The organism is Synechococcus sp. MIT S9507 (genome assembly GCF_047304715.1).
Classification (GTDB): Bacteria; Cyanobacteriota; Cyanobacteriia; order PCC-6307; family Cyanobiaceae; genus Synechococcus_C.
Genome location: NZ_CP138970.1, coordinates 285,026 through 733,937, shown reverse-complemented (window position 1 = coordinate 733,937; position 448,912 = coordinate 285,026). Strand labels below are relative to the sequence as shown.

General features: G+C 55.6%; 479 protein-coding genes, 7 tRNA genes, 1 other RNA gene and 11 pseudogenes (2 of these 498 cut by a window edge). 246 read left to right on the top strand and 252 right to left on the bottom strand.

What is annotated here, in order from left to right; all coding sequences use genetic code 11:
• Both SIB83_RS03895 and SIB83_RS03890 read right to left on the bottom strand, forming a co-directional pair.
• Positions 1–53, bottom strand: the start of a protein-coding gene (locus SIB83_RS03895) for a hypothetical protein (protein WP_413403729.1). The gene continues 1,087 nt to the left of window position 1, outside the view; only the first 53 of its 1,140 coding nucleotides appear in the window; it begins with the start codon at positions 51–53; the stop codon falls past the left edge of the window.
• A 74-nt stretch (positions 54–127) separates the two neighbouring features.
• Positions 128–373: a NifU family protein gene (locus SIB83_RS03890; protein ID WP_413403728.1), complete on the bottom strand. Its 246-nt coding sequence runs from the start codon at positions 371–373 to the stop codon at positions 128–130.
• An 88-nt stretch (positions 374–461) separates the two neighbouring features.
• Between SIB83_RS03890 and SIB83_RS03885 the strand changes: the two genes are divergently transcribed.
• Entirely contained in the window at positions 462–1,943 is a 1,482-nt protein-coding gene (locus SIB83_RS03885; RefSeq protein ID WP_413403727.1) for a malate:quinone oxidoreductase, read from the top strand.
• On the opposite strand, the gene SIB83_RS03880 is transcribed toward SIB83_RS03885, so the two are convergent.
• The 3 genes from SIB83_RS03880 to SIB83_RS03870 form a co-directional block, all read right to left on the bottom strand.
• The gene (locus tag SIB83_RS03880) at positions 1,932–2,585 is read right to left on the bottom strand and encodes a TVP38/TMEM64 family protein (protein WP_413403726.1); all 654 of its coding nucleotides are present in this window, start codon (positions 2,583–2,585) and stop codon (positions 1,932–1,934) included. The two genes, SIB83_RS03885 and SIB83_RS03880, sit on opposite strands and share 12 nt — an antisense overlap.
• Positions 2,586–2,650: 65 nt before the next feature.
• Complete coding sequence (locus SIB83_RS03875) at positions 2,651–3,790, bottom strand: glycerol dehydrogenase (RefSeq protein ID WP_413746847.1); 1,140 nt, start codon at positions 3,788–3,790, stop codon at positions 2,651–2,653.
• Positions 3,791–3,905: 115 nt separating this feature from the next.
• On the bottom strand, positions 3,906–4,235 hold the full coding sequence (locus tag SIB83_RS03870) for a DMT family transporter (RefSeq protein WP_413746846.1): 330 nt from the start codon (positions 4,233–4,235) through the stop codon (positions 3,906–3,908).
• Between the two features lie 505 nt (positions 4,236–4,740).
• Between SIB83_RS03870 and lepA the strand changes: the two genes are divergently transcribed.
• Entirely contained in the window at positions 4,741–6,555 is a 1,815-nt protein-coding gene (gene lepA, locus SIB83_RS03865; protein ID WP_413746845.1) for a translation elongation factor 4, read from the top strand.
• 14 nt (positions 6,556–6,569) lie between these two features.
• Here lepA and SIB83_RS03860 read toward each other — a convergent pair whose 3' ends face one another.
• From SIB83_RS03860 to SIB83_RS03835, 6 genes are all read right to left on the bottom strand, one after another.
• Entirely contained in the window at positions 6,570–8,168 is a 1,599-nt protein-coding gene (locus tag SIB83_RS03860; protein ID WP_413746844.1) for a VWA domain-containing protein, read from the bottom strand.
• A 118-nt stretch (positions 8,169–8,286) separates the two neighbouring features.
• On the bottom strand, positions 8,287–8,934 hold the full coding sequence (locus SIB83_RS03855; protein ID WP_413746843.1) for a hypothetical protein: 648 nt from the start codon (positions 8,932–8,934) through the stop codon (positions 8,287–8,289).
• Between the two features lie 199 nt (positions 8,935–9,133).
• Positions 9,134–9,478, bottom strand: a complete 345-nt coding sequence (locus SIB83_RS03850) for a hypothetical protein (protein WP_413746842.1) — start codon at positions 9,476–9,478, stop codon at positions 9,134–9,136.
• Positions 9,479–9,660: 182 nt separating this feature from the next.
• Positions 9,661–11,463, bottom strand: coding sequence for a hypothetical protein (locus tag SIB83_RS03845; RefSeq protein ID WP_413746841.1), 1,803 nt, complete (start codon positions 11,461–11,463; stop codon positions 9,661–9,663).
• 3 nt (positions 11,464–11,466) lie between these two features.
• Positions 11,467–12,000 carry a type IV pilin protein gene (locus SIB83_RS03840; protein WP_413746840.1) on the bottom strand — a complete coding sequence of 178 codons (534 nt, stop codon included), beginning with the start codon at positions 11,998–12,000 and terminating at the stop codon, positions 11,467–11,469.
• 261 nt (positions 12,001–12,261) lie between these two features.
• A complete protein-coding gene (locus SIB83_RS03835) occupies positions 12,262–12,717 on the bottom strand; it encodes a Tfp pilus assembly protein FimT/FimU (RefSeq protein WP_413746839.1) in 456 nt (151 codons plus the stop codon).
• Between the two features lie 130 nt (positions 12,718–12,847).
• On the opposite strand from SIB83_RS03835, the gene SIB83_RS03830 reads away from it, so the two are divergent.
• A complete protein-coding gene (locus tag SIB83_RS03830; protein WP_413746838.1) occupies positions 12,848–14,134 on the top strand; it encodes a sensor histidine kinase in 1,287 nt (428 codons plus the stop codon).
• On the opposite strand, the gene SIB83_RS03825 is transcribed toward SIB83_RS03830, so the two are convergent.
• Entirely contained in the window at positions 14,109–14,834 is a 726-nt protein-coding gene (locus SIB83_RS03825) for a response regulator transcription factor (RefSeq protein ID WP_413746837.1), read from the bottom strand. The two genes, SIB83_RS03830 and SIB83_RS03825, sit on opposite strands and share 26 nt — an antisense overlap.
• A 119-nt stretch (positions 14,835–14,953) precedes the next feature.
• On the opposite strand from SIB83_RS03825, the gene SIB83_RS03820 reads away from it, so the two are divergent.
• From SIB83_RS03820 to SIB83_RS03800, 5 genes are read left to right on the top strand one after another with little or no spacing between them, the layout of a single operon-like run.
• A complete protein-coding gene (locus SIB83_RS03820) occupies positions 14,954–15,463 on the top strand; it encodes a hypothetical protein (protein WP_413746836.1) in 510 nt (169 codons plus the stop codon).
• Positions 15,460–15,873, top strand: coding sequence for a type II secretion system protein J (locus tag SIB83_RS03815; protein WP_413746835.1), 414 nt, complete (start codon positions 15,460–15,462; stop codon positions 15,871–15,873). Before SIB83_RS03820 ends, SIB83_RS03815 begins: the two co-directional genes overlap by 4 nt.
• Positions 15,870–16,409 carry a Tfp pilus assembly protein FimT/FimU gene (locus SIB83_RS03810; RefSeq protein WP_413746834.1) on the top strand — a complete coding sequence of 180 codons (540 nt, stop codon included), beginning with the start codon at positions 15,870–15,872 and terminating at the stop codon, positions 16,407–16,409. The genes SIB83_RS03815 and SIB83_RS03810 overlap by 4 nt, the downstream gene beginning before the upstream one ends.
• Positions 16,402–17,013 (top strand): prepilin-type cleavage/methylation domain-containing protein, encoded by a 612-nt coding sequence (locus SIB83_RS03805; protein ID WP_413746833.1) that lies wholly within the window; start codon positions 16,402–16,404, stop codon positions 17,011–17,013. The genes SIB83_RS03810 and SIB83_RS03805 overlap by 8 nt, the downstream gene beginning before the upstream one ends.
• A 48-nt stretch (positions 17,014–17,061) precedes the next feature.
• A complete protein-coding gene (locus tag SIB83_RS03800) occupies positions 17,062–18,486 on the top strand; it encodes a sensor histidine kinase (RefSeq protein WP_413746832.1) in 1,425 nt (474 codons plus the stop codon).
• On the opposite strand, the gene SIB83_RS03795 is transcribed toward SIB83_RS03800, so the two are convergent.
• A complete protein-coding gene (locus SIB83_RS03795; protein ID WP_413403708.1) occupies positions 18,437–18,805 on the bottom strand; it encodes a hypothetical protein in 369 nt (122 codons plus the stop codon). The genes SIB83_RS03800 and SIB83_RS03795 overlap by 50 nt on opposite strands.
• A complete protein-coding gene (locus SIB83_RS03790; RefSeq protein WP_413746831.1) occupies positions 18,802–20,247 on the bottom strand; it encodes a sensor histidine kinase in 1,446 nt (481 codons plus the stop codon). The genes SIB83_RS03795 and SIB83_RS03790 overlap by 4 nt, the downstream gene beginning before the upstream one ends.
• A gap of 92 nt (positions 20,248–20,339) precedes the next feature.
• Between SIB83_RS03790 and SIB83_RS03785 the strand changes: the two genes are divergently transcribed.
• Together SIB83_RS03785 and SIB83_RS03780 are read left to right on the top strand one after the other, a co-directional pair.
• The gene (locus SIB83_RS03785; protein ID WP_413406552.1) at positions 20,340–21,158 is read left to right on the top strand and encodes an ABC transporter permease; all 819 of its coding nucleotides are present in this window, start codon (positions 20,340–20,342) and stop codon (positions 21,156–21,158) included.
• A 21-nt stretch (positions 21,159–21,179) separates the two neighbouring features.
• The gene (locus tag SIB83_RS03780) at positions 21,180–21,440 is read left to right on the top strand and encodes a hypothetical protein (protein WP_413403706.1); all 261 of its coding nucleotides are present in this window, start codon (positions 21,180–21,182) and stop codon (positions 21,438–21,440) included.
• Positions 21,441–21,466: 26 nt separating this feature from the next.
• On the opposite strand, the gene trmH is transcribed toward SIB83_RS03780, so the two are convergent.
• A complete protein-coding gene (trmH, locus tag SIB83_RS03775) occupies positions 21,467–22,156 on the bottom strand; it encodes a tRNA (guanosine(18)-2'-O)-methyltransferase TrmH (RefSeq protein WP_413403705.1) in 690 nt (229 codons plus the stop codon).
• Positions 22,157–22,218: 62 nt separating this feature from the next.
• On the opposite strand from trmH, the gene SIB83_RS03770 reads away from it, so the two are divergent.
• Complete coding sequence (locus SIB83_RS03770; RefSeq protein WP_413403704.1) at positions 22,219–22,353, top strand: hypothetical protein; 135 nt, start codon at positions 22,219–22,221, stop codon at positions 22,351–22,353.
• The gene (locus SIB83_RS03765) at positions 22,338–22,661 is read left to right on the top strand and encodes an AIR synthase (RefSeq protein ID WP_413746830.1); all 324 of its coding nucleotides are present in this window, start codon (positions 22,338–22,340) and stop codon (positions 22,659–22,661) included. The genes SIB83_RS03770 and SIB83_RS03765 overlap by 16 nt, the downstream gene beginning before the upstream one ends.
• Before the next feature lie 78 nt (positions 22,662–22,739).
• Here SIB83_RS03765 and SIB83_RS03760 read toward each other — a convergent pair whose 3' ends face one another.
• Both SIB83_RS03760 and SIB83_RS03755 read right to left on the bottom strand, forming a co-directional pair.
• Positions 22,740–22,934, bottom strand: a complete 195-nt coding sequence (locus tag SIB83_RS03760; RefSeq protein WP_413403702.1) for a hypothetical protein — start codon at positions 22,932–22,934, stop codon at positions 22,740–22,742.
• Positions 22,935–22,951: 17 nt separating this feature from the next.
• Positions 22,952–23,473: a hypothetical protein gene (locus SIB83_RS03755; RefSeq protein ID WP_413746829.1), complete on the bottom strand. Its 522-nt coding sequence runs from the start codon at positions 23,471–23,473 to the stop codon at positions 22,952–22,954.
• Positions 23,474–23,610: 137 nt separating this feature from the next.
• Between SIB83_RS03755 and SIB83_RS03750 the strand changes: the two genes are divergently transcribed.
• Positions 23,611–23,979 carry a glycine zipper 2TM domain-containing protein gene (locus SIB83_RS03750; RefSeq protein WP_413403700.1) on the top strand — a complete coding sequence of 123 codons (369 nt, stop codon included), beginning with the start codon at positions 23,611–23,613 and terminating at the stop codon, positions 23,977–23,979.
• Positions 23,980–24,042: 63 nt separating this feature from the next.
• Here SIB83_RS03750 and SIB83_RS03745 read toward each other — a convergent pair whose 3' ends face one another.
• Positions 24,043–25,098, bottom strand: a complete 1,056-nt coding sequence (locus SIB83_RS03745) for a hypothetical protein (RefSeq protein WP_413746828.1) — start codon at positions 25,096–25,098, stop codon at positions 24,043–24,045.
• Positions 25,099–25,195: 97 nt separating this feature from the next.
• On the opposite strand from SIB83_RS03745, the gene SIB83_RS03740 reads away from it, so the two are divergent.
• Positions 25,196–25,555: an MGMT family protein gene (locus tag SIB83_RS03740; RefSeq protein ID WP_413746827.1), complete on the top strand. Its 360-nt coding sequence runs from the start codon at positions 25,196–25,198 to the stop codon at positions 25,553–25,555.
• Here SIB83_RS03740 and SIB83_RS03735 read toward each other — a convergent pair.
• Positions 25,534–26,253 (bottom strand): phycobilisome rod-core linker polypeptide, encoded by a 720-nt coding sequence (locus tag SIB83_RS03735; protein WP_413746826.1) that lies wholly within the window; start codon positions 26,251–26,253, stop codon positions 25,534–25,536. The genes SIB83_RS03740 and SIB83_RS03735 overlap by 22 nt on opposite strands.
• Positions 26,254–26,618: 365 nt before the next feature.
• On the opposite strand from SIB83_RS03735, the gene SIB83_RS03730 reads away from it, so the two are divergent.
• A complete protein-coding gene (locus SIB83_RS03730) occupies positions 26,619–27,962 on the top strand; it encodes a 16S rRNA (cytosine(967)-C(5))-methyltransferase (RefSeq protein WP_413746825.1) in 1,344 nt (447 codons plus the stop codon).
• Here the strand turns inward: SIB83_RS03730 and SIB83_RS03725 are convergent.
• The 3 genes from SIB83_RS03725 to SIB83_RS03715 are packed head-to-tail and all read right to left on the bottom strand — an operon-like array spanning position 27,940 to position 31,174.
• Positions 27,940–29,964: a transglycosylase domain-containing protein gene (locus SIB83_RS03725; protein ID WP_413746824.1), complete on the bottom strand. Its 2,025-nt coding sequence runs from the start codon at positions 29,962–29,964 to the stop codon at positions 27,940–27,942. The two genes, SIB83_RS03730 and SIB83_RS03725, sit on opposite strands and share 23 nt — an antisense overlap.
• Positions 29,961–30,914 carry a chlorophyll synthase ChlG gene (chlG, locus tag SIB83_RS03720; RefSeq protein WP_413746823.1) on the bottom strand — a complete coding sequence of 318 codons (954 nt, stop codon included), beginning with the start codon at positions 30,912–30,914 and terminating at the stop codon, positions 29,961–29,963. Before chlG ends, SIB83_RS03725 begins: the two co-directional genes overlap by 4 nt.
• A gap of 11 nt (positions 30,915–30,925) precedes the next feature.
• Complete coding sequence (locus SIB83_RS03715) at positions 30,926–31,174, bottom strand: DUF2862 domain-containing protein (protein ID WP_413406550.1); 249 nt, start codon at positions 31,172–31,174, stop codon at positions 30,926–30,928.
• Between the two features lie 77 nt (positions 31,175–31,251).
• On the opposite strand from SIB83_RS03715, the gene hisF reads away from it, so the two are divergent.
• The 5 genes from hisF to SIB83_RS03690 all read left to right on the top strand — a co-directional run bounded on the left by hisF (position 31,252) and on the right by SIB83_RS03690 (position 33,870).
• Complete coding sequence (gene hisF, locus SIB83_RS03710) at positions 31,252–32,031, top strand: imidazole glycerol phosphate synthase subunit HisF (RefSeq protein WP_413403693.1); 780 nt, start codon at positions 31,252–31,254, stop codon at positions 32,029–32,031.
• A gap of 48 nt (positions 32,032–32,079) precedes the next feature.
• Positions 32,080–32,337 carry a hypothetical protein gene (locus tag SIB83_RS03705; protein WP_413403692.1) on the top strand — a complete coding sequence of 86 codons (258 nt, stop codon included), beginning with the start codon at positions 32,080–32,082 and terminating at the stop codon, positions 32,335–32,337.
• Positions 32,334–33,035 carry a bifunctional demethylmenaquinone methyltransferase/2-methoxy-6-polyprenyl-1,4-benzoquinol methylase UbiE gene (gene ubiE / locus SIB83_RS03700; protein WP_413746822.1) on the top strand — a complete coding sequence of 234 codons (702 nt, stop codon included), beginning with the start codon at positions 32,334–32,336 and terminating at the stop codon, positions 33,033–33,035. Before SIB83_RS03705 ends, ubiE begins: the two co-directional genes overlap by 4 nt.
• A gap of 85 nt (positions 33,036–33,120) precedes the next feature.
• Entirely contained in the window at positions 33,121–33,468 is a 348-nt protein-coding gene (locus SIB83_RS03695; protein ID WP_413746821.1) for a hypothetical protein, read from the top strand.
• A 153-nt stretch (positions 33,469–33,621) separates the two neighbouring features.
• The gene (locus SIB83_RS03690) at positions 33,622–33,870 is read left to right on the top strand and encodes a DUF1651 domain-containing protein (RefSeq protein WP_413403689.1); all 249 of its coding nucleotides are present in this window, start codon (positions 33,622–33,624) and stop codon (positions 33,868–33,870) included.
• Positions 33,871–34,160: 290 nt separating this feature from the next.
• On the opposite strand, the gene pip is transcribed toward SIB83_RS03690, so the two are convergent.
• Positions 34,161–35,264, bottom strand: coding sequence for a prolyl aminopeptidase (pip, locus tag SIB83_RS03685; protein WP_413746820.1), 1,104 nt, complete (start codon positions 35,262–35,264; stop codon positions 34,161–34,163).
• Positions 35,265–35,780: 516 nt separating this feature from the next.
• Here pip and SIB83_RS03680 point away from each other — a divergent pair.
• A complete protein-coding gene (locus tag SIB83_RS03680; RefSeq protein WP_413746819.1) occupies positions 35,781–36,365 on the top strand; it encodes a ferritin in 585 nt (194 codons plus the stop codon).
• A gap of 223 nt (positions 36,366–36,588) precedes the next feature.
• Positions 36,589–36,900 (top strand): hypothetical protein, encoded by a 312-nt coding sequence (locus SIB83_RS03675; RefSeq protein ID WP_413746818.1) that lies wholly within the window; start codon positions 36,589–36,591, stop codon positions 36,898–36,900.
• Positions 36,901–36,958: 58 nt separating this feature from the next.
• On the opposite strand, the gene SIB83_RS03670 is transcribed toward SIB83_RS03675, so the two are convergent.
• The 3 genes from SIB83_RS03670 to SIB83_RS03660 all read right to left on the bottom strand — a co-directional run bounded on the left by SIB83_RS03670 (position 36,959) and on the right by SIB83_RS03660 (position 37,885).
• Entirely contained in the window at positions 36,959–37,240 is a 282-nt protein-coding gene (locus SIB83_RS03670; protein ID WP_413746817.1) for a hypothetical protein, read from the bottom strand.
• Positions 37,241–37,417: 177 nt separating this feature from the next.
• Positions 37,418–37,561: a hypothetical protein gene (locus SIB83_RS03665; protein ID WP_413746816.1), complete on the bottom strand. Its 144-nt coding sequence runs from the start codon at positions 37,559–37,561 to the stop codon at positions 37,418–37,420.
• 72 nt (positions 37,562–37,633) lie between these two features.
• Entirely contained in the window at positions 37,634–37,885 is a 252-nt protein-coding gene (locus tag SIB83_RS03660) for a hypothetical protein (RefSeq protein ID WP_413746815.1), read from the bottom strand.
• 642 nt (positions 37,886–38,527) lie between these two features.
• On the opposite strand from SIB83_RS03660, the gene SIB83_RS03655 reads away from it, so the two are divergent.
• The 5 genes from SIB83_RS03655 (at position 38,528) to SIB83_RS03635 (ending at position 42,513) form a co-directional block, all read left to right on the top strand.
• Entirely contained in the window at positions 38,528–38,770 is a 243-nt protein-coding gene (locus SIB83_RS03655; RefSeq protein WP_413746814.1) for a DUF3104 domain-containing protein, read from the top strand.
• Between the two features lie 148 nt (positions 38,771–38,918).
• Positions 38,919–39,398 (top strand): hypothetical protein, encoded by a 480-nt coding sequence (locus SIB83_RS03650; RefSeq protein WP_413746813.1) that lies wholly within the window; start codon positions 38,919–38,921, stop codon positions 39,396–39,398.
• 1,395 nt (positions 39,399–40,793) lie between these two features.
• Entirely contained in the window at positions 40,794–41,141 is a 348-nt protein-coding gene (locus SIB83_RS03645) for a hypothetical protein (RefSeq protein ID WP_413746812.1), read from the top strand.
• 78 nt (positions 41,142–41,219) lie between these two features.
• Positions 41,220–42,149 carry a lipase/acyltransferase domain-containing protein gene (locus SIB83_RS03640; RefSeq protein ID WP_413746811.1) on the top strand — a complete coding sequence of 310 codons (930 nt, stop codon included), beginning with the start codon at positions 41,220–41,222 and terminating at the stop codon, positions 42,147–42,149.
• Between the two features lie 85 nt (positions 42,150–42,234).
• Complete coding sequence (locus tag SIB83_RS03635; RefSeq protein ID WP_413403678.1) at positions 42,235–42,513, top strand: DUF3104 domain-containing protein; 279 nt, start codon at positions 42,235–42,237, stop codon at positions 42,511–42,513.
• A gap of 293 nt (positions 42,514–42,806) precedes the next feature.
• On the opposite strand, the gene SIB83_RS03630 is transcribed toward SIB83_RS03635, so the two are convergent.
• Positions 42,807–42,980, bottom strand: a complete 174-nt coding sequence (locus tag SIB83_RS03630) for a hypothetical protein (RefSeq protein WP_413746810.1) — start codon at positions 42,978–42,980, stop codon at positions 42,807–42,809.
• Positions 42,981–43,779: 799 nt separating this feature from the next.
• Entirely contained in the window at positions 43,780–44,217 is a 438-nt protein-coding gene (locus SIB83_RS03625) for a hypothetical protein (protein ID WP_413746809.1), read from the bottom strand.
• 255 nt (positions 44,218–44,472) lie between these two features.
• Here SIB83_RS03625 and SIB83_RS03620 point away from each other — a divergent pair, with 255 nt between their 5' ends.
• The 3 genes from SIB83_RS03620 to SIB83_RS03610 all read left to right on the top strand — a co-directional run bounded on the left by SIB83_RS03620 (position 44,473) and on the right by SIB83_RS03610 (position 46,694).
• Positions 44,473–44,760, top strand: a complete 288-nt coding sequence (locus SIB83_RS03620) for a DUF3104 domain-containing protein (RefSeq protein WP_413746808.1) — start codon at positions 44,473–44,475, stop codon at positions 44,758–44,760.
• Positions 44,761–46,004: 1,244 nt separating this feature from the next.
• Complete coding sequence (locus tag SIB83_RS03615; protein ID WP_413746807.1) at positions 46,005–46,274, top strand: hypothetical protein; 270 nt, start codon at positions 46,005–46,007, stop codon at positions 46,272–46,274.
• Positions 46,275–46,547: 273 nt separating this feature from the next.
• Positions 46,548–46,694 (top strand): hypothetical protein, encoded by a 147-nt coding sequence (locus SIB83_RS03610; RefSeq protein WP_413746806.1) that lies wholly within the window; start codon positions 46,548–46,550, stop codon positions 46,692–46,694.
• Positions 46,695–47,529: 835 nt separating this feature from the next.
• Here the strand turns inward: SIB83_RS03610 and SIB83_RS03605 are convergent.
• Entirely contained in the window at positions 47,530–47,847 is a 318-nt protein-coding gene (locus SIB83_RS03605; RefSeq protein ID WP_413746805.1) for a hypothetical protein, read from the bottom strand.
• A 173-nt stretch (positions 47,848–48,020) separates the two neighbouring features.
• Here SIB83_RS03605 and SIB83_RS03600 point away from each other — a divergent pair, with 173 nt between their 5' ends.
• Complete coding sequence (locus tag SIB83_RS03600; RefSeq protein ID WP_413746804.1) at positions 48,021–48,227, top strand: hypothetical protein; 207 nt, start codon at positions 48,021–48,023, stop codon at positions 48,225–48,227.
• A 159-nt stretch (positions 48,228–48,386) separates the two neighbouring features.
• On the opposite strand, the gene SIB83_RS03595 is transcribed toward SIB83_RS03600, so the two are convergent.
• The 3 genes from SIB83_RS03595 to SIB83_RS03585 form a co-directional block, all read right to left on the bottom strand.
• Positions 48,387–48,698, bottom strand: a complete 312-nt coding sequence (locus tag SIB83_RS03595) for a hypothetical protein (protein ID WP_413746803.1) — start codon at positions 48,696–48,698, stop codon at positions 48,387–48,389.
• Positions 48,699–48,712: 14 nt separating this feature from the next.
• Positions 48,713–49,378 carry a hypothetical protein gene (locus tag SIB83_RS03590; protein WP_413746802.1) on the bottom strand — a complete coding sequence of 222 codons (666 nt, stop codon included), beginning with the start codon at positions 49,376–49,378 and terminating at the stop codon, positions 48,713–48,715.
• Between the two features lie 839 nt (positions 49,379–50,217).
• Complete coding sequence (locus SIB83_RS03585) at positions 50,218–50,808, bottom strand: recombinase family protein (protein WP_413746801.1); 591 nt, start codon at positions 50,806–50,808, stop codon at positions 50,218–50,220.
• A 297-nt stretch (positions 50,809–51,105) separates the two neighbouring features.
• Between SIB83_RS03585 and glyQ the strand changes: the two genes are divergently transcribed.
• The 3 genes from glyQ to SIB83_RS03570 all read left to right on the top strand — a co-directional run bounded on the left by glyQ (position 51,106) and on the right by SIB83_RS03570 (position 54,113).
• Positions 51,106–52,011: a glycine--tRNA ligase subunit alpha gene (gene glyQ, locus SIB83_RS03580; protein WP_413746800.1), complete on the top strand. Its 906-nt coding sequence runs from the start codon at positions 51,106–51,108 to the stop codon at positions 52,009–52,011.
• A gap of 37 nt (positions 52,012–52,048) precedes the next feature.
• A complete protein-coding gene (locus SIB83_RS03575) occupies positions 52,049–53,971 on the top strand; it encodes a ComEC/Rec2 family competence protein (protein WP_413746799.1) in 1,923 nt (640 codons plus the stop codon).
• A gap of 55 nt (positions 53,972–54,026) precedes the next feature.
• Positions 54,027–54,113, top strand: a tRNA-Ser gene (locus tag SIB83_RS03570).
• A 291-nt stretch (positions 54,114–54,404) separates the two neighbouring features.
• On the opposite strand, the gene SIB83_RS03565 is transcribed toward SIB83_RS03570, so the two are convergent.
• A complete protein-coding gene (locus SIB83_RS03565) occupies positions 54,405–54,662 on the bottom strand; it encodes a hypothetical protein (protein ID WP_413403666.1) in 258 nt (85 codons plus the stop codon).
• A 154-nt stretch (positions 54,663–54,816) separates the two neighbouring features.
• Between SIB83_RS03565 and SIB83_RS03560 the strand changes: the two genes are divergently transcribed.
• Complete coding sequence (locus SIB83_RS03560; RefSeq protein ID WP_413406548.1) at positions 54,817–55,617, top strand: sugar transferase; 801 nt, start codon at positions 54,817–54,819, stop codon at positions 55,615–55,617.
• Here SIB83_RS03560 and cbiB read toward each other — a convergent pair.
• From cbiB to SIB83_RS03535, 5 genes are read right to left on the bottom strand one after another with little or no spacing between them, the layout of a single operon-like run.
• Positions 55,611–56,615: an adenosylcobinamide-phosphate synthase CbiB gene (gene cbiB / locus SIB83_RS03555; RefSeq protein ID WP_413746798.1), complete on the bottom strand. Its 1,005-nt coding sequence runs from the start codon at positions 56,613–56,615 to the stop codon at positions 55,611–55,613. The genes SIB83_RS03560 and cbiB overlap by 7 nt on opposite strands.
• Positions 56,616–56,643: 28 nt before the next feature.
• The gene (gene ilvC / locus SIB83_RS03550; protein ID WP_413403664.1) at positions 56,644–57,639 is read right to left on the bottom strand and encodes a ketol-acid reductoisomerase; all 996 of its coding nucleotides are present in this window, start codon (positions 57,637–57,639) and stop codon (positions 56,644–56,646) included.
• Between the two features lie 56 nt (positions 57,640–57,695).
• Positions 57,696–58,298, bottom strand: a complete 603-nt coding sequence (locus tag SIB83_RS03545; protein ID WP_066906823.1) for an ATP-dependent Clp protease proteolytic subunit — start codon at positions 58,296–58,298, stop codon at positions 57,696–57,698.
• A 52-nt stretch (positions 58,299–58,350) separates the two neighbouring features.
• Positions 58,351–59,022, bottom strand: coding sequence for an ATP-dependent Clp protease proteolytic subunit (locus tag SIB83_RS03540; RefSeq protein WP_066906825.1), 672 nt, complete (start codon positions 59,020–59,022; stop codon positions 58,351–58,353).
• Between the two features lie 29 nt (positions 59,023–59,051).
• Entirely contained in the window at positions 59,052–60,206 is a 1,155-nt protein-coding gene (locus SIB83_RS03535) for a PIN/TRAM domain-containing protein (RefSeq protein WP_413746797.1), read from the bottom strand.
• Positions 60,207–60,277: 71 nt separating this feature from the next.
• Here SIB83_RS03535 and hemW point away from each other — a divergent pair, with 71 nt between their 5' ends.
• Complete coding sequence (gene hemW / locus SIB83_RS03530; protein WP_413746796.1) at positions 60,278–61,540, top strand: radical SAM family heme chaperone HemW; 1,263 nt, start codon at positions 60,278–60,280, stop codon at positions 61,538–61,540.
• Here the strand turns inward: hemW and panB are convergent.
• A complete protein-coding gene (panB, locus tag SIB83_RS03525) occupies positions 61,452–62,270 on the bottom strand; it encodes a 3-methyl-2-oxobutanoate hydroxymethyltransferase (RefSeq protein WP_413403661.1) in 819 nt (272 codons plus the stop codon). The two genes, hemW and panB, sit on opposite strands and share 89 nt — an antisense overlap.
• Positions 62,271–62,314: 44 nt before the next feature.
• Between panB and ffs the strand changes: the two genes are divergently transcribed.
• Positions 62,315–62,411: signal recognition particle sRNA small type (ffs, locus tag SIB83_RS03520), an RNA gene on the top strand.
• Positions 62,412–62,470: 59 nt separating this feature from the next.
• On the opposite strand, the gene ftsZ is transcribed toward ffs, so the two are convergent.
• The 5 genes from ftsZ to miaB form a co-directional block, all read right to left on the bottom strand.
• Positions 62,471–63,631, bottom strand: a complete 1,161-nt coding sequence (ftsZ, locus tag SIB83_RS03515; protein ID WP_413403660.1) for a cell division protein FtsZ — start codon at positions 63,629–63,631, stop codon at positions 62,471–62,473.
• Positions 63,632–63,703: 72 nt separating this feature from the next.
• Positions 63,704–64,546, bottom strand: a complete 843-nt coding sequence (locus tag SIB83_RS03510) for a cell division protein FtsQ/DivIB (protein WP_413746795.1) — start codon at positions 64,544–64,546, stop codon at positions 63,704–63,706.
• The gene (locus SIB83_RS03505) at positions 64,546–64,956 is read right to left on the bottom strand and encodes a hypothetical protein (protein WP_413403658.1); all 411 of its coding nucleotides are present in this window, start codon (positions 64,954–64,956) and stop codon (positions 64,546–64,548) included. The genes SIB83_RS03510 and SIB83_RS03505 overlap by 1 nt, the downstream gene beginning before the upstream one ends.
• 25 nt (positions 64,957–64,981) lie before the next feature.
• A complete protein-coding gene (locus SIB83_RS03500) occupies positions 64,982–66,043 on the bottom strand; it encodes a D-alanine--D-alanine ligase family protein (RefSeq protein WP_413403657.1) in 1,062 nt (353 codons plus the stop codon).
• A gap of 38 nt (positions 66,044–66,081) precedes the next feature.
• Positions 66,082–67,392: a tRNA (N6-isopentenyl adenosine(37)-C2)-methylthiotransferase MiaB gene (miaB, locus tag SIB83_RS03495; RefSeq protein ID WP_413747278.1), complete on the bottom strand. Its 1,311-nt coding sequence runs from the start codon at positions 67,390–67,392 to the stop codon at positions 66,082–66,084.
• Between the two features lie 181 nt (positions 67,393–67,573).
• Here miaB and SIB83_RS03490 point away from each other — a divergent pair, with 181 nt between their 5' ends.
• On the top strand, positions 67,574–68,665 hold the full coding sequence (locus SIB83_RS03490) for a dipeptide epimerase (protein ID WP_413406546.1): 1,092 nt from the start codon (positions 67,574–67,576) through the stop codon (positions 68,663–68,665).
• 607 nt (positions 68,666–69,272) lie between these two features.
• Here the strand turns inward: SIB83_RS03490 and SIB83_RS03485 are convergent.
• On the bottom strand, positions 69,273–69,473 hold the full coding sequence (locus SIB83_RS03485; RefSeq protein ID WP_413403655.1) for a hypothetical protein: 201 nt from the start codon (positions 69,471–69,473) through the stop codon (positions 69,273–69,275).
• A 303-nt stretch (positions 69,474–69,776) separates the two neighbouring features.
• Here SIB83_RS03485 and SIB83_RS03480 point away from each other — a divergent pair, with 303 nt between their 5' ends.
• On the top strand, positions 69,777–70,808 hold the full coding sequence (locus tag SIB83_RS03480; RefSeq protein WP_413747277.1) for a DUF1611 domain-containing protein: 1,032 nt from the start codon (positions 69,777–69,779) through the stop codon (positions 70,806–70,808).
• 28 nt (positions 70,809–70,836) lie between these two features.
• On the opposite strand, the gene SIB83_RS03475 is transcribed toward SIB83_RS03480, so the two are convergent.
• Positions 70,837–70,909, bottom strand: a tRNA-His gene (locus SIB83_RS03475).
• Positions 70,910–70,953: 44 nt separating this feature from the next.
• On the opposite strand from SIB83_RS03475, the gene SIB83_RS03470 reads away from it, so the two are divergent.
• The 3 genes from SIB83_RS03470 to SIB83_RS03460 are packed head-to-tail and all read left to right on the top strand — an operon-like array spanning position 70,954 to position 73,975.
• Positions 70,954–71,382, top strand: a complete 429-nt coding sequence (locus SIB83_RS03470; protein WP_413403654.1) for a DUF4359 domain-containing protein — start codon at positions 70,954–70,956, stop codon at positions 71,380–71,382.
• Between the two features lie 16 nt (positions 71,383–71,398).
• Entirely contained in the window at positions 71,399–72,625 is a 1,227-nt protein-coding gene (locus SIB83_RS03465; RefSeq protein ID WP_413746794.1) for an amidohydrolase family protein, read from the top strand.
• Between the two features lie 18 nt (positions 72,626–72,643).
• A complete protein-coding gene (locus tag SIB83_RS03460; RefSeq protein WP_413746793.1) occupies positions 72,644–73,975 on the top strand; it encodes an FAD-binding oxidoreductase in 1,332 nt (443 codons plus the stop codon).
• Here the strand turns inward: SIB83_RS03460 and SIB83_RS03455 are convergent.
• The 5 genes from SIB83_RS03455 to murA form a co-directional block, all read right to left on the bottom strand.
• Positions 73,965–74,492 (bottom strand): pentapeptide repeat-containing protein, encoded by a 528-nt coding sequence (locus SIB83_RS03455; protein WP_413746792.1) that lies wholly within the window; start codon positions 74,490–74,492, stop codon positions 73,965–73,967. The two genes, SIB83_RS03460 and SIB83_RS03455, sit on opposite strands and share 11 nt — an antisense overlap.
• A 23-nt stretch (positions 74,493–74,515) precedes the next feature.
• Positions 74,516–75,685: a bifunctional folylpolyglutamate synthase/dihydrofolate synthase gene (locus tag SIB83_RS03450; protein WP_413747276.1), complete on the bottom strand. Its 1,170-nt coding sequence runs from the start codon at positions 75,683–75,685 to the stop codon at positions 74,516–74,518.
• Between the two features lie 66 nt (positions 75,686–75,751).
• A complete protein-coding gene (locus tag SIB83_RS03445; RefSeq protein ID WP_413746791.1) occupies positions 75,752–76,966 on the bottom strand; it encodes an aspartate aminotransferase family protein in 1,215 nt (404 codons plus the stop codon).
• A gap of 111 nt (positions 76,967–77,077) precedes the next feature.
• A tRNA-Leu gene (locus SIB83_RS03440) sits at positions 77,078–77,159 on the bottom strand.
• A gap of 38 nt (positions 77,160–77,197) precedes the next feature.
• Positions 77,198–78,496 (bottom strand): UDP-N-acetylglucosamine 1-carboxyvinyltransferase, encoded by a 1,299-nt coding sequence (gene murA / locus SIB83_RS03435; protein ID WP_413403649.1) that lies wholly within the window; start codon positions 78,494–78,496, stop codon positions 77,198–77,200.
• A 144-nt stretch (positions 78,497–78,640) separates the two neighbouring features.
• On the opposite strand from murA, the gene SIB83_RS03430 reads away from it, so the two are divergent.
• The 6 genes from SIB83_RS03430 to trpC all read left to right on the top strand — a co-directional run bounded on the left by SIB83_RS03430 (position 78,641) and on the right by trpC (position 84,205).
• Positions 78,641–78,724: transfer RNA gene (locus tag SIB83_RS03430), tRNA-Leu, on the top strand.
• A gap of 1,487 nt (positions 78,725–80,211) precedes the next feature.
• A complete protein-coding gene (locus tag SIB83_RS03425) occupies positions 80,212–80,502 on the top strand; it encodes a hypothetical protein (RefSeq protein ID WP_413403648.1) in 291 nt (96 codons plus the stop codon).
• A 226-nt stretch (positions 80,503–80,728) separates the two neighbouring features.
• Positions 80,729–80,977 (top strand): hypothetical protein, encoded by a 249-nt coding sequence (locus SIB83_RS03420; protein WP_413403647.1) that lies wholly within the window; start codon positions 80,729–80,731, stop codon positions 80,975–80,977.
• Between the two features lies 1 nt (position 80,978).
• Entirely contained in the window at positions 80,979–81,854 is an 876-nt protein-coding gene (locus tag SIB83_RS03415) for a TrmH family RNA methyltransferase (protein WP_413746790.1), read from the top strand.
• Positions 81,851–83,299, top strand: a complete 1,449-nt coding sequence (gene lpdA / locus SIB83_RS03410) for a dihydrolipoyl dehydrogenase (protein WP_413746789.1) — start codon at positions 81,851–81,853, stop codon at positions 83,297–83,299. Before SIB83_RS03415 ends, lpdA begins: the two co-directional genes overlap by 4 nt.
• 21 nt (positions 83,300–83,320) lie before the next feature.
• On the top strand, positions 83,321–84,205 hold the full coding sequence (gene trpC, locus SIB83_RS03405; RefSeq protein WP_413746788.1) for an indole-3-glycerol phosphate synthase TrpC: 885 nt from the start codon (positions 83,321–83,323) through the stop codon (positions 84,203–84,205).
• 1 nt (position 84,206) lies between these two features.
• Here trpC and sodX read toward each other — a convergent pair whose 3' ends face one another.
• Genes sodX through SIB83_RS03385 form a run of 4 tightly spaced genes read right to left on the bottom strand, consistent with a single transcriptional unit; the run spans position 84,207 to position 86,095 of the window.
• Positions 84,207–84,584: a nickel-type superoxide dismutase maturation protease gene (sodX, locus tag SIB83_RS03400; RefSeq protein ID WP_413403643.1), complete on the bottom strand. Its 378-nt coding sequence runs from the start codon at positions 84,582–84,584 to the stop codon at positions 84,207–84,209.
• Positions 84,585–84,610: 26 nt separating this feature from the next.
• On the bottom strand, positions 84,611–85,084 hold the full coding sequence (sodN, locus tag SIB83_RS03395; protein ID WP_413746787.1) for a superoxide dismutase, Ni: 474 nt from the start codon (positions 85,082–85,084) through the stop codon (positions 84,611–84,613).
• A 43-nt stretch (positions 85,085–85,127) separates the two neighbouring features.
• Positions 85,128–85,730, bottom strand: coding sequence for an FKBP-type peptidyl-prolyl cis-trans isomerase (locus SIB83_RS03390; protein WP_413406540.1), 603 nt, complete (start codon positions 85,728–85,730; stop codon positions 85,128–85,130).
• Between the two features lie 35 nt (positions 85,731–85,765).
• A complete protein-coding gene (locus tag SIB83_RS03385) occupies positions 85,766–86,095 on the bottom strand; it encodes a phasin family protein (protein ID WP_413403641.1) in 330 nt (109 codons plus the stop codon).
• Between the two features lie 54 nt (positions 86,096–86,149).
• Here SIB83_RS03385 and SIB83_RS03380 point away from each other — a divergent pair, with 54 nt between their 5' ends.
• Positions 86,150–87,667 (top strand): apolipoprotein N-acyltransferase, encoded by a 1,518-nt coding sequence (locus SIB83_RS03380; RefSeq protein ID WP_413406538.1) that lies wholly within the window; start codon positions 86,150–86,152, stop codon positions 87,665–87,667.
• On the opposite strand, the gene mnmA is transcribed toward SIB83_RS03380, so the two are convergent.
• Entirely contained in the window at positions 87,597–88,760 is a 1,164-nt protein-coding gene (gene mnmA, locus SIB83_RS03375) for a tRNA 2-thiouridine(34) synthase MnmA (RefSeq protein WP_413746786.1), read from the bottom strand. The two genes, SIB83_RS03380 and mnmA, sit on opposite strands and share 71 nt — an antisense overlap.
• A 40-nt stretch (positions 88,761–88,800) precedes the next feature.
• Between mnmA and SIB83_RS03370 the strand changes: the two genes are divergently transcribed.
• The 3 genes from SIB83_RS03370 (at position 88,801) to SIB83_RS03360 (ending at position 92,412) form a co-directional block, all read left to right on the top strand.
• Positions 88,801–90,372 (top strand): NAD(P)H-hydrate dehydratase, encoded by a 1,572-nt coding sequence (locus SIB83_RS03370; RefSeq protein WP_413746785.1) that lies wholly within the window; start codon positions 88,801–88,803, stop codon positions 90,370–90,372.
• A gap of 153 nt (positions 90,373–90,525) precedes the next feature.
• The gene (locus tag SIB83_RS03365) at positions 90,526–91,467 is read left to right on the top strand and encodes an RpoD/SigA family RNA polymerase sigma factor (RefSeq protein WP_413403638.1); all 942 of its coding nucleotides are present in this window, start codon (positions 90,526–90,528) and stop codon (positions 91,465–91,467) included.
• Positions 91,468–91,497: 30 nt separating this feature from the next.
• Positions 91,498–92,412 carry a histone deacetylase gene (locus SIB83_RS03360; protein WP_413403637.1) on the top strand — a complete coding sequence of 305 codons (915 nt, stop codon included), beginning with the start codon at positions 91,498–91,500 and terminating at the stop codon, positions 92,410–92,412.
• An 11-nt stretch (positions 92,413–92,423) separates the two neighbouring features.
• On the opposite strand, the gene pdhA is transcribed toward SIB83_RS03360, so the two are convergent.
• Positions 92,424–93,527 (bottom strand): pyruvate dehydrogenase (acetyl-transferring) E1 component subunit alpha, encoded by a 1,104-nt coding sequence (gene pdhA / locus SIB83_RS03355; RefSeq protein ID WP_413403636.1) that lies wholly within the window; start codon positions 93,525–93,527, stop codon positions 92,424–92,426.
• Between the two features lie 46 nt (positions 93,528–93,573).
• Between pdhA and SIB83_RS03350 the strand changes: the two genes are divergently transcribed.
• The 6 genes from SIB83_RS03350 (at position 93,574) to SIB83_RS03325 (ending at position 101,149) form a co-directional block, all read left to right on the top strand.
• Positions 93,574–95,751: an IMS domain-containing protein gene (locus SIB83_RS03350; RefSeq protein ID WP_413746784.1), complete on the top strand. Its 2,178-nt coding sequence runs from the start codon at positions 93,574–93,576 to the stop codon at positions 95,749–95,751.
• 87 nt (positions 95,752–95,838) lie between these two features.
• Positions 95,839–97,296 (top strand): signal recognition particle protein, encoded by a 1,458-nt coding sequence (gene ffh / locus SIB83_RS03345; protein ID WP_413403634.1) that lies wholly within the window; start codon positions 95,839–95,841, stop codon positions 97,294–97,296.
• 77 nt (positions 97,297–97,373) lie between these two features.
• The gene (rpsP, locus tag SIB83_RS03340; protein ID WP_413746783.1) at positions 97,374–97,757 is read left to right on the top strand and encodes a 30S ribosomal protein S16; all 384 of its coding nucleotides are present in this window, start codon (positions 97,374–97,376) and stop codon (positions 97,755–97,757) included.
• Between the two features lie 8 nt (positions 97,758–97,765).
• Positions 97,766–98,797 (top strand): PhoH family protein, encoded by a 1,032-nt coding sequence (locus SIB83_RS03335; RefSeq protein WP_413403632.1) that lies wholly within the window; start codon positions 97,766–97,768, stop codon positions 98,795–98,797.
• A gap of 52 nt (positions 98,798–98,849) precedes the next feature.
• On the top strand, positions 98,850–99,605 hold the full coding sequence (locus SIB83_RS03330) for a Bax inhibitor-1 family protein (RefSeq protein ID WP_413403631.1): 756 nt from the start codon (positions 98,850–98,852) through the stop codon (positions 99,603–99,605).
• A 140-nt stretch (positions 99,606–99,745) separates the two neighbouring features.
• Positions 99,746–101,149, top strand: coding sequence for a sugar porter family MFS transporter (locus tag SIB83_RS03325; RefSeq protein WP_413746782.1), 1,404 nt, complete (start codon positions 99,746–99,748; stop codon positions 101,147–101,149).
• A 239-nt stretch (positions 101,150–101,388) separates the two neighbouring features.
• On the opposite strand, the gene SIB83_RS03320 is transcribed toward SIB83_RS03325, so the two are convergent.
• Entirely contained in the window at positions 101,389–101,907 is a 519-nt protein-coding gene (locus SIB83_RS03320; RefSeq protein ID WP_413403628.1) for a hypothetical protein, read from the bottom strand.
• Positions 101,908–101,972: 65 nt separating this feature from the next.
• Between SIB83_RS03320 and era the strand changes: the two genes are divergently transcribed.
• The 6 genes from era to larB are packed head-to-tail and all read left to right on the top strand — an operon-like array spanning position 101,973 to position 105,768.
• Positions 101,973–102,917: a GTPase Era gene (gene era, locus SIB83_RS03315; protein WP_413747275.1), complete on the top strand. Its 945-nt coding sequence runs from the start codon at positions 101,973–101,975 to the stop codon at positions 102,915–102,917.
• A 3-nt stretch (positions 102,918–102,920) separates the two neighbouring features.
• Positions 102,921–103,433 (top strand): phycobiliprotein lyase, encoded by a 513-nt coding sequence (locus SIB83_RS03310; protein WP_413746781.1) that lies wholly within the window; start codon positions 102,921–102,923, stop codon positions 103,431–103,433.
• A 3-nt stretch (positions 103,434–103,436) separates the two neighbouring features.
• Complete coding sequence (trmD, locus tag SIB83_RS03305; protein ID WP_413403626.1) at positions 103,437–104,165, top strand: tRNA (guanosine(37)-N1)-methyltransferase TrmD; 729 nt, start codon at positions 103,437–103,439, stop codon at positions 104,163–104,165.
• A gap of 12 nt (positions 104,166–104,177) precedes the next feature.
• The gene (gene ispF, locus SIB83_RS03300) at positions 104,178–104,663 is read left to right on the top strand and encodes a 2-C-methyl-D-erythritol 2,4-cyclodiphosphate synthase (RefSeq protein WP_413403625.1); all 486 of its coding nucleotides are present in this window, start codon (positions 104,178–104,180) and stop codon (positions 104,661–104,663) included.
• Entirely contained in the window at positions 104,660–105,106 is a 447-nt protein-coding gene (locus SIB83_RS03295) for a TIGR03792 family protein (RefSeq protein WP_413403624.1), read from the top strand. The genes ispF and SIB83_RS03295 overlap by 4 nt, the downstream gene beginning before the upstream one ends.
• Entirely contained in the window at positions 105,103–105,768 is a 666-nt protein-coding gene (gene larB, locus SIB83_RS03290) for a nickel pincer cofactor biosynthesis protein LarB (protein ID WP_413746780.1), read from the top strand. The genes SIB83_RS03295 and larB overlap by 4 nt, the downstream gene beginning before the upstream one ends.
• On the opposite strand, the gene SIB83_RS03285 is transcribed toward larB, so the two are convergent.
• The 4 genes from SIB83_RS03285 to SIB83_RS03270 all read right to left on the bottom strand — a co-directional run bounded on the left by SIB83_RS03285 (position 105,759) and on the right by SIB83_RS03270 (position 108,381).
• A complete protein-coding gene (locus SIB83_RS03285; protein WP_413746779.1) occupies positions 105,759–105,938 on the bottom strand; it encodes a hypothetical protein in 180 nt (59 codons plus the stop codon). The two genes, larB and SIB83_RS03285, sit on opposite strands and share 10 nt — an antisense overlap.
• Positions 105,939–106,057: 119 nt before the next feature.
• Positions 106,058–107,020 carry a DUF1517 domain-containing protein gene (locus SIB83_RS03280; protein WP_413746778.1) on the bottom strand — a complete coding sequence of 321 codons (963 nt, stop codon included), beginning with the start codon at positions 107,018–107,020 and terminating at the stop codon, positions 106,058–106,060.
• A 25-nt stretch (positions 107,021–107,045) separates the two neighbouring features.
• Complete coding sequence (gene thiS, locus SIB83_RS03275) at positions 107,046–107,252, bottom strand: sulfur carrier protein ThiS (protein WP_413747274.1); 207 nt, start codon at positions 107,250–107,252, stop codon at positions 107,046–107,048.
• A gap of 67 nt (positions 107,253–107,319) precedes the next feature.
• Positions 107,320–108,381: a thiamine phosphate synthase gene (locus SIB83_RS03270; RefSeq protein WP_413746777.1), complete on the bottom strand. Its 1,062-nt coding sequence runs from the start codon at positions 108,379–108,381 to the stop codon at positions 107,320–107,322.
• Between SIB83_RS03270 and SIB83_RS03265 the strand changes: the two genes are divergently transcribed.
• Positions 108,380–108,535: a hypothetical protein gene (locus SIB83_RS03265; protein WP_413406581.1), complete on the top strand. Its 156-nt coding sequence runs from the start codon at positions 108,380–108,382 to the stop codon at positions 108,533–108,535. The two genes, SIB83_RS03270 and SIB83_RS03265, sit on opposite strands and share 2 nt — an antisense overlap.
• Here the strand turns inward: SIB83_RS03265 and SIB83_RS03260 are convergent.
• Positions 108,517–109,443 carry a bifunctional riboflavin kinase/FAD synthetase gene (locus tag SIB83_RS03260; protein WP_413747273.1) on the bottom strand — a complete coding sequence of 309 codons (927 nt, stop codon included), beginning with the start codon at positions 109,441–109,443 and terminating at the stop codon, positions 108,517–108,519. The genes SIB83_RS03265 and SIB83_RS03260 overlap by 19 nt on opposite strands.
• A 59-nt stretch (positions 109,444–109,502) precedes the next feature.
• Between SIB83_RS03260 and SIB83_RS03255 the strand changes: the two genes are divergently transcribed.
• Positions 109,503–110,063: a DUF3611 family protein gene (locus SIB83_RS03255; protein WP_413746776.1), complete on the top strand. Its 561-nt coding sequence runs from the start codon at positions 109,503–109,505 to the stop codon at positions 110,061–110,063.
• Here SIB83_RS03255 and surE read toward each other — a convergent pair.
• A complete protein-coding gene (gene surE, locus SIB83_RS03250; protein WP_413403618.1) occupies positions 110,048–110,857 on the bottom strand; it encodes a 5'/3'-nucleotidase SurE in 810 nt (269 codons plus the stop codon). The two genes, SIB83_RS03255 and surE, sit on opposite strands and share 16 nt — an antisense overlap.
• 71 nt (positions 110,858–110,928) lie before the next feature.
• On the opposite strand from surE, the gene pheS reads away from it, so the two are divergent.
• The 8 genes and pseudogenes from pheS (at position 110,929) to SIB83_RS03210 (ending at position 117,623) form a co-directional block, all read left to right on the top strand.
• Positions 110,929–111,936, top strand: a complete 1,008-nt coding sequence (pheS, locus tag SIB83_RS03245; protein ID WP_413403617.1) for a phenylalanine--tRNA ligase subunit alpha — start codon at positions 110,929–110,931, stop codon at positions 111,934–111,936.
• A 152-nt stretch (positions 111,937–112,088) separates the two neighbouring features.
• The gene (locus SIB83_RS03240) at positions 112,089–113,732 is read left to right on the top strand and encodes an ABC1 kinase family protein (protein ID WP_413746775.1); all 1,644 of its coding nucleotides are present in this window, start codon (positions 112,089–112,091) and stop codon (positions 113,730–113,732) included.
• Between the two features lie 100 nt (positions 113,733–113,832).
• The gene (locus SIB83_RS03235) at positions 113,833–114,741 is read left to right on the top strand and encodes an NAD(+) kinase (RefSeq protein WP_413747272.1); all 909 of its coding nucleotides are present in this window, start codon (positions 113,833–113,835) and stop codon (positions 114,739–114,741) included.
• 17 nt (positions 114,742–114,758) lie between these two features.
• Entirely contained in the window at positions 114,759–115,457 is a 699-nt protein-coding gene (locus tag SIB83_RS03230; RefSeq protein ID WP_413746774.1) for a winged helix-turn-helix transcriptional regulator, read from the top strand.
• The gene (locus SIB83_RS03225) at positions 115,457–115,897 is read left to right on the top strand and encodes a DUF192 domain-containing protein (protein WP_413746773.1); all 441 of its coding nucleotides are present in this window, start codon (positions 115,457–115,459) and stop codon (positions 115,895–115,897) included. Before SIB83_RS03230 ends, SIB83_RS03225 begins: the two co-directional genes overlap by 1 nt.
• 183 nt (positions 115,898–116,080) lie before the next feature.
• A pseudogene (locus SIB83_RS03220) lies at positions 116,081–116,799 on the top strand (rubrerythrin family protein).
• Positions 116,800–116,957: 158 nt separating this feature from the next.
• Complete coding sequence (locus SIB83_RS03215) at positions 116,958–117,290, top strand: hypothetical protein (protein ID WP_413403612.1); 333 nt, start codon at positions 116,958–116,960, stop codon at positions 117,288–117,290.
• Between the two features lie 87 nt (positions 117,291–117,377).
• Positions 117,378–117,623 (top strand): hypothetical protein, encoded by a 246-nt coding sequence (locus tag SIB83_RS03210; protein ID WP_413746772.1) that lies wholly within the window; start codon positions 117,378–117,380, stop codon positions 117,621–117,623.
• Positions 117,624–117,685: 62 nt separating this feature from the next.
• Here the strand turns inward: SIB83_RS03210 and SIB83_RS03205 are convergent, their stop codons facing one another.
• From SIB83_RS03205 to SIB83_RS03195, 3 genes are all read right to left on the bottom strand, one after another.
• The gene (locus SIB83_RS03205) at positions 117,686–117,808 is read right to left on the bottom strand and encodes a hypothetical protein (protein WP_413746771.1); all 123 of its coding nucleotides are present in this window, start codon (positions 117,806–117,808) and stop codon (positions 117,686–117,688) included.
• A gap of 33 nt (positions 117,809–117,841) precedes the next feature.
• Positions 117,842–119,095 carry a precorrin-6y C5,15-methyltransferase (decarboxylating) subunit CbiE gene (gene cbiE, locus SIB83_RS03200; RefSeq protein ID WP_413746770.1) on the bottom strand — a complete coding sequence of 418 codons (1,254 nt, stop codon included), beginning with the start codon at positions 119,093–119,095 and terminating at the stop codon, positions 117,842–117,844.
• Positions 119,096–119,380: 285 nt separating this feature from the next.
• A complete protein-coding gene (locus SIB83_RS03195; protein WP_413746769.1) occupies positions 119,381–119,599 on the bottom strand; it encodes a hypothetical protein in 219 nt (72 codons plus the stop codon).
• Positions 119,600–119,793: 194 nt separating this feature from the next.
• Between SIB83_RS03195 and SIB83_RS03190 the strand changes: the two genes are divergently transcribed.
• The 5 genes from SIB83_RS03190 to SIB83_RS03170 all read left to right on the top strand — a co-directional run bounded on the left by SIB83_RS03190 (position 119,794) and on the right by SIB83_RS03170 (position 126,161).
• Entirely contained in the window at positions 119,794–120,015 is a 222-nt protein-coding gene (locus SIB83_RS03190) for a hypothetical protein (RefSeq protein WP_413403609.1), read from the top strand.
• A gap of 267 nt (positions 120,016–120,282) precedes the next feature.
• The gene (locus SIB83_RS03185; RefSeq protein ID WP_413439780.1) at positions 120,283–121,332 is read left to right on the top strand and encodes a DUF1254 domain-containing protein; all 1,050 of its coding nucleotides are present in this window, start codon (positions 120,283–120,285) and stop codon (positions 121,330–121,332) included.
• Between the two features lie 320 nt (positions 121,333–121,652).
• Positions 121,653–123,170: a DUF1254 domain-containing protein gene (locus tag SIB83_RS03180; protein WP_413746768.1), complete on the top strand. Its 1,518-nt coding sequence runs from the start codon at positions 121,653–121,655 to the stop codon at positions 123,168–123,170.
• A gap of 37 nt (positions 123,171–123,207) precedes the next feature.
• Positions 123,208–124,761, top strand: a complete 1,554-nt coding sequence (locus SIB83_RS03175) for a DUF1254 domain-containing protein (protein ID WP_413746767.1) — start codon at positions 123,208–123,210, stop codon at positions 124,759–124,761.
• 101 nt (positions 124,762–124,862) lie between these two features.
• On the top strand, positions 124,863–126,161 hold the full coding sequence (locus SIB83_RS03170; protein ID WP_413746766.1) for a flavin monoamine oxidase family protein: 1,299 nt from the start codon (positions 124,863–124,865) through the stop codon (positions 126,159–126,161).
• Between the two features lie 78 nt (positions 126,162–126,239).
• Here the strand turns inward: SIB83_RS03170 and SIB83_RS03165 are convergent, their stop codons facing one another.
• Positions 126,240–127,373 (bottom strand): hypothetical protein, encoded by a 1,134-nt coding sequence (locus SIB83_RS03165; protein WP_413746765.1) that lies wholly within the window; start codon positions 127,371–127,373, stop codon positions 126,240–126,242.
• 198 nt (positions 127,374–127,571) lie between these two features.
• Here SIB83_RS03165 and SIB83_RS03160 point away from each other — a divergent pair, with 198 nt between their 5' ends.
• Together SIB83_RS03160 and SIB83_RS03155 are read left to right on the top strand one after the other, a co-directional pair.
• On the top strand, positions 127,572–128,576 hold the full coding sequence (locus SIB83_RS03160) for a neuromedin U (RefSeq protein WP_413746764.1): 1,005 nt from the start codon (positions 127,572–127,574) through the stop codon (positions 128,574–128,576).
• Between the two features lie 164 nt (positions 128,577–128,740).
• Positions 128,741–129,589: a formylglycine-generating enzyme family protein gene (locus SIB83_RS03155; protein ID WP_413746763.1), complete on the top strand. Its 849-nt coding sequence runs from the start codon at positions 128,741–128,743 to the stop codon at positions 129,587–129,589.
• Here SIB83_RS03155 and SIB83_RS03150 read toward each other — a convergent pair.
• Positions 129,581–129,949 carry a hypothetical protein gene (locus SIB83_RS03150; protein WP_413746762.1) on the bottom strand — a complete coding sequence of 123 codons (369 nt, stop codon included), beginning with the start codon at positions 129,947–129,949 and terminating at the stop codon, positions 129,581–129,583. The genes SIB83_RS03155 and SIB83_RS03150 overlap by 9 nt on opposite strands.
• A gap of 285 nt (positions 129,950–130,234) precedes the next feature.
• On the opposite strand from SIB83_RS03150, the gene SIB83_RS03145 reads away from it, so the two are divergent.
• Positions 130,235–132,640, top strand: coding sequence for an arylsulfatase (locus tag SIB83_RS03145; RefSeq protein ID WP_413403599.1), 2,406 nt, complete (start codon positions 130,235–130,237; stop codon positions 132,638–132,640).
• An 81-nt stretch (positions 132,641–132,721) separates the two neighbouring features.
• Here the strand turns inward: SIB83_RS03145 and SIB83_RS03140 are convergent, their stop codons facing one another.
• The 3 genes from SIB83_RS03140 to SIB83_RS03130 all read right to left on the bottom strand — a co-directional run bounded on the left by SIB83_RS03140 (position 132,722) and on the right by SIB83_RS03130 (position 134,638).
• Positions 132,722–133,270: a hypothetical protein gene (locus SIB83_RS03140; protein WP_413746761.1), complete on the bottom strand. Its 549-nt coding sequence runs from the start codon at positions 133,268–133,270 to the stop codon at positions 132,722–132,724.
• A 69-nt stretch (positions 133,271–133,339) separates the two neighbouring features.
• Positions 133,340–134,212: a bile acid:sodium symporter family protein gene (locus SIB83_RS03135; protein WP_413746760.1), complete on the bottom strand. Its 873-nt coding sequence runs from the start codon at positions 134,210–134,212 to the stop codon at positions 133,340–133,342.
• 45 nt (positions 134,213–134,257) lie between these two features.
• Positions 134,258–134,638, bottom strand: a complete 381-nt coding sequence (locus SIB83_RS03130) for a YidH family protein (protein ID WP_413746759.1) — start codon at positions 134,636–134,638, stop codon at positions 134,258–134,260.
• 164 nt (positions 134,639–134,802) lie between these two features.
• On the opposite strand from SIB83_RS03130, the gene SIB83_RS03125 reads away from it, so the two are divergent.
• Positions 134,803–135,162, top strand: coding sequence for a DUF1622 domain-containing protein (locus tag SIB83_RS03125; protein WP_413403595.1), 360 nt, complete (start codon positions 134,803–134,805; stop codon positions 135,160–135,162).
• A 53-nt stretch (positions 135,163–135,215) separates the two neighbouring features.
• Here SIB83_RS03125 and SIB83_RS03120 read toward each other — a convergent pair whose 3' ends face one another.
• Together SIB83_RS03120 and SIB83_RS03115 are read right to left on the bottom strand one after the other, a co-directional pair.
• Complete coding sequence (locus SIB83_RS03120; protein ID WP_413746758.1) at positions 135,216–137,534, bottom strand: arylsulfatase; 2,319 nt, start codon at positions 137,532–137,534, stop codon at positions 135,216–135,218.
• A gap of 112 nt (positions 137,535–137,646) precedes the next feature.
• A complete protein-coding gene (locus SIB83_RS03115; protein WP_413746757.1) occupies positions 137,647–138,663 on the bottom strand; it encodes a helix-turn-helix transcriptional regulator in 1,017 nt (338 codons plus the stop codon).
• Positions 138,664–138,740: 77 nt separating this feature from the next.
• On the opposite strand from SIB83_RS03115, the gene SIB83_RS03110 reads away from it, so the two are divergent.
• Positions 138,741–139,832 carry a sulfotransferase family protein gene (locus SIB83_RS03110; protein WP_413746756.1) on the top strand — a complete coding sequence of 364 codons (1,092 nt, stop codon included), beginning with the start codon at positions 138,741–138,743 and terminating at the stop codon, positions 139,830–139,832.
• On the opposite strand, the gene SIB83_RS03105 is transcribed toward SIB83_RS03110, so the two are convergent.
• Together SIB83_RS03105 and SIB83_RS03100 are read right to left on the bottom strand one after the other, a co-directional pair.
• Positions 139,826–140,803 carry a hypothetical protein gene (locus SIB83_RS03105; RefSeq protein ID WP_413746755.1) on the bottom strand — a complete coding sequence of 326 codons (978 nt, stop codon included), beginning with the start codon at positions 140,801–140,803 and terminating at the stop codon, positions 139,826–139,828. The two genes, SIB83_RS03110 and SIB83_RS03105, sit on opposite strands and share 7 nt — an antisense overlap.
• Positions 140,800–141,297, bottom strand: a complete 498-nt coding sequence (locus tag SIB83_RS03100) for a hypothetical protein (protein WP_413403590.1) — start codon at positions 141,295–141,297, stop codon at positions 140,800–140,802. The genes SIB83_RS03105 and SIB83_RS03100 overlap by 4 nt, the downstream gene beginning before the upstream one ends.
• Before the next feature lie 140 nt (positions 141,298–141,437).
• On the opposite strand from SIB83_RS03100, the gene SIB83_RS03095 reads away from it, so the two are divergent.
• The 7 genes from SIB83_RS03095 to SIB83_RS03065 all read left to right on the top strand — a co-directional run bounded on the left by SIB83_RS03095 (position 141,438) and on the right by SIB83_RS03065 (position 145,988).
• A complete protein-coding gene (locus tag SIB83_RS03095) occupies positions 141,438–141,710 on the top strand; it encodes a hypothetical protein (RefSeq protein WP_413747271.1) in 273 nt (90 codons plus the stop codon).
• Positions 141,697–141,969: a hypothetical protein gene (locus SIB83_RS03090; protein ID WP_413746754.1), complete on the top strand. Its 273-nt coding sequence runs from the start codon at positions 141,697–141,699 to the stop codon at positions 141,967–141,969. The genes SIB83_RS03095 and SIB83_RS03090 overlap by 14 nt, the downstream gene beginning before the upstream one ends.
• A 69-nt stretch (positions 141,970–142,038) precedes the next feature.
• Positions 142,039–144,552, top strand: coding sequence for a GH116 family glycosyl hydrolase (locus SIB83_RS03085; RefSeq protein ID WP_413746753.1), 2,514 nt, complete (start codon positions 142,039–142,041; stop codon positions 144,550–144,552).
• 63 nt (positions 144,553–144,615) lie between these two features.
• Positions 144,616–144,858 (top strand): type II toxin-antitoxin system Phd/YefM family antitoxin, encoded by a 243-nt coding sequence (locus SIB83_RS03080; protein WP_413406529.1) that lies wholly within the window; start codon positions 144,616–144,618, stop codon positions 144,856–144,858.
• On the top strand, positions 144,855–145,124 hold the full coding sequence (locus SIB83_RS03075) for a Txe/YoeB family addiction module toxin (protein ID WP_413403586.1): 270 nt from the start codon (positions 144,855–144,857) through the stop codon (positions 145,122–145,124). The genes SIB83_RS03080 and SIB83_RS03075 overlap by 4 nt, the downstream gene beginning before the upstream one ends.
• A 40-nt stretch (positions 145,125–145,164) precedes the next feature.
• Positions 145,165–145,407, top strand: coding sequence for a hypothetical protein (locus SIB83_RS03070; RefSeq protein WP_413746752.1), 243 nt, complete (start codon positions 145,165–145,167; stop codon positions 145,405–145,407).
• A complete protein-coding gene (locus SIB83_RS03065; protein ID WP_413746751.1) occupies positions 145,347–145,988 on the top strand; it encodes a sulfotransferase family protein in 642 nt (213 codons plus the stop codon). The genes SIB83_RS03070 and SIB83_RS03065 overlap by 61 nt, the downstream gene beginning before the upstream one ends.
• A gap of 160 nt (positions 145,989–146,148) precedes the next feature.
• Here the strand turns inward: SIB83_RS03065 and SIB83_RS03060 are convergent, their stop codons facing one another.
• From SIB83_RS03060 to SIB83_RS03045, 4 genes are all read right to left on the bottom strand, one after another.
• Positions 146,149–146,430 (bottom strand): hypothetical protein, encoded by a 282-nt coding sequence (locus SIB83_RS03060; protein ID WP_413746750.1) that lies wholly within the window; start codon positions 146,428–146,430, stop codon positions 146,149–146,151.
• Positions 146,431–146,667: 237 nt separating this feature from the next.
• Positions 146,668–147,063, bottom strand: a complete 396-nt coding sequence (locus SIB83_RS03055; protein WP_413746749.1) for a hypothetical protein — start codon at positions 147,061–147,063, stop codon at positions 146,668–146,670.
• A complete protein-coding gene (locus tag SIB83_RS03050) occupies positions 147,060–147,938 on the bottom strand; it encodes a hypothetical protein (RefSeq protein WP_413746748.1) in 879 nt (292 codons plus the stop codon). Before SIB83_RS03050 ends, SIB83_RS03055 begins: the two co-directional genes overlap by 4 nt.
• Positions 147,935–148,378, bottom strand: a complete 444-nt coding sequence (locus tag SIB83_RS03045; RefSeq protein WP_413746747.1) for a hypothetical protein — start codon at positions 148,376–148,378, stop codon at positions 147,935–147,937. Before SIB83_RS03045 ends, SIB83_RS03050 begins: the two co-directional genes overlap by 4 nt.
• Between SIB83_RS03045 and SIB83_RS03040 the strand changes: the two genes are divergently transcribed.
• The 5 genes from SIB83_RS03040 to ribD all read left to right on the top strand — a co-directional run bounded on the left by SIB83_RS03040 (position 148,355) and on the right by ribD (position 152,319).
• The gene (locus SIB83_RS03040) at positions 148,355–149,698 is read left to right on the top strand and encodes a YadA-like family protein (RefSeq protein WP_413746746.1); all 1,344 of its coding nucleotides are present in this window, start codon (positions 148,355–148,357) and stop codon (positions 149,696–149,698) included. The genes SIB83_RS03045 and SIB83_RS03040 overlap by 24 nt on opposite strands.
• Positions 149,699–150,094, top strand: coding sequence for a hypothetical protein (locus tag SIB83_RS03035; protein ID WP_413746745.1), 396 nt, complete (start codon positions 149,699–149,701; stop codon positions 150,092–150,094). It abuts the gene before it with no gap.
• A 78-nt stretch (positions 150,095–150,172) separates the two neighbouring features.
• Positions 150,173–150,505 (top strand): hypothetical protein, encoded by a 333-nt coding sequence (locus SIB83_RS03030; RefSeq protein ID WP_413746744.1) that lies wholly within the window; start codon positions 150,173–150,175, stop codon positions 150,503–150,505.
• Between the two features lie 180 nt (positions 150,506–150,685).
• Complete coding sequence (locus SIB83_RS03025) at positions 150,686–151,183, top strand: DUF3122 domain-containing protein (protein ID WP_413746743.1); 498 nt, start codon at positions 150,686–150,688, stop codon at positions 151,181–151,183.
• Positions 151,183–152,319 (top strand): bifunctional diaminohydroxyphosphoribosylaminopyrimidine deaminase/5-amino-6-(5-phosphoribosylamino)uracil reductase RibD, encoded by a 1,137-nt coding sequence (ribD, locus tag SIB83_RS03020; protein WP_413746742.1) that lies wholly within the window; start codon positions 151,183–151,185, stop codon positions 152,317–152,319. The genes SIB83_RS03025 and ribD overlap by 1 nt, the downstream gene beginning before the upstream one ends.
• On the opposite strand, the gene SIB83_RS03015 is transcribed toward ribD, so the two are convergent.
• Complete coding sequence (locus tag SIB83_RS03015) at positions 152,294–153,016, bottom strand: potassium channel family protein (RefSeq protein ID WP_413746741.1); 723 nt, start codon at positions 153,014–153,016, stop codon at positions 152,294–152,296. The genes ribD and SIB83_RS03015 overlap by 26 nt on opposite strands.
• Before the next feature lie 137 nt (positions 153,017–153,153).
• On the opposite strand from SIB83_RS03015, the gene ftsH reads away from it, so the two are divergent.
• From ftsH to SIB83_RS02970, 9 genes are all read left to right on the top strand, one after another.
• The gene (gene ftsH, locus SIB83_RS03010; RefSeq protein WP_413403567.1) at positions 153,154–155,031 is read left to right on the top strand and encodes an ATP-dependent zinc metalloprotease FtsH; all 1,878 of its coding nucleotides are present in this window, start codon (positions 153,154–153,156) and stop codon (positions 155,029–155,031) included.
• A 52-nt stretch (positions 155,032–155,083) separates the two neighbouring features.
• The gene (gene argF / locus SIB83_RS03005) at positions 155,084–156,040 is read left to right on the top strand and encodes an ornithine carbamoyltransferase (protein ID WP_413746740.1); all 957 of its coding nucleotides are present in this window, start codon (positions 155,084–155,086) and stop codon (positions 156,038–156,040) included.
• A 212-nt stretch (positions 156,041–156,252) separates the two neighbouring features.
• Positions 156,253–156,462, top strand: coding sequence for a hypothetical protein (locus SIB83_RS03000; protein ID WP_413746739.1), 210 nt, complete (start codon positions 156,253–156,255; stop codon positions 156,460–156,462).
• Positions 156,463–156,538: 76 nt separating this feature from the next.
• Positions 156,539–156,742 carry a hypothetical protein gene (locus SIB83_RS02995; protein WP_413403562.1) on the top strand — a complete coding sequence of 68 codons (204 nt, stop codon included), beginning with the start codon at positions 156,539–156,541 and terminating at the stop codon, positions 156,740–156,742.
• Between the two features lie 284 nt (positions 156,743–157,026).
• The gene (locus SIB83_RS02990) at positions 157,027–157,272 is read left to right on the top strand and encodes a hypothetical protein (RefSeq protein ID WP_413746738.1); all 246 of its coding nucleotides are present in this window, start codon (positions 157,027–157,029) and stop codon (positions 157,270–157,272) included.
• Positions 157,273–157,427: 155 nt separating this feature from the next.
• Positions 157,428–157,595 (top strand): high light inducible protein, encoded by a 168-nt coding sequence (locus SIB83_RS02985; protein WP_413403559.1) that lies wholly within the window; start codon positions 157,428–157,430, stop codon positions 157,593–157,595.
• 355 nt (positions 157,596–157,950) lie between these two features.
• The gene (locus SIB83_RS02980) at positions 157,951–158,151 is read left to right on the top strand and encodes a hypothetical protein (protein WP_413746737.1); all 201 of its coding nucleotides are present in this window, start codon (positions 157,951–157,953) and stop codon (positions 158,149–158,151) included.
• A 157-nt stretch (positions 158,152–158,308) separates the two neighbouring features.
• Positions 158,309–158,740: a cupin domain-containing protein gene (locus SIB83_RS02975; RefSeq protein ID WP_413746736.1), complete on the top strand. Its 432-nt coding sequence runs from the start codon at positions 158,309–158,311 to the stop codon at positions 158,738–158,740.
• 79 nt (positions 158,741–158,819) lie between these two features.
• Entirely contained in the window at positions 158,820–159,038 is a 219-nt protein-coding gene (locus SIB83_RS02970) for a hypothetical protein (RefSeq protein ID WP_413746735.1), read from the top strand.
• Positions 159,039–159,190: 152 nt separating this feature from the next.
• Here SIB83_RS02970 and SIB83_RS02965 read toward each other — a convergent pair whose 3' ends face one another.
• Positions 159,191–159,610: a YnfA family protein gene (locus SIB83_RS02965; RefSeq protein WP_413746734.1), complete on the bottom strand. Its 420-nt coding sequence runs from the start codon at positions 159,608–159,610 to the stop codon at positions 159,191–159,193.
• 775 nt (positions 159,611–160,385) lie between these two features.
• Between SIB83_RS02965 and SIB83_RS02960 the strand changes: the two genes are divergently transcribed.
• From SIB83_RS02960 to SIB83_RS02950, 3 genes are all read left to right on the top strand, one after another.
• Positions 160,386–161,192, top strand: coding sequence for an extracellular solute-binding protein (locus SIB83_RS02960; RefSeq protein WP_413746733.1), 807 nt, complete (start codon positions 160,386–160,388; stop codon positions 161,190–161,192).
• Positions 161,189–161,476, top strand: a complete 288-nt coding sequence (locus SIB83_RS02955; RefSeq protein ID WP_413746732.1) for a hypothetical protein — start codon at positions 161,189–161,191, stop codon at positions 161,474–161,476. Before SIB83_RS02960 ends, SIB83_RS02955 begins: the two co-directional genes overlap by 4 nt.
• Before the next feature lie 347 nt (positions 161,477–161,823).
• Positions 161,824–162,528, top strand: coding sequence for a mechanosensitive ion channel family protein (locus SIB83_RS02950; protein ID WP_413746731.1), 705 nt, complete (start codon positions 161,824–161,826; stop codon positions 162,526–162,528).
• Between the two features lie 55 nt (positions 162,529–162,583).
• On the opposite strand, the gene SIB83_RS02945 is transcribed toward SIB83_RS02950, so the two are convergent.
• A complete protein-coding gene (locus SIB83_RS02945) occupies positions 162,584–162,784 on the bottom strand; it encodes a hypothetical protein (RefSeq protein WP_413403544.1) in 201 nt (66 codons plus the stop codon).
• Between the two features lie 177 nt (positions 162,785–162,961).
• Between SIB83_RS02945 and SIB83_RS02940 the strand changes: the two genes are divergently transcribed.
• From SIB83_RS02940 to SIB83_RS02905, 8 genes and pseudogenes are all read left to right on the top strand, one after another.
• A complete protein-coding gene (locus SIB83_RS02940; RefSeq protein ID WP_413746730.1) occupies positions 162,962–163,234 on the top strand; it encodes a DUF1651 domain-containing protein in 273 nt (90 codons plus the stop codon).
• 869 nt (positions 163,235–164,103) lie between these two features.
• Positions 164,104–164,688: a ferritin gene (locus SIB83_RS02935; protein ID WP_413746729.1), complete on the top strand. Its 585-nt coding sequence runs from the start codon at positions 164,104–164,106 to the stop codon at positions 164,686–164,688.
• Positions 164,689–165,047: 359 nt separating this feature from the next.
• A complete protein-coding gene (locus tag SIB83_RS02930) occupies positions 165,048–166,265 on the top strand; it encodes a YbfB/YjiJ family MFS transporter (protein ID WP_413746728.1) in 1,218 nt (405 codons plus the stop codon).
• Between the two features lie 175 nt (positions 166,266–166,440).
• Positions 166,441–166,756, top strand: a pseudogene (locus SIB83_RS02925) (DUF3303 domain-containing protein).
• A 751-nt stretch (positions 166,757–167,507) separates the two neighbouring features.
• Positions 167,508–167,705 (top strand): hypothetical protein, encoded by a 198-nt coding sequence (locus SIB83_RS02920; protein ID WP_413746727.1) that lies wholly within the window; start codon positions 167,508–167,510, stop codon positions 167,703–167,705.
• A gap of 253 nt (positions 167,706–167,958) precedes the next feature.
• Positions 167,959–168,168, top strand: coding sequence for a hypothetical protein (locus SIB83_RS02915; RefSeq protein WP_413439682.1), 210 nt, complete (start codon positions 167,959–167,961; stop codon positions 168,166–168,168).
• A 349-nt stretch (positions 168,169–168,517) separates the two neighbouring features.
• Positions 168,518–168,763 carry a 2TM domain-containing protein gene (locus tag SIB83_RS02910; RefSeq protein ID WP_413746726.1) on the top strand — a complete coding sequence of 82 codons (246 nt, stop codon included), beginning with the start codon at positions 168,518–168,520 and terminating at the stop codon, positions 168,761–168,763.
• Positions 168,764–169,098: 335 nt separating this feature from the next.
• Positions 169,099–169,257 (top strand): hypothetical protein, encoded by a 159-nt coding sequence (locus tag SIB83_RS02905; protein WP_413403534.1) that lies wholly within the window; start codon positions 169,099–169,101, stop codon positions 169,255–169,257.
• A 503-nt stretch (positions 169,258–169,760) separates the two neighbouring features.
• On the opposite strand, the gene SIB83_RS02900 is transcribed toward SIB83_RS02905, so the two are convergent.
• The gene (locus SIB83_RS02900) at positions 169,761–170,762 is read right to left on the bottom strand and encodes a hypothetical protein (RefSeq protein ID WP_413746725.1); all 1,002 of its coding nucleotides are present in this window, start codon (positions 170,760–170,762) and stop codon (positions 169,761–169,763) included.
• Here SIB83_RS02900 and SIB83_RS02895 point away from each other — a divergent pair, their 5' ends adjacent.
• From SIB83_RS02895 to SIB83_RS02875, 5 genes are all read left to right on the top strand, one after another.
• Entirely contained in the window at positions 170,763–171,194 is a 432-nt protein-coding gene (locus SIB83_RS02895; protein WP_413403530.1) for a hypothetical protein, read from the top strand.
• A 322-nt stretch (positions 171,195–171,516) separates the two neighbouring features.
• Positions 171,517–171,702, top strand: coding sequence for a hypothetical protein (locus SIB83_RS02890; RefSeq protein ID WP_413403529.1), 186 nt, complete (start codon positions 171,517–171,519; stop codon positions 171,700–171,702).
• A gap of 446 nt (positions 171,703–172,148) precedes the next feature.
• On the top strand, positions 172,149–172,406 hold the full coding sequence (locus tag SIB83_RS02885; protein WP_413403527.1) for a hypothetical protein: 258 nt from the start codon (positions 172,149–172,151) through the stop codon (positions 172,404–172,406).
• 629 nt (positions 172,407–173,035) lie between these two features.
• Positions 173,036–173,248, top strand: a complete 213-nt coding sequence (locus SIB83_RS02880) for a hypothetical protein (RefSeq protein ID WP_413746724.1) — start codon at positions 173,036–173,038, stop codon at positions 173,246–173,248.
• A 699-nt stretch (positions 173,249–173,947) separates the two neighbouring features.
• Entirely contained in the window at positions 173,948–175,177 is a 1,230-nt protein-coding gene (locus tag SIB83_RS02875) for an acyltransferase family protein (RefSeq protein WP_413746723.1), read from the top strand.
• Positions 175,178–175,598: 421 nt separating this feature from the next.
• Here the strand turns inward: SIB83_RS02875 and SIB83_RS02870 are convergent, their stop codons facing one another.
• Together SIB83_RS02870 and SIB83_RS02865 are read right to left on the bottom strand one after the other, a co-directional pair.
• Positions 175,599–176,204 (bottom strand): hypothetical protein, encoded by a 606-nt coding sequence (locus SIB83_RS02870; protein WP_413746722.1) that lies wholly within the window; start codon positions 176,202–176,204, stop codon positions 175,599–175,601.
• The gene (locus tag SIB83_RS02865) at positions 176,201–176,620 is read right to left on the bottom strand and encodes a hypothetical protein (RefSeq protein ID WP_413746721.1); all 420 of its coding nucleotides are present in this window, start codon (positions 176,618–176,620) and stop codon (positions 176,201–176,203) included. The genes SIB83_RS02870 and SIB83_RS02865 overlap by 4 nt, the downstream gene beginning before the upstream one ends.
• A 475-nt stretch (positions 176,621–177,095) precedes the next feature.
• Here SIB83_RS02865 and SIB83_RS02860 point away from each other — a divergent pair, with 475 nt between their 5' ends.
• Entirely contained in the window at positions 177,096–177,299 is a 204-nt protein-coding gene (locus SIB83_RS02860) for a hypothetical protein (RefSeq protein WP_413746720.1), read from the top strand.
• A 320-nt stretch (positions 177,300–177,619) separates the two neighbouring features.
• Here the strand turns inward: SIB83_RS02860 and SIB83_RS02855 are convergent, their stop codons facing one another.
• Positions 177,620–177,883, bottom strand: coding sequence for a DUF1651 domain-containing protein (locus SIB83_RS02855; protein WP_413746719.1), 264 nt, complete (start codon positions 177,881–177,883; stop codon positions 177,620–177,622).
• A 499-nt stretch (positions 177,884–178,382) separates the two neighbouring features.
• On the opposite strand from SIB83_RS02855, the gene SIB83_RS02850 reads away from it, so the two are divergent.
• The 3 genes from SIB83_RS02850 (at position 178,383) to SIB83_RS02840 (ending at position 181,396) form a co-directional block, all read left to right on the top strand.
• A complete protein-coding gene (locus tag SIB83_RS02850) occupies positions 178,383–179,132 on the top strand; it encodes a calcium-binding protein (protein WP_413746718.1) in 750 nt (249 codons plus the stop codon).
• A 57-nt stretch (positions 179,133–179,189) separates the two neighbouring features.
• On the top strand, positions 179,190–180,269 hold the full coding sequence (locus SIB83_RS02845) for a hypothetical protein (RefSeq protein ID WP_413746717.1): 1,080 nt from the start codon (positions 179,190–179,192) through the stop codon (positions 180,267–180,269).
• A gap of 251 nt (positions 180,270–180,520) precedes the next feature.
• Positions 180,521–181,396 (top strand): LuxR C-terminal-related transcriptional regulator, encoded by an 876-nt coding sequence (locus SIB83_RS02840; RefSeq protein ID WP_413746716.1) that lies wholly within the window; start codon positions 180,521–180,523, stop codon positions 181,394–181,396.
• Here the strand turns inward: SIB83_RS02840 and SIB83_RS02835 are convergent.
• Together SIB83_RS02835 and SIB83_RS02830 are read right to left on the bottom strand one after the other, a co-directional pair.
• Positions 181,323–181,925 (bottom strand): hypothetical protein, encoded by a 603-nt coding sequence (locus SIB83_RS02835; protein WP_413746715.1) that lies wholly within the window; start codon positions 181,923–181,925, stop codon positions 181,323–181,325. The genes SIB83_RS02840 and SIB83_RS02835 overlap by 74 nt on opposite strands.
• 270 nt (positions 181,926–182,195) lie before the next feature.
• The gene (locus SIB83_RS02830; RefSeq protein WP_413746714.1) at positions 182,196–182,756 is read right to left on the bottom strand and encodes a hypothetical protein; all 561 of its coding nucleotides are present in this window, start codon (positions 182,754–182,756) and stop codon (positions 182,196–182,198) included.
• 782 nt (positions 182,757–183,538) lie between these two features.
• On the opposite strand from SIB83_RS02830, the gene SIB83_RS02825 reads away from it, so the two are divergent.
• Complete coding sequence (locus tag SIB83_RS02825; protein ID WP_413746713.1) at positions 183,539–183,712, top strand: hypothetical protein; 174 nt, start codon at positions 183,539–183,541, stop codon at positions 183,710–183,712.
• A 342-nt stretch (positions 183,713–184,054) separates the two neighbouring features.
• Here SIB83_RS02825 and SIB83_RS02820 read toward each other — a convergent pair whose 3' ends face one another.
• Positions 184,055–184,963 (bottom strand): SMP-30/gluconolactonase/LRE family protein, encoded by a 909-nt coding sequence (locus tag SIB83_RS02820; RefSeq protein ID WP_413746712.1) that lies wholly within the window; start codon positions 184,961–184,963, stop codon positions 184,055–184,057.
• 541 nt (positions 184,964–185,504) lie between these two features.
• Entirely contained in the window at positions 185,505–185,594 is a 90-nt protein-coding gene (locus SIB83_RS02815) for a DUF3104 domain-containing protein (RefSeq protein ID WP_413746711.1), read from the bottom strand.
• A 203-nt stretch (positions 185,595–185,797) separates the two neighbouring features.
• Here SIB83_RS02815 and SIB83_RS02810 point away from each other — a divergent pair, with 203 nt between their 5' ends.
• The 3 genes from SIB83_RS02810 to SIB83_RS02800 all read left to right on the top strand — a co-directional run bounded on the left by SIB83_RS02810 (position 185,798) and on the right by SIB83_RS02800 (position 190,965).
• Positions 185,798–187,264: a flavin monoamine oxidase family protein gene (locus SIB83_RS02810; RefSeq protein WP_413746710.1), complete on the top strand. Its 1,467-nt coding sequence runs from the start codon at positions 185,798–185,800 to the stop codon at positions 187,262–187,264.
• A 1,363-nt stretch (positions 187,265–188,627) separates the two neighbouring features.
• Positions 188,628–190,298, top strand: a complete 1,671-nt coding sequence (locus tag SIB83_RS02805; RefSeq protein WP_413746709.1) for a histidine decarboxylase — start codon at positions 188,628–188,630, stop codon at positions 190,296–190,298.
• A 40-nt stretch (positions 190,299–190,338) separates the two neighbouring features.
• Positions 190,339–190,965 (top strand): DJ-1/PfpI family protein, encoded by a 627-nt coding sequence (locus SIB83_RS02800; protein ID WP_413746708.1) that lies wholly within the window; start codon positions 190,339–190,341, stop codon positions 190,963–190,965.
• Between the two features lie 185 nt (positions 190,966–191,150).
• On the opposite strand, the gene SIB83_RS02795 is transcribed toward SIB83_RS02800, so the two are convergent.
• From SIB83_RS02795 to SIB83_RS02780, 4 genes and pseudogenes are all read right to left on the bottom strand, one after another.
• Positions 191,151–191,354, bottom strand: coding sequence for a hypothetical protein (locus SIB83_RS02795; protein ID WP_413403751.1), 204 nt, complete (start codon positions 191,352–191,354; stop codon positions 191,151–191,153).
• Between the two features lie 382 nt (positions 191,355–191,736).
• Positions 191,737–191,970 carry a DUF1651 domain-containing protein gene (locus tag SIB83_RS02790; protein ID WP_413746707.1) on the bottom strand — a complete coding sequence of 78 codons (234 nt, stop codon included), beginning with the start codon at positions 191,968–191,970 and terminating at the stop codon, positions 191,737–191,739.
• A 460-nt stretch (positions 191,971–192,430) separates the two neighbouring features.
• A complete protein-coding gene (locus SIB83_RS02785; protein ID WP_413747270.1) occupies positions 192,431–193,006 on the bottom strand; it encodes a sulfotransferase family 2 domain-containing protein in 576 nt (191 codons plus the stop codon).
• 225 nt (positions 193,007–193,231) lie between these two features.
• A pseudogene (locus tag SIB83_RS02780) lies at positions 193,232–193,483 on the bottom strand (carbamoyl-phosphate synthase); the annotation flags it as partial.
• A gap of 158 nt (positions 193,484–193,641) precedes the next feature.
• On the opposite strand from SIB83_RS02780, the gene SIB83_RS02775 reads away from it, so the two are divergent.
• Positions 193,642–194,418 (top strand): hypothetical protein, encoded by a 777-nt coding sequence (locus SIB83_RS02775; RefSeq protein ID WP_413746706.1) that lies wholly within the window; start codon positions 193,642–193,644, stop codon positions 194,416–194,418.
• A 271-nt stretch (positions 194,419–194,689) separates the two neighbouring features.
• Here SIB83_RS02775 and SIB83_RS02770 read toward each other — a convergent pair whose 3' ends face one another.
• A complete protein-coding gene (locus tag SIB83_RS02770) occupies positions 194,690–194,821 on the bottom strand; it encodes a hypothetical protein (RefSeq protein ID WP_413439785.1) in 132 nt (43 codons plus the stop codon).
• Here SIB83_RS02770 and SIB83_RS02765 point away from each other — a divergent pair.
• Positions 194,784–195,086, top strand: a complete 303-nt coding sequence (locus tag SIB83_RS02765) for a hypothetical protein (RefSeq protein ID WP_413747409.1) — start codon at positions 194,784–194,786, stop codon at positions 195,084–195,086. The two genes, SIB83_RS02770 and SIB83_RS02765, sit on opposite strands and share 38 nt — an antisense overlap.
• A gap of 72 nt (positions 195,087–195,158) precedes the next feature.
• Positions 195,159–195,740, top strand: a complete 582-nt coding sequence (locus SIB83_RS02760) for a ferritin (protein WP_413746705.1) — start codon at positions 195,159–195,161, stop codon at positions 195,738–195,740.
• 924 nt (positions 195,741–196,664) lie between these two features.
• Here the strand turns inward: SIB83_RS02760 and SIB83_RS02755 are convergent.
• The 7 genes from SIB83_RS02755 to SIB83_RS02725 form a co-directional block, all read right to left on the bottom strand.
• Positions 196,665–196,901, bottom strand: coding sequence for a hypothetical protein (locus SIB83_RS02755; protein WP_413746704.1), 237 nt, complete (start codon positions 196,899–196,901; stop codon positions 196,665–196,667).
• A gap of 114 nt (positions 196,902–197,015) precedes the next feature.
• A tRNA-Ala gene (locus SIB83_RS02750) sits at positions 197,016–197,088 on the bottom strand.
• A gap of 77 nt (positions 197,089–197,165) precedes the next feature.
• Entirely contained in the window at positions 197,166–197,789 is a 624-nt protein-coding gene (gene lexA, locus SIB83_RS02745) for a transcriptional repressor LexA (RefSeq protein ID WP_413746703.1), read from the bottom strand.
• 53 nt (positions 197,790–197,842) lie between these two features.
• Entirely contained in the window at positions 197,843–198,277 is a 435-nt protein-coding gene (locus SIB83_RS02740) for a hypothetical protein (protein WP_413403474.1), read from the bottom strand.
• Complete coding sequence (locus SIB83_RS02735) at positions 198,274–198,528, bottom strand: hypothetical protein (RefSeq protein WP_413403472.1); 255 nt, start codon at positions 198,526–198,528, stop codon at positions 198,274–198,276. Before SIB83_RS02735 ends, SIB83_RS02740 begins: the two co-directional genes overlap by 4 nt.
• Positions 198,525–198,671, bottom strand: coding sequence for a hypothetical protein (locus SIB83_RS02730; RefSeq protein WP_413403470.1), 147 nt, complete (start codon positions 198,669–198,671; stop codon positions 198,525–198,527). The genes SIB83_RS02735 and SIB83_RS02730 overlap by 4 nt, the downstream gene beginning before the upstream one ends.
• A 25-nt stretch (positions 198,672–198,696) precedes the next feature.
• Positions 198,697–199,452 carry an alpha/beta hydrolase gene (locus tag SIB83_RS02725; RefSeq protein ID WP_413403467.1) on the bottom strand — a complete coding sequence of 252 codons (756 nt, stop codon included), beginning with the start codon at positions 199,450–199,452 and terminating at the stop codon, positions 198,697–198,699.
• Positions 199,453–199,579: 127 nt separating this feature from the next.
• Between SIB83_RS02725 and SIB83_RS02720 the strand changes: the two genes are divergently transcribed.
• Positions 199,580–200,161: a septal ring lytic transglycosylase RlpA family protein gene (locus SIB83_RS02720; RefSeq protein WP_413746702.1), complete on the top strand. Its 582-nt coding sequence runs from the start codon at positions 199,580–199,582 to the stop codon at positions 200,159–200,161.
• A 131-nt stretch (positions 200,162–200,292) separates the two neighbouring features.
• On the top strand, positions 200,293–200,577 hold the full coding sequence (locus SIB83_RS02715; RefSeq protein WP_413746701.1) for a hypothetical protein: 285 nt from the start codon (positions 200,293–200,295) through the stop codon (positions 200,575–200,577).
• 43 nt (positions 200,578–200,620) lie between these two features.
• Here SIB83_RS02715 and SIB83_RS02710 read toward each other — a convergent pair whose 3' ends face one another.
• The 12 genes from SIB83_RS02710 to SIB83_RS02655 form a co-directional block, all read right to left on the bottom strand.
• Positions 200,621–200,851 (bottom strand): DUF1651 domain-containing protein, encoded by a 231-nt coding sequence (locus tag SIB83_RS02710; RefSeq protein WP_413746700.1) that lies wholly within the window; start codon positions 200,849–200,851, stop codon positions 200,621–200,623.
• A 1,494-nt stretch (positions 200,852–202,345) separates the two neighbouring features.
• Positions 202,346–202,555 (bottom strand): hypothetical protein, encoded by a 210-nt coding sequence (locus SIB83_RS02705; protein ID WP_413403458.1) that lies wholly within the window; start codon positions 202,553–202,555, stop codon positions 202,346–202,348.
• 73 nt (positions 202,556–202,628) lie between these two features.
• Positions 202,629–202,805 (bottom strand): hypothetical protein, encoded by a 177-nt coding sequence (locus tag SIB83_RS02700; RefSeq protein ID WP_413403456.1) that lies wholly within the window; start codon positions 202,803–202,805, stop codon positions 202,629–202,631.
• Positions 202,806–202,953: 148 nt separating this feature from the next.
• Positions 202,954–203,241, bottom strand: coding sequence for a hypothetical protein (locus SIB83_RS02695; protein ID WP_413746699.1), 288 nt, complete (start codon positions 203,239–203,241; stop codon positions 202,954–202,956).
• A gap of 68 nt (positions 203,242–203,309) precedes the next feature.
• Entirely contained in the window at positions 203,310–204,584 is a 1,275-nt protein-coding gene (locus SIB83_RS02690; RefSeq protein ID WP_413747269.1) for an MFS transporter, read from the bottom strand.
• A gap of 10 nt (positions 204,585–204,594) precedes the next feature.
• Positions 204,595–205,257: a secondary thiamine-phosphate synthase enzyme YjbQ gene (locus tag SIB83_RS02685; protein WP_413403451.1), complete on the bottom strand. Its 663-nt coding sequence runs from the start codon at positions 205,255–205,257 to the stop codon at positions 204,595–204,597.
• A gap of 24 nt (positions 205,258–205,281) precedes the next feature.
• Positions 205,282–206,025, bottom strand: a complete 744-nt coding sequence (locus SIB83_RS02680; protein ID WP_413746698.1) for an MBL fold metallo-hydrolase — start codon at positions 206,023–206,025, stop codon at positions 205,282–205,284.
• A gap of 57 nt (positions 206,026–206,082) precedes the next feature.
• The gene (locus SIB83_RS02675) at positions 206,083–206,955 is read right to left on the bottom strand and encodes an EamA family transporter (RefSeq protein WP_413746697.1); all 873 of its coding nucleotides are present in this window, start codon (positions 206,953–206,955) and stop codon (positions 206,083–206,085) included.
• Positions 206,955–208,157 carry a chloride channel protein gene (locus SIB83_RS02670; protein ID WP_413746696.1) on the bottom strand — a complete coding sequence of 401 codons (1,203 nt, stop codon included), beginning with the start codon at positions 208,155–208,157 and terminating at the stop codon, positions 206,955–206,957. Before SIB83_RS02670 ends, SIB83_RS02675 begins: the two co-directional genes overlap by 1 nt.
• Positions 208,154–208,405, bottom strand: coding sequence for a 2Fe-2S iron-sulfur cluster-binding protein (locus SIB83_RS02665; RefSeq protein WP_413403445.1), 252 nt, complete (start codon positions 208,403–208,405; stop codon positions 208,154–208,156). Before SIB83_RS02665 ends, SIB83_RS02670 begins: the two co-directional genes overlap by 4 nt.
• Positions 208,402–209,883 (bottom strand): cobyric acid synthase, encoded by a 1,482-nt coding sequence (locus SIB83_RS02660; RefSeq protein ID WP_413746695.1) that lies wholly within the window; start codon positions 209,881–209,883, stop codon positions 208,402–208,404. Before SIB83_RS02660 ends, SIB83_RS02665 begins: the two co-directional genes overlap by 4 nt.
• 68 nt (positions 209,884–209,951) lie before the next feature.
• Entirely contained in the window at positions 209,952–210,332 is a 381-nt protein-coding gene (locus SIB83_RS02655; protein ID WP_413746691.1) for an Npun_F0494 family protein, read from the bottom strand.
• A gap of 55 nt (positions 210,333–210,387) precedes the next feature.
• Between SIB83_RS02655 and SIB83_RS02650 the strand changes: the two are divergent.
• The 4 genes and pseudogenes from SIB83_RS02650 to SIB83_RS02635 form a co-directional block, all read left to right on the top strand.
• Positions 210,388–210,504 (top strand): annotated as a pseudogene (locus SIB83_RS02650) (Maf family protein); the annotation flags it as partial.
• 653 nt (positions 210,505–211,157) lie between these two features.
• Entirely contained in the window at positions 211,158–211,925 is a 768-nt protein-coding gene (locus tag SIB83_RS02645) for a hypothetical protein (protein WP_413746694.1), read from the top strand.
• Positions 211,922–212,776 (top strand): archaeosortase/exosortase family protein, encoded by an 855-nt coding sequence (locus SIB83_RS02640; RefSeq protein ID WP_413746693.1) that lies wholly within the window; start codon positions 211,922–211,924, stop codon positions 212,774–212,776. Before SIB83_RS02645 ends, SIB83_RS02640 begins: the two co-directional genes overlap by 4 nt.
• A gap of 410 nt (positions 212,777–213,186) precedes the next feature.
• Positions 213,187–214,014 (top strand): hypothetical protein, encoded by an 828-nt coding sequence (locus tag SIB83_RS02635; protein ID WP_413746692.1) that lies wholly within the window; start codon positions 213,187–213,189, stop codon positions 214,012–214,014.
• Between the two features lie 104 nt (positions 214,015–214,118).
• On the opposite strand, the gene SIB83_RS02630 is transcribed toward SIB83_RS02635, so the two are convergent.
• Complete coding sequence (locus tag SIB83_RS02630; RefSeq protein WP_413746691.1) at positions 214,119–214,499, bottom strand: Npun_F0494 family protein; 381 nt, start codon at positions 214,497–214,499, stop codon at positions 214,119–214,121.
• Positions 214,500–214,554: 55 nt separating this feature from the next.
• On the opposite strand from SIB83_RS02630, the gene SIB83_RS02625 reads away from it, so the two are divergent.
• Both SIB83_RS02625 and SIB83_RS02620 read left to right on the top strand, forming a co-directional pair.
• The gene (locus SIB83_RS02625) at positions 214,555–215,127 is read left to right on the top strand and encodes a nucleoside triphosphate pyrophosphatase (RefSeq protein ID WP_413746690.1); all 573 of its coding nucleotides are present in this window, start codon (positions 214,555–214,557) and stop codon (positions 215,125–215,127) included.
• A 78-nt stretch (positions 215,128–215,205) separates the two neighbouring features.
• Complete coding sequence (locus tag SIB83_RS02620) at positions 215,206–215,466, top strand: hypothetical protein (RefSeq protein ID WP_413403442.1); 261 nt, start codon at positions 215,206–215,208, stop codon at positions 215,464–215,466.
• 90 nt (positions 215,467–215,556) lie between these two features.
• On the opposite strand, the gene psbC is transcribed toward SIB83_RS02620, so the two are convergent.
• Positions 215,557–216,945, bottom strand: coding sequence for a photosystem II reaction center protein CP43 (gene psbC / locus SIB83_RS02615; protein WP_413403440.1), 1,389 nt, complete (start codon positions 216,943–216,945; stop codon positions 215,557–215,559).
• On the bottom strand, positions 216,929–217,984 hold the full coding sequence (psbD, locus tag SIB83_RS02610) for a photosystem II D2 protein (photosystem q(a) protein) (RefSeq protein WP_006041823.1): 1,056 nt from the start codon (positions 217,982–217,984) through the stop codon (positions 216,929–216,931). Before psbD ends, psbC begins: the two co-directional genes overlap by 17 nt.
• 12 nt (positions 217,985–217,996) lie before the next feature.
• Between psbD and SIB83_RS02605 the strand changes: the two genes are divergently transcribed.
• From SIB83_RS02605 to SIB83_RS02595, 3 genes are read left to right on the top strand one after another with little or no spacing between them, the layout of a single operon-like run.
• Positions 217,997–218,206, top strand: coding sequence for a hypothetical protein (locus SIB83_RS02605; RefSeq protein WP_413746689.1), 210 nt, complete (start codon positions 217,997–217,999; stop codon positions 218,204–218,206).
• A complete protein-coding gene (locus tag SIB83_RS02600; protein ID WP_413403437.1) occupies positions 218,206–218,742 on the top strand; it encodes a photosystem I assembly protein Ycf4 in 537 nt (178 codons plus the stop codon). The genes SIB83_RS02605 and SIB83_RS02600 overlap by 1 nt, the downstream gene beginning before the upstream one ends.
• 9 nt (positions 218,743–218,751) lie before the next feature.
• Positions 218,752–219,438: a peptidylprolyl isomerase gene (locus SIB83_RS02595; protein ID WP_413747268.1), complete on the top strand. Its 687-nt coding sequence runs from the start codon at positions 218,752–218,754 to the stop codon at positions 219,436–219,438.
• Between the two features lie 9 nt (positions 219,439–219,447).
• Here SIB83_RS02595 and ilvN read toward each other — a convergent pair whose 3' ends face one another.
• Positions 219,448–219,978: an acetolactate synthase small subunit gene (gene ilvN, locus SIB83_RS02590; protein WP_413403435.1), complete on the bottom strand. Its 531-nt coding sequence runs from the start codon at positions 219,976–219,978 to the stop codon at positions 219,448–219,450.
• Positions 219,975–220,955, bottom strand: coding sequence for an alpha/beta fold hydrolase (locus SIB83_RS02585; protein WP_413403433.1), 981 nt, complete (start codon positions 220,953–220,955; stop codon positions 219,975–219,977). The genes ilvN and SIB83_RS02585 overlap by 4 nt, the downstream gene beginning before the upstream one ends.
• On the opposite strand from SIB83_RS02585, the gene SIB83_RS02580 reads away from it, so the two are divergent.
• The 5 genes from SIB83_RS02580 to SIB83_RS02560 all read left to right on the top strand — a co-directional run bounded on the left by SIB83_RS02580 (position 220,924) and on the right by SIB83_RS02560 (position 224,347).
• Entirely contained in the window at positions 220,924–222,132 is a 1,209-nt protein-coding gene (locus SIB83_RS02580; RefSeq protein WP_413746688.1) for a N2,N2-dimethylguanosine tRNA methyltransferase, read from the top strand. The genes SIB83_RS02585 and SIB83_RS02580 overlap by 32 nt on opposite strands.
• 25 nt (positions 222,133–222,157) lie before the next feature.
• On the top strand, positions 222,158–222,256 hold the full coding sequence (petM, locus tag SIB83_RS02575) for a cytochrome b6-f complex subunit PetM (RefSeq protein ID WP_011933540.1): 99 nt from the start codon (positions 222,158–222,160) through the stop codon (positions 222,254–222,256).
• Positions 222,257–222,311: 55 nt separating this feature from the next.
• Positions 222,312–223,274 carry an NAD(P)H-binding protein gene (locus SIB83_RS02570; RefSeq protein ID WP_413745375.1) on the top strand — a complete coding sequence of 321 codons (963 nt, stop codon included), beginning with the start codon at positions 222,312–222,314 and terminating at the stop codon, positions 223,272–223,274.
• A gap of 78 nt (positions 223,275–223,352) precedes the next feature.
• Positions 223,353–223,568: a hypothetical protein gene (locus SIB83_RS02565; protein WP_413403427.1), complete on the top strand. Its 216-nt coding sequence runs from the start codon at positions 223,353–223,355 to the stop codon at positions 223,566–223,568.
• Entirely contained in the window at positions 223,568–224,347 is a 780-nt protein-coding gene (locus SIB83_RS02560; RefSeq protein WP_413746687.1) for a methyltransferase domain-containing protein, read from the top strand. Before SIB83_RS02565 ends, SIB83_RS02560 begins: the two co-directional genes overlap by 1 nt.
• Here SIB83_RS02560 and SIB83_RS02555 read toward each other — a convergent pair.
• Complete coding sequence (locus SIB83_RS02555) at positions 224,322–224,957, bottom strand: pseudouridine synthase (protein WP_413747267.1); 636 nt, start codon at positions 224,955–224,957, stop codon at positions 224,322–224,324. The genes SIB83_RS02560 and SIB83_RS02555 overlap by 26 nt on opposite strands.
• Positions 224,936–225,184, bottom strand: a complete 249-nt coding sequence (locus SIB83_RS02550) for a Nif11-like leader peptide family natural product precursor (protein WP_413403420.1) — start codon at positions 225,182–225,184, stop codon at positions 224,936–224,938. The genes SIB83_RS02555 and SIB83_RS02550 overlap by 22 nt, the downstream gene beginning before the upstream one ends.
• Positions 225,185–225,411: 227 nt before the next feature.
• On the opposite strand from SIB83_RS02550, the gene infA reads away from it, so the two are divergent.
• Complete coding sequence (gene infA, locus SIB83_RS02545) at positions 225,412–225,681, top strand: translation initiation factor IF-1 (RefSeq protein ID WP_006041809.1); 270 nt, start codon at positions 225,412–225,414, stop codon at positions 225,679–225,681.
• 3 nt (positions 225,682–225,684) lie between these two features.
• Here the strand turns inward: infA and trxB are convergent, their stop codons facing one another.
• The 3 genes from trxB to SIB83_RS02530 all read right to left on the bottom strand — a co-directional run bounded on the left by trxB (position 225,685) and on the right by SIB83_RS02530 (position 228,909).
• Complete coding sequence (gene trxB / locus SIB83_RS02540) at positions 225,685–227,046, bottom strand: thioredoxin-disulfide reductase (protein ID WP_413746686.1); 1,362 nt, start codon at positions 227,044–227,046, stop codon at positions 225,685–225,687.
• Between the two features lie 162 nt (positions 227,047–227,208).
• Positions 227,209–227,457 carry a hypothetical protein gene (locus tag SIB83_RS02535; RefSeq protein ID WP_413406523.1) on the bottom strand — a complete coding sequence of 83 codons (249 nt, stop codon included), beginning with the start codon at positions 227,455–227,457 and terminating at the stop codon, positions 227,209–227,211.
• Positions 227,458–227,553: 96 nt separating this feature from the next.
• A complete protein-coding gene (locus SIB83_RS02530) occupies positions 227,554–228,909 on the bottom strand; it encodes a DEAD/DEAH box helicase (protein ID WP_413747266.1) in 1,356 nt (451 codons plus the stop codon).
• Positions 228,910–229,089: 180 nt separating this feature from the next.
• Here SIB83_RS02530 and SIB83_RS02525 point away from each other — a divergent pair, with 180 nt between their 5' ends.
• Positions 229,090–229,266 carry a hypothetical protein gene (locus SIB83_RS02525; protein WP_413403418.1) on the top strand — a complete coding sequence of 59 codons (177 nt, stop codon included), beginning with the start codon at positions 229,090–229,092 and terminating at the stop codon, positions 229,264–229,266.
• 37 nt (positions 229,267–229,303) lie between these two features.
• Here SIB83_RS02525 and SIB83_RS02520 read toward each other — a convergent pair whose 3' ends face one another.
• Positions 229,304–229,882: an EF-1 guanine nucleotide exchange domain-containing protein gene (locus tag SIB83_RS02520; RefSeq protein ID WP_413403416.1), complete on the bottom strand. Its 579-nt coding sequence runs from the start codon at positions 229,880–229,882 to the stop codon at positions 229,304–229,306.
• A gap of 144 nt (positions 229,883–230,026) precedes the next feature.
• Here SIB83_RS02520 and SIB83_RS02515 point away from each other — a divergent pair, with 144 nt between their 5' ends.
• From SIB83_RS02515 to SIB83_RS02500, 4 genes are read left to right on the top strand one after another with little or no spacing between them, the layout of a single operon-like run.
• The gene (locus SIB83_RS02515; protein ID WP_413746685.1) at positions 230,027–231,145 is read left to right on the top strand and encodes a Re/Si-specific NAD(P)(+) transhydrogenase subunit alpha; all 1,119 of its coding nucleotides are present in this window, start codon (positions 230,027–230,029) and stop codon (positions 231,143–231,145) included.
• Complete coding sequence (locus tag SIB83_RS02510; RefSeq protein ID WP_413406519.1) at positions 231,145–231,489, top strand: NAD(P) transhydrogenase subunit alpha; 345 nt, start codon at positions 231,145–231,147, stop codon at positions 231,487–231,489. Before SIB83_RS02515 ends, SIB83_RS02510 begins: the two co-directional genes overlap by 1 nt.
• On the top strand, positions 231,489–232,907 hold the full coding sequence (locus SIB83_RS02505; RefSeq protein ID WP_413746684.1) for an NAD(P)(+) transhydrogenase (Re/Si-specific) subunit beta: 1,419 nt from the start codon (positions 231,489–231,491) through the stop codon (positions 232,905–232,907). Before SIB83_RS02510 ends, SIB83_RS02505 begins: the two co-directional genes overlap by 1 nt.
• A 24-nt stretch (positions 232,908–232,931) precedes the next feature.
• Positions 232,932–234,089: a YheT family hydrolase gene (locus tag SIB83_RS02500; RefSeq protein WP_413746683.1), complete on the top strand. Its 1,158-nt coding sequence runs from the start codon at positions 232,932–232,934 to the stop codon at positions 234,087–234,089.
• Here the strand turns inward: SIB83_RS02500 and SIB83_RS02495 are convergent.
• Both SIB83_RS02495 and SIB83_RS02490 read right to left on the bottom strand, forming a co-directional pair.
• A complete protein-coding gene (locus tag SIB83_RS02495) occupies positions 234,067–234,411 on the bottom strand; it encodes a (2Fe-2S) ferredoxin domain-containing protein (protein ID WP_413403409.1) in 345 nt (114 codons plus the stop codon). The genes SIB83_RS02500 and SIB83_RS02495 overlap by 23 nt on opposite strands.
• Positions 234,408–235,661, bottom strand: coding sequence for a 1-deoxy-D-xylulose-5-phosphate reductoisomerase (locus tag SIB83_RS02490; protein WP_413403408.1), 1,254 nt, complete (start codon positions 235,659–235,661; stop codon positions 234,408–234,410). The genes SIB83_RS02495 and SIB83_RS02490 overlap by 4 nt, the downstream gene beginning before the upstream one ends.
• A gap of 82 nt (positions 235,662–235,743) precedes the next feature.
• On the opposite strand from SIB83_RS02490, the gene SIB83_RS02485 reads away from it, so the two are divergent.
• A complete protein-coding gene (locus SIB83_RS02485; protein ID WP_413406517.1) occupies positions 235,744–237,090 on the top strand; it encodes a sodium-dependent transporter in 1,347 nt (448 codons plus the stop codon).
• A gap of 27 nt (positions 237,091–237,117) precedes the next feature.
• Here SIB83_RS02485 and SIB83_RS02480 read toward each other — a convergent pair whose 3' ends face one another.
• Positions 237,118–237,531: a DUF2721 domain-containing protein gene (locus SIB83_RS02480; protein ID WP_413406515.1), complete on the bottom strand. Its 414-nt coding sequence runs from the start codon at positions 237,529–237,531 to the stop codon at positions 237,118–237,120.
• 83 nt (positions 237,532–237,614) lie between these two features.
• On the opposite strand from SIB83_RS02480, the gene SIB83_RS02475 reads away from it, so the two are divergent.
• Positions 237,615–237,854 (top strand): hypothetical protein, encoded by a 240-nt coding sequence (locus SIB83_RS02475; RefSeq protein WP_413406513.1) that lies wholly within the window; start codon positions 237,615–237,617, stop codon positions 237,852–237,854.
• Here the strand turns inward: SIB83_RS02475 and cysS are convergent, their stop codons facing one another.
• From cysS to SIB83_RS02450, 5 genes are all read right to left on the bottom strand, one after another.
• A complete protein-coding gene (gene cysS, locus SIB83_RS02470) occupies positions 237,855–239,351 on the bottom strand; it encodes a cysteine--tRNA ligase (protein ID WP_413406511.1) in 1,497 nt (498 codons plus the stop codon).
• 214 nt (positions 239,352–239,565) lie between these two features.
• Positions 239,566–239,952: a hypothetical protein gene (locus tag SIB83_RS02465; RefSeq protein ID WP_413746682.1), complete on the bottom strand. Its 387-nt coding sequence runs from the start codon at positions 239,950–239,952 to the stop codon at positions 239,566–239,568.
• 10 nt (positions 239,953–239,962) lie between these two features.
• Complete coding sequence (locus SIB83_RS02460) at positions 239,963–240,106, bottom strand: hypothetical protein (protein ID WP_413403404.1); 144 nt, start codon at positions 240,104–240,106, stop codon at positions 239,963–239,965.
• A 302-nt stretch (positions 240,107–240,408) separates the two neighbouring features.
• Positions 240,409–243,420 (bottom strand): DNA polymerase I, encoded by a 3,012-nt coding sequence (gene polA / locus SIB83_RS02455; RefSeq protein WP_413746681.1) that lies wholly within the window; start codon positions 243,418–243,420, stop codon positions 240,409–240,411.
• Positions 243,421–243,444: 24 nt separating this feature from the next.
• Complete coding sequence (locus SIB83_RS02450) at positions 243,445–244,620, bottom strand: efflux RND transporter periplasmic adaptor subunit (protein ID WP_413746680.1); 1,176 nt, start codon at positions 244,618–244,620, stop codon at positions 243,445–243,447.
• 101 nt (positions 244,621–244,721) lie between these two features.
• Here SIB83_RS02450 and ychF point away from each other — a divergent pair, with 101 nt between their 5' ends.
• Positions 244,722–245,813 (top strand): redox-regulated ATPase YchF, encoded by a 1,092-nt coding sequence (gene ychF, locus SIB83_RS02445; RefSeq protein ID WP_413746679.1) that lies wholly within the window; start codon positions 244,722–244,724, stop codon positions 245,811–245,813.
• A 421-nt stretch (positions 245,814–246,234) separates the two neighbouring features.
• Here the strand turns inward: ychF and SIB83_RS02440 are convergent, their stop codons facing one another.
• The 10 genes and pseudogenes from SIB83_RS02440 to SIB83_RS02395 form a co-directional block, all read right to left on the bottom strand.
• Entirely contained in the window at positions 246,235–246,396 is a 162-nt protein-coding gene (locus SIB83_RS02440; protein WP_413746678.1) for a Nif11 family protein, read from the bottom strand.
• A gap of 206 nt (positions 246,397–246,602) precedes the next feature.
• Entirely contained in the window at positions 246,603–247,103 is a 501-nt protein-coding gene (locus SIB83_RS02435) for a hypothetical protein (protein ID WP_413746677.1), read from the bottom strand.
• Positions 247,104–247,223: 120 nt separating this feature from the next.
• Complete coding sequence (locus tag SIB83_RS02430; protein WP_413746676.1) at positions 247,224–247,793, bottom strand: peroxiredoxin; 570 nt, start codon at positions 247,791–247,793, stop codon at positions 247,224–247,226.
• Between the two features lie 245 nt (positions 247,794–248,038).
• Entirely contained in the window at positions 248,039–248,398 is a 360-nt protein-coding gene (locus tag SIB83_RS02425; protein WP_413747265.1) for a response regulator, read from the bottom strand.
• 135 nt (positions 248,399–248,533) lie between these two features.
• A pseudogene (locus SIB83_RS02420) lies at positions 248,534–249,510 on the bottom strand (two-component system sensor histidine kinase NtrB); the annotation flags it as partial.
• A 90-nt stretch (positions 249,511–249,600) separates the two neighbouring features.
• Positions 249,601–250,221 (bottom strand): cysteine hydrolase, encoded by a 621-nt coding sequence (locus tag SIB83_RS02415; RefSeq protein ID WP_413403390.1) that lies wholly within the window; start codon positions 250,219–250,221, stop codon positions 249,601–249,603.
• A 121-nt stretch (positions 250,222–250,342) separates the two neighbouring features.
• Positions 250,343–250,741: a hypothetical protein gene (locus SIB83_RS02410; protein WP_413746675.1), complete on the bottom strand. Its 399-nt coding sequence runs from the start codon at positions 250,739–250,741 to the stop codon at positions 250,343–250,345.
• A 1,158-nt stretch (positions 250,742–251,899) separates the two neighbouring features.
• Entirely contained in the window at positions 251,900–253,801 is a 1,902-nt protein-coding gene (locus tag SIB83_RS02405) for a hypothetical protein (protein ID WP_413746674.1), read from the bottom strand.
• A gap of 475 nt (positions 253,802–254,276) precedes the next feature.
• Positions 254,277–254,420, bottom strand: a pseudogene (locus SIB83_RS02400) (DUF933 domain-containing protein); the annotation flags it as partial.
• Positions 254,421–255,237: 817 nt separating this feature from the next.
• Positions 255,238–256,491: an MFS transporter gene (locus SIB83_RS02395; protein ID WP_413746673.1), complete on the bottom strand. Its 1,254-nt coding sequence runs from the start codon at positions 256,489–256,491 to the stop codon at positions 255,238–255,240.
• Positions 256,492–256,595: 104 nt separating this feature from the next.
• Here SIB83_RS02395 and SIB83_RS02390 point away from each other — a divergent pair, with 104 nt between their 5' ends.
• A complete protein-coding gene (locus SIB83_RS02390) occupies positions 256,596–258,146 on the top strand; it encodes an alpha/beta hydrolase (RefSeq protein ID WP_413746672.1) in 1,551 nt (516 codons plus the stop codon).
• A 27-nt stretch (positions 258,147–258,173) separates the two neighbouring features.
• Here the strand turns inward: SIB83_RS02390 and SIB83_RS02385 are convergent, their stop codons facing one another.
• The 9 genes from SIB83_RS02385 to SIB83_RS02345 all read right to left on the bottom strand — a co-directional run bounded on the left by SIB83_RS02385 (position 258,174) and on the right by SIB83_RS02345 (position 265,320).
• On the bottom strand, positions 258,174–259,193 hold the full coding sequence (locus SIB83_RS02385; protein ID WP_413403382.1) for an ABC transporter permease: 1,020 nt from the start codon (positions 259,191–259,193) through the stop codon (positions 258,174–258,176).
• Positions 259,193–260,788, bottom strand: a complete 1,596-nt coding sequence (locus SIB83_RS02380) for an ABC transporter substrate-binding protein (protein ID WP_413406509.1) — start codon at positions 260,786–260,788, stop codon at positions 259,193–259,195. The genes SIB83_RS02385 and SIB83_RS02380 overlap by 1 nt, the downstream gene beginning before the upstream one ends.
• Positions 260,789–260,845: 57 nt before the next feature.
• Complete coding sequence (locus SIB83_RS02375; RefSeq protein WP_413746671.1) at positions 260,846–261,025, bottom strand: hypothetical protein; 180 nt, start codon at positions 261,023–261,025, stop codon at positions 260,846–260,848.
• Positions 261,026–261,219: 194 nt separating this feature from the next.
• Complete coding sequence (locus tag SIB83_RS02370; RefSeq protein ID WP_413403378.1) at positions 261,220–262,536, bottom strand: homoserine dehydrogenase; 1,317 nt, start codon at positions 262,534–262,536, stop codon at positions 261,220–261,222.
• A gap of 64 nt (positions 262,537–262,600) precedes the next feature.
• A complete protein-coding gene (locus SIB83_RS02365) occupies positions 262,601–263,047 on the bottom strand; it encodes a SufE family protein (protein WP_413403376.1) in 447 nt (148 codons plus the stop codon).
• A gap of 7 nt (positions 263,048–263,054) precedes the next feature.
• A complete protein-coding gene (locus SIB83_RS02360; RefSeq protein ID WP_413439690.1) occupies positions 263,055–263,639 on the bottom strand; it encodes a hypothetical protein in 585 nt (194 codons plus the stop codon).
• Complete coding sequence (locus SIB83_RS02355; protein ID WP_413746670.1) at positions 263,629–264,228, bottom strand: 5-formyltetrahydrofolate cyclo-ligase; 600 nt, start codon at positions 264,226–264,228, stop codon at positions 263,629–263,631. Before SIB83_RS02355 ends, SIB83_RS02360 begins: the two co-directional genes overlap by 11 nt.
• Positions 264,228–265,001, bottom strand: coding sequence for a class I SAM-dependent methyltransferase (locus SIB83_RS02350; protein ID WP_413746669.1), 774 nt, complete (start codon positions 264,999–265,001; stop codon positions 264,228–264,230). The genes SIB83_RS02355 and SIB83_RS02350 overlap by 1 nt, the downstream gene beginning before the upstream one ends.
• Positions 265,002–265,134: 133 nt before the next feature.
• On the bottom strand, positions 265,135–265,320 hold the full coding sequence (locus tag SIB83_RS02345; protein WP_413746668.1) for a hypothetical protein: 186 nt from the start codon (positions 265,318–265,320) through the stop codon (positions 265,135–265,137).
• Between the two features lie 825 nt (positions 265,321–266,145).
• On the opposite strand from SIB83_RS02345, the gene SIB83_RS02340 reads away from it, so the two are divergent.
• From SIB83_RS02340 to SIB83_RS02330, 3 genes are all read left to right on the top strand, one after another.
• Positions 266,146–266,286: a DUF2973 domain-containing protein gene (locus SIB83_RS02340; protein ID WP_413747264.1), complete on the top strand. Its 141-nt coding sequence runs from the start codon at positions 266,146–266,148 to the stop codon at positions 266,284–266,286.
• Between the two features lie 1,218 nt (positions 266,287–267,504).
• Entirely contained in the window at positions 267,505–267,888 is a 384-nt protein-coding gene (locus tag SIB83_RS02335; RefSeq protein ID WP_413403362.1) for a lipopolysaccharide assembly protein LapA domain-containing protein, read from the top strand.
• Between the two features lie 311 nt (positions 267,889–268,199).
• The gene (locus SIB83_RS02330; protein WP_413746667.1) at positions 268,200–268,478 is read left to right on the top strand and encodes a hypothetical protein; all 279 of its coding nucleotides are present in this window, start codon (positions 268,200–268,202) and stop codon (positions 268,476–268,478) included.
• A 134-nt stretch (positions 268,479–268,612) separates the two neighbouring features.
• Here SIB83_RS02330 and SIB83_RS02325 read toward each other — a convergent pair whose 3' ends face one another.
• The 5 genes and pseudogenes from SIB83_RS02325 to SIB83_RS02305 all read right to left on the bottom strand — a co-directional run bounded on the left by SIB83_RS02325 (position 268,613) and on the right by SIB83_RS02305 (position 271,901).
• Positions 268,613–268,834, bottom strand: coding sequence for a hypothetical protein (locus tag SIB83_RS02325; protein ID WP_413746666.1), 222 nt, complete (start codon positions 268,832–268,834; stop codon positions 268,613–268,615).
• A 51-nt stretch (positions 268,835–268,885) separates the two neighbouring features.
• Positions 268,886–269,070 (bottom strand): annotated as a pseudogene (locus tag SIB83_RS02320) (DUF3104 domain-containing protein).
• A gap of 1,155 nt (positions 269,071–270,225) precedes the next feature.
• A pseudogene (locus SIB83_RS02315) lies at positions 270,226–270,645 on the bottom strand (carbamoyl-phosphate synthase); the annotation flags it as partial.
• Between the two features lie 75 nt (positions 270,646–270,720).
• Complete coding sequence (locus SIB83_RS02310; RefSeq protein ID WP_413746665.1) at positions 270,721–270,984, bottom strand: DUF1651 domain-containing protein; 264 nt, start codon at positions 270,982–270,984, stop codon at positions 270,721–270,723.
• Positions 270,985–271,454: 470 nt separating this feature from the next.
• Positions 271,455–271,901, bottom strand: a complete 447-nt coding sequence (locus tag SIB83_RS02305) for a cupin domain-containing protein (RefSeq protein ID WP_413746664.1) — start codon at positions 271,899–271,901, stop codon at positions 271,455–271,457.
• Positions 271,902–272,060: 159 nt separating this feature from the next.
• Between SIB83_RS02305 and SIB83_RS02300 the strand changes: the two genes are divergently transcribed.
• On the top strand, positions 272,061–272,348 hold the full coding sequence (locus tag SIB83_RS02300) for a DUF3104 domain-containing protein (RefSeq protein WP_413746663.1): 288 nt from the start codon (positions 272,061–272,063) through the stop codon (positions 272,346–272,348).
• A gap of 122 nt (positions 272,349–272,470) precedes the next feature.
• Here SIB83_RS02300 and SIB83_RS02295 read toward each other — a convergent pair whose 3' ends face one another.
• Complete coding sequence (locus SIB83_RS02295) at positions 272,471–272,629, bottom strand: hypothetical protein (RefSeq protein WP_413746662.1); 159 nt, start codon at positions 272,627–272,629, stop codon at positions 272,471–272,473.
• A 295-nt stretch (positions 272,630–272,924) separates the two neighbouring features.
• On the opposite strand from SIB83_RS02295, the gene SIB83_RS02290 reads away from it, so the two are divergent.
• Positions 272,925–273,368: a DUF1330 domain-containing protein gene (locus tag SIB83_RS02290; protein ID WP_413403347.1), complete on the top strand. Its 444-nt coding sequence runs from the start codon at positions 272,925–272,927 to the stop codon at positions 273,366–273,368.
• Between the two features lie 39 nt (positions 273,369–273,407).
• Here the strand turns inward: SIB83_RS02290 and SIB83_RS02285 are convergent, their stop codons facing one another.
• The gene (locus SIB83_RS02285) at positions 273,408–273,578 is read right to left on the bottom strand and encodes a hypothetical protein (RefSeq protein ID WP_413403345.1); all 171 of its coding nucleotides are present in this window, start codon (positions 273,576–273,578) and stop codon (positions 273,408–273,410) included.
• Between the two features lie 1,617 nt (positions 273,579–275,195).
• Here SIB83_RS02285 and SIB83_RS02280 point away from each other — a divergent pair.
• From SIB83_RS02280 to SIB83_RS02270, 3 genes are all read left to right on the top strand, one after another.
• The gene (locus SIB83_RS02280; RefSeq protein ID WP_413403344.1) at positions 275,196–275,540 is read left to right on the top strand and encodes a hypothetical protein; all 345 of its coding nucleotides are present in this window, start codon (positions 275,196–275,198) and stop codon (positions 275,538–275,540) included.
• Positions 275,541–275,871: 331 nt separating this feature from the next.
• Positions 275,872–276,084 (top strand): hypothetical protein, encoded by a 213-nt coding sequence (locus SIB83_RS02275; RefSeq protein ID WP_413403341.1) that lies wholly within the window; start codon positions 275,872–275,874, stop codon positions 276,082–276,084.
• A 397-nt stretch (positions 276,085–276,481) separates the two neighbouring features.
• Positions 276,482–278,020, top strand: coding sequence for a class I adenylate-forming enzyme family protein (locus SIB83_RS02270; RefSeq protein WP_413746661.1), 1,539 nt, complete (start codon positions 276,482–276,484; stop codon positions 278,018–278,020).
• Positions 278,021–278,253: 233 nt separating this feature from the next.
• On the opposite strand, the gene ruvC is transcribed toward SIB83_RS02270, so the two are convergent.
• From ruvC to SIB83_RS02240, 6 genes are read right to left on the bottom strand one after another with little or no spacing between them, the layout of a single operon-like run.
• Positions 278,254–278,718: a crossover junction endodeoxyribonuclease RuvC gene (gene ruvC / locus SIB83_RS02265; protein WP_413403338.1), complete on the bottom strand. Its 465-nt coding sequence runs from the start codon at positions 278,716–278,718 to the stop codon at positions 278,254–278,256.
• Positions 278,719–278,737: 19 nt separating this feature from the next.
• Positions 278,738–279,826, bottom strand: a complete 1,089-nt coding sequence (bchI, locus tag SIB83_RS02260; RefSeq protein WP_413403336.1) for a magnesium chelatase ATPase subunit I — start codon at positions 279,824–279,826, stop codon at positions 278,738–278,740.
• Positions 279,823–281,238 (bottom strand): DUF3370 domain-containing protein, encoded by a 1,416-nt coding sequence (locus SIB83_RS02255; protein WP_413746660.1) that lies wholly within the window; start codon positions 281,236–281,238, stop codon positions 279,823–279,825. Before SIB83_RS02255 ends, bchI begins: the two co-directional genes overlap by 4 nt.
• Complete coding sequence (locus tag SIB83_RS02250) at positions 281,235–282,389, bottom strand: serine hydrolase (RefSeq protein WP_413403333.1); 1,155 nt, start codon at positions 282,387–282,389, stop codon at positions 281,235–281,237. Before SIB83_RS02250 ends, SIB83_RS02255 begins: the two co-directional genes overlap by 4 nt.
• Before the next feature lie 24 nt (positions 282,390–282,413).
• Entirely contained in the window at positions 282,414–283,148 is a 735-nt protein-coding gene (locus tag SIB83_RS02245; RefSeq protein WP_413746659.1) for an RNA methyltransferase, read from the bottom strand.
• Positions 283,149–283,155: 7 nt separating this feature from the next.
• Positions 283,156–283,539: a c-type cytochrome gene (locus SIB83_RS02240; RefSeq protein WP_413403330.1), complete on the bottom strand. Its 384-nt coding sequence runs from the start codon at positions 283,537–283,539 to the stop codon at positions 283,156–283,158.
• Between the two features lie 56 nt (positions 283,540–283,595).
• Here SIB83_RS02240 and petG point away from each other — a divergent pair, with 56 nt between their 5' ends.
• Positions 283,596–283,709: a cytochrome b6-f complex subunit V gene (gene petG / locus SIB83_RS02235; protein ID WP_006041770.1), complete on the top strand. Its 114-nt coding sequence runs from the start codon at positions 283,596–283,598 to the stop codon at positions 283,707–283,709.
• Between the two features lie 61 nt (positions 283,710–283,770).
• On the opposite strand, the pseudogene rsmD reads toward petG, so the two are convergent.
• From rsmD to SIB83_RS02210, 5 genes and pseudogenes are all read right to left on the bottom strand, one after another.
• A pseudogene (gene rsmD / locus SIB83_RS02230) lies at positions 283,771–284,292 on the bottom strand (16S rRNA (guanine(966)-N(2))-methyltransferase RsmD); the annotation flags it as partial.
• Positions 284,259–284,867: an imidazole glycerol phosphate synthase subunit HisH gene (hisH, locus tag SIB83_RS02225; RefSeq protein ID WP_413747263.1), complete on the bottom strand. Its 609-nt coding sequence runs from the start codon at positions 284,865–284,867 to the stop codon at positions 284,259–284,261. The pseudogene rsmD and the gene hisH, both read right to left, overlap by 34 nt.
• Before the next feature lie 83 nt (positions 284,868–284,950).
• Positions 284,951–285,274 (bottom strand): thioredoxin, encoded by a 324-nt coding sequence (gene trxA, locus SIB83_RS02220; RefSeq protein WP_066909933.1) that lies wholly within the window; start codon positions 285,272–285,274, stop codon positions 284,951–284,953.
• A 215-nt stretch (positions 285,275–285,489) separates the two neighbouring features.
• Positions 285,490–286,653: a GuaB3 family IMP dehydrogenase-related protein gene (locus tag SIB83_RS02215; protein WP_413403328.1), complete on the bottom strand. Its 1,164-nt coding sequence runs from the start codon at positions 286,651–286,653 to the stop codon at positions 285,490–285,492.
• Between the two features lie 63 nt (positions 286,654–286,716).
• Positions 286,717–287,304, bottom strand: a complete 588-nt coding sequence (locus tag SIB83_RS02210; RefSeq protein ID WP_413746658.1) for a CAAD domain-containing protein — start codon at positions 287,302–287,304, stop codon at positions 286,717–286,719.
• Positions 287,305–287,443: 139 nt separating this feature from the next.
• Between SIB83_RS02210 and gyrA the strand changes: the two genes are divergently transcribed.
• A complete protein-coding gene (gyrA, locus tag SIB83_RS02205; RefSeq protein WP_413746657.1) occupies positions 287,444–290,074 on the top strand; it encodes a DNA gyrase subunit A in 2,631 nt (876 codons plus the stop codon).
• Between the two features lie 2 nt (positions 290,075–290,076).
• Positions 290,077–291,321, top strand: coding sequence for a lycopene beta cyclase (gene crtL, locus SIB83_RS02200; RefSeq protein ID WP_413403322.1), 1,245 nt, complete (start codon positions 290,077–290,079; stop codon positions 291,319–291,321).
• On the opposite strand, the gene SIB83_RS02195 is transcribed toward crtL, so the two are convergent.
• On the bottom strand, positions 291,311–292,879 hold the full coding sequence (locus SIB83_RS02195; RefSeq protein WP_413746656.1) for a glycoside hydrolase family 57 protein: 1,569 nt from the start codon (positions 292,877–292,879) through the stop codon (positions 291,311–291,313). The two genes, crtL and SIB83_RS02195, sit on opposite strands and share 11 nt — an antisense overlap.
• A 129-nt stretch (positions 292,880–293,008) precedes the next feature.
• Here SIB83_RS02195 and SIB83_RS02190 point away from each other — a divergent pair, with 129 nt between their 5' ends.
• Positions 293,009–294,631 carry a 2-isopropylmalate synthase gene (locus tag SIB83_RS02190; protein WP_413746655.1) on the top strand — a complete coding sequence of 541 codons (1,623 nt, stop codon included), beginning with the start codon at positions 293,009–293,011 and terminating at the stop codon, positions 294,629–294,631.
• Between the two features lie 4 nt (positions 294,632–294,635).
• The gene (locus tag SIB83_RS02185; protein WP_413746654.1) at positions 294,636–295,496 is read left to right on the top strand and encodes a carbohydrate ABC transporter permease; all 861 of its coding nucleotides are present in this window, start codon (positions 294,636–294,638) and stop codon (positions 295,494–295,496) included.
• Positions 295,497–295,511: 15 nt separating this feature from the next.
• Here SIB83_RS02185 and SIB83_RS02180 read toward each other — a convergent pair whose 3' ends face one another.
• Positions 295,512–295,937, bottom strand: coding sequence for a signal protein (locus SIB83_RS02180; protein WP_413746653.1), 426 nt, complete (start codon positions 295,935–295,937; stop codon positions 295,512–295,514).
• A gap of 16 nt (positions 295,938–295,953) precedes the next feature.
• Positions 295,954–296,430, bottom strand: coding sequence for a hypothetical protein (locus tag SIB83_RS02175; RefSeq protein ID WP_413746652.1), 477 nt, complete (start codon positions 296,428–296,430; stop codon positions 295,954–295,956).
• Between the two features lie 21 nt (positions 296,431–296,451).
• Between SIB83_RS02175 and SIB83_RS02170 the strand changes: the two genes are divergently transcribed.
• The gene (locus SIB83_RS02170) at positions 296,452–296,751 is read left to right on the top strand and encodes a Nif11-like leader peptide family natural product precursor (RefSeq protein ID WP_413746651.1); all 300 of its coding nucleotides are present in this window, start codon (positions 296,452–296,454) and stop codon (positions 296,749–296,751) included.
• A gap of 105 nt (positions 296,752–296,856) precedes the next feature.
• Here the strand turns inward: SIB83_RS02170 and SIB83_RS02165 are convergent, their stop codons facing one another.
• Positions 296,857–297,063 carry a hypothetical protein gene (locus SIB83_RS02165; protein WP_413406503.1) on the bottom strand — a complete coding sequence of 69 codons (207 nt, stop codon included), beginning with the start codon at positions 297,061–297,063 and terminating at the stop codon, positions 296,857–296,859.
• 62 nt (positions 297,064–297,125) lie between these two features.
• A complete protein-coding gene (locus tag SIB83_RS02160) occupies positions 297,126–297,596 on the bottom strand; it encodes a hypothetical protein (protein WP_413746650.1) in 471 nt (156 codons plus the stop codon).
• Between the two features lie 85 nt (positions 297,597–297,681).
• Here SIB83_RS02160 and SIB83_RS02155 point away from each other — a divergent pair, with 85 nt between their 5' ends.
• From SIB83_RS02155 to SIB83_RS02135, 5 genes are read left to right on the top strand one after another with little or no spacing between them, the layout of a single operon-like run.
• Positions 297,682–297,960, top strand: coding sequence for a hypothetical protein (locus SIB83_RS02155; RefSeq protein WP_413403307.1), 279 nt, complete (start codon positions 297,682–297,684; stop codon positions 297,958–297,960).
• A 21-nt stretch (positions 297,961–297,981) separates the two neighbouring features.
• Positions 297,982–298,281, top strand: coding sequence for an MTH1187 family thiamine-binding protein (locus SIB83_RS02150; RefSeq protein WP_413746649.1), 300 nt, complete (start codon positions 297,982–297,984; stop codon positions 298,279–298,281).
• A 42-nt stretch (positions 298,282–298,323) separates the two neighbouring features.
• Positions 298,324–298,902, top strand: coding sequence for a hypothetical protein (locus SIB83_RS02145; RefSeq protein WP_413746648.1), 579 nt, complete (start codon positions 298,324–298,326; stop codon positions 298,900–298,902).
• Positions 298,903–298,959: 57 nt separating this feature from the next.
• Positions 298,960–299,361 (top strand): hypothetical protein, encoded by a 402-nt coding sequence (locus SIB83_RS02140; protein ID WP_413746647.1) that lies wholly within the window; start codon positions 298,960–298,962, stop codon positions 299,359–299,361.
• Entirely contained in the window at positions 299,345–300,016 is a 672-nt protein-coding gene (locus tag SIB83_RS02135; RefSeq protein ID WP_413746646.1) for an RluA family pseudouridine synthase, read from the top strand. Before SIB83_RS02140 ends, SIB83_RS02135 begins: the two co-directional genes overlap by 17 nt.
• 17 nt (positions 300,017–300,033) lie before the next feature.
• On the opposite strand, the gene SIB83_RS02130 is transcribed toward SIB83_RS02135, so the two are convergent.
• Positions 300,034–302,133 carry an HDIG domain-containing metalloprotein gene (locus SIB83_RS02130; protein ID WP_413746645.1) on the bottom strand — a complete coding sequence of 700 codons (2,100 nt, stop codon included), beginning with the start codon at positions 302,131–302,133 and terminating at the stop codon, positions 300,034–300,036.
• 74 nt (positions 302,134–302,207) lie between these two features.
• On the opposite strand from SIB83_RS02130, the gene folD reads away from it, so the two are divergent.
• From folD to SIB83_RS02110, 4 genes are read left to right on the top strand one after another with little or no spacing between them, the layout of a single operon-like run.
• A complete protein-coding gene (gene folD / locus SIB83_RS02125; RefSeq protein ID WP_413746644.1) occupies positions 302,208–303,089 on the top strand; it encodes a bifunctional methylenetetrahydrofolate dehydrogenase/methenyltetrahydrofolate cyclohydrolase FolD in 882 nt (293 codons plus the stop codon).
• Positions 303,090–303,142: 53 nt separating this feature from the next.
• Positions 303,143–304,081 (top strand): polyprenyl synthetase family protein, encoded by a 939-nt coding sequence (gene crtE, locus SIB83_RS02120; RefSeq protein WP_413403297.1) that lies wholly within the window; start codon positions 303,143–303,145, stop codon positions 304,079–304,081.
• Between the two features lie 2 nt (positions 304,082–304,083).
• Entirely contained in the window at positions 304,084–304,590 is a 507-nt protein-coding gene (locus SIB83_RS02115; protein WP_413746643.1) for a divergent PAP2 family protein, read from the top strand.
• Complete coding sequence (locus SIB83_RS02110) at positions 304,587–306,086, top strand: ATP-dependent DNA helicase (RefSeq protein WP_413746642.1); 1,500 nt, start codon at positions 304,587–304,589, stop codon at positions 306,084–306,086. The genes SIB83_RS02115 and SIB83_RS02110 overlap by 4 nt, the downstream gene beginning before the upstream one ends.
• A gap of 30 nt (positions 306,087–306,116) precedes the next feature.
• Here SIB83_RS02110 and SIB83_RS02105 read toward each other — a convergent pair whose 3' ends face one another.
• The 7 genes from SIB83_RS02105 to SIB83_RS02075 form a co-directional block, all read right to left on the bottom strand.
• On the bottom strand, positions 306,117–306,803 hold the full coding sequence (locus tag SIB83_RS02105) for a GAP family protein (RefSeq protein ID WP_413746641.1): 687 nt from the start codon (positions 306,801–306,803) through the stop codon (positions 306,117–306,119).
• Positions 306,803–307,396, bottom strand: a complete 594-nt coding sequence (locus tag SIB83_RS02100; protein ID WP_413746640.1) for a histidine phosphatase family protein — start codon at positions 307,394–307,396, stop codon at positions 306,803–306,805. The genes SIB83_RS02105 and SIB83_RS02100 overlap by 1 nt, the downstream gene beginning before the upstream one ends.
• 86 nt (positions 307,397–307,482) lie before the next feature.
• Positions 307,483–307,836, bottom strand: coding sequence for an acylphosphatase (locus SIB83_RS02095; RefSeq protein WP_413746639.1), 354 nt, complete (start codon positions 307,834–307,836; stop codon positions 307,483–307,485).
• Positions 307,785–309,179, bottom strand: a complete 1,395-nt coding sequence (locus tag SIB83_RS02090) for a cobyrinate a,c-diamide synthase (protein WP_413746638.1) — start codon at positions 309,177–309,179, stop codon at positions 307,785–307,787. Before SIB83_RS02090 ends, SIB83_RS02095 begins: the two co-directional genes overlap by 52 nt.
• 42 nt (positions 309,180–309,221) lie before the next feature.
• Positions 309,222–310,505, bottom strand: coding sequence for a glucose-6-phosphate dehydrogenase assembly protein OpcA (locus SIB83_RS02085; protein ID WP_413746637.1), 1,284 nt, complete (start codon positions 310,503–310,505; stop codon positions 309,222–309,224).
• Positions 310,506–310,549: 44 nt separating this feature from the next.
• Positions 310,550–312,073, bottom strand: a complete 1,524-nt coding sequence (gene zwf, locus SIB83_RS02080) for a glucose-6-phosphate dehydrogenase (protein ID WP_413746636.1) — start codon at positions 312,071–312,073, stop codon at positions 310,550–310,552.
• A gap of 153 nt (positions 312,074–312,226) precedes the next feature.
• On the bottom strand, positions 312,227–313,525 hold the full coding sequence (locus SIB83_RS02075; RefSeq protein WP_413746635.1) for an FAD-binding oxidoreductase: 1,299 nt from the start codon (positions 313,523–313,525) through the stop codon (positions 312,227–312,229).
• 159 nt (positions 313,526–313,684) lie between these two features.
• On the opposite strand from SIB83_RS02075, the gene SIB83_RS02070 reads away from it, so the two are divergent.
• Positions 313,685–314,212, top strand: a complete 528-nt coding sequence (locus SIB83_RS02070; protein WP_413746634.1) for an SRPBCC family protein — start codon at positions 313,685–313,687, stop codon at positions 314,210–314,212.
• 114 nt (positions 314,213–314,326) lie between these two features.
• On the opposite strand, the gene SIB83_RS02065 is transcribed toward SIB83_RS02070, so the two are convergent.
• Both SIB83_RS02065 and SIB83_RS02060 read right to left on the bottom strand, forming a co-directional pair.
• Positions 314,327–314,399 (bottom strand) — tRNA-Glu (locus SIB83_RS02065).
• A 41-nt stretch (positions 314,400–314,440) separates the two neighbouring features.
• Positions 314,441–315,592 (bottom strand): histidine kinase, encoded by a 1,152-nt coding sequence (locus SIB83_RS02060; RefSeq protein WP_413747262.1) that lies wholly within the window; start codon positions 315,590–315,592, stop codon positions 314,441–314,443.
• 103 nt (positions 315,593–315,695) lie between these two features.
• On the opposite strand from SIB83_RS02060, the gene SIB83_RS02055 reads away from it, so the two are divergent.
• The 4 genes from SIB83_RS02055 to SIB83_RS02040 all read left to right on the top strand — a co-directional run bounded on the left by SIB83_RS02055 (position 315,696) and on the right by SIB83_RS02040 (position 320,423).
• Positions 315,696–316,268 (top strand): hypothetical protein, encoded by a 573-nt coding sequence (locus tag SIB83_RS02055; protein ID WP_413746633.1) that lies wholly within the window; start codon positions 315,696–315,698, stop codon positions 316,266–316,268.
• Between the two features lie 458 nt (positions 316,269–316,726).
• Positions 316,727–317,011, top strand: a complete 285-nt coding sequence (locus SIB83_RS02050; RefSeq protein WP_413746632.1) for a hypothetical protein — start codon at positions 316,727–316,729, stop codon at positions 317,009–317,011.
• A gap of 350 nt (positions 317,012–317,361) precedes the next feature.
• Positions 317,362–320,022, top strand: a complete 2,661-nt coding sequence (gene pepN, locus SIB83_RS02045) for an aminopeptidase N (protein ID WP_413746631.1) — start codon at positions 317,362–317,364, stop codon at positions 320,020–320,022.
• A 242-nt stretch (positions 320,023–320,264) separates the two neighbouring features.
• The gene (locus SIB83_RS02040; RefSeq protein WP_413746630.1) at positions 320,265–320,423 is read left to right on the top strand and encodes a hypothetical protein; all 159 of its coding nucleotides are present in this window, start codon (positions 320,265–320,267) and stop codon (positions 320,421–320,423) included.
• 74 nt (positions 320,424–320,497) lie between these two features.
• On the opposite strand, the gene SIB83_RS02035 is transcribed toward SIB83_RS02040, so the two are convergent.
• Both SIB83_RS02035 and SIB83_RS02030 read right to left on the bottom strand, forming a co-directional pair.
• On the bottom strand, positions 320,498–321,010 hold the full coding sequence (locus SIB83_RS02035; protein ID WP_413746629.1) for a hypothetical protein: 513 nt from the start codon (positions 321,008–321,010) through the stop codon (positions 320,498–320,500).
• Positions 321,011–321,090: 80 nt separating this feature from the next.
• A complete protein-coding gene (locus tag SIB83_RS02030; RefSeq protein ID WP_413403271.1) occupies positions 321,091–321,576 on the bottom strand; it encodes a hypothetical protein in 486 nt (161 codons plus the stop codon).
• Positions 321,577–321,828: 252 nt separating this feature from the next.
• Between SIB83_RS02030 and SIB83_RS02025 the strand changes: the two genes are divergently transcribed.
• A complete protein-coding gene (locus tag SIB83_RS02025) occupies positions 321,829–322,080 on the top strand; it encodes a hypothetical protein (RefSeq protein ID WP_413746628.1) in 252 nt (83 codons plus the stop codon).
• A gap of 127 nt (positions 322,081–322,207) precedes the next feature.
• Here the strand turns inward: SIB83_RS02025 and SIB83_RS02020 are convergent, their stop codons facing one another.
• The 5 genes from SIB83_RS02020 to SIB83_RS02000 form a co-directional block, all read right to left on the bottom strand.
• Positions 322,208–323,302 carry a glycoside hydrolase family 10 protein gene (locus SIB83_RS02020; protein ID WP_413747261.1) on the bottom strand — a complete coding sequence of 365 codons (1,095 nt, stop codon included), beginning with the start codon at positions 323,300–323,302 and terminating at the stop codon, positions 322,208–322,210.
• A gap of 709 nt (positions 323,303–324,011) precedes the next feature.
• Entirely contained in the window at positions 324,012–325,433 is a 1,422-nt protein-coding gene (locus SIB83_RS02015; protein ID WP_413746627.1) for an amino acid permease, read from the bottom strand.
• Positions 325,434–325,502: 69 nt separating this feature from the next.
• Entirely contained in the window at positions 325,503–325,751 is a 249-nt protein-coding gene (locus SIB83_RS02010) for a hypothetical protein (RefSeq protein ID WP_413746626.1), read from the bottom strand.
• Positions 325,752–325,789: 38 nt separating this feature from the next.
• Positions 325,790–325,966: a hypothetical protein gene (locus SIB83_RS02005; RefSeq protein WP_413746625.1), complete on the bottom strand. Its 177-nt coding sequence runs from the start codon at positions 325,964–325,966 to the stop codon at positions 325,790–325,792.
• A 151-nt stretch (positions 325,967–326,117) separates the two neighbouring features.
• The gene (locus SIB83_RS02000) at positions 326,118–327,113 is read right to left on the bottom strand and encodes a ribose-phosphate pyrophosphokinase (protein ID WP_413747260.1); all 996 of its coding nucleotides are present in this window, start codon (positions 327,111–327,113) and stop codon (positions 326,118–326,120) included.
• A 96-nt stretch (positions 327,114–327,209) separates the two neighbouring features.
• Here SIB83_RS02000 and SIB83_RS01995 point away from each other — a divergent pair, with 96 nt between their 5' ends.
• Positions 327,210–327,740 carry a hypothetical protein gene (locus SIB83_RS01995; protein ID WP_413403263.1) on the top strand — a complete coding sequence of 177 codons (531 nt, stop codon included), beginning with the start codon at positions 327,210–327,212 and terminating at the stop codon, positions 327,738–327,740.
• Here SIB83_RS01995 and SIB83_RS01990 read toward each other — a convergent pair.
• Entirely contained in the window at positions 327,679–328,674 is a 996-nt protein-coding gene (locus SIB83_RS01990; protein WP_413746624.1) for an LCP family protein, read from the bottom strand. The two genes, SIB83_RS01995 and SIB83_RS01990, sit on opposite strands and share 62 nt — an antisense overlap.
• A gap of 71 nt (positions 328,675–328,745) precedes the next feature.
• Here SIB83_RS01990 and SIB83_RS01985 point away from each other — a divergent pair, with 71 nt between their 5' ends.
• Complete coding sequence (locus SIB83_RS01985) at positions 328,746–329,783, top strand: NAD(P)-dependent oxidoreductase (protein WP_413403260.1); 1,038 nt, start codon at positions 328,746–328,748, stop codon at positions 329,781–329,783.
• Positions 329,784–329,816: 33 nt separating this feature from the next.
• Positions 329,817–331,331, top strand: coding sequence for a 4-alpha-glucanotransferase (gene malQ / locus SIB83_RS01980; protein WP_413746623.1), 1,515 nt, complete (start codon positions 329,817–329,819; stop codon positions 331,329–331,331).
• Here the strand turns inward: malQ and SIB83_RS01975 are convergent.
• From SIB83_RS01975 to SIB83_RS01960, 4 genes are read right to left on the bottom strand one after another with little or no spacing between them, the layout of a single operon-like run.
• Positions 331,295–332,158 (bottom strand): helix-turn-helix domain-containing protein, encoded by an 864-nt coding sequence (locus SIB83_RS01975; RefSeq protein ID WP_413746622.1) that lies wholly within the window; start codon positions 332,156–332,158, stop codon positions 331,295–331,297. The genes malQ and SIB83_RS01975 overlap by 37 nt on opposite strands.
• 6 nt (positions 332,159–332,164) lie before the next feature.
• Positions 332,165–332,869: a pseudouridine synthase gene (locus tag SIB83_RS01970; RefSeq protein WP_413745367.1), complete on the bottom strand. Its 705-nt coding sequence runs from the start codon at positions 332,867–332,869 to the stop codon at positions 332,165–332,167.
• Positions 332,870–332,909: 40 nt separating this feature from the next.
• Positions 332,910–334,016: a sensor histidine kinase gene (locus tag SIB83_RS01965; protein ID WP_413747259.1), complete on the bottom strand. Its 1,107-nt coding sequence runs from the start codon at positions 334,014–334,016 to the stop codon at positions 332,910–332,912.
• 50 nt (positions 334,017–334,066) lie between these two features.
• Positions 334,067–334,822, bottom strand: a complete 756-nt coding sequence (locus tag SIB83_RS01960) for a response regulator transcription factor (protein ID WP_413746621.1) — start codon at positions 334,820–334,822, stop codon at positions 334,067–334,069.
• A 116-nt stretch (positions 334,823–334,938) separates the two neighbouring features.
• Between SIB83_RS01960 and SIB83_RS01955 the strand changes: the two genes are divergently transcribed.
• Complete coding sequence (locus tag SIB83_RS01955) at positions 334,939–335,904, top strand: RpoD/SigA family RNA polymerase sigma factor (RefSeq protein ID WP_413403253.1); 966 nt, start codon at positions 334,939–334,941, stop codon at positions 335,902–335,904.
• A 24-nt stretch (positions 335,905–335,928) separates the two neighbouring features.
• On the opposite strand, the gene SIB83_RS01950 is transcribed toward SIB83_RS01955, so the two are convergent.
• Positions 335,929–336,408 carry a hypothetical protein gene (locus SIB83_RS01950; RefSeq protein WP_413403251.1) on the bottom strand — a complete coding sequence of 160 codons (480 nt, stop codon included), beginning with the start codon at positions 336,406–336,408 and terminating at the stop codon, positions 335,929–335,931.
• A gap of 74 nt (positions 336,409–336,482) precedes the next feature.
• The gene (locus SIB83_RS01945; RefSeq protein WP_413403249.1) at positions 336,483–338,141 is read right to left on the bottom strand and encodes an ABC1 kinase family protein; all 1,659 of its coding nucleotides are present in this window, start codon (positions 338,139–338,141) and stop codon (positions 336,483–336,485) included.
• Between the two features lie 184 nt (positions 338,142–338,325).
• Here SIB83_RS01945 and SIB83_RS01940 point away from each other — a divergent pair, with 184 nt between their 5' ends.
• Positions 338,326–339,723: an aminotransferase class I/II-fold pyridoxal phosphate-dependent enzyme gene (locus tag SIB83_RS01940; RefSeq protein ID WP_413746620.1), complete on the top strand. Its 1,398-nt coding sequence runs from the start codon at positions 338,326–338,328 to the stop codon at positions 339,721–339,723.
• A 20-nt stretch (positions 339,724–339,743) separates the two neighbouring features.
• Entirely contained in the window at positions 339,744–340,661 is a 918-nt protein-coding gene (locus SIB83_RS01935) for a phosphatidate cytidylyltransferase (protein WP_413403246.1), read from the top strand.
• Between the two features lie 38 nt (positions 340,662–340,699).
• On the opposite strand, the gene SIB83_RS01930 is transcribed toward SIB83_RS01935, so the two are convergent.
• The 5 genes from SIB83_RS01930 to SIB83_RS01910 form a co-directional block, all read right to left on the bottom strand.
• Positions 340,700–341,329: a DUF2993 domain-containing protein gene (locus tag SIB83_RS01930; protein ID WP_413746619.1), complete on the bottom strand. Its 630-nt coding sequence runs from the start codon at positions 341,327–341,329 to the stop codon at positions 340,700–340,702.
• A 36-nt stretch (positions 341,330–341,365) separates the two neighbouring features.
• Positions 341,366–342,265 carry an alpha/beta fold hydrolase gene (locus SIB83_RS01925; protein ID WP_413403242.1) on the bottom strand — a complete coding sequence of 300 codons (900 nt, stop codon included), beginning with the start codon at positions 342,263–342,265 and terminating at the stop codon, positions 341,366–341,368.
• Positions 342,262–343,386, bottom strand: coding sequence for an iron-containing alcohol dehydrogenase family protein (locus SIB83_RS01920; RefSeq protein ID WP_413746618.1), 1,125 nt, complete (start codon positions 343,384–343,386; stop codon positions 342,262–342,264). Before SIB83_RS01920 ends, SIB83_RS01925 begins: the two co-directional genes overlap by 4 nt.
• A gap of 5 nt (positions 343,387–343,391) precedes the next feature.
• Positions 343,392–345,980, bottom strand: coding sequence for an ATP-dependent Clp protease ATP-binding subunit (locus SIB83_RS01915; protein ID WP_413746617.1), 2,589 nt, complete (start codon positions 345,978–345,980; stop codon positions 343,392–343,394).
• 138 nt (positions 345,981–346,118) lie between these two features.
• Positions 346,119–346,547, bottom strand: a complete 429-nt coding sequence (locus tag SIB83_RS01910) for a GNAT family N-acetyltransferase (RefSeq protein ID WP_413746616.1) — start codon at positions 346,545–346,547, stop codon at positions 346,119–346,121.
• Between the two features lie 120 nt (positions 346,548–346,667).
• On the opposite strand from SIB83_RS01910, the gene lysA reads away from it, so the two are divergent.
• The 7 genes from lysA to SIB83_RS01875 are packed head-to-tail and all read left to right on the top strand — an operon-like array spanning position 346,668 to position 353,187.
• A complete protein-coding gene (gene lysA, locus SIB83_RS01905) occupies positions 346,668–348,029 on the top strand; it encodes a diaminopimelate decarboxylase (RefSeq protein WP_413746615.1) in 1,362 nt (453 codons plus the stop codon).
• 27 nt (positions 348,030–348,056) lie between these two features.
• Positions 348,057–348,890, top strand: a complete 834-nt coding sequence (gene cdaA / locus SIB83_RS01900; protein ID WP_413403234.1) for a diadenylate cyclase CdaA — start codon at positions 348,057–348,059, stop codon at positions 348,888–348,890.
• Positions 348,887–349,684 (top strand): isoprenyl transferase, encoded by a 798-nt coding sequence (locus tag SIB83_RS01895; protein WP_413746614.1) that lies wholly within the window; start codon positions 348,887–348,889, stop codon positions 349,682–349,684. The genes cdaA and SIB83_RS01895 overlap by 4 nt, the downstream gene beginning before the upstream one ends.
• Positions 349,685–349,710: 26 nt before the next feature.
• Positions 349,711–350,718: a biotin synthase BioB gene (bioB, locus tag SIB83_RS01890; protein ID WP_413747258.1), complete on the top strand. Its 1,008-nt coding sequence runs from the start codon at positions 349,711–349,713 to the stop codon at positions 350,716–350,718.
• Positions 350,715–351,695, top strand: a complete 981-nt coding sequence (locus SIB83_RS01885) for a rhodanese-related sulfurtransferase (protein ID WP_413403231.1) — start codon at positions 350,715–350,717, stop codon at positions 351,693–351,695. The genes bioB and SIB83_RS01885 overlap by 4 nt, the downstream gene beginning before the upstream one ends.
• Positions 351,692–352,693, top strand: coding sequence for a DUF952 domain-containing protein (locus SIB83_RS01880; protein WP_413746613.1), 1,002 nt, complete (start codon positions 351,692–351,694; stop codon positions 352,691–352,693). The genes SIB83_RS01885 and SIB83_RS01880 overlap by 4 nt, the downstream gene beginning before the upstream one ends.
• A complete protein-coding gene (locus SIB83_RS01875) occupies positions 352,693–353,187 on the top strand; it encodes a hypothetical protein (RefSeq protein ID WP_413746612.1) in 495 nt (164 codons plus the stop codon). The genes SIB83_RS01880 and SIB83_RS01875 overlap by 1 nt, the downstream gene beginning before the upstream one ends.
• Here SIB83_RS01875 and lipA read toward each other — a convergent pair.
• Together lipA and recR are read right to left on the bottom strand one after the other, a co-directional pair.
• The gene (gene lipA, locus SIB83_RS01870; protein ID WP_413403226.1) at positions 353,172–354,077 is read right to left on the bottom strand and encodes a lipoyl synthase; all 906 of its coding nucleotides are present in this window, start codon (positions 354,075–354,077) and stop codon (positions 353,172–353,174) included. The two genes, SIB83_RS01875 and lipA, sit on opposite strands and share 16 nt — an antisense overlap.
• 108 nt (positions 354,078–354,185) lie before the next feature.
• Positions 354,186–354,755: a recombination mediator RecR gene (gene recR / locus SIB83_RS01865; RefSeq protein WP_413406486.1), complete on the bottom strand. Its 570-nt coding sequence runs from the start codon at positions 354,753–354,755 to the stop codon at positions 354,186–354,188.
• Positions 354,756–354,872: 117 nt separating this feature from the next.
• Here recR and psbP point away from each other — a divergent pair, with 117 nt between their 5' ends.
• From psbP to SIB83_RS01850, 3 genes are all read left to right on the top strand, one after another.
• Positions 354,873–355,427 (top strand): photosystem II reaction center PsbP, encoded by a 555-nt coding sequence (gene psbP / locus SIB83_RS01860; RefSeq protein WP_067098923.1) that lies wholly within the window; start codon positions 354,873–354,875, stop codon positions 355,425–355,427.
• 72 nt (positions 355,428–355,499) lie between these two features.
• Positions 355,500–356,822 carry an NHLP bacteriocin system secretion protein gene (locus SIB83_RS01855; RefSeq protein ID WP_413746611.1) on the top strand — a complete coding sequence of 441 codons (1,323 nt, stop codon included), beginning with the start codon at positions 355,500–355,502 and terminating at the stop codon, positions 356,820–356,822.
• A 13-nt stretch (positions 356,823–356,835) separates the two neighbouring features.
• Positions 356,836–357,012, top strand: a complete 177-nt coding sequence (locus SIB83_RS01850; RefSeq protein ID WP_413746610.1) for a hypothetical protein — start codon at positions 356,836–356,838, stop codon at positions 357,010–357,012.
• 57 nt (positions 357,013–357,069) lie between these two features.
• Here the strand turns inward: SIB83_RS01850 and SIB83_RS01845 are convergent, their stop codons facing one another.
• From SIB83_RS01845 to SIB83_RS01780, 14 genes are all read right to left on the bottom strand, one after another.
• Complete coding sequence (locus tag SIB83_RS01845) at positions 357,070–358,899, bottom strand: TolC family protein (RefSeq protein WP_413746609.1); 1,830 nt, start codon at positions 358,897–358,899, stop codon at positions 357,070–357,072.
• A gap of 52 nt (positions 358,900–358,951) precedes the next feature.
• Positions 358,952–360,079, bottom strand: coding sequence for an FUSC family protein (locus SIB83_RS01840; RefSeq protein WP_413746608.1), 1,128 nt, complete (start codon positions 360,077–360,079; stop codon positions 358,952–358,954).
• Positions 360,076–361,014: an FUSC family protein gene (locus SIB83_RS01835; protein ID WP_413746607.1), complete on the bottom strand. Its 939-nt coding sequence runs from the start codon at positions 361,012–361,014 to the stop codon at positions 360,076–360,078. The genes SIB83_RS01840 and SIB83_RS01835 overlap by 4 nt, the downstream gene beginning before the upstream one ends.
• Before the next feature lie 60 nt (positions 361,015–361,074).
• Entirely contained in the window at positions 361,075–361,977 is a 903-nt protein-coding gene (locus SIB83_RS01830; RefSeq protein WP_413746606.1) for an LCP family protein, read from the bottom strand.
• A gap of 58 nt (positions 361,978–362,035) precedes the next feature.
• Positions 362,036–364,162 (bottom strand): cation:proton antiporter, encoded by a 2,127-nt coding sequence (locus tag SIB83_RS01825; RefSeq protein ID WP_413746605.1) that lies wholly within the window; start codon positions 364,160–364,162, stop codon positions 362,036–362,038.
• Positions 364,162–365,970, bottom strand: coding sequence for an ABC transporter ATP-binding protein (locus tag SIB83_RS01820; protein WP_413746604.1), 1,809 nt, complete (start codon positions 365,968–365,970; stop codon positions 364,162–364,164). The genes SIB83_RS01825 and SIB83_RS01820 overlap by 1 nt, the downstream gene beginning before the upstream one ends.
• Before the next feature lie 314 nt (positions 365,971–366,284).
• Positions 366,285–366,629 carry an RNA recognition motif domain-containing protein gene (locus SIB83_RS01815; RefSeq protein WP_413403207.1) on the bottom strand — a complete coding sequence of 115 codons (345 nt, stop codon included), beginning with the start codon at positions 366,627–366,629 and terminating at the stop codon, positions 366,285–366,287.
• Between the two features lie 289 nt (positions 366,630–366,918).
• On the bottom strand, positions 366,919–367,215 hold the full coding sequence (locus tag SIB83_RS01810) for a hypothetical protein (RefSeq protein WP_413403206.1): 297 nt from the start codon (positions 367,213–367,215) through the stop codon (positions 366,919–366,921).
• A 5-nt stretch (positions 367,216–367,220) separates the two neighbouring features.
• Positions 367,221–369,041: a DEAD/DEAH box helicase gene (locus tag SIB83_RS01805; protein WP_413746603.1), complete on the bottom strand. Its 1,821-nt coding sequence runs from the start codon at positions 369,039–369,041 to the stop codon at positions 367,221–367,223.
• Between the two features lie 107 nt (positions 369,042–369,148).
• Entirely contained in the window at positions 369,149–369,496 is a 348-nt protein-coding gene (locus SIB83_RS01800; protein WP_413403202.1) for a phosphomannose isomerase type II C-terminal cupin domain, read from the bottom strand.
• Positions 369,493–371,181, bottom strand: coding sequence for an AAA family ATPase (locus SIB83_RS01795; RefSeq protein WP_413746602.1), 1,689 nt, complete (start codon positions 371,179–371,181; stop codon positions 369,493–369,495). The genes SIB83_RS01800 and SIB83_RS01795 overlap by 4 nt, the downstream gene beginning before the upstream one ends.
• Positions 371,181–374,831 carry a UvrD-helicase domain-containing protein gene (locus SIB83_RS01790; RefSeq protein ID WP_413747257.1) on the bottom strand — a complete coding sequence of 1,217 codons (3,651 nt, stop codon included), beginning with the start codon at positions 374,829–374,831 and terminating at the stop codon, positions 371,181–371,183. Before SIB83_RS01790 ends, SIB83_RS01795 begins: the two co-directional genes overlap by 1 nt.
• Before the next feature lie 5 nt (positions 374,832–374,836).
• Positions 374,837–378,151 carry an exodeoxyribonuclease V subunit gamma gene (locus SIB83_RS01785; RefSeq protein WP_413746601.1) on the bottom strand — a complete coding sequence of 1,105 codons (3,315 nt, stop codon included), beginning with the start codon at positions 378,149–378,151 and terminating at the stop codon, positions 374,837–374,839.
• Entirely contained in the window at positions 378,145–378,819 is a 675-nt protein-coding gene (locus SIB83_RS01780; protein ID WP_413746600.1) for a metallophosphoesterase, read from the bottom strand. Before SIB83_RS01780 ends, SIB83_RS01785 begins: the two co-directional genes overlap by 7 nt.
• Before the next feature lie 88 nt (positions 378,820–378,907).
• Between SIB83_RS01780 and SIB83_RS01775 the strand changes: the two genes are divergently transcribed.
• From SIB83_RS01775 to SIB83_RS01755, 5 genes are all read left to right on the top strand, one after another.
• Positions 378,908–379,153, top strand: coding sequence for a hypothetical protein (locus SIB83_RS01775; protein WP_413403194.1), 246 nt, complete (start codon positions 378,908–378,910; stop codon positions 379,151–379,153).
• A 1,345-nt stretch (positions 379,154–380,498) separates the two neighbouring features.
• Positions 380,499–380,969, top strand: coding sequence for a hypothetical protein (locus tag SIB83_RS01770; protein WP_413746599.1), 471 nt, complete (start codon positions 380,499–380,501; stop codon positions 380,967–380,969).
• A gap of 340 nt (positions 380,970–381,309) precedes the next feature.
• Complete coding sequence (locus SIB83_RS01765) at positions 381,310–381,519, top strand: hypothetical protein (RefSeq protein WP_413403190.1); 210 nt, start codon at positions 381,310–381,312, stop codon at positions 381,517–381,519.
• A gap of 661 nt (positions 381,520–382,180) precedes the next feature.
• On the top strand, positions 382,181–382,390 hold the full coding sequence (locus SIB83_RS01760; RefSeq protein WP_413403188.1) for a hypothetical protein: 210 nt from the start codon (positions 382,181–382,183) through the stop codon (positions 382,388–382,390).
• A gap of 135 nt (positions 382,391–382,525) precedes the next feature.
• Positions 382,526–382,807, top strand: coding sequence for a hypothetical protein (locus SIB83_RS01755; RefSeq protein WP_413403184.1), 282 nt, complete (start codon positions 382,526–382,528; stop codon positions 382,805–382,807).
• A 495-nt stretch (positions 382,808–383,302) separates the two neighbouring features.
• Here the strand turns inward: SIB83_RS01755 and SIB83_RS01750 are convergent, their stop codons facing one another.
• Complete coding sequence (locus tag SIB83_RS01750; RefSeq protein ID WP_413403182.1) at positions 383,303–383,497, bottom strand: hypothetical protein; 195 nt, start codon at positions 383,495–383,497, stop codon at positions 383,303–383,305.
• Between the two features lie 650 nt (positions 383,498–384,147).
• On the opposite strand from SIB83_RS01750, the gene SIB83_RS01745 reads away from it, so the two are divergent.
• From SIB83_RS01745 to SIB83_RS01735, 3 genes are all read left to right on the top strand, one after another.
• Positions 384,148–385,200 carry a fatty acid desaturase gene (locus SIB83_RS01745; RefSeq protein WP_413746598.1) on the top strand — a complete coding sequence of 351 codons (1,053 nt, stop codon included), beginning with the start codon at positions 384,148–384,150 and terminating at the stop codon, positions 385,198–385,200.
• Positions 385,201–385,381: 181 nt separating this feature from the next.
• Positions 385,382–385,576 (top strand): hypothetical protein, encoded by a 195-nt coding sequence (locus SIB83_RS01740; RefSeq protein ID WP_413746597.1) that lies wholly within the window; start codon positions 385,382–385,384, stop codon positions 385,574–385,576.
• A gap of 694 nt (positions 385,577–386,270) precedes the next feature.
• A complete protein-coding gene (locus SIB83_RS01735) occupies positions 386,271–386,447 on the top strand; it encodes a hypothetical protein (protein ID WP_413746596.1) in 177 nt (58 codons plus the stop codon).
• A gap of 60 nt (positions 386,448–386,507) precedes the next feature.
• Here the strand turns inward: SIB83_RS01735 and SIB83_RS01730 are convergent, their stop codons facing one another.
• Positions 386,508–387,344 carry an alpha/beta fold hydrolase gene (locus SIB83_RS01730; RefSeq protein ID WP_413746595.1) on the bottom strand — a complete coding sequence of 279 codons (837 nt, stop codon included), beginning with the start codon at positions 387,342–387,344 and terminating at the stop codon, positions 386,508–386,510.
• 173 nt (positions 387,345–387,517) lie between these two features.
• Positions 387,518–387,889, bottom strand: coding sequence for a hypothetical protein (locus SIB83_RS01725; RefSeq protein WP_413746594.1), 372 nt, complete (start codon positions 387,887–387,889; stop codon positions 387,518–387,520).
• 243 nt (positions 387,890–388,132) lie between these two features.
• Between SIB83_RS01725 and SIB83_RS01720 the strand changes: the two genes are divergently transcribed.
• The 4 genes from SIB83_RS01720 (at position 388,133) to SIB83_RS01705 (ending at position 389,792) form a co-directional block, all read left to right on the top strand.
• A complete protein-coding gene (locus tag SIB83_RS01720; protein WP_413746593.1) occupies positions 388,133–388,591 on the top strand; it encodes a hypothetical protein in 459 nt (152 codons plus the stop codon).
• Positions 388,592–388,942: 351 nt separating this feature from the next.
• Positions 388,943–389,122 (top strand): hypothetical protein, encoded by a 180-nt coding sequence (locus SIB83_RS01715; protein ID WP_413403170.1) that lies wholly within the window; start codon positions 388,943–388,945, stop codon positions 389,120–389,122.
• A gap of 141 nt (positions 389,123–389,263) precedes the next feature.
• Positions 389,264–389,494, top strand: coding sequence for a DUF1651 domain-containing protein (locus SIB83_RS01710; RefSeq protein ID WP_413403168.1), 231 nt, complete (start codon positions 389,264–389,266; stop codon positions 389,492–389,494).
• 28 nt (positions 389,495–389,522) lie between these two features.
• Positions 389,523–389,792 (top strand): hypothetical protein, encoded by a 270-nt coding sequence (locus SIB83_RS01705; protein ID WP_413746592.1) that lies wholly within the window; start codon positions 389,523–389,525, stop codon positions 389,790–389,792.
• 837 nt (positions 389,793–390,629) lie between these two features.
• Here the strand turns inward: SIB83_RS01705 and SIB83_RS01700 are convergent.
• Positions 390,630–391,397, bottom strand: a pseudogene (locus SIB83_RS01700) (sulfite exporter TauE/SafE family protein).
• Positions 391,398–392,109: 712 nt separating this feature from the next.
• Positions 392,110–392,628 carry a hypothetical protein gene (locus tag SIB83_RS01695; protein WP_413746591.1) on the bottom strand — a complete coding sequence of 173 codons (519 nt, stop codon included), beginning with the start codon at positions 392,626–392,628 and terminating at the stop codon, positions 392,110–392,112.
• A 127-nt stretch (positions 392,629–392,755) separates the two neighbouring features.
• On the opposite strand from SIB83_RS01695, the gene SIB83_RS01690 reads away from it, so the two are divergent.
• A complete protein-coding gene (locus SIB83_RS01690; RefSeq protein ID WP_413403154.1) occupies positions 392,756–392,878 on the top strand; it encodes a hypothetical protein in 123 nt (40 codons plus the stop codon).
• 215 nt (positions 392,879–393,093) lie between these two features.
• On the opposite strand, the gene SIB83_RS01685 is transcribed toward SIB83_RS01690, so the two are convergent.
• Together SIB83_RS01685 and SIB83_RS01680 are read right to left on the bottom strand one after the other, a co-directional pair.
• The gene (locus SIB83_RS01685; RefSeq protein WP_413746590.1) at positions 393,094–394,599 is read right to left on the bottom strand and encodes a hypothetical protein; all 1,506 of its coding nucleotides are present in this window, start codon (positions 394,597–394,599) and stop codon (positions 393,094–393,096) included.
• A gap of 692 nt (positions 394,600–395,291) precedes the next feature.
• Positions 395,292–395,939, bottom strand: a complete 648-nt coding sequence (locus SIB83_RS01680) for a dienelactone hydrolase family protein (protein WP_413747256.1) — start codon at positions 395,937–395,939, stop codon at positions 395,292–395,294.
• 198 nt (positions 395,940–396,137) lie between these two features.
• Here SIB83_RS01680 and SIB83_RS01675 point away from each other — a divergent pair, with 198 nt between their 5' ends.
• Entirely contained in the window at positions 396,138–396,284 is a 147-nt protein-coding gene (locus SIB83_RS01675) for a DUF1651 domain-containing protein (protein ID WP_413746589.1), read from the top strand.
• A gap of 552 nt (positions 396,285–396,836) precedes the next feature.
• Here SIB83_RS01675 and SIB83_RS01670 read toward each other — a convergent pair.
• Entirely contained in the window at positions 396,837–397,031 is a 195-nt protein-coding gene (locus SIB83_RS01670) for a hypothetical protein (RefSeq protein WP_413747411.1), read from the bottom strand.
• On the opposite strand from SIB83_RS01670, the gene SIB83_RS01665 reads away from it, so the two are divergent.
• The 3 genes from SIB83_RS01665 to SIB83_RS01655 all read left to right on the top strand — a co-directional run bounded on the left by SIB83_RS01665 (position 396,975) and on the right by SIB83_RS01655 (position 399,045).
• Positions 396,975–397,202 carry a thermonuclease family protein gene (locus tag SIB83_RS01665; protein ID WP_413746588.1) on the top strand — a complete coding sequence of 76 codons (228 nt, stop codon included), beginning with the start codon at positions 396,975–396,977 and terminating at the stop codon, positions 397,200–397,202. The two genes, SIB83_RS01670 and SIB83_RS01665, sit on opposite strands and share 57 nt — an antisense overlap.
• A 423-nt stretch (positions 397,203–397,625) precedes the next feature.
• Positions 397,626–397,937, top strand: coding sequence for a hypothetical protein (locus SIB83_RS01660; protein ID WP_413746587.1), 312 nt, complete (start codon positions 397,626–397,628; stop codon positions 397,935–397,937).
• Between the two features lie 436 nt (positions 397,938–398,373).
• Positions 398,374–399,045 (top strand): hypothetical protein, encoded by a 672-nt coding sequence (locus SIB83_RS01655; protein ID WP_413746586.1) that lies wholly within the window; start codon positions 398,374–398,376, stop codon positions 399,043–399,045.
• Positions 399,046–399,762: 717 nt separating this feature from the next.
• Here the strand turns inward: SIB83_RS01655 and SIB83_RS01650 are convergent.
• Both SIB83_RS01650 and SIB83_RS01645 read right to left on the bottom strand, forming a co-directional pair.
• Positions 399,763–399,903 carry a DUF3104 domain-containing protein gene (locus SIB83_RS01650; RefSeq protein WP_413746585.1) on the bottom strand — a complete coding sequence of 47 codons (141 nt, stop codon included), beginning with the start codon at positions 399,901–399,903 and terminating at the stop codon, positions 399,763–399,765.
• 3 nt (positions 399,904–399,906) lie between these two features.
• Positions 399,907–400,035, bottom strand: a complete 129-nt coding sequence (locus tag SIB83_RS01645; RefSeq protein WP_413746584.1) for a hypothetical protein — start codon at positions 400,033–400,035, stop codon at positions 399,907–399,909.
• A 98-nt stretch (positions 400,036–400,133) separates the two neighbouring features.
• On the opposite strand from SIB83_RS01645, the pseudogene SIB83_RS01640 reads away from it, so the two are divergent.
• Positions 400,134–401,093: pseudogene (locus SIB83_RS01640) on the top strand (carbamoyl-phosphate synthase).
• A gap of 1,943 nt (positions 401,094–403,036) precedes the next feature.
• Here the strand turns inward: SIB83_RS01640 and SIB83_RS01635 are convergent.
• Positions 403,037–403,123, bottom strand: a tRNA-Ser gene (locus SIB83_RS01635).
• 75 nt (positions 403,124–403,198) lie between these two features.
• On the bottom strand, positions 403,199–405,535 hold the full coding sequence (gene nrdJ / locus SIB83_RS01630) for a ribonucleoside-triphosphate reductase, adenosylcobalamin-dependent (protein WP_413746583.1): 2,337 nt from the start codon (positions 405,533–405,535) through the stop codon (positions 403,199–403,201).
• Between the two features lie 74 nt (positions 405,536–405,609).
• On the opposite strand from nrdJ, the gene SIB83_RS01625 reads away from it, so the two are divergent.
• The 5 genes from SIB83_RS01625 (at position 405,610) to SIB83_RS01605 (ending at position 409,877) form a co-directional block, all read left to right on the top strand.
• Positions 405,610–406,086 (top strand): hypothetical protein, encoded by a 477-nt coding sequence (locus SIB83_RS01625; RefSeq protein ID WP_413746582.1) that lies wholly within the window; start codon positions 405,610–405,612, stop codon positions 406,084–406,086.
• A gap of 10 nt (positions 406,087–406,096) precedes the next feature.
• The gene (locus tag SIB83_RS01620; protein WP_413746581.1) at positions 406,097–406,780 is read left to right on the top strand and encodes a class I SAM-dependent methyltransferase; all 684 of its coding nucleotides are present in this window, start codon (positions 406,097–406,099) and stop codon (positions 406,778–406,780) included.
• Entirely contained in the window at positions 406,777–408,414 is a 1,638-nt protein-coding gene (locus SIB83_RS01615) for a peptide chain release factor 3 (RefSeq protein WP_413403139.1), read from the top strand. Before SIB83_RS01620 ends, SIB83_RS01615 begins: the two co-directional genes overlap by 4 nt.
• Positions 408,415–408,866: 452 nt before the next feature.
• Positions 408,867–409,112 (top strand): hypothetical protein, encoded by a 246-nt coding sequence (locus SIB83_RS01610; protein WP_413403138.1) that lies wholly within the window; start codon positions 408,867–408,869, stop codon positions 409,110–409,112.
• Positions 409,113–409,187: 75 nt separating this feature from the next.
• The gene (locus SIB83_RS01605) at positions 409,188–409,877 is read left to right on the top strand and encodes a CPP1-like family protein (RefSeq protein ID WP_413746580.1); all 690 of its coding nucleotides are present in this window, start codon (positions 409,188–409,190) and stop codon (positions 409,875–409,877) included.
• Here the strand turns inward: SIB83_RS01605 and hslO are convergent.
• Entirely contained in the window at positions 409,866–410,786 is a 921-nt protein-coding gene (gene hslO, locus SIB83_RS01600) for an Hsp33 family molecular chaperone HslO (protein ID WP_413403134.1), read from the bottom strand. The genes SIB83_RS01605 and hslO overlap by 12 nt on opposite strands.
• Positions 410,787–410,807: 21 nt before the next feature.
• Entirely contained in the window at positions 410,808–411,440 is a 633-nt protein-coding gene (locus tag SIB83_RS01595; RefSeq protein ID WP_413403132.1) for an ABC transporter ATP-binding protein, read from the bottom strand.
• A 92-nt stretch (positions 411,441–411,532) separates the two neighbouring features.
• On the opposite strand from SIB83_RS01595, the gene SIB83_RS01590 reads away from it, so the two are divergent.
• Positions 411,533–411,982 (top strand): DUF3531 family protein, encoded by a 450-nt coding sequence (locus tag SIB83_RS01590; protein ID WP_413403130.1) that lies wholly within the window; start codon positions 411,533–411,535, stop codon positions 411,980–411,982.
• Between the two features lie 8 nt (positions 411,983–411,990).
• Entirely contained in the window at positions 411,991–412,740 is a 750-nt protein-coding gene (locus SIB83_RS01585) for a 16S rRNA (uracil(1498)-N(3))-methyltransferase (protein WP_413746579.1), read from the top strand.
• A 59-nt stretch (positions 412,741–412,799) separates the two neighbouring features.
• Here the strand turns inward: SIB83_RS01585 and SIB83_RS01580 are convergent, their stop codons facing one another.
• Positions 412,800–413,234, bottom strand: coding sequence for a hypothetical protein (locus SIB83_RS01580; RefSeq protein WP_413746578.1), 435 nt, complete (start codon positions 413,232–413,234; stop codon positions 412,800–412,802).
• 84 nt (positions 413,235–413,318) lie between these two features.
• On the opposite strand from SIB83_RS01580, the gene SIB83_RS01575 reads away from it, so the two are divergent.
• Positions 413,319–414,086: a TIGR00297 family protein gene (locus SIB83_RS01575; protein ID WP_413747255.1), complete on the top strand. Its 768-nt coding sequence runs from the start codon at positions 413,319–413,321 to the stop codon at positions 414,084–414,086.
• Here the strand turns inward: SIB83_RS01575 and SIB83_RS01570 are convergent.
• The gene (locus SIB83_RS01570) at positions 414,049–414,864 is read right to left on the bottom strand and encodes a sigma-70 family RNA polymerase sigma factor (protein ID WP_413746577.1); all 816 of its coding nucleotides are present in this window, start codon (positions 414,862–414,864) and stop codon (positions 414,049–414,051) included. The two genes, SIB83_RS01575 and SIB83_RS01570, sit on opposite strands and share 38 nt — an antisense overlap.
• Positions 414,865–414,972: 108 nt before the next feature.
• Positions 414,973–415,509 (bottom strand): YqhA family protein, encoded by a 537-nt coding sequence (locus tag SIB83_RS01565; RefSeq protein WP_413403124.1) that lies wholly within the window; start codon positions 415,507–415,509, stop codon positions 414,973–414,975.
• 361 nt (positions 415,510–415,870) lie between these two features.
• Between SIB83_RS01565 and mfd the strand changes: the two genes are divergently transcribed.
• The 4 genes from mfd to SIB83_RS01545 all read left to right on the top strand — a co-directional run bounded on the left by mfd (position 415,871) and on the right by SIB83_RS01545 (position 420,886).
• Positions 415,871–419,413 carry a transcription-repair coupling factor gene (gene mfd, locus SIB83_RS01560; RefSeq protein ID WP_413747254.1) on the top strand — a complete coding sequence of 1,181 codons (3,543 nt, stop codon included), beginning with the start codon at positions 415,871–415,873 and terminating at the stop codon, positions 419,411–419,413.
• Positions 419,414–419,517: 104 nt separating this feature from the next.
• Positions 419,518–419,685, top strand: a complete 168-nt coding sequence (locus SIB83_RS01555) for a hypothetical protein (RefSeq protein ID WP_413746576.1) — start codon at positions 419,518–419,520, stop codon at positions 419,683–419,685.
• A 204-nt stretch (positions 419,686–419,889) separates the two neighbouring features.
• Positions 419,890–420,300, top strand: a complete 411-nt coding sequence (locus tag SIB83_RS01550; RefSeq protein ID WP_413403120.1) for a hypothetical protein — start codon at positions 419,890–419,892, stop codon at positions 420,298–420,300.
• A 46-nt stretch (positions 420,301–420,346) separates the two neighbouring features.
• Positions 420,347–420,886 carry a hypothetical protein gene (locus tag SIB83_RS01545; protein ID WP_413403119.1) on the top strand — a complete coding sequence of 180 codons (540 nt, stop codon included), beginning with the start codon at positions 420,347–420,349 and terminating at the stop codon, positions 420,884–420,886.
• Here the strand turns inward: SIB83_RS01545 and SIB83_RS01540 are convergent.
• The 4 genes from SIB83_RS01540 to SIB83_RS01525 all read right to left on the bottom strand — a co-directional run bounded on the left by SIB83_RS01540 (position 420,877) and on the right by SIB83_RS01525 (position 424,539).
• Positions 420,877–422,229 carry a S41 family peptidase gene (locus SIB83_RS01540; RefSeq protein WP_413403118.1) on the bottom strand — a complete coding sequence of 451 codons (1,353 nt, stop codon included), beginning with the start codon at positions 422,227–422,229 and terminating at the stop codon, positions 420,877–420,879. The genes SIB83_RS01545 and SIB83_RS01540 overlap by 10 nt on opposite strands.
• Positions 422,230–422,266: 37 nt before the next feature.
• Positions 422,267–423,502: a flavodoxin/ferredoxin-dependent (E)-4-hydroxy-3-methylbut-2-enyl-diphosphate synthase gene (gene ispG / locus SIB83_RS01535; RefSeq protein ID WP_413403116.1), complete on the bottom strand. Its 1,236-nt coding sequence runs from the start codon at positions 423,500–423,502 to the stop codon at positions 422,267–422,269.
• Between the two features lie 72 nt (positions 423,503–423,574).
• Positions 423,575–424,129, bottom strand: coding sequence for a uracil-DNA glycosylase (locus SIB83_RS01530; RefSeq protein ID WP_413746575.1), 555 nt, complete (start codon positions 424,127–424,129; stop codon positions 423,575–423,577).
• On the bottom strand, positions 424,126–424,539 hold the full coding sequence (locus tag SIB83_RS01525; protein ID WP_413746574.1) for a VOC family protein: 414 nt from the start codon (positions 424,537–424,539) through the stop codon (positions 424,126–424,128). The genes SIB83_RS01530 and SIB83_RS01525 overlap by 4 nt, the downstream gene beginning before the upstream one ends.
• Before the next feature lie 147 nt (positions 424,540–424,686).
• Between SIB83_RS01525 and SIB83_RS01520 the strand changes: the two genes are divergently transcribed.
• Genes SIB83_RS01520 through SIB83_RS01495 form a run of 6 tightly spaced genes read left to right on the top strand, consistent with a single transcriptional unit; the run spans position 424,687 to position 430,059 of the window.
• Entirely contained in the window at positions 424,687–425,865 is a 1,179-nt protein-coding gene (locus tag SIB83_RS01520) for a pyridoxal phosphate-dependent aminotransferase (protein WP_413403110.1), read from the top strand.
• 39 nt (positions 425,866–425,904) lie between these two features.
• Complete coding sequence (locus SIB83_RS01515) at positions 425,905–426,804, top strand: putative selenate ABC transporter substrate-binding protein (protein WP_413403108.1); 900 nt, start codon at positions 425,905–425,907, stop codon at positions 426,802–426,804.
• Positions 426,801–427,559, top strand: coding sequence for an ATP-binding cassette domain-containing protein (locus tag SIB83_RS01510; protein ID WP_413746573.1), 759 nt, complete (start codon positions 426,801–426,803; stop codon positions 427,557–427,559). Before SIB83_RS01515 ends, SIB83_RS01510 begins: the two co-directional genes overlap by 4 nt.
• Entirely contained in the window at positions 427,559–429,085 is a 1,527-nt protein-coding gene (locus SIB83_RS01505; RefSeq protein WP_413747253.1) for a phosphonate ABC transporter, read from the top strand. The genes SIB83_RS01510 and SIB83_RS01505 overlap by 1 nt, the downstream gene beginning before the upstream one ends.
• 28 nt (positions 429,086–429,113) lie before the next feature.
• A complete protein-coding gene (locus SIB83_RS01500; RefSeq protein ID WP_413747252.1) occupies positions 429,114–429,782 on the top strand; it encodes a GDSL-type esterase/lipase family protein in 669 nt (222 codons plus the stop codon).
• Between the two features lie 34 nt (positions 429,783–429,816).
• Positions 429,817–430,059 carry a hypothetical protein gene (locus SIB83_RS01495; protein ID WP_413746572.1) on the top strand — a complete coding sequence of 81 codons (243 nt, stop codon included), beginning with the start codon at positions 429,817–429,819 and terminating at the stop codon, positions 430,057–430,059.
• Positions 430,060–430,061: 2 nt separating this feature from the next.
• On the opposite strand, the gene SIB83_RS01490 is transcribed toward SIB83_RS01495, so the two are convergent.
• The 3 genes from SIB83_RS01490 to SIB83_RS01480 form a co-directional block, all read right to left on the bottom strand.
• A complete protein-coding gene (locus tag SIB83_RS01490) occupies positions 430,062–430,478 on the bottom strand; it encodes a hypothetical protein (RefSeq protein ID WP_413403104.1) in 417 nt (138 codons plus the stop codon).
• Entirely contained in the window at positions 430,475–430,711 is a 237-nt protein-coding gene (locus SIB83_RS01485) for a hypothetical protein (RefSeq protein ID WP_413403102.1), read from the bottom strand. The genes SIB83_RS01490 and SIB83_RS01485 overlap by 4 nt, the downstream gene beginning before the upstream one ends.
• Before the next feature lie 176 nt (positions 430,712–430,887).
• Entirely contained in the window at positions 430,888–431,511 is a 624-nt protein-coding gene (locus SIB83_RS01480; protein ID WP_413746571.1) for a DUF938 domain-containing protein, read from the bottom strand.
• Between the two features lie 194 nt (positions 431,512–431,705).
• Between SIB83_RS01480 and SIB83_RS01475 the strand changes: the two genes are divergently transcribed.
• Entirely contained in the window at positions 431,706–432,371 is a 666-nt protein-coding gene (locus tag SIB83_RS01475; RefSeq protein WP_413403098.1) for a hypothetical protein, read from the top strand.
• Positions 432,372–432,835: 464 nt separating this feature from the next.
• Here the strand turns inward: SIB83_RS01475 and SIB83_RS01470 are convergent, their stop codons facing one another.
• The gene (locus SIB83_RS01470) at positions 432,836–433,138 is read right to left on the bottom strand and encodes a hypothetical protein (RefSeq protein ID WP_413747251.1); all 303 of its coding nucleotides are present in this window, start codon (positions 433,136–433,138) and stop codon (positions 432,836–432,838) included.
• Positions 433,139–433,250: 112 nt separating this feature from the next.
• On the opposite strand from SIB83_RS01470, the gene SIB83_RS01465 reads away from it, so the two are divergent.
• Entirely contained in the window at positions 433,251–433,838 is a 588-nt protein-coding gene (locus SIB83_RS01465) for an alpha-ketoglutarate-dependent dioxygenase AlkB family protein (protein WP_413747250.1), read from the top strand.
• Here SIB83_RS01465 and SIB83_RS01460 read toward each other — a convergent pair.
• Positions 433,807–434,646 carry an AEC family transporter gene (locus SIB83_RS01460; RefSeq protein ID WP_413746570.1) on the bottom strand — a complete coding sequence of 280 codons (840 nt, stop codon included), beginning with the start codon at positions 434,644–434,646 and terminating at the stop codon, positions 433,807–433,809. The genes SIB83_RS01465 and SIB83_RS01460 overlap by 32 nt on opposite strands.
• A gap of 188 nt (positions 434,647–434,834) precedes the next feature.
• Between SIB83_RS01460 and SIB83_RS01455 the strand changes: the two genes are divergently transcribed.
• A complete protein-coding gene (locus tag SIB83_RS01455; RefSeq protein ID WP_413403095.1) occupies positions 434,835–435,026 on the top strand; it encodes a hypothetical protein in 192 nt (63 codons plus the stop codon).
• 28 nt (positions 435,027–435,054) lie between these two features.
• On the opposite strand, the gene SIB83_RS01450 is transcribed toward SIB83_RS01455, so the two are convergent.
• Both SIB83_RS01450 and SIB83_RS01445 read right to left on the bottom strand, forming a co-directional pair.
• Positions 435,055–435,561 carry a hypothetical protein gene (locus SIB83_RS01450; RefSeq protein ID WP_413746569.1) on the bottom strand — a complete coding sequence of 169 codons (507 nt, stop codon included), beginning with the start codon at positions 435,559–435,561 and terminating at the stop codon, positions 435,055–435,057.
• A 6-nt stretch (positions 435,562–435,567) separates the two neighbouring features.
• Positions 435,568–435,750 carry a hypothetical protein gene (locus SIB83_RS01445; protein WP_413403091.1) on the bottom strand — a complete coding sequence of 61 codons (183 nt, stop codon included), beginning with the start codon at positions 435,748–435,750 and terminating at the stop codon, positions 435,568–435,570.
• Between the two features lie 17 nt (positions 435,751–435,767).
• On the opposite strand from SIB83_RS01445, the gene SIB83_RS01440 reads away from it, so the two are divergent.
• The gene (locus SIB83_RS01440) at positions 435,768–436,034 is read left to right on the top strand and encodes a hypothetical protein (protein WP_413746568.1); all 267 of its coding nucleotides are present in this window, start codon (positions 435,768–435,770) and stop codon (positions 436,032–436,034) included.
• Between the two features lie 247 nt (positions 436,035–436,281).
• On the top strand, positions 436,282–436,932 hold the full coding sequence (locus SIB83_RS01435; protein WP_413746567.1) for a hypothetical protein: 651 nt from the start codon (positions 436,282–436,284) through the stop codon (positions 436,930–436,932).
• Positions 436,933–436,961: 29 nt separating this feature from the next.
• Here the strand turns inward: SIB83_RS01435 and SIB83_RS01430 are convergent, their stop codons facing one another.
• Entirely contained in the window at positions 436,962–438,578 is a 1,617-nt protein-coding gene (locus SIB83_RS01430) for a hypothetical protein (RefSeq protein ID WP_413746566.1), read from the bottom strand.
• Positions 438,579–438,758: 180 nt separating this feature from the next.
• Between SIB83_RS01430 and SIB83_RS01425 the strand changes: the two genes are divergently transcribed.
• A complete protein-coding gene (locus SIB83_RS01425) occupies positions 438,759–439,643 on the top strand; it encodes an isocitrate lyase/PEP mutase family protein (protein ID WP_413746565.1) in 885 nt (294 codons plus the stop codon).
• 440 nt (positions 439,644–440,083) lie between these two features.
• On the top strand, positions 440,084–440,635 hold the full coding sequence (locus SIB83_RS01420; protein ID WP_413746564.1) for a hypothetical protein: 552 nt from the start codon (positions 440,084–440,086) through the stop codon (positions 440,633–440,635).
• Positions 440,636–441,041: 406 nt separating this feature from the next.
• On the opposite strand, the gene SIB83_RS01415 is transcribed toward SIB83_RS01420, so the two are convergent.
• Together SIB83_RS01415 and SIB83_RS01410 are read right to left on the bottom strand one after the other, a co-directional pair.
• Positions 441,042–441,650: a hypothetical protein gene (locus SIB83_RS01415; RefSeq protein WP_413746563.1), complete on the bottom strand. Its 609-nt coding sequence runs from the start codon at positions 441,648–441,650 to the stop codon at positions 441,042–441,044.
• Between the two features lie 130 nt (positions 441,651–441,780).
• Positions 441,781–448,912: the 3' portion of a hypothetical protein gene (locus tag SIB83_RS01410; protein WP_413746562.1), read on the bottom strand. It continues 1,016 nt past the right edge of the window; only the last 7,132 of its 8,148 coding nucleotides appear in the window; the start codon falls outside the window, past its right edge; it ends in the stop codon at positions 441,781–441,783.

The following is a 448,912-nucleotide window of genomic DNA, read 5'->3' as shown; positions in this document are numbered from 1 at the left end:
AGCGCTGCGAGAAGCACCCATACGAACAGGCTTGGACGGGGCAACCTCCGCATCAACCGCTGCTCATGCCCTCACTGATGACTTCAGGATGGCTTTTTGAATTGGGCCTGTCAGTGCAGTGGTCTGCTCAGAGAACCTGAACCACTTCACTCACTTCGGGAATGCATTCGCGCATTTTGCGCTCGATTCCCATCTTCAAGGTCATGGTGCTGCTGGGGCAGCTGCCGCAGGCACCCTGCAATCTCACTTTGACCACAGGTCCATCGATCTCCACCACTTCCACATTGCCGCCATCGGCCATCAGGAACGGGCGCAGTTCATCGAGCACCTTTTCCACATTTTCAGTGCTCAGCGGCATCGTTTCGGTGCTCATGGCCGGATCTGTTGCGTGCTTTCCCACAGGGTAGGCAGGCAAGTGTCCGGATGGATTCATACCCTGAGAAGCAGGATCACCCGACGCGATGGATCGTTACGACGCCGTGCTGGTGGGAGCCGGAATGATGAGCTCCACCCTGGCTTCGTTGCTGCATGCCCTCGACCCGGGCATGCGCCTGCTGCTGGTTGAGCGTCTCGAGGCGCCGGCGCTGGAGAGCAGTGCCGCGGTCAACAATGCCGGCACCGGCCATGCCGCCAACTGTGAACTCAATTACACCCCTCAGCAGAGCGACGGAACCGTATCCGTTGATAAGGCCCTGGGGATCAATGCAGCGTTCGAACGCAGTCTGGAGTTCTGGGCCTCTCTCTGTGAACAGGGTGTTCTGAACCCCGGCAGTTTTCTTCACCAGGTGCCCCATCTCAGTTTTGTCTGGGGTGAAGAGGATGTGGCGTTTCTTCAGCAGCGGCATCGGCAGCTGCATGTGCTGCCGGCATTCGCGGCGATGCAGTGGAGCTCGGACCCCGGGCAGATCAGCGACTGGATGCCTCTGGTGATGGATGGGCGACGCCGCGGTCAAACGCTTGCAGCCACCCGCATCGAGCGGGGACTGGATCTTGACTTCGGGGCTCTGACCAGGGCACTGCTGCTGCCCCTGCAGACCGCTGGAGCACTTCAGGTGATGTACGGCTCCTCGGTGCAGGGACTGCGGCGTCCGTTGACGGAGTCAATGACCAGCTGCGACTGGCAGCTTGATCTGCGCGGTCCGTCGGGCCGACGCAGGGTGCAGGCTCCGTTTGTGTTCCTCGGCGCCGGAGGCGGTGCTCTGCCACTGCTGCAGAGCAGTGGCATTCCCGAGGCGGCCGACTACGCCGGCTTCCCCGTGAGCGGCCAGTGGCTGGTGTGCGGTGAGCCGGGGCTTGTGGAGCGCCATCACGCCAAGGTGTACGGCAAGGCGAAGGTGGGCGCACCGCCGATGTCGGTGCCGCATCTCGACACCCGCTGGATTGAAGGCAAGCGCTCCTTGCTGTTTGGTCCGTTTGCAGGGTTCAGCAGCAAATTCCTCAAATCAGGCTCCCTGCTGGATCTGCCGCTGTCGGTGCGCCCCTCCAACCTGCTGCCCATGCTGCAGGTGGGGGTTGAGAACCTGCCTCTGGTGAAATACCTGATCAATCAGCTGCGCCAGAGCGAAGCCGACCGGATGGAGGCCTTGCGCGCCTTCCTCCCACAGGCCAACGCGCAGGACTGGAGCCTTTCGGTTGCCGGTCAGCGGGTCCAGATCATCAAACGCACGCCCGATGGTGGACGCCTGCAGATGGGCACTGAAGTCGTGAGTGCCGCGGATGGATCACTGGCGGCGCTGCTGGGTGCTTCCCCCGGGGCCAGCACCTCCGTTCAGATCATGGTGGAGGTGCTGGAGCGTTGCTTTGCTTCAAAGCTGGCCACTCAGGCCTGGCAGGAGCGTCTTCGACAGCTGATTCCCACTTACGGGGAGGATCTCAATGCCGATGAGGAGCTGTTGCGTCGCACCCGCGAGCGCAGCAACGCCCTGCTGGGTCTAAGCGTCTGAGCCTTCCTGTTTGCGCATGCGCTGCTGAATCACGCCCGCCACAATCGCCAGGCCGAACATGCCGAACACGGCTCCGACCAGCAGCAGTTTGCCGCCGCTGAAAATGCCAGCGCCCAGGGCCACGATCGGCCCACTGCTCAGCAACACACTCACCAGCAACGGCAGCGCGAAGGCGCGCCAGGGGATACCGCCGAGGCCTGCGGCGTAGCTCACGAAATCGAACAGGCCTGTCATCAGCAGACCGGTGAGCAGAAATGGATTGCCTTCCAGTTGGTTGCGGCTGAAGCGCTCGATGGTGGTCATCGCCCCCTCTCCCACCAGCTTCTGGATCGGGCCGCGTCCATAGTTGCTGGCCAGCAGGAAGGCCGCTTGGCAGAAGATCAGATCGCAGATCACGATTGTGATGAAGCCCGTCTGGAAACCCAGAAGTGCGCCGGCCAGCAGTGAGTAAGCCGTGCTGGGCAGTGCCGGCAGAATGATGCTCACGCCCCGCAGGAACAGGATTCCCAGAGGGGCCCAGAAACCAAGGCGCTCCACCTGAGCCCGGATCGGTTCGAGCCCGTGCACATTGATCAGGTGAAACAGCACGGCAAGCCCTGCAATCACAGCTGCAATCAGCAGGAATCGGCGAAAGCGGGGCACAGGCAGGCAGGTTCAGCGTGCTGAAGACCTTCCCATATCGATGTCATCTCCTGCGACCATCGGTATCAGTTGATATAGGCACGCCCCTGTTGATCAGCGGCCCGGATGGCATCCGCCACCGCTGCGGCGGTGACTTCGAAGGGCTCGTTGTGGCTGCTTTCACCAGGGATTACGGTGCGTTCCGCAATTCGCTGGATGGCCTCGTCGTCGTCGGGGTTGATCCCGATCTGCTGCAGGGTGGTGGGGAGTCCCACGGATCGGCAGTAGCTGTAGATCTCCTGGATCTCAGACTGGGGCTGGCCTTCCATCACCAGCTGGGTGTGCAGTCCGAAGGCGACTTTCTCGCCATGGAGCATGGCGTGGCTTGCCGGGATCTCGCTGATGCCGTTGTGAACGGCGTGGGCAAGAGCCAGGCCGCCACTTTCAAAACCAAGCCCCGACAGCAGATTGTTCGCTTCCACAATCCGTTCGAGAGCGGGGGTGGTGGCGTGGGCATCCACGGCGGAGCAGGCAGCCGGACCATCCGCCAGAAGGATGTCGCAACACAGCTTGGCCAGGGCTGTGGCTGTGGTGGTGGGATAGCCCCCCACCACATTGCAGCCATGGCTTTGCCGGCAGCTGCGGGCTTCAAACCATGTGGCCAGTGCATCTCCGAAACCAGCGACCAGCTGCCGCTTGGGCGCTCTGGCCACCACCTCCGTGTCAACAAGCAGCAGCAGCGGATGGCGGTTGTAGAAGCGAAAGCCCTCCACCGCTCCGCCATTGGTGTAAATCACAGAGAGAGCACTGCAAGGGGAATCGGTGCTCGCCAGGGTGGGTGTGATCACCACCGGCAGATCCAGTTCATCGGCAACAGCTCTAGCCGTGTCAGAGGCTTTGCCTCCACCAGCACCCACCACGGCTGAGAAGGGCTGAGTCGCCGCTCGGGCGACCAGACGATTGATCTCCTGCTCGCTGCATTCACCAGCGAATGCCTCCACCACGGGGGTCACACCCACAGGCGGGAGGGTGTCCTGCCAGATCGGCGCCAGTGTTCTGCGGGCCGTGCCACCGGCGATGAACAACACCGGACCGCTGAGGCCGAGGCGCTTCAGTTCCGTGCCCAGTTCCCAGGTGGCGCCGGGACCCTGAACATAACGTCCAGGCGAGGCGAACACCGCCAGTGGACGATGGTGATCACGACCGAAATCTGTGCGATATCCCATGACCCAGCAAGGCAGTGATCATTCCCTAGCCAGGTCTCAGATGTACGTCAGTAGATGTATGTCAGTGCCGCCGGTGCTGAGCTGTGCTGCCGAAGTTGCGACCTCGCGGTGAGCATCAACCTGGATGACCCCCGAGGTTCACCGTGATCACACCGGCTGTGATCAGGGCCATGCCGATCAACTGACCCTGGCTCGGCACCTGGTTGTAAACCAACAGGCCGATCATCACGATCGCCACGATGCCGATGCCACTCCAGAGTGCGTAGGTGAGGCCCATGGGGAGCACCTGGACCACCCGTGACATCAACGTCATCGAGATGGCGTAAGCCGCCAGCACCACCACGGTGGGAACTGGCCTGCTGAATCCCTGCGAGAGCTTGAGGCAGGAGGTGCCGATCACCTCCGCGCCGATCGCCAGCAACAGCAACACCCAGGGCGAATTCATCGATGTGTAAACCAGGGGCATGAACTATTCAACAGTCCACTCCATCAATCCTTGATTGGTTCAGTCTCGAAAGGAGAAAGATCAGCCCATGTCTACGGTTCGGTAGACGATTGGTGGTCATGGATTCTGTTGTGCTGTGGTTTTCTCTCGGCAATGACGAACATCGAATCACCCGCTTGATCGGCTTTGAAGCGGAGTCGTGAGCTGGTTATCCAGCCGCTCGACACGATGTCTGAACGGAAAGAGATCCGAGAGTGTCTGAGTGAACCGACCGAGGAGATCGGTTTCACTTCGATTGCGCTGATTCTGAACGTGCTGACGTGATGGTCCGCCGCTCTCTGGACAGCATCCAGTTGCAGGTTGACCGGTGCGGCAATCCAGAGCAGCCGCGAAGCCACTACCGGCGCTGCGTGTTCATCCTGATCAGGCTGCCTTGCTGCTGATCGTTGCTCCCTAGGATTGAGTCAACGCCTTGATCAGCCCTCGACGGGATTCCGCCAACCGCATGACCGACGCACCCGTCTCACGGATCCGTAATTTCTGCATCATTGCCCACATCGACCATGGCAAGTCGACGCTGGCCGACCGTTTGCTGCAGGACACGGGCACCGTGGCCAACCGGGACATGCAGGAGCAGTTCCTGGACAACATGGATCTGGAGCGGGAACGCGGCATCACGATCAAGCTCCAGGCGGCGCGGATGAAGTACACCGCCGCTGATGGAGAGAGCTACACCCTCAACCTGATCGATACACCAGGCCATGTGGACTTCTCCTACGAGGTGAGCCGCAGCCTGCAGGCCTGTGAGGGGGCTCTGCTGGTGGTGGATGCCAGCCAGGGTGTGGAGGCCCAGACGCTGGCCAATGTGTATCTGGCCCTGGAGAACGATCTGGAGATCATTCCGGTGCTGAACAAGATCGATCTGCCCGGCGCGGATCCGGATCGCATCAAGGAAGAGATCGAAGCGATCATCGGGCTCGATTGCAGCAATGCGATCCCCTGTTCAGCCAAGACAGGACTCGGGGTGCCTGAGATTCTTCAGGAGGTGGTGGACAGGGTGCCGCCGCCGGCGGATGCGGTGGATGAACCCACCAAGGCGCTGATTTTTGACTCCTACTACGACCCCTACCGGGGGGTGATTGTGTACTTCCGGGTGATGAGCGGCCGGATCAACTGCAAGGACAAGGTCCTGCTGATGGAGAGCAAGAAGATCTACGAGCTCGATGAAGTGGGCGTGATGGCGCCCGACCAGCGCAAGGTGGATGAGCTGCATGCCGGCGAGGTGGGCTATCTGGCCGCATCGATCAAGGCCGTGGCTGATGCCCGTGTGGGTGACACGATCACTCTGCTGAACGCACCGGCCGATGAACCTCTGCCCGGTTACACCGAGGCCAAGCCGATGGTGTTCTGCGGGCTGTTTCCAACGGAAGCGGATCAGTACCCCGACCTGCGTGAAGCGCTCGACAAGTTGCAGCTCTCAGATGCTGCCTTGAAGTTCGAGCCTGAAACCAGCAGCGCCATGGGCTTCGGGTTCCGTTGCGGCTTCCTCGGTTTGCTGCACATGGAGATCGTGCAGGAGCGGCTGGAGCGCGAATACGGCCTGGATCTGATCGTCACCGCACCGTCTGTGATCTATCAGGTGAACATGATCGATGGCTCAGAGGAGATGGTGGACAACCCCGCCACGCTCCCCGATCCGCAGCAGCGCGAATCGATTGAAGAGCCCTACGTGCGCATGGAGATCTATGCGCCCAACGACTACAACGGCGCGCTGATGGGGCTCTGTCAGGAGCGCCGTGGTGAGTATGTCGACATGAAATACATCACCACCGACCGGGTGACGCTGATTTATGAGCTGCCGCTGGCCGAAGTGGTGACCGACTTCTTCGATCAGATGAAGACGCGAACCCAGGGCTATGCCTCAATGGAATATCACCTGATCGGTTACCGCAAAAATGAACTGGTGCGCCTGGATGTGTTGATCAACGGTGAACGGGCAGATCCCCTCACCACGATCGTGCATCGCGACAAGGCCTACAACGTGGGCAAGGGCCTGGTGGAAAAGCTCAAGGAGCTGATCCCTCGGCAGCAGTTCAAAATTCCCCTGCAGGCCTCGATCGGTAGCCGCATCATTGCCTCCACCAGCATCAGTGCCATGCGCAAGGACGTGCTGGCCAAGTGCTACGGCGGTGACATTTCGCGCAAGAAGAAACTGTTGAAGAAACAGGCCAAAGGCAAGAAGCGCATGAAGGCCATGGGCAAGGTGGATGTGCCTCAGGAAGCCTTCATGGCGGTGTTGAAGTTGAATCAGAGTCCGTGATCGGAGGTCTGGATTCAGAGATCATCCACCTTGATGTATTCGCCCGAGGTTCTGCTCGAGAGAAGTTGCATCCACTCTGAATCAAGCCCAACACTGGTTGCGTTGATTTTGATGGCTTTATTGCCATCGATGACCCGTGAAGCATTTAACGATGCATAGTAATCCGCTACTTCGTCGTAGTCGGAACTGTTCCACGACCCATTGCTTCGATCTTTATTGGGTTTGCCGTCCGAGAGAAAATAAACTGTGTCCGTCAGTTCGTCATTGAATGCATCGTCGAGTGGATACCATGGCATGGTTCCACCCCAATAGACCGGATCGCTTGAACTGAGGCTGTTAATAAAGGTGATGGCAGATTGTCGGGCCTCAGAATTGGCAGGGCCCAGCTCAACAAGATTGTTTCTGCTTTGAGACCAGGTTTTGTTGTTGCGTTTACCATTGGTGCTGAATGCAGAGAGCCCAATTTTTGTGTAATCAGGCAAATTATTAACGATATTGATCATTTCGTTTTGCAGGGCTTCCATGCGCGTAAAACTGCAGATTCGATATGTGCGGTAATAGCCTTTCTGCGGATCGTAGAAGCGACGCCGTGTGTTTCCATATTCTCCGCTCCAGGCAACACATGCACTCATGGATCCAGATCCATCTAGGATAAATCGAACATTATTGCTGGTGATGTTCTGGAAAAATGCCCCACCACTGTATCCATTTCCTTGATTACCATCAGTTGCATTAAAGCCAAATCTCACACGTTTATCGGCGCGCGCAAATGCGGCAAAATATAAATCCTGTTTGGTCTGAGACTTCGCTGCGTTGGTGTCTTCAAGGAAGCTGGCTGAGATCTGATAAGGATCGTCATTTTTGGAGTCATCGAGCTCGTAGGGGTCGATGAATTTCACCAGTTTGGTGTTGACATCAGTTTGGACTCTCAGAGCCGGTTCCTGAAATGTTCGTGCTGGTGTTTTATCACCAGAGAACTCAAAGCTGACTCCACTTAAGATGTTATCCAAATTATTACTGTCAGGGCATTGTTCGTCCTCCGCAAGATCATTGACTTTGCAAGGAATCGTTCCGATGTCATCTAAAACAGAGGTGATGAAGAGCCCTGCTTCATATTGTTCATTGTCATCGGACTGCACCTGATCTTCTTCCGTAACGTACTTTCCATCCATCTTTAGAGGAGCTCCACAGCGGAGCAATGCATATCCACGTTCATCAGCGCTCAGACCTATGCCGTAAAGGACAGGTTCATCCAGTTCCACCATGTTGACTCCAAACACTGGCTGGAACCCTTTTGCTTTGGGTAATCCCTGGCAGAAACTCACAACATCCTGATGGGGGGTCAGGTCAGTATGTTCCTCACCTTCTTGTACACCATCTGTTCGCACCACGAGCAGATTCATGCTGCGTTCAATCTCAGAGCGCATGAGGCGTACACCTGTGGTGGTGTTTTGTCTGAGTGTGGCCTTGCCATGGGATTCACTGATTAAGGTTTGGGTGCTGCGCAGGCCCATGGATGCTGCGCCAACGATCAGTGTTCCCGTTGTAACTCCAACGAGAAGTTCGGGAATCGTGAAACCTTTTGACCGTTGATTTTGCGTTTTCTTTTGCATCCTTCCAGGCATCAAGTGCGTGATGGGTGTACCTATATGCGTTTAATCTGCCATGGTGTCTGCCTTGCTTGGAGAGATAGAGGCTGAATACTTTCTAAGCAAAATCTTAGAATCATCATCATGTTTTTCTGCATGACCCGCTGCTCACCGAAGATTCTGGATTGGCCAGTGCCCAAGTACCTTTTGTGATTTCTCCTGCTCCGTTGATTTCGACACAGCCAATACTCAGTTTGTTTTGACTTGGGATGCAGGATGTTGGATTCTCTGTTGATGCTGCTTGCTCATGGCAAATCAGAAAGGTAATGGTGTCTAAATTTGCCGTGGTGCCTGGGGGCGTTAAGCCAAAATCCGTTTTGCTGACAGCTACGCGAACTTGCTTGGATGCCGGTGTTGATTCCTGTTGAACGAGGCGAAGATTATCCTGCGCTTGCCCCGTTAGTTCGCCCAGACGGTTGCCGGGGTAACCAGTCAAGCAGTCAGGGTCATTAGTCTTTTGGCTGATTTCAGAATTACAGCATTGCATGCTCGTCTGCTCATTTTTTCCTTGGCTGAACTCAACAAGAGTTTCTGGTTTTTGAAAAGTAAATGTTGCGGGGAAACTGATTTCACAATTTGTTTTGGTTTGACCCAATTTTGCTTTTAAACTCAACAGCCCAGACTCCAAGGAGTGGACATAGCGATTCACATCCCCCTGTCCGCGATTCCTTGTGATCATTGGAACCGTGATGGCGGTTGATGTTGCAAGCAGCGCCATGGTGACGACCATCTCAATTAAAGTGAACCCTTTGTTTATCTTTTTCATTGCAGGCTATAGCACTGAGAGGAAAAGTTGGGATTGATATCAACGATCCTTTGTTCTGCGCCGATTGATGCTTCAGGCGCCTCAAAGTTATATGTAAGCACCAGAAGGTTCGGATCTTCGCTATTCCAGTCCATGGCAACCTGAGGATCAGGGGAGTTGCCAGTTATATCAACATTCTGAAGATGGTTTTTAAAAACGCACTTGGATTTTGGCAGGCTAGGTTTAAATCAGTGTTCAGGCCTGATTCAGCTTGGATCGACTCTGCTGTGAGGTACGAATCATGCATTTGAACCAGTTGAATATGGTTGTTGATTGCTGCTTCGATCGAGTTACGTGAAGACTGATTACTGCTTGTTGCCATCGATGAAACGCCCATGCGACCCACTCCTGTCATCACGGCAGCAACAACAACTCCTGAGATGAGACTTTCGGCCAGCGTGAAGCCCTCCGCCTGCTTTGTTCTTCTGACCTTGTTTCGAAGTGGTGATGCTCGATCGTTCATGTTCATCAGGGCTGTGTTAAATGATGAATGGCTTTACAAAGGGCTATGTTTTTGAGGTATGGATCTGATTAAGTACATCATGCGATCTTTTGATCTGGCTTAGATGATTGAAGACTCAAGGGTTGATTTGAAATCAGAGTGATTAATCTGAGTGCATTCTGAGATTTTTTACCAGATTTAAGAATGTTCTACCATCGCTCGAAAGTGTCGAGGCTTGTTCCGCGAATCGCTCGCGTGACCATGCGTCCATACCCTGGATAATTGAAACGATCTTGCCATCCCCAGAGGTTGTTGGCTTTTTCAACGACTGTTGTATTTCCAGATTCTGTTGTCAATTGGAAGGACGATGGATTATTGAGTGGGTCCACCACGCAAATGCTTGCTGCCCAGGCCAGACCATTTAATGATGCATTATCAGCTCGAATCGTTCCCGTTGGCATATAAAGAAGTGCGTAGGGAAGATTGTCGTTGGAGAAGCTTAAAGATCGCACTTTACTGTCGCAGGCTTGCGTAGGTGCTGCACCCCTGCTGGCCATGATCACGAGTTGCTCAGGTTTTTCATTGTATTTTGAACTGTTTGCACTCACTGCGCATAGCTCGGCGCTGTTGCTCAATTCAATGGCTCTGGTGATTCTTGCATCATCAGGATAAGCAACAGGCTGATCAAGGTGTAAAACAACAGCTCTTGATTCGTCCGTTTCGATGTGGAGAGACTTTGAAGATAACTTGATGTGATCTATATAAACATGACAATCAAACTGGTTAGATTGTTTGCAGATGTCTTGCTTGGATAGGATGATTACTGATTCTTCCGGATCAATCTCGAGCCCTTCTTCTGCCAGTGTTCGAAAATCTCCGGAATCTTCAATTTTTCCTGATGCGTTGAACTTATAATCGCCAAGATCGGTTTTGTCAGCATCGCGCACACACACGGCTTGACCGCACGGCAGGGCGGGGTAGAGGATTAAATTCCCAGCGGAATCAACATCGGGAGCGCCGTCTTGATCGCGATCAGCTGAAGCAGGCGGACTGTCATCAAAGCTCCACATTCGAATAGTGTTCTCACTGTTTTCGGATGTGGTGTCATTGATGGGGTCTTTCTCAAAGAGGATTGGTGGCGGCATCCCACTGACACCTCGATTCATTTCATTGATATTGATTGGCCAGATTTGATTGTTTCTAGTTTTTCCTGCAAGGTTGAAATTACTAGACCCCACATCATTGAGCAGGGCAGAATCGCTGCAGCTGTTAGCGTATTGCAGCGCGGAATAGTTATTGGTTCTGCTGGTTAGATAAAAAATATGTCCCGGTCCAACAATCTCTGTATCATTCAACCGAAGGTTGCGACCACTCATCACACTCCAGTCGCCAACACCGGGAACTTTGGAATTCACATACAAGGATCGGCGTAATAATGCCTGTGCCAGTGTGGTGTCGCCACGCTTTACAACACCTTCAACGTAAAAAGTGCCTTCTCCATTTCCAGCCGTGGCTGTTGTGTCGTAACTGCGGAGTCTGTAGCTGATTTGAATATCGTCTGATCCCCCATCGGATCGGATGCTTCCATCATTGATGACTACTTCTGGCGCCTGATCTTCGGTTCCAGCAGGATAGGCTGCAGTGTGTTTTGTGACTGGTGTGCAGAGCTCCACCAACTCAAACTCTTCAGTGTTTGGAAAGGCCCAGCCATTTTTTCCTTCGCTGTTGTTGAGGGATAACAGAAATCCGGTGTAGTTATTCCGGTCGTTGCGATTCAGGTCGCTGATGATGCGATTCAGGCCACTTAAAGCCGCCGATTCAGCCATCTGTTGATAACTTTCCGCTGAACCCAATTTGCGTGCCATGATCTGGCGAATCATGAGCCCTGAGCTCCCGGCGAGCAGAACAGTACCCATCAGCATGGCCACCAAGAGGGCCATTCCCTCCTCTTCTCGGTGGCTTGATGGCCAATTTATTTTTTGTGGATTGTTGATCAATGACAGTTTCTGCATGATTTAGCCACAGTTAAGAACGTCTTCATTTTCGATGCCTATTCCGCTTTTCAAGTCACTTGCACCATTGCTTACGTTGAAGCAAGATTGGATTGCAAATCTGTCTTCGTCTGTCTCTTCAGGCTCTCCAGTTTCGTTGTTAATGACTCTGGGTGTTGCTGTTAATGTATAAATAGACTCCGTTGGTCCAGCAACAGAGAGTTCAAAGTTTCCATTCGGAAGAATGATTGGTGAGGTAAGTTCGCCAGTTGCAGGCCCATCATTGGTCATCACCGCAGCGATACTTGAAAGTTCGTCCCATTTCGTGGGTAGCTCGCCAGTCGCATCGATGTAAGCGCCTATAGTCGTAGGAATAGTAGATACAATTGATTGCACTTTTTTGTTATTGCTTTGTTGGATCTGGTCGAAGTATTGAGGTATCGCTATTGAGCTGAGAATGCCAGTTATTGCAGTGACCGTTAGAACTTCAGTAAGACTAAAGCCTGACATTTTTCTTATTTGAGTTTTGTTGGTCAATGGAGTTGTTGATTGATTCATTCTTCCTGCCTCTTTTGTGAATTGAATGGTTTAGAAATATACATATGTGAGAGTTTTTTGAAGGCGTGATTCAGGGGGTAAAATATGTTTTTTGACGTAATATTTTTGGCTTCTCTTTGATTTCAAGTGTCAGGAAGCTGAGCGGAGAGTTTGGAGTTTTGCTAGACAAGTTTTGTCTTCGCTTGCGTGAGACAGAGCGGAGTTATCAACCGCTCTGTACTTCAGTCCTGATTGATATTAGTTTTTGCTCATACCTTAGAGTTAGACAGGTGCGGATGATATGCCACCAGTGGTGAAGTCAACAGTCGTTTCACATGCTTCACCATCTCCTAGTTGAATGGCATCACCGGTGGTCTCATCGACTCCACAATTAATTGTGCCTGCATTGGCGGCTGTCGCTGTAGCATCTGTTCTGTAAACAACATCTTCATCTGGAGCCGTAGCTGCATTTCCGCCGTTGCAATTATCTGGGTATGGTCCACCAATTAGAATTGCAGCAGAACATTCTTTCGCCAATCCAATATTTTCGCCAATTTCCGCATTAACTGTTGCTTTGTCTTTTACACCAAGGAAGTTAGGTAGGGCAACGGCTGATAAAACACCGACAACGACAACAACGATCATCAGCTCCACCAACGTGAAGCCCTTTTCAAGTGCGTTGCGACCTTTCTTGCGGTTGAGCATGGCCAGCTGAAGGCGGCTGTTGAAAGTGGTCATGGCTAAGGGTTGTTTGTGAATGGTTGAGCACGTCTTGTGCTGACAGATTCAGCATCCCTTTTTTGATTGGGCTAAACGGGTAAGGATGGCTAGAGCTCTCTAAGAAGGCTCTTAGGTTTCCACTCATTCTTTGAAACGCCAGTCGCTGCCTTCGCTGCGGGTGTGGCTTCAGTCCACCGCCCTGCTCACGGTTGTTGCCGGATACGCAATGCTGTTTGTTCTCAGCACTGCGTTCGCTGATCTGCAGCGACGTGAGCGTCATCAACGCCTGGTGCAGTCATTGGCTCCGCAAGTTCTGGCAGGCCGGTTGGATTCAGTGCCTCTGAGCAGTTTTGGCCTGAAGGTGACGCTGTTGCCGGTTGGGCCAGCGGAGACTCCACGCTTGCAAACCGATGCCTCCGGCGAGCGCTGGTTGGTGAGCATCAGCAGGCTGCGGTCGTCAGATGGTGAACAGCGCTGGTTTCGGCTCCGCCAGAACGTTACGCAATCACTCGAGCGACAGCGGATGACACACCTGTTGCTGATCGCAGCGGCCGGCGTGTCGATCCTGTTCACGTCGTTACTGCTGCGGCCAGTGCTGCGGCGCGGGCTGGTGGTTCCTCTCAATGATTTCGACAGGCAGCTGCAGAAGCTCGAGGCCGACAACCTTGGCGAGAACCTGTTGGATCCTGCAACGCAACCCCAGGAACTGCGTTCCATTGCGCTGGCGTTCAACAATCTCCAGCAACGTCTCGCTGCTGCCTGGAGGCGTGAGCGAGCCTTCGTGGATGGAGTTACCCATGAACTGCGCACTCCGATCACGGTGATCTCCGGCTATTCCCAGCGGCTGCAGCGGCAGGCGTTGCCGGTATCTGCAGAGCGTTCGGCGCAGATGATCAGTTCAGAAGCCCGGCGGATGGCTGATCTGCTCAATGTGATGCGCGATCTGGCGCGAATTGACGCTGGAAAACTTGTCGTACACAGTGAGCTACTAGATCCTGGCGAACAGCTGCTCAATGCCTACGAATCGTCGTTAAGCCTCGCGCAAGGTCGTGTGCAACTGTCTCTGCCAGGTGCTGAGCCATGGCCCGCCTTGATGGCTGATCCTCAGAAACTCCAGCAGTGTCTGCAGGAGCTAATTCGCAACGCTCTGCTTTACAGCTCCGGCGTTGTGCGTCTCCAGGTCGAGCCAGCCGGTGACTGGTTGGTGCTGCATGTGCTGGATCAGGGTGCTGGCATTGCTGCATCAGAACGCTCGCTGGTTTTGCAACGTTTCAAGCGGGGTAGTAGTTCCAGCAGCACCCGCGGTATGGGGATCGGATTGTCTCTGGTGAGCGAGCTGATGCAGTTGATGGGAGGTGAGCTTGTGATTGCTGACGCCTCAGGTGGAGGAGCTGATATGCAGCTGCGGTTCAGGCTTGCGGTAGCCGAGCCATGAAGCCCACGCCGCGCACGGTTTGCAGCAGCTGCGGTTCACCTTTGACCTCAACTTTTTTGCGCAGGTAACCCATGTACACATCCAGGGAGTTGGGATCGCCCACAAATGGTTTGCCCCACACCCCCTCCAGGATCTGTTGCCGGGTCTGCACTTCGTTGTTGTGCTTCACCAGGTAGGTGAGCAGGTTGAACTCACGTTGGGAGAGAGACAATGTTTTGTCTTCTCTCTGCACTCGACGTTCGATCAGGTCGATCTGCAGATCGCCAAGGCTGAGGCTGTCTCTGGCGCGTTCAGAACTTGCAAACTGGCCCCGGCGCAGGCGGGCGCGGACGCGGGCGTGTAATTCCTTCAGCTCGAAGGGTTTGGTGAGGTAATCGTCAACGCCCAGGTCCAGTGCCTGCACCCGGTCATCAATATCGTCGTGTGCGGTCAGCATCAGCACAGGCGTGGTGTCGCCACTGCTGCGCAGACGCTGGCAGATCTCGGTGCCATCGAAATCCGGCAGGGTCCAGTCGAGCACAACCAGATCAAAACTTTCCTGTCTCAGCTTCAGCAGCGCATCGCCGCCGCAAGTGGCGCTGCCGCAGGCCATCCCCTGCTGGCTGAACTCGTCCTGCAGAAACTGCAGCAGTTCCGGATCGTCATCAACCACCAGCACTCTGCTGCGGCTGCTGCTGGCATCCACCGCTGAGCCACCCATGCTTGTTCGGATTTGACGGTCATTTGTATCTTTTCACACCTATTGCTCTATTGCTTCCCCCGATCGGGGGATCTGTGTTTTCGGGGGAATGCTCGGCACAGTCGTGAAGCACTGCTGTGTTGTTGCTGGAATCCCGCCAGTCGTTGTTTGCCAGGCCGAAGCCGCAAGCGTCAGGATTTGTCCTTCCCCTGGCACTGACCGCTTCCGCCGTGTTGCTGCTGGGCAGCGCCTCGATTCACACCCTCAGCCTCAAGGGTCGCTTGCGTTTGCAGGCTGCGATGGAGCGGGATCAGTCGGCCGATCTGCTGCGTTCAGCCGCCCAGGCCTTCACGACCATGGCCATTGGTCGGCAGGCCTGCCTGCTGCAATGGCCCTCTGCTGACTGGCCCGAACGCCAGCACAGCTGTTCCGGCGCTGAGCCCGCATCATTGATGGAGGGCCGCGTGGCTGATCAGCCTTGGCAACTGCTGTCATGGCAACCAGCTCCCGGATCGGGGGATCTGCGCCTGGCGCTCGCCGATGGTCGTCGCGCCAGCTTCAGGCTCAAGCTGGATGCTGATCAGGCCCAGATCCTGGGCATCAGTGCCGTGCAGCTGATCGGGCGCGATAGCTCGGAGCCCCTGTCATGAGCCTGCCGGAGGTGATGGTTGCATCGCTGTTGTTGGCAGTCAGTAGCAGTGCGGCCCTTGGCGTGTGGAGCCAGGCGACGGCGACCTGGCAGCAGAGCAGCAGGCTGCAGCAGCAGGCTGATGAGCTTGAGCTCTTGCAGCTGGCCAGTCATCGCTGGCTCGCGCTTCATGGCTCTCCGCTCAACCTGTTGAGGTCTGGTTCAGATCCATGCCTGTTCGACGCTGGCGCCCTCGCTGCTGCGTTGGATCAGGCTGTGCCGTTGCCCGAGGGCATCACTCGGCAGTGGGTTGCGGACCCTGAGCAGATCGGCATCTGGCAGCAACTGTCTGTGCTGGACGCCGATGCTGAGGTGCTGTTGCAGCGCCGCCAGCTGCTCAGCCCCGCGGCCTACGGGCTCTGCAGGTCATGAAGCATTCGGGCGCTGGATTCAGCCTTGTGGAGTTGATGGTCACGGTTGCTATTGTGGGGATGATCGCCTCACTGGTTGTGCCGAACAGCAGCCCTGATCGTGATCGGCTGCAGCTTGATGCGGCGGCCCGGCGTTTGCAGCTGGGTCTGGAACGGGCACGCCTGGCGGCACGACGTGCGCAGCAGGCCTGCGGGATCAGCCTTGGCAGCGAGGCCTGGCTGGAGTCCGAGCAACAGAATCTGCCGGGCTCGTTGGCTCCCTGCTCAGGGATCGGCATCTCCTTGCAGGAGGCCTTCGAGCAGGGGCCGATTCAGGTGCACACCAACCTGCCGGAAGTGATTCGTGTGTCGGCCAACGGCTTGCTGCTTGATGGTGGTACCACCGTGCTCAGCCATGCGCGTGTGGCCCGCAGCCTCTGCCTGGTGGTGAGTTTGCCGTTGGGTGTGAGCCGGATTGGCACCTATCAGGGAGATCCTCCCGTGATGGGAGCGTCTCCCCGCAGCACGGGTTGCCGCCCCAGGGCTCAGGATGGCTGAGATGCAGAGAGGGTCATGCCATCCAGATGGCTCTGCTGGCTTCACGCTGCTGGAACTGCTGTTGGCTCTGAGCCTGGGCACGTTGTTGTTTGTACTGATGCTGCGCTTGATCGGTGCCGATCTGCAGCTGGGCAGGGCGATGGCGATGCGCCTGAGTGAAAGCTCACGCCAGCGCCGCAGTCTGGAGCTGATCCGTGCGGAACTGGGATCGGCCCATAGCTGGATGGTCGACCCACCCGTCTCCAATCGTTGGCCCTGCCGCATGGCGGGTCGTCGTCCGGTGCTGGCCATTGCAACCCACGCTGATGATGTTCAGGCGCGCGGTGAGGACGCAATCGTCTACTCAGTGGGCTCAGCTCCTGCTGCGATCTGGCGTGGTCAGGTGTTGATGCGCTGTGGCCCGGCTTACAGCCTCGATGGCGTGCCTAATCTCCGGGGTGCTTTTCAGAATCGGGTGCTGCTGGATGCGCTTCCCCTGGAGATCGGATCAGGGTTCACGGCACGCCCGCACCCGCAATGGCCTGTGCTGGAGCTGGAGATCGAACAGCAGTTGCCGACCGGTTCTGGAAAGCGGCGATCACTGCGCAGTCGTCTGGCGGCTTGAAAACCTGAGCAGGTTGCCGATCTCTTCTGCGGCTGGAAGAGGGTCGCTATGAACGCTGGTGTTGAGCAAATCTCGACCCGGCGGCGTTTGGAGCGGTCCGCTCTGCTGTCAGTGGTGCTGGGGTATGGCCTCTTGCTGCTGGTGAATGTTCAGCTGTTCAGGCAGCAGCGCCACCAGCGACAGCTGATCACAATGCAGCGGGCTGAACGTGTGCTGCGCAGCAACGTCGCCCTGGCGGGCCAACCTCAACAGCTACAACGCCGGTTCGGTCCGTTTTCCAGCTCCAATCTGGCGTTGTGGGGGCACTTGGAAGGCCAGAAGTCTGTTGATGCTGGGTTGGCTGATCCCCCTGCGGATCTGCGCCAACGGGCTGAGCAACTTGCTCACAACCAGACCAGACCTCTGCTGTTCCGCAATCGCAGCAGCAGTTACATGATCACCAGCAGGATCTTGAACCTGAACGGCAACCCCTTTCGGTTGTATCTGCTCAATGATGTCTCTGCCGAGGTGTCGTTTCAGCGTCAACTGAATATGTGGTTGTTGCTTGCCGCCGTTCTGGCCGCACTGTTATCAGTTCTGCTTCATCGCCGCGGCATTGAACGTGCTTTGCAGCCTCTGACGCATCTCGGAGGCACGTTGGAGGCATTACGCTCCAAGCCACTGCAGCATCAACCCATTGAGCCCGACCAGCTGCCACTGGAGCTGAAGCCTCTGGCTGTTGCGGTCAATGATCTGGAGGGCCGCCTGGCGAATTCCCTTGAGCGTCAGCGACAGTTCGCCAGCAGTGTGAGCCATGAGCTGCGCAACCCCCTCATGATCATTGGCGGCTACAACCGCAGGCTGATGCGCCGCGGCGACAACCTCACGGTTGATCAGCAACGGCAACTGCTGATCGTGGCGGATGAACTTCGCCATCTGGGGCAACTGGTGAGCGACCTGGTGGCGATCACTCGCGCCGAGATCAGCAGTCAGACCCTCACTTTCCAGCCTCTATGCGTTGTTGATCTGGTTCAGCAGGCCATCGCACTGGTCGAGCCAGCGGAACAGCCGCGGATTGTGGTGATCTCCCAGGATGCACTTGATTCCCGGTTGATCGAGGTCTTCGCTGATCGTGATGCTGTTGTGCAGTGTCTGGTCAATCTGCTTGACAACGCCTGCCGATATAGCCCGTCTGCTTCTCCGGTGGAGATTGACTGTTTCTGCCAGACAGAGAGGCTGATCCTGCAGGTTCGCGACCGTGGCCCGGGAGTCCCCAGGGAGGAGCGGGAGTTGGTGTTTGAGCGTTTCCGCCGTGGCCGCAACAGCGCCGAGATCCCTGGTAGTGGCATCGGGCTGGCGGTGGTGCAGACGCTGGTCGAGCAGATGGGAGGCAGCGTGTCGATTGGAGATGCAGAAGGTGGTGGTGCCGTTTTCGGGCTGAGCCTCAGGAGGTGCGCGTCTGCTGCTCCTGAAGCTCATCCTCTTCATCACTGAGCAGGTAGAAGCTCAGCACCGCCAGGCAGGCGATTGCCAGGAACAGGTGGTCAACCCAGCCGTACTCCACACCCATTCCCATGGCGGTGATCTTGCTGTTGACCACCACCAGCACCACGGCAAAGCTCGCCAGCAGCAGGGCTGGCAGCCGTTGAATCTGCCGGCGTTGACGCCACATGCTGACCAGTGGAGGTAGTAACACCACCGTCGACACGCCATGCAGCAGGCGCATGCTCAGATCGGTGTGCAGATGGGGTGTGATTGATGCCCAGAGATTGGCCGGCACCAGCAGCGAAATCAGAATCAGGTAGGCAATCATGGGGTTCGCCTCAGTTGAATGCGAAAGCAGCTGCCCATACCGGGTTCGCTTCTGACATCGATGCTGCCACCCATTGCCTCCAGCAGCAGTTTTACAACTGAGAGTCCCACGCCGCTGCCGCTCTGCCCCGTGGTGTTGGCGCCCCGATGGAAGCGATCGAACACATAGGCCTGGTCCGGCAAGGGAATGCCGATGCCACGGTCCTCCACTTCCAGCACCAGCCCATTGCTGCCGGATCGCAGACGCAGCTGGATGGGTTGTTCAGGGGGTGAGTACTTGTGAGCGTTCTCGATCAGGTTGAGCAACACCTGGCGCAGCCTGGCGGCATCACCGAGCGCTGTGGTGGAGTGTCCTTCCGATGGCAGCTCCAGGGGCAGTTCACGATCCAGGGCCGCTCCCTGGGCGCGAACCACTTCCTTCAGCAAAGGCCGCAGATCCACAGGCTCCTGTTTCACCTGCAACCGCCCGGAGTCACTGCGTGAAAGGTCGAGCAGGTCATTGAGCAGCTGTTGCATGCCGACCGTTTCGTCTTCAGCGTCCTGCAGGCGCTGAACCAGTTGTGCTTCCAGCTCCGGGGCCTTGCGGATCACGCGTTTCAGAGAGCCCGATACAAGGGTCAGTGGTGCTTGCAATTCATGACTCACGGCGCTCACGAACTGACGCTGCTGGCTCCAGGACTGGGCAAGTCGCTCGGTGAGTGCGTTGTAGGTGCGGGTGAGCTGGCTGAGTTCCTCCGGTCCCCTGGGCACCGGCAAGGCGGCTGTCTGCAGGCCTTCAGCGGTGAGTTCGGCGCTGCGCTTGCTGAGTTCTTGCAACGGTCTGGTGATCTTTTTTACCAAGAGGCTGACCAGCAGCAGGGAAGCACCGAGAGATCCTCCCCAGATCAGAATCATCCAGGCGAGAAATTCGTTCTGCGCAGCGCCCAGGCGAGAGATCTCAGTGCTGCTCCAGAGCTCATCACCCGACTCGAGACGCCGGTTCAGCATGGTGAGGTAGTCACGTTCTTGAAGAGAGATCAGATGCGATTGGCCAGGATTCCTTTGAGGGTTTGCCGCCATCGCTGCTTTCAGCAGACCATCTGGCATTGGAAGGTGATCCCGCCTGGGAGTCAGCAGCTTCCCGTCAGGTTTCTCCAGCCAGAGCTTTGTGCGTCCACTTGAGTGTTCCTGAAGTTCCTGCAGGATCACCTGTTCGTTTTTGTTTGGGTGTCCCTCTTCCTTTAGGCGTACGGCGAGTGATTCCGATGCACTCACCAGGCGATCTTGACCCACACTCAACCGGCTGCGCTCGCTTAGCCACAGCCCCGTGCTGGTGGCGCCGGTGAAGCCGAGCATCACTGCGGTATAAGTCGCCAGTTGCAGCTGGCCAAGCATCGTGGCCATCAGGCGAGATCGCCAGGTGCCGGAACGATTCATGAGCTCATCCTGCTTGTTCACGGGCATGCCAGCAAGAATGAGTTGGATCAATACATTGCTCCTCTGTGAGTTTTGCCGCCTCGCCTCTGGGCATTGCCCGTCCCAGCCTTTCGGCTCGCATGGCCCGCTGGGGCCTGGTGATCGTGGCGATTTATGGCTTAGTGGCCCTGCTCACACCTGTGCTGCTAGCCGCTGGCCTGCTGCCGGATCCCAATGCTGGTTTGGACAATCCCATTTACGCGTCTCCCTCGATGGCGCATTGGTGCGGCACTGATCGTCTTGGACGCGATGTCTGCGTGCGCACATTGCAGGGAAGCGGCGTGGCTCTCCAGGTGGTGCTGCTTGCCGTGACCCTGGCGCTTCTGATCGGTGTTCCGCTGGGGATGGTGAGCGGCTATCTGGGGGGAGGGGTCGATCGTGTTCTTGTACTGCTGATGGACACCCTCTACACCCTGCCGGTGCTGTTGCTCTCGGTGGTGCTGGCTTTTCTGCTGGGGCGAGGTGTTCCCAACGCGGCCGCGGCGTTGTGTGTGGTTTACATCCCCCAGTACTTCAGGGTGGTCCGCAATCAGACAGCCCAGGTGAAAGCCGAGCTGTTCGTGGAGGCAGCGCGGACGCTCGGTGCCGGACCGGTCTGGATCCTGCGCCGCTATCTGCTGCGCAACGTGATCACCTCAGTGCCTGTGCTGCTCACGCTCAATGCCGCCGATGCTGTGCTGGTGCTGGGCGGCCTCGGATTCCTCGGCCTGGGGCTTCCTGAAACGGTTCCGGAATGGGGAAGCGATCTCAATCTTGCTCTTGCAGCTGTGCCCACCGGTGTGTGGTGGACGGCCCTGTATCCAGGTCTGGCGATGTTCGTGCTGGTGCTGGGTTTGTCGTTTCTGGGTGAGGGTCTCGAAGCCTGGGTGAGCAGCACGGGACGGGACGCGGCAAAGTGAGATTGCAGGATTGATCAGATCATGCCGTTCTGGGCCACGCTTTCTCTGCTGACGCTGATGGTGACTCTGTGGGTGTCCGGCCGCAGCAACCCTGACGATGTGATCGGTCTGCTGGAGCAGATGCTGGCGATCGCCCTCGGGCTCGTGGTCCTGTTCATCGGCCGCAGTTTGCCCCTGGAAATTCTTGCTCTGCTGTTCGCTCTGCGGTTACCGGCCGCGCGGCGTAATCATCCTGTGATGGAGCGCACGCAAGGCAGCAAGGACGTGCTGATGCCGTTTTAAACAGGTTCAGACCGCAGGCTTTTTGCTCAACATCGCAGCTTTGCGGTGCGGGGCAGTTGTTCGAGAATTTCGCCTGATTCCGTGAGGGCTGGATAGCTGCGGCCTTGCTCACGGCACCAGTTCGCCACCTCCGGATAGCACCATTCAAACAACAGGTCGCTGTAGCGCTCCGCCGGAATTCCTTCCCCTCCAGACGGTGCGACCCCAGCCGTCTGGCGCTGCCTCAGTGCCTCAAACAGCAGGGTGGCCGTCGCCACGGACACATTCAGCGACTGCACCATGCCGCGCATGGGTATGAACACGGCCTGATCCATCAATGCGGTGGCTTCTTCGGTCAGTCCCCACTTCTCCGCACCGAGAACAAAGGCGCTGGGGCCGGTGAAGTCGCAGTCGCGGTAGTCGCGCGCGTTCACCCCCAGGTTCGTTCCGTACAGCCTGAATCCCTGAGTCTTGAGGTGGTGTACTGCGCTGCTGATGTCGACATGATCATGCAGAGGCACCCAGCGCTGGCTTCCCTGTGCGGTGCTGTTGAAGGTTCGGGGCCTGCCACTGAAGCTGACCGCATGGGCTTCCAGAACTCCCACGGCATCACAGCTACGCAGGATGGCTGAGAGGTTGTGGGGTTTTTCAACGTGCTCCACCAGAACGGTGAGATCCGACATCCGGCAGTCCAGAACCTGCTTCAGACGCTGAAATCTGCGGGGAAGGATCGGCATCGCTGAGAGTGCTGCAGGCGCGAAGGCATGCCGGCAGCCATGGGGGCATTGCTCAGGTTTGCATGCAAGCTGCAACCGGCATCCAGTTGATCTTCAATGCATTTGTTACCCACGCCAATGTCATGACCACCGGCGGTCGCCAACTTCAGCTGATAGGTGTGATCGCAATCAGAGATCTGGGATGGGCACGATTTTGACCTCCAATGCGGCTTTGGAGCTCATGCGTCAATCCGCTGTTGCCGGCATACCCGGTGAAATGCATGCCGAAGTCGTGTCCGGAGGCTGCTCGGACCACGCGATTGTGTTCAAGGCAGGCCGTAATTCGGGTGAGCCGATTTCCAGGGAGTCAGGAGTGACTCTCTACTCCAAGGCTGAGCAAGTGAGTTTGTTTTCTGGAATGGTGATTGACTACCAGGAGTCACTCTCCGGCGGAGGATTTTTTCTTTCCGGTAAAACGATTGATGTGTCGTCGTGTGGAAACTGTTTCTCTTTCAGAGCTGAATAGTATCGTTACCAGTGGTGGAGCTGTTGTTGTTCATATTTAATCTTGAACCGCCGAAGATGATCGGATTGCAACGCTGGTTTATCCGCAGCATCCGCTCTGTTGGAGCGGAGTGACGGTGACGCCGCTCACAACTTGTGGATCCATCAAGACACGCACTTTGATGCCACCGTTCGGATCATCAGACAGTTCGATGCCAAGGCCCAGAAGTTCCTTCCCTGCATCGTTTTTGTAGTTAATCAGCTCGACTCTCTGGATATTGTCTGGCTCGGGCATTGTTGAGATCTGGATCCTTATCCACCATTATGCCGATGTGATTGGCAGCCTCTGTTTTGAGTGGTGCAGGCATAGCGTTGATAGAAGCTGTCGACCATGGCTTTCTGTGCGGCAAGCAAGGCGTTGTTCTGAATCTTTCGCCATGCAGGTTGATCGTTCAGGAAAGTCTCCAGATGCTGGTCTGCTTCTGAGTCGCTGCCCAAGGGAGGCAATCGCTCTCCATGAGCGACCCGAGTCACCAGGTTCCAGTCCTGCGGAGTGCCGTCGACATTCACAACAGTCAGGGCTTCAAGTCTGCAGGGCTCGTTGGGGCGTCCACTGAGTTCAGCGCGATGTCGGCCTGAACGCAGCCAGAGTTCCGTGTCCTGATTGCGAACCTGCAGGTAGCGCAGGTCCGCCGCTTTGAGGCCATAGGTGGCCATCAGTTGAAAAGCGAAGCCGTAGCGGCGCCCCATCGTTGAGTTCGGCAGGGCTGCAAGCAGGTGCAGGATGTCCGAATCCTGCAGCGCGTAGATGCTTGGGATGTGTTGGTGGGTCAATGGCGTTACCCCTCTTGCGCTCCACAGGCTGGTTCTGCTCGCGTGAAGTCTGTGCGGAGCTATCGACTCAGCCCAGTCATATCTGGATGCAGTGTCGACGTTGTTCGGTCACCTCTTCAGGGATGTGTCCCAACAGGATGGCTCTGTCCATCAATGAAGTCATCATGAACAGGCCCGCTCCTCTGAGTCTGTCCGCGCTGCTGACGCTTGCCGCCCTGTTGCCACTCACGGCAACTCCATCGCTGGCGCACGACGACCGCAGATATGACGATGGGGGTTACTACAACGGTCGTGAATATCTCTATCGACCCCGCAGATCGGCTCAGCGGGCGGCCTGGAACCGCATAGGTGCAGATGTCAACAGTTGTGTTGAGGGCAGTGTGATCGGAGGCCTTCTGGGTGCCGGCCTCGGTGCCGTTCTGTCTCGTGGCCAGGGCCGTTGGATCGGTGTACCGGTCGGTGGTGCTGCTGGTGCTCTGATCGGCTGCCAGGTCGACGGCGGCTGATGGCCGCAGTGCCGAGGGGGCTGCGCAAGTGCTGTTACTGCCTGAATGGTGAGGCCATCAAACTCACCATTCACAATTGTCTCCGCTGTTGCATGGGTAGATGGCGTAGCCCTTGCCGATCAGTTCTGGTGTATCGCTGTTGTTGATCATCCACTTGTCCAGTTTTAAGACATATTTCCCAGGGCTTTCTTCAAAAAGACCTGCGAAATAAATCTCGATAAATGGAGGCCAGCCCTTCCCTTGATTGTTTTCGGGCTCATTGTCGGCATAGCATTTCCACCCACTCGTTACCCCGTAGGTATCCATGCTTGGGGATGTGAAATTGGCGTTAGGCATTAAGGAGTCCGCCTCGCAGACCCAGGGATAGAGTGCGAAGCTGAATGTGTGTTTCACACCTGAAACATTCTTGTAGGGATTGCTGCCGTTGTTGATGTTCTGGATTTTGTTGCAGACGTCGACTTTCCAGCGACGGTCAAGATCCTTGCCAGCTCCACAGATTTTTCCTGATTCCACATCGTTGCCGAACCCATACCAGCCAGACCAGTACTTCATCTGACCAAATGTTGTCTTTGAGTTGGGATGTGTGAATGTGCAATGGTTTCGCCCGTGGGGCCCTTTCTTGCAGCCAGGTTGTGTGTTACTGCCATCAAATCGTTCAATGTATTTGATGTCTCCAAGGCAGTCTGGTTGAATTCCGGCGCCGTCGCAATTATGAAAGACCCAGTAATCCTTCCTCCCACTCTTTGGGAAGCTTGCCCAGCTTCTTGCTCCCATATTCCATTGTGCACCTGCCACGATGTTTTCATAGGGTGAACCACTACAAACTGATTTAAGCGGAGGGTTTTGATCGAGATTGAATTGATATGGGCGATAAGAGAATGGGCTGCAGCTGATGTCTTTGGCTCCTTCGCCACCTCCACCGCAAAAGTTTTCCAGTTTGGTGATCTTCCCATTGGGAGAGGGAATGTGGGCCCAGCAATATCCTTTACCCAGTCCGCTGATCATGGCGGGTTGCGTCTGTTGTGAAAAATCTGTAATCGGGCTTGCCCTCAGTTCTTTTGCTGCAGGGGTCAGGATTGTGAGCCCTGATGTGAACGCGGCGAGTAAGGTTGCCTGCATGGTGCTCTGCTGGATGATTTCCAGTCTGATGCGTATGGGTTAAATCATCATTTTGAATTTGGTATGAGACACAATTAACAACTTTAAAATGTGATGCATGGCGGCCGTATTTGATCAGCGTGTCCACTCAATCGTGGCCCTTATTCCCCATGGCAAGCTCGCAACTTATGGCCAGGTTGCGGACTGGATTGGTGCCTATGGCTGTGCTCGCCAGGTGGGTTGGGCTCTGCGTCGCTTAGGCCTGCCATCCCATATTCCCTGGCAACGTGTTGTCAATGCTCAAGGCCGCATATCCATGAGCCTCAGTCGTGAGGGGTCCGACTGGATCCAGCGGGAGCTGCTGATCTCCGAGGGGATCCCTGTGGACCCTGAAGGCCGATTGCCCCTCAAAAGCTTCCTGTGGATGCCTGATGAAGGGCAGATCAGCGAGATGGGTCAGTTACTCAGGGCGCTGTAGGCCACCGTCACCAGCAGACGAGTGACCTCGATGACACCAGCGATTACGAACACCGTTGCGAACCGTGTGGCCCAGCGTGGTGGCTGATTCCCCCTCCAGCTGCTGGAGACACGCATCCACTGGACCTCGGCGGAGGCGGGAAACGTGATGGTGCTGGCGCGCCCTGAAGCCAGTTGATTGCTGAGTCTGGAGCCTGTCCCGATCGCCTTGTCGCTGAAGGCATAGCCCAGAGACACCGCGGCGGTGCGATTGAAGGCCGACTGGGCTGATCCAGGTTGCGATTGCCAGGAGCGCACGAATGGCACGCCGTGCTCTCCGAAGGCCTGGCTGTACTCCTCTGAATCAACCAGGGAATCCACGAGTGCGTCATGTCCTTGTGACGCCTGAATCTGAATGGCTGCGGATACCTCACTTTGATCGTGAGGAGGTCTGCCCAGCAGATGCTTGTAATCCAGCTCGATGGTTCTCTGTGGAGAGCAGGAATCGTAAAAGTTCTTCCTGTAGAAGTCCGATTTGGCGAGCCCGCGGATGAACTCCTGCACAGTGATCCGACCGTCGCGCAATTCAGCCTCCAGGGAGGATGATCTCTCGCAATCCATGACATGTGCATTGCCATAGACATGTTTGTAGGCCTCTTCAATTGCGGTATCGACCTCCGCTGATTCAGCAGAGCCTGCGAACCCACTCCGCAGTTTCACGGGCTGCCTTGTTGCACGTTCGCCGCCGAATTGTGTCGCAGTTGAAGTGGACGAAAGCATGGCAATTTTGGACTTGTCCTTGGTATCAAAGAGAGTCTCGAGCCGAACTAATCTTTGGAGGAAATAATCTTACGCTTTCGCAAATAAAAAAGATATTTTGTCAAAATTCTCGCTCATTTTTATGAAATTGGGTTTCATTTTTGGGTGATTATGAATATTTCTGGTATTGGCTGATTTTTATTTCTGGACCCTCGTGGCTGTCTCTTTGGCAGCCTGCTTCAGCCTGAGCTCCGTCCTGCTGGATGCGTTCAATCAAAAGCAGGGGGGTGCTGCTGGCTGATGATTGACGCCAGCGAAGCCCCTCCATGGCTCAATCTGCTGAAGCTTCATCAAGAGATGCTCTGCTCTCTCGCCGTGTTGCCTGGGAGGTTCTGGAGGCGGTTGCTGCCGGTGCTTATGCGGATGTTGCTTTGGAGCGGGCTCTGCGTCGAACCTCGCTTGCACCTGTTGATCGGGGATTTGTCACGGAGCTCTCGTATGGGGCCATTCGCTGGCGCCAGTGGCTCGATGGCTGGCTGGATCGACTGGGCAAGGTTCCAGCGCGTAAGCAGCCACCGCGATTGCGTTGGCTTCTGCACATAGGCCTCTACCAGGTGCTGCGCATGGAGCGCATTCCTGCCTCCGCTGCAGTGAACACCACGGTTGAACTGGCCAAGCAAGGCAAGCTCGCAAGGTTGGCGCCGGTGGTGAACGGGCTGTTGCGTTCAGCGTTGCGATCCCGTGATGCAGGCGAATGCCTGGCTCTGCCCGATGATCCAGCAGCTGCCCTGGCCCAGGAGCATTCGTTGCCCCTGTGGCTCAGCCGTAAGCTTTTGCAGTGGTGCGGCCTGGGGCATGCGGAGCGCGTCGCCAGGGCTTTCAATCAGGTTCCGCCACTCGATCTGCGTGTGAATCGCCTGCGCTCAACACCCGATCGAGTGGCAGACCTCTTCGCTGAATGTGGCATTCGAACAGCCCCGATCGCAGGTTGCCCGGATGGGCTCCATGTGCTGCAGCCCTCCGGTGATCTGCGCCAATGGCCCGGTTTCAACGAGGGCGACTGGTGCGTCCAGGACCGTTCGGCTCAGTGGGTGGCCCCGCTGTTGGATCCTCAGCCTGGCCAGCGCATTCTCGACGCCTGTGCTGCTCCAGGTGGCAAAGCCACGCATCTTGCGGAGCTCATGGGTGATGCGGGAGAAATCTGGGCTGTGGATCGTTCACCAGGCCGCTTGCAGCGGGTTGCCGCCAATGCCGCGCGGCTTGGCCTCAGCAACATCCATGCCCTGGCCGCTGATGCGGCTCAGCTTGTGCAGGAGCGGCCTCAGTGGCGGGGTGGATTTGATCGGATTCTTGTGGATGCACCCTGTTCGGGCCTGGGAACGCTGGCGCGTCATCCCGATGCCCGCTGGAGGGTCACCGAGGAGTCGGTGGCTGAAGTGGTGAAGCTGCAGAAGGTTTTGCTGGATGGTCTGCTGTCTCTGCTGGCCCCAGCAGGCCGTCTGGTTTATGCAACCTGCACCATCCATCCGGCTGAAAACAGCGAACAGATTCACAGCTGGCTCGAGAGCCATCCCGGTCTCGTGCTCGATTCAGAGGAACAGCGATGGCCTGACCCCAGCGGGGGGGATGGTTTCTATGCCGCAGCGATCACTGCACCGGCAGCGGCCTGAAATTCTCGTCAACTGGAGGGCCATCATCCGGAGCGATGTAGCGCCTCGGAGCTGGGGCCGGTGTGACGGGTCGCGGTGCCTCTCCTTCACCGTATGGCTGGTACTGGTAACCCCCGCCGCCTGGAGTGGATGGAGCGGAGCCCCTTGTTGCGGCGCGGTCTTTCTTTGTCGGGCCTTTGAGAGGACGGTTTAGGGCTGGCTTTGCAGGGAAGTTCTCGACGTTATAGTTGTCCTTGACCTGGGTCATGAATCTGCTCCAGGCCCAGGCGGCCTCACTGCTACTGCTATGGGTTTCAGCGTTGTTGTCATAGCCGAACCACACCGCAGTGGTGAGCTGTGGGATTGAGCCGATGAACCACAGGTCCCTGGCTCCTTCCGAGGTGCCGGTTTTGCCCGCGACCGGTCGATCGTCGAGTCGGGCTGCACCACCCGTTCCTCCAGTGACAACCCGCTGCAGCATCCAGTTCATGGCATCGGCCACTTCGCTGTCGATGGCCCGTCGCCCCTTGTCACCATCAATGCGCCGGCTCCAGATCACATTGCCCTGAGGGCCACGGATTTCTTCGATGGCCATTGGTTTCACGTACACCCCGCGGTTGGCCACTGCCGCATAGGCCGCAGTCATGTCGAGCACGGTCTGCTCGTAGGCACCGATCGCCATCGGGTAGTACTTGCCGAGCGGGCGCTCGTTGCCGATGCCGAGCTTGTTCGCGGTGCTGATGATGGCGTCGAAACCGACCTTGTCCTGCAGTTGCACCGCCACCGTGTTGAGCGAATTCTTGAGGGCGTCTGCCAGTGAGATATTGCCGAAGTACTTGTTGCCGAAATTCTTGGGGCAGTACCCGGCCCAGCAACGCGGAGAGTCCACAAAGACGTCTTCCGGCTTCACTCCCGAACTGATGGCTGCGGCATAGGGGAACAGCTTGAAAGTGGATCCTGGTGAGCGCAGTCCCTGCGTTGCTCTGTTGAACTGACTGCTGCTGAAATTCTTGCCGCCCACCATCACCCGCACCAGGCCGGTGCCTGGTTCCATCGACACGATCACCCCTTCAGTGTTGTACGGCGCAAACTTCCGGACCACCTGCTGGGCTTTCCGCTGCCAGTCGAGGTTGAGGCTGGTGCGGATCTTCAGGCCTCCAACCTCCAGCTGCTCAGGGGTGAGCAGCTGCGGCAACTGCTGCGCGACCCAACTGGTGAAGTAGGGAGCTGAGCTGTTGAAATATTTGGGAATGGCGGGTTTGAGATCGAGCGGGCTTGAACGTGCCTGCTCCGCTTCGCTTGCGGTGATGAAACCTGCCTGCTCCATTCGATTCAGCACGATTCCACGCCGCTCCAGTGCCAGTTCTGGATTCACAAGCGGTGAGTACACCGAGGGTGCCGGAGGCAGACCGGCGATCAGTGCGGCCTCCTGAAGATTGAGTTGATCCGGAGTCTTGGAGAAATACACCCATGCCGCATCGGCCAGCCCATAGGCACTGGCACCGAGATACACGTAGTTGAGATATTGCTCGAGAATCTGCTCCTTGCTGAGCTGTCGCTCGAGCTTGTAGGCCAGTGCTGCTTCTTTGAGCTTGCGGGTGATCGTGCGGTCCTGGCTGAGAAACACCGTTCGCGCCAGTTGCTGGGTGATCGTGCTGGCACCTTCCCGGACGGCACCCTGGCGGACGTTGCGCACCACTGCCCTGCCGATACCCCAGAAATCAACGCCGTTGTGGTCGTAGAAGCGCCTGTCTTCGGCTGCGATGAACGCCTGCTTGACCAGCAGAGGCATCTGCCCAGGTTGGATCTTTTCTCGGGTTGCGGGCCCCAGCTTCTGGATCACTTCTCCATTGCTGGCCAGCAGCGTGGTCGTGCCCGGTCTGTTGAAACGGCTGATACCGCGCGCATCCGGAAGGGTGGCATCAAAGGCACTGAGGACAGCGGATTGAGCCAGAGCGACTCCACTGCCGATCAGGACGGCTGAACTGCCGATCAGGATCCAATGACGACGGGTTCGAATCACATGCCTTGCGTCAGAGGGCTGTGACCAATCGCCAGAGCGGTGACCAACATTCCCAGCACGAGGAAGGGTTGAGCACTCGCCTGATACTTCACGTCGAAGGCCACGGGATCGCGCAGCAGCCAGATGTCCTGAAAGGTGATCTGGGGCACGATCAACAGCACGAGAAGAACAGCAGCGAAATGCTGCCCGATTGCGATCAGCACCGCAACCATCATCAGCTGAAAAAGATCGATCATCCCAGCGCTGATCCAGCTTGCAGGCCCGATTCCGAATGCGACTGGAAGTGACTGCAGCCCCAGGGCGCGGTCACCCTCAACACTCTTGAAGTCATTGACCACGGCAATTCCGAGTCCTGCGAGGCTGTAGGCCAGGGTCAGCAGTGCGGTCGCCCAGGTGAGCTGACCGAAGAGTGCCTGACCTGCCCACCAGGGAAGTGCGATGTAACTCGCGCCAAGTGCATAATTCCCCAGCCAGCCGTTCTGTTTGAGCTTCAGAGGAGGTGCTGAATAGATGTAGCTGACGAGCGATCCACCAGCCGCCAGCAGGAAGAGCACTGGGATGTCATGGTCGGCCCACTGATCGAGCCCCCAGGCCACGGCCAGTCCGCTGAGCAACAACACCCAGATCTGCAATCTGACCTGCCCGAGTGAGATTGCGCCCGAGGGAATCGGTCTGTAAGGCTCGTTGATCGCGTCGATGTCGCGGTCGTAATAGTCGTTGATGGTCTGGGTGTATCCCGCCAGCAGGGGACCGCTCATCACCATGCAGACCAAAGCTGCAAGCACATGATCAGGTTTCCATTCGTAATTGCCGCTAGCTGCAGCACCGCAGACAACACCCCAGATCAACGGAATCCAGGTCACCGGTTTCATCAGCTGCAGACGCAGCTTCCAGATACTGGTGGTGCCGCTGGCACCCTTCATGCCGAGCAGCTGTCGGGTGTCACTCATGGAATAAGGCCTCAGGCCGCGACAATCTCGTCTTCAAAGAACCAGGAGCTGGAACCATCACTCAGCTCAACCACCACTCCGATGCCTTTGCCGTCAACAGTGCGGAACTCTGTGACAGTGCCGAAGGCATCGCTTTTAAGCAGGTTCACCATGTCCTGAGGAATGCGATCACGAACCCTGGTCACCCGCACCTTGCTACCGACCTCAATTGATTCGAGTTTCGGCGTTGGTAGAGGTTCTGAGCCGGTTAATCGTTTGATCAGATTGAGAACTTTTCCCAGCATGACCTGCAAGGCTTGGAAAGACGTTGCACCTTAACAGCCGTGTATCGAATGCCATGGTCGCCCTGCGTCTGATCCCCTGTCTTGATGTCGCCAAAGGGCGCGTTGTGAAGGGCGTGAATTTCGTTGGACTTCGCGATGCCGGGGATCCCGTCGAGCTGGCCTGCCGTTACAGCCAGGCAGGAGCTGATGAGCTTGTGTTTCTGGATATCGCGGCCACCCATGAGGGCCGCGGCACCCTGGTGGAGATGGTCCGGAGAACGTCGGAGCAGGTCACCATTCCCTTCACGGTTGGAGGGGGTATCGCCTCTGTCGAGGGCATCACCGAGCTGTTGCGGGCCGGCGCTGACAAGGTCAGCCTCAACTCCTCAGCAGTGCGGAGACCGGAGCTCGTGAAGGAGGGTGCGAATCGCTTCGGTTGCCAGTGCATTGTTGTGGCCATTGATGCCCGCCGCCGTGAGACAGGCGGCTGGGATGTCTTTGTGAGAGGCGGTCGTGACAACACCGGTCTGGATGTGATCGCCTGGGCACGTCGGGTTGCTGAACTCGGAGCTGGCGAAATCCTGCTCACATCCATGGATGGCGATGGCACCCAGGCGGGGTATGACCTGGAGCTCACGCGAGCGGTTGCTCAGGCTGTACCCGTGCCTGTGATTGCTTCCGGAGGCGCCGGTTGTCTTGATCACATCGCTGCGGCTCTCGACGCTGGCCCCCAGGGCGGGCAGGCATCCGCGGCGCTGCTGGCATCCCTCCTTCATGACGGAATCCTCACCGTTGAGGGAATCAAGGCGGATTTGCTCAGTCGCGGACTGATGATCCGGCCTCTAGAGACTTGACTTCTCCCTAATGTGTAAAGAACTGTTCTGCGCCGCCGCAATCCTTTAGTGCAGCTCCTGTTCTCCGCGATTGAGCCACTGACGGTTTCTTCCGGTCAGCCGTTGATTCCCACGACCTGGGTGTTGCCCCTCGGTATTTCGCTGGTGTTTGTGGTGGTTGCCCTGGTGGGCTGGGCCCTGCAGTTGATGCAGGCCGCCATGGACCAGGGAGAGTTCTCGCTCATGCTGGCTGGCTGCATGGTCTGTTCAGCTGCCGTTGGGCTCGCCACTGTGATGGTGATGACTCTTAGTGGCCTGCCGCTTTGAAGCCTGGCGATGCAGAAGCCGTTGAACAGCTGTTCAATGATGCAGCGCCCAGTTACGACAGGCTGAATGACTGGCTGAGTTTCGGGCTTCATCGCCAGTGGAAGCGGGAATTGGTGCTCCAGCTCTCACCGCGGCCTGGAGAGCAATGGCTTGATCTCTGTTGCGGAACAGGTGATCTCGCCCTTTCTCTGGCCCGGCGACTGCGCCCGGGTGGCGCGGTGCTCGGTGTGGATGTGGCCGCTGCGCCACTGGAGATCGCAGCCCGGCGATCGGCCCGTGAACCTTGGCTGCCGGTGCGCTGGCAGCAGGGCGATGCTTTGAACCTGGAGATGCCGGATGCCTGTGTCGACGGGGCTTTGATGGCCTACGGTCTGCGAAATCTGGCTGATCCAGCTGCTGGCCTCAGGGAGCTTCGGCGTGTGCTGCGTGATGGAGGCCGCGCCGGATTGCTTGATTTCAACCGACTGCCTTCGGGAACTGCTGCGGCATTGTTCCAGCGGACCTACCTGCGCCGGGTTGTGGTTCCTGTTGCGTCCCGGATCGGTCTTGCTGATCACTACGCCTATCTCGAGCAGAGCCTTGAACGTTTTCCCGATGGACCTGCACAACAGCAGCTGGCTCTTGATGCCGGTTTCCGCGAGGCCTTTCATCGCCCTGTTGCGGGGGGGCTGATGGGCCTTCTCATGATTCGAGCGTGAGAGTTTAATCCCCCGATGCGCCCTGCTTGCGACAGGTGAGACCGATGAACTATGAAGGAATGATTAAGAAGCGGGGGAGAAACGCATGGCCTTTCCGTTGCCGTCTTTGCTGTCCTCCATTGAGGATCTGCTGGATGAGGTTCAGTGGTTGGACGGGATGATCCTGGTCACCGACTCGCAGAAGGCCAGCTTCGTGTCGTTCTCCCAGGTCGATCCTGTTCTGCGTCGTCTGCGTTCTCGTCCCAGGGGGGCGGAGGTCGCTGAAAAGCTGTGTATGTCGCTCCTGGAGACCCATGGCAAAGGAGCCAGTAAGCCCGTTCTCGTCTTCCAGGGAGATGGCAGTTTCTGGCTGGGCACCATGGGCCCGAGCCGCAGCCATCCCCATCGGCACCACGCAATCGCCCATCTGCGCCGCTGTTTCTCTTTGAGTTGATCGGCTGAATCTGAAGGCCTGGTTGTTTGCCTGATCGGCACAACTTCGGAGCTATGCAGTGACAAGCCTGTTGATCCCGTCTCCCGATTCGGAGTGACTGTTGACGGGCAGCCACTTTGCAGGCTAGTACTGAAGTACTAGTCATGATTGAAGGTGCCTGAAGGTTGGCTCACTGACCATGAGCGCTACTGGTCGATGCATTTTCACCGGGACTGCAGAAGCTGGGTGCGTGATCCTCTGGTCTTCGTTGATCTGGGTCGGGCCATGGCTGACGGCTCGCCCGCATTGCTGAAACGAAGGCAACACTTGCCTTTGTCAGAGGCCCAAGCCTTGTGGAGGAGTCTTGAGAGCAGCGGTTGGCGGCAGACGGCGCCGGTATGGGGGGAAGACGCTGTGCCCTAGGCAAGCCTGGTTCAGTCGCGGTCGCAGGTGATCAGCAATGCGCTGGAGACGGCGAGCAGAAATCCGAGTGTCATCACAAGAGCAGCCATGCCGAACAGAGTGTCTGTGTTCAACGTGGCGTCCCCCCGAGTGTGACGCAGGATCAAAGAGCTACTGAATGCGACTCGCTCTTCTCCGAGATGTATTTGTTGGCTGTCAGGGATGACGTTTTCAAGCGATGCCCGAATGTGTTGTTTCCTACCCGTGGAGCTCATCTTCTAAGCCATGAATGTTCCAAGGCTTGAAGAGCATCAAGCATCGTTGATTAACTGATCAGTTGCTTGTCGGAGGGATCGGGCAATGTTCTCGTCGCTGTCGGAGTGGCCTGCTGCTTGTACAAAATTGAGTGTCACATTGTCTCCTGCGCCTTGCGTTTTCAGAGCGTTCAGGAGTCTCCAGGCTGCTCGTGGCAGGCAGACGGAATCATTTCTGCCGTGCACGATATGTATGCGATGGTCTTTTATTGCATCGACGTTCTCAATCAATTGCCCTCGTTTTAAAAAACACCCCTGGAGCATGTAGTGGACCTCAAGTGATGCAAATGGGACTAGTTTTTCCGGGTTGGACATGATGCTTCGCACTCGGTCATTGATTCCATGCAGGCACGAAATAGACAGCTCATATCCGGCAAAGGCTTTGGCGGCCTCCAGTCTTTCTGAGGGATCGAACAATCTCCGCTGGTAGGCAGCAAGAAGATTCTGTTTCTCCAGATTCCAGTTTTGACTGGTTTTCTGGATGTATGAAGTGTATTGATCCCATTCTTCGGGGTAGTGATTGGCTGTCGTTCCGTTCTGAAAGAGGGCATCAATCTCGTCAGGCAGTGCGGTGAAGACGCCTCTGAGCAGCAGTTGCTTGCATTGATTGGGGTGTTGTTCGGCATAGGCAATCGCAAGTGTTGAACCCCAGCTGCCACCAAGAATCAATTGCCATTGATCCACCGAAATCTCCTTTCTCAGGAGTTCTATGTCATCGATCAGATATTGCGTTGAATTATTGAAAAGAGCGCCGCCGTAGTCTTTGCTCGCGTTGGGGATGCTTTGCCCAGACCCGCGTTGGTCCATCAAGACAACTCTGTAATGCTCGGGATTGAAAAAACAGCGATCACGAGCAGAGGTCCCTCCTCCTGGGCCGCCATGAAGGAACAGGGCAGCTGGGCCTTCGGGATTGCCGCTTATTTCATAATAAATCTGATGACCATTCGTCTTTAAATAACCGGTCTGGTAGGGAGTGGTGAGCGGGTAAAGATCATCGCCGATAAGTTGAGTGCTCATTTTTAAACAGCAGGTATATAAATGTTGAATCATTGTATTCCTGATTCTGTTCTTCGGTGTTGCCTGTAAGCCGTTGGCTGTCATGCCATGAATCATCTGATCTTTCGTCCGTCTGCATCAATCTGTTGTTGCAGGCCGTGCCTGGAACGTTGCTGAATGCGAGGCTTCCAGGTCGCAAATTCCTGCTGGTCAAGGGCATTCGTCCAGCAGTGGCCGTGCAGGCCCCGTAAGGGGTGCGCCGTGTTGAGCTGAGTGGATTGGCTCGACCAGGGCGTGTCGAGTCTTCCTGGTTCTGATCGTCGCTGGGCAGCGTGGGGTCAAGCGGATGAGTCGCAGAGGTCCCTTCCTGTTGACAAGGCGGGCGTTGCTGACGCTTTGAGGGGTTGTGGTTTGCGATGCGAGGCAGCGCCCAAGAGCAGCGCAAACGAAACTGATTCTCAGCAGCAGATTTAGGTTGCTGAGTGTGATTCTCAAGAGCATATTTACGGTTTTTGAATGTGATTCTCAAAAGCATATTTTGATTGCTTCATGTTCGGTTTTTACGCCTAACTTTTGCTCTTTTGTGATGTAGAACTGGTTCATCCCTCCCCGAGTTTCGACATGACAAATTCAGCGACTGCTCAAGCCACCATCACCATTCCTGTTGGTCCTGCCGGGCGGGCGATGGCCGAGCCGATGTCGGGCGAAATGCTTGATCTGATGCAGGCCCACCTCAACCTTGAGCGTCAGTCAGCTGCCGCCTATTTCGCTGCTGCGATCTGGTTTGCAGAACGTGAACTGACCGGCTTTGCCGAGCACCTGCGTGATGAAGCCAAACAGGAGGAGCAGCATGCTGCCAAGTTTGCTGACTATCTGATCAGCAGGGGTCAGCGGCCTGTGCTCGACACCGTTGAACCACCACGTCAGCAATGGCCTGATGTGGAGCAGGTGATCGCCAATGTCTTCCGGATGGAGGCTGATGTGACCGCCTCGGTGCTGCAGCTCTACGGAACGGCTGATCAGGACCTCGACCGCCGCACGAGTGTGTTCCTGGATCCGATTGTTGATGATCAGCGCCTGTCTGAACATGAAGCGGCCTATCTGCTGGGCCGGGTCAGGTTCGCTGCCGGCAACCCAGCTGCTGTGATGATGATCGATGCCGAGCTGAGGGAAGGCGAGGCCGAGCCGGCCAAGCTTGAAGGCTGAGCAACGATCGGTTGATTCAGCCAGGAGCCCCACCTGGCGATTGATTGACTATCCCGGTCCCCACGGCCCCGCCCAGCGCGGGGTTTTTGCCATTCACCGGAGGCTCACCGGAACTTCGTGGGTTCTGCATCGGAGTTGTGTAGTTGGTTTCACCAGAAGGGCTGTGATCTTGAAGGAGTCAGAGGGGGCAGCAACCCCAAAAAAAACTTCACTCCATAAGGCCATGACGACGTTCAACAGGGTCAACACAGTGACTCAAAAAGTCAGCACAGCAGTGCTTTGCGCTGGATTGATCGGAGCCACAACATGCGCAATGGCTCCTGCCGCTGAAGCGCGGAATTACGAGCAGCAAAGGCGGCATGAGCTGAGGCAGCTGCGCCGTGAGATTCGCCGCGACACGCGTGACTACCGTCGTGCCCGACGTGCGTATCACCGAGAGATCAATCGCTATCCACGCGTGATTCCTGCCTATGGAGTGAGGTATGGGAACGTCTATGGAGCGCCTGCAGGATTTGGAGTGCAGCTGCGCTTCTGAAGGGTGATCAACAATCAAGCAAAGCCCCGTTTCTCCAGGAGCGGGGGTTTTTGTTTGGCTAAAGCACGTTCAATCTTTCGCTGACGACTGACTCCAGCACTTTCAGAGCTTCCAGAGTTTCGAGGCGTTTCTGTGCTTGCGTCAGCATCGCTCTGCCATGGGGCACACAAGCATCAACAAGAGCAGCACCTTCTGATGCTTCTGTTTTGGTGCGTTCAATGCAGTGTGCGATCTGTGCTGAAACTGGCTGGGTTTCATCAGCGTTGGCATTTGCTGGGCCAGCCAATGTCGACAGCAGTTTCAACAACGCCTGCCTGGCATCCTCAGCAGTGGGCAGCATTCATTTTCACGCCTGAAGGCATCAGTCTGCCTCGATCCCGAAGCGATGATCCCTACTTGAGAGATGCATTCATGGGGCAGCATTAGATCGAGAGATTTCGGCAGGATCAGAATCCTTCTTCTCCTGGCCTGATGTCAGAGCAGCAGAGTGATGTGCAAGCTGCTCCTGGGTCTGAGCCTACCTCTGTGCAATGGCTTCCACTGGAGGAGTTGTTTTCAGTCCAGGCAATTGCTGCTGAAGCAGCCTCGCTCTTGCAGGCAGGTTGTTGACAGTGATGCTCCCTCGATTGATCACAAGGTTGATGTCGACTTGCACCTGCACCTGTTTGCTGAATTGTTTTGGTCCGATTCAGGCCGAGCAGAATTCATACATTGCCTTCACTGATCATCCTGCTTAGTACTCCCTGCGTCTTTTGGTGTTTGCACAATCACTGGGTGGCAATTGTCCTGCTGTGCAGGCTTGTTGCACCGCCTCCAGTCGCTCGTATCGGGTGTTGGCGTTACGACTCTTCAGAAGCTCATAAACAGCAGGACTAATCAGGCGTTCCTCCAGGAGACGCTCATTGGTTTGGGCTGAGGTCTGAAGCCCATGCAGTGATGAGACTGCGAGAAAGCAGCTCAGTGCAGTGAATGAGAAGCGAATCATGCCTGCAATCTAGATCTGAACACCACCTTGGCTGATCTCTCCGCGATTCAGATTTCTGCGATTTGTTCCATGTGTCGACGTCCTGGAGATGCAGTGTTCATCTGCTGATCAGTGCCAGATCCTTGTCATGAATCTGATTTCAGTTCAAGCAACTGAGCATGAGTCGGGCTGTGTCTTTCCTGTCAAAGCACATTGCCTTCTCTTTCACTCGGATGGGGGATGACCAGATCAGACATCGATCTGATGCTGATGGCCGTCAAATAGGAAAACCCATGTGTTGCGACAACCCACATGCTGATCATCACAAGAATGACTTGCCAGCAAAGGACAAGTCCTAAAGGGTTACCCCTCAGATCTGAGTGAATCCATGTCAGGCAAAGGTCAGAATAATCGTGGCGATTGTATGTTGTCGGTCATGGTAGGTGCTCTGTGTGGCACCTCAAGAGGATTCCATCCCGACGACTTCTAGACAAGAATTCAACTGGAACAGTTGCTGCCAATAAGTTGTTTTGCGCATGGCCTTGCCCATGAGGAAGCCTTAGAAAGCCTGAGTCGCCTTTGGCGCAGAACCAAGTGTGAGGCTCTTGTCAGTTTTTCTGGAGAGCTATGTCTTTGACGGGAAATCGTCCACCGTTCTTCGGCTTGAAAACCGGAGATCTTGTGTTGGTGCAACCATCAGCTGATTCAATCCAAACCAGCACTGACTGGTGGATGGGCTGGATTGTTCGCCGTACGGTTGGAGCTGATGTCAACAGTGGGCAGACCTTGTACGAGGTTGCCGATGTTGATTCTGGTGAAGTTCGATCAGTTAATTCAGAGCTAGTAACAAGACTTGTCCTGACTGGTATGGAAGCCAATAAGGTCGTTCCACTGGTACGTCTCTAACAGTTTGGTTGACTGTATTTTTTCTGAACTGTCAACAGTGCTTTATATCTGCACTCCAGTGATTTCAAATTTCTGGTGAATGATTAATCTGCGGGATTGTTGCCTCTATGGATTCGACTTCTTAGATTAGAGGTATTGCAGAACAACCTTGAAATTCTTAGGGATCCAGGCACTGAAAACCCAGTTGTCTGAGAGTTCGCTTAAACAGTCAGAAGTATTTGGCTATTGGCTTGCGTCATCACTCTTGCTGCACTTTTTGATTTTCCCAATGGCTCATGAGCCTACTGATTGGGATTTCGTTTTCTGGGCTGCCTCTCTTGTCGTCATTGTCGTGATGTTGCGTAAGTGTTATTTGGATAATGGAGGTGAGTCTGGCGTTAAATTCTCAGATAAATTCATCTCGATCACTTGGGTGATGACGTTGAGAGGTTTTCTTTTCGTCTTTGTCCCCTTGGTTATTGTTGGCTCATTGGTTATTGGATTCCTTGGTTTAAGTGATGAAGCCACAAATCAATTGATTGATAACAGCGCTCTTATTGATGCATTTGTTTTCGAGCTTTGGGTATGGTTTAGGACGGCTGCTCATATCAAAGATATATGTGTTGCGAGTCGTCTTTCAGATCACTGATGTTGAGTCTGGGTTTATCAGGTGGATCAACGCTGATCTGGTGATGCACATCCAGTCAAAGACTGGAGCAATAAAAAACCCCGCACTTGGCGGGGCATTGATAAGCAAGAATTGTTAATGGAAGATCAAAAGGGACTACTCAAGTCTCCAGCATTCATTTCAAGAGTTAGAGGTATCCGCTCCGCTGAATCCCTGAAGGGTCCTCCAAGCCTTTATACAGACCACTTTGTAGGAAATTCAGGGTGTCATCCTCGGAGTGGGAGACAAAGCCCAGATGTATGAGATATGAGCTGAATAGGACTTTGATCATCAATTCAGTCCAAGGTGATGGTGAAACCATGCGCTCATCGCATCAAGACATGCCACGTTCTGTTCTCCAGGCACTGGGCCCCCTGGTTTCACCTCCCAAGACAACAATTGGTCAGCTGTTACTTCGCTGAGAGTGGCACCAGGAAGTCCCGCGTTCACTCGTCACAATGTCCAGGCCCAGTTCTGCAGGCCCAGCTTCAGCAGATGCTTTAAGCCGTCAGCGTTGTGTGCTTTGAGCGCTAGCAGCTGTTCTGTAAGCAGCGTCATTGTGGACAACGTATTGATGGGCATCAATTGAGTACAACTGTTTAAGCATTCCCCGCTGCAATAAAAAACCCCGCACTTGGCGGGGCAGGTGCAGCCAGCCGTATTCCGCGACGAGAGAGTGTTTACTTTCCTCAGCCAAAAAAACACCAAGCAGTGAATTGATGTCGATAAGTCTGTGATCGCATAAATCCCATTATGAATTTCTGTAGCTCTATTGCGTACCTACAAGAGCGCCAAAAACCCCCATACCTGCGCTCTCGCTCTCAAAGGAGTCGTTGATTAAGTTCTGAGTTCTTGACTTGATCTGAACTCTTTTCTTTCATTAGGTCTTTGGCCGTTCTTAACGGACGTGTGATTTATATCGATCTTCAAGAGGAAGGCCGCCCTTCCCGGTGGAAAGACGGCCTAGCTCGCTCGTTTGTGCATTATTCAACCCATCACTTGTAGGGAAAGGAAGGGGTCGAAGCTTCTGGCTAGAGGCGCCCTGGGGCCATTGGCTCTAGGTGTCGGGTTGTTGTCTCCTGGGGCACCTAGGGCGGTGCAAACGGAGCGGCGATTGGCGTGACGTATCTGATGTGTACCTAACCAAAGGACCAACCCAGGTCATTGTTGAGACTGTTGGAGCAGGGGCCAGAAGTCAGTCTGCTTCTTTGATCTGCGCTGGTGGAGTGTCGGCCGTCATGGGCTCCTCCGATTTCGTGGTCTTACTCTCCACCCGTTGTGGCTGTTTTGCCATCCGTCAAATCGCGCATTGCCTTCACTGGCAAAACCTCCAATAGTGAAAGCGGCGTGCCCAGGCTCAGACGAAGGGCAGGAGTGATGACACTTCAATCCGCTGTGATTGGCTCAGTTGCCCTGCTGTTGTTCGGCTTGTCTGCTCGCGGCTTGAGAACTTCCGACAAGAGTGAACAGCCACCGATTCTTTTTGTGCCTGGCTATGGGATGAGTGCCCTTCGGGTTGAGGCCAAACGTGAGCAGCGCTCACCCGCGAAAATCAATTTTCTGCTTCCGGCGATGAATCCACCAGAAGTTTTCACTGAGTTCAATCCTCCTGTTGCCAATGCCCTGGATTACGCCCGTCGAAGCGGTCTGGATGATTCCGATGTGGTTGTTGTGAGGAAGTGGCTCAAACTCGATATCAGAGCTGATGGGTCAGCACAAAACTAACGCGGGATTCGTGTCAGGCCGGTATCAATCGGGAAGGACTTCTTGCATGAATGTCCTCGTTACGCGGAAATGATGCAGATGCTCATCGCCAAGGGCTGGGTTGCGAATCACAATCTTGCCTGCATTCCGTTCGACTATCGATATCCACCCGGGGAAACAGACTTTGCAGAAGATCTGAAGAAGCTGATCATCAGCCAGTTCGCACTCAGCCAGGGCAGGAAGGTCACTATTGCTTGCCACAGCCAGGGATGTCTCCTGGCCTATCAATTTCTGCGCACTCAGGATCCGGTCTGGGTCGCACGACATATTGGCCTCTTTTACTCATTGGCTGGTCAATTTTCCGGTTGCAGTGATTGTTTGCGCTGGGCCTTTCAGCAGGAATGGAGCTGGGACAGCCATGACAAGGTCGCGTCTCCTTCGGATATGACATGGGTGGGAGAACTCGCTCTCGGGCTGCAAAGCAGCATTTTTGGAGAAGCAATTTTGTATCGCTGGGGACAGACCTCTTATCGAGCACGAGATGCGCAGACTTTGTTACGCGAAGCAGGTGCTTTGGCGATCGCGGAAGCGACCAATCGCTATGCACTCGAAAAGCAGACTTGGTTCCAGAAGGGTGCACGTGATCATCAACCACTGCCTGTGCCAACCCGTGTTGTTTTCGGCACTGGTCTGCTCACAACAGCTGGCTTTGATTTTGCAAGAGAGAAGGTTCCGGTCTCAAGCTGTAAAGATCCTCAATGTCAGGGACTTTACTCACAAAAAAATCCTGAATTGATCCAGACAACAGGAGATCAAGGCGACAGTGCCTGGATGAATCGAGCACCCCGTATGTGGTTGAAGCACCCAGACTGTGAAATGAAGGAATTCGCTGGTATCAGTCATATGGAAATTTTCAAAAACGCCACAGTTCTCAACCATCTGTCAAAAACAATTCAGGAGACAGCGTCAGGCATTGATGTCTGTTTGCAGAATTCAGCTCCAGCTTCCAGAGGGAGCTCAATGCAATGAATTAAGTCGACTCCCGTGTGGTTCACGGCAGAGCAGAGCGATCCTCCCGATTTTGAGCTAGTACAGGTGTCCTGGTTTCGCGGGTATGTCAGCTGATCGCGGGGTTCCCAGCTCGCCCCACTCGGAAAGGCCGATCTTCCTGGATGTTGCTCCCGGGATGACGGTGGTCGTGCGCCATGACTCTCTGACCGGGGAGATGCCAGGCAAGGATTGGTGGATGGGCCAGGTCATCCACTGCGGCGGAGCTGCCCGTAATCCGTCAATGCACAACCTTTTCCAGATCGCTGATGTTGATTCCGGTGTGATCCGGTGGGTGAATGCCGATCTGGTGACCCACATCCTGCCGAGGGCTCCAGAGCAATAACAATGCTGCCCTTGACGGAACGCAATTGGTGGGTGTTTTTCCGTGGGATGCTTGATGAGTGCGTTCAACGATGGTTGCTGTTCTCTCGTCGGGATTCGATAGCCCTTCACCAACTCGTGATCGAATCGTCGTTGGTCAGAGAGCATTGCTGAATCACTCAAGTTGCTTCAGGTTTGGTCATTCCGGCTTTCGGAGCTTTGATGATTTCAGCAGGTATGGTTCTTGAATCCTGATTCTCAGGTGTGGCTGCACTCGCTGAATCATGTGTTCAATATTGAGTAAGAAATCCAACGCTATTCTCCTGCCCAAAGCCCTTCATAAGAGCCGTGGAGAGGGTGATTTGGGTGTTGACGGCCTTCTGCGTAATACAGCTTTTCAGCCATGATATTTCCGACCATCGGCTGCAACTTCGATTCAACAGGAAAAGCCATCATGACAATGGCAGTAAGAGAAGCGAAAATGTTCATTGTCAATCACTTGTGAAGGAGTTTGTTTTTTGCGGGGTGCTGCTCACCTCGACTCCTTCAATGTCACACCTGTATTGGTGAACTCCACTGCGCAGCTATGGTGCACACCCTGCGAAATTCTGGTGAGCTGCTGGTGAATCGTTCAGAGCCTATTGGTCGATTGTGTTGATCCCGTGCAGAAGCCTGTGAAGTTTTGGCCGCAGCTCAACAATTCCGCCCAATTGTGGGAGATGCTATCGATGTGCAGAGAAGCGTTCAGTTTTTTATTCATTTGCAGTCACCAATCTGTATCGAGGAATTGAGCGACTATCATTAAGGTAGAGCAACATCCAATTCACGGGTGAGCTGAGGTTTGGCTGTATGTTGATGTTCCGCAATAACAGGCAGTTTATTGTTTGCTGGAACGGTAATTGTCGCTACGACAAGATTTGAATTGCCAATGCCATGACAAAGGCGTAATCGCATCGGCTCAATGAATTCTCAGACTCTTCTTGCAAGAACGGCTAGAGGCACTGTTTTGCATAAATATGCTGAGGGCTATCTGGTTTGCGACCCCGATGGTCAGTGCAATTTTTGTCATGATTTATACAATGCTGAAGAAATGGTGAGAGAGTTAGAGCAAAAGTATGATTATCCGTATTCCACCAGCTTCCGTGCAATCATGCATTAACCATTCAATAAATGGTCGCTTACACTCAATCAAAAGATGGCTGTTCAACGGATCTCCTGGGCTATGCGGATAGCCATCCGATATGCCTGATCCTTCGAACTTTTGCCCGGAGCAAGCAGACAGTTGCCTTTAGTGGGCTTTGATAAAAATTGAACCACCACCTTGACATGATGCATAAACCTCTCGGGTCATGTTGATAGATATCATGTCCTGAAATGGCAGGCATGAACCAGTGGCTAAGGGCTTTTCTTGCGATGTCGATCCATCATCCTTTGGTTTTGATTCTTGATTTGGTTCAGGGTTTGATGATTCATTGGTTGCCGTTTGATCAATGATTAAAGGCGTTAGCCCACAACCGGTTGATGGCAGCATTGAATTCCACTGCCTGGCGAGAGATGCATCGGCACCCTCGCGCATGACAAGGTCGGCGTAAGTCCTGGCGTTGTCAAATGCTGAACACTTGTAGGCCGGTTCGCTAGATCTGTACTGATCAAGACTTGAATTGAAATTATTCCTTAATCCAATCACGCGAGAATTGGCACTGATGCTCGCTGGGAAAACAGTCATTTAAGCCAGGCATATTGCGATTCTGGTAAACATTGTTTTGTCTTGTGATGGACGTCTTGCTTCTGATGTAGTCACTATCGCTGATGCGATTTGGAATCACCTCACCCAAAAGGGTGAATCATCGGGTCAGTGACTCTCTGTCCGCTTGTTTGACTGTCAGTCAAGCTGGCGAGCAATTCAATCTGTTGTCCGCTGGAAGGTCCACTTGTCACTCCCCTCAAGCAAGGGTAGAACACTTGTATTGGCAGCGAGTTTATGACGGTAGGCCGCTTCAACAGCGTTTCAGGTCAAGTTCAGAACAGGCCTCGGCTCCTCGACGTCAGGGCAGGACATTTCGTGATTGTTCAAGCACCGCAGAGTGCTGGCTTTGGGAAGGCGGATGATTGGTGGATGGGGCTGGTCGTCTGGCACGACGCCGGTGCCAAGGACCAGAAGGCCAATGCGCTCTTTCAGGTTGCAGATGTGGATGGTGGCTCGATCAGGTGGGTCCATAACGACGAGTTGATTCATGTCCTTCACTCGCTGGACGGGCTCTTTGGCTGATTGCTCCCCGAAGGATTGGCAAGCCTGCGTATCAACACTTCTGGCTTTTGCTGGACCGGTTGAGACGTCATGAGTGAGCGCAACTCCGTGACAAGAGCAGGGTTTATCCGTTTGTCATCGCAAGAGATAGGCATACTGCTTCCTTGTCCTGTCAAGCAGCTGCTCGCGCGCTGCGGATATTTTTGCGACTGCTTGTAACTATGCCTGTTGGTAGTACATGCGTTTGCTAAAATTGTTACAGTTGGTTCTCCTCACAGGACTCCAACTTGCTACGAGGCGAGAACATGGCCCAGTGCAGGCCAAGCACTGGGTCTTTTATTGGCCATGGCTCAAGTCGTTGATGATTCAGGCAATACAGCGCTCTCATTCTTTGATGCAGCATCAGCCACTTCTATTGACACAGCTTGATTGCACGACGAATCAGTCTGAATCTCAAGAATTCGAATGGTGAAACTGGATATTGCTCCCATTCATTTTCATTAAAAAGAGGGGCTCGTTGGTCCCTCTTTAGGTCGTTGAGGCCTCTCCCGGAGAGCCTTCGACCATGTTGCATTTCTAACTAACCGGAATATCGCTTGCAATGGTAGAAATACTTATGGCTTGTCTCGGTAAGTCTCGGATCTCGCCAGCTTAAAGTTCAGAATTTTTGATCAAAAGTGTGGTGTCTCTATTTTCATGTCATCAATCTTGCCAAATTCACACTGATGCTTCATTTCGCAGGATCACCTGCCTCATTCAGAATTCCTTTTCCCGAGTGGCAACAGGCATGGTTATGACTGAGTCTGAATCTGTCCTTGAGATAACTCTTGAATGCTTGCCGACCGTTGACTAGCTTTGAGGCCAATGACCCATATAGGGCAATGCAAATAATGCAGCTGATACCGCAAACAGTGAAAAGCCAGCCAAAAGGCTGTAAGTGAATGTTGACATTTTATTCAAAATCACATACTGATTTTGTTTTAAACAAGCACAGCAATTCTGGCTGTAGATAATCACTTATGCGTAGGTGCCTCTTGTTCCTCTGGGCACAAGCAGATTTGCCAAAACAAAGTCTCATTGTGCTCAGTCACTGTTCTGACAGACGCTTTCCATCCATTGGTCGAGCTTGCTGCTGAGTTCAGCGTTGACACTGCTGACGCCTCGTTCTGGATGGCAAGTCCTCTCGGGCGGTCATCTACACCCTGACCGAACTATCCCTGCGGGACGGAGCGAACTACTTTTCTGATGTCTTGGAGAGAAGAGTCATGCAAGAGGTTCCCAGTGCCGTCAGTTTCAAGGAACTGTCCATCCATCTGAATGCAGCATCTCTTGGCTCATCGTCTTCCGAAGACGGAGCAGATGACGAAGCAATGAGCTTTGACTGGGCTGAGCGCGTGAGCTCACTCCTTGAAGAGGTTGAGAAGTCTGCCTCCATCGCCGCAGAGGCGAAGACTGTTGATCAGGTCATGGCTCTGGGAGCGTTCAGAACCCATCTGATGCTCAGTCTGCAAGCCATTAAGGCCGCTGACCTTTAAGGGACTGGGTTGTCTTCAGTAGCCCTGCAATTCATGTTATTTCGCTGCCTGCTTTGGGATCAGGGCGGGTTGGCCTCGATTTGTCACATTGTTGTGAATGGCATCAGTGTTGGTTGATCACAGAAGAGGAGTGAGTACTCGGCCATTCACCGAAAGTTCACCAGATCGTCTTGGGATTTGTACCCAAGCTGTGCAGTGAGGTTCACCAGCAGTGTTGTGATCTTGAAGGAGTCGAAGGGGGGTATCACCCCCATGCAACCACTCCCTGAAGCCATGTTGGTTAAGTCCCTCTTCGTTTACACCCTCACCTTGGCGGTGGGGCTTGGTGCTGTGACCCACGCAAAAACACAGTTGATCGAGCAGTCAATTCAGGAAAGGACAGAAAATCTCTTATCGGCTCATCATAAAAATGGAGATTGATTTCACAGGAAGAAGCAATTCTGACTCGCGCCCCTTCCGTTGTTGATAATCCCCCGAATGGGTGATGTTTCCTTGAACCAGTCGTGATCTACTGAATTCAAGTGAATCACTGGTGATATTCAATGAACCAGTCCATTGAGATCTCAAACATTGATCATGAGGCACATCGGCTTCGCAAACGCCTCAAGTTTTTGATGGCGCAGATGAGAGAGCAAGGGCCTGTTCCCCGGTTGCTCAATGACTACTCCCATTGTCACAAGCGCTTGGTACATCTTCAAGAGCACTATGGCGTGTGATTGATGCATGGTCCTGCGTAGGGGTGGATTGATATCGTTTTGTTCATTGGTGAATGCGCTTGAATTAGCTTGCCTGTAACTCTTCAGAATTGCTGAGCCGGATGGTTCTTTTATCTCAATGATTATTCAAATGCAATTGCTTGGAAATGTCTGATTGTTAGGCCAGTGCGAATGGCGCTATTTGCTTATTAGTCAATGGTTGAGCTTTTGAGGCTTTTGCTCGCCACTGTTGATGCGTTTTGAGCTTGGGTGGCTCTTGAGACTGATTTTTTATTTTTTGGCGTAAATATGGCTTCAAATTTTAATTGTAATTCTCAAGGGTGGGAGTTAGGGTTGATGCATAGGGAGTTGGTGTGATGACGAAAAGTAATCCCAGTTCACCAACACAGGAATCCAGATTCTTGAGAAGGAAGCAGGAATTGATCAGGCAAGTTCTGCTTCATGAGTGGGCAAAACTAAGTGCTGAGGATTTGGGGGAGAAGCTCGGATGTGATCTTGTTGGCAAGGCGCCTCATGTCAGGCACGCAATGATTATGCTTCTAAGCGAAGATATTGCCCTGGCCATGAGTGATCAGGAGGCTAATCAATTCCTGTTGAATCTCCAGTAGGCGCAGTGCGTCATGAGTGCTGAGTTTTTTAACTAGCCAGTTAATATTGCGAAGCGATGACTCTGAATAGCCTTCGCTGTTGAATCGCAGGACTTGCTGTGGTGATGCTTTTTGTGAGTGCGATGCCCCTGCTCTGAAGCTGCCTGTACCTGTAGTTCCAAGCGATGGTTGCAACGACGTTTTCCAATGCGGTCTGAACTGTTGGATTGCTTTTGCCTGGCTTGCCTGGGTCTTGTATGAACGCAACATCCCTCATGCGTCGATCACTTTGGCTGCCAAGTGGCGTTCAGCACCGGGGGATTTTTGTGTTCCTTCTTTCCTTGTCGTGGCCGGTAATCCCTAACGAATCCCTGCCACGTCTAATGCCCAGAATTTTCATAATGTCCAGTGAAGGAAATAGGTGTATGGACTTGCTTCAACGAATGAGAGTGATCGGCAGTGGATTAGTCATTGCCGCATATTTCATTACCCTCCATCTTGATGTTGTGACTGGAGTGATCGTTCATTTGGCGGCAATGACTATCTCTGTGCCTTACTTCATCAAGTCAAAAGCGTGGGACGTGGTGATCATGATGACCTTTCTGATGACGATTGGGTCAGGGCGTCTGGTCACAGCGGCAATGCCTTGATGGCTTATAGGTAACAACAGCAATTGCAGAGCATTGCATCCCCTGCAAAGACGCAAGTGGCAAGTTTTTGCGCTGCAGCACAATGGTTGTTGCATGTATTGGTTTTGTTTCAATGAGCTTTATTTTGTGGTCCGGGTGATTGGCAAGTTCATTCCTGAATCATGCAGCTGATTCAGTGAAAGGAATGATGCCTGCGCTGCGCGATTTGCTCATGAAAGCTCTTATCGGCCTGTTCACCAGCTTGCCTGTACGGATGCGCTCTGCTGTTGATATTCGTTTTTGATTTGCAAGTATTTTTGTGCAATTAGTTAATGGTTTGCCCCCTATGAGTCTTCGTTCGCACCTGTTTTTGCCCTTGAAAGCAAGCAGGTTTTCGTTGTCAATTGCTTGTTGCAGCTTTGCCTTGAAGCTGGTTTTGAAATGATCTGCAACTCCTGGGCTTCTCAATTGAATTGGGTTGGTGTTCTTCACAACCCAGTGCTGCACTAGGATTTAAAGCCCGGTTTTTGGGTTGGTTGAACGCTGTTCAACAGCTTTTCCAAAATCGGCTCCCCTGCACAAACCCGTTTTTGTGGTGTGTTGTACATCTTGTATTTATCATCAACGATCAGTGTGTCTATCGTGTCCATATGAGGAGTGCGTACCTTCGACACCGATTTGACTTTATTACTCAACTGAGCAAGCACAAGGTCCAATTCTTCTGGAGAATCCCCTTGTAGGCGTTTTGGCAGCAGCATATGGGCATGTAGGTGCCTTTCAGAACGTTGTTTGCCGAGTTCATGAAATGCCAACCTGTTGATGGAGTCCCCGTATTTGTCCAATCTCTTGATGCCATAGTATTTGTAGAGGATGAAGTTGATTGCTTTTTGAAGATCTTTACTAACGAGACCGTCGTTGCCACGTCTGAAACTCCAATATTTCAATGACATTCTTTCAATGAAGTTCATAGCACTAAGATGTATGCCATCTACTTTGGTGTTCAGTCCATACCTGTCCTTGTAACCCAGTGGGTTGTTGAAAGTTTCTCTTTTAGTTTGTATCCAGTCATTAGGGTTTTCAAGATTGATCGTTACTAGATAAAAGGGATCAAACCCATCATTGATTTGCTTAAAACACCATTTAATTAATTTGTTCTGTAATCTGTTCGTCATTGTTTGATTGATTAGTGATTATTTCTGGATACTCCTCGTCCTAACTAGTATTTCACCTAGTTTTTCAGAGGTGTATTCAATTGTGTAAGTGCTCTATGTTCTAACCCAAGAAATGTTGCTATATCGTTTAATTCGCTGACTATGCAGTTTCAACCGATACGGAAGGTACGATCTTCTAGATACTGTTTTTTAGTAGTCCATTCCTTTTTTAACTATCCAAGTGGTGCCAGCACTTAGAGCAAGTATTGTCTCGTTCTGAATATGAAATCGACTTCAAATTCATCCTATTTATGATACCAGAAGTTGTACCATTTGTTAATAAGTGATTGCGGTCTTGAGTGTGTGCAATCTAAGGTAACTTATGGCGAGCATTGTTCTCTAAAGGTGATTTAATGCACCATTTAAATGTGTCGAATTTCAGATGTCCTTGCCTGAATCTAGTTTCTCTCTCAGTTCTTTGATCTTGAGGTATTTGATCATTGCCTTGATGTGGTCTGCTTCGTATTCGTCGGCACACTGCTTCTTGGCAGATTTAAACTCGTTATGGGTATAAGTGTCTTTGTTCTCTATATGAGAGTACCAGCATAGGCATAATGATCTGTGAAAAACTTTGTCTGCACCAGATCCCCATTGTTTCCCAAATCGTGGATCCTCTGGTTGAAGTGAAAGTCCATATGCCATGCAATTTGTCATGTATACGTCCTTGGGATGTCACTTTACAACTGGAGAATTGTCCATTGCTGGTGATGCAGTAGTCGTTGCTGCTAGTAGCAGTGGAAGTGCAAAATGGAGCATGATTAAGGTTTGGTTGTGCATGAACAATGCATGAACAGAGGCGTTCAGGCAACGAGTAATTGATTTTGCTTGTGTTCTCGGAGAATCCTTTGAACCATTGATCTGCTCATTCCCACTGATTTAGCGATGGTGCCCATTCCATTTCCATCGTTGTGCTTTCTCACAACTTCGTCTGCTTGAAATGAGGTATACGTTCTCTTTCTCCCAAATTTGACTCCTCTTGCTTTTGCAACTGCTCTTCCCTCTAAGGTTCTGGTTTTGATTTGATCGAGTTCTTGAGATGCTGCGTATCCCAGGATTGAGACGATCAGCATCGTTATCTCTGCTGGCATTGCAGTCGTATCCAATCTCCCGTCAAGAGTTTTGATGTGGATCCCTCTCTCCAGGAGATCTGACACCTGGTTGACCATCCCCATAAAGGAGCGGGATAACCGTGACAGTTCAGAGATAACCAAGGTGTCCCCTGACTCTATGAGGTTGAGGCACTGCTGGAGTTGAGGTCTGCTGCTCCAGTCGCTCGTGCCAGTGATCTTGTCTCCGAGGATCTCGTCGCAACCTGCTTGCTTCAGGGCAAGCACCTGTCGCTGCTGGTCCTGTTCGGTTGTGCTGCAGCGCCAGTACCCGTACACCGTCATTGGGACACCTCCATAGAGGTGCTGCTTTTTGATGCACAGTTTTAATGCAGGCAGATGCCTGTGGTGCCGTTGGCGGTGGTGCTGGATCTGAAGTCAAAAGATCTGATGCACCCAGGTACTCCCTTTTCAGGGTGTTCCCCGTGGTGGAACCTCCCTCCAATTGGGACAATGGTTCTGACAAGGTTCCAAACCTTCGGATCTTGGAATTGGTGCTGCAGGTCGTGACTGACTTTGTATGCATTGTTCCAACACCGTTCCAACAGTGCTAAGCGCCAAAACCCAGTCGTAGTCAGAGTCATGTTTTTCCAGGACATCATCAGCACTCTCAATCGTTTCTGGGCCGATCAGGGCTGCCTCCTGCTCCAGCCCTACGACACTGAAAAGGGTGCTGGAACCATGAGCCCGCACACGGTGCTGCGGGCGATCGGGCCGGAGCCCTGGGCGGTTGCCTATCCCGAACCCTGTCGTCGTCCCACCGATGGCCGTTATGGAGACAATCCCAATCGGGCTCAGCATTATTTTCAATACCAGGTGCTGATTAAGCCTTCACCCGATGGCATTCAGGAGACTTATCTCTCCTCATTGGAAGCACTGGGTATTCGTGCTGCCGATCACGACATCCGATTCGTGGAAGACAACTGGGAGTCTCCGACTCTCGGGGCCTGGGGAGTGGGTTGGGAGGTCTGGCTCGACGGCATGGAAGTGACCCAGTTCACTTATTTCCAGCAATGTGGCGGGATTGACTGCAAGCCTGTTTCGATCGAAATCACCTATGGACTCGAGCGTCTGGCGATGTATCTCCAGAACGTCGAAAGCATCTGGGAGCTGAGCTGGAACCAAGAACGGAGTTATGGCGATATCTGGCTTCCCTTTGAAAAGGGACAGTGTCATTTCAATTTCGAGTCTTCCAATCCAGAGAGGCTCAAGCAGTTGTTTGCCATTTACGAGGCGGAAGCAGCGGATCTCATTGAGAAAAAGTTGCCTGCACCCGCTCTCGATTTTGTGCTCAAGTGCAGCCATACCTTCAATCTGTTGGAAGCCCGGGGGGTGATCTCGGTGACCGAGCGCACGGCCACCATCGGTCGAATTCGCAACCTGGCCCGCAAAGTTGCAGAAGCCTGGCTCGCCGAGCGTGAAGCGCTGGGATTCCCTTTGCTCAAGCAACCCGCCGTCGCCTCGTCTTCAGCAGCCGTCGCTTTCTGATCACGGGGGAACCCTCCAAACAGCTCGATCGTGCTGAATGCAACCGGTCATCAGTGCGGGATTGTTGCTGCTGCTGGCCAGTATCGGGGCGGTCTTTGTCCAGTCTTTGCTGCACTGGGTGACTCTGGCAGCCTGTCTGTTCTGTGCACTGGCTGTCTGGGGACGAGTCAGTGGCAGACCCACAAAGGCCATTGTGGGTCTCGCTTTGATGCTCTGTCTTGTCAGTGCTCGTTGCGGAGCCGGTGCCATGCCCAGGCCTCAGCCAGGGGATCCAAGCCTGTTCATTCCAGGAGATGCCAACTCTCTTGCCGTGCGCGTGGTGGGCAGGATCCATGCGGACGGTGCCGTGCGGAACGATCGTTGCCGAACGTTTCTGCAGATCAGCAGTCTCAACGGCCGGATCAGTCGAGGACGAACGGAGCTGACGCTCGAGCCCTGCGGGTCGCCTTTGCTCACAGGAGCCTGGATCGAAGCAGAGGGAACCTTGCGTCGGCCCCAGCCTTCACCCCATCCACTGCTTCCTGCTGTTGATCAACGACTGGCTCTGAAGGGGAGTTGGAGTCGCCTGCGCACGGATTCCATCCATGTATTGCGGCAGGACTGGGCTCCCCTAGCTGCTGCGCGTCGAACCATTGCTGCGCGTTTCATCGACACGGCAGGCCCGCAGGAAGGTGGTTTGCTGGCGGCCCTGGTGCTGGGTGGCGCTCAAGTGACACTGCCGCAAACCCTGTCCGAGGAATTCCGGGTGGCAGGTCTCTCACATGCCCTTGCAGCTTCAGGCTTTCACCTGTCAGTGCTCTTGGGTTGTGCACTGGCCTGCACCCGAGCATTGCCTGCGCCTGTGAGAGTCGCGGCAGGGTGCATCGCCATGGCGCTGTTTCTTGCTCTGGCCGGAGCACAGGCTTCGGTGGTGCGTGCGGTGCTGATGGGTGCAGCAGCACTGTTGATTCGTGAAAGTGGATCCTGCAGTCGCAGGCTGGGAGTGCTGCTTGTCACTCTGGTGCTGATGCTGCTGGTGCATCCAACCTGGGGGCGTTCCATTGGCTTTCAGTTCAGCGCTGCAGCAACGGCTGGCCTGGTGATTTCGGTGGGCCCCCTTGAACAGTGGTTCCTGCAGCACTGGCCCCAGTCACTGCACCGACTGGCTCCAGTGCTCTCGATTCCCCTTGTGGCCCTGTTCTGGACACTGCCGCTGCAGTTGCTTCATTTCGGAGCAGCACCGCTGTACTCCGTGCTCAGCAACGTGCTGGCAGCGCCATTGCTTGCGCCCCTCACGCTGGCCTCCATGGCTCTGGCTGTGATGGTTCTGATCCTGCCTTCAGCGCTGACATCGGTTCTGCTGCCCTGGCTGATCTGGCCTGTTCAACAGCTGAGTTCATGGATGATCGCTTTGGTGCACTGGATCAGCCAGTGGCCATGGGCTCAGCTGCTCACGGGCCCGGTTCATCCTCTGCTTGCCCTGTTGTTTTCCCTGAGTCTGCTCCCCTGGCTGTTGCCGATTCCCCTGCGCTGGCGTGGCTGGTCGGTGTTGATGCTGTCGTTGGTGGTGTGCCTGCAGGTTCGCGGTCAGCTTCGGGATGACTTGATTCGTGTGGAGCAGTGGGGTCGCCAGTGGTTGTTGCTGCGCCACAAGGGACGGGCGGCCTTGGTGAGTAGTCATGGCGATGATTTGAGTTGTGGAATCGGGACACGACTGAGCCGCGGGCTCGGCCATCAGCGGCTGGATTGGATTGTGGTCCTGGATCCGGTGGGTACGGATCATCAAGCCTGTTGGAACGCACTCACGCCTACGCTTCAGGCCGAACAGACAGGACGCTTGCCCTTGTCACCTGGTCAGCGTCTGCAGAGTGATGGACTGAGCATTGGCGTTTCTCATCACCACGGTCGCCTGTTGCACATCCGTTATGGCGGCCAAGCTCAGCGACTGCGTCGCAGAGATTTACGCCCCCAATCCGGTTGAGTGCTCGAGTGCCTTGATGGCCGCCTACTAAGCTGTCATTGCGCCATGAGCGCTGGGAGAGGTGGCAGAGTCCGGTTGAATGCGCACGACTCGAAATCGTGTAGGGGTAACACCCTCGTGGGTTCGAATCCCACCCTCTCCGTTTCATCAGCTTCCCTGATGGGGGATGGTTCTCTTTGTGTGAACAATGCTTGTCTTATTTCGCACTCTTTCACCTGACAAATCTCTGCTGATTGTTCAGGCCAGAAATGTTGATGCTATTTCGAAAAACTTCTTTTATCTAGTTGGATTGGGTTGATTTTTCTGTTTAGTAAAGAGTTGGTTTGCCTGCGCCTAATGGTGAATCTCAATCTCATTGACATTCCTCAGTTGAGCGGCTGGCGAACAGTCAGCCCCTGAAGACTGCCTGAAGACATTCCGCATCAGATTGCATTTACGAGTGAAACAGCAGCACGAGCCCTTCACTGACCTGATGAAATTCCCGCTCCTCTCTGCTCAGATCCAGTCCGACCTCCAGTCCTTCGGTGACGGCCAGGTCAAAGGGTGGGGTGCTGGGTGCTGCATCCCCCTGCCAAAGGGCGGCGATTCCCACGGCTGTGGCATGCCAGTGGAAGTGTGAGGTTTCTCCGATGGAAGCCTCCCGGAGGGCCTCTTCGAGGAGACCGTTGAGAGCAGTGCTGGTGGATGCCATGCCCCAAGCTTCGGGACAGGCGCCGGGGACGGCAATCGCCTGAGAGACTTCTTGATCAATCTGTCGCGTGCTGAGACACGCTTGGACGTTTCGCAAGCAGGGTGATCTCGTTCTGTGCCGTTGCGGCTACTGGCCCTTGGCTGCTGACGAATGCATGCCCCTGAGGTTGATTGGGTTGAGACGAGAGGGACAACGCTTGGTCAGTACTCCCCGCCGTCCTGTTCTTTCAGCGTCGCCCTCCAAGCTCCGTCGTCGCGCATCACGCCGTCACCTCGAGCTGATTGCGGCTCCGCCTTCGAGCCTGTCCGCGCTCACGCTTGTTCGGCATCAAAGTCGTCTGGGGCGTTCGCTTAAGCGCAGTGGTGATGTCGTGTTCTCAGCCGCAGTGCTTGGGCTTGGCTCGCCGCTGTTTCTGCTTCTGGCTGTCCTGGTCAAGCTCAGTTCGCCAGGTCCTGTCTTCTACGTCCAGAAAAGGGTTGGTCGTGGCTACCGACCTTTCGGATGCATCAAGTTCCGCACGATGAGGCCTGATGCCGATGTCGTTCTGGCCCAGGTGCTGGAGCGCTCTCCTGAGATGCGCGCTGAGTTTGAACGCGATTTCAAGTTACGCAACGACCCTCGAATAACGCCCATCGGCAGATTCCTGCGTCGTTCGAGCCTTGATGAGCTGCCGCAGTTCCTCAATGTTCTACGAGGCGAGATGAGTGTTGTCGGTCCAAGGCCGATCGTTAACAAGGAGATTGCTCGTTACTCCGACTACATGGATGAAGTCCTTGCCGTGAGGCCCGGTCTCACAGGCCTCTGGCAGGTGAGTGGCAGGAACAATCTCAGCTACCCCAAGCGGGTCAGACTTGATCTGGCCTATGCACGAGGTCGGTCCTTCCTGCTCGATCTGGCCATCATCCTCCGCACCTTCGGCGTGTTGCTGTTGCCGATGGATCGAGGTGCTTACTGAACCTGTCCCTGCAGGCCCCAGCCCAGCAAGGCTGCAATCAGGATCCAGAGCAGCTCCAGGCGTTTGCTCAGTTCAAGGATTTTGTTGACAGCCTTCGGGTCCACATTGGGCTGGCCGGTTCCCAGCAATGGCTTATCCACCCAGCGATCGCCATAGCGGTTGCGGCCACCGAGTTGTACGCCTGCACAGTGCGCATAAATCGCTTCTGATCGTCCTGCGTTAGGGGATGCATCGTGCTGGCCCTCGGATTCAGCCGACCTGACCAGCTCTGGCAACTGGCGCCAGGGTCTGCTCACCAGCGGCAGGCTCAGCATCACCAGACGGCAGGGCAGCCAGGTCAGCAGGTCATCCAGTCGAGCTCCTGCGGTGCCAAGCCAACGCAGCTTGCCTCTGCGGTAACCGAGCATGGAATCCAGAGTGCTGGCGGCCTTGAATCCCCAGGCCAGGGCCAGTGGGCCTGGAGCGGCGGTCCATCCAAGGCTCCAGAGAGTTGACCCCACCAACATCCAGAACAGTGGTGCGAACAGCCCGTCCACCGCATTCTCACTGGCGGTTTCAGCGCTGGCGCGCAGGATCTCGTCACCGGTGAGTGAGGTCGTGTCACGGCCCACGATCCAGCTGAGCTTTTCTCGTGCTGCCGAGAGATCGTCGCCGCCTTTGCAGGGAAGGGCTGCAATCACGTTCAGCACACTTTGTTCAAGACTTCTGGCTGCCAGTGCACTGGCAAGGCCTGCGACCAGAGCAAGCACCGCGATGCTCTGGAGTGCGCCCTGCGTGTGCAGGGCGATCCGTTCGATCAGCCATCCGCAGCCAGCGCTGCCAAGGGTGAGAATCAGCGTGATGGTCAGTCCACCCAGACGCAACCTGGCGGGATCATCCCCGCACCAGCTTTCAGTGCTGCGCTGCAGTGTGCTGATGCTACGGCCCATCCACACCACTGGGTGGGGTGACCAGAGTGGATCGCCGATCAGCCGGTCGAGACCGGCTGCGGCGATCACCAGGAGAAAGGGCTGAATGAGGCCCTGTTCAGGAGGCCTTCAGCCAGCTGAACATCGAGCGCAGGCCCTTGCCCACTTCTTCGATCTTGTGATCACCGTCGCGCTTGCGGATTTTGTTCATCTCAGGCTTGCCGGCTTCGCACTCAGCCACGAAGTTCTTGGCGAAGGTGCCGTCCTGGATGTCCGCGAGGATTCGCTTCATCTCCGCTTTGGTGTCGTCGGTGATCAGGCGGGGACCACTCACATAATCGCCGTACTCCGCTGTGTTGGAGATCGAATCGCGCATGGCTGAAAGACCGCCTTTCACCATCAGATCCACGATCAGCTTCACTTCGTGCAGGCACTCGAAATAGGCCAGTTCGGGCTGATAGCCTGCTTCGACGAGGGTCTCGAAGCCTGCTTTGACCAGCTCGGAGAGGCCGCCACAGAGCACGGCCTGTTCGCCGAAGAGGTCGGTTTCGGTCTCTTCCTTGAAGTTGGTTTCAAGAATGCCGGCGCGGGTGCCGCCGATTCCCTTGGCATAGGCCATGGCCAGGCCGCGGGCATTGCCGGAGGCATCTTTCTCAATGGCGAAGAGCGCTGGCACACCCTGGCCGTTCTGATATTCCCAGCGCACGGTGTGACCAGGGCCCTTGGGGGCGATCATCACCACATCCACATCGGCCGGCGGTTGGATCAGGCCGAAACGGATGTTGAAACCATGGGCAAAGCTGAGAACCTTGCCAGCGCTCAGATGTTGAGCGATTTCCTTGTCGTAGACCTCTTTCTGGAACTCATCGGGAAGCAGCACCATGATCCAGTCCGCTTTGGCCGCAGCGTCGGAAACGCTCAGCACTTCAAGGCCGTCGGCTCTGGCCTTGTCAGCGGAACGGCTTCCCTCATAAAGGCCAACCACCACGTTCACGCCGCTGTCCTTGAGGTTCAGCGCGTGGGCATGGCCCTGGGAGCCATAGCCGATGATGGCGACCGTTTTGCCGCTGAGCAGCGAAAGATCTGCATCGGAGTCGTAAAAAAGCTGAGCCATCCGGACGACGAACGTGGAGCTTGGTAACGACCGAGCTTACGCAAGTGTGGGGACGATCATGCCTCGTTGGGGTGTGCGATCACCCGGTCAATCAGCCCGTAGTCCTTGGCTTCTTCGCTGCTGAGGAAGTAATCACGATCGGTGTCTTTCTCAATTTTCTCGAAGCTCTGCCCGCTCATCTCAGCCATGGAGCGGTTCAGCATCTCCTTCATGCGCAGAATCTCGCGCGCTTCGATTTCGATGTCGCTGGCTTGTCGTTGAGCGGTTCCGCCCAGGGGCTGGTGAATCATGATCCGGCTGTGGGGCAGGGCCAGGCGCTTGCCCTTGGTACCCGCTGCCAGCAGGAAGGCTCCCATCGATGCGGCAAGGCCCACGCAGATGGTGACCACGTCACTCTTGACGTATTGCATGGTGTCGTAAATCGCCAGTCCAGCCGTGACCGATCCACCAGGAGAATTGATGTACAGATAGATCGGTTTGCTGCTGTCTTCCGAGTCGAGGTAAAGCATCTGAGCGACCAGACTGTTGGCCACCGCATCGTTCACCTCGGAGCCAAGGAAGAGGATTCGCTCAACTCCAAGTCGTGTGTAGATGTCCACCCAGCGCTCCATCTGGCTGCCGGGCAGGCGGTAGGGGACGCTGGGGGTACCGATCGGCATAGGTCCTGGTGGGTTGAAGAAAAAAAGTTGAAACGAGGGGGCTTGGGCTGGATTAACCAGCCGGAACTGGAGCGGGCAGTTCCTTGCGACTGGCGAGTACTCGGTCGATCAGTCCGTAATCCTTGGCCTGATCTGGAGTCAGATAACTCATGCGATCGGAATCCCTGGAGAGTTCCTCCACGCTGCGCCCGGTGTTGGTCGAAAGAATTTCGAGCATGGCTCGCTTGTTGTGCAGCACCTCCTTGGCACGGATCTGGATGTCTGTCGCCTGGCCCTGTGCGCCGCTGCGGGGCTGATGCAACACGATCGAGGCGTGGGGCAGGGCAGCTCGATGTCCTTTGGTGCCAGCGGACAGGATCACGGCAGCTGTTCCCATCGCCTGACCGATGCAGATGGTGTGCACCGGCGGCTTGACGTAGCGGAGGGTGTCGCAGATGGCGAAAGCTTCCGTCTCGAATCCAATGGCGTCGCCTGTATACCAGCTGGTTCCAGTGGAGTTGATATAGAAGTAAATCGGCTTGTCGGGATTATCGAACTCGAGGAAAAGAAGCTGGGCAATGATCAGTTCTGTGACGTCAAGTCCAACCTGACGCTTGGTGTCGTCGTCAGAAAAAAGGGGCAGTCCCAGATAAACAATTCGCTCCTTGAGAAGCAGTGAAGGCAGATCCGGGGGCGGAGTCCGCATCACCGACGAGTCGCCGTAATAAGGGGCTGATGTGGTCATCCGCGTCGGGCCGCCATGGTCGGTGGAGCCTAGCGGGACCCCGGGGTGGGACGCTCATTGCGCCGGTTCTTGCGTGGCGGTTTTGCTCCAGGACTGCTCTTGCCGGCGGCGGTTGATTCACCATCCTTGTCGAGCCGACCGAACACCATCCGTCCGCTTGGGTTTTGCAGGGCTCCGGTGATCACCACACCCCGCCGTTCACCGATGGCGGCCCGGGCGTTTTCAATCACCACCATCGTGCCGTCCTCCAGATAGGCCACACCCTGATGCTCCTCCTTTCCTTCGCGGACGATCTTTAGGTTGAGTTCATCGCCAGGCTGCACTTCTGGACGCAGTGCGATCACCAGCTCGCTGAGGTTCATCACCTTGAGCTCCTTCACTCTGGCCACCTGGGCAAGGTTGAAGTCCGCTGTCACCAGGGTCCCGCCGGTGTCTTCCGTGAGCTGCAGCAGTCGATCGTCCGTGCCTGCCCCGTCGTAGCGGGTCGTGTTGATCACCAGACGTTTGTCGTAGGTCTCTCGCAGGGCATTCAGCAGCTTCAGGCCTCGTCGGCCCTTGCCGCGTTTCTCCAGGTTGTTGGAATCGGCGAGTTGCTGCATTTCATTGATCACCGTCTGGGCCACGATCACCTTCCCCTCCAGCAGACCGCAGCCGATCATTCCCTGAATGCGCCCATCGATGATCACGCTGGTATCGAGGATCTTGGCTGTAGCGGGTGTGAGCACACCATCGGCCACCAGCAGAGCCTCCGTGGAGGTTGGATTGAACAGCCTCAGCAGCGTGCGTCCATGCACCTCGGCCAGGTTGTAACCCAGCACGCCGAAGAACACATTGCTCAGAATCGCCGCCAGCGGCTTCACAAGAGAGCTTGCACCGGCCAGAGGCAGCAACAGAATCGGAGCCAGCAGCAGATTGGCCACCAGCAGCCCGAGGATCAGGCCTACCGCCCGGCTGACCAGAAGATCGGTGGGCATGGTGCGCACCTGATTCATCAGCCGCTGGCGCAGACGGCGAAAGACCAGCCCTGCCACGAGACCGATGACGGCACCCCCGGCGCTCAGGCCCAGTCGCACCTGCTGGGCGTTGGTGTCATCCAGAAGTTCCTGCGGAAGCAGATGCACGCCCATCCAGCCGGTCGCCGTCCCGGAGATCAGGAACAGGATGATGATGAGCGCTTCGACCATGAGGTTGGGTTCTCACTGCCCAGTCCAGTTGCAGGCAGCATGCACCATTCTCTCTCTCCTGGCTCGGGCTGATGACCGCACCCGCGCCCCGCAGCGCCTACGTCCACATTCCTTTCTGCCATCGGCGCTGCTTTTACTGCGATTTCGCAGTGGTGCCCCTGGGGGATAAGGCTGATGCCCAGGGCGGTCCCGGGAGTCGCTCGATTGAGACGTATCTCGAGCAGCTGCTCAGGGAAATTGCACTTTCACCGTCGGGACCGCCGCTGGCCACCGTCTATGTCGGTGGAGGAACCCCTTCGCTGCTGACCCCTGAACAGATCGGGCGTGTGCTCAACACCCTGCGAGCGCGTTTCGGATTGCAGAGCGGGTCTGAAATCACGCTGGAAATGGACCCCGCCAGCTTTGGGCGGATGGATCTCGAGGCCTTGCTGTGCTGCGGTGTGAATCGGGTCAGCCTCGGTGGTCAGAGTTTCGACAACCAGGTCCTGGAGTCCCTCGGTCGCCGTCATCGCCGATCGGATCTGCTGGAAGCCTGTGAGTGGCTCCATGGCGCCGTGGAGCATGGCGCCCTGCGCAGCTGGAGCCTTGATCTGATTCGCAACCTGCCTGATCAGAGCGACGAGGCCTGGGGCGTTCAGCTCGAGCGTGCCGTGGCGATCGGCGCTCCCCATCTCTCCATCTATGACCTCAGCGTGGAACCGGGCACGGTGTTCTCGAAGCTTGAGCAACGCGGTGAGCTGGAGTTGCCTGATGAGGACGGGGCTGCCGATCGGATCGCCGCCACTAGTGAGCGCCTCGCCAGGGCTGGCTATTGCCGCTACGAAATCTCCAATTTCTCCAGGCCAGGACATGCCTCCAGGCATAACCGTGTGTATTGGAGCGGCGCCGGCTGGTGGGCGTTTGGTCTGGGTGCCACCAGTGCTCCCTGGGGTGAGCGTTTCGCCAGGCCCCGAACCCGTGAGGCCTATGGCGATTGGCTGGAGCAGCAGCAAAGGGATGGTCCGCATGCCTCGCTGCTGAGGGAGCTGGCTACGCCGATGAGCCTCGAGGATCGGCTGCTTGTTGGGCTCAGGCGTCGGGAAGGAGTCGAGCTCATGGAGCAGGCCCACGGTTGCGGCTGGTCTCGGGATCGTTGCAGCCGCTGGCTGCCTCAGCTGGAGGCCCGCTGGGCAGGATTTCTTCAAACTGATCTGATGCGGCGCTGCGGCTCCCGCTGGCAGCTGACCGATCCTGGTGGGATGGCCGTCAGCAATGCGGTTCTGGTGGAGCTGGTGGAGTGGTGGGAGGAGGTGACGGCTGACGCTGATCGTCCAGCCAGCTGCGCAAGGCCTTGATCGCAAGACTGCGACCATCCATCCGGGCCCTGCTGAAGGGCGGTTGTGAGTGGGTCAGCCCGAGCAGATCGGCGGTCACGCTCACCTGCCCATCGCAGTCGTCTCCTGCTCCTATGCCGATCACCGGGATCGTCACATGCCGCCTCACCTGCCCTGCAAGTTCGGCAGGTACGTGCTCGAGAACCATGGCGAAGCATCCCGCCGACTCCAGTTCGGCAGCCTGCATCAGCAGGCGTTCCTGGCTGCGTGGATCTTTGGCCTGACGGCGGTAGCCAAGGCTGTGAACCGCCTGAGGCAAGAGTCCCAGGTGTCCCATCACGGGGATCCCCGTGCGGACCAGTCGTTCAATCACGGCCAAAACCTCCGGTTCAGCACCCTCGAGCTTCACGCCAGCAGCATCGGTCTGTTTGAGCAGAGTTCCTGCCGCAGCCACCGCTCGATCCAATCCGCACTGGTAACTGAGAAAGGGAAGATCGGTGATCACCAGCGGTTGCTCGGCAAGTGGTTTGCTCAAACCCCTGCAGACCGCCTGGGTGTGCAACACCATCTGCTCAAGCGTGACGGGAAGCGTTGTGCTGTGGCCGAGGCTGACCATGGCGAGTGAATCTCCCACCAGCACCACATCCGCACCCGCGTCCTCCACAAGGGAGGCGCTGATGGCATCCCAGGCGGTGAGCATGGTGATCGGTTGGCCGGTCTGCTTGAACCGGATCAGGTCGGAGGCGCGCAACCGCTCTCTCAAATCAGCGGACTTCCATTGCTAACATTGGAAGCGACTCGGACCTATGCGGTTCAAACGCCCAAACTTGGTCAGAACCGGAAGGCAGCAGCCACACGGGATGCTCTGAACAGGCGTGGACTCCGGGTCACCACAATGGTTGGTTCGCTCCGGCTGCTCAAGAGCAGGTTTGAACTCGGAGCTGACCGGGATCAGCTGTTTGGCTCAACGTCAGGCCGCTGCTGCCGCTGTCTCAGAAATTCAGGAATGCGAGCGCCGGAATCCTGCGATTCAGCAGGAGTGAAAGCTGATGTCGCTGCGCGCGGAACGCTCCTTTCGGTGCGATAAGGCTGACCATTCTCAAACCCTGTGGCGATCACGGTCACGTGAATCTCACCTTCGAGGCGTTCATCCACCACAGCTCCAACAATGATGTTGGCTTCGGGATCGACCACGTCATAAATCACTTCGGATGCGCTGGTCATGTCCTCAAGGGTCATGTCACGGCCACCGCTGATGTTGATCACACAACCTTTGGCACCATCAATGCGCGCAGCCTCCAGCAGAGGGCTGTTGATCGCGGTCTGAGCGGCTTCGATGGCACGGGAACGACCGGATCCGACACCGATGCCGAGCAGGGCAGTGCCGGCTTCGGTCATCACCGATCGAACGTCAGCGAAGTCGACATTCACCAGCCCAGGACAGGTGATGATGTCAGTGATGCCCTTCACGCCCATGCGCAGAACATCATCAGCACTGCGGAAGGCCTCCTGAAGGGGAGCACTGCCGATGGCGTCACGCAGACGGTCGTTGGGGATCACGATCAGCGTGTCAACGTGCTCAGCCAGCCGGGCGATGCCCTCATCGGCCTGGCGCATGCGGCGTCGCCCTTCAAATCCGAAGGGTTTGGTGACGATCCCAACGGTGAGAGCGCCGCTTTCCTTGGCGACTTCAGCAACAACGGGCGCCGCACCGGTACCGGTGCCTCCACCCATGCCGGCAGCGATGAACACAAGATCGGCACCCTGAAGAGCCTGCTGCAGATCGGCACGGGATTCTTCAGCCGCTTTCTGACCGATGCTGGGGTTACCACCGGCGCCAAGGCCCCGAGTCAGGGTCTGTCCGAGCTGGACACGGTGTTCCGACGATGATTGCAGTAGTGCCTGAGCATCAGTGTTCAGAACTCTGTAAGCGACCCCTTCAAGGTCGCTTTGAATCATGCGGTTCACGGCGTTGCTGCCACCACCTCCGACGCCGATCACTTCAATTCGGGCGGATTGGGAAGGAAGAATTCCTTCCGAGTCAGGAGAAGGGGACATCTGACCGTTCACCATCTCCATCGTCGGCGTCGAACCACTCAAGTGCGTGTGCATTATGTCCCTGAGAGCGATAATCGCCGAATTCAAATCACACTCGTTGTGGTTTCAGCACTGTGCAACGACCGGTCAGGGTTTGCTGGTTTTCTGTTTCGGGCTTGGTTTCAGCTGTAATTCGGGTTTGGAGGGATCTGAAAGATCGATGCCGCTGCTGGTTTTCCCCCGCAGATTTTCGGGAAGACTGCTGGACAGCAGTGCGATCGTGCGGAGCTGCTGATCCAGCAGCCGCTCATTCGAACCCAGTTGCACGAGGCCAAGCGTTTGCGTGCGCAGGCTGAGGTCTCCATCCGGAGCGATGTGGATCTCACTTAAAGGACTGCCCAGCTGATCGCGTTGCGCCAGCACCGCAGCAATCATTGAGCGCCGGCTAGGAATCCACCCATCTACACGCACTGCACTGGCGGGGGCTTCACCCTGGCGCGCGACGGTGAGCGGCATCCAATGACCTTCAAAGTCGACCATCCCCTGTTCCTTGCCGCGGGCTCCCATTCGGCTCGCAGCCGCCACGGGACGTCGATCCTGCAGCTCGATGTCCAGTCCCGGCGGGACAAGCCGTCGCTTGACTGACACGGACTGCACCGGCAGCTCGGCCTGCAGCCGGCGCTCCAGAAGGCCTGGCTCCAGCGTGATCAATGGGCGTGGGAAGCGCAGGCCTGCGGCTTTGACCACCGCTTCGCTGCCCAGTCGTTCACTGCCCCGCACCGTGAGCTGCTGCTGCGAGCGCAGGCTCCAGCCTGCGCTGAGCAGAACCCAGACCAAGCCGCCTGAGACTCCGCCGAGCAGGAGGATGCGCCAGATCTGAATCAGCCGCTCCCGACGTCGCTCCTGGCGCAGCCTGCGCCGGCGTTCGACTCCCGGAGGCAGGGGAGTGCTGGTGTTGCTCTCCTGTTTGTTGACTTTCGAGCGGGTCATCACAGGTCGCAACGTGCCTTCGCCATCAACTGATCCATCCAGCGGCGGGCCCGTTCCGCATCCGAGAACGGCACATCCATCTGCCGCCCTTCACCGATGAGCCTCAGGCGGCAGCGACCCTGTGATTCGTGGGCCAGTGGTGCATCGCCCGATGAGAGCGACATCAACTCCACCAGCTCGAGCGTCTTGATCACAAATCGGCCCTCATCCTTGAAGCTGCCCGCATGGAAACTGCTCCAGCTCAGCTCACCGTTCTTCAGCCGTGCTGCACCGCAGCCGTCGAGTTTGGCCAGTTCGGATGATTCGCTCCAGACCCGAAACAGATTCTGGCGCCGCCGCTCCAGCCATCCCAGGGACGCCAGCAGCACGAACACCAACAGCAGCGGAAACCAGAGCAAACCGTGCATCATCGCGGCAGCAGCAGAGGCAGACGGCTCATTCTTGCGCTGTGTTCACCAGCTCCGCCACCAGCTGTGGCAAAGGAACACCGGAGGCCTCCCACAGCGTTGGATACATGCTCTGGGATGTGAAGCCCGGCAGGGTGTTGATCTCATTCAGCCAGATCTGGTCATTGGCCTCGTCATAAAAGACATCCACACGTGCCTGGCCATAGGCGTGAACGGCGCGGCAGGCATCGAGGGCCATGGCCTGAATGCGTTGGCTGACTGAATCGGACAATGGCGCCGGGATCAGGGTTTGACTGCGTCCTTCGGTGTATTTGGTCTCGTAGTCGTACCAGTCGGCATCAAACCGCACTTCACCCACCACGGAAGCTCTCAGATCCTTTCGCCCCAGCACGGCACATTCAAGTTCCCGGGCCTTGACGCCCTGTTCCACCACCAGACGCGGATCGAGTTTCGCCGCCAGCTGCAGGCCAGCCAGCAGTTCCTCGCGATGACGAACTTTGCTGATCCCCACGGATGACCCGAGGTTGGCGGGTTTCACGAAGCAGGGATAGCTGAGCTCCTCTTCCAACCTGTTCAGCAGGCGTTCGAGCTGCTGCGGGTTGTTGAGATCAGCCGCGTTGATTCCCAGATAGGGAACCTGGGGAATCCCGGCAACGCTGAAGGCTGCCTTCATAGCCAGCTTGTCCATGCCGACTGCGGATCCGAGCACGCCGGAGCCCACGAACGGTTGCTGCATCAATGTGAACAGACCCTGAACAGTGCCGTCCTCCCCATTTGGTCCGTGCAGAACCGGATACCAGACATCGATACATTCGGGGTCCAGGGGCAACTGGCGCAGCCCTCTGGCAGGAAGCGGCTGAGGCAGCTGTTCATTGGTGAGTGCCGAGCCTCGCTCCAGCACGTTTCTGGCGATGGTTTCCGGCCACCAGCGCCCTTCGAGGTCGATGTAGACAGGAGTGACCAGGAACCTTTCGCCTTGGCTGGCATCGACCAGAGCCTTGATCACTGTTGAGGCGGACCGGATTGACACGTCGTGTTCACCGGATGCCCCTCCGAACACCACGCCAACGCGGATCTGGGAAGTCGGCATGGGGGAGCAAGCTTTACAACGGTCTGCGCCGAAAGGTATCAGCCGTGCACAGGAGTGCCACTGAGAGAGAAGGAACGAACCGCATCGATGCGAACCTGAACCAGATCGCCAGGTTCCCAGCGACGCCCATCAGAAGCTTCCGCACTGAAGAACGTCAGGCGATTCGTGCGGGTGCGTCCCATCAGCTGCGTCGGGTCCTTGGGGTTGATGCCCTCCGCCAGCACCTCTTCGACCCGGCCGGAGTAGCGACTGTTGCGTTCTTTGGCGCAGCGCTCCACCAGGGCATTGATCTCCTGCAGACGAGCCACTTTCACCTCCTCGGGAAGCTGGTTGTCCCAGTCCGCCGCTGGGGTATTGGGCCTAGGTGAGTAGGCGGCCGTATTCACCAGATCAAAGCAGATCTCCTCAATCAGCTTCAGGGTTCGTCTGAACTGGGCATCGGTTTCGCCGGGGAACGCAACGATCACATCGGCGCTCAGTGAGGCCTCAGGCATGCGTTCACGGATGTGGTCGATGATCCTGCGATAGCGCTCAATGGTGTAACCGCGGGCCATCGCCTGCAGCACGTCGTTGTCTCCGCTCTGGAAGGGGATGTGGAAGTGCTCGCAGAGCTTGGGGAGATCGGCACAGGCATCAATCAGACGCCTGGTGAAGTAGCGGGGATGGCTGGTGGCGAATCGGATCCGTTCAATTCCTTCAACGTCATGGACGTAATGGAGCAGGTCCGTGAGTGTGTTTTTGCGCCGTCCTTCTGCAGTGATGCCAGGCAGATCACGGCCATAGGCGTCGATGTTCTGCCCCAGCAGAGTGATTTCCCGGTAACCCTGCTCCGCCAGTCCCTCCATCTCCAACTTGATGGCGTCAGGCAGCCGCGATTGCTCCTTGCCGCGCACGGAAGGCACGACGCAGTAAGTGCAGCGTTCGTTGCAGCCATAGATCACATTCACCCATCCGCAGATGCTGCTGTCGCGGCGAGCGGTGGTGATGTCTTCAAGGATGTGGTGCTCTTCAGTCGCCACCACCTGCTGACCGGCGTCAACCTGCTGCAACAGTGTTTCCAGTCGATTGGCGTGTTGCGGCCCCATCACCAGATCCAGTTCGGGCACGCGCCGCAGCAGTGATGCACCCTCCTGCTGGGCAACGCAGCCCGCGACCACAAGTTTGAGATGGGGATTGATGCGTTTCCGGCGCGCCTGGCGCCCGAGGTAGCTGTAGACCTTCTGTTCAGCGTTGTCGCGGATCGTGCAGGTGTTGTAGAGAACCAGGTCGGCATCCAGCTCAGCGGTGGCTTCCCGATAGCCCATCGACTCAAGAATTCCTGCCATCCTTTCGGAATCAGCTTTGTTCATCTGGCAACCGAAGGTGGTGATCCAGTAGCTGCCCCGCTCCAGGCCTGGCAGTTGATTGGTTGAGGCAGAGGCGGTGACGGTCAAGGCGGAGGGCCGTCCGATGGACCGCCGGCGATGGAACCTTCCTTCAGTGTGGTTCACAGAGGTCCTGTGTCACCTTGAAGTTCGGTGCGCACGTTGGATGGGCTGGACTCTGCGTCGGTTTCCGCTCACCAAGGCGGTTCCGCTGGCCATCAGCCGTGGCACCACCTCTGCGGTGGAACGGCTTGAACTGTGCCTTGATCATGACGGGATCATCTCCCGGGGGGAAACCGGTGGTCTGGATACAGGTCACCGCTCCTATGGGTTGGAGACCATCGAGGCTGAACTCCAGAGCTTGCTGCCCGACCTCAACAGGATTGATCCTGCCAACAGAAGCGTTTGTGATGAACTGCTGAGCAGCCTGTCTCCACCAGCAAGATGTGCTGTCGATCTGGCGCTCTGGGATTGGTGGGGTCAGTTGTTGCAGCAACCGGTCTGGCGGTTGTTCAGCCTGGATGGCAACTGCGCTGTTGCAACGAGCGTCACCCTCGGTCTGGCTTCGGTGGAGGGAGTTCAACAGCGGCTGGAGCGCTGGTGGAAGCAACTGCCGGCCACCCGCATCAAGCTCAAGCTGGGCAGCCCAGACGGGCTTGATCACGACAGGGCACTGCTGGAGAGGGTGGCGTCGATGCTGCAGGCCCGCACGCAGGCCACGGGGGTGGTCCACGAGCTTCAGGTCGATGCCAATGGCGGCTGGACCGTGCAGCAGGCCACAGAGATGCAGTCATCGCTCATGGCTGCTGAGGTTGTTCTGCTGGAGCAACCGATTGCTGCAAGCCTTGATCCAGAGGAGGATCTTCAGGGTTTTGCGGCTTTGCGAGAACACTGCACCCTGCCGCTTGTGGCCGACGAAAGCTGCTGGGATCTCCAAGACCTGCTGCGCCTGGCTCCCCATGTCGATGGGGTCAACCTGAAGCTGCTCAAAACCGGAGGACTGACGGAAGCCTTGCTGATGGCAAGGGTGGCGAGGCGACTGGATCTTGATCTGATGGTCGGCTGTTATTCAGACAGCGCATTGCTGAACGGGGCGGCATGTCAGCTGTTGTCGCTCATCCGGTGGCCCGACCTCGACAGTCATCTCAATCTTGTTGACGACCCTTTTCAGGGGCTATCACTCGATCAAGACAAGTTGTCGCCGCCATCAGCTGCCGGTCTGGGGATCAGCCGCGATGCACAAGTTCAGGCTGATTGACTGACTTCCTGCTCTGCAAGTTCCCGCAAATACCTTCTTCTTTGTGGTGATTCGTAGCCAGTGATCTGAAAGGTCTTGACAGCCTTGCCAGGCTTTCTCCACTCCCTGTGGGGAGCTGTTTCTCTTCGATTCATTTGAATTCGGCTTATCGGTTCTCGCGCAGTGGACCCTTATGGGCTCTTCGGCGTTAAGTCATTATTGCATGGTTTTCAGGAATTCGCATTCGGGACTGTTCTGTTGCTGCGACGAACAGTCAATTCAGTTTGAAATTGTCTTGCAATTCATTGATCAAAACAACTGGCTCCGACGGCTCGATCGTCGTGGGTGTTGTTCATTCGCTGCATGAAGTCTGTTGTTCATGAGTCCTGCTGTTCATGAACAATTTTGTTTGCAGGCAATGTCTGCAGGGGGTTGGAGCAGATTACTGGAGCAGCGCCTCTCGGAAATGCGTTGCTCAAGAAAGCTGCTCATCGGTGCAATTCTTGGTTTCTTTAAGAGGTCTGATTGGACTGCGCCAGGCTCAGTCGATCATGGCTCTCCAAAAGTCTGTTGTGTAAGCAGCTTCACTCACTGCCGATGCAGCGGACTTCTGGTTCCAGAACGTTGTTCAGAAGCCGGCAAAATGAAGTAGTGCCTCCAGGGTGGCAAGGCCTAAAAGGAATGTCGCACCCAGAAAACTTGCCTCTTTCAGTCCTTTGGACATGAGCAGTGCCTCCAGAGAAACGCAGCCTTTTGAATAGAACATTAATCTGCCCAGCTGCTCGATATTCCTGAAAACACAAAAGTATTTTTTGGCGGTGAATGACAATCAAGTTTCTACAGTGTTCTGTGTCATTAATCCCGAAAACCTGCTTTTGGGCCGTCTGTTGACACAAAAGATCGTGACTTTTTATTGAGTTATTGTTTTTTGTTGCGTGGCGGTGGAGTTTCTCAGAGCAGAAATCCGAGCGTCTTGTCGTTGATCAAGTTTCAGCGTCTGTCTTTGCATCCTTGCTGCACCTAGAGCTCGACCGGCGTTGCTAGATCCAGGTTCAGCTCCGGGCCCGTTCGTTTGAGTCTTGAATCCGTCACTCAGTGCCCTGCAGGCTTCGCTACTTTGCCGCTGGTGCTGATGCAGCACGGGGGTCTGTCGTCTCTCACGGGCAAAACCGGACTGGCGATGTTGCGCCATCGAGCTGGCCCGATTGTGGCCGTCATCGATCCTGATCATGCAGGCCAGCGGCTTGACCTCGTGACGGGGATTGCAAGGTCAGTGCCTGTGGTGCGCAACCTGGCCGAAGCACTTCCCCATGGACCAGCGGCTGCTGTGATCGGTCTGGCTCCTTCAGGGGGTGGATTACCCGATGTCGTGAGAGCCGATGTGTTGGCGGCACTCCAAGCCGGTCTGTCTCTCGCCAGTGGTCTGCACAGTTATCTGAACGATGACCTAGAGCTGCAGGCAGCGCTGCACCCCGGTCGCTGGATCTGGGACCTGCGTCGTGAGCCGATCGGACTCGGCGTGGGTAAAGCCCGCGCTGCGGGACTCCCCTGTCAGCGCATCCTGGCTGTGGGAACGGACATGGCTGTCGGCAAAATGAGTGCCTGTCTGGCTGTGCATGAAGCTGCCGTTCGCGCAGGTGTGTCCTCCGCTTTTGTGGGGACCGGTCAGGCGGGAATCCTGATTAGTGGTCAGGGGGTCCCGCTTGATGCTGTGCGGGTTGATTTTGCCGCCGGTGCCGTGGAAACAGCAGTGCTTTCGGCTGCGCAGGCACTGCCGCCGGAGGGTCTGGTGCTTGTGGAAGGTCAGGGTTCGCTCTGCCACCCCGGTTCCACGGCCACCCTGCCGTTGTTGCGGGGAAGTCAGCCAACGGCGCTGATGATGGTGCATCGCGCTCGGCAGTCGACCATTGAACGGCTGCCGGATATCCCCTTACCGCCTCTGGAGCAGCTTGTTGCGATCTGCGAATCGCTGGCAGCCATCGCCCGGCCTGCCGGCAGCCCCGCAGGCCCCAAGGTGCGTGCACTGGCACTGAACACCGCACGACTGGACGATCAGGAGGCTTCGGAAGTCGTCGAGCAGTACGGCGAACGTCTGGGAATTCCCTGCAAAGATCCCATCCGCCATGGAGCGGAAGAGCTGCTTCAGGCGTTGATGACCTCTTGAGCAGGAAGGCTGCTGAATGGGGTGAAAGGGCGAGCGAGGGGATTCGAACCCCCGAATAGCGGCGCCACAAGCCGCTGCCTTAACCACTTGGCGACGCCCGCCGCGTCAGTAAGAATCTATCAATTCGCCCTGCAGTCACACCCGCATGTCTTCGCCTCGATGGCGCTGGCCTTCAGCAACAGTGGCAGCAGCTGTGCTGGTCGTGGCAGGAAGTGGTGCTGCATTGTTCCTAACCAATCCCACAAGGGCGGATTACAGGGTTTTTGCCGGGGAAACACTGGTGAAGCTGGCCACCAAGGAGATCTGCGAGCGTCAGACCCTGCCGATGGTGCTTCAGCTCTGGATCAGTGACTGTCCTCGCTTGATCGCTGACCAGGAGCAGACGCTGGCCTTGCTGGCCGACCAGTTCACCCGTCGCTGGAATCTTGGGCTGGCCAGTGTTTATGTCACGACTGTCGGTGGTCAGAACCTCTTGCCTGCCCTGAGGCTGCCGCGCTACTCAGTGACCTGCCTTGGGCTTGCAGGGCAGTTCGTTGTGCTCAAAACCGGCTCGGAGGCCGGCAAACTCGAATGAGCCCAGCACGGTTGCGTTGTCATCAGGTGAACTGAGAGCCCGCTGTCCCCGCTCACTGCTCGATCTGGGTTCCGAGCCGTCTGCCACAGCTGGTGAGGATGGGCTGATTCCCGTTGAGCTCACCTGGTCCGGCAGCAGGATCCAGTCTGTGAAGGTGATGTCTGAGGCCACGGGTCTGGTGCTGCCCAGACTGGTGGAACCCCATGCCCATCTGGACAAGGCCTTCTCCTGGAATGACTACCCCAATCCGGCGGGAACGTATTCAGGAGCACTGGCGGCCAACTTCAGGGAGCACGAGACCCGAACGGCGGCAAAGGTTGAGCAGCGTGGAGAGCGCTGTTTGCAACTGGCCTGGCAACACGGTTTACGAGCCGTGCGCAGTCACATCGACAGCCTCGGACCCGGCGCGCACTACAGCTGGGAGGTGCTCTCCGATCTGCGCACTCACTGGCGTGAACGCATTGAGCTGCAGCTGGTCGCTCTGGTGCCGATTGAGCACTGGTCAACGGCCGAGGGGGAGCACCTGGCTGCTGCTGTGGCCAAGGTGGACGGACTGATCGGCGGTGTTCTGGTACCCCCCTGCAGAGGACGGGCCACGCGCCGTGCTCTGCGTCGTCTGCTGGAGCTTGCGGATCGACACGGATGCCCGGTGGATCTGCACATTGATGAAGCAGCCTCCCAACCTGCGGAGGGCGTCCGCCAGTTGTTGCGAGTGCTTGAAAGCATGACTGTTTCGGTGCCTGTCACCTGCAGCCATGCCAGCAGCCTGTCGCTGCTGTCAGCGGGTGCACTACGGCGGCTGGGAACGCGCATGGCGCGCCAGAACCTGCAGGTGGTGGCACTGCCGCTCACCAATGGCTGGTTACTCGGTCATCGCGACAATGAAACTCCGCTGTGCAGGCCGCTGGCGCCGATCCGTCAGCTGCAACGCGCCGGAATTCCTGTGGCTGTTGGAGGTGACAACGTTCAGGATCCCTGGTATCCAGGCGGGCAGCTTGATCCCCTGGCACTGATGGCCATGAGCCTGCCGCTGGCTCAGCTCGCACCCTGGGATGACCATGGCCTGAAGCCCTTCGGAACCGATGCGACGGGTCTGATGGGTCTGGATTGGGACGGACGATTGCGCGCCGGAGCACCGGCGGACCTGATTCATCTGCCAGAGGCTGGCTGGCCGGAGTTGCTTGCGATGGCTTGCCGACGCCGGGTTCTTGCCGGTGGAGATTGGGTGCAGGATGAGGCGTAGCGCCTTCAAGACCAACTGATGCTTCCCGATGCCCTGCGAACTGAGCTGTCGGCACTCCCCGGCCTCAGGTTGTTGACGCAGCCGGAGGAACTGGAACGGTTTTCCCGCGATGCCTATGACTACTCGCCTGTGCTTCAGCAGCGTTTGGCCCATTGCCGGGCGGAGCTGGTCGTCCGGCCGGACACCGTTGAGGCGGTGGTTGGTGTGGCATCGGCCTGCCGGAGGCATCGCGTTCCTCTGACCCTGCGTGGATCGGGCACGGGCAATTACGGCCAATCCGTGCCTCTCGAGTCCGGTGTGGTGATGGTGATGACCCAGCTTCGGGCGGTACGTTCCATTGATCCGCTCAGCGGTGTCGCCGTGGCTGAGTGTGGATGTCTGCTGAAGGACCTCAACCGGGAGCTGGCTGGTTTTGACCGTCAGTTGCGTCTGATGCCGAGCACCTGGCGCAGCGCCACAATCGGTGGGTTCATTGCCGGCGGTTCGGGAGGCATCGGCTCCGTGCGCTGGGGGTTTCTTCGCGATCCCGGGCACCTGCTTGGGCTGGAGGTGGTGACTATGGAGCCAGAGCCGCGCGTTCTGCAGCTTGAGGCAAGTGATGCCGAGGCGTTGAATCATGCCTACGGCACCAACGGCATCATCACGGCACTGCGGCTGGCCACGGCACCCCGTGTTGACTGGCAGGAAGTGGTCGTGGACTGTCCGGATTGGACGACGGCCGTTGAACTGGCAAAACGCTGCAGTACAGCGGCCATCGATCTGCATCTCTGCTGCGTTCTTGAAGCAGCCGTGGTGGAGTTGCTGCCCACGTGGGATCTGCCCCCGCGCCCTTCTGATCGCCTGTTGCTGTTGGTTGCTCCCGATGCCGTCAGTACGGTTCAACGGCTGGCGACGGGGGTGGGGGCTGTTCTGACCCATCTCGGGGCCGAGGCCGATCGCCAAGGCAATGGTCTGCGGGAGCTGAGCTGGAACCACACGACGCTGCACCTGCGTCAGCGCGAGCCCGACTGGACCTATCTGCAGATGCTCCTTCCCCAACCGGAGATCGATTGTCTGGACACGCTTAAGCAGAACTGGGGAGAGGATCTGCTCTGGCACCTTGAAGCTGTCAGGCAGCAGGGAGTTCAGCGGCTCGCATCACTGCCTCTGGTGCGCTGGCGTGGCCCTGAAGCACTGGAGCAATTGATGCAGCAGTGCCGAGATCTCGGCGCGCTGATCTTCAATCCGCATGTGCTCACCGTGGAAGGTGGCGGTCTCGGCGTGGTGGATGGGGATCAGGTGGCCACCAAGCACCGTTACGACCCCGCGGGACTGCTCAATCCGGGAAAACTTGGGGGGTTCAGCAGTTGAGGCTGTCGCGGGTGGAGACACCCGTGCTGGGATTCACGCCTTCCGCGACCTGGCAGAGCCGGCGCTGATCGTCCCGGTCCAGCAGAGCGTCGCTGAAGTCAGCGCCTTCCACATCGGCTCCTGCAAAGCTGCTGCCCGCGGCGATCACTCCGATCAGGAGAGCATCGCGCAGATCAGTGCGCGTGAAGTCGGCCCGGTCCATCAGCGAATCGCTGAGGTCAGCTCCATGAAAATCAGCCTCGGCGAAAGCTCCCTGCGTGAAGATCGCTCCATGCAGGTTGGCGCCGCTGAAATCAGCACCGCGCCCAACCGCTCCGGCAAAGGAGGTGTTGGTCAACTGCTGGTCATGAAAGTCAGCGTCGCTTTGATTGGTAAGGGTGTAATCCACCCGGTCCTGAAACAGTGCCCTGTCCTGGAGGCCCACTCCCGCAGAGGTATCAAGGGCTGACACAGCAAGCGGTGTCAGCCAGGACACCACCAAGGCGAGTGCAGCAATCAGCTTGAGCAGCGATCTCATGATTCCAGCGAGGAGCTTGACGATCACTCTGCCTCCACTATGCCGTTTTCCATCAGATGGCCGATCAGATACAACGATCCTGCGATCACCGGGGCGGATTCGGGCCAGCCCTGGTCAAGCAGGTCATCGAGCGCCTGGAGAGCACTGTTCGCTGATTTCAGTTGATGAGCCTTCACTGGCAGTGCTTGCCGCAGTTGCTCCAGGCTCCAGCTGCGATGGCCTGGCACCGGCACAATCCAGGCTTCATCTTCAGATCCGAGCAGCTGTTGCAGCATCTCAGGAGCCTGTTTCTGTGCCTGGATCGCCAGGATCCAGATCTGCCGCCTGCCTCCGGCTGACCAGAGGCAGCGTTCCCTCGCCAGCACGATGGCGGCAGCTGGATTGTGTGCTCCGTCCACGCGCAGCCTGCGGCCCCGCCAGCGCATCCATTGCAGGCGACCGGGCCAGCGTGCAGCGGCGAAGCCTGAACGGATGGCTTGGTTTGAGATCGGCTCACTGCGTGTGCTCATCCACTGCAGTGCGGCTTCAGCCACAGCGCCGTTGCGTTTCTGAAAAGCCCCTGACAGGCCCAGGGTCCAGCTTTCATCCAGGGCATCGACCCACTGCAGGGTGCCGTTCATCTTCTGCACCTGTTGTTCGAGCACCATAGACACCTCCGGTTTCTGGGTTGCACTGATCACGTGAGCACCCTCACCGATGGCCGCGGCTTTCTCTGCAGCAATGGCCTGGAGGTTGGGGCCCAGATGCTCGCGGTGGTCCATGCCGATCGATGCCACCGCAATCAGGGGTCGCAAGCTGTGGGCAGTGGTGGCATCCAGCCGGCCTCCCAGCCCTGCTTCGAGAACCAGCCAGTCGGGTTTCCGGGATTCAAAGTGAAGCAGTGCAGTGCAGATCAGCTGCTCAAACGGTGTTAGGCGGCATTGGTCCGTCACCGGTCGCAGCTGCTCGAGCCTCTGTCGCAGGTCTGTAATTGCGATCAACTGGTCGTTGATGCGGATGCGTTCACACCAGCTCACCAGGTGGGGTGATGTGGTCAGGCCTGAGCGCAGTCCGGCCTCCATCAACCCATGGTGGATCAGGCAGGCGATGGATCCCTTGCCGTTGGTGCCCACGACCTGAACGGCAGGAATTGATTGCGCAGGTCGCTGCAGCTGTTCCAGAGCATTCATCATCCTGTCCAGCGACAGATCCATGCCACGCACGTCAAAGCGAGGCAGCAGATCACTCAGTTCGTGAGCTGGATGGCCAGGCCGAGCCACTCAGCTGATGCGGCTCAGGGCTCGTTCAAGCCGCGTCAGCAGCGCCTGGATCTCTCGGGCGTTGATCACCAGAGCGGGCACCATGCGCACCACCTGAGCGCCTGCGGGCACCACAAGCAGCTGTTCCTCCAGAGCTGCCTTGACAACGTCCAGAGCGGTGATTCCACAGTCCTGTCTCAGGACCAGGCCCTGAATCAGCCCCCAGCCACGCGAGCCCTCCAAAGCATCAGGGAAATGTGCCACGAGCCTGTCGAGGCCTGCATGAAGCTGGGCGCCCCGTTCGCGCACATTGCGCAGCAGATTGCGCTTTTCAATTTCGCTCGCCACCGTCAGACCGGCCTGACAGGCGAAAGGATTGCCGCCGAAGGTGCTTGCGTGGTCGCCGGGTTCGAAGACATCGGCGTGTTGTTGCACCAACAGTGCTCCCACGGCATGCCCTCCGCCCAGTCCTTTGGCCAGGGTGAGTGCATCAGGGCGAACGCCAAGCTGTTCATAACCCCAGAGCGAGCCGGTTCGGCCCATTCCCACCTGCACTTCATCGAAGATCAGCAGGATGTTGCGTTGATCGCAGTGCTTGCGAATGGCCTTCATGACCTCGGGATCACCAGGATTCACGCCTCCTTCCCCCTGAAGGGGTTCGATCAGCACTGCTGCCACGCGAGGACCATGCTGTTCGAGGCGCTCGAGCAGCTGCTCGAAATCAGCGAGATCGTTGTACCGGAAGAATTCGAAACCCTCCACCATCGGTTCAAATCCTTGGTGGTACCTGGGTTGTCCAGTGGCGCTAACGGCTGCGAGGGTGCGTCCATGAAAGCTTGCAGCAGCCGTGATGATCACGGGGCGTTCAATGCCTCGATCCAGATGGCCGTGTTTCCGAGCCAGCTTGATCGCTGCTTCATTGGCTTCAGCGCCTGAATTGCAGAAGAAGACGCTGTCTGCGCAGCTGTTGCTGACCAACCACTTCGCCAGTGCTTCCTGTTCAGGAATTTGGTAGAGATTGGAGACGTGCTGCAGCTTACGCAGCTGTCCGCTGAGAGCCTTGCGCATGGCTCTGTTGCTGTGCCCCAGCGTGCAGGTGGCGATGCCAGCCACGGCATCGAGATGGCGACGGCTTTTTTCATCCCAGACCCAACAGCCTTTTCCGCGCTGGATGGAGAGTGCGAAGCGGTTGTAGGTCCCCATCACCGCCTCGGACGGGCGCGCTGGCTCCACCATGGGTTGTTCAGGGCTGTTCCCTGGAGGCGTCAAGGACATTGTCATTGTCTCTCAAGGCACTGCCCACTTGGTCATTGTGAGCTCAATCCTGTTAGGGACCTTGAAGATCAATAGGAGCGGTCGGACTTGAACCGACAAACCCGAAGGCGGCGCATTTTGAGTGCGCTGCGTCTACCAATTCCGCCACGCTCCCGCATTTTGAGTTTAGTGGATGCAGTTCCGGGAAGCGTTTCAGGAAGAGTGCCGTTCCAGTGACGCTCCGCTGGCCGTGAGTTTCGCCTCAATGCCGGCGTAGCCGCGGTCGAGATGGTTCAGCCCACTCACCTGCGTTCTGCCCTTGGCCACCAGGCCTGCAAGCACCATGGCGGCAGAAGCGCGCAGATCGGTGCCGTTCACAGGCGCTCCACTGAGGCAGGGCACACCCTCAACCACAGCTGCGTTGCCCTGGACACGGATGGCTGCACCCATGCGCTGCAGCTCTGCAACATGCTGCATGCGGTTCTCATAAATCTTTTCGGTGATCACGCTTGTGCCCTCGGCTGTAGCCAGCAGGGACATGAACGGTGCCTGAAGATCGGTCGGGAATCCTGGGAAAGGTTGTGTGGTGATGTCAGTCCCTTTGATGAGGCCGGGTGTGATGACGATGCCATCACCATCGATCTCGAGATCGCAGCCGCAGTCGCGCAGTTTCTGAAGAACGGAGCTGAGGTGATCAGGAATCAGGGGGGCGACGCGTAATGTCGAGCGAGTGATTGCTGCAGCCAGCAAAAAGGTACCGGCTTCAATCCTGTCCGGAATCACCGTCCAGTCGCAACCGTGCAGCCGCTCTACACCTTCAACGGTGATGGATGGACCACCTGCACCACTGATGCGGGCCCCCATGGCATTCAGCAGGTTGGCCAGGTCCTGAACTTCAGGCTCCTGAGCAGCGTTTTCAATCACACTGGTCCCTTCCGCCAGGCTTGCGGCCATCAGAATTGTTTCAGTGGCGCCGACGCTGGGGCAGTCGAGAACGATCGAGGCACTGGTGAGGCGATTGCGTCCTCCTGCGACTGAGGCTGACACCACGCCATGGTCAACGCTGACCACAGCGCCGAGAGCTTTTAAGCCGCGGATGTGTTCCACAACAGGACGCGCGCCGATCCGACATCCTCCGGGCAGGGGGACCCTGGCATGACCCATGCGAGCGAGGATCGAGCCGATCGCGAAAAAGCTTGCTCTGAGACCGTTGACCAGTTCGTAGGGAGGTTCAGCGCTGGTGAGCTTGGAGGCCTGAAGCTGGACTGTCTCACCACTGCGCCGAACTTTCACGCCCATCGAGACCAGGATGCTCTCCATGCCATCGATGTCGGTCAGAGGAGGGACATTGTTGAGAGTGAGTGTGTCCTCCGTCAGCAGAGACGCGGTCATCAGAACAAGGGCGGAATTCTTGGCGCCGCTGACGCGCAATTCTCCATGCAGCTTGTTTCCGCCCTGGATCTCAAGATGAGGTTTGAGAACGTCTTGAGACGCGGGCGCCGCGGCTGCCATCCCTGTTATTTCTTGCCGAATGCTTATCTTGACGAGTATGCCTGAGACCGTCTAGACGGCCGGCCCCCAAACTGTCTTGGCGAATCTCACGTTGTCCGAGTGCCGATGTCGTATGTTTCACGGGTCGCTTTGCGACGCACGCCAGCGGATGTGGCGGAATTGGTAGACGCGCTAGTTTCAGGTACTAGTGGCAGCAATGTCGTGGGAGTTCAAGTCTCCCCATCCGCATCAAATCAGTTGATAAAACTGGGGTCTTCAATAAGGCGAGCTTGTCGGCACACAGTATGTAGCTTTTGACAATTGCTAGATAAAGTGCACCGCTATTTATTACTCTTAATCAGACTTCCTATCCTTAATAATATTGATGGCTAGTCGTATCAGCTAGGCACGCTAACGAACAGTCTTGTGACAGTGGAGAAGAGTTGAAAGTTCATCAGTCGTTGCCTTGGCTGGTGTCTCGCCGAGTCTTGTCTAATCTTGTATCAGATGTATTGGTTGCAACCCTTTGCACTATCGGGATCAGGTTGTGTTGTTCCTCAAAGCCAACAGATCGCGTGTGAGATTGAGAGGCCGCTCTCAATAAGGACCTGTTGTTGAGAATAAGTCAGGACTGCTGTTGGTTAGTATTTATTATTGCTGCCCAGCTCTCAGCCCGGTCGGATCAGCTAATTGCCTTGACTGGTAAGCAGTAATCATCCTTCTCTAGAAGCGCTTTCTGCATTTCTGGGGCTGTGCAGAAGGCGCGGGGGTTCGAGCTGGGCCAAGGCCAATGGAAAGGCCCTCAGATAGTTTTGTTGAACATTGATGGCAATTGACCAGGGCTAAGAGTGATCATCAACAGGCTGGGTGAATGAACAAAGAACAGTATCTTAGATATGTCATCATCCTGGCGATTGCTGCTGCAGTAGTCATTTTTAATCAGCAAAAGAACAAAGAATCTCCTAATGGAATGCAATCTTCGAAAGATATAAGAAGCGAATTGAAATCGTAGGGCATCGTCTTAATATTTTGCCAAATACGATCTTTTCTGATCCGTTTCAAGGATTGCCTTGATGAAACCTTTGCGTTATGGGTTCACCCAGCCTCTGCAGGAGATCAGGCTGTGCTCTTTGTTGATTAGTAATTGGTTGAAATTGCAATTATCTTGCAGAGACTTTATTATCAGATTCAGTCTGTGAAAAAGGGAGTTGGGGCCAATCGTTATCTGTCCCAATCAGTCTTTTTCCATGTCTTTTTGGTTGTGAATACCAGTAAGCTGGTAGCGGCGGACACGATTGCTATTGAAAGCAGGATTTGCAGGAATGAATTGGTAATGGCCAGTCTTGTGAAGATATAGCTGATTAAAAAGTAACTGCCGATGAAAAGGACTGTTCCAATAAGTATGTAGTACCCCATTCTTGCTTCCACTCTAAACATCGTCATGGCTAGGACTTGATGATTTAATCAAAGATAGTCAGAAAATATGTTGTGAGCCACGTCTGGCCTGCATTCCACTGATGGGCCGCTTGCGTGTACATCCAACACTGCCGCCCGGTTCGTCCTGAAAGTGCAGGCTTGCCCGTCAGGCTCTCTGCTGCGTTGATTGCTGTTGCACACAGATTGAGCGGTTTTTGTCAAAATCCATGCGACAGCTACATTGAAAAAAACACGTTCAATCAATGCGGAAATTATCAGTATTCCTTCTAGTGCTGGGGCTAATCAGTTGCAGTAACCCATTGCAGACTTACGGAACAAAGCAGGAAGCGGAAAGCGCCTGCAGTCAATGGGAAAGTGAAGAGAAGAAGCTGTTTGAGGTTAAATACATTGAGTGGGGAGAAGAAGAGGATTGGGTCAATAAGCCAGCGGTTAATGTAGACAGCGTCATCACGTCTCGCTATTGCTTGGAGGAAGATAATACGAGCCAGATTATTGGTTTTGAGAATGGAGAGATTCAGAATGAAACTTTTGAAGACGCAGACGGAAAGCGTGGTGAGTGGAAAATTGTAGAGCATTTTCATTACAAATAAAGCTTTTCATCTGCTTGGGTTAATCTTTTGCCAGCAGATATTTCCTGCTTTTCTTGCGAAGCAGAGAAAAATTGGCAGAAGCTAAGTGAAGCTTTAGTTTTTATAGTGCTATCAAGATGTTGGTAAAATGTTTATTTGCCTCGAAAATATGCTGTAGCCCTGAAAGAGTATAGACAGTAATAGTGAGCAGGACTATCTTGAGCAGAGAAGGCTTTAACCGTTGCCCATGATTGTTCTGAAGATCTCCAACTCATCAGAGGTTGTGGCATCAAAAGTGGGAAAGTTTCTGGAAGCTCTCACTCCAGACAAGGTTGATCAGGCCGCAGTCGAAGATCAGGTCATCAAGAAACTGGTTGAGAACCTCTCAGCCGAAGGAATCAAGGGAGAAATTGCCTCAGTCAACGGTGTTGATATTGAGGGCAGCGAACTCAGCCTTCACGATGGATTGAAAGTGCGCAAGCACACCAGCTTCTGAGGTGAACGAGGTTCAAGGATCGGGCGTTGATCTGATCACCAGTCGTCGAAATCCCCTTGTTCGGCGTCTTCGCTCTCTGGCGACGTCCTCGGGACGTCAGCAGGACGGTCATCTCCTGCTTGAAGGAACCCATCAGGTCCAGGAACTGCTGTCGCAGCCAAGACGGAACGCCGATCCTGTCAAGGTGATCGCCACACCCGCCTGGCTGAATTCGCATCAGCATCTGATTGATCGGCTGGCGGGTCAGATCGCTCTTCAGCCGATGGCTGATGAAGCCCTCAGAGCAGCCCTGTCAACGGTTAACCCCGACGGTGTTGCCTGTTTGTGGCCGATCGCCCGGCTGCCGGTGTCCGCTGAAGCCCCTTCGTTTGTGCTGGCGCTCGATCGCGTGCAGGACCCCGGCAATGTGGGCACATTGCTGCGCACCGCATTGGCAGCCGATGTCGAAGAGGTCTGGCTTGCGGCCGGCGCTGATCCTCTTGCTCCAAAAGTGGTGCGATCCGCTGCCGGAGCAGTGCTGCGCCTGCCGCTCAAGCGGCTGGGTCCCACCGATGCAGTCGGCGTTGAGCAGTTGACCGACATGCTCAACGCAGCCCGTGATCGTGGCCTTCAGGTGGTGGCGGCGCTGGTGCCTGATTCAGGGGCTGGAATGCCCGTGATTCCCTATTGGCAGCTGGATTGGTGCCGACCCACCGTGTTGCTGCTCGGCAATGAGGCGGCGGGGCTGCATCCATCGCTGCAGGCCTGCTGCAGCCACGGGGTCACACTTCCGCACAGCAGCCAGGTTGAGTCCCTCAACGTGGCCTCTGCAGCAGTTCCTCTCCTTTTGGAACGCCGGCGGGCGACAATGACTGTCTCCATGCAGCTTTCCGGGTGAGCGACGCCAGTTTCGACTTCGATGTGATCGTGATCGGTGCCGGTTATGGCGGTTTCGACGCGGCCAAGCATGCCGCTGATCACGGCCTGAAGGTGGCGATCGTTGAGTCACGCGACATGGGCGGAACCTGCGTCAATCGCGGTTGTGTGCCCTCCAAAGCTCTGCTGGCCGCCTCAGGCCGGGTGCGGGAACTTGCCGATGCCAAGCACCTGTCCAGTTTCGGTATTCATGCCGCACCCGTGCGTTTCGAACGTCAGAAAATCGCCGATCATGCCAATGATCTGGTGGCAGCGATCCGCAGCAACCTCACCAAGACCCTTGAGAGGGCTGGTGTCACCATCATCCGCGGTCAGGGACGTCTGGATGCTTCACAGAGGGTCGGAGTCCGTGAGATCAGTGGTGTCGACAGGACTCTCTCGGCTCGTGATGTGATTATCGCCACCGGGTCCGATCCTTTCGTTCCGCCCGGTATCGAAACGGATGGACGCAGTGTGTTCACCAGCGATGAGGCCGTGAACCTGGAATGGCTTCCACGCTGGATCGCCATTATCGGCAGCGGGTACATCGGTCTGGAGTTCGCCGACGTGTACACCGCGCTCGGATGCGAGGTGACCATGATCGAGGCCCTGGACCGGGTGATGCCCACTTTCGATCCAGACATCGCCAAGCTTGCCGCTCGCAAGCTGATTGACAGCCGCGACATCGATGCCCGCTCCGGCGTGCTGGCCAAGTCAATCAAGCCAGGCTCACCCACTGTGATCGAGTTGGTGGATATGCAGACCCGTGAACCCGTTGAGACCCTGGAGGTCGATGCAGTGTTGGTGGCCACGGGTCGTGTTCCCAGCAGCAAGGGGCTCAATCTCGAGGCCTTGGGTGTTGAAACCAACAGGGGATTCGTCCCCATCGACGACGGCATGCGCGTTCTTGCCGGTGGCCAGCCGGTGTCTCACCTGTGGGCTGTCGGTGATGTGACCGGCAAGCTGATGCTGGCCCACACCGCCGCTGCTCAGGGCACGGTGGCGGTGGACAACATCCTTGGCCACACCCGTGAGATCGACTACCGCAGTATTCCTGCAGCCACGTTCACACACCCGGAAATCAGTTCCGTCGGTCTCAGTGAAGCTGATGCCAAGCAGCAATCAGCCGATCAGGGTTTTGAGCTCGGAGTGGTTCGCAGCTACTTCAAGGCCAACTCCAAAGCTCTGGCCGAACTGGAGAGTGATGGTCTGATGAAGCTGCTCTTCAACAAGCTCACCGGTGAGGTTCTCGGAGCTCATATTTACGGTCTTCATGCCGCCGATCTGATTCAGGAGGTCTCCAACGCGGTGGCCCGTCGTCAGAGTGTGCGCCAGCTGGCCACCGAAGTGCATACCCACCCGACCCTCAGCGAAGTCGTTGAAGTGGCTTACAAGCAAGCCGCCGCCTCCCTCACTGCCGCTGCCTGATCCCACCCCGCTATTCCTTACATGGAGATCCGTCGTCGTCCGCCCAACCCCAAGGTTCAGGTTGCTCATCTCGAATATGCAATTCCTCATCAGGAGAGTGAGCCTCGCAACATCCTGGAGAAAATCGTCTGGGAGAAGGATCGGGAAATCGAGGTCGCGCGTCAGCGCATGCCGCTTGCTCAGCTGAAAGCACGTGTTGCTGAACTGCCTGGCTCAAGAGATTTTTTGGGAGCTCTGCGTTCGGCTCCGGTTCTTCCAGCCGTGATCGCTGAGGTCAAAAAGGCAAGCCCCAGCAAAGGGGTGATTCGTGAGGATTTCGATCCTGAGGCGATCGCACGCTCCTATGTGGCCGGTGGTGCCAGCTGCCTGTCTGTGTTGACCGACAAGACCTTCTTCCAAGGTGGTTTTGATGTGCTGGTCGCCGTGCGGGAAGCCGTGGATGTGCCGTTGCTCTGCAAAGACTTCATCCTCAGCCCCCACCAGCTGTATCAGGCACGTGCCGCCGGCGCTGATGCAGCACTGTTGATCGCCGGCATTCTCACGGATCAGGATCTCACCTATCTGCAGAAAGTGGCCGCGGCGATCAGACTCACGGTTCTGGTGGAAGTGCACGACGAGCAAGAACTGCAGCGGGTTCTCGCTCTTGGTGGTTTCCCATTGATTGGAGTCAACAACAGGGATCTCACCAGTTTTGAGACCGACCTCTCCACTACAGAGCAACTAGCCAAACAGTTTGAAAACGACTTGAAGGCCCAGGGCGCGTTGCTCGTGAGTGAGTCGGGTCTGTTCCTGCGAGCGGATCTCGATCGTGTGCAAACTGCCGGTGCTGCCGCAGTGTTGGTGGGAGAAGCACTGATGCGTCAGGAGAATGTTGAGCAAGGTCTGCGCACACTGATCTCCGGCTGAGTCACTGCCGCTCTGATCTTCCCCCAGGCGAAGCAATCACAGCGGTCGCCACTCCGATCACACTGTTCAGCGGTACCTTTCCGAACTGTCGGCTGTCAGTGCTGGCTGCAGGGTTATCGCCCCTGAGCTCAAGCCAGTCACCGTTCGATTGCCAGACACGTTTTGTGAGCACCAGATTGGTGTCATTGGGGTGACGGCAGATCACCACACTTCCGGGTGATGGAGATTTGCCGCTTTTCGGCAACATCTTCACAAGCAGGCGTTGTCCGGGGGGAAAACTCGGCAGCATTGAGTTCCCCTCCACCTGGAACAGTCTTCGCCTCCCCAAAAAAAACAGCAGCAGGTCCTTGAGACCCGCCGCTGGCAGTGGGGTGTTCACAGAGGTTCACCCAAATGATGAGGCACTCAGGATGCGGTGACCCAGGCGTCGTTACGCCCTTTCGACTTCCAGAACATGCCATGGATTTTTTCAACGGCAGCCATCAGCTCCTCCGCTTTGCCCTGATCGATGTTGACCTTGCAGGCACTGCAGAGCTTGGCTGCTTTCCAGAATGTGTCATGCAGATCGGGGAAGGTGGCCAGATGATCGGGCTTGAAATAATCCGTCCAGAGGATCATCAGCTCTTTCTTGGCCTTGGTGGCCTCCTCTTCCTTGATCGCCACGTAGCGGGAAAACGTGTTGTTGTAGGTGGCAAGGGCAGCCGCGTCGCCTGCCGCTGTAGCCTCGATGGCCTTGAGCTTCTTGGTCATCGAAAGAACAGCTTCCGCTGCAACACGCGCTGAAGCCGGGTCATAGACCCCACAAGGACCGTCGCAGTGGGCTTGTGCTGCTTCAGCTGGTAGTGCGCGAAAGATGGCTGAGAGTGCCGTGCGGAACATGTGGGTGGATGGTCAACTGCCGTTCTCTCAGCCTAACTGGCACTCAAGACTTGATGTCGAGCAACTCGACCTCAAAGATCAAAGTGGCGTTCGGCGGAATCACGCCGCCGGCTCCGCGCGTGCCGTAACCGAGTTCAGGCGGGATGACCAGTTTGCGCTTGCCGCCCACTTTCATGCCCTGGACACCTTCATCCCAACCCTTGATCACCTGGCCGCGTCCCAGGGGGAAGGAGAAGGGTTTGCCGCGGTCATAGCTGGCATCGAACTGTTTTCCGTTCTCCAGTGTTCCTCGGTAATGCACCACAACGGTCTGACCGGCGGTGGCCTCAGGCCCGGAGCCGACTTCAAGGTCAGTGATACGAAGTCCGCTGGCCAGAATCTGAGTTTTGTCGGCGCTCATGGGGCCTCCGAGAGCCGAGGCATCGGCTTGGTTGGAATCTGGGGCCATGGCGAAAAGGGTGGGATTGGTCTCATCGGGATCCAGTTCCATCGGACTGGATGCGGTGGTCAGACCGGCGGTCTTGACGATGGCCGGCTGCGCTGCCGGCGCTGCAGCGATCACGGTGGAGGGAGCCACGATCTGACTCACAAGAGCCACGATCAGGCAGGCCACGCAGACCGCGGAACTGATCAGAATGTCTCGCACTGGAGGTCCGTTCATTCCTGTCGATTCTGGCAGGCTCAGTCCTGTCGCTCACGCTGGCGAACCTGTTGCTCGAGTCGGTCGATACGACCGCGCAGTTCATCAAGTTCCTTCTGACTGGCCAGACCCAGATCCTGAAGCAGGTTGTCGCGGTTGCGCTCGAGATTGCGTCCCATTTGCTGCTCAAGCTCTGGAGTCTCGCCGCGCAGAGCCTTCAGGACGTCATCCACGAGTGCGGAGGCATGACTCGCGTCCAGGCGCCCACTGCTGACCCATTCCTGGGTCACATAACGCAGCCGGTCGGTCACCAGTGTTGTGGTTCCCAGGCCACGCAGCAGCAATTGCTGGAGGGGATTAGCGGTCTCCATTGAGAATCGCAGTTCAGTCTGATTTCAGGATGACGGCATCCAATGGTGCTGACCATGGGCAATGACCGATCCCTGCTGTTGCTCAGGGGCCTGAGCGGTGGTGTTCTGGCGGGACTCGGCCTCTGCTTTTCAGGCCTCTGGTGGATGGTTCCCGCCCTTGCCCTGCTGTGGTCGGTCGTGCGATCACCACTGGCAGCAGCGCTCTGGGCCTCGATGGCTGTCGGCATCAGCCATCGCTGGCTGATCGCCCTTCATCCGCTGACCTGGCTAGGGGTTCCAGCGCCCTTGAGTCTTCCGCTTGCGCTCATGGTCTGGTTGGCCTGTGTTCTTGCCGCAGCGCTGCTCGTGGGGGGATGGAGCCTGTTGGCGCGCTGGTTGCCTGGCCGCTGCGGCCTGCGGCAGGCACTGGCTCTGTCTCTGATCTGGGGCCTGAGCGAGACACTTCTCGCCAGAGGGCCTCTCTTCTGGATCGGTGTTGGCGGAAGCGTTCTGCCGGCTGATCGCTGGCTTGCAGGTCTGGCCGCCTGGTTCGGTGCCGGAGGCCTGGCAACCGTTCAGTTGTTGCTGGGCTGGTGGCTCTGGCAGATCTGGGTCGTGGTGCGTGTTGATGGAGTGCAGCGCTGGAGCCTGCTGCGCCGGGGTGTTCTGGCCCTGCTGGTGGCCCATGGCCTGGGTGCTTTGGCCTTGATGGGAGTGGCTCAAGGCCCGGGGGAGCCTGAAGCGGCATTGCCGATGGCTCTCTGGCAACCGGCGATTCCGACTCGAGAGAAATTCAGCGATCGTCGGCAGACAGAGCTGCCCCTTCGCCTGCAAAGGGCCTTGGAGAGCGCCCAACAAGCCGGGGCTCAGCTGTTGATCGCCCCTGAGGGGACGCTCCCGCTGAAGTTTGAGCGTGAACGCGAAGGGGACATTCCTCTGATCAGTGGTGGTTTCCGCTTTGTGGCGGGTCAGCAGCGCAGTTCGCTGATGCTGCTGAGCTCGGAGAAGCAGGCGCCGTCCAACAGCATCGACAAGCACCGCCTGGTGCCTGTTGGCGAATGGATGCCCACCTGGCCTGGTCTTGCCGGACTGTCGGCGGTCGGAGGCCTGCAGTCGGGTGAGCCCTCCAGGCTCTGGCAATGGGGCGGCCCACCCGCTGCAGTAGCCATCTGTTACGAGATCAGTAATGGAACGGCTCTGGCCAGAGCGGTGGCCGATGGCGCGGAATGGATTCTGGCTGCAGCCAATCTCGATCCTTATCCGCTGCTGTTGCAACAACAGTTTCTGGCACTGGCTCAACTGCGCAGCCTTGAGAACGCAAGGTCGCTCGTCTCGGTTGCGAACACAGGCCCAACCGCTCTCCTTGACGACAGAGGGGTGGTTGAGGCGGAGCTTCCCTCCATGCTGCCCGGGCTTCTGCAGGTGAGGCCGGAGCCTGCACATGGTTTGACGCTGTATGCGCTCTGGCGTGAGTGGCCGCTCTGGCTGATGCTGATGGTCGCGGTTGGTCTACTGCTCAGGGCTAGGTCTGGATCAGGCCTCCCCCCAGCACGGACTCGCCTTCGTAAAACACCGCCGCCTGGCCAGGAGTGATCGAGAACTGGGGCTCGTCGAATCTGAGTTGGCATCGATGGGGGCGTTGCCCGGCCTGATCGACATCAGTGGCTTCGATGCAGGTGAGATCGGCCATCACCGGCGCGCTGCGGTAGCGAACCTGCACTTCCACCCTGCTGCTGAATCCTGGGGGCGGTGGTGCGATCGACACCCAGTTGATCGCACCCACCTCACAGGAAGCGCGGCCTGCCTCGGCCCGGGGTGCAACCACCACACGATTCATCGCCGCGTCAAGGCGCACGACGTGCAAAGGCTCGCTCCACGCCACACCCAGTCCCTTTCTCTGGCCGATGGTGAAATGTTCGATTCCATCGTGATTGCCCACAACCTTGCCGTTGCGAAGCACGATTTCCCCTTGTCGCGGCGGCAGATAGGCGTCGAGGAATGCACGCATCGAGCCGTGATGATCGGCAAGGCAGAGGTCCTGGCTTTCGGGTTTCTCCGCGGTGCGCAGCCCATGGCGACCCGCTTCCAGCCGGGTATCGGGTTTGGTGAGTTCGCCCAGAGGAAACACCACTCGGGAAAGCACCTCCTGATTGAGGTCGTAAAGGAAATAGCTCTGGTCCTTGCGGGTGTCCAGACCCCGCAAAAGCTTCCAGCGACCTGTGCGTTCATCCAGGCGTATGCGGGCGTAATGCCCTGTGGCAACACGCTCAAGTCCACGCTCCTGCCGTGCCCAGGCGAGCATCGGACCGAATTTCACCGATCGGTTGCAGCGTGAACAGGGCAAGGGCGTGATTCCAGCTTGATACCCCTCGATCAAGCCCTCCACGATTTCGCGCGCAAAGTTGTCGCGTGAATCGACGACGTGATGGGGCACGCCCAGTTGTTCGCAGATTCCTGCCGCATCCACCAGACCTTCAGAGCAACAGGCGCCTTTGCCGCTCATCAGCCAGAGCGTCAGCCCTTCCACTTCCCAGCCCGCCTCCACCAGCAGGGCAGCGGTGAGAGAACTGTCGACTCCCCCCGAGAGGCCCACCGCGGTTCGGTGCTCACCAGGCCAGGCCTGCAGGCGAGCCAGGGCCTGGGCACCGGCCGAGGTGGCGGCAATGCTGGGCGTCGCTGCCGACATGGATGGGCGGGCATGAACGGGAATCTCTTTCCATAGTGAGGTGCCATGGTCCCCGGCAGTGATCTGGCCACCCGCTGATGCCGACCATCTTCTGGTCTCCGCCGATCAAATGCTCGCTCTTGAAAGGGAGTGGCTGGCCACTGGACTGCCGGTTGCGGCCCTGATGGAAACGGTGGGTCAGCGCATGGCTGACTGGTTTCTGGCGCGTTCTGAGTTACTGGCTTCCGGCGTCTTGGTGCTGGTGGGGCCAGGCCACAACGGCGGGGACGGACTGGTGGTTGGAAGAAAGCTGCTGGAAGCCGGCGTGGATGTGCGGGTCTGGGCGCCCATGCCACCGCGTCAGCCCCTCACCCAGCAGCACTGGCGCCATCTGCTCTGGCTCGGTGCTGATGCAGTGCAGTCCCCCCCTGATCCAGCTGAACGAGGCCTGTGGATCGAGGCGCTGTTTGGTCTGGGTCAGAAGCGTCCATTGCCTGCGGATCTGGCCGATCTGCTTCAGACCAGACAGCGTGATTGCCCCGGCCGCCTGGTGAGCCTGGATCTTCCTGCTGGCCTGGATTCCGATACGGGCTGTCCGATCGAGGGACGCGCCGCGATGGCTTCGGACACGCTCTGCGTGGGATTGATCAAGCGCGGACTGGTGCAGGACGCTGCTCTGCAGCATGTGGGCCGCCTGCACCGCATCGATCCTGCGGTGCCCGTTCCGCTCACTCAGTCGCTCTCCTCACCAGCGAAGCTGCGCCTTCAGACCATTGATCTTGCTGATCTGCCGCGGCCGCCGGAGTTGCCCGCGGCGATGAAATATCAGCGTGGGCGTCTGTTGTTGATCGCTGGCAGTGAGCGCTACCGGGGTGCAGCCCACCTCGCGGTGCGTGGAGCCCTGGCGAGCGGTGCCGGCAGTGTCGAGGCCTGTCTGCCTGAAAGCGTTGCGGAGCATCTCTGGCAGCAGGCTCCGGAGGTGGTTCTGAGATCGGCTCTCCCGTCGGATCGCGAAGGATCACTGGTTTGGGGAGAAGCCTTTGAGCGGTGTGCTCTGACCCGTCTCGATGCCGTCTTGCTCGGACCTGGTCTGGGCATGGTGCAAGGGCATTGGCTGGAGTGGGCGGAATCCCTGCTGAGATTCGCCGGTCTGCTGGTGCTCGATGCCGATGGCCTCAATCAACTGGCTGCCGCTGATGACGGCTGGCGCTGGTTGCTGGAACGATCCGGCCCGACCTGGATTACGCCCCATGCCACTGAATTTGAGCGTCTGTTTCCCAATTGCTGGCATGACTCTCCACTGGACCAGGCCGCGGCCGCGGCGGATTGTTCAGGGGCTGTGGTGTTGCTGAAGGGGGCTCACAGTGTGATTGCCTCGCCTGGCGGAGACGTGAGGCAACTCACGGAAACCGACCCCGCCGTGGCACGCACGGGTCTTGGCGATCTTCTCGCCGGCCACGCTGCCGGCTGGGGATCGCGCTGCCTGGCGGCCAAGGGTGATGTCAGCTCCGAGGACCTCGCCGCATCCGTCTTGCTGCACGCCATCGCTGCTCGACAATCCTCACGAAGCAGTGATGCAAGTGCAATTTCGGATGAATTAGCGAGTCTCACGCGTTTCGTGTTGCGAACTTGATTCGAGGCTCGATTGGCGTCGTTTTTTCTACATTTTTTACACGATTCGCGGGGTTTGTGTCGTTTTCCACGCATGAATCTGAAGGGTTGCTGAAAACACATCGTTTATCGAGAAATTCATAGGACAGTCGCTGTACTACACAGATCCATCCCCATGGTCTCAGCGGCGGCAGGGGTTTCAGAAACCCAGAAACGACGAAGTAGTGATCCGATCAGCTGGTACCTCGCCACAATCGGCAGGATTCCACTTCTCACTCCCGCTGAGGAGATTGAGCTCGGTAATCAGGTTCAGCAGCTGATGCAACTCACCGAGGATGGAACGATTCCTTCCGACAGTGAAACGTTCACGGGCAAGCAAAAGAGAATTATTCGCGTTGGTCTGCGGGCAAAACAGCGCATGATGAAAGCGAATCTGCGCCTGGTTGTCAGTGTTGCCAAGAAATATCAGGGAAAAGGTCTTGAACTTCTCGATCTGATTCAGGAGGGTTCGCTCGGGCTTGAGCGAGCTGTCGAGAAATTTGACCCCACCCGTGGTTACAAGTTCTCGACGTACGCCTTCTGGTGGATCCGTCAGAGCATGACGCGTGCCATTGCCTGTCAGTCACGCACGATTCGCTTGCCGGTGCATCTGAGTGAACGTCTCACCACCATTCGCAAGGTGAGCCTGGATCTGGCCCACAAGCTTGGTGCCATGCCAAGCCGGCTGGAGATTGCTGAAGCGATGGATATGCCCGTTGCAGAGCTTGACTCTCTGCTGAGACAGGCTCTCACCACCAGCAGCCTCGATGCGCCGGTGAATGGGGAAGAGGGTCGCAGCTTCCTTGGTGACCTGATTGCTGACTCTTCACTGGGAGAGCCTCTCGACAAGATTGAGCAGCGAATCCATCACGAACAGCTCGGGCGCTGGATGAGCCATCTCAGTGAACAGGAACAGCACGTTCTCACGCTCCGTTTCGGTCTCAACGGCAATGAGCGCCACACATTGGCTGAAATCGGTCGTCTGCTCGATGTCTCCCGTGAACGTGTCCGTCAGGTGGAACTGAAGGCCTTGCGCAAACTGCGTAATCTCACCCGCCGAGTGGCACCCAGCTTCTGATTGCTCAGAGTTCAGTAGACCTTTGACTCGTTGAAACCACCGCTCGTCTACCACGAGCTTTACAGCGCTCCATTGCCAAGCAGTCATCGATTTCCGATGGCAAAGTTCCGTTTGCTCAACAGTTGTCTCAGAGAGACAGGACTGGCTTGTGACGAACAGTTGCATCGACCGCTTCCAGTGCCTCGTCGATGGCTGGAACTGGTTCATGACCGCGCTTATCACGAGGCGTTTGCGAGGGACCAGCTGGATCGCCAGGCCCAGAGACGTATCGGGCTTCCTGCCACTCCACCTCTCGTACAGCGCACATTTCTTGCCGTCGGTGGTTCGCTGCTCACAGCTCGATTAGCTCTGCAGCATGGCCTGGCCTGCCACCTCGCCGGTGGAACCCACCATGCCTTCCCTGGTTATGGCAGTGGATTCTGCATTTTCAACGATCTAGCGATCTGTGCCCGTGTGCTTCTTGAGCAGGAAGGTCTTACGCGAATCATGGTGGTGGATCTCGACGTGCATCAGGGCGATGCCACCGCGCTGATCTTTCAGCACGAGCCTCGGGTGTTCACGTTTTCAGCGCATGCCGCGTCCAATTTTCCTGCTCGCAAGCAGAACAGTGATCTGGACCTGCCGATCGCTGATGGGGTGGAGGATCAGGATTACCTCGCCTTGATCGGCGACCATCTGCCCGACCTGCTGGACAGGCTGAATCCACAGCTCGTTCTCTACAACGCCGGTGTTGACCCTCACCGGGATGACCGGCTGGGACGACTGGCATTAACGGATGTCGGGCTTCTGCAGAGGGATCACCTGGTGCTGGAGTCCTGTCTGCGTCGAAACATCCCTATTGCCACGGTGATTGGCGGTGGGTACGACGCGATGACGCCTCTTGTGAAACGACATGCGCTGGTGTTCAGGGCAGCAGCTGACCAGGCCCGGTTGCATGGGCTCTGATCAGCCTGTCATCAGTCTTCCGCCCAGATGTAACGGGTCAGTTCAGAGCCATCCGGCTCAGGTGCACTGAGGGCGAAGTCGACGCAGTCCTGCACGATGCCATCGATCTCCTTCTCAATTGCTCGCAGGTCTTCACTGCTGGTCAGCCCGGAACCGACGAGATCGCGTTCAAGGGCTTTCAGAGGATCGCGTTTGGCCCAGAACTGTTTTTCCTCTTCCGCACGCAGCTCATCCGGGTCGGCCAGTGAATGGCCCCGGAAGCGATACGTGAGGCATTCGAGCACCGTGGGGCCTTCTCCCGCCCGTGCACGTTCGACGGCCCGCTGGGCTGCGGCCCGAACAGCCAGGACGTCCATGCCGTCGACCTCTTCTCCGGCCATTCCGAAAGAACCGGCCTTGCGCCAGATCTCCGGATCGCTGGTGGCACGGTCGTGGGCCATGCCGATGGCCCATTTGTTGTTCTCCACCACGAAAATGATCGGCAGCTTCCAGAGCTGGGCCATGTTCAGGCACTCGAAGAACTGCCCGTTGTTGCAGGTTCCGTCGCCGAAGAATGCCGCGGTGACGGAATTGCTGCTGGAGTCGCCCAGGGCATCCCGCTTGTAGCGGCTGGTGAAGGCTGCACCCAGGGCAACCGGAATGCCTTCCCCGATGAAGGCGAAACCGCCCAGCAGGTGGTGCTCTCTTGAAAACAGGTGCATCGAGCCTCCGCGCCCTTTGCTGCAACCGGTTTCCTTGCCGAAGAGTTCGCTCATCACCTCACGGGCAGGAACTCCGGCACTGAGGGCGTGGACGTGATCGCGGTAGGTGCTGCAGAACCAGTCGTGTTGACGCTTCATGGCGCCGATCACTCCCGTGCTCACGGCCTCCTGACCGTTGTAGAGGTGCACGAAGCCAAACATCTTGCCGCGGTAGTACATCTCCGCGCACTTGTCCTCGAAGCGTCGTCCGAGGGTCATGTCGCGGTAAAGCGCCAGTCCGGTGTCCCGGTCGACGCTGGCTCTCTGAGCTGTCACCAGGGTCGAGAGCCGTTCCGCATGTGCACCAAGCAGAGACTGTCCGTCGGTGGTGGAGGCGCTGCGCGACTCCGTGCCGATTGCGATGTCCTGACCCATGGCACCACCTGTTTGACCACCGACTTTAAGGGTCCATGGCGGATGGATGGGCAAAATCCCTGACACTGCCTACAGTCTGCTGCCAATAGCTGCAACGCTGGTGGACCTTCCCATCGACCATTTCCGTCTGCTGGGGGTTAGTCCATCGGCTGAACCTGATGCCGTGTTGCGCGCACTTCAGCTGCGTATTGATCGTTGTCCTGCTCAGGGATTCACCCACGAGTCACTCAATCAGAGGGCTGAGCTGCTCCGGTTGTCCGCTGACCTGCTCACCGATCCGGAGCGCCGGGGGCCTTACGAAGCGATGCTGCTGGAGCTCAGCCAGGATCATCCGGGGGAGATGGCCGGTCTGGAACTCTCTTCCAATTTGGAAGTTGCTGGCCTGATGCTTCTCTGGGAGGCGCATGCGCCTCACGAGGCCTTCCAGCTGGCCCGTCAGGCCCTGCAGCCGCCTCAGGCTCCTGCTCTGGGCAGTGGCAGGGAGTCGGACCTGGCATTGCTGGCGGCTCTTGCCGCTCGAGATGCTGCAGACCAGGATCAGGAGCAGCGCCGCTACGAGTCAGCAGCCAACCTGCTTCAGGAGGGCATGCAGCTGCTGCAGCGGATGGGCAAGCTTCCGGAGAAGAGACAGGTCCTGGAAACCGATCTCTCCAGGCTCAGACCGTTCCGAATCCTCGATCTGCTCAGTCGTGATCTGGCGGAACAATCGGCACGTCAGGAGGGCTTGATGATGCTGGAGAGCTTCATCAGTGACCGGGGCGGACTCGAGGGGAGCGCGCTTGAAGGGCTGCAGACCGCTGACCTGCCCGCGGGGATGGACCAGGGTGCCTTTGAACTGTTCTTTCAGCAGATTCGTCGCTTCCTGACCGTGCAGGAACAGGTGGATCTCTACCGACGCCTGCAGGAGGCCGGCTCGGCTGATGCCTCCTTCCTGGTTGTGATGGCCCTTGCGGCTGCCGGTTTTTCCCAGCGCAAGCCCGAACGGGTTCACGACGCCCGCGCCCGACTCCAGGACCTGAATCTGGAGGGTCTCGACACCCTGCCTCTGCAGGGATGTCTTGATCTGCTTCTCGGTGATGTGGATCGGGCCGAGCGACACTTTGCAAGCAGCCCTGATCCGGCCCTGAAGACCTGGTTGTCAGCCCATCCCGGAGATGCTCTGGCAGCGCTCTGTGATTATTGCCGCACCTGGCTGGGAAGGGACGTTCTACCTGGGTATCGGGATGTCGATGCTCAAGCCATCGATCTTGAGGCCTGGTTCGCCGATCGCGATGTTCAGGCCTATGTCGAGAGGTTGGAGCGTCAGGAGCAGCCCGGGGACTGGTCCCTGGATGACTTGCCGTCTCTGACCGTGGATCCCGACGGAACACTGCCGTTGCCGCTGCCCACGGTGGAGTCCGGGTCCAGGCGCGATGAACCGGAGCACGACGACGATGTTGAGGCGGCCTCCGGTTTTGCATGGCCGGCGCTGCCTCGTCCCTCGCTTCCGTCCATGCCGCAGCTGCGATGGCCTGAGATGCAATGGCCTGATCTGCCCCAACCCAGCCGTTCCACTTGGATCGGGTCCGGGGTGTTTCTCGCTGTGGTGGTGGTGATCGGCGTCTTCAGTGTCGTCGGTCTTCGTCGTGAAGCCGAACAGCCCCAGCTGGCTGGTGAGCCATCGATCGATGCTCCGGCGAAACAGCCTGCTGCAGAAACGCTGCAGCAGGGATCAGAGCAGGATTCCACAGAGGACTCAACGGAAACTGCGGCTGTAGATGCAGTGCCTGAACCCGTACAGGAGCCTGATCCGGAGCCCGTTGCCGCCACTGCGTCGGAAGCAGATCCGGTGCTTCGTTCTGAAAGTCCCTCCGAAGCTCAGCTGGAAGCTCTGCTTCAGGCCTGGCTGGATCGCAAAGCCTCTGTTCTGGGCGGAAAGGGCACCGCAGATGAACAACTTCAGCCCATCGCCCGGGCCGGTCTGATCCAGCAGGTGGGTCTGCAGAGAGCTGACGATCAGTCAGCGGGGCTGACCCAAAAGGTTGAAGCCTCAGTGGATTTCATGAGGGTGATCAGCCGTACGCCGAATCGCATCGAGCTGCGTGCCGATGTGGATTACAGCGACGAGACGGTCAATGCTGCTGGAACGGTGGTGAACAGCACCGCGCCACAGTCGATCAAGGTGAAGTACATCCTCGGCAGGGATGAGGACGGCTGGCGTCTGCAGGCCTATGCACCGGTCTGATCGACCGATCAGCGTTGCGGAGATCCGGATTGCACCTCCAGTCCCTGCCACTTTTACGATCAGTGGATTGAAACTGATGCCCGGCCGATGTTCGATGAGCTGTCAGCCCGCTTTGAAGACGCGGTCAAGGGGCTGAGAGGCCAGGATCAGATCAGCGACACCAATGTGGACGGCGCGCTCAAGGATGTGCGCCGGGCTCTGCTGGAAGCGGACGTAAGTCTGCCGGTTGTCAAGGATTTTGTCGCCGAGGTGCGCGAAAAGGCCGTAGGCGCGGAGGTGGTGCGCGGGGTCAGTCCAGACCAGAAGTTCATTCAGGTGGTGCATGACCAGCTGGTGGAGGTGATGGGTGGTGACAACGCTCCTCTTGCGCAGGCGGAGCAGGCTCCCACGGTGGTGCTGATGGCGGGTCTGCAGGGCGCAGGCAAGACCACTGCGACGGCCAAGCTCGGACTCCACCTCAAGGACCAGGGCAGGCGTGCGCTGATGGTCGGTGCTGATGTGTACCGTCCCGCCGCCATCGATCAGCTGAAAACGCTCGGCGCACAGATCGGAGTTGAGGTGTTCAGTCTTGGTGCTGATGCCAAACCCGAAGACATCGCGGCGGCAGGTCTTGCCAAGGCCAGGCAGGAAGGCTTCGACACGCTGCTGGTCGACACCGCCGGTCGCCTTCAGATCGACACCGACATGATGGAGGAGATGGTGCGGATCCGCACCGCCGTGCAGCCGGATGAAGTGCTGCTCGTCGTCGATTCGATGATCGGTCAGGAAGCGGCTGATCTCACCCGGGCCTTCCACGACCAGGTGGGGATCACCGGAGCGGTGCTGACCAAGCTCGACGGTGATTCCCGCGGCGGTGCCGCTCTTTCGATCCGCAAGGTGAGCGGGCAACCGATCAAGTTCATCGGTACGGGAGAAAAGGTGGAGGCCCTGCAGCCTTTCCATCCCGAACGGATGGCCAGTCGCATCCTCGGTATGGGGGATGTGCTCACACTTGTGGAGAAAGCTCAGAAGGAGGTGGAGCTCGCTGACGTCGAGCAGATGCAGAAAAAGCTGCAGGAGGCCACGTTTGATTTCTCGGATTTCGTGAAGCAGATGCGCCTGATCAAGCGCATGGGATCGCTTGGCGGATTGATGAAGATGATCCCGGGCATGAACAAGATCGATGACGGCATGCTCAAGCAGGGGGAGCAGCAGCTCAAGAAGATCGAAGCGATGATCGGTTCGATGACGCAGCAGGAGAGGGAGAATCCCGACCTGCTTGCCGGCGAGCCTTCCCGTCGACGCCGCATCGCCCGTGGCAGCGGCCATCAGCCCGCCGACGTCGACAAAGTGCTGGCCGACTTTCAGAAGATGCGCGGTTTCATGCAGCAGATGTCTCAGGGCCAGATGCCAGGTATGGGCGGCATGCCGGGGATGGGCGGATTCCCTGGAATGGGTGGAGGCGGAATGCCGGGGATGCCAGGTGGCATGCCGGCCGGTCGTGGCGGTGGACCGCCTCGCCGACAGCGCCCGGTCAAGAAGAAGAAGGGCTTCGGCGATCTCTGACCGGCGGCAGGTTAAGTTGGTTCTTTGGCGCGACTTTCAGCTGCGCCGAACAGTTCAAACCCACAGCCAGCGCCACGATGATCAAGCTCCGCCTGAAGCGGTTCGGTAAGAAGCGGGAAGCCAGCTTCCGCCTCGTGGCCTGCAACAGCACCTCGCGACGTGACGGCCGTCCTCTTCAGGAGCTGGGGTACTACAACCCTCGCACCAAGGAGACCCGCCTTGATGCCGAAGCTCTGCGTGAACGTCTGAGCCAGGGAGCTCAGCCCACCGACGTCGTTCGCACCTTGCTTGAAAAGGGCGGCCTGATTGAGAAGAAGGTCCGACCTGCAGAAGTGGTCGGCAAGGCCAAACAGGCTCTCAAGCGCGAAGCCGACGCCAAACAGGCAGCCAAGGATGCTGCAGAGGCCAAAGCTGCCGCTGCGCAGACAGCGGGTGATGAAGCCGCCGGTGCGGAAGGCTGATTGACAGCATGTCCGAAGCAACCTCACCTGGTCGCTTCGTCTTCGATCTGCCGCATGCCGAGGCCGCCCTTGCTCTAGCGGGTGGCCCCTCTTCAGCAACCCTGCGACAACTGGAGGCTTTGACAGGCACCAAACTTGTTCTGCGTGGATTGCAGCTCGAGATCAGCGGCCGGCCAAATCAGCTAGAGCGCACCGCCGCTGTCGTTGAGCTGCTTCGCAAGTTCTGGCAGGAGGGTGAATCGATTTCACCGGTGGACCTGCAGTCGGCGCTCCAGGCACTGGACACCGGTCGCAATCAAGAACATGAGGCCATGGGCCAGCAGGTGCTGGCGCGCAATCAGCGCGGCAGTCTGCTTCGTCCACGCACCTTGCGCCAGAAGGCGTATGTGGAGTCGATGGAGCGGCATGACCTCACCTTCGCGCTGGGTCCAGCCGGCACCGGTAAAACCTTTCTGGCAACAGTTCTCGCCGTCCGCATGCTCACCGAGCGCAGGGTGGAGCGGCTGGTGTTGACCAGGCCGGCAGTGGAAGCTGGCGAACGTCTGGGGTTTCTGCCCGGTGATCTTCAGCAGAAAGTGGATCCCTATTTGCGTCCGCTCTACGACGCTCTGCACATGCTGCTCGGACAGGAGAAAACAGCAGCATTGCTGGAAAAAGGGGTGATTGAGGTGGCCCCCCTGGCCTACATGCGCGGCAGAACCCTGGCGGAATCCTTTGTGATCCTCGATGAGGCACAGAACACCACGCCTGCCCAGATGCGCATGGTGCTGACCCGTCTCGGGGAGCGTTCCCGCATGGTGGTGACTGGAGACATCACCCAGGTGGATCTACCACCAGGTCAGCTCAGCGGTCTGGTGGAAGCTTCAGAGGTGCTGGATGGGGTTGAGGGTGTGGCCGTCTGCCGTCTCACATCGGCTGATGTGGTCCGTCATCCGCTGGTGCAGCGAGTGGTGGATGCCTACGCACGGCGAGACAAGAGCCATCCCCGTCGGGAGGCAAGACCGATGCGGCGTTCGATGGGGAGATCCGCACCGGGCTGAAAACCACAACCTGGTTGGAACTGGCAAGATATGGCGAGTGATCTGGGGTGATATGCCAGCCAGCAGCAATTTCCAAAACGCCATCCGCGAGGCCCAGTCCAGTGCGCTGATTGGCCCCAATGTGGTCAATAAAGCACTTCCTTATGTGGGTGGTGGCATGGTGTTGACCGCTCTGGGGGTCCTCGGTGGTCTCTCAATGCAGCCCATGCCCGCCATCGGTCAGGCGGGCAGCCCTCTGTTCTTCCCTCTGTTTATTGCTGCCTTCATTGGGGAGATTGTTCTTTTCTTCCTGGCAAGTAGCGCCGCCAATAACGCCAACAACGCCAAGGCTCTGCCGCTGCTTTCGGCCTTCAGTCTGCTTACCGGCTTCACACTCAGCGGAATTGTTGGGCTCGCTTATCAGGTTGCGGGCATGGGTTCGATTGCGACGGCTGTCATCGCGACAGGGTTGACCTTTGTGATCGCCTCGGTTGTCGGCAAAAACATGAGTGACAGCGTGGGTCAGGCCCTGTCCGGAGTTGTTGGTCTTGGCCTCATCGGCTTGATCATTGCCATGGTGGTGCAATTCATCGGTGGATTCTTCGCACCGGCGATGTTCCAGCAGGGCACTTTTGAATTGATGATTGCCGGCTTTGGAACGGTCCTTTTCGTGGGAATGGCCTTCGTTGACTTCTACACGATGCCTCGCACCTACCGGGATGATCAGTATCTGGCAGGCGCTCTGGGGATGTATCTCACCTACATCAATCTCTTCGTGTTCATTCTGCGTTTGATCATTGCCATTCAGGGTGGTGATCGACGCGACTGATTCAGAGCCTTTGAATTAATTACAGAGAAACCCCGGCAACAACCGGGGTTTTTTGATGTCCGATATCTCAGGGTGTGACATTCACCGGACAACAACAGAATCTTTCGCTGAATTGAGATCACTGATGTTCTCCTACGGGCATGCAACATCGCACTGAAGCCGATCAACAGCGGGTTTTCACGATCCTGAGCATTGCGATCAGCGCGGCCCTGGGTGGCTTCCTGTTCGGCTACGACACGGCCGTGATCAACGGTGCGGTCTCATCCATTGAGGCAACGTTTCAGATCTCGGCGTCAGTGCTGGGATTCACCGTGTCATCGGCCCTGCTGGGGTCTGCGGCCGGAGCGATCGGGGCAGGATGGCTGGCGGACCGCATCGGGCGTCGACCCAGCATGCTGCTGGCAGCCGTGCTGTTTCTTCTCAGTTCAGTCGGTTCGGCTCTGGCACCGAACTTGATGGACCTTGTGGTCTGGCGTGTGCTCGGTGGAGTGGCCGTGGGCTTCGCCAGTGTGCTCGCTCCGGCCTACATCGCTGAAATCTCTCCAGCGTCGATGCGAGGGCGCACCGGATCTCTCCAGCAGCTGGCGATTGTGCTGGGGATTTTTCTCTCACTGCTGTTCAACTATCTGATTGTCCTGGCCACTCCCGATCAGGACCCCATGTCTCAGCTGGGTCCGATGGCGGCCTGGCGCTGGATGTTGATGGCTGAGGTGGTTCCTGCTCTGTTGTATGGATTTCTCGTGTTGCGGATTCCCGAAAGTCCTCGCTATCTGGTGCGGATCGGTGATCTGGATCAGGCGAGAACGGTGATCTCTCGCACGATCGGTGAATCACCCGAGACCGTGATCGACCGCATTCAGACCAGCCAGGGAGAGGGCGGCGGTGGCTCGATCAGGGAACTGTTCAGCCGCCGATCCGGTATGTTACCGATCGTGTGGACTGGTGTCCTGCTGGCGATCTTCCAGCAGCTGGTTGGCATCAATGTGATCTTCTACTACTCCAGTGATCTGTGGCAGTCGGTTGGTTTCAGCACCACCGACAGCCTCAGCGTCAGCGTGATCACGGCAGTGACCAATGTGGTGACCACGTTTCTGGCCATCGCCACCATCGACCGCCTCGGGCGAAGGCCACTGCTGCTGCTTGGTTCGGTGGTGATGACGATCAGCCTGGGGCTGATGAGCTCGACGTTCTCCGGAGCCCCGGTGGTGGCTGGCATGCCTCAGTTAACCGGAGTCTCCTCCTGGCTCGCGCTCATTGCAGCGAATGTGTTCGTGTTTGCCTTTGGGTTCTCCTGGGGACCTGTGATGTGGGTCCTGCTCGGTGAGATGTTCAACAACCGCATCAGGGCGATCGCGCTGGGATTGTCGGCCACGGTGAACTGGCTCGCGAACTTCCTGATCTCCACCACCTTCCCGATGTTGCTGAAGTCTTCAGGACCAGCTCTCGCCTACGGCCTCTATGCCACAGCGGCTGCCATCTCCTTCTTCTTCGTGCTGTTCCTGGTCAGGGAGACGCGAGGCAAGGAGCTGGAGGAGATGGCTTGAAGCGTTGGTCAACCTGCTTCGGCCAATAAAAAACCCCGGATTATCTCCGGGGCATCGACATCGGTTGATCCCCATCACCCGGCCGATGGCGTTAACAGTAATCAGGGTGCGACGGAAGTTGTCTCAACTTCAGAATGCTCTAATAGTGTCGCAAGCGGATTCTTCATGGATCGTCACACTAGATCTGGTGGGCACCCGCCATCCCCCCTTGCATTGTTCGGGTTTTGTGCTGCAGGGAGTCACTCTGCAACGGCCTGGACGGCATCGCCGATGGCTCGTTTCTGGTGATCGTCGTAACCCCAGCGCTCCAGAAAGGCCAGATCCTCGCCGCGACTGTGGTGCGCTGCTTCCAGCAGTACCTCCAGTCGGTCCTTGACGCGATGGGAATCAAGCTGACGCAGAAGTTCCGAGCAGCGTTGATTCACCCGCTCTGAACCGGCTGCCTGCTCGTCGTCGTTGTTGTTGCGGTGGTGCACAGCCATGGCTGCGCTCATGGCGAGATTGCGTGCAGTGAGATCCACAACACTGTCTCCAGCCTCGCGCAATTTGATCACCAACGCATCCGGAAGCCTGTCCATCAGGGCGCTGTCACCGGCAAGACTCACCACGAAGAAGCCTCTGGCTCCATCACGGCTGGCCACGAGTGCTCCGACCCGGTCAGCCATTACTTCATCGCTGATTTCGTCCAGGTCCCATTGCTTCATCCAGCCGGCGGCGATCTCCATGGCTTCCTGGAAGCTCGGTTCTCGCTGGGTCATGAGCAGCAACTGACTGGGACCACAAGCCTATGGGCAGGTTGCCGACTGCAGGCGATGCTGAAGAGATGGATGCAGCCTCAACATCGCTGTCGGACAGCTACCGCTCGGGTTTTGTCGCCCTGATCGGACGCCCCAATGTGGGTAAGTCGACGCTGGTGAATCAACTGGTGGGCAACAAGGTGGCGATCACGTCACCAGTGGCACAGACCACCCGCAACAGGCTGAGAGCGATTCTCACCACGCCCGAGTCTCAGCTGATCCTTGTCGATACTCCAGGGATCCACAAGCCGCATCATCTGCTTGGAGAGCGCCTGGTTCAGAGCGCGCGAGCTGCCATCGGGGAAGTGGATCAGGTGTTGCTCCTGCTGGAGGGCTGCGAACCCCCAGGCCGTGGTGATGCTTTCATCGTCAATCTTCTGCGTCAGCAGCGACTGCCTGTGCAGGTGGTGCTGAACAAGTGGGACCGAGTTCCCCTGGATCGCAAGCCTGAGGCTGATGCTGCCTATCGCGATCTGCTTGAGGAGACAAACTGGCCAGTCCACCATTGTTCAGCTCTGAACGGTGGTGGCTGCCCGGAACTCGTGGCCGCCGTGAGTGCTCTGATGCCGGAGGGCCCGCAGCTCTATCCCCCTGAGATGGTGAGTGATCAGCCCGAAAAGCTGCTCATGGCTGAGTTGATCCGTGAGCAGGTGCTGATGCACACCCGTGAAGAGATTCCCCACAGCGTGGCGGTGAGTATCGACCGGGTTGAAGACATGCCGGCGCGCGGGAAAAGCAAGGCGCGGACCGCCGTTCTGGCCACCGTGCTGGTGGAGCGCAAGAGCCAGAAGGGCATTCTGATCGGAAAGGGCGGCGCCATGCTCCGGACCATCGGCCAGGGCGCACGCCTGCAGATGCAGAACCTGATCGACGGGCCTGTGTATCTGGAGCTGTTCGTGAAGGTGGTGGCGGACTGGCGCAGCAAGCCCCAGCGGCTGGCGGAGCTTGGCTACGCCGAGGAGCGCCTCTGATGCGTGGCCATCCTGTGGAGCAGAGCCCTGCCCTGCGAAGATGGGCTGATGGATGAGACCGCTTTCCCACCAGCTGATCTGCATGCATTCCTCACGCTGTGTGTGGGGTCGTGGATGAGCCTGCGCAGCCGTTTTGACCTCAATGGCCCCGAGGATGACTGGCATTCAAGCGATCGTGGTGAGGTGACCGTGAGCCTCGATGGTCAGGCTGATGACACCGTCCTGTCGGTTCAGCCTGCTGATGGAGCAGCAAGCAAGCTGTGTTTCCGCGGCGATGGGGATCTTGTTGTTGCCGTCGACGAAAAAGAGCGCAGCGGCCGCTGGCAACTGCGTGCAGATTCCAGCCTCGAGCTCGAACTCAACGACGTTGACTCGGCGGCCACGGTGCTGGAGCGGATCTGGTTCATCAAGCCCAATCTGCGTCTGCGCAGCACCACAGCCATCGCGATGGACGGGACCCCACTTCAGGCGCGCTTCTGCTCAGAGATCCGGCGCGTGTCATCCCCTCAGAGCTGAATCGTGGCGGCCTATCGCCTGGATGTGATCAGCCTGGCGCCTCAGGCGTTTACGCTGCTCGGTGAGCTTGGGGTGATCGGCAGAGCCTTTGCTGCCGGGCGGGCAGAGCTGCATCTGCATAATCCTCGAGATCACGCCACGGACCGCTACCGCAAGGTTGACGATGAACCCTATGGCGGCGGTGCTGGCATGGTGCTCAAGCCGGAGCCCGTTTTCGCTGCCTTCGAGTCAATTCCTGTCTGCTCTCAGCGCAGGGTGCTGCTGATGACGCCGCAGGGTCGGCCTTTGATCCAGGCTGATCTGCAGCGCTGGGCGGAGAGCCACGACCAGCTGGTGCTGCTCTGCGGTCACTACGAGGGTTTTGATGAACGCATTCGTTCCCTGGCGGATGAGGAGGTGTCGCTTGGCGATTTCGTCCTTACGGGCGGGGAGCTGCCGGCCATGACGATCATCAACGGCGTTGTGCGTCTGTTGCCTGGAACCGTGGGAACAGCGGCGTCACTGGTGGATGAAAGCCACAGCGACCTGCTGCTGGAACACCCGCATTACACGCGCCCGGCCGACTTCAGGGGGATGAGCGTGCCTGATGTGCTGCGCAGTGGAGACCACGCCGCCATTGCCCGTTGGCGTCAGCAGCAACGTGAACAGCGCACAGCGAATCGTCGCCCGGATCTGCTGGATCGCTGGAACCGGCGCTCCAACGTTGAGAATGACGATGACGGCATGAACTGACCGCCAGCACGCATGAACCTCCGCATCGGCAACGGATACGACACCCACCGTTTGGTCGAGGGGCGCCCGTTGATCCTGGGTGGTCAGCTTCTGGAGCATCCGGATGGTCTGGGGCTCGATGGTCACAGCGATGCCGACGTCCTCGTCCATGCAGTGATGGATGCATTGCTCGGTGCGTTGTCGCTCGGCGATATCGGCAAGTATTTCCCTCCCACCGATCCACGTTGGAAGGGTGCAGACAGCCTGGAGCTGCTGGAGCAGGTTGTGGCGCTGGTGAAGGAACGCGGCTGGCAGATTGTGAATGTGGATTCCGTTGTGATCGCTGAACGCCCCAAGCTCAAGCCGCATATTGAGGCCATGCGTGGGGCGATCGCCCTGCGCATGGGTCTTGATCCTGATCAGGTGGGGGTGAAGGCGACCACCAACGAGCGGCTTGGACCCGAGGGTCGGGAAGAGGGCATGTCTTGCCATGCCGTTGCATTGCTGACCAGACCATGAGCCAGCAGCATCGATGCGGAAATCTCCTTAATGTGGTCGCCACTTGTCTGGCGGTGCTGATTCTGCTTTCCGGCCATCCCGATATCAGCCTGGCGGCCTTCCCGGATCCTGATGGTGGCTACGACGTCGCCATCATCGAGCACCTGCGCATTCAGGTTCCCAGTGAAGGACGCAAGGCCTGGTTGGAAGCCGAAAGCGGCAGCTGGGAACCTTGGCTGGCCCGGCAGGAAGGATTCATCGGTCGTGATCTGCTCTGGGATCCAGAGACTGAGGAAGGCACCCTGTTGATCCGCTGGAGCAGCCGCGATGCCTGGAAAGCCATTCCAGAACATGAGGTAGAGGCGGTTCAGGAGCGTTTCGAGCAACTGGCCCGTGAATCCACTGGGCAGACGAAAGGCAATCCCTTCCCGTTGGTGTTTGAAGGAGAGTTGCTGCCGCCGTGACGCTCCGGGAGGCACGCCTGGATTTAACGCGCCGCCATCGGCTTGGCATGGTTGAAGCGATTTGGGGTGAGCACAAGAGTGCTGATCAAATTGTGGCCATCCTGCGCAGCATGCAGACGGCCGGCGAACTTGCTCTGGTGACCAGAGTGGATGCAATCAAGACAGCGGCTGTGCGGGATCTCTGCCCTGCTGTTCAGGTGCATGAGCATGCGGCCTGTCTCACCCTGGGCGAGATTCCAGCCGCTGCAGAAGCTGCAGCGGTGGCGGTTTTGAGTGGTGGCACCAGTGATCGCCGTGTCGCTGAAGAGGCCTCTCTGGCACTGAGGGTGCATGGAGTTGCCACCGCCTCGTTCCTCGATGTGGGGGTTGCCGGTTTGCATCGCCTGCTGGATGTTCTGCCAGAGCTCCGATCGATGCGGGTTCTGATTGCCTGTGCAGGCATGGAGGGAGCGCTGCCGACGGTGCTCACCGGTCTGGTGCCTCAGCCGGTGATCGGCGTCCCGGTGTCGGTGGGCTATGGGGTCAGTGCCGGTGGTCGGGCGGCTCTCGATGGCATGCTCGCCAGCTGTGCTCCAGGCCTGAGTGTCGTGAATATCGACAACGGCTACGGCGCTGCCATGGCGGCCTTGCGCATCCTCAGAGGAGCTTCGCCTCAGACCTGAGAGGAGTGGGGCTGCCCGGTCAACAGTGGTTGCATCGGGGCATCGGGATCAATGTCCAGCATGGCCTCAACCCACAGCCGCATCGATCGCGGCAACAGGTTTTGTTCGTAGCGTTGCAGCGCCTCAACCAGAACGGTGGAGTTAACCCATTGAGGTGAACGCGCGCGCATCGTGAAGGAGCGACATGTGCACCTTGCGCGAAGGTTGTGCCCAGGACAAGTGGGGACGATTCAGCTTCCGGATCGTGATCATCTGCGTCGCCGAGCTATCCCTTTGCCGACTGCTCTGATCAGAGATGGCGAAGATTCGGGTAAGCGGTCACCAGTTCATCGGCGCTGAGCACATCGCCGACACCATCCGGCTGCCAGATCACCTCGAGTGCCATCAGATCGCTGGAGGCTGTCGAACCCAGGATGCGCAATGACTCGCGCAGCTGTTCGCCGTTTTCCGCCTGCTTGAGATTGACTGTTCTGCTGCTGGCAACCAGCACCGTGACAACGATGAATTCGCTGGTCGCATCGGCATCTCCACGGGAACTGAGTTCACCACCGCTGGAGCGCACACCCCCCACATTCGTGGTGAGTTCCTCGCGCAGCTTGCTGCGCTCCGTCATCGAGAGTCTGTTGAAGGTTGATTCAGCTGCGTTGAACGGCACGCTTCCTGACTCAACGTTGGCGTAGACCCAGAGATCCGGTTGACGCAGAAGGGCGAGGGTTGTGTCCTGCAGAACACGCTGGAGACCGGTGGAATTGCTGGTGTCGGCGCTGCTGGCAAGTTGACGTAGGTCGCTCTGCAGATCCTTGGCGCTGGCGAGCAGACCGATCTGCAGCTGCAGAAGAGACACCGGTCCCATCGCCATTTCACGAGGACGCTCATAGCCGCCCATGGCCGGCCGACCAGCCCCTGCCCCAGCGCCCCGGAAGGCGTTCACCAGCACTCCGACAAATGCCATCAAAACCATGAAGCCCAGCAGGCCGCCGCCGCCGAATCCGAAGAACGGAAGGATGAACGGAAATCCGATGCCGCCGCCGTAGCCCCGGTTGTATCCCCCGCCCATGCCGCCGCCGCGATAACCACCGCTGCGAGGCATGGTGGGTGCCCGGAAACTGCCGCCGCCGATGCGACCTCCACGTGCCGCATCACTCGGCAGGGGATGAAACACCAGCAGTCCGATCATCAGCACCGGCACCATCAGGCCGGAAAGCCAGCGACGCAGCTGAACGAAAGCGGAACGATTCGGCAATTGGGCCAAAACGGCGATGGAAACTCAAATGATCCTAGGAACCTCCGCCAACGATGGTGACGATCTCGAGGCTGTCACCGTCGTTGACCTGCTGCTCCGCCCAAAGGTCGGGGGTGAGGATCAGGCCGTTGAACTCCACCACAACCAGCTTGGGGTGATGGCCGAGTGCTTCAACCACCTGATCCAGTTGCGTGAGACCTGCCTCCAGGCTGCGCTGTTCGCCGTTCACCGTGAGCTGCATGGGCTGATCCATATGAATGAATGAAACCAGATCGCGACTCTGGATGAACCCTGCCCGATGTTGATGCTCAGCAGAGCTGGCTCAGCAGCTGGCGAGCAGCGGCAGCCGGATCGTTGGCTCCCATGATTGCGCTCACCACAGCAACACGGGTTGCGCCGGCTTCCAGCACCTCCACGATGTTGTGGCTCTTGATGCCGCCGATGGCAAACCAGGGAATCGTGGCTGAACCGCTGGCTTGCTTCACCCAGTCAAGGCCTGCCGCCGTGCGATCCGCCTTGGTGGCGGTGGCATACACCGCTCCCACACCCAGATAATCGGCACCGTCCCGCTGCGCCTGGTCAAGTTGATCGAGCCGGTGAGTGCTCCGACCGATCAGTTTGTCCGGGCCCATCAACCGACGTGCTTCCGTGTGCGGAAGGTCGTCCTGGCCGAGATGCACTCCGTCGGCATCCACGAGTAAGGCCAGATCGATCCGGTCATTGATGACCAGCAAGGCCTGATGGGCCTGACACAGCTCGGCAAGCTGACGTGCTTCCTGCAGTCGCAGCGAATCGGCTCCATTCTTGCGCCGGTACTGCACCAGTGAGACTCCGGCGATCAGAGCCAGTTCGACCCGTTTCACCATCGCACTGCTGCTGTCGCTGCCGCCGGGATCGGTGATCAGGCAAAGCCTGGAACTGTTGAGACGTTGACGTCTCCGGTTCTGCCCGCAGGCCTCCAGGATGCGCACCTCGTGGTCATAGAGGGCATAGCGGACGCTGGCAGCTGTCTCGGCCAGTTCGGCGTCACCAATTCGCGCGAATTCTTCGATCACCCGCAAGGCCTCCTGCACCCTGCTGGCATTGGCTTTCAGCACCAGCGTGGAGTCAGTTCGGATCTGCTGGGCGGGATGGCTGAGTCCGGCAGCGGTATCGGTGGCGGTGGACCGTGCCTGTCGGTAACGGTCGTCATGCCGCTTCCCGAGTTGCTGTCGCCAGTCCTTCAGCGGAATCACCAGGTCCTGCCGGTCCAGGCCGAAGCGACACCAGTCCTCGATCACCCGCAACCCTTCCCGGGCCCGGTCGAGATTGGCATCGATCAGCCTGGCGACACGCTCGTCAGTGCAAGGGTCAATGGGCATCCATTCCATGGCACTGTGGGCAGGATCTCATGTTGGTGCTGCGATGGAGAACGGTGGGTCAGAAAGCACGATGCACGTTCTGGTGTGGGGCGTCGTGCTTCTCGGTGGAATCGGCTTTTTCATCGTCTGGGGGCTCACCAACGCCTATCCGGCGTTGTCCTGAAGCCGCTCCCTCGCCTGCTGGGCATCGCAACTGATCTGGGCACTGAGTTCTTCCAGACCTGAAAAACGCTGTTGACCGCGCAGGCGTTCCACCGGTTCGACCTGCAGGATCCGCCCCACCAGCTCGCGGCGGGTATCAAGCAGATGCACCTCCACAGCAGAAGGTGACCCCGGATCCACGGTCGGTTGAGGGCCGAGGTTCATCACGGCAGGCAGCGCCTGAGACTCGTTGTCGACCCAGGCCCGGGCCGCATACACCCCCAGGCCGGGCAGGAACTTTCTGCCGTCCACCTGCAGGTTGGCGGTCGGCCACCCCAGTTGTCGTCCGAGGCCGCGGCCCTGCACGACCTCACCCTGGAAGCGATAGGGCCTTTGCAGAAGTTCGCTGGCGGTGGTGAGGTCACCGGCTGTGAGGGCTTCACGGATGCGGCTGCTGCTCATGCGGCCAACGGGGTCTTCCAGGATCGGCAGAACGCTGACGGCCACGCCGGCCGCCTCAGCAAGGCTGCGCAGCGTGCCGGCGCCACCCTCGCGACCACGCCCGAAGCGGAAATTGGCGCCGATGGCGATGTGACGGGCCTGTAAGGTGCCGAGCAGGATCTGATCGACGAATTCCGCGGCGCTGAGCCGGGCCAGTTGGCGATCGAAGGGCACCAGCACCAGTTGATGGATGCCCAGCGGTTCGAGCAGATGCAGCTTTTCCTCAGGTAAATCCAGGCGCAGCCTTGGTTCGCCGTGCAGAACTTCGCGTGGATGCGGCCAGAAACTCACCACCGTGGGGATTCCGCCTGCCGGATTGCGGCAGATGGCCTCGATGACCCGCCGATGGCCGGCATGCAGCCCATCGAAGCTGCCCAGCGCCAGGGCGGTGGGCATGCGGGCCTCTTCGGGGGAGCAAAGAGGAATCAACGGGCCGTGCACGGTGCAGTGGTTGATGGCAAGTTTGGACGACAGACCTCCACGCCCGCATGGCTGACCGGCTCGACTTCCAGTTGCTGGCCCTTGGCCTGCGGCGCACCGCCTGGATTCGCTTCTGGATTCAGACCGCCCTCGGCGTGGTGGTGGTGGGTGTGCTGATGTTCAACAACATCGGAGGCAGCCTGTCCCGCAACGCCGATCGGGCCGTCGGTCTGAGTCCCGGTCTTTCGCTGACCACACTCTCGTTTTTCGTGCTGTTGTTCAGTCTCTGGCAGGGCTGGCTGATCGTGCGTCTCGGCCGTGCACTCGACAGTGGAGCCCGCCCCAGTCGTGGTGAGGCCAGCCGTCTGCTGAAACGCGGAATTTTTTCTGACCTGCTGGGTTTGGTCTTCGCTTCGGTTGGGTATCAGTCACTGGCTGGTGCCCTGTTTGTACAGGCGTCTTCGCAGACTCCCGGAATTGCGATCGGTGGTTCCGGAGCAGCGGAAAATCTGGCGATCACCTCGCTTGAAATGCTTTCGGTGCTGAGCAACACACAAGTGCTGTTCGCACACCTGATCGGTCTGCTGTTTTCGCTCTGGATGCTGCAGCGGATCTACCGCACCCGCTGACCGGCAAGTTCAACCTTTGGCAGGCCACCCAGTGATCCACGCCAGAACAGTTCAGGTTCAATCGGTGTGAGAGAGGGAGAATTGGTTCCGATCTGAGCCACGTCCGTGGGCCAGTCGCGCGGACCATCCCCACCGGACTCCAGATCTTCGACCACCTTTCCAGCAAGCCAGTAGTACGACCGGCCCTGCGGATCGATTCGCGGACTGAACTGTTCCCTGTAGCGACGAATCGACAGCCGGGTCCAGCGCATCGGTCCCATGGCTTCAGGCTTGCAGGGGGGCAAGTTCAGGTTCAGCAAAAGGTTGTCGGGCCATCCCTCCCTCAGCGCTGATTCAGCCGTGTCCATGGCGATGACAGCGGCACCTTCGAACTCCCGCCATTTGAAGCAGGCACTGCTCACGGCCATGGCCGGACGGCATTCCAGGGTTCCCTCCATCGCAGCGGCCACCGTGCCCGAGCAGAACACGTCGGTGCCGAGATTCGGTCCATGGTTGATGCCGGACAGCACCAGGTCCGGCGGGGTCTCCAGCAGTTCACAGATGGCCAGCTTCACGCAATCGGCTGGGGTCCCACTGCAAGCCCAGGCCGTGATGCCCTCGCCGAACAACTGGTCAGCCCGCTCCGCTCTGATCGGATGCTGAAGGGTGAGGCCATGGCCGGTTGCCGAACGTTCCTTGTCGGGGCAGACCACAGCCACCTGATGGCCTCTGGCGGCGGCGGCCAGGGCCAGGGCCTTGATGCCATCGGCAAAAATGCCGTCGTCATTGCTGATCAGAATCCGCAGCGGGGCCATGGGGTTGCGTACCGGTGGGGCGAACCTAGTCGTGTTCACTGCTTACAGTCAGCTGCCGTCATGTCAAAGCCGTGAGCGCCACCGTGTCACTGCAGCAGCTCACCGACCAGCTGGATGCGCTGGAAGCCGAGGCTGCTGAGGCGATCTCCTCCGCTGCCGATGCTGAGGCACTGGAGCAGCTGAGGATCGGATTGCTCGGCAAGAAAGGCCGGCTTTCAGGCGTTCTCGGAGCCATGGGCAAGTTGCCCGGCGACGAACGGCCCCTCGTGGGTCAGCGCGCCAATGTGCTCAAATCCCAGGTTCAGACTCTCCTGAGCGACCGCCTGCAGGCCGTGAAGCAGGTGGCGATGGAAGCCCGGATCGCCGCTGAGACCCTTGATGTGACAGCCCCAGCACAGGGGGTGCCCATGGGTCATCGCCACCCTCTGATCACCACCACAGAGGAGATTGTGGATCTCTTTTGCGGTCTTGGTTATCGGGTGGTGGAGGGGCCCGAGGTGGAAACCGACCACCACAACTTCACCGCCCTGAACATTCCTCCGGACCATCCCGCACGGGACATGCAGGACACGTTTTATTTAAAGGACAACCTGCTGCTGCGCACCCACACATCACCGGTGCAGATCCGCCATCTCGAGTCTCATGCGCCACCGGTGAGGATCGTGGCGCCAGGCCGCGTCTATCGCCGTGATGCTGTGGATGCCACCCATTCACCGGTGTTCCATCAGGTGGAGGTGCTGGCCATCGATGAAGGCCTCGACTTCAGCCATCTGCGCGGCACGGTGATGGCCTTCCTCAAGGCGTTTTTTGGGGATCTTCCCGTCCGCTTCCGCGCCAGTTATTTCCCGTTCACTGAGCCGTCCGCCGAAGTCGATGTGCAGTGGCGTGGCCGCTGGCTCGAGGTGATGGGCTGCGGCATGGTCGATCCCGCCGTGTTGGAGGGGCTTGGCCTTGATCCTGAGCGCTACAGCGGTTTCGCCGCGGGCGTGGGTGTGGAGCGGTTCTGCATGGTTCGCCACGGCATCGACGACATTCGTCGTCTTTACACCAGCGATCTGCGCTTCCTGGAGCAGTTCTGAAACGCAGGCAGGTTCAAGGCCAAGCCTCCGACGCGCGTCGAGGCAATCAATCTGTGGTCGCTGACCCCGATAATTCCGGATTGATGGCTGAGCGCTGACTTGCGCCCGCACACGGCTCAAGATGCATGAAACGTTCTGGGTCGGCTTGAGGCATGTCCGTGCTTTCTGTGTTCGATGGTTCCACGCGGGCGCTGGAGATCGTGCGGATCGTCAGCCGCCATGAGTGGTCGTTCCTGTCGCAGTTGCTGCGTCGTGGTCACGCTGCCGAGACGCGTCTGCCCTTGCCCTCGGTGCTGTGCAATCTGCTCACTGAGCTCGGACCTGTTTATGTGAAGTTGGGACAGTTGCTGAGCACTCGTCCCGACCTGCTCTCGGATGACTACATCGAGGCGCTCAGTCAGCTTCAGGCCAACGTTCCTCCCGCCGCCTGGCCCGAGGTGAGTGATCAGATGGGGCAGGAGCTCGGTTGCGATGTGGCCACCGCCTTCGGCAGCTTTGAGGAAGCTCCCATTGCGGCTGGCAGTGTCGGCCAGGTGTATCGCGCCCATCTCAAGAACGGGCAGAAGGTGGCGGTGAAAGTGTTGCGGCCTGGCATCGAGGCACAGGTGAAGGAGGATGGTCGCCTTCTGCGCAAGATCGCCGCACTGGCCTCGGCGAGTTCGCTTGGGAGCCAGTACGACTTTGTGGGGCTCGCTGACCAGGTGCTGGAAGCTCTCGGCCGCGAGCTGGATTTCCGGATTGAAGCTGAGAACACAATGCGGCTTCAGCGGTGTCTGGCGGCCTCCAGCTTTGTGCCCAACGGAAAGCTGAGGCTTCCGCAGGTGGAGGAAAATCTGTCGGGCCAGCGCGTGCTGGTTCTCGAGTGGATTGACGGCGAGCCGATTCTCACGGGAGCCGCACGGCAATTTCTGGAGGCTGGACCCGGTATCGCCACCACCACCAGCGCCTTGCTGGGTGCCTTTGTCGAGCAGTACTTCGTTGAGGGGTTTTTTCATGCCGATCCCCACCCCGGTAATCTCAATGTTCAGGCCGATGGCACCGTGATCCTGCTGGATGCCGGCATGGTCGGCCAGTTCGACCCACGCACCCGCAGCAACTTGCTGGATCTGGTGCTGGCGTTGATCAATCAGGATGCCGCCCGTGCCACTGATCTTCTCGAGCAGATCGCACCACCGGCACGCGGTGTTCGCGTGGATCGTCAGCAGCTGCAGCGCCAGCTGGACCAACTGATTTCCCGCAGTTTTTCCAAGCCGCTGCAGGAGTTGAATTTCGCACTCTTCCTGGCGGAGCTGCTGCAGCTGGCCAACCGCACGGGCCTCTGTGTGCCGGGCACCCTTGGCCTGTTCGTGAAGTCGGTCACGAATCTGGAGGGTGTGGGCTGTTCGATCAATCCCGCCTTCAGCTTCACCGGTGAGATGCAGCCTCTGGTGGCCAAGCTGCTGGCGCGATCGGTGATGTTGCCGCAGCAGCGTCTGATGCAGTTCGGTCTGGATCTGCGCAACCTCTCGATCGATTCGCCGAGACAGCTCAGTCAGTTGCTGCGTCGTTTCAGCAGTGATGATCTGACGTTCGCTCTGCAGGTCGAGGGCCTTGAATCCCTGCGCAGAACCCTGGACCGCCTGTCGCGGCGCGTGTCTCTGGCCATTCTTGTGGCTGCACTGCTGCTCAGCGCCACACTGATGGCCACCCTTGCTCAACAGCAGCTGCTGCGCAATGTGAGTGAGGCGCTGTTCATCGTGGCGACCGTGTTCGGCATCTGGTTGATCGTGTCGCTGCTGAGATCCAGCAAACGTTGATCAGCAGGCCGTTCATCAACACTTGATCAAAAAGTCTCAGCCTGCATGTCAAAGCGGGATCCTTCTCATAAAATGACCTGGCTGTTGCATGCTGCGATCGGTGCCCCGGGTTGGACTGATCGTTAATGACGGCAAGCCTCTGGCGGTTGAGACCGCGTGCGTGATCCATTCGCGTCTCGAGCGGTTCGGCCACGATGTGATCCGCGCCAGCAGCTCGGGAGGCATGGTGGGTTTCGCCAATCCCGATCAGCATCTGCGCATGCTCGGCTACAACGCCAGCGTCCCGGAGGGTTTTGATCAGTCCATGGTGCTGGCGATCGTGCTCGGTGGGGATGGCACGGTGCTCTCCGCAGCGCGTCAGACCGCTCCGGTGGGAGTTCCTCTTCTCACCATCAACACAGGGCATCTGGGCTTTCTTGCCGAGGCTTACCTCGATGATCTCGATCGGGCTCTGGAGCAGGTGCTCACCGAGCAGTGGACCATTGAGGAGCGGGCCAATCTGGTGGTGAGTGTGATGCGCGGTGATCAGCGCCGCTGGGAGGCCTTGTCACTGAATGAGATGGCGTTGCACCGGGAACCGCTCACCAGCATGTGCCATTTCGAGATCGCCATCGGGCGGCATGCTCCGGTGGACATCTCCGCAGATGGGGTGATTCTGTCTACTCCAACGGGCTCCACCGCCTATGCGCTCAGTGCCGGTGGCCCGGTGATCACGCCCGACTGTCCGGTGCTGCAGCTCACCCCGATCGCCCCCCATTCCCTGGCTTCCAGGGCGCTGGTGTTCAGTGATGCTGAGCCGGTCACCGTCTTCCCAGCCACGCCTGAGCGGCTGATGATGGTGGTGGATGGTTGTGCAGGTTCTTACGTGTGGCCTGAAGATCGCGTGCTGATTCGCCGCAGCGACCATCCCGTTCGCTTCGTGCGTCTCAGTGACCATGAGTTTTTCCAGGTTCTGCGCAACAAGCTCGGCTGGGGACTTCCCCACGTGGCCAAACCCGATCGATCATGACCGTCGGGCCTGACTCCATGGCAGGCAGCCCGCAGGATGCTGTTGTGCTCCTGGTGGGCCAGGAGGCCGCGGCACTCGGGGATCGTCTGAGGGCTTCCGGATACGTACCGCTTGAGTGGCGCAGCGGCGCCGACAGCAGCATGGCGAGAGGCTCTGAACCGACTCCTGTCGCAGTGATCCTGGCCAGTGATCAGGGAGCACGGGTCCTTGAACTGCGTTCCCGTTTCGGTGCACTGCCCATGCTGATCGGAGTCAACGACGACAGCGTTGCCGCCCGGGAGTCGGTGTTGGCCTGTGGCGCTGATGATTTCTGGTTCCCCTTCAGTGCCCCGAGCGATCTGCTGCAGCGTCTGCGTTTGCATCTGTCGATTCAATCGCGCAGTGACCTCAGACCTCCGCTACTCCAGCTCGCCGATCTCAGCGTCGACATCGGCTGCCGGCAGGTTCGTCGCGGGAATCGCTCGCTGGCTCTCACCGCACGGGAGTATGCCCTGTTGGTGCTGCTGCTGGAAGAGCGGGGCAGGGTCGTCAGCCGTGAGCGAATCCTGCGGGATGTCTGGAACGATGACCAGGGTTCCTCCAGCAATGTGATCGAGGTGTATGTGCGTTATCTCCGTCAGAAGCTCGAGGAGAATGGGGAACCGCGTTTGATCCACACGATCCGCGGACGTGGCTATTGCCTCAATGACGGCATCCCCGGGCCTGGGATTCACTGATGGACCAGCCGCCGCTGCCTCCCCAGATCCTGCCGATCGAGGCGCGTTGGTGCCTGACGCAGCGTGACTCGCTCTGCATTGAGCTGGAGGTGGCTGATCAGCCTGATGAGCAGCGACTCGGACTGATGCAACGCCCTGCTCTGCCGCCGCTCCGTGGCATGTGGTTTCCATCACGCCCCTCCCGGCCGTTGCGTTTCTGGATGCACAACACGCTGGCTCCACTGGACATGGTGTTCATCCGCGACGGCAAGGTGCTCGATATCGCCTCGGATGTGCCCGTTTGTCCAGCATTTCCCTGTCCGTCCTACTGGGCTGATGCCGATGGCAACGGCCGCGCTGATTTTGCCGATGGTGTGATCGAGATCGGTGCGGGTGAAGCGTTGCGCCTGGGTGTTCGAGTGGGTGATGCCGTGACGATTGAATCCCTGAAGGGCAAATAACTGTTTTTCAAGGACTTGCGTGGATCAAACCAGCTGACCACAAAGCTTGGAAGCATTGATTGATTGCTGCTGATGAGATCTTGAAAGACCTGTTCCTTTAGCCGAACCTTCGATGACGGTTTCCCTCCCTTTAGCGACGGATATCAGCGCAATAGACCAAAAAGGTCCCCCATCGAGGTGGTGATGAACGGACTGAACATTCAATCGTCGACTCAGACCAATCTGGAGGCGGCTTTTGCTGGTGAGAGCATGGCGAGCCGTAAATATCTGTTTTTTGCAGACGTTGCGAAACAGCTTGGCAATCCAGACCTTGCCCGTTTATTTCGAGAGACTGCAGCGCAGGAAACAGAGCATGCATTTGCACATTTCCGGCTTTTGCATCCAGAGCTGGTGTTTGATCATCCGGAGTCTCTCAGTGAAGACTTCAAAAAGATGTTGCTTGCTCGATGTCTGGAGCTGGCGATCGAAGGAGAGGTGTATGAATTCACAACGATGTATCCGGAATTTGCTGCTGCTGCGTTGAACGAGGAAGATCACTCTGCAGCTGACGAATTCAACGAGCAGGCTGGCGAATCCAAAGACCATGCAACCAGGTTTCATGCAGCTGCAAGAATTTTGGACTTCTGACTGCGATCGAAAAACATCATGCTGAGTGCTACGGAGTGGCTCTTTCCGCACTGAACGGCGATGGAGAATGGGGTAGATCGGATCAACCAGCTTCTGATCAATGGATCTGTCGAAAATGTTCGATGATTTATGATCCTGCCACCGGTGATCCTGATTCAGGCATTGCTCCCGGCACTCCTTTTGAAGCCATTCCTGATGATTGGTGCTGTCCAATCTGTGGAGTCACAAAAGCAAGCTTTGTACCTTATTGCCCCGCTCAATTGAAAGCTGTCTGAGCAATTCAGGTTGAGAGAGGTTTGTTGAGCCATTGCCGATCTTTCGGCTCCCATCGAATTGCATCAATCACTTCGCTTCTTGCATCAGATGGTGCGGATTTTGGATGGCAGGGCTATGTTGAAATCAATCGGAGACGTAAAAAATGATTTCCTGTTATTTGCAGAAGCTCGTTGGACAAATCAAAACCAAACCTAATGAAGAGTGGTTCCGCCTCAAGGACGTCATTGAGTTTGGCGGAGATGCGGCCTTAGAAGCCTGGCTTCAAGAAGTGGCCTCTCTCGCTTCTGACCTTGAAATCAATTTTGAAGCGGCCTCAAGAGGTCGGAAAACCAAATATTGTCTCAAAAAAGTTCAGGCTCTTGAGGATCGCTATAGAAGGCAAGCCGCTGCTTATAAGAAAGCGATTGATAAAGGTCTTATTCACGACAATAAACTTCCAAGGCTTTACAGCTCGAATATGACCTTGTTGATTAATCGATACGCGCGCTAAAGCGTATTGATCGAGCCGATCGACACTTCGATGAACAACAATTAAAAATAGAATTGCGTCATGTGATATTTGCTGTTGTTACAAATCATGCCTGATTGGCATGCCGGCCGGGCTTGTATCTGCCAAAGCGTCACTGCTATGGCATCTCCTATGTCATCCTATTTTTACGAAGCGGATGATCATTATTGCTGTGAAGTAGAACAGTGGTGGCAGGAAAGGATCCGTTATCTGATCGGTAATGGACAGGCCTATGACGCTGCAGCGCTTTTTGAGGATTTTGAACTCGAACGTAAGCTGACTATTGTCAAACCTGAAAGTGATGAAATCAGGTGAATAGCATCAATTGCTATTAGTCAATCCTGATTGACAGTGAAGGGTGGTGTTTCGGCCTCTGATTAACCAAAAAATCCCTTGGACTGCAGAAACAGTCCAACGGCCAGCAGCGGACCGAATCCAGCGATCAGCAGTGTGACTTTCATCCGCAGGGGCGATACCTGCTTCTCCTTCTGGACCGGCATTGTTCGGGATTGGAACGGCCTTGATTCTGCAGGTCAGCCTTTCGCTTTGCTGCCGCTGAGAATCATCACAGGGTTCATCGGTGCCAGTCGTGTGCCGTCGGCCAGAGGTTGACCCCGACAAGCCTGCTGCTGACTGATCTGGATCGACCATCCGGCGTTGGTAAGCAGTGGCCGCAACTCCGCCAGTGCTTCAACGTTGGCCATGGCGATCACCACCACCCCACCAGGGTTCATGCAATCGATCACAGCCTGCAGCAACTGAGCTCTCTGTCGACCACCTCCACCCAGAAACACGCGATCGGGTCTCGGCATCTGCCCAAGAGCAGTCAGTGCATCGGCTTCGATCACGGCGGCTGGCTGCACACCAAGCCGTTTGGCATTGGCCTCGATCAGCGTGCCGCCGCCACTGCGCTGTTCCACGGCAAACAGCTGCAACTGCGGTCGCAGTCTTAAGGCTTCCAGCCCCACACTGCCGGTTCCGGCGCCAAGGTCCCAGAGCACTCCCTGTCGCGGCAGCTGCAGATCAGCCAGCAGCTGGATTCTCACTTCCCGCTTGGTCATCAGGCCTGGACGGTCCCGGTGTTGCAGATAGAGGCCATCGTCCAGTCCAAACAGAGGCAAGCTGTCAGGGCTGGGGTCGGCCGGAGGCTCCGCCAGCAACACGACAAGGTGCAAAGGGTTGAGATCCGGAGGAGTGGGATCTGCCTGGCTGAGGCACTGGACGCGCTCATCGCTGTGGCCCAGAGCCTCGAACAGCCAGAGTGCATAGGTGGCCTCAAGTCCGCTGCTGCTGAGGATCCGTCGCACATCATCAACGCCGCCGCGACTGGGGTCTGTGAGCACGGCCAGGGCTGAGGGGCGTTGTTGCAGTCGTTGCGTCAGTGGTGCGCAGTCCCGTCCGTGAAGGCTGATCCATTCAGCGTTTTGCCAGGGTCTCCCCAGTCGTGCAAAAGCAAGTTGCAGTGATGAAGGGCCTGGATGAAAGCGCAGGCGTTGTGTTCCCAGGCGTTCAACCAGAATCCGGCCGATGCCGAACCAGAGAGGATCGCCGCTGGCCAGAACCACAGTGTTCTGCTCAGGGCTCAGAACTGTCAGGCTCTGGCAGAGAGCGATTGGATCGTCACTGTTGATGCAGTTGGCCGAGCTGTGGTGATCTTGCAGCCATTGCCTGAGTGCCGGCCGCATGCGTTGCGGTGCAGCGATCAGTTCGGCTTGTCGCAGCACAGTCTGGAGAGCTTCGGAAAGCGAGTCAGGGGCTCCGGCATCGGTGCCGATCACGTCAATCATTGTCTCGTTCTCCCTCTGGCACCGAAGGCTGCGGGCCTGCTCAGCTCAGTTCAGCACACCTGATGGTCTGATCCTGCTGTTGTCACGGTGATGCCCAGAACCGGAGATGAGATCGATTGAACGGGGCAGATTGATCGGGGCATTGCCGCGGTTTTTATGGTTTTTGGAAACTAATACTCAATCACTTCATTTAGATACATTTTGGGCTTCTGCGCAGCAACAATTGATCAGGGTTTGCTGAGAGTTGCCTGCATTATTTCCGGAGATTTATTACGGCAATGGATCTCAGATTAATTCAATTTCTATCTGAATGTCGCGATGAAGAATATGAAGCGAGTGATCGTTGGATTCGAGCTTTTCAGCCAATTTCGATGACGATGGCTGGTGCAATGAATTTTGCAAGGGGCTCAACACGCCTGGCTGAGCTGCTGGGAACAACGGAATCTGCTGCCAACAGTGCTTGATTGTTGATGAGTTGATTGCTGTCAACTGATCGCTTGTCACCAGACTCCTGCTTTATGAATGGACTTCACGGCATTTTTGAAGAAGTGTTGTGTGGTCAACCGATGATCACTAGACGTGGAGTGCTTCGTTAACAGTGTCATCACTATTGGCATCAATCACTACTCGCTTTTGACGCATTCATGAATGTACGCATGCTAAAACTGCATAGGATAAATTTACACGAATGATCATGAATGACCTCGGGACGGGTCGATCGAATCTCCAGCGTCCACTGGTGGTTGCCGCATAAGGATATCGGCGCGATGTTGAAACAAGCGCATTCCACCTTCAGTGATGATTTCCAGGGACAGGAAATTCAAGACATGATGGAACAGTGGGTTGAAAATGTCTGCCGATTATCGGAAAGAGATATGCGAGATCTGCTCAGTCTCGTGAAAGAGTTTTCGTTGGATTGATCCAGCCGTTTCAAGTGTCCCTGAGGGCATTTCTGCCACAGTTTTGGTAGATGTGCGTGGTTGGCTGATGTTGCTGGTTTCCGGTTTCTGCTGAATCGTGTATCGGAAAGTTCATCGCTTCATTCTTTGAGTTTTCAGGTCGCGGCCTGTATTGCAGTGTCTGAGCCGCATTGCTAGGAGCTGCTTAGTACCTGAACGTTGGCTGTGAGCAAACCATTTCGTCTGGGAGTGTCCTGTCTGTTCGTTTCAGCAATCGGGTGCGCTGCCTTGTCGGGTCTCAGCGGACGAGCAGACAGCCTCAGGTTGGCTTCCAATGCTCAGGACTGCCCTGCAGCGGGGATTGAACAGACCGCCACGGCGGTGACCCCAGTGTCGAAGGCCAATTATGCCTTTGCAGAAACGGAGGTGATCCTCGCTGACTACGTTCGCAAGATCGCCAAAGGAACCTGTAGTGATGGCATGGGTGTCTTCCTCCACCAGAGGACCGCCATGGACCCCAAAGAGCGATCCATTCTGCGCCCGAATTTCGACACGCTGTATTCCTTCGCAGTGCTGGATCTCAACAATCCGGCCACTGTGGTGTTGCCCAACACCAATCGTTATCAGATTCTCCAGGTGGTCGATGATGAACACTGGATCCCTCTGGTCACCGACAAGCCTGGGCGATACACCCTCACCAAAGACTCCATGGGTAGTCGCTATGTGTTTGCCTTCGTGCGAACACAGGTGAACATGCAGGATCCTGAGGATCTCAAGCAGGCGGCAGCCGTGCAGGACCAGATCAAGCTCCAGCAGAACGCCAAAGGAACCTTTGTGGTCGGCAACAAGTACGACATGAAGCAAATCCTGGCCTTGCGCGCTGACTACAACGCGCGACGTCAACCGGAGGGGATTACGTCGGAAATGGCTTTTGGCAAAAAAGGGCAAATCAGTTCCGAGATGCGCAACTTCGGGGTGGCCATTGGCTGGGGCGGTCTTCCCAAGGAAGGCGCTGTTTATCCATTTCCCAGGGTTGTCGATTCAACAGAGCCGCAGACATTGACGCTCACGGATGTTCCGATTGACCCCCGAGCATTCTGGTCGGTCACTGTTTACGATCGGGATGGATTTGCCGTTGGTGAAAGTTATAATATCAACAGCGCTTTTGCCAAAAAAAATGAGCAGGGTGACTATGTGATTCATCTAGGTGGCGATAAAAATCAGGATAATTATCTTGATATTTATCCCGGCTGGAATGCGGCGATTCGTATTTATTCGCCAACGAAGGCATATTTTGATGGTTCATGGACTCCCCCTCAATTCAAGCCGGCCCAATGAACGTTCTCTCGTGCCCTTGCGGCCAAGTTCTTCGCCGAGTCAGACGGAATTCTGGATGAGGTAAGTCTTTCTTGTGCTGAAAACAATCATTGGACTGAAGCGCGTGCTGGCAAGATCAGCACGTTTTTTATGGTTTTTAACAGGTCAATCGCAATGCAGTGGCGATGCGGCTGGTCCCGTTTGGGCGAAATTCTTTTTTCCGCGCAGTCGCTCGACCCTATTTTCTTTAAACAAAAAAAGAACGCTTGATACCGCAGTCAATGAAAGGGTTTACGAGCACTTTGCGCAAAAAGTCCTCCGCTGTTTTATTCGCTTCAGCGATGGCGACCAGCCTCTGTGCTCCGGTATTGGCGCAGAACACCATGAGCTCCTCAGGATCTGTGCCCAAGGGCTACATCACCCCGATTCCTGCGGAGTTGTTGACTCCTGACCGGGTTGATACGAGCGCTGGCACATTCCGCTTTTTCGACGGCATGCCGGATGCCGACACGGTTGATGCCAGTTTTGATTACCTCAAATTCATTCGCGCCTATGAAACGTTTCTCACGCTGATGCCGGCCGCCAGCATCGAGATGATGCGCGTTGGGCATGCTCAGCAAGGGGTCGACGACTACACAAAGGTCATGTTGATGGCCCCTTTGAATTCCAACCCTCTGTTCCTGACCGGAAACACCGACACGGTGTATGGCTCTGCCTTCTTCAATCTGAAGGACACGGGTCCGATGGTGATCGAAATCCCTGCAGGGCTGGGCCCGGGCACGATCAATGATGCCTACTTCCGGTTTGTGGCTGATACCGGTGCTCCCGGTCCGGATCGGGGCAAAGGCGGCAAGTATCTGATCCTCGGCCCTGACGACGCAGAGCCCTCAAACACCGAAGGATATTTCGTGTTTCGCTCACCCAGTTACTCCAACTGGTTGATCATGCGAGCGTTTCTGGATGATCAAGGCAAGCCTGACCAGGCCATTGCCAACTATGAGAACGGGGTGCGTCTCTATCCCCTCTCAATGAAAGACAATCCTCCGGCAATGACCTTTGTGCAGGGAGGTGATCGCGTTTTCAACACGGTGCATGCCAATAATTATCACTTTTTTGAAGAGTTGAACACCGTGATTCAGCGGGAGCCACTCGATCTGTTTGACCCTGAACTGCTCGGTCTCGCTTCGGCGATCGGTCTGGAGAAAGGCAAACCCTTCAATCCCAGTGCTCGGGACAGGGAGATCCTGGAAGAAGCTGTTCAGGTGGGAGTCGCCTACGTGCGCTCCGATATGGGTAAGCCTCGTAATCGCGACGTCTACTTCTACGACGACAAGCAGTGGTTCAGTCCATTTGCCGGTGGAAGCCATGAATGGCTCGTGGATGGCGGCAGAGGTGGCCGCAATCTTGATGCCAGAAGCAACTTTTTCTGGGGTTACACCGTCAACACGCCGGCCATGGTGTTGAAGATGGTCGGAGCAGGGTCTCAGTACGGCGTTGTGGCCACCGATGCCAACGGTGTCTACCTCGATGGCAGCAAGAACTACAAGTTCACAGTGGATGCCAACGTGCCCGCCAAGGATTTCTGGTCGATGGTGGTCTACGACCCTCAAACGCGCTCCGAGTTGCAGACCGGTCAATTGCTGCCCAGCAAAAACAGCAAGCGCAATCAAGACATGGTGGTGAACGCCAATGGCAGCATCGATCTCTATTTCGGGCCGACTGCACCGCAGGGCAAGGAAGCCAACTGGATCCAGACCGTTCCCGGTAAGGGATGGTTTGGAATTTTCCGCTTCTACGGGCCGCTGGAGCCATGGTTCGACAAGACCTGGCAGCTCAACGACATTCAGCCTCTCGGTTGAGACCTGAACCCATCAACACCACGATTCATTCTCAGCCATGACTGTTTTCACCCGCTTTCCTTCTGTACTTCTTTCCACGTTGTTCCTTGCCTGCAGTGCTTCAGCCTTGCAGGCCGCTGATGTGCGCCCCAAGGGTTACAACACCACCATTCCTGAAGATGTGCTGACACCCGACAGGGTGAAGACCCGGATCGGCACATTCAAGTATTTCGATGGTTTCCCCGATGACGACACCATGGTCAAAGCCCGCCGCCAGGTGGATCTTGGCCGCGGTGTTCAGACCTTCCTGAACTTCATGCCGGCGGCATCACTCGAGATGCTCTACGTGGGGCACCGTGATGGCTACGGCATGCGGGAGAACCTGGATATCGGCTTGTTTGAAGAGCTGATGAATTCCAAATCACTCTGGCTGACCGGCAATACCGACACCGTCTACGCTACTTCCTTCCTGGATCTCTCCAATGGTCCGGTTGTGGTTGAGGTTCCTGCTGGCACGGGCCCCGGTACGGTCAACGATGCCTTTTTCCGCTTTGTGGTGGATATGGGTGGCCCCGGGCCCGACAAAGGTCAGGGAGGTAAATATCTGATCATCGGACCTGGGCAGACTGCTCCCTCCAACACCGATGGCTATTTCGTTGCCAATACACCGAGCAAGATCAACTGGTTGATCCTGCGTGGTTTCCTCGACGATCAGGGCAAAACTGACACGGCTAGAAATGCCTTCAAGGGTGGTTTGAAGGTCTATCCCTACTCACAGCGCGCCAATCCACCAGCCAACAACTTCAAGAACCTCACAGACTGGGAGACCAACACGATTCATGCCAACAACTTCAAGTTCTTCGAGGAACTTGATGAGGTGATTCAACGCGAGCCTTCTGATCTGTTCTCGCCTGAGCTGCTGGGAATGGCATCGTCGATCGGGATTGAGAAAGGCAAGCCCTTCAATCCTTCACCGGAGCAGAAGGCACTGCTGACTGAAGCTGTTGCCATCGGCAACGCCACGGCCCGTTCGATTCTGTTCGGGCCTCAGGATCCCAAGAACTTCATCTACCCCGGCAAGGCGGGTTACTGGCAAACCGGCTTCCCCGGGGGCAGTCATGAGTACCTGGTGAATCAGGGCAATGGTGGTCGTGACATGGATGGCCGCACGTTGTTCTTCTACCTGGCGACGGTGAATACACCGGCCATGGCTCTGGAAATTCCGGGTGTGGGGTCCCAGTACGCCTTCAGTTCAAGGGACGGCAGTGGCGCCTATCTCAATGGTTCCAACACCTACAAACTGAATATTCCGGCAAATCCGCCAGCACAGAAATTCTGGTCATTTGTGGTCTATGACCCGCAGACCCGTTCGATGCTGCAGAGCGGCGACATGCCCTATCCCAGCAAGAACAACAAGCGCAACCCCGATATGGTCAAGAACGCCGATGGCAGCATTGACCTCTATTTCGGCCCGGAAGCACCGGCTGGGATGGAGGCCAACTGGGTGAAGACCGTTCCTGGCAAGGGATGGTTCGGCATTTTCCGTCTCTACGGCCCTGGGCAGGAGTGGTTTGATCGCACCTGGAAACTCGGCGACATCGAAAAGGTCTGAGCTGCTTTCCTGTTCACACTCTGGACTGAATGCTTTCGGGTGAATGCCTATCGCCCGAGGGGATTCAGTCAGAACCCTGTTCTGATTGTTGGATGAAAACGATGAAAACCGTTGATGTTGTGGTGATCGGTGGCGGCTTTGCCGGCGTCACCGCTGCCCGGGATCTGCAGAAGCGTGGATTCAAGGTGCTGGTGCTTGAGGCGCGCGATCGTTTGGGTGGTCGCACCTGGAGCACCGATCGCAATGGATTCCATGTGGAGCTTGGTGGCACTTGGATTCACTGGACTCAGCCCTTTGTGTGGGCCGAAAAGGAACGCTACGGCCTCGAGATTCAGGAAACCCCCGGCTGTGTCGCTGAGCGGGTGGCGATCAAAGTGGATGGGCAGGTTCAGGAGTTGCGTGAGGATCAACTCGTTGAGTTTGTGTCTGGTTTTGAGCAGTTCTTCGCTGAAGCTCAACAGGTGTGGGAGCGCCCCTACGACTCCCATTACAACTGGCCCGCGATTGAGCAACGCGATTCCCTGAGTGTGGCCGATCGTCTCGCTTCCCTGGATCTCACCCCATTGCAGCGCACCAGTATTGGCGGCTTTCTGGAGATTCTGTCGATGAATCAGCCCGAGAACGCCTCCTATCTGGAGATGATGCGTTGCTGGTCGCTCACAGGCTGGAACTATTCACTGTTCAACGACTCTGCAGCCCGCTACAAGCTCAAGCGTGGCACCGGCGCTCTGCTGCAGGCGATGGTCAGTGATGGTGGTTTTGATGTGATGCTCGACACCACTGTGGCGTCTGTTCAGCAGACGGCCGATGGTGTTTCCGTTACGACAGACACTGGTGAGCAGCTGACCGCCAAGCGCGCCGTGGTCACCGTGCCGCTCAATGTGCTTCACAGTGTGGAGTTCGATCCACCGCTGAAGCCAGTGAAAGTGGAGGCCTCCAAGCTCAAGCATGTGGGCGGTGGAGCCAAGGTCTTTTTCGAAGTGGAGGGTGATCCAGGTGCGGTGATGACCCTGTCAAGATCAACCGACTCTGCGCTGATCGGCAGCTTCACCTATCAACGCGGTGAGCAGCGTTCGGTGTTGGCCGGTTTCAGTCTGGAACCAGGCGCACTTGAGAAACCCGTTGAATACTGGCAACCGGTTCTTGAGGAGTTTGTGCCCGGGATTCGGCTGCTTTCCACATTCGGGCACGACTGGGGCGATGACGCTCTCTCCCAGGGGAGTTGGTGCACCTATCGACCAGGCACTTTTGTTCGGTTCGCGGATGAACTACCGAAGCACGACAGCAATCTGTACTTCGCCTCCGGTGACCACGGTGAAGGCTGGCGCGGCTTCATCGAAGGAGCGATTTCCAGCGGGTCCAAGACCGCAGTGGCTGTGGCAGCGAGCCTCAACCACTGAAATCACCAACCATTGCAGGGTTGTTAATGAGTTAACAGCCTTGACCGATCAAAAGCCCTGAACGATCAACAGCCTTGATCAATCGAACAGCCAGCGCAGGCCGAAATTGATGCCGCTCTGCCTGGAGGTGTACCCATTCCCTGATCCACCGGCATAGTCGAGTCCGAAATATTTGTAGGACAGTGATGCTTGGGCAGAGTTGCCCAGGGCATAAGCGATTCCTGCCTGTGCTGTGCCTGTCAGATCACGTTCGCCGGCCAGCCCGAAACCACCGGCATCGAGATAGGCAAAGGCCTGCCAGTCTTCGCTGAGTGCGTAGGTGGCAAGCATGCCGATCAGAGGCTGCACCCAGGTGTTTGCCCATGTTCCACTGGCTGATTTTTCAAATTTCCTGGTCTCTTCCCTGTTGAGGAAGCGTCCGTCTGCGGAAAGTTTGGTTTTTCTTTCCACATCGATCGTTGTGGTCATCCAGCCATCAATGAATCGGGCGCCTACGAAACCCACGAAACTGGCACTGCCTTTTTCCATTTTTGGTTTCTGGATGTCGCCTGCCCGGTAGCGAACAGCCAGGTCGTAGATGAACTGACTGGTCTCGACGGTGGCATCAATTTTGTTCTTTGTATCAACCCTGATCCGATCAGACGAGAAACCAAGTGCGTTACGGACGCGATTGGTTGATTTCCATTTGGCGACGGTTTCTGATTGATAGGCGGCGCCATAGTTGACTCCTGAATAAATACCGAATCGCCCATATTCAGCAGAAGCTTTAAAGGTCAGTCCTGCTCTAGTCGTAGCAAAGACATCCGCCAGGGATGAATTCGCATTAATAGGATCTCCGCCATTGAGTTGAGTAGTTGTGTCGGTTGACAGTGGTGCAAATGCATAGAGGTCAAGATAAAAGCGCCATTCATCTTCCTCATCCTCTTCATCGTCAGCGCTTTCGGAAGCGCTGTCATTTGACTGACCCAGAACCAGGGGTTCCATAGCCATCGAACCCTCAGAATTGCTTTCATCGCTGATGCTCACAGCCGGAAGCTCATCTTCAACTTGATTGGCCGAAGCATCGTCAGCGCTGACTTCGGCTCTGTTGCCGTGTTCAATCAGCTCAGACACACCGGAGTCGTTGATGTGAACTTCTGCAGCTTCATCCTGAGGATGTGCGACGGCCTCGACGCAAAGGACGCTCAGCGGTGTGAGGAATGCGAGAGGCAAATACCGAACCACAGGAAAAATGGAGATTGGGCGAACCGTAGTGGCATGGCCGAAGTCGTGCAGCTCGATCTGATCCCGATCGTGCGGACTTTTTCGGCGCAGCCTTGGCCTTGTTGATGAAAGGGATTAAAGATCGCCTGTTTTTGTTTCAGATTGATGGGATCAATTTTCCGTGCAAGCCTCCGCTTTGTCGAGCTGATGAGCTTCGCGGCCCTTCTGATCCCCTCGACTGCTGAGGCGCGAGATCAATCAGGTTTTCTGGTCGATGAAGCGGTCGACTTTGATTTCACACCACTGGTCTTGAGCGAACTTGAAGTCGCTCAGGCTCAATCAGGTTCTCAGGAGCCCGGCACGGACAACCAACCGGTCACAGTCACTCCCGGTGAATCCCCCGCCCAGGAAGATGCTGACCTGGCCAAGGCGGCACAGAACCCGATCGCCAGTTTGATCAGTCTGCCCATTCAGTGGAACAGCACTCCTAATTCTCAATGGGCACCCAACGTTGCCATTCCCTCAGCGGATCCTGATCAGCCAACGCGTTACACCAATTTCAAGCGCAATCAGACGCAGAACGTTGTCAACATTCAGCCCGTCGTTCCCTTCAAGGTGAGCGAAGGCCTGACCCTGGTGACGCGAACGATTGTTCCTCTCATCTCCCAGCCTTGGGCTCGTGGAACCAACATTCAGGCGCTTGGGGACATCAACCCCTCTGTCTTCTTCGTGCCCACCATGAAGGGGAACTGGACCATAGGCCTTGGTCCGACACTGGTGATCCCTTCTGCGACCGATAACCGGCTTGCTTCCGGTCGCTGGAGTGCAGGGCCTACGGGAGTGATCGTCTACAGCAAAGGCAAGGTTGTGACAGGTGGTCTGATCAATAACGTCTGGTCGTTCGCCGGAGGAGGAAAAAAAGACGTCAACAAGATGTTGATTCAACCATTCCTGAACTACAACTTGCCGAAGGGTTGGTATCTCACCAGTGCGCCGATCATCACCGCAAACTGGATGAATGAAGACAACAAGGGATGGACAGTACCCATCGGTGCGGGCGTAGGACGTGTCTTCACGCTGGGGACACAGCCGATCAACACCTCTCTCAGCGCTTATTACAACGTTGTCAAGCCTGAAATTTCTGGCCAGACCCTGACCGGTGACTGGACATTCAGGCTTCAGGCGCAGTTCCTGTTCCCCACCGGTGGTTGAATCACTGCCGAAGTGAAATTCAGTTGAATCAAGCAACCCATCGAAGCCTTAATGGCTTCAATGGGTTTACTTTTATGTTCAATGTTTTCAAACTGATCACAGTTCGTGATCCTCAACGTCGAAGGCTCTTCTTTTGAATATCCTCTGTTTATTAATCAATTGATATGACTGACCAACGCGATCGGATGATCACGATTCCCGCAGGTGAATACTCGCTCGGATCTGATTCCTTCTATCCGGAGGAAGCGCCTGTGCGCTCTGTTGAAATCAAATCATTTGCGATCGATCAAGCGCCGATCACAAACGCTGAATTCGCTCGTTTTGTCTCTGAGACCGGATATCTCACGGTGTCGGAGAAGCCACCCGATCCTGTTCTGTATCCGAATCTTCCACCCGATCAGCAGAAGCCTGAATCCGCAGTTTTCATTCCGCCTCCGGCATCCGTTGATCGCAATCAACCCATGTCGTGGTGGGCCTTGATTGAAGGCGCTGACTGGAGACATCCTCAGGGGCCGGAGTCCGGCATTGACGATTTGATGGATCACCCTGTGGTTCATCTGGCCTACGAGGATGCGCTTGCCTATGCCCAGTGGATTGGTAAACGCCTGCCGACCGCCGAAGAATGGGAGGTGGCGGCCAGAGGTGGCCTGGTGCAGCAGGACTACTCCTGGGGTGAGGATATGACGCCTGATGGTCAGTGGCTGGCCAATGTCTGGCAAGGCATGTTCCCCTGGTCGAATGAACAGGTCGATGGCTGGTTCTGGACATCTCCGGTGGGAAGCTTCCCCCCGAACGGCTACGGATTGGTTGATATGTGCGGGAATGTGTGGGAGTGGACCTCCACTGTGTTCCCTGTTGCCAAAGGTGAACAGGAACGCCGCATCATCAAGGGTGGATCCTTTCTCTGCGCTGAGAATTACTGCCACCGCTTCAGGCCGGCGGCTTTGATGGGGCAGACCACCGATACGGCAACCTGTCACATGGGGTTCCGTTGTGCAGCCGATTCAGCCTGAGGCATGGCTGGTCTGATCGCGAATCATCAGTGCGCCGAGCACCAGGTGAATGAGGGCACCGGCCCAGACGGCCGCCCCGCCCGATAGCTCCTGGGAGCCAAGAATGATCAGAAACACTGCGGCGCTGCTGTTGTAAACCAGCAGTCCACGTTTTGCTGGTGATGCACAGGGAGATTCCCAGCAGGCCACGCCAAGTCCGATTAGCGCCAGGCCGTAGAGCTGCATGAGTGCTTCAGCGGCTGCAGAGGATGCTGCGTTGAACAGCAAAGGCACCACCACAGACGGAAGCAACAGCAGCGTGATGCCAGTGATCAGTTCAATGGCACTGGAGAGGCGGTAGAGCGTGGAGCGAGTGGTCAAGGCATCAGCCTCAATCAACAATCATTCGGAAAGTTAGACCTGCGCCGACTCATGGACCGGTGAGCTGGTACCGATTGTGCAGTTCTGCGTTGTCAGTGGTTCACCATTCGCTAGATGCAGCTAGCAGAGGGTGTTGTCTCTATCGCTATGTGACTTTTGTGATTCGCGCCTCCTTAGAGGTTCCTCCAACCGGCTGTGTCCGTTGAGTTGAAGGCGAGTCATTCATTGACTTGTTCGCCTGTTCACTTCTTCATTCGCGTTATCAGCATGCTTGATCAAGTCAACGTGTCCAAACTGATCCGCCATCTCGCTGTGGGTAGTGGATTGCTGTTGCTCTCTGGCCTTTCCACCTCCTGTACGGATCAAAAGCAGGCCTTAAGCGGAAGCCTGGATCGCACCAATTTGCCGATTGCCGAGCCAAAGCCTGAAAAGGTCACCAAGGCTCTCCCTTCAGAGGTTCCATTGCCTCCGCAGTGGGAGGTGACGGCACCTGCCGATGCCCCCAATGTGGTGATCATCCTTCTCGATGATGTGGGCTTTGCATCACCCTCCGCCTTTGGTGGTGCGGTGAACATGCCGACGGCGGAAAAGCTGGCTGATAATGGACTGCGCTACAACAAATTCCACACCACAGCCCTCTGTGCGCCGACCAGGGCGGCTTTGAAATCCGGCCGCAATCACCACAAGGTGAATATGGGCTCGATCCCAGAGATCGCAACCGGTTACGCGGGAAATTCCACCGTGGTGCCGGACTATGCCCAGCCGGTTGCAGAGATTCTGAGGCTCAATGGCTACAACACGGCGGCCTTCGGCAAGTGGCATGAAACGCCGGGTCGGGAGACCACGGCAGCCGGCCCTCAGACCCGTTGGCCAACACGGCAGGGATTCGAGAAGTTCTACGGCTTTGTTGGCGCGGAAGACAACATGTGGGATCCAACGATCCACGATGGTGTCACCGTTGTGGATGCACCGAAGAAAGAGGGGTATCACTTCACTGCAGACATGACCGATCAGGCGATCGGTTGGATGCGGCAGCAGAAAGCGATCAAACCTGACAAACCGTTCTTTATCTATTACTCATCTGCCGGTTCCCACTCCCCTCACCATGTGAGCAAGGAATGGATTGCTAAATACAAAGGCAAGTTCGACGAAGGCTGGGATGTTCTGCGAGAGCGGAATCTTCAGAATCAGATCAAGGCCGGCGTGGTTCCTGAAGGCACTCAGATGGCTGAGGCGCCAGACAGTATTCCGAAATGGGACAGCCTTACGCCACAACAGCGAAAGATCTATGCACGTCAGGCCGAGGTTTTTGCTGCCTTCACCGAGTATTCAGATTATGAGGCTGGCCGTTTGGTTCAGGCGATCGACGATCTTGGCGAGCTTGATAACACGCTGGTGATCTATATCACTGGTGATAATGGTGCAAGTCCCGAAGGGGATCGAACTGGTCAGTGGAATTGGAATCACTACCTCAATGGCGTTCAAGAAACGCCTGACGAACAGGAGGCCAAGCTTGAGGAGTGGGGAGGGCCTACCACTTATCCCATGTATCACATGGGCTGGGCGATCGCCTTCAATTCACCCTTTGCTCTCTCCAAGCAAGTGGCCGGTGATTTCGGCGGAACACGTAACGGCACGGTGATTCATTGGCCGAAACGCATCAAGCAAGGTGGCGGTCTACGCACACAGTTCTCGCATGTGAATGATGTGGCTCCAACCATTCTTGAGGCGGCCAATCTGCCGATGCCCAAGACAATCAATGGCGTTCCCCAGATTCCCATGCAGGGGACCAGTCTGATCTATACCTTTGACAATCCAGATGCCAAAGAAAAGCACAATACCCAGTATTTTGAGATTATCGGCAACCGTGGCATCTACCACAACGGCTGGATGGCGCGGACAACAGTGATGTATCCCTGGATGGCGCCGGAAAGAATGAATCCGGTTGCAGACGACTCTGGTTGGGAGCTGTATGACACCACCAAGGATTTCAGCCTCTCGAATGATCTTGCCGATCAGGAGCCGGAACGTCTTGTGGCCATGAAGAAGAAGTTCATGGAGGAGGCCGTTGAAAATCAGGTGTTACCGCTGGATGATCGTCTTCTCGAGCGTCTTGTCCCTTCTGTTGCCGGTCGCCCCACATTGTTAGGTGATCGGACATCGATGGATTTGTATCCCTATTCCTGGAATATGGTCGAGGATTCGATCCTCAACGTGAAGAACACGTCCAGCAGCATCACGGCTCAGTTGGATGTGAAACCTGGTGAGAAAGAGAACGGAGTGATCTTCTCCCAGGGCGGTCGTTTTGGTGGCTGGTCTCTCTACGTGGAGAACAATGTGCCTGCTTACACCTACAATTATATGGGTAAGTTGTACACCTTCACCAGTAACCAGCCATTGCCAGTCGGCCAATCACAACTTCGTTTTGAGATTGATTACGACGGTGGCGGTCCAGGCAAAGGTGCCGATGTGCGGATGAAGATCAACGATCAGGTGGTTGCCGTTGGTCGCATTGATCAGACCGTTGCTTCACGATTCTCGATTGATGAAGGTGCTGATGTTGGTCTTGACCGTGGCTCGGCGGTTACGGTCAAGACCATTGGCCCGCGTCGTTACAGCGCCTATGGCGGACAGATTGACAAGGTCACCCTTGAGATCTACCCCAAGGAGACTGATGCCAAGCAGGGCTGATTGATCTGAGTTGCTCACTGTTGGATGGTGATGTTGCTCTTCAAAGCGGCATCACCATTTTTTTGTGGGCTTCTGAACGGATTAATGCGGTTGATTGCGTTGGTAGGTTTTCAATCGATGGCTGATCCAGCCAGGACCCACCAGACCGAGAATGATGATCGTGAGTGTTGTGGTGAGACGACTGGAGAGTGCTCTTGCTTCCTCCAGTCCGTTGAACACAAAAGCGATGGAGACCAAAACTCCGAAGACACCGGTGAATGTTCCGCTGAGTGACTTGAGCAGGTCGCCGATCGAGCGGCCTTCCACAGCATCGGGATCGATGCCGATGTGGCGCCCCGCCAGAACACCTGTGATTCCCAGAATCACCACCAGAGCCAGTCGTTCCCAGGGTGAATAGGCGGCTGCAGTTTGGCCGGCCAGTTGCATCTGCTTCACCATCGCGGATGCTGTTCCCAGGTAACTTCCAGAGCAGAGCCCGATGCTTCCCCACCACTGCGCTGGTGTTTTGAGACGATTGCGCAATCGGCTCAGCAGAATCAGGAAGATGCAGCTGATCGTGACGTCCGCGAGCAGCGGTAAGTGCATATTGATGGCGTAACCAAGCCCAGCTCCCAGCAGCAAGGAAGCCATATCGGACCCCTTGCGAGGGTTCTGTTTCAGCAGCTGCCTCGGATCTGATGGGTTCTCCATTGACTCGGTTTAGCTCTCTCCTGTGATTGCATTCAGGGATGGATTGGCCTGGCGCCATTTCATAAACGGAGCAGACCCGATCGCCGTCACGACCACATAGCCAACCACGGCGGCTTTGAGGTCGATCGCATCAGGAGCCATGCCTTCAATGATGAGCAGTGCAAGGCCTGGATTGCGCATGGACAGCACCAGCGGCAGAGTGCTGCGTTCCTCGCTGTCATCGCCGGCGACGACGAATCCAAGCCCCAGGCCGATCCAGGTGAGGATGAACATCACCAGCGCACCCCTGAGATTGGCCATCAGCATCGGCGTCACCTTCGGCAGGGCCACGATCAGGATCAGGGCCAGCAGCACAAGAAGCAGGATGCTCGCGCCTTTCTGAATGACCGGATTCCAGCGTTCAGCCCACTCCGTACACCAACGCCGCAACGACACGCCGACCAGCAGCGGAATCAGCTGCACGGTGAAGACCTGATAGGCAACGTCTTTGGCGGCAACGCTCCAGATGGTTTCCCCGGCTTCCACCGGTAGCTGACTGACCCACAGCGGCACGCTGATGATGGCGGCAGTGGCTGACCAGAACTGCAGTCTGGTTGCCAGTTCAGGGTTTTGCGCCAGTTTTCTGCTCTTCAGAGCAATCATTGGAGCGCTGGGACAGATTGCCATCAGCATCACTGCAGTGGCAATGGAGGCAGGAAGGCTCTGGCCGATCGGAGTTCGCAGCAACAGCAGTGCGGCAAGCGGCATGGCGACGCAGGTCGCCAGCAAAACGCGAACAACAAGTGCCGGTCTGTGTCGTAGCACCCCAAACTCGAGGTCGGGCAGATTGAGGCCCAGCGACACCATGATGAAAAACAGGGCCAGTGAAATCAGGAGTGACATCGGAACATGAAAAAATTCGGTGGTGAGCTGACAATGGAGTGGGGCTCAGATGAATCCGGCCAGCAACAGCACAAAGGCCATCACTCCGATCAGCAGCACAGCTGATGCGGCCGCAATCGAAAGCGATGGCTCTTCGCGGTAGAGATAGGGGTCGTTACGGAGCCTGATCAGTTCGCGTTTGTGCTGACGCATGGCGATCAGCAGCGTGAAGATCCCGATGCCGATGAATCCCATCGACATCAGTTGCAGACCCATGTCGTTACTGGAGTCGGCGTCGCCGCCAGCGACCCGGATGGCGCTGATGATTTTGTCGAGACCGAATCCGAAACTGATCAAGGCAAGGGCCGTTCGGATCCAGGCCAGGGTTGTGCGTTCCGCTGCAGCTCGATTACGCGTTTTGGCCAGTTCCGTATTGGGATTGCTCATCCGAAGTGGAAGGCCTGATCACTGCTAACAGGGTAGAAATCGCTGCTGATTTAGTCACCCCTGAAAGCTCCCGATCGTGCTCAATTGCAGTGTCTGGAAGTTCGAAGCCTGGCCATTCTCTAAGCCTCCATTCACAATCATCGGATCTCTGCATTCGAGGATTGATGGAATGGGCTGAACATCTGCTGACACATTCAGCAAACGGATTGCGCTTGATTCTTGAGTGCCTTTCGGTGCTCTCTGTTGCGGTTGGCCTGGTTGCGGTATTCAGTCGCGGTGGGCCGCTGCGCCTGCGGGCGATTCCACCGCATCTCATGCAGCGGGGACCACTGACCGCAGCACGCCTGACCTTCGGTGGATGGGTGGCTCTGGCTCTGGAGTTTCAGCTTGGCGCCGATGTGGTACAGACCACCATCAGCCGTGAAGCATCGGCATTGATTCAGCTGGGTGCAGTGGCACTGGTGCGTACATTTCTGAATTACTTTTTGAGCCTGGAGCTCAAAGAAAAAGAGCAGACTCCGTGATGAAGTCTGCTCCCTGCCGTTGTTGATCGTTTGAGCGATCGTGGCTGGCTGTCTCAGTCGGTGTAGTCCACGTTCATCTGGTGGATTGTGCCATTGAACTTGAACGGAGCACGCTCCCGATAGTCCATGGACACTGCCGATCCAAGTGACTGACCGACATCAAGACAATCGTTGGCTGTGAACAGCAACGCAGCCACTCTGGGAACAATGCCCTCGATCACCTGTGTGCCATCGAGGGATATTTTGATCGAAATGGCACCCCTTGGATTGTCGTCGGTGTGCTGGGTGATCACCTCCAGCTTGTGACGTCCGGTTGGCAGCGGCTGGCTGGAGCGCAGCTTGGTGCGTTCAATGATGAACAGGTTGTACTCATAGACGAGTACACCATTGTCCATATACAGGGTGAGTCCACCTGAATTCGCACCGAATTCGTAGAGCACACCACTGGCATTGTCTGGAATGTCAAGGTCGAGGACAACCTTGTTGTTCAGGCAGCCAAGTCGTGGAGCGCAGGGCTCTGGAATTCTGGTGATCGTGCCGGGAAGCTCCCAGGATTTGGCATCGGGAGCCACCTTCAGTTCCGGGTGGAAGATGATGGTCCAGAGACCACCGCCGATCGGCAGGTTCTTGTATTTGGCCGATTCCACCAGGAACAGATTCTTGAGAGCCTGCAGCTTCTCGGGATGCTGATCCGCGATGTTGTTGGCCTGGCTCCAGTCCTCCTCGAGGTTGTACAGCTCCCACTCATCAGTGTTGGGCGACCAGGTGAGGATGTCGGGGTCGACGCCTTTCACCCAGGGAAGGCGAGGTCCAACGGCGCCTGCCATCCAACCTTCGTGGTAGATGGATCGCGATCCAAAGATGTCGAAGAACTGGGTCTTCAGTTCACCCGGTGCATCTGGTGCATTGAAGGCGTAGGCAAAGCTGGTGCCGTGAATCGGATCCTGCTCCACACCATTGACGACTTTGGGTGGAGTGATTCCAACCAGTTCGTAGATCGTTGGCACCAGATCACAGACATGGTGGAACTGGGCACGGGGCTTGGGATCCGGCTTGATGCCCTTGGGCCACTTGACCATCATGGGATTGCGGGTGCCACCGAAGTAAGACCCCATCAATTTCATGCCTTGATAAGGGGTGCTTCCGGCCCAGGCCCAGCCTGCGTGGTACATGTTGTCGACCAGCTCGGAGCCAAGGGCATCGAGTCCACCCAGGTCGTCGAGCACTTTGATGTGCTCATCGATCTCCGTGGCGATGGAGTTCTGAGCAAGCAGCTCGGAGATGGTGCCATCCTGGCCTTCGCCTGAGGAGCCATTGTCTCCCCAGATGTAGACAACCAGGGTGTTTTCCTCATATCCGAGTCGTTCAATCTCGGCGAGGATGCGACCAACCTGATGATCGGTGTGCTCGGCAAAGCCAGCCAGCACTTCCATCAAACGCGACTGGAAGGGCTTCTGGTGATCGGGGATGGAGTCCCAACTTGCCAGGCGGGGATGACGTGGCGTGAGCTGGGCATTTTCGGGAATCCAGCCCTTGGCCTTGGCATTTTTAAAGGCCTTTTCGCGGTAGGCGTCCCAGCCAGCATCGAACTTGCCCTTGTACTTATCAGCCCACTCCTTGTTCACATGGTGAGGACCATGCAGGGCGCCGGATGCCCAGTACATGTAGAAGGGCGTGTCGGGGCGGAGTGCCTTGTGGGTCTGCAGCCAGTTGATGGCGTCATCCGCCAGATCTTCGCTGACGTGGTACTCCTTGCCTTCCTGTTTCGGAGGCAGCACGACTGTGGTGTTGCGCACCAGATGCGGCTCGTACTGGGAGCACTCGCCGGCGAGGAAGCCGTAGAAGTATTCAAAGCCGAGTCCGGTCGGCCAGTTCTCGAAAGGACCTGCAGCCGTGGTTTCGGTTGAAGGGGTGTTGTGCCATTTGCCCCATGCACCGGTGGCGTAGCCGTAGTTGCGCAACACGTCGGCCTGCAGGGCGCAGCTTTCAGGAATCCGACCTGAGTATCCGTCCCAGTCGTTGGCCAATTCACAGATCTGGCCATTGCCCACAAAGGTGTGGTTGCGACCGCAGAGCAGCGAAGAACGTGTCGGAGAACACATCGCTGTGGTGTGGAAGCGATTGAAGCCGACGCCGCCGTCTTTGACCGCCTGAAGTGTGGGCGTATGGATTTCACCGCCGAGGCACTCCGGCATCGCCGGACCGGCGTCATCAAGGAGCACCACCAGAATGTTGGGTGCGTCCTCCGGCAGGTATTTGGGATCAGGTAGCGGACTGTACGTCGAATCCTGCATCGTCGTACCAGCCTTGCTTCCCGAGGGCTTGGCGGGGAAGGGCAGAATCGAACCGTCGACTCTTTGACTCGTTGTCATAAACGTGAGGGGTTTGGTGGTAGGACCAACCCTTCGTTAATAGCCAGTCTCTCTGTCAGCGCACTTGATCTGGATTGAAGATGCGCACAAAAGGGATCTGGAACAATTGCTACTAGCTGGCTGACTTCAACCAGGTCTCACTAGGACTCTCCTCGAAGACCTGCTGATAAGCCTTGGCAAAATGACCTCGACTTTGGAAGCCGTAGTACTGAGCAATTTCGGAAATTGTTCTGAAATTTTTTTCCAATCTTGCTTCCGGTGTTCTGAGAATCCAATTCACCTGCTCAAGCCGCACCCTCTTCATCATCTCCATGGGTCCCATGTTGAATGATTCTTTGGCTCCCTGGATCAATGTGCGCCTTGAGGCAAACAGAGATTCACTGATTTGATCGAGACTGAAGTCCTGATCAGCATTTTTGAATCCCCAATCCACAAATTCTCTGATCAATTTTTGCCTGGGAGAGGGTGAAAATGTTAAATATTTGGATTCTGATTTATCGGTAATAGCGGTCAAAAATGTAGTGTATAAATGATTAATTGTTTGCCTGCGTTGTTGAGGTGTATGGGGTTGGTATTCCAGCAAGTATTGAAATTTTTGGCGGATGTCTGCGTGCAGTGAGGGATTGATTTGCAGGGCATTATTGTTTTCGAGCTTTTCTATAATATATTCTGAATCGCAATGGCTTAAAAATGCATTGAAGCGTCTTGTTGACAAGATCGCCAGAAATGTTGTGGTGTTCGCTGAGAGTTGAAAATGAGATTCAATTTGCCCCTGACGAAAGCCGTTGAGGGAGAATGGTGCGATTGGGATATTAAACAATCGACATTCATCAGCTCTGCCTGATGCTTCGAGGCAGAAACTCATGCAGTCGGGCCCCCTCTCTCCATTCAGCAGCAAGTGCTGGTTGGTCTGCAGCTCAAGCAGCACAATGTTGCCGAGATTGGCGACTTTGAAGTTCCCTCGCAAGCGCCCGTGGCTGAGCTGAACCGCATCGAAGGACTTGCCGATCAGACTGAAGAGATGTTTGAGTTCAGTGGCGGACTCAAAAACCGCGTTGATACATTGCTGCGACTCACCAGCCACTGACAGCTGGGGGCTTATTCCAGATCTGGCAATGGAAGTGGTCACAGGTCGTCAAGATCGACGACCACCATATGTGTTTTTCTTTCGGCTAGCCTAAATAATTAATCGCGTGCAGGAGACCAATGCAGCGCTGCGTCGATCGGCAAATTGCCGGTGGATGTATTACTCCTTTCACTCTGGTTTCGGCTTTGGCGATAACCAGGCCCAGGCCAGACAGGCTGTTGTGCGGACTGCAGCTCGGTCTGGGTGGTTTGGCGCTGCAGCCGTTCGCCTGGGTTCAGTCCCTGTTGTGGGGCCGGGCTCTGAGCCGACTGGAGTTGCCCGATGACCCGGTCATTGTGATCGGTCACTGGAGAAGCGGCACGACCTATCTGCACCAGTTGATGAGCGCGGATCCTGGCGCAGCCACGGCCAGAAACGTTCTCACAGTGGCTCCCCAGGCGGCTCTTGTGCTGAAGCCGCTGATCGGGCGCGTTCTTGGCCCTGTGATGACCGCAACACGTCCAATTGATGCGGTGCCGTGGAGTGCCTGCGACCCACAGGAAGACGAAATCGGTCTGGCTCGCCTCACGGTTGATTCCCACATGGCAGGAGTGGCTTTTCCGCAGGACTATCTCAGACATTTTCATCGCTGCACGCTGTCAACCACGCGCCATTTTCAACAACAGCTGCTCCACTTCACCCGGATCACCTGGGCCCACGACGGAGAAGGGAAGCGCCACCTGTTGATCAAGAATCCGGCCCATTCAGCACGGGTTCCCTTACTGCTGGATCTGTTCCCTCGGGCGCGTTTTGTCTTGATGAAACGCGAGCCTGCCGATGCAGTGCGCTCGCTGACACTGGTGAAGCAGAAACTGGCGGATCTGGTTGGGTTGCAGCCGGCTCCTGATCAGTACCGGCAGGTGGAGGAAACGGCGATGGCGCACCGCTTGCTGCTGGAAGCCTTCGAATCAGCGCGCCCAATGATTCCTGCAGGTCAGCTTGTGGAGGTGGAGTTTGATGATTTGATCAGCTCACCCTTGGCCGCGGTTGAAAGGATCTATCGGGAACTTTCCATTGATGGTTGGAACCAGGCGCGTGACGCCATCAAAGCCAGGGCTGAACGGGCGCGAACCTACAGCCCTGACAAGGTGATGCTGGAGACTCAGGCCGAAAGGCGTCTGCAGGAGCTTTTGCCCCCTGCAGACGCCTCTACTGCTGATCAGAACTACTGACCAAACGCCACCTGACAGGCAGCATTGAGCAGCTGGGCTTCGTTGCTGCTGCCTGGTGTGCCTCCATTGAGGGTTCCCTGCCGGCAATCGGCATAGAACCTCGCGGTGGAACCGCCGTCGTCGGCTTCGAAGGTTACCGTGTCACCGGTGGCGGTGACGCTGGGGTAGTAGAGCGAGTACTCCGAATCGGGCACTACGATGTAACTGACCTCGTTGCTCTGGGCAGTGTTGACCAGGCTGTTGATCACACCGAAGGTTGCCAGGCTTGCAACGCCCCAGGCTGCTGCCCTACCGGGATACCAACCCCAGTTGTTCCAGTAGGAGCCACCGTACCAACCGCTGTTCCAGGGGCGGTTGTTGTACCAGTTGTTGCCGCTGTACCAGCCGCGGCCGTAACGATCCCAGTTGTTGATCGCCTTACGCCGATTGTCTGCGCGGGTGTTGAAGCGATCGTTGCGATTGTTCTGGCGGTTGGAGCTGTTGTTGCGCACCTGGTTCTGACGGTTGCTCCTGTTGCCCTGGCGGTTGCTCTGGCGGTTGGCCGTATTGGTGCGTGCCTGCCCCTGACGCGAGGAGCGGGTGCTTTGCCTGCTGCCCTGGCGATTGCTGCGCGTGCTCGAACGATTACTGCGTGTGCTCGCGCGATTGCTCGAACGGCTACCCGAGCGACTGCCGCTGTAGTTGCTGAAGCCGGTGCGCCCTCCGCTTCTCGAGCTGCTGCGAGAGCCGCGTGAACTGCTTCTGGAGCTGCTGCGAGAGCCACGGGAACTGCTTCTGCTTCTGGAGCTGCCGCGTGATCCGCCACCGCCACCGCCGCGGCGTTGGGCCAGCTGAATCTCCTCGCTGGAGCCGGTGGTGGCTGCTGATTCGGTGCCGATGGCTGCAAGGCCTGCCGCCGGCTGCAGCGTCAGAACCAGGCCCAGTAATCCGGCGAGACGACGGCTGGGTGCTTGGCGAGTATGGATTGTCATTTTCTGATGGCCTCCTTGAGTCGAGTACAGCCGTTGTCGAAACACGCCACATCCACACGGCCATTGGCAGCGAAAACCATTCCAGCCTTGGTGCGACCCTGCATGGCATCACCGCTGCCAACCAGAACGTCGGCGAGGTAAGTGGGGTTTTTCACGCAGAAGGCTTCGCTGTTGAAACAGAGCTCCTCTTTCTGGAAATCGATGGTGGCGTTCTTCACCGAGACCCACGGTTTCGTCTCGCTGGCACGACCTTCAATGCGTACATAGGGATCGTCGATCACGCGATAGCTGACGATATTTGAGCCAAATGTGTGGACGTATTCAGTGGTGTCGTCGACATTGGATGCCACGACTTTGCAGGAGTGGGTTTTCCCTCCGCTGCGACAGGTGGTATCCAGGGTGTAGAGCTCCTGGGCCACCGCTGCGGATGCGCTGAGGCTGCCGAGCAAGACCGTGAGGCCCGTCAGCACCCTGCAGCGAAACAAGCTGTGCATGGGTGTAGGGGGTCGCGGAGGATTGCACTCCTCCATTGCGTCACCATGACCATGAATCGATCAACAGACCGTGGTTCTGCCTGATCGGGATCAGTTCGGCTTGCAGGAGTTACCTTGACGCTGTTAACCGTCCTTTGATTGTGCTCCGCTCCGTTGTTGTTGCGTTGCTGTTGTCGCTGGCTGCAACCTCTCCCGCCCGGGGTCTTGAGGATTGCAGCCTGATTCAACGACTGATGAACACACTCGGTGCCTCCATGGCTCGCAATCGGATGTTGATCGCGGCTTCGCAACAGACCGGAGACAACAAGGCTCATGCTGAGCAAGCCAGTGAACTGCTCGCGCGGCAGACCCGTAACTACCGCGACCTGAGGGAAGACTTTGAACGCAACCGGTGTGGACGTGGCTGGGAATGATGCACAGGCTGAGCGCCGGCAAAGACTGCATGAGCTGTTGCTTGCGCTGATCGCGCGCCAGGAGGATCTGGCGCTGATGGATGCCGATGCTCCCTCCGGATTCACCAGCTCCGGTGCTGTTGAGGGCGCATCGGAAGCGGCGCGCTGGTTGGAACGCAACCGACGGGTGCTGCAGCACTATCAATCACTGGTGCGCACCGCTGTGGCACTGGATGCCCTGCTGGACGCAGAACAGGTTCTGCCCTCCAGGGAGTTCTGAGCCGATTTAGTCGGGTGACGGGCACAGACGGTTGAGGTCTGGCAGGCTGGGTCGAATTTCCGCCTCTCCATGGCCCCGCTTGGACTGACTGCTTTGCGTTCGCTGTTGCGTCGCAGTCCCCGTCCTGAAGCCTGGAGTGTGCCGCAAGCCAGCTGGAGCAGGCCGTTCGGACTGGATTGGGATAACCCCTATACGGTTCGTTATGCCAGCAATCTTGATGACGGCCCCAACCACGGCATGCCGTTGGGTGGCTTCGGGTCTGGATGTATCGGCCGTGCTCCCGATGGCGCGTTCAATCTCTGGCACCTCGATGGTGGTGAGCACTGGTTCGGTGTGCTGCCTGACTGTCAGTTCGCCCTGTTCGAGAGCAATGGCAGCAACAAGCGTGCCCATGCCCTGGCGGTGAAGCCGGATGCCGATGCCTCCAGGCCAGAGGCATCCGAGCCAGGGGCAACCGAGCCACTGCAGGCCTGGGACTGGTATCCCGCCAGCACGCGGGAGCGCAGAACGGGAACCTACGCCGCTCGTTATCCGCTCAGCTGGACCCACTATGAGGGTGTCTATGACGCCGATGTGCGTTGTGAGGCTTTCAGCCCGATTCTTCCCGGCGACTACCAGCGCACGAGCTACCCGGTGGCGGTGTTCGTGTGGACCTTGCGCAATCCCACCAAAAAGCCGCTCGATCTCTCGCTGCTGTTGAGCTGGCGCAACAGCTGCGGCTGGTTCACCAACACCGATGCCTCCGCAGAGGTGCATTTTCGCGATGACGGCAGCCCGGAGCACAACTACGCCCCGGCGATCGGCCGCACCGAGGGTCAGTGCAACCGTTATGTGGATGACGGCGAGCTTCGGGGCGTGCTGCTTGAGGGCAACGTCTCCGCTCCGATTGCCGAGGGTGAGGGGCAGTGGTGCATTGCCACCCGCGAACAGCCTGGCGTGAGCATTCAGCGTTGCAGCCGCTGGAATCCTGCGGGCGACGGCAGTGAGCTGTGGAACAGCTTCAGCGCTGACGGCTCGATTGCCAACAGCAACAATGACCGTCACAGCAGCGCTGATGACCCGCTCAGTGCTGCACTGGCGGTGCGCTGTCAGTTGGCTCCTGGGGAGTGCATCGAGATCCCTGTGGTGATCAGCTGGGATTTGCCGATGACGGCCTTTGCCACCGGCACGCAAGCTCTGCGTCGTTACACCGATTTCTTTGGCGCTGCTGGCAACCAGGCCGCGGCGATTGCGGCCGAAGCACTGCGCGACTGGAAACAGTGGAGAGAGCAGATCGACGCCTGGCAGCAGCCGGTGTTGCAGCGCAGTGAACTGCCGGAGCCGTTGCGCATGGCACTGTTCAATGAGCTCTACGACCTCTGCAGCGGCGGTAGTCTCTGGAGTGCGGCATCAGCGGAGGATCCCCACGGTCGCTTCGGCGTGCTCGAGTGCCTCGACTACGCCTGGTACGAAAGCCTCGATGTGCGCCTGTATGGCTCCTTTGCCCTGCTGCAGCTGTGGCCTGAGCTGGATAAATCGGTTCTGCGCAGTTTTGCCCGTGCGATCCCTGCGGCGGATGCCACCCAAAGGCCGATCGGCTGGTATTTCACCCAGGGCAAGGGCCGTGTGGAAGCCGATCGCAAGGTGAAGGGCGCAACGCCGCATGATCTGGGTGCGCCCAATGAGCAGCCCTGGGATGCCACTAACTACACCGCTTATCAGGACTGCAACCTCTGGAAAGATCTCGGCAGTGATTTCGTGCTTCAGGTGTGGCGCACCTACCAGCTGGCCCCCAGCGGCGAAGACCTGGGTTTTCTGGCTGAGTGCTGGCCCGCGGCTGTTGAGGCGCTGCGCTACCTGAAAACCTTTGATGTGAATAACGATGGTTTGCCCGACAACGGCGGAGCGCCGGATCAGACCTTCGATGACTGGCCCTTGAAGGGTGTGAGCGCCTACTGCGGTGCGCTCTGGATCGCAGCGCTGGAGGCCGCGCTGGCCATTGCTCAGACGCTGCAGCTCAAAACCGGATTGGACACGGCCGCTGAGCAGCATCAGTTCGGCGCCTGGCTGGAGCAATCGCGCGGCAATTTCGACAAGCTGCTCTGGAACGGCGAGTTTTATGACATCGATGCCGAGAGCGGCACGCCGGTGGTGATGGCCGATCAGCTCTGTGGTGATTTCTATGCCCGCCTGCTCGGTCTGGAGCCTGTGGTGAGTGAGGCCAACAGCCGCAGCACGCTCAAGGCGGTGAAGGAAGCCTGTTTTGACAGGTTTGAGGAGGGCACGCTGGGTGTGGCTAATGGCTTGCGCCGCGATGGCACTCCACTGGATCCCAACGGCACCCATCCGCTGGAGGTGTGGACCGGCATCAATTTCGGCATCGCCAGCTATTTCCAGCTGATGGGCGAATCGCAAACAGCGCAGGCGATTTGTTCAGCGGTTGTGAATCAGGTGTATTCAGGCGGGCTGCAGTTCCGCACGCCGGAAGCGATCACGGCAGTGAACACCTTCCGTGCCTGCCACTACCTGCGCGCCATGGCGATCTGGGGGCTGTGGGCAACGCATACCAACTGGCAGGTGATTCCTGGAGCCCAGCGGGGGTGAAGCCATGCTCCGGCCACTTTGGTCGTGTACGCTTTTGCGTACATATTGATCATTGGGTCTGAAGTGGCTTCGATTTCCGTGACTGAAGCGCGTAGGCGTTTGTTTGCATTGGTGGATGAAGTAGGTGAATCCCACTCTCCAGTGGAGATTCACGGCAAGCGTGGTAACGCCGTGTTGGTGGCGGAAGAAGATTGGAAGGCGATTCAAGAAACGCTTTATCTCACATCAATTCCTGGTATGCGGGAGTCAATCCTTGAAGGGATGGCAGCACCAGAATCTGCGCTTAGTGAGACCCCTGGCTGGTGAGCTGGCGCGTGTTGTTTACCCGCCAGGCTCAGCGGGATGCCCGCAGGCTCGCTAGCGCCTCTCCTGCGTTGAAGGCCAAAGCTGAGCGTTTGCTTGCCTTGCTCCACAGCGATCCTTTTCAGAAGCCTCCTCCCTACGAAGCCTTGGTTGGAGATCTCAAGGGTGCCTATTCCCGCCGAATCAATATTCAGCACCGGCTTGTATATCAGGTGCTGGAAGATGAGCAACTTGTGAAGGTGTTGAGGCTTTGGAGTCACTACGCGTGATTGAAATCAATGGAATGAATCAGTGCAGAGGAGGCAAGCAATGACAACGCAGATCGCCTTCCAATCGTCGCTGCCGCGGGCGGGTTCGACCCTGTTCAGCAACATCGTGGGCCAAAACCCGGCCTTTCATGTGACGCCGACATCGGGTTTGCTGGATCTTCTCTATGTGGCTCGCGGTCAGTTCAGCCGCGGTGAGGAGTTCAGGCTCAGGGGCGAGAGGAAATGGAGCGGGCCTTCATCGGTTTCTGCCGTGGTGGTCTCGAGGGCTATGCCACTGCTCTGACAGACAAGCCCTGGCTTCTGGATAAGAGCCGCGGCTGGGGCGTGCATTACGGCTTTCTGAATGCTTTTTATACCAACCCCAAAATCATCTGCATGCTGCGTGATCCCGTTGACATTCTCTGTTCGATGGAACGTAACTTTCGCAAGGCCGGCTTGCGCGATCCGGGCATGGTGAATCACAGCGAAATGTTGAACACCAGCCTGGAGAAACGCCTTGATCACTGGGTGGTGTCGCCGCCGGTGGGTCTGGCGATGGAACGCTTGCAGGAGATCCTGCGCCAGGGCATTGATCAGCAGATGTTGTTCATTCACTATGAGGATCTCTGCGCCAATCCTCGTTTGCAGCTGGAGCGTTTTTACTCCTATATCGGTCTCCCCTATTTTGTTGGCCACGATTTCAACCATGTGGAGCAGATCACTGTTGAAGATGATGAGGTGTATGGGGTGTTTGGTGACCATCAGATCCGCGGCAAAGTGGAGCCTCAGACCAGCCAGGCCATCGAGATCTTTGGGCCGGGGTTGTGTGATTGGATTCGGCAGCGCTATGGCTGGTTTTATGAAAAGTTTGGTTTGGGGAGATGAAGGTGAGTTGACGTTGAAAACGAGAAGACGACCATAGGCTTGAATATGTCTACGAAACAATCAAACTACTGGTAAATTGCTTTGATTCAATACCAGGTTGGATAGATAGTCTTAGATATTAAGTGAGTATTGAAATCTGAGGTGCAATGGATTTTTCTGCTCACAAGGATCGCTTGGAGCTCATGGACTCGAGTTGTTGATAAACGTCCAGGTCAATGTCGAATCCCATGGCAAGCATGACCCGCAGACGCACAAGATACCTTTCTTCTTTGCTCAGTAAGCCGTTGCGATAGCGCTTCTGAATTGTGCGGCCGCGCCGGATGTGGGTCATCGGTACGCAATCTGCAGCAGCGAACCTCCAAGCGTTTAGATGTTCCCCACAGGTCGTCAGCACAAAACGATCGATGCCATAACCACTGCCCTTGCCGCGATTGAATGGCATGACCAGATCCCATAAGTCTCGTCGCATGAACGGGGCCATCATTTCAACGAACGGCACTCGATGCATCGAAAGGCATGGCCTTTGGCGCAAGAATCCATACTCACCACTGAGCTCATGATTCAGTGCAACAGAGGGTTGAATTGCCAAGAGATTGTGGAGTCTTGCCAAGGCCAGCAGTTTGAAGACATCTCCTGAAGACAGCATTACATCATCACAAATGACACTGATGTAGTGATCCTAGGGCGGCATTTCTAGTTCACTCCAGACTGCATTCATCGCTTCGCCCATGCCTTCGCAAGGGATGCTGAGCTCTTCAAATCCATGTGGATTGCTCCCAGGCGGGAACCCTTTTCCTGTGAAATCCAGCATCACAACTCTGCAAGGCAAAGGCTGATCCATCACGAAGCAATGCTGACCTGCTGCCGAGGTGATCACCAACAGATCATCCGCCTTGGGTCCAGGATTGATCACAGGTTTGCCGTAAGCAATCGGATCCTGTTGATCAAGCTTTTGAACTGCCTCAAGCATTTCCGGCAGGAATTGGTCACTGTGGCTGCCCAGCACCCATCTCGCCCATTGCTGACGTTCAGCCTCTGAGCGGTCGCCCAGTAGCTCTGGAAACGTTTCGCTCATGCTGCTTGCAGGTCAGATTCAGCTGAGCTCATACCTGCTTGAGCGAGTGCAAGAAACGCCCAATCCGCCGCATAAAACCTGTTCAGTGCTTCAAGTGCTTCAGGGGTGAGATGTTCAGCTTTCAAGCCTCGCCAGGGATTGTCATGCTGAAGGTCTTGGGAAACATTTTGAGCATTGCCATTGATCTCGACTCCGCTGGCTGTTTGCCACTGCTGGATCAGTTCGTTGATGCTCTCCATTCCATGCAATGAGTGGTAACAGCCAGGGTCACTGCCCAGATAAGCCTCCTGGGGAATCGTGTGATGGCTCCAATCGATATGACAGGCAATCCACTGGGGAAGTTGCAGTGCAACAGCATTCATGACATAGACGGGGTCGGAGTCATCCGCGAAGCTGGCAACCCCGTGTTTGAGAAGAAGGTCACGGTGATAGTCAACAGCTTTGCGATAAGTGGCCTCATCGTCAGTGGTGGTTTCTAATTTTTGATCGCTTGCTAAGCGTGTAAGTTCCCGCAGATGGCTTCTGCAGGCCGAAACGAATCGCTCAACCGGGTCACGCCAGATCGCCATTACGGCGCGATGTTGGCCAACAAATTTGAATTCCTGCGGAGTCAGCCAGTAGGTGTGGGGAAGGGCTGGCATGTGTGGATCACAGAGCAACGGCTCGTCACGGCATCCCTGCAATTGCAGCCATACGCTCTTGATCGTGCTGCAGCCGTTTTTGGGCACCCAGACGATGGCTGCATCATCTCCGAGGGGCAGCAGCGGTGTGAGTGTTCCTCCAGCCTGCAGATGCATTTGAACGGAGGACCATTCGCTGCTGTTCCTGATCCGCAGACCAGGCATTGGGCCCTTGGCTTGCACTGTGGTGTTCATGCCGCCATGGCTTGATCAGTACCGGCAATGCCGATCCTGGGGTTGATCGTGCTCAAGGGCAGCGGACGAATACCGGACGGCTTCTGCCCCACCTCCTGCTTTTTGCGGCAAATGCTTTCCACGGCGACCTGGAAGGCCTGGGCCACGCTTTTGTCTTGGAACAGCCGAGCCTTGCGTTCACTGATCAACGACCGCATCTGTTGATAGAAGCTCTGGTCGCTCAGCAAGCGGCAGGAGATGGCCACGTAATCATCCACATCCTTGGCGATCAGTTCGGGCAGCTCAAGAACGTCGAGCATCGACACGGTGTGACGGCCGCGCATGAAAGCGGTTGGCAGTGTCACCACAGGGCAGTCGAGCGAGAAGGATTGCATGGAGCTGTTGCCACCGTTCCAGTCGATGGTGTCGATGGTGTGATGGCTGATCGCGAAAAGACCCATGAAGTCGACGTAATCAAGCCGCGGCAGGATGCGCAGGTGGTTGTCGATGTTGAGGCCGCGTTGTTCAAAGTGAGGGCGCAGAAGCTCATGCAGGCGATTGGCGATGCTGCCATTGCCTCTGGTTTCGCAGCACGAGCGTCTTGGCCTAATGCCATTGCAATGGGTACGGAGGCCACCGCTTCTGATGAAGCTCAGGCCATTGGCAGTTCAGCGAGTGCCATTGGTGAAGGAGCTCTTGCTACGGGTCGGCTTTCTTCTGCTTCTGGAAGAGGTGCCATTGCCTCTGGTTTTGCAGCACGCGGGTCTGGGCCCAATGCCCTTGCGGTGGGCGTAGAGGCAACCGCTTCTGATGAAGCTATGGCCGTTGGCAGTTCAGCGAGTGCCACTGGTGAAGGAGCAATTTCAACGGGTAAGAACTCGTCGGTAACTGGTCAAGGTTCCTTGGCGTATGGTTTCAAAGCCAGAGCAACGAATGACAACACGATCGCGGTCGGTAGTTCAGCTTTCGCCAATGGCACCAACTCTTATGCCATTGGTGCAGATGCGATAGCCAATGGACGGCAGGCACTAGCCATCGGTGCAGGTGCGCGCGCTGAAGGCTTTAACACCGATCTTGTCGCTGTCGGCACCAAAGCAACAGCACTGGGGACTAACAGCACGGCTCAGGGTGCGTATGCCTATGCCGATGGGACTAATGCGGTTGCGATTGGTACCTCTCGTGCCATTGGAACCGAGGTTGTGGCAATCGGTGCTCAAGCCACGGCCACCTATGACCGTTCCTCTGCCGTTGGAGCTGGAGCAGCTACCACCCGTAAAGACCAGATTGTTCTGGGAACGTTCAAAACAGAAGTGACCGCACCGAATCTGGCTGGTGATGGCACCGAAATCATCGCTGCTAATGAAGATGGAACCCTTCAGCGCACTTCAATGTCCTTTAAGCAGCTCGACAAAGCTGTGCGCAAGAAGCTTCCCAAGCTGGAGTCTGCTGCCAGAGGTCTTGGTCAGGCCGTGCAGGCCAGTGGTGCCATCGCCTCCGCGATGTCGGCGATTCCGGAAGTGACCCTTCAGGAAGATGAACCGGCTCGCTGCGGAGTGGGCACGGGTGCTTATGGCTCTCAGTACGCCATCTCCGCAGGTTGTGCCGTGAGAGTGGGCGATCGTTTGCACCTCAACGGTGCACTGTCGTACACCCCATCGGTGGATTACGAATATGGCTCCACCGCCTCCATCGCCGGCCTGTTGGGTTTCTCCTTCCCCCTTGGCAAGAGAAAAGAGTCAACCAAGGTGAGCTCTTCAGAGATCTCGGAATATCGCACCTAGATGAATGCCAGTTTCGTGGAGCTCAAGGATGATCTTCGCTCTCGCGATCAGCAGATTGATGAGCTGAAAGCCAAGCTTGAGGCTCTGCTCGAGCAGCAAAACGACAACACCAGCATGACTGGGCCAGGGTCTGAATCCACCGATGAGCTTGTGGCGCTGCTCAGAGAACAGATCAAACAACTTGAAGAGGAGAAGCGTTTGTCTCTTGAGGAGGATAAGCGCCAGAATCTGGTCATTGAGAAGCTCACCGAGCGTGACACTCAGAATCAGGAGCAGATTCAGGCTCTGGAAGAGAAGCTCGATGAGAGTGATAAGCGCTTCGGCAAACTCAAGCGTCAATTTGATGCGATCATGAAAAAGTTGGGTATGAATAGCGGCGGCAATGCAGGTTTGTAAATCATTCTCTCAAGCAGATCCTGAAGATCTGAACAATCCTGATTTCTTCTCATGCTGATTTCACGTCTATCAAGTTCCATGCGCGTTGAATCCCTGGCACTTTGTCTTTTGTCTGCAGCATTGATTCCTGATGCTGTTATTGCCCAGACGGCTCAGTCTCAGCCCTCCAGTGCTCAATTGACCCGTCGAATCAATGATGGATTTGTCAAGGGATGCCTTGCCGGTAAGACTCCCAATATTTCTAATCAGCGCGGTTATTGCAACTGCATGGTGAGCAGTTACAACAGTCGCTACGACGGCAAAACCTTGTCGGCCATCACTCAGTTAGCTAATCAGGCCGGCCAGCCCGGGGCAGCTCTGGTTGGGGTGATGATGGAGCCAGAAAAACAAAAGTGTGTGGCCCGCTTCTGATTGAGCGGTTCACTTTTTAATTGTGTGAATGTGAGCGATCACAACCGGCTCGTCTTTCGACAACGTGCTGGCGGTTCTTTGATGAGCTGATCTGCTGAGGGCGCACCCATGCACGGATGCATCGGCAACCCCGCTTCACGGGTTCATGACTGATCATGGGCACACTCCCGTGACTGGTTCATGCTTGCGTTGCGCCGTCTGTTCTGCACATTGCTGGTGGCTGTGATGCTGCTGCTGCTCACGCCGGCAGCGGCCAGCGCTCAGGTGCATGAGCATCAGGATGAAAACGGTGCTCCGATGCTGCGCAGCCTGGAGAGCCTGCGTGATCTTGACTATCAGAGCTGGCAGGCGGTGGCTTATCGCGTCGGCAAGCCTGGCAATCCAGTGGTGCTGCGCATCGTTGGTTACCCGGGCAAGATGCGCCTTGAGCACCCCACTTCGCTGCTGGTGCAAGCCGGAGTCAAGGAGTGGCAGCTCGATGACATCACGCTCGATAATCCTGTACTAGCCACCGACGGCCGTGAGGCGGCTGTGGAATTTGCCCTTGATCCATTGCTGAACGATCTCAGCAACAAGCGTCCATTGCGGCTGTTCCTGCCTGGTGTGTTCAACGAAATGCCAGTGCCTCCCTACGTGGTGGCTGAATGGCGTGATGTGCAGACCAAACCGCTCGGCTGATGGCTGCTCCGGCTTCTTCAGAGCAGCGCTGGATTCCCTGGATGCGCCGCGCCCTGCAGCTGGCAGCACTGGCTGAAGGGCGCACCAGCCCGAACCCACTGGTCGGTGCAGTTGTGCTGGATGCACAGGGGCGTCTGGTGGGAGAGGGTTTCCATGCACGGGCAGGTCTTCCCCACGCCGAACCGGGGGCTCTGGCTCAGGCAGGCTCCTCCGCCCGGGGCGGCACGATTGTGGTCACCCTGGAACCCTGCTGCCATCAGGGCAGAACGCCTCCCTGCACCGAAGCGATTCTTGCTGCAGGAATCCAGCGGGTTGTGGTGGCGTTAACGGATCCTGATCCGCGCGTTGCCGGCGGCGGCCTGCAGCGTCTGCGCGATGCCGGTCTGGAGGTGATCAGCGGCATCCTGGCTGCACAGGCCGCTGATCAGAACCGGACCTTTGTGCATCGTGTGCGCACCGGCCGTCCCTGGGGGATTCTCAAATGGGCCATGAGCCTGGATGGACGCACCGCCCTGCCCAATGGCGCCAGTCAGTGGATCAGTGGCCCGCGGGCGCGCGCCTGGGTGCATGAACTCAGGGCTCGATGCGATGCGGTGATCGTGGGTGGGGGCACCGTGCGGGCCGACGATCCCATGCTCACCAGCCGTGGCCGTCGCTCACCTGAACCGCTGCGAGTTGTGCTCAGCCGCAGTCTTGAGCTGCCCGAGTCGGCGCAGCTCTGGCAGCCATCCACAGCACCCACCCTGGTGGCCCATGCAACCGCCGAAGCGGTGGCGCTCGAATCGCAGCTCAATCGGATGGCCGCCTTGAAGGCCAAGGGTGTGGAGCTCCAGACGCTCGAGCGCTCTGAGCCTGAACAGCTGCTGCCTGAACTTGCACGCCGTGGCTGCAACCGGGTGCTGTGGGAATGCGGCCCCGCTTTGGCAGCTGCGGCCCTGCAGCAGGGGTGCGTACAGGAGATTGCGGCGGTGATTGCCCCCAAACTGCTGGGCGGAGAGCTGGCTCGAACCCCCCTGGGTGAGCTGGGCTTCAAGGCGATGGATCAGGTGCTGAGGTTGAACTGCGAGCCAGGCCGGAGCCTTGGTCAGGATCTGCTGCTGCAGGCGCAACTCAGTGCTTCTGCAGCTCCGAACTGATTCGCCCGATCAGAATTCCCATCACCACCGCCAGATACAACTGTCCGACCACACCTGTGGACACAGCCAACATCCGCGCCAGTGGATAACCGGGGGTGACGTCGCCGAAGCCAAGGGTTGTCAGACAGACGAAGGCGAAATAGTTGATCTGCGCGAACACTGGAGTGAGGAGCAACACGATGGAGTTGCCCACCATCTCGACCCCTGGCATGTCGATTGGCGCGAAGCTGCCGGGCTGGATTGTTTCGACGCCCGTCATCACCAGTCCAGAGGTCAGGCCCAGCAGCAGGTAACCAGCGGCTGCCCCCATCAGCACCCTGGAATTCACGCTTTGTTCGCTGGCCAGTCGCTTCACGAGGCGCACCACGCTCCAGCCCACCAGCAGACTCCAACTCACAACAAGAGGAATGGCGCTGAGGTACCACTGGAGCGGAGTGAACAGCCACACAAGCTGAGTCAGCAGCGCCACGATTCCCAGCGTTTGATACAGCCGGTCGGGCACGCTCAGCACCGGCTTGTGCAGCATCACCAGTTGGGTGAGCAGCAGGGCGATCAAGGCATAGCCGAGGTTGCCCAACCAGCTGATTCGGGGGAAGGCGAAACTCGCCATCACCAGCAGGCAAAGCAGCAGAAGCAGCTGATAGATCGTTTCCTTGCGTTGCCTGTGTCCGCGTTCCAGCTGCATCGTGTTTGCCACGCTCACTTCGAGAATGGCCAGGTTTGTCGGTGCTGGCGAGTTTCATCGCCATGATGTGGCGTTCGGTTCTCCGCCATCCCGCGGCGACCCGGCTTGGAATACCGGCTTTAGCCTTGGGCCAGCACAGGACGTGATTCATGCCGATCCGCGAGGACGACAACCGCCCCAATCGCCGCTTTGGAATCCTCAACCTGGTGCTGATCGGTTTCGGTGTACTGCTGTTGATCAGCAGCTTCGTTCCCAACCAGGGCATGCAGCAGGTTCCGCGAGTGCCCTACTCGCTGTTCATTGATCAGGTGAACGACGGTGCTGTCAAGCGCGCCTACATCACCCAGGATCAGATCCGTTACGAGCTGTCTGAAGCCGAGGAAGGAGCTCCCTCGGTGCTGGCGACGACGCCAATCTTCGACATGGATCTGCCGCAGCGCTTGGAGACCAAGGGCGTTGAGTTCGCTGCTGCCCCTCCGAAGAAGCCCAATATCTTCACCACGATTCTCAGCTGGGTGGTTCCCCCGCTGATCTTCATCCTTGTGCTGCAGTTTTTCGCACGTCGCTCCATGGGAGCCGGCGGAGCGCAGGGAGCACTGAACTTCACCAAAAGCAAGGCGAAGGTTTACGTCCCCGATGAACAATCGCGCGTCACCTTTGCTGATGTGGCCGGCGTTGATGAAGCCAAGGACGAGCTGGCTGAGATCGTTGATTTCCTCAAGTCGTCTGATCGCTATGCCGAAATCGGTGCGCGGATTCCCAAAGGCGTATTGCTCGTCGGTCCTCCGGGAACCGGCAAAACGCTGCTCTCCAAAGCGGTGGCTGGAGAAGCGGGTGTGCCCTTCTTCATCATCAGCGGCTCGGAATTCGTTGAGCTGTTTGTCGGTGCCGGCGCGGCGCGCGTTCGTGATCTGTTCGAGCAGGCCAAGAAAAATGCGCCCTGCATCATTTTCATCGACGAGCTGGATGCCATCGGCAAGAGCCGCTCAGGTTCCATGGGTGTTGTCGGTGGTAACGATGAACGCGAGCAGACCCTTAATCAGCTGCTCACCGAAATGGACGGTTTCGCCTCCAAGGACAAACCGGTGATCGTGCTGGCAGCCACCAACCAGCCGGAGGTTCTCGATGCCGCCTTGCTGCGTCCCGGTCGCTTCGATCGCCAGGTGTTGGTGGACCGCCCCGATCTCTCCGGACGCAAGACGATCCTGGAGATCTACGCCAAGAAAGTGAAGCTGGCCGAAGGTGTGGATCTCGATCGCATCGCTCAGGCCACCAGCGGTTTCGCCGGCGCTGACCTTGCCAATCTTGTGAACGAGGCTGCCTTGCTGGCGGCCCGTGCCATGCGCACCAAGGTGGAACAGCAGGATCTCGGCGAAGCGATTGAGCGAGTGGTGGCCGGTCTGGAGAAGAAGAGCCGTGTTCTCCAGGACGATGAAAAGAAGGTTGTGGCTTACCACGAGGTGGGCCACGCGATCGTCGGGCACCTGATGCCCGGCGGCAGCAAGGTGGCCAAGATTTCGATCGTGCCCCGCGGCATGAGTGCACTTGGTTACACCCTGCAGCTCCCCACTGAAGAACGTTTCCTCAATTCCAGAGAGGAGCTGCAGGGCCAGATCGCCACATTGCTGGGTGGTAGATCTGCGGAGGAAGTCGTATTCGGCAAGGTCACCACAGGTGCCTCCAACGATCTGCAGCGAGCCACGGATATCGCCGAGCAGATGGTCGGCACTTACGGAATGAGCGAAACGCTTGGACCACTGGCTTACGACAAGCAGGGTGGAGGTCGCTTCCTTGGCGGCGGCAATAATCCTCGCCGCACCGTGAGTGATGCCACGGCTCAGGCCATCGATAAAGAGGTCAGGGCACTGGTCGACACCGCCCATGACCAGGCGCTGACGATCCTGCGGCAGAACATGGCACTGCTCGAAACCATTTCCCAGAAGATTCTGGAAAAGGAAGTGATTGAAGGCGATGAGCTCAAGGAGATGCTTGATGCCAGCGTCATGCCTGAGGCCATTGCCGCCTGAGGCTTGACGGATTCGTGCTTTGTCCCCGATAACAATCCTTTGAAGTCAGTCCATGACGTCCGCCACCACCAGCGTTGCTGCCGTCCTTTCGGCACTGAGCGGCAACGACTATCTGTCGTCGGCGGATGCCACGGCTGAACAGACATCAGCCCTGCTTGAACTGGCCAGGCAGCTCAAGAGTGGTGATCGCAGGATCGATCTTGGTAATCGTGTTCTCGGCCTGATCTTCACCAAAGCCTCCACACGCACACGCGTCAGTTTCCAGGTGGCGATGGCCAGGCTTGGCGGCCAGACCGTTGATCTCAATCCGCAGGTCACCCAGCTGGGGCGAGGTGAACCACTCGAAGACACCGCCAGGGTGTTGAGTCGTTTCTGTGATGTGCTCGCTGTACGTACATACGCTCAGCAGGAGCTGGCTGATTACGCCTACTGGGCCTCGATTCCCGTGATCAATGCTCTCACCGATCTGGAGCATCCCTGTCAGGCTCTGGCCGACTTCCTCACCATGCAGGAAACATTCGGTGAGCTTCAGGGTCAGACCCTGACCTATGTGGGCGATGGCAACAACGTGGCCCACTCCCTGATGCTGTGTGGTGCTCTGCTGGGCGTGAATGTGCGCATCGCCTGCCCCGATGGCTTCGAGCCCCTGCCAGGAGTGCTCGATCAGGCCCGTTCTCTGGCTGTTGGTGGTGCAGAGATCAGCGTCAGCAGTGATCCTGCAGCTGCGGTGAGCGGAGCTCAGGTGATTTACACCGATGTCTGGGCCTCCATGGGCCAGGAGCAGGAACAGCTCGAACGGCAACAGGCCTTCCAGGGATTCTGTGTGAATGAAGCGCTGCTGGCTCAGGCCGATTCCCGCGCTATCGTGTTGCACTGCCTGCCTGCCCATCGCGGTGAAGAGATCAGTGCGGAGGTGATGGAGGGCTCCGCCAGCAGGATCTTCGATCAGGCGGAAAATCGCCTGCATGCCCAACAGGCGTTGCTGGCTGCTCTGCTGGGTGGTCTCTGATCAGTGAGGCCAGGCCTGGTGGGAGAGAGCAGGGGGTTTGATCCAACCGTGATTCTCTGCTGTTCACCGGAGCTTCACCAGAACCCCTGCTGATCTGTACCAGAGCCTTGCAGTGGGGTTCACCAGAGGAGCTGTGATCTTGAAGGAGTCGAAGGGGCTTTGCACCCAACCATTCCCTTCAACGAGCACTTCAACAAGCACTCCAACCAGCCATGTCCGTCAAATCCGTCGTCGTTTATGCCCTTTCCCTCACGGTGGGCATTGGCGCTGTCACGCATGCCAAGACTCAGCTGATTGAGCAGGCATTTCTGGAGACCAGAGACACCATCGAGCTCGCTGACGCCTCTCGCGCTGATCTTGAAGACCTGAACCGGTTGCGCAGCCGCCGCGGTGGGAGGCTCGTCGCTCAGGCAAGTCTTTAGCGTCGGCCAGATCCCATCAATTCAACCTTCGTCAACGCCTCGTTACGTTTGTTAACGTTTTGGCACTATCGGAACGATGATGTCTTCCTCCACTCCCAACACCCCCGACCCTCAGAAGGTCTTCAGTGAAAAGCTCAATGGCCGTGCAGCAATGCTTGGCCTTGTGATTGGTCTGGCCGTTGAGGCTGTCACCGGCAAGGGAATTGTTCAACAGGTCTGGGGCTTCAATGAGTCGACCAAGGGAATTGATTTCTCAGGTCTTCTCAGCTTCTTCAGCTGATTGATCAGCGGCTGCAGAATCGTGACGATCGGATCGCGTTGTGCCTGGTCATGACGCGATTCAAACGACCCTCTTGATCTTGAGCTCATGTCTGCGGATGTTTTTGGCCGTTTGGTTCAAGCCAGCAGTCCATCGCTTTCAGCAGGGTTCAGCTCTCTGAATCAATCGAGCTGACCAGAATGCCCGATGTCCCGGGAGTGTATTTTTTGTCAGCTGATGGTGCTGAAATCAAAGTTTGGTGAGCGCTGACGCACAAGCAGTGACAACAGCGCCTCGGTGATGCCATGACAAGGGCAGATGAGGATTACGGCTTGAACTCGACCCAGGTGCTGATCCAACAACCGCAGGAAGACACACTGATCGATGCCTTGAGAGGCTGCAGAAGTGCCACCGAGCTCAAAGCGCTTGAGCAACGGCTTGCAAGCACTGATTCGATTCCATTGTTCGACTGGATTTGCGACCTGCTCGTGCAGAGGCGGATTTCCAGAGGACTGGCGGCAAGACTTCTTGTTCAGCTGCACAACAACTGAGTACTGAAGAGTCGTTAACCGTCACCGCAGTAACGAATCTGAACCCCATCAGCGTTGAGCCATGGGCTCATCTCCATGCTTACCTCTTGTGTGTGCCATTTGCCGCCCTTCTAAGCCGATAACGTTGCAAAAATAGATGAAGTTACGTAAACACGATGGCTGAACAGCAATCCGAATCCAAGAGCGCCATGGAGGAGACCTTCGGGATGCAGACCTGGGTGGATGGCGAAACCTGGAACGGCCGGCTGGCGATGCTCGGTTTTGTTGTGGCCATCGCGCTTGAAGTGGCGGCTGGACAGTCACTGCTGCCAAAAATCTGGTGATTGTCACCGCACTCCAGTCAGCTGGAGTTGCTGTGACATACGCATTGGTCTAAACCAGTGTTCAATCCTGGTTTCGCCAGAGCCAACCTTGATGTGTCGAGGTTGGCTCTTTATATTTTGGTGTTTTCACGCAACGTTGCTCAGATCAGCTAACCAGTTGAATCACAGCTGAGTCGGTACATGGAGTCATGTCTGGAGATCAATGTTCTGAAAGTCGGTCATCAGGAACCACTGCCATTAGTTCATGATCGAGAAGCGAGATGCTTTCATTACCGTGGCGTGGTGATCGGGAAACTGGTTGTTGAAAAGAGTGTTTGCCTTAAGCTGATTCGATAGGGTTCAGTTAATCACGCTAATGGAAGATGATTTAAGTCGACACCTTGCCAAGTTGCTTCACTCGACTGAGGCTTATTCGAGCGAAGAATGTAACGGAGGAGCGGTCATCGAGCTGCTTTTTGATCTTCAGATCATGAAAATCGAAACTCTTGAGGATTTTCAGAAAAGACAATCAGAAGATGCCGTGAAAGAATTGATTCAGGAGTATCTCGATCGTTGAATATTCTTCCAGTTATAATTTATTATCAGCTGCAATTATCGTCAGGTACTAATTCAGCCAGTATTAATTTCTGTTCAGTATTCAGGCGGTTAAGTTCTATGGCTTTGTGAAGGATTATCCACCAGCTTTTCCATAATGAATTGTTGAATCAGGTTTCATGCAGACGGTTGATCTCCGCTTCTGGCGAGTCTGGGTGGATGAGCAGGGTGTAAGCCACCAGACAAGGCATGCATTCAACGACCATAAGCAATCTGTTTTTGCTGAAGGAGCGACTCCCCTTTGGAACGCCATCCACTACACCGGCCCAGCCACCATCATTACGCTCATTTTGATGCCAGGAGATCTAAAGGATTGGCACGAAAATCCCAGGCCTCAATGGATTATTCCTTTGAATGGAACATGGTGTGTTGAAACAATGGATGGGTGCATTGTTGAAATGGGACCCGGAGAGATCAGTTTCGGTGGTGATCAGGGAACACTGAACAACAAAGGCCACCGTTCATGGGCTGTTGGAGATACTCCTGTTGAACTGATGTTGATACAGGTTTCAGAACCACCGCCTTGGAATCCCTGTAACCCAATGTCTTGATCCTGTGCTGCAAGCAGTTTGATCGACGAAGGAGTTGGAGAGTGATCGCAAGGTGTGTGCATGACGCGTCAGAATTGGGATGGCTAACTCACGAAGTGCTGTTCAAACGCTGAATCTGATGAATAAGTACCCCACAGAATGGCATCTCGATGAAGCTGCCCTCGATTGGTTGGATCAGCTCCTTGACCAGAAGTATCGTCAAGGGGTTAATTCCAGCGATCTCTCAGCGCACGCCCGCGCACGAGAGATGATTGATTTGTGGCGTGCGCAGATGGGATCACGCCGCCATCATCAATGATCTGAACTTGTGCAATCGGTGTACCAACAAGTTTGAAAATATAGACTCAATAGCTTTGAACTTTGTGCTTCCAGCACAGTTAATGGTTGAAATTAATAGTGCGTCAAGTTTTGATTGAATTCGCTTGCACGCGCCAATCTTGTCGAGGCTGATTATCGTGGCCAGAGCATAATCACTAAAACTCCTGAAAGTGCAATACCTGCACCGATTAAGTCGCCGATATCCGGTAAGTATCCGTCAAACTGCCTTGCCCAGGCAAAAGCGAGTACGATAAAAAATCCACCATAAATGGCATAAACGCGCCCAAAATCTGAAGTGGGTTGCAAACAGGGTACAAATCCATAACCAATCAATGCAATCACTCCTGCTGCTGCATAAGTCCAGTTTTTATCTTCTCTGACAGTCTGCCAAACCAGCCAACCTCCGCCGACTTCAAGAAGTCCAGCAGCAATAAACAGGAGTATGGATAATGCAATTGTTTGAGGCGTCCAGATCAATGAACTTTCTGTAGTCTCTGCACTTAATGTTTCGGTGATCGGTTGACTTGCATCGCCATCAAGTTCTTCATTCATTGCCGATTGTTATCAGTTCTGAACTCTATCTAGCTATTGAGATCAGAATTGTCAGCGCCAAATGACACGCCCGATGGAAACGATGAAGGCTTCTTGAATGATTCTCCTCAAAAGTGGCTGCAGCGAATCACGGGAACGATCCTTGTAATCAGTATTGCTGAGTGAGATTTGTGGAGAATTTCCCTTTTGATCTGTCTGGCACAACCGAAAATAATTAAGTGATTCACTGCTGAAGCTGAATTGACAGGCAAAATTTAAGTGGAGATTTGAAAAGCCATGCTCTGACACTCAGCCTTGGCGGCGGCCACGTTGCTGGCATCAGGGATGTGTCTAGAGGGCTGCAACCGCGAGGCATCGACAACGATCCCCAATCTTTCCTCTTATGGAAGTCAGGTTCAGGGAGTTTCATGGTTTGACAAAGACTCCAAGGGAAAAAATAATCAGGAAGTGCCTCCAGGTTCGCTTTCTATCTAGACTCCAGCCTATGAAGGGATGAACCCGTTGGTTCAAAACAAAATTGATCAAATTTTAAAAGATCTGATTCAGCGTTTTGAAGGCTGATACAGCTCAGTGAATGTTATTTGGAGCAAATACTCAGATTCGAAGATTTATAAAAAATATTCTGCAAAAGTAAAAGATGGATTAGGGCCAGACTTACTGCTGGTTCATAATTTCATGATTCCAGCTCTTAGTAAAAGAAATGAAATAAAAGCAATACATCCGAAGAGTGTGAGGCTTAAGGAGCTGCGCCCAAGAATTTTTGCAGCCATCTAAAGTGAATGGAAAAATGTATGGAATTCCGTTCATTGTTAATGTTCAGTTGCTTTGCTTCAATAAACAAGTTGTTAAAAGTGCCCCTAGAACTTTTGATGACTTGATTGAAGCATCCAGGTCTGGTATTTCAACTGCGATAGGAGGAAACTTTCTTCAAACAATGTGTGGTTTGCCAGGATTCAATGCGAGATTATTTGGAGCAAAACCAAGCTCTCGTCAGGCACTCAAAAAGGGTCTGAGCGGCTGGATCACAATGCTCAGAACAAGTGATGAAGAACCCAATATGGCACTGTTTAAAAACCCATCACTGATGAAGCAATATTTTTCAGAGGGCAAAATCAGCATCATCAATTGTCAATCCATTGACTTGCCATACCTCAGAAAATCACTCGGTAAGGAGAATCTTGGAATTGTCGAGATGCCAACAGTGAACGGCAAAGAGCCTCAATCCAGGTTGACTGGGGCATCTTTTACCATTAATCCGTACACGAGCTCCAATCAGAATAAGCTTGCACTGCGTTTTAGCAACTATGCGATCAGCATTGACCAGCAGCAGCAGATTGCTATTAATTGGAACTCTCTTTTGCCCGTTAATCAAAATAGTGATTTCAATAAAGATCTTCTGCCAGTACTCAGTACTTCAGAAAAGTCTTTCATTAATTCATCTGAATTGACCGATGAAAAGCTTGAAATCATCAGCCTCAATTTTAATTCGATCCAAGATGTTTATCAAGATGCCACAGCAGGGCTGATCGACCCAGTGCAGGCCAGTAATGAAATTGTTGATCTTCTGGAGATTCAACAATGACACCCGCCAGTCAAATTGATCTGCAACCGATCATACGTTTTGCCAATGAGCTCTGGCTTGCCGTCAGCAGGCCAGCTGTCAGTACGCAGATTCTGATCATCTTTGCTGCGTTATTGTTCTGTGTGTTGCTTGAGTTCAAAGCCAAGATTGATTTTAAATCATTGAAAATACCTATCAAAAGAAGGGCTGTAGCCACTCTGATGGCTTTGGTTTTATTGTTGATGGTCTATGGCTTGATGGAGATCCTGAACAGACCCAATGGTTTGATTCAACAGATATGTTAAATGTTGCTGACTTATATCGCTTTAAGTGTTTCTTTTCAATTATTGATCCATATAGCAGGCAAAGGCAAAGCTGGTCAAATCATAAAATATAAGCGAAGGCTTTTTATGCCTGCTTTTATTGGATATGTTTTTTCAAGCTGATTCAAATATTTGGCGACCCAAAATCGTTGTTTGGTGCACCCATTATTCAGCTCTTTGGCACTCCTTTTAACCTTGGTGATGCACTCCTGCTAACAGTGGGGCTTTATTTATGGATTAATTTTTCATCGCTAGCTACGCAGATATTGCAATGGCTTTTTGGATCTGAAAAAATTGAAAGCCGTTAAATATCCAAAGCTATTTTCACTTTGCTTCGATACGGTCTTATTGGTTTTGGAATGTTTTTCATTGTCGGCACTATTGGCATCAATCCAACGGTGTTTGGTCTGTTCACCGGTGGTCTTTCTGTGGGGATTGGTCTGGGCTTGAAAGAAATTATCAGCAATTTTGTTAGCGGTATCTGGTTGCTGATGGAGGGCTCCACCAAGCCAGGATATGTGATCAATCTCAATCTGCTCGACAGCTCCAGTGAAGCTTTTCAAATTGCAAAAATAACTGAATGTGGGCTGAGAGCTGTAACCGTGACCAATGCTGGTGACCATTCCGAAAGAATCATTCCGAACAATTTGTTTTTTGCAAACCAAATCACAACTTATACCAAAAATCATAATATCATTGCGCAAAAATCATATTTTGGCGTCAGCTATGGAAGTGATCCATATCTGGTCATCAAGTTAATCACAGATGTTGTGACATCTTACCCAGAGGTTTTGTCTGATCCTGCTCCATCAACCATGTTCATTGCCTATGGTGATTCAAGTCTTGATTTTTATGTAAAATTTTTCATTCAGGATGTGATGGGAGGAATTCGTGTAACTAGCGAAGTGAATCTAATGATTTGGCAAGTATTGAAAGATAATTCGATTGAAATACCATTTCCACAGCGCACACTTCATATCCCAGGTTCGGTAGACATTCACACTCAAACTGTTCAGCAAAATCCATCCACGTAAGTTCTCAAATCTCGAGCATCAGGTTTCGATGAATCAGGTGAAATCCTTGTCTCTGTCATTTTTCCAAGGCTGGTTGCTGAGTTGATGCATCGTTCGTCTGCTGACGACCACCAGTCCACATGTTGGTGTCTGGCCCACCAGTCCAGGCTGATGGACTCTCTTTCGAATGCTCAGCCACAGTTTCGTTTTGGTTGTCCAGGCCCAGTTCAGAGGGAGTGACCGGTCCATCGGTTGCAATCATCAGCAGGCTGATCATCAGAAGCGCTCCCATCGTGTGCCTGCTGTTCCCCCTTTGATAGCCAGACAGACGCTGATTCGATCACAGAACCAGATGTGAAAGCCAATCGTTGCTGTTTGCACAATTGATCCCAAACGTGCTGAGTTGGCCACTTTCAGTGGCGACTGAGTTGCACGTGAAGGCAGAATCCAGTTCATGTCCATTCGACCCTCCTCTTTAACCGTCTCTGAAGAGAGGCCTCAGGGAGAAAGCTGGCTTGTCAACGGTCAACAGCAATTGGTGCTGCACTTCAAGCCTGATGTGTCGATGACCCATGGGCAGTGGGTTGAACTGAGAACGTACAGCTGGGTTCGCCCGCAGCCGCCGGTTCCACATTCCAGGCGAAAGCTCTCACACCAAAGTGCCAGTGAGACCTGGAAGCATCTGGTCAAGGTCGGTTGGCGTCGTTGTGCACCGCCAGTCCGTTAGTCGAAGCGTTGATCGTTGAGCAGCTGCCATCCAGAACTCGATGCTTTCACGACGGCAGGCTTGATCGGTGTCTGCAAGGCAGTGAGATCAAAGATCTCTTTGCCGCATCAGAGCCTGAAGAGCTTTTGCAAACTAAAGGGTGTTTCAAAAGCTGAACTGTTCAATTATCTCTGTTGATCCCAGCGCTCTGTTTTTGATCAGCTCATCTTTCAGACTGGCCTGGCTGCATAACGGAAACCTAGTTCAGGCCAGGAGAATCAAGGAAAAGGCCGTTTTAAGCGTTAATGATCATCTGCACAACTCCGAAAACGAACAGAACCAGAACGATCGAGGCCAGGAATGACTTGCCTCGTTTTTGAATCATTTCAATCATGTGTTCTCCATCACTTAAAACAGCCTCAGTAAATATCAGCAAACTTTTTGTGTTAGTGCCATGCATTCGAGTGATTTGGCGTGCACAAAAGCTACTTAGGTTTTGACCGTTGATATTCAGTAAGTGTCGCCTGAGTCGCTTCCAGACGGAAATGATTCGCTGCGTGGTGAGCCATGCCCCTGTTTGTCCGTTGTCGATAAGACAAGCCACCTGCAGCCACAGGCTTTCGCCCGTGTCCCTTCATGTTGGCAAGACGGGCGTTGGTGACGCCTTGAGGGGTTGTGGATTGCGATGCGAGGCAGCGCACAAGAGCAGTGCAAACGAAACTGATTCTCAGCAGCAGATTTAGGTTGCTGAGTGTGATTCTCAAGAGCATATTTACGGCTTTTGAGTGTGATTCTCAAAAGCATATTTTGATTGCTTCGTGTTCGGTTTTTACGCCTAACTTTTGCTCTTTTGTGATGTAGAACTGGTTCATCCCTCCCCGAGTTTCGACATGACAAATTCAGCGACTGCTCAAGCCACCATCACCATTCCTGTTGGTCCTGCCGGGCGGGCGATGGCCGAGCCGATGTCGGGCGAAATGCTCGATCTGATGCAGGCCCACCTCAACCTTGAGCGTCAGTCAGCTGCTGACTATTTCGCTGCTGCGATCTGGTTTGCAGAACGTGAACTGACCGGCTTTGCCGAGCACCTGCGTGATGAAGCCAAGCAGGAGGAGCAGCATGCTGCCAAGTTCGCTGACTATCTGATCAGCAGGGGTCAGCGGCCTGTGCTCGACACCGTTGAACCACCCCGTCAGCAATGGCCTGATGTGGAGCAGGTGATCGCCAATGTCTTCCGGATGGAGGCTGATGTGACCGCCTCGGTGCTGCAGCTCTACGGAACGGCTGATCAGGACCTCGACCGCCGCACGAGTGTGTTCCTGGATCCGATTGTTGATGATCAGCGCCTGTCTGAACATGAAGCGGCCTATCTGCTGGGCCGGGTCAGGTTCGCTGCCGGCAACCCAGCTGCTGTGATGATGATCGATGCCGAGCTGAGGGAAGGCGAGGCCGAGCCGGCCAAGCTTGAAGGCTGAGCAACGATCGGTTGATTCAGCCAGGAGCCCCACCTGGCGATTGATTGACCATCCCGGTCCCCACGGCCCCGCCCAGTGCGGGGTTTTTGTTTGCTTGAGCGCCCGTGGGCAGGCAGTGCACTCACCTGCAATGAGCAACAACTCGCTGTTGCCGATTCTGATCATGATCAGATGTCATTCAGTCAATGGCGATCATCTGGGTCTTTCTCACTGGCCTGGTTCCGGCCGGTGTATTGCACACACTCTCGATCGTTGCTGCTACCTGTTGATGCATACAGGGATCAACGAGCTCTAACGCTGTCTATGACATCAATCCAACTGCTCTTCATCACTGGGTCGGATGCTGGGAGTCTCAGAGAGTGAAAATCAGTGTTGAAAAGTGGCTCTTTGATCTTCTGGGTGGATCCTGCGGGATCGCAATCGCCCTTGGGTTGGTCCGGTTTGACTTTGGAATCATCGGCAGCCTGATGGCGGATGCAAACTGGATTGCTGTTGAAGATATCGGCAAGCTTGCAGCAATCAATATGTTTGGCTACCTGGCTGGCTGCATACAACAGGCTTATGTCAAAAACAGGCAAGCATCAATACGATATGTGCGGATCTCATTGATCACAATTATCGCTTCAACCCTTCTCGAAGGTAGGTTGATCGATTTCACAAGCCAGTCAATCCTCAGACTGCTGTGTGGATGGGGAGCCGCCCATGTTGTCTCTGGTCTGCCAACCCTCGCTCTCGAACGTGTCCCGCCCCATTGGAGACGACAAGCCACTGGTTTGATCATGTGTGGTGGGGGGATCGGCTCCTTGCTTGGAGCTGTTGCCATTGGTTTGTTTTCTCCAACGTCCGCACCGTCAGCCTGGACTCTTCTTTTCATTTTGACGATCGTTCTGAGCCTGCCAACAACCAGTCTGTTGATAAGACCAAGACCTCAGAAAATAGACGTATCTGATGTGGTTGTGACTCAGTCTTCTGTTGAACAGAGGCCAGGTGTTGGCAACCAATCACATGTGTTGATAGCCATCATTGTGTTTGGCTTCGCTTTGATGCAGGTTGGACAGGTTCCAGCAATCCTCTATGAGCCGTTGATTGCCACCAGGACAATTGGGCTGGACCCAAAGATTTCAAGCAGTATCGACAGTTTGTTTGGAGTGGGGTTGATCATTGGCGGTCTGATTCCGTCAGTTGCACCTTCAAGGCTGACAACCAAATTATTTCTGCCTTTGATCTCCATGGTTGGTCTTTTTGGAGTGGTACTTTTCGGTCTCTCAGAGAACATCTCGACGTTGTCTGTCTCTATTTTTCTGATTGGTGTATGGGATATGATGACTGGTACGCTCACGCTCGACCGTCTTGGGCAACTGTGTAACGAGGACTCGCAGCGTCGAGCCTGGTCTGTAGCCACTTCAGTAGGGGCGCTTGGTTTTATAACCTTTTCATCAGTTACATCTCAGCTTTCAGATCATCATCTGAACCTGATTTTGTTGTTGGGAGTTGCAGCTGTAGTGATTCAGTTTGCGCTTGAATGCACTCAATATTTAATGTCTTCCAGTCACCAATCACAGTTGATGTCCGATTGAACGTCCGAGATTTGCTTCGATGCGCCTTCAGGTTGATCACAGCACTGATTACCCCCCCCTGGGTTGACGCAGAGTTCTGTGGCCAGAGCCTGCTCGTGTTGACCATGGCGTGAATCAACCGCAACTCCTGGATTGTCCTGTTTCTGCTACGGGTGACTGGCCTTGTATCAACCTTGTGCAGCACTATCTGATCGTCTGGAACTTCCCAACAGTGCGGGGTCCTGGGAAGCTTGTTCCCCTTTTGCGGAGTACATCAATGCAGGGGACCGGGAGAGAGGTTTGATGGCTTTGAACTGAAATACCGGGTATGCGATCCCATCGCAGGCAGAGGGATGGCAATTGCAGTGGCCAGTGACATTGGCAAAGTGTGGACTCATCTCGCCCCCTGGATCAAAGGGTTCGGCATCAAATTCGAAGTCACACCGGTTGTTTCAGACTCCGAGTTCGCATCGATGTGGCCCTCAGTTCAAGCATCTGGTAACGCTGACTGAATCAAGGCTTCTGGATCCAACATAGTCTTAGCGAGGCTGAACAGAGTTTTGAACGATGACGTCGAAGGCAGTGAAGTGAAAAGGAGGGATAGAGGCTGGAGCAATCCGGCTTTTTTTATTGGTGTTCCATCGCTTTTTATGCAAAGCGTCTCATAGGCGACGGATTTGATTGGGATCTGCAGAGATCATCGTCGAAGACAGACGCGTCTCCATGGAGCTGATTGTTGTACTTGCTGTGCTTGTGGTGACGTTCTATCTGTCAACAAAGAATTATTGATGACCTTCCACCGCGAATGGTGCGGGTTGGTTTGCTTGTAAAAGGTTTGATTGTTCAATATCTCGTTGATTTTGAATAGTCCATGGTTATCCAGAGAGTTGATGGATTGGACATTATGTGAATTTGATTTCGTGCTTGGCTTCGGCCGCGGAGGATTGTGTTTCATGGATCAGCAGATCTTTCGCAAGCATCGTGAGTGCAATTCCCATCAGGGCAAGTCCGATTCCGCGATCTTTGTCTGCTGCATTCGATACAACCCTGGACAGTTCAAGGTGTTTTTTCCAGGAGAGATGCATGGAATTCAGTATTGATAATCCTTTTTAAGCCTGCTAGCAGATCCTATGACTGTCATGAGCTGATTCAGGCAACGCTTTGTAATCAAAACAATGTATTGACTTGAGCATGATTCCCTGAAATCTGTTGCAAAAACTACGTTTTTGGTTTGCTGTTCAGAAGTTTCTGGGGTAATTTCAGATGGCTACGCCAGAAGATCTGATGGAACCACTTGCTTTGACTCTGGGCCAAAAGTTTGAAATTGAGAAGTTCTCACGCGAGATTGATAGTTCTAGCGATGTGCAGCAGCTTCGCTCGATTGCCAAAGATCTGTTGCTCGCCTGGCAGCAGCAGCAAGCCGCAAGTGCATGGGCCATTCGGCAATCAAAGGGACTCTAAGAAGTGTCGATCAATGCTCTGATTGAGTGCAATACCTTTGCTGCAGTGTCAATTGCAGCTGTTTGATCGTGTCATGCTGCGGTTTCACCGGCTTGCGTAGATGTTTACGCGTTCAGGCTTTGCTGTCAGTTGCTTGTCATCCGATAGGCCTGAACCGATGCTTCGCTAACTGGATCGATGATCCCAACAAGAACCTGTTGATTTCGTCTGTTTGTCTTGGCGTTGATCAGCATGAATCATCCAGGGGTTATCCATGTACACGATTGAGCGATTGAAAGACGCATCATCTGAATATGAAGTATGGGTGCCAGAAATTCAGTATAAAACTGAGTTCAAGGCCTTTGTCAGTGCTCGCACGAAGTGCATGGCTACAGGTGAAACATATAGAGTTTTCAATACACAATCTAAAGATGTTCAATGTGTCATCACGTTGTCTGATTGCAAAACAATGTTCGATTTATGAAATGAACTTCTGTAGGCATTTTTAATGGACCTGTCTTTGCGACGAACGAGTCAAGCCACGGCTGATCAAGGATCTCTCTGAGATTTAGCTCATGCAATCACTGTTGTCTTTGCATTGTTGATGTGGTGGATCCTTGGATGTGTGGCGTTCATAGAGTTCCGCTTTAAGCGTTGTCTCTGTCCCAGCGGCTTTGCCCGCAGAAGAGATTGCAGTGCTTGGCGACTGATGATTCGAATTGGATCGCCTGGAAAATCCATCTCCAACGAGATCCAAGTGTCAGTGCACTGGTGAGGACATTCTTGCCAAAGGATCTTGCTATACGTCTGGAAGATCAAGGGCGGTTCAATCAATGAATGACAAAGAGCTGAGAGCTACTGCCCTGGCAAGCCTCAAACAGCGGAGGGGGCTGGAAAGACAACTCAGGCTTTATGCGATCACCAACGTCACGCTTGTTGTGATCTGGGCGCTGTCAGGGCGTGGAGATTTCTGGCCAATCTGGCCGATTGCTTTCTGGGGGCTGGCCTTGGTCTGGCAAGCAATCGCTTCAACCATCGACCTAAGCCGATCAGTGAGGATGAGATCGAGCGTGAAATGAAGCGACTGGACTCCTGAGCTTGTGGGTCGTTCCCCACTCCACTGATCTGATGCAGTTGAAACCTGTGCATCAATGACTGGCTGAATGTGCTCTGGAGTGAGCGCACCTTCACTGATCTGCTGGGTTGAACGGTCGTCAGAACGCTGATCAGCTTGCTGACGGGGTGAGTTTTTGAGGGGCGTTGGCTGAGTCATCCCTTCAGCTGGCTCGACGATGAGCAGAGCGGCCGACCAGAGAAGAGAGTCCTGCTTTCTGCCCAAGGCCGGTCATCACGACCTGGAGAGGTCGCAGATTGATTGGCTGATCTACAGGATTGACAAAGATGCAGTGCTTTTGTGGATCAAACGGAACTCAACAACTGGAAAGCCATCGCCGAGAGGCTGGAAGCTCAGGGTGATACCAGCAGCTGGTTTTATCTGCGTGCCAGAGCTATTGCAGATGGAAAGCCCGACCCGATGCCCAGTGTCTCTGAGTTGATGCCTGATTCGGTTTGATTCAGATGCTGTTGCCGCCTTCACCCTGGTGATGCATCGCCTTGGGTTGGTTCGTCTTGGTGTTGTAGATCACCTGCGTCTCTTTATGTTTTTTCATTTTGCGGGAAAAAACTTCGTGTTGAATCTTTTAGCGATCTATGGCAGTAGTTATGAGACTCATCAAGACTCTATAAGGCACAGCGTGAATAAGTAATGATCTCAACCCTTGAATTCTCACTGTGTTTTCAAGTAACACTTGGTGAGTTGTTGCGCCCAGATGACGAAGAGAGAGGCAAACACGCTGTTCATCAAAGAAGTGATTTCTCTTGCTGGTAGAAATCACTGGACAGATCCTTTCAGAGTCAGACTGGCTTCAAGGATTCTTTTGGGTCGTGTCTACAGCCCTGAAGAGCATTCATGCGAACCGCTTTCGCCTTAGGTCGTGCCAAGAGGTCAAGTCGCTGTTCGCCAATTCTCTTCTGTTTGCCGGCCATAATCACTTTTTCATTGTTGTGACATTGAGGTCACTGACGTCTTTTCAGGCTCATAAATGTAGACATTCCGTTTGAGGTTAGAGCAGTTTTATCTTCCGATGCTAGTTCGATAACATGTTGCCAAAACTGGGTTAACTGAGACGTATTGAGTGATAATTTCAGTGTTGAGTCCATGAATCCTTTTAAAAATTTAATCTGTTTCTGTATATTGGTTTGTTCGAGTTGTTCGTCGCAGAGAAGTTGTTGATAGTGCGCTTCTTCCAGTTGCCATAAAGAATTGATTTTAGGTGTGCACACGATGTTGAAAATTTCTGCTGGAGACTTGCAATATTGTGGAACCAACAGATCAAGAGCTTGATCTTTGCTCAGCTCATTATTTGCGATCATTTTCGCCTTGGCCTTTTGCAATGTTGTGGCAAATCTTTCGCTGAGTGCTCCGTCATTCAACGAGCTATGTATGTGGAGTATCAATCTGCCTCCGGGGATTATCTCGGTCGCGCGTAGCTCGAGTTTCTTTTGCCAATTGTCCCTGGATGCTTCTTGCCAGGATTCGTGTTCAGGGCACCGCGGCGATAGCTGGTTGGCCCACAGCGCGTCACCGGGAAGTCCAGTTGGAGCGCCACCATTCAGCCAGTGCTGGGCGAAGCATGAAAAGCCAAGATGGATGGAAGCTGCTTCAGCAACAGGGGAATACATTGTTTTTGCAGAATATAAAAATTTGATATCCGGAAATTTTTTCTCAATCAGGGCTTTAAGTGTGGACCAGTCGTTTTTGGGCAAGTCATTCATGATTATTTCAAGTTTGCGTTTGGTCGCCACTCCTTCAATCGCTTTGATTGGTTCAATGGATGATCCACCTGTGGCGCAGCCATATTCACAAATGTGTACAGCCTCGTTTTCGGGTAAATCTTCGATTGTCTTTGCCGCATACTTTGTGATGAGCCCAGAAAGAATGCTGGCCGCCATAGCCTGAACTTCTGAATTGTCATTGTATTCAATCATCCTCAGAGTATCGATGTTGGTTGTTCTCACTTGCGCGCTCTGATTGATAAATTCCAAGAGTTTTCACGCATTTTCAGCGTGCGGCTTCGATGTTCAATCGTAACGATCAATGCCTTCTCTGTCTCTGGTCTCAATGGTCAGTGCTCGGTTGTCCTGGCGTGCGCCGGTTGCACTGTGTCCTTGATTCAAGCTTTCGTCGAGATACTGTTGACAGGCATCAGCGAGTTTCTAAGCGGTTTCCATGATTTCGCTCCTTCGGGGGAGGTGAACCGGATCAGGGTGGGCGAAGTTGGGGGCTTGAACTTTTGCATGCTGGATCTGCCTCATGGATCAATGCACCAGCGTTTTGTGATTTTCACTTGCTCTGTGGTGATTGCAGCGGGCGCAAGTGAGGTCACCAGCCCCATTCTTGGAGGTCTCGCTTATGAGGCGAAGATGGAGCGTTGTGCTCAAGCGCTCTAAGCCAATGGGATCACAGACGATGCCAACCCTCTGAGCAGTTGCAAAAATGGTTTTATATCGGCAAATTTGACTATTGATGCGTCAATGCTGATTGTGTCTCCTCTTTCTTCCGCAGTGGGCATCGTCCGCCAAGATGTTCTCCCGGTGGTTCCGCTCAACCAGTCCTTAGGGGTGTAGAGCGTGACTTGCGAGGTCATCGCTGGATGCAATCTTGATCGGTCGGGTCTGGCAATGGTTTTGTGAGTTGCAGTGATGACCAGTGATGGATTGCAGTATTGCTCAATGTTTGCTATCCACGAGTTAGATCATTCAAGTCAAAGCGATGGCGAAGAACTGTCGAAGCAATAAAAAAATCAACTGGAAAAAACTCATTTCCACAACAGCTGGCAAGGTTGTTATTCTTTTTGCACTTGTATTCTTCGTGTTTTATGTGGGAAAATTAATCGGTATTATTCCTACCTTGCTGATCCTCGTGATCTTTGCGTGGCTGATCAACAGGAGTAAGTGAATCAGCCTGCTTAAGCGTGGGTTATTTATAGAATCTTTTTAATTTTGTGAACAGCAGTTTTGTAATGCTGTTGGCTGAGAATTCATTGATAGAAGGCCAAGAGTTTGGTGTTTTTTCCACAATGGCTGTTGATTACTTGTGCGAATTGTGGAATGGTTTTCAACGTTTCAATGCCCAGTCAACTTTCTATTGACGGGCAAGGCTCGGCATTGGGTTTGATCCTGGTTAGTAGCTTTTTCTAAGCGGATCACAGCACTGTGCGCGATGCGACTTGACCGCTCTGAAGAGGTTTCTGCCAAGGTGGTTGTGGATGTCGTTTTATTGGAGGAATTCAAGGATCTGTATGTTGGTCTTGAGAATCAGGATTGTGCCCAATGGCAGCTGATGGTCGCTGTTCTCAATGGAAATGGGTGTTGAAGTTTTCAAGTGCATGTTCGGCACTGCTTTTGGCTTCAGGTGCTCTGTTCAATCCAGTCTCCGCTTATCCAACCGACGAGTGGTTTGACGTGTTGATCGATCGAATGTGTGAGTTGACCGCAGAGAAAGGCAGAGTTGCTGCAGTGGGAACAGAGGCTGTGGACTATGTGCTGAACCAGGGGTTTGCAACGGAGCTCACCACCTATGCCATGTCCGTTGGCGACCAAGGCTTTGCTGAGGCAATCGCCAAGGGGCTTCTTGCATCCTGCCCCGATCTCTATCCATGAAAAAGATCACCCTGGTGGATGTCGTGGAACGAGTGGAGTCGGTCAGTTCGGCCTTGAAACGCCATGACCTGAAGTACTTTCATCGCTTGTGCCTCCCTGCGGGCAGGCCACCAAGCAGCTGGCACAGTGCCAGTTGCTTGGCTAATATCAAACAGTGAGGAGAAAAGCTCACGGGGTGGAAACAAGGCAACACTCTCGCTGAGTTTTTGAAGACCCTGCCTTTGGCGGGGTTTTTTTTGTCCTATGGGATTTGCTCTGTTCATTGATTTTCAGGTATTGCTCCGGATCAAGGTATCGGGTTCGAGTCGAGACAATTCAAAGCCTTTTGATCCGCATCTTTTCCTTGCTGTATTGAATCTTTCCGTCGACTATGGATAGAAGCCTGCAAGATCGCAAATCCTTTAATCTCAGATTTGATTTTTCTCAGGTCAATGTCCTTTTGGCATGCCGAAAGGACCAATTGATCTTGCCCACACCTTGATGCCATCAGTCTTTTCAATGTGTTTTGATCGTTTTTGTTCTTGCTCTTCTTCTCAGGCTGCCTCTGAGTCTCTTGATGTAACCATCCGCGCGCTGCTTGAGTACCAGAAGTGATTCACTGTGATGAGGCTGGATAAGGTTTCTGATTCATGCAAAAAGTTTTGAAAGGCATTGCCGTTGTCTCTGCGATCGCTCTTGCCTTCGTCACCGGCACCCTCTACATCAAGAGCATTCGTGATGATGCGCGTCAGCAGGGCGATTTCAACGAGCGAATGATGCAACTGTGCGCCGACGCCCGGAATGCTGGCTGGAGTAAGGAGGACAAAGCTGAATTTCTCAAACGCAACTGCCGGGGGCGATGACTCCTCTCAAGGTGCCTTCTCCTGAAGTCTGCACATCGTCATCACTCCGGTTCAATCCGGCCTGCAGACTTTTCACCTTGCCCACTTGCAGTTTGCCAATAAGCAGGGAGGTCACGCATGATCACCATTCCAGGTTTTGGTGGAGATGATTGACTGACGAATGGTGATGAACCGTTGCTGGTTCGAATAAGCAATACTCGCTTGATGCGGTTTCACCCGTTTGCCCAGCCCAGAGATTTCATGCTGTGCCGAATGACCTGCTTGTCTGGCTTTTCAGCTTTCAGCGGAGCGGCTGTAGAGCTTCGAACTGATCGACATCAGCAGCAGAACTACGAAACTGACGGTCAGAATGACAAGGCTGTCGATGGTCTTTGACTGTGACTAGGCAAAATCATTTTTGCAGAGATTTTGTTTTCGCAGTACCGGTCGAGATCAGCGATGGCCAGTTGTAACACCCTTGGGCCCCGGTTGTTGAGCCGTTATTTTGAGAGGCTTGAGAAGGTCCATCAGCTTGTCGATTGCCGCGTGCTGATGAGTGCTATCGGCTGGTTGATGCACGTCTAGGTGAAAAAAGGTCTCAACCGGTTTGAATGTAGCGCTGTATTAGTCACCCGAACGGGTGATGTGTGTTCTGGTTCGCTCAGTGATGCTGAATAGATAGAGGGTATGACCTTCACTATTCACATCAGATTCTCAGCCATGTCTCACTCTCCAGAGGCTATTCCATCAATTTCCAACCGCAAGACTTTGGGTATTCCTGGTAAGAGTGGATCTATGGATCATTCTCAAACAAGCACCAAGAAGCGGGTGCTGTTCTTTGACCAGATCAAGGCACTGATGATCGCTCTTGTGATTGCCGTACATGTACCCATGGCATTTGGTGGTATCAGTTGGATGGGCGTACGTATTTCTATAGAAGGTGTTTCTGATCCTTTATTTGGAACTGCATACAGATTCTTTGTATATATCTGTCAAACCTTCTTTATGTACATGTTATTTCTGATTTCGGGATACTTTGTTCCTCCTTCAGTTCATAAAAAGGGGGTTGTGCGTTATCTCCAAGATCGCCTTCTGCGAATTGGTGTCCCCTTTCTTGTTGGCCTACTGCTCATTAACAATGCTTCGATACTCTTGTCGAGGTTCTCCCCAGGCAGCCCCTATGCGGAATTGCCTTGGAATGAGATGCCTTTCAATAGATTATTTGTACTGGGCTTTTTGGTCCTTTTGTTTGTATTTGATTTGCTCTATTGCTTCTGGTTTGCGATGCGAGGAGATCACTTTTCAGTGGATACCTCCGTTCCCACACCGCAGCTGCGCTCTTGGTTCATCAGTGCTTTTATCCTCGCGATTCTTGAGGTAGCGATGTCGACGCGAACTGAACTCTGGACTGCCTTATGGAATTCACCATTTAATTGGTTTGGTGCTCAAGGCATGCACATTTTCACTTATGCCTTCATGTTTTTTCTCGGTTGCAAGGCATCGTGCCATCGCTGGCTGGAGAAGCTCAACACCCATCTGGTTGTGAGGTGGTTCCGATTTTCTATTGCGTCATCTTTATGTCTTCTGACAATCGCGCTAGTGGTGACCTTTAACGGCAACATTTCAGATGAAGCTGAAAAGCTCACTCTTGTTTATGCCATCTTTTCCTTCTTTTATACATTCATCGGTTGGGGAGTGATGGGTTATCTCCTGTTGTGGTTTCAGCGTAATCAAAATCGCTTTGGTCAGTGGTTAGCAACAGCTGGAGTGGATAGTTATGGTGCTTATATTATTCATCCACTAGTGCTCGTGGTGGTGCTGGAAGCTATTGGTTTCATCGGCCTCAATCATTGGCTGATTGCTTTGGCTGCAACAGTTCTGGGGATCGTTATTTCCTTCGGAATTGTTCATCAGCTCAGACGGATTCCATCTGTCGCCAGGATTGTCTAGTTCTTTTATCATTGACTCTCAGCAGATGATCTGCGGTGTCTGATTGAAGAGGGACCATTGAGTGGACGCTGTCGATCTCCTGGCAAGAGTATGACCAATCCCACCCCGTCTTCATGGCGGGAGGGTTGCCGCTCTGGAGCTGCGGCGTCATTTGCTTCCGCATAAGCTGAGCCGAGTCAGGTTCGCTGTGCACAGCCATTCACCAGATGCTCATCAGGAGTTTGCTCTTTCTACTCCAGATCTGTGTAGTGGGGTTCACTAGAAGGGCTGTGATCTTGAAGAACTTCTTTCGAGCTTGGCGTCATGGACCAGACTTCCAGCGCTGGTGCTGCTTGCCACACAGTGCGCCGAATTGATGTTGGCGATGGATTGACAAGTAAAGGGCTTCAACATGAATCGGCTGCTCTGTGCAACAGGCGATCTATGGAACAGCCCCTTCAGGACAGCATTCACAGTCAGCACAATCACTGCGAATAATCTCTTCTCCGTAGCAGACACTTGCATTCAGAAGCGGGCTACTGAAGCCGAGGCATTGGCTTGTTTCCGAACAGGCTTTCCAGGTAGCCGCCGCATCCATGGTCAGCACAACATTGGCAAGATTGTTTGGGATCGCTGCGGTGCGATCAACCGGAACGATCCTGTAGCGAATGTGACCTGGAGTGACTTCAATTCCGTTGATTTCAATAATCTGTGTTCTCAGGCCTGAAGACGAAAGAGTTGCTTTTGCACTTTTTTGGAAACTAACATCGCGTAACTTCCAAAGATCTTTGACTCGAGGCTGACGAAACTTAGATCTGACATTTCGGAACCGATTGGAGAACATTTCAACAGCCGATATATGCTTTTTGGGAAATTGCAATATCTCGAGATCACCACTCTCCGTCACATAGCTTCCTTGATCAGAATGCAGAACAAACAGGAACTGAGGTGCCTGATCATCAGCCCCTTTCAGCTCAGACGAAGAAACTTCAGGAGCCAAAATTAAGACCAGAAAGATTGTCCAGAGGCTGTGTGGAACGATTTTCAATTCCCATACTCCTCGTATTCTGCCCCATATTTTCTTTCGAGTGTTTTCCCGTCCATGACGACTGTTGTCTGGTCATATAACTCACAAACGTTTTTTTTGAATTCAGACAGCTCATCAGGACCAAAGACAACAGCCTTCGCATAACCTTTTTCCTTCATTCCTTTTTTTACACACTCCTTGTCCCAAAGCTGCGCTTTCTTTCTCCATTGCCCCTCAGGCCCAAGCCTTGTCAATACCTCAGTACCCTCAATTTCACAGCCATCCTTGATATTCTCCCACTCAACAAACGTCATGATTTTTCCACCCTCAGCCGTGACCTTGTCCTGGTCAGGACTCTTTGCGCAGGATGCGAGCATCAGCACTAAGCCTGTGATCAATACCCCAAAACCTCGCGTCGACATGATGGAGGACTGCATGAAATGAAAAGCACAGGTTTGTTGTTGTCAAGATAGACATTCCAGCTGCTTATGCACAATTATCAACGTCATTTATTCAGAGTGCAGAGTTTTGCGCACCTGGACGACATTTTCCCAATCGAATTGAGATGATCGTGACGAAGCTATTGGAATCTGACTTTAAGAATCAAGGACAGCAGCTGATAAGCAGCGCCAGTAATTGATTGAAGACCTTCTGGCCCTGCCCTGACTAACAAGATGCTGTAAGAACTTCTTTTAGGGGTGCTTAGTCGCCGGCCTCTTTGATGCCCTGTGCCTCGATGAGCAACGGAGCATCAACATGTTCTGAAACCGGCACCTCGTCATGGAGAGTACGTGGTTTTGGCTTGTCTCTGTAGTAGTGGTCTCGTCAGCTTCATCGTCTAACGAATTCCTCTACACCAATTCAGATCACAATGCTGCAAATTAATCCAGCAGTCAACTGATGAACTGATTGATGGCGGTGGCTCTGATGTGGATTGGATCGGGTTATTCCAGCAGCAGTGGTTTGGCCCGGTTGGGGGATGGCGATTCAGTGTGTCCGTTCGATCGTGAATTCAAACATGAGAATGCAATGGATCCCTTCATCGCTGCATTGGTGATTGTTGCCATCTGGACACCGATTCCTATCTGCCTTTCGAAGTGGGTGCAGGACCTTTGAAGATTGAGAGCCTTGGCCGTGTTGTGATTGGCCTTCCGGTTGCGGCGCCGTTTTTGCCGTTGAAGGGTTGAGTCCCATGGCTGGTGATGTTGCAGTGGTTTCGCTCAATGCAGCGAATGACAAGCTTCGCGAGCCTGTAAACATCTGCTCGAAGTCAGGACTCAGGCGGGCACTCTCATCAAATCCACCAAAAACTCACCTGTGTTCTGAGTGGTGAATTGAGGGTCTTCCATCGATGCTGGATGGAGACAGGTTTCGTCATGGATCCAATCAGCACTGCAGTCGTCATCGTCGCTCTTGTCGCACTGGCCTGCTGAAGGTCACCACTTGGGCTGACACCGTTCCCACCCGCCTGTTGCCTGCATCGTTTGCCAAGCTTCGATGGCGTTGTGTCTGAGCATTCTGCGGATGACTGGCTGACCGCTGCCGGTCAGTGACCGCGTCTCGACTTCCACCCACTGCGCATGCTGCGTTGGCATGTCGTTCTTGAAGCGACAGACCTTTTGCTCTTGGGCGCTCAGCAACCAACCCTCACCCTTTTTCGGAGGGTGCCTGTCGACAAGTGGTCTGTTCTTGTTGGGCATGACGTCAAGTTGGCGAAATAAGCCTGCGTGCTGCCACAAGACTTAAACCCTGAAACGACATCACTGAATGTGGGTAGACCATCTGGCCATTGCTCGTACGTGCTGAGCCATTGCTGAGCATCATTTTGTTTGTGGGGTGGCCGTGATCGGATATCGGTTGCATGTGCTGCAGCACGGTTTTGCAAAAGGCGCTTCTGCACTATCGCCACACAACACGTAGTGCAAAACTCAGTAATGCTGTCAACCTTGCGCCAGGTCCTACACGGATCGGAACGGACTACTTGGTGAAATTCAGTGGGGCCAAGGAGACTCGAACTCCTGACCCCCTGCATGCCATGCAGGTTTGACAAGGATTGAGAAGTCAGGCCAACACTAGGTAGAAGTCAGTTGGGTCAACCTGATCATCGGCGGCAATGGTGCTGGTGATGACAGCTATGACGGCGGCTCTGGAACAGATTCTCTCTATTACACCTCTGCTGCAGCAGGAATCACAGTTGATTTGCTCAAGGGAACGGCTACCTCAACATCAGGAGGTGATAAAGCCAAGATCGGTACTGACAAAATTACCAGCGTTGAAAATCTGATCGCTGGTAACTATTCAGATCAACTAACCGGCACCAATGGCAGCAATACCATTCAGGCTCTCTCAGGCAATGACTGGATTTATGCAGCGGCTGGTAATGACGTCATCAACGGTGGTTCAGGAAGTGACACTGCTGTTTTCTCAGGCAATAACAACAAGATCAACCTCAACACCACTAATTTGCAGAACACCGGTGATGGCAAAGATCAGCTGATCTCGATTGAAAATGTCAATGCTGGATCCGGTAATGACACCGTTACCGGCAACAAAGCCAAAAACACACTCAATGGCCAAAGCGGCAACGACAAGCTCTATGGAGCGGCTGGTAATGACAAATTAATCGGAGGTGCTGTAAATGATGTTCTTTTCGGTGGTTCTGGAGACGACATCATTGATGGAGGTATAGGATCAGATAAAATGAATGGAGGAAGTGGAAATGATGTTTTTGTTCTAAACAGCGGAGCAGGGTACGCAAAAATAATGGACTTCGATGTAGAAGAAGACTGGATATTGATTGATTCTGATTTTAATACTATGGGTGCTGTGGATTCCGGAAAAGATCTAAACATCTTTGAAGTCAATGATCTCGTCGCAAAAGTGATAGGCTTAGCTGGCACGAATCTCGTCAATAATGGAGAAGGCTATGTATCTCTGGATAGAGCCTGAAGCTATTGCAAGGCGGCTGAAAGCAATAAAAATAACTTGAAGGGAAAAGCAGCGGCGTTGAGTAGTCGCTATAGACCTCCCGACAAAACAACTGGACAAATTATTTATGACAAGAATTGGGGAGATGAAAACGGTCAAATTTCATGGAATATTGCTGTTAAAGATGGACGTTTATTTGGAAGCGGACAAGACAGCACTGCATGGAACAGTAGCAGCCTGAATGGAAGATTTTCAAATTTCTATGAAATAGATCAAAATGCAAACATCATTAGCACAAAAAAAATTGATGTCACAAACCAAATCGATTTAGCTCCCGATATAATTCTCACAGATGGTGGTTATGTCATCACTGGAGTTTCGCTCGGGGCAGATGGCTCCAACTCGAAACTCTATACTGATTTAAAAGCACTAAAACCAAGTGCTAATGAATCATTTGCCGAATACGGCTCAGTCTCCGTCAACCATACTTGGCAAGACGTTGCACTCTCTCTTGACTACATCAGCCCGGTCGTTATTACCTCTGATCCAACGTACAAAGGCGGTGATCCGGTTGTAGTACGCCTGAAAAATATTGATTCTGATTCATTCCAGATCAAACTCCAGGAGCCCAAATACAAAGACGGTCGCCACGTCAACGAAACCATCTCCTATGTCGTGATGGAAGAAGGCACCTGGGAGCTATCCGATGGCACCACCATCGAAGCAGGAGTGCTCAACACCAACAAACTCTCCACCCAAGGAGGCGAGACCGTTGCACTTGATGATGCCTTTGGATCGGATGCCTCTGTTGCTGTCTTAACGCAGACCCAGACTTACAACGGAGGTGACTGGGTCACCAGCAGGACAGACAGCATCATTGAAGGCGGAGTTACTGCAGATCAATTCACCCACCAAGCCAAGCGGCATTCTTTTGAAACTGAATTTGATTCAGCTCCAACACTGCTGACCAAGCTTGATTCCTTTGATGGTGGCGACAATGCCAACTCAAGGATCCAATCAGTGGATGCCGCTGGTTTTACAGCCATGGTCATCGAGGAACAATCTCGTGACTTTGAGATGGGCCAAACCACTGAGTCTTTGTCCTACCTCGCCTTGGAAGGTGATTCCGGAACCCTCAGCGGTATCGCTGTCATCTGATTCACCAGTAACTAAAAACAGCTCTTACTCAGCCCCGTCTAGCGCTGGGTTTTTGCTGTCCTGGAGCCTTGGCGTGACCAGCTTCCGAGTGAGCTAAAGCCAGTCAGGCACTGAGTTCTGAGCCATTAACCACAGTCTCACCAGAACTTCGCGCCCTCTACACCAGAGCTGTGCAGTGGGGTTCACCAGAAGGGCTGTGATCTTGAAGGAGTCAAGGGGGCAGCACCCCCAAACATCCACTCCTTAAAGTCATGACTACTTCTGCAACCCCCGCCAATCGCTTCCAACATTGGGATGAAACAGAGGGCTTTGACGTAAATACAAGACAACAGCTTGGAACACCAATATTTGACGAGGAAGAAGAAACGATTGGGGGCGATTGGGGTAAAAAACATGGAATATATACTATGGTTGAAAAACAGTCAGCGACCTTGCCCCAAGAGCAGGAAGAAAAAACTACCAAGAAAGACTTAAGGAATATTACAAATAAATTCGCAGCTAAATTATCTGGAAAAGCTCCAGTTATTGGATTGGCTTTCGGTTTGCCTTCCTTCATTGTGATCCTTACCGATGAGTTGGAGCAGGGCTATGGCCCCTCCCTCATCGAAGAGCTGAAAACCACTGCTCCCAACACTCACACCCTGATCTTCCTGAACAAGGAAACTGCTGCTGTCGTTGAAGAGTGCCTTGAATCTGGGGCAGAGGGAATCTGTTTCAGTTCCAATGTCGCTGACGGGGATGGAGACTTCGTCAAAGCCCTCAGAGCCATTGCCAAACGAGGCGTCTACTACCCAGAGGAGGTGAAGAAGAAAGCTGGTTATGTGGGCTCTAACCCCTTTGCGATGGTTCTCCCTAACGACATCACAGAAAGGGAGAAGGAAGTGCTTGTGGGGCTTACAGAAGGGTTATCAAACAAGGAGCTAGCTGAGTCGCTGTTCCTCTCTGTGGAGACAATCAAAAGCCACCTCAAGAGCCTGACCCAAAAGCTTGGAGTGCGGGACAGGACTGGGGCGGCGATCTACGGGGTGAAGTGTGGAGTAAGCCGTAGTGAGCTCAATGCCGAACGGTATAGAGGTAGGAGGTCTTTCCAAAGTGTTCATGGGCGGTGGCATAGACCACACCATTAATCAGGTGCATCGCAGTAGTAGCCACTTTTGTGTAACTGGCATTGGGAAACTTGGCCTTGAACTCCTCTCGGTTCATTGCCCAGTGCTGCAATTCTTCTGGTGAGAGTACGGTGGCAACGGGATACTTCACCCCATCCAGTGTGTGGTCTTGAAGCTCTGGATCCGCAGGTGGTTCGAAGGGAGGGACCTCCCAAGTAGGCATCACAGTCCCATCCTGTGGGTTGTAGAGGACGGTGTTATCGCTAACCAACGCACGGATGACTTCACCAAAAAGCATGTCGCCGAGGGGCTTGCCTTGATTCTCCATATTGATCAATTCAAAGATCTCTGAATCTTCGAGTTCAATCAATCCAAAAGTGGCAGCTTCTAGAAGTCCCTGTTGACAGCCCTTACCAGGAGGGATCTCGCCCTGCCGCAGTCCCTGGACATGAGCCTCAAGACCCCAACGGATTGCTTGGTTCATGAAGTCCATAACCAATTGAAGACGAGCGATACCAAAGTTTTCAGTGCCGGGCTCAATTCCTCTCAAGTAGTCATAGTTGAAGCTAGGACTTGGCTGAGGAGCAGTGGGGAATGTAGTAGTCATGGTTATTTAAAAATGAAGTCAGAGCTGTTTTATCTGGGTTCAGAGGCTTTGTTAAATCCCTGATGAATTCATCATCTCTCGCATTCGCCTTATCCACCTCCCTCTTTGAGGTGAAAGCATCTACCAATTATGGGTGGATGGAAAGCACGAAAAGATCCCAGTAAAGAACTGGGATCTCAACGAACTAAGGAGTGGGTATAAGTTGCTGGCTAATCAGGCGAAGCTTTTCATTGCACGAATAGCAGTACAAGCAGTGCCACACAACGCGGCGAAGCGAGTAGACATTGTGGAAATTTTGATATCCGGGTTCTCTGCAAACGCCTCATCAGCAGCGGCCTGGAGGAAAAGGTCTTCAAGCGTGTCTGCCACTGAAGCTAGGAAGTCAACTCCACTAAAGCCATCAGGCTTATTGACACGATAGGCATTCTTATATGTCTCAAACAGACCCTTGTCAACGACATCAAACTCGAAGCACTGGTTAATCAGAAAGCGAGCCATTTGAACCTGAGCAGACATCCACGTAACCTTCGCAGCTTGCGTATTGCTCAACTCTGAAATCTTTTCCTCAGCCAGAAGTTGAGCAGTGCAATCTAAGTTGTAGAAGAGAAATGCCGCACCCTCAAAGACTGTCTGATTCTCCTTCAAGTGTGGAATGATGTCCATGACACCATTCTCACAACACATATTCATTTCAGTGATTCCATTTTCAGGATTCTCTGTATCAATGTGAAGGTAAGGAGCAGGCATCACTTGGTTGTTGGTTGTGGTGGTCATGATTGGTTCCTGTATGTGGTTTAGAGGTCATCCCTCTCTTGAATTCATCATCTCTCTGAGTTCTCTTATCCACCTCCCTCTTTGGGGTGGAAGCATCTAGCACTTATGGGTTTACGGGGCTAATACCTTTTCGAGGGAGGATTATTCACCCTCCAGAGGGTTGGAGTATTAGGACAAAACTGAGATGGTAGAGAGGTCCAGGAGGGATGACCTCCAATCAATAAAATTCGTTCTAATGACTACTTCAAACGTGACCGCATCAGCAGAAAGCTATAAAGGACTGTAGAAAGCATTCGGTGCAACTGCTCTCTCGATTCTTCTGCCTTTGGGACTTGTGATGGGCGCACTAGCAGTAAGTTCACCTGACGCTGAAGCTCGTACAACGTGTACAACTCGTTGCTACAACTACGGCTGCCAAACGACTTGCTACTGATTTATTGGTTCATGCCGGGAATCCTGATGTCGAAAGACTGAAAGCAATACAAAACCCTTGAAGGGAAAAGTAGGGGGCGTTGAGTGGACGCTATCGATATCCCAACAAAAACAACCTCACACCAATCACACCCCGCATGAGCGGGGTTTTTTATTGCCCTAAAGCCTTGGCGTGACTGGCTTCCGAGTGAGCTAAGCCCAGTCAGGCACGCACTTCTAAGCCATTCACCACAGTCTCACCAGAACTGCATGGGTTCTGCACCAGAGCTGTGCAGTGGGGTTCACCAGAAGGGCTGTGACCTTGAAGGAGTCGAGGGGGCAGCACTCCCAAACAGCCACTCCTCAAAGCCATGACGGTCAAGTCCCTCTTCCTCTACACCCTTGCCCTCGCGCTGGGTATTGGCGCAGTCACGCATGCCAAAACTCTGTTGATCGAGCAGGGACCTCAGGAGGTCGCTCAAATTGAGGGATTGGACTACGTCATTAGCAATGAGATCGAGCAATGGCACCGTTGGAATCCGTGATGGGATTCACCACTCGGATTGAAGCGGGTTAATTCAGGTTTGTTTGCGTGAGCTTCCACACTGCGTTTACTGGGATCTCAGGACCAACCTGCAGATCCTCTGGCTCTTTGAACACCACACGCCAATCAGCCACGCGACAAGGCACGTAGTCAGAACGCTCGATGCGAACACCGCCCATGACTGACGGCGCTCCATAGAACCCGCTCACCCAGAGCCCCGCCCAATGCGGGGGTTTTTTATTGCTGATCAGTGGATGGGTTCTGGAAGCTTTTCCGAAGTTGCTTGATCGCCTTCAAGCTAAACACAAGCATATGTCTCGTCAAATTTCATGAATCGCAGTCTTCAAGTTCTCATGAAGCTTTCAATATGGGGACCCACTTTTGTTGTTAATGAATATACTGAAGTGCTTGCTGTCACAAATAATGTATGCCAATCAGATCCGCCCCAATGAAGGTTGGCGGTATGCTCGGGGATTTCAATTATTCCAAGCTGCTCACCTTTTGGATTAAAAATCCAGAGCCCTCCTGGTCCTGTGACCCAAATATTTCCGTTTTCATCACACTTCATTCCGTCCGGTACTCCTCCTTCGAAAGTGCCATCACCAATGTTCCTTGCAAAAGCTTTCTTATCGTATAGGCTTCCATCAGGAGCTACTTTGTAGACATCTATTAAAGCTCTAGGTGAGTCATTAATATAGAACAACGATTCGTCTGGGGAGAAGCACAATCCATTTGGCTGCTGATAGCAATTTTTATCAACCAGAAGTTCAAGTTCTCGATTTGCGCTCACACGAAAAACACCTTGGAAGTCCAGATCCTGAGGTCGTTCCTCACCTGACCAAGGCAATCGTCCATATGTAGGATCAGAAAAATAGATTGAATCATCTGACCGACAACAAATATCATTAGGGCTGTTGAGCTGCTTTCCTTCAAAATGTGTCGCTAAAACTTCTCGACGCCCATCTTCACCTTCCAAGACCACTGACGCACTAAGATGCTCGCAAACTAAAAGATTTAAATCTGAATTGTAAGTCATTCCGTTGCATTTGCTGGAAGGTTTTCGAATTACTCTTATCGCTTCACTCGATGAGTATTGAAGACGTGAATTTCCAGGGATATCAGAAAAAAGTAGGTGGTGATCGCGAGGATGCCAGATTGGCCCTTCGGTGAACTCGAATCCGGATGCAACACGCTGAATTTGAACCTCTGTGTCAACAAGGTCTCTCATTTGGTTAGAAAAAACCTTGATCATGCAATTGACTCCTATCTGATTCACATAGTGACGTTGTTCTATTGATAGCAAATTAGAGTACATTTGGCTTTGCGATCCTTAAAACACATGTAATCGAAAAGGTTCCTAAAGATCAGAAGACTGACGATAGAATCACTAGGCAGGAGCTTTTTAACCTCGAATGGAAAAACTCTAGGTGCTTTCTCTATTAGAAATCACCCGCAAAGGGGGATGTGGAGCGAGCCCAAATGGCCTATTGATGGAGTGTGACGACGAGAGTTCACAGCTGACGGTTTACCTAACCTTTTTTAGAGAATTATCTAAGTCCGGGAATCACATGGGTGACGTGCTCCTCATAAAGAAAGCGGCATTTCTGCCCCCTCCTACTCATGAGATCTTTCTCCTCTCCAAAGGCAGACGTTTCTCGAATTTTTTTTAATTCTAATTAAACCCAACCAACAAGGATGTTTTGGGGAATACAACTCAAAGAATCGACACAGAATTACTTGTTATTGATTATCAGGCCGCGTGGGGCATTTTGAAGATGTTCAACTGGCCTGGATTACATGGTAGCGAGGTTGGTGTTGACCGACCTGATCACTGTTGTATCCACATCAGCGATCTGAAAGAGGTTGCGCACAAAAGGTACCATTGCTGCTCTCCCCATTTCTCAATTCTGATCTGGTCTCGGATCAAGTCCGGTAATCGTGTGGTGCTAATTGACTGCATGTTTTTCAGGCAGTGTGATTCCTTTAGATTTTTGCCTTTCTATTGCTTATCTTTGCCAATACTCATAGGTTTCTCAGAAAAATAAGAGGTTTAATCAATAACTTCCAGTTATCTATCTGATTTGCGATGTCACTCTCCCGACGCGAGTTGATTGCAAGTGCTGGACTTACCGGAATTGCGGCGATTGGATTAAATCACAGCAGCTTTGCTAGTGAACTTCCTGATCAGGTCGATGTCGTTGTGGTGGGCGCTGGTCTTTCAGGATTAATGGCGGCTCGGCAACTAAAACAAAACGGAAAGAATATTCATATCCTTGAGGCTAGAAATCGTACAGGAGGGCGGATGGTTCGAAAACTTACCGACTCCGGCCACTTTGTCGATTTAGGTGGACAGTGGGGTGGTCAATCTCATCATCGCTTTCGCGAGCTTGTGAGTGAACTTGGTCTTGAAACATTTCCAGTTTACAAAGAGGGCAAGGCATCTCTTGTTTGGAATAATAAAAATACTTTAGCCGATGTAGCTGCTGATTATGATGAAGGATTACTGTTTCTAGATTCTGACCAAATTGGTCAAACCCAAGAAGAAGTTGACAAAGCAAAATCAACTTTAAAATTGTATCAAGAACTTGTTAAGACCGTTGACCACGGTGCTCCGTGGAAGACTCCAAATGCTGTTGAGCTTGATCGTATTACAATTGAATCTTGGCTAAAGCGACATAGCGACTCGCCATTAAGTACTTTTATGTTGGAGATATTATCTAATGTCGGGGGATCTGGTGGTTTTGATGCTTGGGATGCATCGATGCTTCATTCAATCTGGACTCAGGCAATTTCACCTCAGCGGGATTATCCAGAATCTTGGCTCATTAAAGGTGCTGCTGGACAGGTCGCAGAGCTTTTGACTGAAGAATTGACTGACCATATTACTCTAAATTCACCTGTAATCTGTATCGAGCAGGATGATAACAGTGTTCAGGTCACTGATGGATATGGTCGCAAAATATTCGCTAAGGCGGCTATTGTTGCAATTCCTCCACCGTTGAGGCAGCGTATATCCTTTCGACCTGCTTTGCGTGCTGAGACCAGATCATTTCTGCAACGTAATCCAATGGGTTCGATGATTAAAGTATTAGCTATATATGATAAAGCTTTTTGGCGTCAAAAAGGGATGAGTGGTCTTGGCATCGGAAATCAAAATACTCTCCAGTTCATGGCAGATAGTTCACCTCCGGACGGAAATCCTGGTGTTATCGCAAGCTTTATTACTGCTGGTCGAGCTGTTGAATTTCAGCAACTTACTGATAATCAGCAGAAGTCATCTGTTCTATCTGATTTAGCAGCGTATTTCGGTCCTGATGCTGCACAACCTAAGGAGCTTATTTTGCAAAACTGGAATCAAGAGGATTGGTCTAGTGGTGCATTCACCAGCTATGTAACTCCAGGAGCTTGGACGACCTACGGAGAGTATTGGCAGGAGCCTCATGGCAGAGTTCATTGGGCTGGTACAGAAGCGTCAACGAGATGGAGAGGCTATCTAGAGGGTGCTCTTGAAGCCGCTGTTCATGCCGCAGATTCCATCCGCCGACATATTTAGTATTTAATTATTAATTCATAAGGGCTGTGTTGGTCATAAGCCATCTTTTAGGCTTTCATTCATGACATAAAAGTGATCACCCAAGCTTTATTCATTTATCTTCTTCCCAAAAAGATCATTAAGACAAGATCCTTCCAAGTAGAAAGCTCTTTTGACATAGAATTACTCATACAACTCTCCTTTAATTTGCTACGCAGTATCAGCCTGCCTTAGAGCATCTGTTGCTGAATCGACATCACCATTCCTTTCTTTTAATTGCTGCGCTGCTCTCAGCTTCCAACCCTCCAGCTTCCTTTGTCTCAGCTCCAATCTGTTGCTATTATTTTTCAAGTTCTACTTCCAATTGCAGAAGGAAAAAATTGTCTTTAAAAGGCTGTGTCATTTATTTGTTGGAAGCTGTTTTTGAACTTATGGCTCATGAAGTTGAAACTATCAATGGTCGTGAGTAGCTTTTGGAATATTCATCGACGACAGTCGTTATCGCGAAACGCTGAACTTCTGGAGTGTTTTTTCTTTCAAAAACAACACCATTAAATTCGTGACATCAGTCAGTCTGATGGGTCTCTCTTTCTGCTTTAGACGCAGTAAACACCTACTCCATTTACCAATCCTTGTAGGGACTTTGACCGGTCTGGAACGTGGTGCAAGTTGCCATGATCAGGAAACTCGTATGCTCTTAGGGGGCTTGTTGGTTATAAAGCCCGTTATCGACAATCACCCTCTAAGACAACGCCTGTACTAGAAAATGGGAAGGTCCACTCAAGCTTGCTTCGCGAGACTAGGCTAGATCAGATGGTGCATTGAACACGGGTGGTTACTCTGTTGGTCATGGCTAAGTCTTCTTTGCTTGCCAATCACCAATGTTTTTAGGAAGACTCATATCCTTTCTTAAAAAAGCCAAAGGAGATGCTAATATTTTGGAAAAAATGAAAGCAGATAATTCTTCTAAAGACGTGGCGGATATAGCTAAATAATGCGGCATTAATTTATTTCTGATGAGATTGATCTGTTCAACAATAACGATTTCGAATACGTGTCTCGCTGAGGTCGTGCAGGTATCGGATGTGAATTGATTCATGCAAATAAGAATAATCGATACAGTCAAAATAGGTTAAAAGTTTTGGTCAAGATCAAAGACGGACGCAAGCTCAATACCATCGGAATACTTCAAGCGATTAAGTAATCGCGCAGATTCGAAAGAAAGAATGCAAAGCTTGCAGACATGTATTTCTGTAAGCAATAAGTGTCAAATGCTTACAACCTGTCACTTTGTAGACAAAGCATACTCTCATCAGAAATTCAGCCAGCTCAAATATGTTGATGCAATCTCTGCAGGCATCTTGTGGAAACACGTTGCATTGCCATGCCTTTTGATCAAGGGCTTGATTCGATTCACTCAACACTGAACGAATTAGAGGAGCATCTGGCTGACGAGAAAGACAAGTTTATTGGCTACCCCTGTAATGCGGACTTCAATTACGAAGCCCTCTACCGGTTTCTGGCTTATCCCATTAATAACATTGGCGACCCATATGTCCCTAGCAACTATCACCTCAATACCCATCACTTTGAGCTTGAGGTTCTCAAATTCTTTAAAGAAATGACTAATGCTCCTGTTGGGGAAACCTGGGGTTATGTCACCAACGGCGGCACAGAGGGAAACCACTATGGGCTGTTTTTGGCTAGGGAGATCCTGCCTGATGGCATCGTCTATTACTCACAAGAAACCCATTATTCCGTTGGAAAAATCCTGCGTTGCTTGAACCTGCCAAGCATCATGATCCGTTCCAATCAAGACGGAACAATGGAGCTTAATGATCTGCGCGAGAGTCTGCGGCTTAATCGCAAAAGCCCGCCGATTATTTGTGCCAATATTGGCACAACGATGAAAGGAGCTGTTGATGATATCGATGGTATCAACGCCATTTTTCAAGACCTGGCGATTCCCCGGAAATACCTACATGCCGATTGTGCGCTTAGCGGAATGATTCTGCCGTTTATTAAAGACGCACCGGCCTGGAACTTTGCCCACGGCATTGACAGCCTTTCGATCAGTGGCCACAAGATGATCGGTTCACCGATCCCGTGCGGTGTTGTTTTGGCTAAGAAAGACAATATGACGCGAATTGCACAGAGTGTGGAATACATCGGTTCGATGGATACAACCTTGACCGGATCTCGGAACGGGATTGCCCCCCTGTTCCTCTGGTATGCCATCAAGACGTATGGTCAATCAGGCTTTCGCCAACTGATTCAGCAGTGCCTTGAGCGCGCCGAGTATGCCGTTATTGAACTCAACAAAGCTGGGCAACATGCCTGGAGGCACTCGTACTCCAACACAGTTGTATTTGACAGACCGTTGCAGTCCATCGTCGAGACCTGGCAATTGGCAACTCATGGGCCTGTATCCCATCTGATCACCATGCCCAATGTCACCACTGATCAGGTGGATCGCTTGGTGGCCGACATCAAGGCTCAGCACGCAGCAGCAAGCGTGCCATCACCAAGCCGACCAGTTCCGACTGGCTTCACAAGCGTGCGAGCTCAGCCATCGCAAGAGATCATTTTGATTGGTAGCTCCAGTGTTGATCTTCTAGATGCTGTGGCGACGGCTATGGGCAATGCTGGAATTTCAATCGTTGACATGAAGTCCTCCTCCATCGACGAAGGCTGCCTGCTGATCTTGTCTGTAGAGGAGCGGGTGAAGGCGATTGAGATCATCAATCGACTGATCAATGAGAACAAGTACGGCTCAGCGCGTGTAGCCATTTGCGATCAAGACTCCTCTGTGATCAGCCAGATGAATTTCAGCCAGGCCGGGAATGACTCAGTTCTGGTGAAAATTGCCGACCATCCTGGTGCGCTTGGATCACTCACCCATCGCTGCCAGGAAGCCGGAATCAAGCTGAATACAGCGCGCATAGTTTGGCGAGGAGACAAGTCGACAGTGCTGGAGCTCACCACGCCCAACTCAATCGAGCTGAGCAAGGTTCTCGATGCCTCTCAAATCCTGATGCTTCCAGCGCAGGGCTGAGACAGTGCTGCCAACAAAAGCCACCAAGGAGGACTCGTTCATGACGTACAAACGAACCATTGGCGTTGTCCTGTTTGAAGGCTTTGAACTGCTCGATGTGTTTGGACCTTTGGAGATGTTCGGCCTGGCGACCGATCATTTCGAGATCCGTTTGATCTCCGAAAACGGAGGCGTTGTGGCCAGTCGCCAGGGCCCCAAAAGCGTCAGCGACGATTCGTTTCAGTCAGCGCCAGCCATTGATGTGCTGCTAGTACCCGGCGGCACAGGCACCAGAAGAGAAGTCGACAACCCAGTGCTGCTCGAGTGGTTGAAGGCCCGTGCGCAGCAAGCCGAACTGGTTGCCTCGGTCTGCACCGGTAGCGCCCTGATGGCCAAAGCCGGGGTGTTCGATGGGGTCTGCGCCACGAGCAACAAGTTGGCTTTTGCTTGGGCTTGCTCTCAAAGCGAAAAGGTGCACTGGCAACCGCAAGCCCGCTGGGTAGAAGACGGCAAGTTCTTCACTTCATCGGGTGTATCGGCTGGCATTGATATGTCTCTCGCGGTGATTGCCAAGCTGGTCAGCAGTCAGGTCGCTGAGCAGGCTGCCAACTTTGCTGAATACGACTGGCACCGCGATCCTGATTGGGACCCCTTTGCCTCAGTCGTAAGTCCGTTTGAATCTGCCTGAGCCATTGTCTACCTCACACCAACTACACATCGCCACTTCGGCGGGCACCGCTTCCACCCACCCGATTTCTGCTTGGTTTCCCATGCCTCAATGGCGTTATGTCTGTAGTGGCCTGGGCTATATCTACATTACTAGTGATGAAAACCACTAATAACTGGTCACTTTTCTCTCAATGGAGAAATATCTCACTCTGAAGCATCAAGACGCTTCACTTCCTCTACAAACTTTTCTCCACTGTGAGAATGCTCCCGATGTTTTTCGTTGGGATGGCTGTGTCGTTCCTCTGCACTGCCTTGCTTCAGCGGCTCTTTCTCTCGATGTACAGGATCAAGACGTTCAAGATCAGCTTTGTTTGGGCGTCTGCCGGTTTGATGATGTTCGTTACTCATATCAGTTGCTCTCCCCGCGAAATGAGGCTGGCCCCTGGTCCTTCATAAGTTCACTTGTTTCGTTATCAATTTTCTTGAGCGCTTCATCGTTAATAGTATTTGTTGACAAGTGATTCACGCTGCGATTTCGCTCTACTTCGACGTTAGGCGAACCAGCTTTAGTGAGATGTTGTTGATCACTCTCGTGACGCTTCGCATCTTGGCTCTGATTCATAGGGGTGAATTCAGCTCTCCATTACATAGCCAAACCTGAATCCACTGCCACTTTCTTCTCAGAGACCTCTAAGACATGCCAATAATTTGCTCGTCCATACCCAAATCTTGTGGTTCACAATACTTTCAGCCGCCTGACTTGAGCATGGTCTCCAGGCTCGGCGTTTGATCACCAAGCAGCTTCAGTAACTGTCCATCCACAACGCTGAAGCTCTTTCCAAAGAGCGACGGCATCCTCGTAGCGCATGTTCCGGCGTGTCTCGAGAAGCGGCGGATGAGCTTCTGGCATGTCTTTGATGTGGTCAACGATCACAAAGACGTCATCTGCTGATCCACTGGAGTTCAGATCGGGAAGGAAGCTGACCTTCTGGCACTTGCTCGCGTTAGTCAGCCAACCTTCCATTTGATGTGGTTTCAACAAACAAAAGCTACGAGCACCTGCTTGTATTGGTGAACATTTGATACGGTCTCGACAAGTAAAAGCTACGAGCATCTGCTTGTGGGGTGAACACACGATCACCTTTGGTCCTTTGGGGGGATGCGGCTTCACCACCCTTTCAGCGACGGTGTGTGAGTTCGCAATCAATCAATGAAAGGTCTCGGTCGTGTTGTTATCGGTTCTGCTGTTGGCGGTCTTGTGGGTGCGGCGGCGTTCTTCGCAGTCGACGGTCTGATGCCATCAGCTGTTGATGCAGTTCCCACACACCTGACGTGCGAGGACACCACTTCAACGTGGAATGGTTCCCGCATGAATTACATACACGTCAGATATTTTTTAATATTTACACAAACAAGGCAATTTAATGACTCTTGATTTCGTCTCAAGGCGGTCTTCTTGCAAAGAAGACAATATCGCTGCAAGATCAAGGCTCATTATGGGTCAGGGATTTAATTATCCCGTAATCTTCTTTGTAGATAATTTTAAGTCTATTGATTGATTCGCTTGTTAAATCTGCTTTTAGGTCGATGCTTGACTGTTTGTCACTCTGCATAACCTGTGGGATTTGCGTGAAATTTTCTGGTATTTCCAAAAGTTCATCTAAATAAGCTTTGACTTTCTTCATTCCTTCGGAATTGAGGTAAAATAACTTGTAATTCCCTTCGGGGTGGAGGAAGCGCTTTTGTGGCAAGAAATGATTATCACACCAGCCATTTCTTTTGAAGCTTGCCTCAAGATATGTTGCAATAAACTCATTTACGCTTATTTGTCTCAGTTTTGATCCTGGCTCGTCCATTTGAAATAAATATGCGCTAATAAATCTGTTTATTGGGTCCCTGAGTATTGCAAAGAAATCGGTAAAGAAATTTGATGGAAAGAGGCGCCTGAGAGAAGCCCCGTCTATGTGCTGTGGAGAAGAATTGTTCCATGGTGACTGGGCTCGATGGGTAGCAAAGCTGCAATCAAGAAAAGCATGCCTTGTAATTCTCGTAGATAAAATATATTTTTCGACGGATGTGCCCCCTGTTTTGGGAATGTGGGCGAAGTGAATAATTTTTTTTTGAGGTTACAAAGATAGGCATTGTGTAAGTGGGGCTGGTGCCATTTTTGCTGTTGGAGTTTGGTTTGTATAAAGCTTCAACAGAGCATATCCATCTGTGCTCTTGGGTTTGACTCTGGAAAGCGTATTTCTGCGTTGTTGATTTTAATCCATCCGGGCAAAAAGATTAGCGAAATTGGCGTTAATCAAGGCATCAACGAAAGGGACGCTGTTGTCGCCAACAGAGAGAGGCAGGAACCCACCAATGCCAGCTTTATTCGGTGTTCCTGCACCTTGCAATGCTCCCTGGAACCCAAAGGTTGGCTTCACCACATCCTTGAGGCTGATGCTCATCACATCACCGAGATCCTCAGCATTGCCGTCCTGCGCCTTCAAAGGCAGCGGGGCGATAGCAACAGCAGAAGCCAGCAGTCCAATCGAGAGGCGGCGAAGCCTGGATCAGGCATTAGTCAGCGCATGATGCCGGTCTTTGCTTGGTTGCGCTTGCAGTCGTCACCACTCAGGCGGGCATCGCTTCTACCCGCCTGACTTCTGCATGCGGGAACATTTAGCTTTCAGCTCAGCAGCTGTAGAGCTTGGAACTGGGTCGGAAGGCAGCCGCTGCAAATCCCTGCTACATCAACACAACCAGTCGCACTTCTATGGCCCTGTCTTGGTTGAAACCCTCTGCTGCTCTGTTGCTGGGGGCAGCCCTGATGGGTGCGGGCTTCCCTGAGCCAGATGCCAAAAGGATGGTGGGCACCTGGGTGCTCACCGATAACGAGAACGTGCCATTCAATTTGATCCTGCGGCCTGATGGCAGTTCTCTGACGGTGACCGGCAAACGCCACCCCGATGTCGGTACTTCGCAGCGGATGACACGCAATCAACTTCTCGAGAACGGCAACTGGCAAACCTGGGGTAATGGCATACGCTCTACCTATTCAGATGGCTGGACTGACACGATCCAGATCGGCCCTGCTGGAGCGGTGCAGTGGTCTTGGAAGCCAGGATCTTCACTGAATGACGGCCCCAGCAATCACGGCAAAGCTGTGCAGCTGAAAAGCCCGGTAATGAACTGGGTGGGCGCGTACAAGCTAGAGCCCATGCAGCAAGAAAAGCCGCCCTATCTGGCAGTTCTCACCTCTTCAGGGATGGCCTTCAACAACATCGATCAGGTGGCTGATGGTTCCTGGTCGCTGACAGGCAACGGCAGCGTGCTGATCAAGTGGACCAGCGGCTGGCGCAGCCTGATCGAGCCAACCGCTAATGGCATCCCTGGCCCTGAGGAGAGCTTTGCTGTGCAGCATTGGCGCCCCGGGGTGCCAACCAGCAAGCCAGCCAACGCCAACCGCAGCGGTGTTCGGCTCTAATCGCCAGTGATGCAAACGCGGCAGGCGCTACCAAGCATCTCTGCCTTCCTGGTCGTTCATCAACCAGCTGACACCGTTCTTCGGTGCGTGGCGGTCAACAAGTGGGCGGTCCTTGTTCGGCATGACGCCACGATGGCGAAACCTCAACACCAGCTGCTGCTAGCGGGGCTTCAGAGGCTCAGCACCACTTCCCGCATGAGAACGAGATCGCTTGTTTTCATTGCTGCGATCTGATTGACAGTGGTTCCGATCCCATCAAGCGGTTACTGAACTAATCGGTAGCCGCTAGAAGCAGCTCCAACTCTGCAATTCCGCAGTTACAGCCATCCCGCTCGCCATCACATGGCTCCATGTTGGGATGCCCCTTGGCACAGGACTCAGAGCAGAAATGCTGCCCGCCAATCCTAATTGACCTCGATTCTTCAACGCTGCGCTTGCAAAGCGAGCAGTCGCATAAAAGAAAAACTTCAATCATCACACAACTCTCGGTAACAACTCGTCCGGTCTATTGCATTCAGGGCATCATTTCTTTGGCGGCTAACCGAACACTCAATATCGACTTATCGAGTCTGATTCTCAGCAGCAGATTCACGCTGCTGAATGTGATTCTCAACAACATATTTGGCATTCTTGAATGTGATTCTCAAAAGCATATTTTGATCCGCTAATGTTCGGTTTTTACGCATATCTTTCGCTGTTTTGTGATCTAGAACTGATTCATCCCTCCCAGAGGAAGAGCAATGACAGCTTCACAAATTCAAGCCCCCATCACTGTCCCCACCGGTCCCGCAGGCCGCGCCATGGCCGAGCCCATGTCCGCTGAACTGCTCGATCTGATGGAAGCCCATCTCAACCTTGAGCGTCAGTCAGCTGCTGACTATTTCGCTGCTGCCATCTGGTTCGCTGAACGCGAGCTGACCGGCTTTGCCGAGCATCTCCGTGATGAAGCCAAGCAAGAGGAGCAGCATGCCGCCAAATTCGCCGACTATCTGATCAGCAGAGGTCAACGCCCTGTGCTCGACACCATCGAGCCACCGCGTCAGCAGTGGACTGGCGTGGAGCAGGTGATCGCCAACGTCTTCCGCATGGAAGCTGATGTCACCGCCTCCGTGCTGCAGCTCTACAACACTGCGGAAAAAGACATTGATCGCCGCACCACCGTCTTCCTGGACCCCATCGTTGACGGCCAGCGTCTCTCTGAGCACGAGGCCGCTTATCTGCTGGGCCGCGTCAAGTTAGCTGCAGGCAACCCTGCTGCCGTGATGATCATCGACGCTGAACTGAGAGAAGGCGAGGCCGAACCCGCCAAACTCGAAGGCTGATCAATCAGCTCAAAGTCCCACCTGCTAATCCAGTTCACCATCCCTGCAGCCCCGCCCAGTGCGGGGCTTTTGATTGCTGAGTCGGACCATGGCCAGCTGCTGTTGCTACTGACCTCAACGGTGATTCACCTTCCAGATGACCGTTATCAGACTCTGAGAGTTGAATCACACGCAGCCTGATGCAGTCGGTCTCAGCAGAGCAATTCGAACTGGCGTTGTCTCTGGGATTGTCGGCACTGGATTGGGTTCATGAGTCGAACGACGAAAAATCAATGAGGTCTCTGGCGAACTTCGCGACTGGTCTTGACGTCTGGACTCAGATGTTGGAACTGCAGTGGACTCAGCCATAAAAAAGACCCCACTGCTAGCGCAGTCGGGCCAGGGTGATGGGGAGTCATATTTTGGTATTACGAACACGCCTCGTCAACGCCACATATGGTGCACCTCATCTGAAATTGATGACAGGATGTTCTCAAATACCCATCTCAGTCAATAAATCCCTACTCTTGCCACATCAAGGCCGGGTGATGGGGATTGTCCGAGTCAAGTTTTAAGCCACTGCTAAGGCGGTGGCTTTTTTAATTGCTTGAGACTCATGCTCCTTATGCGTACCCCCTAGCTTCGACGTTTTCAAATGCAGCGGTGACAATGCATTGCAGCAGCCAGCCAGGAAGACGCGCTCGGGGAGGTATTGCACGGGACACCCGGTCAGCCGGTGGCGAGCTAGCTGATTGTGAGATACACCCCTTCGATCAGCTCATGAGCGAGAACATCCAGGGACTACTCCTCAGCATTAACGAGCTGGCCACAAGTGCCGCAGCAGAGGGTAATGAGATCCGACTAGTCGCGGCCTGCGAGGTGCTCCGAAATAGCGGCGCGGAATCATTTTTGCTGGATTGCTTCGTTTGCTGAGCCGGAGGAGGGCTATCCAGAAGCGCTTTTCTCGGGCTGACCGCTGCTGCGTAATGGTCTGGTCTCGACAACAACCCACTGCGCGTGTGCGGTTGGATTGGCATTGGTGAAGCTGCAGACCTTCAGCTCCTGAGGGTTCACCAGCCAGCCGACACCGGCTTTCGGTGCATGGCGATCAACTAGCGGGCGGTCCTTGTTCGGCTTGACGCCACGATGGCGAAACAGCTGCTGCTGCGGCAGGCAGCTCATCAATGGTGGCTATGGCGCCGTTGATTGGTGATTTGGTGCAAAAACAATGACTGCTGTCACCGTTTTGCGCCAAGTTTTGCACCAATGAGGTTTGTCCACTTAGTGAGATTCCAGTGGAGCCAAGGAGACTCGAACTCCTGACCCCCTGCATGCCATGCAGGTGCTCTACCAGCTGAGCTATGGCCCCAGAAACGATGGAAAGGAATGATCCTGACCGCCGTCGCGTCGAAGCTTACACCGGCAATGCCCCCTGCAGGCAGACGCTTAAATCTGCCGCCATACGGCAGCGAGTTTTCCCTGAACCTGCACCTGGTCGGCAGGCAATTCGATCGGGTCGTAGGCAGGATTCGCCGCTTCCAAGCGCACCGTGAGTCCATCGCAGTGGAAATGCTTCAGCGTGGTGCCGCTGCCAGGCACCAGGGCGCTGACGATCGTGCCCTGTCTCAAACGAGCAGCATCACTGACTGGTTCCATCAACACGACATCACCGTCGGCGATGTGTGCATCAACCATCGAATCGCCGTTCACGGTGAGAGCGAACAAGCCACGAGTTTCGAGGACGGGCGCAAGATCCAAACGATCCTGAACATCGTCAAACGTTTCCACCAAACCACCAGCTGCAACAGCACCAAGCACCGGAATTCCAGAGGCAATACCACCCAGCAGCTGCAGTGTGCGGGCCTGCCCCTCCTGCCAGGTGATCCAGCCTTTCTGTTGTAAGTGCCGTAAACGGCTCTGCACCGGTGCTGGTGATCGCAGGCCCATGGCCTGCATCATCTGGCGTATAGATGGACTGTGATGGTGGCAGCCGATGTAATCGGAGAGCCAGTCATAGAGCTCCTGTTGAGCAGTGGTCAACGGCTCGGGGGATCCAGCAGACACCGGCAATTCATCTGTTCGTCAATACATTTGTACCGGTCGAAGCCTGGGATGGCAAGGGTTCAGCCGGGTGTTGGTAAAGCGCAGATCCAGGCAACTTTGTCTGAAGTGTCTTCGCGGCCTACGTAATCAAGCCACTGCCCTGGAGAGTTGCTGCGTTGCAGCCTTTTCTGGTTGCAGAGCGCTCGCATTCTCAACTCCCGCACTTCCCAGGTCTGCTTTCCCTGACGCTGCATCAGAAGTGCAGCATCAAACTCAACACCGGCTGCCGTCCGTGCTGGGTCACTCAGATATTCACCAGCTTTCAGATTTGGTGAGTCCAAGGCTTCCATGAACATCCATGGGCCTTCAGACAACTTCCCCGATGTCTGGAGCGTCTGGCGGGTCTGACTCCAGAACGGCGGCTCCGGTGAAGGCGTCCAGGTTTCGGCAAGTCCTGGAGCACTACCCAGGGTGATGCCGAGTGCTACGGCTCCGCCTCGAATCAGATTGTTCATTGCTTGTCCTCCGGAGGGCGTTCCGACCTTTCCTGGATCAGTTTCGCCAGGATTTCCAATTTGGCGTTTTCAGACTCTGATGCTCTTGATGCCATCCAGGAACTGGCGACTTTCATCTGTGTGACCTGTTGCAGCAATGACAGCGCCGTTTGTCTGAGGGTTTCGAGGTCATCGCAGTCACGGATCAGCCGGCTCCACCGTTCTGTTTCAAACGACTGCTCAAGGCCTTGCTGAATTGGATCGATGCTCAAGATTCAGCCTCCCAGGTGAGCATCGGGTCAGGTTCCCCACTGCAGATGGCTTGCGCACGGAGATAAAAAGCACTTTCCCTGTCGCCGGCAGCTTCGAGGGAGTCGAGAACCTTCTGCCAGTTGTCTCGTTCCTGCTGGTCCATTGCTCAGTTCTTGGGAAAATCGACCCTAGAGGCTTTTCAAGAACATCAGGGTCCGATCAGCCACTGTTTTCCACTCAGCGTCAGCAGTGATCACGTGACCACTGCCTCTGAGCCAGTGCACTTCCACATGCTCGGATCCGCTCCGATGTTTCAGCAATTGCACCCCGCGTCGCGTGATCACTTTGTCGAGAGTGCTGGCCATCACCAGCAGAGGTTGATGGAGGTGGTCGAGATGTTTCCTTGTGGAAGCGATTAGATCCAGTACGCGCACGCTGCAACGACTGGGCCAGCGGGAATAGTTCCAGAGGCGCTCAGCTGTTGTTGGATCAACGAAATCATCTGCAGGACGCCGCACCGAAGGCAGAAGCAGAGCCAAAACCGGAGCGATCCAGGCGCGAAGATCTCCACTCATGATCGGCGGTGAGTAAGTGATCACCGCCTCAACTTCTGGCCGCTTCATTCCCACTTGAATCGCGAGAATCGACCCGAGGGACAAGCCCGCCACCACGACGCGCTGCCCCTGATCGAGCAGCCGGCCAACCACGGCATCAATCTGTGCCACCCACTGGCTCGGTTGCACTGGCATCAGGTCTTCAAGGCAGGTTCCATGGCCAGCGAGCAGGGGTGCCTCCACGCCAAAACCCTCGGCATGTAATGCCTCAGCCAGCAGCGAAAACTCCGCAGGAGACCCGGTGTAGCCGTGGATCAGCACAACGGTGATCGGCCCCCCAGGCAGCGAGAAAGGCTCAGGAGAAGCCGCCATGCTCTCAGCAAGATCCATGCGTTGAATTCTGGCGAATCCATGAGCCTTGATTGATCGAAAAAGACAGCCGCGCAGCTTCTGAGCTGCGCAGCAATCACAGAAGCCTTCTCTGTTGCTAAGTCCAGAGAAGATTGATCAACCGCAGATGCGTTCCATGCAACGAATCAGCAAGCTCGTCTCAATCCTGCTGATCTTCAGTGCCCTTGGATGTGGAAAAGACGCTGTCACAGACAAGGCAGTCACTGAAAAGGCAGCCCCTGAAAACACTGTCAACCCTGAACAAGCCTCTGATTCGGTAACAGCCTCTGCTCCTGAACCAACAGCCAACTCTGAACAAGTCAGCCCCTCTGAAAAAATCGCCGCTTCCATAACAGCCGCCGATTCTGTCAAGGCGGCTAGCTCCAACAGTGCGCCTCAAGACGACAAGCAGGAAGCTGAGAGAGTGCAGGGTCAGGCCTCCTGGTATGGACCAGGTTTTTACGGAAAGAAAACCACCAGCGGAGAAATCCTCAAGCAAGGAACTCTGACTGCAGCCCATAGCAGCCTGCCGATGGGTACAAAAGTGAAAGTCACACGCCTCGATAACAACAAAAGCGTGATGGTTGTCATCAATGACCGCAAACCGTTCAAGCAAGGCACGGTGATTGATCTTGCCCACGGTTCGGCTACGGCTCTCGACGTTGACGATGACGGCAAGACATCAGTGGAAATCGAAGTGATTGACTGAATTTGGGCTGCAACCTGAGCTGGAAACCTCATCGACCGTTTTCTGTGACGCTGCTGAAGGGAAACTCTTTCATTGACACGTTTATGGATTGATTCAGTTAAAGTAAATTCGATATATCATGGTTTTATGTTATGAAACGATCTGGTATTGACTATTTGCTGCAATTCAGCAAAATTCAGCAAGATCAGTGTATCGGAGATGTCGAAGCTGTGGGTTTTAAGGTTCTAGGGGATGGAACTCAGATGGGCCATCTGATCATCTCATGTGAGTGTAAAAAATATTTAAAGAGATTTGATGTTCAGGCAAGTGTGCTGAATTGGAAAATATCAAAATTTCTCAAGGGGTTGATTGAATGCCTTGATTATGCAAGCATTAAAAGCTATCGGTTCGGTTCAAGTTATGATCAAAACTTCTGAAGACGGATAGAGGTTTTGACCTGAAATCAATTGATAAGAATGATTACCAAACGGCCTCGCAATGAGTCCAGCCAATATTTTGAAGCTCCTTGTACAAGTAGATAGCGTCTTCATAGCGCATATTTCTTCTTGACTTCAGGAGAGCAGGTTGATCCTGAGCTACTTTTCTGCCGTGATCAACAAGAACGCGAACATCTTTATGTCCACTTTGAGGCTCTCTGTGAAACCTCACTGCCCAAAATTTCTGCGGGTCCTTAAGCCAACCGTCCGTCATTAGTAGCTTGTTAGAGGATCTGTTTTCTAGCTAGATCCATGACCTTCCGCTTGGGTTTGTTGCTACGGGAAAGCTTCTTAATTATCCCCTAAAGATTCTCTGAAGCCACCATATCTGGAGAATATGAGCGCACACGCCTTAAAATCACCAGCAATGGTGTCTCAACCGGGCAGCATCCACTGAAATCTTCTTCAGGTGATGCTGGAAACCTGCCCGATCAAGACCATTCCACGACGGATTGAAAGTCAGACGTTTTCTCTGAGTCGGCTGAGGTGCCCGCTGAACCCGTAGAAGTCCTCCCCCGTCACACTGTCGCTATTGGTAGGGCATGGCTCAGCAGGATTCCAGCTCAGACAGCTGGCCAGTTTTCGCTCCGCCCTGCTGTGGTAGTGAACAGTACATGCTGCAATTCCATCAGCGTCACCCAACTGCTGGTCAGTCATGGCGGATATACCGCCCATCTCCAGCAGAGTTTGATCAAAGGATTGTTCTGATTTGCGGCTTTCTTGTTTCATCTCAGCTGCAGCCCCCATTGCGGGCCATGCAGTCAAAAGATCAACCTTGGATTCACTGCCCTTTTTGCAGTGATGGGAACCGATCACAGCACAGTGCGCTCCAGTGCTGTGAAATGTTCAAGAGGGTCCGCCATTCGTTCGGCCGGATTCAGAGACAGCTGAGCATCTCGTCGATCCAGCGTCAGCAGGCTGAATCCGAACTAACAGTCGTAGATCAACTCCGACTGCTGCTCTCGTTTGCTGACGTTGCTTTCTTTCATTTGGGACTCGTCGTAGTCAATTGCTCGCAAGGAACAGGCCGGCGCTCGATAGGGCTTGCGTTGGCCATCTTTGATTTCTGTGCCGATTGACTGGGCCGAGGCGGTGCAGATAACAGTCAAAGGTATTTCGCAACACCCTGTTGTTAACCACGGTCTTTTGGTATGTCAGCCCTTGTTTGTGCTTTCCATCACGTCAGGCGATCAACAAGCCCTGTGAGCTGCATTCCAATGAGCGAAGGTTCATTCAGCTCTGGTTGTTACTTGTCAACACATCAGGTTCTTGGTGGAATATTCAAGGCAGGCCCAGTTCTATATCGTTGCCATGAATCCTGAATGGGAGAGCGATGGAAGAAACCTTTGCAGCTACATCAATGTAAACATTAGTGGTTGATCGACTTGAGTCCTGTTTTCAATCTCATTTGTAGAAGGCCTTGGCTTTTTGTTTGTAGGGGGCCTGGAGTAGTATTGAGTCTGAATAATTTGATGAGTCAATGGTGTTTGCTTTGAATGACTGCGGGGTTGACCAAAATGTTGACGGGTTGACCTGAGTTCCGGTCTTCAGGTCTTCAAGTCAGGAGTTCTGGTTCCTGTGTGATCAATTGATCAGCCAATACGCGATCAACCGCACCAAGACCCAAAGAAGAAAAGAGTGAGCGTTGATTCGTTGTTGTTTCTTTGTCCGACACTCGGGTTGGTTGAACGTGCCCCATGTCGTCGGGTTAGATCAATCCCAGAGCCTGCATGACCTGCAGCCGAATTCCTCCAAGTCGACTCCAGGCCCGCACCGCTTCTTCTTTGGATTGGTAGGGACGCCAGTCATCCTCTTCGATTCGTCTTTGCAGATGGCTTGCCACTCGTTCAGCCACTCTCATGTCGCTGGCGGCCTTCAGATTGAGGTTGTGAGCATTGAAAAAGTGTTCAGACGTCATCGTTCATTGCCTTTATGAGAATTGTGCTGCAAGGCATTGGAATCTGATTCAGGCATGTCTCCACGTTCCTCAGTTACTCTTTCGCCACGCGTTCCGTCGTTCTGCCATGGAAACGTTGGATCCCGTTTTGCTGAGCATCTTCGCGTTTGGCGTTGTCTCGACGACGACCGTCCTGGTGGTGTCGTTTCGTCGGGTCGACTCCAGCGAGAAGCAACGTGCGCAGTTCAATCGGATGCGCGGACGGCTCCATAGGCTCCTTCAGAATCGTTCCTGATCTGATCCCGTGCTGCTCATCCTTGTTGCAGGTGGTTTTTTAGCCGTACTGGCGCTCACGCAATGGTTGGTGAGGCGTTCGATGGACGATGGCGAGCATCATTGATGCCGAGCACTGGTGGTGGTCAGCGTCTGGCGATGCCTCTGCCATTGCCGATCAGACCTGCATCAATGACCAGGCCAATCACAACAACCAATAATCCACTGAACGATTGAACGCCTCCGAAGGATGCTGTGGCCCAGCACAGGCCAAGTGTTGTTGTCGGCAGGAACACAAGGCCGAGCAGAGGCACGACCGGACTGGGTATCGGCATGCCGGTGAAAGGTCCAAGCACCACTGCAGGGCTGAACAGCCAGAGCAGGATCAGAATCAGGCGTGGTGTGATCAGCCCGAGCGCTGCAAGCAGACACATCAGCTTTCACCCAGGGCTTCAGAGTCCATTCCGGCAATACGGCTCCTACTTCTTGTAGCAAGCTGCTTTCAGCCTGTCTCAGTGGAGAGTGGCCTGAACGCGGTTTCGCGTGTGAAGGCACAAACCGTGATCAGGGTGCATACTCCTCCGAAGGCGACCCATCCAGCTGGCAGGAGGGGGTTGCCGCTCTTTGCAATCAGCCAGGTTGCAATCAGTGGGGTTGTTCCTCCGAAATACCCCTCTGCCACATTGAACGCAACGGCCAGTCCGGTGCAGCGAACTGCGGGAGGCATCAGTTCCACATTGGCGGGATTTTTCCCCCCTGCCAGCAGAGCCACAGCCAGTGTCAGCCCCAGCTCCCCCCACAACACCCGTTGAGGATCTCCGCTGTGCATCAGGTTGAAAAAAGGCAGTGCGCCGAAGCAGAGCAGTGAGGATCCGCAGATCAGCATCGGTTTACGACCGATGCGGTCGGAGAGCCAGGCTGAAATCGGGTAGAGCAAAAGAAGCACCGCCAACACGCCGGTGTTCAGGCTCAGGGATGTTGCGGGATCGAGGTGATCGACCTCTTCCACGTAGCTCACCGCATAGACAAACACGGCGTAGTAGCCGATGCTGCTCGCGATGTTCAGGGCCATGACACGCAGCACCTGCAGGCGATAGCGGCCGAACGTTTCCCGTATCGGCGATTTTGCCAATGGTTCGATCATCTCGGCTCCAATCCCTTGTCGGATCACAACACCCGTTGTGGCGACCAGTGCACCAAGCAGAAATGGCAGTCGCCATCCCCAGCTTCCCAGTTGAGCGGAGGTGAGCGCATGGGCCAGCAGATCACCGAAGCCCGAGCCGATCAACATCCCCAGCACCGACCCCCACAGCCCCCAGATCGCGTAGAAGCCACGTTGACGGTCGGGGGCGTTCTCACTGAGAAAAATGATCGAGCTGGTGTATTCGCCGCCGACAGACAAGCCTTGAATGATGCGTAGCAGCACCACTGCAATCGGTGCGGCGATGCCGATCTGCTGGTGGGTTGGAAGCAGGCCCATCAGAACGGTGGGCACCGCCATCACCATCACCGAGAGTTGCAGGGCTCGCTTTCTTCCCGCCAGATCGCCGATTCGACCGAAGACGATTCCTCCGAGAGGCCGCACCAGAAATCCGGCGGCAAAGGCTCCGAAAGCACCGATCAGTGAGGCGGCTGGATCGCTGGAGGGGAAGAACTCCCTGCCGATCACTGTTGCGAAGTAGCCGTAGACCGCAAAGTCGTACCACTCCATCACGTTGCCGATCAGGCCAGCCAGCAGAACTTTGCTGGTGGTCCTTTGGGTGGGTTGAGAGGTCATCGGCTGGTTATCACTGCGATGGATCAGAGATCTCATGCAGCCGATCGACCAGAAGATCGATATCCGTTCCCACACCTCCGTCTTCAGCCCATGCCTCAGGGATGTGGCGCGCTTTCACCACGTCGTTCAATCTGGCGCCGTTGCGGCGTTTCAGGAGTGCTGCTGTCGTGCTTCTGCCTGATGCCGCGAGCCGGCTCTGCCCGGTGGATGCATCTGACAGATCGCCGATCAGATGACAGGCCAGTCGTCTGTGGTGCGGTGACGACCGATGCTCCCAGAGATAAACCGCCTGCCATGTGCCCAGCAGCAGCCGACCCTTGTCAACACTCAGGCTCATGGTCTGGGTGGTGAGTGCCGTGCGGATGTGAGCAGGCATGTCGTCATCACCTTCGTCGTCATGCAGATAACGGCGACGTCTGCCGTCAGGTCCGCTGGGTCCAGCGCCGTCCTGCGGCACCATGGCATTCATCCAGGCTGATAGATCCTCAAGAACCCTGGGGTCGGCGTTTTCATTGATCGTGAGGCTGCAACTGGTGTGCAGGCAGGTCAGATGCACCACTCCCGTGCAAAGCCCGGAGTCGTGAACACATTGATTCAGCTGCTCGTTGAGGCGAATGAACCCAGGTCCACGCGTGTTGATGCTCAGTTGCGTCAGCCTCTGATCCAGTGCCATGCCATGGGCTTCGCTGTTGTTTCTTTAGCGCGACCCTGACGGCAATGGGATCGCTTGTCCGACCGTTGGTGTGATCAGTGTGCAGTCGTCGGGCAGATCGCCGGTGTCTGTTGACGCATCAGCGGCATTCAGCAGGCTGCTGATCATGCCGCTGAACTTCACGTCACCGCCTGTTGTGCTGGCCAGCACGGTCTTGGGATGGAACCGGCTGATCAGATCCGGCATCACGCGTGCGCCGGTGATGAACGCTCCCAGCATCGGCAATCCAAGGTCCACCACCGGTGTGATCAAGGTGTCCACACTGCGCTGGCCGATCGCAGGATCCAGGATGCCGTGCGGTTCCAGATAGAGGGAGCCCTCGGGCCAGTCCAGCAGGTAGCCGTTCTCCACCGCCGGCACCGCCGCTCCAGCGGTGGCCTGGATCTTCAGGGAGTTGACCGTGGTTTTGTCACCGGGCTGCAGTGCTGTGATCGTTTCAAACCCGAGACGCTGCACGACCCGAGCTGCCGCTGCCGATGCCACCACGGGTATGGCCTTCGGAAGTGCCTGGAGCGTTTCCGGATGGGCATGGTCCGGGAGCCCCTGAGTGAGCAGCAGCAGATCCAGTTGATCGGGGATGGGCATCAGTTTCGGCATTTCTCCCTTGAGCAACCAGGCACCCGGCGGAAACACCAACGGACCGGTTAGCCATGGATCCAGCAGTACCCTCAGTCCGGCCATCTCAAGCAGCCAACCGTTCGCGCCGAGATAGGTGGCTGTGTCTTTCATCCCTGGGGGTTGTTGGGACCTGAAGCTAATCAATGTGCTGGCCGTGCCGAGCGTTGTTCAGCTGAGCATGGCGAGCCCCACACCGGTCACCGCCAGCACCGAGGCCAGCAGTACGGACGGTTTCAGATGATCACCTTCGGAAGGGGCCACAAGCAGAGCCATCACGGGTGCAGTGCTCAGCACCGTGATGCCGATGCCTAAAGGCAACCGCTGCAGCACGACCTGTTGCAGCAGGATCCCCAGAACCGTGCCCAGCAGGGTTGCCGCCAGCACTCGAGGCCAGCGAATAGTGCTGGGCCGCGGTTGTGGAAACCTGACTCCGAATCGCAACCAGGGGAGCAGAAGCAGCAGTCCGCCGAGCAGGCGACAGGCGGCGCTCTGCACAGGTGTCAGTTCACTGCTGATCAATACGGTGCGGGAGACCGCAGCTCCCGCCACACCACACACCACGGCCAAGCCTGCCAGCAGCAGTCCCTGCAACTGAACGGTGTGACTTCGGTCGTGCATCCGGGTGGCATCAGGAGGTTGCTGCCGTGCAACCAGCACCACCGAGACCGTCACCAGCAGTGCACCTGCCCAGCCCTGAAGTGAAAGCTGCTCTCCCATGGCGAACCAGCCACCTGCAGCAGCAGCAACCGGTGAGAGCGACTCCAGCGTCAGTGTTCTGCGTGTACCCAGGCGTCTCAGTGCGGCCAGGTAGAAGCTGTCTCCCAGCGAGATTCCCAGCCCACCGCTGATCAGCAGCAGCACCAGCGCCCGTAACTGCCCGTCCCAGGGGAGCGTGACCAGCACCGGCAGTAACACGGAGCAGGCGATCGAATTCTTGAGCCCGTTGAGCTGAATGGCGGACAGGGAGGTGGAGAGTCCCCTCCAGAGACTGCTGGCCAGAGTCCAGGCCAGGGCCGCGATCAATCCGGCCAGGATTCCCATCAGTGTCTCCTTTGCAGGATCAGACCCACCAGCAGACCGATCACCAGGGCACCGGCTCCGTGGCCCTGCAGCAGGGTGAGGCCGAGGATCAGGCCGAGCAGCGGCGAGTTGAGCAGCACAGCAAGGCATCCCCCCACAACGCCGGCACTCCAGCTGTCGATCGTGCCGATCCAGGGCAGCCATTGATGAAGTCCTATCCCAAGCGCACTGCTGGCCAGGACCACGGGAAAGAACTGTCCTCCCCTCCAGCCGGTCTCAAGGCAGAGTCCGACCATCAGCAATTTGGCCACAGCCGACAGCATGAGGATGGCTGTATCCAGCCTCCATTCGTTCAGCACCAGAGGTTTCAACTGGCTTTCCCCCGAGAAGCCTGCCAGTGGCAAACCCCAGAGGCAGAGACCAATCAGCAGACCCGTGCCGATTGGAATCCACCAGAAGCTTTCCAGAAGCTGCAATGTCTGGAGCCACTGCCGCCAGCGTCTGATCAACTGTCCAGCCAGCCAGCCCGCGATCCCGGCGATCAAGGCCGCCAGCAGGTCACCCAACCGTTGTGTCGGATCAGCGGGCCAGGCGTAGGACACGCCCCGCAGGCCTCCACCAAGGTCACTGAGTCCGTGGAAGGCCACAAACCCCGCGATCCCGCCGATGGTTCCCGGCAGCCATCGCCAGATCAGCTGCCACTGACGTCCTGCCAGCGCAGCTCCCCCAAGCAGTGGTGAGCGGAAAAGCCCCAGAGATCCGGCCATTGCAGCAGCCAGCAGGTCGCGGTCGGCCCCTTTCCAGATCGCATGGCTCACCACGGCGACGAGCCGCGTCATCAAGGCTTCGGGGCCAAGCGTGCCTCCGCCGGCGAGGGCCAGCATGCCGCCGATCACTTGCCTGAGACCGTGCTGCGTGTTCAGTCCCTCCGCTGTTCGCAGTTCAGCGAGTGTGTCCTGCAGTTCGGGCAGAGAGCTGCCGGCATGCCGCCGTTGCAGCAGGCTGAGGGCCACGCCGATCGCTCCGCACCAGAGCAGGCACCAGAACAAGCTCCGGTCGCTGGGCAGACCACGCTGGACCGTTGCACCCCAGATCCACCCCTGGATCTGAAGCGTGCAGCCCACAACGAGGGCTGCGAGTGATCCACCTGCAGCCCCGGCCAGAACCGAGCGGGCCATGCCGGCGAGAAGTCCTCGCTGTTGGCTTGGCAGTGGATTGTTCACCAGTACGGGTCGGTGGCCAACTCCACCTTGAGTGGTCCGGAGGCCGGCGCCGGCACGGTGCTGATACAGGCCCTCACGGTGGTGCCGTCAACGTCGATCTCGCAGGCGCCGCAACTTCCACCCATGCAGCCGGTGGGCACATGAACACCGGCCTGGCGGGCCGCCACCAGCCAGTCCTCACCTTTGTGGCTGACGCTGCGCTGGCCATCCGGCCAGAGAATTTCCACTCTTTTGTGCTCAGAGCTCACGGAGATGTCTGAAGCAGTGGTTCCAGATTCACATGCTTTTCAAAGGCATCTGCAAGGCGGTCAAGCAGGGCGTCTCTCTGGCGACTGTGGTGCGGTTGCTGCTCACTGAGATCCGTGAGTCCGCGTCTGCGGCGAAGACGATTCAGCCAGCGTCGGCGCCAGGGTCCGTTGTCGAAAATTCCATGCAGATAGGTGCCTGAAGTGGACTGGTGGACCCATCCCAGACCTTCATCCGCGCTGAACGCATCGCAGAGACCGGTGGCTTTGCTGTATCCACGGTGCAGTTCGAATCCTTCCACCTCCAGCCTCGGCTGCTGATCCGGCCAGAGCACCAGGGCCTTCCGCTGATGCAGGGCTTTTTCACCCCTGAACACTGTGCGCAGGGGCAGAAGGCCAAGTCCGGCAACGCTGTCACGTGTTCGCCCTGGATTGCTGTCGCCTTCCAGGCCATCGGGATCGCAGAGTTCCTCGCCTAGCATTTGCATGCCTCCGCAGATGCCGAACACCTCACCGCCGCTCCTGGCATGGCGGATCAGATCAGAATCCATTCCGCTGCTGCGCATGGCTGCAAGATCCCGTAATGTCTGTTTGCTGCCTGGGATCACCACAGCATCGGGAGATCCCATGGTTTCCCCTGGTGAGACCCAGCGAAGTGCCACTGTTGGTTCAGCCTCCAGGGGGTCGAGGTCGGAGAAGTTGCTTAGTGATGGCAGCTTCAGCACTGCAATCTGCAGCTCAGCGCCGCGTTTGTGACCGCGCCTTTCCAGCAGATCCAGAGAGTCCTCGGGGGGGAAGAGCTCATCCAACCAGGGCATCACACCCAGCACGGGAACTCCGGTGTTGCTGTCAAGCCAGCGCCTACCTTCGTCAAAAAGTTCTCTTCTGCCTCTGAATCGATTGATCAGCAGGCCACGAATGAGATGTCGCTGATGTGGTTTCATCAACTGCAGCGTGCCGACGATCTGGGCGAACACGCCTCCGCGCTCAATGTCGGCAACCAGCAGGCAATTTGCCTGCAAGTACTCAGCTAGACGCAGATTGGTGAGATCGCGCGCCTGCAGGTTCACTTCCACAGGACTCCCGGCTCCCTCCAGCACCAGCCTCCCTTTGGGATGGCTGGTCTGCAGATTGTTCAGCCCCCTGCGGATGGCTGCCCAGCCGGAATCGAACCAGTCCCGGTAGTAATGCTCTGCTCTGCAGATACCCGCTGAATTTCCGAGGTGAATCACTTCGCTTGTCGAATCACCCTGAGGTTTGAGCAGCACGGGATTCATGGCATGCCTCGGCTCGAGGCCTGCAGCCCAGGCTTGCAATGCCTGGGAGTAGGCCATTTCACCCCCCTCATGATCAACCCAGGCGTTGTTGCTCATGTTCTGCCCCTTAAAGGGCAGCGGCGTTTCCCCACGCCGTTTCAGCACTCTGCATAGCGCTGCCGTCATCAGCGATTTTCCGGCCCCACTGCTTGTGCCAAGCACCATCAGTGGTCTTTGACATTCAGATACCACCGCCTCGTTGCTGCGTGATGAACGTTCTGCAGCATCGCAATTCACCATCGGGGCCGTCTGCGACGACACCAGTGAACAAGGCGGCTTCCAAGGCCTGCTGCAGGGATCGTTTCGGGCCAGGGAACCAGCACCTCTCTGCCCAGAGGGGTTAGACGCACCCGTTCAGTCAGCCCCTGGCCGTCAACCTCCCGACGTAGAACACCCAGCTGAATCAGCCAGATAAGTAGATCTTCTGTTTCGCTGGAATTCAGTCTTCGTCTGGTCTGTGCAGGCCAATCCGACCTTGCGACCAGTTCGCTGCTGCTCAGGGCCGACTGTTCCACGTTGCGGTAGAAATTGCGTTGGAACGGCAGGCAGCGCACGGCCTGGCGTGCTCGCCGCATGGCATGCCGGGTGAGTTCACTGGGGTCCTGAAAAGTCACGCATGACGTGGCGTTGATGTCATTCTCGTTCTAAGAGCTTCCGACTGAGACACCAATGTTGCTGCTGGCTTCTGCTTCTCCGGCAAGACGTCGCCTGCTCGAGCAGGCTGCGATTCACCATCGAGTCCAGATCAGCGGTGTCGATGAAGAGGTCATTCAGTCTCTTGATCCAATTTTATTTCAGTTATTTGCTTCTATCTAGGTCTTTTTAGAGGCTTGAATTTCGCTGTTGCAAACGTAAGACACATATTAATTATTTTAGCTTATGCTTGATATTTTCTTAGGAAAAAAAATTTGTTTCAGCTGAATTGCTCATCTTGAAAATTGCTTAATAGTTTAAATCAATACTTTTTGACTGCACGAACGGGAAATTTTATGTATTTATTTAACTTGCTTGTTTAGTTGCTTGGATGAGCTAACTCAACTGTTTTTGAATATTCATTCAATTACAGGTCTGTAATTGTCTATTCAATAATCCATTAATTTCTAAAGCAAATAATTACTCTAGTAAGTCATTTGTTTTTAAGTAAATGTACTGGTCCCTGGGCATTAGAAGTCTTGTTATTGTATTTTGTTCAAGGATTTTATGATAAGAAATATTTTGTGGATTTGCAACCTCTAATGATTTTTAATGCTTTAAATAATATTCATTTAAAAAGATTGGGCGTACAATCAACTGCAAAAGTAGCATATGTCTTTATCAATATAGCTTTTTATGCTTGATCAAAGAAGTATTTGATGCTTAAAGTTCAATAAATTTTAATTTTTAATCAGTATTTATCTTGAATACATGATCAATATTAATTCTTTGACAGACCAAAATTAATGTCTTATCAACTTTCTTCTTTTTCAAAATTTGGAAATTACTTATCATTAATCTCCAAATTCTTATTAATATATTATTTAATCACTTTTGTTTTTGACAATATTCCTATAAACGTTACTTCAATTTCATGGCAGATTGGTGTTTCTAGAGGCCTTATTATTTATAGCCCACTCTTAATTCTGGGTTTGATATTGGCCCCTCTAGCTTGTTATTGTAACCCACGATCACAAAAACTATTTAAATATTATTCATTAACCAGAAAATTGGCTTTGTCTTTTACGGCAATTTTTATAGTTATTTTATTTATACAGCCGGCATGTTATTGGATGTTGTTTGACAATGAAAACAAAAAGGCTGCTGCCAATTTGAAAAGGTTTGAATCACAGGTAACTGATAGTATAAAAGCATTAAATACGGTAAATTCTAAAACTTTGTTGTTGCAAATAATTGAGCAATCTGACATAACATTACCGAAAACTAATAATTATAATGTTTCGCAACTGAAAGCTAAAATCGAAGAATCATTGCAAAAAGAAACTGATTTGCGGATTACTCGCACCAACAACTTACGAAAAAAGCAAGTATTCGACGCAATTATTTCTTCAATTAGATATTTAATTATTACGATTTTAGTTATATTTTCATGCGGCACCTTAGCGCTGAAAAATAAAGAATTATTGGATCTAAATGAAATTTCTGCTATAAACAAGCCTTCTATCAGCAATAAGTCTTCCTTTAAGAGGAATAAATCATCATCTCATTTATGATATATTATCCCGCTAAAATTAAGATCTTTAGTTTTATCGTAATTGTTTCAAGCGTGCTAATATCAACATTATCAGGATATTCTGATCATTCAGGATATAAAAAATTTTTACTCATTGATTCATTCTTAATTTGGTTTGGTGTTTATTTATGCATTTTAGACAATAAATCATTTTATTATTTGCGTCCCTCTAAAATTCAATTTTTGATCGGGCTGGTACTTTTAATACTTGGGTTTACACATGCTTGGTTTCAATTTTCGCCTGATCTGCATGGAAGCGCCGTCCCCTTAATTGTGAGCCTGGGACTTTTTATGCTCATTGCACCTCTACGACTGTTTCATCGATATATAAAATTATTCTTTATATTGTCCCTTGCATCAATAGAAATAATTGTTGATTATGTTTTAAACCTTACCAATAAACTGTCTCATATTTCTGCTAATTTATTAGATATTATATTTATGTTTTTTGGTATTGATTCTTCTGTTATTGGAAACAGTATCATATGGTCAGATTACAAAATGATAATAAATGGTGCTTGCTCAGGAAAAGAAATTCTTTTCCAAACTATTACTATCTCGATAATATTTTTGTTAGCATTCCCATTAAAAAATAAATATCAAATAATATTACTCTCTATAATTGCACCAATTATTGCATTGTTGTCAAATCTAGCTCGCATATCACTTTTAAGTTTATTTATTTCTTTAAATAATCTATGGCTTTTTGATCGATTTCATGGAATGTGGGGATCACTAATCTTTGGTTCTTTGGCATCAATTATATTTGCTAAAATTTATATAAAAATTGTTGAAAGAAACCTGTCTAATCTTGATTTGAACGAATCTTAAATTTTGATAAAACTGTTTGGCTGAATTATGACGCAATATTTGTTCGTTCTTTATAGATATTCACAGATAGTTCAAGTTGTAAAATAAATTTCAACTCAGAATGCTTTAAAGTTCATAAATAATTGATTTTACTAGTAATAAGCCTTGTGCCAATTAATATAAATAGCTTTTATTGAACTTTTCAGTATGATGATATTTCGCTCACTATTATTTTGATTTTATATACGGTGTAAGTATATAGTGTTTAGTTTATGTAGGGAATTCAGTGTGTTTTGAAAATCAATAAATAATAATGATTATAGCGCAATAAAGGTTACCACGTGTAGCAATTGATGAAGCTTAAGTATCGATTGCTGCGACAAGTGTAATTGCTTTACCCTACCGTCAATAAGTATTAGTTTTTTGGAGCAATGCTTTCTAAAAATTCATTGATATTCCCGGTATTATTTGTTTTGACCGCTACATATGCAGGTAACAGTGTCGAAGCGGTTGAGCCGGGTTCGACTACTCAATATGAACATCAATACACAGATTTTGATTGGGTTTTGGGAGGCGACATTAGTGGTGATATTACTATTGGTCCGAAAAGTGCAGATCAATCAACTGGAACCGTTACTAACTCTACAAGTCTAAATAATTTAAAATTAACTTTGGGTGCTACCCATTCTGCTCCAGCTGGAAATGGATGGGACAGGGTTAGTCCTTTTCCAGGTTCTGTAGATTTTTCTACATTTTTGGCAATCAGCAATGCTGCAGGTCTCATCACTGGTTCGACTCTTACTAACAGTGGCAGCATAATCGGTAATGGTAATGTCGGAGCTACTGCTACTAATTCTCTATTAGCTAATGGCTTTGCTTTCCCTTTTCCCCCCTCTGGCGTCGATGATGACACCTTGAATAGTTCAGTTAACACTACTACAGCGCAGATGGTAAGGAGAGATGCTTTGTGGTCATACGAATTCACTGAAAACGAACTAGAAACTCTAGCAACTAAAGAAATTGATTATTCCGCCTCATTGACCCAAGTATTGAATCCTGGAACTGGTAGTATTAATGATTGGACATCTGAATTTACATGGTCCACTAGTGTGCAGGTTCCCACTACTCGAATAGAGTACAGAAGAGAAAGACAAGTTCCAGATCCATTCGCTGTTCCAGGACCATGGCCTGTTTTTGGTCTTGTTTCATTTGTTGCGTATGCACGAAAGTTGAAATCTCGCTTGCGTAGTTGCGATTGATGTCTTAACGGCTCCACTGCTTGTGCCAAGCACCATCAGTGGTCTTTGACATTCAGATACCACTGCCTCGTTGCTGCGTGATGAACGTTCTGCAGCATCGCAATTCACCATCGGGGCCGTCTGCGACGACACCAGTGAACAAGGCGGCTTCCAAGGCCTGCTGCAGGGATCGTTTCGGGCCAGGGAACCAGCACCTCTCTGCCCAGAGGGGTTAGACGCACCCGTTCAGTCAGCCCCTGGCCGTCAACCTCCCGACGTAGAACACCCAGCTGAATCAGCCAGATAAGTAGATCTTCTGTTTCGCTGGAATTCAGTCTTCGTCTGGTCTGTGCAGGCCAATCCGACCTTGCGACCAGTTCGCTGCTGCTCAGGGCCGACTGTTCCACGTTGCGGTAGAAATTGCGTTGGAACGGCAGGCAGCGCACGGCCTGGCGTGCTCGCCGCATGGCATGCCGGGTGAGTTCACTGGGGTCCTGAAAAGTCACGCATGACGTGGCGTTGATGTCATTCTCGTTCTAAGAGCTTCCGACTGAGACACCAATGTTGCTGCTGGCTTCTGCTTCTCCGGCAAGACGTCGTCTGCTTGAGCAGGCTGGGATACCCCATCGAGTCCAGATCAGCGGTGTCGATGAAGAGTCCATTCAGGATCCCGATCCGATCGAGTTGGTGATGCGCCTGGCCCAGGCCAAGGCCTCTGCGGTTCGCAGTCAGCTCAAAGACGACGACATCGCAGCGGTGCTCGGTTGTGATTCGCTTTTCGTCTTCGCCGGTCGGGTCTATGGCAAGCCAGCTGATTCGGCTCAGGCTGTGGAACGCTGGCGAGGCATGCGCGGTTCCTGGGGCGAGTTGCACACTGGCCACTGCCTGATGTCAGCTCGTTGCACGGATCCGCAGCAACCCCGAATGGACTGTGTGACCACCAGGGTGTTGTTTTCTGATGTCACCGATCAGGAAATTGCAGCCTATGTGGCAAGTGGGGAGCCGCTTCGCTGTGCCGGAGGCTTTGCTCTAGAAGGGCTTGGCGGTTCCTTTGTGGAGCGTCTTGATGGCTGTTATTCGAATGTGATCGGCCTCAGTCTGCCGCTTCTGCGCAGCTGGATAGCGCAGATTTAACACCTGGCAAGCATGGACATTGCCATTTTTTGTTTGCCGTAGCTAAAGCGAAGTCAGGCCCTCTTCACACCTCTGGCCATGCTTCGTTCTCTGCTCCCTGCAATCGGCACAGCTCTGTTTTCAGCGATGTTCGCTCTCAGCGCGTCGGCCATGGAACCTTTGTCTGTGAGCTCCACCGATCAAGACAATGATTCATTCAGTCTTCATGCAGAGCAGGCTTATTTCACTCAATCCCAGGATGAATGGAGCCGTTCGCTCACGGAATTCAAGCTGCCGGAGGCTGGTCAGGAACGGCATGAGCCCCCCAAGGGTCACACCGTGATCGATCTCAACTTCTGACTCAGTCGGTCGCCATTAAAAAAGCCCCACTGTGAAGTGGGGCTGAGTGACGATCGTTGAGTTTGATCTTGAAAGTCTGATTGCCGTGAATCAGTCGAGATCGGGCATGGCCAGTGAAGGCTCTGCCTGACGGTCGATACCTTTCTCGAAACCGGCAGCTGCGGCGCGGGCGCGTCCGGCATGCCAGAGGTGACCCACCAGGAAGAAGAAGGCGAGCACGAACTGGGTCGCTGCAAGCCACTGGCGGATGTTCACGAAGTTCACCGAGTTGGGCTCAGTGATGATGCCGCCCACAGAGTTGAGGGATGCGTTGGGTGCGTGAGTCATGTACTCAGCTGCACGACGAACCTGCCAGGGCTGGATGTCGTTCTGAAGCTTGTCGAGACTCAGACCGTTGGGTCCACGCAGGGGCTCAAGCCAGGGACCACGGAAATCCCAGAAACGCATCGTTTCGCCACCGAAGATGATTTCACCTGTGGGTGAGCGCATCAGATACTTACCAAGACCGGTTGGACCCATGGCGGAGCCGATGTTGGCGCCGAGTCGCTGGTCTCTCACCAGGAAGGTGAAGCTCTGAGCCTGGGAGGATTCGGCGTTGGTGGGGCCGTAGAACTCGGAGGGGTAAGCGGTGTTGTTGAACCAGATGTAGGCCGAAGCAATGAAGCTCATGAAGCTCAGCGCACCGAGGCTGTAGCTCAGATAGGCCTCTCCGTTCCAGATGAAAGCGCGACGCACCCAGCCGAAAGGCTTGGTGGTGACATGCCAGATACCACCGGAAATCAGGGTGAGACCAAGCCAGATGTGGCCACCGATGATGTCCTCCATTGAGTTCACACCAATGATCCAGCCTTCGCCTCCGAAGGGAGCGCGGAACAGGTAGCCGAAGATCACACCTGGATCAAGAGTCGGATTGGTGATCAGACGTACATCACCTCCGCCCGGTGCCCAGGTGTCATAAACGCCTCCGAAGAACATGGCCTTGAAGACCAGCAGCAGGCAACCGACACCGAGAAGAATCAGGTGATAACCAATAATGTTGGTCATCTGATTCTTGTCGCGCCAGTCCTGTGAGAAGAACGTGGAGTAGTTCTCGAGGATTTCAGGGCCGCGAAGGGCGTGGTACAGACCGCCTAGACCGAGCACAGCGGAACTGATCAGGTGCAGAACACCAACTACGAAGAAGGGATAAAGGTCGGTGACTTCGCCACCGGGACCCACGCCGTAGCCGAGGGTGGCCACGTGGGGGAACAGGATCAGACCCTGTTCGTACATGGGTTTGTCGAAGGTGAAGTGACTCACCTCGAACAGCATCATGGCGCCGGCCCAGAAGACCATCAGGCCTGCGTGAGCCACGTGGGCACCGAGCAGACGGCCTGAAAGGTTGATCAGACGGGCATTGCCAGCCCACCAGGCATAGCCGGTGGAGTCAAGGTCTTTACCGCCAGTGGCGATAAGACCGGAATTAAAGGGCGTTTCCACGGGGCAGAACCTCTTCAGGGAAGACGAAGTTTTCGTGCGGCTGGTCAGCCGGTGCCATCCAGGCACGCAGACCTTCATTCAGAAGGATGTTCTTGGTGTAGAAGGTCTCGAATTCGGGATCTTCTGCTGCGCGGATCTCCTGTGACACGAAGTCATAGGCACGCAGGTTGAGGGCCAGACCGATGATGCCGATGGAACTGGTCCACAGGCCCATCACAGGCACGAACAACATGAAGAAGTGCAGCCAGCGCTTGTTGGAGAAAGCGATACCGAAGATCTGGCTCCAGAAGCGGTTGGCGGTGACCATGGAATAAGTCTCTTCTTCCTGAGTGGGCTCGAACGCCTTGAAGGTGTTGGCCTGCTCACCATCCTCAAATAGAGTGTTCTCCACGGTGGCGCCGTGAATGGCGCAGAGCAGTGCACCGCCGAGGATGCCGGCGACGCCCATCATGTGGAAGGGATTCAGGGTCCAGTTGTGGAAACCCTGGAGGAAGAGGAGGAAGCGGAAGATCGCTGCCACTCCGAAGGAGGGCGCGAAGAACCAGCTGCTCTGGCCGAGGGGGTACATCAGGAAAACACTGACGAACACCGCGATCGGACCTGAGAAGGCGATGGCGTTGTAAGGGCGGATGCCGACCAGACGGGCGATCTCGAACTGACGCAGCATGAAGCCGATCAGGGCGAAAGCACCGTGCAGGGCAACGAAGGCCCAGAGGCCACCGAGCTGACACCAGCGAACGAAGTCACCCTGGGCTTCAGGGCCCCAGAGCAAAAGGAGGCTGTGACCCATCGCATCAGCGGGGGTGGACACAGCAGCAGTCAGGAAGTTGCAACCTTCCAGGTACGAGGAGGCAATGCCGTGGGTGTACCAGGAGGTGACAAAGGTGGTGCCTGTAAGCCAGCCACCGATGGCCAGATAGGCCGTTGGGAAGAGAAGAATGCCGGACCAGCCGACAAAAACGAAGCGGTCGCGCTTGAGCCAGTCATCGAGGACGTCAAACCATCCCCGCTGTGGCGCGCGTCCTACAGCGATCGTCATGAGTGAGAACGGGTGCGGATAGCCGCAGGCTGTGGGATACCCGGCGACCATAACAATTTCGGCGAAGGTTGCGAGGCTGAATCGCTTCACCTGAAACCCCTTGTATCGGAACATTTCTTCGGGGTTTCTTCCGCTTTGTTCAAGGCCTTTGTGGCAGTGATGCAGAACATCGCCATTCATGCCGCCTCTGCGGTCACAATGGGCGCTGCTTCCGGGCTGTGATGGCCGCTGATCTGCTTGAACAACCTGTCGTCGGTTCCCGGCGGCTGTCCAATGTGCTGGTCGCCGGCATGGTCACCATCGGTGGTGTTGGTTTTCTGTTCGCTTCACTGTCCAGTTATCTGGGTCGTGATCTGCTCCCTCTCGGACACCCCGCCGGACTTGTGTTCATCCCCCAGGGTCTGGTCATGGGGCTGTACAGCATTGCTGCAGCACTTCTGGCCACATATTTATGGACAGTGATTGCCATTGATGTAGGTGCAGGCTCCAACCGTTTCGATAAATCCTCCGGGCTTGTCACCATCTCCAGGCGAGGCTTCCGCAAGCCGATCAGCGTCGAAATTCCAATCAAGGACATCAAAGCCGTGAAGGTTGAGGTGCGAGATGGCTTCAACACCCGCCGCCGAGTGTCTTTGCGCGTTCAGGGTCGTCGTGACATGCCCCTCACCAGGGTTGGTGAGCCGCTTCCACTCGCACAGCTCGAGCAGGATGGTGCCGAGCTTGCCCGTTTCCTGAATGTGAATCTCGAAGGCCTCTGAACAACCATGATGCGTCGACCACTCAAAACACTCCTGACACTTGCCCTGTGTCTGCCCTTGCTGGTGAGCTGCGCGTCAAGCACCACCGCATCGATCCCTGTGGGTTGTGAGCAGGCCAGCAGCCCCTGTCTGCAGGGCCAAGCCACCGTTGAGCTCATCACCAGCAAGGGCTCCATCACCCTGGAGCTCGACGGTGATGCAGCTCCTGTGACGGCCGGGAATTTTCTGGATCTGGTCAAAAGAGGTGCTTACAACGGCACCGTCTTCCATCGTGTGGTGCGCGATCCCGTTCCCTTTGTGGTTCAGGGCGGTGATCCTTCCTCCAGTGATCCTTCAACGCCGAAATCGCAATATGGCACAGGCAGTTTTGTGGATCCGACCACTGGCCAGGCACGTTTTGTTCCTCTGGAGCTGGGATTCAAGGGAGAAGATCAGCCCCGTTACGGGCGTGTGGTCAGCAATCCCTCAGAGCTTCTGCAGCTCAAGCTCAGCCATGAACGTGGCGCTCTGGCAATGGCTCGCTCACAGGCGCCGGATTCCGCGAGTGCCCAGTTCTATATCGCGCTGAAGCCCCTTCCCGAGTTGGACGGTCGCTATGCCGTCTTCGGGCGGGTCAGCGAAGGCCTTGAGGTGGTGGATGCCATCCGTCAGGACGACACCATCAAAAAAGCCACGGTGCTGACACCAGGTCTTTGAGCGGCCAGGTCAGGCGGGCACGCGTCCGCCGCTGCTGGATGCCTTGAGCATTTCGGTGTTCACCCCGGAGGCTCTTTCAAGAGCCACTTTCCCGGTGCGTGCGATTTCTTCGATGCCATAGGGAGCCATCAGTCGCTCAAGAGCAACCAGTTTTCCCGGATCGCCCACCACCTCGAGCGTCAGAGCATCGTCGGCCACATCAACCACTTTGGCTCTGAACACCTGAACCAGCTCAAGAATCGCGCCTCGCTGTGATGCGGGGGCTGAGACCTTCATCAACATCAGCTCCCGTTCAACAGCAGGGCGCTGGGACAGGTCGAGCACCTGCAGAACATTGACGAGCTTGTCGAGCTGTTTCGTCATCTGCTGCAGCGTGTTCTCATCGCCCTCGACCACCATGGTCAGTCTCGAGCGACCAGCGGCTTCAGCAGGACCAACCGCAAGGCTGTCGATGTTGAAGCCGCGTCGAGCGAAAAGGCCGGCAATGCGGCTCAGGGCGCCGGATTCATCCTCCACCAGAACCGACAGTGTGTGCTTCATGCCTGGTGCCCGATCCCTGATGCGCTTGCGCCTCCCAAATTACGGTCCAGCCAGTGCAGCAGCTCCCGGTGAAAGAGCTCGGGGCATTCGTCGTGGGGGCAATGCCCGACGTTGTCAATGACCTGCAGATCAACCCAGGGGTGCTGGCGTCTGACGGATTCGCCGATCATCAAGGGAACGAAACGATCCTGCCTTCCCCAGATCAACAGCAATGGAGGTCTTTCGCTCATGTTCTGCAGGCGTTGAAGCAGCACCGGAGCGGTGGCGCTCCTGGGGCGCAGAGCCATGCCCACACTCATCGCCCGCAGGCTTCGCGCAGCGCTGACGCGCAGGGCAGGCTCTGCAATCAGGTCCTGCAGCTCGAGGTCGGATCGGATCGATCGCTGATAGGCCCCCTGCAGCCCTGCGCGCAACAGTCGCGTTCGTGCGATCAGGGGCACGATCAGTTCCAGAGGCAGCAGACGGCAGACCACAGTCACGCTCAACCTGCGCAATCGCCTCAGCCAGCGGGGCAGTTGTTTCGGCAGCGGACGCAGCAGGGTTGGATCCGGCAGTGGAGCCGCTATGGCTGCTTTCACCAGTTCAGGTCGCAGTGCAGCGGTGGTCAGAGCAGTGAGGCCACCGAGAGAGTTGCCCACAAGCACGGCCGGTTGCTGCACCACCTCTTCGAGAAATGCCCCCAGTTGCCTGGACCAGAGTCGATTGTCGAGTGAGAAGCGGCGGTTCAGCCCCGGCTGGTCGGAGCGGCCGAAGCCGATCAGGTCAAGACTGAACACCCGGAAGCCGGCTGCGGCCAGGGCCCCGGCGTTATGTCTCCAGTGGCTGCTGCTGGCTCCGAATCCGTGAATCAGCACGATGGCCGGCGCCGCGGGTTTCCCCAGAACGCGCCAGTGACAGCTCAGACCCATCCAGTTCCATGTACTAGCTTTTCCCCAGTTGGCACCGGTGGAGGCAGGCTGGAGAGCGGTTGCGTGCACGCACCTGGAAGCGCCGATTCCTCACTATCGCGAAGGAGCTGTCCGCCTGCAGACCGGAACCGGCTTTTTTCGACAGGATTCAAGACCCGCGCGTGATCTGTCGGTTCTGCTGGCGACGCATCAGGTGTCAGAGGCCAACAGGCCCCTGCGCTGGCTGGATCTGATGGCCGGTTGTGGCATCCGTGGGCTGCGCTGGGGGCTTGAGGCCCTTCCTGAAACAAGACCCGAACTGGAGTTGTGGTCGAACGATGCGGATCCGGACCGCAGTGCTCTGCTGGCGTTGAACCTTGAGCCGCTTCACGAGCTGCGTGATCTCTCTTTGACCACGACCTCTTGGGCGGCGGAGCGTCTGCTGCGACAGGCCTATCTCGATCAGACCTTCTTCGACTTGATCGATCTCGATGCTTTCGGTTGCCCGAATGCCCTGCTTCAATCCGCTCTTGCGGTGCTGCGTTTCGGCGGCCTGCTTATCCTAGCCAGCACTGACGGGCGTTCGCCAACCGGCCATGACCGCCCTGCGGCCGTACGTCGTTTCGGTGCTGCGGCGCGAGCACATCCCGCTAGCTGGGAGCTGGCTCTGCGACTTCAGCTCGCTGCACTGGCGAGGGAAGCCTGGCAATTAGGCCGCGGGCTTGAACCTGTGGCCTGTTTCAGTGAAGGACGCACCTTCCGGCTGGCGGTGCGGTTGCGTCAGCGCGTCGCCGCTGATGAGGAATCGCAGCTGGGCCTGCTGGCACGTTGCCAGCGCTGTGGTGATCAAGCTGTGCAATCCCTGTTGAAGCTCTCGGGCTGGGGGGGATGTCTTTGCACCGATGGCCTGGGACGATGGGCGGTGACAGGGCCGCTCTGGATCGGCCCTCTGCAGAAGCCTGATTTGCTGGCTGATCTGCTTCAGATTGCGGATGCACGTCCCGTGAGCCTCTCGTCTGCTGGGCGGCGCCTGCTGGAACGTCTGCAGACCGATTGCGGATTGCCGGTCTGCTGCTGGTCCACCGCCGAGCTGGCCAGTCGGCTCTCGCTTGATGGGCCGCCTCGACTTGAAGCCCTTGTTCAGTCGCTTGTGAAAGCAGGGCACCGCGCTTGCTCGAGCGCCGTGATGACGGGTCAGCTGCGCACCGATGCGCCATTGACGGTTTTATTACAACAATGCGTTGAACCATCGCCCGGAGATCTTTAAATAGGGGCTGTGAGAGCACTGTCCAATGGCTTCGGAGATTTTCGGGATTGCAGCGGTGTTCTGGGTGCTGATTCCCGTGGGCCTGGCTGGTGGAGCTCTGCTGCTGAAGCTTCAGAAAGACTGATCCCCGCAATGCGAGGGACCGCCAACTAAGCTCCTCGCTGGACTTTGAAAGCCCCATGCAGGTTCTTGTCATTGGTGGAACAGGAACCTTGGGGAGGCAAATCGCCCGCAGGGCCCTTGATCAGGGTCATGATGTCCGTTGCATGGTGCGAACTCCACGGAAAGCACCCTTTTTGCAGGAATGGGGTTGCGAGCTCACTCGAGGTGATCTCCTCAATCCAGCAAGTCTTGATTACGCCCTCGACGGGGTTGACGCCGTGATCGATGCGGCAACCAGTCGTCCTGATGATCCCAGAAGTGTTTATGAGACCGACTGGGACGGCAAACTCAACCTTTTGAGGGCCTGTGAACGAGCCGGGGTCAAACGTTTTGTTTTTCTTTCGCTTCTGAATGCTGAGCAGCATCGAGATGTGCCGTTGATGGACATCAAGTACTGCACTGAAAAACTTCTTAAGGAATCAGAGCTTGATTACACCATCCTTCAGGGTGTTGGGTTCATGCAGGGTGTGATCAGTCAATTCGCCATCCCTGTTCTCGAGAGTCAGACCGTCTGGGTGAGTGGCAGCCCCACATCCATCGCCTACATGAACACGCAGGACATGGCGCGTTTCGCCGTGGCCGCGCTCGACCATTCAGAGACTGTGCGCAAGACATTCCCTGTTGTCGGGCCCAAGGCCTGGAACAGTGGTGAGATTGTTCAGCTCTGCGAGAAAGCTGCCGAGAAGTCGGCGAGGGTGTTTCGTGTGCCGTCCTTCATCATGCGATTCACGGAAGGAATGTGCTCGTTCTTTGAACCTGCGGTGAATGTGGCCGAGCGTCTTGCTTTTGCTGAGGTGGTTGGCAGCGGTGATTCCATGGATGCCCCGATGGAGGCGACCTGCGAGAGCTTCGGAATCGATCCCGGTGAGATCACTCACCTGGAGGACTACATCCAGGAGTACTACGACACCATTCTCAAACGTCTGCGGGCCATGGAGGCTGATCTTGACAAAGATGCCAAGAAGAAACTGCCGTTCTGACCGCAGACCTGTTTCGCGCCTTGTAGTTGATCCGTACTAGTTGCTTGTTATGCTGATTTTTTCTCTTTTCTCCTGAAGATGTCTGTCGCTCAAGTCAAGAATCTGCAGCGACGTCTCGATAACCTTGCTCGCGAAGCTGAGACGGAGCTTGACCGGGCCTGCGGTCACGATCTCTGGCGAAGTGTTGGTTTTGATGCCTTCGACAGTCTTGAGGATGGCGACCGCCGAGCGAGCGCCAATTACTACTACGGTCAGTGGTCGACCGTGCGCGAATTGCAGGAGGCCCTCGGCTGATGAGCGAAGGATGTTGTGGACCGGCTCTGGATCAGACCCAGGCTGTTGAAGAGCGTTATGGCGCAGCGGCAAAGGAGCAGGAAGCCTGTCTCTGCACACCTGTTGCTTTTGATGCCTCCCTGTTGAAAGTCATCCCCGATGAGGTTGTGGCGCGCGACTACGGCTGCGGCGATCCGACTCGCTGGGTTCGCTTCGGTGACATTGTTCTGGATCTGGGCAGCGGCAGCGGCAAAAACGCCTTCATCTGTGCGCAGGTTGTCGGTGCTGGCGGCGCCGTGATCGGTGTTGACCGCAATTCCGACATGTTGGAGCTTGCCCGCGCCGCCGCGCCTGTGGTGGCCGAGAGAGTGGGTTTCAGCAATGTTCGCTTTGTGGAGGGGGCGATCGAAGCTCTGGATGCACTCACCGTGGCGGGTGAGCTGCTGATTCCATCAGCCAGTGTTGATGTGGTGCTGAGTAACTGCGTGCTCAACCTGGTGAATCCCTCCGCTCGAGCGGCTCTGCTCGCCAATATCCGCCGCGTGCTGAGGCCCTCAGGCCGCGTCGCCATCAGCGACATCGTTTGTGATCGGCCTGTTCCAGAGCATCTTCAACAGGATCCAGAGCTGTGGAGCGGTTGTATCAGCGGTGCATGGGAAGAGGATGCCTTCCTGTCTGATTTCCGTGCACTCGGTTTCAAGGACGTGAGCTACGCCGATCGCTCCGAACAACCCTGGCGTGTTGTTGAGGGCATCGAATTCCGTGCTGTCACGCTCACCGGCGTTTTGGCTGACGGTTGAGTAACCCAATCAAGCGTTGATTCTCGCTTGACCTGAGCTCACGCCACTGGCCTGAAACAAGGCCTTCGATGCTGAGAGCAGGGCCTCCATCCATCAGATCAATGCTCTGGCGGATCAGTCGAAGAGTGGGAAGCCCCACGGCCGCAGTCATGCGACGAACCTGGCGATTGCGCCCCTCCCTGAGGCTGAGTTGCAACCATGTGGTGGGAATGCTCAGCCTGGTGCGGATCGGCGGATTGCGTTCCACCAAGGTCTGCTGCTGTTCGGCTGGAAGACACTCGGCCTTAGCTGGTCTTGTGCGCCGCTGCTTGACCAGCACTCCGCTCCTGAGAGCATCCAGCTGGCAGGTTTCGGGGATGCCTTCGACCTGAACCCAGTACGTGCGCCAGTGACCGAAACGGGGATCGGTCAGGCGTTGTTGCAGCCGACCGTTGGCGGTCAGCACAAGCAGCCCTTCGCTGTCCGCGTCCAGTCGTCCTGCTGCATATACATCAGGGACGTTCACCCAGTCGGCCAGGCATCCCCACTTGCTGCCCGGTTCCGGTGTGAACTGGCTCAGAACTCCGTAGGGCTTGTGAAGCAGAAGGGTCAGGAGTGGTTCCCGAAACAGATCAACAGTGCTTCACCCCAGCTCGAGGCCTTGTTGAGGTGGTCATCATGCAGGTGCTTCATTTTCTCGGCCTGCATTTTCATCATGGTGGCCTGAGTGAACACGTGACCCTTTTCCCTGGCGAGGTTCACCACATGCATGGGAGTCGCGGCCTGTTGCACCTGTTCGCGGACCTGGGAATCAGACTTGGCGAGGTCTACGAAAGCGGCGAGAGCGGACTCGGACACGGCGATCTGGCGTTTTCAGAAGGTTAGGTGGATTTCTGGCGGGCACGCCACAGATTCACAGCACCGATGGAAATCATCAGCAGCCCCAGATCCATGGAGAGGGGAGGGAGGATCATCGGTTCGTCTCGAATTCAGCAGACCTTAGGGAGAGCTCCTCGCCCTTGGGGGTGCTCAGGCAGCAGACGGCCTTCTAAATTGGGGCAAGTTCTGCAGGTCAACGCCAGCGCATGATTGAAACCTCGGGTGTGATCGAGAAGGAACAGGGCAACGGGTTTTATCTCGTGACTCTGGAGCAGCCCGCAGGTCATCAGTGCCTCTGCCGCGCGGCAGGCAAGCTCACCAAATTCAGAATCAAGCTGCTTGCCGGAGACAAGGTGCTGGTGGAAATCAGTCCTTATGACCTGACTCGTGGCCGGATCACTTACAGGGAGCGCAACGCCGGTGCTCCCGGTGGTCGTCCCGGTGGCAACCGTCCGGGCGGCCCGCGTCGTCGTTGAGGATCAGACCTCGGCGAGCAACGAACGGATCGAATCCATGAATTCGCTCCGTTGTTTCACGCCACGCCACTGCTGCTTCAGTTGTTTGTCGAAAAACAGCTGAACGGTGGGTGTGCCGTTGACTCCTGCCTGCTGGGCGATCTCCTGGTCGGCTTCGATATCGATCTCAATTCCCTGGGCCTCCCCCTGGAGTTCATCAAGAACTCTCTTGATCTGGGGCTTGAGCACGTGGCAGGGGCCACAGCTTGGCGAGGTGTAGACCACCAGTAAAGGGCGGTTGCTGTCGTGATAAAGCTTCCTCAGGGCATAGCTTCCCTTTTGCCAGCTGGCGTTGGAGTCGTAGGTCGCTTCAGTGGTTTCAGCTGTGGTCTGCGGAGTGTCGGCCTTGGCTGGTTCTGCCTCATCCCGGGTGATCAGTGTGGCCAGATTGTGATGACTGAGCCAGCGTTCGGCGGCGAGGGCGGCCTGGCAGCCGCTGCCTGCAGCGGTGACTCCCTGGCGCCATTCCCCATCGGCGACGTCGCCCGCTGCAAAAACACCGTCCATGGAGGTCTCGGGCCGGCCGGGCTTGGTGATCAGGTAACCGGTCTGATCACAGTCGAGCTGGTTGCGCACCAGTTCGGTGTTGGGCGTGTGTCCGATCGCATAGAACATGCCCCGCACAGCCAGCTGTTCATCAACTCCGCTGTCACGCCTCCGCAGCTGCAGGCTGTTCAGCCAGTCATCACCCTGAACATCACTGACCTCGGTGTTCCAGTGAACGCTGATCTGTGGGTTGGCCTGCACGCGATCGCTCATTGCCGCACTGGCGCGCAGACGGTCCGAGCGCACAAGCAGGTGCACCCGGCTTCCGTATTTGGTGAGATAGACCGCTTCTTCGCAGGCTGAATCCCCGCCGCCGACCACAGCCAGTTCTTCGTTGCGGAACTGAGGCGTGGCGCCATCGCAGATGGCGCAGGCGCTGATGCCCTTGCTCCAGAAGAGGTCCTCATTGGGCAGGCCGAGCCGGTTGGCACTGGCCCCTGTGGCGATGATCACGGATTGCGTTTCAACAATCCGACCCTCAACCTCAATTCGGTATGGGCGCTGGCTGAGGTCAATGCGGTCAGCGTCCGCTTCAAGCAGTCTTGTTCCCCAGCGCGTCGCCTGGGCTTTCATCAGATCCATCAGGTCCGGCCCCAGAACACCATCTGGGAATCCGGGAAAGTTTTCAACATGGGTGGTGGTCATCAGCTGGCCACCGGGGATTCCACCCCGCTGGAATCCTGTGACCAACAGAGGGTTGAGGTTGGCACGGGCGGCATAGATGGCAGCGGTGTATCCGGCTGGGCCGGACCCCACGATCACCAGATTTTCAACCGCCATGCTTATCCGGAGTGATTATGAGTTGACTTTAATGTCCGCGGCAAAACGACAGAGGAAGGGAGAAAACGAATCAGATCAACAATATGAGTCAAATTTGATCACCTCAGATGTACAAATTGGGCCGCAAAGCCTCAAGGTTTCGATACAAATTTCAGTCTTTCTTTAGATTTCAACGGCTCCGTCGGTGGCACCGTCACGTTCCAGGTGATGGTGTTTGCCTTGTGTTCTCTGAAGACTCAACACAGAGTCCTCAAGAAGTTCAGGATGCTCTCCCAGGCAGGTAATCCATTCTCTGAATTCCTGCGTTAAGGCATAGCTGTCTTCGTAGCGCTCAGCACTGTCCAGAACTGCGATCCTGGTTGTTGCCCAGCAGGTGGCAACGTTGACTCGACGTTCAATTGCTGCATCCATGTCTGTCTCCCAGATGGCGATCAGGCTGATGGTTGATGGGTCCAAATCAGGCCGGATTTCGCAGAATGTCGCATTTTTTCTTGAGAAAGAATGTTTTCAACGCTGCAAAAATCCTGGTAACTGCGGTGTGCGCATCCGAATCACAGCACCTGCACCGTCCTCAATCGCTTCCATGGGCAGCGACGGACCTCGCCAGTCACTTTCCGGATTGCCGTCGCTGTCTACGGCGCTTTGCGGGGCTGCAATGCGGTAAGGCTCGGAAAGAGACCAGCTGCGGGCGTACTGCATCAGCAATGGATCCGCTGGAGCGAACACGTAGGAGGGTTCGCGCGGCACCGCTTCCAACGAGGCTCTTTCGCTGCACATGCGCACGGCTCTGGTAATTCCCTGAACGAATCGACTGCGTGTCACCACGGTCGTCAGGTAGGCGACCACCCTCAGCCTTGAAGCGTCGAATCCCTCCGCGCACATGTCAATGCTCACCAGCCAGTCGGCATTACCGCTCTGAAAACGATTGAGACGCTCAGGGGCTCCCGGGTCCTGGGAATGAACGAGGTCCACCCGGTCGCCCTCCTCCTCCAGCAGAAAGGTGATGCTGCGGGCGTGCTCAATGTCACGGGCGATCACCAGTCCACCGGCACGTGGGTGCCGTCTGCGAACGCTTTCGAGCTTGGTGCGGGCTCTCAGCAGCAACAGCTGGGCAATGCTGCTGCTGTCGGAAAGACGAATGGCGCGGCGTAGATTTCTCGCTCGCCAGCTCTCTCTCTGTTCAGCTGACAGTGGCGAAACCTCCCGCTCCGGGATCCCTTGCTTGGCGTGTTCCACCCAGCCGTCCTGGAAACGGAATTCCAGAGGACGAACATCACCGGCTTTGATCAGTTCTCGGGGTTCCACCGACAGATCGGGATGGATCTGTTCCACCAGCTGGCCGGCTTCCTCAACCCGCACCCGTCGGGCGGCGCAGAACGCGAGGTTGTCCGCGCGGAACGGTGTTCCCGTCAAACCGAGACGTAACCGGGCATGGCTGCTGAGCTCCAGAAAGGTTCGCCCCCAGACAGGGCCGTCGGGTTCGTCAGGGTCAACTCCCAGGTGATGCGCTTCGTCGGCGATGGCCAGCAGCAGCTCCGGGTTCCAGCAGCTGAGTTCGGATTTCAGGTCATCCTGCTGGCGTCCTGCGCCCTGGTAGCTGAGCAGCCACCCATCCGCCTCGTCTGAGGCGCTGTCAGGCCCGTTCCAGAGATCAAGCTGCAGATCCAGCTGGGTTGCAGCATTCCTCCACTGGTTGAGGATCGAGGTGCGATGGCAGAAGATCAGAGCGCGTTGAAGCCTGCCCTCCGACTGCATCGCCTGAAAGGCAAGCAAAGCCCCAAGAGTTTTGCCCGCTCCTGGACCGGCATGAATCAGAACATCACGGCCAGCAGTCGTCTCTGGGTCAAGCCGTCTGCGCAGCAGCTGAATCAGCTGCTGCTGCCATTGTCTGGGACGAATCCTCCTGGATGGAAGCTCGGCACCAAGCGCGAAGGACGGAGTGTTGATGGCGGCGGTGAAAGATAGGTCTTTCTAACCATTCCAATCGCTTGCGCCACCCTTAACTTCCGACCATCAGCCCCTGGGGTTCGGCCCCCTGCCGCCATGGCCAGAAGCCTTCTCCGTTACTCGTTCAGCCCTGAATCCCGCCGCTGTCTTGAGCGTTGCTGGTCTTTGGAATGCGATCTTGACCCGCTGATCCTTCGCGCGCGGCTCCTCCACGGTCAGGGCCTCCGCCCGCAGGCGTTGTCTGTGGAGGAGGAGCTTCAGCCGATCTTCTGAAGCTCCTCACCCTCTGGCTGATCGGTGCGTTCAGATTTCAGAGCGATTCGGTGTGATTACGGAGCAGCCGCTCCACCTCCATCACACCCTCTGAAGCCGCCTTCTGGGCGCGATCAGCCTGACCGCCTGCCGGCTCGAGGATTTTCGATGTCAGGCGATCCATCAGCTCCGCTCTGTTGTCTTTCAGAAGCGTCAGGATCTCCTTGTTGATCAAATGTCTGACGGCTTCACTGCGCAGGTGATCATCAGATGCTTCATCGAAAGTGCCTTGAACGAGCTCCTGGATGAACAGACGATGAACCTCACTGCTGCGCAGAAAACTTTCGGTGGCGTTGATGATTCCATCCACCAGGGTGCGATCAGGTTCGGAATCCAGTTCCCTGAGTTTGAACTCCCAGTCGAGATGACGTCGCTGCCAGCCCGCTGCATGCAGGCTCGGCATCACGGTCTGGGAGAACGTGTCCACCGACATCTCATAAATGCGTTCGGCCAGGCGTTCGCACCATTCACGACCGTGTTCAGCCAGAAGGTGTTCCATCGTGCTGCGGTCCACGGCATGACCGCCGTGGTGGCTGTGGCAGACGCCATCAGGGCATTCGATTGCGGTGAGTCCCATGCTGTTGCAGACAGGACCTTCTCCCTAGCTACAGGCTTCAGGCTTAAACCCCCTTCTTCAGAAAAGATGCAGGGCCCTCACCCGTGACCTCCTAATCTCAGCTGGGTCGGCGGCATCACGAACTTGCCCATACTGTTGATCCCGGTGGAGACCGCAGCGGGCGAAACCCGCGTTGCAGCTTCTCCGGAAACCGTCAGGAAATTCACTGCACTCGGCTGCAGAGTTGTCCTCGAAAAAGGGGCTGGACAGGCGTCCGGCTATCTGGATGAGGCCTATGTCGAGGCCGGAGCGGAACTCGTGTCCCGAGGGGACAGTTCGGCCTGGTCCCAGGCTGATGTGTTGCTCTGCGTTCAATCCCCCTCAGGGACTGCTCTGAGTCAGCTCCGTCGCGGCTCTCTGGTGGTGGGTCTGCTCGCTCCCTACGCCAACGCTGAGCTGGCTGAGGTACTGCATCAAGCCGGTCTTTCGGCCATGGCCCTTGAACTGCTGCCTCGCATCAGCCGTGCTCAGTCTGCTGACGCGCTCTCGTCCCAGGCCAATATCGCCGGCTACAAGGCCGTTCTCCTGGCCTCAGCTGCGCTGGACCGTTATTTCCCAATGCTGATGACGGCGGCAGGAACCGTTCAGCCTGCCCGTGTTGTGATTCTTGGTGCCGGAGTGGCAGGTCTGCAGGCGGTTGCCACGGCACGCCGGCTGGGCGCCGTTGTGTACGTCAGTGACATCCGCCCGGCTGTGAAGGAGCAGGTGGAATCGCTTGGAGCCCGCTTCATTGACCCACCTGAGATGGAGGACAAGCCTGCGGAATCCGGTGGCTACGCCAAGCAGGCCTCTGATGCTTTTCTTGCCGCACAACGTCAGCAGCTTTCAGACCAGCTTGCTGAGGCGGATGTGGCCATCTGCACCGCTCAGGTCCCAGGTCGTCGTGCTCCACGGTTGATCAGTGAAGACATGCTCGATCGCATGCGCCCCGGAGCCGTGGTTGTGGATCTGGCGGTTGCCCAGGGCGGCAACTGTGCAGAAACCGTTTCTTCGCAGACTGTGGATCGCAACGGCGTGAAGTTGATTGGCGCCAACGATCTGCCCTGCACGGTTCCTAACCACGCCAGTGCGATGTATGCCCGCAACCTGCTGGCTTTGCTTCAACCGACCCTGAAGGATGGTCAGCTCAGTCTTGACAGCGAGGACGAGCTGATCGCTGGATGTCTGATCAGTCATGACGGCACCATCCGCCGCGGAGATGTTCTCACCCCAGAAGCCAAATGATGGATTCACTTTTTCTAATGGGAGCGGCAACGGCCTCCCAGACCCCACCACTGGTGAATGCCCTCTGGGTTTTGCTGCTCGGAAGCCTGCTTGGTTTTGAGCTCATCGGCAAAGTTCCTCCGACGTTGCACACGCCTTTGATGAGTGGGGCCAACGCCATCTCCGGCATCACGATGCTGGCCGCACTCACCGCGATCATCAAAGCCGATGGAAGCACTCCTCTGCTGGTTCTGGGCTCCATCTCCCTGGGTTTCGCTCTGTTCAACGTGATCGGCGGCTTCCTGGTCACTGACCGCATGCTCGCCATGTTCAGCCGCAAGCCCGCCCGCAAGGAGAACAGCTGATGGAGATCCTCAACTACGTCATCGACCTCGTTGCCGTTCTGCTGCTGGCGCTCGGCATCAAAGGTCTTTCCAAGGTGCGTTCTGCGCGCAGTGCCAATCAGCTTGCCGCTGTGGCCATGGCACTTGCTGTGATTGGGCTGCTGATCAGTTATCTGGGCACCCCCAGCTTTGATGGTCAGGCCTGGATCTGGATCATCATCGGCACGACAGTCGGTGGCGTGCTGGGTGCGATCACGGCCCAGCGGGTGCCGATGACATCCATGCCTGAAACCGTGGCCTTGTTCAACGGCTGTGGCGGCATGTCATCGCTTTTGGTGGCCCTGGCTGCGGCACTCTTCCCCGGCACGCTCGACGACGGCACGCTCGTTGCGGTGGTGTCGATTGTGATCTCCGTCTTCGTTGGCTCCATCACCTTCACAGGTTCGATCGTGGCGATGGCAAAGCTTCAGGGCTGGCTTTCAACGCCTCCCTGGATGCAGAGCAAGATCCGCCACCTGGTCAACATCGCTCTGGCCGTTGTCTGTCTTGTGGCTGCGATCAAGTTGATCACCTCCGACGGCAGCAGTCAGGCCGCCCTGTGGTTGCTTGTGATCGCTTCAGGCCTGCTGGGAATCGGCGTCACCCTGCCGATCGGCGGCGCTGACATGCCCGTGGTGATCTCCCTGCTGAACAGCTATTCAGGTGTGGCCGCGGCTGCCGCTGGTTTTGTGGTGGGCAGTCAGCTTCTGATCGTGGCCGGTGCCATGGTCGGCGCCGCTGGTCTGATCCTCACCCAGGTGATGTGCAACGGCATGAACCGATCACTGGTTTCGGTTCTGTTCGGTGGAGCTCTGGGGGCCGGCTCCTCCGGCGGCGGCGGCGGTGAATACACCAACATCACCAGCTGCAGCGTTGAGGAGTGTGCTCTCACTCTCGAAGCGGCAGAGCGGGTGGTGATCGTGCCCGGTTACGGCCTTGCTGTCGCCCAAGCCCAGCACACGCTCAGGGAGGTCACCCGATCCCTGGAGGCCGCCGGAATTCAGGTTGATTACGCCATTCATCCAGTGGCTGGGCGCATGCCGGGTCATATGAATGTGCTGCTTGCTGAAGCCGATGTGCCCTACGAGCAGCTCAAGGAAATGGACATCATCAACCCTGATTTTCCCGCCACCGATGTGGTCCTGGTGCTTGGGGCCAACGATGTCGTCAATCCCCAGGCCAAGAACGACCCAGATTCACCCCTCTACGGCATGCCGGTGCTTGATGTTCAGCAGGCCCGAACGGTTTTTGTTGTGAAACGCGGCATGAGTGCTGGTTACTCCGGGATCAAGAACGATCTCTTCGAGCTGGCCAACACATCGATGGTGTTTGGCGATGCCAAGAAAGTGCTGGGTGATCTGCTCGGTGAGCTCAAGGAGCTTGGAGTTGGTAAGAAGTGATCAGATCGGTCTGAACGACCTTTGATGGGTTCCCACTCCCACGATCAGCACAACCCCCGGTTGCTCAGGCAGCTGGGGGTTGTGCCTTATCAACAGCGCTGGCCCTGGCTGGGCGGTGATCTCCAGACCCTGCGTGACACGATTCGGCCCTTGCCTCTCCCTGATGATCAGGGTGAGCCGATTCGTATTGCTGTTCCCGCGCTGGCCAGTGGCGCTGCAGCAGCGGGGGAATTGCTGGCCTTTCTGGATCCTCCTTTGCCTACGCCTGCGGGTGATCCGGTTTCCCCAAGTGCCCTCGTTCTGGCCCTTCATGGCTTGGGTGGTTCCAGTCGGCGGGAGGGCCTGCGTCGTCTTGTTCTCACTCTGCAGAGGCAGGGTTTTGCTGTGCTGAGGCTCAATCTGCGGGGAGCCGATCCCGGCAGAGATCTGGCAGGTGGCACCTATGCCGCCTCCTGCAACAGCGATCTGCTGCCAGTGATGGTGCGTGCCCGTGAGCTGTGCCGGCAGCTGGCACCCTCCGGCTCGGTCCTTCCCCTTTTCGGGGCTGGCGTATCTCTCGGCGGCACGATGCTTCTGAACGCTTGCCTGTCCAGTGCCGGGGACAGGACCGCAGCTGGACTTCCCTCCGACCAGCAGGTGCTCGATGGCTTGTTCTGCGCCAGCAGCCCCCTGGATCTGGCCGCCTGCAGCGCCTCGATCGAACGACCGCGCAACCGTGTGTATCAGCGTTGGTTGCTGCAACGCCTGGTGAAACAGACGCTTGCAGATCCCTTCGGTGTCAGCCCGCGGGAAAATGAGTCACTGATCAACGATCCTCCGCGTTCCATCCGCGCCTTTGACGCAGTGGTCACCGCCCCTCGCTGGGGATTCGACTCCGTGGACGCCTACTACTCCGGGGCCTCTCCACTGCGGTTGCTGCTCGATGACCGGCGTGCATTGCCACCCACCCTGCTGCTTCAGGCTCTTGATGATCCCTGGGTGCCAGCGGCTGGAGCCACGCGTTTGCTTTCAGCCCTCACCTCGCAGCCGGCTGATCAGCATGAACCCGTGTCGGTTCTTCTCACTGAGAGAGGCGGCCACAACGGCTTTCACGCTCCCGGTGACAGCCTGGAGAGCGGATGCTGGTCTGACCGTGTGGCTTCGGCCTGGCTGAGCCAACTCAGCTCTGTTGAGGCACGCTGAAGGGGCTGCGGCGGATCACCCAGTCTTCACACGGACATCCACCGATCACATGCTCTTCGAGGATGCGTCTGATCCGCTCCGGTGTGACAGCTCCATACCAGATTCCATCGGGCCAGATCAGCAGCACGGGCCCCTGCTGGTCGCAGGCCCTCAGGCAGTCAGCCTTGCTGCGCAGCACAACGCCCTCCGGTCGGTCCGGACGCTCCAGTGCCAGCTCCCGAACTCCCAGCTTCAGGGCTTCCCAGCTTGCCGCGCCCAGGGCTGGATCACAGCATTTGGCCTTGGTTGCCGTGGCACAGAGAAGCAGGTGGTGACTGATCACGCCGCCATTGCAGTCAGCGGCAGTCGCCGTGTGCCCCGCTCAACCTGTTCGCGCACGGCAAGACGGGCCCACTGATCCACCGCCAGCACATCATCCAGTTGTGGTCGGTCAACACGGTCGGATTTATGGCGCTCGCAGGCTGTCTCAATCAGATCGGGGATGTCGAGAAAATGGACCCGTTCCTCAAGGAACTGGGCCACCGCTTCCTCATTCGCTGCATTGAGCACAGCCGGCATGGTTCCACCGGCTCTGCCGGCGGCGTAGGCCAGTTCCATGCAGGGATATTTGGCGGGATCCGGTTGATTGAAGGTGAGTTGCCCGACTTCGGTGAGATTCAGTCTTCTCCAGGGTGTCTCCAGTCGAGATGGCCAGCTCATGCAGTAGAGGATCGGCAGCTTCATGTCGGGCCATCCCAGCTGAGCCAGCACCGAGGAGTCAGCCAGCTCGATCATCGAATGAATGATGCTCTGAGGGTGGATGACAATTTCAATGTGGTCGTAGTCGAGGCCGAACAGATAGTGCGCTTCGATCACCTCAAGCCCCTTGTTCATCAGCGAGGCTGAATCAACGGTGATCTTTCTGCCCATGCTCCAGTTGGGGTGGGAGGTTGCATCCGCCACCGAGGCTTTCTCCAGATCGGCCGTGGCCCAATCACGGAAGGCACCACCTGATGCCGTGAGCTGAATCCGTCGCAGCCCCGGAGTGGGCACACCTGTTGAAAGGCGCGCATTGTCAGCCCAGGGGGTGCCCTGCAGGCACTGGAAGATGGCGGAGTGTTCGGAATCGGCCGGCAGCAGCCTGCTGCCGCTTTTCTTGAGCTCCGGCAACACCACCGGACCAGCTGCGATCAGGGTTTCCTTGTTGGCCAGCGCCAGATCCTTTCCGGCCCGGATAGCCGCCAGCGTCGGCAGCAGGCCCGCACAGCCAACGATGCCCGTCACCACCAGGTCCGCCGTGTCCCATGAGGCCGCCACGTTCAGTCCACCGGGACCGCCCACCAGTTCCGGTTGCCGTTGCGGCCGCAGATCAGCCGGGAGTGAGGCCAGCCGCTCCTCCAGTTCCCCTAGGAGAGATTCGTCAGCCAGCGCCACCACCTCCGGGCTGTGTCGCTGGATCTGTTCCACCAACAGCGGCAGGTTGCGACCTGCAGTCAGAGCAACCACCCGGAACTGGTCCGGGAATTCCTGAACGATTTCGAGAGTCTGAGTGCCAATTGAGCCGGTGGAGCCCAGCACGCTGATGGCTTTCACGCGGATCATGGCGATTGCGGCCATCCTCCCACTTCAATTCCAGGCCCTGGCAAACTTCGGCCAGCGCACTGTGTTCACGTTCATGGCGGCAGCGCAGAAGGAGCACTGGGGATCAGGGCTGGGTTTTGTCCTGGCGGCAGCAGGCAGTGCAGTGGGTCTGGGCAACCTCTGGGGATTCGCATACCGAGCCTCCCAGGGAGGCGGAGGCAGTTTCGTACTCCTTTATGTGCTCATTGTTGCAGTGATCTGTCTGCCGGTACTGGTGGCTGAGATGGTGCTGGGTCGCAACAGCGGTCGCAGCCCTCTGCTGGCACCCGCCCAGGTGGCCGGCCGTGACTGGAAACCGATGGGTTGGCTGTTTGTGATTGCCCCCTGCGGAATCCTGGCTTTCTACGCCGTACTGATGGGCTGGACCGCTCAGACCCTGATTCATGCTCTCAACGTGGGGCTGCCCCAGACCATGGAGGACGCCCAGCTGTTCTTCAACACCATCAGCGGCGGCAACTCTGCATTGGCTGGGCAGGCCATCAGCCTTCTGCTGACCGCTGCTGTTGTCTCAGCGGGCGTGCAGGCCGGCATCGAGCGACTGTCGCGCTGGGCGTTGCCACTTCTCTTTGTGTTGCTGGTAGCCCTTGCGATCTGGGCCAGCACGCTCCCGGGAGCGATTGATGGTTACAGGACCTTCCTGCTGCGCTGGGACGGCCGGGAACTGATGAACATCACCACAATCCGCAATGCCTTCAGCCAGGCCTTCTTTTCGATCGGCACCGGAATCGGATCGATCATGGCGTATTCGGCCTATCTGAACCGCAAGGCTCCTGTCCCTCAGCAAGCGGTTTCGGTGGTGGGGCTCGACACCGCAGTGGGTCTGCTGGCGGGCATGCTCACGTTCCCCTTGGTGATCAGCTTCGGGCTGGGAGATGCGGTCAGTGAGTCCACGATCGGCACGATCTTTCTCGCTCTGCCCACAGGTCTGGCCTCCATCGGTGCGACAGGACGAATCGTGGCTGTTGCCTTTTTCTCCCTGGCCTATCTCGCTGCGATCACCTCGTCGGTGTCGCTGCTGGAAGTCCCGGTGGCGTCATTGATGGATCGGTTGAACTGGAGCCGCACCAAGGCGACCTGGCTCAGCGCGGCTGTGATTTTTGTTGTCGGACTCCCCGCTGCCACGAATCTGCAGGTGCTTGGAGCGATGGATGCCCTGTTCGGAGGAGTGCTGCTGATTGCCGGCGGATTGCTGATTGCCGTGCTGATGGGATGGGTTGTGCCCCAGACCTTCCTCGCTGACCTCAAGGACAGCACCGTCACCAGAGCAGCAACCTCCGGTCTAATCCTGTTCTTTCTTCGCTGGGTCTCACCGGTCGTGATTTCTGTCGGTCTCTTGATCAGCGTGGTGGATCTGATCCGCAACTGGACCGGGCAGAGCTGACCATTGTTTGTGGTTTGAACAGCGTGTTCAGAACAGTCGGTTGATGTGAGCGGAAGCCATCCGCACCTCTCTCAGAAAACAGATTGACGCTGTCATCACCAGCAGCATTGCCGTGATGAACAGGGGAACCACCACCAGCGTGAGGTTGACGCGGCTGATCACGCTGAAAAACATCACGGCGACCACGGCCGAGATCAGCAGAGTTGCGGCTGTGAGCATCTCGATGGCACGGATCGTGAGCTGCATGCGCCTGCGGTACCCCCATTGCTCGCGTTGATCGACTGTTTCGCCCGCATCAAGGGCCGCCTTGGTCTTGCGGGCGTTATCGACAATCCGCGCCAGACGGCCCGAGATCACATTCATCAAGGCACCGATGCCGGCCAGAAGAAACACCGGGGCAACCGACAGCTGGATTGCTTTGGAGAGGCTCTCGGGTTCCATGGGCATCTCGCCGATCCAGGGCGAACCTTAGAGCTCACGCAATGGAAATCCGGTAGACAGGGTCTGTGATGCACGCCAACAGGATGCTCTGGCTCAAACGCTGGAATTTCATCGAGAGAGCCAGGCTTGAGCGGGAGCTGTGGGATGCCTTCGAAGCCAAGCAGGATCCTGAGGCCAAGTTGGAGCAACTGCGGAGCTGGATCGACGCTGCCGATCCCGATGATCCCGCTCTGGCCGAGCAGCGTTTCAGGCTTGAGGTCTGGACCACCACACTGGCGCGCATCCGCAAGATCGAGGCGATGATGGCTTCGAAAGAGCGGTGATCAACGGCGACGCCATTCGGTCGTGCCGCCGGGTTTGTCGATCAGTTCAATCCCCTGAGCGGCAAGTTCCTCCCGGATCCGGTCGGCTTCAGCAAAATCCTTGGCCTGCTTGGCGGCCTTGCGTGCAGAGATCGCTGCTTCGATCTCGCTGCTCTCCTCACATGCTGTGTTGGAGTCCTCCATGGTTTGCTGAGGCTCATACCTGAGTCCGAGCACGGCGGCGAGCTCACGCAGCAACAGCCAGCGTTGATGCAGGGCATTCAGGTCATCCGGCTTTTTCACTTGCTCTCCACGCTCCAGTCGGTTGGCTGTCGACTTCAGTGGTTTGGCCAGTTCAAACAGCACTGCGAGGCCTCCAGAGCTGTTCAGGTCCTGATCCATGGCCTGGGTGAAGCGGTCGCGTGCAGCCATGAGAACCTCATCAACGTCGAGGTTCTGAGCATGCATGGCACCGGATGGCAGATCTTCTGCTCCGGGCCAGCCCATCTGGTCGGACCACCGGCGACCAAGGCCAAGAGCTGCATTGAGCCCTTTCCAACCGGTGCTTGCCGCGTCCAGCGCATCAGCTGTGAAATCGAGTGGTTTGCGGTAATGCGCCTGGAGCACAAAAAGTCTCAGCGTCATTGCTGAGACTCCGCTGTCGAGCAGCGAGCGGATTGTTGTGAAATTGCCCAGCGACTTCGACATTTTGGTGCCGCCCACATTCACCATGCCGTTGTGCATCCAGATCCGGGCTAACTGCGCTTCATTCGCAGTTTCTGACTGAGCAATTTCATTTTCATGGTGAGGAAAAACAAGATCTCCGCCGCCGAGATGAATATCAATTGTTGTGCCGAATTCTTCGCGAACCATGGCTGAGCATTCGATATGCCACCCGGGCCGTCCCCGACCCCAGGGTGACTCCCATCCTGGTTCTCCGTCTTTGGTTTTTTTCCAGAGCGCGAAGTCAAAGGGATGTCGCTTGCGTGCATCCTCCTCCTCATTGATGCGGCCACTGGCCCCTTGTTTCTGCTCGTTGGGGTCTCGCCCACTCAGCTGTCCATAATTCTTCGCTTTGGAAATATCGAAATACACATCGCCGTCGGAGCTGTAGGCAGCTCCTTTGGTTTCAAGTTCTCCGATCAGAGTTTGAATGCCTGGGATACAGCAGGTCGCCCTGGGCATTTTGTCTGCAGGCAGAATGTGCAGGCGTGCCATATCGATTTCAAAAGCTTTGATATTTTTTTCACTGACTTCCTCCATGGTTGAGCCCTCGGAAGTAGCCCTGTTCAGTATTTTGTCGTCGATATCCGTGTAGTTCTGAACAAACGTGACGTCGTAATCGCACCAGATCAGATAACGCCGCAGAACATCCCAGTTGATGTAACTGCGTGCATGGCCCAGATGACAAAGGTCGTAAACCGTCACCCCACAGCAGTAGATCGTTGCCTTGCCTGCCTCCAGCGGTTCGAAGTCTTCGGTGCGATTGCTCAGGCTGTTCGTGAGGCGCAGTGGCAAAGGTCTGATCAGGCTCTCCAAGGAGGTTACGGCCCGCCCACTCCTGCATCGCCCAGGAATCGGCTGGTTGCTGCAGTGTTGTTACCGATCTGTTGTCTTTACTGCCCCCCTGCAGTTCCCAGGGATGTCGATGGCCTGTGGGTTGCACTTGCCCTTGGTTGATGATTGTTGTGATTCAGAGCTTCTTGTTGAGGTTTGTTGTTGCCCCCTCTCCCTAGGTTGGGCTAAAGCCGTTCCATGATTTTCGGCCGACTATTTTCAGTAATTGTCCAAGGACTGAGCGTCTTGACTCATTCTCTCCCTGGTCACTGATTTGAATCAGGTATTCGTGCTGGCTGCCGTTGCCTCGCTGCCTGGAACAAATCACCCTCACATCATCGTACCCAATGGGGAAATCATGATTGAGTGGAATATCAAGGATCCATTCGGCCACAAACAGGAGGAAATCGAAGATTACTGGATTGATGTATTCCTCATCTTCCTGTAAGTCACCGCATGCAACCATTTGTTCCTTGCTTTGTGGCGTGTAGGTGACGAATGAGAAGAAACGAGGTGCACCGGTCGGCTGAAGGTATAGTCCATGAAAAGCTCTTCGGGGCATGGCGTTTTGCTCAGTCGTGAATGGATTGCATCACTAAGGTGTTGAAGAGTTCTGGGCCAAACTGCGCTTTGACCGTCAGTTCAAGCATCCTCCAGATTTGCTTGCAACTTGGAATGGGCTCGTGAAAGCCCCCAATCGCCTGCCAGTTGTTCATAGCTCATTGCAGAGAATTCTTGAAAAGAGGTAATTGCCTGGAACCCATGTTGATTTCCGAAGTTTGAGTTCCGAAGACTTGTATCAATCTCACGATGGTTTTAAAGGTGTTTGATTGAAGTCTGAGTTTCAGCGGATGATGCATCCAGAGCTAGGCGTAGTGGCGGGATGATTGCTCTGTCAATCGTCATGGTTTTTGTCACTTTGATCGGGGAGCGCGAGGGTTGTTTGAGAATGAACAGCCGCACTTCAGTGTGGATGGCCTCTTCCAGATCGATTGAATGATCGTCATTTAGGTTCGCTTCATTTGGCGTCCATCCAGTTCGCGCCCAGCCCGGTTTCAGCCACCAGGGGCACACTCAGGTCCACAGCCTTCTCCATGGTGTTAACAACCAGCTTCCGGATTGATTCCAGAGCGTCTGGATCCACCTCGAGCACCAATTCATCGTGCACCTGAAGAAGCAGTCGTGCCGGCAGCCCCTGCTGCTCTATCGCAGCCTGAAGCTGGATCATGGCCAGTTTGATGATGTCGGCGCTGGATCCCTGAATCGGTGCATTGGCTGCAGCGCGCAATTGCTGGGCCTCCATTCCGCCCCGACGAGCCACATCCAGGTCGATCTCCATGGGTTCCTTGCCCAGTAGACGTCCCAGTCCGTTGCGATCGAAGTGGAAAGGGCGTCGTCTACCCATGATCGTCTCCACGTAGCCGCGACTGAGAGCGAGCCTTTCCTGGAGCTCGAGATAAGCGAAGACTCTGGGATAACGTTCCCTGTAGCGCAGCAGGAACTCCTTGGCTTCCCCCTGGCTGACGCCGGTCTCCCGGGCGAAGCGCTGGGCGCCCATGCCGTAGATCACACCGAAGTTGATCGTCTTGCCCAGGCGTCGCTCGTCGCTGTTCACCTCGTCTTTGTCGAGCAGCAGCCGTGCTGTCAGCGCATGTACATCGTCTCCTGTTCTGTAGGCCTGTTGCAGCACTTCCTCTCCTGAGAGGTGGGTGAGGATGCGCAGCTCGATCTGTGAATAATCAGCGCTGAGCAGGGTCCAGTTCTCCTGGGGCAGGAAAGCCTTGCGGATGCGGCGGCTGTAGTCCGTGCGGACAGGGATGTTCTGGAGGTTGGGATTACTGCTGCTCAGCCGGCCGGTGGCTGTCACCGCCTGATTGAAATCGGTGTGCACCCTCCCGGTTTCCTTTTCCACCAGCTGCGGCAGGGCATCCACGTAGGTGCTTTTCAGTTTGCTCAGCACCCTGTGTTCGAGAACCAGCGGCACCACGGGGTGATCAGCCTCGAGTTTCTCCAGCACCGTGGCATCTGTGCTGAAGCCGGTTTTGGTACGCCGGGATTTCTTGCGGTCGAGGCCGAGAGTGTTGAACAGCAGCTCACCGAGTTGTTTGGGAGAGGCGAGATTGAAATCTGTTCCCGCCGCCTCTTTGGCCTCCTTCTCCAGGCGCTGCAGGGTGTCACCCATTTCTGCTGACAACGCACTGAGGTAAGGCACGTCGATGCGGATGCCGGTGGCTTCCATCAGAGCCAGAACCGGTTCCAGTGGCAGTTCCACATTGTCCAGCAGGCTGGGAAGACTGTCTCCTGTTGCCTGCAGCTGTTGGCGCAGATCAATGGCCAGTCGACGTGTGAGGTGAACGTCCATGCCGCAGTACAACGCGGCATGGTCGAGGTCCACTTCCGCGAAGCAGCTGGCTTTGCCGTCCTTGGGCTTGCCCACCAGATCTGTGAACAGAGTGGGGGTGATGCCGTACATCCGTGATGCCATGGCATCCAGGCCGTGCTTGGCCGCGGCATCCCTCAGGTAATCGGCCAACAGGGTGTCCATCGTCACTCCAGCCAGCGCCAGGCCATGGCGCAGCAGAATCAATCGGTCGTATTTCGCGTTCTGCAGTGCCTTGGGGTGCTCAGGGCTTGCCAGCCAGGGAGCCATCTGCTCCAAAACCGTTTCGAGTGGAAGCTGCACCAGTTGGCGTTCGGGTTCCAGCGTTGCTTCCGTCGCTGCACGATGGCCGACAGGGATGTAGGCGAGATCGGCATCACCTGGCCCCCAGCACACGCCGATGCCTACCAGCTGCGCTTTGAAGGGGTTGAGATCGGTTGTTTCCGTATCCAGTGCAACCGGAGCAGAAGGATCGGTGCAGGACTGGAGTCTCTGCATGAGGTCCTTGAGTGCTGCTGAGCTGTTGATCAGCTGTGGCTTGAGCTCAGGCTTGGATCCGGCCGCGTCAGCGCCAGCAGATTCAGATGACTTGAGCTCTGTTGTCGTGGATCCTTGCGCTTGCTCTGCCTGACCTGTCTCGTTGGAACTTTTCTTCTCAAGCAGATTGGCGTTCGCCGTCAGTCCGCCTGGAGAGAAGGTGGCGATGAAACCAGGCACCTGCCGCACCAGGCTGTTGAGCTCCAGATCCTTCAGCTGCGCTTCGAGGCCATCGCCGTCCACAGGGCCAAGTTCAAGAACTGGATCCTCAGGAAGCGGTATGTCAACAAGGATTTCGGCCAGTTGCCTTGAGAGATAGGCGTTGTCCCGGTCGGATCTCAGCTTGCCCTTCAGGGCTCCTTTCACAGCGCCTCTGCTGGCCTTGGGGCCCTCCGCCTCGACTTCGGAAAGAACTCTGTAGACGCCATCAAGATCTTGATTCTCTTTGAGCAGATTGATGGCTGTCTTCGGTCCAACGCCCCTGACTCCAGGGATGTTGTCCGAGCTGTCGCCGGTGAGTGCCTTCAGATCCACCACCTTGTCGGGCATCACCCCGAGCTTCAGCTGGACCCCGGCTTCGTCAATCAAGGTGGGGCCGCTGCTCTTGGCATACGGTCCGCCGCCCATGTACATCACGGCAATGTCCCGCTGGTCATCCACCAGCTGGAACAGATCGCGGTCACCGCTCAGGATTCTCACCCTCCATCCGCTTGAGGCGGCCCGGTTGGCCAGGGTGCCGAGCACATCATCCGCTTCGAAACCAGGAGCCAGACACAGTGGCAGCTGAAGCTGGTTGCGCAGGATCAGCTGCAGCTGATCCAGGTCCTGGAAAAACACGTCAGGGGCCACATCGCGGTGGGCCTTGTAATTGGGATCGGCCTTGTGGCGGAAGGTGGGTTCTGCGGTGTCAAAGGCGATCGCCACACCCTCGGGTTTCAGTCCCTTGCAGTTGTCGAGCAGGGCCTTGAGGAATCCATAGGTCACGCTGGTGGGACGGCCATCCTTCGTGGAGAGTCCCCCTTCACCTCCCTTGCTGAAGGCGTAGAAACTGCGGAAGGCCAGAGAATGGCCATCCACCAGCAGCAGCAGGGGTTTCTCCTGTGTTTCGGGCATGGATGAAGGGAGGTCCTGGCTCGGTCAGTCGCGCGGTTTTGCCCAGGGCGGCATGTCAATGAACACGCGTGTGCCGGGCTCCACACCGGAGAGAATGGCACTCCTGTCGCCGCTGCTGGCACCAAGTTGCACCGGCTGGAAGGTGGGCTCATCGTTTTTGCCAACCAACAAAACGCCTGACTGACCCTTTTCAGTCACGATTGCCACCGTTGGCACGAGTGTGTTTGCGCTAGTTCGTCCGGTCTGGAAATTCACATCCGCGGTCATGCCGATGCGGAGCGTCGGTGGCGGATCAATCAGCGTGAGCTCCACTTCAAATGAGATCACGTTGTCGGTTTTGAGCGCGCGCGGTGCGATATCGCGCACCCTTGCAGGAAAGAGCTGATCAGGGAAGGCATCCACGCGAACAGTGGCACCCTGACCAATACGAATGCGGCCGATGTCGCTCTCAGGAACCTTTGCCGCCGCTTCCAGGCCTTCCGACAGCTCAACAAGCGATGAGCTGGTAGCGCCGGCATTGGTTGAAGCCGCTGTGGTGGGGGTGACAAAGGATCCAGGCTCGGCGAAGCGTTCCGTAATCACCCCGCTGAAAGGAGCCCGGATCAGCAGGTCACTGCCTTCAACATTGCGTTGTTCAATGCGTTCGCGAGCGGCGGTCAGCGCTTCCCTGCTGCTGATGAAGGCGGCTCGGAAGCCATCCAGGTCGGATGCACTGATGGCTCCAACATCCACCAGCTGCCGGTTGCGAAGGTATTCGGCCCGCTTGGCTTCGTAGTCCGCCCTGGCCTGCCGCTCGAGTGCGGCAAGTTCATCCACGCGATCCTGAAGATCACCGACGTCCATACGAGCCAGGAGCTGCCCTTTGGCGACAACATCGCCTTCATTGACGTACAACTCCTCCACCACTCCAGCCTTCTTGGGGCTCACGTTCACCCGTCGGATGGCTTCCAGTTCTCCACTGGCCGTGATCACGCCAGGCAGAGATCCTCGCTCCGCCGCCACGGTGAACTCACTCAGCTGACGCGATCGATCAGAACCTGGCCCCTTGCTCCAGATCACACCACCTGACGTCAACAGAATAGCTGCAGCACCAGCTGCGATTAAGCGACGTCGTCTGCGTTTCACACCACTCAAGCGAGTCAACTGGCGCAGGGCTTCGGGTGTGGCCCCTTTAGGGGACTGGCTTTTCTGGCTGCCCATGGCCCCCTTCAACAATCTTCGTAATCATTCTCGCCCGTGAGTGGTCCAACCGTGTTCTGAGGGATGGTTCTCAGGACGCCTCTGCCGATAGATTTCCCGCCATGCTCAAAGCCGGAATCGTCGGTTTGCCCAATGTGGGCAAGTCCACTCTCTTCAATGCCCTGGTGGCCAATGCCCAGGCCCAGGCAGCCAATTTCCCCTTCTGCACCATCGAACCGAATGTCGGGACCGTGGCTGTTCCGGATGCGCGGCTGCAGCAGCTGACTGATCTGAGCAGCAGCGCCGAAACCATCCCCACAAGGATGGAGTTCGTCGATATCGCTGGTCTGGTGAAGGGGGCCAGTCAGGGCGAGGGGTTGGGCAACAAGTTTCTGGCCAACATCCGTGAAGTGGACGCCATCGTTCATGTGGTTCGTTGCTTCGAGGATGACGACGTCATTCACGTCTCCGGCTCCGTTGGCCCCGTTCGCGATGCCGAGGTGATCAACCTTGAACTCGGTCTTTCTGATCTGACGCAGATTGAAAAGCGTCGCGAGCGCCTGAAAAAGCAGATGCGCACAAGCAAGGAAGCCCAGACAGAGGATGCGGCGCTTGAACGGATTCAGGCTGTGCTCGAAGAGGGTGGTGCAGCGCGCAGTGTTGAACTGAGCGACGTGGAATCACTCATGATCAAACCACTTGGATTGTTGACGGCCAAGCCGATTATCTACGCCACCAATGTGAGTGAGGATGATCTCGCTGCTGGTAATCGCTTCTGCGAGGAGGTGGTGGCTCTCTCGTCAAAGGAAGGTGCAGAAACCGTGCGTATCTCTGCCCAGGTCGAAGCGGAACTGGTGGAGCTCGGCGAAGAAGAACGAAAGGACTATCTCGATGGACTTGGGGTGCAGGAAGGTGGGTTGAAAAGCCTGATTCGTGCCACTTATCGCTTGTTGGGACTGCGCACTTATTTCACGACGGGTGAAAAGGAAACTCGTGCCTGGACCTTCAGGGCTGGGATGACCGCTCCTCAGGCGGCAGGAGTGATTCATACCGATTTCGAACGAGGATTCATTCGTGCCCAGACCATCGGTTGCGAGAAATTGCTGGAGGCAGGATCGCTGGTAGAAGCTCGCAACAAAGGTTGGCTACGCAGTGAAGGCAAAGAATATGAAGTTGAGGAAGGTGATGTGATGGAATTTTTGTTTAATGTCTAGAAGTCCTGTCAGGACGACTGAAGTGATGATCTACTGACTGAATCTGTCTCGCTGTTTGTCTACCATTGCAGGCATTCAGAAAACCCCATCAGGTTTCTCTTCCGAATCACGACAGGCTTGAAACAAGCATGTTAAAAATCAAAGCGTTATGGAAGCCCCGGAAATCTCTCCAATCGTGCTACGGGTAGGAATCAACAACATGAGATTAATGGCGCTTTGCAAGTTCTTCCGGCAGTCTTGAATGGCTCAAAATCCTGTTCATCACTCCATGGGGGGGGAGCCCGGCACTTGAATAGCCGGGTCCTCCAGGGTCGGTTGTTTTTGGTGGAACAAAAGCATCATGAACACCTTCTGAAATAATTGTTGCAGTTTTTCCTTTTCCTCCAGAAAGACCTGCCAGTTCTTCTTCTGATAATTCAGACTATTTTGTCTTGAAAACTCTGAGCAATTCGCTCTCAGTGACGATGAATCCTGCTTTAGCAGCAATTTCTACAGCCTGGGCGGCTGTTGTGGCCGCCTGGATTGATTGTCTTAGCTCAGTGTTGTCTGTCAAAGCATTGATGAAATCATCAATAACTGCCAAGCGTCTATCTGCTATAATTTACGAATATAAAGAGAGCAGGCTGCTGAACGTCCAGTCATCTATCTTTCTTAAGATTGATAGGGATTGTTGAATCCATAAGAGTTTTTATTAATCGTATAAGAAGGCTGTCAGGTGATAAGTTAATTTGTCACTCAGCTCATTCAATGATTCATTAAAGGAGTGCAGAATGATGATTTGCATGAGTATCATCCATCAACAATTCTTCCGCCAACGCACTGGCTGGAAATTGACCAGAGGCCCCCAGCGGCCTTCAGTAAATCAATATTCCCGCGGAAAACACTTCGTTGTTCAGTTGAATCCCAGTTCCAAAGCGCAGCTGCCAGCCCCGCAAAAAGCACTCGGTTGCTGTCTTGTGGTTTCGGCAACCGTCGATGAGGGTTCCAGAGTTCCGTGCCTTTGAAGAAAACTGAAATGCCCTTGGAGCTTTTTTTGTCTTGCTGAAAAGACCACCAGGGATCCTTGCCTCGCTTGGGTTTTCCCGATTGAAAAACACCAAGTGCACTGCCGTTCTGAATCAATTCACCGTTGAGCGATCCTGTTGTTCGTTCAGTGAGTCGAATCTTGATTGAAGGAGACTCTTCGCTGGTTAACTCACAGACCAGAGGTAATGGGACGGCTGCTGCCGGTGCAACAGCCCAGACAAGGAAGGGGATCAGTAGCTTTCTGCCGATGTCTCCTCTCTTCATGGCCTGTCTTGACGCCCTTTGGCGTGCTGGATCAATCAGCCTGTCGTGACCAAGGCCTGTCTTCGGTTAACAGACCTTGGTTTTGAACGCAGCTCAGGATGAGGGTGATTTGCGTTTCAATCAGCCGATGAACGCATGTGGTTTGGCGACCCCTGCTGATGTGCTCCCTTTCAGAAATGCCATCATCGTGTCAGCGTCAGAGGATTCGAAAGGATCTGTTGGACAGTTGTCTGCAAAATCAGGCTCAACAAACATTTTTTCAATGACCATGTCATTGACAAGCATCGAATAACGCCAGGAACGCATTCCAAAACCTAGGTTTTCTTTCTCAACAAGCATTCCCATCTTTCTGGTGAATTCACCATTGCCATCAGGCAGCATGAAAATGTTCTTGGTTCCCAGGTGCTTGCTCCACTGGAACATGACAAATGCGTCGTTCACTGACAGACAGATGATCTGATCAACGCCTTGACTTTTAAATTCTTCGAAGAGTTCGTCGTACCGGGGCAGATGATTGGATGAGCAGGTTGGAGTGAAAGCTCCAGGAAGTGCAAAAAGTACAGTTTTTTTGCCACTAAAAATGTCCTTGCTGCTTAGCTCTTGCCACCGGAATGGATTGTCGCCAGGCACACTTTCATCACGGACACGAGTCTGAAACGTAACCAACGGAACTTGATTGTTGAGAGGCATGATCAGGATGAATGCAGGATTGTGGCTATGTTGACATTGTCTTTTTAACCATTCCTTTAGACCAACGGATGAGTGTTTTTACTTATATGGTTGTTTTTGATGGCGTGCGTGTGTCGAGTTGATTGGCCTGTCGACCGAGATGGATCTGAAATTCAGGGGTTCAGTGTTGATTTTGGCCCCTGAACAATGATGTTTTTGTTGTTTGTTATTCAGCATGGTCATTGTATTCGCAAGTCTGAGGCAAATCACATATCGATAACATCTTTCAGGCATTGATTGAGAGTGTCTATTCCAAATGGTTTTTGCAGAACGGCATAAAACCCTATATTTTTGTAATTGGACAAAGTATTGTCGTCACTATAGCCACTTGCGGCAATGGCTCTTGCCGACGGATTCAAATTGAGAATTTGTTCAATCGTCCATATGCCTCCTTTTCCTCCTGATATTGTCAGATCAAGAATAATGATGTCAAAGTATTTTTTTTCTTTTAATCCTTTGGCGTATTCCTCCAGGCATTCCTCGCCGTGTTTTACGGAAGTCACCTGATGACCACCATCTTCCAGCATGAGCTGCATTGAATTTCGAACAATTTCTTCGTCGTCCATGATTAAAATGTTCATGGATGTTATTGGTTTGTGTTGAGTGCTCTTTGATTGATCTGAGGCCTTTGATCGAGGCAAGGCGGGTAAGGAAATCTGGACTGTCGTCCCTTTCCCGTAATCACTTTTGATTTGCAAGTTGCCATTGTGTTTCTTGATGATCCAATACGCACTTGTCAAGCCAAGGCCATTTCCTGTTTTTTTGTTGTAAAATATGGATCATATATTTTCCCAAGGTTCGCTGCTTTAATTCCAATTCCTGTGTCTTTAATTTCAATGATAACCATTTCTTGCAGGTAGGAATTGCTGTCTGTTGGCAATTCTCTTCGTATGGCAATAGCAAGCTCTCCGCCTTCTGATGTTGCTTGTTCCGCGTTGAGGATAACGTTATGGAGGACCTGATGAATTTGTCCATAATCCATGTTCACCTGTGGTAAGCGGGGTTCAATTTTGATCGCTGCTTTCAGTTTTGATCCGTGCAGGCTCATGACGACAGCCTCTTTGACAACCTTTTCCAGGGACCCGGCCTTCTGAACCGGCTCCCCTCCCTTGCTGAAGGTCAGCATCTGTTTTGAAAGGCCAGCTGCACGTAAACAGGCCTGTTTGGCGATCTCCAGGTAATCAGAGTCAATTCCCTTTTTGTTGATGAGTCTTTGGGTTAAATTTATATACCCCATAATGACTTGCAGAAGATTATTGAAATCATGGGCCAAGCCACCCGCAAGATGGCCAATGCTTTCCAGCCGTTGGGCTTGAATTAACTCAGCATCAAGCCGACGCCTTTCTGTGAAATCCTCCATCAATGCAATGACTTCGCCATTGTTGCGCTGATCGAGTTTGATTCGCAGCCAACGAATTTGCTCGTTGGAATCCTTGAATCGGATTTGACTGTCTAGATCGGATGACTTTTCCTCCTCGTTTTTGCTCTGGTCGAGTAACTCGATCCACCTTTTTAGGTCCTCTCCCAGCACAAAGGAATTGATTTCCATCCCTATACAGGCATCAATATTGAATCCCAATATTCTGCTCCACGCCATATTGAGGAATTGAATTTTTCCTTTATCATTCTGATCAAAGCGTGCGACGATAACAGGAAGATTGACCAAAATATCTCGCATTGTGCGTTCCGATTCCGCCAATCGTTCGATCAGTCTTGATTGCGCAATCGCTGCAGCGTCAGGTACTTGATAACGATCCATGGCTTGCGATCAACAGGAACTGCTTTTTATTGCATTGATAAATTCCTTGTGAGTTATTACGTCCGCGAATAGTGGGAAGATTTCACCGCAAAACATCTCCTGTTCAATGGGTGTTCGGCTTGAGGTGCAGTCCGAGAGAATTGTGACTTCATAACCTTGATCTCTCGCGTAAAGCGCTGTGGCATTGATGCAGAGCGACGAAACGCATCCAGCAATCACGATCTGTTCGATGTGATGCTCAGTAAGCAGTTTCTCGAGATCAGTGTTGGAGAAAGCATTAAATCCCTTTTTGCCAGGAACTGTTTTAATGCGATCTCCGTACTTTGTGATTTCAGTTATCACCTCTGCTCCTGTGGTGCCTGCTTTAAAGGCCTCAATTTCTTTGATTGCCTTGAGAATTCCAGTTGGGTTCTCGATCTCTTTGTAGGTCTCGCTGAATACGATAGGCGTGTTCACGATGGTGATTGGAGACTCAGCGATGTTGTCGATTGTCTCGATGGTGTGTTCGAGGGTGCCTGAAACACGATGCGATTCTTCTACTACGGAATAGAGGGCTCCTTGCGGGTCGAAGTAGTCTTTCTGAAAACCAATCAGTACAAGTGCCGTTTGGTTGGGTCTGAAGCGAATCACACTGATGGCCCAATAAAATCCCCATCCAGTTTATTCCTGAATCGGAGTTTGTATGGTTATTTAACGGTATCTGTTCAATTTGCAAATGAGTTTCACTGGTTTTTGGCGCTAATCCTGAATTTCATAAACGGTCAATCGCTTCCATTGCAGGTATGAATTGAGAACTGTTCTGATCAAAGCCATTGCAGCTTTTGTTCATCGCTTCACTGGTCAGAGCTACCACGCGAATGGCCTGGGGTGATCGCAACCACTCAGCTTGTTTCTGCAAGCCTTTGTTTTCAATCCAGGTGTTCAGGATGTTCCGGGCTCTGTCACGGCTGTATCCGGCGTTCAGGACCTTGCATTCGGCAAAAGCAGCCATGGCTGCCATGGCATGGCGCGTTTCTGTTTCGCTCGCCTGAAGCGGTGGTTGCAGCGCTCCAAGAAGTGCGCAGAGCGTCCAAGTTGAGTGCAAGCAGCGTTGCCAACTGTGTAGATGTCCCTGCATGACCTCAAGACTGACGTTCAGGCTAGGTGCCATGGCTGCAGCAAAACTGGTGCCATTTTATGGCGTGCTTCCGCTCCAGTGACTTTCGCAATGGATGTGGATTCAATCAGCTACGTGGCAGCAGCTTTGACGACATTGCACTTCTTTGCGCAGGCTATCAATAAATACATTTCGCACGAAATAAAAGCGCTTCATCTCACTATCTATGTACAGCCTCTTCATCAGCGGCGTTGCCATCTGGGCTGTGTTTAGTCTTCTCAGTGGCAATGGGCCGTTGATTTTTGCCAATGGATTCACCTTGATCCCAGCCTCGTTCGTGCTGCAGAAGAAGATTCGCCATCATCTGCTTAGAGGCGAGCGGTAATCCTCACCATTTTGACAGGATCAGCGCATTAACTCCTCATAAAGATGGTATCGATTCAGGTAGCTTGTTTATGAAGGCTTTAACACTTTTGATTGGTTAGAGATGTATAGCATGAAGTGTCTTTCGCCTCGACCAAGATCACTTCAACCTTAAATTCATCAGGGATTTACATGTTTTCTGTCTATTTGACCAATGATGAATCGAGGCATGACAACGCCATGGAATCTTCCAGCACCACCGTTATCTTTTTTGCTCTTGTTGCATTGGATATATGTCCATCACCCATTCGGAAATATTTGCTTGATCCAGTGAACTGAGCCGACAGTCGCTTACTGAACGTAGATGTTTTTCCCTTATCAAGCAATGGTGTAAACAGATTAAAACATCATTATGGGAGCTAAAGTCTAATTGTAGTCCATTTGAAATTGTTACAATTATTGTTAACAGTGACAAAACAGAAGATGTTTATGAGCCTGAAAAGTCAGACACATAGATTGTTTCTGCAGGAAAATTTCACTTGCCTGTAAAAATATGATTCACGATTTCATCTGATACCTGCTAAGTGATTAAGATTTTGAAAGAGACTTTGAATTTGAGCAGTTTTGTTATTAAGTAAGATTGCCAGTGATTGCTAACAACGATGAATGGTGATGATTTATATTTAAAATTGATGAGTTAGCGATTTTGGAGGAATTTTCCCTTTTCCCGGCTATTCATGATTTAAGTCAAAAATTACTGAGCAGAGACCTGCAGGACGCAAGTTCTCTGCTCATGATGAAACTTTATTGTTTAAGATTCTTGGCTTTGATAATACCTCTTTGTTTTTCTCATAGCGAAATAATTTGACCGTTGTCTATTATCTCCTTCCAGGTAACCGTACTTCTTATCATCCCAAATTCGTCTTCTTCCAAAGTGCTACTGCCTGACAGCACAATTATCTTTTCATGATCGTCGAACGTGAGCTTCAAGCGAAAATCATCTATCACATCGAAACTAATACCCTCCTCAAGAGCAATTGAATCCTCTGAAGATAAATCTGGCAAAGTTAAATAACTCAGAAAACCAAGTTCACCTTTCATGCTTTCTTGACGAACAAGGATGGTATCTGATCCATCACCTGTAATAGCAATATCGTATCCAGCACCTGTATCAATCAAATCATCACCGCCCATCCCGGTCACCTTGTCGTTACCATCTTTTGTGATGATGAAATCATTGAGATTACCACCCATTACAACATCATCGCCAATGGATGATGCAGCAAAATTAGAGAATCCCTCTCCAAGACCGAAGCTCAGATCGGCAATTGCTGGCCCCCCCTCAACCGCAGAAAATTCCTCATCAATATCTCCCGACACATCCTCCGAAGACAGGATGAGATGGGTAGAGACTGGAGTTTCTGGCATATCCAGATACAAGCCAGCTGTTGTGAATTCAACCTTGAAGAATTGAATCGCTTCAAGGCTCTCATTCTCCATGGTTGGAAAAAGATCTTGCGATACAAATTGATCCGTTGGCGTATCAATTACATTATTCCACGTAAAATTATCGTAGCTTAAAGCAGGGCTTTCTTCAGGAAAAAATCCGCTACCATTTACATAGTCTTGATTAAAGTCTCCAGCTGCAGCAGCAGTGGACGGAGATAATGATTTATTTGAGGAGTACTGTGTCTGATATGTATTAAAAGCCATGAGTTCATATCCTGGGATTCGCTCCAAAATAGATTGGCTTTCAAGTCCCAACGGAGCAGTAGGTGAACCATTTCCGGCGTAACCATAGCCCTGGCCTGTGTTTAAGGGATTCGCATCAAGACCAACATCAAGCAGTGAACGAATACCTGATTCGATCTTCAATCCACCATCTGCAAACTCTCCTGAGTAAGCACCTGAATCCAGAAGAGCCTTAAAGTCTCCTAGAAGCGATTGAAAAACTGTAGGCACAAAGGGGTCACCAACAATACTTTTGCCATCTGGCTGAGGTGCAGGTGAAGCATAGGGACTAATGCCTTTAATCCCAGGTCCATCAGGGGTATAATATTTCAAATATGTAGAGCCTTCCTTGGCTGCCGCTGCAAATATTTCACTATAAGCAAGAAATCGGTCAGAAGATGTTATATTCGCCTCAAGATTATCCCATAAAGCCTGGAAGCCACTTCCAACATTATAAAAATCACTACTTTCTACGCCTACAATGTCAGTCCATGCATCAACATAATCTATTCCCTCTCCTGGACCATTCAAATCAGATCCGGTTTTCATCAGATTATCATCTTCCAGGATTGATGCATAGCGTTTAATCAAAGCATCAAAACCTTGATCGATTAATTGCCGATTTTCTTCTGAGAAAACAACGCCATATACTTCCGCCTGGTTATAGAAGTATTCTCTTAAAGCCTGGAAGGAAAAGTTGGCTTCCAAGGCCCCAGGAAAAGTTCCAATCTGACTTTCAAAAGAAAAGAGATAGGAACTGGGGGAAGAGATCGTCTTTCCTGCTGCAGGAAAACCAACAGAAACTCCTGTAGCCGCAAGCAGTGGATCTACCGCTTTATCAAGGCCAGGAACATCGTTATATATGATTAACGCCTGGTCTGGATTGTCACTGTAATACGGAGTCAGATCGTTATCTAAAAAGTCCCTTCCATCAGGACCAGCAGCCCACACAAAATTCCAGTTGGGTGTGTCATAAGGACGTGGTGCCCCTAGAGCGTAGGCAGAATAAGGCGTGTACATGGTTTAAATTGTGATGAAAAACCATTGTCAACGTAGACATACAATTAAATGCTATTGATCTCCTTAAGGTTATTTTTACCTACGAGAAAAAGCCCGATAGAACAGCTCTGGGCTTGTATCTTTCCGCAGCCTCAATCGGATAATCAGCTTACTTCGTACCCATCAACACCCCTAGCCGCACACGCCGCAATCGCCTTAAATCTTGCCAATTCAATTCACCGTAATCAACCAATAATCAACAGGGAAAGCAGATTCAATGCATGCATCAAACAACACATTGAATCGTATCCAAATTCTCAACAGTTGGAATCATTAGATCAACTGAGGCAGAGGGTCATCAGGTCGGTTAGTGGCCCATACTTCACAGCCAACACCGCATCAAACATGAACTCAAGATTCAAGCAATCCTGCGATCAGAGGGCCACAACCTTTGGATCACACCCTTTTGAGACCAGAAAAAAGCAAAGACAACCTCTTAAACATTAAATAAAAATTCCATCACGTCCCCCTCTTCCACAAGGTAATCCTTAGTTTCGCTGCGCAACCACCCCTTCTTCCGCGCCTCTGAAAGAGAACCGGCTTCCAGCAACTTCTCCCAACCGATGGTTTGCGCACGGATCGCACAGGCTCTATTTCCCTGTCGATGTAAACTCTTTTTAACAACAGGGTTCGGTATCTGGAGGAATGTTTGGTCTTTTCAGTGGCAATGAGCCGGTGATCCTTGCCAATGGATCCACCTTGATCTCAGCATCGTTCATGCTGCAGAAAAAGATTCGCCATCGCCTGAACGCAGGTGAGCGTTAGTAACCAGCCCCAAACTGTTCACCTAAGCGGCTCTGACTCCCAGCTCTTCGCGCCACTGATCCAGTGGCTTTTCCCAACCTTCCTCCCAGCGCTTGGCGCAAGAGGACTAGAACCAGTCCGATGGGACTGCCCATGGCGATCGCTCGATTGAATTTCTCAAACTCAATCGGCTGGAAGCGAATGGCGCGGAAGCCCGCCGGTGAACTCTATATAATTTAGGTAGGAAATCGATCTAGGTTGCTGTGATAGACAGCACATCTGATACTCCTGCGGTCTCGGTGTTGAATCCGTCGATCACGAGACGCAGATTATGGGTAAATACGATTCTCTGCATTAGCCAGAGCGCTTGAGTGCCGATGTCTTTTTGTCGGAAAAATCAGCGTTGTAGTTCAGTCGACGGATCATGCCCGCATAAGCCCGACCTAAGTGTTCCTTCAGTCAGTTTCTCCATGGCTGGAATATCGGGCTGGGAGGATGTGCAACGCTGTTCCACTATCTCAGTGCCACTGGGCAAATTTTTGAAGCATTAATTGAACACCACAATGGGCTCACAGCCAATCAAATTATTAACCAAATCCTGACTGTTGAGGTCTGGATTTGTTTTGGTCAGTTGCCGCAGGATTGAAAAATTTTTAACGGAGCGAAGCAATTCTCGGCCTCGGGAAATTCTCGTCGCTCTCCAGGGGGGTTGCTTGCAGACTTGCTGTGTAGCGAGGTCGAACTACTCTGAGCAGTGGCATCACTGCCAGGCAGATCACCGCCATGAGCAGCCATAGCTGCACACCATGACCCTGCTGGTCAAGCAAGGCTCCGGCCAGAAGAGGAGCTCCGGTGGCGCTGATGGCAAAGCACTGGGAGAACAGCGCCATGGACAGGCCCCGGTGCTTTAAAGGGGTCTCTTCGACCATGGCTTCGGCGGCACTGGGAAGGAAAGCGGCTTCCCCAAAGGCCAGTGGCACCATCGCCAGGGAGATCAGCACCATCCCGCGGCTCCAGAAAGCTGAGCTTGCCAGAAGAACTGAGCCCAGCACGAAGCCAGCCAGTCCCATGCCCAGGCCGAAGCGGAGGCTGCGCTTGGCCACCCAGTTGCCCACAGGCCACTGAAGAGCCACAAGCAGAGCCAGCTGCAGCGCGATCAGTGCACCGCTTCCGGTTTCGCTCACTGCCGGCCTCAAAAGACCTCCACGCACCAGATCGAGAGGCAGGGCACTCTGTCTTAGGGCGATCATGCCTGTAGCAACGATGCTGATGGCCAGAACAGGCAGTAGAGGTGGTAGCCAGCGCCATCCATCCCTGATCGTGGTAGAGGCACTGGAAGGCTCATCACTGGCTTTGTCGAGATGCAGCAGGGCGGCACGCCCGTCGGGAAGGGGCCGCCAGCTCAGAACGAGCAACATCATCACAACCGCCACCGCCTCGACCACATAGACCGCGCGGATCAATCCCAGGGCTGTGACGATCGCACCGATCAGTGCTCCTGAGGCCACACCTAGTGAGTCAGCGCTGCGGGCCAGTGCATAACCGCGACTGGATTTGAAACCGGCGCAGCTGAGCGGAACGGCCAGCTCGATGGCTGGGAAGTAAAGGCCTGCCGCCAGACCGATCAGCAGCTGTCCAGTGAGGTAGCCGCCGAACCCCTGCGCTTGAAGCAGGATGACATCAGCGATGAAGGCCAGCACTGCAGCGGCGCGCACCGGCCAGGAGCAGCTCAGACCCCGATCCAGCAACAGGCCACTCAACAGACGAGCAGCTGTGCCAATCAGGGCCGCCGCAGCCAGACCCTGTCCCACCTGGGTTGCGGTGAAGCTGGCTTGATGAAACACGATCGGTGTCAGGTAGATGACACCACCGGCTCCCAGCGAGGCCAGCAGCCTGATTGAAGCCACTTCCTGCAAAGGTGCGGGAAACTGGTTCCACCAATGAACTGGCTTAGGCCTTGCGAAGACGCTCAACAGGACAACGGTTTGCCGTAGGACTGATTTGCAGTCTGATGCTCTGTGCCCTTTCACCGCGACCAGCGCGTACAGCCGCCGAGTTGGTTGTCCGTCTGGATGGGATGGATCTGCCTTTGTCGATCTCCGATCTGGGTGGCTGGATCCGCGGACAAGGATCCGATTCATCGGAACTGAGCGTCTGGCTGAATCTGCTTGAGGAGGAAAGCCGTCAGGGAGTGATTGATCTGCTCAAGGCCTCGCTGATCAACGACCGCAGCATGGCCAGGCAGATTCTCAACAGCTGGGCAGGCCGTCGTTTGCTGGATCAGGTCAGTGACCTGGTGTTGGTTGATGACGACACAACGGGGCAGACCGTGCAGATGACGCTTGAGTCGCTGCTCGCAAAGCGCCCTGAGGTGTCCACCCTTGACCTTCTGGAGGCGCTGCCTGCGCAGCGCGTCAGACTGGATCTCGATGCCCTGCTTCCGGTTGCCAGCAGCTGGAGGCTTCAGTTGCAACGGCAGCAGGCTCTGGTCAAAACCCTCAATCAACTCCCAGTTTCATCGCTCACTCAGAGCATCAATCCTGAGGATGGGGCCAAGGTCGCCTCTGATAGCGCGCTGCAGCAACTCACCCTGCCGGTTGAGCATCGCGATCAGCCGCTGCAGCTCCAGCTTTGGCGCCCGAGTCCTTCCGATGGTCGTCAGCGCAGTCACTGGCTGGTGCTCATGCCGGGTCTTGGTGGCAGTCCGGATCATTTCCGCTGGCTGGGTCGGGCACTCAGTCATCAGGGCTGGCCGGTTCTTGTCCTTGAGCATCCAGGCAGTGATGCGCTCGCCGTACAGGCACTACTGGAAGGACGACAACCGCCACCGGGTGCTGAGGTTCTGCCTGATCGGCTGAGAGATCTGTCAGCGGTCCTGGCCGCTCGCCGGAGGGAAGTGTTCGAGCTCCCCGGGACCCGTCTGGTGCTGGGTGGGCATTCTCTCGGAGCACTCACAGCACTGCTCGCGTCCGGTGCCAGGCCGGAAAAGGGCCTCGCGCGACGTTGCGGCCAGGATCTTGATGATCTTCCGATCAGCAATCTGTCCAGACTTCTTCAGTGTCAGATCGAGGACGTGATCCTTCCAGAGGTGAGTCCCCCCCAGGAGCTGGCCGGTGTGGTGGGACTCAACAGCTTCGGCAGCTTGCTCTGGCCCCGACAGATACCCCTGTCGGCAGATGTCGCAGTCTTTTTGAGCGGAGGGACTCTCGATCTGATCACGCCTCCACTCAGTGAGCAGCTGGGACTGCTCAGGTCATTGCCAGCCAATCCTGCAACCCGTGCCGTGCTTGTGGAAGGCGCCAGCCATTTCTCGCCCGTGCGCGTAGAGGGGCAGAGTGGCGGCGGGCAGGGTGAAGATGTTTTCCAGCTCGGCGAGGAACTGGTTGGAGTTCAGCCTCTGAGGGTTCAGGCTCAACTGGAACGCGAAATCGTGCGCTTCCTCATCGATCTGGAGGCTGGTCGTGTGTCGAGTTCCCAGAAGGGCGGGGTTGAACATCTGCAGGTGGGGGATCTCCATCTGCATCGTCTGGATCAAACCGGTGCAGCCCGCTTCGTGGATTGAAGCCCAGGGTCGTCTTGATGGCGCCGCTCAGTATCGAACCCTTGGATCGAGAAGGGCGACGAGAAGATCCACGGCCACACTGACGAGCACCACCAGAGCGGCGATCACCACCACAATTCCCTGAACCACCGGGTAGTCGCGCTGATTGATGCTTTCCTGCAGGCGAAGTGCGATGCCTGGCCAGGAGAACGTCACCTCAATCAGCAGTGCGCCCCCAATCAGTGAGGCGACGGTGATTCCGGCGATCGTGAGCACAGGCAACAGCGCATTGGGCAGTGCATGCCGAAGAATCACCTGGGTTTCACTCAACCCTCTGCTTCGGGCGGCCTCCACGTAGTCGGAGCGAAGACTGCGATTGAGGTTCAGGCGCAGTGCGTTGGTGAAGACACCACTCAGGAGCAGTCCGAGAGTGCATGCCGGCAGCACCAGGTGACGCAGGGCACCCTGAAGTGCCTCCCAGTTCCCGCTGATGACACTGTCGGCAATCAGAAAGCCGCTGCCATCAGGAGTGATCATTCCAGGTGGGAAACGACCTCCAACCGGCAGCCAGCCCAGGGTCACGGCAAACAGCAGCTGGGCCAGCATGGCCACCCAGAAGGGGGGTAGTGCGTAGGTCCCGATGCCATAGAAGCGACCAGCCAAATCGATTTTTCCTTCGGATCGGGCAATGGCCGTGAAACCCACCGCCAGACCTGTCACCGCTGCAACAATCAGGGCGGTGACACTTAATTCCAGGCTTGCCGGAAGTGCTTCGCGGATGATCCGACTCACGGGCTCCTGATTGATCAGTGCCTCGCCGAGGTCGCCGTGCACCAGTGCCCAGAGAAAGTCCAGATATTGCTGGACCAGGGATTGATCCAACCCAAGACGTGCTCTCAGTGCTGCCTTGGCCGCTTCCGGCGCCCGGCTGCCCAGCACAGCGTCCACCGGGTCACCGGGAGCCACCCTCAGCAGCAGAAACACCAGGGTCGCGATCAGCCAGAGCATCACCGGTGCGAGGGCCAACCGTGTTCCCGTGTAGCGAAGCAGCTCGCGACTTCGTCCCATCAGCGCACCCCCTGTAACCGGGCCAGAAGCAGCTGACCGTTGCCATCGAATTCCGGGGTGGCCAGTGCTGTGCTGCTCCAGGCTCTGGGCGTCACCAGCCAGACAGGGATATATGCAGCACCTGCGGCAGCCATTCGCTCAACGCTTTCCAGATCGCGCAGTCGATCATCTCCCCTGCTGCGGTCCGATTGCAGCAGGGTTTGTTCCAAGCCTGGTGCTGTCCAGAAGCTGCCGCTGATGGCGGCTTCTCCACGTTTGCAGACGGATCCTTCCGATTCCCTGCAGCTGAGCAGAGGTGCCAGGTAAGCCTCGGGGTCTGGATAGGCGCCGCGCCAGTCGAGCATCACGGCCTGGAAAGCACCTTCTCCAAGCTGCCGGTACACAGTCGTGGATTCCACGCCGTCAAGTTTGAGGGACAGGCAATCGGCCAGGTCGCGTTTGATCTGGGCTTGCCAGGTGAGTGCCATCAGACGGTCTGCGGGCACATTCGATCGGTAGGTGAACGGAAGATGCAACACCCTCCCATTGCAGTAGCCAGCCTGGATGAACAGGTTTCTGGCTCGGGCAGCGTCATGCCTTGGCCAGGGTTCGATATTTCCCCCCGGCAGGCCGGGAGGAACCAGTGAAAGCAGCGGTGGCCGCAATCCGCGGCTCACCCTCTCGTTAATCAGGTCTCGGTCCAGGCTCAGAGCCAGAGCCTGTCGCAGGACTGGATTCTGAAGTGGTGGTGTGTTGCTCAGCAGCGTGATGTACCCGATCACCAGAGCCGGGCCTTGCCCTTCCCTCAGCCGTCCCTCGCTGGCCATGCGATTCAGCGCCAGGCGCTGGTCTTCGTCGATCGAGTCAGAGAGCAGCACATCCACTTCGCCACTGCGCATCGCTCCGAACAGGGCGGTGGAGTTGCTGAGATAGATCAGATCCAGACCGGCGTTGCTGGGTAAGGGCCCCCAGTACCGTTTGAAAGGTTCCAGACGCTGCTGTACAGCGCGGAAACTGGTCAGCCTGTAGGGCCCCGTGCCGATGAAACGGTCGTTGAGAAACCTGTCCTGATGATCCTCATAGGCCTTTGGCGAGACAGGCGTCAGGTTGGTTGCTGTGAGCAGATTCTCAAGGGAGCTCGAGGGTCGGCTCAAGCGCAGTCGTAACTGGTAGGTGTCGGGAGTTTCAACTGCGGTAATGCGATCCCCGACCACATAGTTGAGGGTGCCGATCTCCAGAAAACGTCGCAGGCTGAAGGCCATTGCCTCCGCATCGAAGCGAGTGCCGTCATGGAAGAGCACGTCCTTCCGCAGGGGGATCGTGACGGTGCGGCCGTCATCACTGATCTCCGGCAGTGCTGCCGCCAGGGCCGGCTTCAATTCACCCTGCGCAGTTCTTTTGTAGAGCGTGTCTCCGAGAGCGCTCAGTAGCTGCAGAGCGCCGAAGGTGCTTGCCTGTGCAGGATCCAGGGAGGTGATGCGCCCTGCACTGGCCACCGTGATCCGATCACTGCGCCTGCCTGGTTGACAGGCCCCTTGGCTGACGCAGAGTGCCAGGGCTGCAGTGAGTGGCAGCAGGTGTTTCAAGTGCCGTCTCAGGTAGGCCAGGCCTGACATTCTGGATGAATTGATCACGCCACTGGAGTCAGACGAAGCCATTAAAGGCCCCGCGTCCTAGTCGGAAACAGAGGGTGACTTGATCTGGTTGAGAGGGACTTCGAAAACCGGTGAGCCCTGGGGCTTCAGGGGCCACTGGCGCACCCAGCAGCGGTCGTGGTCACCATCAATGCCGATGACCTGGAAAAGGCCGGCATCGCTGCGCAACGTGATGCAGTCTCCTTGGTGGAGCCTCATGACGGATCGGGATTCCGACTGATTGCAGCGTTGCCCCTGAAGAACTGTGAGATCGTTCGGCATGAACGTTTTGCAGCATGAATCCGCGAATGCGAACCGAAGCTGTGATGGTTCTTACAACTGTGCCTCATCCGGGGGGCTCTCTGCCAGGTGCTGCGACGACACGCTGAACCGCACACGTCCTCCCGATGTACTCAGAAGCAGCTGAAATGGGCAGCCAGAGAGCGGACTCCCGGCAGAGAGGCAATGGCTTGCAGGGCGTTCTGCATCGCTCCGTTGCCGACTTCATGGGTGATCACAACAATTTCAGCTCCCTCGTCGCAGGCATCGAACTGGACGATGGACTGGATGGAGACGCCCTGTTCTCCGAAGCAGCTGCCAATCCTGCCGATGACTCCGGGAGTGTCTTCCGTGTTGAAGCGCACGTAATTGCGCTGTCGGATCCGGCTGGAATCCACCAGGTGGCAGGAACGCCAGCTGCTGGCTGCCAGCAGTGGGTCAAGGCCGCCATCGCTGCTGCTGAGCTGGCGTATTCCGGCGATATTGAGAATGTCAGCCACCACTGCAGAGGCGGTTGGGCCTGATCCGGCGCCGGGGCCGTAAAACATCACCCGGCCGATTGGATCGCCTTCCACAAGGATGGCGTTGTTGACACCGTTGACCCCGGCGAGGGGGTGATCCTTCGGCACCAGTGTGGGTTGGACGCGAACACCAAGGGGCAGGGATCCAATGGGGTCGCCATCGCTTTCCAGGCGTTCTGCAACGGCAAGAAGTTTCACCCCGTATCCGAGTTGTGTCGCATAGTCCACATCCCGACCCTGCAGATTGGATATGCCAGTTGTTGGAACGGCACTGCGCTCGATGGGGCCGCCAAAGGCCAGTCCGGCAAGGATGGCGATCTTGTCCGCTGCGTCATGGCCGTCAACATCGGCCGCTGGATCCGCTTCCGCATAACCCAGCTCTTGGGCTTCCTTCAGCACGGCGTGGTAGTCGGCTCCTTCGTCGGCCATCCGACTGAGGATGTAGTTGGTGGTGCCGTTGATGATGCCGCTCACGCGCTCAATGCGATTGCTCCCAAGCGACTGTTTGAGCGGTTCGATGATTGGAATGCCCCCACCGACGGCCGCTTCGATCAGCACGTAGACACCAGCAGCTGCTGCTGCTGCTGCGATTTCCTCACCGTGTCTGGCGATCACGGCCTTGTTGGCGGTCACGACTGATTTCCCGGCCGAGATGGCTCTCATGATCAGGGTGCGCGCCGGTTCGATGCCGCCGATCACCTCAACAACCAAATGCACGTCTGGGTCATCCACCACCTCATTGGGATCAGTGGTCAAACGTTCGGTGGGGATGTCAACAGGCCGACTGCGCTGAAGATCGCGAACAGCCACGCGAACCAGCTCAAGATCGGCGATCAGAGGATGGCGGCCTTCCGGACTGCTCAGAATTCCTGCCACTCCCGCGCCGACGGTGCCGAGGCCAAGCAGGCCGATGCCGATCCTTGTCGCCATGGAGCGGGTCCGTTAACTGCGATGAGGGCATGACTTTAGGCAGCGATCGGTCCGCAGCTTGCGATCAACCCGTTTCGCTAAGAGCACTGGCCTGCTGCTGCATCATCCGCAGGATGTTGAGGAATCCATTCGCCCGAGATGGTGTGAGGCTGGCTTGGAGGCCAGTTGCGGCGATGAAACCTGGGTCAACGGCCATCACCTGTGCCGGGGTGAGGTCGCGAAGTCCCTTGATCAGCAGAGCCAACAGTCCCTTGGTGATCAGGGCATCCGAATCCCCCTGCCATTGGAGGCGGCCATCCACCAGCTCTGATGCGATGAAGACCTGGGACACACACCCCTTGACCTTGCGCTCCTCCGTCTGCAGCTCAGCAGGCATTGAAGGCAGCTTTTTGGAGAGCCAGAGCACATACTCATAGCGCTTGCGCGGATCTGAAGTGCTGTTAAGCCGCTCGGCGAGTTGATCAAGTGCCTCGCTGCCGTAGCGAGTCGTGGAGCTGCCTGGGTCAGCCATGGCCGGGTCAGCGTGAGCGAATCCCGCGCACCCTAACCATCAGCCCCACGATGCCGACCAACGCTGGTGCCATGGCCCAGTTCAGGTTGTCTCTGCCGCCTGGTCCCATCACCACTTCGTCCAGATTGACCTGTCCCTGTTGAAGCGGAAGGGTGAGGTAGTCGCGATGACCAGGTCCACCATCCACCTGCAGGTCCACCAGGCCATCTGCAAGTTCTGGGAGGGTCACCTCGAGCTTGCCGTCTGCATCAATACGTCCGAGTTCCTTTCCGGGTGTGCCGTCAGCCTGCAGCAGCCTCACCACGGCTCCTTCCACTGGTTCTCCGGTGGAGAAGCTGCTCGTGAGTTCGAGTTGTCCCTCGAGATAGCGAAGGCTGCTTTCCACACCATGGGCCTCGGTCTTCAAGGGCTGCGTGAGTGCGAGCCCCAGTAACGCAGTGGCCATCAGTGCGATACGGGATGAGATGGCCATGGCATTCCTGTCGTCGGGACTTCCATCCTGCGGGAAATTGACCGGTTGATCCAGTGCCGTTTCACGCGAATCTTCATCTGTGCCGGCGATGTCTGCAAACAGCCTTGATTCAGCAACCACTGCAATGGAAACCGTTTTCGCAGACCCAACCCTCAAAAGGTCTGTCCCATGGGTCATTGGGCAGTGGCTTCTGGCTCACGCATGCCTCCGGCAGCACAAGAAGAGCGGGGACATCACACCAGCCGGACCTGCTGCGAAGGCGGTCGTAGTACCCCCCGCCGTAGCCCAGTCGCAAACCCATACGGTCCACTGCAAGGGCAGGGACCAGCAGCAGAGACAGCTCATCAGCCTTGAGAACGGATTGCCGCGCTGGAGCTGGGATGCCACAGGCGTCCTTGACCAGGGGGGCTTCTGTCCAGCATCCGTAGGTCATCTGGCCTTTGCCATCGGCGATAGGCAGGGCGGTTCGCAGTCCGAATTCGACAAGAAGATCCCCGCGCAGTGGCCTCAGGTCCACTTCTCCGGGGAGTGGCCAGTAGAGGCCGATGAGCGCGCTGAGTTCACCCCGTTGATGACGTCGCCTGAGTTCGAGCTTGAGCTGATCACGGATCCGTTGCTGCAGGGCCGGTTCTGTGGTCAGAACCTGGAGTCTTCTGGTTCTGAACAACCTGCGCAGTTCCGGTTTCGATACACCCTCGAACGTCGGCATCAGGGCAGGAGTCCCCAGCGACCCATCAGCGGAAATCGCAGTGTCAGCTTTTCGGAATCCGCTGGCCAGATCTGATTCAGCTCTTCCGAGAGGGTGTTGATCAGTGAGCAGACCTTGTCATCGCCATCATTTTGCTGGCTGGCCCGTCTGAGCGCTGACCAGGTGCTGATGAATCCCAGCAGGTCGGTTCGCGTCCAGTGCTCGGTGATGTGTAACCCCTGGGGCAGTGGTTGATCGCAGGCCGGAAATTCGAGATCGGCGTAGCAGTTGTCCACATGGCTGCGTTGCGGTGGCCAGAACTGATTCAGCCGCTCGTGGTAGAGCGTGTTGAGCCAGATTTGCAAGTCCTCAGGTGCTCCCTGGATTGGTTCATAGCCCAGCCAGACCAACAGTCCCCCAGGTCGCATCACACGATGCACCTCTCGGTTGAAGCGCTCCAGATCCAGCCAGTGAATGGCAGCGGCGACAAGCACAGCATCCATGCTGCCGCTGTTCAGATCGGATTGTTCCGCTGCTCCCTGCCGGTAGTGAATGCGAGAACTGGGTTTCGCTGCAGCAATCTGCCCAGGGCTGAGATCTGTGGCTTCAACGTGATTGAACCAGCGGGACAACCCGATGGAGGCCTGACCACTGCCGCAGGCTGCATCCCAACACTGATTCAAAGCCGGAGCCTGGTCTGCCATCCAGGCGAAGAATGCGTCCGGGTAGTGGGGTCTGCAACGCGCGTAGTCAACCGCTACGGAATCAAACCAACCTTTATCCGCTGGTGTCATCAGCCGCTGAACGGCAGCGATGCCGCCGGCAGTTGGAACAAAGGAGGACTGTTCATTTCAGATATGACTCAATGCCTGGAGTTGGTCGATGCTTTTCCAGAGGAGCCTGGTGGCGCTTCTGGGACATCCGGTTTCAGTTGTCTGCAAAGGTGCACTCGAGCAGTGCAGCTGTCAGCAACGTCTTCATGTCCTGAAGATTGCTCTGCTCGACAGGATCTCCGCCAGACCATCGGTCGAGCTGATGACTGACTGCACCAAGCAGCAGTCGCAGTCCTGCTGCATTGAGCGTGAGATCGATCGTGCTCTCGGTCCGGTCCATCACAGCCCCATCAGGCGTTGCAACCTTTGTGATTCTGCACCCTCCACATCGATCAAGAAAAGAGATCTCTGACACATTCCCTCCGGTTGGGCAGGATTTCCCACTGACCCAACCAGCAGGTCAGCTGTTGAATATGAGCATTGGCTGCGGCCAAAGCAGAATATTCAGGGCTGCAAATTGTTATTAGAAAGAGGTCAATGATGCACTGTTCTATGAATTTTTCATTTGAATCCAAATTGGATTGAAAAGTCAGGCCTGACGAGGCTCAGCGTTGAAAAGCTGAACGACTGATTGGTATTCAGGGGGCTGGAATGTTTCTTTGATCAGCTTGCATGCCGTTTCATTGTGGTAAGCCCCGCCAGCAGCTTTGTCGGGACGGTTTGTTGTGAACAGACTGATTGTCATCCTTTTTACAGCCTTAATTGATCACCCAAGAGCCTGCGGCTCCAATGTCCCCTCTTTTTCGATGTCTGTTGTGTGGTCAGTCAATTGAGCGTTCCAAGCGCTCTTACTGGAAACGCAGAGGTCACCTGCTCTGCTCCGCTTGCCGAGACCGGATTGATTGCGGCGAAAATGGTCAGGTAGGTGATCCAGCCTTCCATCAGGCTCCTCAATCATGATGAAGGCTTTTGAGGTCGCTGGAGCCTGGTCTGAAGCGAAATGTCAGTGTCATTTGTATGGCAGCGTTGAAAACATTGCTGCTGAGCTTGGAGACCCGGTTTTAGTAACGTCGCAAGACATTTAATAGAAACAGTGTTTTTAACGATTAACGCGTTTTTATACACAGCGTTCCTGGCATTTGTTGTTGTTCAGGCAGTTCGTTTGATGCGTCTATCTCTGAAAGCTCAGGACAGAACTGGTCTTAAAACCACTCATCCGGAACTGTTCGACCAAAACGGCAGTGTGACCAAAGAAAAATTGTTGGTCGTCAGATTTGACAGACCGAAACCGGTGCTTCCCTCGTAAGTGTTCAGATCATAATCCCGACCGGAGATCTCTCTTTCTGACGTTTGCTGAACCGGTTCCCTCGAAGAGGGCATAATGTCGTCATGATCAAGATTATCTGGCTGCTGGCTACGGTCTATTTCATGAGTCGACTTGTGAAACGACTCATGTCCTCCATGCAAGATATCAGGAACGAGGAACCTGATGCGAGTGATGCGGTGATTGACGTCGAAGCCGAGTGAGGCTGAGTTCCTCGGCATTTTTTGTGGATCCTTTCGCTGCCGCCATTGAATGGTGTGGTGACAACCGGATATCGAAACCAGGCATTCCAATTTCTTTGCAGGAGTTGTCCGTTGCCGTTGCATCCTGGGGAACTTTCGCTTCCTGGCGATTCATCGCGACATCTTGAATCAATGCCAGCGGCAGTAGCTGTCTGGCTTCTGACGAAGCCATGAACTCCCATAACCATTGAAAGGACATCAACAGGAAGCTCTCCCTCATCTGTTTCATGATCCATTGATTACTACTTGCAAGCTCAGCATCTCCATGAGGAACTCAATGATTTCCAGGAATTAAAGGGGATTGCTTGATGTTTCACGCTTTCATGTTTTTTGACCCCAGGCCCCCCAGCTCTTGAATCAGGCCTCTTCAGTAATCAATCTCTTGAATCTGATACTGGATGCCTTGTCTGCAGCCAATTCGAGAATTCTTAGGATTTTTTGTTTTTCTTAGGGTGCAGTCTCCACGGTCGAGGGGGTGCACACGCCAAATTGATATGTAATAAAGTTTGATCGCAGTGTCACCCTCTGAGATCCCCCTGACCATTGAACAGCAGTTTCGAGTTGAACGTGCCTGCCGAAAGATCGACGAGTGCAACGATGTTGATGCTCTCAAGCAACTCTCGAAAGCGCTTATTGTCACTGCAGCCAGGGAGCGAGCTTTTTCACGGGTCGTGATGGAACGTCTCAATGGATAGAGCATTCGTTGCCCATGATTCCAGCAGATGCACTGATTTGTTTAGTGCTCTTTTCACTCGCTCTGCAGTAGCTGTTGTTGTTCACATTGATGAAACAAATCTGTTCCACTTCAACCAGGCCAAGTTCGGCCGATTGAATGCCTAAAGCATCCAGCTTTCGTTAACGATCTTTTCGCTGGTTAACGATCTTCATCCTTTCGGCTGTCTTCAGCTGTCTGCAAGCATCCATATGCGTAGTTTTTGGTCCACCCATACCTCGGACCATGCGTCAGATCAATTTCACCCTGATCTTTGTCTTTGGTCTGGGAATGGTGTATTTCACGTTGGAAAACACGGCTGCAACGACCGTTCATGTGCTGCCGGGCCTTGAGTACACCACTCCTCTAGCCGCCTTGCTGCTGTTGTCTGCTGGACTTGGTGCCACTTCGGCCTGGCTGTTCGCTGCATGGAGCGGGATGCTCAACAGTGTGGATCGTCTCCATCAATCCGGCGATTTTGAAGCCCAGCAAGTGCGCATCCAGGAATTGGAAACTGATCTCAACCGTTATCGAACAACTGTTGAAACGCAGCTGGGTCTTCTTCCTGCATCGATCCCTGAACATGAATCGGAAACAGGTTCAGCGGTGCCGTCGTCCAGCTCAGATTGAACTCTCATGCCATTGCCTTTGTCCTCCCGGCAATCCTCTGGGAATTGTCGGACAGTTTGCTGTGTCCAGTGATTGCCGCCTTCTGATGTCGGATGGCTCCGCTGACGCAGAGTAGAAACACAGGCCGCCTGCGCACTGCTCTGAGGAATGACCGTTCCAGTGCAACATCAGTTTCGGTCAAAAGACAGTTCCAATCAAAAGACGGTGTCACGTTCGATCGTCAAATCTCTGGCTTCCAAGTGGAGCAGGTTCACTTGTCACCTGACAATGCAACAGCAGCAGCGCACAATTCATAGGTGTATGCAATCTGAATGAGCCCCACTTACCTGATCACCACGCCCGTTGAGGAGGATGTGCTTTGGAAAGTCAAAGCCGATAATAAAGAGGCTGCGATCAAAAACCTCTCGGAGCACTGCGCAGACCTCAAGAAGACCCCGGACGCAGTCACAATCTGCTCTTTTCAAAAAGGCATCGCCTATCGAGGGTTGCCAGACGAAACGCAGGATATCCAGCAGATGTCGATCCGGTTTGCTTCTGACAATCCTCATCGTTGCGTTGTTTTTGATGAAATTGAAGAGAACGAAGATTGAGAAGATCTGATTCAATTCATTCCAGGTTCTGAAAAGCAGGGCAGTTTGGTAGTACTGATCAATCTCCCGACAAAACATCTCACACCAATCACACCCCGCCAAGTGCGGGGTTTTTTATTGCTGCAGTAACGCCATCAGCTGAAGATCTCAGTCGTTTGCGGGAGGCTGCTGACTTGCTCATTCAAAACAGCTTCGACGATGCCGTGTAAATAAGCAGCTCGACGAAGTTTTCTCATCGTTAAAGATTTAGGATTGAGTGTGCTCATGGAATTAAGAATCATTTGAAGTGCGATCAAATTTTCTGTGCGATTCATAGCAATGGTGTCGGTTGAACTCACCATCTCTGGAATCAGCACCTGGCTTGATGGTTTGTCTCAAGTAAGGCTGTGATGTTGCTCACAGTCCAATCACATCGATGCAGGGATGTGCGTCACGAGATCAGCTTTGACCCAGCGGATCACCCCAGAGTCCACGTCGGCAACCTGGAACAGGTTGTGATGCTTGGGTCTCTTGCCGCTCTGCAGCAGTGGATCACCTGGCCCAACTCCCAATCCTTTGCGTGTGGCTCTCCAGTTTGGTAATCGTGTCTCACGATCACCGTTCCGTCATACCTGGAGCAATGTCCAGGAAGGTCAGACGCCCTGACTCGGGTGAGCTGTAAACCCTGTGGTCAATCGACATGTACGGGCAACCAGGACACCAGTGCCAGCAGCGGACGTAAACGGCAAAAGTCAAAAAACGCCAGCGCGTGAGGGCTGCACCAAAACCCAAACCAATCCAGCTGCACCGCAGACGGCTTGAATGCTTATTTGATGCAACTCCGATGAATTCCTGCACACGCAGGCTGAAAACGACGCTGCACGACAAGCACCGTTGCAGACAGTTGATTGATGGCGGTATCGCTGCCGTGTACTGGGTGGACTTATACGGGCAGAAGATGTAGCTATCCGCACCACAACGTACCCCAGCAAATTTCTAGAACATAGTTATCGATTGTTCTTTCTGTGGAAATCCATACCGCTCACGCTGAACCGATTGGCGAATTCATCCTCGAGGGTACTCATAAGCCATTCCGGGCCTTAGCTTGCCCAATTGGTCCCAGCTGCCGACTCATGCATTCAAAAGAATCGAGTAAAGAAAATGATCAAAGGCAATAACCACTTCAGCCAGAGATAAAGACCTTCGCAAGTTCATGTATGACCCTTTCGGGCAGGCAACTTTCTTGTCGCCATATATACACTTCGCAAACGGTATTCAATAGCTCGGAAATAATTGTAAACCAGAGTCATCTTTATTGAAGGCGCTATCGTCACGCATGGAATTCTTTATTGGAATCGCACTATTGCTGCCCATATCAGCATTGGCGATTCAGGCTTATGAGACGGATTTTGATGATGATCGTTGTGACTTTCTTTGAAAATCTCTGTTGATGATTGATGTCTCGCTTCCGAAAACAAGCATTTCCGGAACTGAGGAGTCCACTGACCGCTGAATTGAACAGATTCCCTGCTTTAGGGAATGCGCCTTCGCCACCCTTTCAGCGGCGTTGCTTTGCCTTTAACTAATAATTGATGTGCTCAATCGTGCCAGGTATTGAAGGCTGATTTGTGAGCCTTTGAGGATGGCTGAAGAAATAAAATCCCCTGCAATTGCAAGAGCTTTGGGTTAGGGCCTGCAATATGAATGCCTTAAATAGCACCACCATACAAATGATTTGGACAAAATTCAGTCATTGCATTGCTTCATAGACGCCGGTATCGGCAACACCTGATTTCAACGACCGGTTGTCATAACCACCATTCAGCCCGTACATCCAACTGCGATCGCCATTGAGCCAGCGATAGCCAATACGCGTTGAGGTGCTGACGGTGGTGCCAGCAACTTCTGTGTTGATGATGCTGCTATCTCCTCCACGGTCAGCGAAGTTGGCGTTGATCAGGGCATCTACGAACCAGACGCTGTGGTCGCCAACAGAGAGAGGCAGGAAACCGCCGATTCCTGCCTGGTTCGGCGTGCCAGCACCTTGCAATGCGCCTTGAAAATCAAAACTGGGCCTGACCACATCCTTGAGGCTGATGCTCATCACATCACCGAGATCTTCAGCATTGCCGTCCTGTGCCTTCAAAGGCAGCGGGGTGATGGCAACAGCAGAAGCCAGCAAACCAATCGAGAGATGTCAGAGCATTGGGGTGGCGTCAGTCCGCGCATGATGCCGGGCTTTGCTTTGTTGCGCTTGCAGTAGTTACCACCTGGGCTGACAGCGTTTCCACCCGCCTGACTTCTGCATCGTTTCCCAAGCTTCGATTGCGTTGTGGCGAAGCATTCGTCTGATGACTGGCTGACCGTTGCCTGTCGGTGTCCGCGTTTCGACTTCCACCCATTGCGCCTGCTGCGTTGGAATGTCGTTCTTAAACCGACTGACCTTCTGTTCCTGGGTATTCACCAGCCAGCCGACTCCGTTCTTCGCTGCATGGCGGCCAACTAGCGGGCGGTCCTTATTCGGCATGGCGCCACCTTGGCGAATTCACTCGTATGGGGGATGACCATGCAAAGCACTAATCCGAGGCTGATGGCATCCAAAAGGAGAAACCCATGTGCTGCGACAACCCAAATGCTGACCATCACAAAAATGACAAGCCAGCGAAAGAAAAGACCTAGAACGATCAACTCCAATCGATCGGTTCATCACTGATCAACTGCCGGGCACGGGCTTCCATTGCCTGATGCTCGGCTTTTGTTTGGCATAACACCACGTTGGCGAAAACGGAATGCGAGATAGCACCGCAGCAATTCATATGTCTTTGATCTGCTGCTTCGGCAACGCATGAAACCATGCGGCGTCTGGAATCTCAGGGCCAACTTGCAGATCCTTCGGCTCTTTGAACGTTACCCGTCAATCAGGTGTCCGGTAGGGCACATAATCACCCCCTTCGATGCGGACACCGCCCAGGATTAACTGTGCTCCTTAGAACCCGCTCATTTCTGGGTGTAATAGGAGGTTGGAAGGCCAACTGCACCCGCATAAAAGACCAATGCCTTAGTGACTTCTGTCCCTGTGTTTTCACAGGTATGCAGATCATTTTTGAATGTTGTTGGGAGAACATCTCCTGCCACAAAGCGCTTCGAAACTCTCGTGGCAGGAACCTCGCAAAGAAGTTCTCCTTCTTGAATCAGAGCTGCTCCTGGCATGTCATGGGAGTGTGGTTTTGATTTGGCTCCTGGCTGGAAGATGACTTCTTTAACGGTGATTTGTGGTGTGCCTTGGGGATATTTGTATTGATCTCCCTTCCATGAAGCTGATGCTTGAAGCAGCACTTCAGAAGCGATGGGCTCAGGCTTTTTCTCTGCCTGTTCAGCAAGAACTATCTGAGTAGTGCAACCAACCACGAGCAGGGCTGAAGCGGTGAGTGTGGTGCGGATCATGTGGCCCCTGGTGTGTGTGGTGGATTGCCTGCCTGCCATGTGGTCTCCCGATTGCCTGAAAGGTAGAGGGCTATCAGCAATCAAATCTGTTGCTCACCGAAAGCTTCGCTTGCCAACTGCCCGACGCGCGGATAGTGCAGCTGTACTGTCAGAGAGGCGATGTCAGTTGATCACAGCACCAGTGCTGCAAGCCCTGTTCAGAACAGGCCCCAGTTCCTTGATGTCAGGTCAGGGAACTTCGTCATCGTGCGTGCACCACAGGAAGTAACCCGTGCTGAAAAGGACTTTTGGTGGATGGGCCAGGTGCTCTGCTGTGAAGGCGGAGCCAGAGACTCAAACATCAACTCGCTGTTTCAAGTTGCAGATCTCGATGACGGTGCAGTCAGGTGGGTCAATGCCGATGAGGTGATTCACATTCTCCACTCAATTGACGGGCTCTTTGACTGACTGAACTACAGCAGGGATGCCCTTCGTGCTTGAGCTCAATCTGTTGGAGCTTCTCGTGGACTGCAATCTCTACAAGGTGAGACTGCAGCCCAGTCTTGGCTAAGTATTGGGCTGTTTATTTGTTATTCACTTGGCTTGCTATCAGGATCTCCTTTGCGGCATACCCATTCAGTCAAAGGTTTGCCGTCTTTGTCTTTGCAGTCCTCAAAGCTGCTGGCATCAATATTGCAGCCAGCAATGATGAATGACAAAGCAAAAACGCCAAAGACTTTTTGATACATGATCAATTGTGTCCTTTATTCAAGTAAGTGACTCAATATCAGACCATATTCAATGTCACAAACATTTAAGCTACGGCCAGGGTAAGGCAGCAAGCTTCTTGTGGTTTCATCAAGCACTTTTGAAATCCAAGCTTGCAATCATCGCTTAGTAAGAACATCTATGTGCTTGCCGCAAAAACTTACTGGCATAGAATCAAATCCCGATATGTCAATCAAACTCCGGGCTCCTCTGCAAGCTGGTTGTCGTTTCTCGTTTTTCTGAGCTATTGATGGATGTAAGTAGTGGTCAGTACCGATGGTGGCTCCAAGAATTCAAGCACTTGCCGGGAAAACTTCTTTAACAGCTATGAACTATAAAATAATTGCTGCATTCCTGGTCATAACTTCTATACCGACCCCAGTTCATGCGGCTGAAAATACTGACGTGTGCAGCCAAAAGCCGGTAGTCATGGTGGTCGATGGAGTAACCGATGATCGTAAACAGATGGCTGTATACGGGCAGGCACTTAAAGCATCAGGACTTCACCAAAATGCGGGTTCTTATTACTTAAACGATCCTCGACCGCTGCGTATCCTCGAAGGGAATCGAAACCAGAATCATGTGACATTGCTGATTAATTTCCCTTCAGAATGTGCAGCTCTTGAATTCTGGAAATCTCCCATTTACAACCAGAAAATTAGGCCTCTCAGGAAGGGTGCAGGTGATTACACCGTCGAACTTTATCGACTCCTTGAATGAGCTATTCAGCGTACCTACTCCATAACAAAGACTGTCCACTCATCTCTTCAGTGGAACTGCCTTGTCTAGACGCTCATCCCTGAGTCGTTCCAGTTGTCCCTTGCTTTCAGCTGGTCGATCAATGCTTCGCTGTCTGCCTTGATCGACTCCCACCACCACCACACTCACCAGGGCAAGCACTGCAATCGTTCCTATCTGAAGAGTCCTCACTGTCTCTGCCTATTGGCTGGCTTTGTCCCATTAAAGAGGGGGCTTGGGAGCCCCCCTCCTTTATGGGCACAGACGCAGAACTAAGAGGTTTCCTTTTGCTTCGATTCTTTGAGTTGTGTTCCCAAGAACATTCGTATTGGTGAGGTCTGCTTACAAATCAAGAAGACCCGAGGAACACCTGCTTCTGGTGATGACAAAGTTCTCATGGGTAGGGGGGAAGAAATGCCCCCTCCTTTATGGGAGCTCATCACCCCTATGATTCCCGAACTTGGATGAGTCGCTAATGAAGGTTGGGTCAACCGTCAGTTATTAACTCTTGCCGCCCAACCCTTAGTTTCTACGGTCTCTGAGTCGTATTGATGAAGGATGTGAAAGCCAGGGGCAGGATGTGATAGTCCCTGCCTTTTTTCTAATTACATCACTGCAACCATGCTCTATCTGTTGAGTGCATCCCGTTGCCAGCGTAGTTTATTGGCATAGCAAAGAGCGAGGAAAAAGCAAGGCAGTTGCGCATTCTCAAAAACTTAAGTTATGTAAGGATTTTTATGTCCATATTGAATAACACGATTCAATTATTCATCGTCAAAGTACGACTATGGATTTACCTCAACTCACTTTGAGCAAGCGTGACGCCAGGTCACTTGAGGATTGGTGGAAAATAAGAGTCAGGGACTTGCTTTTGAACAAGCGATTCCAGGATGCTGACGCGCTTTATCGAGAGTTTGATGTTCTCGAAACCAGTACCTAGTGAGAAATACTCAACGCCGATACCTATTCCCACTAGAAACCGCGTAAGAACAGAAGATAGCGAAAGCGAAGGCAAGAGCCAGTACTAAGACAGCCATGACCAGAGATGGATCGAGGGCTCATTAAGGCGAAGCCACGAACTAACTGCCAGCAGCAAGTCACTACTGAATGCAACCCACAACCTGATCGGCTTTCTGCTCGCCAGACGGGAGTCATTGCTTAATAAGACCTACTTCACATAGGAGGAGGCATAAGACCCCAGACAGGATGGGACAGGGGAGGGGGTGCGAGGACACCACACACCAAGGCCTCTAGGGGGGCCTCCCTGTGGCCTTATGAGCATTGATGATCAACGCAATGATGTGATGAGCGATGAGTGAGGGGGTGGGTGAGCACTCATACGGGTAGTTGTTTGTGGTGATCGGGCATAAGGGAATAAGCCTTAGACCTAATGAGGGATGACCAACTCACCACACCACTGACGACAGTGCTTGAAAGCTTCTCCAAGGACCGAGACCAGATAAAAAGAAACCCCCGCCGAAGGCAGGGGTTCTAAAACTCTTTTGGGAGTGTTGCCATGTTTCCACCCCGCGAGTGTTTTCTCCTCACATTCCAACCTTATGCAGTGGGATCTTGTTTGCAACCAGTTGTGACCAGCGGGATGAATGGCACAAGCTTTGGCTATACCTGAGGCAGTTGGTTCTCCTCACAGAGATTCCAACTCCTCACACCCACCAAAGGCCCGATAGACGTCCGGGTCTTTTTTATTGGTTGGACTTACTCAAAAGCTGAGCCGCTGGCCATAAGAAGGACTTCCGTTCTACTTATGGCGATAAACACCAGAACTGATTGACGAGATCTTTCGAATGGGTGGCTTTTGATCAGAATCTAGATATTTTAAATTTGTTGTTCATTAGAAGTTCTTCAAGAATGAAAACATTCAAACTTCTCCCAGTATTGCCTTTGACCTTGATCACTGTTTCATGCGAAATGGGGGCAAAGACTCCAGACGGTTCGGATGTAAGGATTAAAGAGATTTGCGCTCAATATAGATCCGAAGAACTCACTAAAGATGAGGCTCTGGATCGGCTGGGGCTCAATGATGAAGTAGAAGCAAATACTGTTGATGGATCAATAGATACTGATGAGCTGATTTACGGTGTCTGCGATCCCTCAGCAGCGAAGGATCGAGGTGATGTTGAAGATGATATCTAATTATCGATTCAACGACTTCAGTCCTGTTGCCACCAAGGCTTCTCATCAATGGAAGGCCCTAGCTAATTTGCTTGATAGCCTTGCTTATTGAACATGCACAACGTGAACCTAAATTTTTAGTCCTTCGGTTAGTATTTTTTAACCGACATTCTTGTCATGGCGTCTTGCAAAATCTGTAAATCCAGGTGGATTGAGGCGGACAGAATTGTCCTGTTCGAGACTGCAAGTCTTGTTATGCGGCTTTTCCTTGAAAGGAGGTGAGGAAACTGTGTTGCGTAATACAGCAACCAGTCGTTACATTTATTAATATTGAATTAATTGGTTTAGTCCCATGCCTGCGGCATCCAGCAAATTCACTCCAGATCCCTACAAGCTTTTCAGTGAGAAGCTGAATGGACGTGCTGCAATGTTAGGTCTTGGTATCGGCTTGGCTGTTGAGGCTCTGACCGGTAAGGGCATCGTTGAGCAAGTTGCTATGTTCAACCAAGCGTCCGTTCTAGATCTTTCCTGGATTAAGGGATTGCTGGGTTTGATGTTCAGCTGACTGCAATGGTTGGAACTGCTGGCGCGTAGCCTCTGTACTTTTCTCTCGTAGGTTTTTGCTGAGCTCGAATGCACAATACTTTCAAGCTTCACGGCTTGATTCTGCAAAATTGGTAATTTTCAGTTTGCATCTAAAAAGCCTTGGTTTTTATGTTGAATCATTATTTTTTTGCGGAACATCGCTGCCTTTTTAGTCACATTTCTTTTTGGTACTTATATTCTCACGATTCTTAGGCAGCGGGATTACTCAACAGCAGGAGCGAGCAATTTAACCAAGAGGTGGTTGAGGAAGTCTCAACAGGAAATTTCTAGTATTTCGCTTTGATTCCTTGCACTGAGGCTCACTGACTTGGCAGCAGGCAAAATCAACGTTTATAAATGGTCACCAGCTGAGAACCATGCCTTTTGCAGGACGTGACTTATCTGCGCCCTTTGATCTGAGCAGGTGGCCTCTGTTCAATGCATGTCTTGATCTTGAAGGACCTGCATTGAATGATCTTTATGGAAGTCTCAGCTGGTCTGAGCTAGAGAAAGCCTGTTTGATTACAGCAAGCAGATATCTGAGGCTTGGAGTTCAACCAGGCGATCGAATTGCTTCGCTCATGCCAAATGGTTTGCAGTTGGTTGTTCATTATCTGGCGGGTTTACGTTGTGGAGTAATCCTGACTCCTCTTAACTATCGATACACCGTTCGTGAGATTGATCATGCTTTAAAGCTGACTCAGCCTTCGCTCATCCTCCTCCATCCTGAACGTCAAGAGGATATTGATTGCAGCCTGGCTCCCGGTCTTTGTCGGTTGGGTTGCATCACACCGGATGAAATCAGAGTTGAAGACTATTTCGATGATGGCTCATATGATCACCATCTTTTATTGAAACATAGAGATAGCGATGAACCTTGCTTTCTTTTTCTGACTTCTGGCAGCACTGGTCGACCCAAGGCTGCAACCCACACCCTCAGAAGCATGGGTTGGATGATCGCATCGATTCAAAAGGCAGCCGATATCACGGAAAAACAGCGCATTCTTGCTGGAACATCTTTATCTCATATTGCTTCTACGTTATTGGTGATAGCGGCCTTAAGTCGTGGAGCTCAGGTTGCAATTCCAAATGATCTCAGCAGCTCCAGTATTGAAATCTTGCTGCGAAGACACCGTCCTACTTTGGTGATGGCCCTTCCCGTAACGCTTTTCAATCTTGTGCGTGATGAGAATTTAAATTGTGATGACTTCAACTCTGTACAGCTTCGTATCAGTGGTGGGGATAAGGTAAATCATCAGTTGCAAGACGAGTTTAATAATGTCACTGGTTTGAAAATTGATGAGGCCTATGGCATGAGTGAGATCGGATTTGCGACTCTTTCTCCGGTAGACGGAGAGAATCGTCTTGGTTCAATCGGTCGTTTATGTCCAGGTTTTGAAGGCTCAATCCGTGATGATAAAGGGTTGGAAATCAGTGAGGGTGAGGAGGGCTTGCTTTGGATTCGATCACCGTCCAATACCATTGGTTATTGGGATAATGATATTGCTACGGCGGAAACGGTTCAGGGTGAGTGGCTGAATACGGGAGATATTATGAGGGTTGATTCGGATGGTTATTTATGGTTCTGCGGACGTCGAAAGCAAATAATCATCCATGATGGTTCCAATATCTGTCCTCAGGACGTAGAAGACACTCTGATGGAACATCCTTCGGTGAACTGCGCTGGTGTAATTGGTGTAGAGGATGCTATTCATGGTCAGAATGTCCATGCTTATGTGTCACTGAAACCGGCCGCCACCGCACCTTCAGAAAATGATCTGATTGCATTTGCACGCGAGCGTGTTGGTTATAAAGCCCCTGAAGTGATTCATTATCTCACGTCCATTCCTCTTAACTCGGTCGGAAAAATTGATCGTGTTGCTCTGTCCCGAATGGCGCATTCGAATATCGATTGATAGACGCATCATTGCATCAATAACTAGCGCTGGAGGCGGGTATATCAAAACTCAGGAGAGTATTTCTTTGTTATCACTCCATGAGCTTTTCTCATTACGCCTGAACCCTGTTGATCCAGCTTCAGGTACTTCAGCAGGGGGGCTTTGGCCATTGCCGGGATTAGGCAGCGGTTGAGGCAATTTTATGGGCAACGTCCAGTGATGCCAAGAGATCCTGCTCTGTATCTACGTTTCTATCTCTGAAACCAGCCCGTCAACGCAACGGCCAGTGCATCTGCGGCGTCGTCGGGTCTGGGCGGAGACTCAAGGTTGAGCTCGCGCATCACCGCTTCGAGAACTTCATCTTTGTCAGCATGGCCATGGCCGGTGAGAGCCTGCTTGATCTGCATCGGCGGGAATTCAACCACCGGCAGTCCGAATCTGCTGAGGGTCATGATCACTACGCCGCGTGCCTGAACGACGGCGATGGTGTTGCTGGAGCGATAGAAGAAAAACTTTTCAACAGACGCCATTTCCGGACGCCACGCTCTGATCAGCTGGCGAAGATCCCTGGCGATCTCCACCATTCGCTCGCCTTCTGATCTCCCCGGGTCGGTGCGGATGATGCCGCAGTCGAGCATGGTCTGTTCACCATCAGCGGTGTCGATCACTCCGTAACCAACCCGGGCAAGCCCTGGGTCGATGCCGAGAATGCGCACGGCTAAGCCCGCGATCTCATCAGGCGACCAGAGCCAGTTCGAATTCGGCCCTGTCGCCGCTTTCGCTGCGTTCGAACACCTTGCAGAACACTTTCACAACTCGATCACCGGAATCGATCTGTTCCAGTGGATCCTTGCGTAAGCGATGCCTCAGGCAGCATGACGCCACCCGAGCCACATCCTCTTCCGTGACTTCGGTGCGGCCTTCAAAGGCTGCCAGTGCGCGTGCGGCCCTGTTGGTCACGATGTCACCGCGCAAACCGTCGACATCCAGTTCGCCGCACACTGCGGAAATCCTCAGTCTCAGGTCATCATCGATTTCGACCTGATCAAGACGCTGTTGAGCTTCCACCACCCTTTCCTGAAGCGCTTTCTGGCCCGTCTCAACCGAGGCGGCGAAGCTGTCGGGGTCTGTGTCAAAAGCTGTGCGCTGGTCCACCACCTGTACACGAAGTTCGGGATCTCTGACGGTCCTCACCTCAACACTCATGCCGAAACGGTCGAGCAGCTGAGGGCGCAGTTCCCCTTCCTCAGGATTACCGGAACCGATCAGCACGAATCGGGCTGGATGTCGTACAGAGACACCTTCCCGTTCAACCGTGTTCCAGCCTGAGGCGGCGGAATCAAGCAGGACGTCAACCAGATGATCGTCCAGGAGATTCACCTCATCCACATAAAGCAGGCCTCGGTTCGCTTTGGCCAATAGACCTGGTTCGAAAGCTCTGACTCCTTCGCTGAGGGCTTTCTCAATGTCGATGGTCCCGCACAGGCGGTCTTCCGTCGCGCCAAGCGGGAGATCAACCATGGGGACCTGGCGGTCTTCGGTCGCCAGGGTCTCCCCATGCTCGAGCCGCTGACGTACGTCGCTGCTCTGCAGATCTGGGTCGGTGGGTGAGCTGTTGTAAGGGTCTCCTGCAACCACCTCAATACCAGGAAGCAAATCGGCGAGTGCCCTGATCGTGGTTGATTTGCCTGTGCCCCTGTCGCCCATGATCATCACCCCGCCGATGCGGGGATCGATCACGTTGAGCAGCAGAGCCAGCTTCATTTCCTCCTGACCGATCACGGCCGTGAAGGGAAAAACTCTGCGCTTGCGCGGTGAACTCACGGACGATCGGCTGATGCTCCTGTGGATTGTTTCACAGGTCGGAGGGACAGCACCTGGGGAGGTGTGGCATCGGCTGGGTACACCAGGCGCACCCTCACCGAGCGGCTTTGCCCAGGCTTGAGGGTGATCTGCCCAAGTTCAGGGCCCTCTTGCCCCCGGCGTAAGACGAGGTGAAACCGCCGCCGACCGCTGGGTCGCCCTTCTTGGCCGTCGAGCCCAGTCACCTCGATCGGACCACGGAACATCACCGGACCGCTGTTGCTGCTGCTGAAGACCAGCTGGCCGTTGCCGCTTCCGGTCTTGTTTGGAGATTCCAGAGCGATGGCCACCGTTCGTTGCTCTGATCCCTGATTGCGCAGGGGGAGCGTCAGGTCGTACTCAACGCCGTAGTTCCCGTGTGCGGCCCAGGCGGTGCCTTCATCGAAGGCCTTCAGCTCAGCGGTCTGGATCTGGCCCGTCTGTAGCTCTCCGCGTTCCAGGCTGCTGATTGGCCAGGAGATTGGGGCGTCTGCCACATTCAGGGAATCGCTTCCTGGATCGACCAGGGTTGCCTTCCAAGTACTGCCGATCTGCACCCCGCTGACCCGTGAATAGACCATGCGTCCTCGGGCGCCACGAGGGGTCGGTTGATGTTCCTTCGGACTGTGTTTGCCTGTTTTGAGAAGCTTGCTCCACGTCTGAGGTCCTGGAGTTTTTTCACCGTTTCCGTAGGCGGCCAGCGTGGCGATATGCACAGGACCTGAGCTCTGAAGTCGCAGCTGCAGGTTGCGGCCGTTGAGAAGCGGGTCCAATCCGGCGACCGGAATCGGAAGCACCAACAATGGCGTGACCGATCCAGGCTCGATGTGCCATTCCCGAGGCAGCTCCCTGGCGATCTCACCGCGAAGCAGGTCGCCAGCAACCTTGCTGCCGGGACCTGATGAGAGTGCTGTGCCTGACTCAGCCATCAGGGCAGGCAAGGGAAGGAATGGCGAGGCGGTCTGGCCCTTCCGGGTCGCCTGCGAAAGAGAGGTACTGCCATCAAGAAGTCGTAGCTTCACAGGGGTGTCACCAGATGGCTTTGCCACAACCGCAAGCCAAAGCGTGGAGTCGAGTTGCTCGGGCTGACCGGCGTAAACGTGATGGCTGAACAGATCAAAGCGCCCGTTCAGCGCAACATTCAGGCCTGGCGCCTGAGGGAAGGTTGAAACGAGAATGCCTTCCCCGGTGATCAGTTCCGGATTGTTGTCATTCACCATCAGCAGGTCATCCAGCTGACCTGGAAGTGCACGCACCTGGCTGGGACGAATCAGGGTTTGCTCAGCTGGTTTCTGCTGATCAGCGGCAAGAGGTGGAGGCGCGAGCAGCGTTGGCAGTGAAGCCGTCGCCACGGTCAGAGCGACCATGGCCTGCAGGCGGTGGAGACGAGTCATGGGTCGATGCTGGCGGCACTTTGCGTGGAACGTGCAACGGCGGGTTTGGGTTTGAGAACCGGCGCCATTGCGGCTGCCAGCTTGCGGATCAGCTCCGTCGAGCGGGGATCGTTGAACGGTCCCTTCACCAGGAAAGCGGCCACGGCCCTGCTGCCATCAGGTAACTCAATCAAGCCGGCGTCGGCGTAGGCGATACCGATGTCGCCGGTTTTATTCAGCACCCTGTAACCCTTCACCATCAGGCTGTCGTCCGGCTCCCCCTGGCGCCCGCCGAGACCACGCAGCAGTCCCCGCGGCAGCAGGGTGTTGGTGATGGATGTGCCCATCACCTCCCGAAACAGATCCCGGCTGCGGATCGAGAGCGCCTCGCCGGTGTCGACCAGCGCGATCGATCGAGCCAGGTCTCTGGCGCTGGTGCTGTTGGTGCCCTTGAGATCGGGCAGCCAATCATTCACCTTGGTGGCGCTCAACCCCAGAGCATTGAAACGGGCATTCAGTGACTCCTGACCACCCAGGCGTTCGATCAACAGATTGGTGGCGGTGTTGTCGCTCACCCGGATCATTTCAGTGGCGACTTCGTGGGTTGGGAAACGGGTGCCGAGGGGCTTGGATGCCATCCATCCGGCACCGCCACCGACCACGGTTTCGTTGAGTTGCAGGGGTTCGTTCCAGCTCAGTCGACCCGCATCAATCTCTTCAAGAGCAACAAGCAAAATCGGGGTTTTGATGGAGCTTGCCGCTGGCAGAGCAGTGTCTGGTTCCAACTGGGCATAGCGGCCGTCGTCCAGCACGAGCATGAAGGCGCTGACGTCCAGGTCGGGTTGCTCCGCTGCCAGTGTCCGCCAGCGTTCACTCAAAGGCTGGAGTTCATTGCGGGTCTCGAAACGGCCCAGAGAGTCGGTGCGACTGGGAGACTTTGCCTCGCTGGTGGCGGCAGTTGCACCAGTTCTGGTATTGCTCTTTGGGTTCTGTCCGGACAACGGCCGCCAATCAGGCAGTGCCAGCTCTCCCTTCTCGACCGCCGGGCCAGCCAATTTCAGCACGGAGCCCGTGATGACGCCGAGACCGATGCCCATCAGAACAAGTCGAAGCATCAGTCGCAGAGGACCGCCCCATCCGGGTTTTTGGCGTCTGGATCGACTGGAGACCAAGGGACTGCGCGGGAAAGCCAGAGATTACGGGCGGTGGCAACGAATCGCCCAACGAAGTTGTCTGACCATGCCGCGCAGCATGGCCAATTCCTCAGGACGCACCAGAGATCGTTGCAGCAGGCCTTTGATCTTGGCCATCCTCGCCCTGGCGGTGTGCTTCAGCAGGAAACCAGCCTCCAAAAGCAGATCTTCCGCGTCATCAAGGCAGTCGATAAGCTGGGTTGGCTCGGCTGTTTCCGCACACTCAAGAATTTGCGGCGTCGTGCCGGAGGGTTGCCGTCGAACCCTTTCCAGTTCATGCAACATCACTGCCACCGCATGGGAGAGATTCAGCGATGGATAGGCTTCTGTGGAATGAAGCCGGACAACGCGCTGACTGAGCAGCAGCTCTTCATTACTCAGTCCCCGGTCTTCTCTGCCGAAGACCAATGCGACCTGTGCAGCTGATTCAAGCCCCTGTTGCACCCAGGGCATGACCTGTTCTGGGGCCTGAAGGGGAATCTCTCCATGTTCGATGCGCCCGCAGCTGGCCACCACGCGCTGGCAATCGGACAGTGCTTCGAAGAGTGTCGGGAACTGACGTGCGTGCTCCAGCACCTGTCCACCGTGGACGGCCATTCGTTGGGCGTCGGGATCACCCGGATTGCAACGTGGAGCGACCAGTCTCAGATCTTCAACAGCGAAATTCGCGCAGACCCGAGCCACACTTCCAAGGTTGAGCGGACCGGCTGGTTCAACCAACACCACGGTGAGGCTCACGTCGGTATCAGTTCAGGGTGTGCAGATAACTCAGCAGGTCGGCCATACCCTCGGGCTCAATCTCAAATCGTGGCATCGGAGGTGTTTCGCCGCTCACGATCTGGTGAATGATTGAGCGGTCCGGTCGTCGTTCGCTCACGGCCTGGAGGCTTGGCCCAACAAGGCCCTGCCCTGCGATGCCGTGGCATCCAGCGCAGTTGATGCGGAAGAGTTGAGCCCCATGCTGGACATCGCCATTCACAGACAGTGCAGCCCTGCTGTAGGGGTCAAGACGCGTACTGAGATAAAACCATGCCCCGAGGACGATCGCTGTGATGACAGCCATGACGATCAACGCCGTCACCAAACCACGGCGTTCCGAGGTTGCAGCAGTTGATGACGGTGTCGTCACAGTTGCGTCACGTGCATGGAACAATTGTGGTCAATCCTTCCACTCGGCGCGACGCCATGATCGAACCACTGCTCTGCGGCATCGTTCTTGGTCTGATTCCTGTCACACTTCTCGGCCTATTTGTCGCGGCGTGGAATCAGTATCGCCGTGGCAGTGCTCTGGGGGGTTGAGAATCAGCAGGCTGCTGCTTCCGTACTGACGCTGATCGGCTGCGCTCCAGCCAGAGGGCAACGGGATTGTTTCCTTGCTCAAATGTTCGCAGATCACCAGCCCTTTTGATCGCACCCATCGGCCGCGATCAAGCATGTCCAAGGCAGGGCAGTAAAGCCCCGAGGCGTATGGAGGGTCGAGATAGACGATTGAAAATTTCTCTTCACTGCGGAGACGCCCCTCCTTCAGCCAGCTGAGCAGATCTTTCCTGATCACCCTCACCGTTGCATCGCAGGCATCTTTGGCAGCCACAAGCTCCAGGTTGTCCCGACAGATCGCAGCAGTTCGCGGATCCTTCTCCACGGCCACCACGTGGGACGCACCTCGCGTCAAAGCCTCGCAACCCATGACACCGCTTCCGCTGCAAAGGTCCAGCCAGTGGCATCCTTTGATCCTGGAACTCAGGATGTTCATCAGCGCTTCACGGACGCGTGAGGTGGTGGGTCGTGTGCCCTGACCCTGAGGGCTGCGGAGCCGCCGCCCTCCAATCAAGCGCAGTTGTGCAGCTTTCACTGGAATAGGGGAGCACCGGACTGGAGCCATCGAATCCAGTATTTCAGCAACTGGGCACCCGCTTTCGCTGATTTTTCGGGGTGAAACTGACAGGCTCCGGTGCGGTGCTTCCACACCATGGCCGTGGCATTGGTTTGGCCGAAGCTCACGGTTGCCGCAAGATCAGAGCCCCTTTTGGGGACCGCGGCATAGGAGTGCACGAAATACATCCACGGTTGCGCCGCTTCCGCTGGCAGAAGTGGGCAGGGCTGTTGTGATCTCAGTTGGCCCCAGCCCATGTGGGGTATCGGTTCACCCTGTTGATCAGGCAGACGCTGAACGTTTCCCTCAAAAAGTCTCAATCCCTCCCTGCTTCCCTCATCACTGCGTTCAAAGAACAACTGAAGGCCAAGGCAAATCCCCAGCAAGGGGCGTTTGTTGTTGTGCCAGCTGCGCAGATGTTCAACCAGTCCGGAGGAATCAAGCTTTTCCATTGCGGGATCAAAAGCTCCGACTCCAGGCAGGATCAGCGCCTGACATGAGTCAAGATCCCTGGGACTCCTCACTCTGACAAGAGCCTGGCCCAATCGACTGAAGCTCGTCTCAACGGAATGAAGATTGCCCATTCCATAATCGATCAAGCCGATCGTTCGAATCGGCTTGATTGAGGTCTCGGGGAAGTGGTCGTCTGACGGAGTCAGTGGCGGACTCAGAGGTACTTGGCGATCGTGCCAGAGAGGGTTGCCTTGGGAACGGCACCGACCACGGTGTCAACCTTCTGCCCACCTTTGAACACCATCAGAGTCGGAATGCTGCGAATGCCGAACTGGCTTGCCACGTTGGGGTTTTCGTCGGTGTTGAGCTTGAACACCTTGATTTTTCCTTCGAACTCCTTGGCAATCTCATCGACGATGGGAGCCACCATGCGACAGGGACCACACCAAGGAGCCCAGAAATCGACCAGCACGGGGACGTCGCTCTGAAGGACGTCCTGTTCGAAGGAGGCGTCGGTGACAGCGGCAGCGCTGGACATTCAGGATCGGTCGAATTGGGCGAAATTTAGCAACCGTTTCTGAGGTTGCTGCTCAATTGCCCAGCTCTTCACCTGAACTGTGATGGATCACCTGATTACAGAAAGCCCGAACGCGTCGGGCCGAGGGGTGTGAGGAGTGTGTGAGCCGAAACTCGCACGTTTCAATTTTACCCTTGTCTCGGCAGGATCACTCCTGTCTTGACGCGAGAATGCTCCTATTTGCCCATGCCGAGGTGCTGGGCTTTCTGGTACACCTTGCCTTCGGTGAGCAGCGACGGCGCAACCACCACTTCCACCTGCTGCATCTCTTTAATGGTGCGGGCCCCGAGGGTTCCCATGGAGGTTTTCAGGCACCCCAGCAGATTATGGGTTCCGTCATCGAGCCTGGCCGGTCCACGAAGAATCCGTTCGAGGCTTCCTGTGCTGCCGACATTGATTCTGGTGCCGCGAGGCAGAACAGGGCTTGGGGTCGCCATGCCCCAGTGGTAGCCACGGCCTGGTGCTTCTTCTGCTCTGGCAATCGGTGATCCGATCATCACGGCATCAGCTCCACAGGCGATGCACTTGCAGATGTCTCCACCGGTCACGATGCCGCCGTCAGCAACGATGGGAACGTACCGATTGCTTTCCTTTCGGTAGTCCTCTCGAGCCGCGGCGCAGTCCGCAACCGCCGTTGCCTGCGGAATGCCAACTCCCAGAACACCCCTGGAGGTGCAGGCAGCTCCGGGGCCGATCCCCACCATCACGGCAGCCGCCCCGGCGCGCATCAGCTGAAGAGCCACGTCATAGGTGACGCAGTTGCCGATCACAACCGGAACTCCCATGTCCCTGCAAAGTGCCTGCAGATCAAGAGTGTCCTGCCCCTCAGGTCCGACGTGGTTCGTCGACACCACGGTGGCCTGAACGAAGAACAGATCGGCCCCTGCATCGGCGATTGTCTTGCCGAAGCGCAGGGCCGCAACGGGGGTTCCGCTGACAGCTGCAATGCCACCCTGGGATTTGATGTCCTGGATGCGTTTGCGGATGAGCGACTCCTGAACCGGCTGGCTGTAGATCTCCTGCATCAGAGGAACGAACTCATCCTTGCCAACGGATGCGATGCGATCCAGAACGCTGTTCGGGTTGTCGTAGCGGGTCTGCACACCCTCCAGATTGATCACACCGAGAGCACCCAGCCTGGACAGGTTGACGGCCATGTCCACGTCCACAACGCCATCCATGGCGCTGGCGATGATCGGAATTTCGCGTTCGATACCTCCAATCGACCATCTGGTGTCGGTCACCTCCGGATCCACGGTTCGGCCGCCAGGCACCAGTGCGATTTCATCGATGCCATAGGCCCGGCGTACAACCTTGGAGCGTCCGAGCTGAATGTCCACCGCAGGAGCTAACAGAGTTGGATCAAGCTACCAATCGGTGATTCGTGCTCCATGACGATTGCCTCAGGATTTTGAGCTGCCGCGCAGGCTGGTCCAGAGATCGTTCACATTGGCTGAAATCTTTTTCCGCTCTTCGGCGCGAATCAGGTGCGTTGCTGCAAACCAGACGGCATAAAACGTACCGACCAGCTGAAACAGCCGGGGCGCAAGAGGAACCGTGGCGATCGCGTCGAGAATTCCTCCATAGATCCGCATCGTCAGGATCACAACAATGAGTCCTCCCAGCAGAAGCAGAGGCTGCCGGAGGCTCTGCCATTGCTCCTGAAGGTTGTTCGCTTTGAAGAACTGACCGATGCGGTCGGACAGCATCTCCCATTCGCCTCCATCAACTCCGCCGTCGTCAGCAGGTGCCTGAGCCGGAACGCTCACGCGCTCTGCAATGGAGGGTGAGGTCGGCGCTGCGACGGGTTGCGCCGCTGACTGGGGTGAAGCTGATGTGTCGGATGGATCAGAGGCGGCGGGAACCGATTCTGTGGTTGCTGCGCTGAGGTCTGTCTTGGCTCCTCGATCATCGATGTTTTCCTGGGCCGGTCGATCCGGCTTGATCGGTTCGGCAGGAGGTTGAGTTTCGGGGGGCTGGTCGGACGACATCAACTTCAGTCCAAATGGCGCCGCCAAAGCGTAAGGGCCTGATCCGTGATTGATTCCACACAGACAGCAAAAGGTGACGCAGCTGGTGTCATCCGATCACGCTTCCGCGATAAACTGACAGGCGATCTACAGGTCTTGTATGGCGGATTCAGTGGGGCCCGGCAGCGGCGGTCCCGGCGATTCCGACGATCGGATCATCCAGACGGACCTGCGAAACGAAATGTCGCGCTCGTATCTCGAGTACGCGATGAGCGTCATCGTCGGCAGAGCCCTGCCCGATGCCCGTGATGGGCTCAAACCGGTCCATCGAAGAATTCTCTACGCGATGTACGAGCTGGGTCTCACCAGCGATCGTCCCTACCGCAAGTGCGCGCGTGTTGTGGGTGAAGTTCTCGGTAAATACCACCCCCACGGAGATACCGCCGTCTACGACGCACTGGTGCGCATGGCCCAGAGCTTCTCCATGTCGATGCCCCTGATCGACGGGCATGGCAACTTCGGCTCTGTGGACAATGATCCTCCAGCCGCAATGCGGTACACCGAATCGCGGTTGCAGGCGCTGACCACCGACTCTCTGCTCGAGGACATCGAGGCGGAGACCGTCGATTTCATCGACAACTTCGACGGTTCGCAGCAGGAACCCACGGTTCTGCCATCGCGGATCCCTCAGCTTTTGCTGAACGGCTCTGCAGGCATCGCCGTTGGCATGGCGACCAACATTCCTCCACACAACCTCGGAGAGCTGATCGCTGGTCTTCTCGCCCTCATCGATAATACCGATATCGGTGATCAGGAGCTGATGGCCCTGATCCCAGGTCCCGATTTTCCGACCGGTGGTCAGATCCTGGGTCGCACCGGAATCAAAGAGACCTACCTCAGTGGTCGCGGTTCGGTGACGATGCGCGGCGTGGCCGGCATCGAAACCCTTGAGGTTCCAGGCCGTCCTGATCGCGACGCCGTGATCATCACCGAACTCCCTTATCAGACCAATAAAGCGGCGCTGATTGAGCGCATTGCCGAGATGGTCAACGACAAGAAACTGGAAGGGATCTCAGACATCCGTGATGAGAGCGATCGCGACGGCATGCGCATTGTCGTTGAACTGCGTCGTGATGCCTATCCGCAGGTGGTGCTGAACAACCTCTACAAACTCACCCCTCTTCAGAGCAATTTCAGCGCCTACATGCTGGCGCTTGTGAATGGTGAGCCGATCCTGCTCACTCTGCGCAAGATGCTCGATGTGTTTCTCGACTTCAGGGTTGAGACGATCGAGCGCCGCACGCGCTACCTCCTGCGCAAGGCTGAAGAACGCGATCACATTCTGCTTGGCCTGCTGCTGGCCCTCGATCAGCTCGATCCGATCATTGCTCTGATCCGAGCCGCTCCCGACACCGCTACAGCTCGTCAACAGCTGCAGGACCGTCATGGTTTGAGCGAGGTTCAGGCCGACGCGATCCTGCAGATGCAGCTGCGTCGACTCACTGCCCTTGAAGCCGACAAGATTCGCTTGGAGCATGAGGATCTGGTTGCCAAGATCGCTGATTACAAAGACATCCTCGGACGCAGGGAGCGCGTCTTCGGTCTGATCAAGGACGAACTCCACCAGCTGAGAGATCGTCATGCAATTCCCCGTCGAACTGAAATTCTTGATCTTGGTGGCGGTCTCGAAGATATCGATCTGATCGCCAACGAGCGGTCAGTCGTGCTGGTGACCGAAACGGGCTATCTCAAGCGGATGCCGGTGAGTGAGTTTGAGGCCACGAGCCGGGGCACGCGCGGCAAGGCCGGCACGAAAAGCCAGGGTGAAGATGCGGTGAAGCTGTTCATCGGCTGCAACGATCACGACACCCTGCTGCTGTTCAGTGACAGAGGTGTGTCCTACGCCTTGCCGGCATACCGTGTCCCTCAATGCAGCCGAACAGCCAAGGGAACGCCCGTGGTGCAGTTGCTGCCGATTCCCAGAGAGGAGGCGATCACATCGCTACTGGCGGTCTCTGAGTTCAATGACGACACCGACCTGTTGATGCTGACCCAGGGAGGATTCATCAAACGAACTCGCCTGTCGGCGTTCAGCAATATTCGCTCCAATGGGCTGATCGCCATCGGCCTTGAAGATGGTGACGCGCTCACCTGGGTGCGTTTGTCCGTTCCCGGTGACAGTGTGCTGATCGGCTCGAAAGCCGGAATGACCATACACTTCCGTCTCAGCGACGATGAACTGCGTCCTCTTGGTCGCACGGCCCGAGGTGTTCGCTCGATGAATCTGCGCGCAGGAGACGAACTGGTCAGCATGGATGTGCTGCCGGTCGAGCTTGCCGATCAGATCGCTGCAAGTTCCGACGATGGTGAAGATGAAGGGACGGCCAGTGAGGGCCCCTGGGTGCTAGTTGCTTCGGCGGCAGGCCTCGGCAAGAGGGTTCCGGTGACTCAGTTCCGTCTGCAGAAACGGGCTGGAATGGGGCTGAGGGCGATGAAATTCCGCACGGATGCCGATCAGCTTGTGGGTCTCAGCGTTCTTGGAGCCGGGGAGGAGTTGCTGCTGGTGAGTGAAAAAGGCGTGATCGTTCGGACCAGTGCTGATGCCATTCCGCAGCAATCGCGCGCAGCCACTGGTGTACGTCTTCAGAAGCTCGACAAGGGTGACCACCTCCTCAAGGTGGTGCTTGTTCCACCGGAAGCCGACACGCATGCGCTTGATGACGCCTCAGCCGACTCTGATTCCTCCGAGGCTGCCGACGTCAACGCGGAGAGCGAGCAGGCGGACATCTGACCTTGGCCAGTTGCGCTGATGTGCTGGTGCTTGGCGGCGGTCCAGCAGCTCTCTGTATTGCTTCTGAGCTTCACCAGCGCGGAGTGGTCGTTGAGGGCATCGCTCCGGATCCTGTGGATGTGCCCTGGCCAAACACCTACGGCATCTGGGTCGACGAGCTGAGGGATCTGAACCTTCAACATCTGACAGAGCATCGCTGGACCGACACAGTCAGTTATTTCGCCGCCGGCGACGCAACGGATGACGACCAGCCGATCGTTCATGGCATCGACTACGGGTTGTTCGATCGTGCCGCTCTTCAGAGCCACTGGCTGCAACGCGCACCGGGAGTGATCTGGCATCGGGACTCTGCGGAACAGGTCGACGCTGGAACAGGCCATACGCTGGTGACCTGCGCGTCCGGCCAGGTCCGTGAAGCCAGGCTTGTGATTGATGCGTCCGGCGCCTCCAGCCCGCACATCCGCAGGCCTGATCGAGGACCTGTTGCGGGGCAGGCGGCCTATGGCGTCGTGGGGCGTTTTTCAGAGGCCCCCATCAGCAGTGGCCGTTTTGTGTTGATGGACTACCGCAGTCATCATCTCAGTGAGATGCAGCGTCAGGAGCCTCCCACGTTCCTGTATGCAATGGATCTGGGTGATGGCGTTTATTTCGTTGAAGAGACATCTCTGGCTCTTGCTCCAGGTGTTCCCTACGACGTTCTGCAGCAGCGTCTGAAGCAACGCCTCGAGCATCGCGGAGTTCAGATCACCGAAGTCCTCCATGAGGAGTTCTGTCTGTTCCCGATGAATCTGCCTCTTCCCGATCGCAATCAACCCCTGCTCGCGTTCGGTGGTGCGGCAAGCATGGTTCATCCGGCATCGGGCTACATGGCGGGGTCTCTGTTGCGTCGGGGCCCTGGACTGGCTGAAGCTCTGGCGGCCGCTCTGGCTGACCCGTCGCTGGGATCAGTCGATCTCGCGCGGCGTGGCTGGAAGGCGCTCTGGCCAATGGAGCTGGTGCTGCGCCATCAGCTTTATCAGTTTGGTCTGGGGCGATTGATGGGATTCAACGAACAGCTGCTGCGTCGCCATTTCGCAACCTTTTTCTCGCTACCGCGGGAGGATTGGTTCGGCTTCCTGACCAACACCCTGCCGCTCCCCCGCCTGATGGGCGTGATGTTGCGACTGTTTGCCCAGTCCCCATGGGAACTCAGGCGAGGTCTTGTGCTGGGTGCCGCGCAGCGGCAGGCTCCAGGCTTCAGGCATTGAGGCTGCTCCAGTCAGCCGGTTGAATCAAGGGGAAGAGAGCATCCTCGCGCTCCAGTTCTTCCAGCCATCCCTGCGGCAGTTGCTCCCGCCGCTCGATGGCGGCGATCAAGCGCCAGAAGCGTTCGAGGTGACGCTCAATGCGCTCTCGGGCCAGTTCCGTTGTGGTACCTGCCCTGAGAATGAAACTCCAGTCCGAGGACTGAGCCAGCAGCAGTTCCCTCCCGGCCTGATGCAACAGGCGAAGATCCAGTTCACTGCCCACACCGCGGCTGCAGCGATCCACCATGACCCGACCTGCTCGGCTCCATTCAGGAATGATCCAGGCGTTGGTTTCGTTGAGCCAGTAATCGTGAAAGCCACCCCTGCCCCAGCTGGAAGGGCAGGGATCACAGATCTGAAGACTCGGTTGGGCGTTCAGCACCTCACGCAGGCTGGTGAATCGGACGTTCTGTTCGGGTGCCTGGCGGAAGAGTTCGGCCAGAAAGCCTGGCCCTTCGAACCACCAGTGGCCGAAAAGCTCGGCATCAAAGGGGGCAACGAGCAGAGGTTCGATGGCCATGCCTTCGCTGAGCCGATCCAGTTGCCGCCGACGCCCTTCCAGGAAATGCCGGGCATGGTCACGGGTGCGTGCGATGGCCTGTTCTGGCTGATAGGGCTGTTTGCCATCCAGGCCACCGGCAGGATCACTGACACGGTGCAGTTTCAGTCCCAGCGGCCGTTGTGCCGGCAGCCCCATGGCTTCGATCTGCTCAGCTGGCAAATCCCAACCCAGATCCCTGTGAAATTCCCGGTACCAGGGATCGCCTGGATAGCCATCCTTTGCTGACCAGACTGGAAGAGTGGCATCACTGTCGCGACCGAAGAAGGCCACTCCCTGACGGCTCACTATCGGTGCATAAACTCCGTACCTCGGGCGGGGTTCTGCATGCAGAAGACCGTGACCATCCAGCACGGCGTAGCGCAGTCCGGCATCGCGCATCCAGCGATCCAGTCCTTCGTAGTAAGCGCATTCGGGCAGCCAGATGCCCAGAGGTCTCTCTCCCAGCAATCTGTGGTGCTCTCTGACGGCAGTTCGCAACTGAGCGCGCACAACCTCCGGGTGCTCTCTCAGCAGCGGCAGATACCCATGGGTCGCCCCGCAGGTGAGCAGATCGAGAACGCCCTGACGCTGGAGTTCTGAGAAGCGTGGAATCAGGTCGCCGTCACAGCGTTGCCAGGCTGCGAGGTGGCGCCGGAAGCTGCTGCTCAGATGCTCAGCTGCCGCTCGTCGGTCAGCCGGCGCCTGCTGCAACAGGGTGAGGCGTGCCTGGATCCAGTTAGGGAACCGCTGTCTGAGTGTCGGATCTGTCAGAAGTGACAGCAGGGTCGGCGACAACCCCATGGTCAGCTGTGGGCTTTGTCGCGGATCTGCAGCCGCCTGTTCGAGAGTCTCAAGCAGGGGTAGATAGCACTCGATCAGGGCCTGGAAGAACCAGTCCTCTTCGAGCGAGTGAGCGTCCGCGCCGCGGACGTACGGCAGATGGGCGTGCAGAACAAGAGCCAGTGCCCCTTTGGCCACTTTTCCGTCCCATCAACGGTGTGAATGTACCGGGATTCCTGGCGTGATCTACAGGATTGGCCATGGCTGACTCGCTTAGAATGTGCTTACCCATAGTCATTCCGACTAAATCGCGTCGAGGCTTCCGCCATGGCCCACGACCCAGGCCGCGTTCTGATCTTCGACACCACCCTCAGGGATGGTGAACAATCTCCGGGAGCCAGTCTCAACCTTGAGGAAAAACTGGCGATCGCGCAGCAGCTGGCAAGACTGGGTGTTGATGTCATCGAAGCGGGCTTCCCCTTCGCCAGCCAGGGTGATTTCGCGGCTGTCCACCGCATCGCCCAGCAGGTCGGAGGTGAACACGGGCCGGTGATCTGCGGGCTGTCCCGGGCGTCGAGAGGCGACATCAAAGCCTGCGCGGAAGCTTTGGCTCCTGCCCCACGAAGGCGCATCCACACCTTTATTGCCACCAGTGACATTCACCTAGAGCACAAACTGCGCAAAAGCCGCAAGGAGGTGCTTGCCATCGTCCCCGACATGGTGGCCTATGCCCATTCTCTGGTCGATGACGTTGAGTTCTCCTGCGAAGACGCAGGTCGCAGTGATCCGGAATTTCTTTACGAGGTCATCGAGGCAGCGATTGCTGCCGGCGCCACCACCATCAACATTCCTGACACGGTCGGCTACACCACACCGACTGAATTCGGTGAGCTGATCGCGGGCATTGACCGCCATGTCCCCAACATCGGTGATGCGGTGTTGTCAGTTCATGGTCACAACGATCTCGGTCTTGCCGTTGCCAATTTCCTGGAATCCGTCAAGAACGGTGCCCGACAGCTCGAATGCACGATCAACGGCATTGGTGAGCGAGCCGGTAATGCTGCTCTTGAAGAATTGGTGATGGCGTTGCATGTGCGCCGCCGCTACTTCAACCCCTTCTTCGGGCGGGATGCGGATTCGCCGACTCCGCTCACCGCGGTGCGAACAGAGGAGATCACCAAAACCTCACGTCTCGTTTCCAATCTCACCGGCATGGTGGTGCAGCCCAACAAGGCGATCGTGGGCGCCAACGCATTTGCCCATGAATCAGGGATCCATCAGGATGGCGTGCTCAAGAACCGGCTGACCTACGAAATCGTGGATGCCCGCACGGTGGGACTCACTGACAACCGCATTTCCCTGGGCAAGCTCAGTGGTCGCAGTGCCGTGCGCGCGCGCCTTGAAGAGCTGGGTTATGACCTCAGCCGAGAAGATCTTGATGATGCTTTCGCTCGTTTCAAGGATCTTGCTGATCGCAAACGTGAAATCACCGACCGTGACCTCGAAGCCATTGTCAGCGAGCAGGTGCAGCAGCCGGAGGCCCGCTATCAGCTCAAACTGGTTCAGGTGAGCTGCGGCAGCAGCCTCAGCCCAACCGCCACCGTCACCCTGGCGGATGAAGATGGCAAAGAGCAGACCATGGCATCCATCGGCACCGGTCCTGTGGATGCTGTGTGCCAGGCGCTTAACGCCCTGGCTGGGGAGCCCAATGAGCTGGTGGAGTTCTCCGTGAAATCTGTGACCGAGGGCATTGATGCCATCGGAGAGGTGACCATCAGGCTCAGACGCGACGGCGAGTTGTATTCAGGCCATTCCGCAGACACGGATGTGGTCGTGGCCGCGGCCCAGGCTTTCGTCAATGCTCTCAATCGTCTGGTGGCTGGGTCTGCACAACCGGCCTTGCATCCTCAGAGGGATGCCGCACCTCTTGATGCCCGACCCACACTCTGAGCTGATGCCCTCCTCAGTTACCCGAGCCTCGGCTGACAAGTCTGGGCTTCGTGCCGGGGCGTTACTGCAGCTGCTGCTGCTGATTGTGCTTGCCCTAGTGGTGCTCGTTCCCCTTCTTTGGCTGGTCAGTACATCTCTCAAGGGTCCCGCCGAGGACATCTTCACCAGTCCTCCGGCCCTGTTGCCCTCGCAACCCAGCTTTGATGCGTACGGACGGTTGTTTCGAGACAATCCGCTGGGGATTTATCTATTCAATAGCACAGTGGTCAGCCTGCTGGCTGTGGTGGCCAATCTCCTGTTCTGTTCTCTCGCCGCCTACCCACTGGCGCGCATGCGCTTTGCAGGGCGTGGCTTGGTTCTGGGCCTCGTTGTCGCCACCATCCTCATCCCGTTTCAGGTGGTGATGATCCCCTTGTATCTGCTGATGGTGCAGCTGGGTCTTCGCAACACCCTGATGGCTCTAGTGATTCCACAGGCCGCCACTGCTTTTGGCCTTTATCTCCTTCGCCAGAGCTTTCTCGGTGTTCCTGCCGAGCTGGAAGAAGCCTCACGCATGGATGGCTGCAGCAAGCTCGGTGAGTGGTGGAACGTGATGATTCCAGCCGCGCGAGCTGATCTGATCACGCTGGCGATGTTCGTGTTCATCGGCACCTGGAGCGATTTTCTCTGGCCACTGGTGATCCTCGATGAACCCCAGCTGTTCACGCTGCCTCTGGGGCTTCAGCAGCTGGCCAGCAGTTTTTCCCTCGATTGGAGAATCGTGGCCGCAGGATCTGTGGTTTCGATTCTTCCTGTGCTGCTGCTGTTCATTCTTCTGCAGCGCTTCATTCTTCCAAGTGCCAGCGGAGATGCCGTCAAGGGCTGATTAGGGCTGAGCAGTTCAAGGCTGATCCGAGGAAGGTCGTCCCAACGAAGGCCTTCCCAAGGAAGGGACGTTGGGTGGTGCTGTGGGCTCGATGTCACGCTCCTGCTGATGGCCTCCCTCGTGCTCGGAGGGGAATGGAGTCTCGAGCCTGTTCCAGAGAGACCGTTCGCGATCGCTGGATGCACGCTGCCAACTTTCCAGGTTGGTGATTTTCCTCTGCAACGCCTGTTGTCGTGTTTGCAGAGCTCCGAGTTGCTGTTCAATCAGTTCTCGGTTGTCTTCCCTGTCTCGCAGCTCCAGCCCCTCAAGTTTGTCGAGCTGTTTTACCAGTTCCTGGATGGTGCTGCTCTGTTGCTGCAGAGATTGCCAGAGAACAATGAACAGCACCAGCAGGAATGGAAATCCAGCTGCGGGGATGATGATCCAGAGGCGCTCCCGCATTGCTCTCTGCCCTGCTTCAGTTGCAGCCCTGAACGGAAATGCGATAGCTGAAACCTGTTGAGCTGGGATCGCTGCCGGCACCGATCTTGAAGTTCACCTGGCTCACCTGTTTGCCCTGGGGAACAGAGAACGGTCCGAACTCCTTGCCGGTGCCGATCGGTGGTCGCATGGATTCCTTCACGATCCGCAGATTGCTGCCATCGGTGAACTTCAGGAATGCTTCAACGGGATAGGTGCCGCTGGCTGTGGAGTCAGCGGTGAAGAAAAGCTTGAAACTGCTGTATGGAGCATCGACAGCGAAGTCCGTGTTCCAGTTGGTGCGCCCGATCAGCTTCTCTCTGCTGACCCGTTTTTTGACGATGTTGCTACTGCCGTCGCCGCCGACCGGGGGCAGAAAGTTACAGCCAGCCTGTGACGCTGACACTCCGGCTTCAAGGCTGATCAGGCCAGCACTGAGCCCGAGCAGAGCAGTCATGAAACTGGTGGTCCTCATGGTCTTGAAAAGTCCTTCGCGATGTCTAGCAATGGTCTGGTGGAATGGAATTGTGATCGCTGTGCGCTGCTGTTCATGTCCCTTCAGGATCTCGATACCCTTCTCAAGCAACGCCATCAGGAACGGGAGCTGGCAGAGCGCCTCTCGGCGCCGGTGTCAGTGGAAACCCTGATCGAGCTTGGCCGTGAGCGCGGACTTTCCATCACAGAAAACGACGTGATCAGTGCTCAGTTGAGGGAAGATTCCGAAGCTCCATCAGAAGAGTTGCAAAGGCGGATGGCTGATGAGTCCAGGCGCCTCAGGCATTTCATCCAGGGTTGATTGGTCATCAACTGATTGGTTGTCAATTGATGGAGAGTTTGTGCGGATAAACCGATTAGGTACTGACCTGAACGGTGGCTTTGAGCGGAATGAATCTCAACTCCTTCAAACCATCTTCACGACATCGGGAGTTTGTCCAAACACTTCACCGATCCAGAGTGCATGAGTCACAGCTCCTTCGTGAGAGTGAAATTCCCATGCTGATTCCGCGCTGGAGCTGCGTTCAATCTCCTGGCTTTCGTCGTTGATTCGCAGGTAATGACCGGTGTTTGCGAAACGCAGAACATACCGCTCAAGGAGTGATGATCTCATCATGATTCTCTGCGAGTCCTGAACTCTGCCTAGCCAGCCTTGTGCAGTTGGTGACGATGACTTCAGCTTTTCGTGGGTTTTCCTTTTCCTGATTGATTATCCGCGTCCTGATATCGGCTGCTTCGAACCCAGATCAGGGGTTGCTGCAAGGTGATAGTGAATTGAAAGCCCCCGTTGCGGAACCAGCTCTCTTCGGCCGGCGCGATCAGACAGGGTTGGAGTTGCCAGCTTTGCCGGAGGTAGGTCTCAATCAGCGCCTGTTCGGGGGGGGCATCCTGCTGCCAGTGCACAAGCGCCAGCTCCAGCGTGCTTGATTGAAGTGTGGCGATCCTGCCGAGAGGACCGGCATCCTGATCAACCTCCACCCTCTCCTCGATGGTCTCCTTTGCAACGAACAGGCGCAGAACGCTTTTGGTGCCGCGTCCATCGAGGCAGTATTTGTTGAGATAAAGCCGTCTTGCTCGTGCGAAAAGAGGTGCGGGAGCGTTGCTCAGCAGCGCTGAGTAGGCGTCCGTGAGAGTTTGACTTGGCATCGCGCGAGGATGGCTGGGCAAACGGTCCGGGTTGGCGCGCCACTCTGCGCCGTGGAACACTGTAGACAGATACAAAAGTGGTCCCATGCCTGAGCCCGGCTGCCCCCTGTACAGGCTCGTGGCATTGGACGGTCAGCCGCATCCGGTGCTGGACGCACCCTATGAATCCATTGCTGCTGCGGAAGCTGCGGCCAGTCGCTGGTGTGCTGGGCAAGGGCGTTCGATGTCGGTCGTCCAGCGTGGGATTGCCCTTGAAGTGCAAACCCGCTGCGGGGAATGGCGCACCCTCGGATATCCGAGCGCCTGCCTTCTGGGGTCGGATCCGTCAGCGCTTGCATCCCAGCCTGATCCCGTTCGACCATGAGCGGAACTGGATGAGCGACTGGTGCGGGTAAGTGTTGATCTTTGTCTGGTCCCGCTGGGTCTGGGTGTGTCGCTGGGGCCTTCCATCGCCTTGTGTCAGGAGGTGATCAAGTCCTCGGGGCTGGACCATCAGCTCGGGCCTGATGGCACTGCCATCGAGGGAGAGTGGGATCAGGTCTTCGCCTGTGTTAGGGCATGCCATGAGCGTCTTCATCAGGAGGGAGTGCAGCGGATTCACGCCACGCTTCGTGTCAACACGCGCATTGATCGCAACCAGTCCTTTCGCGACAAGGTGGACAGCGTGAAACGCCTCATGCCGTGAATTCCGGCGACAGGGATGCCAATTCGGTCCAGCGTGTCTTGAATGAGACCAGGGACTGGAGGTGTTGGTTTGCTGGGTCTGGCTCCGTTGGGTCGTGCGCGTTCTTTCGCTGTTCTTGCGCTGACCCTGGTTGCTCCATTCCTCTCCGGGTCATCGAAAGCTGAGACCTGGGATCGGATTGGAACCTATGCCGCTCTGATCCGCCAGGCGGGGACCCACACCCTTGTGGCCAAGGATTGTCCGTCCGCACTTCTGGGTGCCTTTCATGCACCTCGCAATGCTCTGCTGATCTGTGCCAACAACATCGCGGATGACCCAAGGCAGGTCTGGGTTGTTCTGGCCCACGAGTCAGCACATGTCATGCAGCATTGTCATGGTGGACGTCTGCTCGCGGATCACCAGGTCGGCAACGCTCTTGCGCGCATCGAGGCTCAATCCAAAACGACGTTTCAGGAACTGCGTCTCTATCACCAGTCACAGCGTCGGGATGAAATCGAGGCACGTCTTGTGCAAGGGATGCCCCCCGACGAAGTTGAAGCACTCTTTCGCAGTTTCTGTGCTGAACGCCTGAGTCCCCGCAGGGTGGTGCAGCCTCCTGATGCTCCTGTGTCTCCACGCTGAGCCGGTTCAACAGGTGGTCCATGGACCGTACGGTGTGATGGTGTCTGGCATTTCTCAATGGGTCCTCGGCTCAACGGCTACTGGTTGATGACCTGGCTAGGCCTGGTGGCCAACCTGATAGCTCTCCCTGTGATTGGCCTTCTGGCCTTTCGTGAGGGAGCCTCCTCCGGCATCGCCATCACCAACATCACCCTCGCTTTCTCCCTGGCGTGGCCCGCTGCGATCGTGGGCATCGTGGCTTCGGCAGGCCTGCTGGCGCAACGGCGCTGGGGGGTGATTCTGGCCATCGTTGCCCTGTCGATGAGCCTTGCAGGGGCCATCCCCTACGGACTTGTTCGCCTGGTTCTCGGGCTTGAACCGCAGACCATGGGGCTGGGACCTGTCCTGCTCGGGTTGATCAACGTGCTGGCGCTGATCTATTGGTGTCGTCCAGCCCATCGGCGTGGCGTCAGGCTTTGAAGGATTGGCAGCAGCCATCCCTCAGCTTGCAGGTTGTTCGCTCATGCTCGAGCATCCGCAGTATCTGGTGGTCGAGAAGCCATCAGGTCTCTTGAGTCAGCCGGGGCTTGGATCCCACCAAAACGATTCCCTGATCACCCGACTCCAGCGTTGTTGCCCAGAGCTTCGCTTGGTGCATCGCCTCGATCGGGACACGTCAGGACTCATTCTTGTGGCCAGAAATCAAGGCAGTCTTCGTTGTCTCAGTGCTTTGTTTGAAGCCCGCCAAGTGCAAAAGCTTTATCTCGCTGATGTGATCAGGCCTTTGTCAGGGAGGAGAGGGCGCATTCAACTCCCTCTGGCCAGGCTGCAGCGCCTTCCACCAGTGTATGGACCGCATCCGGGGGGCAAGCCTTCTTTCACGTTATGGCGTAAGTGGTCACCGGACGGCGACTGCAGGCGTCTGTGGTTGCGACCTCTGACTGGTCGTTCCCATCAGTTGCGGGCTCATCTTGCTGCTGTTGGAGCCCCCATCTGCGCAGACCCCATCTACTCAGCATGCAACGATCCCGGTCCGATGCATCTTCACGCTCATGCGCTGAGTTTCCGGGACCCCTTCGATCACCGACGCGTTCGTGTGCGTTCTGAACTGCCAATCTGGGCTCAGCCGGACTGAGTTTAGGCGGACTGAGTTCAGGCGGAAAAGCTGCGCTTGGCGGGGATGGGGTAGGGAATCCGGCGATGACGCATCCTTCGCCAGACGCGCACGAACGAGTGCATGACCAGCTCCAGTTCAGCCCGACTGAGGCTGCTTTGTCTGAGTTGGCCGTCGCTGATCCGAGCCTCAACGATCCGTTTGACCGTTTCTCGGGCTTCCTGATCGCTTGTGTCCGGCGGTAAAGAGCGCAGCGCGGCCTCACATCCGTCAGCCAGCATCATGATTCCAGTCTCCTTGGACCGGGGAGTGGGACCGTGATAACGGAAGCGCTTTTCGGAGATCTGGGGATTCTGTTCGCGAGCCTGGTGAAGGAAATACCCCATCCGCAATGTTCCCTGATGTTCGGGGATGAAGTCGGCAATCGGTCTTGGAAGCCGATGTCGCCTTGCCAGTTTCAGGCCTTCGTCCACATGTGCCTGCAGCACTCCTGCACTGGCCAGGGGATCGTTCAGACGAGTGTGTGGGTTTTCCCCGCTGATCTGATTCTCGATGAACCAGTTGGGGGCATGGAGCTTGCCAACGTCATGGTATAGAGAGCCTGTTCTGATCAGGTCAACATCGGCGCCGATCGCGCGCGCGCCCTCCTCGGCCAGACCGCAGATCATCAGTGTGTGCTCAAACGTGCCTGGTGCCTCTGAAGAGAGCCGCCGAAGCAAAGGACGTTCCTGATCGGCTAGTTCCATCAACCGTGCTCTTGTCAGCAACCCGAAGGAGCTTTCCAGCAAGGGAATCACCAGGATTGCCAGCATCATTGTCAGCCCCAGCAGCAGAGCTTCCGAGGCGAGTCCACCGGCATCGGACGGCAGACGAATCCATGAGACGGCAAGCGGTTTGCCGTCTCGGCTCATCAGCAAAAGCTCTGCCAGCAACGCACCCAGTGGCAGCAGGACCGCCAGTTGCAGGAGCTGGGCTCTGCTGCGCAACCGACCTGCCTGCAATGCAGCAACGGTGGCCGTTGCTGCAGCAATCAGCAGGCGCCCCTCCCCCAGTCCTGTGACCGGGGTGGGCCAGAGCAGACTGGCCACAGCCATCCAGGCCAGTGCACTGGTTGTGCCCAGTCCCTGAGCCAGCAGAAGGGTGGGCGGCACGATCACCGCCAATGGGCTCACCAAGGCGCCGAACCAGAGTTTGCAGGCCTGGCTCAGCAGCAGCAGCCCCAGAGCCAGCAGGCCGTGGGGTGCTTCCAGGCAGGGACGTTCACGCCGCATCACCAGCAGCAGTACTCCGCAGCTGGCCAGGGCTTCCGTGAATCGGATGATCCAGATTCCCAGCTTCGGTCGGCGATTCACCATCCCGAAGAAATCGAGGACGTCATAGGCCTGTGAGCTGATCGACTCCCCCTTGCGGGTGATGAGATCCCCTCGGTTCACTTCGATTGTGGGAATTCCCTGTTGGGTGATCAGCTCTTCAATCAGTCGCTGGCTCCGCAGTGGATCGGTTTGAAGGTTGCTGGCGCCCTGAAGCGTGGTGGTCAATACCTTGCTTCCCAGGCTGCGACCTGGGTTTGCGCCTTCGTTCAACTCGTTGAGCTGCAGATCGCTGGCCTTCTGAAGTTGTTCCAGTGCCAGGGTGTTGACAAGTCCCTGGCTGAGCATCCTGTTGAGGGCCCTGCGCAGGGCCATATCCCAGTTGCGACGGTCTTCCTGGGTTCGTTGTTCCAGCCACAGCTGCTCGTCCAGGGATAGGTTGACCGGACCGATGCGCTCGGCGTCGTCGCTGTTTGCGACCCGTTCAAGTTCGCTGAGATGTCGCTCCAGCCGCAGGCGGATCCGCTGGTTTTCCTGAGCATCCAGCACCTGTACGAAGGTGCTGGATCCCAGGCTTGAACGCCTCTGCTCCAGTGCTTCACTGTCAACGACTCTGGCGTCTTTGGGTGCCACTGCGTCAAAAGGAGCCGCCAGTCCTGGTCGAAGGTCAGGTTCCACCAGCCAGGGCCAGCTGGACACCAGCGCCACCAGAACACAGAGGATCAGCAGTGCGCCTTTCTGCAGCCTGTTCCAGCGCAGCACAGGGCGGCGAGGTGATTCGCTCCTAAGCCAGGACCTCCAGAGACGTGCAAGGCGATGCGAACGCAAGTCGGCCGGGAAAATCCTTCACGAACGCTAGCTCTGTTGGAGCGTCATGCTGGATTCACATGCATCGGATGGCCATGGCCCTCAGGTTGGATGGCAAGGCTCTGGCAAGAACGCTTGAGCTGCGGCTGCAGTCTCAGGTCCAAGCAGCGATTCAGTCCGCCCGTCGCCCGCCCGGCCTGGCCGTGCTGCGTGTGGGGGATGATCCGGCCAGTGCGGTTTACGTGGCCAACAAGGAAAAGGCCTGTGCCCGGATCGGTGTAGAGAGCTACGGATCTCACCTACCCGCAGATGCATCGTCTGAACAGGTTTTGCAGGCGATCCGTGCGTTGAATGCTGATCAAAGGGTGGATGGGATCCTGTTGCAGCTTCCGCTCCCGCAGGGATTGGATGAAGCACCTCTGCTGGCGGCGATTGATCCTGAAAAGGACGCCGACGGTCTACACACGCTGAATCTGGGTCGGTTGCTGAAAGGTGAGCAGGGTCCCCGCAGCTGCACGCCGGCCGGCGTGATGGCGATGCTGCGCAGCGCTGAGATCGATCCCGCTGGTCGTCGGGCCGTGGTGATCGGACGCAGCATTCTGGTGGGGCAGCCGATGGCCCTGATGCTGCAGGCTGCAAACGCTACGGTGACGATTGCGCATTCACGCACAAGGAATCTCAGCGCCCTGACGCGTCAGGCCGAGATTCTCGTGGTGGCGGCGGGTCGTCCTGAAATGCTTGGAGAGGATCATGTGAGTCCTGGCACGGTTGTGGTCGATGTCGGGATCCACCGACGTCCTGAGGGGGGACTCTGTGGTGATGTGAAGGCAGCCGAGCTCGAGCCCATTGCCGCCGCGCTTTCGCCTGTGCCTGGAGGGGTTGGCCCCATGACGGTCACAATGCTGCTCGTGAACACCGTTGTGGCCTGGTGCCGTCGCCACGGGATCGATCACGATCTGGCCGACTTGATCATCTGATGGTGCTTGAAGGCCCATCGGCCTGACAGAATTCTGCCAGCGTTGCGCTCCCCATGACCGCCACGGCGACCAGCCCTGAAGGCGTTCCTTCGCCGGGTGAGCCCCTTCGGGATTTTGATTTCAAGGCCTATCTGAATCAGGCCCGCCAACGGGTTGAAGCGGCGCTGGATGCCTCGATGGGTCCGGAGCGGCCTGAATCTCTCAGGGAAGCGATGCGTTATTCCCTGCTTGCGGGAGGAAAGCGGCTACGTCCCATTCTCTGTCTCGCAGCCTGCGAGCTGGTGGGTGGTGATGCTTCACAGGCGATGCCCACGGCGGTCGCGCTGGAGATGATCCACACCATGTCGCTGATCCATGACGATCTGCCGGCGATGGATAACGACGACCTGAGGCGTGGACGGCCGACTAATCACAAGGTGTACGGAGACGCCATGGCGATCCTCGCCGGTGACGCCCTGCTCAGTCGTGCCTTCGAGATGGTGGCTGTCCGCAGTGCGGGTGTGCCTGCTGAGAGATTGGTGAAGGTGGTGGGTGAGCTGGCATTGGTCTCCGGTGCTCCCGGACTGGTTGGTGGGCAGGTGGTGGATCTGGAATGCGAGGGGAAGCAGGTCGATCTCGAGACGCTCGAATACATCCATCTGCACAAAACCGCTGCTCTGCTCAAAGCCTGTGTGGTGTCCGGCGCCTTGATCGGCGGTGCAAGTGATGCTCAGGTCCAGGCCATGCGCACCTATGCCAATGGAATCGGGCTTGCATTTCAGATCGTCGATGACATTCTCGATGTCACGGCGAGCAGTGAGGTTCTGGGCAAGACGGCGGGCAAGGATCTTCTCGCCGACAAGACCACCTACCCGAAACTGCTTGGTTTGGAACCTTCAAGAACCCGCGCCCTGGAATTGGTTCGTGAAGCCAAAGCTGCGCTTCACCCCTGGAAAGACAAGGCCCAACCTCTGCTCGCACTGGCGGATTATGTGGCCAGCAGGGATCGCTGAGCATGGATGACGTCTCCCTGAGCATCCCTCTCCAGATTCTCGATAATGCAGTGCTTGCCTGGGGGCTTGCCGCCTGCGGTCTCGCTCAGCTGTCCAAGCTGCTGATTGAACTTGCTGTCCATCGCCGCTTCAGGCCTGCGGTGCTGATCGAAACAGGAGGAATGCCATCCAGTCATTCCGCATTGGTGACCGGCACGGCCGCGGCCGCAGGTTGGCAGGAGGGATTCGCATCGCCTGTGTTCGCTCTCGCCTCCACCGTCGCTTTTGTGGTGATGTACGACGCCAGTGGCGTGCGCAGAGCCGCCGGCTTCACCGCCGAACGGGTCAATGCTCTGCCTGACACGCTCTGGGTGACTCCTTTGGAGAAACCACTCAAGGAACGTCTGGGACATTCCCGCCTGGAGGTGCTGGTGGGAAGCCTTCTGGGTCCTGCGATCGCATTGCTCGGGCTCAACTATCTGGGATCTCCGCTGCAGCTGGCCCAGCTGCTCGGCAAAGCGCTGGGGTGACGTCATTCCCTCATGCCGATCTGAGCCTCACCGAGGATCAGAAAGAGGCTGCGGAAGCTTTCTCAGGTTGGCTGCAGCAGAAAGATGCCGGTCTTCCCTTTGTGCTCAGCGGTTTTGCCGGCAGTGGCAAGACCTTCCTGTCGATGCGCCTACTGAAGGAAGTCGAAAACAGTGGTCTCTGCTGGACCGTTGTCGCTCCCACCCACAAAGCTGTGGGTGTTCTGAGGCAGGCTCTCAACCTCGAAGGCCTGCAGCCCACCTGGTACCCCTCGACAATTCATCGATTGCTTCGACTCAAGCTTAAGCGTCAGGGTGACCGTGAGCTCTGCGAATCCACTGAGCAAACGGCTGCTGCGCTGGAGCATCTCGGTCTGGTGCTGATCGATGAGGCCTCGATGGTCGACAGTTCGCTGTTGTCGATCGCCTTGCAGTGTGCTCACCCGTTCAAAACACGACTCGTGTTCGTAGGTGATCCTGCCCAGTTGCCACCCGTGGGCGAAGGCGAAAGTCCTGTCTTCGCCATGAACCGTGCCGTTTCCGCCTGTCTTCGAGAGGTTGTCCGTCACCAGGGACCTGTCCTGCAGCTTGCCAGTTGCCTGCGTGATGCCCGCCTGCCCTGTGAGGCCCCTCCCCTGCTGCCTCCCGTGCGCTCTGATCTCGGTCAGGTGGGCGTGCTGAACCGAAGCGACTGGTTGTCGCGTGCCCAGGAGGCTCTGCGTCGGGCCGCGGCCTCTGACAACCCCGATGCAGCGAGGATTCTCTGTTACACCAACCGCAGACTGGAAGCCCTGGTGCCCCATGCCCGCAGGGCCATTCACGGTGAAATGGCGGATCAGATGGCCGTGCTGCCTGGTGAGGTGTTGATCACGCGCACAGCGGTGATGGCGCCTGCCTCCAGTGATCGGGGCGAGACCGGTGAGGAGCCCGATCTGGTGCTTGGCTCCAACCGGGAACTTGTGGTCGAAGACGTGACCCCCGAACGCTGCGACCTGGCAGAGTTCGGAGTCGCAGGCGAAGCCCAGCTGTCACTGGCTGGACTTGGGGTGCCGGTGATTGAGACTCTCAACGCGAAGGTCCGCAGTGGTGAGCTCGAGCTCAACCTGAGGCTTCAGCCTCCCTCTGGCAGCCAGGCCCGGGAGCAGCTGGATGCATTGCTGAAGCGTCTGGCTCAGGACGCCAGAACCGCCGGCAAACGCGGCGGGAGACCTCTCTGGCGCCGTTATTTCCTGGTGAGAGACGCGTTCGCGTCACTTGGACCTGCTGCTGTGCTCACCGTTCATCGCAGTCAAGGCAGCAGCTTTGGCGAAGTGTTCGTTGCTGATGACGTGTTCCCACGCACGCTCGAACGCCTGGCTCCCGACAGACAGCTGTTCCATCAACAGCTGGCCTACGTGGCTGTCAGTCGTGCCAGGTATGGGGTGTATCTGGTCGGGGATGGCCAACGCAATGCCGCAACCTGGAGCAAAGCGTTGCGCGGGTCAACTGCGGCGAACTGAATTCACCTGTTCTTGTGATCGCATTCCGCTTCAGATCACTGTCATGCCGCTGATGCCCTGCCATCCCAGGTAAACCCCCAGTCCCAGGCTCACCCCTCCCACCAACAGGCTGCCCCTGGCGAACAGCACCTCCTTCCCTTTCTCGAGTAGGGGGATGACCTTGTCTCGTCCGATGATCACCGCCAGGAACGGGGTGAATAAAAACAGGCTGGCTCCGAAGGTGAAAGCGATCAGGCCCACTGCTTCCTGCCAGGTGGGCAACTCTGCAGACAACACCACACCCGCTGATTTGGCGAACAACACAATGTCATCTGGGCTGATGACTTCGCCCACGGCTCCCAGCAGCAACAGCAGCGGCAAGGGCATGGCCATGAAACGGTCGATTCCTTTTGTCCAGGCCGGTGGCTCTGAACCCTCAGTGAACGATTTGATCAGTTCACGCCCACCGATGGCGACCAGAGCGCCCCCTGCCAGAAGATCCAGACCTGTGCGGTGATGGGAGCCATGGCTCATGTCCAGAACCAGCGAGTGCCCAACCGTCACCAGCAGCGTGGCGGCGAGAAGTGTTGTGATCACCCAGCTTGCGAGGAACCATCCGCCTCTTTTGATCGGATTCGGGCCAAGCAGGAGCAGCAGGAGAACGGCGATATGGATCGGGGATAGGCCGATTCCGGTGCCATAGGCAAGCAGTTCGGCCCAGAGGGTGGTGTCACTCATCAGAAACGGCCGTTGGCAGGCGCATTCCAGCGCACGATGGCACGGTTTCCATGTTCGAAACCGAGCACGCACAGACTTCCTGTGTTCAAGATCAGCAGGCGCCCGCCCGCGGCTCCGAGCCCAAGCCAGGTGCCGGCCAGAGCCCTTAGGAGATGTCCGTGTGCAAACAGCGCCACGTCTCCATCTCCAGGAGCGTCCAGAGCAATCCGAATGGCGGTCTCACAGCGTTTCTGCACCGCTTTGGCGTCTTCGCCATTGGGGCATCCGTGGGTGAAGACACTCCAGTCAGGCACCGTCCGGCGTATTTCCGGAGTCGTGATTCCCTCGTAATCGCCGTAATTCCACTCCTGCAGCTCCTTCATCACAGTCATGGATTCGCCCAGACCTCCAAGCTCGCAGGTTCGTCGAGCCCGTTGCAGAGGTGAACTGAAGACTGCTGAGAAATGCTTTTGAGTCAGCACAGGAGCAAGTTGGCGTGCTTCTGCTTCACCTTCAGCAAGCAGAGGAATGTCGGTGCTGCCTGTATGACGTCCATTGCGGGCCCACTCGGTGGCTCCGTGACGCAGGAGCCAGAGTTGGCGTTCATCGGCCATTGGCGGAAGATTCTGTCTCTGCTCAGATTGTGCCCCTCAAGGCGTGATCTGACTTCCTGCACAAACAGCAGATCGCGACAACGCTGTCAGTGTCGGATCTCGAACCAGTCGGCCCCGGTGATGGGGATCTTGCAAGGTCTCACGAGACGAACCCTCGCCTCGCTGGGACCTTGTTCACACCAGAGCCTCAGCTCATTGAGAGGCAGCTGTTCACCTTCGGCCTCCACTTCCACCCGGCCGTCATCCAAGTTGCGCACCCAGCCGCTCAGCCCCAGTTCCATCGCCCGTCTTCGACAGGCTTGGCGGAAACCCACTCCCTGCACTGTGCCGTCCACCAGAAAACGCCAGCGTTCCTGAAAAGATGCGGGGCGCTGCCGAGTGCTGCGGGTCACGAAGCGACGGCGTTCCGCCTCGCTGCGGAGCCGAGCGCGTCGCGCCATCGGCAGGGGATCATCGAGGATCCGGCCCAGTGGAGGTGGACCCAGCTTGCGTGAAGATTGGGCAGGTTCCATCCTTCGGCTCTCCGCTCAACTTTCCACCCTTCAACCTGCCACAGCGGCCCTCTGCCGCCAACGCTTTGATCCGATTCGATGTTGAGTTGCCAGCGGTGGAATTCATGACCTCTGAGTGTCTCCCCCTGATGCAACAGCAGGCTTTCTCCGTGGGCCTCCAGTGATCGGTAGCCGACCTGTAACCGTCCGCGTCTGGCCTCGAAAGGGAGCAGACCGGCCATGGCATGCAGTTGTCCCTCCAGATCGGCCAGTTTTCGGCCCAGGAGCAACATTCCTCCGCATTCGGCATAGAGGGGCTTGTGGTGGATCCATTGCTGCAGCGCTGAGAAAGTGGCCTTGCACTGACTCAGGCGCATTGCATGCAGCTCGGGAAATCCTCCGGGGAGAATCAGGCCGCATGCCTGCTGTGGTGGAGCGGAATCGCTCAGAGGACTCCAGGGCAAGACAGGCATCTCCAGCACCTCGAGACACTCCTGCATCTCGGGGTAGCGGAAGTGAAAGGCCTCGTCCTGCGCAACGGCCACCGGCAACGATTCCCGTTGTGAAGTCTCCAGCTCCGCAGACAGCACATGTCGAACCGGATCAGGGCCAGGTTTTGGTGCCTGCAGGAGAGCACGGAACACCCCCATGTCGAGGTGCTGCTCTGCCAGAGCTGCCCAGCGCCCCAGTCGCTTTTGCACAGAGCTCAGTTCATGGGCGGGGGCAAGACCCAGATGCCGGCTCGGTAGCTTCAGGCTGGGATCGCCAGGCAAGCATCCCAGGCAGTGCACTCCGATGTCCGTGAGCACCTCCTCAAGCAGCTCGCGATGCCTGGGACTGCTCACTCGATTCAGCACGACGCCAGCAAGGTTGAGGCGTGGATCGAGATCTCTGAAGCCTTGAACCAGTGCACCGAGAGAACGGGACTGACCTCCGGCATCCACCACCAGCACAACTGGAAGGCACAGGCTTATGGCCACATCGGCAGTACTCCCCTCGGAGCTGGATCCAATGCCATCGAACAGCCCCATCACGCCTTCCACCAGAGCCATCTCGCAACGCCCGCCGTAACCGTTGAAGCTGAGCTGAACCCAGTCTCTTCCGCACAGAGGCAGGTCTAGATTTCTGCACGACTGATTTGCCGCAAGCGAGAGCAGCTGTGGATCGAGATAATCGGGCCCGACCTTGAAGGGTTGAATGCTGTGCCCAAATTGTCGGGCCCAGGCAACCAGGCAGAGGCTGAGCAGGGTTTTTCCGCTGCCGCTGGCCGGAGCAGCGATCACGCAGGCCATGGTTGGAGCGGAGCCACAGGAGAGACCCCGCTCGGCGGGGAACTAGCTGATCAGCTTGGCAGCCAGCGGGGCAGCAGCGGCCAGAAGTGGATTGGTGGAGTCGTGGCCGCCTTCCAGCTGGCGAGACACATCCGCTTCCACAGGCAAATGCTGCACGGGCACCACCTCTTCAATGAGCTCCATGCTGGCCATGCCGCCGGCCTCCAGTCGCATGCAACCACCCGACTCTGCGCAGAGGATCACGCAGATCGCAGCTTGGTTGTCCGGCTTGCAGATGAGCCGCAGCCCCACGATTTGTCCGGGATGGATGCTTGGTTGCCCCATCGGTACCGGCGACACACGCATCTGAACCTCGGTTCCGTCATGACGCTGGAAGGTGGTGCTGATGCTCTGGTCCGGGTTGTGTTGAGAGTGCCTCAGTTCCCAGCCCAGGCGGTCAGCAATCCAGGATCCAAGCAGGAGGCCCTGCACTGGATGATTCCCTTCGACATCGATGTCCAGCTTTACCACGTGGCCAAGCGCATCGCGTCGATGCGGCGGATCGAAGACCATGGCAAGGGTCTGATGCCAGCTGCCGAGGCGCAGCCAGTTCAGATCGTTGACCGCCTGCCCCGCTTCAATCCTTGAGGCCAGAAGGTTGAGGCAGAAACCAGGATCACCCAGGGCGGAATCGAGAATCAGTCGTCTGGGTGAACTGGCCAGTTGCTGCAGAAGCTCAGGAGCTTCGTCCAGTGCTCCGTTCCACCACACCCAGGAGGGGAGTTCCTCAGGCAATAGCGGATCAAGGATCGCGAGGCCCTGCTGGAGCTCTGGCTTGCCACCACGCAACACCACTACATCTCCGCAGGCCACCGTTCCACCGCCTTCTTCCGGAAGTGGGCAGTAGGCAGCTACCAGGGTTTCAAGGCTCTGTTCCGGATCGAGACTGGGTGCCAGCGTGATCAGGCGGCGTGGGCGCAGGTTGCTGAGAGCTGCATCCACATGCTGGCCACGCAGGTCCTCGCTGGTATGCCCCCCATCCATGTGACTGAGACATGTCGCCACAGCTTCTGTGAGTGGTGGCGTGCTGATGGGCAGATCGCCATCCACTACAGCCTGGCGTCCTGCGGCAATCAGCTGTGTTCTCTGAACGCCCGTGATCGGTCCATCCAGGCGCCCTGTACGCACCAGCTGCTGTTCAACCCAGGCCGGTTGCCAGACCAGCAGGCAGAACGTGTGGGCACCGACGTTGTTGGGCTGATCTCGAGACCAGAGCTGTTCGAGGTAGCCGGGTACCTCGGAGGGCGGCAGTTCGAGGGGGGTCTGAAGCGTGAGCTGGGGTGACATGGAGCAGCCGGTTGAGTGGAAGAGGATGAATCGGTCGGGTCTGGTCAGGGGCGTCGCCAGAGCAGGCCATCACGGGCAAGCAGCGCATCTGATGCGGCCGGTCCCCAGGTTCTTGACTCGTAGGGGTGAATCGGCAGCTGCCAGGGGCTGTCTTCAATCAGCTCAAGAAGAGGGGTGTAGAGACGCCAGGCGGCTTCCACCTCATCACTTCGGGTGAACAGGGTGGGATCACCGAGCATGGCGTCAGCCAGCAGGCGCACATAGCCCTCATCGGAGGGTTCGCCGAACGACTCGTCGTAGGAGAACTCCATCTCCACAGGCCTGCTGCGCATCCCGGACCCTGGTGACTTCACCTCAAAACGGAATTCAGCGCCTTCATCCGGCTGAATTCTCAAGATCAGCTGATTGGCGGTTGGCCCTCCTCCCGCGGCATCAAAAAGATGGACAGGGGCTTCCCTGAAGGTGAGTACTACTTCGCTGAGGCGTTTCGGCAACCGCTTACCCGTCCGCACATAAAAAGGAACGCCCTGCCAACGCCAGTTGTCGATGAAGAGTTTCATCGCCACATAGGTTTCTGTCGTGCTGTTGGGATCCACGCCATTTTCCTGGCGATAGCCGGGCAGTGGAGCGTCCTGAGTTCCCCCGGGTCCGTATTGACCGCGGATGCAGCAGTTCCATGGTTCATTCTCATCAGCCAGTCGTGCTGCCTGCAGAACCTTGGCTTTTTCACTGCGGATCGCCTCAGGATCAAAGCGCCCAGGTGTCTCCATTGCTGTGATCGCCAGCATCTGGGTCAGGTGGTTCTGCACCATGTCTCTGAGGGCTCCGGATGTCTCGTAGTAACCAGCCCGTTCCTCAACACCGACCGTTTCCGCGGCTGTGATCTGAACACTGGAGATGTAGTTCCTGTTCCAGATCGGCTCGAAAATGGTGTTGGCAAACCTCAGAACCATGATGTTCTGGACGGTTTCCTTTCCCAGATAGTGGTCAATACGGAAGATCTGATTTTCCTGCCCGCAGTTCTGAACCACCCGATTCAGGTTCTGTGCGCTTCCGTAATCTCTGCCAAAGGGTTTCTCGATCACCACTCGGCTGCGTTGCGGATCCTTCAGCAATCCAGCGTCGGCGAGTGCACGGCAACCGCTGCCGTAGAACTTCGGAGACACCGATAGATAGAACGTGCGGTTGCTGCGGGTGGCTCGCAATCTGTCAATTTCGTCGAGTCGGTGGCCAAGCTTCACCAGATCCTCAGGTTTCTGAAGATCAACCGGTTCATAGAACATGCCTGCCGAGAACTGCTCCCAGGCGGCACGGTTCTCATTCACTGTTGTTTCCATGGCTTCCGCCATTTTCCGGCGGAATTCCTCATCACTCCATGGCCTTCGAGCACATCCCAGCAGTGCGAATTCACTGGGCAGCCGGCGCTGTTTAAACAGCTCGAACAGTGCTGGCACCAGCTTGCGATGTGTGAGGTCACCGCTTGCACCGAAGATCACCAGGCTTTGGGGAGCAATCACTCGCTCCTGACGCAGGCCGACCCTCAGCGGGTTTGTCATCGTTGCGCTCATGACACCGGAAGCTCTGACGAAGGTTTAACCAGGAATCCCCGTGATGACAGTGCTCAGGAACATCCCGCCATGTTTTGTGGTCGTCTCGGGACAAGCCAAACAAAAAAACCCACCATGCGGTGGGTTGTTCGTTCCGGATCCAGCTGAGGGAGGTCAGTAGGTCTCGACGTGCCAGCGGTCGGCTTTTTTCAGCTGAGGACGCAGCTCTGCCCAGTCAAGGCCCTTTGAGCTTGCAGCAGCTGTCATGGCCTCATCGATGCCGGGTTCCATTCCGCGAAGTCCGCACATGTAGACATGCGTCTTTGGATCTTCGATCATTGAGAAGATTTCATCAGCGTGCTCCAGGACTCGGTCCTGGATGTACATGCGACCACCTTTGGAGTTTTTCTGCTCGCGACTGATGGCTTTCGTGTAGCGGAAGTTGTCTGGAAATTCTTCCTGATATTTCTCGAAATCGTCGTCATAGAGAAGGTTTGGAGTCTTTGGAGCACCCATGAAAAGCCACGCCTTGCCTCTGAACTTCCAACCGTTTATGTCACGCTCGCTGGCTTCAAACATCCGGCGAAGGTAAGTGCGCATCGGGGCGATGCCGGTGCCGGTGGCAAACATGATCACATTGGCTTCCTCATCTTCAGGAAGAAGCATTTCCTTGCCTACCGGGCCTGTGATCTTGACTTTGTCTCCGGGGTTGATGTCGCAGAGATAAGTGGAGCAGACACCCTTGATCTCTTCTCCGGCCTCATTCTGATATTCGAGCTGTCGGACGCAGAGTGAAACGGTCTTGCCCGCCATGTCATCCCCATGGCGGGTGCTGGCGATTGAGTAGAGGCGGAGCTTGTGGGGTTTGCCTTTGGCATCTGTTCCCTCGGGAATGATGCCGATCGACTGGCCTTCGACGTACTCCAGATGAGGGTCACCACCACTCAGGTCGAAAGTGATGTGCTGGACACGACCAATGGCGCCTTCCTGCAGAAGGCTGTAATTGTCGAGAACAGTGCCGACAAACGGCGTTTTGGGCTTGTAGAGATTGACAGGAACCGACTGGTGAGCAGGCTTTGCAGGAGCCTTGGAAGCATCCACTTTGGTTACAGGCTTGGTGGGGGCTTTGGCTGCGGCTGTTTTGGAAGCAGGCTTTGCGGCGTTCGGCTTTTCAGCCTTTTTGGCAGACCCTTTCGAGGCGGATGCCTTTGCAGGGGAAGCCTTGCCAGCAGCAGCTTTAGCGGATGTAGCTTTTGTAGCCTGCGCACCAGCCTGGATCGGCTCAATGTTTGGAATCACAGACTGAATCCGGCCGCCCCTGCCATTGATGGTCTGGACTGTGGTTTGCAGGCGGTCGTAGGCAACGGTGATTCGCTCTTCGGATCGAACATGTTTGCCGGCCTGCGGCCAGACAACGACCAGCGTGAACATCCGTTCGTCGTAGCTGCTGGTTCCCGCCGAGCTGACACGCATGGAATGTCGGTTCCCTTGAAAGACGGCGCGATCATAGTCGTGTCATCAACTTCAAGCCCAGAGCGTTTTCAACCTCACAGCAGATTGCTGTCTGGCCTTGAGTCTGACTTTCATTAGGATTCTCTTGTTACGTTCTTCAGGTTGAACTTCGCCGACTCCTTGACGATTCTTCAGCGAGGAACCAGAGGTCGTCAGCAGACGATTGAACAAACTGTTGAGCGTCTGCCCCAAGGTGTGCGTCGGCTTGCGGTTCAGTTACGCACCGATCAGTCTCTTGACCACCTTTGGCAGGTCATCACTGACTACGAGAAGCTCAGCACATTCATTCCCAATCTCAGCAGCAGCAAACTGATTGAGCGATCGGGGAATCGAGTCACACTCGCTCAAGTCGGTAGTCAGCAACTGGTGTTGGGCCTCAAATTTTCAGCAGAAGTGCAGCTGGAACTCACAGAGCACCGTCCCGAGGGATTGCTTCAGTTCAGAATGTTGAAAGGTGACTTTCGTCGTTTCGAAGGTGCCTGGCGTCTGCAGTCCGTTCCTGATCAAACCCTTCTGCTTTACGAACTCACAGTTCAGGGGTGTGTTGGCATGCCCGTTGCATTGATCGAGCAACGTTTGCGTCAGGATCTCAATGACAATCTTCTTGCAGTTGAACAAGAAACCATTCGACGATTCGCTGAACCCTGAAAGGTTCTATTCATGAACTTTCCAGTTCCTTAATCAGCTTTTCAGGTGGTGATCAATTGTCATAAAAAAACATCCCTTCGAAGGATGTATTTCTGATCGAAGTTAACCGATTAATACCCCCAAGGGGATTCGAACCCCTGTCGCCTCCGTGAAAGGGAGGTGTCCTAGGCCTCTAGACGATGGGGGCGAGGCCGTGCTCAATGGTGTTCTCCTGAGCACCAAATGAAATTACGGTTCCGACTGACCCTCCGTCAAGGTTGCGGTCAACTTCTCCTGTTCCTGTCCCTGCCAGACCGGCACATTGAAGGTAAAGCAGGCTCCTTTGCCTGGCTCTGATACAACCCAGATGCGTCCACCATGAACTTCCACGATTCGTCTGCAGACGGAGAGTCCAACTCCGAACCCTGATGTTCCTCCTGACGTTTGAGGTAGTCGCACACGATCCAGGAAAATGCGTTGCTGTTCAGCCTCAGGAATTCCTGGACCACTGTCACTGACGCTCACCTGCACCCACTGGCTGGTGCGATGCATCATGGCGAGTGAAATCGTGCCGCCATCCTGTGTGTACTTGAGCGCGTTTTCCAAAAGATTGAGCAGAACCTGTCGCATGCGCCGCTGGTCGGCGAAGACGAGCGGCAGATCGGCTGGGATATCTGTGTGGATGGTCACATCCCTGCCGAGCCAAAGCTTCTCGAGTTCAAGGATTGCTTCTGCGGCAATGCTGGCCAGGTCAAGTCGCTGGGGGTTGAAGAGAGCCTCCCAGCGTGTGCTTCCCACTTCAAGCAGATCCTTGGAGAGAAGTGCGATCTCGTCGAGACGTCGTTTCAGCACATCGCGGAAACGGTTGAGATCAATCTGGCCAAGTTGCTGACTCTGCAGTGCCAGTGTCGCTGCCGTAAGAGGTGTGCGGAGTTCGTGGGCCACCATCCTCAACAGCCGTTCCTGAGATTGCAGCCGATCGATCAGTGTTTCATTTTCCTGCTTCAGAACCAGCAGCTGGTCCTCGAGTTGAAGCTCGCGCTGCGTTCGGCTTCCGTCCAGTTCCGTGGGCTTCAGGCTCAAGCCCAGTCCACTGACGACTTCGTCCTGTTGCCAGCGGGGTATCCAGCCACGCAGCTGCTGAAAAATGCTGCTGCCTGCAAACACCTGCTTCGGCATGGGCTGCAGCTTGACCAGTGCAGGCGTGACAACCAAGCGATGGAGTTCCAGCAGTTCCGGGTGCTCGACAGGATCAGCCACCTGGAGTGTCACGTCAAAGCCGCAGTCTTCCTGTTCCAGAAACTGGATCAGCGAACGCAGGTCACCACTGGAGAGATGGTGACGACCTGCGACCAAGAGCAGAGTCAGCTGTTGACGTGGTGTGGGATCAATCCCGCCCACCAGGTGTTGCTCCAAAAGATGAGCCTTACCTTATGGGTTTTTGCAAAGCTCAGCAGAACCGCTAAGAAGATTTTGAACAGACTGTTGTCAGTCAGGACTTTGCATGGCCCTTCTACCTGTTGAACGCCGTGGCGCACCTCCTCCTGATGGAGAGTCCCCGGCCTCACAGCGGGTCTATCTCGACAGTAATCTCAGACGTTGGTTTGCTCGAAACCTCGGCCTTTGGCGTTCCCGTCGTCAATACGTTTTTAAAAACGAGGAGGTGCTGTTTCTGGACATGATGATTCGGGTCGAGATTTTCGCTGAATCACGGGTGGGCAAGCCGCATTACCGCATGAGCTGGTGGCCTGAACATGAAACAGATTTTTTTGATCGCAAACCGCGCTATCAGCGCGAAGGTGTGATGGAAGCAACTCTGATGGGCCACCAGTTGCTGCGCAGTCGTGCCTATCTCGAGGAAGTGGAATCGCGAACCCGGATTCGTCAGGTGGATGAGCATGAGGTGGTGTTCGAATCGCACTATCTCGACTGGGATGTTCAGGAATACACTCGACTGATCGACCAGGATCGCTTTCGCTCGCGCGCGATCTACAGCTGGCAGAAAGGTGAGCTGGAAATCGTGGAACATCACCATGAAACCCGTCTTGAGGATGCTTCAGCTCCGATTGATCCCTGATCTCAATGGTCACCGGACACTGTGGATGCCTTGATGAAGAGTCGCTGTTCACTTGCAGCGTCCTGTCATCCGATGCACTCCAGACGCCTTTTGAGCATCAGCCATGGGATCAGTGCCAGATCGCATTCTGGAAACTTGAATCGATGACATTTTGCGATTCTCACAATCTCATTTGTTCTGTGCCAGGTGTCTGTAGACCGCAGGGCTGAGAATTTAAAAGGTTCAGCTGTTGGTCAGGAATGGATCCTGTCGCAACAAATTCCTAGCCATTTTTCGCTGGTATGAGGCAGCATGGTGCCGCTCCCTTAAGTCAGTCAGTGCCTACTTCCCGTCTCAGTCTTCAGAAGGCGATCAGAACTGGTCTGCTCCTCGCAGCGCTGCCTCTCAATATTTCCACTGCATTCGCTCAAGGGGCAGGTGGAGCGACAAGCCCCGCCACAGCGGTTGAAATCGAGCGGATGGTGTCGATCGCCTCGATCAACATGTGCATTTTGTCTAAAAGCAAGGTTCCATTCATGACTGCAATGCAGGCAAACATGGTTCCAATGGTGAGTTACATCAAGGAAGTCAATGGTTCAAAGATTTCTGGAGTCAAAGACGGGCAGGCTTTGACATCTGAGGAGGTTGCCAATGGTCTGGCGATGCAATTATTGCCAGTTGTGGGTGTTCGCTGCGGCAAGGACTTGCCCCAGGATTATAAAAAAGAAGTGACCAAAGCGGAAAAGTTGCTGAAAGGCCAGTAAAAATTTAGCTAGTAATTCACCTGATTCGCTTCAAGAATTTGTTGCGTACCAGGTGAATTTTCTTCTGTATGCAAAGTCTGTCGATTAATTTGCAATTTAAATGCAATCAAGTCTGCGTAGTTAAATTGTTTGTCGTCAGCCTTTAGTCTTTTGCAGGTCCGCCAGGAATCACGCAAAAAGCAATCGTTTTGTCGACTGCAATAACATCTTTAAATCAATGATCCGGTGGTTTGAAGACGTTCCAATGCTCGCTTTGATGCGACACGAGACTCGTGATTCCAGATGTTTGTGCTTGTTTTTCCCTCACAAGCTGGTTTAGCAAGCCAGGATGAGTGGAGCGACAGCAGCCCATGGTTTCCACCGCATCTCCTGAGTCAAGCGTCGCCTGGGCAGGGGTCGCACCTCCCAAGCGCTTGTGTGACTACCAGCCGTTTCCTTTTCTTATTCCTAGGGTTCAGCTGAATGTGGTGGTGGATCAGCCTGATTCAGTTCAGGTGACGGCTGATCTGCAACTGGAACCTGTTGATCGAGAAGCCTCCATTCCACTGGTCTTGCGCGGAGTCGATCTTGAGTTGATCTCAATCACTCTTGATGGGCAGGCACTGGAGACCGGCTCTTATCGATTGGATGAGGATCTGCTGGAAATCTTTGAACCGCCGACCCAGCCCTTCACGCTGAGAACTGTCAGTCGTCTTGATCCTCAGGCCAACACTTCACTTGAAGGTTTGTATGAAAGCGGCGGAATGCTCACCACTCAATGCGAGGCGGAGGGTTTTCGACGCATCACCTTTCATCCTGACCGTCCTGATGTTCTGAGTCGTTATCGGGTACGCATTGAGGCTGATCGACAACGTTTCCCCGTGCTGCTCTCGAATGGTAATGAGGTCAGTGCATCAGTTCTGGCTGACGATGCCTCTCGTCATGAGGTTGTCTGGGAAGACCCCTTCCCCAAGCCCTCTTATCTGTTTGCGCTTGTGGCTGGCGATCTGCGTGAGATCAGGGACCGTTACGTGACCGCCACCGGACGGGAGGTGACTCTCCGTTTACACGTGGAAGCTGGTGATGAGCCCTTCACCGCCCATGCCATGGAGTCTTTGAAGCGTTCCATGGAATGGGATGAATCCGTATATGGACTTGAGTACGACCTTGATGAGTTCAATACCGTCGCCGTACGTCATTTCAACATGGGTGCAATGGAGAATAAAAGTCTTAATATTTTTAATTCAAAACTGGTTTTAGCCGATGCTGAATCCGCAACGGATGGAGAATTAGAACGGATTGAAAGTGTTGTTGGACACGAGTATTTTCATAACTGGTCCGGCAACCGAATCACCTGTCGTGATTGGTTTCAGTTGTCGCTGAAAGAAGGGCTCACGGTGTTTCGCGATCAGTGCTTCACAGCCGATCTTCATTCCGAGCCTCTGAAGCGTATCGAAGATGCAGCGATGCTTCGTAATACGCAGTTCCGTGAAGATGCTGGCCCAACAGCTCATCCGGTGAAGCCTGATTCCTATCAGGCCATTGATAACTTTTACACAACAACGATTTATGAAAAGGGCGCGGAACTGATACGCATGTTGAGGACGCTGCTGGGGTCTGAACGTTTCATGCGGGGCATGAGCGTTTTTTTCAAGCGGCATGACGGAGAAGCTGCAACAACGGAGGATTTCGTTGCGGCGGTTGTGGATGGTGCAGGAGCGGATGGTCTGCCCCTCGGATTTGATGTCGAGCAATTCCGACGTTGGTATCACCAGGCGGGAACACCTCATGTGTCGGTGAAGACTCACTGGGATGCAAGTGACGGTCGTCTGAGCCTGACGCTGCAGCAGTCCACGGCTCCCACCCCCGGGCAGGAGAGCAAACAAGCGCTTGTGATTCCAGTGCTCTGGTCGGTCCTGCAACCCGATGGAGGTGCCGGGGAAGAGCGTCTGATGGTGCTTGATCAGGACGAAGCAACTGTTGTGTTGGAAGGGTTGCCCCCTGCTGCGCAGCCACCGGTTGTTTCAGTCTTCCGTCGTTTTTCAGCTCCGGTGACCTGGGATGCAGGCCAAACCACGGACGATCTGTTCGTGCTGTTTGCCAGAGACGATGATGCTTTTGCGCGCTGGGATGCCGGTCAGCAACTCTGGAAGCAACTGATCCTTCACCGCGCTGAGGGAACTCCTGAATCAGGGCTGGAGTCAAGGATGCTTGATTCACTTCGCCAGCTGCTTTCTGACAACGGCGAACAGGATCCATCGGTGCTGGCAACGCTTCTGGCTTTTCCTGGCCTCGCCGAGCTTGAGTCACTGCAGAGAGAAGCCGACCCTCCTGCGCTTGAGCGGGCACTCTGTGAACTGAGAGAGAGCTTCGGACATCAGCTGGCTACGATGTTGATGTCGAGACTTTCTGGAGTCGCGAAGGGTCTTGACCACTCCTGGCCTGAAGGCCAGGGCGAGCGACAGCTCACCGGTCTGGTCTGGAGTTGGCTTGCTGCTGCCGGAGACCCCAAGGCCCTCTCCGACGCCGCTCAGGCAGTTCATGGCCCTTCAATGACTTTGGCTCGTGCCGGACTGCGGGCATTGCAGCCCATCGACTGTGTCGAGCGCGACCAGGCTTTGAACTCGTTTCACGATCGATGGCAGGAGCGTCCAGTGATTTTCGATACCTGGTTTTCGCTGGAAGCATCAACACCGCGGTCTGATTCTCTTGAGAGGATTGCCTCTCTCTTGAGACATCCTCGCTATGACCCGATGGCACCCAATTCCGTTCGTGCCGTGCTTGGCGGATTAGCGAGCAATCCCCGTGTATTTCATGCTCTCGATGGAAGCGGATATCAATTCATGGCCGAACAGATCATTGCTGTGGATCAGCGCAACGCCATCACAGCGTCTCGTCTGGCCAAGGTGTTCAGTCGTTGGCGCACCTATGGCAGTGAACGTCAGGCTGCTGTGAAGCTGGCATTGTCAAGATTGGCCGCTGCCGATCTGTCAACGAACACCCGTGAGGTGGTGACGTTGATGGACGCATGAGCTGCTGTTTCAAAGTTGGATGAGATCAATGTTTCGTTCTCGCAGCGCGACTCCTAAAACCCTTGAATTGCTCACACGAAATCTTTTTTGATCCTTCAGGAACTACAGCACGCTGAATGCTCAGTAGCAATCATCACCCGGCGGAGTCTTTCTGGTTTTCTCCTGTTAACGCGTTACGCCCTGTGAAACTCAATTGACTGTGGAGTGAGGCTCTTTAGTTTGCAATCAATCGTGATAGGGGTATGGGTAGCGAAACTCTTGAGCATCTCTTCAAGAAAGACATTCACGAAGACACCTGGGACTGGTGGAATGCTCAGCTCTTCTTTTTGAGGCAGGATCAAGATTTTCATGAAGCTGAAGCTGTTTTTAAAGAGTTCAGTCCATATAGAAGTGAGTTTTAGAGCTGTGATTTTTGCTGTTTTTATTGTGGAAATTTACTGCTGATGGTGCAGCTGCTTTGGTTAATTCGTGATCATTAAGACAGCAAGGATGTGATGTCACTTTCAAATGTGAGAATGCTGTGGCTTTGACCTTTTTTCCCCGGTAATAATGCAATTGCGCTCACGGCCTTTGGGAAGGCAGCCTGACTTCTGGAGACAAATGAACAGAGATCATCGGCAGACCAGAGGCCTTTGATTCCGTTTCGACGTTCCTCGATCAACCGTTCGTAAGCCTCGTTGAATCGTGTAGCGCGTTCCTCGTCGCCATTGAGCATCATTGCGAAGGCCACTTCGGGGCTTTTTTCTGTGGCGATCCGAAGCCACTCCTTGACTTCGGGGCTGTCGATGGCTGCCGAGGTCGGCACCAGGTTGCCGATGCTGCCAACACCGATCACCTCCGCTTTGATTTGATCCGTACGACCGTCGATAACGACGCAAGGACAGGAGAAGCTCCAGGTGCTGACAGCATTCAGTTGCATAGCCGCTTCCACGAATGTGTGTCGGCACTCAGAAACCAATACGTCCAGACGAGCTCGATTGGATGTCATGCGTGTTCTTGGCCAGGTCCCAGTCGGACTAACTCGTTCATTCTGTCGGAAGACAATTCAATGTTGTGGATACACCTGTTTCAGGAGAGCCAGTCGGAGTCAATGGAAAAAGTGAGAACTCCGTGATCTTCTGTCTCGTTTCCCTCGGTGATAGCCACGCAGGCAATCTCTCCTTTTTCAAAACATTGCCTGGATTTAACTGCGAATTTCGCTGCATCGGTATACGACCAAACAGCGTTTCCATGATGACGATATTCGTCGGTATAACGATCCCAAAGGATGGAGAACCGTGTTGCAACTGGCCCGCTCATGAATTCAGCGAGGGCTTTTTCGCCTCCGATCTCCCGATGACGTCTGAGAAACGTGCGAATCAGTGGATCGTCGATCACATTGCTTGTTGTGATCGTTCCAGTGAGGCCTCGCACTGAAGTTTTCAGGACTCGCATGGGGCGCTCTCTGGCATCAACGACAATCAAAGGGCACTGCAGATCCCAGGCAGCTCGGTTGCGCAGTTCTCTTGCAGCATCGGACATCTCTTCGCGAAGTTCTCTGATGAGTTGTCTCACGATGAGGTTTGGATCCTTCATGTATTGAGAGTAAAACTTTTCTGGATCTGAAGGTGCGATTCAATCCACTCAGTCTGGAATGCTTCGAAGCAATCGGATCTGAGGTATGGATCTGCACCTGTGAAGAGAAGTCAAGCCATGCTCAATACAGTGATTCAGTCAAGCTGAACCCTTCATTGCTGTGTACGGCGTGAATAGGCAATGGAGTTGCCCAGGGCACACTCCATTGCCTGAAGAGCTCAGGTTCTGCTGATGACTCACGCCCCACGACCGTTCTATGATGACTTGATTAATCATGTGCAAGTGGCAAAACTCGGTCGTATTCAGTTAAAACAGATTCAGCAACTCAATGCTTCCGAAGGTTATTTCCTGATTCGCAAGCATAAAGAGCTCCTTAATCTGATGATGAGAATGTTCCAACTCGACACTTACAGCTTGACCTGGATTCAGTTCTTCAAAGGGGTTGGAATCGGTGCTGTCGCTGTGTGGTTTTTGATGCGTTGAGCACTCAGTGTACATTTTGTGCTTCTGAGATATAGATTTTTCCTGTCAAATTTGATGCTTGAGTTGGCTTGATTGACCTTTAATGAGTTGGTTTTATTATGAATTTTGGATTATTTCTGCGTCTCTATCAATTATTATTTGTACCCAGTTTTTGCAGGGCTTTTTTTCTGAAGGCAGCACCTTCCTTGCCGGAATGTTCTCCCCACAATCCTTCCCAGTAGAAGTAAATCACTCCATAGCCCTGCTCATTGCTGAGTCTTGTCTTGTCTGCAAGAACAGGAATGGGTGTGGTTCTCTTCCCGAAACCAGCAAGAACTCCGATCTGTACTGGCAATCCCCATTGACGCGCTTTGCGTAATGCGGGCTGATTGAGATCCTTGGCAAACCCCTTGAGTGAATAGGCATAGTTCTGCACGACAAGATCATCGATCAGCTCTCCCACCGCCCACAGTTCCCAGTCCTGCAGCCAGTGGTTGTACGCAAACCGAAACGGCCCCGGTGAAAGACTGATTCGTTTCGGCAGTGATTCTTTCTCGAGGCGTTCCCGCAATTCCCTTAATAAACCAGTCAGTTGTCGCCGTCTCCAGGTCATCCAGTAACGATTGGTGTGATCCTTGGGAGGTGGTGCGCCTGTTTCATTTTCGTATAAAGCACTGGTGTAACGGTCGTATCCGAGTTTCACCGGCCATGCGAAGTGGTCATCAAGTTGAAGACCATCCATCCTGCAGCGTTTCATCACCTCCACCACCAAACCGACGAAACGTTCACGCACTTCTGGATGAGCCGGGTTGAGCCAGACCATTTTTTTGCCATGCATCGTCATGACGGTGTTTCCGTCTGCATGAGCCAACACCCATTCAGGGTTCTGACTCACGATGGTCGAATCAGAAGGCTCCATCAGGCCGTACTCAAACCATGGAATGACTTTCATCCCTCGCTTGCGGGCTTGCTGACTCAGGGTGCAGATGGGATCAAGTTGGGTCCCTGCTTTTTTCAATGCCGGTTCAACCGGCGCGAAGCGACTGCGATGAAAGGTGGTGCCGCGGCTCCATACATTGGGATAGATGGCGTTGAATCCTGCGGCTTTGAGTTCATCCATGGCTCGGATGAGGACCTGACGGTCGTAGTAAAGACCGCTCGGACTGTTGGTCAACCAGACCCCCAGCGTTCGTCTTGGCTGCGCGCTGGGAAGCTGTGCTGATGCCGGCACTGCTGCACACAGGCACAGCAACCAAGCCGCCACCCCTGCAGCATTTCGGCGACGTTGCTGCTGAACTCGGGTCAATGAGTCAACGGAACGATGATTGTCAACCCTTTTCATCTCAGGACGTTTTCGATCGGACGAGGGGGTTCATGGTCAGTGTTCTAGCTCGCTGAGGAGCCTCCGAAAACGTTGCAAACCCTCGCACTGGATGGATGCTTCCGCTACGAATTTGTTTGGGACTGTCTTCTTCTTCACTTGCGGGTTGGCTGACAGGGATGACAGTTCTCTTCGCCAGAGCATCGTTGCGCATGTGTTGAGTGTGCGGCGATTGATAACGCCAAGCACTTTTTTGCGCGACTGTTTGAGAAGCAAAGAGAACAGGGATTCAGCATATGGATCCAGGCCTCGGATAAGGTGTGATGGAAGTCTGAGGTTGCTTGTGGAGATCAGATGCCGCATTCGTTCAATGCCACAGATATGATCTGACAGGCGAGATCCCAGTCACCATTTTTATCGTTGCTTTGACTTCATTGAAAGTTATCGATGAATTTCAATTCGATAAATGCTTGCTTGCTGTTTGCAGAGATTGATGGGATTAACCTCTTTCAAGTACATGAATGGTGATTGAATGTCAAGATGAATTTTGAAGGGGTCAATACTTCGATATTGGCTGGCTTGAAGCGTAAAAATCGGGGAGTAGCTGAGTCGGTATTGGTGTTGCTTACTCTTAATGTGCATGTCGACCCTGCCTCCTGAAGCCTATCAGGTGCGGAGATGCTATTGCCACTGATAATCCTGTGGCTAAAAACAAAATGAAGGATTGAGAATTCATTCCGGAACTCTCAAGTTGGTCAGGGGGAAAGAAGCCAAGGATGATTGCAAAAAGTGAACCAAGGCCTCCTATGATGCAAGTGCTCCACAGGCCAAATTTACCTCCGGGGATGCGAAATCTGCCTGAATGATTTGGATGTTTTTGCCTTAGTCTCAAGGCGGCAAGGAACATCATCACGTACACGCAAAGATACATCTGAATGGTCAGAACGCTAATCATGAAATAGGCTGAAGCGACTGTTGGTTGTAATAGAAATGCCAAGCAGATGATTGAGACAACTGCACTTTGAATCAGCAGGATATGAGTTGGCACGTTGTTCTGGTTCACTTTCAGCAGAGTTGGCGGCAAAGCGCCGTCTTCAGTTGAAGCCAGCATGCCTTTGCTGGGTCCAACGATCCAGGCATTGACGCTTCCGAAAACACCCAATGCCATCCCAAGTGCAAACAGCCGAGCCCACCCGTCAAGTTTGTAGCGACTCAGCATATGCTTGAGCGCTTTGATCACTCCACTTTGCAGTTCGTATTCGCCTGGAGCCAGAGCTGTTGCAATTGAAAGAGCACCAAGAATAAAAATAGTCAATATGATCATCGCCGCAAGCATGATTCCTAGCGGAAAGTTTCTGCCTGGTGATTTGACTTCGCGCGCGTGGGCGGCGGTCATTTCCATCCCGGCAAAAGCAAGCCAGACACTGACTGCAAAAGTGATATTGGAAAACTGGCTGATATCTGGAATGACCTGGTTGCCATTCTCTAGCAATCGTGATGGATAGCCTGTCGCCAGCCCAACTCCTGCCAAGATGATCAGTGTTATGCCAGGAATAAATACACCAGAGAAAGCACCGAGGGCGCTTAATTTTGCTGAACCTGAGAGGCCTCGGAAGTTAAAAAGAACTGCAGCCCAATAAGTAGTGAGAACGATGCTGACAATAAAGGTTTTGTTATTGGCCAGTGCTTCGGAATCTCCAGGCGCGATGGCATAGGCCAGTGATGCGGCTCCAAAGGTGAGTACAACTGGAAACCAGCAAAGGTTCTGAAACCATTGCAGAAAAACGGCAACAAAGCCCCAGCGTTTTCCAAAAGCTTCTCTTACCCAGATATAGACGCCTCCCCGTTCGGGCCACGCTGTTGCCAACTCCGCTGCTACCAAAGAGACCGGCACGAAAAAGACGAGCGCGGCTAACACATAGAAAAAAATGGCCCCAACGCCATAGCTTGCCATCTGTGGAAGATCGCGAAGACTGGCGATGGCAACGATGTTGATCATTGCAAGGCCAAACAGGCCAAGCACTCTTGGTGCTGCAACTTGATCACTGATCATGACCTGAATGATTAATCAGAGTTGGCTGTTTTGTTGTTTGCTTGAGAACTCATGAGAATTCATGAGTTCTCAAAAGTTAGCCATGTAGATCAGGCTGAACTCTTCAGCGATGGGAAATTCCGAACTGGTGTTGAAGTCGCTGACTGGTTGTGTTGTCACTGCATTGTTGTGCCCCTTGATGCCCGTGCAGGTCTGGCCCTGCCTTGAAGCTTCAGAGCTTTCTCTCATTTTTCTCGGTAGTTCAGTGCATGAACCAGTTGTCAGGGACGATGTGTTTGTGTTCCAGCGGTTGATTTCATAGTTGGATTGTTCATGCAATGACGGCAGCTATGACGTCAGTGGAGGCGTACCTCCTTTCAGCGATAGAGATAAAAAGAAAACATTGTGAATGAGATCCTTATCGCTGCTTCCTGAATTTCTTGTTCGCTGTTGTCAAAGTCTGATGCTTCTTCAAAGGCACCGGCTTTCGGTCTCTCTGAACGGATCGCTCGGTGGCCATTCGCTCGTTTCTGGTCTCCATGCTCCTGATGCATGGAGGGTCAATGGCCAGGGTCAGGCTCTGACAGCTCCTGCTTGGTCTGAGCTGGATCGGATGTTTGGGTCGACCCAGATCGGTGATTTTCAATCAGCGTTGTCGACCGTCGAACCTCCGTGACTGAATGTCTCAGGTCTGCTGAAGTTGCCCTAGCGGAACATCGAACTGACGGAGCTCTCTTCATGAATGCGCCAGATCGCTTCTCCCAGCATGTTCGCGACCGACAGCACCTGCAGCTGCGGGAACATGCGGTCTGAAGGAATTGGAATGGAGTTGGTCACGACCACCTGCTCAAACAGACCATCCACCGAGAGACGCTCCGCCGCCGGGGGAGAGAACACGGCATGCGTGGCGCAGGCGATCACCCGTTTCGCACCCTTTTCACGCAAGAGACGAGCACCGGCACAGATTGTGCCGCCGGTGTCGATCATGTCGTCGATCAATATGGCGGTCCGATCGTGCACATCACCAATCACAGTGAGGCTTTCAGCCATGTTGTGACCTGTACGCCGCTTGTCGATGATGGCCAGAGGCGCATCATTCATCTGTTTGGCAAAGGCTCTGGCCCTGGCGACGCCTCCCACATCGGGTGACACCACGACCACTTCTCCAAGATCCTGGTCGGACAGGTAATCAACAAGCACTGGTGAGCCGTAGATGTGATCACAGGGAATGTCGAAGTAACCCTGGATCTGAGCGGAGTGGAGATCCATCGCCAGAACCCGATCAACGCCGGAGGTCACCAGCAGATTGGCGGTCAGTTTCGCGGTGATCGATTCACGCCCTGCTGTTTTTCGGTCCGCGCGGGCATAGCCGTAGTACGGAACAACAGCAGTGACCTGACGGGCGGAGGCGCGTCGACAGGCATCCACCATGATCAGCAGCTCCATCAGGTGATCATTCACCGGGGCGCAGGTGGGCTGGATCAGAAAAACGTCGCAGCCACGGATGGACTCCTGAATCTGAACATAAAGCTCTCCGTCAGCGAAGCGTTTGCAGACTCTTGGGCCATCGGGCACGCCCAGGTAGGCGGCGATTTCGCGGGAGAGCGCAGGATTTGACGTTCCTGTGAAAAGTCGTAGACGCCGGGTATCGTGCTGAATTTTTTCCTGTTCGGCGCGGGCTGCAGTCAGGAATCCGGTCACGATGCCCGCGAACGAGAAACTGGTTGTCTGATCGTAGAGGTGCGTGGTCCCGTGATTCATGGCCGACTCCTGAAGCGGGCCTCTTAGGGTTCCCGAATGTCTCAGAACCTTCTGGTTGTCATCGGCGCCGGCGCTTTGCCTGAGCTGCAGATGTCCGCAGCCTGTCGCTCTCTTGCTGCCGAGATCGGCGCTGTTCTCCTTGAAGAGAGCTGCAGTCGTTCTCCCCACCCGATGCTCGGTCACCTCACATCAGAGATCAGCGATTCCAGCGGCTTGACTCTGCTGAGTCTCAATGGTGATGTTGGTGTTGATGAAAGCTGTGAGGGCAGCTGGATCGATGCTCTCGCGTCCTGGAGAATTCCAGTTCTGATGCTGGCGGAGCCACGATCTGATGGCCGCTTCCCTGGCCTTGTCCCAGCGTTCGTGGCCTTCGCCAGAGAATTGAACCTCTCCCTGTTGGGACTGGTTCAACTCGGTGGCGACTGGGATGCGCCTGCACGACGGACCGATGGTCTTCCTTGGTGTGGATGTCTGCAGGGTCCTGATGATGACCCGAGAGGTGTGATCAGTTGTCTGAAGCAACGTCAGCTGTTGATGGCCAGAGAGGGAGCTGCTGGTTCGGTTTGAGTTCCCGCAGCAGTTGTTGCCCTGTTCTGGGTGCCAGTTTCAGCTGGCTGATCACAGGGGGCTGATCACTGCTCAGTGCTGCAGCTGTCAGGCTCATGATTTCCGTGACCGTAAGGTCCGTTTCCATCTTTGTGCTGACTTCTCCAATCACACTGGGCAGTAGGGCGATCGCATTCGGTTGAAGCAGCTGCTCGTGGATTCCCTGCACGAGCCTCTGCTGCCGGCTGCGCCGGTCAGCATCCTGCTTCGGTTCAGGTCTGTAGCGGGCAAGTTGTTCGGCCTGGCGGCCGTTCAGTGTCTGGCGCCCTGCCTGGAGGTTCACGCTGTAGTTCTGTGCTTTGTCCTTGTGCTCGTAGGACTGATTGAGAGTGACTTCCACTTCACCCAAGCCATCAACAAGACTGCGGAGGGCCTGACGTGTCATGACCACGAACCGTTCGGGCTCCCCCTCTTCCAATCCCACCACTTCGGCGATCACATCGGCTGTCAGGGCCACGCCGCCTTGCTGATAGGCATCAGCGAGCGACTGAAGTGTCTCGCTTCCAGGCAGATTCACCGCCAGCTCTGTCGGCAGCTGCAGCACCTGCAATGGTTCCCCGGCGCTGATCTGAACCAGCATCAGACTGTCGGCATTCGGTGGTCCCTTCGGAGCGGCCTTGTTATCTGGATCATTGATGCCATCGGCATCGATTCCCACCATCAACACCATGACTGGACGTTCTGGAAGCGGCCCCAGGCTGGAAGGGTCATCCGCTGCAGGTGGTTCCGCCGCCATCGGGTCTGGTTCCGGCCAGATGGTCGCCAGTCCTGTTGCGATGAGGCCGGCTCCCGCCACAGCAGCAGCAACTCTCAGGATCATTCTGAATGGATTGCTCCCGAGCCATCGCTTCGATCGGCTCGGTGAAGGATCACCGGTCGGTCCCTCGTCCGTCATTGCGCCGAATCCTCCAGAACTGAGTCAGAGTCTCGCCTGGTTCTAAGCGAATAATGGATGGTGTCGACCCCATGCCCATGCTTCTGAACGATGACTTTCGTGACCGTTCTCCTGACCAGGTGCGCGTTGTGGTCTTTGGAGCCACTGGATACATCGGCCGTTTCGTGGTCAAGGAGCTGATCGCACGGGGATATGACGTTGTCGCCTTCGCGCGCGAGCGGAGTGGTGTCGGCGGCCGTCAGGACCAGGACAGCGTGAGGGCTGATTTCGCCGGGGCGGAGGTTCGTTTCGGTGACGTGACCAAGGTTGATTCCCTTGCTCGCAATGCCTTCGATCACCCTGTGGATGTGGTGGTCAGTTGCCTTGCATCACGTACCGGTGGACGGAAGGACTCCTGGGCAATCGATTATGAGGCCACGTTCAACACTTACCAGCAGGGAAGGAAGGCTGGGCTTTCGCACTTTGTTCTTCTTTCAGCAATCTGTGTGCAAAAACCACTGCTGGAATTTCAGAAGGCGAAACTTGCTCTTGAGGCTGAGCTCCGCAAAGGCGCCTCTGAAGTGAGCTACTCGATCGTTCGCCCGACGGCTTTTTTCAAGAGTCTGGGAGCACAGGTTGAAAGTTGCCGCAAAGGTGCCCCATACGTGATGTTCGGAGATGGCGAACTGGCGAGCTGCAAGCCAATCAGTGAGTCTGATCTGGCTTCCTATATCTGTGATTGTGTGATTGATCAAAACAAGATCAATCAGATCCTTCCCATAGGGGGTCCTGGTGAGGCCTTAAGTGCTCGACAGCAGGGAGAACTGTTATTCAGGGCATTAGGAAAAAAACCCTGGATGATTTCGCTTCCGATTGCATTGATGGATGTTCCTGTTGGATGTCTTGAGTTTCTCTCGGGAAAGTTTCCTTCACTTGAAGACACGGCTGAATTTGGAAAGATCGGCCGCTACTACGCTGGGGAGTCAATGCTTGTGTGGGACGAACAGCGTCAGCAATACGACAGTGCGGCGACGCCTTCCTACGGCAAGGACACCCTGGAGCAGTTTTTTGAACGCGTTGTGCGTGATGGCATGGACGGCCAGGACCTCGGGGATGCCGCCCTCTTCTGAAGTGATGTCGTTGCCAGTGAAAGCGAGTCACGCGTGACACGAACTTCTCTGTTGCGACGTCGTGTCGGCGTTCTGCTGCATCCGACAGCACTGCCAGGTTCGGTTGTCTGCGGGGCTTTGGGGGCTTCCGCTCGTTCCTGGATCCAGGCTTTGGCAGAAAACGGCATCGGACTGTGGCAGATCTTGCCCCTGTCACCTCCGGACGGGACGGGTTCCCCCTACAGCTCTCCCTCCAGTTTCGCCATCAATCCCTGGCTGCTGGATGCGAAGGATCTCAGTGACCAGGGATTTCTGCAATCCCGGGATCTGCAGGCGCTGCCCGGTGCTGAAGCTGGCTGTGCTGAAGTTGATTTTTCCCTCGCAGACAGGCGTGCCTCATGTCTCGCCAGGCAATTGTGCCGAAGCTGGGACCAGGTGTCGCACTCACATCACGCGGCCTTTGAGCGATGGCGACGGGATCAGTCCCGCTGGCTTCAGGACCATGCAGCATTCATGGTGCTGCGGGAGCAGCATGAGGGGCTTCCCTGGTGGCAATGGCCTCGGGAGCTGGCAGTTCATGATCAGAACGCTTTAGGAGAGTGGCGTGAAGCGCATCAGAATCGTCTTCTTGAGCAGGAGCTGCTGCAGTGGCATCTGAGCCGTCAATGGATGCGGCTGCGCAAGCTTGCCAATGAGCTTTCGGTGGAGATCCTCGGAGATCTTCCCTTCTATGTGGCCCGCGACAGTGCTGATGTCTGGAGCCATCGCAGTTTGTTTTCCATTGCGGCGGACGGACGACTTCGAGAACAAAGTGGTGTACCTCCTGATTATTTCTCTGAGACAGGACAGCTGTGGGGAACACCGGTTTATCGCTGGTCCCGACATCGCAGCACCGGCTTTCGCTGGTGGAGAGATCGACTGCGGCGTCAGTGGCAGCTTGCAGACCGACTGAGGCTGGATCACTTTCGGGCGCTGGCGTCCTACTGGTCTGTTCCAGGGGGTGACACCACGGCCATGAACGGGGCCTGGCGACGTTCCCCCGGGCGAGAGCTGCTCAGTTGCCTTCGCAGGGATGCAGGCGGATTGTTACCTCTGGTGGCTGAAGACCTTGGAGTGATCACTCCGGATGTCGAGCGTTTGCGTGATCGCTTTCGTCTGCCCGGGATGAAGGTGCTTCAGTTCGCTTTCGATGGCAATCCGCACAACCCGTACCTTCCGTCCAACATCCATGGCACCGGATGGGTGGTTTATCCAGGAACACACGACAACCCAACCAGTCTGGGTTGGTGGCAACGGCTTGATGACGACTCCCGTGCTCGGTTTGCCAGGTGTCTGAATTGCCCGGTTGAAGCCCCTGGCTGGCAGTTGCTCGAGCTGGGCCTGTCTTCAAGCGCCCAGCTGGTGGTGGCACCACTGCAGGATCTGCTGCACCTCGATGATGCGGCCCGTTTCAATACGCCAGGGACGGTTGGAGGCAACTGGAACTGGCGTCTCCCGGTTTTTGACGACTCGGTTGCGGGAGCACTTCAGGGCTATGGATTGCGCGCTGAAGTCTGGTCAAGGCGGTAGATGCCTGGTTGATTATTCAGCGCTTTCTGCGGAAGCCCGTCCCATCGAACATCCCCTGCAGCGGGTGCCGGTTGAATGTTGAGCTGTAGTGGTGGCAGCAGCTGAAGGGTGAGCGTTCCGGTTGCCCCTTTGAGAGAACTGCGATCGCCTCCTTCACTGCTGAGCGTCAGGGTGCTCGGTTGCTGAAGGGTCACTTCAAGCACCCCAGGCAGTGGTTGGTCGCTGAGGAGCTTCGCCGCCGATTCGCTCGTCTGCCGCGATCGGAGCTCAGCCAGTGGTCGCAGGCCTTGCAGCAGTGGATCGGAATCCTGCTGAAGACTCAGAGGAATGGGCGTGAAGGACTTGGTGTTGTCGATCGCCAGTTGCCGTTGCTGTTGATTCAACGCGAGCAGGGACACGGTAATGACAACGATGTAAACGAGACTCCCCTGCCAGGTTGTGAAGATGTCGATACTTCCGAGCGTGAAGCGTGATCGCCGCCCTGTCTGCCGGAGTCGCTGCTGAAAACAGTCTTCAGGCAGTGCTCCGCTCAGGCTCCTGGGCTCAAGCTGGAGGTACTGCTCAAGCCGCTGCAGCATGGCCACGAGGTAAGCAGGCTCCGGCAGGCGATCTGACCAGCCCCTTTCCAGTGCCTCCAGTACGGGTGTGGTGATTCGGACCTCCCTGGAGAGATCTCGCAGACTCAGCCCACATTGTTCACGGTGCTGTTTCAGACGTTGTCCAGCTTCGATCAGAGGGGCAGCGTTGGACGGAGGATCCGTTGCATTGGCCTCACTTTGACGCCTTCGCCGCCAGCGCCATGGGAAGGAACGTTTGAACAGTGCCATGGCCGTTTACGCCTCGCCTGCCTGAGAACTGATCAGGCTTCGCCATTCTTGCCTGGACAGTTCGCGCCAGCACCCCTCTGCAATGGATCCAAGTGCAAGTCCACCGATCGCTACCCGCTGTAGGTCGATCACGGAGTGACCGAGAAGCGAGGCAATTCGGCGGATCTGACGGTTGCGTCCTTCGCGTAGGATCACTTCCAGCGTGCTTTGTTCAGGTTCACTCCTGAGCAGTCTCACGCAGGCAGGAAGGGTGCGAGAGCCATCCAGTTCCACCCCTTGACTCCATCGTTCCAGAGTCGTTGGATCAGGTGTTCCAGTCACTGTCACCCTGTAGGTCTTGCTGTGGGCATAGCGGGGGTGGGTGAGCTTCAAAGTGAGTTCTCCCTGATTGCTCAGTAGAAGAGCCCCCCGGCTGTCGGCATCCAGACGCCCAACCGGATGCAGTCCCCGCCTGAGCTCAGAGGGGATGAGATCCAGCACGGTGTCTCGCCCCTGAGGGTCGTGACAGCTGCTGATCACGCCTGGAGGCTTGTTGAGCAACAGGACCCGATCCGCAGCGCCCTTGGCCAAGGGCGTGCCATCCACGCAGATCAGATCCGTCTCCGGATCTGCCTGATCCCCAAGTCCTGCGATCGTTCCGTTGACTTCAACGCGACCCTGGCGCAGCAGTTGTTCGGCCTGACGCCTTGAGCAGTGTCCCGCGGCTGACATCAGTTTCTGAAGTCTCTGGCGCATTGAGCTTGGTTTTCTCTCAGTGGTCACCGCGGGGCAGCAGCAGTTCAATCGATGTGCCACCTTCAGGATGATTGCTGGCCTGGACCCGGCCTCCATGGTTCACGGCGATCTGTTGGACGATGGCCAGTCCGAGTCCGCTGCCGCCTCGGTTGGAACGGGCGCGGGATGCGTCGCCTCGGTAGAAGCGCTGGAACATGCTGCTGAGATCGCTTTCGCTCAGACCAGGTCCATGGTCCCTGACGCAGACCAGCCACCACCCCCCACTGGGGAGGATCTTCACGTCAACGCTGCTTCCTCGAGGGGAAAAGCGCAAGGCGTTGTCGAGCAAGTTGAGGACGGCTCGATGCAATCGGCGTTGGTCTCCCAGAAGTGGTCCTGGATCTTGCGTGTTGATGGAGAGCCTCACTTCGCGCTGATCTGCAAGCGGGCGAATGCTGTTCCAGGCGGCCTCAACCAGTTCTTCAAGATTGACCGGTGAGTAGTCTCCCTGCTCATGGGGAAGGATGTTCTCCAGCCTGGAGAGCTCCAGCAAATCCTCCACCAACAATTGCAGACGTCTGAGTTCCCTCTGCAGGCGCTCAACAAGAATACCGTCACCGTCTGAGACTGTCGTTTCCAGTCGATCGCTCACGAGCATCAGGGCCGTGAGTGGGGTTTTCAGCTCATGGGCGACATCGCTCACCCAGCGCTCCTGTTGCTCCTGCTGTGCTTCCAGCGATTGTCTGTTCTGGAGGAGGACCAGCAACCACTCGTCTGAACCAGGCAGAACGATGGCTTCGAGAGGCATACCCTGCTGCTCCCATTCACAGCGTTGCGGCCGTTGTTGATAACGCACACTGACAATCGCCTCTTCAAGCTGAGGCACGCTGAGAACGTCGTCGAGCGCCTGTCCGCGCACGAGCCGATTGCTGGAGAACTGCAGCAATCGTTCTGCTCTTGAGTTGATGAAACCGATGGTGAGATCTGGTGTGAGAACCATCCATCCCTGAGTGGCGGCATCGATCCAGGCCAGCAGTTGCGCTGTACTCAGCGAGTGACCGGACAACACCAGCGAGATCTGTGCTGTGTGCCTTCGGGAAGCGGCGTTCAGATTGAAGCGGCTGCGCAACGCCCAACCGGTCATCACACCGAACGTGATGCCAAGGATGAACGAAGCACCTGAGTTCACATCAATCAGCCGAATCGATAACCGAATCCACGCACGGTTCGGATGTGGTCAGGAGAGGAGGGAGTGGTCTCGATTTTTTCTCTCAACCATCGGATATGCACGTCGACGGTTTTGGTGTCTCCGATGAAGTCGATGCCCCAGATTTGTTCCAGCAGTTGATCACGGCTCCAGACACGCTTTGGGTTGCGCATCAGCAGTTCCAGAATCTTGTATTCCTTGGGGGCAAGGTTGAGATCCTCTCCGTCCCTCGTCACCCTGCATTCCTGGCAGTAAAGACAGAGGTTGGCGTGTTCTATGACGTCATCCCTGTCCGTGGATTCGGGGCTCATTCCCTGGGAGCGGCGCAGCAGGGCGCGGCATCGGGCCACCAGCTCCCTTAGCCCGAATGGTTTGACCAGATAGTCATCGGCACCCACCTCGAGGCCGAGGACTCGATCGGTTTCGCTGTCCCTGGCGCTGATGACAAGGATCGGGGTGGTGTTATTGAGTTGCCTGAGCTCGCGGCAGAGGTCGAGCCCACCCATCCCCGGAAGCATCAGATCAAGGACCAGTGCATCAATGCTGTCGGCTTGCGCTCCGGTGAGCATGGCCAGGGCTTCGTTCCCATCCCCGCAGGCGCTCACCTCAAAACCCTCGGCACTGAGCGCTTCCTGCACTGTTTCTCTGATGGAGGTGTCGTCTTCAACCACCAGAAGGTGAGCAGTGCTGATGCTGTTGCTGCTGTTGTTGTTGGTTTTGCTGCTGGCGGTTGCTGAGGTCACAGAGGACTCCAGGAGTGTCCGCATTCTGATCCGGGAACTCGGCTTGGGCCTCGCTTAGCGAGAAACTCCTGTGAACGATGGTAAATTAAGAAACGGATAGGTTTCGTAATTGGACGATGTCGCCCTTGGCCCTGCTACCGGATGCGGACCTGGTGCGTTCCTATCTGCGTGACATCGGTCGTGTACCGCTGCTGAGCCACCAGCAGGAGATCACGTTGGGGCGTCAGGTGCAGGAACTGATGGATCTGGAGGCGCAGGAAGCGGAGCTGAGTGATCAGCGTGGTGGCGAGATGGTGCCTGCGGCGGAACTGGCCAAGGCTGCAGGACTGAGTGCAGCGCAACTGAAGCGCAAGCTGCAGGCGGGTCGCCGCGCCAAGGAGCGGATGGTGGCGGCGAATCTGCGTCTGGTGGTGAGTGTTGCCAAGAAATACACCAAGCGGAATATGGAACTGCTGGATCTGATCCAGGAGGGAACGATCGGTCTGGTGCGTGGTGTGGAGAAGTTCGATCCGACGCGTGGTTACAAGTTCAGCACCTATGCGTACTGGTGGATCCGTCAGGGGATCACGCGTGCGATTGCGGAGAAGAGCCGGACGATTCGTTTGCCGATCCACATCACGGAGATGCTGAACAAACTGAAGAAAGGTCAGCGTGAACTGAGTCAGGAACTTGGCCGCACGCCATCGGTGACGGAACTGGCGGGATTTGTGGAGCTGCCTGAGGAGGAGGTGAAGGACCTGATGTGCCGTGCGCGTCAGCCAGTGAGCCTGGAGATGAAGGTGGGTGATGGTGATGACACGGAACTGCTGGATCTGCTGGCGGGAGATGGAGAACTGCCGAGTGAGCAGGTGGAGGGTGAGTGCCTGAAGGGAGATCTGCGTGATCTGCTGGGCCAGCTGCCGGAGCTGCAGGAGCGAGTGCTGCGGATGCGTTACGGGATGGATGGTGAAGACCCCATGAGCCTGACTGCGATTGCCAAATCTCTGAAAATGAGCCGGGATCGGACTCGCAAGCTCGAACGTGAAGGTCTGGAGATGCTGCGTCGTGGTGATGTTCAACTTGAGGCCTATGTGTTGGCCTGACAACAGCTCCGCACGTGCACGGACTTAAAAGAATTCGTCGAAGTTGTCGAAATCCACCGCCTTGAAGTTTCCAGCCTCCACCTGGGTCATCAGGCGCTCAAGCTGAGCCCAGAGAGCACCACCTGTGAGGATCGAGAGCACCAGTGCACTGAGATAGGCCGCGCCGGAGGCAAAACCGAAAATCTGAAGTGATCCACCGATGAACAAGGTGACACCAATAAGAATCCCCGTGAAACTCATCACGGTTTCGGTATTCCCAAGGGGAAGTAACGGCAACCTGTCCTTCTTCCAACCGTCCAGACGGTTCTGTACGAGTCTGGAGAACGTGAGTCCGCAAACCACGCTGATGGCAAACCCCAGCCCTGCCATCGCGTAGGGCGGTTGCTGCAGGTTGGCGTAGTCGAGCAGGATGTCATCCATGCTGAGACCGCCGAAGGCTTCGGTCAGAAGGTCGATCTGAGCCTGATCGAGCTCAATGGGAGCAGTGTCGGGCGCGATCGACATATTTCAGAGAAAGAGAGTTAAAGAAGTCATTATCGCGGTGCAACTGCAGGGTGCGACGGTGGGACTGGACTGAATCATGCCGCCAGTGGATTCAGGCGTTGCATCACACCCTCCGCAATCTGACGAGGCCCAAAGGTCTTCCGCATCAGTGCAGTGAGCTCTCTCAGATCTGAGATGTTCAAGCGGTCGTTCTTGATCATGGTCAGCAGGAGGCGCTGACGCAGATCTCCACCATCTCGACTCAGCAACAAACGCAGACCCGCCCCGGCCACCGGCAGCAGTTCTCCGCTGCTCTGACCGCCCGAGTAGTTGCCCACCACATCGAGAAGACTTTCAAGCCTCTCAACGCGAAGATTTCCCTGCTCGTCGAAGATGACTTCCATCAGCTTCTCTCGCATCTCCCTGGTGTCGCCGGCGAGCAGCCGCTTGGCCACATAGGGGTAGGCCACCGCAATGATGCGGAAATCGGGATCCAATCTCAGAGCCAGACCTTCCTGGCTGACCACAGCTCGGATGATCAGCGCGAAGCGTGCGGGAACTCGGAATGGATAGTCATACATCAATTCCGAGAAACGATCCGTGATCGCCTTGAAGTTGAATGAACCGACCGAATCCCCGAGGCTTCCCCCAAGGGCATCCTCCAGTGCGGGAATGATCGGTGTCAGATCAGCATCGGGGGAAAGAAAGCCGAGCTCCTGAAAATCTCTGGCAACCGCTTCGAAATCACGGTTGATCAAATGCACCACAGCTCCTGTCAGCGTGAGTCGGTCCTGGTCACTGATGGAATCCATCATCCCGAAATCCACGTAGGCCACGTGTCCGAGGTCGCCGCTCCGGCCTGGAAGAGCGAAGAGGTTGCCCGGGTGAGGATCGGCATGAAAGTAACCAAACTCCAGAAGTTGCTGGAGTCCGCTGATCACGCCGGTTCGAATCAGGGCCGACGGGTCGAGGCGTTGGGACTTGAGCTCCTGCGGGTCACGCAGTTTGGTGCCCTGGATCCAGCTTGTGGTCAGAACCCGACGGCTTGAAAGAGCTTCGTCAACCTCGGGAATGGTGACCGCGTCATTGTCCGAGAACAACCTTGAGAAGTGCCTGGCGTTGTCTGCTTCGCAGCAGTAATCGATTTCTTCAAACAGGCTTCGTCCGAACTCGTCAATGATTTCTCCGAGTCCAAAGCCCAGATTCAGTGGAAGAAAGGGAGCGGCCAGAATGCCAAGACTGCGAATCAGAACCATGTCCCGCCGCAGTATGAAAGTCAGATTCGGCCTCTGAACTTTGACTGCGACCCATCGCTGTAGACCCACACGAGCCTTGTAGACCTGTCCAAGACTTGCTGCAGCAACTGGTGTGTCGGGAAATTCTTCGAAAAGCTGATCAACAGGGGCGCCCAGTTCCGTTTCGATCGTTTTCAGGGCGATCGCGTGGTCGAAGGATGGCAGATCGTCCTGAAGACGTGTCAGCTCATCCAGCCAGTCACGACGGATCAGGTCCGGACGGGTGGAAAGGGCCTGTCCAACCTTGATGAAGCAGGGGCCGAGGTTCGTCAGCGTGCGCAGCAGGGTGCGGGCCAGATTGCGCTGAATGCGGGGGTCATTGCTGCCGCCGCGCAGCAGCAAACTCAGAATCAGACCCAGCAGGGCCCAGAAAATCTGAATCAGGCGTGGCACACCGATCCAGGGGCGCAACAGGAGCCATCGGACATCGCGGTCCGGGTTGTAGCGAAGCGAATCCACGCCCAGCAGTGCTAGGGAGAATCGATCCTAAAGACTCCTCAAGGCTCGACGATGTCTCTGTGTTGCGGAGAGCTGACCGATCAGCACCGCCGACAGCATCAGGGATTGCCATGCTGCAACCAGAAGGTCCATCTGAGATCAGCGGACCGTCTACGCCGCACTCTGTCGCCTGTTGCCTGCGCTCATGCCGTCGCTTCTCGAGCTTTTGCGACCGGATCGACGCCTGGCCATGCATCTGCCGGTGCATGGTCGAGGTGCAGCGCTGCCGCCGCGACTGCGGCGTTTGCTGCGTCAATCTCCGGGCAGCTGGGATCTGCCCGAGTTGCCGGAGATCGGTGGACCGCTCGAGCGTCAGGGGGCTGTGGCCTCAAGCCAGGCGCAGCTGGCTGAAGCGATGGGGGTTGATCACTGTTGGTTCGGCGTCAACGGTGCCACAGGTCTTCTTCAGGCAGGTCTGCTGGCGATGGCGCAGCCGGGAGATGCTGTGCTTCTGCCTCGCAATGCCCATCGTTGCCTGATCGCTGCCTGCGAGCTGGGGGGTGTGATGCCGGTCTTTCTGCCGGTGCCGTTTCTTGCTGATCGCGGCCATGCCGGGTCGATGAACGCTGAGGGCCTGCGGCAGAGCCTCGACCCATGGCCTGATCCAGGTCGCCCCATTTCCGGTGCGGTGCTTGTTCACCCCACCTATCACGGATATTCCGCTGAGATCCGCGAACTGATTGAGCTCCTGCATGCCAAGGGGCTGCCGGTGATGGTGGATGAAGCCCATGGAACGCATCTGGCTTTTGCTGCCAAGCGGTCCAGGCCTTTGTCGGCGCTTGCCGCCGGAGCTGATCTGGTTGTGCATTCCCTGCATAAATCCGCGCCAGGTCTTGCGCAGACTGCAGTGCTGTGGCACCGCGCTCAAAGGGTCGACCACGCAAGGCTGCATCGCTCGCTGGCAAGACTTCAGACCACAAGTCCCAGCGCCCTGTTGCTGGCTTCATGCGAAACAACCCTGAACTGGTTGTTCTCGCATCATTGGTCATCTCTCTATGAGGACCGTCGATCGGAAGCCATCAACCTCGTGGATGATCTGCGCCGACGTGGGGTCCATATCCACGCCAGTGATGATCCCCTGCGACTGATCCTTGCAACGGGTGAGCTTGGTGTGAGCGGCCTGGATGCGGATGATCTCTGCATGCGTCAGGGCGTGATCGCCGAGTTACCTGAGCCTCTTTGCCTCACGTTCTGCCTGGGGTTCGCTCGCCATCGGGGTCTTGCGAAACGACTGCTGAGAATCTGGCGAGCGTTGGCTCTTGAGGGTGGTGGTGTACCGCTGACTCAGATTCCGGATCCGCCGCTGCAGAGCACCTCGATTCCTGAGCTCACCCCTGATGAGGCACAGCGCCGTGCCCATTGCATTCGCCCCCTGGCTCAGTGCGTCGATCACATCGCCGCTGAGCTGATCTGCCCCTACCCACCTGGTGTTCCCCTGCTTGTGCCGGGGGAGAGAATCTCGGCAGATCGATGCCGATGGCTCCAGTCTCAGCATCAGCGTTGGCCCGATCAGGTGCCCGGTATGGTGAAGGTTCTGGCCTGACGGGCCCTGGGATCTGACAGGTGATTTCAGACGCCACTACCGCAAAGGCTTTGAGGACGCGGCGCGCCGCTGATCACAAACGCCTGGTCAGCGGGTTGCTGGTGGGTCTTTTTGGTCTGGTGGTTGTGGGTCTGGGTGGTTGGTGGTTCACGATCGCGCTGGGGGTGATCGTGCATCTGGGTTTGCTGGAGTTCTTCCGCATGGCCCAGTTCAAAGGCATGCGGCCAGCCACAAAAACCACACTCGTGGCTTGTCAGTTACTGCTGATCAGCACCCAGTGGTCTGTGGATGGAGGTATTGCCTCCTCCCTCGCCAGTGCGGTCCTGCCTCTCTCAGGGGCTGCCATCTGCGGTTGGTTGCTGCTGCAGCCTGTCACCGGTTCGATTGCGGACATCGCCGCCTCGATCTTCGGTCTGTTTTATCTGGGGTTCCTTCCCAGTCACTGGCTTCGCCTCCGCAACCTTCAGTCAGTGGACATCGCTCCACTGGTGAATCACATTCCTTGGACCTGGGTCAGCTCGGGTCTGCTGGTCACGCTGATGGCCTGCCTGATGGTGGTAGCCAGTGATATCGGCTCGTATGCCATCGGTCGCCGCTTCGGTCACCATCCACTCTCTCCGATCTCCCCAGGCAAAACCATTGAAGGGGCCTATGGAGGCCTGGCTTCTGCGGTTCTGCTCGGTGTTTTGGGAGGTGCACTGCTGGAGTGGCCCTATGGACCTCTCACAGGAGGTTCTCTCGGAGCGCTCGTGGCCCTCTTCGCCCTGGTGGGTGATCTCACCGAATCGATGATGAAGCGGGATGCAGGCGTGAAGGATTCCGGAGATGCGCTGCCTGGCCATGGGGGCATCCTGGACCGCATCGACAGCTACCTGTTCACGCCAGCTGTCGTGTTTTACGTCGTGACCCTCGTGATGCCTGTGATCGAGCAGGGGTGATACCGCCCAGGTGCTGATGGAGTCTGGGTTCGACTGTGTCAGGGTTGGACCGTGGCGTCGCCCTTGATCACCAGCTGACCTCCCTGAAGCCGAGCGTCGTTGATCCTGATGGAAGGATCCATCGGCAGCAAAAATTTTCCTTCCGCCTTCCAGTTGTTCAGACGAATGGTCCCCTGATCAGCGCAGAGATGAAAGCTGCCTTGCACAGGCTTGGTACCAGTGATCACTTCCGCTGTCAGCACCAGGCGATCGTTGTCGATCTCAAGGGACCGCAGTGGTGAAAGCCCCATCAACTTTTCAGCCAGAAGATCAGCCAGCCATCGCCAGCGATCGGTGGCAAGTGCTTTGTTCAGATCAGTTCCACTCAGCACCACCTCTCCTCTGATTGTGAAAGGCTCCTTGAGCTGCACAGGCTGGCTGGGTTGACCGGGTCGGAACAGTGTTTTCAGCTCGCCGGACTGCAGTTCGGCGCGCATCAACGGCAACTGGTCGAAACTCAGGCGTCGAGCTTCAAGCGAGACCCCTTTCAGGCGACCTCTCAGCAACTCAACAGCAGAACCCTGAAGGGCCAGATTCAACTCATCGACGGAGTCACACCGGCTGCGGACCCAGCGTTGAAGACCGCTGGCCAGGAGTTGCAGAACGGGGCCGGAGCTGGTCTGAGGCATGAAAACTGAGCACCACGGTGGCGGGTCAGGACCCCATCATCTGACGGGATCCGACGAATGACTGCTGGAAAGCCTGGATTGGAACCAGTTGAGACAGCGCTCAGCGACCCGATCGGGCTGATCGATATGCGGGAGATGGCCGCAAGCTTCGAACTCTTCAACTTTGTCTTGAAGGATGAGACCCGCTGCTGTTTTCTGAGGAGCTCTGAGGATCCTGTCATTGGCTCCCCAGATCACATGCAGGGGCTGATCGGGGAGAGGCGTGCCACATCCGGAGAATCCTCCGCTTCGTGCAAAAGTCGCCAGTGCCCTGGCCCAGCCGGGGCACTGGAGGTGCAGAGAAGCAATCTGCTCCTCCGCTGCCCCCACATTGGAGTCGGGATCAGCAAAGGCCTGCCTGCAAAGACCTCGACGTACTCCAGGGCGACTGAGAAACCAGGCACCGAAGCGATCCAGCAAGGGGGGCACAGGCATCGGTCTGCCGGTCAATCCTGCCGGAGCAAGCAGCATCAAAGCTTCGATCCGTTGAGGGTGACGGCGGCTCACTTCCACGGCGACTGCTCCCCCCATGGAGGCACCGATCAAGCCGCATGGGGAGTCGTTCGGCAGGCGTTTCAGCAAGGCATTCAGGTGGTTCAGCACACTTTCAGGACCGTAGACCGCATCGAATGGACGAGGTGAGAAACCGAAGCCGAACAAATCGGGAATGAAGAGTTGAAAGTGCCGGCTCAGAAGCGGCGCAAGTCGCCGATATTCCAGAAAGCTGCTGTCGAAGCCATGCAACAGCACCAGAGGAGGACCTTGCCCAACAACGGCGACGGGAAAGGGCTCTTCAATTCCAAGTTCAGGCAGTTCCCACCACTGGAGCTGCTCAATCAGAGTTCTGGCCTTCGGATCCAGCAGCTCGTCTTTGATGGAATTCAGCAGTTCTCTCAAGGCAGTGCCTGACTTGTTTCGGCCGCGCCCACAAGGGCTTCCATCAACCCACCTGGCGTGACCTCAAAGGGAAGGTGATGGAGGTCTGACCCGTCTCTGCAGGCGAACTGGCAGACCTGCTGAAGCTGATTGATGGTGGCGTGGCCAAGCCCGAGGTCATCAAGGCTGACCGGAAGTCCCAGCTTCCGAAGCAGGGGCAGCAGCTGGCGATGGGCCTGACCGGCCAATTGATTGCCACCCAGACGCTCCTCCAGCCGTAACTGAACAAGGATGCCGAAGCCTACTTTTTCTCCGTGGAGCACGGTGTGGCAATCCTCAAGCTGGGTGAGACCGTTATGAACCGCATGGGCGGCGACCGTGCGACAGCGTGCCCCACCGAGACCTCCGATCACTCCAGCTGTCAGCCCGCAGGCATCAACCACGCGCTTCCAGGCCTCGCCCCCCGGGTCCTGAATGGCATCAAGGCTGTCGATCAGCAACTGATCACGAAGAACTCTGGCCATTTGAACAGCCTGTTGAATCACACCGTCATGACTCGATCCGCTGCTCACGGAAGCTTCGTACCACTTGGCCAAAGCATCAGCGATGCCGCTGGCCAGGGTTCGTTCAGGCGCTTTCAGCAGCAGGTCGTGGTCGAAAACCAAGAGGTCCGGGCAGCGCTTGAGGGTCTGGTCACACTCGAAGGCTCCACCTGGGGTGTAGAGATTCGAGAGTGCTGTCCAACCGGCGCAGGTTGCAGCGCTGAGTGGAACTGTGGCGCAAGGAACATCAAGTCTGTCGGCAAGAAGTTTCCCGCTGTCGAGAACCTTGCCACCCCCAGCGGCGATCACGCCATCACACGACTGCCTGACAAACTCTTTTTGCAACCTTTGCAGATCCAATTCGCAGCAATCGTGTTCAAGATTCTGCTCAAATACACGCAGACCGCTCTGATTAAGCTCACGAGACAGCCTGGATCGAGTTGACTGTGTTGACTCGCTTCTGCCAAGGAGAAGCGGATTTCGAAACAGATTGGAGAGGGATTTCTGAGCCTCAATCCATGCTCCTGAACCACGAATGACCTGGGCAGGAGCGATGGAGTGGATTGAAATTGAACTGCAACCGGAGTCTGTTTGGGTCATCCAGGTCAGAGACCAGCACCAGCAAGCGCAGGCGTCTCGCTGGGTACAGGGGTGAGATGTTTCACCACCACCTTGCCATCCTGCACGTCCACTTCCGCCGAGTCGCCGTCTTTGATCCGACCGGACAGCACCTCTTCGGCCAGGCTGTCTTCAAGCAAACGCATCACCGCTCGGCGCAATGGACGTGCGCCGTAGGCGGGGTTGTAACCCTCTTCAACGAGACGTTCCTTGAAAGCATTGGATACAGACAGGTTGATGCCTTTTTCTCCGATGCGATTGAACACTTCCCGCAACATGATTTCTGCAATCTCCTTCACTTCATCGCGATTCAATTGTCTGAACACGATGATTTCATCAAGTCGATTGAGGAACTCAGGTCGGAAATACTGCTTGAGCTCCTCGTTGACCAGTGATTTGATGCGGTTGTACTGATTTTCCTCTGCATTTTCATCACCAGAGAATTCGAAACCAAGGCCACCGCCTCCCTTCTCAATAACTTTCGAACCGATGTTCGAAGTCATGATGATCAAAGTGTTCTTGAAGTCAACAGTGCGGCCCTTGGAATCGGTGAGACGTCCGTCTTCCAGTAACTGCAGCAGAAGATTGAACACATCAGGATGAGCTTTTTCAATCTCGTCAAACAGAACAACGGTGTAAGGGCGGCGTCGGACCGCTTCAGTGAGCTGGCCACCCTCGTTAAAGCCCACATAACCGGGAGGTGAACCGATCAGTTTGCTGACCGTGTGTCTCTCCATGAATTCCGACATGTCAAGGCGGATCATGGCGTCTTCACTGCCAAAGAAGTAGGCAGCCAAAGCTTTGGTGAGCTCTGTCTTGCCCACACCGGTCGGTCCGGAGAAGATAAAGCTGGCAATCGGCCGATTCGGGTTCTTCAAGCCAACACGTGCCCGTCGAATCGCTTTCGAAACTGCTTTCACAGCTTCGTCCTGGCCAATCAGGCGTTTGTGAAGTGTCTCCTCCATATTGAGCAGCTTCACGGATTCGCTCTCGGTGAGTTTCTGAACCGGTACACCCGTCCATGAGGCCACAATCTGGGCGATGTCCTCTTCACTCACCACCGGAGTGGTTGTTTCGGCAGGTGCGCTCTGTATGGACGATTGTTCGGAATTAACAGCAGTCGACTCGGAGGATGATTCAACGGATTCGCTTAGCTCAGGAGAATCGCCGGAAGCGTCTTGGCGGCTGTTCTGCAGAAGGGTGCGTATTTTCTCGCGCAGTTCAACCTCCTTGTCTCGCAGCTCACCTGCACGAGCGAAATCTTGCTCGCGAACGGCATCTTCCTTGTCTTTCTGAACCGTGCGCAACTCTTTGTCGACTTCCTTGGCTTCAGGAGGAAGTTTGGAATTCAGCAGACGAACACGACTGCCGGCTTCATCGATCAGATCGATGGCCTTGTCAGGCAGAAAACGATCAGAGATGTAGCGATCGCCGAGAGTGGCCGCGGCTTCAAGGGCTTCATCGGTGATGCGCAGGCGGTGATGTTGCTCGTAGCGCTCACGCAGTCCACGCAGAATTTCGATGGTGTCTTCGATCGACGGTTCGCCGACATTGACCGGCTGAAAGCGACGTTCAAGAGCGGCGTCCCGTTCGATGTGCTTGCGGTATTCGTCAAGCGTGGTGGCTCCGATACATTGCAGCTCACCTCGTGCAAGCGCAGGTTTGAGAATGTTGGCGGCATCGATGGCGCCTTCCGCTGCACCAGCACCGATCAGTGTGTGCACCTCGTCAATCACGAGGATCACGTTGCCGGCGCCTTTGATCTCCTCCATGATTTTCTTGAGGCGCTCTTCGAATTCACCTCGATATTTGGTGCCGGCTACCAGAAGACCGATGTCGAGGGTGAGAACACGCTTGTCTTCAAGGATGTCGGGGATATCACCTTGCTGGATGCGTTGAGCCAAACCTTCGGCGATTGCGGTTTTGCCGACTCCTGGTTCACCGATCAACACGGGGTTGTTTTTGGTGCGGCGACCGAGGATCTGGATGACGCGATCGATTTCGTTGTGGCGTCCCACCACCGGATCGAGCTTAGCTTCGCTGGCCAGCTGGGTGAGATTGCTACCGAATTCATCAAGCGTGGGGGTTTTGGTGGAACCTTTAGCTCCAGAACCACCACCGCCTCCGGCTCCCACTTCAGCGGTCTCTCCAAGCATGCGGATGACCTGAGTGCGGACCTTCGCGAGATCGACACCGAGGTTTTCAAGAACTCTCGCCGCAACACCCTCCCCTTCACGGATCAGGCCAAGAAGAAGATGCTCCGTACCGATGTAGTTGTGGCCTAGCTGGCGGGCTTCCTCAAGGGAAAGCTCGAGAACTCTTTTGGCTCGCGGCGTGAAGGGAATTTCCACCGCAACGAAACCGGACCCCCGGCCAATGATTTTTTCGACTTCGACGCGTGCGTCCTTGAGATTGACTCCCATGGACTTCAGAACCTTTGCTGCGACGCCGGTACCCTCACCGATCAATCCAAGCAGAATCTGCTCGGTCCCAACGAAGTTGTGACCAAGCCGCCTTGCCTCTTCCTGGGCAAGCATGATCACCTTGATGGCCTTCTCGGTAAACCTCTCGAACATTGATCAGGCCGACAGCTGTTCAACCCAACCTATCAGGGTTGAACGGGTTGCTGTGGATCGTTGAACCAAAGGCACATCCCAGTGTTGTTGCGGGTTGGTCGGTTGAGAAAGTATTAATCAATGCCGAAATATGTTCCTTTATTCAGTTCGATCAGTGCGGAAATCCCTACCCCTTCCGATTGATCGTGACTGCAGCAGGGCATCATCACCGTTGGCGTAGTAACCCCTTCTGCGACCGGTGATCAAAAACCCACTCCGGGAGTAAAAGGCTTGAGCGACAGCGTTCGATGAGGCCACTTCAAGGGTTGCGGTCACCGCACCAAGGCCTGCAGCGCGATCCATCACGGCCTGCATCACCTTTGTGCCCAACCCGCAGCGTTGGTGCATCGGATCCACAGCCACCGCCGTGATCTGCAGTTCATCAACCACCAGCCAAGCGGAGGCAAGTGCGATCAGGCGTCGATCCTCGGCGTCGATCCCCATCACCAGCCTGTTGTCGTCCGCAAGCTCGCGTTCCCATTGTTGTCTTGTCCAGAGCCCCTTCAGGGCAACCTGATCAAGCCGCATGCAAGCGCTGAGGTCGTCAGCTCCCAATTGCCGTGGGTTGATTGGCAGTTCAACACCCAAAACACAACTGCCTAGGCAACGTGCCTTCTTACATTGCCCCTTCGACCGACCTGACGCTCCATGCCACAGCCCTACGAATCAGGTTGTGACCTGAACAGCCCGAATCGCAATCTTGCGCCGATCACGGCAGAGCTGGACGATCAGGGCCGCCTTGCCGTCGGGGGCTGTGCCCTGAGCGATCTGGCCGAGCGATATGGAACTCCGCTGTACGTGCTGGATGAAGCAGGTATCCGCAAGTCCTGCCAGGCCTACCGCGAGGCGCTCGCTCGTCATTACCCCGGGCCATCGCTGGCCATCTATGCCTCGAAGGCCAACAGTTCAATGGCTCTGAGCGCCATCGTGGCGTCTGAAGGCTTAGGGCTTGATGCCGTTTCCGCCGGTGAACTGTTGACGGCGCTCGACGGCGGCATGCCTGCCGACCGCATGGTGCTTCACGGCAACAACAAGTCTGTTGAGGAGCTGGAGTTGGCCTATCGCCATGACGTGATGGTGGTGGCGGACAACCAGCACGATCTGGACTGCCTTGAAACGATCGTGCCTGCCGGTGGTCGGCCTGTTCGCCTGATGCTCCGCTTCACGCCCGGCATTGAGTGCCACACGCACGAATACATAAGAACCGGACATCTCGACAGCAAGTTCGGTTTTGATCCTGATCAACTTGATCCCGTTCTCCACAGTCTTCAGGACTGTCAGTGGGCAAGAGTTGAAGGTCTTCACGCCCATATCGGTTCCCAGATCTTCGAACTGGAGCCTCACCGCGACCTGGCCGCTGTGATGGCTGATGCTCTGCGCCTGGCCCTTGAACTCGGCCATCCTGTTCGCGATCTGAATGTTGGAGGAGGCCTGGGCATTCGCTACGTGGACAGTGACGATCCCCCGTCCATCGATGCCTGGGTGCAAGTGGTGGCTGAAGCCGTCGTGTCGGCCTGCAGAGAGCGAGATCTCCAACTGCCGCGTTTGCTCTGCGAGCCGGGACGATCGCTTGTTGCCTCGTCAGGAGTGACTGTTTACACCGTCGGTTCCCGAAAGGTCGTTCCTGGAATCCGAACGTATCTTTCCGTTGATGGGGGAATGAGTGACAACCCCAGGCCGATCACTTACCAGTCTCTTTACACCACCTGCCTGGCGGACCGTCCACTCGCAGAAGCTGAAGAGACCGTGACTCTGGCCGGCAAACACTGTGAATCGGGAGATGTGCTGCTGAAGGATCTCGCCTTCCCCGCCTGCAGCAGCGGTGAAATCCTGACGGTCTTCTCAACCGGGGCTTACAACGCTTCAATGAGTTCCAATTACAACCGTATTCCCAGACCAGCTGCGGTGCTTGTGCATGCAGGGGATGCTGAGCTGGTGCAGCGTCGCGAGCAGCCTGAAGATCTGCTGCGTTACGACCTGATGCCTGAACGGTTGCGCTCTGTAAAGTGAGGCCATTAAAGGGCGAAGGCGAAAGTGTTGGAGGTGTTGCAACTGCGCCTTCTTCTCGACGTTCTCTGTGCCTCACTCCTTGGCTTTCTGCTCTTCACCAGAGTCAATGAGCAACGCACGCTCTGGCTGTTGCGTGGCTACCTCCTGCTCGTGGCGCTGGCCTGGTTTGTCAAGCGCTTTTTCAATCTCCCGCTCACTTCAACGCTCATTGATGCGTTGGTTCTCGCCTGTTCACTGTCGCTGGCCATCCTCTGGCAGGGGGAATTGCGTCGCTTGATGGAACTTCTCGGCACCGGTCGCCTCGCTGTGCTGCTTGGGAACCCCCAGAGCAAAATGCGGGCCACCGCTAGCACCGTCGCACAGCTCACCGACGCGGCAGGACGCCTCTCCAAAAGTCGGAGAGGAGCTTTGATCGTTGTTGACCTTGGCAGTGATCTGAGGCCGGAAGATTTTCTCAATCCGGGAATCACCGTTGATGCCCAGTTGAGCAGTGAACTGTTGTTGAACCTGTTCGCTTCCGACACGCCTCTTCACGACGGTGCCGTTGTGATCAAAGGCAGTCGCATTATTTCCGCAGGAGTGATCCTGCCGTTGTCGCGCCAGGGCATCAGTCGGTACGGCACCCGCCATCTGGCGGCTCTGGGGATCACTGAACGCTTTGATCGTTGCATCTGCGTGGTGATTTCCGAAGAGACCGGAACACTGTCTCTGGCCAATCAGGGGAGACTTGAACGCCCGATCACCAGCTCACGTCTGCAGGATCTGCTCACCGAGTTGATTGCCGCGTCTGTGTCGACCGTGCCGGCGAAATCACCACCCCCACGTAGCGTGAGCCCAGGCATTCAGGATTCATTGCCTTGAGCCGACCACTGGCCATCAGTACTGATCAAGCCGCAGCACGCTGCTGTCCCGAAGGCCTGGATCCACTCAGGATGCCTGCTCATGTCGCCGTGATCATGGACGGCAACGGACGCTGGGCCAAAGCTCGCGGCTTGCCGCGGGTGATGGGACACAGAGCTGGTGTAGAGGCGCTCAAAATGACCCTCCGGCATTGCAGCGACTGGGGTGTCGGAGCACTCACCGCCTATGCCTTCTCCACGGAGAACTGGTCCCGGCCAGGGGATGAGGTGAATTTTCTGATGACACTGTTTGAAAGTGTTCTTCAGCGGGAGCTGCAGGCGCTTGAGGAAGAACAGGTTCGGATTCGCTTCCTGGGAGATCTGGATGCATTGCCCATCAAGCTGCAGTCGCTGATCGCTGAGGCCACGCAGCGAACTTCCTTAAACACCGGCATTCACTTCAATGTCTGTACCAATTACGGAGGTCGTCGTGAATTGGTTCGTGCCAGCCAGCGGCTGGCGGAACGCGTTGCCCGTGGGGAATTGCAGCCATCGGAGATCGATGAAAAAGAACTGGCGGCCGAGTTGTTTACGGCTGGTGAGCGTGATCCGGATCTGCTGATCCGAACCAGCGGCGAAAGGCGGATCAGCAATTTCCTCCTTTGGCAACTGGCTTACGCCGAGATCCATGTCACCGATCTGTTCTGGCCGGATTTCGACGCTGGGGCTCTTCAGCTGGCACTGCAGGATTATCAGGGCCGTCAGCGACGTTTTGGTGGACTCCATGCCATGGAGTCCCGCGCTCTGGGATCCTGAGAGCAGCAGCAATGGTGGCTGGTTCAATGACGGACACGGTGGACCTTCGCCATGACTGGAGTCTTGAGGAGATACAAACCCTTCTTGACCTTCCACTGATGGATCTGCTCTGGCGCGCTCAGAGTGTTCATCGAGCCGCCAACCCCGGATATCGGGTCCAGTTGGCTTCACTGCTGAGCGTCAAGACCGGTGGCTGCGAGGAGGACTGCGCCTACTGCTCCCAGTCGATGTACCACAGCAGTGATGTGGGTGGTCAGGCCGATCTGGAGGTGAAGGCTGTACTTGACAGGGCTCGTGCAGCCGCCGATGCCGGCGCTGATCGCTTCTGCATGGGCTGGGCCTGGAGGGAGATCCGTGAAGGCCCAGCCTTTGAGTCGATGCTGAGGATGGTTCGAGGCGTGCGCGAGCTGGGTCTTGAAGCCTGTGTCACCGCTGGAATGCTCACCGATACCCAGGCGGAGCGATTGGCCGAGGCGGGCCTCACGGCTTACAACCACAACCTCGACACCAGCCCTGAGCACTACGACCGGATCATCACCACCCGCACCTATGAAGAGAGGCTGGAAACCCTGCAACGCGTGCGTCGTGCAGGAGTCACGCTCTGTTGCGGTGGAATCATCGGCATGGGTGAAACGCTTCGCGACCGTGCTTCGATGCTGCGAGTTCTTGCCTGCATTGATCCACACCCTGAAAGTGTGCCGATCAATGGTCTGGTGGCTGTCGAAGGAACGCCTCTTGAAGGCCTGCCCACTGTTGATCCGCTTGAATTGGTGCGAATGGTGGCCGTTGCCAGAATCCTGATGCCGTTCAGTCGTGTGCGGCTGAGCGCCGGTCGGGAAGAACTCAACAGGGAAGCTCAGATCCTCTGCCTTCAGGCAGGGGCAGATTCCATCTTCTACGGCGACACATTGCTCACAACGGGCAACCCTGCTGTTGATGCCGACAGGGCCCTGCTGGAAGCTGCCGGAGTTCAGGCCAGTTTGCAGGCACAGTTACTCGAGACGCAGCCTGAGCAGGAGAAAGCCGCGGCATGACGGCTGCCCAAGCCGAAAGTCCATCTTTTCTCGTGGCAGCGTTTTACGCCTTCACGTCGCTTGCCCCACCAGAGCTGGATTCGTTGCTGACGGATCTGCCTGTACTGGCGTCTCGCGAACAGATTGTCGGTTCAGTGTTGCTGGCTCCGGAAGGTGTGAATGGCACCATCAGTGGTTCTGATCGGGGCGTGAACGGGATCCTGGAGTGCCTCCGCACCAGAATCACCCTTGGTGACGCGCATTTCGAGCGCCTGCAGGTGAAGCGAAGCCGCTGCAGCAGGCCGGCGTTCCGTCGTTTCAAAGCCCGGCGCAAGCGCGAGATCGTGAGCCTGGGGCAGCCTTGTGCCGACCCCCGCCGCAATGTGGGTATCTACGTGGACCCCTGTCACTGGAATGAGCTGGTGGATGACCCCGACACGCTGGTCATCGACACCCGCAATGCCTATGAGGTTGCTGTCGGCAGCTTTGTGGGGTCTCTCGATCCAGCAACTGACAGTTTCCGGGATTTCCCTGACTGGGTTGAACAGCATCTACGCCCTCTGGTTGAGCGCACGTCGCCGGCGCGCATCGCCATGTTCTGTACCGGTGGGATCCGTTGTGAGAAGGCCAGCAGCTTTCTGCAACAGCGGGGATTCCCTGAGGTTCATCATCTTCAGGGCGGAATTCTCAACTATCTGGAGCAGGTGCCTGAAGAGCAAAGCCGCTGGGAAGGAGAGTGTTTCGTGTTTGATCAGCGGGTCGCCCTCAACCATCAGCTCGAGCCTGGCCGGCACAGCCTGTGCCATGCCTGTGGTCTGCCGCTAACGCCGGAGCAGAGGCAACTGGAGAGCTACATCCCAGGGGTGCAGTGTCTGCAGTGCAGGGATCGTTTCACGGATGCCGACAGGGCACGCTTCGCCATGCGGCAGAGCCAGCTCAATCAAGGCGTCCTTTCGCAATCCACCGGCTGGCGATCAAAGCCCGACACCCACGGATGAGCGCACGGCCTGTTCTCTACAGCTTTCGTCGCTGCCCCTATGCGATGCGCGCCCGCTGGGCTTTGTTGATGGCAGGCCAGCTTGTCCAATGGAGGGAAATTGAACTCAAGGACAAACCAGCGCCGATGCTCGAGGCTTCTCCGAAAGGGACGGTGCCTGTCCTGGTTCTCGCTGACGGCACTGTCATCGATGAAAGCCTTGCGATCATGCACTGGGCACTCACCCAGGCCGATCCTTGCGATCTTCGCCGGCAAGGTACTGGCAAAGCGCAGGATCGCATCCTGCAGCTGATCGAGCTCAACGACACAACCTTCAAACACCATCTCGACCGTTTCAAATACACCGATCGCTATCCGGGGCAGTCCAGACAGGAGCATCAGCAGCAGGGCTTGGAGGTGCTGCGGAGCTGGTCTGATCAGATCGATGCCTGTGGTGGCTGGCTTGTGGATGCCAGCTGTTCCCTCGCGGATGTCGCGCTGTGGCCGTTTGTTCGTCAGTGGCGCATTGCTGATCCTGAGGGATTTGATGTCGATCCATCCCTGCAGCCGCTGCGTGGTTGGTTGATGCGTTTTCTGCAGGATCCTGATTTTGAGCGCCTCATGCAAAGGGCTGATCCCTGGCACCCCGGGGGACTTCAGCCCCTGTTCCCCGCTGATGCCGTCGATGTTCCAGCTGACCAACCCTTGTTTCATCTGGCGATGGCTGAAGACTGGAAAACCGCAACCCAGTCGGGTCACTACGAGATGTCCACCAGAGGACTGCGACTTGACCAGGTGGGATTCATTCATCTGTCCTGGCGGGAACAGGTGGCAGCCACCCATGAGCGCTTCTATGCGGATGCGGAGTCTGTGGTCTTGCTCACAATTGATGCGGCGCGGCTGACCGCCCCTCTGCGTGCCGATGCGATCCCAAGCGGAGAGTTGTTTCCGCATCTTTATGGACCACTGCCCATGGAGGCTGTTGTCAATTCATCTCCTTACTTCGATTCCGAGCTGTGATGCTGGATCAACTGGAAATGGAGGCTCGTCAACGGGGTCTGTTGCTGAGACTGCAAGTTGGCCGACCTCTGGGGCTGTGGGGTCTGAGGCTTGTGGTGGCTCGTTCGCAGTCGGAACGACTGCAGCTTCTCGGCGAGATGAAAGCCTGGGCATACAGCGGCCCCCGTGGATTGCAACTGGACACGATGCGCGTGCTGCCGGCGGCTCCTGCAGGTTGCGGTGATCTCATCTGGGCGGCATCCATGGCCTGGGCGGTTGAGGCCACCCCTTGCCGACAGGCAAGACTGCTGGCCATTCGTGATGACGAACGCCAGCATCAACGTCTTGTGCGTTATTTCAGGTGTCGAGGGTTTGAATCCGTGCGTGAGGTGCAAGCCGCTCTCTGGGATTTGCCGCTGCGCATGATCTGGGGAGGAGCAGGAGCACTGATGGTTGGAAACTGTGAGCAGGTGCGGGAGAGGGCTCTGAAACGTTGGCGTCAGTCCGCTGCGTGATAGCTGCTGCGTACCAGAGGCCCACTTCTCACCACAGCGAAGCCAAGGTCGCGGGCAATGGATCCGAGATCTTCAAATTCATCGGGATGCCAGTAGCGGGCGACAGGAATGTGCGCCAGAGATGGGCGCAGGTATTGCCCGATGGTGAGCCTCTGGCAATCGACGGCTCGCAGATCGCGCATTGTTTCGATCACTTCATCCCGGCTTTCTCCCAGCCCCAGCATCAAACCGCTTTTGGTTGGAATCTGAGGTGCCAGCGTTCGTGCGGCGGCAAGCAGTCCCAGTGATCGCTCATAGGTGGCTCCCCTGCGAACCTCCCGCTGCAGGCGCTTCACGGTTTCAAGGTTGTGGTTGAAACACACCGGCGCCGCGTTGAGGACCGTCGCCAATCGCTCACGTTGAGCACTGATTGAGCTCTGGAAGTCGGCGCGTCCTCCCCAGAAATCAGGGGTCAGCACCTCGATGGCGATCATGGGATTTCTTGCCCTGATCGCGTCCATGGCAGAGGTGAACAGGCATGCCCCATGGTCGTCGAGGTCATCCCGCGCAACGGCTGTGAGCACGACGTATCGCAGCCCCATGGCTTCAACCGCATCGGCAACTCTCTCGGCTTCGAGCGGATTGACGGCCTGCGCGCGACCTTTCTCCACCTGGCAGAACGCGCAGCTGCGTGTGCAGACCGAGCCCCCGAGCAGGAAAGTGGCGGTGCCGGCGGCATAACACTCGCCCCTGTTAGGGCAGCGCCCTTCCTCGCAGATGGTGTGAAGGGCGTTGGACTTCACCAGCCCCTGCACTCTTTCGATGGCAGAGGCTTCTCCCAGGGGGCGACGCAGCCACTCGGGCAACCGCTCCTGCGGCTGGATGGCTGAAAAGCGGCTGGTCTTGCGCACGCCGGTGAAAGGGTCTGCTTTCAGGGTGGCTCCATTTCCTCAAAGGGAAAACCAGATGGCCCACTCAACACCTTTGATACATCGCATCATTTGAGTCTTCAGCGCGGATCAATCCACATCGCGCCGGCCCTCCAGTGCACGACTGAGGGTGACATCGTCGGCGTACTCAAGTTCACTGCCAACGGGGAGCCCGTAGGCAATGCGGCTGACCCGTGTGAACGGTTTGAGCAACCTCGCCACATAAAGGCTTGTGGTGTCGCCTTCGACGCTGGGGGTGAGAGCCAGTATCACTTCCTCGACGTTATCGGCGGCCACCCGCTTCACCAGGCTGCTGATCTGTAGCAGATCGGGTCCAATTCCATCCATGGGGGAAATCAGACCTCCCAGTACGTGATAACGGCCGCTGAATTCTCTGGTTCGTTCCAGTGCAAGAAGATCCCGTGAATCAGCGACCACGCAGATCTGGCCGTTGGAACGTTCTTCGTTGCGACAGATTTCACAGACCTGATCAGCACTGAGGTGAAAACAGGTCTGGCATTGCCCAACCTGGGTCCGTGCGGCCAGCAGGGCATCCGCGAAACTGCGGATCTGTTCCTCCGGCTGCCTGAGCAGATGCAGGGCCAGTCGCTGCGCGGTGCGGGGTCCAATCCCCGGAAGTCGCTCGAACTGGTCGATCAGACGAGCCAGGGGTCGGGTGAATCCGCTCAGAACACTGAGGCAAGTGGCGGAAATCTAAGCAGGGGATGATGCGGGCAGAATGGCGCGCATTCGGTCAACTTCAATCCAAGTTCCTCAATGGGCTCATTGCTGCGTCAACCGCTCCGGTCACTGCTCGTTCTGCTCTGTGTGCTGATGCTCAGCGCCTGCGGCGGTGCCAGCGCCGGTCTCAACTCCTTCAAGAGTCCAGACGGTCGCTACGCCTTCCTTTACCCGACCGGCTGGACGCGGGTCGCCGTCACCGGCGGGCCCGCTGTGGTGTTTCACGACCTGATCCACAGTGATGAAACGGTGAGTCTGGTTGTCTCAGAGGTTGACGCCGATGATGACCTGGAGACTCTCGGCAGTGCAGTTGCGGTCGGCGAGCGGCTACGGCGTGAGGTGATCGCTCCCGACGGCAGTGGCCGCAATGCTGAACTGATTGAAGCTCGTGAGCGGGATTCCGATGGGCATGTCTTCTATGACCTGGAATATGCAGTGCATCTGGAGGACCGCGATCGGCACGAGCTGGCCACAGTGGTGGTCGACCGTGGTCGGCTCTACACCCTGGCAACCAGCACCAATGAAGATCGCTGGTCGAAGGTGCAGGGACTGTTCGAATCGGTGATCAGTTCGTTCACCCTGTTGATCTGAGGCTTCGGACGTGGATCGGAACTGTCCTCTCAGAAGCGACAGCGTCTCTTCATCGCCAGCAAGATGGCGATCATGACCACGTCTTCCCGAGTTGAGCGTCTTCGTGGCCGATGGAATGGCCTCTCAGACCATCAGCAGGTCGGCGTCTCACTGGCAGGCGTTGGGGCCATCTTTGGTGTATGGCTTCTGTTCTGGCCCGTGCCGACCGAGGTGGAGGGACGCGGTGTTCTGATCTATCCCGGCAACGCCGGAATCCTCAATGCCAGGGCGGCGGGTCAGGTCTTGAGCATCAACACTGAAGTCGGACAACGCGTTCGCAAGGGTCAGGTGCTGATGACCCTGTATCTGCCTGTTCTCGAGCGGAAGCTCGATCAGCAGAAGGGGAATCTGCGTCAGCTGGTGCGTCAGAACGAGGAACTCGATGCACGCGATGCGCTGCGTATCCGCACAGCCAAACTCGCCCTCGATACTGCGCTCGCCAAGCTCGACGACGACGAAAAGCGTCTGGCCAGACTTCAGGCGACTTACAACAGCAAGGTTGACAACCTCAACTGGTTGGCGAGGCGAGAGGTCGTGGCCCCTCTGGCACAGGAGGTCGTGGCTGCGGAGCAGGGCCTCACCACCACCAGTGTTCAGCTGGATGACATCAAGATCCAGCGCAGGGACAAGACCACCGATTTCCAGCAGATCAAGCTCAACATCGAGTCTGAGCAGCTCGACCGACGTTTTCAAATCGATGACCTCAAGCGGGCGATCAAGGTGATGGAGGCCAGGATCTCCTTCGACGGCAATGTCACCGCGGTACGCAGTGGCACGGTGCTTGATCTTCAGGTGATTCAGGGCCAAACAGTCAAGCTTGGCGATCGTCTCGGCACCATCGGCCGCAATACCCGACCTCCCAAAGGCGACAACAAAACCGGCGGTGATCTGATCGCCGTGTCTTATTTCTCGCCAGCGGATGCCCGTCGACTTCCCATAGGTCTTCCCGTGGAGGTTGTGCCTCTCTGGAATCAACGTGGTCGTTTCGGTGGAATCGTCGGCAAGGTGCGCAGTGTGCTCACTCTCCCCGCCACTCAGGAAGACATCTCCACCACGATCGGCAACAGTCAGCTCGCTGAGGCTCTTGTCAAACATGGCCCGGTGATGCGCGCTGAAATCGAACTGGATCGTCACTCCCGCACCGACGACGGCTATCGATGGACGCTGTCGCAGGGCAGTGGTGTCTTTCCGATCCGTGAGGGTCTCACTGTTGACACGTTTGCCTACGTGGAGTGGCGCTCACCTGTGACTTATGTCGTTCCAGGGTTGCGTTCGCTCACCGGTGGCTTCCGCACGTTCCGCATCGATCGCATCTGGGATCTGCCGTTCCTGCGGCAACCCGGAACCCCTCCGTGATGCTCTGACTTCTATGGCACTCCGCCCTCTTCTGCGTCAGGAGCTCCCCTGGCTGGTTTCGGAACTTGTTCTGCTGATTGTTCTGCTCAACGCCAATCCGCCTGAACTGTGGTTCTGGCTTGTGGTGTTTCTGGTGATTTTCGGTTATCGCATCGAGCGCTGGTGGTCATCCAGACCAGCTGACAAATAAGGCGGGACTTTTTTCTCTGTTCAGAACCCCTTTCGACTACCAATCGTCGTGATCTGGTCAGGGTTGATCCAGTTCACGTGGCGAGAAGCCTTGCAGAGTCAGTTTCGTCGGCACGGTCGAGTCGGGATCCCGTGGCATGGGCAGCAGCTCGCGCAGCAACTGGGCGTAGGTCACATTCACGTCAACCGTTGCGATCAGGCGATTCACCAGTGAGTTCACAAGCTGCGTCTGTGTCACCGAAAGATCCACTTCGTTGGTGAGTCCAGTCCTGTAACGAAGTGTGCTGTCGCGGAAAGCTTCCTTGCTGGCTCCGACCGCACGCCGCGCGGAAACAAGCTTGGCGAGACTCGCTTCATGGTGCAGAAATGCCCGTTCGAGGCGGAGTCGAATGCTGTTGCGAGTGGCGGCATAGGACTGACTGGCGGCCTTCTCCTGCAGTGAAAGAGCTTTGACAGCATTGGTCGTTGCACCAGCATTGAAGATCATCCAATTGAAGGCGAGTCCCACCGACCAGTCGTATCCTGCGACCTGCTCAAGGGGCAGAAAGGTGCTGCCGCAGCATCCGTCGCCTATCAGGGAGACGTTGAAGGTGCGCTCCACTGAAGCCATGCCTCCCACGGACGCGAACAGGCTCAGCTTGGGCAGGAGTTGAGCTGCCGCTTCATCCTGCTGCAGAGCCAAGGCCCTGCGTGTCGCGAGGATCGCATCGAGCTCTGGATTGCTGTTGTAGGCGGCCAGCAAGGACTGTTCAAGACTCAGCGGCCAGGCCGGTGCCAGCGTGATCGAGTCGCCTGCACTTGGCACCACATCAGCAGGAAGATTCAACAGAGTCCATAACGCTCTTCTTGCGACAGCGCGATCGGCCAGGGCTTGGATTAGTGCTTCCTGATCCGTGGCGAGGGTCGCACTGCGGCGCAGCAGATCGACTCGCGGCACTAGCCCGGCCTGTTTGAGATTGAGTGTGTCTTGCAACACAATCAGGTCGGTGCGGACAACCGCATCGCGGATGCGCACCAACTGCTCACTGAGCTGAAGCTGGTAGTAAGCCTCACTGACCTCGAGTTGCAGTGCTCTGAGTTGGTTGGCGTACTGCTGTTCGAACTGCTGCAGCTTGGCACTGGCTGTGCGAACACGAGGTGTGCGGGCGAAGTCAACTAGGGCGTAGTTGAGTTGCAAACCCGCCATGGAGTCGAATCCGTTTGAGTCGGCATACAACCCTCCACCGGCGGGCACATAGAAGGGGCCGTCTTCACTGCCGCTGACCTTCTTTCCGTTGTTCGTCAGCGCGAAGTTGGGTGTCTCCCCTTGTTTCGCGAACAGAGCACCAAAGCCGAAGTTGTTGTTGCCGTAGGGCGAGAACGTCGTGCTGCCGCTCTGAAAGCCCTCCACATCAGCAAACACGCTGATCGTGGGCCAGTAAGCACCTGAAAGCGAAGCGACAGTGGCGCCTTGTGCGGCAATCTGCTCCCGCTGTATCTGAAGCTCGGGATTGTTGCGAAAAGCGATCGCTATGGCCTGTCGCAGGCTCACGGATTTCACATCGGTGTTCCGGTCAGTCAGTTCGGGCAGGCTGAGCGGCGGCTCAAGCGTGCTGTCTTCCTGGCTGAGTGTTTCATCAGCCGGGCGGTTGGCGTCCAAGAGGTTGGACGGGAGTTCCGGAGCCTCCAGCACATCCGAGGCACCAAGATCTGGAGCCGGTCCAAGCAGTGTGTCCAGGCTGTCGAGTTGTTGGTTCAGTTCGCTCCAGCTGCGCTCCAGCTGATGTGTGTTGCCGCCGTAATTCAGGCTTGATGGGAAGACATCAACCTGATTGGCTCTGGAGGCTGTGGGCAGCAGCAGGCCGATGATCGAAATCAGAGGAGAACACTTGATGAGCGACCTGATCAAGGGATGAGCTTGCTGTCCTTGAGGAACCTGATCCTGAAACTGCTTCATTGTCTCAGCGAATTGCAGTGACAGGCTTCGATCTGGCCACACCTGGAAAACAATCGTGCAGCACTGAAGCTCCATGCTCGATCAGCGAAGTCCTCAGCACGATCTGCCGCATTCGTTCTGGGGAGATGTCTGCATCGTGTCCGGCACGATCTGCGTGCTCCTCAAGAGTTGCTGTGAGCTGTTGGGCTGCTGTCTGCAGATCTCTGCTCAGTTCGCTCAGGCTCTCCAGATCGAGACACTGTTTCTCCACGAGATCAGGCTTGCGCAGGTCCGAAGCAAGGCCTGCCAGGAGTTTGATGTGATGCTTGAGCACGTTCGCCTCTTGCAGATGAAGCTCTTTGATAAGAGGTGGTGACTGAACCGGAGAGGGTAGTCCTCGCAAGCCATCCAGGACTGAAAGCAGCTGTGAGATCAGTAGATCAAGTTCTGTCCAGAGCTGATGCAGTGGATGGTTCTCGGGATTCAGCCCCAGTTCCAACTGGGCCACGTCCCGTTGCTGTCTGAGGGCGTTGATCTGCTGGAGGATCTCTGTCCGCCTGACTCTGCGTTGTGTTGTCGACATTCGGGTGGGGGCTTCGGCTTCCAGCTGTATTGATTCCAGCCGAAAGTCGTTGATCAGTTCGTCGATAAAGCTTGCGAATCTCCGGTGGAGCGACGGAATCGTGCCACTGGGCCACACGTAGCGGGTTGCCCATAACGACAGCGCAATTCCGAAGGCTGTCCAGAACAGGCGTGACATTCCCCAGATGCTCTCCTCTGCGCTGTGGACCAGCCAGCCCATGATCACGATGTTTCCCGCGACCTTGTAACCCACCTGCAATCCAAGAGCGCCTCCGAACAGACGAACGCTGGCGAGGGCGAGACCGAGTCCGAGAGGAAGAGGGAGCTGAAGACCGCGAGAGAAGAGCAACACGATCAAGACACCCATCACCGAACCGAGAATGCGTTGAATGCTCAGCTTCATCGAGTTGCCGTAGCTTCCCGACAGCACTGCGGCGGTGCATAGAGGCACGTAGTAGCCGAAAGGAATCGAGTTCAGTAATCCGAACCCCGCCCCAAGGCCCGTCACCACAGCGAGTCGAATGTCGGATCTCAGGATCCAGGGATTGTTGTTTTGCCTGGGACCAGTCATCTGGAATGCTCGGCATTGAGCAGTTGCTGGCAGGTCAGCACGCGACGGAAGCGCGTCACCTGTTCTTCAAGAGCGATCCGTTGAGATAATGACAACCTCGTACCGCAGTTGTTCAGGTTCAGTCGACTTCGCGGGGCTGGCTGCTGAGCCAGGTATTTTCCCAGCGCAGGGAGATATTCGGCGCCTTCGTCACGATGAAGTCGCTCGATCAGCCGTTCCACGAGCAGCCAACGCACCTGTTGACAGCGCCAAAGACTGAGGCGCTGGCGCCAATGATCACGATCCAGTCGCTGCACATGTCGAGGCCCGAGGCTCAGCTCCACGTTGATCAGCCGCTGCAGCTCAAGAAGCTGTTTCGTGATCACAGCTGGTTGGATCTCAGGAGGCGGTGATCCCCTGCCCTGCAAGGCAAGACTGTGGGCCTGGATCCTTGTCTCAAGCAGGTCAGTGAGCTGTTCGTGCAGGCTCTGCATCCTGGCCAGTCGATTCTTCGGCCAGAGCAATCGACCCATCACCAGCGCCACAATGATCCCGACCAGCGTGTCGATGCTGCGGTTGAACACGTAGTCCCAGCTGAGTGTGGCGTATTCGTGAATGCCCAGAAACATCACCGTGACGGTCACGGCTGTCGACAGGCCACTTGTCCAGCCAAGCCGCCGCAGCAGCGGAATCGAGATCAAAAGGCTTACCAGGATGCCGATCCAGCCGGCCATGATCGAATGCACAAGAAATGTGATCAGCCCGCCGGTCACGGTTCCTAGAAGGCGTCCCCGGGCAGCTCGAAGACTGTTTTCATCCTGATCGTCAACAACAAGATTGACGGCCAGAAGCGGGTACCAGAGATAGGTGATGCGTTGGAAGTGCTGCGCAATGGCGCATGTGATCAGGATGCTCAACCCGAGCCTGAGGCTCTGTCGCAGCAGATTCCTGTCCACGGATGCAAATGAAGGCATCGCCATTGTGGGTGCCCTTGGCGATGAAGGCTCTTCCCTGGCTCAGTAAAGGAAGCGGTAACGCGAACTGCCGGACTCCATCGAATCATCATCGCTTTCCTGAGCCGGCCATGCAGTATCGAGATAACTGATGCCGTTACGGTCGAAGGGGCGTGCGTCAAGGCGCTCGGTCTCCAGTTCCGTCAGCCCCATCGCCGTGATCAGTCCGCCCAGCTCCATAGCACCGAGATCGGTCTCAAGGTTGTTGCCGGCCTCTTTGATCAGTGCAGGCAGTTTGACAAGGTGGTCTGGCCGGGTGAGTCGGCTGAACAGACTTTTCAGCACGAGCTGCTGTCGAGCCAAACGACCGAGGTCACCTTCTTCATCCTGTCTCCAACGAAGGAAACCCTCCAGTTCGCGACCTTTGAGCAGCTGAGGTCCCGGTTGCAGATCAATCAGCAGACCACCGCTGTCATCACGGTAGTAAAGGCGTTTCGGGACATCGACTTCAACACCGCCCACCAGATCGCTCAGTGTTCGGATTCCATTGAGGTTCACAAGGATGTGATGGTCAATCGGACGACCCATCAGCCTTGTCAACTCAGCCTTCACGGCTTCATGGCCTCCATAGGCATACAGAGCATTGGCCTTTACAGGCCCAAAGCTGTGGGAATCGATGTAGCTGTCTCTCGGAATCTGGGTGATGGAGGTCCGACCACCTTCCACCTTCAATGTGAAGATCGCGTCGGTGTTTCCGCCCCCGTCATCAAGCCCGAGCACGAGGATTTCCCGATTTCCAAAGCCTGACCAGGCTGAAAAGGGATTGCTGACAGGCAGCAGAAGCGGGGCTTCGGAGGTTGGCGAGAGCGAGCGGCTGAGGGGAATCGCCAATAAAAAACCTCCCGTCAGCCCAGCAACAGCTGAAAGGAGCAAGGTTTTGGGTCGAACTCTTCGCACAACATCCATTTCGGAATTTTAAGCCTGAAATCTCCTTTTCTTAATCATTTCTTGTTTTTTGAGGGGTTTAGGTCAGGGGCTCGCTGATCACCATCGAAGCGCACTTCAGCAGAGACACCAGATTGCTGGTTCGATCACTCGCCGGGATGGGTAGTCCCGCAACCTGACGTCGCTGAGAACGCAGGATCACCAGATCGTGATCGCGGCTGCTGTGTTCGATCTTGGTCTCAACCCCTGGTCCGGCTGCGAGTTGAATCCGAATGACGCTGCCCATGCTGCTGCGGGGTTGCCAGCGACGCAGCTCCTGTTCGATCCGGCTGCGTTCAGATCGATTGAGCCGAGGATCAACGATGTGCAAAAGCGTGACCAGGCCCTGGTCGCTGGATTGGCTCGCGAGCAGCCGTTGAGCAAGCTCAAACTGTTCGCGGGCGCTCGCGGAGAGGTCTTTGATGGGTACAAGAATTCGTTGAAGCGTTTCGACCCGGCGTTCGGCCAGGTTGACCACCACAACGGGGCAGTGTGCGCTGCGGCAGACACCGTCAACGAGGTCACCGAAGAACCAGCGCCTCAGCTTGTCCGGCCGTCCCGCTCCGATCATCAACAGATCAGCACCCTGTTCCAGGGCGCTGCGACTCATTCCGCCGGCAATGTCTTCATCCAGTCGCAGCAGGCAGCGGGTTCTGACCTTGAGCTGTTTGCCAATGGTCGCAGCCTGGGACAGCCGCTCCCTGGCGGATGCCACGGCGCGAGTCAATCCCCCCCGCGCTTCTTCGAGACTGGGGCAGACCAGCGCCAGGGGCAGTAACTGCCCCTGCACTTCGGCACTGCCACTCAGCAGCCGTGACGCAATGCTCAGAAGCCCCTGTTCCGTGGAAGGATTGGCGATGGGAACGACAATGGTCAGAGGCCGACTGACCACATCAAGGGGGGTGTCATCTGCTGTGAGGGCCTCCTCTCCAGGCGCTGCGCCACTGTGACGTGTTCGTTTCGGTTCCACCAGCTGCCTGACGGAACGTGCTGTGAGGATCGGTCCAAGGGTTGCGGTCACCACCATCATCGCCAGAACGGCATTCAGCACCGTCTGGTCGAGCAATCCGGCTTCGTAGCCAATGAATGCCGTGGCCAGTGTGGCGGCGACCTGCGGCATGGCCAGCGACCACATCATCACCATCTGGTTGCCGTTGTACCGGAAGGCCCAACCGGCAATCAGGCTCACCACGCCTTTGCAGCTGATCACTCCGATCACCATCAGAACAGGCAGATGGAAATCGCTGATGGAGTTTTTGAGGCTGTTCAGATCAAGAAGGAGGCCGAGGTGAATGAAAAAGATGGGGATGAACAGAGCTGCACCAACCAGAATCACTTGCTGTTTTGACTTGCCCTCCGGCAGCACGGAATTCACCGCCAGTCCAGCCAGAAAGGCTCCAACGATTTTTTCCACACCGGCAAGCTCAGCTCCAATCGAAGCGATGAACAGGATGAGCAGGATGGTGAGAAAGATCCTGCTTTCATCGTTGACGCTTCCGCGGAAGATCCTGCGTCCGACCCTGCGAATGATCGTGACGACGGCCACCGCAAAGATGGCGATGCTGACGATCAGGCCGGCCAGATTGGTTAGTGAAAAAGACTGCCTGCCAAGACCAATGGCGATCGCGAGAACAACCAGAGAGGCGATATCGGTGAGAATGGTGCTGCCAACGCTGACCACCACAGCTTCATCTCGCTGGGCTCCATAACTGCGCACGATCGGATAGCCCAAAGGGGTATGGGTTGCAATCAGGCTCCCGATCAGCAGACAGGGCACCAGTGGATAGCCGAGCAGGAGTCCAATGGCTCCCCCGGTTGCCATGCCACCGGCAAAATGGAGAATTCCGATGGTCAGAGATCGACTGCGAACACGGTTGAATTCATCGAGATCAATCTCGAGTCCGACGATGAACAGGAGGTAGATCGCACCGATGTCAGAAACGAGTTGAAGGGTTTCACCGTCTGGCTGCAGAAGATTGAGAGCGCTGGGGCCCATCAGAACGCCAGCGAGAAGCAGGCCGACGAGATCGGGAAGACCTGTTCGCCTGAACAGGGGCGGAACCAGCATTGCCAGTGCGACGAGCAAGGCGAGGCTGCCCAATGGCTGTTGGGCCAGATGGGACAGCGATGTAAACCCCGGTGACGCCGCAGAGAGCAGATGGATCATCAAAGGATCAGTGCTTCATCGCGGCGAAGTCCGGCTTGAACGCGCCAGAGATCGGCATAGACACCAGCTTGATGCAGCAGTTGTTCATGGGTGCCTTCTTCCACGATGCTTCCGTGATCCATGACGACGATGCGATCAGCATGTCGCACCGTGCTGAGTCGATGTGCAATCACCAATGTGGTGCGGTTCGCGGTGATGCGCATCAGCGAACGCTGGATCGCGGCTTCAGTGTCGTTATCCACTGCAGCGGTTGCTTCATCGAGGATCAACACAGGAGCGTTCTTCAGAATCGCTCTCGCCAGAGCGATGCGTTGGCGCTGGCCTCCGGAGAGGCGTTGACCTCTCTCGCCGACAATTGTGTCGAACTGCTCAGGCAGTGCTCGAATGAACTCGAGCGCTTCGGCCTCTCGCGCCGCGGCATACACGTCCTCAGGTGAGGCATGGTCGGCGCCGTAGGCGATGTTTTCACCCACACTCCCGTGAAAAAGGTAGACGTCCTGACTGACAAGGGCGATTGATCGCCGCAGATCATCAAGCCGAAGCTGCTCAATCGGGATGTCATCGAGGAAAATTCTTCCTGCATTCAGGGGATAAAGCCTCAGCAACAGTTTCACCAGAGAGCTTTTACCTGAGCCGGTTGCTCCGACAATTCCCAGGGTTTTGCCTGCGGGAATGGCCAGGTTGAATCTGTTCAGCAGAGCTGGTCGATTTCGATAGGCGAAATCGACCAGCTCGTAGCGGATGTCTCCATGCACTTGCTCGGGGGCTAGGCGGCGGCTTCCACCAGCAATCTCGATCGGTGTGTCGATCAGATCCAGAACTCGATTCGTTGAGGCCATGGAGCGTTGGTAGTCGTCCAGTGTGCGGCCGAGAGTGGTGAGCGGCCAGAGCAACCTCTGGGTGATGAACACAAGAAAGCTGTAGGTGCCAACTGCGATCACACCATTCCTGGCCTGAATCCCTCCCACGATCAGAATTGACAGGAATGCAAACAGAATGGCGAATCGGATCAGTGGAATGAATGCGGCGGAGATCCTGATCGCATGGCGATTGCACTCCCTGTAGGCATCACTTTCAAGGCGCAGCTGCTCAAGTTCCCATCCCTCCTTTGCAAAGCTTTTGATGGTGAGCATGCCTCCGATGTTGTTGGTGAGCCTTGAGGCCAGCTCTCCTGCTCGCTTTCGCACTTCGCCGTAGCGTGGAGCAAGTCTGCGCTGGAAATTCAGTGAGCCGAAGAGAATGACCGGGATCGGCAGGAAGGCGAAGAGAGCCACACCTGGGGCTAACACCGACATCACCCCTCCCACCAGCAGCACCGTGGTGATGAGGTGCAGAATTTCATTGGCTCCGTGGTTCAGAAATCGCTCAAGTTGATTGATGTCATCGTTGAGCACCGTGAGCAGCCTTCCGCTGCTGTCGTGTTCAAAGAAGTCCATCTCCAGTTTCTGAAGATGGGCATAGGCCTCCAGACGCATGCTGTGTTGAGCGCTCTGAGCGAGATTGCGCCAGAGCAGGCCATAGAGATATTCGAAAAACGATTCAGTCGTCCAGACCAGGAAAGACAGCACTGCCAGCACGATCAGCTGGCTTATCACCTTGGTGGCTCCGAGCCGAGCAAGCCAGGACGTGTCCTGCTGAACAACGACATCGACAGCAAGTGCGATCAGCACTGGCGGTGCCAGATCGAAGATTTTGTTGATGACCGAGCAGGTGGCCGCAGACCAAACCCTGCGGCGGTAGGGGCGCAGATGCTGGAACAAACGAATCAGAGGCGCCTGCTCACTGGCGTGGGTCTTGGAATGGGGCATCCGCTCGGTGCGCGCACACTTTCATTCAAGCGTTGAGTTGGGCAGGCTCTTGGAACTATTCACAGCCGAGCTGGAACGTGAAAGCAGAACGAGGAGGTTGCATGACCCGTTCACGCGCCCTGAACCGATTGCGTCGGTATGAGGCTCATCGTCACGGCAGACTCTGGTCTGCAGGATTCCGGACGCTCAGATGAGGGGGCGAAGTTGAACAACCGGATGCGGGAAATCGCCTAAAACGGCATGCTCTTGAGCGTGATCTGTGGCTGGAAGTCCGGGAGCAGGAGCCAGCTCTCTGAACTGACTCCCACCGGTGATCACCAGCGGTTTCCGCCACCACCGCCGTAGCCACCGCCACCGCCATCGCGGCCGCCACCGCCGCCATATCCACCACGTCCACCGCCGCCGCCACCGCTGCGCTCACGGGGTGTGGCTTTGTTCACACGGATCATCCGACCCATCCATTCGACGTTTTGGAGATCGTCAATTGCTTTCTGCTCGTCTTCGTCAGTGTTCATTTCAACGAAGCCGAAGCCGCGCTTGCGCCCTGTTTCTCTGTCGAGAGGCAGGCTGGCGCTCTTCACTTCGCCGTACTGGCTGAACAGGTCGAGCAGGTCTTCCTGCTCTGCCTGGAAGGAGAGATTGCCGATGTAAATGGTCATTTCCTGTTGGGACCGATGGACATTTGATCAGTGAAGCCGTGGTCCGAATTGGAAAGTCCTTGATGCTGTAGCCGAGAAGCTGAAGCCGGGGGGAGCGAGCCGATCAGAGCCGAACGATGAAGCTGATGCTGCAACACGCTACAGCCTGGACAGAAAAGAGATGCGAAATACAGTGTTCGATTCGCAGCTGGGCCTTCTGAAGAGGTGATGAGCGGGTTTAGGGTCACCGTTTCACCTTCAGAGAAAGACACCCTTGTTCCGTCTGCAGCTGACGAATAGTGGATGAAATTCAGATTTTGAAGCGTTCAGCTGCTTTCTGTTTGCAGGTTTTCTGTGCCGATTCAATGGTGCCCAGCAGAGATTGCCACTGAATTGAATTGCCTTTGTTCATTTCTCTGAGAAAACAGTCACAGGTGAAATCACCCATCCCCGCTGGAGGGATTTTTCCTGCCTGGCTCATGGCTGATTTGAAGCCTGCAAGGCAAAGCTGGGTGATTTTGTTTTCAGCTTCCGTGGAGCTTGCGGGATCAGAGAGAGTTATCAGCGTGGCGAGAGCCACGCTGATGTTCCAAAAGCGATTGGCCATCCGATTCAGGATGCTTGGGTGATCTGGAGCTCCCGGTTCATGACCTTCAGTTTGCGAAGAGCGTTGTAGACATCCTCCGGCATGCCCTTGGGGAGATCGACAAGGCTGTGGGAATCAAAAATCTGAATCCTCCCGATCATTCGACCCTGCAGACCTGACTCATTGGCGATGGCACCGACAAGGTTTCCGGGTTTGACACGGTCGCGATAACCCACTTCAACCCGGTAACGCATCATGTTGTCTTCAGGTGGGCGTGACTCTCGATCCACGCGACGACGACCGCGCGGATCACGACGATCATCACGACGATCAGCGCGGGCAGGTGTCTTGAGCCAGCCTTCATCACCCTGCACCAGCAAGGGCTGATCACCCACTGCAAGCTTCAGAGCTGCCACAGCCAGCTGCTCCATGCTCAGCTCGTTCTCCTGGCCAACTCTCTCAATCAGTTCCTGCAGCAGCGAGGTTTCTTCGTTGCTTTCTGCTGAAGCAGCCTGACTGAGGCGGCTGCGCAGCCGGTTCAACCTGCTTTCGTTGATCTGGGCGTTGCTGGGGATATCCATGGGTTCAATGGCCTGCCCCACGGCCCGTTCGAGGTTGCCGACAAAGCGACGCTCCCTTGGAGTGATGAAAAGAATGGCTTCTCCTGTGCGACCTGCACGACCTGTTCGCCCGATTCTGTGCACGTAGGCTTCGCTGTCAAACGGCATGTCGTAGTTGATCACCAGCCCGATCCGGTCCACATCGAGACCACGGGCCGCCACGTCTGTCGCCACCAGAATGTTCACCGTGCCTTTGCGCAGGCGGTCAACAGTTCGTTCGCGCTGGTTCTGAGGAACGTCACCATTGAGAACCGCCACATCGTGACCTGACGCCTCCAGTGACTCAGCCACGGTGAGGGTGATCGCTTTGGTGCGGGCGAAAATGATCACCCCCTCGCCAGTGACAGCCTCCAGGACCCGGTTCAGGGCCTCGAGTTTGTGGGCGTTCTGAAGGGTGATGGATCTGTGACGGATCCGTTTGGCTTCCCGGTCTTTGGTCTTGATCGTGATCTCAGCCGGTTCGCTCAGATAGCGCTTCGAAAGGCGGCGGATTTCATTCGGCATCGTTGCCGAAAACAGCACCACCTGACGCTCCTCAGGGAGTTGCTCGAGGATCCACTCCACATCATCGATGAAGCCCATCCGCAGCATTTCGTCGGCTTCATCCAGCACCAGACTGCGCAGCCCTGAGGTGTTCAGCGTTCCCTGGCGCATGTGGTCCATCACCCTTCCAGGTGTCCCAACCACCACATCCACCCCTCGCTTGAGGGCATGGATCTGCGATCTGAAATCGGATCCGCCGTAGATCGCCAGCACATTCAGATGCGGATGTCCGGCGGCGTAGGCCTTGAAAGAGTCGGCCACCTGCATGGCTAGTTCACGAGTGGGTGCGAGCACCAGCACCCTCGGCAGATTGCTGCGACCTTCCAGGCGTTCAAGCAGGGGAAGCGCGAAGGCAGCGGTCTTGCCTGTGCCGGTCTGAGCCTGGCCGACCAGATCACGGCCCAGCATCAGTTCTGGAATCGCCGCTTTCTGAATCGGCGATGGCTCCTTGTAGCCCTTTTCCTCCAGGGTCTTCAGCAGCGCCCCGCTGAATCCAAAGCCTGAGAAGCCGGAGGAATGGGACTTCTCAGTGCTTTGTTCAGCAGCTGATTTGTCGTCTCCGATCGGTTCAATCACAGTGGTGAAGAGCGTGTCATCACTGGTTGAGGTTGTCGGTTCATGGAGCTCTGAAACACTGAGATCCACTGCGCAGGGCTCAACGGCCTGCGGTTGCGTCTGGGTCATGTCGATGATGGCGCTCTGCCTGATTGATCCTTCAAATCAGGCCTGCAACGTCCCATCGGCAAGTTGTGCCGCGCTGTATTGCTTGCCTTCTTTTCAAAGGTGGAGACTTAAGGTATCACCCTCCCGAAGTCGTCCTCCAGACGTTCGATGTCGGATTCCAGCAGGATTGCACCTTGTTGGACTTCGATGATCAGAAGATCTCCGGGGCCCCCGAAGGCCCGGTGAACAGCTTGAACGGGGATGTCAAACGTATTTCCGACTGCGGCATCCATCCAGATGCCATCGCAGTAAACGGATCCTCTGCCAGCGGCAATCACCCAATGTTCGCTGCGATGCTGGTGGCGTTGCAGGCTGAGACGCGCGTTCTCCTTCACGAGCAGTCGTTTCACTTTGTAGCCGGCTCCCTCGGCCAGCTCTTCGTACCAGCCCCAGGGACGCTCCACTCTTGTCGTCACACCGACCCCTGACGATCGATCGTCCCCAGCATGCCGCTGCTTATTGAGGATGCCAGTCGCACCACGGTCAGTTGATGACGAGCCCTGGTGACAGCGGTGTAGAGAAGAGCAGTTTTGCCAGCTTCTTCGCAGGGTGGCCAAAGCAGCAGAACCTGATCAGCTTCGCTGCCCTGAGCTTTGTGAATCGTGAGAGCCAGAGCAGGCTCAATTCGGCGGACCCTGGCTGGATGCAGCAGTCGATAAACACTGCGGCCTGAGTCATCACTGCATCGGAACAGCAACCTGCGTGTTTCGCCACTGCCGATGCAGAGTCCGAGGTCTCCGTTGGCAAGACCCAGTTCGATTTGATTGTCGCTGCAGAGAACAGGCAACCCCTCGGGCCAATCACGGGCATCACTGCCCGACACCAGCTGTCGATGCAGACTGTCCACGCCCCATAACCCCCGACGACGCGGGCAGAGCACGATCAAGGCATCGAGTCGCTCGAGAAGGGCACCGGCCTGGCCGGGATCGGGAGATCCATCAGGCCTGATCTCCAGGGTGTTGGCCGCCAACCTCAGGTTCTTCAGCTGCTGGTTCACGGCATCGGTCACCGACGCCGGCAACCGAGAAGACTCAGAGACCAGTTGATGCACGTTGGTCTTGTCATCGAGATCAGCGAGTTCGTTCCAGAAGGTTTCCGTTCCCTGACGGCACAACACCGAGCTCAGTCGAGCCAGGTCCCCTCGATTTCTGTACACCTGGTGGAGACGTACAGCAGCAGTTCCGAATCGCCGCTGCAGTTCCTCTTTCTGCAGATGCTGCCAGACAGCACCCACTCCGATCGGCGATAACTGGTTGGCATCACCAACAAGCAGCAGTTGCGCAGTGGCTGGAAGAGCATCAATCAGGGCCTGCGCCAGTGTCAGGTCGACCATTGACGCTTCGTCGATCACCAGCAGATCCAGCGCCAGTTGATTGCGGCGATGACGGCTGAAGCCGCCTGGTCTGGCCTGGAGCAACCGATGCAATGTGGTGCAGGGCAATTCAGCTGTGCGTTGATCGCCTCGTATGGAATCCTGCAGTCGTCGTGCTGCTTTTCCTGTTGGAGCGGCCAGATGAATGCGCAGGTCTCCGCGATCCTCCATCGCTCGGATCAGCATGGCGCGCACGGTGCTGGTTTTACCGGTACCGGGTCCTCCGCTGAGCAGCACCACCCTGTGATCGCTGACCGCATTGACCGCTGCTCGCTGCTCCGGATTGAACGTCTGCTCCGACGTTAATTTTTTGGTGCCATCTTCGCTGCAACGTCTGCTTGGCTTGCCAACAGGGGACAGTGCACTGCGTTGGATCAGAGTCTTCTTCAGCATCTCCATGCCCTGATGCCAACGTCGCCAGATCAGGTGATTCCCTTCCATCACCATCAGCAGAGGCTCTTTCTGCAACCAGCCGCTGGCTTCAATCACCCGTCGGTGCGTCTCGGGCCAGCCATCAGCCTCCAGCTCAACGGGTTTCAGCTTGCTGGTGCCCAGATCGATGCTCATCTCACCCCGGCTGAGAGCCTGGAACATCGCCTGCACAAGATCTTTCAGAGCCCTGAGCTCGTTGTTTCCGAACTCCGCCGGAGGTGGATAACGACGCAGCAACATCGACATCATTCCTCTGCTCAGAGCCGATGAGACCGCCGTGCGATCACTGGGATCCATTAATCACCACCTCGCAGGACACAGTCGAGAGCATGGAGGCGTTGCAGAGGTGCTGTTTCAAGAATCACGCCGCTTCCGCCAGACCTGGAAACACCACGAAGGAAAACGTAGGCGTATCCGCCGAGATGTCGCTCGGGCTGGTAGCCGTCGAGTCGCCACTGCAGGAACCGATGCAGGGCGACAAGGTAGAGATGAGCTTGCAGAGGATAGTGATGCTGATACATCTGCTCCTCCATGGCGCGTTGTGAATAGTGTCGGGGTCCGCAGTGCAATGGACGCCCATCCACGTCTCTTTCGCCGATCCAGTTGCTTTTCCAGTCCGCAATCCACCAGCGAGCCGTGGCGGGATCGTCGCCATCAGTGAAAACCAGATCAATGGAGCCAGTGAGAAAGCCTCTGCTGAAAAACTCCAGATCTTCGAGGGAATCGGCGTAGCTTTCACCGAATCGATGATGTGGTTCAACGCGAAAGGCCCGCGCCAGTTGCTTGGGCTGAACCGCTCTGCCCTGATGAGCGACAGGCAGATCAAAGCTGAGTTCATGCAAACGCCGTCCACTGTGCAACGACCTCAGTTGCAGATCACCGAGTGGCCCTCCGAAGGGGGCCTGCATCAGTGTCTCCAGACCCTCGAGAACTGCGTCCACCCTGTCGCTCTCCAGGCCTGAACGCGTGAGTTCTCGCTCCACCAGAGCGCGGTTGTCGTCCTGTTCGATGTCTTGATCAAATGGGATCTGCTCCAGGATGCGGTGCAGGCAATCACCGGCTGCTGCGCCCCTGGGAAATGCTCCCAACGGACTGTCTTCGGGATCCAACGGATCGCTTTGATCGCTGAAGGAGAGGCTTTCTTCATCTGCGCCGGTCTGCGCATCCACATCTCGTCCTTCCTCAAGGTTGCGCGGGTCTGGGCTGGCGGTTGTCGTCTTGCCGTGGCCTGAGATCCAGGCCGAGTAGCTGCTGCGTCCCCAACTGCGGTCAAAAGCATGACCTGGCACGGCGCCACATTGCAGGTTCCGTTCAACCATCAGGGGGTGCCAGCGCTCTGATAGGCGGTTGAATTCGGCTCGGTGCAGGCTGATCAAGGGACCCGGTGGGTCAGCGAGTTGCTCCAGCCATGCGGTGAGTGGATTGCCCTCCTGCCGAGCTGCCCTGGCCTGAAACAGAACGAGATGGCGTTCGGCCCGCGTGATCGCGACGTAGGCGAGACGTTCCGCTTCAGCGCGACGTTCCAGTTCATCGCGTTGGCTTGCCGTATGCCCCAGTCCCCAATGTGGATTCAGCGCTACGCGCCAGCTGCCGGACTCGTCAGCAGTGGGCACTCGCCACAGCGGACCTTTTGAAGGGGAGGGCGCTTCCCATAAGTAGGGGCAGATCACCACCGGATACTGCAACCCTTTGCTTCGATGAACAGTCACAACAGCAACCGCACTCTCGGCCAGATCACTGAAGGGCTGACGCTGTTCCGGGATCGTGTCGGGAGGGTACAGGCGTTGGCGTCGCAACCAATCGGCGCCACTTGAAGCATCCAAGCCCTGGCGGTGCATCGTGTCCTGCACAAGCCGTGCACATTGCTGAAGGTCACCGAGCAAGCGGCCGCGGCTCGATAGATCGGCCACGGTCTGCCCATCCATCAGGCGTGCCAGGCACCCCATCAGCCCAAACTTCGGTAGATCGATGGCGAGCTGCTGGAGCAGAGAGGCCAGCTGATCCAGCTGACCGTTGCCATCGGCGTCTGCCAGTTGATCGCTTCTCCACTGCAGCAGTGAGGACACGGCCAGCTGCCGTAATCCACCGGCGTGGGCAGGGCGTGAAAGTGCGTCGAGGAATGTCTGCAGATCCGATGCTCCCTGGCTGCTGAAGACATCTCCCTGACTGACAAGGCGGCTCGGCAGCCCGGCAGCCGCCAGCTCTGCGCGGATGTCTTCGGCCTGGCGATGCCTGCTGACCAGGATGCAGAGTTCGGAGGGATCCAGGCCTGGATCGTGTCTCAGGGTCTGCAGGATCAGGTCGGTCGCAATGCGGGGAATCCGCTCCTCAATAGATGTACGGCTGCTGTTTCCGTCGTCGTCATCCGGATTGATGTCGTGGATCTGGAGTGATGCACCTCCCTTCAGCAAGGGCAGGGGTTGTGCGGAAGATCTTGGCGTCACCTCAGGCACCGAGAGTTCGGATTGCAGCAGTCCAGGCGCCATCAGCTGATTCATGGCCTGCATCAGCAGTGGTGTTGTGCGGCGGTTGTCGAGCAGGTCATCAATGCAGTCCGCATCACGCCGTGCAGCTTTGTAGGTATTCAGATCTCCGCCGCGGAAGCGGTAGATCGCCTGTTTGGGGTCCCCGACCATCAGCAGCAGATGGTCTGGTGTTGAGAAAGCGTTTTTCAGCAGTCTCCACTGAAGCGGGTCGGTGTCCTGGAACTCATCGATCAGGACTACCCCATAGCGTGCCCGCAGAGGAGTGAGCCAAGCTTCTGCTGCATCCGACTGAGCGGGGTCGAGTGCATCCAGCAGCCCTGAAAATCCAACCACCCCGCGTTGTCTGCGCCGGTCGTTGAGTTGATTCAGGCCTTTGATCAGCAGGTGGCGCCAGGTCTGTTCGGCTGGTCCGTCCCAGAGTTCGGCGATGGCGGTCTGCAGTTCGGCTGAAGCAAGGCTTGGTTCGGCCTCAGCGCAGGACCGCGCCGTTTTCTGAAAGCTGCCTGGATGGAAATAACCACCGAGAAGCACCTGATTGCGGACGTCGACGTAGTGCATCGAATCTCCACAGGTCTTGCTGATCTGGTCAGTCCAGGTGTCGAGCTCCTGGCTTCGGTCTTTTCTGGGGCGGGCACTGAAGGGTTTGGTGTCGGTGCAACCGAGGCTGCGCCACTCGGCGGCGCAGCCTCGAAGGGCTTGTTCCAGAGCCGCTCCACCGCAGTTCCATTCAGTGACGAAGTGCTCCCAGCGGCTCTGCAGCCAACCTTCAAAAACCTCGCAAAGAGTTTGATCAGGATTGATCGGCTCCGCATCCTCAGCGATACGCACCGCACAGTCACCATCCAGTCTCTGAAGTGCCGAAGCGAGTGCTTCGGGCGACAGGCCTGCTTGCAGCAGTCCTGCAACGTGTCCCGCTTCAAGCTCCAGGACCTCCGCTCGCCAGAGATCATGGGCGACCTGGATGGCCAGGGTCTGTGGATCATCATCGAGGGCAAGATCAATGGCCTGACCGTTCTGAAGCGCTTGCCGGCGAAGGCTGCGGCGGCAGAAGCCATGGATCGTGGTGATGTCGGCTCGCTCCAGGGCTTCTAGGGCCTCGAGCAGCCGACTGGCAAGCAGTCTGCGTTGCTGGGAATCCCGTCCGTGCTGTTCAAGCCAGTTCTGCAGGACTGCGTCCGTTTCAGGCAACGGCGTTCTGCTCCTTTCCTTGTGCAGGAGGCCCTGCAGCGCCGCATCAAGTCGGCGTCCGATCCTGTCGCGCAATTCATCGGCCGCGGCCTCAGTGAAAGTCACCACCAGCAGTTGATCGAGGCCCAATCCCTGTTCCGTCACCAGTCGCAGCACGAGGTGGGCCAGGGCGAAGGTTTTCCCTGTTCCAGCGCTTGCCTCCAGGAGTCGAACGCCGGGCGTCAATGGGTAGGTATTGGCTTCGAATCGTCTCGTGCTTCCAGCTGTTGTCATCGTCATCAGCAACGCGCCTCGAGCAACGGTTGATACAACATCTGAAAAGCGGCTTCAAAGCCTTCGAAGCCCAACAGCGACGTGGCATCGCAGTGACTGCCAAAGCAGATTTTCTGCTCGGGCCGATCCCGTTCGGCCCAGCCGCTGAAGCCTCCCTGCCAGCGATTCATGAAGGCCTTGTCCGCGGCCTCTTCCCCTTTCGACCATGCCAGTGCCCTGGCCAGACCGCTGTCCGGAGGGACTGGCCAGCACAGCTCATCTCCCTGCTGCGCCAGGCTGTGCAAACTTTTGATTTCGTGATCAGCCTCCTGGGGGTTCAGCGCTCTCCAACGCACGGCGATGTGGAATTGATCGGCTTTTGCACTGCCGTCTTGCCGGCACACCACAGCGGTGTTGCAGCCAGCATCATCCCGTTGGGCAAGCAGATGTTTCAGCCAGCTCTGCAGCAAAGAGCGCGACCTCAGCCTTGACGTGCTGATGTGAACAGCTGTCTTTCCTGCCATCAACAAGGATGAATGCTGGGACGTTGGCTGCTGCTGCTGCCGCAGAGGTCCAAGGCTCAGAACAGTTTTTTGGAGGTTTTGCCAGCGACGCTCAAGACGACTGTCTTCCAGTTGAGCAGCCGAGCCTGGAGGCATCAGGCCTTGGCCGTAACTTCGGGCAATCCAGTCCTCCGGCTCCTGAACATCCCAACTGGCTTCGGGATCGTGCGCCAGCAGATCGAGCTGTTCAGACAACCGCTGGTTGAGCAACTGATGACAGTCCAGCTCCTGCAGCGACAGGGGGGAAAGATCGCTGACAGGATCACACCATTCACCCGCATCGATGCCCTGACGTTTCAACCATTCCTTTTGGGGGGCCTGCAGCCAGCGCTCCAGTCGATCGATCGCTTCCGAGTTGATGGGTAAGGCTGCATCCGTTGTCGGAGATTGCCAAACAAGCGGTAAGGCCAGGCCCTGATCACGATGTGTCTGCTCTCCCCTGATCTGTGCGTCGAGATTGCGTCGTGCGTTCAACAGCCTGCGGTCGCAACTGATTGCGTCTGTCTGCGGAGTCACCATGAAATTGGCTGCATCCAGAGGATTGGCGGGAGGGTGAATCAGCAGCTGGCTCATCTGTGCAGTGTCGAGCTTCTCTGCAAGCAGACTCAGCCACTGTTGAACCGGTGGGCATGGCGGCAGGATGTCGCCTTGTCGCTCATCTCGGCTACTCCAGCTGACCAGAAGATGCTGTCGAGCTGAGAGCAGTGCCTCAAGCAACACATAGCGATCCTGGTCGGTGCTGCTGGGGTCACCGAGTCGACGTTGTAATTCGAGCAGATGAAAGCCCGCACGTTCCTGATGTCTTGGGAAGGAGGAGGCATCGAGACCCATCAGGGCGATCACGCGGTGTGGGATCGCTCGCATCGGCTCCAGAGCGCTGATCGTGAGGGCACCGCTGCGGTGCCCGAAGCGGCCGCTTTCGGTGGAGAGCGCTTCCTCAAGCACGCTGATCACAACGGCAACATCCAGTTCCAGCAAACAGTCATTCGCCTGGAGCTGCCAGTTCTCAAGGCACTGATGAATGGCCTGCAGCTCCCAGTCCCAGCTGCCACCGTCGTTGAAAATCTCCTGAAGCAGTCTGCGCAACCGAGCCACCCATTCAGGGCATGGAGCACTGCAACGCAACTGGGCGATCCACCCAGCCAATTGATCCAGCAGTGGCCACCACATCTCGAGTTGCTGCAGGCTCAGATCGGTGAGCGCGGGTGCACAGGAATCAACGGCCAGCCCCGGCTCTTCCGGCAATGCCAGGCCCAGCAGCCAGCGATCCAGGCACCAGCGCAAGCTGTTGGTGTCATCTCCATTGCGTTCCGCTGCATCCAACCCCCAGCGGAAACCACTGCGCTGCAGTGCATCGGTGATGGCCATCGCATCCTGCGATGTCAGCTGTTTCAGGCTTTGCAGTGCCGGATTACCAAGCAGTGCCTCCAGGCCACTTGCGGTGAGCCGATCAGCGCTCAAGCGCAACAGGCTCATGAAAGCCTGCTGAAGTCCGGGACAATTTTGTTGACTGCGATCGGTTAATCGCCAGGGCAGGTCCACACCCGTGGCATCCCGATCTGAAAAGACAGAAGCCAGCAGCGGTGCATAGCGCTCCACATCGGGAGTCATCACCAGAACATCCCTGGGTTGCAGGCTTGGATCAGCGGCCATCCAGCTGAGGATGCGATCACGCACAAGCTGCACTTCTCTCCAGGGCCCTGCACAGCCCATGAACAACAGCGAATGATCGCCTTGCCTCAGTGACAGGGCTGCCTGGTCGTCCGATGCGCTGCTCGCGAGCTGCCGTTGCAGCTGTTCCAGTACAGACGCCGGGGAGTCTTCCGGCGTTCTCATCACAGTGGGATCGGCGAACAGGTCTCCCTGTTCCCAGCTGCCAAGCAGACACTCGCCGCTTCCCTCCAGCAGCAACTGAAATTCGGCACCCATGCGGCCCAGGATTCCTTCCAGGCGGGGAGCTTCAATCAGCCAGGAGCCATCGGGCGAGTTTGTCCAGTCGTCACCCAGTTGTCTGCGTCGTTGCTGCGACCGCTGCCAGAGGTCCGGACAGGGTGTGAGCAGAAACAGATCAACGCTGATGCGTCCAGCCAGGGCCTGCAACAAATTGATCTGGACCGGGGCCAGATTGCTGATGCCAAAGAGGCGCAGGCGTGGTGGCAACGGCAGTGCAGGCTTTTCCCCTCTGCTGAGTCGTTTCACCACCTCTTGCACCTGCAGCCCGAAAGGCCTGCATGGCAACCGCTCGGCCAGAGCACGGGCCAGGCCAGGTTGCCAGCGCAGGTTCTCCGGGAGTTGATCACCCGTTCCTCCTGCAAGCCAGTCGGCCAGCTCCTCCGGCCTGTAAAGCGCGTAATCATCGATTGCATCGGCCAGGCTGCGAGCCAGTTGCCACTGGTCACGAGTCAGTCGTCGCTGTTGATCGCCATGGAGCTCCCACCACTCCTTGAGTTTTGATGCACACTCTTGTTCGAGCAGGTCCGGAAGAACCTCCAGGACCTTCCAGACCAGACGCTCCGCTCTCCATGGATCCTCGATGGCAGGCGCATCGCTGAGCACGGTTTGCACGAGCTGCCGCAGGCGACTTCCAGGGAATGGAAAGCGAATCAGTGCACTGATTCCGTTCACTCTGGCCAGCTGTTCACCGAGCCATCGGCTGGTTGGCCAGGTGTTGACCACCACCTCGATCTGTTCAAAAGGGCCAGGCGGCTCAAGCCTGAACTCCTGCGCCAGAAGCTCGGCGAGCAATTCCGCTCGGTTGCTGCGGTAGACCCTCAGCAAGGCATCTCCGCAATGAGCTCATGCCTTTCGGCTGGTGTTGCCCTGTCTGCGGGCAATGTCCGGTCGGTGGGTTCTCCGATCACCTGCACCACCGCCTCAGTTTCGGGGCAGAAGGCTGTGAGCAGACCGCCATAGACCGCGCCGGTGTCAATCATCACGATCTGGCCGCGATGCTCCACAGCCGGTCGAGGCGTGTGACCCACCACCACGGTTCCATAACGACCGTCGTAGCTCTCCCAGAAGGGTTCGCGCACATTGAGGTCTGGTTGACCCTGTTCATCAAAGCCGGCGTGGGTGGCCACCCATCCATCACCGGAATACACCAAAGGAAGCTTGCTCAGGCGTTGTTGCCATTGCCGCGTCAGCGCGTCTCCCAGTTGTCGGTAGGTCTCGATGGCGAGCAGGTCATCTTTCCCCTCAACAGAGACAGCCAGGAGGCCTTCCACCAAACGTTGCTCGTGGTTTCCTCGTAACCAGGTGGCTCGACCGCTGGTCACCAATCCCCACACCTGATTGATGCACAGGGCAACTCCAGGCCCGCGGTTGATCACATCGCCGCAGAACACCAGATGATCATCGTCTGGCAGTACTGAAATCAGGCGAAGCAGGGCCTTGTGACATCCATGCACGTCACCGATAACCCAGTGATGGCCCCGAGTGGACGCCATTTAAAGTGCTTCGATCACCTGATTCTGACTGTGTGAACCAGAGCTGTCAGCGAATGTGATTACGGTGGGGCGCCAAAGAGCTCTGGATATGGATCCCCGTTCTCTTTCCCCTTTTCGTCGTGTGGCGTTGCTTGTTAGGGCACTCGATGGTGCCAAGAAAACAAATCAGGCCTTAGCTCGCTGCAGCAATGGAGAAGAGATGCTTGATGTGCTGGTCGGGGCATCACAGAAGCTCAAGTTAGGACTGACGCGGGAAGAATTACGAAATACTCCGCCAATCCGCGACTGGGTTTGGTGGAAGAATAAAGAGGCTCCGATCACGATTGGAAAGTGATTAAGAGGCAAGTGTTGGCATTGGTGTGCTCCCACTCAATGGTCAATGAGAGCCCTCTTTAAAGTTGTTTCGTGTCGTCAACGTAGACTCAGCAAGCTCCAAAGCCTCAGCAATTTTTGAGTTCTTATTTGAAACTTGTAATTGTTTGATTTACACGTTGGGTCAAATTGAATATGGATTGACCAGCTCTAACTTCCATTCTTTTTTTGGCGGCTAATCAACAATCATGAAGCACCAGTCATCGTTAGGCACAGTCAAATCTCAAGCGCTGGAGGAAATCTTTGCAACTGTTAGTTGTTCACGGTACATGGAGATATGACTAAATGAGTTGACACCAACATGAAATCTACGCATTCCTTTCTTTTGCGCAGCAGATTGAATTCACAAGAGAATCGCATTATCCGCTCATTTCAATACCCGAAGAGTATTACGATGTCGCCAACGATTGAGAATTAACCCGCTGAGTTGTCAATCCTTTTCATCCTGAAGTGATCAATTTTCAGAAGTTAATCAAAGATTTCTTATGAATTCCTGGTGCAACAAGTCGATCCCTCTCGCAAGCATTCGCAGCAAGCAACAGCTAATAGGATTTTGACATGTAGTCCAGAGCACTTAAGTTATGTAAGGATTATTTTCTCCACGTCAGAGATTGCGATATAGATCTTTTAATTCGAAGGATCATTATGGATTTACCGAAGTTCAGTTTGAGCAAGAGGGATGCTGGACTGCTTGATGATTGGTGGAAAGGGCGCGTCAGATACTTGCTTATAGAGCAACAATTTCAGGATGCTGATGCTCTTTTTCGTGAGTTTGACGTTTGCGAGACCAATGCCTAGCTATTAAGATTTGTTCTTGATTCAGATAGATCTATTAGCCCTTTAATATTAATATGAATAGCTTACTCTTCTTTGAGGCCTGTTTCTCTCAGTATCATCTTTGCTATTCAAGGTAATGCTGACAATAATTGTAATCTTAAATTTTAATTCTGCTGAGGCCAAAAATCATGCTCTGTCTTGTTTATGGCTTCTGATACTTTGTCGCGTATGACCTTTGTCAAGTTGAATGCAACCACTGGCAATAGATTGGTCTTTGTGTTTATCTGTATAGTGTTGTAATGCAGAACTATCCGACTGTCGGGTCACTAAACCGCTTTCAGTAAGTCAGTGTGCTGCAGTTCTGTGCCAGTATCAGCATTGGTTCCGCATTGATATCTTTGATCATCCGGATGGAATAAAGGTCGTCTGGGATTAGGTGCTAACGATCTTGAATTTTTCTTTTGGGCATCTCTGTTAAAATTATGGTATCCAGATTGGTAAATGTCTGCACCATTTGAAATTAGCTTTGAATGATGATCAGTAACAAGCCGAAAGACAATCGAAGATGGGAAGAAAAATTTTATTCCATCAAAGATGATTTCATTGAAGATACAAAAGATTATGCAAGGTATGAGAGTGGTTTTTACTGGAACGACAAGCTGCATTCGGGATTGATATTGCTTTCCAGCAGTTTAGTCAATAAATACCAGCTGAAAATGCACGAAAGCGATGATATTTGCCTTTGGATTAATGATTGCAAGTTAAATGAATTGGACAAGGCTATTTATTTGAAAAAATACGACTTTGCATTTTATATTCACCACGCGGAAGCTTTTTCCATGACCAAGGACGGACTTGACTTTTCAAGTGGTAATTACACTCAAACCCCTCATGGTGAATGCTACTCTCATGAATTTGTTGCTTGGTTTAATGATTTCAATCCTGAAATGCTTGAAGAAAGTGATGAAGACATAGTTATTTTGAAGTGGTGTGACAGTTAACAGCTTTTTGTGAGAGTCAAGCTGGTTTTTATTGGCTTTTTTATGGGCCTACAAGTATATAAGTTGCTGCTCAAAAAATATGTATCTCGATTTGAGTCCAGCAGTTTGAAAGACCTGCCGGCAAGCAGTCACATTCCGTGAAAGTATGTTTTGCTGAATCTAATGAAACGTAGCTTATTGCTTGATCTGACCTTGAGGATGCTTCGATCTCATTTCAGGCATTTGCTTGGCAGAATAGTAAAGCGCTAGAATTCTGAATCTATTCGCTGCGTAGCACAGTATTTAAATTTCACACAGTTAACTCAGTGATGTTTTTTTATTACGCCTAAAAAACTGATTGATGGTTTTGCACAAGACAAACTTTTTAATTCTTTATTGGGTCGATGGTGTTGAAGTGTCGGATGGTGATTACTCAACGTTGAACGAAGCCATGCTGAGGTTTGAGTATTTAAAAAATCATTGTCAAGATTGCTTGCCTGATGGAGTTACAGCAATTGAACTGGTGGATCAATATTTTGATGCCATTGATCATTTCAATCCCATGCATTGAATAGAACCGGTGGTCATTGGTTAAAAAAGTTTTCTTGAGCAGGTCTTTTAATGACTGTCACATTCGTTGGTTCAATTCAATCAATATATCTAAATAACATTGATTGTCATATGCGATGCATGATCAAAAGCGCAATAAAGATAATGATTGAGTTGATTGCCAAAAAGCCCGTTATTAGTTTTGCTTCATGATTCATGTCACCATTTTCGCTTACCTTTGCTGGTGACTGTGGCTTGAAAACTGTTGTGATTTTGAAGATTTTTGATGTATGGATTGCGCATCATGTGCACTTGTTCGTATGCCCCTTTTCAGACGACGTCCCTAGCGGTTCACTCCTTGCTGAATGATTCAAATGGTTTGCATTACCAGGTCGGAATCAAGCTGTTTTAATAATAAGGTTCGAAATTTATTCGCTCTGTCTTCTTGATTGAACTTGGTTCTGTTTTCAAAAATCATTAAAGCTCTAGGATTTACCATTATTTTTAGATTTGTCCAAGCGTTTTCTGAATCAAGATTAAACCTATCTCATCAATGATTGAGTTGCTCTGGCATTTGAACGTTTTGTTCAGTCAACGTGCTGGTTTGCTTCATGTAGAGCGAATTATGGATCTTTGTAGGTTGTTTTTGCCACCAGTTCATCAGTCTGGTTCAGTCTGGAATCATGACTATGACCCTTCAACTGGCTGTCGCACGCGGCACTGCACGTGGCCTGATTAACGGCACCTCCGCTGCTGGTTATGGTGATGTGATTTGCCTGAGACAACTGCTTCTGCGTGAAGGAGAGCATGGTTTGGCCTCTGACCTTCTCGTTCTGGCCAAGGCAATGTCTCCTACAGCTGCAGAGCTATCCGAATTCGGCCCTGCAGCCTGAATAGTGTTGACAGAAATGCACTTGCCAGGAGTGAGCGCTTTTTATGTTGATTTGTTTTTTTCAGCTGCTGATTTCTGATTCTGTTAGCCGTTTGTTCTCTCACTGGCTATCTATTGGTTTGCCTTAGTCAGTATCATGTCGGAGCAATCTGAACCGAAAATCGTTGATGTCACAGCAATCGTTGATTCGCATCCTTTATTGGATGAGGATGATTTTCATGGAAGCGTGGCTGAAAGGCTGAAGCACTCCAAGGAGTTTGCGGCTCTTGTCTGGGATGCTTCCAAGGAATATGTACAAAAAATGAATCTCACTGCTGAAGAGAAAATCTCTGTTAATACTTGGCTTACTTCTAAGAAAGATAAATTGCAAAAAACAATTGTAGAAAAGTTGCATGGTCTGCACAAAAATGATTCTTAATCGACAAAACAAGTTTTTAATTTATTCCGGCTTCGCGAACTAAGTTCAATTGTTTGCTGTTGACTATCGTATTTTCTGCTGGGAATGCTGCTTATTAACTCACTGCTCTTGTTTTCTTGAGTATATATCGTTTCTGCTTGATTTAATTGTGATTTTCAAAGTCACCTCATGTTGCGGACAGGCTCTGTTTGTTTGCTTTTGCTATGACCTGCAAGATTGATTCAATTGATGCCGCTTCGATGTTGGCTAAGACCAAAATCGGACAGGTTCAGTCTCCTGCAATCGATTGAAAATTCTGAAAGTCCGTACGGCTATGTCTTGGAATTGATGCAGTTTTGCTCTGCCGATTGATTAATCAGAATCAAAGTTACTTAAAATTCTTCAGATGAATTATGGTTTGCGTACTAGCATTCGAGTCAATTTTGGGTCTAAAGTGTAAGCAATAAATTATTGTCTGACCATTAATTGACATCGTATCTGCATGAATTACCCAACTTAAGCTGCTTTTGGTTCACGTGTTTGATTTAACTCAGATGATTCTTCATTGAGATCACTGAAGCGTTCACCCTCTTCGATGGCATACAACTTGTAAAGAGCCATGGCCGCCTCGTTCCAATCCTCTTCTTCAACGGCTTCGAGCATCTGCTGAAAGCAGAGCACATTGATAACTTCCAGATCGATCGAATCCATTTGCAAGTCAATTCTCTGATAAACCTAACGGGATTCCTCTTTGGGTCCAGCGATTAAAGTGGTAAAGAGGTTGAAGATTTTCCTGTCTGGTTGCTTTTGTTGAATAGCTCTCGTAGATACTGCGTCGAATTTGTTTCAGAAGCGAATCTGGATGCAACCTTCTGGATCTGCTGACAGCGGTGTTTCGATGCTTCTCTGTTGCACAGCGCTCAGATCTTGTGCTGACCTCAAGTGAATTTGCGAGATCGATTGCATGAGTATGTGTACGTGACTGTGTAGTACGTGTTTCTTCAACGCCACTTTTCAATGCACGATCAAGGTCAATGTGCATGAACGGTTACATAGGCCTGTTGGCTCCAATGCGAATCGACTTGTTCGGCTGAACCAGTTCAGACAGAGGGTTTCGCATCTGACTGAATTCATGCGACGTTGCCACTGGCCCTGAATGAAATCTGTCCACTGATGCCTCCATTTGTCGCTTGGATGCCGTTGTCTTGAAAATATGATCCTCTTTTACCAGGGATATCCGTTAAAGTTTTCTTTTAAAGCTTCATACAAAATCAAAATGCAATCACCAATTGAATAGTTTTATCAACCGTTCTCAAAATCCGAAGTCTGTTCGCAGAGTTGATTTTGAGCTCAAGCCGTACATGTCAAGCGATAATCGTATCGCTTTATGGCAAGTTTTAAGCACGACTATTCCTCTTTGTTTTTGCATATGGGGATTGATCGTCTTTACTTCGTCATTCATCTTGCTATCATTTTTGATGGCTCCTGTATTTTTTGCTCTGATCGTTTTATTGATGAGTCGAAGCTTTTCGCTGATGCACGATTGTGGGCATCAGAGTCTTTTTCGCTCTAAAAGGTTAAATCGAGTCGTTGCCTTCTTTTTGAGCATTATTCATGGAATGCCTCATCATCCATGGTCAAGAGGTCATGCATTCCATCATAAATATAATGGTAACTGGGACCGATATAGAGGGCCCTCGGCATTGACTACGCGTGATGAATATAAAAGCAAGAATTCAAGTTCTAGGTTCTTCTATCGTCTTTTGCGCCATCCCATTCTTCTTTTCCCTGGTGGTTTTTACTATCTCATCATCAAGCCAAGAATTGCTCTTCTACTGGGATTTATTGAGCTTATCATCGCTGGTTCTGAAATGGTTTTTTCTGATCTTCGCCATGGGAAGTGTACTAATCTGCTGCTTTTTGTTGACACTCATCAATCCAGTTATTTTTACACCAGAGAAGAAGTTTATGACACTGTTTTGAACTCCATGTGCTTGCTTGGATGTTGGGTCTTTTTAGGTAGTGCGATAGGTCATTTTTATTTTTGGTTTCTGTATTTCTTGGTAATGAGTACAAGCGCTGCGATCATGATCGCAGTCTTTTTCGTTCAGCATAATTTTCCTGGCTCCTATGCTAGCGATGAGTCGAATTGGAGCTATTTCAAGGGAGCAATCGAGGGTTCCTCTTTTCTGCAGATGCCTCCAATCTTGAATTGGTTTACTGCAGATATTGCTTATCATCACATACATCATCTCTCTGAGCGGATACCCAATTATCGACTTCGAGATTGCCATCGAGCTAATCTCCATCTTCTAGATGATGTAAAGCCTCTTTATTTGCATGAAATTCCTTCGTGTTTCAAGTTGATATTGTGGGATAACGTCAAACTTGAGCTTGTGCCCACTGGTATTTAGTTGCTTTTTTATAGCTTTAATTGATATTCGCATTGATTCCAATGGTCTCTCCCTAAGGATTTGGTTGGTGTTTTCACTTGCATCTGCCATAAGGAAAGGTCTGAGCGGATGAAGCAGAAATTTCGCGATGACATCGAGCCCTGGTTGACGGACGCCTGTTGATCTCAGCTCAAGGTTGATCATGGTGTCCGGCATCGTTGCTGGACTCCGTTGCCTGGTTGTTGTGATCGCCGCTGGCTTGATGACGGCATTAGCTGTCTGGGAAGGCCTCATGCAAGTCCATGTGGCTTCTCCAATCCCAATGCAGGAGCCACTGAGCCGTCAGCCGATCTTCACATTGCAGTCAATGGACGGTGCTCCTGTGAATCGTCAGTAAGGATTGTCGATCCGACTGTTCATTCACCGTCTGATTTGACTGGATCAGTCTGCAGACGCCTGGCACAAGCTGTTTTGCTATTCCAGATTCTTTCAGGGTATTTCCACTTAAAATCTCTGCGCCTTTTGCTGGACGTTCCAGGCAATTTTTGCGGAAAGAGGGAGTGTGACGTCTCCCTCTCCCCAGCACGCATGAGCCGGCTGCTCGACTTGCCTCTCATGACACTCCATAACGTATCAAATCGTACGTTCCTCTGCATGAGTCCCAAGGTCGCTGGTCCCAGGTCCTTGCGGATCATGTCGATGAGCTCCCGGTTTGATCGTTGCATTCGCTCACGGTAGACCGTACCTCTTGCTGGATCGGTAAACATTTCGGTGTAGAGATCGCTGCAGAGTGGTGATGTTTGCTTGGTTATTTAATGATTGTTTTTAACGGATGCTTGGCTTTTCGAGATGGCTGCCAACTGTCAATGCATGCCATTAAGAAAAGACGTGTTTCCTGATAGTTCAATGTCGAGCTCAATTAAGACTCCGTATTGGTTTTAAGCTTCGGCCCTGTTGTATCACTGCTTCGTTTTGCCCTGCTTCAGCCAGCGAGTGAAAGCGCAATATTGACCAGGGCCAGCCCGCCTAAAAAGAAAGCGGCCAGCAGCGAGGATTCGGGAAAGAATTTCGCCAATGCCAGCCCAGCACCCATGAATGTGGACGAAACCAGAATTGCCGTGACATCTACGGGCATCGTTCATTGGGCCTTTGTTCAGACCTCTCTAACAGATGACGACCATTCGGGCTGTCAGCTTCGACGCAAGTGCGAGCAACTGGCTTTTGATAAAGCCCAGCTCAGCATCGATGCTCGTCTCACGTTGTTTTGAGTGCATGAAAACATGCCAAGGCGGACTTGAACTTGATCTGTCACCGTGCTTCGCCTGTGTTCAAGGTTGAAGCGCTGCGATCCAGTCCTTGATGCACAGGACGCATTCCTCAGATGACTCGTAGGGGAGAACGTTCCTGCCGGGGATCGTGCTGATTGAAGCGTTCGGCATTTTTTCTCTGTAGGTACGAAGTCGCTGGTTGAGATCGTCCCAGCTTTTTGACGATCCGATTCCCGTGGCGTCCGTTCCGAAAATGATCTGTACAGGAATGTCCAGTCCCGTTAGCTGAGGTTCCCAGTCACGCCGCCAGAAACCTGCGAGAAATGAATACACCGCCCAGCGTGTCTCCATGGCTCGTGACCCCTCCCTGAGCATCTGAAGCCATTCAGCGTCGACCGCATCAGCCCTGGCAAACAAGTTGTTCCTGGAAAATTTGTCCAGAAATCCGCGTCGTCGGGCGTATCGGTAAAACAGGTTGCCGAACGCTCCATTGAAAAAGAACCGCCAGAGCCATCGTGCTCGGCTCAGAGAGACGTTCTGCTTCAGGACTGGCCAGCCTGGTGGGCTGATGGCCACCAAAGCGCTGACCAGTTCTGGAGCCTTGGCCAGAAATTCCAGGGCTATGGGCAGTGAAGCTCCTTGCGAGACCAGAACGACAGGTCCTGAGTGTTGTTCCTGAATCAGATCGATGAGCGGATCAGCCCAGTCTTCCGGTGTGATAGGTCTGGCGGGGCACGGTGCGGTCCCGCAGCCGAGAAGATCTGGAGAAATCATGACGGCTGTGTCGTTTCCCCTTTCCCAGACACCGACGAAGCGATCCCAGAATCTTGAAGACAGGCCAACGCCGATGGGATGAATCAGGAGCAGTTGCGGTTCAGCGGATTGGGTGCTGGTCAACGTCAGATGCGATGGAGGAGTTCCTGATTGTGATCAAGCGAATGTCTCAGCGTGACCTTCCCCTTGATTTGCAAGGATCTGCGTCAACCGCAACTCTTGCCGCTTCCTTGCCGCACCACCACGAGCTCGGTTCAAGCATCCAGCCTTCCACTTTCAGTGGCCAATTCGACCTGTCATGCACGTTGTCCTGCTGATGCGTCGCTCAGGCATGGTTCGCATTTCCTGGTTGCCAGCCCTGCTAGCTCCACCTGAATGGGTGAAGGAATTGCGCTGAAGAACGCCCGGATGGGTGATGGACTCTTTGATGGAAATGGAGATAGTGGATTGATCCGGAGATAATCATCTCTTTGTTTTTTATTTGTTTTGTCATGACGACTTTTTTTGACTTTGTAGATCGTGTTCCAGCGATCGATGCTCTTTGCTTTTATGATATTGCTAAGAAAAATATTCTTCAAAGTGAGTTTTTGGCCTATGGGTTTAATCGGCGTCGTGATTTTTTGATGATGATTGCTCGCAGAAAGTGTAAGCTTGTGGCTGATATTCACTGGCTTAACCGCTGTTTTGCTGTCGAATCTGCATCTTTCTAAAGACGCTTAGCGCAAAGGGGCTGTCATTCCCCCAGTGTTTCATCTGCAGAACAGAGGGTTTCGGTTTGGATGGCACCAATGGTTCAGTTGCCTGATCCGTCTTCTCCGCTTGCTTCCTGCGAGAAACCTTGTACAACCCACCACTGCGAAAAATAAAAACCGTGGCCATCCTGGATGCATGCTGATTTCAGGGTCAGTCGGATGACCATCGCACCAACAGATTTCAGAGAGGCTCATTTGAGGGTATGGGCTCTGCTCGAGTCCGGTCTTGAATCCAATTCATGTTGGCGACAGATGTTTCTCGACTACGGACTGCTTGCCACAGTCGGTTTCGACCAGCCATTTGATGAGAATGACGACAAGGTTTGTGAGTTGTCAGAACAGCTTGATCTTCCTTCAGGCGTTGTGTTCGGCGAGGTTCGCTATTTCATTCGTCAGAACTGTCTTTGGACAACAGACGAGCTTGTCGCGGATATGGACAATGTTTTGAATGTTCTCAGTGAGAACGGGCGCCCTGAGCAGATCGTGGACGGTCTGCTCGATTTTTCTCCCTACGCAAAGCGTCCAGCTGTTCTGCATGCACTGCGCTTGGCTGTCGCAAAGAGAGATGATGCCAATCTTTTTCTACCCTTTCTTCCTAAAAACGAACGACAGGGATAATTGTGCCGTTGCAGTCTTTCGCTTCTGATCAACGTTCTTTGCTCAATAACTGTTATTGATTCACTTCATGGCTTATGAATCAAGTGTGATGGTGTTTGTGTTGCGTTACTTTTTTGAACCTGTGCAGGTAGCAAATGAACTGGCAACTGTTTTCTGCCTTCGGCTAGAGCAAATGCAGGAGCTCTCGCCCTGTTAGAGGTGACTTGGACTTGAGCTCAGGCGGTTTGGCCAGTACCAGGTCGGATCGTCCTGTCTGGACGACGGCGGAATTGGCTCTATCAGTTCAATCCCTTTTGAGATTGAACCTCGCAGTCATTCAACTTGGATAACAACAGGATCGAATTCTGCCCCATGGCAAAAGACCAGATTCAAATCAATATTCCTGCCTCTGACTTCTCAAAGCTCAGGGCTGCGCTTTGCAGGGTTGGTTGCGGCAATACTCCAGATCCGCAAGAGGCGGCTTTGCTTCATCAGTTGATGAAAATCCTGGAGAGCGAACAGGAGCAACTGCTGGGAGGCACTCTCCCTTAACACTCCGTGGTGGTTGGCGCTGCCTTGATGTCCCTCCCTTTTCAGCTTGGGCAGGAGGCACAACTTGTACTTATTTGTACTGAGCTGGGCATCAGGTAGTACGCCCCTCTATCGATAAGGACGTCATATCAGCAAGTGAAGATGTCGGATGCCTGGCTTGAAGATCCCAAGACGCACTGGGCAATGAGGTTCCATCAGGAATCCCGCACCCCTGATGGAGAGGTGCAGGTGGTTGTGGAAAACGGCAGGCCCATGCCCCATAGTCAGCCAGCTCTGATCAAGTCACGCATCCATATGGCCTATGCAGATGCTGTGTCCCTCTACAGAGAGCTCCAGCAGATTGGCTGGTTGCATTGTCCAGCCTTCTGGTGAGGTTCCTTGGAGGCCCTGTGTGTCCAGTATGACGACAGATCCCATCTCGGCAGTCTTGGAGGGCGTTCAGCTCAGTTCTGAGGACCTTGGCGGTGTACACCCCTGGAAAGCGAGTGATGAGGACATCATCAGCGCTTGTATCCGTCTCGTTGAGGACTATGGCATCAGGCTTCAGGCTGGTGATCAACACTGCAGTGACACTTGTTTTGGTCTCGGAGGTGACGACCGGTTTAACTACTTGAAAGCTGAAGACGAGGAAGGAAATCCTGTTGTTTTGATTGAATTGGCGCTGGACTGAATGTTCAACAAATGTTCTGTGCGCGTTTGTGGATGACGCAGTTGTTAAACGGACGCCCCTCCATGAAGGGTTTGCTGATGTGTGCTTCTTTGACATCACCAGTCCAGGCAGCATGAGCTCAGGCAACTGTTCTGTGATGTGTAATCTTTCAAGCATGGCTACTGACATGCGCTCAGGGGGTGCAACTCTGAGACCATGGTTCCGTTGATGGAACACCTGCAGGCCCTGGGATGCGGCTGCGCTTCTGACAATCAGCTGACCATTGTCATTTCAGGAGCAGTTGGTGGTGTGGCAAGGCCATGAATTCAATCTCAGATTGAAAGTGCACTTACCGGGCTTGCTGGTCATTGGCTTGCACCGATCAGATCTGACTTCTGCAGTGCAAGTCTGGGGTTTCAGTAAAGCTGTGAACTGTAGTGTTTGAAGGATCAGGTTCCCTCCGGTTCAGTCGAAGCGGATCCTCTTTTGTCCATTCATCTGGGAGCCAGCTGGAAGCCTGGACCCGGCCTCACAGGGATTCCACCGTTGCAGAAATTTGAAGCAAAAACTTCCTTGTCCTGCACTGACCAGTCCGGTTTGGCTTTCTCGTACCAGGCAATACTATCTCGGTAGCAGACATTCCAGTTGCTTGATTGTTTTGCAATTGGTCTCAGATAAGCAACACCAAAAATGGAACTTACTGTTGCAATAATTGCACAGATTATTAAAAGACGGTTGTTGATCATGTTATGAGGATCTGACATTTTCAGGGATTGTTCAGCTGCTTCTTTGCTAGCGAGACCCAGAGAACCGGCCCATTCGGATACGCCACCTGCCGTCTCCCTGAGGGCTTTCAGCTCAAAGGCTTCGGATCAGGAGTGAGGCTCCCATCAGCAGTGCGAGCCATTCGAAGGCGCTTTTGACAAGCCTGCTGCCTTTCCTGAGCGACAGGTGAGCACCGAAATATCCCCCTGCCAGAGATCCCGCAATCAGTGCCGGGATCCAGTTCCAGTGGATTTCACCGCTGAAACCGAGCACCAGTGCGCCGGTCCCGTTCCAGGCCAGACCGACGAGAATCAGGGGGTGTGCAACCGCTTTTGGATAACTCAGGCCGAACCAGCGCACCAGCCACAGCGTGACAAAGAGACCGGAACCTGAGGTCAGTGACCCGTTCAGGATGCCGATCATGAAGATCACAGCCACTCCGATCAGTTTTTGCAGCCTGTTGTGACTCACCGTCCGGTTGCTCTTTCCGAGTTCCGGTCAACGGCTGGAGTACATCCCAAGCAAGAGTGTCAGCAGGCCGAGTCCTGCTGTGGCGACGTCATTGGGTATGGTCAGTACGCTTCGTGCCCCGATCAGCACTCCAGGCAGACCCCCCAGGAGAATCAAAAGGCTTAAACGGGAATCGAGGCTGCTGGCCCGCCAATGGCGATCAGCGGCGCCAACCCCAAGCGCCACGCTGGCCAGTTTGTGTGTGGCCAAGGCCGAGGCGAAGGGAAGCCCAAGGAGGATCAGTGCAGGCAGCTGAATGAGGCCCGCACCTCCGCCAGCAAAAGTTGACAAGGCATTGGCGACAACAGCAATTGCAGTGAGTGCAAGCTGTAGCAGTAGCTCAGTGGCCATGCAGGAATATCGGCTCAGACATGGGAAAGAAACGTTTTCTCTTTCAGAACTCCGCACAGGTGTTGTCGAAGGCCTCTGCTGACGTCAGTGATCGATGCAACGTCAAGCCATGGTGGACCCCCGTCATCCAGGCAACCTGTTGAGGTCATGTCCACGAGTTGTCATCACCCGATTAGCCAGCAACACCTGAAGATGCTGGATCTCAAGGCATTAAAAAAGCCACTGCTTGGGCAGTGGCTCATGTCTTGACTCGGGTAACCCCATCACCCGGCCCTGATAAGGCAAGAGTAGGGTTCAATCCTGTGGAATAGGTAGCCAGGAACACCCTGTCATCAATTTCAGGCTTGGTGCACCATATGTGGCGTTGACGGGACGTATTGGTAAGACCAAAATGTGAATCCCCATCACCCTGGCCCGACTGCACCAGCAGTGGGGTCTTTTTATTGCTGAGTCCGGGTGAGGATGGAGGTCACGGGCTGGAACAGTCTCATCGCTGTGGCTTGTGTCGCGTTTCGAACCATGGTTGGCCCTGCAGAAAATCTGCGGGAAGCACGACCTGTCAGGGAGACAGGCATTCTCGCAACCCAAAATCATCGCTGAACCGGGCAATTGCGAGCTGCAGGCACGCCTACTGTGAGGCGGAGTCATTTGCGCTGGTAGCAGTCGCAAATCTCAGATGCTGCGTTGTCATGCGGTGACTGCAGTTGGAATTTCATTTCATCGTGTCCGATGAAATGTGCTTGCAGTGAAGTTGAATGTCTTTGATATAAGCATCTGTTGGCAGTTTCTCGATTGCACGTGCTTCAGCTTCTAAATGATATTGACTTCGATCATAAAATTCTTTGAGATTCTTTTTGTCAGATTGAGTAAGTTTTGCAAATATTTTCTTTTTGTTCAGAACGGGTCGACCGTTGTTGCAAATCTGCTGTACGACATGCCACCCCTCGTGCCTGAGCGTCTCAATCAATGGCTCGGCGTTATGTCTGATGCTTTGTTGACACAAGAAAATAGTTCGTTGCTCCGGTTTGTACACGCCAAGCAGCCCTTGTCTTGCGCAGACGCCTGAGTTGATTCTTTTCCAAATGACACGGGCTCCTAAGCGTTGAACGCTGAGTTCAATTTTTTCGATTTCTGATGAGGAAAATCCATGGCTTCCCCTAATGATCTGCCTCGTGGCTGAAGCTGGGATAGCGCAAAGCATCAGTCCAGCGAGAATGGGAAGGAACCTCATGGCATTGAGACCAATGAGTCTTACACGGGTATCATCCTATACCCATGCTGCGCTCCGGGCTTTAGTGCTGATCGTTGTGCGCTGAGTGAGCTGGATTTGCATCCAAGCGGGAAGCGGATCACCAGCCATGACCATGCTTGTTAAACACGGCTTTCTGACTGGTGCGATGCGCAACAAGGATTGCCGGATGGCTCAGATCCTCCATTACGGCGTGCCGCTTTTCTGCACGGCATCGTTGAAGTTGTTCTGAAAGGCAGGTCAGCAGCCGCCCGCAAACAACTGAGATCTACAGCTGATCGACACTCCTGCATCACCGAAAACCCTGCACCACTTGATCGCCCTGAATCCTGATTCAAGATTTTTATATGGTTTACAACTTCCCAAGCTATCGATATCGACTCATTAACATCCTAAGTTCAGTCGTTCTTCTTCACGACTGTCAAGCTTCTCGACAATGTCAGCTGTTCAACGGCAAAACCGTAGCGAGTTGGTCTCAAACTGATTAATTGCCACTTGTCTTTTGATTTCTATAGAAGAATTTAAATAGTCTTTTTCGAAGCTTGTCAGCCAAATTCGTGTATCTACACCTGGGGAGATGATGGTCTTTGGTAAGAATTCTTTTTGATTCCATTCACCTTCCCCCGAGCAAACATCAGTTAATCTCAAGGATGTTCTTGAGTGCTCATCCGAAAGTGATTCAATGTTTTGTGGTATTGAAACACTGCTAATCATCACTATGACTGCTAGTAGCATCCATTGTCGTGCTTTCAGGTGAGATACAACAAATCCGGTCAGAACACCGATGGTCAAGATGAAGCCCAATGCAGCGAAACGCGATGCTGCATAAGTCTGAGTTTTAACCTCCATTAGTTCTTGGTAATAACGCTCACTGAACGCTGGAATTGTCCATCCGATAGAAATGCTGATGCCCAACAAAAGCAAATTCAGAATTAATTGTTTGGAAGTTGATGTATTTACCCCATCTTGTTTTTGTTGATTGACAGCCCAGCGTGCTAAAAAGAAAATCACTATTCCAGCCAGGACTGAGATTGCAAGTATCCAAAGTGGTTGATCCCAGAGGTCTGACGCTCTGGGACGCATTCCCAAGAATCCTCCCAGGTTTGTTCCTGCAAGATTCCATTTAATTGCAGCAATGCCACCATCAAGGATGTTGACTGACTTACTAAAATTTTCTGAACCATTGGCGCCATATTTTGATCGCCAAATCAGATTAATGATAAGGAAGGGTATGAATCTAACCGCAGACCATAGATTCAGATTTTTCAAGGGTGCTACTGAATTTTTAGTTTGACGCTGATAATAAATTCTTTGAATATTGCTCGCCGCCCAGAATATTGTGGATTGGAAAAAATTAGACGCGTAAAAGATAAAAGCAATTTGTTCTAATAGGATCAATGTTCCTGTTGATACTATTTCAAGGCCGGCCTGCATCTTTTTGATGGCATTATTAGTTTCGCTTATTAATAATGCGTCAAATTTAATGTTGGCCAGTACCGTGATTAAAAAGGTCGCCGAGAAAGCCAATGGGAATGCTCCTGGCGGTAAAAATATATAAGCTTGAACGCCAGTTAGGATATTCAATAGCACAATGATTGAAAAAGCAGCACTTTTTTTGTTGCTTTTTAGCGATAATTCCGTCACGATGTACATAAAATACATAAGCAATATTGTTTCGATAACGCCAGACAGAATTGGGAAGCGATAATCAAACTGGTTACTCAAAGTTAGTAACGGGTCGTGAATAATGTGTTTAACCATCTCTTCTGATTTAATCCATCCATAGCTGAGTACGTTGTGATCAGGATTGATTCCGTTAAATCCTCTGTAGAAGTCATCAAAATTATTCGGCCAGCCCAGTGACTGAATAAACATCATGATGCCTACAGGGAAAAAGCTCAGAAAAATGGAAAGCTTTTCGAGGTTCTCAGATTTTATGGCTTTGAATCTCAATGTTTTTTATTTCGGTTTATGGATCATATCATTTTTGTGTAATATCTATTCCTTGTGAAGACGAATCTCTTTCATGGGCTCTAGAGAGGTTTGGTCTCTAGGGGTTCAGCTTGTGTGCGTGCAACAGAGCCTGAGTTTTTATCTGCCAATGTCAACATGCTTTTTCAATATCTTCGTCGGCAGAACGATCTTTATGCAAACGTTTCAGGCATGGACTGTCTGTCTGGTGGCCAAGTTAAAGGGAGGAATCGTTGAGAACATCCCCACAGGGTTTCCTGAATGTGTGTTGATCAAATATGAGAACCGTCCTTATTACTACTCGTGCATCTATGACCGAACTTCGAACAAGCAATGCTTCAGATCTACAGAAACTGCTTCACCTGAAATTGCACTGAATGTTACTGCTATAGATTTATAGAAACTTCCTTCAGAATCCAAGGCATGATAAAGAAGATAGAGCCACCTTGGCTTCTGTTAACTTCTTTTCAACGATTGCATGTGGCATGATCAATAGTATAGTCAATGCTTAAAGCTAAAACAACTGGCCAACGGAATACTCAACGGGCAAACATCAACTCTAGCCGCACTTTCGGTGTTTTCATTTAGTCGCTCGCAGTGCATGATCAATCAATGTCAACCAACCAGCGAGCTCTTCTTTTATCAAAAAGCCGAATCAAAACTTCTGTTTTATGCTATTTCAGAGCGCTTCGGATAAGAAATTTCACATATTGGCGTGCTCGCAGATCAGCTGCTTCGTCATACAAAAGAGCTTGCGGCTCCTCTCCACTCAAAACTTCCAGATTATCTGAAGTTTTTAGGCTAAAAGCGTGCTTTTTGCCTCCCAAAAGTTTGAGCTGATAATCAGTGCCCGCTTGATCAAGCTCTCGAATAAGGTTCATATTCGAATCCATAGGATTAAAATTATCATCAGTTCCATGAATGAACAGCAAGCTCGCTCCGTCAACACTAGGTTCGATCATCGCTGAGGGCTTCAGCTCCCACGGCAAGAAGACTCCCCACACAGAAGCAACAGCTTGAATGCTCTTAATACGACGTGCCATGTCTAGAGCGAAAAGCCCCCCACTGGAAAAACCGATGACACCTGATCTGCTCGCATCGACTCCCTCCAAGGAGCAGGCATGTTCCAGAGCAATAGATAATCGATTCAGAACGGCAGCACGATTATTGAACAAAGGAATCACCTTTTCGGCTGCATCCTGCGATGTTCTTGGCACTCCTTTTTCACCATAAATATCTACACAGTATCCAACAAGTCCTATCTCACTTAACCATTTCGCTTCAGCTTTGGCGTAAGAAGTTAACCCATGATAATCAGGGATAATGAGTACTGCCGGAACAGGCTTGTCAAATGACTCTGGATAAAAAAGCAGTCTGCGTAGTTGATTACTGCATGTTCGTAAGTGACTTCATGAATAGTCATTGTCGTCTTTGCAAGTATTTTTAATGCTAATAAGGTTGTATCTAATTGACATGAGTTTTCTTCAGATCCAAATCCAAGTGGTTCAGCGAATGACGTTTTGGTCCTCGTTGATCACGTCAATGACATGCCATCTGGGCTAATGCCGCTTTTGAAAACGCGCCGCACAATGCGCTACAAGGATGCCGTTGCTCTCTGGAAAGATCTTCAACGCAGTGGATGGACCGTTACTGAAGCTGCTTGGTAGGCCGCAGGTGCTGACTTATGTACTAGATAATTCCTCTGGGCCTAAACAAGAAACCTGCCAATCACTGCAACGGTTTTCATAAAAGGAGGCCGCCCCTCCCGGTGGAAAGACGGCCTAGATCGCTCGTTTGTGCATTGTTCAACCCATCACTTGTAGGGAAAGGAAGGGGTCGAAGCGTCTGGCTGGAGGCGCCCTGGGGCCATTGGCTCTAGGTGTCGGGTTGTTGTCTCCTGGGGCACCTAGGGCGGTGCAAACGGAGCGTCGATTGGCGTGGCGCACAAGGTCTGCCTACCAAAGGACCAACCCAGGTCATTGTTGAGACTGTTGGAGCAGGGGCCAGAAGTCAGTCTGCTTCTGTGATCTGCTCAGGTGGAGTGTCGGCCGTCATGGGCTCCTCCGATTTCGTGGCCTTACTTTCCACCCGCGGTGGGGCATTTGCCATCAGTCGATTCGCTCATTGCCTTCACCGGCAAAAAATCCAATAGTGAGGATGGCGTGCCCAAGCTCAGACGAGGGGCAGCAATGAGGATGCTTCGATCCGCTGCGATCAGCTCAGCTGGCCTGCTGTTGGTGCTTGGCAGTCCTGCTGCTGCCCTGGAAACCATCACCATCCGGAGCTGCTAAGACGGCGATACCTACACCACCAATGCAGGTGAAAAGATCCGGCTGGCCTGCATCGACACCCCAGAAATGAGAGGGAAGCGGGCTCAGCCGCAACGGGCCAGGGCTGCCCGCGATCACCTTCAAGCCATGGTGGTCGGCAAGCCTGTCAGCCTTCGCCGGATCACCAGCGACCGTTATGGCCGAACCGTCGGAGAGCTATTCGTGGGCGGAATGAATGTTCAGCAGGCGATGGTCGCCAGCCGCCATGCGCAGATCCTTTGGAAGTACGCCAGCCAGTGCCCTTGGACGCGCTGAACACCTCAACGGGGGATCCCCCGACAAAAAGAGTTCACTCTTGTGGGTGAGGTGGAAGTAAGTCAGTTCAGCAATGGTGGGCAAGCCGGGAAGCCTGACGCCATTACTAATGACTGAAAGCCATACAAAACCCATGAAGGGAAAGGCAGGGCGGTCTAGTGGTGCTGATCCATCTCCCGGCAAAACAACCTCACACCAATCACGCCCCGCCAAGGTCGGGGTTTTATTGCCCTGGAGCCTTGGCCTCAATAGCTTCCGAGCGAGCTAATGCCAGTCAGGCAGCCAGTTCTGAGCCATTCACCAGAAGCTCACCAGAACTTCGTGGGTTCTGCACCAGAGCTGTGTAGTGGGGCTCACCAGAAGAGCTGTGATCTTGAAGGAGTCGAGGGGGGCAGCACCCCCAAACATTCACTCCTTAAAACCATGACAACCTTCCGTAAGTTCAACAAAGTCACAACAGCTGTTCTCTGCGCTGGACTGATTGGCGCCACAACTGGTGTATTAGCTCCTGCTGCAGAAGCTAATAATCATCATCGTGAGGAGAGAAGAATCCGCCGTCAGATTCGTCGCGATATACGGGACTTCAATCATTATCAAAGGGCATACAACCGCGACTGGCGTCGTGCTCGCAGGGTGTATAACCGCTACCCCCGTGTCATTGCCCCCTATGGATATCGCTACGGCTATGGGTATGGCTATCGGCAGCCTGGAATCGGAGTCCAATTCAGATTCTGAGTTCTATGAGTTGTCGGGAAGCCTGATGCCGTCAAAGCAAGGCTGAGAGCTATACAAAACCCTTGAAGGGAAAAGCAGGGGGCGTTTAGGAGTCGCTATCGATCTCCCGACAAAACAACTCACTTCGGTCACCCCCGCCCAGTTCGGGTTTTTTATTGCTATGGAGCCTTGGTGTCACCGGCTTCAAAGTGAGCCAAGCCCAGCTAGGCAGGTGGTTCTGAGCCATTCACCAGTTGCTATCCAGAATCTCGTGGGGGCTACACCAGAGCTGTGCAGTGGGCTTCATGGAATTTCTCGGCTACGCATAAGTGCACGCTAAACCGTGCTTCGAGGTTCGGTCGTCCCCCTGTTGGGAAGCATTTACGAGTTATAGAACAGAAGTGTTCAAACAAAGGTGTTCAAAACACTCTCACTTTTACCCGTTGCTTTAAAGATCATGGCTGATTTCCTTTCTCCTGAATGGTGGGACCAAGCCGGTAAAGATATTGCCCGAGTTTTTGAAGGAGACAAAGCCGTTGAAAGCGACAGAGTTTGTGAGCGCGACAAGGTCAGTGAAGAAGTAGTTGCAGTAGACGGACCCCAAAAAATAACGTCTGATGACGTCCCGGGTTTACCCGATGGATATGAAGCTTTCGCTATAGGTGGAAATGAAGGCGATGATCATCTGATTGTTAGAGGAAATTATAATGTCTTTATGGAGGGTGGAGGTGGTCGTGACGTGTTGATCGGCAGTGGCGGAAACGATTTCCTTTTGGGTCAAAATGATGAGGACTTTTTATACGCAGGCGCTGAAAGCGACGTACTAATTGGTGTAGCTGGTGCTGATGTATTCATGATGTCAAAAGGGATAGATCAAGTATGGGACTTTAACCTTTCGCAGAAAGATAAGATCTCCGTAGAGGCAATTAATGGTATTGATGCCATTGAAGGTCCTCGTAAATATACAGGTCAGATTGAAATCATTCAGAATGGTTTTGGGACCACCCTTATGAGTGAATCCGGCGACCAAATTTTTATTAAAGGCGCCACAGGATCTGATGTTTACAATTCAATCGTGCATGCTGATCCGGGTCAATTAGTGGCAGTAAACTTCGAGGTTCTTGCTTGAATTCATTACTCGCTTACCCATACACCGATCACACCTCGCCACGTGTGGGGTTTTTTATTGCCCTGGATCCTTGGCGTCACCGTCTTCCGCGTTAGTTGATCAACAGCCACGTGCATGGAGCCGTTGTGAGGAACCGCTGCAACATGCACTGCCTGTTAGAGGTGGGCTCCTTCAAGATCCCCTAAAAGCCCCGTGACCACATCACCCATTTGGGGGATACAACACGCAGGGCAGCCAGTTATAGATAAAGAATGAAAAAGTATTTATCTATTTGTAGTATTGCTCTGTTCATCGGTGGATGCAGCGTTAGGTATCCATCAAAGGAGCACGCAATAACTGCTTGTCACGAATGGCAAAGGAGAGGTGAAGTAATTAAATTTAAACATGTTGAGATAGACTGGCGAACAGGGGTAGAGAGGATTTCACATCCTCATTTTTATAATCGCAAATGTCAATATGAACCAACTTCAAGGCAATTCTTGGGGAAAGAGGGTGAATTTACTGAACAAGACAGAGCCGAAGCAGAAAAATTCAATAACAGGTTTGAGCAAAAAGAACATCCAATAACAGCGAGAAACTTTCAAATAGTTAAAAACTTCCGTTATATTCTTTGACCTGATTCTTGCGTTGCCGGCGTGTCTGCTGCTTGTAGTTAGTGCTGTGACACCACAGCCAATAACCCTTAACGCAAAGTTTTCATCCGATCTGGTGATTTCGTCAGGAAATCGCCGGGATGATGTGGGTCACGAGATCAGCGTTGACCCTGCGGATCACGCCTGAATCCACATCAGCGATCTGGATGAGGTTGTGGATCTTCGGATCACGTGCAGCACCTCCGCAGTGGATCACCTGCCCCATCCACTAATCCTTTTCGTGTTGCTCTCCGGTCAGATAGTCGTGCTTGACGATCACCGTCATCCCTGGAGCAACGTACAGAAACACCGGCTTCTCTGACTCGGGTGAGCTGTAAACCCCGTGGTCAATCGACATATACGCCCAACCAGGACACCAGTACTAGCCGCGAATTCAAAAGGCTGCTGCCGCAACCAAGCAAAGCTCGGCATTATGCGCGCACTGACGTGCGATCCATGCTTCGCCGCCTCGCGAGTGGATTGCTGGCTTCTGCTGTTGCCATTGCCCCGGTGCCTTTGAAGGCGCAGGACGGCAGTGCAGTGGATCTCGGTGATGTGATGAGCATCAGCCTCAAGGATGTGGTCAAACCCACCTTTGGCTTCCAGGGCGCACAGCAAGGTGCTGGCACGCCCAATCAGGCGGGCATTGGTGGGTTCTTGCCCCTCTCTATTGGCGACAACAGCGTTTGGTTCGTTGATGTTCTGATCTACGTCAACTTCGCTGATCTTGCAGGAGATAGCAGCATCATTAACACCGATGTCGCTGGCACCACCGTCAGCACTTCAACGCGTGTTGGCTATCGCTGGCTGAATGGAGACCACCGCTGGATGTACGGGCTGAATGCTGGTTATGACAGCTTCCCGATGAACACAGCTGGAACCGACACCGGCATCAATGTCAGCGGCACAGAGAAGAGTGCTCTCTTCCAGCAGGTGGCAGTCAGTGCAGAAGAGGTCTCCAATAACTGGAACTTCAATGCTTATGCCTTGCTTCCTGTTGGTGATACGGAGCAGGACCTAAACTTATTTTACCAAGGGGGTGCCCTTAACACCTACTGACTTGATGTTGGTTATTTCATCACTTCTGCATTGAATGCATCTGTTGGTTACTACTACCAAAGTGGTGATTCAGGTAAGGCCGATGCTTCAAGTGTACTCGGCCGCCTGTCTTGCGAAATAACCAGTGGTGTTACGGCAGGAGTTAATCTCTCCTGTGTCTAAGCTTTCCATACCAGAGTTTCAGCTGACATTGAAATTCGTTTTGGTGGTTCATCTACAACGGCCCAGTGCGAGCACGTTCAAAGGCTACCTGTGATTAATGCACTTTTATCAAAACCAAGTAATCGAAATGTCCGAGTACATGATTATGGATATACGTTACCTTCAGATTGCATCCTTCCCCCTCCACTTCCGTGAACAGCACCAGCGGACCCTAGATGCGATTCTCAATATAAATCATCAGAATGGAAAAAACCTTAAAGGGCGAATGGTTGTATGGTCCTAAGAAATAATTTGCTGAATTCAAGTAAAAAGCGACCTGTCAATGCGCAAATATTCTTTCATAATGACCCATCGAGGTTTTGATTATCAACAGTACCGAGCCTGAGTTAATCCCTTACTGGCAAAACAGACTATCCGTTACGGCGTGGCTGCATCGTGATGGAATTTGGTCTAGTCGTCTTCGTAAGGGACATGGGCCCTTGTGGGGCCGACATATCCAGCGCCTGAATTTTCATCAAATTATTCGATCGCTCTTTATTGCAAAAAGAATTAAGCGTCTAGAAGTGTCTACGGCCATAGCCTTCATTGTTGGCCCTTTCTTGTTTGCTCTTGGGTCCTTTGTATCTCTTGTTAGTACAAGTAATTTTAATACCAGTTCGGCATTACTTGCTATTGGATCAATATTTTTCACAGCAGGCGGTTTCTGGCAGCTTCAACAAGCAAGAATTGCGATTAAAAAACTTCCGAAAAATACAAGATCATGGAAATGGTGTGGGTTTCGATGTGCCGCAACACAAAGCGCGAGGACTATCTTGTTTAATGTTAATACCTCTTCCTGTGGGCTTATCCACGCTCAAGTGAATATAGCTGGCTGATATTGGTAATTTTTCCAAATTTCGTTGGTTCAGTTCTATTTTTAATCTCTGCGATGGAAGGCTTGTTGGAGGTCGGATATGGAAAACTTCTTGTCTATGAGCCGATGCATCTTGGTTGGTGGATTGCGATTGTCAACGGCCTGGGGTGTCTATGGTTTATGCAATCTGCAGTTGCAGCCCTTCCAGTCAGTTTTCATAGTTTGAGTGTAATTAACATAGAAATGTCAATCCGAACAACTCTCATGGGTTCTATTGTGTTTTTCGTTGTTGGAATTCTGAGCCTCGCCGAATGCTCAGAGGATGAACATGCAACGACTTAGTTTTTATTGATTTCGTTGACACCTTCATTGATATTGCTTATTTGCTAAATAATGAGGATTTAGTTGTGGACTGTTTTGAGATATTTGCTCTTCAGTAGTTATTGTTTATTTATAAGAAGCGCATTGATGGTTTTGCAATAGGTGGTCAGGATTATGACTCTATCACTGGAGAGGACGAAAATGAGATGCTGATTGGTGGAGCTTGAGATGATGTCCTTAATGGTGGCCTTGGCTTTGGCTTTTTGACAAGGGGCGAAGGTTCGGACAGGTTTGTTTTCATCGATTATGATTTCAGTTCATCTGAAGATGACAAAATAAATTTATCTGCAATAGCCGAAGACCCTGTGTTCATTGGTTCGTCTGACTTCACAGGAACCAGAAGCGAAATTCGTTTTGATGATGGTGTTCTACAAATAAGTTCCTTTTACGAGCCCGACTCTGCTCCCACTCCTATCTTTGAAGTCCAGCTTATTGGTTTAGTCAGTCTGACAGTTGGCGGTCAATGCCTGGCACGATTGAGCGCAGTTGAGCAGAGATAGTCAAGGCTTAATTAGTAATCAAGCCTGCAATTAAATTGCAACTCCGGCTAACACTCGTTCAGCTGCTGCCCGATCCACCGGGACGCCCGAGCACCGGTCAATCGCTTTGGCCTGCAGGGATCCCTGGGCACTGCCTTATGGGCAGGTCCTTTATTGGAATTATTTCGGTCACCCGAGGGGAGTTGCTGAAGAAAAGTCAGCTCATGGCGCGAACCTGGGACGCCGCAAAGCGAAGCCAGGCGTGGTCTCGGATGCAGCTGCTCCAGGGGCATGGACCGGTGGATCGAAAGTGGACTGTTTTGGGGTCAAAGATCTCCAAAGAGCTTGCAAGATCCCTCTCGAATCGGCAAGACCCACCGAATTCCAGGCACTAAAAAACCCAGTCAGAGACTGGGCTTACTGAGCGGAGAGGGTGGGATTCGAACCCACGGTGCCCTTGCAGACACGCTGGTTTTCAAGACCAGAGCCATAAACCACTCGACCACCTCTCCTGGCTGCGTGACATCGCTATGTCGCACGCATCACCATTTTAAAGGAGTCAGCACTCGATGACTCCTTTTAGATGTTCAGCTCTTGGGTTTGGCCAGCGGCAGCAGGCACTTGTCTGAATCGCAGCCGGCTGGGCCGGCTTCGCTGATCTCACCCAAGTCGTAGCGCTGCAGGGCTTCGAAGAAGTCTGAACTGACGCGCCGCTGAATCACTTCGGATTGCATTCGTGCGTAGGTCTCGGCGTCGATCGGTTCGAAGGGCAGCCGGGGGAACGTGGCATTGGCATCGAAGCGAGCCAGCAATGCGGCTGAGATGTAGCCCTCGCCACGATCAATGCTGCCGTGAAGTGCATCGGCAAGTTGCTCGATTTCGTGCTCACGGAACTCGATCGTTGCCGATGTGTTGTGGGCTGTGTAGTGCGTCTGCACCTGCATGTAGAAATCGAACTGGGCCATGGCCGAGAAGGCGTTGATGTCCACGGCATCGGCGCCCGGCAGATTCGCCCAACTCACCTCTGTTGGAATCTCCACGAGCCATTCCGTGCATCGGGGATCAAAAGGATCGTCGAGAAGTCTTCCCTGCTCGTCTTTGTCGGACTGGGAAGGCACCACGGTGTACCCGTAGTCCATGCAGGCCATGGCCACAGGATCGTTCTTTCCGAAGGTGATGCGGCGGATGAAACGCTGAGCCTTAGGTGGGTGCCAGCCAGGGGCGGCACCGGTGAGCAGGCTTTTCGTGCCAGCGGGTTGAACTGTGGTGCAGCGGTTGGGGCGACGCAAGCCCTGGCGGTCGCAGTACTCCCAGACAGCCTCATTCACTGTTGCTTTCCAGCGGCTGAGGTATTCGGCTTCCTGACGCTTGAATTCACGCCCCTCATCGGTGTCGGGACGTCCGGCTTCCCACCACTTCAGCCAGGGGGTTCCGAAAGCATGCACAAAAAAGTCGAACAGACCCGTGAAGCTCACGCCAACAATTGGGTCCCAGTCGCGGCTTTGGCGGTAGCGCTCCACTTCGAACTGATGGTTCAGCAGGCAAGCAACTGAAAGAGCCCCGGCCCTGAAGGCATCACGCTGACCTTCGTCATCGCTTGGGTCGATCTGGTTGAGATGGACTTCCGCAAGGTTGCAGTGGAAATCTGCGCCGAGAATCTCACCGCAGGGATTGAGTCCATAGCGTCCGAGGCGGTGCTCGAGTTCGGCTTCAGCGATTGGACCGTGATTGAGGTTCAGCCAGCGGCCGGCCTCTTCCTTGCCCTGGTCACAGTAGATGTCGATGAATTCGCGACGCAGCTCGGGAGTCGAGAGCAAATCCGCATTGGAACGGGCGATTGCCTCAGGGGCAAACTGGATGGCGCCCTCTCCGCTGTGAAACTGGCGGGTGACCGCTTCGAGCAGCACCTCGCGGCTCGGGCGGGTGTGATACACACGAGTGTGATTGGCCATGCGCAGTGCATCACGCTCGGGATCGATGCGCCAGTTGCCCTCAGCATCCTGCTGCCAGAGATTGTCTTTGGCGCCGGCGGCGCTGGTGTCGCTGGATGCGAACTGACGCATCCCTGCGCTGCGGCGGATGTTGCCGGCAACGATCGTGACAGCAGCCTCATCAATCAGCAGGCAGCACTCCACTGAGCTGAGTCTGCGGCCAACGGCCTTGCCCAGAAGGCGGGCGACACGTCCGTAGAGATCCTTCAGCTTGACCGGATTGGCCATGCCTCCGAAGCCCTTGAGGGTCTCGCCTACAGGCCGCACGTCAGAAAGATCCACTTCCACCCTGACGGTGCGTCCTGCGAACCGCTCATCACTGCCGAGATTCAGCAGCAGTTGATAACTGTCGACCCAGCCACGACGGGTGTCTCCCACGCGGATCGACACCGTGTCGCCCTTGATGCTGTGGGTGGTTGTCTCCTGACGTTCCCCTGCAGGGGTGACACCGATATCGGTGACCTTGACCACGTCGATCGGATTGGTGATGACCGGCAGCCGATCGATCAGGTGCGGCTCGATGATGGCGCCGGTTCCGCAGCCCATCATCGCCAGGTCCATCATCAGACCGAAGGCTTCCCAGTCGATCAGATTGGTTGATGTGCAGTTGTAGGAGCCGGAGAAGTTTTCCTGACGTTCAATCCACGGGGTGCCGCCGATCCACAGCCAGCGTCCTGATGGCAGCGCTTTCTTCTCGGTCTGCATCCGTGCCAGCAGTGACACCTCTTCATCGGTCAGCTTTCCAAGCTTCTGGAGACCACTGAGATTGCGAGATCCGACCTCGCTCCAGCTTTCGCGCCCGGCAGTGCTTCGTCGGCTATAGGTCCGGTAGAAAACAGGGTTTGCTGCTGGTGCTGTGGCGGGAAAGTCGCCATTGCTCTTCACGGTTTCAGTGATGTCCGTGGTGTCACTGCGGCTCGGAGACAGGGTCACGTGGTCAGACGGGTCAGTTCAAGCACACTAACGCCAGCAATGGGGTTAACAAGTGGTTGGTGGCACTATCAGCAGTGTCGCAGCTCAAAAAGGCTGAGCGGTTGCCACCATTGCTCCGATCCAAGGTGCAATGGTTCATGGCTCGTTCCAGGCGTCTGGCGCAGCACCTGTTCACACGATTGTGGCTTCCTGCTGGTTGGACAGCGTTCCTGAAATTGCGTGAAACCCTTCTGGTGGCATTGGAGGAATTGCTGAGACGTGTTTCGCCCAGTGAGATTGTGGTGGGAGTTGCCTGCAGCACCACCCCGGAACAGCCGGAGAGAATCTCTGAGTTCATGCGATCAGTGGTGTCCGAGAACGTTCAACTCGCCTTCGAAACCTGTCGGTTCCTGCGCAGTTCAGCCTCAGTGATGACCCTGAGCTTGAAATCCGTTCATGCCTCATCGCCCAGGATGATTCCGAGAACAGCCTGCTCCGCCTCATTCGCAGCATTCGGGAGGTTCTCGAGCCGCATGCCAATCAACCGAGTCAATGATGCTGCGCATTCCTGAGCCTGAGGTCATGAATGAGCCGCTGCAGGTGAAGGCCTATGCAGCAGCCGATTTCAGCAACACGGACCAGGCGCTTGTTGACCGTGTTGACACTTTGCTCGAAGCATCCGGTGATTCTTTCCCGGATCGGGCACGTCTGCTGGATCTGGGTTGTGGGCCGGGCAACATCTCCGCTCGGCTTGCCCAGCGTTGGCCGAACTGCTCAGTGCTTGGACTCGATGGGGCCGAAAGGATGATTGAAGTGGCTGATGAGCGCCGTCGTGCAGACGGTATTTCCTCGGAACGTCTCCGCTACGACAAGGCCCCTCTTCCTCTCAGTCGGGCTGACAATCCCGCGCATCTGATTGTCAGCAACAGCTTGCTGCATCACCTCCACGATCCTCATCAGCTGTGGTCGTCATTGGTTCCACTGGCATCGACACATTGTCTGGTGGTGCATCGCGATCTTCGGCGTCCAGACAGCGAGGCAAGCGTTGACCGACTGTGCCAACACCATGTCGCCGATGCACCACCGGTGCTCCAACGTGATTACCGGGCATCACTGCATGCGTCCTTCACAGTGGATGAAGTCAGCGCTCAGTTGGTGCATGCCGGTCTGGGGCATCTGCGGGTGGCTGCCATTGGCGATCGTTACCTCGAGGTGAGTGGCTGGATCACGGGCTGTCAGGCTGGATTCGATCAATCCAGACCATGAGCACGGATTCAGCACTGCAGGACGAGCGTGAATTGCTGGATGCGGTGGCGCGACGGCGCAATTTCGCAATTATTTCTCACCCTGACGCCGGTAAGACAACGCTTACGGAGAAACTGCTGCTCTACGGGGGTGCCATTCAGCAGGCTGGTGCAGTGAAGGCTCGGGGTGAGCAGCGCAAAGTCACGTCCGACTGGATGGAGCTTGAGAAGCAACGGGGCATTTCGATCACCTCCACCGTTCTGCAGTTCGATTACACGGGGAACACCATCAATCTGCTGGATACTCCCGGCCACCAGGACTTTTCCGAGGACACCTACCGAACCCTTGCAGCAGCTGATAACGCTGTGATGCTTGAAGATGCGGCTAAAGGTCTTGAGCCGCAGACCCGCAAACTCTTCGAGGTTTGCCGCATGCGTGAAATACCCATTTTCACGTTCATCAACAAGATGGACCGTCCAGGCCGGGAACCACTCGCACTTCTGGATGAAATTGAATCCGAACTGGAACTGACTCCATGGGCCGTGAACTGGCCGATCGGAAGTGGTGAGCAGTTCCGAGGGGTGATTGATCGCCGCTCCCACGAGGTGATTCTGTTCAGTCGTGCAGAACGTGGGCGCCAATCAGAGGAACGTCATCTTTCACTGGATGATTCAGAGCTGAAGGAGCTCGTGGAACCCGAGCTGCTGGAGCAGGCGGTTGAGGAGATGGAGTTGCTGGAAGCCGCAGGTGCTGAACTTGATCTTGAGTTGGTCCATGCCGGTGAGCTGACACCCGTGTTCTTTGGTTCAGCGATGACCAATTTCGGCGTTCGCCCATTCCTGAATGCGTTTCTGGAGATGGCTCAGAAACCTGTGGCACGTCAGGGGCAAGACGGTCCGGTCGATCCGTTGCGGCCTGATTTCAGCGGTTTCGTGTTCAAGCTTCAGGCCAACATGGATCCTCGTCATCGAGACCGGGTGGCGTTTGTGCGGGTCTGCAGCGGTCGGTTTGAAAAGGACATGACTGTTCGTCATGCACGTACGGGAAAGTCCATTCGCTTGTCACGTCCTCAGAAACTGTTCGGGCAGGATCGAGCGGTTGTTGAGGATGCTTTCCCTGGAGATGTGATCGGACTGAACAATCCCGGGATGTTCTCGATCGGCGACACCCTCTACACAGGATCAAAGGTGGAGTACGAGGGAATTCCCTGCTTCAGTCCGGAGATCTTCAGCTGGCTGCGTAATCCCAATCCTTCAGCATTCAAGAATTTCCGAAAGGGGGTCAACGAATTGCGTGAGGAGGGGGCGGTTCAGATTCTCTATGACAATGATGAAAGTAAAAGGGATCCGATCCTTGCCGCAGTTGGTCAGCTGCAGCTTGAGGTTGTTCAGCATCGTCTTCAAAATGAATACGGTGTTGAAACTCGGCTGGAGCCGCTTGGGTATCAGGTGGCGCGCTGGGTCACAGGTGGATGGTCGTCACTGGAGAGAGTAGGCCGAATCTTCAACTGCAAAACCGTTCGGGATGCCTGGAATCGACCCGTGTTGTTGTTCAAGAATGACTGGAATCTCAATCAGCTTCATGAAGAGCATCCTGATCTTGAGCTCAATGCAGTGGCTCCTGTTGTGAGTGGAGTGGAGCCGATCAGCCTCTGATTCCAGCATCCTCAGGATGTCAGGTATTCAAAACGCTTCATCCAACGGAAGGCTGTTATGCATTCCACACTGGATGGTGATCATGGCAACATTTTTTCATTCTTTCCCTCATTTAAGGCCGCGACAGTGGCTCACTGTTTTCCGTTTCCAGTTCGTGGTCTATTGATAGAACTGTGCGTGTTGATTTGTCATATTCACAAAGTTCTTTGATCTTCAGCAGGAGATCAGATTCGGCACAAGTTGATCAACCTCGTCTGCCGATAGTGATGTTTTCCATTGATCAGATCTTCAACTCATTGGTCCTGTTCTTCCTGGCTTTAATGCTCAACCATCTCAGAGACTTGATGAAATCCGAATAAAATCACTTGCAGCTTGAATCCCAATCCTTATTGAAATGTTGAGATTCAACCACAACTGCTATTCGCTCACGGGCCAGCAATTCGATCGCCAGAATGTTGCCACTGAAGCGGTTTGTTGTGGACACCCTCTGGCTTCTGCGTCCCTGTGATGATGGCGGTACCGATTACGTCTGTTTTCGTGACCATCGGGACCACGTTGAGCTTCTTGAGGGCTATCACCTGCCACCACAGATGCCTCTGATCAGACATCGTCAGGTTTTGCTGGACACCGAGGTTCCCAGCTTTCGGAATCATTTCGAGCGTCTGCATGGATTTCGTCACGGCCCCCCACTGTTCTGAGTCGCTTCCAAATCCAGAGTTTGTGCTCGTTTGGGTGGGTCTCTCGATAATCTCTATTCAGATTTTCGTAGACGAATGGCTGCTGGGCTGGATCCAGGTTCTGATTCTGATCCGAAAGATCCCTATTCCTTGCTCGGCGTCAGTCCCGGAGCTGGTTTCGATGACGTACAGAAAGCCAGAGATCGAGTTGTTGCCTCCTGTGGTGAAGATGCAGTAGCCCGTGCCCGTGTGGAGGCTGCTTATGACGCTGTGCTCATGGAGCGTCTGCGTGACCGCCAGTCCGGTCGTCTCAGTTCCGCTGCAGCCTCCGCGTCGCAGGTTGAGCGCCAACAGGTTTCCGCCGGAGTGCCCAGCAGTGGTAATGGTCCTTCAGCTCTGCTGACGCGACTGCGAGGTATGTCGCTGCCGGCTCCATCCCTTGGTGGCGCCGGGTTCATGCCCGACCTGCAGCTGGTGCAGGGTCAGGGACTTGTAGTGCGATCCATCGCCGGTGCTCTGGCCTTGCTGCTGCTGCTGCTCGCACCTCAGACCATCGATCTGCTGCTGGCCTTGTCAACGATCGGTGTGTTCATCAGTCAGGTCAAGCGTGGTCGCCGTCCCCTGGGTTCGCTCGGTTGGACCCTTCTGCTTCTGATTGCGGGTCTTGCTGTGGGTGCATTGCTCAGTGCTGTCACTGCTCAGGCAGGCCTGCCTCTGGATGTTGAACAATGCCAGGCCTTGCCGACTCTGATGCTGTTGATTGCAGGAGCGCTGTTACTGGCCTGATCGATTCATGTCATCGATCAGGCTCTGCAGCTCAGATTCATTGAATTGATAAACCTCACTGCAGAAATGACAGGTAAGTTCGGCTCCTTTGTCCTCTTTGAGCATGGAGTGCAATTCTTTTGTGCCCAGTAACGCCAGAGCGCCCAGGCTTCGTTTCCGGCTGCAGGGACAGTGAAAGCGCACCGCCTGGCTCGGTTCACTGGTTGGAATGGGCTGGGGATCTAGATCCGGAAAAACCTCGGTCAGCAATTGTTCCGGGTGGTCGCCGCAGTGATGGAGCTTCTCGCTGAAGTGCTCTATCTCCCGGCATCTTTCTTCAAGCAGTGCCACCAGCGCTGGCTCCTCCGCTGCCTTGGGCAGCACCTGAACCAGGAGACCTCCACTGCTCTGCAGGCCTTCGCTGTTGATTGTTTCGCCTACGAACACTGCAGAGGGCGTCTGCTCGGAGTGGAGCAGATAGGAGGCGACATCCTCTCCGATTCCCCCGCTGACCAGTTCCACCGTGCTGCTGAACGGTTCGCCCTTCCCGTCGTCCCTCACCACGTGCAGATAACCCGTTCCAGCTGCCGAGTTGAAATCGAAGCTGACTTGCCCTTGCGAATCACGGATCGGATCAAGTTCCAGCGAGGCATTGCCAACAAAGCCACGCACGCTCCCGTCTCGGCCGGCGTCCACCGTCAGGCCGTTCAAAGGGCCGTCTGAGCCCAGTCGCAGGTTGACGCGTCCATGCCGAACCTTCATGGAGCTGGCCAGCAGCAGTCCTGCACCCATGGCACGACCCAGCATCACTGTGGTGAGGTATGAGAGCCCGTGACGTGATTGTGCGGTACGCGTGGTTTCGCCTGTGGTCACCGCCACAAGCCTGATTCCACCACCTGCTGCGGTGGCACGGACCAGCCGATCAGCCATGGCTCTTCAACAATCCAGGCGTCATGGTGACAGAGCATGCAAACGGCCATTGCGAAGGCGCAGGTGCACACAGTTCCAGCCCTGGAACAGTTCCGGCTCATGGGTGACCACGATCAACAAACGGTCCTGGCTGAGCCGGTCAAGCAGTTCCAGAACCTCGGCACGCACTGACCAGTCGAGCCCTGCGGTGGGCTCATCGAGCAGCAGCACATCAGGCTCGCGCAGCAACTGCACTGCAAGGGCCAGTCGCCGCTGCTGTCCGCCGCTGAGACGCTCGGGCGCCTGACGTCCATCAACCCCGCTGAGTCCGACCTTTCGAAGTGCTGAGATCATGGCTTCACTGCTCAGCCGCCGGTGGCCCAGCTTCAGTTCCTGGCTCACGCTCAAGCCCAGAAAGTGTCGTTCCGGAAACTGAAAGACCACTCCGCACAGCCAGCGTCGCTGGCGCTGATTGAGTGGCTGACCGTTCCAGCTGATGCTGCCCTTGTCAGCGCCTGCCATGCCGCTGATCACCTCCAGCAGGCTTGTCTTGCCACTGCCGCTGTCGCCGGAAATCAGCAGTGGGCAACCGGCATCGGCCTTCAGCTGGATGCTGTTCAACACAGACTGCTCCGCGGTTGCAGGTCTGTAATTGATATCGCTGAGTTCCAGCATTCTGATCGAATGCCCCGATCCGGGCTGCCTTGGCTCTCCAGCATGGTCGATTGTGCGCTTGCCGGCGATGATGAAGATGTCAGCGGTGGGTCATGCGCGTTCGCTTTCGAGAGGTTGATCCGTTCAACTGCTGGGTCTGGTTGCGATTCAGCGAAATTCCCAGTCAGGGAGAGCGGAATTATGTCGATGGCATCTTTGACAGCTGGTATGTGCTGGGACGTCTTGGCGGTTTCAATGCTGAAAGTCTGCAGGTGCATGAGGAAGGCGATGAGCTCAGCTGGATGAGCTACGAAAACGAGGACTCATCAGGAGTGATGCCAGCTCTGATGCACAACATGGGGCAGATGGAGTACCAGCAGGACTGGGCCCGTTGCTGGATTGATCTGGGCACCAGTGATGGGATTGCCCTTGATGTTCTGATCAATGCCCTGCGTCAGCTTGACTCTGATGTGGTGCAGCTTGAGGAGCTGCTGATCGGGGGTGTGAATGACGACTGGCCGGTGGAGGACCATCCCGACAGTGTTTTCCCTGGTATGGGTTGATCGCTGACGTGGCGGAACGACGGCGCCTCCTGATCGACTCTCACCGGTTGCAGTCTGCGGATGCTCAACGTCGTTTTCAGCTCGAGGAGCATGAATCGCGGTACCTGCGCAAAGTTTTGCGGTTGAAGCAGGGTTCCCTGGTTGATGTCATTGATGGTTGCGGTCATCTCTGGATGGCACGTCTTCTGGACGGACAACATCTCGAGTTGTGCACTGATCTCACGATGCCAAGCCAGTACGTGGTTTCACCCTTGCCGAAGGTGGGGTTGGCCATTGCGTTAATCCGTCGAGGAATGGATGACGTGATGCGAATGGCGTGTGAGTTGGGAGTGGATCGGCTTCAGCCGATTGACTGTCAACGCTGCGTTCCACAGGCGGAGCATCGTCCGGAGCGTTGGCGTTCGATCGTTCAGGAAGCTGTGGAACAGTGTGAGCGGCTCTGGGCTCCACAGTTGCCGGGATTGTGTGCCGCTGCGGATTGGTGGGCGAAACCGGATCAGAACGACCTGCGTCTTATTGCGGTCACCCGTGAGGCAGGCACTCTCCGACTGGCTGAACTGCTGGCGATTCAATCCTTCAAGGATCGTTCCATCTGGCTCTCGATCGGCCCTGAAGGGGGATGGAGTGATCAGGAGCTTGCTGCAGCACGAGCGGCAGGTTGGCTGTTTGTTTCGCTTGGAGACACCATCCTCCGGACCTCCACCGCCGCCGTGGCTGCTGCCAGCAGCCTGACCAACTGGCGCACTCTCAGCTGCTGAGATTCCGGTGTTGCAATGCACCTCTGATGGGCGGATCTGTCAGAGATGAGCCGGATCCATCAGCTCTTGAACAGGTCGGTCGCCATGCTGCGAAATCCAGCCAGATTGTTGCCAGGGCGACGCTTGCCAGGACGAATGGAGTTGCCGGGTTGAAGAGCCTGTGGGGCGAAGGTGACGAGTTCAACCTCTGGTTTTGCTGAATCTGCTGCAGCCAGTTCCGCGGCGATGGCTTCAGCAGTGGTCAGTGATGGCTTCGCCTTGGCCACGACCTCGGCACTCTCTGCTGTTCTGTTGGTATTGCTTTCGGACGCAACGGCAACTGGAGCTGAAGCGATTGCTTCGATTGGAGCAGAAGTCGCTGCGGGCTGGGGTGACTTCGAAGCGTTCTCAACCTTCGCCGGCTTGGTGTCAGGTTTGGTCGCAGCCTTGCTCTCTGGTGCTGTTGGTTCATGGTCTCCCAGCTCAAGGAAGAAGCCCTTTCTGTTCAGCACCATGCCGGAGCGCGGAAATCATCACGATGATTATCCGTGCCGAAGCTGCCATCAGCGCTGATGCTTAGGGCAGTGCAACACAGCCAGATGTTTTCAGCGCCTCCTGAGCTTCCGTCTCAAACCGTTTCGCTGTGGCTCACCGCGCTTTTGGTTAATGCGCTCTTGATCAGTCTGGCGCAGCGCTTTCCACTGCTGACCAGGGCCGGTTGGTGCCATGCAGGCATCCTCGGCACGGTGCTTTGGGGCTCGTTGGCCTGGCGTGGTTGGTTGGCTGTTGTGCTCTACCTGGTGCTTGGTTCCCTTGTCACCAAGCTGGGCTTTGCCAGGAAGCATGAGCTGGGGCTTGCCGAGGGTCGAGGCGGCCGTCGCGGACCGGAAAATGTCTGGGGCTCAGCCTTCACCGGTCTTGTGCTGGCTTTGCTGATCGCCGCTCGCATCGGCTCGCCGACGTTGTTGCTGATTGGTTTCTCCGCGAGTTTTGCAGCCAAACTGGCCGACACCTTCGGGAGTGAGATCGGCAAGCGCTGGGGCCGCACCACCCTGCTGATCACCACCCTTCGGCCGGTGCCCGCAGGCACCGAGGGTGCTGTGAGTGTGGAAGGAACCCTGGCCAGTGCCTTCGGCAGTCTGCTGATGACGCTCGTGATGGCTCTTCTTGGGTTGCTTCAATCCGGCGCTGCCTTCGCCATCGTGCTGGCGGTGGGTTTTATCTCCACATTGCTGGAGAGTCTGCTTGGGGCTCTCGGCCAGGACCGATGGCCCTGGCTGACCAACGAACTGGTCAATGGCCTGCAGACCGCCTGGGCGGCAGCACTGGCTATGATTGCCGCCTGGCTTCTGAAATTGTCGGCTTGAAATGTCGAGCCGCTTCGGCACGCAGGGTGATCAGGATTTCCTCCAGTGCAGTGCGCAGAGTTTGCCTGTCGACGCATTCGCCTTCTGCAATCTCCGTCAGCGACAGACCGTCGATCCAGAAGGCGCAGATCCAACGGCAGTGATCCGGCTTCAGCGTTTTCAGCGTTCGGCTCAGCCATTCGCGTTGTGGATCAGCCTCTTGGCCCCCGTGATCTGGAAGACAGCTGATCCGGGTCTCTGGTTGAGAGGACCCATCGTTGTTGCTGAGCTGATGATCCAGTGACTCGATTCGACGCGACCTGTGAGCCATGCAGGCGTCTCGCCAGCGATCAGTGGTGACCTCGAGTTGTTGGGCGAGGTCTTCATCGCTCAACTGCGGCAGGCCTGCATGACACCGTCGTTCCTTTTCTTTCATTCCGCGCGCATGCAGATCTCCTAGTCGCCATGGGATTCGCACAAGGTGCAGCCGGTCTCTGCGGTAATGCCTGATCTGGCCAGTGACCCGCGACATCGCGTAGCTGCTGATCCGGTGGCCGCGGTCGGCCTCAAAATTCTCCACCGCGCGGATCAGTCCATAGCGGCCTTCCTGAACGAGATCATCGTGTTCGCCGCAGCCGTTGTGCAGCAGGCGGTTGGCTCCGAGGTGCGCAAGTCCAAGGTGCTTCAGCACGGTGTGATTTCGTTGCAGGATCCGGGGTGGGATCCGGCGGCGATGTTCATGGCGGCGCTGACGCTCCAGCCGTTTTTGAACTGCTTTGGGTGTTGAGTCTTTGGTCATCGCTGACATCGAACATGAGCCACTTCAAGCTCCGCCGAGTCAGGTGTGGTGCACCTCCCCCCTGGTGATGAATGGATTCATCCTCAAGGGTGAGGACTGTTCACTCGATCAGTGTTTGCCGGTGCGCCCGATCAGGTAAGCGCTGAAGGCGAGCATCAGCACCCCTGCGCAGTACTGAATCAGTTCAGTGATGGATTTCACTTCAAAGCTCACCATCACCTTGAAAGCTGTCACGATCAGGGCAACGATGATCACCTTGGTGAGTTTCTGTTTCAGACCATCGAGATCCTGAATGTTCAGCAGGTTGCGTCTTGAGGACGATTCATCGGCCTGACGTGGGTCGATGTCGGAGATCACAAGCTCGTAGATGCCATAACCAAAAATCAGCAGGGCGATGCCGATGAGGTAGTAGTCGATGCCTCCTACCACCTTCCCGATCAGAAGCGTGCTGCTGTCATGGGTGAAGTCAGCCTGAATCACCTTTCTCAGAACGCTGATCTCTGCGTAGGTTCCGATGACAAAGCAGCTGATGCTTCCCAGCAGACTCATGACCACGGGAATCAGCGTGACCAGCCGGAACTTCCAGATCAGCCCCTCGAATCTGCGTTCCAGTCGGCTTGATCGATGCATGCTCGGCTTGCTCATGGTGGCGCTTGGTCTGCTTGTTTTCAGGTGTGAGGGAAAGGCTTAAGCGAGGCTTTCCGATGACGGAGGCCTGGGTGGCGGTGGAGGACCTAAAAGCGCTGGTATGGAAAGTCCCACAAGGGCTGAGCTCACCGTCAGACAAACAGCCAGCGGAATGGGCCTGACCAGTGGCTGCCGTTCCATCACGTTGCCGCAGCGGGAGCACACGGGCAGGGCCCCTTTCGGCGGACGCAGAACAACCGCAGGACCACAACAGCAATCAGGGCAGCGGAATCGAGGCATGGCCGAAGAGCGCGGCGTGATGCACGCAGTGGCGAACAATGAATTGCGACAATCATGCGCTGCCGTCGGTGGTCTTGCCATGCCCCTCAGCTCCCTGGTGCGCCTGCTGCAGTGCTCAGCGTTGACCAGTGAGCTTGGCGAACGCATCGATCGCCCCGACAGGCTTCTGCTGCGCGGCGGCAGCCGTGGAGCAAGGGCTCTCGTGGCCAGTGGCCTGGCCCGCCATCAGGACCGGCCTCTGCTTGTGGTGGTGCCGACCCTCGAGGAGGCGGGGCGGTGGACGGCTCTTCTGGAACTGATGGGTTGGCGCAGTGCCCAGCTTTATCCCACCAGTGAGGGTTCGCCCTACGAACCGTTTGATCCCACCAGTGAAATCACCTGGGGCCAGCTGCAGGTGCTGAGTGAATTGCAGGTGGATCAAAGGAGCCGCGATCTGGCGATTGTGGCCACGGAGCGCTGTCTTCAACCGCATCTGCCACCGCCGCAGGCTTTGTCTGATCGATGCCGAACCCTTCGCAAAGGTGACAGCGTCGACCTTGAGGAGTTGGCCACCAGCCTGGCCCAGCTCGGTTACGAACGGGTTTCAACCATCGATCAGGAGGGCACCTGGAGCCGGCGTGGCGACATCGTTGATGTCTTCCCTGTCAGCAGTGAGCTGCCGGTGCGTCTTGAGTTCTTCGGTGATGAGCTCGACAAGCTGCGTGAATTTGATCCCGCCAGCCAGCGTTCCCTCGACCCGATCGAGAGCCTGCGACTGACGCCGACAGGCTTCAGTCCTCTGATCGCCGAACAGCTTCGCGAGGCCATGCCCGATGGTCTGGATCAGCTTCTCAGCGAGGAAGGCCTCTCTGATTTGTTGGAGGGCGGGACTCCCGAGGGCATGCGCCGCCTGCTTGGCCTGGCATGGCAGCAGCCTGCCTCGCTGCTTGATTATCTCCCGGTCGACAGCTGTGTGGCCATTGATGAACGACGCCATGGCCGCTCCCATGGCGACCAATGGCTCGACCATGCCAGGGAGCATCACGACGAACTGGCGTTGCCGCTGCCGATCCTGCACCGCGATATCGAGGAGGCGATGGGGCTGGCAGAAGCCTTCCCCGGCTTTGATCTGGCCGAGTTGCAGGAAAGTGATGGCCATCCCAATGCTTTTGATCTCAACAGTCGTCCTGTGCCGGCTTATCCCAATCAATTCGGAAAGCTTGGAGAACTGATCAAGAGCTATGGCAAGGAGAAACAGGCCGTTTGGCTGTTGTCTGCCCAGCCCAGTCGAGCTGTTGCGTTGCTGGAAGAGCATGACTGCATCAGTCGTTTCGTTCCCAATGCGGCGGATGCGCCGGCGATTGAGCGTCTGATTGAACAGGGAACCCCTGTTGCTTTGAAGACTCGCGGCACAGCTGACCTCGAGGGGCTGCAGCTTCCCGCCTGGCGGATTGCTCTCATCACTGACCGGGAGTTTTTCGGGCAGCAGACACTTACCAGCACCGGCTATGTGCGCCGCCGCCGCAAAGCGGCCAGCCGCACGGTCGATCCCAACAAGATGCAGCCCGGGGATTACGTGGTGCATCGCAATCACGGCATCGGTCGTTTTCAGAAGCTGGAGAAATTGGCCATCAGCGGCGAGGCGCGTGACTATCTGGTGGTGCAGTACGCAGACGGAATCCTGCGTGTGGCGGCAGACCAGCTGGGGAGTCTCGGTCGTTACCGCGCCAACAGTGATGCCCCCCCCCAGCTCAGCAAGATGGGCGGATCAGCCTGGGTCAAGGCCAAGGAACGGGCCGGGAAGGCCTTGCGCAAGGTGGCGCTCGACCTGGTGAAGCTGTACGCCGAGCGACATCAGGCGTCTGGCTTCGCGTTCCCTGTCGATGGTCCCTGGCAGAACGAGCTGGAGGAATCATTCCCTTACGAACCGACTCCGGATCAGCTGAAGGCCACAGCAGATGTGAAGAGGGATATGGAGAAGTCGCAACCGATGGATCGTCTCGTTTGCGGCGATGTGGGCTTCGGCAAAACCGAGGTGGCGATCCGGGCCATTTTCAAGGCGATCACCGCAGGCAAGCAGGTGGCGATGTTGGCTCCCACAACCGTGCTTGCTCAGCAGCACTGGCGAACGCTTTCTGAGCGCTTCGCGCCCTATCCCATCAAGGTGGCGCTTCTCAATCGCTTTCGGACCACCAGCGAGCGTAAATCGATTCTTGAAGGTCTTCAGAACGGGACGATTGATGCTGTGGTGGGAACCCATCAATTGCTGAGCAAGAGCACGGTGTTCGACAAGCTCGGCCTGCTGGTGGTTGATGAAGAGCAGCGCTTCGGTGTCAATCAGAAGGAGAAGATCAAAGCGCTGCGCAAGGACGTTGACGTGCTCACTCTTTCGGCAACTCCAATACCGCGAACGCTCTACATGAGCTTGTCAGGAGTGCGGGAAATGAGTCTGATCACCACGCCCCCTCCATTACGCCGACCGATCAAGACGCATCTGGCCGCGCTCGATGAGGAAGCGGTTCGCAGTGCAATCCGCCAGGAGCTCGACCGGGGTGGACAGGTGTTTTACGTGGTTCCGAGGGTTGAGGGGATTGAAGAGGTGGCGGGTCAGCTGCGTCAGATGCTTCCTGGCCTGCGTTTGCTTGTTGCACATGGCCAGATGGCCGAAGGCGAGCTGGAGAGCGCCATGGTGGCTTTCAACGGTGGTGAAGCTGACGTGATGCTCTGCACAACGATTGTGGAGAGCGGACTGGATATTCCAAGAGTCAACACAATTCTGATTGAGGATGCGCATCGTTTCGGTCTGGCGCAGCTTTATCAGCTGCGGGGGCGTGTCGGCCGCAGTGGGATCCAGGCCCATGCCTGGCTGTTTTATCCCGGTCACTCCTCTCTCAGCGAAGCAGCTCGGCAGCGACTGAGGGCGATTCAGGAATTTGCCCAGCTGGGCAGTGGATACCAGCTGGCGATGAGGGATATGGAGATCCGTGGTGTGGGCAATCTTCTGGGAGTTCAGCAGAGCGGTCAGATGGAGGCCATCGGTTTTGACCTTTACATGGAGATGCTTCAGGAATCTCTGGCTGAGATCCAGGGGCAGGACATCCCTGCTGTCGACGACACCCAGGTTGATCTGCAGGTCACTGCATTCATCCCTGCTGACTGGATCACCGATGCCGACGAAAAGATGGCGGCTTATCGATCGGCCGCTGAGTGTGTCACGAGCGAGTCGCTGGTGGAACTCGCAGTGATTTGGGCTGACCGCTACGGCGCTCTGCCAGGCCCGGTGCAGTCGCTGCTCCAGCTGATGGACCTAAAACTTCTGGCCAAACGCTGCGGTTTTTCGCGCATCCGGCCTGAAAAGCCAAACATCGCTCTGGAAACACCGATGGAAGAGCCGGCTTTTCGACTGCTGCGTCAAGGTTTGCCCCAGCACCTGCACGGGCGTCTGGTGTATCAGTCCGGATCTGGTGCGATCGCCAAGGTGATGGCTCGGGGTCTTGGTGTGTTGCCGATGGAGAAGCAGCTGGAGGAACTCAAGGGCTGGCTTGAGCAGATGGCTGCGCAGATTCCCGATGCTGATGGGCTCACGGCCGAAGAGCGTGAAAAGCAGCAGATCTCCCGTAATGAGGCCGTTCTCAGCGTCTGATCTGGCCTGATTCGCGGCTCTGCATTTGCGGCTCGGCCAAAAATGAGAAAGTTCCGACACAATGCGCAATTCTTCGTTACACTGCTGGGAGAGAAAATGACCTTGTGGGCGAATTCATCGATCCGATCGGCAGCATGAGTTCAATGGGTTTGTTTTCGAGCTTGATCGGTGCCGCCGCTCTAGGTGTGTATGCCCTCTCGCAAGACGATTCTCAGAACAACGACGACGACGATTCCTCACCTGGTGGAGGGTTGATGCAGCCAGTTGCATGAGTTCTGCGGATGCATCAGTCACTGGATCAGTCACATTCCCTCATAACCATCACCCAGTTGGGTGATGGTTTTTTTGTAGTCGTATAAGAGCCTGGACCGGTTCCGATTTGTTCAGGGCATTTGAACCGACCTTTACTTCGAGATTGGTGCTGTTGTCTCTCAATTATTTGGCTGCCACTGGTTAGTGCCATTCCGGCGCAAGCGGTGTCATGGGAGGCGATTGATGTTCTGCGCAACAAGCTCACTCGATCTGGTGTGCGTGTACTTCAGAGGGATTGTGCTCAAAAGGGGCTGCAGGGTCTTTATCACCCGCGTAGCGACACCGTTGTGGTCTGTCGCTCGCACAGGTCTCCCGCCCAGGTCTGGGACACTCTTGCCCATGAGGCGACCCACCGTATGCAGCGCTGTGCAGGTGGCTCCATCTCAGACCGACAGCACCATCGCGCCATGTATTCAGCGCTTGCGCGAAGCCATCCCGCTGAAGTGCGTTCACTGCGTGTCTACCCAAGGCAGCAGCAGTTAGCGGAACTGGAGGCCAGATACACCGCAAAGCTCCCACCTGGTGATGTACTGCGGCTGTTTGATCGCTACTGCGGGGCTCAGATCCGCGTCTGATCGACAACCGTCACCAATTGTTCACCAACAAAAACCAAGGTTTTTCATGAATTCACTGTTGATGCAACTGGCGCTGGCGGCGCTTGGTCAATTCGGTGGCAATGGCCCCATGCCGATGGGCGGTGTTCCGATGGGGGGTGTTCCCATGGGTGGTTTTCCGACAGGAGGACTCCCCCTTGGAGGGTTCCCGTCAGGCAGGGGTGTCCCCGTGATGCCCGTTTCCAGACCGGTGCCTCGCTATCCCAGGGGTTCCATGTCTGGTCGGACCTCATCGTTGCAACTTGCTTCACTGGCCACAGCCACATGCCTGATGCGGGAGAGACGGCTGAGCCGTGCCCAGGCTGTCGATCTTCTTGATCGCCAGGGGCAGATCTGGGGATGGCAACGGGGCTGGGGACAACGCTTCGAGCTGGCCTCTGTCGATGGGGCAATTAATTCAGCTGGAGGCTGCAGAGCAATGGTGCGCAGGATTCAAGACAGCCCGGCTTCCATCCCGCCAATGGCAGCGGTGCCTGTGACTCGAAACCCCGTTCGCACTGGCAGCCGAAGTGAGAGTGAAGGATTCGGTCTATATCCCTACCGTTGAAGGGCGGAGCGGAGATTTGCGGATCCAGGGTTATAAGCCTGACCGCGCTGCGGAGAACGCAGTGCTTTGATCAAAGTTGTTTCAGCCGCTCTGTACTGACTGTCTTTGCCGGTGCCGAGCTGCTCGACGGTCAGCGATTGGATCTCCTTGTCACTGAGTTTGATATCCACATCAGGGCGGATCCCGTTCTTGTGGATATCGGTGCCTTTGGGTGTGAGGTACTTGGCGATGGTGACCGTCAGCCCTGACCCATCCGAGAGGCCGCGAACTGACTGGACCAATCCTTTCCCAAAGGTCTTCTGACCCACGAGCACAGCTCGCTTGTTGTCCTGGAGCGCACCAGAAAGAATCTCACTTGCACTGGCTGAACCTTCATTCACCAGCACCACCACAGGACTGTCCGTCAGCGCGCTGCCGGTGGCACGCCGTACATCCTGGATACCGTCACGAGTCTTGGTGCTGACAATCGTGCCTTCATCCAGCCATTGCCGTGCGATGTCGATGCTGGCTTCCAGTAGCCCTCCGGGATTACTGCGCAGATCGAGTACGTAGCCCTGAGCACCCTCTTTTTCGAGCTCACGGATGGCGGCCCTCATCTCCCTGGCAGCGTTGGCATTGAATTGTTTGAGACGGATGTAGCCAACCTTCTTGCCATCCGCCGAGGTGTTGATTCGACTCTCAACGGCATGGATTTCAATGCGCGCTCTTTTGAGCGGAACAGTCACCACTTCACCCTTGCGCCGCAGCCCGAGGGTCACCTGGCTGCCTTCCTGCCCTCGGATCAACTTGACAGCATCTCCAGTGGTCATTCCTTTCGTGGATTTACCGTCGATCGAAACGATCACGTCCTTGGGTTGGACCCCTGCCCTGGCAGCAGGTGTTCCTTCAATCGGAGACACCACAAGAATCTCTTTGGTGTCTTTGTCAAGAGTGATCTGGATGCCAACTCCCGTGAGCTCGCCGGAGGTGTCGATCTGCATCTCCTTGAACTCCTTCGGGTCCAGGAAACGGGTGTAGGGATCGTCGAGGCTGGCCAGCATGCCTCGGATCGCTTCATAGGACTCATCAGTGCCTGCATAGCTTTTAGCCAGCAGATCTCTTCTCAGACTGGTCCAGGTATCAGGGGAATATTTGCCTGAAGAATCCAGAAAATCTCTGTAGACGATCTGCCAGACCTGGTCGATAACCTCCTTGGGGCTGTTGGTAATCGAGGAGGAATTGGTGCTGGGCAGCCCAAGGCCTGGTGCTGCCACAGCGATAGCTGCTGTCAAACCACCGGCTCCGAGCAACAGCAGCAAACCTCTGTGCTGTGCGAGGCGCGACTGCGGACTTTTGGTGGTCATTGATGTCCTTCAGGTCCGATCCTTCAGATTAACGAATTCAGCAAGGATCCACCCAGCGTCCGTCGTCTTTGATCAGTTGAATCAGAGCCTGAACACCATCGGCTTCCGGCACTTTTCGGATCTCTTCACGACCTCGATAGAGCGCGATGGTGCCTGGACCTTTTCCGACATAACCGTAGTCAGCATCTGCCATCTCGCCAGGCCCATTCACGATGCATCCCATCACGGCGATGTCCAGCCCGGAGAGGTGAGAGGTTGCATTTCTCACCTGATTCAGCACTTCCTCGAGATTAAACAAAGTACGACCGCAGCTCGGGCAGGCCACGTATTCGACCATGGTCTTACGTAAGCCAATAGCCTGAAGAATCGAGTAGCAGACTGGGATTTCCTTCTCAGGAGATTCAGTCAGCGAAACCCTGATCGTGTCCCCAAGACCTTCCGAGAGCAGGGTTGCGATTCCTGCGGTGCTTTTGATGCGTCCGTAATCCCCATCACCGGCTTCGGTGACTCCGAGGTGCAATGGAAAATTGAACCCTGCGTTGTCGAGAGTGTCAGCCATCATTCGATAGGCCGCGAGCATGACAGGAGCTCTGGACGCCTTCATCGAGATCACGATGTTGTGGAAGTCAAGGTCGTCGCAGATACGAACAAATTCCATGGCTGACGCCACCATTCCTTCGGGAGTATCTCCATAGGTGAACAGCATGCGCTCCGCCAGGGATCCGTGATTCACACCAATGCGCAGAGCTTTGTTCTCTTTTTTGAGTGCTTCAACCAACGGTGAGAATTTGTCCTTGATGCGTTCTCCGATGGCATCGAATTCCTCCTGACTGAAATCCTGCCGATTGGGGTCAGGTTTGTCGAACACGAACAGACCGGGATTGATCCGCACCTTGTCCACGTGTTTGACCACTTCCAGGGCGATCCGAATGCCGTTGTGGTGCACATCGGCCACAAGCGGAACATTGCATCCCTGGGCGCGCAAGGCAGCGCGGATCTGACCCATGGCCTTGGCGTGAGCCAGGGTGGGAGTGGTCACCCGCACGATTTCGCAGCCCACATCAACGAGTCGGCGGATCCCGGCCACGGATCCTTCGATGTCGAGGGTGTCCTCGTTGATCATCGATTGAACGGCCACCGGGTGCTCACTGCCGATGGGGACTTCGCCAACCATGACCGTGCGCGTGATTCGCCGGCGAATCACCGTGTCGTAACGGGGATTGATGGCAACTTCACTGCTGCTTTCAGGAGCACTGGTCAAGGTGCCGGTCATGGATCGGGCTGGTTCTGAGCCAAACCTTGGCATAGACGTCAGCGCAGTGACTTGCCGATGCCTCGGAACGGCTCAGCTCTCCGAGAGCAGATGCAGTCTGCGTCTGGCTTCTCGCAGATCCTGCAGGGTCAGGTCCTGGGGTGTTCCAACTTCGCGAGAGCGGAAGCGCAACAGGTAGGAGGGATGAAACACCGGCATGAAGTCGCGGCCGTCATGGTTCTGCCACTGGCCCCTCAGTTTGCTGATGCCGCTTCGGATACCAAGCATTGCCTGCAGGGCTGTGGCGCCTGAGAGCAACACGAGTTCTGGATCGATCAGTTCGATCTGTAGCTTCAGCCAGGGTCGGGAGATCTCAATCTCCTTTGCTGTGGGTTTGCGGTTGTTGGGTGGCCTGCACTTGATCACATTGCAGATGTAGAGCTCGTGTTGTTCATCAAGGCCCGCTTCGATCATCAGTTCACTGAGCAGTTGCCCTGAGCGACCCACGAACGGGAGACCTTGAACATCTTCTTCAGCCCCGGGTGCTTCGCCGATCAGCATCAGGCGTGCATTCGGATTGCCGCGTCCAACCACCAATCGTGGTTTCTGCTGTCCAAGGTTCGTCGGGTTTCGCTGTGGTTTTGTCATCGAGTCGGCTGATCAGTCGGTTCTGGCCGAAGCACAAGCAGAAGGAATCTCTGCCCCTCTGGGTCCTCCAACCAGCATTCCGCGCCGAAGGCTTCCAGTCTCGGCTCCTCAGTGCTTCTGCCTCCGAGTCGAATCACGCGCTGATGCCAATGCCGGAGTTCCAGCAGGGGTTCAGCCTTCGCCCGCTTTTGCAGACAAGGCGCCAGAGCCGAACCTGAGGAAGGCCATGGACGCTTGCGTGAGGGTGTGTAGATCTGCAGGCTTCCCTGCCCCTGCAGAGGAACGATCCAGTGATGGGCGGCCACGCCAGGTTGGGGGGTGGTGCCCAGAAGATCCCCATAGAACCTCGCCAGCTGCTCTGGCCTGCGTGCAGCAAGAACCCAGCTCAGAGCGATGTCGTCACCAGTCATTCAGACATGATCCCTGCTCTCGAGGCTGGCTGCGAAATCCGTTGCTGTCTTCTCGTGGGCCACACGTCATCACTGTTGTTTTTGACACCACATCAGGCAGGATGATCAGGCTTCTACTTGCGCATCCACTGGAGGGGTGCCGCCCTGATGTCACGCCCGCCATCCCTCTCAAGCCGGGCTGAAGCCCTCCAGCCGTCTCTCACCCTGGCGATCAGTGCAAGGGCCAAGGCCTTGCAGCAGCAGGGTCGCGATATCTGCAGCCTCAGTGCGGGTGAACCCGATTTCGGCACCCCTGCTTTCATCGTTGAGGCTGCCATCCAGGCGCTGCGTGATGGTGTCACGCGTTATGGACCTGCTGCTGGAGATCCTGCCCTCAGGCAGGCGATCGCCTGCAAGATCACCAATGAGAACGGTCTCCCCACCACAGCAGATGAGGTGCTGGTGACCAACGGGGGCAAACAGGCCATCTTCAATCTGTTTCAGGTGTTGCTCAACCCCGGCGATGAGGTGTTGATTCCTGCGCCCTATTGGCTCAGTTATCCCGAGATGGCTCGCCTGGCCGGTGCGCGGCCGATTTCAGTCCCTTCATCGGCGAGCAACGGTTTCTGCCTGGATCTGCAGGCGCTCGAGGCAGCGATCACTCCGGCTACCCGTTTGCTGGTGATCAATTCGCCGGGCAACCCCACCGGCCGTGTCCTCAGTCTTGATGAGCTGCAGGAACTCGCTGAGCTGGTCCGGCGTCATCCACGTCTGCTGGTCATGACTGATGAAATTTATGAATATCTGCTTGATGACGGCGCTGTGCACCACAGCTTCGCGGCTCTGGCGCCCGATCTGAGAGATCGATGTTTCATGGTGAACGGCTTCGCCAAGGGATGGGCGATGACCGGATGGCGCCTTGGCTATCTCAGTGGCCCCTCCTCCGTGATCAAGGCCGCTTCCGCTCTCCAGAGCCAGAGCACCAGCAATGTGTGCAGCTTTGCTCAGCGAGGAGCCACCGCCGCGATCGAGGCTTCCAGGGACTGCGTGAGACAGATGGCGGAGAGCTACAACGAGCGCCGCACCATTCTGGTGCAGGGGCTTCAGGCCCTACCAGGCATCACGCTCGTTCCCCCCAATGGAGCCTTCTACGCCTTTCCCCAGCTTCCTGAAGGCTGTGGTGATTCGGTGAGTTTCTGCCAGAGGGCTCTTGAGGAGGAGGGCCTGGCCATCGTCCCCGGTGGGGCCTTTGGCGATGACCGCTGCGTGCGTCTGTCCTGCGCTGTCTCGCGTGAGACGATCGCTGATGGTCTGTCTCGCCTAGCGCGCTTGCTTCCAGCTGGCTGAGGTCGGCAGACAACTCGATCACCCAGGTTTTTTTGCGACATGGCTTCACGAGAACGCCGGGCCGTTTCCCTGCTGGCAGTGCTGCTCTGCCAAGGGGTTACGTTCTTGCCCGTTGTTGCTCAGCCCACGCTCAAGGTGGGGGCCATCCCGGATCAGAATCCCGAGCGACTGAATCGTCTCTATGGCCAGTTGGCAGACGAATTGAGTGACCGCCTGAACGTGAAGGTGCGCTACGTACCGGTCAGCAACTACCCCGCGGCTGTGAGCGCTTTTCGCACCGGTGGACTGGATCTTGTCTGGTTTGGCGGCCTGACCGGTGTGCAGGCGCGCCTGCAGACGCCAGGGGCACAGGTGCTTGCTCAGCGCGACATTGACGCCCGCTTCCGCAGTGTCTTCATTGCCAACACAAGCTCCGGGCTGCAACCGATCAGCTCGATCAACGGTCTCACCAGTCTGCGAGGAAAGCGGTTTTCTTTCGGTTCAGAGAGTTCGACCTCCGGCCGTTTGATGCCACAGCATTTTCTTGCCAAAGCCGGGGTGACTCCCAGTCAGTTCAGTGGTGGTCGAGCCGGATTCAGTGGCAGCCATGACGCCACGATCGCTGTGGTGCAGAGCGGTGCCTATGAAGCGGGTGCGCTCAATGAGCAGGTCTGGACCTCTGCGGTGAACAACGGGCGCGTGAACACCAAGAAGGTGTCTGTGATCTGGCGAACGCCTGAATACGTGGACTACCACTGGGTCGTTCGCCCGAAGCTGGATCAGCGCTTTGGTAAGCGTTTCACCACGCGCCTTCAGAAAGCGATCCTCGGTCTTAAGCCCACCACGCCGCGTCAGGTGACCATTCTTGAGCTGTTTGCGGCGAAGCGGTTCATTCCCGCGCAGGCGAGTCAGTACAAGCCGATCGAAAAGGTGGGCCGTGAGTTGGGCAAGATCAGGTGACAGCGCTGTTGGAGCTTGATGAGGTGCGTGTTGCCGGTCCCTATGGGGACCGGCTGAACGCTGTCACTTTCAGGCTCCAGAACGGTGAGCGCATCGCCCTGCTCGGACGCAGTGGTGCCGGCAAGAGTTCACTGATCGGTGTTCTCAACGGCAGCCTGACCCCAGCAGCAGGGCACGCGCGGTTTCAGGGTATGGCGATTGCGTCGCTCAGCCGGCGACAGCGTGCGCGGATCGGCACCCTCTGGCAGGACCTGCGTCTGATCGAAGAGCTCAGCATTGGTCAGAACGTCAATGCCGGCGCTCTTGGCCGCCGTCGCCTGCCGTGGGCTTTGGCCAACCTGTTGTTTCGGGTCGATGCGGAGGCCAGCCGATCCTGTCTGCGTGAGGCAGGTCTGGAGGAATCCCTGCTGGCTGACACGGGGCTTGATCGCTCTGTGGGGCAGCTGTCGGGAGGTCAGCGGCAGCGGGTGGCCCTGGCCCGACTGTTTCGTCAACAACCTGATCTGATGCTGGCGGATGAGCCCCTTGCCAGTCTTGATCCGGCCATTGCGGCCGAGGTCCTGGAGAGACTTCTCACCTCTGAAGCCGATGGCAAGCTGCGCGGTGGTGCGCAGGCAGTGGTGGTGTCTCTGCATCGACCGGAGCTGATCGATCGTTTTGATCGGGTGCTTGGCCTTCGCGCTGGACGGCTTGTGATCGATGCGCCTGCATCGGCTGTCTCAGTCGATGATCTGCGCGATCTGTATGCGCCGTGATCGTTCCAGTGCGGCCCACGGCGCCAGCCCTAGTGCTGTTGCCGGCTCTTGCCCTGCTGCCGGTGCTGATTGTGGTGCTGAACGGAGCCCATGGGGGTGGGGCCGAGATTCTGGGCTCTTTTGTGGTCGGTGCTGTCAGCCCTTCCATGGACCCGGCTCTGTTGAAGGCCCTGCTGATCGGTCTGCAGGTGACGGTCGCCACTGCGCTCACTGGATGGAGCTGCAGTCTTGTGCTCGGCGTGTTGCTGGGGTGCCTGAGTTCCGAGCGTCTCTGGCTCACCTGGTCTCTTCCAGCCTGGCCAGCGATCGTGCTTCGGCGCCTGATGGCCCTGCCCCGCTCCATCCATGAGCTGATCTGGGGATTGCTGCTGCTTCAGGTGCTTGGGTTGCATCCCTGGGTGGCGGTGATGGCGATCTTGCTTCCCTATTCGTGCCTGATCGCCCGTGTCTGGCGCGATCAGCTGCAAAGTCTGGATCCTTCACGACTGCAGGCCATTCTTCAGACCGGCTCGTCTCCAATGGCCGCCTGCATGACGGCGTTATCGCCTGCGATGGGATCGGTGCTTGTGAGTTACGGGGGCTACCGACTGGAGTGTGCGTTGCGCAGTGCAACCTTGCTTGGGGTCTTCGGGCTTGGCGGTCTGGGGATGGATCTGGAACTGAGTCTGAAATCTCTGCAGTTCCATGAACTGTGGTCGGGACTCTGGCTGTTGACGCTGGTCACCATCGCTCTGGAGCAGGGACTCCGCTGTTGGAGAAGCTGGGGTGAACAGGCGCAATTCGGACAGCGCCAGGCCATGGGGTTTGCCGTCGCGGTCGGGCTCTCAGGAGGTCTTGGGGGCCTCTGGCTGGCTCACCTGTTTCCCGAGGCAGGCTCCCTGAACTGGCTTCCTGTGCAATGGCCTGATCTTCACAGCCTCCAGCTCGCTGCTCAGGAGCTCCCCTGGTTGTCGATGCTGTGGGAAACACTGATTCTGACGGTTCTGGCAGCAGGCATTGCCATTGGCCTGCCGCCATTGCTGCTGCTGCTCAACCCAGCGAGACCCTGGCAACACTGCATCAGTGGCTTCTGGATTCTGGTGCGGGTGATCCCTCCACCTCTCGCGGTGCTCCTGCTCCTGCTGAGCAACCAACCAACCCTGGCCATTGGCGCATTGGCACTGGGACTACACAACAGCGGTGTCATGGGGCGATTGCTGCAGGAGGGGCTGGAGCAGCAGGATCACTCCGCACAAGTTGCTCTGACCAGAAGCGGAGCGTCCCCGCAGGTGGGCTGGCTGTATGGATCACTCAGTCCCAGGAGTCCTTCCCATCTCGCCTATGGGGCTTATCGCAGTGATGTGATTCTGCGAGAAACGGTGGTGGTTGGTCTGATCGGTGGAAGTGGTCTGGGCTGGCAACTGCTGGAATCGCTCAGCTCTTTTCACTGGGCGGCGGTGTTGTTGTTGATCACCACTTATGCGGCGCTGACCCTGATCGGTGAATGGCTCAGTGATCGGTCACGGCAGCACTGGCTGCAAAGCTGACTCTGTTCAGCTCAACAGCGGTGAATGGATGCGGGCTCCCCGTCAACTGATCGTGATCGGAGACAGCGGCGTGGTGGGCTGGGGTGATCGTGAGAGGGGCGGTTGGTGTGAACGTCTTCGCTGTCACTGGATGCAGCTTCCGGATGCACCACTGATCTACGGGCTGGGTGTTCGCGGTGACGGTCTCGAGGCGGTGTCAGCCCGATGGGAACGAGAGTGGTCTTGCCGAGGAGAATTGCGCCGGAAGAAGCCCGAGGCCATGTTGCTGTCGGTGGGGCTTAACGACACGGCTCGGGTCGGTCGCGCTGACGGCCGACAACCCCTAGACGCGCAGGCCTTTCGCTACGGCTTTGAACAGCTGCTGCGGGCCATTCAGCCCCACTGCTCCGTTTTTGCACTCGGATTGACGCCTGTTGATGAATACGCGATGCCGTTTGCCGACTGTCTCTGGTACCGCAACAGCGACATTGCGTTGCATGAAGCCCAGATCGAGGAAGCCTGTCTGGAGGCGGATGTTCCCTATCTCTCCCTTCACAGGGCCATGCAGGCTGAGCCTGACTGGCTGCAGTGGCTGGAGTCCGATGGGATTCACCTCAATGCACTGGGTCATTCATGGATCGAGCAGCGCCTGCGCGCATGGAGTGCGCTCCAACAATGGGCTGGGCTCCAGCCGTTGCAACAAGTTATGCCCTGCTGATCAGCATCAGAATCGAGTTGTCAGCGGATTGATCATGCGCCTGCTTGCTTGTGCTGCAGCCTCGTTGTTGTTGTTTGGTGTGGCCTCGGTGGCGAGGTCTCAGCAAGGTCTCGTGAACTGTGAGGCCTTTTCCAGTGGTTTCACCTCACCTGAAGGTTGTATTGACGGTTCCCAACCCAGTTCGGGGCCGATGCCCACCGATCAGCAACTGGTCGGTGACGACTGGGGTGACATGCCCTTCGGCTGGTACGGATCGGGCGACTGGATGAATTTCTAGTGTCAACCGGTGGGATCTTCCCTGTTGATGCGCGGAGTGTTGAGTAGCTGTGCGAGCGTTCCCAATGGCCATCCGAGGTTGCGCAGATGGCGGGCGAGGGATCGTGAGGCTTTGTAGTAACCCTCCCCATAACTTGCTGCATAGCCGATCTCCTTCAGGGTGAGCAGCAGCAACCGGTGCTCGCGACGAGTCCCTTCTCTGGCCGCCAGCAACTGGAAATCCCGCTCCCTGAGTTGCGTGAGGGAGCGTTCCGTCAGATCGTCGTGGAACCCCAGGTACATCACATGGTCGATCTCTCTGTAAGCGGTGAAAACACGCGCACCGCGGTGGAGTTCGAGGAATTGGTAGCGCTCAGTGACGGCGATCACGGCATCCATGCAGGGAGCCAGCAGTGCGTCTTCGATCTGAAGAATGTTCATGGCGTTGCGCTGCCGGCGGCCAGACGCTCTTCACAGGCCAGTTCGTAGTTCCGCACAGCACCAGCGGGGATTGATCCGTTGCTTTTCAGTTGTCGTACTGACAGCTCCACACACTGCAGGACCACGCTGGTCAGCTCGCGCCCCTCACACTGAGCCCAGCTGCGCAGCAGGACATGCAGGCTCGGCGGGACGGAGACAGTGAGCTTCACCTGATTTTCCCGTGGGGGCGCCATCCGATGGGTCTTTGCTTCGGCTGCACCATAGCCTGGAGATACTGCACGGCAACCAGAGAGTTACTGTGCAGTTGCTTGAGGGTCGCTTTCAGCCTCTGAAGCCTGTTTGTTGCCGCTCTGAACCCGTGGAGTCCGCCTTCAGTCTCTGCTGAGTGCCTGCACAGGGTCTCGTGGACTCAGCGGATCCAGGTGATCATGCGGTTGTTGGCAGGCATCAGAGCGATGTTCTGCAGTGTCAAGCCAGCTTCACAGGCCTCTCTTAAAACCGTTGTTTGGTCCCTTACTCCCCAGGCGGGATTGCTCTGGTGCAGAGAGGCATCAAAGCTGATATTGCTTGCGCTGACGTGACGGCCATCCACACTGAAGGGACCATAGACGCAAAGCTTTCCTCCGCTCGGCAGCAGAGCTGCCGATTGCCGCAACAGAGCAGTGGTGCAATCCCAGGCTGAAATATGGAGCAGGTTGATCGCCACCACAGCCTGGACAGGCTCCTGCAGCTGTTCCAGCCAGTCGGGGTCTCTGACATCCAGCATCAGGGCTGCTGGCATCTGCTGCGTCAGCTGCTCGTGGCGGATCCAGGCATCAATGCTGCGGCAATGCTCAGGATCAGGATCGCTGCACTGCCAGGTGAGCTTCGGGAAGCGTTTCTGGAAGCTGACGCCGTGCTCGCCTGACCCGCTGGCAATTTCCAGAACCAATCCTGTGCACTGGAGTTGTTCCGCCAGAACATCGCCGATGGGGGCACGGTTGCGCTGGGTTGCTGGGAAGAACAGGCGTTCATCGCCGAAGCTGGAATTCATTCGATCAGGGCTGTGGTGACCGGCCCGTTGATGGACCGTTTGATTTGTTGTCCAGGGTGCTTTCGAGCCAGAATTTCAGCAGGTTTCAGACCATGATCGTCTTGCCCGCTAGTGCTGGGGGATGCCTTCCACAAGTTGGGCATGAAGCCAGCATTCATTGCCGATAAGTTGAGGTAATCGTTCGGGGGACTGCTTTGCCGCTCAGCTCGGTTGCCGAGTATCTCGACTGGGTGATTGGTTTCGATGTCTGCACAGTCCGCCAGGAAGTGATGCTGCTTCGGCGACGTTTTCCGCAGGCGACGACCCAGGAGCTCGCAGAGCAGGCCTTCGGCGACGTGCGTTTGCGCGTGATCACGGCTGGAGCTGCCATGGGCCTTGCCGCGAATCCGCTGCTGAGCATGGCTGGTGCGCTGGCAGATCTTTCCATCGCCACCCGAGCTCAGTTATTTGCCGCTGCCTGTGCCGCCGAGCTGTTGATTCCCGGTTTCCTCGACAGCGATACAGCTCGTTTCGAATTGCTCGTTCCTGTGCTGGGCTCGAGTGTGATCAGTCAGTTTGCTGCCGAGTTCGGTCTCAAGGCTGCCAAGACAGCTACGCGGGACTTTGTGTTGCTCCTGATTAATCAACACAGCCTGCGTTTGATCAATGCAGTGATCACAAAGGTTTTCGGTCGCAGGGTGACTCAGAGGGCCTTGATCACCAAGACGATCCCCCTCGTCGGCTGCGTGATCGGTGGTGCCTGGAACGCCATGGAAGTTGAGGTGGTGAGGAACCGCACCCTTCGCTACCTCTCCAACCAGTGCATGGAAACGGTGAGGGTTGTTGATGTCGAAGTGTGTGATCAGGGGCTGGAGCCATGATCAATACATCAGATTGTTGTGTTTCACACAGCTGTTGTTAAAGGTCTGTTGCTGAATGGTGAGAGGTGCTTTCTGCGCATGAGCTATGAACCTGGCAGTCTTGAATGTCGTCTTCTCATTGATGCCAAGCAGCATCTTGAGCTCGCACTCGCATCACTCAATGGTCTCCCCCAGAGCGATCACATTCAGAGACAATTAAAGTCTGTGCATCAGCAGCTTGAGGGTATGCATGATCTCAAGAGAGCCCTGCAGATTGACAGTGTTTAATCAATCAATGTCGTTTGGATAATTCTGATTGATTTGACGCTGACTTGGGCGAAAATGAGTTCAACGTCCACAGTTTGCATGTTCGAAAAGAAGGAGCGTCCTGCATGGCTCAACTGGTTGTTCCTGGGAATCTTTCTGCTCTCCAGCTGGCAGCTGGCAGGGTTCTGGTTTGAAAAGCTGCACGGCTGAACCAAACGTCATTCAGCTGCTATCGCCCCGGCTGTGGGTCGAGGGACTTCTGCAGCAGGCTGAGCTGATGATCTGTTGAGTTCACGCTCTAGGGCTTCCACCCGGCGCTCACGCAGGCAATGTTTACAACCGCCGGTGGTCTGTAGGTGCCGCTCAGGAGTGATGGTGATTTCCTGTACAGGATGTTTGCAACAGCGGATTTTCACCGGGCTCTTGTAGCTGCGCCACTGAATGCCGGAGTAGTCGAACTGATCACCGAAGCGCTGTTTGGCTCGCTTCAGGAACGTTTCCAGAGTGATCCTTGCTCCCATCATTGCAATCTATGGGCTGTGGCCGGCAACTTCGATCACGCTGTTATCCGTCTTCATGCTCCATCAGTGCGGAGTGGGCGCCAAAGTGTTTCACCTTGATGGTGTGCAGGGGATGGCCGCAGACGAAGACGTTGTGGCGGTGAACTGGACTCACGAACCGGCCTGGCTGCCAGCGGACATCAGCCGGATCTGGATGGACCGCTGTGTTGAGCTGATCAGCTGGGAGCAACCGGAGGTGCGCGTTTATGGACGATGGCATCTGGTGCCAAGACTCACGGCTTTTCTGGCCGATCGCCAGGTGTCCTATCGGTACAGCGGAGCGGTGCATCGAGGCGAGGGCTGGCCTGACTGGTTCCTGCCTCTTCTGGATCTTGTCTCGTCCCGGAGCTCAGCGCCATTCAATGGCTGTCTTTTCAATCTCTACCGGGATGGTCAGGACCGGATGGGTTGGCATGCTGATGACGAACCTGAGATTGATCCGTCATTTCCGATTGCTTCCTTGTCGCTTGGATCGAGCAGAGCTCTGCAGTTCCGCCATCGATTCAGTGGAACGCGTTGCGATGTCCATCTTGATGACGGCGACCTGCTGCTGATGGATCCTGATTGTCAAAAACTCTGGATGCATGGCTTGCCAGTGCGAAAGCGTGTGAAACAAGCGAGGCTCAACCTCACGTTCCGGGTATTCCGCTCAGTGGACTGACCAGCAATCCCCACAGAGGGACGCTGATCAGAGCTGCCATCGTGCTGATCAGGATCAGTTGTGACGGTCCCGTAGCGTTCAGCTGTTCTGATTCAACGATGAGCAAAACGGAAATTGCTGTAGGAGCTGCTGCTTGCAGAACCAACGCCTGCCGTGCGTAGCCAGGCAGTGGACAGGCCAGGCTGATCAGCAGCACCAGAGTGGGAAACACCACAAGCTTGCAGAGCAGCGGTGCACTCAGATCTAGGCCTGGACCCTTCAGCTTCCGTGCTGCGATATCCCCCAGTCGCATTCCCACCACCACCAGCGCCAGCACGATGACAGCGCGTGATGGCAGCCAAAGAGCATCACGGATCGACTCATGCCATGGGCTCGCTTTCACGATCAGTGCCCCGAGCAGTCCGCGTGTTGCAGGGCTGGCACTGAGATGTCCCAACAGATCGCGCCAACGCCTGTGGGAGGTGTCGACTTGGTTTTTCCTGGTCAGCCAGAGAGGCCCCAGGCTCCAGACCAAAAGGGTGGCACCCAGGTCGTAACCAATGCTCACCGGCAGTGCCTCCGGTGGAAGCAGGGCCAGGGTGGCTGGAATCCCGAAGTAGGCCGTGTTGCCGATGCAGCTGCTCAGTTGCAGATCCGGTCGGCCCAGGGTGGTGATGCCTGCACCGAGCCAGTGCAGGATCACCAGCATCAGGGTGATGGCCGCAACCGCGAGCAGCGCAATGCCGAACAATGAACTGTTGAGGCCGCCATGCAGCAGCAGTCCCATCAGGCTCACAGGAACGCCGAAACGAACCAGCGGAGAGGCCAAGGGAGCGATCCACTGTGATCGCCATCGTCCAATGACTGCCCCCCCGAGGAGGCAGGGAGCCATCTCCCAGAGGAGGTTCAGCACCGGAGCTGGGGGATGATCAAAAAGCTTTTGTATCCAGGTTCTTGTGCCAGAATCTCATCCGTCCGTTCCAAGGGGCCATTTTGACCATTGCTGCACCCTCCTGCTTGATTCAACGGCATTTCCTTCAGCTCAGTGCGACGCTGGCTGAGCGGTGCCAGCAGCTGCAGCTGGAACTGTCTGATCAGGTGGCCAGTCTTCCGTTCGGCAATGAGCGTTGGTTGTTGACCGAGCGTGAGCTCTCGGCTGCAGAAGATGCGCTGCTGCGCCTGCATGCTCGGGTGGATCTTCAGTCTTGACTGACGGCTGATAGCCCAGCACCCCGGTTCAGCTTGTTGAGATCCCGTAATACCGGAGCGGGATGCCAAAGGTCACAACATCATGTGGATCGCTGGGCAGAAGGGCCACGATTGCGAGCTCACGGTCATCGAATGCTTCCCTGGATTTGACGACGAACGAAGCAGCATCCGATGCGCTCCACAGAGGTGCTCCAGCGCTGCGTTCTTCGCGGTACATCTCGAACACGGCTGCAAACTCCTCTCCGTTGTCGGCATTGCTGAGCATCAGCTCTAAAGCCGAGTCATCGCTTCGGGTTTGGATCAATTCGAACAGCTGTTTCATCAACGGATGGTCGATGGTCGTGGAGACCCGAACAACATTGCCGATCGTTCCGACTGCGGTGACATGAAACCGTCTCCTGTCGGAACGGGCATCGATGACGGCCACGGGCAGTGTCAAGTCCCAACCTGGATGTTGGGCAACGCTGACCGCCAGGTTGCGGAGATCATCGGCGTGGTCTTCGCAAAGCTGCTGGACCCGTTCTCGTTGGTCCATAGCGCCTTAGTGGTGGGGATGCACCGACAGCTCGATTGCCCGGCTTTCCGGACGGCAGAACTCGAGATAGAGGCTTGCAGCGTCTTGCTTGCGGTCTTCCACAATCAGCTTTGAAACCCGATCCCGCCACCAGGTTGAGATCTCTGGTGATCCTCCATTGGTGAGTGGATGGTTCCGGGAATCGCTCATGAAGTCCAATGCTGTTGTTGACGGTTGGGAACGAGGAGACGCTGGTGCATGGGGGCGGAGCCCAGCTTCACCATGGCCATGCCTTTGGGAAAAAACAGGCTTCTGAGCATGAGTTGTTGATCAAACCTGATCTAATGGGCTGGTTGCAACGCCAGATCAGCGCGCCATTGCACAGATCAAGGCTCGCGGAGCCTCTGATCGTTGCGGTTGTTGGATCAGCTTCAACGTTGAGTGCAAGTGCACCAGCTGAATGCTGGCGGACTGTCGGAGACGGCAATGCATAAACAAGACTTGTCGGTTTGTACTGCCGGCGCATTAACGCTTTGCAGGATGCCAAATGAACAGTAAACACTTGAATTCATTAATAAATACTGAGAGCGTTTATCAGTGGCGGAGCATTAATGACAACTGCGTTGATGTTCCCGAAACTCAATCTCAGCCTCAGTGATTGATCCACAGAGAATCAAATAAGGAGATGCCAGCAACAAACTGTCCGACTAATGTGAGGTCTTGCACAAGGGAAGACGATTATTGAACCGCAAGATCTTCTACAACTGCATTCGAGATGATTTATTCAACGGGGTACTGAGGCAGCAGAACGTAAATGGCATGGAGGCCATCCTGAACTTCTGGGACTCTCCACCCAACCCGCCAACAGGCGCCTTCAAAACCAACTGGGACATCCGCTCCATTGGCTGGCTGGCTTACATGCTCGCGACCACGAAGCATGAGACGGCCTCCACGATGCAACCGATTGATGAATACGGAGATACCGCCTATTTCACGCGGATGTATGAAAATCGCTCTGACCTTGGCAACAACGAGCCTGGTGATGGAGCCAGATTTCATGGGCGGGGATTTGTCCAGCTCACAGGCCGAACCAACTACACGAAAATGACCGGGGTAGTGCGATCAATCTTCCCCGATGCACCCGATTTCACGGAACACCCAGATGCCGTCAAAGATGATCGCTATGCGGCAGTGATCATGTTTAACGGCATGTTCTGTGGAATTTTTACAGGATGGGCACTCAAAAACTTCATCGGAGATCCACACAAAGGGCAAATCGTGGATTACTTTCACGCCCGCAAAATCATCAACGGCCTGGACAAAGCTGATCTGATTGAACGTTATGCCAAAAAATTCTCCTCCGCACTTGATAAGGCTGGTGCGACGGCATAAATCGTTTCAAGAATGCCGAACTGCCCCTCTCAACCAGGTCCGCTTGGACGACTGGGAACCGCGATCCAGCTGATCTGGTGCTGACGCAACTTTGCTTCTGTTGCGCTCAACTCCTTTTCTTGATTGCCATCACCATAAAGAGCCAGTTCATAGAGAAGATTCATGCAGAACTTGCCTTGAAAATATCCGCCGTGGCAATCAATCTTGCTGATTTTTAAAGGGCTGGCAAGCATCAAGAGCAACGTGGCGGCGTAATTGAAAAATCTCTGCGCGGCATTGCGAGCCGTAAACGCACTCAGATAACGCCCACCATCGTCGTAGTCGGTGCAGTCGATCACATTGAGCGGGTAGCCAATCCATGGCTTGCAGCAAAAGGTTTTGTCATCGCAAAGGGTTTCCGTACGCAGCGCACCATGGAGCTCGAGATGACTCAGATCTGACACACACTTGCCGTAACCCTGGGCTCGCGTGCGCCCTTTGATGCTCAGGTTGCCGAGCCGATAGCCACCGATGCGCGTCCCCGAGGGAAACACGAAGTAATTGGCCAGAGTTGAGGCGAGCCGAAGCACCATGTCGGCATCGTTGACGAACAAAAAAGTCTGCTGAAAACGGCGCAGGCAACTGGCCAGGTAATTGGAGCGACCTGTGGTGATCGTCCAGACCGGGATGTCAGCAGCAACGAGGATTAAACGATCAAGGGTGAACAGATCACCGATCTGCGCCAACTGTTCTCGCTGTCGTTCGTTCGCTTGCTCATCGAAGGACGCTGGGCAGCTTGGACCACCAAATGGACCCGACTGGGCATTAGTCGACCAGAGGTGAGTATCCGCTTCGGGATCGAAAACATTAGTGAGAACACGGATGAGCATGGTCGTCACGAACGTGCCCATGCTGTGACCCAGGAAACTGAGGCTGATCCTCGGCTCTTTGCCGCTCTGGAGATCAGCCAGATAAGGGCTATCGGCAATGATTTCTTTCACCAGATGGTGTAGAGCTCTGACCATCTCAACGGCATCGAACACACCAAAGGTGCTGGCGCGTTCACGGTCGCGGAAGTACGTGACCATGCGCAGCAGCATCAGTGTGATTCCAATCCCCAGACACAATTGACCGATGGCAGCGAGCCAACCGGCAGCAAAGAAAGCGAGCAAGCTGCCGAGCGCGAAGAGCAACCACAGGCCCATCGGCATGGCACGGAACCAGCACAAAGGTCCTCCGGCACCAATCAGCTCGGACGGCCAGGCGTAGTGCACAAACAACACATAATCATCAGGTGGTGATTCCGTAAGCCGGCAGGCGTCGTCTCTGAACTTGCGTTCCGCCTGCTTGTATTCCTCCCTCACACTCTGCAAGGGAACGTTGTAGCCGTGGATGCGAACGACCACCCGCACACGCTGAGACTTGCCATTGCTCTGCTGCCGTTGGAAGAACTCGGAGAGATGGGTGCGCAGCTTCGCGAAGTTCTGGGCGTTGTTGTCAAAATCCGCACGAAAATCAGGTTGCGTGAGAGCCAAGCGAAAGGGCCTCTCGGCCTCCAGGGGTGCGGTGCTGCAAACCAGCATGTGGATGAAGCAGGGGTTCTGCTCTGAGGGGAAGGGCTGATATTTGAGAAGGGCGAGTTCAGGATGCCGCGTGGTGGTTGTCATGGTGAATGGCTCTGCACGCTGATCCCCCCTGAGGTAGCCATCTCCCACGAATCAGCCGCGGAATCAAACCGCTTCCTTTCAATTCAGCAGCAGCGTTGTTGGCATCAAGGATCGCTCAAACGATTGCTCAGGCACCGATCGTTGAAGATGGTGAACCAGGACCACTGTTGATCACACACCGTGCCCCAAAGCGCAGAACCAGCAGAGCAACTCCGCAGCTTGCTGGAGCAGGACACCTGCCATCTGATGCCCTGCTGCTTTGATGCTTTATCAGCCCGGCTGGTGGAACAGGCCGGCTGCGCACTCAGCTTCATGAGTGGGTTTTCTGTGGCAGCAGCCCGAGCTGGTTTGCCGGACACGGGCCTGCTCACGGTGACGGAAATGCTCGATCAGGGTCGCTCGATCTGCGATGCCGTGTCGATCCCGGTGATCGGTGATGGCGACACCGGCCACGGCAATGCCGCCAATGTGCAGCGCACGATGCATCAGTTCGCGAAAGCGGGCTTTGCCGGAATCATGCTGGAAGATCAGGTGGCTCCCAAGCGCTGCGGCCACACCGGCGTAAAAGACGTTGTCGATCGTGATTCGGCGATCGCCAGGATTCAGGCAGCTGTTGATGCCCGCAACCAGGGCGCCGATCTGGTGATCGTGGCGCGCACCGATGCGCGATCGGCGCTGGCAACAAGCCACGGTGATCAGGCCGCCCTGGAGGAAGCGCTGTGGCGCTTGAAGGCCTTTGCTGATCTTGGCGCTGATGTGTTGTTTCTGGAGGCACCGCGCAGCGAGCAGGAAATGCTGAGATTCTGCGAGGAGGTGCCGGGCAGGCGCATGGCGAACATGCTGGAAGGAGGCATCACACCGTTGTTGTCGACCGAACGCCTGGGGGCAATGGGCTTTGCTTTGGCGGCCTACCCACTCACCCTGCTCTCAACGGCCGCCTTCGCGATGCGACAAGCACTGCGGGATCTCCAGGCAGGCCACACTCCTGAGCAGATGCTCAGCTTTGATGAGATGAAAAGACTAGTGGGGTTTGAAAGCTACTTGCAAGGAGCTGATCTCACCTGAATCGGCTCCCATGGCGGTGGACAAGGTAGAAACGAAACGGTTGAGTTCTGTGTAAGTAACCATTGCTTTTCGATTCCGCCGCCTGAGCCGCATGCGTCAACTACGGCCTGTGGTATTGGGCGTGACCGAGTTGCGTTCCGTACGGGAGAACGACAAGGGCCCACAACTTTAGTTGTGATACTCATGTACGGCAGTTGGTTGCGCCTGATGGAAGCTCTGAGGCTGCCCGTAAGAGATCTTATTGTCAATGAATAGTGGTTTGAGTGCTTGACTAAAACATTGCTTATATTGAAGCGTTGATCTAGTAGGGTCAATTTACTAGTATCTTATCCAGCATAAGTTTATTTAACAGCAGCTTTTACGGAATACCGAAGCACTATCATCCAGCTTCAGCAACGTCGATCCTGGTTCTACAAAATTTCTTTATTTAAGAACAGATCATGGCAAACAACTTCCCCAAAATACTAGCTTGCATCAAGACCAAAGCTACTGCCGCTGTTGGTGGAGTAGCTATCGACTGTGCCGACTTAGCCCTTCAATCTTTGGCCCAATGCTGTGAAACAGAAGGGGTCAAGCTATCAATGGAAGTTTTCGACTCGACCACCAGTTCCTACACTAGACTGAAAAGAAGTGATTACGATTCACTTGATAAATACGTAGAAGTTTTAAAGCTGAATATGGGAGCAATCAGTCTGTTTGACCAGAACAAGATCACCCAAAAAAAGCAAGTAGAGGATCTGGTTCCCGGTGAAATAATCCTTTACCACCTTCCTGGCAATCCTGGTTTCACCGGGCATACAATGATCGTAACTGCCAATAACACAGTAGCAAAAGAGGTAACGGTTGCAGAAGGGCATGTTGGCAGCGACCCTCCCTCTCAGGGCACCTACACATATGCTCAGCTTCCTAACAAATTCAGTGCAAATCCAAATTCAAAGTTCAAGGGCGGACGAGGTTGGAATTGGAGCAATATCATTGATAATGCCAATTAAGAATTAGCCTGCATTCTAGGATCCCGACACTTTCCATCAGATTAGATTATATCTCTAGGCCTCATAACTTCAATTGAAGAAGTTTCAATATTGATTGTCAATGGTGGACAATCAAGAAATGCACTGGAGCCGCGAAGCTTGGCGTTTTGAAGCAAGTAAGCACTTTCTCTGCCGGGTGATTTCGAGCGCTTGATAGCCATGTTGATAAAGATCTGGATGTTGTCGCGTTGAAGATAAACTCTGCCTTTATTTTTTTGCCCTTTGATGGCTTAGGCCGCTCACAATCCGCGGCTAAGAAAGAAGAGCGACTAGAAGATGTGCATTTATGCTCTAAAATTTAAAACTATAATTCTCAGCAGTTTCCATTAGGGATTGAATATATCAGCGACTCTTGGTGACCGGCGCTTCAAATTTTCGCGTCGCTCTCGTCTCCCTGGCCGATGGAAAAGGTTCCTGTCGCCGGATCAAACAGGACTTCAGCATTCTTTTCTTCGATGTACTCGTCGACAAAGTTGATCGGCATAGGATTCGCGATAAGAGGCTTGTCGATCTTTGTGTTGCCTGCCAAAATTATCTTTTCAGCATAATGTCCGCAATTGTTTGTTAATACGTGGTAATTCGGCTGTGCAGATGTAGCGACAGTCTCCATTTTCTGGAAGTCAACGCTCAGAAAATAGGCAGCTCTGATGCGAGTACCCTTGCCCGAACGCTCGGCCAGCGTCGTCAGCACCTCCTTAAGGGTATCCGATGTTGCTTTGCCGTTACCGTCGATCACAACGTTCGGCACGTCTATTTTCCTCACCCGTCCGTCATCGCCGGGCGGGTAACGGCCGAATTCGTAATATTTAGTCAATCCGTTCTTATCGATTAACAGCGCGCCGGCATGTCCGACCAATGATGTATAGCCGTACCAAGTGTCCGTGTTGACCGGGTAGTCGGGATAGACGATGTAAAGCGCCTCACCATTCAGTGGCGCTTCGAGATCGGGGACTGAATTGGGGTGCTTGAGCGGCAAGGTTGGTCCTCCTGCAAGGAATAATGCGCCATAAGCACATTCATACCTTGCTTACAACTAAGATTGCACTTCCCTGTATGTCGGCGAAGCGGAGTAGTACCCAACGCCTAACCAGTCAGGCCCCAGCGCTTCAGTCTGCTGATGTTTGAAGTTGCGGCTCAAAGTCGAAGCTGTCCATTGGCAGCTGTCCACTACCTGAGCGGTCGAACTTAATCAATGTTGCATGGCGCGTGCCGTCGGCGGGGGCGAAGTCGACCTCATGCCAAATGAACAGGCCGCGCCGCCGGATGTGACCACACAGCAGATCGCCGAGGAAGTCGGGGAATTCCACCCTTCGAGGCATCGGCCCGGGTGCATGCAGCGCAACGCGAGCTCGCAGCGGCGCCTTGTCACCGATCACGTCAAGCAGTGAGTACACCGCCTCTGGCGGGCCCACCGAGGGCTCTGCGGTCAATAGTGTCTCGGCTCGCAGGTCCAGCTGGTCCTTCTTCCCCCGCGACACCCGCACACGCAGGACAAGCCGATCGCCTGGGCGTAAGGCGGCGGGGGGACCGAGGGTCCAGTCCCCTTGCTGGTTACGGACCGACTCGTACAACGCTGCGACCGGAATCGCGTAGCGCCGCTGCGATTCCAGTTCGTACCAGATGTCGCCCTTCTCGTCATAGGCATCGCGCTTCTCCGGCTTCGCAAGCCGCAGCGGTTTGACCAGAGGCTGGCTCGACTCACCTGGGTCGTAGGGCTGAAGCTGCACCGAGATACTGAACGTCCAAAATTCCTTTTCACTCTCAGATTTGTTGTCGTCCGCGGCCTTCTGCTCAGGGGTGGGCTTGGAAGCCCATTGGGCGCCACTGTCCGATCGTTCCACCTCCCCTACCGCAAGGTTGAGCGCGGCGCCGAGATCGTGGCTCGCACGGTCGAGCCCGAACAGGAAGGCATGCGACTTGTCACCCGATTTCAACCCTCGTTCGTCTGATTGTGGGCGCGAGGCGAGTTCGCGGTCGTAGGCCGGATCGCCGAAGATCGCCGTGCGCGTGGCGTAGGCAAGTTTGGGTCGGTCGAGTGGTGCTGCCAGGACAGGCAGTTCCAGCATGTCATCCGTTGACGGCAGCATCGAGGGGCTGCCGTTGCCCTTGACCGTCAGCTTCACCCTTCCCCCAGAGTCGTCGGCAAAGGCGGAGCCGCTCTTTTCACCCGAGGCCAGCTGCAGCGCGATCCGCAGGTCGGCGGCTTCGGTGCGGGCGGCTTCGGCCAGATTCTCCGCGTCCAGCTGCTTCAGCGTGAAGGACAGTTTCAGCATCTTGTCCGCTCTGTTCCATTCGACCTCGTCGAAACAGATCCGCAGGTCCGCAGCCACCAACTGGGCACTCAGAGAGGCCGCTTCCTCTACTTTCCCGAAAAAGCCTGTCTCGGCAAGGAAGGGCATGATTGTGGTCTCGATGCCCTCGGCCTCCGCCAGCGTCATCTCCAACTGAATCCGACCTTCCTTCAGCACCTGGTCCAGGGTCGTTGTCTTCAGCTCGACAAGAAGACGCCGATCCCGTTCCGCAGCACCCTTCGGTTTGCGTAAGGCGACATGGACGCCGTCCAGTACCAAGCTTTCACAAAGGGATCCGTCCGCGCGCCGATCGGCGTGCGAGACGAAGGTGCGGCGCCTGCGGGCGAAGACCGCACCACGCGGCAGCGCAGTGGAACGGGGTCGGCGCAGAAACCTCAGGACCCCCGGCCCCAGCGTGGCGCTGACGCCTGATTGAGGGACCTCGGCATCCAGTTGATATTTTTCCAGAAGCTTCTGCCCGCTTCGCTCCGTCATCAGCGCGTCATAGCCGATTTCCATAACGCCAGGGCGCCTGCCTAACGAGCCGCGCAACAGACCCGCGGGCATAACCGGCGCCGACGTGTCGAAGGCGTTGTCGCCACCGACCTTATTCAGGGCCGTGCGCAGTGCCAACGGCCCGGGGGCTCGCGCCCGGACAGAGGGGGGCAACATGTGCTGCGGAGCTGGGGCCGGCGCGAGGCCCAAATCCGGCTCCACGTCGTCGCGGACCCGCAGGAACCGGCTGCGAGAGGCGCTGACAAACCAGATCGAAGGCGCTTCCTTCGGGGCCGCCTTCGGCCGGAACCCGAAGGAAGCGAACCGCGCCGATAGACCCGCCTCCGCTGCCAGGACAGGGGAGTCGGGCCCCGCCTCAAGCGTCAGGTCGCCTTCTTCCAACCCCTCGAAGGGCTTCTCGGGCCAGCCCAGCGCGGAGGAGGCGAGCACCCACTCGTTTGCATCGCGCAACTTCACTGCGCGGGCCCCGAGCTCCGCCGCCTCACGCCAGGGTGAGGCCATGATGCTGGACACGCGACAGCCGTCGGCATCCCGCCGTTCGAGCAAGATCAACCGCGGTTGGGCGCTCAACGCTTCGGCCGCGTCCCGCAAAGCAGCGGAGCCAATCGCTTCGGTACCAGGGCGGGCACCGGTGTCAGGCGCGGGTGCGGTACGACGACTTGAATTGGCGGAGTAGACCACCAGCTTCTCCGTGCCGCCCAGGGCGAAGAAATCCGCGATTATTCGTCTCGATTCGCTCGATTCGGGCTCTGGAGCCGCTGGGAGGCGAGGACCGAAGCGGACCGCGACCAGCCCGACCTGGGGTTTCCTGTACTCCGAGCGTTGTCCGTTCACCACCACGTCGTCGCTTGGACGTAGCAGGGTCACCACCTCCAAGCTCGTGACAGCTTCGGCGCTCTCCATAGCCTTCTGGAGTCCCACCAGGGAACGCAAGAAAAGCGGCCACTCCAATAAGTCGATGTCCATTGACGGACGCCGCTTCACAGGAGTGTTGATATCCCCGCCCGGCACCTCCTCTGCGTCGAACAACGCAGGCTCCAGCACCTCGGTCGCAGCCCAGGCCAGCGAATCGTCCGTATGGCGAGATACAGAGAGGCTCAGCGCTGCCAGCAGGTCGGCTGCCCTCTCCGGCGGGTCGAAGAGCAGCCGCGGACCACGCAACCCCGTGTTTAGACCAAGCTCGAACTTGAATGGCTTGAGATCTACGTCCGATGCGACCCAGCTAAGACGGGTGGAGAAGTTCTGCAAGGTGTTCAGCGCTGGGGGCGCCGCGTCCTTGTCGGAGGCTGTGACCCAGGGCACGCCAAAGGACATAAACAAGTCCTCGCCTGTATTCCCATCAGGATCAGGCCGAAATGCCAGAGCTGCTGCGCCGAAGACCAGCAGCCCGCTGCGGCCGTCGGCTTCCTTCAGGGACTCAAGGAGCCTCAGGTCACGGAACCCACCGCCCGCAATTGATGGCCTGGCGATTCCGGCATGGGGCGTACGTTTCCTTTGTCGAGTCTCCTCGGCTTGCTTTAAATAGCGAATGTGGCTGTCCGTGTAGCGGGGAGCGAAGCCATGGGGCAGGCTGCGCGTCTCACCGACATTCTCGACCTCCAGCATGTCCTTCGCCAGCTTCGGCAGCTTCGACGCGTCGAGCAGGGTGATCCGGTCCAGCGTTGTGAACTTCAGCGTCGCTCCCTCGCCCGAGTTCGGCGTTAGGCGATGGTCGACCGGAGCGAGGATGTCGATCTGACGCGCCACGCCGATTGACGCGCCGCGCCCGACGACCTTGCCCAGCGCGTCAAGCGGCACGCGCCAGCCGGTCACAGAGGGGCGGACTTCGTGCCGCAGGTAAGTGGGATCTGGATTGGTCTCGAACCGTCGCGCCCGCCCGGGCTTGGGCTGCTCACCCACTAGCAGCCCCGCTGTCGGCCAGACCACGCGGCTTTCCAGCCAGCCTGAATTGGCGCCTTCGAATCCGTCGCGGGGTAGGTCCAGCAACATGTACGCGGAGATGATCTCGTTGTGCTCGGTTCGCATTTCTGTGCGAAGCGTGGCGCCAACATCCCCTTTGCCTGCAATCAATCGGCCTGACGCGTCGAGCGCGTGCGAATCAAAGGCGATCGGCAACTGCAACTCCTCCCGCTGGGCGATCTCGTCGTCCTCCTGCAGCGGGAAGACCATGTCGAGCAGGATCTCGTATTGCGGCGCGAGGTAAGTAATGCCGCGGATCGGCTCGATCCAGTCCTGCGCCACCCTTTCGTCTTTGCCAGAGTCCCGGTTGGTCGCTCTCAGCTGCAGCACCCCGCGGGCGTGATCAACGTGAACCTTTTGCGTGGCAGCAGCGATGTCAGCGGCCAGCCAAGTGAGCTTGCCGTCCGTGCACCACTCGATCAGCATGGCCTGTTCGGTTTCCCCATCGCTCCTGGTGCTGCCGTCTTTTTCCCCTTGCGCCACCGCAGCACCGCCCTCCCCATTGGCTTCGGGGAGCGCCACGCTGATGGAGAACTCCATGCTCAGCGAGCCGACCGCTCCCCTCCGTGCGGGCAGAACCAAGCCCAGCTTCTGCAGGGACACGCCATAGCGCATCTGCGGCCTGACATCCCCAGCGGCTGCTTCGAACGAAACCTCGATCTCAGGTTGCCCCTTCTCGTCCACCCCCTTCTTCATCCGGCCGTCGTCGACGCGCATGAGCCGCCCGAACAGCCGCAGACGCAGCGCCGCCTTCAGCTCGTTCAGCTCGCCATTCAGCATCGGCAACTTGCCGTCCGCCTGGGGCAGGATCAGCAGGTCGGCGCGTTGGCGGTTCGCGGCCCCGGTGCTGCCGTCGTTTTCCTCCCCGGTGCTGCCGTCGTTTTCCTCCCCGGTGCTGCCGTCGTTTTCCTCCCCGGTGCTGCCGTCGTTTTCCTCATACTTCACATCTACCGGGAAGCGCAGCGGCTTGTCGTTGTCCATCAGGGTGGCCTCAGACACCTGCTTGGCATTCGCCTTCAGCCGCACCCGAGTGACGGCCGTGAGCTGCGCACCGGTCGCAGACCATGTGAAATCGAGCCGAACGAGATTGCCGGTCCGGTAGGGCCGGTCGTCGCCGAAGCGCGCGTTGGACGCCTTAGGCGCATCGAACAGGTCCACCGCGCAGAGTGTCTTGAACCCGTCGTTCGTGACCGAGAGGAGCCGCAGCGGCCGCAGGTGCAGCCCGCTCAGCTCGAAGCCCCAGCCTTGGCTCTCCTTGGCGTGCAGTCGCCATTCGTAGACCGCTGCGGCGGCGTTCTCGCGGTCAAGCAGCGTTGGATCGGCGCCCAGTGCCCGCTCCGGCCCCGCCTGCGCGGCGTCGAAGCTCCAGTCGCTGAGGTTGGGATTCGCTTCCGTTGTCTCCAGCGGCAGGTCCCGGATCCAGAACAGCAGTTCTTCTCCGCCCTGAGTCAGCGACGTCTTCACCGGGGCCGAGAAGCTGACGAGGCGGCGTTCGACGCCGTCCATCCCGACATCGCGCACGCGCACCGCGGCAGCGCGCCAGGAGCGGCCCGACGCGGCGGCACTCAGTACGGTAGGCCAGCCGCTTGTCTCAGGCCGCCGCTGCAGCGTCAGCCCGGCGCCGTCGACGTCGCGACCGACTTCGGCGTCGGGGAACAGCGCCGCGGCGAAGCCCGCGATCCGGATTGGCCCGTTATCCCTGCGAACCAACGCGCCTTCGTCCAGCGCGAATCCCGCGGGTTCGTCACCACCCAGCCCGGCGATAGCCAGGTCCCCGGTGAAAAGCTGGCTGCCGTGCGAGTCCCATTCCACGCTCCAGCCACCCAGCGGTGCCTGGGCAAGCGCACCATCATGGTCGGTCCAAAGTTGCTCGAACCTCACCTTCGCCGTCGCGCTCCAGGGTTCGACAAGGCCGTGGACTTCGAGCGCCGATGCGCTTAATGCGAACCATTGCGTCGCTCGTGCCGCCACGGTGCGGGTCATCGCCTGGGCGAACTCGCGCCGGCGCCACAGTTTTTCCTCCAGCTGGTCGAGATACAGCGCCGTCGCGGGCGGAACGGCGGCGAGCGGATTAGCGGCTGTCGTCGACTCGGGTTCAGGTCGCGCCGGGCGGGGCGGGGCGGCAACGGCGAACAGTTCGTCGAGCCCCGGCAGGTCCAGCCTCAAAGCGGTTTCGAAGGCGAAGCCGTCGCTGAAGTCGTCCGAGGGTTCGAGGGTCTGGCGGAACTCCAGCCCCGGTGCGCTGGGAGCGACGAGAGCGATCTCTGGAGCACCCCATTGTGTTCCGGCAGCCTTAAAAGACCGGTGCCAGAGCGACCGGACCTGGGGCTTCCACCCAGCTGCCCCGTCTGGTGGGTAAATCGACGGCAGGGGCGAGTTCGGAGCCCCGCCAAACAGCAACACCCCCTCAAGTTGCCCGTCATCCAAACGCGTTCCAAGTTGCGAGGGGAATAGGTCCCGTGTTGGGGAGGGCATGCTGCTGGCGTCCCCCGACCGCAGCATCTCGGCTGCGGAGATCAACGGCAGATGTGGATGCCGGGTCCAGAGAGTGACGTCAGCCGCTTTCAGACGAGCAGCCCAGGCCAGCGTCGGGGCCTCCGTGACGACGGCGGGAGCGTCCCAGACCAGTTTCAGCGTCGCGTCCGTCGCGTCGCTTTTCACCGCAGCGCGGAGATAGAGCGGCATCGGCCCCGTCGCAGCGGGTGCGATGCGGCCTGTGGGCAGGGCGCGATCAGCGTCAGGGCTCTCCTCGGCCAGCCACAGGAGGTTGCGCACCACACCCCGCAGGCCACGCAGTGAGGCGGTCACCTTTGAGGCGGTCACGTCCGTCGCAGGGTCGCGCCGAGGCCAGGAAACGGTGATCTCGTGCCCGGCGACCTCGTCGATCTCCAACAGGGCAGGGGCAGCGGCCCTGCGTGAAAGCTCCAGCACCACGGAGCCCGTCAGCGAGCCACCAGCGGTCGAAGGCGCGGCGGCAGGCAGCATCGGCGGAGCTATCGCCGGGACCTCGATCTGTGCCACTCCCTCGACGATGGGCAGGAAGAGATGGGGCGCGCGGGTCTGCCCCGGGTGCAGCAGCCCCCGCGCCGCATATCGGGCCCCGAGCCGATCCGCGGCCTCGTGCAGAGCGGCGTGAACCTTCGCGGGTTTGTCCTTCTTTTCTCCGTGCAGGCTGGCGGAGTCCAAGGCGAAGCGGCCGTCCTTCAGCAGCCATTCCGCCTCGGCCTGCACCCCGTTCGCGTCATCCTCACCTACGGGGTCCGCGTCATCCTCACCTTTGGGCGAACCCGAGCTCTGCCGGCTGGAGCTCAGCCCCAGCCGGGTGCCCTTCTCATCGCGCTTCAGCTCCAGCGCGGCGTCCTCGGCGATGTTGGCGCGGGCGACGGCGTCGCTGAAGCTGCCCTCGGCCCGGCCAGTGATCAGGCGCATGCGGAACACGTCGCCGCTGATCTCGGCCTCCCACTCGTCCATG

Bases quoted from the DNA above. Each gene is read 5' to 3' on its own strand.
- miaB (WP_413747278.1), bottom strand. From the start codon at position 67,392: ATGAACAAAGCTGATTCCGAAAGGATGGCAGGAATTCTTGAGTCGATG.
- SIB83_RS02040 (WP_413746630.1), top strand. From the start codon at position 320,265: ATGGGTAGCGAAACTCTTGAGCATCTCTTCAAGAAAGACATTCACGAA.
- SIB83_RS02425 (WP_413747265.1), bottom strand. From the start codon at position 248,398: ATGGACGACGAAGAAATTGTTCGAAATTCAATGCAGCTCATGCTGGAA.
- SIB83_RS03625 (WP_413746809.1), bottom strand. From the start codon at position 44,217: ATGACTGTTTTCCCAGCGAGCATCAGTGCCAATTCTCGCGTGATTGGA.
- SIB83_RS02715 (WP_413746701.1), top strand. From the start codon at position 200,293: ATGAAACGATCTGGTATTGACTATTTGCTGCAATTCAGCAAAATTCAG.
- rpsP (WP_413746783.1), top strand. From the start codon at position 97,374: ATGATCAAGCTCCGCCTGAAGCGGTTCGGTAAGAAGCGGGAAGCCAGC.
- SIB83_RS01940 (WP_413746620.1), top strand. From the start codon at position 338,326: ATGCCGTCGCTTCTCGAGCTTTTGCGACCGGATCGACGCCTGGCCATG.
- SIB83_RS02955 (WP_413746732.1), top strand. From the start codon at position 161,189: ATGACACCCGCCAGTCAAATTGATCTGCAACCGATCATACGTTTTGCC.
- SIB83_RS02165 (WP_413406503.1), bottom strand. From the start codon at position 297,063: ATGAGATCATCACTCCTTGAGCGGTATGTTCTGCGTTTCGCAAACACC.
- SIB83_RS02300 (WP_413746663.1), top strand. From the start codon at position 272,061: ATGTCAGTTGATCACAGCACCAGTGCTGCAAGCCCTGTTCAGAACAGG.
- SIB83_RS03670 (WP_413746817.1), bottom strand. From the start codon at position 37,240: ATGCTGCCCACTGCTGAGGATGCCAGGCAGGCGTTGTTGAAACTGCTG.
- SIB83_RS02865 (WP_413746721.1), bottom strand. From the start codon at position 176,620: ATGCAGTCCTCCATCATGTCGACGCGAGGTTTTGGGGTATTGATCACA.
- SIB83_RS02340 (WP_413747264.1), top strand. From the start codon at position 266,146: ATGCGTCTATCTCTGAAAGCTCAGGACAGAACTGGTCTTAAAACCACT.
- SIB83_RS01815 (WP_413403207.1), bottom strand. From the start codon at position 366,629: ATGACCATTTACATCGGCAATCTCTCCTTCCAGGCAGAGCAGGAAGAC.
- glyQ (WP_413746800.1), top strand. From the start codon at position 51,106: ATGTTTTTCCAGGACATCATCAGCACTCTCAATCGTTTCTGGGCCGAT.
- SIB83_RS01540 (WP_413403118.1), bottom strand. From the start codon at position 422,229: ATGACCACCAAAAGTCCGCAGTCGCGCCTCGCACAGCACAGAGGTTTG.
- SIB83_RS01790 (WP_413747257.1), bottom strand. From the start codon at position 374,831: ATGACAACAGCTGGAAGCACGAGACGATTCGAAGCCAATACCTACCCA.
- SIB83_RS01975 (WP_413746622.1), bottom strand. From the start codon at position 332,158: ATGGCACTGTTCAAACGTTCCTTCCCATGGCGCTGGCGGCGAAGGCGT.
- SIB83_RS01590 (WP_413403130.1), top strand. From the start codon at position 411,533: ATGCGCGTTCGCTTTCGAGAGGTTGATCCGTTCAACTGCTGGGTCTGG.
- SIB83_RS01690 (WP_413403154.1), top strand. From the start codon at position 392,756: ATGACCATGCTTGTTAAACACGGCTTTCTGACTGGTGCGATGCGCAAC.
- mnmA (WP_413746786.1), bottom strand. From the start codon at position 88,760: ATGTCGGCAGCGACGCCCAGCATTGCCGCCACCTCGGCCGGTGCCCAG.
- SIB83_RS03380 (WP_413406538.1), top strand. From the start codon at position 86,150: ATGGGCAATGACCGATCCCTGCTGTTGCTCAGGGGCCTGAGCGGTGGT.
- trxB (WP_413746686.1), bottom strand. From the start codon at position 227,046: ATGGCGGTTGAAAATCTGGTGATCGTGGGGTCCGGCCCAGCCGGATAC.
- SIB83_RS02170 (WP_413746651.1), top strand. From the start codon at position 296,452: ATGTCTAGCAATGGTCTGGTGGAATGGAATTGTGATCGCTGTGCGCTG.
- cbiE (WP_413746770.1), bottom strand. From the start codon at position 119,095: ATGATTGACGTGATCGGCACCGATGCCGGAGCCCCTGACTCGCTTTCC.
- SIB83_RS03480 (WP_413747277.1), top strand. From the start codon at position 69,777: ATGCAGCACGGGGGTCTGTCGTCTCTCACGGGCAAAACCGGACTGGCG.
- SIB83_RS03760 (WP_413403702.1), bottom strand. From the start codon at position 22,934: ATGCCCGAGCCAGACAATATCCAGAGAGTCGAGCTGATTAACTACAAA.
- SIB83_RS01755 (WP_413403184.1), top strand. From the start codon at position 382,526: ATGTCGGAGCAATCTGAACCGAAAATCGTTGATGTCACAGCAATCGTT.
- SIB83_RS02815 (WP_413746711.1), bottom strand. From the start codon at position 185,594: ATGGTACCTTTTGTGCGCAACCTCTTTCAGATCGCTGATGTGGATACA.
- SIB83_RS03890 (WP_413403728.1), bottom strand. From the start codon at position 373: ATGAGCACCGAAACGATGCCGCTGAGCACTGAAAATGTGGAAAAGGTG.
- SIB83_RS02100 (WP_413746640.1), bottom strand. From the start codon at position 307,396: ATGGCCGATGAACGCCAACTCTGGCTCCTGCGTCACGGAGCCACCGAG.
- SIB83_RS02145 (WP_413746648.1), top strand. From the start codon at position 298,324: ATGAGACCAGGGACTGGAGGTGTTGGTTTGCTGGGTCTGGCTCCGTTG.
- SIB83_RS01470 (WP_413747251.1), bottom strand. From the start codon at position 433,138: ATGGGAGCAAGGATCACTCTGGAAACGTTCCTGAAGCGAGCCAAACAG.
- SIB83_RS02820 (WP_413746712.1), bottom strand. From the start codon at position 184,963: ATGATCAAGGTTTTTTCTAACCAAATGAGAGACCTTGTTGACACAGAG.
- SIB83_RS03635 (WP_413403678.1), top strand. From the start codon at position 42,235: ATGTCAGCTGATCGCGGGGTTCCCAGCTCGCCCCACTCGGAAAGGCCG.
- SIB83_RS03070 (WP_413746752.1), top strand. From the start codon at position 145,165: ATGACAACGCAGATCGCCTTCCAATCGTCGCTGCCGCGGGCGGGTTCG.
- SIB83_RS01855 (WP_413746611.1), top strand. From the start codon at position 355,500: ATGACCACGTCTTCCCGAGTTGAGCGTCTTCGTGGCCGATGGAATGGC.
- SIB83_RS01810 (WP_413403206.1), bottom strand. From the start codon at position 367,215: ATGGCCAATCGCTTTTGGAACATCAGCGTGGCTCTCGCCACGCTGATA.
- SIB83_RS03615 (WP_413746807.1), top strand. From the start codon at position 46,005: ATGCAAGAGGTTCCCAGTGCCGTCAGTTTCAAGGAACTGTCCATCCAT.
- SIB83_RS01515 (WP_413403108.1), top strand. From the start codon at position 425,905: ATGGCTTCACGAGAACGCCGGGCCGTTTCCCTGCTGGCAGTGCTGCTC.
- SIB83_RS02560 (WP_413746687.1), top strand. From the start codon at position 223,568: ATGAGCGAAGGATGTTGTGGACCGGCTCTGGATCAGACCCAGGCTGTT.
- SIB83_RS01450 (WP_413746569.1), bottom strand. From the start codon at position 435,561: ATGGACCAACGAGAACGGGTCCAGCAGCTTTGCGAAGACCACGCCGAT.
- SIB83_RS03105 (WP_413746755.1), bottom strand. From the start codon at position 140,803: ATGACAATCCATACTCGCCAAGCACCCAGCCGTCGTCTCGCCGGATTA.
- SIB83_RS02385 (WP_413403382.1), bottom strand. From the start codon at position 259,193: ATGGGACGAAGTCGCGAGCTGCTTCGCTACACGGGAACACGGTTGGCC.
- SIB83_RS01575 (WP_413747255.1), top strand. From the start codon at position 413,319: ATGTTTTCAGCGCCTCCTGAGCTTCCGTCTCAAACCGTTTCGCTGTGG.
- SIB83_RS01920 (WP_413746618.1), bottom strand. From the start codon at position 343,386: ATGACCCAAACAGACTCCGGTTGCAGTTCAATTTCAATCCACTCCATC.
- SIB83_RS01850 (WP_413746610.1), top strand. From the start codon at position 356,836: ATGGCACTCCGCCCTCTTCTGCGTCAGGAGCTCCCCTGGCTGGTTTCG.
- SIB83_RS02760 (WP_413746705.1), top strand. From the start codon at position 195,159: ATGACAGCTTCACAAATTCAAGCCCCCATCACTGTCCCCACCGGTCCC.
- SIB83_RS02755 (WP_413746704.1), bottom strand. From the start codon at position 196,901: ATGAGCTGCCTGCCGCAGCAGCAGCTGTTTCGCCATCGTGGCGTCAAG.
- SIB83_RS02430 (WP_413746676.1), bottom strand. From the start codon at position 247,793: ATGCCTCTCAACAATCAAGTTCCGTTGGTTACGTTTCAGACTCGTGTC.
- SIB83_RS01875 (WP_413746612.1), top strand. From the start codon at position 352,693: ATGCTGGATCAACTGGAAATGGAGGCTCGTCAACGGGGTCTGTTGCTG.
- SIB83_RS02255 (WP_413746660.1), bottom strand. From the start codon at position 281,238: ATGACTCGTCTCCACCGCCTGCAGGCCATGGTCGCTCTGACCGTGGCG.
- SIB83_RS03505 (WP_413403658.1), bottom strand. From the start codon at position 64,956: ATGATGCACGGTTTGCTCTGGTTTCCGCTGCTGTTGGTGTTCGTGCTG.
- SIB83_RS02920 (WP_413746727.1), top strand. From the start codon at position 167,508: ATGGCTACGCCAGAAGATCTGATGGAACCACTTGCTTTGACTCTGGGC.
- SIB83_RS02970 (WP_413746735.1), top strand. From the start codon at position 158,820: ATGGCTAACTCACGAAGTGCTGTTCAAACGCTGAATCTGATGAATAAG.
- SIB83_RS01615 (WP_413403139.1), top strand. From the start codon at position 406,777: ATGAGCACGGATTCAGCACTGCAGGACGAGCGTGAATTGCTGGATGCG.
- SIB83_RS02720 (WP_413746702.1), top strand. From the start codon at position 199,580: ATGCGTTCCATGCAACGAATCAGCAAGCTCGTCTCAATCCTGCTGATC.
- SIB83_RS01525 (WP_413746574.1), bottom strand. From the start codon at position 424,539: ATGACTGGTGACGACATCGCTCTGAGCTGGGTTCTTGCTGCACGCAGG.
- SIB83_RS03840 (WP_413746840.1), bottom strand. From the start codon at position 12,000: ATGAATCAATCAACAACTCCATTGACCAACAAAACTCAAATAAGAAAA.
- SIB83_RS02160 (WP_413746650.1), bottom strand. From the start codon at position 297,596: ATGCCAAGTCAAACTCTCACGGACGCCTACTCAGCGCTGCTGAGCAAC.
- SIB83_RS03765 (WP_413746830.1), top strand. From the start codon at position 22,338: ATGGGCACGATTTTGACCTCCAATGCGGCTTTGGAGCTCATGCGTCAA.
- SIB83_RS03460 (WP_413746793.1), top strand. From the start codon at position 72,644: ATGCTTCCCGATGCCCTGCGAACTGAGCTGTCGGCACTCCCCGGCCTC.
- SIB83_RS03695 (WP_413746821.1), top strand. From the start codon at position 33,121: ATGGCCTTTCCGTTGCCGTCTTTGCTGTCCTCCATTGAGGATCTGCTG.
- SIB83_RS03510 (WP_413746795.1), bottom strand. From the start codon at position 64,546: ATGACCCGCTCGAAAGTCAACAAACAGGAGAGCAACACCAGCACTCCC.
- SIB83_RS03160 (WP_413746764.1), top strand. From the start codon at position 127,572: ATGAGCTTCGCGGCCCTTCTGATCCCCTCGACTGCTGAGGCGCGAGAT.
- SIB83_RS03605 (WP_413746805.1), bottom strand. From the start codon at position 47,847: ATGTTGCGTTCATACAAGACCCAGGCAAGCCAGGCAAAAGCAATCCAA.
- SIB83_RS03050 (WP_413746748.1), bottom strand. From the start codon at position 147,938: ATGAACACCACAGTGCAAGCCAAGGGCCCAATGCCTGGTCTGCGGATC.
- SIB83_RS02345 (WP_413746668.1), bottom strand. From the start codon at position 265,320: ATGGACCGGACCGAGAGCACGATCGATCTCACGCTCAATGCAGCAGGA.
- SIB83_RS03500 (WP_413403657.1), bottom strand. From the start codon at position 66,043: ATGCCGACTTCCCAGATCCGCGTTGGCGTGGTGTTCGGAGGGGCATCC.
- SIB83_RS02410 (WP_413746675.1), bottom strand. From the start codon at position 250,741: ATGGCACCTAGCCTGAACGTCAGTCTTGAGGTCATGCAGGGACATCTA.
- SIB83_RS02275 (WP_413403341.1), top strand. From the start codon at position 275,872: ATGCCTGCGGCATCCAGCAAATTCACTCCAGATCCCTACAAGCTTTTC.
- SIB83_RS03420 (WP_413403647.1), top strand. From the start codon at position 80,729: ATGATTGTTCTGAAGATCTCCAACTCATCAGAGGTTGTGGCATCAAAA.
- SIB83_RS01950 (WP_413403251.1), bottom strand. From the start codon at position 336,408: ATGTCGATCGCGCCCGACACTGCTCCCATTGAGCTCGATCAGGCTCAG.
- trmH (WP_413403705.1), bottom strand. From the start codon at position 22,156: ATGCCGATCCTTCCCCGCAGATTTCAGCGTCTGAAGCAGGTTCTGGAC.
- SIB83_RS03170 (WP_413746766.1), top strand. From the start codon at position 124,863: ATGAAAACCGTTGATGTTGTGGTGATCGGTGGCGGCTTTGCCGGCGTC.
- SIB83_RS02185 (WP_413746654.1), top strand. From the start codon at position 294,636: ATGCCCTCCTCAGTTACCCGAGCCTCGGCTGACAAGTCTGGGCTTCGT.
- SIB83_RS02115 (WP_413746643.1), top strand. From the start codon at position 304,084: ATGGATGACGTCTCCCTGAGCATCCCTCTCCAGATTCTCGATAATGCA.
- SIB83_RS03000 (WP_413746739.1), top strand. From the start codon at position 156,253: ATGTCCGTCAAATCCGTCGTCGTTTATGCCCTTTCCCTCACGGTGGGC.
- SIB83_RS03800 (WP_413746832.1), top strand. From the start codon at position 17,062: ATGAACGCTGGTGTTGAGCAAATCTCGACCCGGCGGCGTTTGGAGCGG.
- SIB83_RS03745 (WP_413746828.1), bottom strand. From the start codon at position 25,098: ATGCAGGCAACCTTACTCGCCGCGTTCACATCAGGGCTCACAATCCTG.
- SIB83_RS02620 (WP_413403442.1), top strand. From the start codon at position 215,206: ATGCTTCGTTCTCTGCTCCCTGCAATCGGCACAGCTCTGTTTTCAGCG.
- infA (WP_006041809.1), top strand. From the start codon at position 225,412: ATGATTGAAACCTCGGGTGTGATCGAGAAGGAACAGGGCAACGGGTTT.
- SIB83_RS01545 (WP_413403119.1), top strand. From the start codon at position 420,347: ATGAATTCACTGTTGATGCAACTGGCGCTGGCGGCGCTTGGTCAATTC.
- SIB83_RS02055 (WP_413746633.1), top strand. From the start codon at position 315,696: ATGGCCCTTCTACCTGTTGAACGCCGTGGCGCACCTCCTCCTGATGGA.
- SIB83_RS01740 (WP_413746597.1), top strand. From the start codon at position 385,382: ATGGTGTCCGGCATCGTTGCTGGACTCCGTTGCCTGGTTGTTGTGATC.
- SIB83_RS01880 (WP_413746613.1), top strand. From the start codon at position 351,692: ATGAGCGCACGGCCTGTTCTCTACAGCTTTCGTCGCTGCCCCTATGCG.
- argF (WP_413746740.1), top strand. From the start codon at position 155,084: ATGACGTCCGCCACCACCAGCGTTGCTGCCGTCCTTTCGGCACTGAGC.
- SIB83_RS02435 (WP_413746677.1), bottom strand. From the start codon at position 247,103: ATGAAGAGAGGAGACATCGGCAGAAAGCTACTGATCCCCTTCCTTGTC.
- SIB83_RS01650 (WP_413746585.1), bottom strand. From the start codon at position 399,903: ATGGGGCAGGTGATCCACTGCGGAGGTGCTGCACGTGATCCGAAGATC.
- mfd (WP_413747254.1), top strand. From the start codon at position 415,871: ATGCCCCTCAGCTCCCTGGTGCGCCTGCTGCAGTGCTCAGCGTTGACC.
- SIB83_RS02710 (WP_413746700.1), bottom strand. From the start codon at position 200,851: ATGACGGACGGTTGGCTTAAGGACCCGCAGAAATTTTGGGCAGTGAGG.
- SIB83_RS03845 (WP_413746841.1), bottom strand. From the start codon at position 11,463: ATGCAGAAACTGTCATTGATCAACAATCCACAAAAAATAAATTGGCCA.
- SIB83_RS03335 (WP_413403632.1), top strand. From the start codon at position 97,766: ATGTCCGAAGCAACCTCACCTGGTCGCTTCGTCTTCGATCTGCCGCAT.
- SIB83_RS03600 (WP_413746804.1), top strand. From the start codon at position 48,021: ATGAGAGTGATCGGCAGTGGATTAGTCATTGCCGCATATTTCATTACC.
- SIB83_RS02825 (WP_413746713.1), top strand. From the start codon at position 183,539: ATGACGGTCAAGTCCCTCTTCCTCTACACCCTTGCCCTCGCGCTGGGT.
- SIB83_RS03470 (WP_413403654.1), top strand. From the start codon at position 70,954: ATGTCTTCGCCTCGATGGCGCTGGCCTTCAGCAACAGTGGCAGCAGCT.
- SIB83_RS01720 (WP_413746593.1), top strand. From the start codon at position 388,133: ATGACCATCGCACCAACAGATTTCAGAGAGGCTCATTTGAGGGTATGG.
- SIB83_RS03100 (WP_413403590.1), bottom strand. From the start codon at position 141,297: ATGCACAGCTTGTTTCGCTGCAGGGTGCTGACGGGCCTCACGGTCTTG.
- SIB83_RS01695 (WP_413746591.1), bottom strand. From the start codon at position 392,628: ATGAGGTTCCTTCCCATTCTCGCTGGACTGATGCTTTGCGCTATCCCA.
- ispF (WP_413403625.1), top strand. From the start codon at position 104,178: ATGAACCTCCGCATCGGCAACGGATACGACACCCACCGTTTGGTCGAG.
- SIB83_RS02600 (WP_413403437.1), top strand. From the start codon at position 218,206: ATGGCCGCTGATCTGCTTGAACAACCTGTCGTCGGTTCCCGGCGGCTG.
- SIB83_RS03630 (WP_413746810.1), bottom strand. From the start codon at position 42,980: ATGAACATTTTCGCTTCTCTTACTGCCATTGTCATGATGGCTTTTCCT.
- SIB83_RS03850 (WP_413746842.1), bottom strand. From the start codon at position 9,478: ATGAACATGAACGATCGAGCATCACCACTTCGAAACAAGGTCAGAAGA.
- SIB83_RS02460 (WP_413403404.1), bottom strand. From the start codon at position 240,106: ATGAACAACTGGCAGGCGATTGGGGGCTTTCACGAGCCCATTCCAAGT.
- SIB83_RS02520 (WP_413403416.1), bottom strand. From the start codon at position 229,882: ATGGGACTCACCGCAATCGAATGCCCTGATGGCGTCTGCCACAGCCAC.
- SIB83_RS01420 (WP_413746564.1), top strand. From the start codon at position 440,084: ATGGCAAACAACTTCCCCAAAATACTAGCTTGCATCAAGACCAAAGCT.
- SIB83_RS03230 (WP_413746774.1), top strand. From the start codon at position 114,759: ATGGCAGGCAGCCCGCAGGATGCTGTTGTGCTCCTGGTGGGCCAGGAG.
- hisH (WP_413747263.1), bottom strand. From the start codon at position 284,867: ATGGGCAATCTTCATTCCGTTGAGACGAGCTTCAGTCGATTGGGCCAG.
- SIB83_RS03535 (WP_413746797.1), bottom strand. From the start codon at position 60,206: ATGGTCGAAGCGCTCATCATCATCCTGTTCCTGATCTCCGGGACGGCG.
- SIB83_RS02015 (WP_413746627.1), bottom strand. From the start codon at position 325,433: ATGATCAGTGATCAAGTTGCAGCACCAAGAGTGCTTGGCCTGTTTGGC.
- SIB83_RS02795 (WP_413403751.1), bottom strand. From the start codon at position 191,354: ATGAGTAACGAACATCATCAAACCGGCAGACGCCCAAACAAAGCTGAT.
- SIB83_RS01715 (WP_413403170.1), top strand. From the start codon at position 388,943: ATGGCAAAAGACCAGATTCAAATCAATATTCCTGCCTCTGACTTCTCA.
- SIB83_RS03110 (WP_413746756.1), top strand. From the start codon at position 138,741: ATGCAGCGCTGCGTCGATCGGCAAATTGCCGGTGGATGTATTACTCCT.
- hemW (WP_413746796.1), top strand. From the start codon at position 60,278: ATGACCGCACCCGCGCCCCGCAGCGCCTACGTCCACATTCCTTTCTGC.
- SIB83_RS03325 (WP_413746782.1), top strand. From the start codon at position 99,746: ATGCAACATCGCACTGAAGCCGATCAACAGCGGGTTTTCACGATCCTG.
- SIB83_RS03645 (WP_413746812.1), top strand. From the start codon at position 40,794: ATGACACTTCAATCCGCTGTGATTGGCTCAGTTGCCCTGCTGTTGTTC.
- SIB83_RS02690 (WP_413747269.1), bottom strand. From the start codon at position 204,584: ATGACCTCTCAACCCACCCAAAGGACCACCAGCAAAGTTCTGCTGGCT.
- SIB83_RS02485 (WP_413406517.1), top strand. From the start codon at position 235,744: ATGGCGGCAGCGCAGAAGGAGCACTGGGGATCAGGGCTGGGTTTTGTC.
- chlG (WP_413746823.1), bottom strand. From the start codon at position 30,914: ATGAGTGACACCCGACAGCTGCTCGGCATGAAGGGTGCCAGCGGCACC.
- SIB83_RS03575 (WP_413746799.1), top strand. From the start codon at position 52,049: ATGCAACCGGTCATCAGTGCGGGATTGTTGCTGCTGCTGGCCAGTATC.
- zwf (WP_413746636.1), bottom strand. From the start codon at position 312,073: ATGAGCGCAACGATGACAAACCCGCTGAGGGTCGGCCTGCGTCAGGAG.
- SIB83_RS02860 (WP_413746720.1), top strand. From the start codon at position 177,096: ATGGCGGTGGCTCTGATGTGGATTGGATCGGGTTATTCCAGCAGCAGT.
- SIB83_RS01795 (WP_413746602.1), bottom strand. From the start codon at position 371,181: ATGGATCCCAGTGATCGCACGGCGGTCTCATCGGCTCTGAGCAGAGGA.
- ilvN (WP_413403435.1), bottom strand. From the start codon at position 219,978: ATGAAGCACACACTGTCGGTTCTGGTGGAGGATGAATCCGGCGCCCTG.
- SIB83_RS03175 (WP_413746767.1), top strand. From the start codon at position 123,208: ATGACTGTTTTCACCCGCTTTCCTTCTGTACTTCTTTCCACGTTGTTC.
- SIB83_RS01570 (WP_413746577.1), bottom strand. From the start codon at position 414,864: ATGACCAAAGACTCAACACCCAAAGCAGTTCAAAAACGGCTGGAGCGT.
- sodN (WP_413746787.1), bottom strand. From the start codon at position 85,084: ATGTTCCGCACGGCACTCTCAGCCATCTTTCGCGCACTACCAGCTGAA.
- SIB83_RS03885 (WP_413403727.1), top strand. From the start codon at position 462: ATGGATCGTTACGACGCCGTGCTGGTGGGAGCCGGAATGATGAGCTCC.
- SIB83_RS01660 (WP_413746587.1), top strand. From the start codon at position 397,626: ATGACAACCTTCCGTAAGTTCAACAAAGTCACAACAGCTGTTCTCTGC.
- trpC (WP_413746788.1), top strand. From the start codon at position 83,321: ATGGAGATCCGTCGTCGTCCGCCCAACCCCAAGGTTCAGGTTGCTCAT.
- SIB83_RS03140 (WP_413746761.1), bottom strand. From the start codon at position 133,270: ATGGCTTCCTTGCTGCTGGGAGCTGGGCTTGGTTACGCCATCAATATG.
- polA (WP_413746681.1), bottom strand. From the start codon at position 243,420: ATGCCCGAAACACAGGAGAAACCCCTGCTGCTGCTGGTGGATGGCCAT.
- SIB83_RS01775 (WP_413403194.1), top strand. From the start codon at position 378,908: ATGGATCCCCGTTCTCTTTCCCCTTTTCGTCGTGTGGCGTTGCTTGTT.
- SIB83_RS03225 (WP_413746773.1), top strand. From the start codon at position 115,457: ATGGACCAGCCGCCGCTGCCTCCCCAGATCCTGCCGATCGAGGCGCGT.
- pip (WP_413746820.1), bottom strand. From the start codon at position 35,264: ATGACAGCCAACGGCTTACAGGCAACACCGAAGAACAGAATCAGGAAT.
- SIB83_RS01645 (WP_413746584.1), bottom strand. From the start codon at position 400,035: ATGTCGATTGACCACGGGGTTTACAGCTCACCCGAGTCAGAGAAGCCG.
- SIB83_RS03130 (WP_413746759.1), bottom strand. From the start codon at position 134,638: ATGAGCAATCCCAATACGGAACTGGCCAAAACGCGTAATCGAGCTGCA.
- SIB83_RS03750 (WP_413403700.1), top strand. From the start codon at position 23,611: ATGGCTCTGTCCATCAATGAAGTCATCATGAACAGGCCCGCTCCTCTG.
- SIB83_RS01610 (WP_413403138.1), top strand. From the start codon at position 408,867: ATGTTGCCACTGAAGCGGTTTGTTGTGGACACCCTCTGGCTTCTGCGT.
- SIB83_RS02050 (WP_413746632.1), top strand. From the start codon at position 316,727: ATGGTGTCGATCGCCTCGATCAACATGTGCATTTTGTCTAAAAGCAAG.
- pdhA (WP_413403636.1), bottom strand. From the start codon at position 93,527: ATGGGTCAGGACATCGCAATCGGCACGGAGTCGCGCAGCGCCTCCACC.
- SIB83_RS02810 (WP_413746710.1), top strand. From the start codon at position 185,798: ATGTCACTCTCCCGACGCGAGTTGATTGCAAGTGCTGGACTTACCGGA.
- SIB83_RS02290 (WP_413403347.1), top strand. From the start codon at position 272,925: ATGGTGGCTCCAAGAATTCAAGCACTTGCCGGGAAAACTTCTTTAACA.
- SIB83_RS03490 (WP_413406546.1), top strand. From the start codon at position 67,574: ATGGGCTGGACTCTGCGTCGGTTTCCGCTCACCAAGGCGGTTCCGCTG.
- SIB83_RS02330 (WP_413746667.1), top strand. From the start codon at position 268,200: ATGAGCCCCACTTACCTGATCACCACGCCCGTTGAGGAGGATGTGCTT.
- SIB83_RS02910 (WP_413746726.1), top strand. From the start codon at position 168,518: ATGAATGACAAAGAGCTGAGAGCTACTGCCCTGGCAAGCCTCAAACAG.
- SIB83_RS02350 (WP_413746669.1), bottom strand. From the start codon at position 265,001: ATGACACCAGCGGATAAAGGTTGGTTTGATTCCGTAGCGGTTGACTAC.
- SIB83_RS03770 (WP_413403704.1), top strand. From the start codon at position 22,219: ATGCAAGCTGCAACCGGCATCCAGTTGATCTTCAATGCATTTGTTACC.
- surE (WP_413403618.1), bottom strand. From the start codon at position 110,857: ATGGCCCCGCTGCGGATTCTGATCAGCAATGACGACGGCATTTTTGCC.
- SIB83_RS03255 (WP_413746776.1), top strand. From the start codon at position 109,503: ATGGCTGACCGGCTCGACTTCCAGTTGCTGGCCCTTGGCCTGCGGCGC.
- SIB83_RS02800 (WP_413746708.1), top strand. From the start codon at position 190,339: ATGACGTACAAACGAACCATTGGCGTTGTCCTGTTTGAAGGCTTTGAA.
- SIB83_RS03540 (WP_066906825.1), bottom strand. From the start codon at position 59,022: ATGACCACATCAGCCCCTTATTACGGCGACTCGTCGGTGATGCGGACT.
- SIB83_RS02465 (WP_413746682.1), bottom strand. From the start codon at position 239,952: ATGCCCCGAAGAGCTTTTCATGGACTATACCTTCAGCCGACCGGTGCA.
- gyrA (WP_413746657.1), top strand. From the start codon at position 287,444: ATGGCGGATTCAGTGGGGCCCGGCAGCGGCGGTCCCGGCGATTCCGAC.
- SIB83_RS03240 (WP_413746775.1), top strand. From the start codon at position 112,089: ATGTCCGTGCTTTCTGTGTTCGATGGTTCCACGCGGGCGCTGGAGATC.
- SIB83_RS01955 (WP_413403253.1), top strand. From the start codon at position 334,939: ATGTCGCCCTTGGCCCTGCTACCGGATGCGGACCTGGTGCGTTCCTAT.
- SIB83_RS02875 (WP_413746723.1), top strand. From the start codon at position 173,948: ATGTCTCACTCTCCAGAGGCTATTCCATCAATTTCCAACCGCAAGACT.
- SIB83_RS03590 (WP_413746802.1), bottom strand. From the start codon at position 49,378: ATGACGAACAGATTACAGAACAAATTAATTAAATGGTGTTTTAAGCAA.
- SIB83_RS03560 (WP_413406548.1), top strand. From the start codon at position 54,817: ATGCCCCTGAGGTTGATTGGGTTGAGACGAGAGGGACAACGCTTGGTC.
- SIB83_RS03815 (WP_413746835.1), top strand. From the start codon at position 15,460: ATGAGCCTGCCGGAGGTGATGGTTGCATCGCTGTTGTTGGCAGTCAGT.
- SIB83_RS02365 (WP_413403376.1), bottom strand. From the start codon at position 263,047: ATGGCTGACCCAGGCAGCTCCACGACTCGCTACGGCAGCGAGGCACTT.
- SIB83_RS02570 (WP_413745375.1), top strand. From the start codon at position 222,312: ATGCAGGTTCTTGTCATTGGTGGAACAGGAACCTTGGGGAGGCAAATC.
- SIB83_RS02405 (WP_413746674.1), bottom strand. From the start codon at position 253,801: ATGTACACGCCTTATTCTGCCTACGCTCTAGGGGCACCACGTCCTTAT.
- SIB83_RS03875 (WP_413746847.1), bottom strand. From the start codon at position 3,790: ATGGGATATCGCACAGATTTCGGTCGTGATCACCATCGTCCACTGGCG.
- SIB83_RS02645 (WP_413746694.1), top strand. From the start codon at position 211,158: ATGTCTTATCAACTTTCTTCTTTTTCAAAATTTGGAAATTACTTATCA.
- ispG (WP_413403116.1), bottom strand. From the start codon at position 423,502: ATGACCGGCACCTTGACCAGTGCTCCTGAAAGCAGCAGTGAAGTTGCC.
- SIB83_RS02685 (WP_413403451.1), bottom strand. From the start codon at position 205,257: ATGGCACTGGATCAGAGGCTGACGCAACTGAGCATCAACACGCGTGGA.
- SIB83_RS03270 (WP_413746777.1), bottom strand. From the start codon at position 108,381: ATGGAATGGATGCCCATTGACCCTTGCACTGACGAGCGTGTCGCCAGG.
- trxA (WP_066909933.1), bottom strand. From the start codon at position 285,274: ATGTCCAGCGCTGCCGCTGTCACCGACGCCTCCTTCGAACAGGACGTC.
- SIB83_RS03125 (WP_413403595.1), top strand. From the start codon at position 134,803: ATGGAATGGGCTGAACATCTGCTGACACATTCAGCAAACGGATTGCGC.
- SIB83_RS02635 (WP_413746692.1), top strand. From the start codon at position 213,187: ATGCTTTCTAAAAATTCATTGATATTCCCGGTATTATTTGTTTTGACC.
- SIB83_RS02510 (WP_413406519.1), top strand. From the start codon at position 231,145: ATGGATTCACTTTTTCTAATGGGAGCGGCAACGGCCTCCCAGACCCCA.
- SIB83_RS03585 (WP_413746801.1), bottom strand. From the start codon at position 50,808: ATGACGGTGTACGGGTACTGGCGCTGCAGCACAACCGAACAGGACCAG.
- ychF (WP_413746679.1), top strand. From the start codon at position 244,722: ATGCTCAAAGCCGGAATCGTCGGTTTGCCCAATGTGGGCAAGTCCACT.
- SIB83_RS01915 (WP_413746617.1), bottom strand. From the start codon at position 345,980: ATGTTCGAGAGGTTTACCGAGAAGGCCATCAAGGTGATCATGCTTGCC.
- SIB83_RS02075 (WP_413746635.1), bottom strand. From the start codon at position 313,525: ATGCGTGTCAGCTCGGCGGGAACCAGCAGCTACGACGAACGGATGTTC.
- SIB83_RS03155 (WP_413746763.1), top strand. From the start codon at position 128,741: ATGACTGACCAACGCGATCGGATGATCACGATTCCCGCAGGTGAATAC.
- SIB83_RS02335 (WP_413403362.1), top strand. From the start codon at position 267,505: ATGCGTCAGATCAATTTCACCCTGATCTTTGTCTTTGGTCTGGGAATG.
- SIB83_RS01620 (WP_413746581.1), top strand. From the start codon at position 406,097: ATGAATGAGCCGCTGCAGGTGAAGGCCTATGCAGCAGCCGATTTCAGC.
- SIB83_RS03565 (WP_413403666.1), bottom strand. From the start codon at position 54,662: ATGGCATCCACCAGCACTGCTCTCAACGGTCTCCTCGAAGAGGCCCTC.
- SIB83_RS02695 (WP_413746699.1), bottom strand. From the start codon at position 203,241: ATGTGTCTGCTTGCAGCGCTCGGGCTGATCACACCACGCCTGATTCTG.
- SIB83_RS03855 (WP_413746843.1), bottom strand. From the start codon at position 8,934: ATGGTCGTCACCATGGCGCTGCTTGCAACATCAACCGCCATCACGGTT.
- SIB83_RS02980 (WP_413746737.1), top strand. From the start codon at position 157,951: ATGGAAGATGATTTAAGTCGACACCTTGCCAAGTTGCTTCACTCGACT.
- SIB83_RS01520 (WP_413403110.1), top strand. From the start codon at position 424,687: ATGTCACGCCCGCCATCCCTCTCAAGCCGGGCTGAAGCCCTCCAGCCG.
- SIB83_RS01490 (WP_413403104.1), bottom strand. From the start codon at position 430,478: ATGAACATTCTTCAGATCGAAGACGCACTGCTGGCTCCCTGCATGGAT.
- SIB83_RS02295 (WP_413746662.1), bottom strand. From the start codon at position 272,629: ATGTATCAAAAAGTCTTTGGCGTTTTTGCTTTGTCATTCATCATTGCT.
- SIB83_RS03450 (WP_413747276.1), bottom strand. From the start codon at position 75,685: ATGGATCTGTCGCTGGACAGGATGATGAATGCTCTGGAACAGCTGCAG.
- SIB83_RS01780 (WP_413746600.1), bottom strand. From the start codon at position 378,819: ATGGCGTCCACTCGGGGCCATCACTGGGTTATCGGTGACGTGCATGGA.
- SIB83_RS03740 (WP_413746827.1), top strand. From the start codon at position 25,196: ATGGCGGCCGTATTTGATCAGCGTGTCCACTCAATCGTGGCCCTTATT.
- hslO (WP_413403134.1), bottom strand. From the start codon at position 410,786: ATGGCTGATCGGCTGGTCCGTGCCACCGCAGCAGGTGGTGGAATCAGG.
- psbD (WP_006041823.1), bottom strand. From the start codon at position 217,984: ATGACGATCGCTGTAGGACGCGCGCCACAGCGGGGATGGTTTGACGTC.
- SIB83_RS02730 (WP_413403470.1), bottom strand. From the start codon at position 198,671: ATGGACCAGCAGGAACGAGACAACTGGCAGAAGGTTCTCGACTCCCTC.
- SIB83_RS02480 (WP_413406515.1), bottom strand. From the start codon at position 237,531: ATGGAACCCGAGAGCCTCTCCAAAGCAATCCAGCTGTCGGTTGCCCCG.
- SIB83_RS02625 (WP_413746690.1), top strand. From the start codon at position 214,555: ATGTTGCTGCTGGCTTCTGCTTCTCCGGCAAGACGTCGTCTGCTTGAG.
- SIB83_RS02305 (WP_413746664.1), bottom strand. From the start codon at position 271,901: ATGATCCGCACCACACTCACCGCTTCAGCCCTGCTCGTGGTTGGTTGC.
- bioB (WP_413747258.1), top strand. From the start codon at position 349,711: ATGACGGACACGGTGGACCTTCGCCATGACTGGAGTCTTGAGGAGATA.
- SIB83_RS02095 (WP_413746639.1), bottom strand. From the start codon at position 307,836: ATGGCGCGACGCGCTCGGCTCCGCAGCGAGGCGGAACGCCGTCGCTTC.
- ftsZ (WP_413403660.1), bottom strand. From the start codon at position 63,631: ATGCACACGCACTTGAGTGGTTCGACGCCGACGATGGAGATGGTGAAC.
- SIB83_RS02140 (WP_413746647.1), top strand. From the start codon at position 298,960: ATGGGTCCTCGGCTCAACGGCTACTGGTTGATGACCTGGCTAGGCCTG.
- SIB83_RS03120 (WP_413746758.1), bottom strand. From the start codon at position 137,534: ATGACAACGAGTCAAAGAGTCGACGGTTCGATTCTGCCCTTCCCCGCC.
- SIB83_RS01820 (WP_413746604.1), bottom strand. From the start codon at position 365,970: ATGCCCCATTCCAAGACCCACGCCAGTGAGCAGGCGCCTCTGATTCGT.
- SIB83_RS01735 (WP_413746596.1), top strand. From the start codon at position 386,271: ATGAATGTGGACGAAACCAGAATTGCCGTGACATCTACGGGCATCGTT.
- SIB83_RS02805 (WP_413746709.1), top strand. From the start codon at position 188,628: ATGCCTTTTGATCAAGGGCTTGATTCGATTCACTCAACACTGAACGAA.
- thiS (WP_413747274.1), bottom strand. From the start codon at position 107,252: ATGCAGCTCACGGTGAACGGCGAACAGCGCAGCCTGGAGGCAGGTCTC.
- SIB83_RS02935 (WP_413746729.1), top strand. From the start codon at position 164,104: ATGACAAATTCAGCGACTGCTCAAGCCACCATCACCATTCCTGTTGGT.
- SIB83_RS02945 (WP_413403544.1), bottom strand. From the start codon at position 162,784: ATGATCAGCCTGCTGATGATTGCAACCGATGGACCGGTCACTCCCTCT.
- SIB83_RS01605 (WP_413746580.1), top strand. From the start codon at position 409,188: ATGGCTGCTGGGCTGGATCCAGGTTCTGATTCTGATCCGAAAGATCCC.
- SIB83_RS02450 (WP_413746680.1), bottom strand. From the start codon at position 244,620: ATGGGCAGCCAGAAAAGCCAGTCCCCTAAAGGGGCCACACCCGAAGCC.
- SIB83_RS01885 (WP_413403231.1), top strand. From the start codon at position 350,715: ATGACGGCTGCCCAAGCCGAAAGTCCATCTTTTCTCGTGGCAGCGTTT.
- SIB83_RS03055 (WP_413746749.1), bottom strand. From the start codon at position 147,063: ATGAGCGAAACGTTTCCAGAGCTACTGGGCGACCGCTCAGAGGCTGAA.
- era (WP_413747275.1), top strand. From the start codon at position 101,973: ATGGATGCAGCCTCAACATCGCTGTCGGACAGCTACCGCTCGGGTTTT.
- SIB83_RS02180 (WP_413746653.1), bottom strand. From the start codon at position 295,937: ATGCGGGAGCGCCTCTGGATCATCATCCCCGCAGCTGGATTTCCATTC.
- SIB83_RS01705 (WP_413746592.1), top strand. From the start codon at position 389,523: ATGACGACAGATCCCATCTCGGCAGTCTTGGAGGGCGTTCAGCTCAGT.
- SIB83_RS03680 (WP_413746819.1), top strand. From the start codon at position 35,781: ATGACAAATTCAGCGACTGCTCAAGCCACCATCACCATTCCTGTTGGT.
- SIB83_RS01500 (WP_413747252.1), top strand. From the start codon at position 429,114: ATGCGGGCTCCCCGTCAACTGATCGTGATCGGAGACAGCGGCGTGGTG.
- petM (WP_011933540.1), top strand. From the start codon at position 222,158: ATGGCTTCGGAGATTTTCGGGATTGCAGCGGTGTTCTGGGTGCTGATT.
- SIB83_RS01465 (WP_413747250.1), top strand. From the start codon at position 433,251: ATGGCCGCAGACGAAGACGTTGTGGCGGTGAACTGGACTCACGAACCG.
- SIB83_RS01760 (WP_413403188.1), top strand. From the start codon at position 382,181: ATGACTATGACCCTTCAACTGGCTGTCGCACGCGGCACTGCACGTGGC.
- SIB83_RS03025 (WP_413746743.1), top strand. From the start codon at position 150,686: ATGCTTGCGTTGCGCCGTCTGTTCTGCACATTGCTGGTGGCTGTGATG.
- SIB83_RS03620 (WP_413746808.1), top strand. From the start codon at position 44,473: ATGACGGTAGGCCGCTTCAACAGCGTTTCAGGTCAAGTTCAGAACAGG.
- SIB83_RS03205 (WP_413746771.1), bottom strand. From the start codon at position 117,808: ATGCCGGTCCAGAAGGAGAAGCAGGTATCGCCCCTGCGGATGAAAGTC.
- SIB83_RS03675 (WP_413746818.1), top strand. From the start codon at position 36,589: ATGACGACGTTCAACAGGGTCAACACAGTGACTCAAAAAGTCAGCACA.
- SIB83_RS02370 (WP_413403378.1), bottom strand. From the start codon at position 262,536: ATGGCGACAAGGATCGGCATCGGCCTGCTTGGCCTCGGCACCGTCGGC.
- SIB83_RS03365 (WP_413403638.1), top strand. From the start codon at position 90,526: ATGGTCTCAGCGGCGGCAGGGGTTTCAGAAACCCAGAAACGACGAAGT.
- SIB83_RS01495 (WP_413746572.1), top strand. From the start codon at position 429,817: ATGCGCCTGCTTGCTTGTGCTGCAGCCTCGTTGTTGTTGTTTGGTGTG.
- SIB83_RS01930 (WP_413746619.1), bottom strand. From the start codon at position 341,329: ATGCCTCAGACCAGCTCCGGCCCCGTTCTGCAACTCCTGGCCAGCGGT.
- SIB83_RS02790 (WP_413746707.1), bottom strand. From the start codon at position 191,970: ATGGAAGGTTGGCTGACTAACGCGAGCAAGTGCCAGAAGGTCAGCTTC.
- SIB83_RS02035 (WP_413746629.1), bottom strand. From the start codon at position 321,010: ATGACATCCAATCGAGCTCGTCTGGACGTATTGGTTTCTGAGTGCCGA.
- SIB83_RS02500 (WP_413746683.1), top strand. From the start codon at position 232,932: ATGGGTTCCCACTCCCACGATCAGCACAACCCCCGGTTGCTCAGGCAG.
- SIB83_RS01990 (WP_413746624.1), bottom strand. From the start codon at position 328,674: ATGACGGACGAGGGACCGACCGGTGATCCTTCACCGAGCCGATCGAAG.
- SIB83_RS01750 (WP_413403182.1), bottom strand. From the start codon at position 383,497: ATGGATTCGATCGATCTGGAAGTTATCAATGTGCTCTGCTTTCAGCAG.
- SIB83_RS03455 (WP_413746792.1), bottom strand. From the start codon at position 74,492: ATGAGATCGCTGCTCAAGCTGATTGCTGCACTCGCCTTGGTGGTGTCC.
- SIB83_RS02595 (WP_413747268.1), top strand. From the start codon at position 218,752: ATGCGTCGACCACTCAAAACACTCCTGACACTTGCCCTGTGTCTGCCC.
- crtE (WP_413403297.1), top strand. From the start codon at position 303,143: ATGACCGCCACGGCGACCAGCCCTGAAGGCGTTCCTTCGCCGGGTGAG.
- SIB83_RS02005 (WP_413746625.1), bottom strand. From the start codon at position 325,966: ATGCATCAGGAGCATGGAGACCAGAAACGAGCGAATGGCCACCGAGCG.
- SIB83_RS02830 (WP_413746714.1), bottom strand. From the start codon at position 182,756: ATGACCACCACAACCAACAACCAAGTGATGCCTGCTCCTTACCTTCAC.
- SIB83_RS02975 (WP_413746736.1), top strand. From the start codon at position 158,309: ATGCAGACGGTTGATCTCCGCTTCTGGCGAGTCTGGGTGGATGAGCAG.
- SIB83_RS03785 (WP_413406552.1), top strand. From the start codon at position 20,340: ATGGCCCGCTGGGGCCTGGTGATCGTGGCGATTTATGGCTTAGTGGCC.
- lepA (WP_413746845.1), top strand. From the start codon at position 4,741: ATGACCGACGCACCCGTCTCACGGATCCGTAATTTCTGCATCATTGCC.
- SIB83_RS02940 (WP_413746730.1), top strand. From the start codon at position 162,962: ATGTCCATTCGACCCTCCTCTTTAACCGTCTCTGAAGAGAGGCCTCAG.
- SIB83_RS01480 (WP_413746571.1), bottom strand. From the start codon at position 431,511: ATGAATTCCAGCTTCGGCGATGAACGCCTGTTCTTCCCAGCAACCCAG.
- SIB83_RS03285 (WP_413746779.1), bottom strand. From the start codon at position 105,938: ATGCGCGCGCGTTCACCTCAATGGGTTAACTCCACCGTTCTGGTTGAG.
- SIB83_RS01565 (WP_413403124.1), bottom strand. From the start codon at position 415,509: ATGAGCAAGCCGAGCATGCATCGATCAAGCCGACTGGAACGCAGATTC.
- SIB83_RS03385 (WP_413403641.1), bottom strand. From the start codon at position 86,095: ATGGAGACCGCTAATCCCCTCCAGCAATTGCTGCTGCGTGGCCTGGGA.
- SIB83_RS02310 (WP_413746665.1), bottom strand. From the start codon at position 270,984: ATGCCGAATAAGGACCGCCCGCTAGTTGGCCGCCATGCAGCGAAGAAC.
- SIB83_RS02175 (WP_413746652.1), bottom strand. From the start codon at position 296,430: ATGAGGACCACCAGTTTCATGACTGCTCTGCTCGGGCTCAGTGCTGGC.
- SIB83_RS03350 (WP_413746784.1), top strand. From the start codon at position 93,574: ATGGGCAAAATCCCTGACACTGCCTACAGTCTGCTGCCAATAGCTGCA.
- SIB83_RS01995 (WP_413403263.1), top strand. From the start codon at position 327,210: ATGTCTCAGAACCTTCTGGTTGTCATCGGCGCCGGCGCTTTGCCTGAG.
- psbP (WP_067098923.1), top strand. From the start codon at position 354,873: ATGGGCTCATTGCTGCGTCAACCGCTCCGGTCACTGCTCGTTCTGCTC.
- SIB83_RS03780 (WP_413403706.1), top strand. From the start codon at position 21,180: ATGCCGTTCTGGGCCACGCTTTCTCTGCTGACGCTGATGGTGACTCTG.
- ftsH (WP_413403567.1), top strand. From the start codon at position 153,154: ATGCCGATCCGCGAGGACGACAACCGCCCCAATCGCCGCTTTGGAATC.
- SIB83_RS03065 (WP_413746751.1), top strand. From the start codon at position 145,347: ATGGAGCGGGCCTTCATCGGTTTCTGCCGTGGTGGTCTCGAGGGCTAT.
- SIB83_RS03030 (WP_413746744.1), top strand. From the start codon at position 150,173: ATGCGCGTTGAATCCCTGGCACTTTGTCTTTTGTCTGCAGCATTGATT.
- SIB83_RS01580 (WP_413746578.1), bottom strand. From the start codon at position 413,234: ATGGTGCTGAACAGAAAGGGCTTCTTCCTTGAGCTGGGAGACCATGAA.
- SIB83_RS01985 (WP_413403260.1), top strand. From the start codon at position 328,746: ATGCCCATGCTTCTGAACGATGACTTTCGTGACCGTTCTCCTGACCAG.
- SIB83_RS02475 (WP_413406513.1), top strand. From the start codon at position 237,615: ATGCTCTGGCTCAAACGCTGGAATTTCATCGAGAGAGCCAGGCTTGAG.
- SIB83_RS03805 (WP_413746833.1), top strand. From the start codon at position 16,402: ATGGCTGAGATGCAGAGAGGGTCATGCCATCCAGATGGCTCTGCTGGC.
- SIB83_RS01710 (WP_413403168.1), top strand. From the start codon at position 389,264: ATGTCGGATGCCTGGCTTGAAGATCCCAAGACGCACTGGGCAATGAGG.
- SIB83_RS01765 (WP_413403190.1), top strand. From the start codon at position 381,310: ATGGTTTTGCACAAGACAAACTTTTTAATTCTTTATTGGGTCGATGGT.
- SIB83_RS03835 (WP_413746839.1), bottom strand. From the start codon at position 12,717: ATGACCACTTTCAACAGCCGCCTTCAGCTGGCCATGCTCAACCGCAAG.
- SIB83_RS03860 (WP_413746844.1), bottom strand. From the start codon at position 8,168: ATGCAAAAGAAAACGCAAAATCAACGGTCAAAAGGTTTCACGATTCCC.
- SIB83_RS03135 (WP_413746760.1), bottom strand. From the start codon at position 134,212: ATGTCACTCCTGATTTCACTGGCCCTGTTTTTCATCATGGTGTCGCTG.
- SIB83_RS02085 (WP_413746637.1), bottom strand. From the start codon at position 310,505: ATGTCACCCCAGCTCACGCTTCAGACCCCCCTCGAACTGCCGCCCTCC.
- SIB83_RS03610 (WP_413746806.1), top strand. From the start codon at position 46,548: ATGTTGGTTAAGTCCCTCTTCGTTTACACCCTCACCTTGGCGGTGGGG.
- SIB83_RS01965 (WP_413747259.1), bottom strand. From the start codon at position 334,016: ATGACCGGTTGGGCGTTGCGCAGCCGCTTCAATCTGAACGCCGCTTCC.
- SIB83_RS02915 (WP_413439682.1), top strand. From the start codon at position 167,959: ATGTACACGATTGAGCGATTGAAAGACGCATCATCTGAATATGAAGTA.
- ffh (WP_413403634.1), top strand. From the start codon at position 95,839: ATGTTCGATGAGCTGTCAGCCCGCTTTGAAGACGCGGTCAAGGGGCTG.
- SIB83_RS02680 (WP_413746698.1), bottom strand. From the start codon at position 206,025: ATGAAAGACACAGCCACCTATCTCGGCGCGAACGGTTGGCTGCTTGAG.
- SIB83_RS03265 (WP_413406581.1), top strand. From the start codon at position 108,380: ATGGCACTGTGGGCAGGATCTCATGTTGGTGCTGCGATGGAGAACGGT.
- SIB83_RS01595 (WP_413403132.1), bottom strand. From the start codon at position 411,440: ATGCTGGAACTCAGCGATATCAATTACAGACCTGCAACCGCGGAGCAG.
- SIB83_RS02390 (WP_413746672.1), top strand. From the start codon at position 256,596: ATGCTCTGTGCCCTTTCACCGCGACCAGCGCGTACAGCCGCCGAGTTG.
- SIB83_RS01655 (WP_413746586.1), top strand. From the start codon at position 398,374: ATGGCTGATTTCCTTTCTCCTGAATGGTGGGACCAAGCCGGTAAAGAT.
- SIB83_RS03545 (WP_066906823.1), bottom strand. From the start codon at position 58,298: ATGCCGATCGGTACCCCCAGCGTCCCCTACCGCCTGCCCGGCAGCCAG.
- SIB83_RS02965 (WP_413746734.1), bottom strand. From the start codon at position 159,610: ATGAATGAAGAACTTGATGGCGATGCAAGTCAACCGATCACCGAAACA.
- SIB83_RS03870 (WP_413746846.1), bottom strand. From the start codon at position 4,235: ATGAATTCGCCCTGGGTGTTGCTGTTGCTGGCGATCGGCGCGGAGGTG.
- SIB83_RS02375 (WP_413746671.1), bottom strand. From the start codon at position 261,025: ATGAGGCTCCACCAAGGAGACTGCATCACGTTGCGCAGCGATGCCGGC.
- SIB83_RS02155 (WP_413403307.1), top strand. From the start codon at position 297,682: ATGCCTGAGCCCGGCTGCCCCCTGTACAGGCTCGTGGCATTGGACGGT.
- SIB83_RS03045 (WP_413746747.1), bottom strand. From the start codon at position 148,378: ATGGGTCTTTTCGCGATCAGCCATCACACCATCGACACCATCGACTGG.
- SIB83_RS02705 (WP_413403458.1), bottom strand. From the start codon at position 202,555: ATGACGTCTGAACACTTTTTCAATGCTCACAACCTCAATCTGAAGGCC.
- SIB83_RS01825 (WP_413746605.1), bottom strand. From the start codon at position 364,162: ATGATCCATCTGCTCTCTGCGGCGTCACCGGGGTTTACATCGCTGTCC.
- SIB83_RS02880 (WP_413746724.1), top strand. From the start codon at position 173,036: ATGCAAAAAGTTTTGAAAGGCATTGCCGTTGTCTCTGCGATCGCTCTT.
- SIB83_RS02700 (WP_413403456.1), bottom strand. From the start codon at position 202,805: ATGGAGCCGTCCGCGCATCCGATTGAACTGCGCACGTTGCTTCTCGCT.
- SIB83_RS03085 (WP_413746753.1), top strand. From the start codon at position 142,039: ATGGCCCCGCTTGGACTGACTGCTTTGCGTTCGCTGTTGCGTCGCAGT.
- SIB83_RS03040 (WP_413746746.1), top strand. From the start codon at position 148,355: ATGGCTGATCGCGAAAAGACCCATGAAGTCGACGTAATCAAGCCGCGG.
- SIB83_RS01805 (WP_413746603.1), bottom strand. From the start codon at position 369,041: ATGACCCAGACGCAACCGCAGGCCGTTGAGCCCTGCGCAGTGGATCTC.
- SIB83_RS02725 (WP_413403467.1), bottom strand. From the start codon at position 199,452: ATGGATCTTGCTGAGAGCATGGCGGCTTCTCCTGAGCCTTTCTCGCTG.
- SIB83_RS02355 (WP_413746670.1), bottom strand. From the start codon at position 264,228: ATGCCGACGTTCGAGGGTGTATCGAAACCGGAACTGCGCAGGTTGTTC.
- SIB83_RS02840 (WP_413746716.1), top strand. From the start codon at position 180,521: ATGACTACTTCTGCAACCCCCGCCAATCGCTTCCAACATTGGGATGAA.
- SIB83_RS03790 (WP_413746831.1), bottom strand. From the start codon at position 20,247: ATGCCCGTGAACAAGCAGGATGAGCTCATGAATCGTTCCGGCACCTGG.
- SIB83_RS02890 (WP_413403529.1), top strand. From the start codon at position 171,517: ATGGCGAAGAACTGTCGAAGCAATAAAAAAATCAACTGGAAAAAACTC.
- SIB83_RS01530 (WP_413746575.1), bottom strand. From the start codon at position 424,129: ATGACAAAACCACAGCGAAACCCGACGAACCTTGGACAGCAGAAACCA.
- SIB83_RS02990 (WP_413746738.1), top strand. From the start codon at position 157,027: ATGACAAGGGCAGATGAGGATTACGGCTTGAACTCGACCCAGGTGCTG.
- ribD (WP_413746742.1), top strand. From the start codon at position 151,183: ATGGCTGCTCCGGCTTCTTCAGAGCAGCGCTGGATTCCCTGGATGCGC.
- SIB83_RS01430 (WP_413746566.1), bottom strand. From the start codon at position 438,578: ATGACAACCACCACGCGGCATCCTGAACTCGCCCTTCTCAAATATCAG.
- SIB83_RS02565 (WP_413403427.1), top strand. From the start codon at position 223,353: ATGTCTGTCGCTCAAGTCAAGAATCTGCAGCGACGTCTCGATAACCTT.
- petG (WP_006041770.1), top strand. From the start codon at position 283,596: ATGATCGAACCACTGCTCTGCGGCATCGTTCTTGGTCTGATTCCTGTC.
- SIB83_RS03180 (WP_413746768.1), top strand. From the start codon at position 121,653: ATGGCGACCAGCCTCTGTGCTCCGGTATTGGCGCAGAACACCATGAGC.
- SIB83_RS03825 (WP_413746837.1), bottom strand. From the start codon at position 14,834: ATGGGTGGCTCAGCGGTGGATGCCAGCAGCAGCCGCAGCAGAGTGCTG.
- SIB83_RS01745 (WP_413746598.1), top strand. From the start codon at position 384,148: ATGTCAAGCGATAATCGTATCGCTTTATGGCAAGTTTTAAGCACGACT.
- SIB83_RS01970 (WP_413745367.1), bottom strand. From the start codon at position 332,869: ATGTCAGCCGCGGGACACTGCTCAAGGCGTCAGGCCGAACAACTGCTG.
- SIB83_RS02525 (WP_413403418.1), top strand. From the start codon at position 229,090: ATGGCCAGAAGCCTTCTCCGTTACTCGTTCAGCCCTGAATCCCGCCGC.
- lysA (WP_413746615.1), top strand. From the start codon at position 346,668: ATGCCACAGCCCTACGAATCAGGTTGTGACCTGAACAGCCCGAATCGC.
- SIB83_RS02505 (WP_413746684.1), top strand. From the start codon at position 231,489: ATGGAGATCCTCAACTACGTCATCGACCTCGTTGCCGTTCTGCTGCTG.
- folD (WP_413746644.1), top strand. From the start codon at position 302,208: ATGGCCCTCAGGTTGGATGGCAAGGCTCTGGCAAGAACGCTTGAGCTG.
- SIB83_RS03640 (WP_413746811.1), top strand. From the start codon at position 41,220: ATGCTCATCGCCAAGGGCTGGGTTGCGAATCACAATCTTGCCTGCATT.
- hisF (WP_413403693.1), top strand. From the start codon at position 31,252: ATGGTCGCCCTGCGTCTGATCCCCTGTCTTGATGTCGCCAAAGGGCGC.
- SIB83_RS01840 (WP_413746608.1), bottom strand. From the start codon at position 360,079: ATGACTGGTCCCAGGCAAAACAACAATCCCTGGATCCTGAGATCCGAC.
- SIB83_RS01770 (WP_413746599.1), top strand. From the start codon at position 380,499: ATGATGATCAGTAACAAGCCGAAAGACAATCGAAGATGGGAAGAAAAA.
- SIB83_RS02380 (WP_413406509.1), bottom strand. From the start codon at position 260,788: ATGTCAGGCCTGGCCTACCTGAGACGGCACTTGAAACACCTGCTGCCA.
- SIB83_RS03330 (WP_413403631.1), top strand. From the start codon at position 98,850: ATGCCAGCCAGCAGCAATTTCCAAAACGCCATCCGCGAGGCCCAGTCC.
- SIB83_RS02210 (WP_413746658.1), bottom strand. From the start codon at position 287,304: ATGTCGTCCGACCAGCCCCCCGAAACTCAACCTCCTGCCGAACCGATC.
- SIB83_RS02270 (WP_413746661.1), top strand. From the start codon at position 276,482: ATGCCTTTTGCAGGACGTGACTTATCTGCGCCCTTTGATCTGAGCAGG.
- SIB83_RS03660 (WP_413746815.1), bottom strand. From the start codon at position 37,885: ATGATTCGCTTCTCATTCACTGCACTGAGCTGCTTTCTCGCAGTCTCA.
- SIB83_RS03320 (WP_413403628.1), bottom strand. From the start codon at position 101,907: ATGACCCAGCGAGAACCGAGCTTCCAGGAAGCCATGGAGATCGCCGCC.
- SIB83_RS01910 (WP_413746616.1), bottom strand. From the start codon at position 346,547: ATGCGGCTTGATCAGGTTGCCCTGAAGGGGCTCTGGACAAGACAACAA.
- SIB83_RS03035 (WP_413746745.1), top strand. From the start codon at position 149,699: ATGAATGCCAGTTTCGTGGAGCTCAAGGATGATCTTCGCTCTCGCGAT.
- murA (WP_413403649.1), bottom strand. From the start codon at position 78,496: ATGGCAGCCGCGGCGCCCGCGTCTCAAGACGTTCTCAAACCTCATCTT.
- SIB83_RS02660 (WP_413746695.1), bottom strand. From the start codon at position 209,883: ATGGTGCTTGGCACAAGCAGTGGGGCCGGAAAATCGCTGATGACGGCA.
- SIB83_RS02740 (WP_413403474.1), bottom strand. From the start codon at position 198,277: ATGAACAATCTGATTCGAGGCGGAGCCGTAGCACTCGGCATCACCCTG.
- SIB83_RS02675 (WP_413746697.1), bottom strand. From the start codon at position 206,955: ATGGGAATCCTGGCCGGATTGATCGCGGCCCTGGCCTGGACTCTGGCC.
- SIB83_RS02535 (WP_413406523.1), bottom strand. From the start codon at position 227,457: ATGGATGCAGCAATTGAACGTCGAGTCAACGTTGCCACCTGCTGGGCA.
- SIB83_RS02855 (WP_413746719.1), bottom strand. From the start codon at position 177,883: ATGCCCAACAAGAACAGACCACTTGTCGACAGGCACCCTCCGAAAAAG.
- SIB83_RS03810 (WP_413746834.1), top strand. From the start codon at position 15,870: ATGAAGCATTCGGGCGCTGGATTCAGCCTTGTGGAGTTGATGGTCACG.
- SIB83_RS01445 (WP_413403091.1), bottom strand. From the start codon at position 435,750: ATGAGCGATTCCCGGAACCATCCACTCACCAATGGAGGATCACCAGAG.
- SIB83_RS02985 (WP_413403559.1), top strand. From the start codon at position 157,428: ATGGCTGAACAGCAATCCGAATCCAAGAGCGCCATGGAGGAGACCTTC.
- SIB83_RS02025 (WP_413746628.1), top strand. From the start codon at position 321,829: ATGACTCACGCCCCACGACCGTTCTATGATGACTTGATTAATCATGTG.
- SIB83_RS03445 (WP_413746791.1), bottom strand. From the start codon at position 76,966: ATGGTGGAGCCAGCGCGCCCGTCCGAGGCGGTGATGGGGACCTACAAC.
- ilvC (WP_413403664.1), bottom strand. From the start codon at position 57,639: ATGGCTCAGCTTTTTTACGACTCCGATGCAGATCTTTCGCTGCTCAGC.
- SIB83_RS03730 (WP_413746825.1), top strand. From the start codon at position 26,619: ATGGCTCAATCTGCTGAAGCTTCATCAAGAGATGCTCTGCTCTCTCGC.
- SIB83_RS02995 (WP_413403562.1), top strand. From the start codon at position 156,539: ATGATGTCTTCCTCCACTCCCAACACCCCCGACCCTCAGAAGGTCTTC.
- pepN (WP_413746631.1), top strand. From the start codon at position 317,362: ATGGTTTCCACCGCATCTCCTGAGTCAAGCGTCGCCTGGGCAGGGGTC.
- SIB83_RS02090 (WP_413746638.1), bottom strand. From the start codon at position 309,179: ATGGCCTGCGTGATCGCTGCTCCGGCCAGCGGCAGCGGAAAAACCCTG.
- SIB83_RS02190 (WP_413746655.1), top strand. From the start codon at position 293,009: ATGGCCCACGACCCAGGCCGCGTTCTGATCTTCGACACCACCCTCAGG.
- SIB83_RS02105 (WP_413746641.1), bottom strand. From the start codon at position 306,803: ATGAGTGACACCACCCTCTGGGCCGAACTGCTTGCCTATGGCACCGGA.
- SIB83_RS03795 (WP_413403708.1), bottom strand. From the start codon at position 18,805: ATGATTGCCTACCTGATTCTGATTTCGCTGCTGGTGCCGGCCAATCTC.
- SIB83_RS01665 (WP_413746588.1), top strand. From the start codon at position 396,975: ATGAGAGGGAAGCGGGCTCAGCCGCAACGGGCCAGGGCTGCCCGCGAT.
- SIB83_RS01485 (WP_413403102.1), bottom strand. From the start codon at position 430,711: ATGGCGCCCCCACGGGAAAATCAGGTGAAGCTCACTGTCTCCGTCCCG.
- SIB83_RS03295 (WP_413403624.1), top strand. From the start codon at position 104,660: ATGAGCCAGCAGCATCGATGCGGAAATCTCCTTAATGTGGTCGCCACT.
- SIB83_RS03060 (WP_413746750.1), bottom strand. From the start codon at position 146,430: ATGCCATTCAATCGCGGCAAGGGCAGTGGTTATGGCATCGATCGTTTT.
- SIB83_RS03190 (WP_413403609.1), top strand. From the start codon at position 119,794: ATGACCTCGGGACGGGTCGATCGAATCTCCAGCGTCCACTGGTGGTTG.
- SIB83_RS03210 (WP_413746772.1), top strand. From the start codon at position 117,378: ATGCCTGATTGGCATGCCGGCCGGGCTTGTATCTGCCAAAGCGTCACT.
- SIB83_RS02640 (WP_413746693.1), top strand. From the start codon at position 211,922: ATGATATATTATCCCGCTAAAATTAAGATCTTTAGTTTTATCGTAATT.
- SIB83_RS01830 (WP_413746606.1), bottom strand. From the start codon at position 361,977: ATGGATGTTGTGCGAAGAGTTCGACCCAAAACCTTGCTCCTTTCAGCT.